At 73.9% G+C, this 368,320-nt stretch carries 269 protein-coding genes, 2 rRNA genes, 7 pseudogenes and 2 riboswitches (2 of these 280 cut by a window edge); of the genes and pseudogenes, 151 read left to right on the top strand and 127 right to left on the bottom strand.

The features are described from left to right. Positions 1-4,029: the 5' portion of a type I polyketide synthase gene (locus tag H7H31_RS33565; protein ID WP_187117710.1), read on the bottom strand. The gene continues 2,691 nt to the left of window position 1, outside the view; only the first 4,029 of its 6,720 coding nucleotides appear in the window; it begins with the start codon at positions 4,027-4,029; its stop codon lies off the left edge, out of view. A 41-nt stretch (positions 4,030-4,070) separates the two neighbouring features. Further along, positions 4,071-12,944 (bottom strand): type I polyketide synthase, encoded by an 8,874-nt coding sequence (locus H7H31_RS00715; RefSeq protein WP_187117711.1) that lies wholly within the window; start codon positions 12,942-12,944, stop codon positions 4,071-4,073. A gap of 253 nt (positions 12,945-13,197) precedes the next feature. Here H7H31_RS00715 and H7H31_RS00720 point away from each other — a divergent pair, with 253 nt between their 5' ends. Both H7H31_RS00720 and H7H31_RS00725 read left to right on the top strand, forming a co-directional pair. After that, positions 13,198-14,007, top strand: a complete 810-nt coding sequence (locus H7H31_RS00720; protein ID WP_187062074.1) for an SAM-dependent methyltransferase — start codon at positions 13,198-13,200, stop codon at positions 14,005-14,007. A gap of 795 nt (positions 14,008-14,802) precedes the next feature. Next, a complete protein-coding gene (locus H7H31_RS00725; protein WP_443728878.1) occupies positions 14,803-15,501 on the top strand; it encodes an AfsR/SARP family transcriptional regulator in 699 nt (232 codons plus the stop codon). Positions 15,502-15,858: 357 nt separating this feature from the next. Here the strand turns inward: H7H31_RS00725 and H7H31_RS00730 are convergent, their stop codons facing one another. The 3 genes and pseudogenes from H7H31_RS00730 to H7H31_RS00740 form a co-directional block, all read right to left on the bottom strand. Further along, positions 15,859-24,744 (bottom strand): type I polyketide synthase, encoded by an 8,886-nt coding sequence (locus H7H31_RS00730; protein ID WP_187117712.1) that lies wholly within the window; start codon positions 24,742-24,744, stop codon positions 15,859-15,861. 448 nt (positions 24,745-25,192) lie between these two features. Beyond that, a pseudogene (locus tag H7H31_RS00735) lies at positions 25,193-26,311 on the bottom strand (cupin domain-containing protein); the annotation flags it as partial. Positions 26,312-26,359: 48 nt separating this feature from the next. Beyond that, entirely contained in the window at positions 26,360-27,547 is a 1,188-nt protein-coding gene (locus tag H7H31_RS00740) for an FAD-dependent monooxygenase (RefSeq protein ID WP_232109616.1), read from the bottom strand. 428 nt (positions 27,548-27,975) lie between these two features. On the opposite strand from H7H31_RS00740, the gene H7H31_RS00745 reads away from it, so the two are divergent. Next, positions 27,976-28,794: an IclR family transcriptional regulator gene (locus tag H7H31_RS00745; RefSeq protein WP_187063898.1), complete on the top strand. Its 819-nt coding sequence runs from the start codon at positions 27,976-27,978 to the stop codon at positions 28,792-28,794. Positions 28,795-28,876: 82 nt separating this feature from the next. Here H7H31_RS00745 and H7H31_RS00750 read toward each other — a convergent pair whose 3' ends face one another. Together H7H31_RS00750 and H7H31_RS00755 are read right to left on the bottom strand one after the other, a co-directional pair. Beyond that, positions 28,877-29,122, bottom strand: coding sequence for a hypothetical protein (locus H7H31_RS00750; RefSeq protein ID WP_187063899.1), 246 nt, complete (start codon positions 29,120-29,122; stop codon positions 28,877-28,879). Between the two features lie 186 nt (positions 29,123-29,308). Beyond that, entirely contained in the window at positions 29,309-29,545 is a 237-nt protein-coding gene (locus H7H31_RS00755; RefSeq protein WP_187063900.1) for a hypothetical protein, read from the bottom strand. Between the two features lie 229 nt (positions 29,546-29,774). On the opposite strand from H7H31_RS00755, the gene H7H31_RS00760 reads away from it, so the two are divergent. After that, the gene (locus H7H31_RS00760; protein ID WP_187063901.1) at positions 29,775-30,119 is read left to right on the top strand and encodes a hypothetical protein; all 345 of its coding nucleotides are present in this window, start codon (positions 29,775-29,777) and stop codon (positions 30,117-30,119) included. Between the two features lie 363 nt (positions 30,120-30,482). Here the strand turns inward: H7H31_RS00760 and H7H31_RS00765 are convergent, their stop codons facing one another. Further along, positions 30,483-31,397 (bottom strand): lytic polysaccharide monooxygenase auxiliary activity family 9 protein, encoded by a 915-nt coding sequence (locus tag H7H31_RS00765; protein ID WP_187063902.1) that lies wholly within the window; start codon positions 31,395-31,397, stop codon positions 30,483-30,485. A 480-nt stretch (positions 31,398-31,877) separates the two neighbouring features. Here H7H31_RS00765 and H7H31_RS00770 point away from each other — a divergent pair, with 480 nt between their 5' ends. Both H7H31_RS00770 and H7H31_RS00775 read left to right on the top strand, forming a co-directional pair. Beyond that, positions 31,878-32,027, top strand: a complete 150-nt coding sequence (locus H7H31_RS00770) for an SRPBCC family protein (RefSeq protein ID WP_187063903.1) — start codon at positions 31,878-31,880, stop codon at positions 32,025-32,027. 113 nt (positions 32,028-32,140) lie between these two features. After that, complete coding sequence (locus tag H7H31_RS00775; RefSeq protein ID WP_187063904.1) at positions 32,141-32,587, top strand: YchJ family protein; 447 nt, start codon at positions 32,141-32,143, stop codon at positions 32,585-32,587. A gap of 76 nt (positions 32,588-32,663) precedes the next feature. Here the strand turns inward: H7H31_RS00775 and H7H31_RS00780 are convergent, their stop codons facing one another. Further along, complete coding sequence (locus H7H31_RS00780) at positions 32,664-33,605, bottom strand: SAM-dependent methyltransferase (protein ID WP_232109617.1); 942 nt, start codon at positions 33,603-33,605, stop codon at positions 32,664-32,666. A gap of 2 nt (positions 33,606-33,607) precedes the next feature. Beyond that, entirely contained in the window at positions 33,608-34,552 is a 945-nt protein-coding gene (locus H7H31_RS00785; RefSeq protein WP_187063906.1) for a helix-turn-helix domain-containing protein, read from the bottom strand. A 166-nt stretch (positions 34,553-34,718) separates the two neighbouring features. Between H7H31_RS00785 and H7H31_RS00790 the strand changes: the two genes are divergently transcribed. Beyond that, entirely contained in the window at positions 34,719-35,348 is a 630-nt protein-coding gene (locus tag H7H31_RS00790) for a hypothetical protein (protein ID WP_187063907.1), read from the top strand. 20 nt (positions 35,349-35,368) lie between these two features. On the opposite strand, the gene H7H31_RS00795 is transcribed toward H7H31_RS00790, so the two are convergent. Beyond that, positions 35,369-36,277, bottom strand: a complete 909-nt coding sequence (locus H7H31_RS00795) for a LysR family transcriptional regulator (protein WP_187063908.1) — start codon at positions 36,275-36,277, stop codon at positions 35,369-35,371. Between the two features lie 100 nt (positions 36,278-36,377). Between H7H31_RS00795 and H7H31_RS00800 the strand changes: the two genes are divergently transcribed. The 5 genes from H7H31_RS00800 (at position 36,378) to H7H31_RS00820 (ending at position 42,916) form a co-directional block, all read left to right on the top strand. Further along, complete coding sequence (locus H7H31_RS00800; RefSeq protein WP_232109619.1) at positions 36,378-37,658, top strand: MFS transporter; 1,281 nt, start codon at positions 36,378-36,380, stop codon at positions 37,656-37,658. A gap of 165 nt (positions 37,659-37,823) precedes the next feature. Then, the gene (locus tag H7H31_RS34715) at positions 37,824-38,774 is read left to right on the top strand and encodes a hypothetical protein (protein ID WP_187063909.1); all 951 of its coding nucleotides are present in this window, start codon (positions 37,824-37,826) and stop codon (positions 38,772-38,774) included. A 573-nt stretch (positions 38,775-39,347) separates the two neighbouring features. Continuing rightward, on the top strand, positions 39,348-40,304 hold the full coding sequence (locus H7H31_RS00810; RefSeq protein WP_187063910.1) for a hypothetical protein: 957 nt from the start codon (positions 39,348-39,350) through the stop codon (positions 40,302-40,304). 169 nt (positions 40,305-40,473) lie between these two features. Then, on the top strand, positions 40,474-41,925 hold the full coding sequence (locus H7H31_RS00815) for an amino acid permease (protein WP_187063911.1): 1,452 nt from the start codon (positions 40,474-40,476) through the stop codon (positions 41,923-41,925). 61 nt (positions 41,926-41,986) lie between these two features. Further along, complete coding sequence (locus H7H31_RS00820) at positions 41,987-42,916, top strand: GNAT family N-acetyltransferase (RefSeq protein ID WP_187063912.1); 930 nt, start codon at positions 41,987-41,989, stop codon at positions 42,914-42,916. Between the two features lie 80 nt (positions 42,917-42,996). Here the strand turns inward: H7H31_RS00820 and H7H31_RS00825 are convergent, their stop codons facing one another. The 6 genes from H7H31_RS00825 to H7H31_RS00850 all read right to left on the bottom strand — a co-directional run bounded on the left by H7H31_RS00825 (position 42,997) and on the right by H7H31_RS00850 (position 50,387). Then, on the bottom strand, positions 42,997-43,842 hold the full coding sequence (locus H7H31_RS00825) for an endonuclease I family protein (RefSeq protein ID WP_187063913.1): 846 nt from the start codon (positions 43,840-43,842) through the stop codon (positions 42,997-42,999). Between the two features lie 310 nt (positions 43,843-44,152). Beyond that, positions 44,153-45,616, bottom strand: coding sequence for an MATE family efflux transporter (locus H7H31_RS00830; RefSeq protein ID WP_187063914.1), 1,464 nt, complete (start codon positions 45,614-45,616; stop codon positions 44,153-44,155). A gap of 6 nt (positions 45,617-45,622) precedes the next feature. Then, complete coding sequence (locus H7H31_RS00835; RefSeq protein ID WP_187063915.1) at positions 45,623-46,654, bottom strand: cysteine synthase family protein; 1,032 nt, start codon at positions 46,652-46,654, stop codon at positions 45,623-45,625. Positions 46,655-46,680: 26 nt separating this feature from the next. Continuing rightward, complete coding sequence (locus tag H7H31_RS00840) at positions 46,681-48,132, bottom strand: type III PLP-dependent enzyme domain-containing protein (RefSeq protein ID WP_187063920.1); 1,452 nt, start codon at positions 48,130-48,132, stop codon at positions 46,681-46,683. 5 nt (positions 48,133-48,137) lie between these two features. Next, entirely contained in the window at positions 48,138-49,166 is a 1,029-nt protein-coding gene (locus H7H31_RS00845) for an ornithine cyclodeaminase family protein (protein ID WP_187063916.1), read from the bottom strand. 228 nt (positions 49,167-49,394) lie between these two features. Further along, complete coding sequence (locus tag H7H31_RS00850) at positions 49,395-50,387, bottom strand: TauD/TfdA family dioxygenase (RefSeq protein ID WP_187063917.1); 993 nt, start codon at positions 50,385-50,387, stop codon at positions 49,395-49,397. 830 nt (positions 50,388-51,217) lie between these two features. Here H7H31_RS00850 and H7H31_RS00855 point away from each other — a divergent pair. Further along, positions 51,218-51,985, top strand: a complete 768-nt coding sequence (locus H7H31_RS00855) for an AfsR/SARP family transcriptional regulator (protein ID WP_187065132.1) — start codon at positions 51,218-51,220, stop codon at positions 51,983-51,985. A 189-nt stretch (positions 51,986-52,174) separates the two neighbouring features. Here H7H31_RS00855 and H7H31_RS00860 read toward each other — a convergent pair whose 3' ends face one another. Genes H7H31_RS00860 through scoE form a run of 6 tightly spaced genes read right to left on the bottom strand, consistent with a single transcriptional unit; the run spans position 52,175 to position 63,108 of the window. Next, on the bottom strand, positions 52,175-52,390 hold the full coding sequence (locus H7H31_RS00860) for a ferredoxin (RefSeq protein WP_176165621.1): 216 nt from the start codon (positions 52,388-52,390) through the stop codon (positions 52,175-52,177). Next, the gene (locus tag H7H31_RS00865; protein ID WP_187065133.1) at positions 52,390-53,652 is read right to left on the bottom strand and encodes a cytochrome P450; all 1,263 of its coding nucleotides are present in this window, start codon (positions 53,650-53,652) and stop codon (positions 52,390-52,392) included. Before H7H31_RS00865 ends, H7H31_RS00860 begins: the two co-directional genes overlap by 1 nt. A gap of 10 nt (positions 53,653-53,662) precedes the next feature. Next, positions 53,663-55,216: a long-chain-fatty-acid--CoA ligase gene (locus tag H7H31_RS00870; RefSeq protein ID WP_222625616.1), complete on the bottom strand. Its 1,554-nt coding sequence runs from the start codon at positions 55,214-55,216 to the stop codon at positions 53,663-53,665. Beyond that, complete coding sequence (locus tag H7H31_RS00875) at positions 55,216-61,590, bottom strand: type I polyketide synthase (RefSeq protein WP_187065135.1); 6,375 nt, start codon at positions 61,588-61,590, stop codon at positions 55,216-55,218. The genes H7H31_RS00870 and H7H31_RS00875 overlap by 1 nt, the downstream gene beginning before the upstream one ends. Before the next feature lie 39 nt (positions 61,591-61,629). Beyond that, positions 61,630-62,193 carry an FcoT family thioesterase gene (locus H7H31_RS00880; protein ID WP_232109622.1) on the bottom strand — a complete coding sequence of 188 codons (564 nt, stop codon included), beginning with the start codon at positions 62,191-62,193 and terminating at the stop codon, positions 61,630-61,632. Positions 62,194-62,202: 9 nt separating this feature from the next. Further along, positions 62,203-63,108 carry a (3R)-3-[(carboxymethyl)amino]fatty acid oxygenase/decarboxylase gene (scoE, locus tag H7H31_RS00885; protein ID WP_372455035.1) on the bottom strand — a complete coding sequence of 302 codons (906 nt, stop codon included), beginning with the start codon at positions 63,106-63,108 and terminating at the stop codon, positions 62,203-62,205. A 602-nt stretch (positions 63,109-63,710) separates the two neighbouring features. On the opposite strand from scoE, the gene H7H31_RS00890 reads away from it, so the two are divergent. The 3 genes from H7H31_RS00890 to H7H31_RS00900 all read left to right on the top strand — a co-directional run bounded on the left by H7H31_RS00890 (position 63,711) and on the right by H7H31_RS00900 (position 66,665). Beyond that, complete coding sequence (locus H7H31_RS00890; protein WP_187065136.1) at positions 63,711-64,736, top strand: SAM-dependent methyltransferase; 1,026 nt, start codon at positions 63,711-63,713, stop codon at positions 64,734-64,736. 456 nt (positions 64,737-65,192) lie between these two features. After that, a riboswitch (cyclic di-AMP (ydaO/yuaA leader) is annotated at positions 65,193-65,344 on the top strand. Between the two features lie 4 nt (positions 65,345-65,348). After that, positions 65,349-65,822: a C40 family peptidase gene (locus H7H31_RS00895; RefSeq protein ID WP_187065137.1), complete on the top strand. Its 474-nt coding sequence runs from the start codon at positions 65,349-65,351 to the stop codon at positions 65,820-65,822. Positions 65,823-66,065: 243 nt separating this feature from the next. Then, positions 66,066-66,665, top strand: a complete 600-nt coding sequence (locus tag H7H31_RS00900; protein ID WP_187065138.1) for a hypothetical protein — start codon at positions 66,066-66,068, stop codon at positions 66,663-66,665. 143 nt (positions 66,666-66,808) lie between these two features. On the opposite strand, the gene H7H31_RS00905 is transcribed toward H7H31_RS00900, so the two are convergent. Together H7H31_RS00905 and H7H31_RS00910 are read right to left on the bottom strand one after the other, a co-directional pair. Continuing rightward, on the bottom strand, positions 66,809-67,435 hold the full coding sequence (locus H7H31_RS00905) for an FMN reductase (RefSeq protein WP_187065139.1): 627 nt from the start codon (positions 67,433-67,435) through the stop codon (positions 66,809-66,811). Between the two features lie 130 nt (positions 67,436-67,565). Continuing rightward, entirely contained in the window at positions 67,566-68,696 is a 1,131-nt protein-coding gene (locus H7H31_RS00910; RefSeq protein WP_187065140.1) for an LLM class flavin-dependent oxidoreductase, read from the bottom strand. A gap of 312 nt (positions 68,697-69,008) precedes the next feature. Here H7H31_RS00910 and H7H31_RS00915 point away from each other — a divergent pair, with 312 nt between their 5' ends. The 5 genes from H7H31_RS00915 to H7H31_RS00935 all read left to right on the top strand — a co-directional run bounded on the left by H7H31_RS00915 (position 69,009) and on the right by H7H31_RS00935 (position 73,242). Further along, a complete protein-coding gene (locus H7H31_RS00915) occupies positions 69,009-69,386 on the top strand; it encodes a hypothetical protein (protein WP_187065141.1) in 378 nt (125 codons plus the stop codon). Further along, positions 69,383-70,120 carry an alpha/beta hydrolase family protein gene (locus H7H31_RS00920; protein WP_187065142.1) on the top strand — a complete coding sequence of 246 codons (738 nt, stop codon included), beginning with the start codon at positions 69,383-69,385 and terminating at the stop codon, positions 70,118-70,120. Before H7H31_RS00915 ends, H7H31_RS00920 begins: the two co-directional genes overlap by 4 nt. A gap of 589 nt (positions 70,121-70,709) precedes the next feature. Then, a complete protein-coding gene (locus H7H31_RS00925) occupies positions 70,710-72,437 on the top strand; it encodes an ATP-binding SpoIIE family protein phosphatase (protein WP_187065143.1) in 1,728 nt (575 codons plus the stop codon). Positions 72,438-72,712: 275 nt separating this feature from the next. Further along, positions 72,713-72,928: a hypothetical protein gene (locus H7H31_RS00930; protein ID WP_187065144.1), complete on the top strand. Its 216-nt coding sequence runs from the start codon at positions 72,713-72,715 to the stop codon at positions 72,926-72,928. Next, positions 72,928-73,242 carry a WhiB family transcriptional regulator gene (locus H7H31_RS00935; RefSeq protein ID WP_187065145.1) on the top strand — a complete coding sequence of 105 codons (315 nt, stop codon included), beginning with the start codon at positions 72,928-72,930 and terminating at the stop codon, positions 73,240-73,242. The genes H7H31_RS00930 and H7H31_RS00935 overlap by 1 nt, the downstream gene beginning before the upstream one ends. An 87-nt stretch (positions 73,243-73,329) precedes the next feature. On the opposite strand, the gene H7H31_RS00940 is transcribed toward H7H31_RS00935, so the two are convergent. Together H7H31_RS00940 and H7H31_RS00945 are read right to left on the bottom strand one after the other, a co-directional pair. Beyond that, on the bottom strand, positions 73,330-74,163 hold the full coding sequence (locus tag H7H31_RS00940; RefSeq protein WP_187065180.1) for an ArsR/SmtB family transcription factor: 834 nt from the start codon (positions 74,161-74,163) through the stop codon (positions 73,330-73,332). 96 nt (positions 74,164-74,259) lie between these two features. Next, positions 74,260-75,024 (bottom strand): GNAT family N-acetyltransferase, encoded by a 765-nt coding sequence (locus tag H7H31_RS00945; protein ID WP_187065181.1) that lies wholly within the window; start codon positions 75,022-75,024, stop codon positions 74,260-74,262. A gap of 207 nt (positions 75,025-75,231) precedes the next feature. Here H7H31_RS00945 and H7H31_RS00950 point away from each other — a divergent pair, with 207 nt between their 5' ends. The 3 genes from H7H31_RS00950 to H7H31_RS00960 are packed head-to-tail and all read left to right on the top strand — an operon-like array spanning position 75,232 to position 77,345. Continuing rightward, positions 75,232-75,744, top strand: a complete 513-nt coding sequence (locus H7H31_RS00950; protein ID WP_187065146.1) for a methylated-DNA--[protein]-cysteine S-methyltransferase — start codon at positions 75,232-75,234, stop codon at positions 75,742-75,744. Further along, the gene (locus H7H31_RS33580; protein ID WP_232109623.1) at positions 75,737-76,663 is read left to right on the top strand and encodes an Ada metal-binding domain-containing protein; all 927 of its coding nucleotides are present in this window, start codon (positions 75,737-75,739) and stop codon (positions 76,661-76,663) included. Before H7H31_RS00950 ends, H7H31_RS33580 begins: the two co-directional genes overlap by 8 nt. 13 nt (positions 76,664-76,676) lie before the next feature. Beyond that, entirely contained in the window at positions 76,677-77,345 is a 669-nt protein-coding gene (locus H7H31_RS00960; RefSeq protein WP_187065147.1) for an alpha-ketoglutarate-dependent dioxygenase AlkB family protein, read from the top strand. Between the two features lie 86 nt (positions 77,346-77,431). On the opposite strand, the gene H7H31_RS00965 is transcribed toward H7H31_RS00960, so the two are convergent. Then, positions 77,432-78,316 (bottom strand): glycoside hydrolase family 19 protein, encoded by an 885-nt coding sequence (locus tag H7H31_RS00965; protein ID WP_187065148.1) that lies wholly within the window; start codon positions 78,314-78,316, stop codon positions 77,432-77,434. Positions 78,317-78,678: 362 nt separating this feature from the next. Between H7H31_RS00965 and H7H31_RS00970 the strand changes: the two genes are divergently transcribed. After that, positions 78,679-79,068, top strand: a complete 390-nt coding sequence (locus H7H31_RS00970; protein WP_187065149.1) for a VOC family protein — start codon at positions 78,679-78,681, stop codon at positions 79,066-79,068. A 192-nt stretch (positions 79,069-79,260) separates the two neighbouring features. Further along, positions 79,261-79,689: a MarR family winged helix-turn-helix transcriptional regulator gene (locus H7H31_RS00975; protein ID WP_187065182.1), complete on the top strand. Its 429-nt coding sequence runs from the start codon at positions 79,261-79,263 to the stop codon at positions 79,687-79,689. A gap of 126 nt (positions 79,690-79,815) precedes the next feature. On the opposite strand, the gene H7H31_RS00980 is transcribed toward H7H31_RS00975, so the two are convergent. After that, positions 79,816-82,539: a SpoIIE family protein phosphatase/ATP-binding protein gene (locus H7H31_RS00980; RefSeq protein WP_187065150.1), complete on the bottom strand. Its 2,724-nt coding sequence runs from the start codon at positions 82,537-82,539 to the stop codon at positions 79,816-79,818. 137 nt (positions 82,540-82,676) lie between these two features. Here H7H31_RS00980 and H7H31_RS00985 point away from each other — a divergent pair, with 137 nt between their 5' ends. Together H7H31_RS00985 and H7H31_RS00990 are read left to right on the top strand one after the other, a co-directional pair. Then, on the top strand, positions 82,677-83,306 hold the full coding sequence (locus H7H31_RS00985) for an alpha-ketoglutarate-dependent dioxygenase AlkB (protein WP_187065151.1): 630 nt from the start codon (positions 82,677-82,679) through the stop codon (positions 83,304-83,306). Between the two features lie 448 nt (positions 83,307-83,754). After that, a complete protein-coding gene (locus H7H31_RS00990) occupies positions 83,755-84,609 on the top strand; it encodes a SigB/SigF/SigG family RNA polymerase sigma factor (RefSeq protein WP_187065152.1) in 855 nt (284 codons plus the stop codon). An 84-nt stretch (positions 84,610-84,693) separates the two neighbouring features. Here H7H31_RS00990 and H7H31_RS00995 read toward each other — a convergent pair whose 3' ends face one another. Then, positions 84,694-85,095 carry a cupin domain-containing protein gene (locus tag H7H31_RS00995; RefSeq protein WP_222624062.1) on the bottom strand — a complete coding sequence of 134 codons (402 nt, stop codon included), beginning with the start codon at positions 85,093-85,095 and terminating at the stop codon, positions 84,694-84,696. 148 nt (positions 85,096-85,243) lie between these two features. On the opposite strand from H7H31_RS00995, the gene H7H31_RS01000 reads away from it, so the two are divergent. The 10 genes from H7H31_RS01000 to H7H31_RS01045 all read left to right on the top strand — a co-directional run bounded on the left by H7H31_RS01000 (position 85,244) and on the right by H7H31_RS01045 (position 92,870). After that, positions 85,244-86,371: a helix-turn-helix domain-containing protein gene (locus tag H7H31_RS01000; RefSeq protein ID WP_187065154.1), complete on the top strand. Its 1,128-nt coding sequence runs from the start codon at positions 85,244-85,246 to the stop codon at positions 86,369-86,371. 5 nt (positions 86,372-86,376) lie between these two features. Continuing rightward, positions 86,377-88,404, top strand: coding sequence for a DUF2264 domain-containing protein (locus tag H7H31_RS01005; protein ID WP_187065155.1), 2,028 nt, complete (start codon positions 86,377-86,379; stop codon positions 88,402-88,404). Positions 88,405-88,532: 128 nt separating this feature from the next. Continuing rightward, positions 88,533-88,844, top strand: a complete 312-nt coding sequence (locus H7H31_RS01010; RefSeq protein ID WP_187065156.1) for a gas vesicle protein GvpO — start codon at positions 88,533-88,535, stop codon at positions 88,842-88,844. Positions 88,845-89,073: 229 nt separating this feature from the next. Beyond that, positions 89,074-89,514 (top strand): gas vesicle protein GvpJ, encoded by a 441-nt coding sequence (gvpJ, locus tag H7H31_RS01015; RefSeq protein WP_187065157.1) that lies wholly within the window; start codon positions 89,074-89,076, stop codon positions 89,512-89,514. A gap of 3 nt (positions 89,515-89,517) precedes the next feature. Beyond that, positions 89,518-90,231, top strand: coding sequence for a GvpL/GvpF family gas vesicle protein (locus H7H31_RS01020; RefSeq protein ID WP_187065158.1), 714 nt, complete (start codon positions 89,518-89,520; stop codon positions 90,229-90,231). A 62-nt stretch (positions 90,232-90,293) separates the two neighbouring features. After that, complete coding sequence (locus H7H31_RS01025; protein ID WP_187065159.1) at positions 90,294-90,554, top strand: gas vesicle protein GvpG; 261 nt, start codon at positions 90,294-90,296, stop codon at positions 90,552-90,554. Between the two features lie 149 nt (positions 90,555-90,703). Beyond that, positions 90,704-91,216, top strand: a complete 513-nt coding sequence (locus tag H7H31_RS01030) for a gas vesicle protein (RefSeq protein ID WP_187065160.1) — start codon at positions 90,704-90,706, stop codon at positions 91,214-91,216. Then, positions 91,213-92,097: a GvpL/GvpF family gas vesicle protein gene (locus H7H31_RS01035; protein ID WP_232109624.1), complete on the top strand. Its 885-nt coding sequence runs from the start codon at positions 91,213-91,215 to the stop codon at positions 92,095-92,097. The genes H7H31_RS01030 and H7H31_RS01035 overlap by 4 nt, the downstream gene beginning before the upstream one ends. Beyond that, on the top strand, positions 92,087-92,344 hold the full coding sequence (locus H7H31_RS01040; RefSeq protein WP_187065161.1) for a gas vesicle protein: 258 nt from the start codon (positions 92,087-92,089) through the stop codon (positions 92,342-92,344). Before H7H31_RS01035 ends, H7H31_RS01040 begins: the two co-directional genes overlap by 11 nt. Positions 92,345-92,450: 106 nt before the next feature. Further along, positions 92,451-92,870, top strand: coding sequence for a gas vesicle protein K (locus H7H31_RS01045; RefSeq protein ID WP_187065162.1), 420 nt, complete (start codon positions 92,451-92,453; stop codon positions 92,868-92,870). Positions 92,871-93,028: 158 nt separating this feature from the next. Here the strand turns inward: H7H31_RS01045 and H7H31_RS01050 are convergent, their stop codons facing one another. Further along, on the bottom strand, positions 93,029-93,940 hold the full coding sequence (locus H7H31_RS01050) for a LysR family transcriptional regulator (protein WP_187065163.1): 912 nt from the start codon (positions 93,938-93,940) through the stop codon (positions 93,029-93,031). 96 nt (positions 93,941-94,036) lie between these two features. On the opposite strand from H7H31_RS01050, the gene tdh reads away from it, so the two are divergent. Further along, positions 94,037-95,077 (top strand): L-threonine 3-dehydrogenase, encoded by a 1,041-nt coding sequence (gene tdh, locus H7H31_RS01055; RefSeq protein WP_187065164.1) that lies wholly within the window; start codon positions 94,037-94,039, stop codon positions 95,075-95,077. Positions 95,078-95,160: 83 nt separating this feature from the next. Then, complete coding sequence (locus H7H31_RS01060) at positions 95,161-96,345, top strand: glycine C-acetyltransferase (protein WP_187065165.1); 1,185 nt, start codon at positions 95,161-95,163, stop codon at positions 96,343-96,345. Between the two features lie 151 nt (positions 96,346-96,496). On the opposite strand, the gene H7H31_RS01065 is transcribed toward H7H31_RS01060, so the two are convergent. Both H7H31_RS01065 and H7H31_RS01070 read right to left on the bottom strand, forming a co-directional pair. Beyond that, the gene (locus tag H7H31_RS01065) at positions 96,497-97,051 is read right to left on the bottom strand and encodes an RDD family protein (RefSeq protein ID WP_187065166.1); all 555 of its coding nucleotides are present in this window, start codon (positions 97,049-97,051) and stop codon (positions 96,497-96,499) included. A gap of 274 nt (positions 97,052-97,325) precedes the next feature. Next, positions 97,326-98,240 (bottom strand): phosphatidylinositol-specific phospholipase C, encoded by a 915-nt coding sequence (locus H7H31_RS01070; protein ID WP_232109625.1) that lies wholly within the window; start codon positions 98,238-98,240, stop codon positions 97,326-97,328. Positions 98,241-98,487: 247 nt separating this feature from the next. Between H7H31_RS01070 and H7H31_RS01075 the strand changes: the two are divergent. The 5 genes and pseudogenes from H7H31_RS01075 to H7H31_RS01095 all read left to right on the top strand — a co-directional run bounded on the left by H7H31_RS01075 (position 98,488) and on the right by H7H31_RS01095 (position 103,671). Beyond that, a pseudogene (locus H7H31_RS01075) lies at positions 98,488-99,054 on the top strand (AAA family ATPase). A 343-nt stretch (positions 99,055-99,397) separates the two neighbouring features. Further along, positions 99,398-99,967, top strand: a complete 570-nt coding sequence (locus tag H7H31_RS01080; protein ID WP_187065168.1) for a 2Fe-2S iron-sulfur cluster-binding protein — start codon at positions 99,398-99,400, stop codon at positions 99,965-99,967. After that, a complete protein-coding gene (locus H7H31_RS01085) occupies positions 99,964-100,968 on the top strand; it encodes an FAD binding domain-containing protein (protein ID WP_187065169.1) in 1,005 nt (334 codons plus the stop codon). The genes H7H31_RS01080 and H7H31_RS01085 overlap by 4 nt, the downstream gene beginning before the upstream one ends. 10 nt (positions 100,969-100,978) lie before the next feature. Continuing rightward, positions 100,979-103,072 carry a xanthine dehydrogenase family protein molybdopterin-binding subunit gene (locus tag H7H31_RS01090; protein ID WP_187065170.1) on the top strand — a complete coding sequence of 698 codons (2,094 nt, stop codon included), beginning with the start codon at positions 100,979-100,981 and terminating at the stop codon, positions 103,070-103,072. A gap of 107 nt (positions 103,073-103,179) precedes the next feature. Continuing rightward, positions 103,180-103,671: a pyridoxamine 5'-phosphate oxidase family protein gene (locus tag H7H31_RS01095; protein WP_197995940.1), complete on the top strand. Its 492-nt coding sequence runs from the start codon at positions 103,180-103,182 to the stop codon at positions 103,669-103,671. 72 nt (positions 103,672-103,743) lie between these two features. On the opposite strand, the gene H7H31_RS01100 is transcribed toward H7H31_RS01095, so the two are convergent. Both H7H31_RS01100 and H7H31_RS01105 read right to left on the bottom strand, forming a co-directional pair. Next, positions 103,744-104,181, bottom strand: coding sequence for a Fur family transcriptional regulator (locus H7H31_RS01100; RefSeq protein ID WP_187065171.1), 438 nt, complete (start codon positions 104,179-104,181; stop codon positions 103,744-103,746). A gap of 325 nt (positions 104,182-104,506) precedes the next feature. Continuing rightward, positions 104,507-105,274, bottom strand: coding sequence for a thioesterase II family protein (locus tag H7H31_RS01105; protein WP_187065172.1), 768 nt, complete (start codon positions 105,272-105,274; stop codon positions 104,507-104,509). Positions 105,275-105,552: 278 nt separating this feature from the next. Here H7H31_RS01105 and H7H31_RS01110 point away from each other — a divergent pair, with 278 nt between their 5' ends. Further along, positions 105,553-106,848 carry a C15 family peptidase gene (locus tag H7H31_RS01110; protein ID WP_187065173.1) on the top strand — a complete coding sequence of 432 codons (1,296 nt, stop codon included), beginning with the start codon at positions 105,553-105,555 and terminating at the stop codon, positions 106,846-106,848. A 54-nt stretch (positions 106,849-106,902) separates the two neighbouring features. Here the strand turns inward: H7H31_RS01110 and H7H31_RS01115 are convergent, their stop codons facing one another. Both H7H31_RS01115 and H7H31_RS01120 read right to left on the bottom strand, forming a co-directional pair. Continuing rightward, positions 106,903-107,115 carry a DUF4287 domain-containing protein gene (locus H7H31_RS01115; protein WP_187065174.1) on the bottom strand — a complete coding sequence of 71 codons (213 nt, stop codon included), beginning with the start codon at positions 107,113-107,115 and terminating at the stop codon, positions 106,903-106,905. A gap of 39 nt (positions 107,116-107,154) precedes the next feature. Further along, positions 107,155-107,721 carry a dihydrofolate reductase family protein gene (locus H7H31_RS01120; RefSeq protein ID WP_187065175.1) on the bottom strand — a complete coding sequence of 189 codons (567 nt, stop codon included), beginning with the start codon at positions 107,719-107,721 and terminating at the stop codon, positions 107,155-107,157. Between the two features lie 132 nt (positions 107,722-107,853). Here H7H31_RS01120 and H7H31_RS01125 point away from each other — a divergent pair, with 132 nt between their 5' ends. From H7H31_RS01125 to H7H31_RS01135, 3 genes are all read left to right on the top strand, one after another. After that, positions 107,854-108,525: a TetR/AcrR family transcriptional regulator gene (locus H7H31_RS01125; RefSeq protein ID WP_232109626.1), complete on the top strand. Its 672-nt coding sequence runs from the start codon at positions 107,854-107,856 to the stop codon at positions 108,523-108,525. 196 nt (positions 108,526-108,721) lie between these two features. Then, positions 108,722-109,498: an FAD-dependent thymidylate synthase gene (thyX, locus tag H7H31_RS01130; protein WP_232109627.1), complete on the top strand. Its 777-nt coding sequence runs from the start codon at positions 108,722-108,724 to the stop codon at positions 109,496-109,498. Positions 109,499-109,772: 274 nt separating this feature from the next. Continuing rightward, complete coding sequence (locus tag H7H31_RS01135; RefSeq protein WP_187065176.1) at positions 109,773-110,315, top strand: GNAT family N-acetyltransferase; 543 nt, start codon at positions 109,773-109,775, stop codon at positions 110,313-110,315. Positions 110,316-110,411: 96 nt separating this feature from the next. On the opposite strand, the gene H7H31_RS01140 is transcribed toward H7H31_RS01135, so the two are convergent. Both H7H31_RS01140 and H7H31_RS01145 read right to left on the bottom strand, forming a co-directional pair. After that, positions 110,412-111,824 carry a cation:proton antiporter gene (locus H7H31_RS01140; RefSeq protein ID WP_232109628.1) on the bottom strand — a complete coding sequence of 471 codons (1,413 nt, stop codon included), beginning with the start codon at positions 111,822-111,824 and terminating at the stop codon, positions 110,412-110,414. Positions 111,825-111,830: 6 nt separating this feature from the next. Beyond that, the gene (locus H7H31_RS01145; protein ID WP_187065177.1) at positions 111,831-112,301 is read right to left on the bottom strand and encodes a cation:proton antiporter regulatory subunit; all 471 of its coding nucleotides are present in this window, start codon (positions 112,299-112,301) and stop codon (positions 111,831-111,833) included. Between the two features lie 350 nt (positions 112,302-112,651). On the opposite strand from H7H31_RS01145, the gene ligD reads away from it, so the two are divergent. After that, positions 112,652-113,563 (top strand): non-homologous end-joining DNA ligase, encoded by a 912-nt coding sequence (ligD, locus tag H7H31_RS01150; RefSeq protein WP_187061661.1) that lies wholly within the window; start codon positions 112,652-112,654, stop codon positions 113,561-113,563. 230 nt (positions 113,564-113,793) lie between these two features. Here ligD and H7H31_RS01155 read toward each other — a convergent pair whose 3' ends face one another. After that, positions 113,794-114,855 (bottom strand): PRC and DUF2382 domain-containing protein, encoded by a 1,062-nt coding sequence (locus tag H7H31_RS01155; protein ID WP_187061662.1) that lies wholly within the window; start codon positions 114,853-114,855, stop codon positions 113,794-113,796. Positions 114,856-115,208: 353 nt separating this feature from the next. Beyond that, positions 115,209-116,444 carry an acyl-CoA dehydrogenase family protein gene (locus H7H31_RS01160; RefSeq protein WP_187061663.1) on the bottom strand — a complete coding sequence of 412 codons (1,236 nt, stop codon included), beginning with the start codon at positions 116,442-116,444 and terminating at the stop codon, positions 115,209-115,211. A gap of 148 nt (positions 116,445-116,592) precedes the next feature. Between H7H31_RS01160 and H7H31_RS01165 the strand changes: the two genes are divergently transcribed. After that, the gene (locus H7H31_RS01165; RefSeq protein WP_187061664.1) at positions 116,593-117,243 is read left to right on the top strand and encodes a TetR family transcriptional regulator; all 651 of its coding nucleotides are present in this window, start codon (positions 116,593-116,595) and stop codon (positions 117,241-117,243) included. A 79-nt stretch (positions 117,244-117,322) separates the two neighbouring features. Here the strand turns inward: H7H31_RS01165 and def are convergent, their stop codons facing one another. Beyond that, the gene (gene def, locus H7H31_RS01170; RefSeq protein ID WP_187061665.1) at positions 117,323-117,874 is read right to left on the bottom strand and encodes a peptide deformylase; all 552 of its coding nucleotides are present in this window, start codon (positions 117,872-117,874) and stop codon (positions 117,323-117,325) included. Positions 117,875-118,085: 211 nt separating this feature from the next. On the opposite strand from def, the gene H7H31_RS01175 reads away from it, so the two are divergent. The 5 genes from H7H31_RS01175 to H7H31_RS01195 all read left to right on the top strand — a co-directional run bounded on the left by H7H31_RS01175 (position 118,086) and on the right by H7H31_RS01195 (position 122,678). After that, complete coding sequence (locus H7H31_RS01175; protein ID WP_176165570.1) at positions 118,086-119,324, top strand: Mur ligase family protein; 1,239 nt, start codon at positions 118,086-118,088, stop codon at positions 119,322-119,324. Between the two features lie 131 nt (positions 119,325-119,455). After that, positions 119,456-120,184, top strand: coding sequence for a type 1 glutamine amidotransferase (locus H7H31_RS01180; protein ID WP_176165569.1), 729 nt, complete (start codon positions 119,456-119,458; stop codon positions 120,182-120,184). Positions 120,185-120,288: 104 nt separating this feature from the next. Then, positions 120,289-121,314 (top strand): 6-phosphofructokinase, encoded by a 1,026-nt coding sequence (locus tag H7H31_RS01185; RefSeq protein ID WP_187061666.1) that lies wholly within the window; start codon positions 120,289-120,291, stop codon positions 121,312-121,314. Positions 121,315-121,457: 143 nt separating this feature from the next. After that, positions 121,458-122,420, top strand: a complete 963-nt coding sequence (locus H7H31_RS01190) for a cytochrome c oxidase assembly protein (protein ID WP_176165567.1) — start codon at positions 121,458-121,460, stop codon at positions 122,418-122,420. Between the two features lie 99 nt (positions 122,421-122,519). Beyond that, the gene (locus H7H31_RS01195; protein WP_176165566.1) at positions 122,520-122,678 is read left to right on the top strand and encodes a hypothetical protein; all 159 of its coding nucleotides are present in this window, start codon (positions 122,520-122,522) and stop codon (positions 122,676-122,678) included. 19 nt (positions 122,679-122,697) lie between these two features. On the opposite strand, the gene H7H31_RS01200 is transcribed toward H7H31_RS01195, so the two are convergent. Further along, positions 122,698-123,117 carry an SSI family serine proteinase inhibitor gene (locus tag H7H31_RS01200; RefSeq protein ID WP_187061667.1) on the bottom strand — a complete coding sequence of 140 codons (420 nt, stop codon included), beginning with the start codon at positions 123,115-123,117 and terminating at the stop codon, positions 122,698-122,700. A gap of 433 nt (positions 123,118-123,550) precedes the next feature. On the opposite strand from H7H31_RS01200, the gene H7H31_RS01205 reads away from it, so the two are divergent. Together H7H31_RS01205 and H7H31_RS01210 are read left to right on the top strand one after the other, a co-directional pair. Next, positions 123,551-124,660: an NAD-dependent epimerase/dehydratase family protein gene (locus tag H7H31_RS01205; protein ID WP_187064699.1), complete on the top strand. Its 1,110-nt coding sequence runs from the start codon at positions 123,551-123,553 to the stop codon at positions 124,658-124,660. A gap of 72 nt (positions 124,661-124,732) precedes the next feature. After that, positions 124,733-125,659 carry a TIGR02452 family protein gene (locus H7H31_RS01210; protein WP_187064700.1) on the top strand — a complete coding sequence of 309 codons (927 nt, stop codon included), beginning with the start codon at positions 124,733-124,735 and terminating at the stop codon, positions 125,657-125,659. A 162-nt stretch (positions 125,660-125,821) separates the two neighbouring features. On the opposite strand, the gene H7H31_RS01215 is transcribed toward H7H31_RS01210, so the two are convergent. After that, positions 125,822-127,474 carry an alpha/beta hydrolase gene (locus H7H31_RS01215; protein ID WP_187064701.1) on the bottom strand — a complete coding sequence of 551 codons (1,653 nt, stop codon included), beginning with the start codon at positions 127,472-127,474 and terminating at the stop codon, positions 125,822-125,824. Positions 127,475-128,153: 679 nt separating this feature from the next. Between H7H31_RS01215 and H7H31_RS01220 the strand changes: the two genes are divergently transcribed. Together H7H31_RS01220 and H7H31_RS01225 are read left to right on the top strand one after the other, a co-directional pair. After that, on the top strand, positions 128,154-129,110 hold the full coding sequence (locus tag H7H31_RS01220; RefSeq protein WP_187064702.1) for a M28 family metallopeptidase: 957 nt from the start codon (positions 128,154-128,156) through the stop codon (positions 129,108-129,110). Positions 129,111-129,390: 280 nt separating this feature from the next. Continuing rightward, on the top strand, positions 129,391-133,074 hold the full coding sequence (locus tag H7H31_RS01225; protein WP_232109629.1) for a WD40 repeat domain-containing protein: 3,684 nt from the start codon (positions 129,391-129,393) through the stop codon (positions 133,072-133,074). A 111-nt stretch (positions 133,075-133,185) separates the two neighbouring features. On the opposite strand, the gene H7H31_RS01230 is transcribed toward H7H31_RS01225, so the two are convergent. After that, positions 133,186-133,488, bottom strand: coding sequence for a type II toxin-antitoxin system Phd/YefM family antitoxin (locus H7H31_RS01230; RefSeq protein ID WP_187064703.1), 303 nt, complete (start codon positions 133,486-133,488; stop codon positions 133,186-133,188). 94 nt (positions 133,489-133,582) lie between these two features. On the opposite strand from H7H31_RS01230, the gene H7H31_RS01235 reads away from it, so the two are divergent. From H7H31_RS01235 to H7H31_RS01245, 3 genes are all read left to right on the top strand, one after another. Further along, entirely contained in the window at positions 133,583-134,218 is a 636-nt protein-coding gene (locus tag H7H31_RS01235) for an ATP-dependent Clp protease proteolytic subunit (RefSeq protein ID WP_187064704.1), read from the top strand. Positions 134,219-134,224: 6 nt separating this feature from the next. Further along, the gene (locus H7H31_RS01240; protein ID WP_187064705.1) at positions 134,225-134,533 is read left to right on the top strand and encodes a hypothetical protein; all 309 of its coding nucleotides are present in this window, start codon (positions 134,225-134,227) and stop codon (positions 134,531-134,533) included. A gap of 424 nt (positions 134,534-134,957) precedes the next feature. Next, positions 134,958-135,431, top strand: coding sequence for a C40 family peptidase (locus tag H7H31_RS01245; RefSeq protein WP_187064706.1), 474 nt, complete (start codon positions 134,958-134,960; stop codon positions 135,429-135,431). Between the two features lie 130 nt (positions 135,432-135,561). On the opposite strand, the gene H7H31_RS01250 is transcribed toward H7H31_RS01245, so the two are convergent. After that, positions 135,562-135,990, bottom strand: a complete 429-nt coding sequence (locus tag H7H31_RS01250) for an ATP-binding protein (protein ID WP_187064707.1) — start codon at positions 135,988-135,990, stop codon at positions 135,562-135,564. Between the two features lie 222 nt (positions 135,991-136,212). Beyond that, positions 136,213-137,382 carry an 8-amino-7-oxononanoate synthase gene (locus H7H31_RS01255; RefSeq protein WP_187064708.1) on the bottom strand — a complete coding sequence of 390 codons (1,170 nt, stop codon included), beginning with the start codon at positions 137,380-137,382 and terminating at the stop codon, positions 136,213-136,215. 147 nt (positions 137,383-137,529) lie between these two features. Here H7H31_RS01255 and bioB point away from each other — a divergent pair, with 147 nt between their 5' ends. From bioB to bioD, 3 genes are all read left to right on the top strand, one after another. Then, the gene (bioB, locus tag H7H31_RS01260; protein WP_187064709.1) at positions 137,530-138,792 is read left to right on the top strand and encodes a biotin synthase BioB; all 1,263 of its coding nucleotides are present in this window, start codon (positions 137,530-137,532) and stop codon (positions 138,790-138,792) included. Continuing rightward, positions 138,785-140,104, top strand: coding sequence for an adenosylmethionine--8-amino-7-oxononanoate transaminase (locus H7H31_RS01265; RefSeq protein ID WP_187064710.1), 1,320 nt, complete (start codon positions 138,785-138,787; stop codon positions 140,102-140,104). Before bioB ends, H7H31_RS01265 begins: the two co-directional genes overlap by 8 nt. A gap of 81 nt (positions 140,105-140,185) precedes the next feature. Beyond that, the gene (gene bioD, locus H7H31_RS01270) at positions 140,186-140,908 is read left to right on the top strand and encodes a dethiobiotin synthase (protein ID WP_187064711.1); all 723 of its coding nucleotides are present in this window, start codon (positions 140,186-140,188) and stop codon (positions 140,906-140,908) included. 96 nt (positions 140,909-141,004) lie between these two features. On the opposite strand, the gene H7H31_RS01275 is transcribed toward bioD, so the two are convergent. Next, entirely contained in the window at positions 141,005-141,934 is a 930-nt protein-coding gene (locus H7H31_RS01275; RefSeq protein WP_197995941.1) for an oxidoreductase, read from the bottom strand. Positions 141,935-142,014: 80 nt separating this feature from the next. Between H7H31_RS01275 and H7H31_RS01280 the strand changes: the two genes are divergently transcribed. The 3 genes from H7H31_RS01280 (at position 142,015) to H7H31_RS01290 (ending at position 144,878) form a co-directional block, all read left to right on the top strand. Further along, positions 142,015-142,641: a TetR family transcriptional regulator gene (locus tag H7H31_RS01280; protein ID WP_232109630.1), complete on the top strand. Its 627-nt coding sequence runs from the start codon at positions 142,015-142,017 to the stop codon at positions 142,639-142,641. 228 nt (positions 142,642-142,869) lie between these two features. Next, positions 142,870-143,517 (top strand): winged helix-turn-helix domain-containing protein, encoded by a 648-nt coding sequence (locus H7H31_RS01285; protein WP_187064713.1) that lies wholly within the window; start codon positions 142,870-142,872, stop codon positions 143,515-143,517. Further along, positions 143,514-144,878, top strand: a complete 1,365-nt coding sequence (locus tag H7H31_RS01290) for an MFS transporter (RefSeq protein WP_187064714.1) — start codon at positions 143,514-143,516, stop codon at positions 144,876-144,878. The genes H7H31_RS01285 and H7H31_RS01290 overlap by 4 nt, the downstream gene beginning before the upstream one ends. Positions 144,879-144,885: 7 nt before the next feature. On the opposite strand, the gene H7H31_RS01295 is transcribed toward H7H31_RS01290, so the two are convergent. The 4 genes from H7H31_RS01295 to H7H31_RS01310 form a co-directional block, all read right to left on the bottom strand. Further along, positions 144,886-145,230: a hypothetical protein gene (locus H7H31_RS01295; RefSeq protein ID WP_232109631.1), complete on the bottom strand. Its 345-nt coding sequence runs from the start codon at positions 145,228-145,230 to the stop codon at positions 144,886-144,888. Positions 145,231-145,434: 204 nt separating this feature from the next. Further along, the gene (locus H7H31_RS01300) at positions 145,435-146,709 is read right to left on the bottom strand and encodes an acyltransferase family protein (protein WP_232109632.1); all 1,275 of its coding nucleotides are present in this window, start codon (positions 146,707-146,709) and stop codon (positions 145,435-145,437) included. Next, positions 146,706-149,054: a glycosyltransferase gene (locus tag H7H31_RS01305; RefSeq protein ID WP_187064715.1), complete on the bottom strand. Its 2,349-nt coding sequence runs from the start codon at positions 149,052-149,054 to the stop codon at positions 146,706-146,708. Before H7H31_RS01305 ends, H7H31_RS01300 begins: the two co-directional genes overlap by 4 nt. Positions 149,055-150,118: 1,064 nt before the next feature. Beyond that, positions 150,119-150,904, bottom strand: coding sequence for a thioesterase II family protein (locus H7H31_RS01310; RefSeq protein WP_269475433.1), 786 nt, complete (start codon positions 150,902-150,904; stop codon positions 150,119-150,121). Between the two features lie 448 nt (positions 150,905-151,352). On the opposite strand from H7H31_RS01310, the gene H7H31_RS01315 reads away from it, so the two are divergent. From H7H31_RS01315 to H7H31_RS01330, 4 genes and pseudogenes are all read left to right on the top strand, one after another. Beyond that, complete coding sequence (locus H7H31_RS01315) at positions 151,353-152,093, top strand: class I SAM-dependent methyltransferase (RefSeq protein ID WP_187064716.1); 741 nt, start codon at positions 151,353-151,355, stop codon at positions 152,091-152,093. Between the two features lie 164 nt (positions 152,094-152,257). Then, positions 152,258-153,148, top strand: coding sequence for an LLM class F420-dependent oxidoreductase (locus H7H31_RS01320; protein ID WP_187064717.1), 891 nt, complete (start codon positions 152,258-152,260; stop codon positions 153,146-153,148). A 398-nt stretch (positions 153,149-153,546) separates the two neighbouring features. Further along, positions 153,547-154,878, top strand: a pseudogene (locus tag H7H31_RS01325) (hemolysin family protein); the annotation flags it as partial. Positions 154,879-155,141: 263 nt separating this feature from the next. Continuing rightward, positions 155,142-156,161, top strand: a complete 1,020-nt coding sequence (locus H7H31_RS01330) for a hemolysin family protein (protein ID WP_187064718.1) — start codon at positions 155,142-155,144, stop codon at positions 156,159-156,161. A gap of 110 nt (positions 156,162-156,271) precedes the next feature. Here the strand turns inward: H7H31_RS01330 and H7H31_RS33585 are convergent, their stop codons facing one another. Then, complete coding sequence (locus H7H31_RS33585) at positions 156,272-156,718, bottom strand: MazG-like family protein (RefSeq protein WP_232109634.1); 447 nt, start codon at positions 156,716-156,718, stop codon at positions 156,272-156,274. 145 nt (positions 156,719-156,863) lie between these two features. Between H7H31_RS33585 and H7H31_RS01340 the strand changes: the two genes are divergently transcribed. The 3 genes from H7H31_RS01340 (at position 156,864) to mug (ending at position 159,799) form a co-directional block, all read left to right on the top strand. Continuing rightward, positions 156,864-157,685 carry an SGNH/GDSL hydrolase family protein gene (locus tag H7H31_RS01340; protein ID WP_187064719.1) on the top strand — a complete coding sequence of 274 codons (822 nt, stop codon included), beginning with the start codon at positions 156,864-156,866 and terminating at the stop codon, positions 157,683-157,685. A 126-nt stretch (positions 157,686-157,811) separates the two neighbouring features. Beyond that, positions 157,812-159,245 carry an adenylosuccinate lyase gene (gene purB, locus H7H31_RS01345; protein WP_232109635.1) on the top strand — a complete coding sequence of 478 codons (1,434 nt, stop codon included), beginning with the start codon at positions 157,812-157,814 and terminating at the stop codon, positions 159,243-159,245. Between the two features lie 17 nt (positions 159,246-159,262). Continuing rightward, a complete protein-coding gene (gene mug, locus H7H31_RS01350; protein WP_187064721.1) occupies positions 159,263-159,799 on the top strand; it encodes a G/U mismatch-specific DNA glycosylase in 537 nt (178 codons plus the stop codon). A 73-nt stretch (positions 159,800-159,872) separates the two neighbouring features. On the opposite strand, the gene H7H31_RS01355 is transcribed toward mug, so the two are convergent. Both H7H31_RS01355 and H7H31_RS01360 read right to left on the bottom strand, forming a co-directional pair. Continuing rightward, the gene (locus tag H7H31_RS01355) at positions 159,873-160,613 is read right to left on the bottom strand and encodes an ABC transporter permease subunit (RefSeq protein WP_187064722.1); all 741 of its coding nucleotides are present in this window, start codon (positions 160,611-160,613) and stop codon (positions 159,873-159,875) included. Positions 160,614-160,616: 3 nt separating this feature from the next. Continuing rightward, positions 160,617-161,546 carry an ABC transporter ATP-binding protein gene (locus H7H31_RS01360; protein WP_187064723.1) on the bottom strand — a complete coding sequence of 310 codons (930 nt, stop codon included), beginning with the start codon at positions 161,544-161,546 and terminating at the stop codon, positions 160,617-160,619. Between the two features lie 116 nt (positions 161,547-161,662). Between H7H31_RS01360 and H7H31_RS01365 the strand changes: the two genes are divergently transcribed. The 3 genes from H7H31_RS01365 to H7H31_RS01375 all read left to right on the top strand — a co-directional run bounded on the left by H7H31_RS01365 (position 161,663) and on the right by H7H31_RS01375 (position 164,908). Further along, complete coding sequence (locus tag H7H31_RS01365) at positions 161,663-162,916, top strand: sensor histidine kinase (RefSeq protein WP_187064732.1); 1,254 nt, start codon at positions 161,663-161,665, stop codon at positions 162,914-162,916. A gap of 46 nt (positions 162,917-162,962) precedes the next feature. Continuing rightward, positions 162,963-163,613 carry a response regulator gene (locus H7H31_RS01370; protein ID WP_187064724.1) on the top strand — a complete coding sequence of 217 codons (651 nt, stop codon included), beginning with the start codon at positions 162,963-162,965 and terminating at the stop codon, positions 163,611-163,613. 137 nt (positions 163,614-163,750) lie between these two features. After that, complete coding sequence (locus H7H31_RS01375) at positions 163,751-164,908, top strand: ROK family transcriptional regulator (RefSeq protein WP_176165538.1); 1,158 nt, start codon at positions 163,751-163,753, stop codon at positions 164,906-164,908. Between the two features lie 177 nt (positions 164,909-165,085). Here H7H31_RS01375 and H7H31_RS01380 read toward each other — a convergent pair whose 3' ends face one another. Next, on the bottom strand, positions 165,086-165,862 hold the full coding sequence (locus H7H31_RS01380) for a GntR family transcriptional regulator (protein ID WP_187064725.1): 777 nt from the start codon (positions 165,860-165,862) through the stop codon (positions 165,086-165,088). 607 nt (positions 165,863-166,469) lie between these two features. Continuing rightward, complete coding sequence (locus H7H31_RS33590; RefSeq protein ID WP_232109636.1) at positions 166,470-167,798, bottom strand: polyprenyl synthetase family protein; 1,329 nt, start codon at positions 167,796-167,798, stop codon at positions 166,470-166,472. Positions 167,799-168,021: 223 nt separating this feature from the next. On the opposite strand from H7H31_RS33590, the pseudogene H7H31_RS34520 reads away from it, so the two are divergent. From H7H31_RS34520 to H7H31_RS34880, 3 genes and pseudogenes are all read left to right on the top strand, one after another. After that, positions 168,022-168,504 (top strand): annotated as a pseudogene (locus tag H7H31_RS34520) (lycopene cyclase family protein); the annotation flags it as partial. Between the two features lie 226 nt (positions 168,505-168,730). Beyond that, positions 168,731-168,883: pseudogene (locus H7H31_RS34525) on the top strand (lycopene cyclase); the annotation flags it as partial. 101 nt (positions 168,884-168,984) lie between these two features. Next, on the top strand, positions 168,985-169,143 hold the full coding sequence (locus tag H7H31_RS34880) for a hypothetical protein (protein ID WP_187062585.1): 159 nt from the start codon (positions 168,985-168,987) through the stop codon (positions 169,141-169,143). A gap of 244 nt (positions 169,144-169,387) precedes the next feature. Here H7H31_RS34880 and H7H31_RS01395 read toward each other — a convergent pair whose 3' ends face one another. Continuing rightward, on the bottom strand, positions 169,388-170,374 hold the full coding sequence (locus H7H31_RS01395; protein ID WP_187062596.1) for a hypothetical protein: 987 nt from the start codon (positions 170,372-170,374) through the stop codon (positions 169,388-169,390). A gap of 433 nt (positions 170,375-170,807) precedes the next feature. Here H7H31_RS01395 and H7H31_RS01400 point away from each other — a divergent pair, with 433 nt between their 5' ends. Both H7H31_RS01400 and H7H31_RS01405 read left to right on the top strand, forming a co-directional pair. Continuing rightward, the gene (locus tag H7H31_RS01400) at positions 170,808-172,346 is read left to right on the top strand and encodes an FAD/NAD(P)-binding protein (RefSeq protein ID WP_187062586.1); all 1,539 of its coding nucleotides are present in this window, start codon (positions 170,808-170,810) and stop codon (positions 172,344-172,346) included. 152 nt (positions 172,347-172,498) lie between these two features. Continuing rightward, complete coding sequence (locus H7H31_RS01405) at positions 172,499-173,431, top strand: FG-GAP repeat domain-containing protein (protein ID WP_187062587.1); 933 nt, start codon at positions 172,499-172,501, stop codon at positions 173,429-173,431. A 95-nt stretch (positions 173,432-173,526) separates the two neighbouring features. On the opposite strand, the gene H7H31_RS01410 is transcribed toward H7H31_RS01405, so the two are convergent. Next, entirely contained in the window at positions 173,527-174,909 is a 1,383-nt protein-coding gene (locus H7H31_RS01410) for a pentapeptide repeat-containing protein (RefSeq protein WP_187062588.1), read from the bottom strand. A gap of 360 nt (positions 174,910-175,269) precedes the next feature. Here H7H31_RS01410 and H7H31_RS01415 point away from each other — a divergent pair, with 360 nt between their 5' ends. After that, positions 175,270-176,016: an SDR family oxidoreductase gene (locus H7H31_RS01415; RefSeq protein WP_187062589.1), complete on the top strand. Its 747-nt coding sequence runs from the start codon at positions 175,270-175,272 to the stop codon at positions 176,014-176,016. A gap of 30 nt (positions 176,017-176,046) precedes the next feature. Here H7H31_RS01415 and H7H31_RS01420 read toward each other — a convergent pair whose 3' ends face one another. Then, on the bottom strand, positions 176,047-176,445 hold the full coding sequence (locus H7H31_RS01420; RefSeq protein WP_187062590.1) for a DUF2795 domain-containing protein: 399 nt from the start codon (positions 176,443-176,445) through the stop codon (positions 176,047-176,049). Positions 176,446-176,720: 275 nt separating this feature from the next. Here H7H31_RS01420 and H7H31_RS01425 point away from each other — a divergent pair, with 275 nt between their 5' ends. Then, a complete protein-coding gene (locus H7H31_RS01425) occupies positions 176,721-177,632 on the top strand; it encodes an alpha/beta fold hydrolase (protein WP_187062591.1) in 912 nt (303 codons plus the stop codon). A 96-nt stretch (positions 177,633-177,728) separates the two neighbouring features. On the opposite strand, the gene H7H31_RS01430 is transcribed toward H7H31_RS01425, so the two are convergent. After that, entirely contained in the window at positions 177,729-178,856 is a 1,128-nt protein-coding gene (locus tag H7H31_RS01430) for a DMT family transporter (RefSeq protein ID WP_187062592.1), read from the bottom strand. Positions 178,857-178,903: 47 nt separating this feature from the next. Here H7H31_RS01430 and H7H31_RS01435 point away from each other — a divergent pair, with 47 nt between their 5' ends. The 4 genes from H7H31_RS01435 (at position 178,904) to H7H31_RS01450 (ending at position 185,794) form a co-directional block, all read left to right on the top strand. Continuing rightward, entirely contained in the window at positions 178,904-180,565 is a 1,662-nt protein-coding gene (locus H7H31_RS01435) for an aminotransferase-like domain-containing protein (RefSeq protein WP_187062593.1), read from the top strand. 320 nt (positions 180,566-180,885) lie between these two features. Next, positions 180,886-182,460 carry an alkaline phosphatase D family protein gene (locus H7H31_RS01440; RefSeq protein ID WP_187062594.1) on the top strand — a complete coding sequence of 525 codons (1,575 nt, stop codon included), beginning with the start codon at positions 180,886-180,888 and terminating at the stop codon, positions 182,458-182,460. A gap of 179 nt (positions 182,461-182,639) precedes the next feature. Beyond that, positions 182,640-183,926, top strand: coding sequence for a GNAT family N-acetyltransferase (locus H7H31_RS01445; RefSeq protein WP_187062595.1), 1,287 nt, complete (start codon positions 182,640-182,642; stop codon positions 183,924-183,926). A gap of 185 nt (positions 183,927-184,111) precedes the next feature. Continuing rightward, entirely contained in the window at positions 184,112-185,794 is a 1,683-nt protein-coding gene (locus H7H31_RS01450; RefSeq protein WP_187061978.1) for a DUF885 domain-containing protein, read from the top strand. A gap of 122 nt (positions 185,795-185,916) precedes the next feature. Here H7H31_RS01450 and H7H31_RS01455 read toward each other — a convergent pair whose 3' ends face one another. From H7H31_RS01455 to H7H31_RS01465, 3 genes are all read right to left on the bottom strand, one after another. Continuing rightward, entirely contained in the window at positions 185,917-188,934 is a 3,018-nt protein-coding gene (locus H7H31_RS01455) for an AAA family ATPase (RefSeq protein ID WP_187061979.1), read from the bottom strand. Next, positions 188,931-190,226, bottom strand: a complete 1,296-nt coding sequence (locus tag H7H31_RS01460) for an exonuclease SbcCD subunit D (protein WP_187061980.1) — start codon at positions 190,224-190,226, stop codon at positions 188,931-188,933. The genes H7H31_RS01455 and H7H31_RS01460 overlap by 4 nt, the downstream gene beginning before the upstream one ends. Positions 190,227-190,531: 305 nt before the next feature. After that, positions 190,532-191,167 carry a YigZ family protein gene (locus tag H7H31_RS01465; RefSeq protein ID WP_187061981.1) on the bottom strand — a complete coding sequence of 212 codons (636 nt, stop codon included), beginning with the start codon at positions 191,165-191,167 and terminating at the stop codon, positions 190,532-190,534. A gap of 135 nt (positions 191,168-191,302) precedes the next feature. Here H7H31_RS01465 and H7H31_RS01470 point away from each other — a divergent pair, with 135 nt between their 5' ends. Continuing rightward, positions 191,303-191,710: a CoA-binding protein gene (locus H7H31_RS01470; RefSeq protein WP_187061982.1), complete on the top strand. Its 408-nt coding sequence runs from the start codon at positions 191,303-191,305 to the stop codon at positions 191,708-191,710. Positions 191,711-191,845: 135 nt separating this feature from the next. Here the strand turns inward: H7H31_RS01470 and H7H31_RS01475 are convergent, their stop codons facing one another. Together H7H31_RS01475 and H7H31_RS01480 are read right to left on the bottom strand one after the other, a co-directional pair. Continuing rightward, entirely contained in the window at positions 191,846-192,400 is a 555-nt protein-coding gene (locus H7H31_RS01475) for a YbaK/EbsC family protein (RefSeq protein WP_187061987.1), read from the bottom strand. Between the two features lie 302 nt (positions 192,401-192,702). After that, the gene (locus H7H31_RS01480; protein WP_187061983.1) at positions 192,703-193,479 is read right to left on the bottom strand and encodes an acyltransferase; all 777 of its coding nucleotides are present in this window, start codon (positions 193,477-193,479) and stop codon (positions 192,703-192,705) included. A 452-nt stretch (positions 193,480-193,931) separates the two neighbouring features. On the opposite strand from H7H31_RS01480, the gene H7H31_RS01485 reads away from it, so the two are divergent. Next, entirely contained in the window at positions 193,932-194,771 is an 840-nt protein-coding gene (locus H7H31_RS01485) for a VOC family protein (protein ID WP_232109637.1), read from the top strand. Between the two features lie 125 nt (positions 194,772-194,896). Then, positions 194,897-195,463, top strand: coding sequence for a gamma carbonic anhydrase family protein (locus H7H31_RS01490; protein WP_187061984.1), 567 nt, complete (start codon positions 194,897-194,899; stop codon positions 195,461-195,463). A gap of 189 nt (positions 195,464-195,652) precedes the next feature. Here the strand turns inward: H7H31_RS01490 and H7H31_RS01495 are convergent, their stop codons facing one another. Beyond that, a complete protein-coding gene (locus H7H31_RS01495) occupies positions 195,653-196,081 on the bottom strand; it encodes a DoxX family protein (protein ID WP_187061985.1) in 429 nt (142 codons plus the stop codon). 84 nt (positions 196,082-196,165) lie between these two features. On the opposite strand from H7H31_RS01495, the gene H7H31_RS01500 reads away from it, so the two are divergent. Together H7H31_RS01500 and H7H31_RS01505 are read left to right on the top strand one after the other, a co-directional pair. After that, positions 196,166-196,729 (top strand): TetR/AcrR family transcriptional regulator, encoded by a 564-nt coding sequence (locus H7H31_RS01500; RefSeq protein WP_187061986.1) that lies wholly within the window; start codon positions 196,166-196,168, stop codon positions 196,727-196,729. A gap of 368 nt (positions 196,730-197,097) precedes the next feature. After that, positions 197,098-198,339, top strand: a complete 1,242-nt coding sequence (locus tag H7H31_RS01505) for an MFS transporter (protein ID WP_187060797.1) — start codon at positions 197,098-197,100, stop codon at positions 198,337-198,339. A 79-nt stretch (positions 198,340-198,418) separates the two neighbouring features. Here H7H31_RS01505 and H7H31_RS01510 read toward each other — a convergent pair whose 3' ends face one another. Next, positions 198,419-198,871, bottom strand: coding sequence for a DUF4442 domain-containing protein (locus H7H31_RS01510; RefSeq protein WP_187060798.1), 453 nt, complete (start codon positions 198,869-198,871; stop codon positions 198,419-198,421). A gap of 82 nt (positions 198,872-198,953) precedes the next feature. Between H7H31_RS01510 and H7H31_RS01515 the strand changes: the two genes are divergently transcribed. Both H7H31_RS01515 and H7H31_RS01520 read left to right on the top strand, forming a co-directional pair. After that, on the top strand, positions 198,954-200,117 hold the full coding sequence (locus H7H31_RS01515) for a hypothetical protein (RefSeq protein ID WP_187060799.1): 1,164 nt from the start codon (positions 198,954-198,956) through the stop codon (positions 200,115-200,117). Between the two features lie 68 nt (positions 200,118-200,185). Further along, the gene (locus H7H31_RS01520) at positions 200,186-201,580 is read left to right on the top strand and encodes an MFS transporter (protein ID WP_187060800.1); all 1,395 of its coding nucleotides are present in this window, start codon (positions 200,186-200,188) and stop codon (positions 201,578-201,580) included. Here H7H31_RS01520 and H7H31_RS01525 read toward each other — a convergent pair. After that, positions 201,573-202,430, bottom strand: coding sequence for a spermidine synthase (locus tag H7H31_RS01525; protein WP_187060801.1), 858 nt, complete (start codon positions 202,428-202,430; stop codon positions 201,573-201,575). The genes H7H31_RS01520 and H7H31_RS01525 overlap by 8 nt on opposite strands. 140 nt (positions 202,431-202,570) lie before the next feature. Further along, the gene (locus H7H31_RS01530) at positions 202,571-203,740 is read right to left on the bottom strand and encodes a GTP-binding protein (protein ID WP_187060802.1); all 1,170 of its coding nucleotides are present in this window, start codon (positions 203,738-203,740) and stop codon (positions 202,571-202,573) included. 706 nt (positions 203,741-204,446) lie between these two features. Between H7H31_RS01530 and H7H31_RS01535 the strand changes: the two genes are divergently transcribed. Both H7H31_RS01535 and H7H31_RS01540 read left to right on the top strand, forming a co-directional pair. Then, on the top strand, positions 204,447-205,238 hold the full coding sequence (locus H7H31_RS01535; RefSeq protein WP_187059833.1) for a TVP38/TMEM64 family protein: 792 nt from the start codon (positions 204,447-204,449) through the stop codon (positions 205,236-205,238). 285 nt (positions 205,239-205,523) lie between these two features. After that, on the top strand, positions 205,524-206,396 hold the full coding sequence (locus tag H7H31_RS01540) for an undecaprenyl-diphosphate phosphatase (protein ID WP_187059834.1): 873 nt from the start codon (positions 205,524-205,526) through the stop codon (positions 206,394-206,396). A gap of 205 nt (positions 206,397-206,601) precedes the next feature. Here the strand turns inward: H7H31_RS01540 and H7H31_RS01545 are convergent, their stop codons facing one another. Both H7H31_RS01545 and H7H31_RS01550 read right to left on the bottom strand, forming a co-directional pair. Then, positions 206,602-207,012, bottom strand: a complete 411-nt coding sequence (locus H7H31_RS01545; protein WP_187059835.1) for a DnaJ family domain-containing protein — start codon at positions 207,010-207,012, stop codon at positions 206,602-206,604. Positions 207,013-207,167: 155 nt separating this feature from the next. Further along, on the bottom strand, positions 207,168-208,307 hold the full coding sequence (locus tag H7H31_RS01550) for a CaiB/BaiF CoA transferase family protein (protein WP_187060723.1): 1,140 nt from the start codon (positions 208,305-208,307) through the stop codon (positions 207,168-207,170). Between the two features lie 258 nt (positions 208,308-208,565). Here H7H31_RS01550 and lnt point away from each other — a divergent pair, with 258 nt between their 5' ends. Next, on the top strand, positions 208,566-210,212 hold the full coding sequence (gene lnt, locus H7H31_RS01555; RefSeq protein ID WP_187060724.1) for an apolipoprotein N-acyltransferase: 1,647 nt from the start codon (positions 208,566-208,568) through the stop codon (positions 210,210-210,212). A gap of 85 nt (positions 210,213-210,297) precedes the next feature. Here the strand turns inward: lnt and H7H31_RS01560 are convergent, their stop codons facing one another. Then, positions 210,298-211,197 (bottom strand): Gfo/Idh/MocA family protein, encoded by a 900-nt coding sequence (locus H7H31_RS01560; protein ID WP_187060725.1) that lies wholly within the window; start codon positions 211,195-211,197, stop codon positions 210,298-210,300. A 462-nt stretch (positions 211,198-211,659) separates the two neighbouring features. Between H7H31_RS01560 and H7H31_RS01565 the strand changes: the two genes are divergently transcribed. Continuing rightward, positions 211,660-212,109, top strand: coding sequence for a DinB family protein (locus H7H31_RS01565; RefSeq protein ID WP_232109638.1), 450 nt, complete (start codon positions 211,660-211,662; stop codon positions 212,107-212,109). Between the two features lie 79 nt (positions 212,110-212,188). On the opposite strand, the gene H7H31_RS01570 is transcribed toward H7H31_RS01565, so the two are convergent. The 7 genes and pseudogenes from H7H31_RS01570 to H7H31_RS33600 form a co-directional block, all read right to left on the bottom strand. After that, positions 212,189-212,884 carry a hypothetical protein gene (locus H7H31_RS01570; RefSeq protein ID WP_187060727.1) on the bottom strand — a complete coding sequence of 232 codons (696 nt, stop codon included), beginning with the start codon at positions 212,882-212,884 and terminating at the stop codon, positions 212,189-212,191. Positions 212,885-213,279: 395 nt separating this feature from the next. Then, on the bottom strand, positions 213,280-213,996 hold the full coding sequence (gene ung / locus H7H31_RS01575) for a uracil-DNA glycosylase (RefSeq protein ID WP_187117713.1): 717 nt from the start codon (positions 213,994-213,996) through the stop codon (positions 213,280-213,282). Between the two features lie 182 nt (positions 213,997-214,178). Then, positions 214,179-214,949, bottom strand: coding sequence for an SDR family oxidoreductase (locus tag H7H31_RS01580; protein ID WP_187064126.1), 771 nt, complete (start codon positions 214,947-214,949; stop codon positions 214,179-214,181). 37 nt (positions 214,950-214,986) lie between these two features. After that, positions 214,987-215,748 carry a 3-oxoacyl-ACP reductase FabG gene (gene fabG, locus H7H31_RS01585; protein WP_187064127.1) on the bottom strand — a complete coding sequence of 254 codons (762 nt, stop codon included), beginning with the start codon at positions 215,746-215,748 and terminating at the stop codon, positions 214,987-214,989. Positions 215,749-215,884: 136 nt separating this feature from the next. Further along, the gene (locus tag H7H31_RS01590; RefSeq protein WP_176165502.1) at positions 215,885-216,280 is read right to left on the bottom strand and encodes a DUF3037 domain-containing protein; all 396 of its coding nucleotides are present in this window, start codon (positions 216,278-216,280) and stop codon (positions 215,885-215,887) included. Continuing rightward, the gene (locus tag H7H31_RS01595; protein ID WP_187064128.1) at positions 216,277-217,110 is read right to left on the bottom strand and encodes a HipA family kinase; all 834 of its coding nucleotides are present in this window, start codon (positions 217,108-217,110) and stop codon (positions 216,277-216,279) included. The genes H7H31_RS01590 and H7H31_RS01595 overlap by 4 nt, the downstream gene beginning before the upstream one ends. A gap of 47 nt (positions 217,111-217,157) precedes the next feature. Continuing rightward, a pseudogene (locus H7H31_RS33600) lies at positions 217,158-217,469 on the bottom strand (hypothetical protein); the annotation flags it as partial. Positions 217,470-217,568: 99 nt separating this feature from the next. Here H7H31_RS33600 and H7H31_RS01600 point away from each other — a divergent pair. From H7H31_RS01600 to H7H31_RS01625, 6 genes are all read left to right on the top strand, one after another. Next, on the top strand, positions 217,569-218,606 hold the full coding sequence (locus tag H7H31_RS01600; RefSeq protein ID WP_187064129.1) for a YncE family protein: 1,038 nt from the start codon (positions 217,569-217,571) through the stop codon (positions 218,604-218,606). 537 nt (positions 218,607-219,143) lie between these two features. Beyond that, positions 219,144-220,448, top strand: coding sequence for a cation:proton antiporter (locus tag H7H31_RS01605; RefSeq protein ID WP_187064130.1), 1,305 nt, complete (start codon positions 219,144-219,146; stop codon positions 220,446-220,448). A 327-nt stretch (positions 220,449-220,775) separates the two neighbouring features. After that, on the top strand, positions 220,776-221,909 hold the full coding sequence (locus H7H31_RS01610) for a polyprenyl synthetase family protein (RefSeq protein WP_187064131.1): 1,134 nt from the start codon (positions 220,776-220,778) through the stop codon (positions 221,907-221,909). Next, positions 221,906-223,477 carry a phytoene desaturase gene (locus H7H31_RS01615; protein ID WP_187064132.1) on the top strand — a complete coding sequence of 524 codons (1,572 nt, stop codon included), beginning with the start codon at positions 221,906-221,908 and terminating at the stop codon, positions 223,475-223,477. Before H7H31_RS01610 ends, H7H31_RS01615 begins: the two co-directional genes overlap by 4 nt. Further along, a complete protein-coding gene (locus H7H31_RS01620) occupies positions 223,464-224,459 on the top strand; it encodes a phytoene/squalene synthase family protein (protein ID WP_187064133.1) in 996 nt (331 codons plus the stop codon). Before H7H31_RS01615 ends, H7H31_RS01620 begins: the two co-directional genes overlap by 14 nt. After that, positions 224,456-225,466 carry a DUF5914 domain-containing protein gene (locus tag H7H31_RS01625; protein WP_187064134.1) on the top strand — a complete coding sequence of 337 codons (1,011 nt, stop codon included), beginning with the start codon at positions 224,456-224,458 and terminating at the stop codon, positions 225,464-225,466. Before H7H31_RS01620 ends, H7H31_RS01625 begins: the two co-directional genes overlap by 4 nt. A 43-nt stretch (positions 225,467-225,509) precedes the next feature. Here H7H31_RS01625 and H7H31_RS01630 read toward each other — a convergent pair whose 3' ends face one another. From H7H31_RS01630 to H7H31_RS01640, 4 genes are all read right to left on the bottom strand, one after another. Next, positions 225,510-227,078, bottom strand: coding sequence for an FAD-dependent oxidoreductase (locus H7H31_RS01630; protein ID WP_187064135.1), 1,569 nt, complete (start codon positions 227,076-227,078; stop codon positions 225,510-225,512). Beyond that, on the bottom strand, positions 227,075-227,203 hold the full coding sequence (locus tag H7H31_RS34530) for a hypothetical protein (RefSeq protein ID WP_261905853.1): 129 nt from the start codon (positions 227,201-227,203) through the stop codon (positions 227,075-227,077). The genes H7H31_RS01630 and H7H31_RS34530 overlap by 4 nt, the downstream gene beginning before the upstream one ends. After that, entirely contained in the window at positions 227,200-228,408 is a 1,209-nt protein-coding gene (locus H7H31_RS01635) for a lycopene cyclase family protein (RefSeq protein ID WP_187064145.1), read from the bottom strand. The genes H7H31_RS34530 and H7H31_RS01635 overlap by 4 nt, the downstream gene beginning before the upstream one ends. A 103-nt stretch (positions 228,409-228,511) precedes the next feature. Beyond that, a complete protein-coding gene (locus tag H7H31_RS01640) occupies positions 228,512-229,759 on the bottom strand; it encodes an NAD(P)/FAD-dependent oxidoreductase (RefSeq protein WP_187064136.1) in 1,248 nt (415 codons plus the stop codon). A gap of 628 nt (positions 229,760-230,387) precedes the next feature. Between H7H31_RS01640 and H7H31_RS01645 the strand changes: the two genes are divergently transcribed. The 3 genes from H7H31_RS01645 to H7H31_RS01655 all read left to right on the top strand — a co-directional run bounded on the left by H7H31_RS01645 (position 230,388) and on the right by H7H31_RS01655 (position 232,179). Beyond that, positions 230,388-230,798: a DUF1622 domain-containing protein gene (locus H7H31_RS01645; RefSeq protein WP_187064137.1), complete on the top strand. Its 411-nt coding sequence runs from the start codon at positions 230,388-230,390 to the stop codon at positions 230,796-230,798. Further along, positions 230,795-231,082 carry a DUF1622 domain-containing protein gene (locus H7H31_RS01650; RefSeq protein WP_187064138.1) on the top strand — a complete coding sequence of 96 codons (288 nt, stop codon included), beginning with the start codon at positions 230,795-230,797 and terminating at the stop codon, positions 231,080-231,082. Before H7H31_RS01645 ends, H7H31_RS01650 begins: the two co-directional genes overlap by 4 nt. 461 nt (positions 231,083-231,543) lie before the next feature. Next, positions 231,544-232,179, top strand: coding sequence for a carbonic anhydrase (locus H7H31_RS01655; protein ID WP_187064139.1), 636 nt, complete (start codon positions 231,544-231,546; stop codon positions 232,177-232,179). 725 nt (positions 232,180-232,904) lie between these two features. On the opposite strand, the gene H7H31_RS01660 is transcribed toward H7H31_RS01655, so the two are convergent. Next, entirely contained in the window at positions 232,905-234,047 is a 1,143-nt protein-coding gene (locus H7H31_RS01660; RefSeq protein WP_232110224.1) for an SDR family oxidoreductase, read from the bottom strand. Between the two features lie 255 nt (positions 234,048-234,302). Here H7H31_RS01660 and H7H31_RS01665 point away from each other — a divergent pair, with 255 nt between their 5' ends. From H7H31_RS01665 to H7H31_RS01675, 3 genes are all read left to right on the top strand, one after another. Beyond that, a complete protein-coding gene (locus H7H31_RS01665; RefSeq protein ID WP_187064141.1) occupies positions 234,303-241,910 on the top strand; it encodes a type I polyketide synthase in 7,608 nt (2,535 codons plus the stop codon). Between the two features lie 100 nt (positions 241,911-242,010). Further along, positions 242,011-242,514, top strand: a complete 504-nt coding sequence (locus H7H31_RS01670; protein ID WP_187064142.1) for an outer membrane protein assembly factor BamB family protein — start codon at positions 242,011-242,013, stop codon at positions 242,512-242,514. 120 nt (positions 242,515-242,634) lie between these two features. Then, on the top strand, positions 242,635-243,171 hold the full coding sequence (locus H7H31_RS01675; RefSeq protein WP_187064143.1) for a hypothetical protein: 537 nt from the start codon (positions 242,635-242,637) through the stop codon (positions 243,169-243,171). Between the two features lie 98 nt (positions 243,172-243,269). Here H7H31_RS01675 and H7H31_RS01680 read toward each other — a convergent pair whose 3' ends face one another. After that, positions 243,270-243,500 (bottom strand): tautomerase family protein, encoded by a 231-nt coding sequence (locus H7H31_RS01680; RefSeq protein WP_187064144.1) that lies wholly within the window; start codon positions 243,498-243,500, stop codon positions 243,270-243,272. 263 nt (positions 243,501-243,763) lie between these two features. Beyond that, on the bottom strand, positions 243,764-244,546 hold the full coding sequence (locus H7H31_RS01685; RefSeq protein WP_187117714.1) for an SDR family oxidoreductase: 783 nt from the start codon (positions 244,544-244,546) through the stop codon (positions 243,764-243,766). 158 nt (positions 244,547-244,704) lie between these two features. On the opposite strand from H7H31_RS01685, the gene H7H31_RS01690 reads away from it, so the two are divergent. From H7H31_RS01690 to H7H31_RS01710, 5 genes and pseudogenes are all read left to right on the top strand, one after another. After that, positions 244,705-245,610, top strand: coding sequence for a helix-turn-helix transcriptional regulator (locus H7H31_RS01690; RefSeq protein WP_187065117.1), 906 nt, complete (start codon positions 244,705-244,707; stop codon positions 245,608-245,610). A 351-nt stretch (positions 245,611-245,961) separates the two neighbouring features. Beyond that, positions 245,962-246,122, top strand: a pseudogene (locus H7H31_RS01695) (IS5/IS1182 family transposase); the annotation flags it as partial. Between the two features lie 126 nt (positions 246,123-246,248). Further along, the gene (locus H7H31_RS01700; protein WP_187065118.1) at positions 246,249-246,926 is read left to right on the top strand and encodes a TetR/AcrR family transcriptional regulator; all 678 of its coding nucleotides are present in this window, start codon (positions 246,249-246,251) and stop codon (positions 246,924-246,926) included. Positions 246,927-247,324: 398 nt separating this feature from the next. Next, the gene (locus tag H7H31_RS01705; RefSeq protein ID WP_187065119.1) at positions 247,325-247,702 is read left to right on the top strand and encodes a DUF6463 family protein; all 378 of its coding nucleotides are present in this window, start codon (positions 247,325-247,327) and stop codon (positions 247,700-247,702) included. Between the two features lie 685 nt (positions 247,703-248,387). Further along, a complete protein-coding gene (locus H7H31_RS01710; RefSeq protein ID WP_187065120.1) occupies positions 248,388-253,079 on the top strand; it encodes a glycosyl hydrolase family 18 protein in 4,692 nt (1,563 codons plus the stop codon). Positions 253,080-253,328: 249 nt separating this feature from the next. On the opposite strand, the gene H7H31_RS01715 is transcribed toward H7H31_RS01710, so the two are convergent. The 3 genes from H7H31_RS01715 to H7H31_RS01725 form a co-directional block, all read right to left on the bottom strand. After that, positions 253,329-253,841, bottom strand: a complete 513-nt coding sequence (locus H7H31_RS01715) for an HAD domain-containing protein (protein WP_187065121.1) — start codon at positions 253,839-253,841, stop codon at positions 253,329-253,331. A 312-nt stretch (positions 253,842-254,153) separates the two neighbouring features. Further along, positions 254,154-254,849, bottom strand: a complete 696-nt coding sequence (locus H7H31_RS01720) for a flavin reductase family protein (RefSeq protein ID WP_187065122.1) — start codon at positions 254,847-254,849, stop codon at positions 254,154-254,156. Between the two features lie 1,585 nt (positions 254,850-256,434). After that, on the bottom strand, positions 256,435-256,719 hold the full coding sequence (locus H7H31_RS01725; RefSeq protein WP_187117715.1) for a hypothetical protein: 285 nt from the start codon (positions 256,717-256,719) through the stop codon (positions 256,435-256,437). A 182-nt stretch (positions 256,720-256,901) separates the two neighbouring features. Here H7H31_RS01725 and H7H31_RS01730 point away from each other — a divergent pair, with 182 nt between their 5' ends. From H7H31_RS01730 to H7H31_RS01760, 7 genes are all read left to right on the top strand, one after another. Continuing rightward, a complete protein-coding gene (locus tag H7H31_RS01730) occupies positions 256,902-258,128 on the top strand; it encodes a cytochrome P450 (RefSeq protein ID WP_232109639.1) in 1,227 nt (408 codons plus the stop codon). A 157-nt stretch (positions 258,129-258,285) separates the two neighbouring features. Further along, the gene (locus H7H31_RS01735; protein ID WP_187065124.1) at positions 258,286-259,641 is read left to right on the top strand and encodes a serine hydrolase domain-containing protein; all 1,356 of its coding nucleotides are present in this window, start codon (positions 258,286-258,288) and stop codon (positions 259,639-259,641) included. 152 nt (positions 259,642-259,793) lie between these two features. Beyond that, positions 259,794-278,384, top strand: coding sequence for a non-ribosomal peptide synthetase (locus tag H7H31_RS01740; protein WP_187065125.1), 18,591 nt, complete (start codon positions 259,794-259,796; stop codon positions 278,382-278,384). Between the two features lie 11 nt (positions 278,385-278,395). After that, on the top strand, positions 278,396-298,501 hold the full coding sequence (locus tag H7H31_RS01745; RefSeq protein ID WP_187065126.1) for a non-ribosomal peptide synthase/polyketide synthase: 20,106 nt from the start codon (positions 278,396-278,398) through the stop codon (positions 298,499-298,501). A gap of 176 nt (positions 298,502-298,677) precedes the next feature. After that, positions 298,678-298,881, top strand: a complete 204-nt coding sequence (locus tag H7H31_RS01750) for an MbtH family protein (protein WP_176165474.1) — start codon at positions 298,678-298,680, stop codon at positions 298,879-298,881. A 231-nt stretch (positions 298,882-299,112) separates the two neighbouring features. Then, positions 299,113-299,709 (top strand): GNAT family N-acetyltransferase, encoded by a 597-nt coding sequence (locus H7H31_RS01755; RefSeq protein WP_187065127.1) that lies wholly within the window; start codon positions 299,113-299,115, stop codon positions 299,707-299,709. A gap of 518 nt (positions 299,710-300,227) precedes the next feature. Beyond that, complete coding sequence (locus H7H31_RS01760) at positions 300,228-300,815, top strand: YbhB/YbcL family Raf kinase inhibitor-like protein (protein ID WP_187065128.1); 588 nt, start codon at positions 300,228-300,230, stop codon at positions 300,813-300,815. Positions 300,816-300,986: 171 nt separating this feature from the next. On the opposite strand, the gene H7H31_RS01765 is transcribed toward H7H31_RS01760, so the two are convergent. From H7H31_RS01765 to H7H31_RS01775, 3 genes are all read right to left on the bottom strand, one after another. After that, positions 300,987-302,972 carry a caspase, EACC1-associated type gene (locus H7H31_RS01765; RefSeq protein ID WP_187065129.1) on the bottom strand — a complete coding sequence of 662 codons (1,986 nt, stop codon included), beginning with the start codon at positions 302,970-302,972 and terminating at the stop codon, positions 300,987-300,989. Then, a complete protein-coding gene (locus H7H31_RS01770; RefSeq protein WP_187065130.1) occupies positions 302,969-303,340 on the bottom strand; it encodes an effector-associated constant component EACC1 in 372 nt (123 codons plus the stop codon). Before H7H31_RS01770 ends, H7H31_RS01765 begins: the two co-directional genes overlap by 4 nt. A 484-nt stretch (positions 303,341-303,824) precedes the next feature. Further along, entirely contained in the window at positions 303,825-303,965 is a 141-nt protein-coding gene (locus tag H7H31_RS01775; RefSeq protein WP_187065131.1) for a hypothetical protein, read from the bottom strand. A 694-nt stretch (positions 303,966-304,659) separates the two neighbouring features. Between H7H31_RS01775 and H7H31_RS01780 the strand changes: the two genes are divergently transcribed. After that, the gene (locus tag H7H31_RS01780) at positions 304,660-305,481 is read left to right on the top strand and encodes a class I SAM-dependent methyltransferase (protein ID WP_187062505.1); all 822 of its coding nucleotides are present in this window, start codon (positions 304,660-304,662) and stop codon (positions 305,479-305,481) included. Positions 305,482-306,007: 526 nt separating this feature from the next. After that, complete coding sequence (locus H7H31_RS01785; RefSeq protein ID WP_187062506.1) at positions 306,008-306,517, top strand: DinB family protein; 510 nt, start codon at positions 306,008-306,010, stop codon at positions 306,515-306,517. Between the two features lie 161 nt (positions 306,518-306,678). On the opposite strand, the gene H7H31_RS01790 is transcribed toward H7H31_RS01785, so the two are convergent. The 3 genes from H7H31_RS01790 to H7H31_RS01800 all read right to left on the bottom strand — a co-directional run bounded on the left by H7H31_RS01790 (position 306,679) and on the right by H7H31_RS01800 (position 309,097). Next, positions 306,679-307,368, bottom strand: coding sequence for a hypothetical protein (locus H7H31_RS01790; protein ID WP_187062507.1), 690 nt, complete (start codon positions 307,366-307,368; stop codon positions 306,679-306,681). Continuing rightward, on the bottom strand, positions 307,365-307,814 hold the full coding sequence (locus H7H31_RS01795) for a sigma factor-like helix-turn-helix DNA-binding protein (RefSeq protein ID WP_308284292.1): 450 nt from the start codon (positions 307,812-307,814) through the stop codon (positions 307,365-307,367). The genes H7H31_RS01790 and H7H31_RS01795 overlap by 4 nt, the downstream gene beginning before the upstream one ends. Before the next feature lie 143 nt (positions 307,815-307,957). Beyond that, positions 307,958-309,097 carry a mandelate racemase/muconate lactonizing enzyme family protein gene (locus H7H31_RS01800; protein ID WP_187062509.1) on the bottom strand — a complete coding sequence of 380 codons (1,140 nt, stop codon included), beginning with the start codon at positions 309,095-309,097 and terminating at the stop codon, positions 307,958-307,960. Positions 309,098-309,438: 341 nt separating this feature from the next. Here H7H31_RS01800 and H7H31_RS01805 point away from each other — a divergent pair, with 341 nt between their 5' ends. From H7H31_RS01805 to H7H31_RS01825, 5 genes are all read left to right on the top strand, one after another. Then, positions 309,439-310,116 carry a GntR family transcriptional regulator gene (locus H7H31_RS01805; protein WP_187062510.1) on the top strand — a complete coding sequence of 226 codons (678 nt, stop codon included), beginning with the start codon at positions 309,439-309,441 and terminating at the stop codon, positions 310,114-310,116. After that, entirely contained in the window at positions 310,113-310,901 is a 789-nt protein-coding gene (locus H7H31_RS01810; protein WP_187062511.1) for an SDR family NAD(P)-dependent oxidoreductase, read from the top strand. Before H7H31_RS01805 ends, H7H31_RS01810 begins: the two co-directional genes overlap by 4 nt. Before the next feature lie 762 nt (positions 310,902-311,663). Continuing rightward, entirely contained in the window at positions 311,664-312,329 is a 666-nt protein-coding gene (locus H7H31_RS01815; RefSeq protein WP_187062512.1) for a hypothetical protein, read from the top strand. Then, positions 312,326-312,742, top strand: coding sequence for a sigma-70 region 4 domain-containing protein (locus H7H31_RS01820; protein WP_187062513.1), 417 nt, complete (start codon positions 312,326-312,328; stop codon positions 312,740-312,742). Before H7H31_RS01815 ends, H7H31_RS01820 begins: the two co-directional genes overlap by 4 nt. A 150-nt stretch (positions 312,743-312,892) precedes the next feature. Further along, positions 312,893-313,711 carry an SAM-dependent methyltransferase gene (locus H7H31_RS01825; protein ID WP_187062514.1) on the top strand — a complete coding sequence of 273 codons (819 nt, stop codon included), beginning with the start codon at positions 312,893-312,895 and terminating at the stop codon, positions 313,709-313,711. Positions 313,712-313,756: 45 nt separating this feature from the next. On the opposite strand, the gene H7H31_RS01830 is transcribed toward H7H31_RS01825, so the two are convergent. Next, positions 313,757-314,665 (bottom strand): helix-turn-helix domain-containing protein, encoded by a 909-nt coding sequence (locus H7H31_RS01830; protein ID WP_187062515.1) that lies wholly within the window; start codon positions 314,663-314,665, stop codon positions 313,757-313,759. Positions 314,666-314,821: 156 nt separating this feature from the next. Then, complete coding sequence (locus H7H31_RS01835) at positions 314,822-315,055, bottom strand: DUF397 domain-containing protein (protein ID WP_187062516.1); 234 nt, start codon at positions 315,053-315,055, stop codon at positions 314,822-314,824. A gap of 619 nt (positions 315,056-315,674) precedes the next feature. Here H7H31_RS01835 and H7H31_RS34885 point away from each other — a divergent pair. Next, positions 315,675-316,190 (top strand): protein kinase domain-containing protein, encoded by a 516-nt coding sequence (locus H7H31_RS34885; RefSeq protein ID WP_372456060.1) that lies wholly within the window; start codon positions 315,675-315,677, stop codon positions 316,188-316,190. Here the strand turns inward: H7H31_RS34885 and H7H31_RS01845 are convergent. The 5 genes from H7H31_RS01845 to H7H31_RS01865 all read right to left on the bottom strand — a co-directional run bounded on the left by H7H31_RS01845 (position 316,099) and on the right by H7H31_RS01865 (position 321,535). Next, on the bottom strand, positions 316,099-317,007 hold the full coding sequence (locus tag H7H31_RS01845) for a class I SAM-dependent methyltransferase (RefSeq protein ID WP_187062518.1): 909 nt from the start codon (positions 317,005-317,007) through the stop codon (positions 316,099-316,101). The genes H7H31_RS34885 and H7H31_RS01845 overlap by 92 nt on opposite strands. A 100-nt stretch (positions 317,008-317,107) precedes the next feature. Continuing rightward, the gene (locus tag H7H31_RS01850; protein WP_187062519.1) at positions 317,108-318,211 is read right to left on the bottom strand and encodes an NAD(P)-dependent alcohol dehydrogenase; all 1,104 of its coding nucleotides are present in this window, start codon (positions 318,209-318,211) and stop codon (positions 317,108-317,110) included. Next, positions 318,208-319,623: an aldehyde dehydrogenase family protein gene (locus tag H7H31_RS01855; RefSeq protein WP_187062520.1), complete on the bottom strand. Its 1,416-nt coding sequence runs from the start codon at positions 319,621-319,623 to the stop codon at positions 318,208-318,210. Before H7H31_RS01855 ends, H7H31_RS01850 begins: the two co-directional genes overlap by 4 nt. 2 nt (positions 319,624-319,625) lie before the next feature. Then, positions 319,626-320,381 (bottom strand): (5-formylfuran-3-yl)methyl phosphate synthase, encoded by a 756-nt coding sequence (locus H7H31_RS01860; RefSeq protein WP_187062521.1) that lies wholly within the window; start codon positions 320,379-320,381, stop codon positions 319,626-319,628. Between the two features lie 545 nt (positions 320,382-320,926). Then, positions 320,927-321,535 (bottom strand): helix-turn-helix domain-containing protein, encoded by a 609-nt coding sequence (locus H7H31_RS01865; protein WP_372456061.1) that lies wholly within the window; start codon positions 321,533-321,535, stop codon positions 320,927-320,929. Between the two features lie 51 nt (positions 321,536-321,586). Here H7H31_RS01865 and H7H31_RS01870 point away from each other — a divergent pair, with 51 nt between their 5' ends. The 3 genes from H7H31_RS01870 to H7H31_RS01880 all read left to right on the top strand — a co-directional run bounded on the left by H7H31_RS01870 (position 321,587) and on the right by H7H31_RS01880 (position 323,316). Then, positions 321,587-322,273 carry an AzlC family ABC transporter permease gene (locus H7H31_RS01870; protein WP_187060203.1) on the top strand — a complete coding sequence of 229 codons (687 nt, stop codon included), beginning with the start codon at positions 321,587-321,589 and terminating at the stop codon, positions 322,271-322,273. After that, positions 322,273-322,596: an AzlD domain-containing protein gene (locus tag H7H31_RS01875; RefSeq protein WP_187060204.1), complete on the top strand. Its 324-nt coding sequence runs from the start codon at positions 322,273-322,275 to the stop codon at positions 322,594-322,596. Before H7H31_RS01870 ends, H7H31_RS01875 begins: the two co-directional genes overlap by 1 nt. A 171-nt stretch (positions 322,597-322,767) precedes the next feature. After that, positions 322,768-323,316 carry a YciI family protein gene (locus tag H7H31_RS01880; RefSeq protein ID WP_187060205.1) on the top strand — a complete coding sequence of 183 codons (549 nt, stop codon included), beginning with the start codon at positions 322,768-322,770 and terminating at the stop codon, positions 323,314-323,316. A 30-nt stretch (positions 323,317-323,346) separates the two neighbouring features. On the opposite strand, the gene H7H31_RS01885 is transcribed toward H7H31_RS01880, so the two are convergent. The 3 genes from H7H31_RS01885 to H7H31_RS01895 form a co-directional block, all read right to left on the bottom strand. Then, positions 323,347-324,279 (bottom strand): FAD-dependent oxidoreductase, encoded by a 933-nt coding sequence (locus tag H7H31_RS01885; protein WP_187060206.1) that lies wholly within the window; start codon positions 324,277-324,279, stop codon positions 323,347-323,349. A 4-nt stretch (positions 324,280-324,283) separates the two neighbouring features. Further along, complete coding sequence (locus H7H31_RS01890; protein ID WP_187060207.1) at positions 324,284-325,114, bottom strand: alpha/beta fold hydrolase; 831 nt, start codon at positions 325,112-325,114, stop codon at positions 324,284-324,286. A 170-nt stretch (positions 325,115-325,284) separates the two neighbouring features. Further along, positions 325,285-325,998, bottom strand: coding sequence for a polysaccharide deacetylase family protein (locus H7H31_RS01895; protein WP_187060208.1), 714 nt, complete (start codon positions 325,996-325,998; stop codon positions 325,285-325,287). Positions 325,999-326,541: 543 nt separating this feature from the next. Between H7H31_RS01895 and H7H31_RS01900 the strand changes: the two genes are divergently transcribed. The 6 genes from H7H31_RS01900 (at position 326,542) to H7H31_RS01925 (ending at position 334,605) form a co-directional block, all read left to right on the top strand. After that, positions 326,542-328,542, top strand: a complete 2,001-nt coding sequence (locus tag H7H31_RS01900) for an ABC transporter ATP-binding protein (protein WP_232109640.1) — start codon at positions 326,542-326,544, stop codon at positions 328,540-328,542. A gap of 138 nt (positions 328,543-328,680) precedes the next feature. After that, positions 328,681-329,400: a leucine-rich repeat domain-containing protein gene (locus H7H31_RS01905; RefSeq protein WP_187061387.1), complete on the top strand. Its 720-nt coding sequence runs from the start codon at positions 328,681-328,683 to the stop codon at positions 329,398-329,400. 219 nt (positions 329,401-329,619) lie between these two features. After that, a complete protein-coding gene (locus H7H31_RS01910; RefSeq protein ID WP_187061388.1) occupies positions 329,620-330,708 on the top strand; it encodes a phosphotransferase in 1,089 nt (362 codons plus the stop codon). Positions 330,709-330,882: 174 nt separating this feature from the next. Beyond that, on the top strand, positions 330,883-331,623 hold the full coding sequence (locus H7H31_RS01915; protein WP_187061389.1) for a class I SAM-dependent DNA methyltransferase: 741 nt from the start codon (positions 330,883-330,885) through the stop codon (positions 331,621-331,623). Positions 331,624-331,813: 190 nt separating this feature from the next. Beyond that, positions 331,814-334,198 (top strand): prolyl oligopeptidase family serine peptidase, encoded by a 2,385-nt coding sequence (locus H7H31_RS01920; RefSeq protein WP_187061390.1) that lies wholly within the window; start codon positions 331,814-331,816, stop codon positions 334,196-334,198. Next, positions 334,195-334,605, top strand: coding sequence for a Rieske (2Fe-2S) protein (locus H7H31_RS01925; protein WP_187061391.1), 411 nt, complete (start codon positions 334,195-334,197; stop codon positions 334,603-334,605). The genes H7H31_RS01920 and H7H31_RS01925 overlap by 4 nt, the downstream gene beginning before the upstream one ends. Positions 334,606-334,684: 79 nt before the next feature. On the opposite strand, the gene H7H31_RS01930 is transcribed toward H7H31_RS01925, so the two are convergent. Further along, the gene (locus tag H7H31_RS01930; RefSeq protein ID WP_176165437.1) at positions 334,685-335,617 is read right to left on the bottom strand and encodes a LysR family transcriptional regulator; all 933 of its coding nucleotides are present in this window, start codon (positions 335,615-335,617) and stop codon (positions 334,685-334,687) included. A 74-nt stretch (positions 335,618-335,691) separates the two neighbouring features. Between H7H31_RS01930 and H7H31_RS01935 the strand changes: the two genes are divergently transcribed. Continuing rightward, positions 335,692-336,768, top strand: a complete 1,077-nt coding sequence (locus tag H7H31_RS01935; protein WP_187117716.1) for a DMT family transporter — start codon at positions 335,692-335,694, stop codon at positions 336,766-336,768. Here the strand turns inward: H7H31_RS01935 and H7H31_RS01940 are convergent. After that, positions 336,759-338,090 carry an aminotransferase class I/II-fold pyridoxal phosphate-dependent enzyme gene (locus tag H7H31_RS01940; RefSeq protein WP_187064335.1) on the bottom strand — a complete coding sequence of 444 codons (1,332 nt, stop codon included), beginning with the start codon at positions 338,088-338,090 and terminating at the stop codon, positions 336,759-336,761. The two genes, H7H31_RS01935 and H7H31_RS01940, sit on opposite strands and share 10 nt — an antisense overlap. A 35-nt stretch (positions 338,091-338,125) precedes the next feature. Here H7H31_RS01940 and H7H31_RS01945 point away from each other — a divergent pair, with 35 nt between their 5' ends. Beyond that, positions 338,126-338,965: a pyridoxamine 5'-phosphate oxidase family protein gene (locus H7H31_RS01945; protein WP_187064336.1), complete on the top strand. Its 840-nt coding sequence runs from the start codon at positions 338,126-338,128 to the stop codon at positions 338,963-338,965. Positions 338,966-339,029: 64 nt separating this feature from the next. Then, positions 339,030-339,677: an FMN-binding negative transcriptional regulator gene (locus H7H31_RS01950; protein WP_187064337.1), complete on the top strand. Its 648-nt coding sequence runs from the start codon at positions 339,030-339,032 to the stop codon at positions 339,675-339,677. Between the two features lie 150 nt (positions 339,678-339,827). On the opposite strand, the gene H7H31_RS01955 is transcribed toward H7H31_RS01950, so the two are convergent. The 4 genes from H7H31_RS01955 to H7H31_RS01970 form a co-directional block, all read right to left on the bottom strand. Continuing rightward, on the bottom strand, positions 339,828-340,808 hold the full coding sequence (locus tag H7H31_RS01955) for a DMT family transporter (protein ID WP_232109641.1): 981 nt from the start codon (positions 340,806-340,808) through the stop codon (positions 339,828-339,830). 169 nt (positions 340,809-340,977) lie between these two features. Beyond that, complete coding sequence (locus H7H31_RS01960) at positions 340,978-342,048, bottom strand: EamA family transporter (RefSeq protein ID WP_187064338.1); 1,071 nt, start codon at positions 342,046-342,048, stop codon at positions 340,978-340,980. Between the two features lie 12 nt (positions 342,049-342,060). After that, a complete protein-coding gene (locus tag H7H31_RS01965; protein WP_187064339.1) occupies positions 342,061-342,600 on the bottom strand; it encodes a peptidase in 540 nt (179 codons plus the stop codon). Between the two features lie 381 nt (positions 342,601-342,981). Beyond that, positions 342,982-343,584 (bottom strand): PadR family transcriptional regulator, encoded by a 603-nt coding sequence (locus H7H31_RS01970; protein WP_187064340.1) that lies wholly within the window; start codon positions 343,582-343,584, stop codon positions 342,982-342,984. A 778-nt stretch (positions 343,585-344,362) separates the two neighbouring features. Here H7H31_RS01970 and H7H31_RS01975 point away from each other — a divergent pair. The 3 genes from H7H31_RS01975 to H7H31_RS01985 all read left to right on the top strand — a co-directional run bounded on the left by H7H31_RS01975 (position 344,363) and on the right by H7H31_RS01985 (position 346,893). Next, a complete protein-coding gene (locus H7H31_RS01975; RefSeq protein WP_254391554.1) occupies positions 344,363-345,010 on the top strand; it encodes a hypothetical protein in 648 nt (215 codons plus the stop codon). 137 nt (positions 345,011-345,147) lie between these two features. Further along, positions 345,148-345,819 carry a class I SAM-dependent methyltransferase gene (locus H7H31_RS01980; RefSeq protein WP_187064342.1) on the top strand — a complete coding sequence of 224 codons (672 nt, stop codon included), beginning with the start codon at positions 345,148-345,150 and terminating at the stop codon, positions 345,817-345,819. A 150-nt stretch (positions 345,820-345,969) separates the two neighbouring features. Next, entirely contained in the window at positions 345,970-346,893 is a 924-nt protein-coding gene (locus H7H31_RS01985; RefSeq protein ID WP_187064343.1) for a PhzF family phenazine biosynthesis protein, read from the top strand. Here H7H31_RS01985 and H7H31_RS01990 read toward each other — a convergent pair. Continuing rightward, positions 346,871-347,653 (bottom strand): CPBP family intramembrane glutamic endopeptidase, encoded by a 783-nt coding sequence (locus tag H7H31_RS01990; RefSeq protein ID WP_232109642.1) that lies wholly within the window; start codon positions 347,651-347,653, stop codon positions 346,871-346,873. The two genes, H7H31_RS01985 and H7H31_RS01990, sit on opposite strands and share 23 nt — an antisense overlap. Positions 347,654-347,862: 209 nt before the next feature. After that, positions 347,863-349,365 carry a glutamate--cysteine ligase gene (locus H7H31_RS01995; RefSeq protein WP_187064344.1) on the bottom strand — a complete coding sequence of 501 codons (1,503 nt, stop codon included), beginning with the start codon at positions 349,363-349,365 and terminating at the stop codon, positions 347,863-347,865. Positions 349,366-349,868: 503 nt separating this feature from the next. Between H7H31_RS01995 and H7H31_RS02000 the strand changes: the two genes are divergently transcribed. Both H7H31_RS02000 and H7H31_RS02005 read left to right on the top strand, forming a co-directional pair. Beyond that, the gene (locus H7H31_RS02000; RefSeq protein WP_187064345.1) at positions 349,869-350,465 is read left to right on the top strand and encodes a hypothetical protein; all 597 of its coding nucleotides are present in this window, start codon (positions 349,869-349,871) and stop codon (positions 350,463-350,465) included. Between the two features lie 314 nt (positions 350,466-350,779). Further along, complete coding sequence (locus H7H31_RS02005) at positions 350,780-350,986, top strand: DUF5999 family protein (protein WP_222624040.1); 207 nt, start codon at positions 350,780-350,782, stop codon at positions 350,984-350,986. Positions 350,987-351,301: 315 nt separating this feature from the next. On the opposite strand, the gene gcvP is transcribed toward H7H31_RS02005, so the two are convergent. Next, positions 351,302-354,187 carry an aminomethyl-transferring glycine dehydrogenase gene (gcvP, locus tag H7H31_RS02010; protein ID WP_187064346.1) on the bottom strand — a complete coding sequence of 962 codons (2,886 nt, stop codon included), beginning with the start codon at positions 354,185-354,187 and terminating at the stop codon, positions 351,302-351,304. Between the two features lie 181 nt (positions 354,188-354,368). After that, positions 354,369-354,467, bottom strand: a riboswitch (glycine riboswitch). Positions 354,468-354,588: 121 nt separating this feature from the next. On the opposite strand from gcvP, the gene H7H31_RS02015 reads away from it, so the two are divergent. Next, complete coding sequence (locus tag H7H31_RS02015) at positions 354,589-354,990, top strand: PRC-barrel domain-containing protein (RefSeq protein WP_187064347.1); 402 nt, start codon at positions 354,589-354,591, stop codon at positions 354,988-354,990. Here the strand turns inward: H7H31_RS02015 and H7H31_RS02020 are convergent. The 12 genes from H7H31_RS02020 to H7H31_RS02075 all read right to left on the bottom strand — a co-directional run. Continuing rightward, positions 354,882-356,462: a DNA polymerase IV gene (locus tag H7H31_RS02020; protein WP_187064348.1), complete on the bottom strand. Its 1,581-nt coding sequence runs from the start codon at positions 356,460-356,462 to the stop codon at positions 354,882-354,884. The genes H7H31_RS02015 and H7H31_RS02020 overlap by 109 nt on opposite strands. 35 nt (positions 356,463-356,497) lie before the next feature. Next, on the bottom strand, positions 356,498-357,112 hold the full coding sequence (locus H7H31_RS02025) for a MerR family transcriptional regulator (protein WP_187064349.1): 615 nt from the start codon (positions 357,110-357,112) through the stop codon (positions 356,498-356,500). Positions 357,113-357,279: 167 nt separating this feature from the next. Then, positions 357,280-357,753, bottom strand: coding sequence for a bifunctional nuclease family protein (locus tag H7H31_RS02030; protein ID WP_014044725.1), 474 nt, complete (start codon positions 357,751-357,753; stop codon positions 357,280-357,282). Between the two features lie 53 nt (positions 357,754-357,806). After that, positions 357,807-358,547 (bottom strand): transcriptional regulator FtsR, encoded by a 741-nt coding sequence (gene ftsR / locus H7H31_RS02035; RefSeq protein ID WP_187064350.1) that lies wholly within the window; start codon positions 358,545-358,547, stop codon positions 357,807-357,809. Between the two features lie 26 nt (positions 358,548-358,573). After that, positions 358,574-359,401 carry an FHA domain-containing protein gene (locus H7H31_RS34890; protein WP_372454687.1) on the bottom strand — a complete coding sequence of 276 codons (828 nt, stop codon included), beginning with the start codon at positions 359,399-359,401 and terminating at the stop codon, positions 358,574-358,576. Positions 359,402-359,534: 133 nt separating this feature from the next. Further along, positions 359,535-360,506, bottom strand: coding sequence for a DUF881 domain-containing protein (locus tag H7H31_RS02045; RefSeq protein WP_187064356.1), 972 nt, complete (start codon positions 360,504-360,506; stop codon positions 359,535-359,537). A 5-nt stretch (positions 360,507-360,511) separates the two neighbouring features. Continuing rightward, positions 360,512-360,844, bottom strand: a complete 333-nt coding sequence (locus H7H31_RS02050; protein ID WP_176165418.1) for a small basic family protein — start codon at positions 360,842-360,844, stop codon at positions 360,512-360,514. Beyond that, entirely contained in the window at positions 360,841-361,761 is a 921-nt protein-coding gene (locus H7H31_RS02055; RefSeq protein WP_372456063.1) for a DUF881 domain-containing protein, read from the bottom strand. The genes H7H31_RS02050 and H7H31_RS02055 overlap by 4 nt, the downstream gene beginning before the upstream one ends. Positions 361,762-361,929: 168 nt before the next feature. Beyond that, positions 361,930-364,425, bottom strand: a complete 2,496-nt coding sequence (locus H7H31_RS02060; RefSeq protein WP_187064352.1) for a mannose-1-phosphate guanyltransferase — start codon at positions 364,423-364,425, stop codon at positions 361,930-361,932. A gap of 116 nt (positions 364,426-364,541) precedes the next feature. Next, entirely contained in the window at positions 364,542-365,150 is a 609-nt protein-coding gene (locus H7H31_RS02065) for a CDP-alcohol phosphatidyltransferase family protein (protein WP_176165415.1), read from the bottom strand. 244 nt (positions 365,151-365,394) lie between these two features. Next, positions 365,395-365,511, bottom strand: a 5S ribosomal RNA gene (gene rrf / locus H7H31_RS02070). A gap of 73 nt (positions 365,512-365,584) precedes the next feature. Continuing rightward, a 23S ribosomal RNA gene (locus H7H31_RS02075) occupies positions 365,585-368,320 on the bottom strand; it runs 388 nt beyond the window's last position.

Below are 368,320 nucleotides of genomic sequence, written 5' to 3' on the forward strand. Positions count from 1 at the left end.
CTCCAGGACCCGGCGCGTCGCGGCCAGCCCCGCGTCGGCCCCTTTCACGCCGTCCGTGCCCTGCACGCCCTCCGCGCCGGAGGCGGGGACGCTGAGCAGCACGACCGTGGGCGTCGGCGTGCCGGCCTCGCACCGCGCCACCAGCGCCGCGACGTCGTCGTACGCCACGGGCAATCCGCCGTCAGGCAAGCGCAGGTTGGCGAGTTGGTACGGGTCGTCACCGAGTACGGCCAGCGCGGGAGCCTCCGGCCGCGTCCCGGTCGGCACCGGCAGCGGGGTCCACTCCAGCGCGTACAGGTCGTCCGCGCCACGGTCGCGCGCGGCGCGCACCTGGCCGACGTCGGCGCGCCGCAGCACCACGGACTCGGCGTTGAGCACGGGCGCGCCCACGGCGTCGGCCACGGTCAGGCCCAGCGACCGCTCCCCCGGCGCGCCGCCCGGGCGCGGCGAGAGACGCACCCGTACGGAGCTGGCCTCGGCGGCCCACAGGGACGCCGCGCCCCAGGAGAAGGGCATCCACACCTGACCTTCTCCGGCTGCGGCATTGGGGGCGGTATCGGCGGCGTCGAACAGGAGAGTCGGCTGCATGACGGCGTCGAGCAGCGCCGGGTGAACGCCGAACCCGTCACGCTCCCCCGCCGCCTCGGGCAGCTCCACCTGCGCGTACAGGTCCTCCCCCATCCGCCACGCCGCCCGCAGCCCCTGGAACGCCGGGCCGTAGGCGTAACCAGCCGCCGCCGACCGCTCGTAGAAGTCGGTCAGGTCCACCGGTTCGGCGCCGGCCGGCGGCCAGACTCCGCCCAGTCCCTCGCCCCGCGCCGCCGCGTCCGCCGGCGGGCCGAGCACCCCCTCGGCGTGGCAGAGCCAGGGGTCGGTGGATTCGCCGTCCGGGCGCGAGTAGATCCGTACGTCGCGCCGCGCGTCGGCGCCGGCCTCCCCCACCACGACCTGCACCCGAACGCCACCGGAGGCGGGCAACACCAGGGGCACCTGGAGCGCCAACTCGTCCAACCCACCGCTGCCCACCTCGTCCGCGGCCCGCAGTGCCCACTCCACCAGCGCCACCCCGGGCACCAACACGCTGCCGGCAACGACGTGCTCGGCCAGCCACGACGGCGACTGCGCGGACAGCCGCCCGGTCAACAGGCAGGAACTCTCGTCGGCCAGCTCCACGGCCGCCCCGAGCAACGGATGCCCGGCCGAGGCCAACCCCAGGTCGGCCGGGTCACCCCCGCGCCCGGTCTCCCCGCTGTGCCCGTCCAGCCAGAACCGCTCCCGCTGAAACGCGTACGTCGGCAGATCCACCACGCTCGGCGCGGGCTCACCCGAGAACCAGCGGGTCCAGTCCACCGCTACCCCGGCCGCGTACGCGTGCGCCACGGACCGCGCCAACTGCTCCAACCCGCCGTGTTCGCGGCGGAGGGTTGGTACCGCGGCAGCTTCGATCCCGGCTTCGTCGAAGGCTTCTTGGAGTCCGACGGTCAGGACGGGGTGGGTGCTGGCTTCGATGAACACGCGGTGGCCATCAGCCAGGAGCTGGCGTACGGCGTCGGCGAAACGGACCTGCTCGCGCAGGTTAGTGACCCAGTACGCGGTGTCCAAAGTGCTGGTGTCGATACGCTCGGCGGTGACGGTGGAGTAGAACGCCACCTCACCCTGAGTCGCACTGATACCGGCTAGCACCTCGTGCAACTCGCCGGCGATCTCGTCAACCTGTGCGCTGTGGGAGGCGTAGTCCACGTCGATCAGGCGAGCCCTGCCACCTGATTCCTCCAGTGCGGAGACGGCGTGCTGGACCTGCTCAGGCGGCCCGGAAACCACGGCGGAGCCGGGCCCGTTGACGGCCGCGATGCCCACTCCTGCCGCGCAGTCACCGAAGCCGGCCAGGAACTCCTCGGCCTTGTCCTGACTCAACGCGAGCGAAGCCATCGCCCCACCGCCGGCAAGTCGGCGCAGCGCCTTACTCCTCAGCGCCACCACCTTCGCACCGTCCTCCAAGGACAGCGCGCCGGCGACGACAGCAGCGGCGATCTCACCTTGGCTGTGACCCACCACAGCAGTCGGCTTGACCCCTTGATCAGCCCACACCGCAGCGAGGGAAACCATCACGGCCCACAGCACCGGCTGCACCACATCAACCCGACCCAGGTCAGCGGCGTCCACCCCGCCCCGCAGCACCTCGGCAAGCGACCAGTCCACGTACGGAGACAGCGCCTGCTCACACTCGGCCACCCGGGCCGCGAACACCGGCGAGGCTTCCAACAACCCCGCACCCATCCCCACCCACTGCGAACCCTGCCCCGGGAACACCAACACCGGGCCCACACCGCCGACGGTGGGGTGGGCGGTGTGGACGAGTTGGGGGTGGGTGTCGCCGGAGGCCAGGGCGGTCAGGACCGTGAGGAGGGTCTCGCGGTCGGGGGCCAGGGCGGTGGCCCGGTGTTCGAAGGCCGAGCGAGTGGTGACCAGGGACCACCCCACGTCGCGCGGGGAGAGGTCGGGGGCGGCGGTCACCCTGCGCAGGAGCGCCTCGGCCTGGTCGCGGAGGGCGTCGGCGGTGCGGGCCGAGAGCACCCAGGGCAGCGGGGCGTCGGGGGCCGCGGACATCGCCGGCCCGGTTGTCGGGTCGGTCGCGGGTGTCGGCTCGGGCGCCTGTTCCAGGATGAGGTGGGCGTTCGTACCGGAGATGCCGAACGAGGAGACGCCGGCCCGGCGCGGGCGGCCGTGCTGCTCCCACGGGACGTGTTCGGTCAGCAGCCGGACCGACGCGTCGTCCCAGTCGACGTGCGGGGTGGGTTGGTGGAGGTGGAGGTTGCCCGGCAGCAGACCGTGGCGCAGGGCCATCACCATCTTGATGACACCGGCGACGCCGGCTGCCGCGTGGGTGTGCCCGATGTGTGTCTTGACGGAGCCCAGCCAGAGCGGGCGGTCGGGCTGCCGTTCCCGCCCGTAGGTGGCCATGAGGGCTTCGGCCTCGATGGGGTCGCCGAGGGCCGTGCCGGTGCCGTGCGCCTCGACGGCGTCCACGTCGGACGGGCCCAGCCGGGCGTTGGCCAGCGCCTGGCCGATGACGCGCTCCTGGGCGACGTCGCTGGGGGCGGTGAGGCCGTTGCTGGCGCCGTCCTGGTTGATGGCCGAGCCACGGATGACGGCGAGCACGCGATGGCCGTTGCGCCGCGCCTCGGAGAGCCGTTCCAGGACGACCAGGCCGACGCCCTCGGAGAAGCCGGTGCCGTCGGCGGACGCGTCGAAGGACTTGCAGCGCCCGTCGGGGGCGAGGGCGCGCTGGCGGGAGAACTCGGTGAACATCAGCGGTGTGGCCATGGCGTTGACCCCGCCGGCCAGGGCGAGGGTGCACTCGCCCTGGCGCAGCGCCTGGCAGGCCAGGTGCATGGCGACCAGGGAGGCGGAGCAGGCGGTGTCGACGGTGACGGCCGGGCCCTCCAGGCCCAGGGTGTACGCGACGCGGCCGGTCAGCAGGCTGGGCAGCACGCCGGTGGTGGCGTAACCCTCGAAGCCCTCGGGGATGCGCATGGTGCGGGACAGGTAGTCTTGGCCGGATATGCCGGCGTAGACGCCCGTCCGCGTTCCCTTGAGCGTGAACGGGTCGATGCCGGACCGCTCAAGCGCTTCCCACGCGGTGTGCAGGAGGAGGCGTTGTTGCGGGTCCATGGCCAGCGCCTCGCGCGGGCTGATGCCGAAGAACGCGGCGTCGAACGTGTCCATGTCGTAGAGGAACCCGCCCTGGCTGACCGAGCTGGTTCCGTAGTGGCCCGGGTCCGGGTGGTAGAGGTTCTCCAGGTCCCAGCCGCGGTCGGTCGGGAAGTCGCCGATCGCGTCCACGCCGGAGACGATGAGTTCCCAGTACTCCTCGGGCGTGCGGGCCCCGCCGGGGAACTGGCAGGCCATGCCCACCACGGCGATCGGCTCCTGAGCCCGCTCCTCGACCTCGCGCAACCGCTGGCGCGTGTCGTGCAGTTCGGCGGAGACGCGCTTGAGGTACTCGACCAGCTTCTCTTCGTTCACCATGGGAGTCACCCGGCCTTCGGCGATGGTGGCGTCCAGCGCATTCAGGACACCCCGAGTTCGTTGTGGATAAAGTCGAGAACCTGATCCGCGGACGCGGATTCCAGTCGTTCCGCGGCGCTGCTCTCGTTCGCCGGCTTGCGTTCGGCCTTGAGCCGGGACAGCAGGCTTTCCAGTCGGGACAGCACGACGCCGGCGTCGTCGTCCGCCAGCACCGCGTTGGTCAGGGTGTTCTCCAGTCGGGTGAGGTCGGTGAGCGCCGGTTCGGCGGTGCCGCGCGCCGGGGGCTGTGCCTCGTCGGGCACGAGCCGCTGGAGCAGGTGCGTGGCGATGCCCTCCGGTGTGGGGTGGCGGAAGATGAGGGCGGCCGGCAGGCGCAGCCCCGTGGCGGCGGCGAGCCGGTTGCGCAGTTCCACGGCCGTGAACGAGTCGAAGCCGAGGTCCTTGAAGCTCGCGTCCACCTGGACCGCGTCGGCGTCGGCGTGCCCGAGCACCGTGGCCGCGTGCTCCCGGACCAGGCCCAGCAGGGTGCGGTGGCGATCGTCGGCGGAGAGCCCGGCGAGTCGCGCCGCCCAGTCCACCGGCCGTCCCGCACCGACCTCGGCCGCGCTGCGCCGTCCGCGTACGCCCGCCGCGAGCAGGCCGCGCAGGGCGGCCGGCACCGCGTCGGCGGGCAGCGCCGCCAGCGCCCGGGGGTCGATGCCCGCGGCCACCAGGTGGGCGCCGCCGTGTCGGCGGGAGGCGTCCCAGAGGGTGAGCGCCTGCTCGGTGGGGAGCGCCTCGATCCCGGAACGCGGCGCTGGCGCGGGCCCGCTGGCGGCCCAGGGCCCCCAGGCCACCGCGAGGCCGGGCAGGCCGAGCGTGCGCCGGTGGGCCGCCAGCGCGGCGCCGTACGCGTCCGCCGCCGCGTCCTCGGGCAGCCCGGCGACGCCGAGGGTGCCGGCGGCCGATGAGAACGTCGCGAACAGCGTGAGGGGCAGCCCGGCGGTGGCCGCGTGCAGGTGTGCGGCGGCGCCGGCCCGGGTGGCCCACGATCGGGCCAGGGACTCGGCGACGTCCGCGGTGGCCTCACCAGTGGTGGTGTTCGCGGCCGCGGCTGGCCGGGCCGCCGGCTGGTTGCCCGCGGTGTGGATGACGGCGGTGAGCGGGTGTTTGGGGTCGACGGCGGCGACGAGCGCGGCCACCGCCTCGGGGTCGGCGAGGTCGGCCGACGCGAACCGTGGTGTGGCGCCCAACGCGCCCAGCCGGTCCGCGAGTTCGCCCGCCCCAGCGTCGTCCGTGCCGGGTGGGCTGACGAGCAGGAGGTGCTTGGCCTGCCCCGTACGCGCCAGGTGCTCGGCGATCAGCTCGCCCAGCGGGCCGTCGCCGCCGGTGACCAGGACCGTGCCGTCCGCGTCGAGCCCGTCGGCCCCGTCCGCCGCTGGTTCGGCGGGTGCGGTGGCGCGGGTGAGGCGCGGTGCCAGCAACCGGCCGGCCCGCAGCGCGAGCCGGGGCTCGTCGAACTCGCCGGCCCGCAGCGCCACCGAGGGCAGCCCGGTGGTGTCCTCGTCGGCATCCAGCAGCAGCAGGCGCCCGGGGTGCGCGGCCTGCAGGGCGCTGACCAGCCCCCAGGCGGTGGCGCCGGCCAGGTCCCGGACGGGTTCGCCGTCGTCGGTGGCCACCGCGCCACGGGTGATGACGACGAGCCGGCACTCGGCCAGGGCGGGACGGGCCAGCCAGTCGCGCACCAGGCGCGACAGGTTCTCGGCCAGGCGCAACGCGTCGGCGGGCGTGTCGGCTCGGGTGTCGGTCGGCGTGCCGTCGCCGAGTGCCTGGGTCAGCACGGTCGCGGGTACGGGCGTGCCGTCGGCGGCCGAGGCCGCGAGTGCCGCCACGTCGGGGTAGCTGGTGCCGCGCGGACCGTCGGTGCCGGGCCCGGTCAGGCCGAGCCGGTCGTCGCCGAGCAGCGCCCAGTCGCCTCCGGCGGGCGCGTCGGCCGGGCGCGCCGTGCCGAGTTGGGCCCAGTCCAGCGTGAACAGGCCCTCCACGCCACGGCTGGCCGCGGCGCGCAGGTGGCTCCTGTCGGCGGGCCGGGTCACCAGTGCGTCGGCGGTCAGGACGGGCGCGCCGGCCCCGTCGGTGACCGTGACGCGCAGCGCCCGCTCCCCTTCCGCCGCGTCCTGGCGTGGGCTGAGGCGGACCCGGACGCTGCGCGCCTCGCCGGCCCACAGCGTCACTCCGCTCCAACTGAACGGCATCCACACCCGCCCGTCGGTGTCCTCGCCCGCCGTGGGGGCGGGGACCAGGCGCGCGGGTTGGAGCGCCGCGTCCAGCAGTGCCGGGTGGATGCCGTAACCCTCGTGGTCGCCCGCCGCCTTGGGCAGCGCGACCTCGGCCAGCACCTCGTCCCCGTGCCGCCACAGGGCGCGCAGGCCCTGGAAGGCGGGCCCGTAGCCGTAGCCGTCGGCTGCGCTGTCAGCGGTGAACTCGGCCAGGTCCACGGGCTCGGCGGCGGGTGGCGGCCAGGCGCCGACCGGCTGGTCGGGCTCGGCGGCCTCGGTCTGCGGCGGGCCCAGCACGCCCTCCGCGTGACACAGCCAGGGCAGGCTGGACGGTTGGGGCTCGTCGGCGCGCGAGTAGATCCGTACGTCGCGGCGGCCGTCCGCCGTGGCATCGCCCACCACGACCTGGACGCGCAGCGCGCCAGCGGCGGGGAGGACCAGGGGCACCTGGAGAGCCAGTTCGTCCACGCCCGCGCCGCCCACCTCGTCGGCGGCGCGCAGCGCCCACTCCAGCAGCACCGTGCCGGGCACCAGGGTGACGCCGGCCACCTCGTGCTCCGCGAGCCAGGCGTGGGTCCGCGTCGACAGTCGCCCGGTGAGCACGTGTGTGCTGCCGTCGGCGACCTCGACGGCGGCGCCGAGCAGCGGGTGCCCGGAGGTGGTGAGCCCGAGGTCGGCCGGGTTTCCGGCGCCGCCGCTGGCCGGGGCGAGCCAGTACCGTTCGCGCTGGAAGGCGTACGTCGGCAGGTCCACGACGCGTGGCGCTGGGTCGGCGGCGAACCACCGGGACCAGTCCACCGCGACGCCGGCGGCGAACGCCTGCGCCACCGACTGGGCCAACTGCGCCGGACCGCCCTGCTCGCGCCGGAGCGTGGGCACGGTGACGGCCGCCACACCGGCCTCGTCGAAGGACTCCTGCAACCCCACGGTGAGGACGGGGTGGGTGCTGGCCTCGATGAACACCCGGTGGCCCGCTTCGAGCAGCCGTTGCACGGCCTCGGCGAAGCGGACCTGTTCGCGGAGGTTGGTCACCCAGTACGCGGCGGTCAGCTCCGTCGTGTCGAGGCGCTCGGCGGTGACGGTCGAGTAGAAGGCGACGTCGGAACCGGTCGGCTCGACGCCCGCGAGGAGATCGGTCAACTCGTTGGCGATCACGTCTACTTGGGGGCTGTGTGAGGCGTAGTCCACGTCGATCAGGCGGGCCCGGCCGCCGGTCCGCTGCCAGCGTTCCACCGCGTGTCGCACCTGCTCGGGCGGGCCGGAGACGACCACGGAACCCGGGCCGTTGACGGCCGCCACGACGACGGCCGACGCCGCCGCACCCAACTCGGCCAGCCACGGCGTCGCCTCAGCCTGGCTCATGCCGAGCGAGGCCATGGCACCGCCACCGGCAAGGCGGCGCAGCGCCCTGCTCCGCAACGCCACCACCTTCGCACCGTCCTCCAAGGACAACGCACCGGCGACGACAGCAGCGGCGATCTCACCCTGGCTGTGACCCACCACGGCGGCAGGCGTCACACCCTGATCAGCCCACACCGCGGCCAACGACACCATCACCGCCCACAACACCGGCTGCACCACATCAACCCGACCCAGGCCGGCCGCGTCCACACCGCCCCGCAACACCTCGGCAAGCGACCAGTCCACGTACGGAGCCAGCGCTCGTTCACACTCGGCCACCCGCGCCGCGAACACCGGAGACGACTCCAACAACCCCGCGCCCATCCCCACCCACTGCGAACCCTGACCCGGGAAGACCAGCACCGGGCCGTGCGCGGTGTTGCCGGTCGGGGGCGCGGCGGGACCCACCACGCCGGGGTAGGTCTCACCGGCCGCGAGCGCCTCCAGGCCGACCAGCAGTTCGTCCCGGTCCTGGCCGAGCACCACGGCCCGGTGCTCGAACACCGTCCGTCGGGTCGCCAGCGAGAAGCCCACGTCGGCGAGCGAGGCGCCGGCCTCCAGGGCGGCCGGCAGCCGCTCGACCAGCGCCTTGGCCTGGCCACGCAGCGCCTGCGGGCCACGGGCCGACAGCACCCAGGGCACGACGCCGCCGCCGGCGACGGCCTGCGTCGGCGCGTCCTGTCCGGTCTGGTCCGCGCGTTCCGTGTGCTCCGAGGCGGGGGCCTGCTCCACGATGAGGTGGGCGTTGGTGCCGCTGATGCCGAACGAGGAGACGGCGGCCCGGCGCGGGCGCTCGCCGGTGCGCCACGGCACGGGCTCGGTCAGCAGGCGGACGCCGCCGGCGGCCCAGTTCACGTGCGGGCTGGGCTCGTTCGCGTGCAGCGACGGCGGCAGCTCCGCGTGGCGCAGCGCCATCACCATCTTGATCACACCGGCGACGCCGGCGGCGGCCTGGGTGTGACCGATGTTGGACTTGACGGACCCCAACCACAGGGGTTGGTCGTCGGGCCGGCCCTGGCCGTACGTGGCGAGCAGGGCCTGGGCCTCGATCGGGTCGCCCAGGGTGGTGCCGGTGCCGTGTGCCTCGACGGCGTCGACCTCGGTCCCGGCGAGCCCCGCGTTGACCAGCGCCTGTCGGATGACGCGCTGCTGGGCGGGGCCGTTGGGCGCGGCCAGGCCGTTGCTCGCGCCGTCCTGGTTGATGGCCGAGCCACGGATGACGGCGAGCACCTCGTGGCCGTTGCGCCGGGCGTCCGAGAGCCGCTCCAGCAGGACCAGCCCCACGCCCTCGGCCCAGCCGGTGCCGTCGGCCGCGGCGGCGAACGGCTTGCACCGGCCGTCGGGGGCCAGCCCGCGCTGGCGCGAGAAGCCGGTGAACATGCCGGGCGAGGCCATCAGCGTGACGCCACCGGCCAGCGCCAGCGCGCACTCGCCCTGCCGCAGCGACTGGGCCGCCAGGTGCAGGGCCACCAGGGACGAGGAGCAGGCCGTGTCGATGGTGACGGCGGGCCCTTCCAGGCCGAAGGTGAAGGCCACCCGGCCGGAGGCCACGCTGGGTGTGACGCCGGTGAGCAGGTGGGCGTCGATGCCGCCGGCGGCCTGGTGCAGTCGCGGGCCGTAGTCCTGCGCGGTGGCACCCACGAACACGCCGGTGTCGCTGCCGCGCAGCGCCGGGCCGTCGATGCCGGCGCGCTCGAACGCCTCCCAGGCGGCCTCCAGGAGCAGGCGCTGCTGCGGCTCGATCGCCTGCGCCTCGCGCGGGCTGATCCCGAAGAAGGCGGCGTCGAACTCGGCCGCGTCGTAGAGGAAGCCGCCCTCGCGGGCGTAGCTGGTGCCGGGGTGGTCGGCGTCGGGGTGGTAGAGGCCCGCCAGGTCCCAGCCCCGGTCGGTGGGGAACGGGCCCACGGCGTCGACCTGGCCGGCCACCAGGCGCCACAGCTCCTCGGGGGTGCTGGCGCCCCCCGGGTAACGGCAGCTCATGGCGACGATGGCGACGGGGTCGTCGGCGCCGGCCACGGCGGGCGCCGACCGGTGCGGCTCGGGGGATGCGGTGGGGCCGTCGCCGGTCTGGGCGCGCAGCTCGGCCGCCACGGCGGTGGGCGTGGGGTGGTCGAACGTCAGCGTGGCGGGCAGCGGCAGCCCGGCCGCGGCGCTGAGCTGTTCGCTCAGCTCGGCCGCGGCCATCGAGTCGAAGCCGAGTTCCTTGAACGTCAGGTGCGGGTCGACGGCGCTACCCGTCGCGTGGCCGAGGACCAGCGCCGCCTTGGCCCGCACCAGGTCGAGCAGTACCTGGTCGCGCTCGGCGTCGGTGAGCCCGCCCAGCCTGCTCCGCAGGGGCGAGGCGGCGGGCTCGGGCGGTGTGGGCGCGTCGGGGGCGGGTCCGGGCAGGGCCGTGCCGTTGACGCGGGCCGGGATGTGGGTGCTGCCGTGCCCGGTTCGCTGGGCGCCCGTCGGCTCGGGCTCGGCCGTCGGGCGCGGCCAGAAACGCTGTCGCTGGAAGGCGTAGGTCGGCAGGGTCACCCGAGGGCGGGTGGCGCCGTCGAAGGTTTGCTCCCAGCGCAGCGGCACGCCCCGTACGTACGCCTGGGCCACGGCGGAGGCGAGGGTGGTGACCTCGGGGCGTTGGCGGCGGAGGGTGGCCAGGGCGGCCGGCAGCGGTCGGTCGACGCCGCCTCGTCCGGTCTCGGGCAGCGCGGTGAAGCACTCGCGGGCCATGACGGTCAGCGGCGCGTCGGGGCCGATTTCGAGGAACGTGTCGACGCCGGCCGCGTGCAGGGTGTGCACGCCGGTCATGAACCGTACGGCGTTACGGGCGTGTTCGGCCCAGTAGTCGGGCGAGCCGAGTTGTCGCGCGGTGGCCACCTCGCCGGTCACGTTCGAGACGACGTCGATGGTCGGCGGGGCGAACGTCAGGCCGGCGGCGACGGCCCGCAGCCCGTCGAGCATGCCGTCCATGTGGTGGGAGTGGAAGGCGTGGCTGACGCGCAGCCGGGACGCCTTGCGTCCACGGGCGCGCCAGGCGGCGGTCGCCTCGTCCACGGCGTCCGCGTCGCCGGAGACCACGAGCGACGCCGGTCCGTTGACGGCGGCGACGCCGAGCCGGCCCGCGTACCGCGCGAGGAGTTCGGCCGCCTCGTCCTCGCTGGCCTGCCAGGCGGCCATGGCGCCCGGTTCCGTGACGGCCTGCATCAGCCGCCCCCGGGCCGCGACCAGCGCCGCGGCGTCGGCGAGCGAGAACACCCCGGCGACGTGGGCGGCGGCGATCTCGCCCACCGAGTGGCCCAGCACGTAGTCCGGCGTCAGGCCCCAGGACCCGACGAGCCGGTAGAGGGCGACCTCGATCGCGAACAGGGCCGCCTGGGTGTACGCGGTCTGGTCGAGCGCGCTGGGGGCCGCGTCCGGCGCATCGGGGGCAGCGGGTGCGTCCGATGCGTCGAGTGCGTCCGGCGCGGTGAACAGGATCTCGCGCAGCGGTCGGTCCAGGTGGCCGTCGAGGCAGTCGAGGGCCGCGTCCAGGGCGGCGGCGAAGGCCGGGTAGGTGTCGTACAGCTCGCGGCCCATGTTCAGCCGCTGGCTGCCCTGGCCGCTGAAGAGCAGCGCGACCTTGCCGCCGGTGGTCCGGCCGCGCGCCAGGCCGGGGGCGTCCGCGCCGCGCTCGGCCGCGTCCAACAGGGCCAGCAGCTCGTCCCGCTCGTGTCCGTGCAGCACGGCGCGGTGGGCGAAGGCCGTACGGCGGGTGGCGAGCGCGTGCCCGACGGCCGCCGGGTCCGCGTCGGGCTCGTCGGCCAGGTGCGCGCGCAGCCGCGCGGCCTGGGCGCGCAGCGCCTGCTCGGTCCTGCCCGACAGCGTCCAGGCGACGGGGGCTGGGCTCGGGTGGGCGCGGCGCGTCGGGTTGGGCGCGGCGGTGTGCGGCGACGGGGTCGGCTCGGGCTCGGGTGCCTCGGTGAGCACCAGGTGGGCGTTGGTGCCGCCCATGCCGAAGGCGCTGACGCCGGCGACCAGGGGTTGGTCGGCCCGTGGCCACGGGCCGAGCTCCTGCTGTACCTCAAGTCCCAGGGTGGCCAGCGGGATGCGCGGGTTGGGTGTAGCGTAGTTCAGGCTCGGCGGCAGCGCGCGGTGCGTGATGGCGAGCGCCACCTTGAGCAGTCCGACGATTCCGGCGGCGGACTCCAGGTGGCCGACGTTCGTCTTCGCGGAGCCCACGCGCAACGGCGTCGTGGCCGACCGGTCCCGGCCCAGCGCGGCCCCGAGGGCCGCGGCCTCGATCGGGTCGCCGACGGGCGTGCCGGTGCCGTGCAGCTCCACGTACTGGACGTCGGCGGCGGCCGTCTCCGCCTGTGCGTAGGCGCGGCGCAGCACCTCTTCCTGGGCGCCCTGGCTGGGTGCGGTGAGCCCGTCGGTGGCGCCGTCGTTGTTGAGTGCGCTGGCCCGGATGACGCAGTAGACCGGATCGCCGTCGCGCAGCGCCGCCGCCAGGGGGCGCAGCAGCACCGCGCCGCCGCCCTCGCCCCGTACGAACCCGTTGGCCCGAGCGTCGAAGGTGTGGCACCTGCCGTCCGGGGAGAGCCCGCCGAACTGGGCGGTGGCCGCGTCCATGCTGTCCTCGCTGAGGATCAGGTTGACGCCGGCGGCCAGCGCCCGGGTGCACTCGCCGCGGCGCAGGCTCTCGCAGGCCAGGTGCACGGCCACCAAAGCGGAGGACTGCGCCGTGTCGACGGCCAGGCTGGGGCCGCGCAGCCCGAGTCCGTAGGAGACGCGGTTGGCGATGGCGCTGCGGTGCAGGCCGGTCATCGGGTAGCGGTTGTCCGCGAGTGCGCCGTGCCGGCGCAGCAGGGCGGCGTACTCGTCCCACATGGCGCCCACGAAGACGCCGGTGCGGCTGCCCGCGAGGGTCTCGGGGAGGGTGCCCGCGTCCTCCAGCGCCTCCCAGGCCAGCTCCAGCATCAGTCGCTGCTGAGGGTCCATGGCGAGCGCCTCGCGCGGCGCGATGCCGAAGAATTCGGCATCGAACGCGTCCACGCGGTCCAGGAATCCGCCCCAGCGAATGGAACGGGCCCGCTCGGCCGCGCCGTTCGCCGCGTCGACGCTTTCCGCGTACCGACGGTCGTCCGGCATCGCGGAAATCGCGCTTTCACCATCGCGTAACAGTCGCCAGAATTCCCGGGGGCTCGCCGCCCGTGGAAATCGGCAGGCGAGACCCACGACGGCGATGGGAGTTACGGACCGGGGTGACCGGGTGGGATCGGTGCTAGCCATCACGCCTCGTACGGAGCTCAGCAGGAAAAGACTTCCGGTCGTCTTGGGTCATTGGCGGCACTCCGCTCCGGACTTGAGTGATCGGTGCGAGCACGTCGCCAGCGTGGTCTGCCTCTCTAAAGGCACGCCAAACAGGTCGCGGCCGGTGACTTTAGCCCGGTGTTATCGCGCCACTGGACCATCAGCTCACGAGTGGGCCCCGTGGCGGCCCCTTGACGGCCAGCCGGGTCGCCGAGCACACAGGAGGAGAGTCATGTCCCAAGCGTCCGTTCCGCCGAGCGGCCAGGTGTCCGACTACTACAGCTCGCTGGGTCCGCTGCTCCAGATGGCGTGGGACGACAACTTCCACTTCGGGTACTGGGAGAACGCCGAGGACACGGCCACCGTCGAGGAGGCCACCGACCGGTTCACCGACCTGCTCATCGAGCGGCTCCGCGTGGGACCCGGCGATCGGGTGCTGGACGTGGGCTGCGGCATCGGCAAGCCGGCGATGCGCGTGGCGACCTCGACCGGGGCCGACGTACTGGGCATCACCATCAGCGAGCAGCAGGTCAAGCAGGGCCTTGAGCGGGCGGCAGCGGCGGGCAGGTCGGACCAGGTGCGGTTCCAGTTCGCGGACGCCATGGCGATGCCCTTCGACGCGGAGTCCTTCGAGGCCATCCTGGCCTTCGAGTCGATCAACCACATGGAACGGCTGACGGCGCTGCGCGAGATGACGCGGGTGCTGGTGCCGGGCGGCCGGGTCGTGCTGACCGACGTGACCCCGCCCGAGGACGGCAGCTACCAGGAGCCCACCGATCCGTCCGTCGTCTCCTCGCTGGTCAGGCTGGAGGACTGGCCTGAGCTGATCAGCGCGGCCGGGCTGGTCCTCGACGAGGTCAAGGACGTCACCGAGAACACCAAGGACACGGCCAACCGGATGATCGACGGCATCCTGCGCTGCCGCAAGGACTTCGAGGCCACGCACGGGATCTCGGTCCAGGAGGTGTTCGACGCGGCCAAGGAGGCGCTGCCGACGGTGCCGAGCGCCGGATGCGTGATCGTGGTCGCGCACAAGCCCTGAGACACCCCTACCGGACCGCGCCACCGCCCCACCGACCCCGAGTGCGGCGTGGCCAGGGCCTGGGTCTTCGGCGCCGGCACGCGGCGTGCCGGCGCCGAAGACCACCCCCCTAGCGCCCCCGACAACCGGCCCGCGTCCTGGCTGACCAGGCATCACCCGCGGCGCCACACGCGTAGCGCCAGCACCCCCCGCACCCCCGGTCGCCCACCACTCCCACCAGCCCGGCGGCCCGGTTCACCCGTCGCTCCCCCAGCGTGCGCGGCGCTCCCGCGATGACTCCGTTTCACCCCTAGGGGGGTGCGGAGTTGGCAACTGGGGCCGGGGTCTGACGGACAGGGGTGCATTAATCTGTCCGGCGTTGACGAGCGGCGTATCGTCATTCCTGGAGACAGCGCCCGATGGGTGCGGTTTCCCGATTCCCGGCAAGCGAACGGAACAACTCGCAAAGGCGTTTCAGTCACCCGCGAAGAGCCGGTTCGCTTTGCCACCCGGTCCGTCGAGGAAACCGCCAAAGAGACGGGGGATATGTGGCTTCGGTGTTGCATGACGTAAACCAACGGAAACGGCCCTGCGAGGTCAGAGGGACCGACCCACGGGCAGGTGTCCGCTGCGGTCCCACGATCCGCACGTCGACCTGGGTTGAAACTCGCTCGCACACCGCCAAGAGTCCGTCATCGGAATACGACAATTCACCGCTTTCAGCGACTGGGACACGCCGTGCGATATGAAATCATGGGGCCTCTCCGCGTGGTCGACGGAGAGGAGAAGTCTTCCATCAGGGCGCGGAAGATAGAGGTGTTACTCACCGTTCTCCTCGTCCGCTCGGACCAGGTGGTCCCCGTCGACCACCTCATCACGGAGATCTGGGGCGAGGAGCCCCCGCGCCGCGTCATCGCCGGGCTCCACGTGTACATCTCGCAGATCCGCAAGTTCCTCAACCGCCCCGACCGCGACGAGAGCCCGGTGCTCACGCGCCCGCCCGGCTACGTCCTGCGCCTGGGCCCCGACGAGTTGGACATCCGACACTTCGAGCGCCTGGTGAACGACGGGCGCCAGCACTCCCGAGCCCACCGCTACGGACAGGCGGCCCACAGCTTCGAGAGCGCCCTCGCCCTGTGGCGCGGGCCACTGCTCGACGACGTGTGTTGCGGCCCCATCCTGGAGGGTTTCCAGACCTGGTTGTACGAGGCCAGGTTGGAGTGCGTCGAGATGCTGATGGACGCCCGGCTCATGCTGGGCCGGCACCGCGAACTGGTCAGCGACCTCTACCAGTTGGCGACGGAGCACCCGCTCAGGGAGGCGCTGCACCGCCAACTCATGCTCGCGCTCTACCGCTCCGGTCGCCGCGCCGACGCGCTGCACGTCTACCAGTCGGCCCGTAAGACGCTCAACGAGGAGCTGGGCCTCGAACCGTGCCGCGACCTCCAGGCACTCCAACAGGCCATCCTCACCTCGGACGATCGCCTGGAACTCCCGATGCCACTGCCCGCCTGACCATCTGCCCACCTGACTGCCTGACTGCCTGGCTCTCGACTGCCCACATGAGCGACTGACCGCCTGCTCGCCTGTCTCGCACGTCCCGCCGACGCGCACGCCGCCGTCGGCGCGGGTCCGACGCCCGCCGCCCCGGCGCGGTACCCGGCGAGCGCGACAGGCCCGACGACGCCATGTCGGCACCCAGCGCGTCGCCGCCCCTCCCGGCCGGCGGCCACCGACCCCACCGGTGGCCGCCGGCCCTCCGGCGTCCGGGCCCGTGTCCCACGCTGCCGAGGTGCGCCCGCCGGGGCGCGTGCGGGCCGGGCCTCCGTAGCGTGGCGTCGCGGAGGCAGGGCGGCCTCGGCCGACTGCCGCTCATTCGCGCTGGTCGAACAGCGCGAACAACTCCTCGTCCGTCACGGCTTCGCTCCTCGACCAGGCGGCTGCCGTGTCCATCCCCGCCGTATGGGCCGCGGACAGCAGCGCTCGGAGCTGGGCCGTGACCCGCTCGTACCCCGCCGGCTCCGAGGCCGCCGCCGCGACCGCCGGCCGCAGCGCGGCCAGCCGCTCCGCGACGGGGTCCGGTGACGCGGCGCCCTCGGCGTGGGCGCTGAGCGCGCGCAGGAGGTGGGAGGCGAGCGCCGCCGGCGTGGGGTGCTCGAAGGTGGCCGTGGCGGGTAGCCGCACTCCGGTGGCGACGTGCAGTTGGTTACGCAACTCCACCCCGGCCAGCGAGTCGAAGCCGATCTCCTTGAAGCCGTGCTCGGGATCGATGGCGGTCGAGTCGGTGTGACCGAGCACGGCGGCGGTCACGTCGCGCACCAACGCGCGGATGGCCTGCGCCCGTTGCCCCTCCGGCAGGGCGGCGAACCGGTCGGCCCAGGCGTCCGGCGCGGGGTCCGTGCGCGCGCCGCCCGGGCTCGGCCGTCGCGCCGGGGTGCCGACCAGGCCGCGCAGCATGACGGGCGCCTGCTCGGGGTGGACCCGGAACCTGGCGAGGTGGAACGCCGCCGGCACCAGGAGCGCGTGCGGGTTGGCGAGCGCCGCGTCGAGCAGGGCGAGGCCGCGCTCCACCGCGAGCGGGGCGACCCCGGCGCGGGCCCACCGCGTGCGGTCGGCGTTGGTGAGCGCGCCGGCCATGCCCTGCGGGGCATCCCACAGGCCCCAGGCCAGGGATGTCGCGGGCAGCCCCCGGGCCGCGCGGTGTGCGGCCAGCGCGTCGAGGAAGGTGTTGCCCGCCGCGTAGTTGGCTTGCCCCGCAGCGCCCGTCAGCCCCGCCAACGAGGAGAAGAGCACGAACGCGGCCAGCGGACGGCCCTCGGTCAACCGGTGCAGGTTCCAGGCGGCGTCCGCCTTGGGCCGCAGGACCGCCGCGAGCCGCTCGGGGGTGTGCGTGTCGAGGGTGCCGTCATCGACGACGCCGGCCGCGTGCACCACCGCGGTCAGCGGGTGGGCGCTGGGAACGGTGGCCAGCAGTCGGGCGAGCGCCCCCTCGTCCGCGGCGTCCACGGCCGACACGGTCACCCGCGCGCCGTGCGCGGCGAGTTCGGCCGTGAGCCGGCGCGCGCCGGGCGCCTCCAAGCCGCGACGGCTGAGCAACAACAGGTGCCGTACCCCGTGCGCGGTCACCAGGTGGCGGGCCACCAGCGACCCCAACCCACCGGTCCCGCCCGTGACGAGGACGGTCCCGTGCGGGTCGAACGCGACCGCGACGCCCCGGGCGGCCTCCCCCGTCCGGGCCGCGCTGGCGTCCCGGGCCGCGCTGCCCGCCGTCGCCTCGTCGCACGCTCGGGGGTCGGCGATGTCGCGGGTGGCGCCGCGCGGTGGCGGGGGGCCGGCGACCGGCGGCTCCGCCGCGACCGCCGCCCTCCGCAGGGGCGCCAGGCGCGGTACGAGGAGGCGGCCGGCTCGCACCGCGAGCTGCGGTTCGCGGCTGGCGATGGCCGCGGACAGGAGGGCGTCGTCACCGGCTGGTTCGAGGTCGAGCAGGGTGACACGGCCCGGATGTTCGGTCTGTGCGCTACGGAGGAGCCCCCACAACGGGGCGGCGGCTAGTGCCGTCACGTCCTCGCCCGGGCGGGTCGCGACGGCCCCACGGGTGGCCACCACCAACCGCGCCTTCGCGAAGCGGTCATCGCCCAGGAACCGCTGGACGAGTGCCAACACGCGCTCCGCCATGCGGTGTGCGGCCGGCACCGGGTCGGCTTCGCCGGGCTCGGCCCACACCCTGGCGAGAACCACCTCGGCGTCCGGCGTGACGTCCACAGTCAGCGCCTCGCCCGCCCACGCTTGCGCACATGGCTGCGGGGGCGCTGTCCGTACGGGGGGCCGCGTGGAGGCCGCGGCCTCCCGTGGGGGGTTGGTCGGCGTCTCGGGCCCGGCGTGGCCGACCGTCTTCTCCGGTCGCGTCACGCCCTCGGCTCCGGAGCCGTGCGCATCGGCCGACACGGTGAACTGCACCATCGCGGGTGCGGGTGTGTCGGCGGTCGGGGCGGGCAGCGGCTCCCAGGCGACGGTGTACAGCGGCAGCGGGCCGCTCCCCTGGTCGCGCCCGGCGGCGGCGAGCTTGGCGGTGCGTACGGGCCGCAGGGTGAGGGATCGTACGGAGGCCACCGGCGCCCCGGTCAGGTCCGTGACCGTCAGGGTCACGGTGTCCGGACCGGTGGGGTGGAGGCGGGCGCGAAGCTCGGTCGCGCCGGTGGCGTGCACGGTGACGCCGGCCCAGGCGAACGGGAGCCAGACCTCGTCGGGTTCGCCCGCGCGCGTGGCGTCCGCGGCCAGTGGGTGGAGCACGGCGTCCAGCAGCGCGGGGTGGATCGCGCACCGTTCGGCGACCGCCGACTGGTCCGTGGGGAGCCGCACCTCGACGTAGTGGTCCCGGCCATGTCGCCAGCAGGCCGTGAGATTGCGGAAGGCCGGCCCGTAGTCGTACCCCCGGTCGGCCAGTCGGGCGTACACGTCGGCCACCGCGACGGGCGCGGCCTCGGCGGGTGGCCAGGCGGCGGGTTGATCGGCGCTGTTCTCGTCCCACGCGTCCGGTGTCCGGGGGCCGAGCGCGCCCGAGGCGTGGCGCGTCCAGGAGCCCGGCTCGCCGTCGGGCGCGTCCGCGCGGGCGTGCAGGGCCAGCGGGCGCTGGCCGGAGGCGTCGGGGGTCCCGACGGTGACCTGGATCTGGAGCCCGCCGCTGGCCGGCAGCGGCAGCGGGGTCTCCAGGGTGAGGTCGACGACCCGTCCGGCCCCGATGTGCCGGGCCGTGGCCTGGGCCAGCTCCAGGAAGGCGGTGCCGGGGACGATGACGCGCGCGCCGATGGTGTGGTCGGCCAGCCAGGGGTGGCCGGCGAGCGAGAGGCGGCCGGTGAGCACGGCTTCGTCCCGGTCGGCGAGCGGCACCGCGGCCGACAGCCACAGGTGCTCCGCGCTCTCCAACCCGAGGCCGCGCGGGTCCGTGCGGGGCTGCTGGGCGAGCCAGTAGTGGTCGCGCTGGAACGCGTACGTGGGCAACTCCACCCGCCGCGCGCCGGGGAAGAAGCTGGTCAGGTCCAGCGGCGCGCCGTGTGCGTGCGCGCCTCCGAGGCCGACGACGAGGGTTTCGGCCTCCGGGCGCCCGGCGCGCAGCAGGGCGTGGGCGGTGGACGACTGACCGTGGAACGATTCGGCCGCCATGGCCGTGAGGACGGCGTCGGGGCCGACCTCGACGAAGACGGTGGTGCCGCGCTCTTCGAGGGTGCGGATGGCGTCGAGGAACCGTACGGGCTCGCGCACCTGGCGCACCCAGTAGTCGGGCGAGGTCAGCTCCGCCGCCGTCGCGAGTCGCCCGGTGAGCGTGGAGACGAGGGGGCGGCTCGGCGCCCGGAGGTCGAGGCGGGCGAGCACGTCACGGAACGGGGCGAGCGCCGGGTCCATGTGCGGGGAGTGGAAGGCGTGGCTGACGCGCAGGCGGCGGGTCTTGCGGCCCCGCGCGCGCCAGCGGTCGGCGACCTCGGTGGCGACCTCCTCGTCTCCGGAGATCACCACGGCGGTGGGCCCGTTGACGGCGGCGACGGACACCCGGTCGGCGTGCTCGGTCAGCGACCGCACCACCTCGGCCTCGGTCGCCTGCACGGCGATCATCGCGCCCCCCGGGTGGGCCGTCTGCATGAGTCGGCCCCGGGCGGCGACCAGCGTCGCGGCGTCGGCGAGCGAGAGCACGCCGGCGAGGTGGGCGGCGGCGAGTTCGCCGACGGAGTGCCCGGCGAGCGCGTCGGGCGTGAGCCCGTACTGCTCAAGGAGGTGGAACAGGGCCACCTCGTGGGCGAAGAGCGCCGGCTGGGCGTACGCCGTCTGGTGCAGCCCGGCTTCCGGCTCAGCACCGGGAGTCGCCCCGGGCAGGTGGTCGCGAGCGAACATGACCTCGCGCAGTGGGTGCTCCAGGTGCTCGTCGAACGCTCCGCACACCGTCTCCAGGGCCCGCGCGAACACCGGGTATGTCGCTGCCAACTCCCGTCCCATGCCCGGATGCTGGGCACCCTGGCCGGTGAACAGGAAGGCGGTGGCGCCGGCGTGGGAGGCGTCGCCGCGCACCAGGTTGGGCGCGCTCTCGCCGCGGGCCAGGGCGTCGAGGCCGGTGTGGAACTCCTCGGGCGTCGCGCCGAACACGATCGCGCGCCGCTCGAAGGCGGTACGGGTCGTGGCGAGCGAGTAGCCCACGTCGGCCGGGGGCGCGGTGGGGTGGTGGGCGTGGAACTCCCGCAGGCGCGCTCCCTGTTCCCGCAGGGCGCGGTCGTTGCGGGCCGAGAGCAGCCAGGGCAGCGGGGCTGCCCCGCGCGCGGGGGCGTCGGCCGGGGTGGGCGGCGCCGCGTCGGTCCCGGTTTCGGGGGTGGCGGGCGATGGTTCTTCGAGCACTACGTGGGCGTTGGTGCCGCTGATGCCGAACGACGAGACGGCCGCCCGGCGCGGCCGGTCGGTGTGTGGCCACGCGCGCGCCTCGGTGAGCAGGGCCACGCTTCCGGTGTCCCAGTCGACGTGCGGCGTGGGCTCGCGGGCGTGCAGGGTGCGGGGCAGCAGGCCGTGCCGCATGGCCTCGACCATCTTGATGATCCCGCCGACGCCGGCGGCCGACTGGGTGTGGCCGAGGTTGGACTTGAGGGAGCCCAGGTAGACGGGGTCCGCGTCGCGCCGGTCGCGGCCGTAGGTGGCGAGTACGGCCTCGGCCTCGATGGGGTCACCCAGGGCGGTGCCGGTGCCATGGGCCTCGACCACGTCGACATCGCCGGTGCCCAGGCCGGCGTCGGCGAGTGCCTGGTGGATGACGCGCCGCTGGGCCGGTCCGTGGGGCGCGGTGAGGCCGTTGGACGCCCCGTCCTGGTTGACCGCGGTGCCGCGTACGACGGCGAGCACGCGGTGGCCGTTGCGGTGCGCGTCCCTTACGCGTTCGAGCATGAGGAGCCCGACGCCCTCGGCCCATCCGGTGCCGTCGGCGCCCGCGCCGAAGGGTTTACAGCGCCCGTCGGGCGACAGGCCGCGCTGCCGGGAGAACTCGAGGAACATGCCCGGCGTCGCCATCACGGTCGCGCCGCCGGCCAGCGCGAGTTCCGTCTCGCCCTGGCGCAGGGAGCGCACCGCCAGGTGGAGGGCGACCAGCGAGGAGGAACAGGCGGTGTCCACGGTGACGGCGGGGCCGGTCAGGCCCAGGTGGTAGGCGATGCGCCCGGACAGGACGCTGGTGTGGCCACCGGTGAGCAGGTGCCCCTCGACGCCCCGCGGGGCGTCGTGCATGCGCGGGCCGTAGTCGAGTGCGGTGCCGCCGACGAAGACTCCGGTGGCGCTGGAGCGCAGCGCGGTGGGGTCGATGCCGGTGTGTTCGGCCGCCTCCCAGGCCACTTCGAGCAGCAGCCGCTGCTGGGGGTCCATGCCGCGGGCCTCGCGCGGCGAGATGCCGAAGAAGGCCGCGTCGAAGCCGCCGGCGTCGTGCAGGAACCCGCCTTGCCTGGCGTAGCTCTTGCCCGGCCGCTCCGGGTCCGGGTCGTACAACTCCTCGTCCCAGCCGCGCCCGGTGGGGAAGCCGGTGATCGCGTCCCGTCCCTCGGCGACCAGCCGCCACAGATCGGCGGGCGAGGCCACCTCGCCGGGGTAGCGGCAGGCCATGCCGACGATGGCGATGTCGTCGCGGGCCACCTCGGCCGGGGCGGGGCGGCTGCGGGGCACGGCCAGGGGGCTTGGGGCGTCGCGCGCGGCGGGGGCCAGGGCGGCGCTGAGGTGGCGCTCCAGGTGCTCGATGGTGGGGTGGTCGAAGAGCAGCGAGGAGGGCAGCCGGAGCCCGGTGGCCCGGCCGAGCCGGTTGCGCAGGTCGATGGCGCCCAGCGAGTCGAAGCCCAGGTCCTTGAAGGTCCGCCGGGCGTCGACGTCGTCCGGTTCGTACGCCAGGACCTGGGCGACCTGGGCGCGGATGAGGGCGGCCACGGCCCGGCGTCGGTCGTCCGCGGCGGGCGCGGTGAGCTGGGCGCGCCACGGGCCGTCGGCGTCTTCTGGTTCGGGCGTCTCGTACGCCTCGTGGCTGTGCCCGCCGGGCCAGTAGCGCTGCCGCTGGAAGGGGTAGGTGGGCAGGTCGGTGCGGGTGGCGTCGGTGTCGCGGAAGGGGACGGTCCAGTCGACGGCGACGCCGTGCACGTATGCCTCGGCCAGCGAGGTCAGGAAGCGGTGCGGGCCGCTCTCGCCCCGGCGCAGGGAGCCGATGGCCGCCGTGTGTTCGGTGCCGCGCGCCTCGGCGCTCTGCTCGATGCCGTGCACGAGCACGGGGTGCGGGGACAGTTCGACGAACACGGCGTCGCCCGCGTCGAGCACCGCGTCGACGGTCTGCGCGAAGCGGACGGTTCCGCGCAGGTTCTCGTACCAGTACCGGGGGTCGAGTTCGGTGCCGCGCAGGGGCTGTGCCGTGACCGTGGAGTAGAGCGGGATCGTCGCCGGGCGTGGCGCGATGTCGGCCAGCGCTCGCACCAGCCGTGGGCGTACCGGTTCGACCTGGGCCGAGTGGGACGCGTAGTCCACCGGGATGCAGCGGGCGCGCACGCCGTCGGCGACGCACCGGGCCACGAGTTCGGTGGCGGCGTCGGCCTCGCCGGAGACGACGACGGACGCGGGGCCGTTGACGGCGGCCAGCGACAGTCGGCCGTCCCAGGCCGCGATCAGCTCGGTGGCCGCGTCGGGGCTCAACGCCAGCGAGACCATGGCGCCGCCGCCGGCGATGGCGCCGATGACCTGGGAGCGCAGCGCCACCACGCGGGCCGCGTCGCGCAGCGACAGGGCGCCGGCCACGCAGGCGGCGGCCGTCTCGCCCTGGGAGGCGCCGATGAGGGCCGACGGCACCACGCCGTGGTCCTGCCACAGGGCGGCCAGGGAGACCATCACGGCGAACAGCGCGGGCTGTACGACGTCCACGCGCGCCAGCGGGGGCGCGCCGGGCGCCTGGCGCAGCACGGCTTCCAGGTCCCAGTCCACGAACTCGGAGAGGGCCTCGGCGCACTCGGCCATCCGGCGGGCGAAGGTCGGGGCGTGGTCCCACAGTTCGGTGGCCATGCCGGCCCACTGCGAGCCCTGGCCGGGAAAGACGAAGACCACCCGCTGGCCGGCCGGTCCGGCTCCGCCCACCGGGGGTTCGACCAGGTCCGGCGCCGACTCGCCGCGCGCCAGTGCGGCGAGGGCCGCGGCGCGGCGCGCGGGGTCGGCGGCGACGATGACCGCCCGGTGCTCGAAGGCGGTGCGCCCGGCGGCGAGGGACCAGCCGACGTCGCACGGCCGCGGCGCCGGATCGTCCGCGACGCGGTCGGCCAGCCGCCGGGCCTGCGCGCGCAGCGCGCGCGGGTCGCGGCCGGAGAGCGGCCAGGGCAGCCAGGTCGGGGCCGCCGGCGCCACGTCCGTCTGACGTGCGGTGCGGGGGTGGGTGGTTGACGCTGCCACCGGGTGGGCGGACGCGGGCGGCGACGCCGGGGTGTGGGGCCGGGCGGGCGGGGCCTCGCCGAGCACCACGTGGCAGTTGGTGCCGCCCATGCCGAAGGCGCTCACCCCGGCCACCAGCGGGCCGTCCTGCGCGGGCCAGGGTTCCGCCTCGCGTTGGACGGCGATGCCGAGTTCGGCCAGCGGGATGTCCGGGTGCGGGGTGCGGAAGTTGAGGCTGGGCGCGAGGCGCCGGTGATGGAGGCTGAGCAGCGTCTTGACCAGCCCGACGAGCCCTGCCGAGCCTTCCAGGTGGCCCACGTTGGTCTTGGCAGAGCCGACGCGCAGCGGCGCCCGCCCGGGGGGCCCGTCGGCGCGGGCGGCACCGAGGGCCGCGGCCTCGATCGGGTCGCCGACGGGCGTGCCCGTGCCGTGCAACTCGACGTACTGGGCGTCGGCGGGGGTCAGCCCCGCGCGGGCGTAGGCCAGGCGGAGCACCTGTTCCTGGGCGGCCCGGCTCGGCACGGTCAGGCCGGTGGAGGTGCCGTCGTTGTTGACGGCGCTGCCGCGGATGACGCCGTAGACGCGGTCGCCGTCGGCGACGGCGCGGCGCAGCGGCTTGAGGACCGCGACGCAGCCGCCCTCGCCGCGCACGTAGCCGTTGGCCCGGGCGTCGAAGACGTAGCAGCGGCCGTCGGGTGAGAGGGCGCCGAGTCGCTCGGAGGTCGCCGTGCTGTCGCTGGTGAGGATGAGGTTGACGCCGCCGACGAGCGCGAGTTCCGACTCGCCGGTGCGCAGGCTGGTGGCGGCCAGGTGGGTGGCGACCAGGGAGGAGGACTGGCCCGCGTCCAGGGTGAGGCTCGGGCCGCGCAGGCCGAGGAGGTAGGACACGCGGTTGGCGAGGAGGCTGCGGTGGGTGCCGGTCATGGAGTGGCGGGAGACGGCCTCGGGGTCGCCGTGGTGCAGCACGCTGGCGTAGTCGCTCCACATGGCGCCGACGTACACCCCGGTCGGGCTGTCGCGGAGCGTGTCGGCGACGATCGCGGCGTCCTCCAGGGCCTCCCAGGCCAGTTCGAGGACGAGGCGCTGCTGGGGGTCCATGGCCACGGCCTCGCGGGGCGAGATGCCGAAGAAGGCCGGGTCGAAGGCGTCCACCTGGTCCAGGTAGCCGCCGAGTGGCCCGCGCTGGCCGGGGGCGACGGCGAGGCTGGGCCGTCGCTGTGCGGGGGGCTCGCCGATCGCGTGTCGCCCCTCGGTGAGCAGTCGCCAGAAGGCCGCGGGCCCGGGCGCCCGGGGCAACCTACAGGCCAGTCCGACGACGGCGACCGGTTCTTCCTGCGCTCCGCCCGTCACTGAACGTCCCTCCCCCGCCGTGCCGTGAGTGGAGGCTGACGGGCCGGGGCCCGTGGCACACGCGCCGCAGCGCGCCGGGTGGTTCCTGGGGGTCGGCTGCCAGCTCTCCGCGCATCACCCCACCCTTCAGGGTGATTACTCTCTGCCTTCAGATGCTCACACGGAGGTAGAGAAAAAATCGCCTCCCTGGCTGGATATCTACGTCAAGTTGACCAACACGCCGACCAGTTGATCACCCACAGGAGGTAGCTCAGGGATGAGCGTGCCGGGATCGTCGCCACACGGCGACCCACTCGACGCGACGGGTGGCGACCCGTGATGCCCTGTGGTGTGCCGCGATGCCCCGCGATGTGCCGTAAGGCGGCGAAAACCCCGCGCGCCGGCCGGAGTTCGGTTCACCGGCGCGCGCCGGGGTGCGGCGAGGGTGGTGCGGCGAGGGTGGTGCGGCGCGGGCGAGACCGAGGCGTTCGAGGACGGGCGCGTCGCTGAAGCGGAAGAGGTCCAGGCCCGCTCCCGCCTCCTCGGGCTCGCGGGCGTCGGCCGCCTCGACCGCCAGCTCGGTCCAGGAGGGGACGGCCACCAGGTCACCGCGCCCGACGGGGTGGCGCCGACCGTCCAAGGTGAGGGTGCCGGAACCCGCGAAGACCTGCCAGACGCTGGAGCCCGCCTCGCGGGTGGGCGCGTCGCGCGCTCCCGCGGCGAACCGGTGGGCCTCCAACCGGATGGTGGCCAGGGCGTCGCCGCCGGTGGCGGGATTGGTGAAGCGGACCGCGGCGTGGCCCGGCTCGACGCCGGCGGCCAGGTCGAGTTGGGCGGTGAGCGCGGCGTCGGTACGCCCCCAGCGGTAGGCGATCAGTGGCGAGTGCGCGGGTTCCGGCACGCCCAAGGGGCGCAGTCCGGGGTGCGCCCACAGCCGCTCGGCCCGGGAGCGCTCGGGCGTGGAGCGGTCGTCCAGGCCGTCCGGCCCGTACTCGAAGAACCCGGCGTCCACGTGGTGCACGAAGGGGATGTCGAGCCCGTCCAGCCAGGTCATGGGGGTGGAGCGGGGGTTGTGGTGGGCGTGGAAGCACATGCCGGGCGTCAGCAGCAGGTCGCCCCTGCGCATGGCGACCGGGTCGCCGTCCACGACGGTCCACACGCCCTCGCCCTCCAGGACGAAGCGGAACGCGCTCTGGCTGTGTCGGTGCGGCGGTGCCACCTCGCGCGGTCCCAGGTACTGGATGGCCGCCCACAGGGTCGGCGTGGCGAAGGTTTGCCCGGCCAGGCCGGGGTTGGCCAGCGCGATGGCGCGGCGTTCGCCGCCTCGACCGACCGGGACCAGGTCGCCGGCGCGCGCCGCGAGGGGGTGCAGCCGGGCCCAGTGCCACAGGTGCGGGACGGCGCGCGGGGTGGGCGTCGGTGGCATCAGCCCCTCGCGGACCGTCCACAGCGGGACCAGGCTGGCCCGTTCTAAGTCCTGGTAGAGACGTTGCTCCTCGGGGGTCACGGGGCCTCCTGCGCTCGGTGGGCGGGAGCGGCGCGCGGCGACCGTCGTGGGGTGGACGCTGCCGGTGCCGGTGCCGGACACGGCAGGGCCGCTCGGTCGCTCGCGTGGTGCGGTGGTGTGGGCGGGCGCTCAGCGGGTGGGGCGTTGGTAGAGCCAGTCCAGGTCGGTGTAGTCGTCGGGGGCGCGGCGGGCGAAGAGGCGGTCGCGCAGGGCCGGGATGACCGGGCCGTCGTCGTGCCACACCTCGCCCCAGGCGCGGGCCAGGCGTTGCACGGTCGCGGTTCTGGGGATGCGCTCGCCCTGGTAGGCGGCGAACGCGGCGGGGGCCTTTCCGTCGTGCGCCGCCAGGTGGCGGGCCAGGCACTCGGCGTCCTCGATGGCCTGGCAGGCGCCCTGGGCGAGGTACTGGAGCATGGGGTGGGCCGCGTCGCCGAGCAGGGTGACGCGGCCCGTGGTCCAGTTGTCGATCGGGGCCCGGTCGTACATCGGCCAGCGGCGGTGGGTGCCGAGCAGGGCGACGGCCGCGCGCACCTGCTCGGCGCCGGCGGCGAAGTGTTCCCGCAGTTCGTCGGCGGTGCCCCAGTCGTCGCTGGCCGCGATCTCGGGCCGGTAGCGGCGGCTGCGGAAGACCGCCACCTGGTTGTGCAACTCCCCGCGTCGTATGGGGTACTGCACCAGGTGCTTGCCTGGTCCGATCCAGACGAGCTCGTCGTCGGGCCGCACGCTGTCGGGCAGGTCGCCGGCCGGGACGGTGCCGCGATAGGCGACGTACCCCGAGCACAGCGGCGCGTCGTCGGTCACCAGCGCGCGGGTGCGCGACCACAGGCCGTCGGCGCCGACCACCGCCTCGCACGCGTAGGTCTCGCCGTCGGCGAACCGCACGGTCGCCGACTCGCCCTCGGCGTCGCGCACCTCGACGACCTCGCGCCCCGACTCCAGGGTGACGCGCTCGTGCGCGCGGCAGGCGGCGAGCAGGATGTCGAGGAGGTCGCCGCGGTGCAGCACGGTGTACGGCTGGCCGTAGCGTGCCCGGAAGGCGTCGCCGAGGTCGACGGTGGTCAGCCGGCGGCCGGTGTCGGCGTGGAGGAAGACCAGGTTGCGGGGGTAGACGGCCACGGCGGCGAGTTCGGGACCGAGGTTTAGCGCGGTGAGCACGCGCAGGGCGTTCGGGGCGAGTTGGATGCCGGCGCCCAACTCGCCGAACTCCGGGGCCTGTTCCACGACGTGCACGTCGAACCCCGCCCGGGCCAGGCAGAGGCCGGCGGTCATGCCGCCGATGCCGCCGCCGATGATCAGAAAGGGAACGCGTGCGCCCACTCCTACCTCCCGTTGGCCCTCCGGGACACCGACCGGCGCCGCTCCCCCGGGTCCGCCTGGAGCCACGAGCCGGCGTGTGGCCGGGCGCGCGTCCATCCCCCGCGTGGGCGCGCACCCGGCACGTGGGTGGCGCTGCCGCCGTCCGCCCCGTGTCGGACGCCGTGGCGCACCACCGCTCCTGGCGGTCCGCATCGCGACCGGCGCCGACCAGCGCCGGTTCGTCACCCCCGCCCCGGCCGACCCGATGGCTGTCGACCGGCGTCCGAGGAGGCGATGAGGGCTCAACTGCTCGTGCAGATCGGCGCGTTACGTGTCACGATGAGGAACACCGACCCGGATACTGCTACATGTTGACGGGAGTCGCAAGAGCGCCCTCGGCCGTCCACAGCCCTACGGAACTGGGGGTCCCCTGCGCTACGGTGCAGCCCATGGACGCGGAGGAGGCGGAGACCCTGGAGCCGGCCCGCGAGCGGGAGTCGGAGTCGGCGGCGAGCCGCCCGGCGGGGTTGATCGGGGCCGTCGACAACGTGTTGCGCCTGCTGCGCCTGTTCGAGGAGCACCAGGTGGTCCGCGTCAACCAGATCAGCCGCGACATGGGGCTCTCCCGCTCCACCGTGCACCGCCTGCTCTCGACGCTCGGCTACCACGAGTTCGTCGAGCAGGACACGCACTCGCGCGCGTACCGCCCGGGGCCCGCGCTGGTGGACATCGGCCTGTCCGTGGTGCGGAACATGGACATCCGCTCGATGGCGCGCAGCTCGCTCGTGCGGCTACGGGACGAGACGGACGAGACGGTCCACCTGGCGACGCGGCGTGGCACGCGGATGCTGTACATCGACAGCGTCGAGAGCGAGCAGACCGTGCGGGTCAGCAGCCGGATCGGCTGGAGCCTGCCCGCGCACGCCACGGCGGCGGGCAAGGTGATGCTGGCCGAGCTGAGCGAGGAGCAGTTGGTCGCGCTCTACCCGTGCGAGCAGCTCGACGCCCCCACCGAGCGCGCCCCCGCCACGCGCACGGCGCTGCGCGATCACCTCGACGCGGTGCGCGGGCGCGGGTACGCGGTCAACCACGCCGAGAGCGAGGACGACGTGAGCGCGGTGGGCGCGGCCATTCGCGACCGGGCCGGTCGGGCCATCGCCGCCCTGGTGACCACGGCCCCCAAGTCCCGCGCCGACGAGGCGTGGCTCGCGGCGACGGCGCGGGCCACGCTCCGCGTGGCATCGGAGCTGACCGCGCGGACGGGGTAGCCACCCGCCCCACGGGGTCGCCCCGGTGCGGCGGCCACGGCCGCCCGGGGGCGCGGCGGCGGGCCCACCCGTCGGCCCCGGGTCAGAGCAGGTGCCGAGGGGTCCAGGTGAACTGGTCGCCGCCGACCCACCGGATGACGTCGGGGTCCTCCAAGTCGAGATGGCGTACGCCCAGTTGCTGGGCGATCTCGATCACGTCCACCACCGACCTGGCCGTTCCCGCCACCTCCCCGCCGACCTCCACCAACCGAAACGGTGGGCTGCCCGGCTGCACGGGCAGCACGACGAGACGGGGGGCCGAGATGTGCGGGCTATCACGTTCGGTCATGCCTCCACGGTGCCGCCTCTTCGCCCCTCGCGCACACCGACGAGCGGGCCCCGCGACCAGCCCGCCCCACGGGGCCGAACCGGAGGGCGTCGGCGACCGCCCCTCCCCCACACCGGCGGCCGGCCGAGCGAACACGTGAACCAACCGCTACCGCGCGCCGGGCGTGCCCGGCGGGTGGCGTCGGCCTCAGCGCGGGGGCGCGTCCAGCCACGCGTCGGGTCCGCCGCCGTGCCACTCGACCACCTCGGGGTCGTCCAGGGCGATGCGGTCCTCGGGCACGCCGGCGCGGCGCATCATCCGCACCACCTCGTCGGGCTCGACCGCCACCCCCACGTCGCGCCCGTCGATCGTCACCCGGCGCCGCCCGTCCAGCGGCGCGTCCACGACCACGCGCGGCGCCCCGCGCCCATTCGTCTCGTTCATGCCTCCAGCCTGCGATGCCGCGCCAGCCCACGCATCCCGGCGGGCGGCCGGGCCCGGTGCGGGTGCGCGGTCGCCCGCGAGGGCCGTCGCGCTGGGCGCCCCGGGCCGCGCGGCGACGGGTGGCCGGAAAGGGTCGGCCCGCGGTTCCTGGCGCTCCTTTGGGGGGATCATCGCCCCTGCTCGGCGTGGTTCGCGTCGAACGCATTCGAACAGTCGTATCATTCTCGGCATGGCCGAAACGTTTGAGTTTCCTCGCGATCTTCTGGCAGCCCAGGAGGAGCTGCATCAGGTCCGTGCCCGGTTGCTGGCGCTCTACGAGCGGTTGCCCTGGTCCGTGGAGCCGGCGCCCGGTTTCAGGGACCAGGACCTGTGGCGCCCCCGCGAACGGCCGGACTCCCCGGGCTGGCCCGAGCCGGAGCGTACCGAGGTGGCCGAGTTGCGCGAGCGCGAGCTCGCCCTGGCCACGACGGTGAGCCAGCACCCGTTCTGGGCCACGCTCAGCGGCCCGCGGGTGCCGGCCGGACGCATGGCGCTCAAGCACGCGCACGAGCAGCCGGCGAGCGAGAGCGCCTGAGTCGCCCGCGAGGCCGGCCGCCCCCGCCGTCCGGCGCGTGATCGCGGCTGGCGCCGGTGCGAGGGCGGCCGGGCGCGAGCGCGCCGCGCCCGACCGTGGGGTCGGGCGGCGCGCGTCGCGCGGGAGGGGGCGAGGCCGGCGCGTCGGCAAGGCCCGGGGGCGGCCGTGGGAGGCCGCCACTCAAGGGCGGGCCGGGCCGCGGCGCCGGGCACCCGCCCCCTGGCGGAGCCCGCGGCTTCGCTTACGCCGCGCGCCGCTGGCCGGCTGTCGGTCCGGCCAGCGGCTGTGGGCGCTGGACGCGCCCGGGTGGGGCCGGCGCGCAGGAGGTGACGCGCCGACCCCTGGCCCGATGGGCCGGTGGGATCAGGCCGTCTTGCGGCGGCGGAACATGATGAAGCAGGCCGCCGTGATGCCGACGGCCGCCGCGCCCGCGATGGTCTGCGGGACCGTGCTGCCGTCGCCCGCCGCGGCGGCGGTGTTCTCGGCGTTCAGGGCGACCTTGCCGTCCTGGGCGGCGAGCTTGTTGGACGCGGCCTGCTCACCGGGCAGGTCACCGCCGTGGCCGTGGTGGGTCACGGTCGACTTGTCGGCACCCGCGTCGATCTCCTGCTGGGTCGGGGCCTTGGCGGCGACCTGGGCGGCCTGGCCGAAGACGACGTCGGAGCAGCTGTAGAAGGCCTCGGCGCTGTCGTTGCGCTGCCAGACCTTGTACAGCATGTGCCGGCCGCTGCGCTCGGGCAGGGTGCCGGAGAACTCGTACCAGCCGCTGGGCGCGGTGCGGGCGGTGCCGGCCTTGGCGACCGGAGCGGTCTCCAGGTCGGACCACTTGAGGGGCTTGGTGGGGTCGTAGCCCGGCTTGGTGATGTACACGGTCATGGTGCCGGGGTGGGCGGCGGTGACGCGGTAGCGGAAGTTGATCGCCCCGGAGGAGACCTTGGTCGCGGGCCAGTCGGTACGGGCCCAGTCGAGCGCCTTGTACTTCTCACGGTTGGCCGAGCACAACTTGCCATCCGGGATCAGCCTCTGGTGCTGGCCGTTGGCGTTGGCGATGTTCACCTCGTTCCAGTCGTAGAGCGGCTGGGTGCCGCTCGTCGCGACGAGGTCCTTGCACACCTGCGTCTTGGGGTTCTCCGGGCCCTCGGCGTAGCAGGTGGCGACGCGACTGACCGGGCCGAACATCGTGCCGTGGGCGCTGGCCTGACCGGGCGTGAAGGTCACGAGCAGCGCGGACGCGGCACCGACCGCGCCCAGGGAGGCGGCCTTGCGTCGAACGGACATCGGGGGCTCCATTCTCCAACTTGGGGGGAACACAAGTGAAAAACGATCTACAGGCAGGGGACATCGCACAGCCCCCAGGGGCGTAGCGCGCTGGGACGCAGCACGTCACGGCTTCCCGGAGGTCATTCAGAGGCAGGGTCGCATTGGCCTAGACCATCCACAAGAGTCGTGCACATGGCAATCCGGAAGGGCCCTCCGGCGGCTGAATCTTTGCCCCCGCTTCGCGGCCGACGCGAAGACCGTGCTCACCACACCGACTTCGCGGGGATCTCCGCACGCCAACCGGCACTTACCGGGCTACCGCCGGTCTCCGTGGCCAGCGTCACGACGGCGACTGATCGTTCGTTAGGTGAGCGGCGGTCGCCTCATGTTGACGCATAAACGACGTTCCCGGACCCGGGCCGCCACCCCTCGCGCCGCCGCGCCCCGGCCCCGCCCACGCCGCTGGCCAGGTGCGCGACGCGCGGACGCCGCACGGACGTGCGACGCGCGGGACCTCGCGTCACCTGGGATATCGAGCCGATCAGCGACTCCTGTCGGTTGCTCGTCCCGCGCGGCCAGCTCCGCGAGGGCGCCGACGAACAGTCCCACGGCGGCTGGCCGACGATCCTCTCCGGCCTCAGGACCTGACGGGAGACGAGCGAGCGCCTCACCACGCCCGGATCGCCGAGGTACCCCTGACGCCGGCCCGCGCGGCCCCAGGCCGGGCCCGGGCGGGGCGACCGGGCGGCGACAATGGGGGGATGGCCAAGAAGAGCGCGCGCCGGCGACCGGCGACCGGACCGACGACCGAGCCCCGGGTGGGGCCCGCATCCCCGTGCCCCTGCGGGCTCGCCGCCACCTACCGCACGTGCTGCGGCAGCCTGCACAGCGGGCACACCACGGCCGCCAGCGCGGAGCGGCTGATGCGCTCGCGCTACAGCGCGTTCGTCGTCCGCGACGCCGCGTACCTGCTGCGGAGCTGGCACTCCAGCACCCGCCCCGGCGGCATCAGCTTCGAGCCGGCCCAGCGGTGGACCGGCCTGGAGGTCCTGCGCACCACGGGCGGCACCGCCTTCCACACCGACGGCACCGTCGAGTTCCGGGCACACTTCACGGTGCGCGGCCGCGCGCACAGCCAGCACGAACTGAGCCACTTCGTCCGCGAGGACGGGCACTGGGTCTACCTGAGCGCCGCCGAGGACCACTGACGGCCCACCCGCGAGGCTGCGGCCCGCGCGAGCGCGCCAGCCGCCCCCGCGCCCAGGGCTTGCCGGCCCCCGGCCGTCAGGGCTTGCGGGCCACCGCGCCGTACATCGAGACGTCGGCGTCCGGGACGCGAGCGCCGGCGCCCGGGTCGGGGCGCCAGCGGTGGATCGGCGCCACCCCCGGCTCGACCAGGTCGAGCCCGTCGAAGAAGCGCTCGGCGTCGGCCCTGGTGCCCTGCCGCAGGGCGACGCCCGACTGCCGGTAGACCTCGGCCGCGCGGGCCATCCGCGCGGGAGCGAAGTCCGTCGTCGCGTAGGACAGTGCCAGGTACGAACCGGCGGGCAGGGGCCGCAGCAGCTCGCGCACGATCGCGTACGGGTCGTGCCCCGGCGGCAGGAAGTGCAGCACGGAGATCAGCGTCAGCGCCACCGGCCGCGTCAGGTCGAGCGTCTCGCGCACCTCCTGGGAGGCCACGATGGCCGCGGGGTCGCGCAGGTCGCCGTGGAGGTAGCTGGTGCGGCCCTGCGGGGTGCTGCGCAGCAGGGCGTGCGCGTGGGCCAGCACGATGGGGTCGTTGTCCACGTAGACGACCCGCGCCTCAGGCGCCGCGCCCTGGGCGACCTGGTGCAGGTTGGGCTCGGTGGGGATGCCGGTGCCGATGTCGAGAAACTGGGTGACGCCGGCCGTCCGGGTGAGGTATTCGACGGCCCGGTGCAGGAACGCCCGGTTGGTGCGGGCGATCGTACGGGCCGTCGGCAGGACCTCGAGGACGCGCTCGGCCGCTTCCCAGTCGGCCGGGTAGTTGTCCTTGCCGCCGAGGAAGTAGTCGTACATCCGCGCCGCGTGCGCCCGCCCGTAGGTGGCGCCGGGGTCCTGCGGCGCGGGGGTCGGGGGTGGCAGCGGCGCCGGGTCGGTGGCGAGCGCCGAATCCGCCGCGACGACCGGCGCGGCCTGCTGGCCGGGTGGGGCGGGTGCGGGCGGGGTGTCCTGCGCGGTGGTCTGCGGCGGCTCGTGCGTCACCGTCATCCTCCAGGGCCGTGGGGGGCGTCGCTCCAGTGTGCGTGAAGCTCCCCCAGCCGGTCGCGCGAGGCACTCGCCTGCAGTGCCTGGGCACACAGGTGGTCCAAGGCCGCCTGGTAGCGCGCGACGTGCTCGCGCTTGGTGTCGATGGTCGGTGCGGTGAGCCCGTTCTCACTGGAGACGATGTCGGGCAGCTCCCGCGCGCGGACCCGGAAGACGGTGAAGGCCCCCGCCCCGGCGGCCACGTGCGGGCCGAGTTCGTACGGCATGAGCTGCAGGGTCACGTGCGGCAGCGCGGACAGTTCCAGGAGGCGCGCGACCTGGTCGCCCATGACCTTGGGGCCGCCAACCGGCCAGCGCAGCACGGTCTCGTCGAGCACGATCCACAGCCGCGGGGGCTCCTCGCGGCGCAGCAGCGCCTGCCGTCGCATCCGCAGCTCCACGCGGCGCTCGGTGCGCTCCGGGTCGGGCGCGGTCAGCGGGTCGTCGGCGTGCAGCAGGGCCCGGGCGTACTCCTCGGTCTGGAGCAGGTCGGGCACGTGTTGCGGAGCGTAGCCGCGTATGAGCTGGGCGGCCTCGTCGAGCCCGATGCGCGTGCGCAGCCACTCGGGGGCCACGTCCCGGTAGGGGTGCCACCAGCTCGGCTGGCTGGCCTCGTCCGCGAGGCGCTGGACAGCCTCGGCCTTCTCGCGCGCGGTCACGCCGTAGCAGTCGAGGAGCGCCATCAGGGAGGCGCGCAGGTAGCGCGTGGCCTGGCCGGCCTCCATGCGCCGGATCGTCGCCTCGCTGACTCCCACCGCCCTGGCCGCTTCCAGGTACGACCTGCCCGCGCTCTCGCGGAGCTCCTTGAGCTGGGCTCCCAGGATCTGCCGAAGCACCTCTGGGGGATCGCCGGCGGCCAATCCGTCCCTCCTCGCTGAACTGCAATTTGCAAACTGGACTTGCATTCTGACTTTTTCCCTCACCATAGTGGGTGGTGGTCTGGAGCACAGGAGATGGAGACGTACGCACCCGCCAGGCCCCGCGCCCGCCGTTCCGGACGGGCTCACCCACTCACGCGCCTTCCCCCAGCGGCAGTGACCACCCGCCTACGGGAAGGCTCCCGGAGGACACATGGCCCGCTATCCCGCCCGAGAGCGGCTGGCGCATTGGTTCTCGCAGGGCGGCCACCCGCGCCGACCAGCGCTGACCCCCGAACGGGCCGACGCAGCCGAACGGTGGATCAGCGCTTCGCATCCACGCCCCGAACGGCTCGCGGCCGAATGGCAGCGCCCGCCGCGGAACACCGCACTGGTGCCCGCCGGCTGCGGCTGGGACGCCGTCGCCGTGCCCTGCACGCTGGCCGCGGCAGCCGCCGACGAGCTGACCGCCGAGCAGCGCGCCGACCTGGAGGGCGTGCCGCTGCTGTGCGATCTGGACTGCCAGCTCGTCTACATTCCCGTGGCCCTCGGCAGCGCGGACCGCTGGGGCGATCCGGCCGTCACGGTGCTCAGCCACGACGACTGGCTGGTGATGCCCCACCCGCGTAACCCACCGGCCGGGCACCGCGCCCTGTGGCTCTCGCTGCCCGACGGCAGTGGGCGGCTGGCCGACGTGCGCGTGCTGCGCCTGGCCGTCGCGCAGGCCCGCGCCCGCCAGCGCGCCGCGCGCCCGCTGGTGCACACCGCCCCCCGCGCCTACGTGCCACGGGGGCCGGTTCCGCCGCAGCGCACCGCCGGCTGCGGCGAGCTCGGCTACCGCTAGCGTCCGCGTCCTCGAGTCGCTCACCGGTTGACCAGCGGTCCCAGTTCCTGGGCCAGGGCGATGGTGAGGGCGCGGAAGACGCGTACCTCCGGGTTGGCGTCGTTGGCCCGGACAGCGAGGCAACTGCTCTCCCACGGCGCGTCGAGTACCGGCACGTACACGGCGCCCGGCCATCCGTAGTACCGCGCGAACGACTTGAGCCCCGAGCCGGCCGCGCGCCCGGTGATGACTCCGGTCAGCACCTCCTGCGGGGTGAGCGCGAAGTCCCTGCTGCGGCGCTGCGCCTCGTCGTTGAAGTAGAGGTAGTCGGCGAAGGGGCGCGGGGTGTGCGACGGCAGTCGGAAGAAGGGCAGGTCCGCGATGTCCGCGACGCGCACGCCGCTCGCGCGGGCGTCCGCCAGCGGTGACGCCTCGGGGACGACCACGATCCGCTGCTCGGTGGTCAGGACGTCGGCCGTGACCCGCTCGTCGTCCGGCATGGGGCGTACGAACGCCACGTCCACGCTGTCCTCGATCAGCGCCGTGACGTGCTCGGTGAAGTCGAGTTGCCGCAGTTCGACGGGGACTTCGGGCCGGGCGCGCCGGTAGGCGTTGATCGCGGCCGGCGTCAGCTCCGCCGAGCCGTGGCCCATGATCCCCACCCGGAGCGGGCGGACGACGTCGGCCTCCTTGTCCTGGACCAGTTCGGCCATGTCGTCCATGGCGGCGTTCGCCGCGGCGAGCAGCCCGCGGGCGTGGCCGACCAGCCGGGCGCCGGCCGGGGTCAGGGAGACCGGGTTGCGGTGCAGCAGCCGGGTCCCCACCTCGCTCTCCAGGCGCCGCACGTGCTGGGTGACGGCGGGCGGGGAGAGGAAGAGCCGGGCCGCGGCTCTTCCGAAATGTCCCTCCTCGACAACCGCCAGGAACGACGACAGCAGGCGAAGGTCCATACCGGCAACCATAGAGAGGTCCCGGTGCGCGCGACGACCCGCCTTCACCATTCGTGAAGGCGGGCGGCACGAACGCACGCGCACCCGTACAACTGAGCGCATGAGCGCCACCACACATCACGACAAGACGCGCGGCCGATGGCGGTCGCCGCGTCCCGCGCGGCCGGGCACGGCGCCGCGCTATGGGCTGCGTACGGCCTGGGTCATGATGGCCTCGGGCTGGAGCGCCAACCAGTTCTCCGCGCTGCTCGGCGCCTACCGCTCCAACCTGGGACTGTCCGAGTCCACCGTGACGGGCCTGTTCGCCGTGTACGTCGTCGGCCTGGTGCCGGGGCTGCTCGTCGGCGGGCCGCTCGCCGACCGCCACGGGCGCCGCCCGGTGGCGCTGGTCGCGCTGGGGGTCAACCTGGCCTCGTCCGTCTTCCTCATGGTCGGCAGCGCCGCGCACTGGCTGTTGCTGCCGGGCCGGTTCCTCACCGGTGTGGGGGCCGGGGCGCTCCTCGCGGCAGGCAGCGCGTGGGTCAAGGAGTTGTCGTCCCCGCCGTTCGTCGCCGAGGCGGCGCCGGCCGCGGCGGCCAAGCGCGCGGGCCTGTTCGTCTCGGCGGGCTTCGCCTCCGGCGGCCTGGTCGCCTCCATGATCGCGCAGTGGGCGCCGCACCCGCTGGTGACCGCCTACCTGCCGCACCTGGTGCTGGCCAGCGCGGCCGGCCTCGCCGCGCTGCCGGTCCCCGAGTCGCGGCAGCCGCGCACGGCGGCCACCGCGCAACCGACCGCGCCCGCCGCCACCGGGCCGGGCGCGCCCGCGCCGTCCACGTCCGCGTACGGGCGCCGGTTCCTGCGCACCGTGGTGCCGCTGGCGCCCTGGGTGTTCGCGGCGCCCGCCATCGGCTTCGCCACGCTGCCCGGCCTGGTGGACGACGGGCTGTCCGGCTGGCAGACGGTGTACGCGGGCATCATGACGGCCGTCGTGCCGGGTGCCGGTCTCGTCGTGCAGCCGCTGGCCCGGCGGTTGGCCGCCCGCAGTCGGCTGGCCACCGCCGCCATCGGGATGCTGGTCACGACGGTGGGCCTGGCGCTGGCGGCGCCGGCCGCCGCCCTGGAGCAACCCGCGCTCGCGCTGGTCTCGGGCGCGCTGCTCGGCGCCGGGTACGGGCTCGCGCTCACCTACGCCCTGACGGAGGTCGCGGCCCTGGCCCCGCCCGACCGGCTGGCCCGGCTCACGGCGTACTTCTGGACCACGGCCTACATCGGGATGTTCACGCCGTACGTGATCGCGCTGCTGTCCGGCACGTTCGGGATGACCACGCTGCTGCTGACGGGCGCGGTGCTGGCGGTGGTGACGTGCGTGGGGTTGCTCTGGCTCAACCGCGACGAGGAGTGAGGGTGCCTCAGCGGGCGCGCGGCGGGTGACACGGCCGCCGCGGAGGTCGCGGGCGTTGGGGCTGGGCTCCGGCGCCCGCGCCGCGCGTGCGGGCGGTGGCGAACCCGTGGGCGACCGGGCCGGCGGCGGTATTCTTGGCCGGCCCACACACAGAGGAGCACGCCGATGACCCAGCCCCCCAACGAGCCACCGCACGGCGGCTTCGGCGCGCCCCCTCCCCCACCGCCGGACCCTCGGCAGAACCCCCAACAGCCCGCCGCGCGACCACCGCAGCCGGGCCACGAGTACGGCCAGCCGCCGGGCGCCCCCGCCTACGGCCAGCCGCCCGGTTACGGCCAGCCGCCGCAGGGCACACCGCAGGGCGGCCCGGCCTCACCGTACGGGCAGCCGCAGCCGGGGCCCTACGGAGCGCCGCAGCAGCCGGGCCCGTACGGGCAGCCCCAGCAGGCCCCCGGCCCCTACCAACAGCCGGGCCCCTACGGCGCGCAGCAGCCCAATCCGTACGGGCAGCCGCAGCCGCCGTACGGCGGTTATCCGGCGCCGCCGGGCGGTGGGCGCGGCCAGCGCAGGACGGCGCTGATCGTCGGCGCGGTGGTCGCCGCGCTGCTGGTGATATCCGGTGGCGTCTACCTCGCCACCCGCGATGACGACGGCGACGGGAAGAAGCCGGTCGCGCAGCCCAGCACGGACGCCACGGCGACCGCGACCCCCAGCACGGAGCCGTCCGGGACCCCGACCGAGGCGCGGCCCAGCGACGACGCCTACCCGAGCCCGAGCGCGACGGACGTCCCCGACCTCGGCCCGACGGGCACGGGGATCGAGGGCGTGTGGCGTTCGTCCAAGGACGGCCGGATGCTCGCCATGGCCAAGAGCACCCAGAGCGGTGCGAACAGGGGCGGTGCCGCGTTGGTCAAGGGCGACCTGTCGTGCAAGGGGTTGCGTGAGGAGCGCACACCGGGGAAGACCTGGCGACTCGCGCTGTTGTGTGAGCGCGACGGCAAGCAGGACAAGAGCCTCGGCGGCGACGTCACGCTCAACGGCGACACGGTCACGGTGGACTGGGACAGCGAGGCGACCGAGACCTTCGACCGCTTCCAGGACTTGACCGGAAGCTGACGCAACCCCCTGGCCACGGCCCGTCGGTGCCCCGCGCACCGGCGGGCCGTTCCGCTGCCGGCCGCACCGCCGTCGCCCCGCCCGGTCGCGGCCCCGCGCGGCCGGGTTTTCACAGCCGCGCCCGGCCCCGGGGTCGGCGGCGTGCGCCGCCCCGCTCCCGGCCCGACCTCGCACGGCGGGGGCCGGGCCGCGCTTTCCGCCCGCGCCTGCCGAGGCTTTCGACCGCCGCCCGTCGCGTGCGCGCGGGGCCCCGTGCGAATGACGGGGCCGCGGCGGTCAAGGGCGCGAAAGGTGTTTGCCCTTCAACGAAAGCCACCCGACGTCGCATATGCCAAACACATAATTCGCGTCAGCTTATGACAGCCAAGCCGGATCGGACCGTACCAACTGCCCCTTGCCGGCCGGTAACTGGCGGGAAACCAGCGCATTCCGGTGACCCGTTTCCGTCCGTTGTGATGCTGAGTAAGGTGTGGCCTCTGCCGCCCGTCGAACCGGTGCGATTTCGGGTCCGAATTCGGCGCGAGCGGCGGGGAGCGGGTGGGTGGCGTCGTCGATGAGGAACGGCAGGGGAGCATGTCCGCGGGCGCGTTCGAGGGGCAGTACGTGTGGCATCCGGCGGCCGACGACCGCGAACTCGCCAACGCCTGTGTGGACGTTCGGGCGGGGCGCTACTGGAGCGCGCGCGAGGTACTCAGGGACGCCCGCGACGACTTCGGGCTGCGCGCCCACCGCTCGCTCGTCCTGGCCTCCGAGGCGGCCGACTCCGACCTGACGGAGCGCTGGTTGACCGAGGAGCCCGGCCCCGAGGCGGCGTTACTGTGGGCCCGGGTGGCGGTGTTACGCGCCGCGCGGGCCGCCGACGGCAACGATCGCAGGGCCATCGCGCTCGACCGCATCGCCACCGCCGCGTGCGAGCGGGCCGCCGAGATGGCCCCGCACGACCCCACGCCCTGGACCGCCCTCCTGGGCCTCGCCCACCTGCACCAGGCGCGCGACCCCGCGCCGCGCGGCCTGCTCACCGCTCCCCCGGGCCCCTGGTACCTGTTCGCCCGCATCCTGCGGCTCGACCCCTGGCACCGCGAGGCCCACCACCGGTTCCTGGCCTTCTTCTTCACCCGCAACGGCGGCTCGGCCAACGCCGCCTGGGACGTGGCGGCCTTCCTCGGACAACGCGCGCCCGCCTCGTCGGCGCTGCGCCTGTTGCCGCTGGTCACCCTGGCGGAGGGACACGACCCGGACTCCCCGCTGGCGGACCGGGTCTGGGAGGAGCCGCAGTGGAGAACCACCGCCCTCAGCGTCTACCAGTACTGGTTCCCGCACGCGGCGACCTACCGCTTCACGCCCGTCCTCGACCTGGCCTACCTGGCCCACGCGCTCTTCATGGCCGGGCGGGCGTTCGAGGCCCGGGCCGTCCTCACGGCCATGGGGCCCTACGCCTCGCGCATGCCGTGGAGCCTGTTCGGCGATCCGGAAACACACCTCACCCGGGCCCGGCGGCACTGTGGCCTGCCGGTGCCCGGCGCGCCCTGAGCGACCCCGGCGCATTCGCCGCGCGGCGCACCACTCACCTTGCGGCGAGGTATTTCTCCTCTCCCCCAGAAAGGTCGCTGTTGTGTCAGAACCCGCATTTCTCGCTCGTACGAAAATGCGCCGACCGGCACCCCCGGAACCCTTTGACGACGATGCGACGCTGCATGCGATGGGATATCCGCGCAAGCTGACCCGACGCTTTCGGGCCTTCGATAACTTCGCGATATCGTTCACCATCATCAACATCATCTCGGGCATCTTCTCGTCGTTCGGTTTCGGCATGGCCGCCGGCGGGCCGCGCGTTCTCGTGTTCGGCTGGATCGCGGTCTCCGTCATGGTGCTCTTCGTGGGAGCCTCGATGGCCGAGATCGCCTCCGCGTATCCGACGAGCGGCGCGCTCTACTTCTCCGCGGGAAAACTCGCCAAGCGCCACCGCGGGGCCTGGTCCTGGTACACGGGCTGGTTGAACTTCGTCGGCCAGGTCGGCGGAACCGCGGCGACCGGTTACGCGGCGGCGACCTTCATCCAGGCGTTCCTGGCGATGCAGTGGCCCTCGTACCAGGTGACGGAGCAGCGCACGGTGCTGATCACCGCCGTCATCCTGCTGGTGCAGGCGCTGGCCAACACGTACACGGTGCACCTGGTGGCCGTCATGAACCGGATCTCGGTGTGGTGGCTGCTGGTCGGGATGGTCGTGATCGTCGTCGTCCTCGCGGTGGAGCCCTCGCACCACCAGTCGGCCTCGTTCGTCACGCATTTCGTCAACGACACGGGATTCACCAACGCGCTGTACGGCGGAATGCTCGGCCTCCTGGTGACCAGTTGGACCTTCACCGGATTCGACGGCAGTTTCCACATGTCCGAGGAGACGGTGCGGGCGACCGTCAATGCGCCACGGGGCATCATGCGGGCCATCGGCTACTCCGCGGTGACCGGTCTGATCCTCATGCTCGCGCTGGTGTACGCGATCCGTGACTACGACAAGGAGGCGGGGGCGGCGGCACCGCCGGTGCAGATCCTTGTGGACGCGTTGGGCACCAGCACGGCCAAGGTGTTGTTGCTCATCGTGATCGGAGCGATGCTCTTCTGTGGCCTGGCCAACATGACCAGTAACACCCGCCAGATCTTCGCGTTCTCCCGGGACGGCGCGATGCCCGGCTCCCGGTGGTGGCACTCGGTCTCGCCGCGCACCCGCACCCCCGTCAAGGCCGTGTGGCTGGCCGCCGCCTGCTCGTTGGTCCTCGTCATCCCCGGCTGGTGGTCGCACACGGCCTTCACGGCGGTCGTCAGCGTCAACGTGGTCGGCCTCTTCCTCTCCTACGCGGTGCCGATCTTCCTGCGGCTGCGGCTCGACGACTTCCAGCCCGGGCCCTGGCACCTGGGCCGGTGGGGCAAGGTGGTCGGGCGGGTCGCGGTGACCTGGATCGTGATCAGCAGCGTGCTCTTCATGCTGCCGCACGCCTCCCCCATCACGGCGACTTCCTTCAACTACGCCCCCATCGCCCTCGCCGTGGTGCTCCTGATCGCTACGGTGTGGTGGTTCGCCAGTGCCCGCCGCCGCTTCCAGGGCCCGGTCAGCTACGGCCGCCCCGACGAAGTCGCCGCCATGGACCTGATCTGAGCCGCGTGACCACCGGCCGCCCAGCACGGCCGACTCTCCACGGGAAGGGACACCCAGCACGATGGACCCGCTCGACACAGCACGCCCCGAAGAGGCCCAGGGCCCGGACCCGGTGGGCGCCGGGACGCCGCCGGCCCCGCACGACGTCGCCCGACTGAGCGTGGCCAGCGCCTCGTTGACGGACTGGTACCAGGTGGCCGAGTGGGCGGCGGCCGAGGGATGGAACCCGGGGCATCGGGACGCGGACTGCTTCCACGCCACCGACCCGGCCGGCTTCTTCGTCGGGCGTCTCGACGGAGAGCCCGTCTCGGCGGTCTCGGTCGTCAACTACTCCGACGCCTACGCCTTCCTCGGCTTCTACCTGGTCCACCCCGACCACCGGCGCCGCGGGCTCGGCCTGGCCACCTGGCGGGCCGCGATGCCGCACGCCGGGAACCGGCTGGTCGGCCTGGACGCGGTGCCCGCGCAGGAGGCCACCTACCGGCGCTCGGGGTTCACCGCCGTGTACCGAACGACCCGCTACGCGGGCGTGCCCGAGCGCGCGCCGGCGTCCGACGCCGAGGTCGTGCCGGTCGGCCGCGACCACGTCGCGGCCATCTCCGGCTACGACCGCGCGTGCTTCCCCACCGAGCGGGGCGCCTTCGTGGAGCGCTGGTTGACGACCGACGGGCACGCCGCGTACGTCTGGCTGAACCGTGGGCACGTCGCCGGCTACGGAGTGATCCGGCCCGCCCACGACGGCCGGCGCATCGGGCCGCTGTTCGCCGACAGCCGGCGGGGCGCCGAGGCGCTGTTCGACGCGCTCGCCTCCCACCTCGACCCGGGCGAGAGGGTCTACGTGGACGTGCCGGACCCGCAGTCGGAGGCCGGCGCGCTGATGGCCGCGCGCGGGCTGCGGCCGGACTCGGTGACCGCCCGGATGTACACCGGGCCGGCGCCGGAGACCGCGATGGCCGCCACGTACGCGGTCACCAGCCTCGAACTCGGCTGACCCGCACCAGCACGCGCGAGGCGCCCCGGCCGGTGGCCGGGGCGCCCGCACGCGCGAGGGCGTGCGCCGGTGCTACCCGGTCACTTCCAGATCGCGTCCACCCACTCGGGGTGGTCGATGAACGGGTTCCGGTTGTGCTGGTACTTGTCGAATATGACCTGGTTGCGCCGCTTCTCGAAGTCGCTCGGGGCGTCCTCGGCGCTCCACTTCCTGAGCACGGACAGCCGGCCCAGGAACGGGTTGGAGCCGTTGCCCACCTTGTCGTTGACCTCCAGGTCGGCGAAGCCGTCCTCGCCCTCGTAGCGCACGGCCATGTAGAAGATCATGCGGGCCACGTCGCCCTTGACCTCGTCGCGCGGCTCGAAGGAGTCCTCGTCGGTCAGGTTGCCCGGCGCCTCCTCGACCTCGCTGCCGCCGAGGTCGAAGTCCTTGCTGCCACGGGTGCTGTTGACCGACACGTCGGTCGGGCGCAGGTGGTGAATGTCGGTGCCAGGGCCGGTGGCGGTGCCGAAGTCGCCGTGCGACTTGGCCCACACGTGCTCGCGGTTCCACTGGTCGGCGCCGCCGCCGTTGGAGTCCTTGCTCTGCGAGCGGCCGGTGTAGAGCAGGACGACGTTGGCGGGGTTTGCCGGGTCCTCGTCGGTGGCCTTGAGCGCGTCCCAGACCTGGCTGTAGGAGAGCTTCTGGGTGTCGGTGCTGATGATCTGGTGCAGCGCCGCCTTGAGCGGTTCGCCGGTCTTGCCTATCGCGTCCTCGTAGTACGTGTCGTCGTACGTCGTGTACGACGCCTGGACCTGCGTGGACTGGTGGTCACCGCGCGTAGAACCCGCAGCGAGTGCCGGGTTCTGTGCGACGAGAGCCGCGAGGGCCACACCGGTCAGCAGGGGCAGCGTCGTCTGCCAGCGGGTGACTCGGCGGTAGCGCATGGTCGGTGTCCTCTCCCCGGAGCCGGGACGGCCACCGCGTCAATCCCGCACGCCGCCACCGCCCAGGCGAACTGTCGTTCGGCCGCAGGCAGCGTGGCACGGGATCGATCAGGAGAGGTGAACACCGTGAACCGGTTCGGTGGAACCCCGCGGGCGGCCCGCTCCGTATGGGGACCTTTGGCGTGACTCGCCTGCCTCACCAGGGGCCGCCGCCCGTCCGCGACACGCGACCGCCGCCTGAGCGGGCGGCTCGGGCGGCGGCCGCGTGACGCGGGTGCCCGGGGAGCGCGTCCCCGAAGTCGACGGCGGCTTACGTCACTTCCGCCGGGTTGTCCGGCAGGAGTGGTCGCTCGCGGGTGCCCAGGGCGCGGCGGTAGCGGGCCAGCAGCAGGACGGCCGTCGTCGCCAGGCCGATGAGCAGCCCGAGCCAGATGCCGAGGGTGTCGGCGCCGGCGGCGTACCCGAGCAGCGCCGCCGCGGGCAGGCCCACGAACCAGTAGCCGACGACGGTGATCCGAAAGCCGCTCCTGGTGTCGTCGAGGCCGCGCAGCAGGCCGACCCCGATGTTCTGGGCGCAGTCGAAGAACTGCAGTACCGCGATCACGAACAGCAGGTCGCGCGCGATGTCCAGGGCCGCGTCGTCGTCGGCCGACCCGGCGTCGAGGAAGGGGCTGAGCACCAGGTCGGGCAGGGCGAGGTAGACGAGCGCGACCACCGTCATCACCGCGCCCGCGCAGCCGAGGGCGGTGTTCTTGAGCCGGCGGGCGGCGTGCGTGTGGCCGAGCGCCAACTCCCGGCTGACGTTGATGGACGCGGCGTGCGAGAGGCCGACGGCGATCTGGAAGACGATGTAGACGAGTTGGTTGATCGCGGTGTGGGCGGCGAGGGCCGCGCTGCCGAAGCTGCCGGCCATCAGGGTGGTGACGGAGAAGAAGCCCGCCTCGGAGCCGTAGGTCGCCGCGATCGGCACCCCGAGCGCGGTCAGGGTGCGCAGCGTCGCGCGGTCGGCGCCGCGCGTCCGCCAGGTGATCAGTGGGGCCAGTACGGGGTCCCGTTTGGCGGCGGCCAGCAGGGCGAGGCAGGACAGCAGGTGGACGAGGGAGGTGGCCACGCCCACCCCGGTCAGGCCGAGTTCGGGCAGGCCCCAGGTGCCGTGGATGAGCACCCAGTTGAGGCCCGCGTTGACCGCCACCGAGGCCAGGGTGATCCGCAACAGCGCCTGCGGCCTGCGCATGCCGACCGTGAACTGGCGGATGGCCTGGAACCACAGACAGGGCAGCAGCCCGGGCGCGAGGGCGAGCAGCAGGGACTGGGCCCGGTCCACGACCCGCGCGTCCTGACCGACCCAGGTCAGGCCCTGCCCGATGAGGACCATCAGGAGGGCCCCGACGACGCCGGCGAGCGTGGCGAGGACCAGGCTGGCCTGGACGATGCGCCGCACCTCGGCCGCTTCCGGCGAGGGTCCCGTACGGGCGGTACGCGGCGGTTCGGCCGCCCGATCGTCCTGGTCTCCCGGTGCCTCGGCGGCCTCGGCGCGGGCCGCGGCGGCGGCGACCTGGTTACCCACGGAGGTGACCAGGCCGACGCCCATGGTGCGGAGCTGGTTGAAGATCACGATGGCGAGGCCGCCCGCGGCCAGGTCGGTCGTGCCGAGCAGCCCCATCATCACGGTGTCGGTGGTGGTCAGGGCGACCTGGGCGAGTTGGGTGAGGGCCAGCGGGACGGCGAGCGTGGCCAGGGCCCGGCCGTCCCGGAGCGCGGTGGTCAGCGACATCGCGCGTCAGTTCCCGCGCAGTTTGGTGAGGGTGGCATCGATCTCGTGCTCCACGGCGGGGTCGATGAGGCGTCGGGCGTGCATCCAGTCGTCGTCGAAGACGGTGTCCAGGTACTTCTCACCGCCGTCGTTGACCAGGGCGACGATAGTCGTGCCGGGCGGTGCGCTCGCCAGGTGGCCCAGCGCCACGTGCACCACGCCGCCGGCCGAGCCGCCAATGAGCAGCCCGGTCGACCGGGCGATGACGCGCGCGGTGGCGAAGGCTTCGACGTCGCCGACCTTGACCCCCTCGTCGATCAGGGCGTAGTCGACGAGCGCGCCGACCTCGGCGCCCTCGGGCGTACCGGTCCCCGACTGGTAGTAGGCGTGGGCGGGCCCGCCGAAGGCGATGGAGCCCTTGGGCTCCACGCCGACGGTGCGGCAGTCGGGCACGGCCGCGCGCAGCTCGCGGGCGGTGCCGCAGAGCGCGCCGCCGGTGCCGACGGCGCCGATCAGCACGTCGATCCCGTCGCCGCCGAGCGCGGCGCGCAGCTCGTGGGCGAGCCGGTGGTAGCCCACTCCGTTGGCCGGGTTGTTGTGCTGTTCGGTGAAGACCGTGTTGTCCTGGCCACGCGCGAGTTCGGCGGCCAACTCCTCGCGGGCGGCGGTGGCGAGTTCCTCGTTCTCCTCGTCCATGACGTAGACGAGTTCGGCGCCCAGCGCCCGCATGCCGCGTAGCTTGTCGGCGCAGGCGTGGCGGTCGACCACCGCGGTGAAGGTGTAGCCGCGCTCGGCGGCCAGCACGGCGAGGCCGAGTCCGGTGTTGCCCGAGGTGGATTCGACGATCCGGCCGCCGGGGCGCAGTTGGCCGCTCTCCTCGGCGGCCAGCACCATCTGCCGCGCCATGCGGATCTTGGCCGTTCCGGTCGGGTTGTACATCTCCAGCTTGAGCAGCAGCCGGCTGCCGGACGCGGTGCGGCACAGCTCGAACAGCGGCGTGTTCCCGATGAGGTCGGAGACGCGGGAGACCACGGCGGGGCGGTCGAGTGCCTCGTTCATGAGGGGCTCCAGGAGTTCGGGGCGGGTCAACTGGCCGGGCGGCGATCGAGGCGCCAGCGCGGTGGGCCGTCGGCCGGCTCGATGACGATCTTCGGGGGCAGTGCCAGGTCGTGGAACGGCGACTCGTTGGAGTCCATCTGGTAGCCGGCGGTGTTGCGGTAGACCAGCAGGTCACCGATGGCAGGCCGGTCGGGGAAGACGATCTTCCGCCAGGTCAGTACGTCGGACTCCAGGCAGCTCGCGCCCGTGACACAGGCCGGGTAGGGCCGGCCCCGTCCGGCCCGCCCACGGGGCGTGACCAGCGTCGGATCGGGGGCGAACTCGCTGTTGAACCACTGCTCGGACAGGCTGAGGCTGGTGCCGTCCACCGTGAGGATGCCGTACGCGCCGGCGCTCGCGGGTGCCCCTGGCGCGCCGGGCGGCGCGGGCCGCGTGCCATCCGGTTGCCCGGCGTCAACATCCCGTGGCCCTCGGTCCTTGACGCCCTGGACCCGGAAGACGGTGCAGCCGGCCCGGTCGAGCAGGGCCCGGCCGGGCTCCATGAGTACGGTGACGCCCGCCTCACGCAGCAGGCTCGCCACCGTGCTCGGGTGCCCCGGCGGCACGGTGGTCAGCAGGGCGCGCAGCGCGTCCGCTCCGGCGATCGGTGAGTGGTACGGGTAGAAGTCGGCCGCGGCGAAGGTCCGGCCGGCGTGGTAGTGCTCGGGTCGCTGGGTGGCGAGGAAGTCCTGCCAGTCGGCGTGCGGCAGGTAGTCGACGGCGAAGCCGCCGCCGATGCTGACGCGGTCGGCGGGCAGCCCCAGGCGCCGGGCGCGTTGGCACAGCCCGACCAGCCGCGCGGCCAGGGCCGCGCGCGGGCGGATCACGTAGCCCGACAGATGGAAGCTGAACCCCTCCATCCGCGGCCCGTCGCCCGCCCTGGCGCAGCGGACGAGCGCGGTGTCGAGTTCGGTGTCGGTCATGCCGAAGCGACTGTCCGAGGTGCCCGGGGGCAGGACGCGCAGCAGGAGGCGGGCGCCGGGGCCGCCCCGCGCGAGGGCGAGCAGACGGTCGAGCTCGTCCAGGGCGTCCACGGCGATCAGGCACTGGTGCGCGGTGGCCAGGCGGAGCAGCTCGTCTGCCTTGGCGGGCCCGGTGACGACGAGGTCCGGGCCGCGCACGCCGTGGCCCAGCGCCTGGCGCAGCTCCCCGACGCTGGCCACGTCGACACCGACGCCGTTGGCCGCGCAGCGTTCGACCCAGGCCGCGGCCTTGTTGGCCTTCTTCGCGTAGTAGATCGTGCCGCGCACGTCCAGCGCGTCGAGCACGGCGCGGAACGCGGCGACGTTCGCGTCGAACCGGTGCGGCAGCAGGAAGTGGAAGGGGCCGCCGAAGGCGTACGCCAGCTCGTGCAGCAGGCCGCTGTCGCACAGCGCGTCGGTCTCGGGGTCGGCGTGGACGGGCAGGACGGGCGCGTACGCGGCGGGCGTCGGGCGTATCGGGGTCACCGCCACAGCGACACCCGCTCGCCGCGGCCCTCGGCTATCGCGAGCTGCGCGAAGCGGTGCCCCAGCGCGATGTCGGTGACGACCAGGCCGCTGTTGTACGCGAAGATCCGCTCGCGCGGCGACCGGCGACCGGCCGTGATGCCGGCGATGACCGCGGGTAACTCGGTGTCGACGGCGGGCAGATGGCCCGCCGCGTCGGCCATGTCGGTGCCGGTGACGCGCATCTGTGCCTCGCTGGTGGCGACGATCCGGTCGGCGCGGTGCAGCGTGGAGGGCGCGAGGCCGTGGCCGACGAGGATGGTCAGGGCACCGGGGCGTAACCAGCCCGCCTCGACGGCGGCCCGGGTGTGGCCGCCCGCGGCGGCCAGGATGACGTCGGCGTCGCCGGCGGCGGCCCGCAGGTCGGTGACCAACTCGACCTCGCGGTCCGGGAAATGCGCCCGCAGCTCCTGCCGTACGGCGGCGATGCCCGCCGGGTGGCTGCCGGCGAGCAGCAGCCGGTCGAGCTGGGGCAGCGCGGTGAGCAGGAACGGCAGCGCGAGCCGCCCCTGGGTGCCGGTGCCGATGACCAGGGCGCTGCGCGCGCCGGGCGCGACGCACTCGCGGGCCAGCAGCGCCGAGACGGCCGGGGTGCGCAGCGAGCCGATGCGGGCGCAGTCCATCATCGCCACCGGCAGGCCGCTCACGTCGTCGTAGAGGGTGAGCGTGGTGTAGTAGTGCTGCTCCGCGCGGCCCTTGTCCAGGCCGTGTTTGTACGAGGTCTTGACGGCCACGACGTCGCGCGAGCCGTCGCGCCCGAGCATGGCGTAGGAGACCGAGTGCCCGTCCTCCGGCGTGACGGTGAGCTTGCGCGGGTTGTCCGACGCGCCAGCGTGCAGGGTGCGGTAGGCGCCCTCGACGGTGGCGATGACGTCGGCGAGGGATATCTCCAGGCCCGCGAGGTCCGAGGCGCTGAGCACGCGCAGGGTGGTGTCATCGCCGGTGGAGCCGCCCGTGGTGGCGGAGGTCGTGGCGGAGTCGGTCATCGGGTCCCCTGTCTGTTGGTCTACCGTCCGTTCCGCCGGAGTGGCGGAAAGCATCCGTACGGGGGTTCGTACCCCGCCGGGCGCAGGGCGGCCCGTCGCGTGCGCCTTGTCGCCGTTTACGCGCCGCGCACGCGGGCGCACACCAAACAGGCCGCCCGACAAGTCGGGCGGCCCGGACATTTGATGCGGCGCGTACGCGAGCGACAGCCCAACTGGGGCCACCGACTGTCAGACGGCATGTGCCTCGATGACGGTCTGGCCGTACCCGTCCTCGCGATTCTCGGCCACCGGACGCGTACGACGCCCCGGTACGCGCACCGAGGCCCGCTTGAGCCAGCGGTCGGTGCCGTCGTAGCGGGCCCGGAACGGCACCCGGCCGTGCACGACGAGGTCGTTGTCGAGCACGAGCACCTCGCCGGGGTCCAGGCTCACCGCCATCGACACCCGCTCCAACTCGGCCTCAAGGCGCGCGTAGGCGGCGCGGTAGGCGGCCCCCGCGCGTTCCAGCGGGGTGTAGGCGGGGTCGAAGCGCAGGGTGAGGCCGTGCTCGCCGCGCCAGAGCGTGGGTACGGCAGGCTGGCTCCCGCGGACGTCGCGCGTCTGGCTGTACGCGTCGTCGGGCAGGATGGGGAGTTCGGCCTCGCACAGGGTCGCGACGTCCGCCTCGGCGAGTCGTACGCGCCGAACGCTGGCCGCGGTGGTGGCGATGCGGTCGTGGTTACGCATGCAGCCGAGCAACAGCAGATGGGCCCGCCCCGGGTGGAAGGCGTCCTCGGTGTGCGGGCTGAGCAGGACGTTGCTGCTGGCCCCGGTCTGCTTCCGCTCGTGGCCCGGCGCGGGAACGATGTTGTGGACGAAGCGGCCCTCCTGCTGCCTCTCCCAGGCGATGGGGTTGCCCATCGCGCTGGCGAGCAGAAGCAGCACCAGGTCCCAGAGGGCGCCCGAGTCGCCGGCCTTGGCCCAGCTCTCGGGGGTCGCGCCGACCTCGACGTCGTCGACGGGCAGCCCGCGCAGGACGTAGAGCCCGTGATCGGTGTCGACCGGCCGACAGTGGTCCCGGGTGGCCTGGTCGAGGTGGGTCGCGGCGTCCGCGACGCGGCGCAGCAGTGCGGGCGAGGTGGCGGAAGTCCCGCGGTCGGCGAGAATCCGCTCCGCGGCCTGGGTGAGTTCAGCGACGGCGGAGTCATCGAGCTGGCGAACGGGGGCGGGTCCCGTAGTCATGGGCAAGGTCGTCCGTTCCGGTGAAGGGATGGGAAGCGGCCCAGGCGTGACACGGCCACCCATGGGCGCACCGAGGCACGACGGCTCCCGACGGACGGGTGAAGTGGCCACCGCCAGCCCGTCGTTGGCGTCGTGGAACGCCGAGAACTTACCACCCAACTAAGGTTAGCCAAACCTTAGTCTCCCTCTGTCGCTACATCCCGTTCCACTGACCCAAAAGCGGACATCGTCGCGTTGACCTTCCGAGCAACTACCGGCTATATAGGGCAGGTTGACGCCGCGTCACTTGTCGGGCCCTGGGCTGGTTGATCCACCCCTCCACCCGCGTCACGCGTCAGCTCCTGTCGCATCGCGACACCCAACACCCCGCGCCCCCGCGCCCCCGCACCCCGCGCAGATCACACGCGCCGACCGGCCGAAAGCACGCTCCTCCAACCCTCACCCACGCCAGCCCGTCGCACACCGCCGCAGCGGACAGCACGTCGCTTCAACAAGCCGAAAGCGCCGCAGAGTTCGCCTTGCCCAGGGGCACACCGCCCGCGTTGCCACGCCCCCGCGCGCCCCCGCCCGCAACCCACCCCGGAGCATGCGGCGCGGCCCGCGCCCCACCTGGTACCCCCCCACCCCGAGCCCCGGCGCACGCCGGCGCGGCAGGTCCACCGAGGCATGCGAAACCGCCCCGTGCCCACTCGCCGCGCCGCCCGGAACATATCGATCCGGCAACGATGATCACCACGGGAGGTACCCCCGCGACGTCTCAGCGGTTATGCCACTGGGGCATGTTGCCGGCGCCCCCGATGACCGCGACGGAGGGCATACGGGGAGTCCTGATGCGATACGAACTACTGGGCCTTATCCGAGTCATCGGCCCCGAGGACACGTCGTACATCACCGCGCACAAGGCGGAGATCCTGCTGGCCACGCTCCTCGCCAGGGCCGGCCAGGTGGTCACCGCCGAGCAACTCATCAACGAGCTATGGGGAGATCGCGCGCCCCGCCGCTCCCACGCGGCGCTGCACGTCTACGTCTCCCAGGTGCGCAAGTTCCTGCGCGCCGCCGGGGGCGACGGCCAGTCCATCGTCACCCGGCCACTGGGCTACCTGCTGCGCCTTGGCTCCGACGAACTCGACAGCGCCGACTTCCAGCGGCTCGTGGACGACGGCCGGGAGCGCGTCCGCCTCGGGCGGCACGAGCAGGCCCTGCGCTGCTTCGAGTCCGCGCTCGCGCTGTGGCGCGGGCCCGCCTTCGACGACGCCCGCGACGGGCCGATCGTCAACGCCTGCGCGACGTGGCTGGAGGAGACCCGGCTGCAGTGTCTGGAACTGCTCATCGGGGAGTACCTCACGCTGGGCCGCCACCGTGAGATCGTGGGCCAGCTCTACGCGTTGATCAGCGACCATCCGCTGCGGGAGACGTTCTACCGCTATCTGATGATGGCGCTGTACCGCTCCGAGCGCCAGGCGGAGGCCCTGATGGTCTACCGCGCCGCCTGCGGGCGGCTGAACGAGGAGCTCGGGCTCGAACCCTGTCGACCGCTGCGCGATCTCCACCAGGCCATCCTCGCCGGCGACGACCACCTAAGCGGGCGGCCCAGCTGACCGTCGCCGCCCATCGAACCGTTTCCGACCAGGGGCCGGCTGCCCGGGCCGGCCCGTGCGGCCCGACCCGGTACCTCCCGCCGTCGCCGAGCACGTCGCCGAGCGGCGGCCTGGCCCGCCCGGCCAGCCACGCGGTCGGCGTGCGGGTGGCCGGCCCGCGCGGGTGCACGAGCCAGCCGCCCACGGTCGTCATCCCTCCGTCGGGTCGTCCGCGTCCTCGACCGAGATCACCCGTGCCGGGCAGTTACGGACGGCGTCCTGCACCGCCTCGTACTGCCCCTCGTCCGGCACCTCGTGCAACACGACGACGACGCCGTCGTCCTCCCGCTGGTCGAACACGGCGGGCGCCAGGTAGGCGCACATGCCCGACGCCACGCACGCGTCCTCGTCGACTCGGACCTTCATCAGCGCTGTCCCCTCTCCCGCGGCAGGATCTCGTCCCAGGTCACCGGGACGGCCGCGGGGCCGATCACCGGCGTGTTCTCCTTGAACGGCACCTCTTCCACGGCGCTGGCCAGCCGCAGGGACGGGATGCGGCGGGTGAGCTTCTCCAGCACCACCGACAACTCCAGGCGGGCGGTCTGCTGCCCGAAGCACTGGTGCGTGCCGTAGCCGAAGCCGAGGTGGCCGCTCATGCGGCGCCCCACGTCGATCGTGTCGGGGTCATCGAACTCCGCGGGGTCCCGGTCGGCGGCCTGGATGGCCACCACCACGTAGTCGCCCGCGCGCACCGGCGTGCCCCCGATCTCGGTGTCCCGCGTGACCTGGCGCGCGATGCCGGCCGCGCCCCCGAAGCAGCGGACGATCTCCTCCACCGCGCTGGGGATGAGCGACGGGTCGGCCCGCAACCGGGCGTACTGCTCGCGGTAGGCGAGGAGCGCGAACATGCCGTGGGCCAGGGCGGTCGCGGTGGTGTCGAACCCCGCCACCAGCATCACCGCGCACATCGACACCAACTCCGCCTCGGTGAAGGGTTCGTTGGCCTGTTCGCTGCGGGCGATGATCCGGCTGACCCCGTCGTCCTGCGGGTCCTCGCGGCGCGAGCGCACCAGTTGGTAGAGGTAGGCGTGCAGTGGTCGCATCGCCGCGGCCATCTCCGGCTCCGACGTGACGTCGCTGAAGACCGCGGCTGCCGCGTGGTGGAACAGGTGTCGATCGGCGTACGGCACGCCGACCACGCCGCTGATCGCCGCGGTCGTGACCGGGACCGTGAAGTCGCCGTAGAAGTCGGCCTTCGGGCCCCCCGCGGCCAACGCGTCGATCCGCTCGTCGACGATGGCCTCCACCCGCGGGCGCAGCTCCGCCAGCCGCTTGGGGGTGCCGACCTCGGGGCCGATGTGGCGGCGGAAGCGCTGGTACTCGGCCCCGTCCATGCGGGTGAACTCGCCCGGGCGCACGGGGCGAGCCGGGTCGGCGTGTCCCATCATGTGCGGCACCTGCCCGGTGCGGCTGCTGAACCGCTCCGCGTCCCCGAGCACCTCGCGCACGTCCGCGTAGCGGCTGACCAGCCAGGCGCGCATGCCGGTGGGGCACCTGACCTGGACGACGGGCGACTCCACGCGCAGCCGGGCGAAGTCGGGCGAGGGCCCGAAGGGGCACTCGCTGGGCCGGGGTAGCGGCAGGTCCATCAGGTCCTGCGGGTCGACGACGTCGGTACGTTGCTCCATGGGTCTCTCCCTAGGCCCTCGCGCGCAGCGCGCGCCGCAGGACCTTGCCACCGGCGTTGCGGGGCAACTCGTCGACGAACTCGTAACTGGTGGGCGTCTTGTAGTCGGCCAGCCGCCCCTTGAGGAACAGCAGCAGTTCCCGGGGGCTGGGCCGCTCCCCCTGGCGCGGCACCACGCAGGCGTGCACCGCCTCGCCCCGCACCTGGTGCGGCACGCTGGTCACGGCGACATCGGCGACCCCGGGGTGTTTGCTCAGGGCGTTCTCGACCTCGGCCGGGTACACGTTCTCGCCGGCGACCAGGATCACGTCCTTGATCCGGTCGCAGACGTACACGTAGCCGTCCGCGTCGACGTAGCCCGCGTCGCCGGTGTAGAGCCACCCGTCGTGCAGGGTGTGCCGGCTCTCCTCGGGGCGCTGCCAGTAGCCCTCCATCACGGCCGGGGTGTCGATGCGCAGCTCGCCGATCTCGCCGGGCCCGAGGACGGCCCCGTCCGGGCCCACGGCCTGCACCGCGACGCCCGGGTAGGGGCGGCCCGCGGCGCCGAGCCGCGGGCTGCCCGGGTAGTGGTCGGCCGGCGGCAGGCACACGGCCGAGGCGCAGGTCTCGGTGAGCCCGTAGATCTGCGCGAACTCGCAGCCCATGACCTCGATGCAGCGCGCGAGCACCGACTCGGGGATGGGCGAGCCGCCGTAGACGACCTTGCGCAGCCCGGCGAAGTCGGCCGGCTCCACGTCCGGCTCGGCGAGCAGGATCTGCAGCATCGAGGGCACCATCAGCGCGGTGGTGAGCCCGCCGTCGCGGATCAGCTCCATGGTCCGCTTGGCGTCGAAGCCGGGCACGAGCACGTTGGTGCAGCCGGCTCGGTAGCCGTGCAGGAACCACCAGGGCCCGCCGATGTGGTGGCCCGGCAGCAGGCTCAGGCTGCGGTCGTCCTCGCGCCAGTCGAGCCAGTCGAGTTCGTGGCGGGCCAGCAGGTCGCTGATCGCCCAGAAGCTGGCCTGGCTGAGCACGACGCCCTTGGGCGCGCCCGTGGTGCCGCTGGTGTACATCTGGGCCAGCGGGTGTCGCGGGCCGGCCGAGGTGTCCGGTTGGGTGTCGAGGTGCGCGGCCGTCCAGGCCAGGAACCCGTCGCCCGCCTCGCCCTCCTCCAGCGGGACCACCAGGCGCAGCCGGTCGAGGCCGGAGCGGATGCTGTCGATGGCCGGCAGGTGCCGCTCCTCGGTGAACAGCAGCTCGGCCTGGGAGTCCCGCAGCACGTGCTCGATCTCGCCCGCGGTCAGCCGCGGATCGGCGGGTACGAGGACGACGCCGGTCTTCGCGCAGGCCAGCAGCAGGTCGTACAGGTGCTCGCCGTCGTGGCCGAGGTAGCCGATCCGGGTGCCCTGGACGGCGCCGGCCGTGAGCAGCGCGTGTGCGGTGCGGTTGCTGCGCAGGTGCAGCTCCCGGTAGGTGACCGTGCGTCCCTCGCAGGCGATGGCGGGGTGGTCGGGCCTGGTCTCGGCGTGTCGGGCCGAGGCCGCGGCGATGGTCCGTGGGCGCTCGGCGGTGGCGGCTGCGCTCATCACCGTTCTCCTTCCGTGGCCGCGGTGAGCTGGCCGTCGATGAACTCGCCGAGCAGCGACACCGAGGGGTGGTCGAAGACGCTGGAGGCGGAGAGGGGCAGCCGGAAGCACAGCTCCAGCGCGTTCTTGAGCTCCACGGCCGCCAGCGAGTCGAGGCCGACCTCGAAGAACCGGGCGTCGGGTGGCACGTCGTCGGCGCCGTCGAAGTGCAGCAGGTCGGCGATGACGCCGCGCACCACGAGAGACACCCCCTGGCGCCGCTCCGACCTGGAGAGTTGGAGCAGCGCGTCGAGGTCGACGCTGACCGCGTTCTGCTTGGCGCGGCCGACCTGGTGGTAGAGGGCGTTGGGCAGTGGCCTGGTGGCCACGCACTGGTCCCAGTCGACCTCGGCGATGGTCACCTGGGCCGGCGGCCGGTCGAGCAGCCGGATCAGCGAGCGCATGCCGACGGTGGGCTTGAAGAAGCCGAAGCCCTGGTGTTCGACGTTGGCGATGTGCTGTTCGTCCATGGTGGCGGCGAGCCCGATCTCGCCCCAGGCGCCCCAGTTGACGCTCATGCCCACCTGGCCCGCCGCGCGGCGCCGCCACATCAGCGTGTCCAGGTAGGCGTTGCCCGCCGCGTAGTTGGCCTGCCCGCGCGAGCCGAGCACGGAGGTCAGCGACGAGTAGCCGATGAAGAACCGCAGCTCGGGGTGTGAGGCCGCCTCCTGGTGCAGCAGGTGGGTGCCGTAGACCTTGGCGCCGAAGACCGTGTCGATGCTCTCCCAGGTCTGCGCGGTCACCGGCGCGTCGGCCAGCACCCCGGCGGCGTGCACGATGCCGCCGAGCGGCTGGGGCCTCTCGCGCAGGGCCGCGCTGACCCGTCGTACGTCGTCGGCGACGCTCACGTCGGCGGCGTAGGCGATGACCTCGACGTCGGGGCCGAGCCGCCGCTGGAACTGGGCGAGTTCGGCCTCGGCGGGCGTGCGGCGTCCCATCAGGGCGATGTGGCGCGCGCCGAGGCCGACGAGCTTCTCCGCCGCGAGCAGCCCCAGGGAGCCGAAGCCCCCGGTGATCAGGTAGGTGTGCTCGGGGCCGACCTCGGCCGGTGGGGCTTCGGGCAGTTGCTCGTCCTCGAAGGCGAGGACGGCCTTGCCGGTGAGGGCGCCGCGACTGACGGCGCCCAGCGCCTCGTCGATCTCGTCGAGGGTGTAGACGGTGGTGGGCAGCGGCGCGAACTCCCCGCTGGCCACGAGTTCGGCCAGGGTGCCCAGCGCCTGGCTGGCCAGGTGGGCGGTGCGCTCGGCCGAGACGTCGGTGTAGTCGGTGTACGTCACGTCGGGCCTGGCCCGGGCGACCTCGTCCGCGCTGAGCAGACCGACCTTGCCCAGCTCCACGAAGTGGCCGCCGGGCGCCAGGGCCCGCAGGCCCGCCTGGGCGAAGTCCTTGTCCAGGTTGTTGATCAGCAGGTGTACGCCCTCGCCGCCGGTGGCGCTGAGGACCTGGTCGGCGAAGTCGTGGCTGCGCGAGTTCATCACGTGCCGTACGCCCTGCTCGCGCAGGAGCGGCCACTTGTGCGGGCTCGCGGTGGCGTAGACCTCGGCCCCGGCGAGTCGCGCGAGCCGCACCGCGGCCTGTCCGACGCCGCCGGCCGCGGCGTGGATGAGGACGCGGTCGCCCTTCCTGACGCCGGCCAGGCGGTGCAGCACGTGGTGGGCGACGAGGAAGGCGGTGGGCAGCGCGGCCGCCTGGGCGTGGGTGAGGCCGGCGGGCTTGCGGGTGGCCTGTGCCGACTCGACGGTCACCTGGCGCCGCAGGCTGCCGAGGTGGGCCACCATGACCTCGTCGCCGACCTCGAAGGTGGCCTCGGGCCCGGCCGCGACGACCTCGCCGGCGCACTCCTGGCCGAGCGGCAGCTCCAGCGGCCCGGTGCCGGCCTCCTCGGCGAAGACCCGGTGCAGCCCGAGCACGTTGAACACGTCCTTCAGCGAGAGTCCGGCCGCGCGCACCCGGACCCTGATCTCGCTGCCCCGCGGCTGCGGCTCCTCCTGGAGCGGGGCGGTGACGACGCCGGAGAACTGGCCGTACTCCTTGACGACCAGCTCGACGTCGTCGCTGGCCGGGCCGCCGACGCCGGTGTAGACGCGGCGCACGTGGCGCAGCCCGGAGCGGTAGGCCACCTGGTACTCGGTGGAGTCCTTGGCGGCCCACTCGTCCAGCAGCGCCGCGTAGCCCCCGGCGGAGCGCGGTGGCAGGTCGATGAGGGTGACGCGCTGGGCGGGGTACTCGGTCCACATGACGTGGCCGAAGCCCCAGAGCGTGGCCGACGCCCAGGTCTCCTGCTCCTGCCCCGGCTCCGGCCGGTCCCCCGGCACCCACTGGCCGCCCTCGGTGACCAGCCACAGCCGCTGGTCGCGGCCGAACCCGACCTCTTCCAGGGCGTCCCGCAGGGCGAGCAGGTCGCGGTAGTTGCGCTCGCACTCGGAGCGCAGCGACTCGTCCGGTTCCCTGCGCGGCTGCCAGAACCAGCACACGTCGGTGGGGTGTCCCGCGCGCAGGGGCGCCCCGGCCTCGGCGGCGCTGGGCACGACCGTGAGGGTGACGCCCTTCTCCTTGGCGGGCTCGGCCAGCTCGGCGACGCCGTCCGGGCCCGGGCCGATGAGCAGGGCGTGCCGGGGCTCGGGATCCGCCGCGCGCAGCGAGCGCTTGACCCAGCGCACCTCGGAGTACATGCGGTCGCGGTCCGCCGTGGCGCCCGCGACCTGGCGCAGGGTCAGCCGCTCCATGACGAAGACGGGGCGGTCGCCCTCCAGGACGAGCAGGTCGAGCACGGGCCCGGGCGGCTGCTCGGGCGCCGCGTCCCCGTCCGCCGCGGCGGCCGTCGCCGCTGTCGCTTCGGGGTCCGGTGTCACCAGGCGCAGCACGCTGCGCAGCGTGGTCCCGCGTGGCTTCTTCAGCAGTCGGCAGCTCCTGATCCCGACCGGCATGGCGACCACGTCGCTGTCACCGCGCAGGGCGGCCAGCGTCTGGAAGGCGCAGTCGAGGATGGCGGGCGGCAGGTACTCGGGGCCGGCCTCGTCCTGTCCGCGCAGTTCGCCGATGGCCAGGTCGGGGCCGTGGGCGGTGGCCTGGGTGAGGCCCTGGAACAGGGGCCCGTAGTCGACGCCGATCTCGGCGAAGTCGGCGTACAGCTCGTCGGCGGTGAGCCGCGTGTGGGGCTCGCCGTCCTGCCGGGCCAGCTCGCGCAGGTGCTGTTCGGTGCCGGCGAGGGTGGGGGTGGGCTCGGCGCCGAGGACGGCGGTGACGTGGCGGCGCTCGATGGCCTCGGTGTTCGGCTCCTCGCCGGGCAGCAGGCTGACGATCTCGACGTCGGCCGTGCCGTCGGGGCGCGGGGTCCACCGGGTCCGCAGCTCGACGCTGCCCTCGTCCGCGATGAGCAGCGCCTCGTGCAGGCTGACGCCGGTGATGGGCAGGTCGCTCTCGCCGAGCACGGCGTCCTGGAGGACGATCAGCATCTCGACGTAGCCGGCACCGGGGAAGACGATCTTCCCCATCACCTTGTGGTCGGCGAGGTAGGCGGGCCGGTCGCCGCTGACGCGCGAGGTGAACTCGCGTACGCCCGCGGCGCGTTGCTCGGCTGTGGAGCTCTCCCTGCCGAGCAGCGGGTGACCGCCCGGGCCGCCGCCCGCCTGGGGCAGCGCGGCGGGGGCGGGCAGCCAGTGGCGGCGCCGGTCGAAGGCGTAGGTGGGCAGGGTGATCCGGCGGCGCTCGCGCCCTCGGTGGTGTTCGGCCCAGGCCACGGGCGCGCCGGCGGTGTAGAGCTGGGCGAGCGCCTGGCGGGTGACGGTGGCGTCGGCGTCCTCGGCGTGCAGGCTGTTGAGCCAGGTGTGGCCGGCCGCGTCGTCGAGGCACTGCTTGCCCATGCCGATCAGCTCGGTGGCCGGGCCGCATTCGAGGAAGACGTGCCGGCCGCGTTCGGCGATGGCCCGCATGCCGTCGGCGAACCTGACGCCCTCGCGCAGGTGGCGGGCCCAGTAGTCGGGCGTGGAGATCTCCGCGGGGTTGGCCACCGTGCCGGTCAGGTTGGAGATCAGCGTGAACTCGGGCTCGTGAAAGTCCAGTTGGGACACGACCTCGCGCAGTTCGCGGGCTGCGTCGGCCATCAGGGGCGAGTGCGAGGCGCAGGAGACGGCGAGTCGGCGGTTCTTGATGCCCCGCTCGGTGAGCTGACGCTCCACGAAGGCCAGCGACTCCGTGTCGCCGGACAGGACGAGTTGGCGGGTTCCGTTGACGGCGGCGATCGACAACTCGGGCTGGCCTTCGAGGAGGCCGGAGACCTCGGCGACGGATGCCTCGACGGCGGCCATGGCGCCCGGCGGCGAGGCGTCCATCAGGCGGGCCCTGGCGGCCATCAGGGTGACGGCGTCCTCCAGGGTGAACAGGCCGGCGACGGTGGCCGCGACGATCTCGCCGATGCTGTGTCCGGCGAGTACGGCGGGCCGAACCCCCCACGACAGCCACAGGTTGGCCACCGCGTACTCCAGCGCGAACAGGGCCGGCTGCATGTAGCTGATCTGGTGGATCAGCTCCGCGTCCTCGGTCTCACCGAGGATCATGGCGCGGATCGAGCGGCCCAGGTGCGGGGCGAACAGTCGGTCGCACGCGTCCAGGTGGTCGCGGAAGACGGCGAAGCGTTCGTAGAGCGGCCGTCCCATGCCCACGTACTGCGTGCCGCCTCCGGAGAAGAGGAACGCCACCTGGGCCGCGCCGGCCGCGGGGCCGCTCTGGCCGGCCTTGGCCAGGGCGCGGTCGAGCAGCCGGGCGACGTCGTCGTGGTCGCGTACGACGCCGGCCACCCGCAGCGGGAAGTGCGCGCGGGCGACGTTGCTGGTATAGCACAGGTCGCCGATGTCGGTCTCGGGCTGGTTGCGCAGCATCCGCTGGTAGCGCTGGATCTGGCCGGTCAGCGCGGGCGCGGACTTGGCGGACAGGGTCAGGATGTGGCCGCCGCCGTCGTCCTCGGCGACCTCGGGCTCCACCGGCTCGGGGGCCTCTTCGAGGACGACGGAGGCGATGGTGCCGGTGAGTCCGAAGGAGTTGACCAGGGCCCGCTTGGTCTCGGCCGTCCACGGGTGGGCCTTGGTGGCGACGGAGACGGGCGCGCGCTCCCAGGGGATACGGGTGGAGGGCGTGGTGAAGTTGAGGTGCGGGAAGATGGTGGATTCGCGCATCTGGAGCGCGGTCTTGACGAGTCCCCCGATGCCCGCCGCCGATTCCATGTGCCCGATGTTGGTCTTCAGCGAACCGATGGCGACCGGGTTGCTGGGGCTGTGCGACTCGCTGAAGACCGAGGTGATCGCGCCGATCTCGATCGGGTCGCCGAGCGGGGTGCCGGTGCCGTGGGCCTCGATGTACGAGATGTCGTGCGGGCGCACCCCGGCCGCCTTCAGGGCCCTGCGCATCAGCCCCTCCTGCGCGGTGCCGTTGGGCACCATCAGGGAGCTGCTCTCGCCGTCGGAGCCGACGGCGGAGCCTCGGACCAGGGCGTAGATCCGGTCGCCGGCGCGCTGCGCGTCGGAGAGCCGTTTGAGGACGAGCGCGCCGCCGCCCTCGCTGCGGCAGTAGCCGTTGGCCGACTCGTCGAAGGTCTTGCAGCGGCCGTCGGGGGCGAGCATGTTCGACTGGCTGGCCAGGATGTAGGGGCGCGGGTTCACAATGGCGTTGACGCCGACGCACAGCGCCACGTCGGCCTCGTCCTCGCGCAGCCCCTGGGCCGCGAGGTGCACCGCGACCAGCGAGGCCGAGCAGGCGGTGTCGATGGTCATGCAGGGCCCGCGCCAGCCGAGGAAGTACGACAGCCGGCCGGAGACGGCGCTGAGCGCCGCGCCGGTGGGCATGTAGCTGTTGAGTTCCTCGTGCGCGTACGCGCCCATCTCGCCCGCGTAGTCCGTGTTGCTGACGGCGACGTACACCCCACCCCGGCCGTGGCGCAGCGGGCTGGGGTCGATGCCGGCGTCCTCCAGCGCCTCCCAGGCGGTCTCCAGGGTGAGCCGCTGCTGGGGGTCGATGTAGTCGGCTTCCTTGGGCGAGACGTTGTAGAACTTCGCGTCGAACTGGTCGATGCGGTCCAGGAATCCGCCGCGCTCGCAGCGGATGACGCCCTTGGCCTCCGGGTCGTCGGAGGTGAGGCCCTCCGGGTCCCACCGGTCGGTGGGCAGTTCGCGCAGTCCGGACTGGCCGGTGCGCAGGAATTCGGCGAATTCGTCCGGCGCGTTGCTGCCGCCGGGGATGCGGAGTCCGATGCCGACGATGGCGATGGGTTCGGGTGCGGTGCCGGGCGCCGCGGGGCCGGAATTCGTGGTGCGGTCCCGCGTTTCGGTGTCGTGAGGTGACATGGCTCCTGCTCTGAGGTTCACACAGTCCGTGCCGGGCATTCACGCGGCCCGAGTTCGCGTCATCCGCACGGCGAGCCGCACGCCGCCGTGACAGGCGGGCATCTCTTCTTCGCCGTAGCGGCACAGCGTGCTGACGAGGGCGATCGAGCCGTCTTCACCGTCACGTTCGTCCATTCCGACGACATCGATCTCGCCCCAGAAAGCGCGCCCTCGCATGGCGCGCCGAAAGGTGCTACGGAAGTCGACGATGAGGATGTCGGGAAGCTGCCTGGCCCAGAACTCGTCGAGCGTCCAGGTGCTGAACGGCCACATGGCGCGCTCTTTCACGGACTTCGCCAGCAGGTAGTAGACGAGCTGGTTGAAGCACAGGTTGAACTCGACCGAGTTGAAATGGCCGGTGTCGTCGATATAGCACGACTCGGGAATGCCGAACTCCCCGCGCGCGCTGACCCGTCCACCGTCGCGGGGCTCGCCCTGGCGCGTGACGGTGGCGCTCCTGAGGTATCGGCAGTGGGGTTTGTACGGGGTGAGGACCCGCTCCAGGAGTTGCCCGTCGCTGCCGTACTCGGCGGACCGTGGCGCGGCGGGGGTGATGAGATCCACTGCGTCCCCTCAGCGGCCGTCGGCCGTCTGCCGGGCGCCGATGCCGGCGTAGAACTCGTACGCGTCGTGCACGGTGACCCGGTGCGAGACGGTGGGCTCGGGCTTGACCGTGTGACGGGCGCAGTGCACGAGGCTGCGGTTGTCCCAGACGAGGAGGTCGCCCTTGTCGAAGGTCTGTAGGTGGATGTTCTCGTGCTGGAAGGTCGGGTCGGACTGGCCGACGGCGGCGAGCAGTTCCCGCAGCAGGCCGTCGGGCAGCGGCGTGCCGTCGGCCTGCAGGAGTTCGTAGGTGAACGCCTCGCTGATGTACAGCAGCGGCTCGCCGGTGACCGGGTGCGGGAAGACCGTGGGGTGGGTGACCGCCGGGGTCTGCTCCTCGATCTCGGCGAGAACCTCGGTGATCGGTCGGTACACGTCGTCAGGGCGGATCTTGAAGTACCGCCGGACGCTGTTGCGACTGCGCGTTCCCGCGATGGCGTTCTTCATCTCCCGGGGCAGCTTCTGGTACGCCTTGCCCATGTCGATGAAGTAGGTGCCGCGGTTCTCCCGGGGCACCACCTGGGGGTAGATGAGCGTCAGCCCGAACGGCCGGGCCATGAACGAGTAGTCGTGGTGCCAGAACTTGCCCGTCTGCGGCACGCCGATTTGCTGGCCCGATTCCCGCACATTCGAGGAGACGAAGATTTCCTTGTGCTCCGGGTGGTGGTACATGGGCTGGTAGTAGGTTTCGACTTCGCCCAGTCGGCGCCCGAAGGTGACGAATTCGGCGGGCGAGAGGTTCTGTTCCTTCAGGACCACGATCTTGTGCCGGTAGACCTTTTCCTTGAGTGCGACGAGATCCTCGTCAGGAGCGTTCAGCACGTCGAGTTCCAGAGCCACGCCCATGGCGGCGTCCGTGTGTGGTGCGGTGGTCATATTCTCCCCCAGCGGCGAGCCGGTTGGTTTAACAATGCACTGGCTCTACCCACCGTTCAGCAGTGGGCTTAGGGCAACCTTGTAGCTCGCTGAAACGGAGGGGTGATCTCACCAACACGCGTTCGGAGGGCACGTGAGCGGATGACGCGCTTTGCCTTGGGCCGTCTGGGCCGTGACCCGGTCGGCCCACTCGGGTGCGACCGGACTATATGTCACCCGTACGAGTGGACCAGGGGTTCAGCGGCACGACGCCGCCCCCATGCCTTGTGCAGGCCAATCACCTCGGAGTTCGGTGCGCCGGGGCGCGCCGGAGCGAAAGGGCGGGCGCGCGGTGGGCCGTGCGATCGTCGGATTCCCTGATACACCTGTCCCCTGCGCCGGATCGGCGCGCGACGTGTGGACGTGTAGGGCGTTGGGCAGTCAGTTCCCCAGCGCACGCCCCGCCGCCGTCCTCTTCACCTGCGATAGCCGCCCGATCCGCGTGCCACCCGCCACTGCGCCACCGGACACCGGGGCGCGGGTGTCCCCCGGCCCGTTCCGCGCCGGCCCAGTGCCGCTCGCGCGTACGCCGCCCACCACCCAGCACAGATGAGGAACCCCCTGTGAAATTCCGAACGTTCACCAAGCTGGTGCGCAGCAATCACCTCTCACTGGCCCTGCGGATGCCACGCGAGCTGGCTGGTCCCGTGTACCGCGCCTCGTTCCTGGCCGCGGCTGCCAGCAGCGGCGTGCTGCGCCATCTCGCGCGGCAGCCGCTCGACGCGCCCGCGCTCGCCGACGAGCTCGGCATGCACGGCGAGGAGCAACTGCTCGGCGCCTGGCTCGACATGGGGGAGCGGATCGGGGAACTCGGCTCGCGCGACGGGCGCTACCGGCTGCGCGGGCGCCTGGCCAAGTCGCTGGCGCGCCCGGAGGCGGACGCCTACGTGGCGCTGCTCGAACAGCTCATGCGCTTCCACGCCCCGCTGCTCCTGGACGCCCCCGGCATGCTGCGCGAGGGGCGCCGGGTGTCGATCGCCGACCAGGACGGCGCGCTCATCGCCCGCTCGTCCCGCGTGCTCGAACCCGCCGTGCAGGGCGTGGTGGAGCAGCAGGTCGACCGGACCGCGCCGGTCCGGCTCCTGGAGGTGGGCTGTGGCAGCGGCACCTACGTACGGCACGCCGCCTCGCTCAACCCGCGGCTGACAGCCGTGGCGATCGACCTGCAGGACGAGGTGGTGGCGCAGGCGCAGGCGAACCTGGACAAGTGGAACCTGTCCGACCGGGTGGAGGTCGTCCGCGGCGACCTGCGGACGTACTCCACGGAGCAGAAGTTCGACCTGGTCACGCTGCACAACAACATCTACTACTTCCCCCACGGCGAGCGGACCAAGGTGCTGGAGCGGGCGCGCTCGTTCCTGGCGCCCGGGGGCAGGTTGCTGCTGACGACGAGTTGCCAGAGCGGCAGCCCGGGCATCGAGATGCTGAACCTGTGGTGCGTGTACACCGACTTCGCCGGCCCGCTGCCGCGCCCGGCCGAGTTGTCGGAGCAGATGCGGGACGCCGGCTTCACGCAGGTGCGCTCCCGCCGCCTGGTGCCCGGCGAGGAGTTCCGGGTCTTCACCGGCACCAGCCCCTTCGACGACTAGTCCCACGCGACGGGCCGGGAGCGGCCGGCGGTGGCGCAGGCGCACGGTCGTCGCCACCGCCGGCCGCTCTCGCCGCGTCGTCGACGCCGCTCGGCGCCGGGGCGCCGACGGCCGGCCACGCGCGCGGCTTGACGTCCCATCACGGCGCGTCGCCGCGCACGCCGCGCACCCCGGGGTGGTGGGCGGCTGCCTGGCCCACAGGTCGGTCACCTCATGGAATGCTCGCGTCCGGTTATGCGTTTCCGCAGTTCGGAGCGGGTTTGCGCGACTCGTATGGGGGATGAGACCGGCCACGGTTCTCGGTCACCAACGAAGGTGAAGAACTTCACATACGGCCCTTTCGGCTGCGAATTCGGGCTGTGGATGGCGCAGTATCCCTATCCGACACCACCAAGCCCCCGTCACCACGGCGGGGCGGTCCGGGCGGACGCCGAGTCCTGCCGCCGCACGGGCCCAGCGAGAGGAACACGAATCGGCAGGAGCGGGAGACCCAGGCATGACGGGCCACGAAGTCGGTGGCCCTTGGGGTGAAGCCACGCGAGTGGCCGGGCAACTTCGCCAGTCCGAACCCGACAGGTCATCTTTCGCAGGCGGATGACGAAGGGCTTTCGTATGTCCGCGCAGCCACGCATACCCTCGCTCGCCACGCGCATCGGCACCGCATCGGCCCTCACCGCCACGGTGCTGGCCGGCTCCTCGTTCGTCCCCGCCCTGACGACCGACGCCCAGGCGGCGACGGCCTCCGGCAAGGCGCTCAAGGTCGCCGCCGGCAAGAAGGGCGCACCCTACAAGTACGGGGCGGTCGGCCCGAACCGGTTCGACTGCTCGGGGCTCACGCTCTACTCGTATCGGAAGGCGGGCAAGAAGCTGCCACGTACGGCGGCGGCCCAGTACAACAAGACCCGCCACCTGTCCAAGAGCTCGCGCAAGGCGGGCGACCTGGTCTTCTTCCACTCCGGGCGGAACGTCTACCACGTGGGCATCTACGCCGGGAAGAACAAGATCTGGCACGCGCCCAAGCCCGGCAAGTCGGTGCGGCTGGAGAAGATCTGGACCAACAAGGTCTGGTACGGCCGCGTCCGCTGACCGTGACGGGTGGGCCGGGGCGCCGGGTGGGCGATGCCGCGCCCCGGCCCGGCCCGGCCCACGGGCCTGGGACGAGAGGGGTGGGGGCAAGGGCCGCCCTACGGGCCGGTTCCGGGTCGCTGTCACCAAGCCGAGTGATGTTGCCACCGAGTACGTCACCCGCAGGGAGCAATCTCCGTTGTCCTCACGTGCCGACCGAATCACGGTCAGCCTGATCCACGAGGACGAGTCATGATGCGAGGAATGACGGGGGCCGCCGTCGTCGTAGCGGCGCTGGCGTGCACGGTGACGCCGGCCCAGGCCGGTGAGGCAGCCAAGCCCATCAAGAACGGCAAGGCCGAGTTCTGCCTGAGCAAGCCCGCCGCCAAGCAGCTTGCCAAGGCGAAGGTCACGCTGGCCGCCACGGGGGCCGCTCGGATCACCGGCAAGCAGCGCCAGTGCGTGTCCCTCCCGCTGGTCGAGGGCACCAGGGACTACGCGAAGTTGCAGGGCGGCGTCACGTTCCGCGACAAGGACGACCGTCTCGACCTCACCAAGATCCACAACTACGTGAACAAGTCCTCGCGGACCCAGGCGCACGCCTCGGTCAACCGGGCCAAGGCGCAGCCGGTGCGGTTCCTGACCTACACCATCAAGCGGGAGAACGCGAAGGTCACGCAGAAGCAGGTCAAGGCGGTCAACGTGCGGACCGTGCTGACTCCCGAGGGCGAGAAGCTGCTCAAGAAGACGTTCGGCAAGTCGCCGGTGCGCAAGGGCGGCCACCTCTTCACGCTCAACGCGGTCGCCGACATGCCGAAGCTCGCCCCGGACACGCTCGGTGACCTGCTCGACCTGCTGCGCTGAACCGAGGGCTGAATCCGGGGGGCGAAGCGCCCCGGCCCACGGCAGGCGAACCACGGCCGGCCGATCGCTCAACGGATGCCGCCGACACGCCGCATGGCGTGTCGGCGGCATCCGTGCGTACGGCACCCGGCGCGTGCGCGCCGTCAGGCGCCGCGCACCGCGGCGAGTTGCTGGGCGAAGGGGACCACCTCGTCGTCGTCCTGGCGCGGCGCGGGCGGGGCGTCGACCAGGAGGCCGGCGAGTTGGCGTGCCGCGCGGTCGATCCGCTCGCTCAGCCCGTCGGTGCGGTCGTCCCCGGCCGCGCCCCAGTCCTCGGAGGCGGCGTAGACGCCGGTGGGGACGGTGACGGCGCGCAGGTAGCCGAAGAGCGGGCGCAGCGCGTGGTCGAGGACCAGGGAGTGGCGGGCCGTGCCGCCGGTCGCCGCGATCAGCACGGGCTTGTCCACCAGCGCCTCGTTGTCCAGCACGTCGAAGAACGACTTGAACAGGCCGCTGTAGGAGGCGGTGAACACGGGCGTGACCGCGATCAGCGCGTCGGCGCGGGTCACCGCGTCGAGGGCGGCGCGCAGCGCGGTGCCCGGGAAGCCGGTGACCATGTGCTGGGCGATGGCGGTGGCCAGCTCGCGCAGCTCGACCACCTGGACCTCGACCGGGCGGCCGGCGTCCGCGAGCTGTCGCTGGGCCGCCGTGGTCAGTCGGTCGGCCAGCAGCCGGGTGGAGGACGGCTGGCTCAGCCCGGCGGTGACGGCCACCAGGTGCAGGGGCTTCATGCGGGGTCTCCTCGGGTGGTGTTGCGGGGCGATGGTAAGGCGACGGGCGTGGGGCCCGGCGCGCGCCGGGGCGGCGCCGCGCGGGCGGGCCGTGGGTGAGCCCGCCCGCGGGCGCCGCGTCCGGTGGCGGTCAGGCCAGGGTGTCCGTGCCGGTGCGCTGGCCGGTCTGGGCCGCGCCGTCGGCGTCGGCCGCGGCCCGGGCGACCAGCGCCGCGTGCGTCGGGCCGGCCGGCACCCCGGCGGGGCGGCCGGCGGCGAACTCGCGGCGCAGCACGGGGACCACTTCCTCGCCGAGCAGGTCGAGCTGTTCCAGGACGGTCTTGAGCGGCAGGCCGGCGTGGTCCATCAGGAACAACTGGCGCTGGTAGTCGCCGAAGGACTCGCGGAAGGTCAGCGTCTTGTCGATGACCTCCTGCGGGCTGCCCACCGTCAGCGGCGTCTGCTCGGTGAACTCCTCGAGCGAGGGGCCGTGCCCGTACACCGGCGCGTTGTCGAAGTAGGGCCGGAACTCGCGCACGGCGTCCTGCGAGTTCTTGCGCATGAACACCTGCCCGCCGAGCCCGACGACGGCCTGCTCCGGGGTGCCGTGGCCGTAGTGGGCGAAGCGCCGCCGGTACAGGTCGATCAGCCGGATGAAGTGCTCCTTGGGCCAGAAGATGTTGTTGGCGAAGAAGCCGTCTCCGTAGTACGCGGCCTGCTCGGCGATCTCCGGGCTGCGGATCGAGCCGTGCCAGACGAACGGCGCGACGCCGTCCAGCGGGCGCGGCGTGGAGGTGAAGCCCTGCAACGGGGTGCGGAACTTGCCCTCCCAGTCCACCACGTCCTCGCGCCAGAGCTGGTGCAGCAGCGCGTAGTTCTCGATGGCCAGCGGGATGCCCTGCCGGATGTCCTGGCCGAACCACGGGTAGACCGGTCCGGTGTTGCCGCGGCCGAGCATGAGGTCCACCCGGCCGTCCGCCAGGTGCTGGAGCATCGCGAAGTCCTCGGCGATCTTCACCGGGTCGTTCGTGGTGATCAGCGTGGTGGAGGTGGACAGGATGAGCCGCTCGGTCCGGGCGGCGATGTAGCCGAGCATGGTGGTGGGCGAGGACGGGACGAAGGGCGGGTTGTGGTGCTCGCCGGTCGCGAAGACGTCGAGGCCGACCTCTTCGGCCTTGCGCGCGATGGCGACCATCGCCTTAATCCGCTCGTGCTCGCTCGGCGTGGTTCCGTTCGTCGGGTCCGGGGTGACGTCGCCGACCGTGAAGATCCCGAACTGCATGTCGCTCCACCTCTTCCGTTGCTCGGGGCCATCCCCCGAAGCCGTTGGTTCAATATTCAACCATCCCCGTCAACCGGGTGCCCCACCGACCTATTCCCCCACCCGTCGACCGGGCCCGCCACGGCGGACGGCCGCCCGTTTCGACCCCGGCGCGGTGCTCCGGCGAGTGGGTTGCCGGGGGCCTCGCCGCCGCGTTCGTACGCCGCCCGCGTCCGCCCAGCCCGGCGCCGCGTACGGTGTGGGAGGACGGCCGATAGCGCGCCGCAGCCGGGCGGCCGGCGGGGCTGGGGCGCAGAGAGGGTGATGGGCGAGATGCGGGTGGGTCTGCTACGGACGGTCGGCGCGGCCACCGCGCTCTACGGCCTCGCGGTCACGGCGCGGCCCGATCTGTTGGCCAAGCCCTCCGGCCTGGCCGGGCCCGACGGGACGGTGGCCCCCGCCACCCGGACCTCGCTGCGGCCCCTGGCGTGGCGGGACGCGGTCAGCGGGCTGGCCATGGTGGTGGCCCCGGAGGGCCCCGCCCTGCGCGCGGCCACCGCCGTACGCATCGCCGCCGACTTCGGTGACGCCGCGCTGCTCGGCCTGACCCTGCCGGAGCGCGACCGGCGGCTGGCGGCCGTGGCCGTCTCGGTGGGCTGGGGCGCGCTCTCCGTGGCGGGGCTGCTCGGCGGGGGCCGGGGGAAGGCGTGAGGGCGCGCGCGTTCTTCACCCGCGAGGCCGGGGCGGCGCTGGTGCTGCGCCCGTCGCCCACGCCGCCGCGAGCGGCGGTCGTGCTGCTGCACGGCGGGCGCGAGGAGGGCCTTGAGCCGCCGCCCGCGTTGAACCTGCCCGGCGCGCGCATGGTGCCCTTCGCCCGGTCCATCGCGCGGGCGACCGCCGAGCACCGGGTGGCGTTGGGAAGCGTGCGCTACCGGCACCGTGGCTGGAACGGCGAACGCGACGACGCGGCCGAGGACGCCCAGCGGGCCCTGGACGAGCTGGTGGCGCTGCACGGGCCGGTGCCCGTGGTGCTGGTCGGGCACTCCATGGGTGGCCGCGCGGCGCTGCGGGCCGCCGCCGCGCCCCAGGTCCAGGCCGTGGTGGGGCTCGCGCCGTGGTGCCCGGAGGCCGAGCCGGTGGCGCACCTCGCCGGCAAGCGGGTGGTTCTGCTGCACGGCGAGCGGGACCGGATCACGGCGCCGGGCGACTCGCGGCGGCTGACGGAACGCGCCCGGCGGGCGGGCGCCGACGCCTGCACGCTGCTGCTGCCGGACGGTGAGCACGCCATGGTGCGTCGGGCCGCGGCCTGGCACTCGCTGACCACCCGGGTGGTCAGCGGCCTGCTCGGGCTGGCACCGCTGCCGCCGGTGGTGGCCGACGCGCTCTCCTCGGCCACGAACGCGGCGGCCGCCGTGCCGGCCCCGAGGGCCCTGCACCAGGCGTGAGCCACGGGGCGTACGGGGCGGGTGGTTCGGGGCACGCGGGTGCTGCGCGGGCCGGGCGGCTGGGCGCGTGGGGCGTACGCGGTGCCGGCGCGGCCGGTCGCGCGGGGCCGGCGCACCGGCGTGACCGGCGGAATCATCCGGTGCCGCCCGGGTGCCGGTCGGACCGATCGCCCATAAGGTAGCGCCAGGGCGTGCGGGGACCTGGCTGAGCGCGGTGGGTCCCGCCGATGGCACGGCCTGGGCGCCACGGGGTGCCCGGGGGCGGTCGGCCGCCGACCCTCCAGCACGGCGCGTGGAACGAAGGTGCGGGAAACGGTGCGGACATCGCCACGACACGGCCCACGGCCGGTGTGGGGTGCGCGCCGCACCGGGCCCGTTCCCCTCCCCCTGGCGTGCGGTGCGTACCGCGGTGCCCCGCGCCTCCCGGTCGCCCGCCGGCGCCGCTTCCCCTCGCCGACCGCGGTGAGGTGCGCCGTTTGCCGTCGACGGTGGCATGGAACGGACGACATGCCAGGTCGTGCCGGGCGGTGAGCCGGCTGGGGGCTAGAGTCGGCGACCCAACAGCGCGTGGCGGGTAGCGCACGGCGCGGTGGACAAGGAGGAGACGGACGTGGAGCAGGGCGTCGAGGAGGACACGGCGAGCGACCAGCTCGGGTGGCTGAACGAGGCCAGCGTGCGCATCGGGTCCACCCTCGACCTGGTCACCACCTCGCAGGAACTCGCCGACTTCACCGTCCCCCACTTCGCCGACGGGGCCGCCGTCGACCTGCTGGAATCGGTGCTGCACGGCGAGGAGGGCGCGCACCCCGGCCGTACCGGACGCCCGGCCACCCGGGCGATGGCGGTCGCGGCCATCGACGCGCTCACCACGCTCGAACCCGATCCGGTGGGCGAGCTGAGCGCCTCCAACGTCGACCAGTTCGCCACCATCTGCCTGACGCTCGGCAAGCCGGTCCTGGTCAGTCGCATCGAGCCCGACGAGTACGTACGGATCGCCCCCAACTCCCGGTCCGCGGAGCTGCTGCGCCGCGCCGGCGTGCACAGCTACCTGGTGGTCCCGCTCATCGCGCGGGGCGTGCTGCTCGGTGCGGCCGACTTCATCCGGGCCGGTGACCGGGCCCCCTTCACCGCGGCCGACCTCGAACTGGCCACGCAACTCGCCTCCAGGGCCGCCCTGTTCGTCGACAACGCGCGGCTCTACGAGCGTGAGCGCGAGCACGTGGTCGCCCTCCAGCGCAGCCTGCTGCCGCGCGCCACGCCGGTCACCCCGGGGCTGACGGTGAGCCACTGCTACGCGCCGACGGCCGACCCGAGCGGCGTCGGCGGCGACTGGTACGACATCGCCTCGCTGCCGGGCGGGCGCACGGCCCTCGTGGTCGGCGACGTGATGGGGCACGGCCTGTCGGCGGCTGCCACGATGGGCCGGCTGCGCGCCGTGGGGCGGACCCTGATGGCGATGGACATGGCCCCCGACCGCGTGCTGGCCCGCCTCGACCTGGCCGCCCGCGACCTGGAGGAGGACCAGGTCGCCACCTGCCTGTGCGCCGTCTACGACCCGGCCGACGCGAGCTTCACGGTGGTCAGCGCCGGGCACCCGCTGCCGATGCTGATCGGCCCGGACGGCTCGGCCTCGTTCGTGGAAGTGCCGATCGGCGCCCCGATCGGCGCGGGCGTCATCCCCTACGACGCGTTGCGGGTCCCGGTCGAGCCGGGCAGCCGGCTGGTGCTGTACACCGACGGCCTGGTCAAGTCGCGTACGCGGGACATCGACGTCCAGTTGGGCCGGCTGTTGCGCTCCGCGCCGGCGCTGCGGTTCGCGCGGTTCGACGCGGCGGCGCTCAGCGACTTCGCGCCGGCCGGCACCGAGCGCTTCGACGAGGCGGTGCTGCTGGTGGCGGCGGCCCGGCCGGCCACCTGGGCGAGCGGGCTGCGGGTGTGGGACCTGCCGGGCGACGGGTCGGCGGCCGGCGCGGCCCGCAAGCACGTGCGCGAGCAACTCGGCCTGTGGCACTTGGACGACCTCGCGGACGTCACCGAACTGGTCGTCAGCGAGCTCGTGGGCAACGCGCTGCGCTATGGCGGCGGCCCGGGTCGGCTGCGGTTGCTCTGTCACGACCGGCTCCTCGTCGAGGTCTCGGACACCGGTCCCGACCTCCCGCAGATCCAGCACGCGTCGCTGAGCGACGAGGGTGGCCGGGGCCTGCAACTGATCAACATGCTGTGCCGGCGCTGGGGCTCGTGCCGCACCGAGACGGGCAAGGTGGTCTGGGCGGAGCAGGACATGCCGTCCGGCGTGAGCGGCCCCCCGCTGCCCTGACGGTGACGGCCCGGGCCTGCGGCTCGCGGCCATCGGCTCGGCGGCCGGCCCGTGGCAACGCGCCATGCGTCCCGCGCGGGTGACGCCCCGCCAGGTGCGCCCGGTTCGCGGCATATGTACACGGGTGACGGCCCCGTTGGGGGTCCCGCCGTTTACGTGTCGCCGGCCGGGGGACCCGATTGGAGTTCGGGGGTCAGGGACGCGGGGCGGCAGCCGCTTCGCCGCTCGGCCGCCGGACGGCGAAGCGAGCCGTCGAAAGATGAGGAGGCAGTGCCGTGACCGATCGCGTGAGCCGCGAGGTCGACCAGCGAGAGGGCGCCGGACAGCCACCGTCGCTTCTGGGGCGCTCGGCCATGGACCGGGCGATGCCGCACGGTCGGCCGGAGCGTGCCACCGGGCGGGGTGTGCCGGCGACCGGCGAGCGCGCCGGCGCGCGCCGCGTCCTGGCCGACCGGCCGTCGGAGTCGCACATCGTGCGGGGCGAGGACTGATGGCCGTGGCGCGCGGGGAGACGATCGCGGGCTCGGCCCACACCGCCTGGTCGCAGGAGCCGGGCGAGGAGTGGTGGCGGCGGGCCGCGTGCGCGTACGAGGACCCGGAGTTGTTCTTCCCGGTGGGTGCCGCGAGCGCGCGCACCCTCCAGCAGGAGCGAGAGGCCAAGGCCGTGTGCGCCCGCTGTCCGGTCGTCCGCGCCTGCCGGGACTGGGCCATGGCCACCGAGCAGACGCACGGCATCTGGGGCGGGACCGGCGAGCGGGAACGTGCTCTGGCGCTGCGCGACGAGCGGCGCCACCAGGCGCGGTGACGCCGCGGCGGGTGGCGGGTCGCCGTCGTGGGCGGTCGCCCGCCCCGCCCGGCGCCGTGGCGTACGGGCGAGGCGCGCGGGCGGTGTCTACGCGGGGGGCGAGGACGCGGGGTCGAACCGTCGGCCGCCCTCCAGCAGGGTCTTCACCTCGGACAGGATGAGCGTCCAGCCGACCGAGACGGACGCGAGCATGACGCTGTCGGGGCTGTCGAACTCGTCCTGCACGATGGTCAGCTTGGTGCCCGCCGCCGGCTCCTCGGCCGGCTCCAGGGTGAAGGTGACCCGGGAGCGTTCCTTGGCGGCCTCGGCGAACTCCTCGTCGGAGGTGATGCCCACCATCTCGCGGTGCTCCGGCTGGAGCCGGTGCCAGGTGTAGGACAGCCGCCTGCCGGGCTCCGCCGCCAGGACGCGCTGCCCGTAGTCCCGGAACTCCCCGTTCGGGTCCATCTTCCACTCCACCGGAGAGCCGACCTGCCAGTCGGAGCGCGGCCCGGTGTCACCCATGTAGTCGGCGATGAGTTCGGGGTCGGTCAACGCGCGGTAGATCTTCTCGGGCGTGCTGTGGATGTAGATGACGTACTCGTAGGCGGGCTTGCTCATCGTGCGTCCCTCCGGGGTCTGCTGGGGGTGGGAGAGCGCCGCTGGCCGTCCGTGGTCGTACCGGCCGATCCAGTGGTCGGCCAGTTCCCGGATCGGCACCGGGTTGAGGTAGTGCAGCTTCTCCCGGCCGTGCCGGACGGTGTCGACCAGGCGCGCGGCCTCCAACACCGCCAGGTGTTTGCTCACGGCCTGCCGGCTCATCGCCAGGCCCTCACCCAGCTCGCGCAGGCTCTGGCCGCCGCGTTGGTCGAGTCGGTCCAGCAGCCGCCTGCGGTTCGCGTCGGCGAGCGCCTTGAACACCTCGTCGGACACCTCGTCCATCGTCACCCCCGACGGCACGGTAGGCAACCATCTGGTTGCGTGTCTATCAGGCCGGGGGCGCGGTCCGGTACTCCCCCCACGCCCGGGCGGGTTCGCCTACGGGGTCAGGGCGTGCTCCGTGAAGTGGCCGCAGGCACGGAAACCCAGGCTCCGGTAGACCGACTCGCCCTCGGCGGACGCCTGGAGCACGACCGTGGCGTGCCCCTCCTCGCGCGCCGTGTGCAGGGCGGCCAGCGTGCTCGCGCGTCCGTAACCCCGCTTGCGGTGGGTGGCCAGGGTGGCGATGTTGTAGATCCCGGCCACGCCCGCGTGCAGGAAGACCTCCGCCGAGCAGACAGCCTGGCCGCCTACATAACCCACCAGGTAGCGCGCCGGGCTGTGCGCGCCCAGCACCCAGGGGCGGGCCCGCTCGTAGAAGCGCTCGACCGTGGCGGCCGGCGGGTCCCACAGGGCGGCCAGCACCGTGGCGTAGTCGGCGAGCTGGGCCGGGGTGCTGACCCGCACGAGGGTGAGGTCGTCGGCGCTCGGGCGCGGCAGATGCTCGTCCAGGGTGGCCCACATCGCCGTCTCCCGCTCCGACGGCGGCCAACCCGCGGCGGCCAGGTGCCGGGACAGGTCGTCGGGCTCGGCGAGCGGGCCGACCCACCAGGAGAAGGGACGCCCGGTGCGCGCCAGCGCCTCGGTGGTCTCGGCGATCCGCGCGGCGGCGCGGTCGGGGGCGAAGCGGGCCAGTGTGACGATGTTGAAGGTGTCGTCGGGCAGCCCGCTGTCGGCGATCAGCAGGTCGGGCGCCTCGGTTACGGTGGCGCCGGGCAGATCGCGGTGCGGGAAGCATGCGTGTTCGGCCAGGTTGCGTTCCATGCGGGCCAGCAGGTCGCGCTCGACCGCCGGCGGTGGCGGTGTGGTGTCCATGGTGGCCGATTGGACCACGACTCGGCCGGGCCGGGCAGCCGGTTTTCGCGGGCCACGGCGGAGCTAAGCGCCCCGTCCGAATCCCGCCAGACAGGGCTTCTGACGTGGCACAGGCTGGTACTCGTACCGCACGCAGGACGAGGGAAGGACGGGCCGATGACGGTCTACACCACCATCGACAGCCCCCTGGGGGAGCTGCTGATGACAGGCGAGGAGGACCCGCGGGGCGTCGGCGGCGTCACCGTCACCTCGCTGTCCGTGCCGGGGCAGCGCAACGCGCCGACGGTCGAGCCCGGGTGGCGGGCCGACCCGCGGCCGTTGGCCGAGGCGACGCGGCAGGTCAGGGCGTACTTCGCGGGCGAGCGGACGGACTTCGACCTCACGTACACGGCCGGCGGCTCGGACTTCCGGCGGCGGGTCTGGGCGGCCCTGGAGGACATTCCGCACGGCACCACCACGACCTACGGCGCGATCGCCGAGCGGATCGGCGCCCCGCGCTCCGCGGTGCGTTCGGTCGGCACGGCCATCGGCGCCAATCCGCTGCTCATCCTGCGCCCGTGCCACCGGGTCATCGGCGCCAGCGGCGCGCTGACCGGCTACGCGGGCGGGCTGGACCGCAAGGAGGCGCTGTTGGTGCACGAGGGCGCGCTCCCGGCGCGCCGTGACTGAGCCCGGCGGCGCGGACCGCGACGGCGCCGCCGCTCCCCCGGCGCACGCCGACGGGGCGCGGCGCGCGAGGCCGGGGCGCACGGGGTCGGAGCGGGAGCGCTACACACTGCTGGACGGGAACGGGCGGCCCTACCCGAGTGCCGTGCCGGGCACGCTCGGCGGGCATCGCGGCGGCAGGCTGTACGGGCGGCTCGACTGCCCCAGCGCGCTGCGCGCGCTCGCCCGCGGTGGCTACCGCGCGCAGCGGGTGTTCTTCGCCGACGCGGCGACGGCCCGCGCGGCCGGCTACCGGCCGTGCGCCGTCTGCCTGCCCGAGCGGTACGCGCGCTGGAAGGCGCGGGAGAAGGGCGGCGCGACCGGGACGGCGGGCGCGACCGGGCCCGCCCCGCACACGGCGGCGGAGGTCGCGGCGCTGATGGACCTGCTGGCGGCGGGACGACGGCCCGTACGGTCCCTGAGCATCGGCCACGGGCGGGATGCGGCATCGCGCGCCGCGGCCCGGGCCGTCGCCGCCGCGTGGTGCGGCGACGACCGCGCCGAGCACGCCCGTCACCCGCGGGAGGCCGGGCCGCACCGGGCGGCCGACGTCGCCGCGCGCACCGTGCTCGACGTCGTCGACTGGCCCGAGGAGGCTGCCTCCTGGCTGCGCCAGGCGCGCCGGCTCGCGGCCGGCGCACCGGACGCCTGGGTGGTGTGCGGCGCGCCGGCCGGGTGGGCGCGGATGGCGCGCCGACTGCGGCAGAGCACGTCGTGGTCGGCCGGGCGCACCTTCGCCCTCGCCTCGCTCGGCACTCCCGAGACCGTCGCGCTGGCCGGGGCCGAGACCCTGGAGGGGCTGCGCGGCGCCTCGGCCGACGGCGGACACTGGGAGGTCCGTCGGGGTTGGATCACCTTCCACCCGCTCCCGTCCCACCCGTGAGGAAGGTCCGGCCATGAACGCCCTGCTCCCCCGACCCCGCGCCACCCTCGCGCCCGGAGCCGTGCACGTGCCCGACTGGCTCTCGGTGGCCGAGCAGCGCGCGCTGGTGGACGCCTGCCGGCGGTGGGCGGTGGGCCCCGTGCCGATGCGGCACACCCGACTGCCGAGGGGCGGAGCCATGTCGGTTCAGACGGTTTGTCTGGGTTGGCACTGGCGACCGTACGCGTACACGCGCACCGCCGACGACGTCAACGGCCAGCGGGTGGCGGCGCTCCCGACGTGGCTGGTGGAGTGCGGGCGGCGCGCGGTGGCCGACGCGTACGAGGACCCGTCGGCCGCGGCCGACTACACCCCGGACACGGCGCTGATCAACTTCTACGACGCGGCGGCCAGGATGGGCATGCACCAGGACAAGGACGAGCGCTCCAGCGCGCCCGTCGTCTCGCTCAGCATCGGCGACGCCTGCGTCTTCCGGTTCGGCAACACCGAGACCCGTACCCGGCCGTACACCGATGTGGAGCTGTGCTCGGGGGACCTGTTCGTCTTCGGCGGGCCGTCACGCTTCGCGTATCACGGCGTGCCCAGGGTCCGGCCCGGCACGGCCGACCCGGCCACCGGCCTGAGCGGCGGGCGGCTCAACATCACGCTCCGCGTCACCGGGCTCGCCGACGGGCGGCCGTAGCCGGCCCTGACGGGTGGCCAGCCGAACGGCACGGGCCCCGGCCGGCGCGGGTGTGACGCGTCGGCCGGGGCCCTGCCTGCGGAGTGTCAGCAGCTCAGCTTGTCACCGGGCGTGGTACCCAGGACCTGCACGAAGCGCTGGTAGTTGTTGATGCGGCTCTGCACCTGGTTCGGGTTGCCGCCGTTGCACTCCAGGGTGCCGTTGATGGCCCGGATCGTCTCGCCGAAGCCCGCGCCGTTGACCATGGCGTTGTGCGGGGTCATGGTGCCGGGGCCGGACTGGGTGTTCCAGTACCACAGGGCAGTCTTCCACGCCACGGCCGGGTCCCGCTCCACCAGCCACGGGTTGCGCAGCAGGTCGATGCCGAGCGCGTCACCGGCCGCCTTGTAGTTGAAGTTCCAGCTGAGCTGGATGGGGCCGCGGCCGTAGTACGCGTCCTGGCCGGCGGGGCAGCCGTAGGGCTGGTTGCGGTCGCAGTAGTGCGGGTAGTTCGCCTGGTTCTGCTCGACGATGTGGACCAGGCCGCCCGTCTCGTGGCTGACGTTGGCGAGGAAGGCGGCGGCCTCGCGACGCTTGACGGTCTCGCTGCCGGTGTTCGCGAACGCCGGGTAGGCGCTCAGCGCGTCGGTCAGGCCACGGTAGGTGTAGAAGGAGTTCCGGTTCGGGAACATCTGGTTGAACTGGGCCTCACTGACCACGAAGCCCTCCTGGGTCGGCGGCTCACCGCTGTCGCCACAGGCACCCTTGTCAGCCCAGACGTCCGACGAGCCGGGCTTCTCGTTCTGGGTCCACCACTTGGCCGACCAGTTGTGGCCGTTGTAGGAGACGGAGTTGCCGCCGGTGTAGACGGCGGACGCGTTCCAACCCGCGGCGCAGGTCGTCGCGGCGGAAGCGGTCGGTCCTGGCAGGAAGAGAGCGAACGCGACGGCCGAGGCCAACGCGGCGAGCAGGGCGAACAGGCGCTGTCTCAAGGGGCTTACTCCTTCGCACGGCCAACGGGGGTCCGGTGGCACCTGGGGGTGAGGGAACCAAATCGAATCGCCCTGAACCTGTCAAGGTCTAGACCAAAATGAGGGCCCGTGGGCGCATGAACCTGCCGCGTCGCCCACCCACGGGCGCGGTGCCACCGATCCGCGTCGCACGTGCGAACCCCCGGCCGGACGAGCGAGGACGCGTGATCAGCCCGGGGCCGGGCACGTCATGATGGAGCGGTCGTGACCCCGTACGTAGACGCGGGAGTGGTGCGCCGGCGCGCGGCGGCCGTGGTCGTCCGCGCGCCGGTGCCCGACCAGCGACCCCGCCCCACCCCTCGACCGAACCGCCCGGAGCAGCCATGCGCGTGATCGCCTTTGACCACCTCGTCCTGACCGTCGCCGACATCGAGCGCTCGCTCGCGTTCTACTGCGGGCCACTCGGCCTCGAACCGGTGCGCGTCGACGAGTGGCGCGCGGGCGAGGCGCCCTTCCCCTCGGTCCGGGTGAGCCCGACGACCATCATCGACCTCGTACGGCGCGCTGCGGACGCCCCGCACGGCAGCAACGTGGACCACATCTGCCTGACCGTCGAGCCACTGGACTGGCAGCAGGTCGTCGACTCGGGCCGGTTCACGGTCCTCGACGGCCCCGGCGAGCGGTTCGGCGCCCGCGGGGTGGCCCAGTCGCTGTACGTGGCCGACCCGGACGGCAACACCGTGGAGCTGCGCTGGTACCCGCGGGACGCCTGAGACACCGGGCGCGGGCGCCCCTCGCGCCACGAGCGTGCGCCCTCCCGCGTTTCTCCTCCGGGCCGGGCCGCGCGGCGCCGGTAGGGTCTGCGGCGGAAGCGCTTCGCCCCGCGAACCGACGTGTGGACGCTAAGGAGCTGGCGGTTGGAAGACAGGTACCCCGCTGCGACCGCGCGGGAGGCGCAGCGGGCCATGGACCACTTCGTCGGCCTGAGCCACCTCGCCCACCAGGAGATCGCGCGCCGGCTCGGGCTCAACCCCGCCGACCTGACCTGCTTCACGTACGTCCTGGAGGCGGGGACCGACCCGTTGACCGCCGGTGACCTCGCCGAGCGGGCCCAGGTGACGAGCGGCGCCGTGACGGGCATCCTCAACCGGCTCGAACGCGCGGGGTTCGTGGCGCGCCAGGCCGACCCCGAGGACCGCCGGCGGGTGCGCATCGTGGCCGAACCGGCCGCCCGGACCCGCGTGTACGCGGCGTACGAGCCGCTCAACGCGCGCCTCGCCGCCCTGTACGCCGGCTACTCCCCCGCCGAACTGGCCCTGTTGGGCGACTTCTTCCGGCGGGCCGACGCGCTCGTGCACGGCTATCTGGAGCGGGCGCGGTCGCGGGCGGGCTGAGGGCGGCGGCGACCCACGGGGCCGGCAGAGCGGGCACCGGCGGTACCGGCGGTACTGGCGGTGCGGGGCGACGGTCGCGGGGGCGGTCGTGAGGGGGTTGTGTCGCGCGGGGTCAGCCGTGTGGGGTTAGTCGCGCGCGTGGTCCGGTGGTCGCGGCAGGGCCTGTTCGGTCCAGATGACCTTGCCGGTGGGCGTGTAGCGGGTGCCCCAGCGCTCGGCGAACTGGGCGACCAGGAACAGGCCGCGCCCGCCCTCGTCGGTGGTGGCGGCGTACCGCAGGTGCGGAGCGGTGCTGCTGGAGTCGGCGACCTCGCAGATCAGGCCGGCGTCGCGGATGAGCCGGACCCGGATCGGTCCCCCGGTGTAGCGGATGGCGTTGGTGATCAGCTCACTGAGGATCAGCTCGGTGGTGAACGCCTCGTCGCCCACGTCCCACGCGGCGAGCTGGCGGCTGACCTTGGCGCGTACGTCGGCCACCGCCGCGGGGTCGGATGGCACCTCCCAGGTGGCGATCCGCTCCCGTGGCACGGAGCGGGTGCGGGCGACGATGAGGGCCACGTCGTCGTCCGGGTGATCGCCGAGCAGCGCGTCGAGGACCCGTTGGCAGGTCTCCTCGGGCGTGCGGTCGGGGCCGCGGAGCACGTCGGTGAGCTGGTCGAGCCCGGCGTCGAGGTCCCGGCCGCCGTGGTCGATGAGCCCGTTGGTGTACAGCACGACGCGGCTGCCTTCGGGCACCTCGAACTCGGCGATCTCGAACGGCAGGCCGGTGACGCCGAGCGGCAGCCCGGCCGGCACGTCGGGGACGCTCACCGCGCCGTCCGGGTGCACCACGACCGGCGGCGGGTGGCCGGCGCGGGCCAGGACGCAGCGGCATTCGACCGGGTCGTAGATCGCGTACAGGCAGGTCGCGCCGGTGACGGTGGCGGCGCCGGTGGCGGTGGTCTCGTCCTGGTCGATGCTGCTCACCAGCTCGTCCAGGTGGCTGAGCAGCTCGTCGGGAGGCAGGTCCAGCGAGGAGAAGTTGTGCACCGCGGTACGGAGCCTGCCCATGGTGGCCGCGGCGTGCAGCCCGTGCCCGACGACGTCGCCCACCACCAGCGCGACCCGCGCCCCGGGCAGCGGGATCACGTCGAACCAGTCCCCGCCGACCCCCGAGCGGGCCAGCAGGTAGCGGTAGGCCACGTCGAGGGCGCGCTGGTCGGGCACCCCGCGCGGCAACAGGCTCTGCTGGAGGGTGACGGCCATGGCGTGCTCGCGGGTGTAGCGGCGGGCGTTGTCCAGGCAGACGGCCGCGTGCGCGACGAGTTCCTCGGCGAGGGCCAGGTCGTCCTCGTCGAAGGGCGGCGACCCGGTCGCCCGCCAGAAGTTGGCGACCCCGAGCACCCCGCCGCGCGCCCGCAGCGGGACGGTGATCAGCGAGTGCACCCCGTAGTCGATGATGCCCGCGGCCCGCCGCGGGTCCTGGGCCCGCCAGCCGGGCGCGTCGCTCAGCCGGGGCACCAGCAGCGCGCACCGGTCCGCGATGCAGCGCGCCTGGGGCGTGGAGGGGACGAAGTCGATGATCTCCTCGACGGGGTAGAGCGGGTGGTCGTCGCGTACGCCGGCCACGGCGACGCGGCGCATCTGGGAGGCGCCGGCCGTCGGCGGTTCCTCGCCGAGCACCACCGCGTCGACCACGTCGACGGTGGTGAAGTCGGCGAACCTGCCGGCCGTGACCTCGGCGAGTTCCTCGGCCGTGCGCCGCACGTCCAGGGTGGTGCCGACCTCCACGCCCGCGTCGTACAGCAGCCGAAGGCGGGTGCGCGCGGTCTCGGCCCGGCCCGTGAGGGTGTGCAGTTCGGTGGTGTCGCGCAGGGTGGCCACGGTGCCGGGCGGCCCGCCGTGCCGGTCGGTGGGCCGGTTGTTCACGGCCAGCAGCCGGTCGCCGGCGCGGATCACCTCGTCGGTGGTGGCGCGGCCCGTGGCCAGCACGTCGGCGAGCGGGGCGTCGAGGCCCAGCTCGGTCACGGGCCGGCCCTCCGCGTCGGCGGGGAGCGCGAGCAGGCGGCGCGCCTCGTCGTTGGCGAGCAGCAGCAGTCCCTCACCGCTGACGATGAGCACCCCCTCGCGGACCGCGTGCAGCACCGCGTCGTGGTGCTCGTACATCCGGGCGAGCTTCGCGGGGTCGAGGCCGCGCGTCTGGCGGCGCAGCCGCCGGCCCGCGAGCGCGCTGCCGCCGAGCGCCAGGGCCAGGCCCGCCGCGCCGCCGCCGAGCAGGATGGGCAGTTCCGCGTAGAGCGACTCGCTCACGCGGCTGGTGCGCAGGCCCGCGGAGACGAGGCCCACCACCTCGCCCTCGCGGTCGGTGACGGGCACCACCGCCTGGACCACCTCGCCGATCGTGCCGTCGACGGTCTCGGTGCTGGACTCGCCGCGGCGGGCGGGGCCGGTGTCGCCGACGAACTTTCGGCCGATGCGGTCCGGCTCGGGGTGGGTGTAGCGCGTGCCGTCGGTGCGCATGACGACGACGAAGTCGACGTCCGCGCCCGCCCTGGCCGCCTCGGCGCGCGGCTGGAGGACCGCCGTGGGGTCGCTCGCGCCCAGGGCCTCGGCGACGCCGGGCGCCTCGGCGAACGCCTCGGCGACGGCCAGCGCGCGGTGCCGCGCCTCGCCCTCGTCGTCGCGCCGGGCCTGGAGCACGAGGGCCGCCATGCCGGCGGCCACGATCAGCAGCACGATGAGCAACTGGAGCAGGAAGATCTGACCGGCGATGCTGCGCGCGCTCAGCAGCGAGCGCGCGCGGGGGCCGTCACGGCGGGGTGGGCGTCGACCGGTGGCGGTGGAGGCCGACGCGAACCGGGAACGACCCATAGCCACATGCTGACATCGATGCGGGGGCAGGGCGACCGGTACATTCCCCGAGAAATCGGCATTTTGCTGGCCGCCTACTCTTCCACACCCCTTCCCCGCTCGATCGCCTGTTCTATTTCGGGCGTATGCTGGGACGCATGGCGGTTTCCCTACAGGGCTCACTCTTCGACGCGACGGAGGAGATCACGCCGCGTCCGCTGACGACGGTCCGGCGCACCCCGCTGGCGCACGGCGCGTGGGTCGACGTGCTGCCCGGCTGGCTGACCGGCGCCGACGCGCTCTTCACCCACCTGGCGCGCACCGTGCCCTGGCACGCGGAGCGGCGGCGGATGTACGAGCGCACCGTCGACGTACCGCGCCTGCTGGCCACCTACCGGGCCGGCGAGCCCCTGCCGCATCCCGCGCTCGACGAGGCCCGCGCCCGACTCAGCGCGTACTACGCGGCCGAACTGGGCGAGCCCTTCGTGAGCGCGGGGCTGTGCTTCTACCGGGACGGGCGGGACAGCGTGGCCTGGCACGGCGACCGGTTCGGGCGGGGCGCGACCAAGGACACCATGGTGGCGATCGTCTCCGTGGGCCAGCCGCGACCGCTGCTGCTGCGCCCGCGCGACGGCGGCGGCCCGACGCTGCGCTGGTCGCTCGGGCACGGCGACCTGATCGTCATGGGCGGGAGTTGCCAACGCACCTGGGACCACGCCATCCCGAAGTCGACCAGGGCGACGGGCCCGCGCATCAGCGTGCAGTTCCGCCCCCGCGGCGTGTCCTGACGCGCGTCAGCGACGTGTCGCGGGGCGCCTCCGGCGCATCCTGACGCGACCCGGCGCCCCTTGGCGCACCCCCGGCACGCCCCCACGCGTGCCCGGCGCACCCTGACACGCCCTCGGGCCGCCCCGCGCCGCGCGCTCGCCCGGGGCCCGAGCAGGGCCGCTTGGCCAGCAGCGCGGGCCGGGCCGGGGCGTACCACTACCACCGCCCGGCCCGTCTGATGCGTGCGGGCAGGGAAGTAGCTACGGTGGGAGATGCCCGCTTGGTCCAGGTTCACGGACGTACGTGCCCCTCCCGGGGCGCGTCTCCGGGGTCCGGCGGGCGAGTGAGCACCGTGCTTCGGGCCGAAGGCACGCACCACGGGGGCGGTCACGTCTGCTTCCCGCACTGTGTCGGGCCGACGTGTGCGCCCCGGTGGAGAATCGTCCGCCGTTCCGGGAGCTGTTTTCCATGACGACCGCACGAGTACACGCCACACGCTCCGCCAAACATCCGCACGATGACGCGCCCGACACCGCCGCCGACTTCCGCAGGCTCTCCGTCCTGGAGGACGGGCCCGAGAAGGACGCCCTGCGGGCACGCATCATCGTGGCCTGGATCCCCATGGCCGACCGGCTCGCCCGGCAGTTCCGCAACCGCGGCGAGGCCCTGGAGGACCTGCGTCAGGTGGCCGCCCTCGGCCTGGTGAAGGCGGTCCTCCGGTACGACCCGACGCGCGGGATCGCGTTCGAGAGCTTCGCCGTGCCGACCGTCGTCGGCGAGGTCAAGCGGCACTTCCGCGACCACATGTGGGAGCTGCACGTGCCACGCCGGGTCCAGGAGCTGCGCAACCAGGTGCGCGCCGCGTGCCGGGACCTCTCCCCCACCCTTGAGGACCGGATCCCGGGCGTGCCGGAGATCGCCGAACACACCGGGCTCAGCCAGGCCGACGTGCGGCTCGGCATGCAGGCGCTGGACTGCTACGCGGCGCTGTCGCTGGACGCCGAGCTGTCGGGCACGGAGGACGGCTACTCGCTGGTCGACACGCTCGCCGACCAGGAGCCGGGCTTCGACCAGGTCATCGACCGGGAGGCGGTCCGGCCCGTGCTCAGCAAGCTGCCGGAGCGGGAGCGGCGCATTCTGTACCTGCGGTTCTTCTGCGACATGACGCAGAGCCGCATCGCCGAGCAACTCGGCATATCGCAGATGCACGTCTCGCGCCTGATCAACCGCACCTGCTCGGACCTGTGCGACCAGGTGATGGGCGACCGTCCCCGGCGCCCGGCCTGTGTCACCGCGGACGACCCGCCCGCCGCCGCGCCCTGACGGTCGCGCGCCGCGCCGGCTGGCCGGGCGGCCGGCCCCCCGCGAGCCGGCGCGGGCCCGCTGCCGGAGCGGGCGGCGTACCCGTCAGCTCAGGGCGTGCCCCGTCGTGACGTCCACGTGGTCGGGCACCGACTCGTGCCGGTCGCCGACGGTCAGCGTGCCGGTGGGCTCGAAGAGGAGGACGGACGCGCCGGCGGCCGACGAGGGCCGGTGCTCGACGCCGCGCGGCACCACGAACACCGACCCCGCGGTGAGCGTGACCACGCGTTCGCCGCGTGGACCGCCGGGGGCGTCCGGCGCGCCGTCGCGCAGGCCGAGGTCCAGCTCACCGTCGATGACCAGGAAGAACTCGTCGGTGTCGGTGTGCAGGTGCCAGATGTAGTCGCCCTTCATCTTGGCCACCCGTACGTCGTAGTCGTTGACGTGGGCGACGATGCGCGGACTCCACAGCGCGTCGAAGGTGGCCAGCGCGGACCGGAGCGCCAGCGGTTCGGCGAGATCGTCCGCCGTACGGGGCGGGGCGGCCGGGCCGGCCTCGGGGGCGGGCTCGGGCTGGTCGGGGAGGAGGGTGTCGTCGTTCACCCGGCCATCCTGCGTCCATGACACCGCGCCACGGGAGTGCTAAAAATCGCGTATGCCGCAAGGATTCTCGCACGGGCAACAGCACGGACACGAGCATCGACCGTCGGACGACGGTCGGCGCGATGACGGGCCCCGGTCGCGGGACGTCGGCCGGCCGCACCGGGTGGTGGTCGTCGTGGACGAGGGCTCGAACCCCTTCGAACTGGGCGTGATGACCGAGCTGTTCGGGCTGCGCCGGCCCGAACTCGACATGCCGTGGTACGCGTTCGCGCTGTGTGCGGCCACCCCCTCCGTGCGGATGCACGCCGGGTTCTTCACCCTGTCGGGCGTCGCCGACCTGAGCGCGGCCGACGCGGCGGACACCGTGGTGGTGCCGAACCGGCCCGACCCGGACGTCCCGCCCAGCGCCGCCGTGCTCGACGCCGTCCGGCGGGCGGCGGCGCGCGGGGCGCGACTGGTGAGCCTGTGCACCGGGGCCGCCACGCTGGCCGCGGCCGGCGTGCTCGACGGGCGCCCGGCCGCCACCCACTGGCGTTGGGCCGACGCGTTCGCCCTGCGCTACCCGGCGGTGCGCTGGCAGCCCGACGTGCTCTACGTGGACGACGGCGACGTGCTGACGGCGGCCGGCAGCGCGGCGGCCCTCGACCTCGGGCTGCACCTGATCCGGCGGGACCACGGCGCCGACGTGGCCAACGCGGTCAGTCGGCGGCTGGTGTTCGCCGCCCACCGCGACGGCGGTCAGCGGCAGTTCGTACGGGTCCCGGTGCCGGCGACGCCGGACACCGGGCTCGCGCCGGTGCTCGTCTGGGCGCGGGAGCGCCTCGACCAGCCGTTGACCATCGTGGACCTGGCCACCCGCGCGGCCGTCAGCCAGGCGACGCTGCACCGCTGGTTCCGCGCGCGGCTCGGGACCACGCCGCTGAGCTGGCTCACCGCCGAACGCACCGCCCTGGCCTGCCGGTTGATCGAGCGCGGGGAGCCCAGCCTGGACCGCGTGGCCCAGCTCAGCGGCCTGGGCACCGGCGCCAACCTGCGCGCCCAGCTCCGCCGCGCCACGGGGCTGAGCCCCGCCGCGTACCGCCAGCGCTTCGGCCCCGCCGTCCCCGGTCCCCGCGCGGCGCCCACCGCACCAGCCTCGCCCGGGACGCCCACGGCAGCCGCCACCGCCGGCGGGCGTTAGCCGCCGTGCCCGTGCCCCCGCTGTCGCTGCCGCCCGCCGACCGCGTCCGCTCCCCGTACACCGGCTGGACCCGGGCGCACTGGGAGACCCTGGCCGACCACCTGCTGGACGCGCTCGTCCCGTACGCGACGCTCGGCTGGGCCCGGTACCAACTGCCGGGCCGCGCCAGCTCGTCCGGGGTGGCGTCGGACGGTCTCGAAGGGTTCGCGCGCTCGTTCCTGCTGGCGTCCTTCCGCATCGCGGGCGCGCGCGGCGCGGTGGACCCCGCGCTGATCGAACGGTACGCGGCGGGCCTCGCCGCCGGCACCGACCCGGCAAGCGGCGAGGCGTGGCCGCCGCTCGCGGACCGCTCGCAGCCGATGGTGGAGGCGGCGTCGATCGCCATCGGTCTGTGGGAGAGCCGGCGTTGGCTGTGGGACCTGCTCGCGGACGGGGTGCGGGAACGGGTGGTGGCCTGGCTCTCCGGCTTCGCCGGCCGGCACACCTGGGACAACAACTGGCGACTTTTCCCGGTGGTGGCCGAGGAGTTCCTGGCCTCGGTCGGGGCCCCGTACCGACAGCGCGCCATCGACGAGGGGCTCGACCGCGTCGAGGGCTGGTACGTGGGCGACGGCTGGTACCGCGACGGTGACGGGCGGAACTTCGACTACTACAACGCCTGGGCCCTGCACCTGTACCCGCTGCTGTGGTCGCGCATGGCGGGCCCGGGCCGCGACGGCGGCCGGGGCGCGGTCTACCGGGCGCGGCTGCGCCGGTTCCTGGCCGACCACCCGCGCTTCTTCGGCGCCGACGGGGCCCCCGTCCACCAGGGGCGCTCGCTGACCTACCGGTACGCCGCGGCGGCCCCCGCCTGGCTCGGTGAGCTGATGGCCTGCACGCCGCTCGCGCCCGGCGGCACCCGCCGTCTGGCCTCCGGCGCGGTCCGGCACTTCACGCTGCGCGGAGCGCCCGACGCCCGGGGGCTGCTGCCGCTCGGCTGGTACGGCACGTATCCGCCGGCCACCCAGGCGTACTCCGGGCCCGCGTCGCCGTACTGGGCCAGCAAGGCGTTCCTCGGGTTGCTGCTGCCCAGTGAGCACCCGGCGTGGACGCGGACCGAACGCCCACTGCCGGTGGAGGAGTCCGACTTCCGCACGGCCCTGCCCGCGCCGGGCTGGCTGCTGCACGGCACCCGACGCGACGGCATCGTGCGCCTGCTCAACCACGGCAGCGACCACCAACCGCCCGCCCCGGCGGACTCGTCCCCCGGCGCCGCCGGAACGAGCGCGGCGGACGAGGTGGCCGGGTCGCGGGACGACCCGCACTACGCCAAGTTCGGCTACGCCACGGCCACCGCGCCTGAGACGGCCGGGCACACGGCGGACGACCGGGTGGACCAGCATGTGGCGCTCTTCGCGCCGGACGCGGGCCGGAGCGGCGCACCGACACCGGGCGCGGGCCGGGGTCGCGCACCGGAGCCGGGCGCGCCGTCGCGGCGGTCGCGCGTCCACCCGGTGCGCTGCGCGGCGGGCGTGGCCGCCTCCTGGCACGCCGTTCCGCTGGCGGGGGCGGGGTCGCGCGGCGCGCGGGTGGAGACGGTCAGCGCGCCGCACGGGCCGTGGGAGATCCGGGCGCACCGGATCGACGCGCCGGCCGGCACGGCGGTGCGCGAGGGTGGCTACGCGGTCGCCGCCGACCTGCCGCCGACGGGCGAGACGGGACCCGGCTGGGCGCTGGCCCGCACCGCCGACGGGCTGACCAGCGCCCTCGTCGCCGTACTCCACTGGGACGAGGGCGCCGGAGAACTGGTGCGCGGGGTCCACTCCAACGCGTACGGCCCGCACTCCGCGACGCCCACGCTCTGGCTGGGCGCGCACCCGGGCGGCAGCCACGTGCTGGTGTCGCTCGTCGGGTTGGCGCGCGGCGGGCTCGACCCGGCCGCGCTGCGCGCGACGGCCAGGGCGCACGTCACGCCGCACTCCGTACGGGTGTGGCTGCCAACGGGGTCGCGCGAACTCCCGCTCGACGGTCCCGGGGCACACGCGGGGCCCTGACCGACCGGTTCGACGGCCGACAACGCGCAAGCCCGGTGCATACGTTGGCAGCGCCGGGGCACCCGGTCACGGCAGCGAGTGACGCGGCGGTCGGCGGATCCGTCGGCACGAAAAGGGACGGAGTGGACATGGCGAGAACGACCGACGACCAGGACCACGACCAGCGGGGTGACGACCAGGAGAGCCGTCTCAGCGCGCCCGAGGCGATGCGCAGCGCCGCCCGGCAACTGGGCGAGCTGGTGGGCAGCGAACCGAGCGCGGTCTCCGCGCTCCGGGCCACGGACGCCGGCTGGACGGCCGACGTCGAGGTGGTCGAGGTGGCCCGGGTGCCCGACACCACCAGCATCCTGGCCTCCTACCGCGTGGACCTGGACGAGGGCGGTCGCCTCCTCGGCTACGAGCGCACCCGCCGCTACGCCCGCGGACAGCTCGACCGCTAGCGCCCCGCGCGGTTCACCACGCGGCACGACGCGGCGGCACCGGCCGACCCGTACCCGCCCGGTGCGCACTCCCAGCGCACCCGGCGTACGCGCGTCACCTCCGCCAACGCGCCGCTTCGCCCCGCCCGCCCACGGGCGGGCCCAACGGCAATCAGTCATGCCCCCATAACCGACAAGTCCCACAGACCGAGAAGCGAGAACCGACCAACGAAGGAAGAGAGGAGGCGCCATGTCCGTCATGGCGCAATCCCCCACGACCGCGCCGAGCCAGGGCGGTAACTCGGGGACGCTGTACGACGTGCTGGAGCTGATCCTGGACCGCGGTCTGGTCATCGACGCGTTCGTCCGGGTGTCGCTCGTCGGCATCGAGATCCTCAAGGTGGACGTGCGCGTGGTGGTCGCCAGCGTGGACACCTACCTGCGGTTCGCCGAGGCGTGCAACCGGCTGGACCTGGAGTCCGGCCGCAAGGCCCCCACTCAGCTCACCGACATCGTCGGCGAGACCACCGAGAGCGGCGCCAAGGGCAAGACCAAGGGCGCCCTGTCCGGCGCGGTCGAGGCCGTCGGCCAGACCCTCGGACGCGGGCGCAAGGGTGACGAGGAGCCGGAGAGCGCCGACGGCGACGGCAAGAAGACGACCAGCCGTCGCTCCGCGGCCAGGGAGGAGTAACCCATGTCGACGTACGTGTACGCCATCACGCCCGCCGACCACCCGCTGCGCCTCGAAGGGTTGCACGGGGTCGGTGAACCCGCCGGAGAACTGCGCGTGCTCAAGACCGACGCGCTGGGCGCGGTCGTCAGCGACGCCCCCGAGGACCTGCGGGCCAAGCGACGCGACCTGATGGCCCATCAGAGCGTGCTGAGCCGCCTGTTGGACGAGGGCACCGCGTTGCCCATGCGGTTCGGGCTGGTGGGGCCGGACGACGGCCAGGTGCTCGCGGCGCTCGACGAGCGGCGGGACGAGTACGGCAAGCGGCTCAAGGAGATCGACGGGTGCGTCGAGTACCACGTGAAGGTCTCGCGGGACGAGGCCGACATGCTCCGCGAGATCGTCGCCGAATCGGCGGAGATCCGCGAGCTGAACGAGGTCACCCGGGAGCGGCCGGAGGCCCACACCGAGCGGCTTCGGCTGGGCGAACTCATCTCGCGCGAGGTGCGCACGCGCCAGGACGCGGTGGCCGAGAGCGTGGTGACCCACCTGGCACCAGTCGGGCTCGGCCACCGCGTGGGCTCGGCCACCGCGAGCCACTTCCTCAACGTGTCGTTCCTGGTCAAGCGGGACGAGGCGGCGGCGTTCGCGCGGGCCGTGGACGAGGAGGTCGAGCGCCAGGGCGCCGGCTACGTGGTCAGCCTGCACGGGCCGCTGCCGCCGTACAGCTTCGTGTGAGGAACCCGCCGGCGCTCGCGCCGGCGGGGACGGGTCCGAGCAAACCCAGCCGAGGAGGAACCGTGGGACTGGTGACCGGGCTGCTGATGCTGCCCTTCGCCCCCGTGCGCGGCACGGCCTGGGTGATCGACCAGGTGGTGACCGCCGCCGAGCGGCAGGCGTACGACCCGCAGCCGGTGCGCGAGCGGCTCGCCGCGCTGGTGGCCGAGCGGGAGGCGGGCCACATCGGCGAGGAGGAGTTCGACCGCCAGGAGGACGAGCTGCTCGACCTGTTGGAGTGGTACGAGTACCGCCAACGCCAGCTCGGACCCGCGGAGCGGTAACGCGCCACCGCGCCCCGGGCCGCGCCCGCGCACCGCCGGCGCGTACCGCCAGCCGGAGTCGTCCCATGGCCCCCGGCCCGGGGCCGATCCAAGAACAACCCACGGTCGGGCCCTAGCCGAACCGAGGCCGAACCAAGGAGGTGTCCGCCATGTCCGATCCGCTCGCCAGCCGGCCGGGGCTCGCCAGTGGCCTGTCGCCCCGCGGCGCGGAGCCGTCCGCCAACCTGGCCGACATCCTGGAACGCGTCCTGGACAAGGGCGTGGTCATCGCCGGCGACATCCAGATCAACCTGCTCGACATCGAGCTGCTGACGATCAAGCTCAGGCTCGTCGTCGCGTCGGTCGACAAGGCGAAGGAGATGGGCATCGACTGGTGGGAACGCGACCCCTCGCTGTCCTCGCTGGCCCAGCGCCCCGCCCCGCCGCCCGCGGCGCCCTCCGTGCGCGACGCGTCCACCGCGCCCGCCGTGCCCGTGGCGACCACGGACGGGGCGCCGGGCGCGGCCGACGAGGCGGTGGGCCATGAACTGGTCGAGGAGAACGCGCGGTTGCGGGCCGAGCTGGCCCAGTTGCGCGCCGGCGGGCCGGCCGCCCCCGGCCTGCCGGCCCCGCGCGACGGCCACGGCGACCGTTACGAACCCGGTGAAGGGAGCAACCCGTGAGTGACCAGGCCACCCCCGAGGCGCCCGTTCCACCCGCTCGCCTGCCGGCGGCCAGCGGCGCGGGCGCGGACCCCGAGACCGGACCGTGCTACGCGTACGCCATCGGCCGCGGCACTCCGGAGCTCGCCGACGCGGCGGCCGGCGTGTCGGGGCTGGACGGGGCCGGCGTGCGGACCGTGTGTGCCGACGGGCTCGGGGCACTGGTGTGCGCGGTGGCGCCGGACGCGTTCGACACGGCCGGGTTGCGCGCCCAGTTGGAGGACCTGGAGCGGCTGACCACGATCGCCAGGTCGCACCACGAGGTGGTGGCCGCGGCCAGCGCGGCGACGACCGTGTTGCCACTGCGGCTCGGCACCGTCTACCGGGACGCCTCGCGGGTCGCCCAGATGCTGCGCGAGCACGGCGCCGCGCTGCGCGAGTCGCTCGACCGGCTGGCGGGGCACGCGGAGTGGGGCGTCAAGGTGTACGCCGAACCGGGCGCCGGCGCGCCGACGCCGCCGGCCGCCGACGACACCACCGACACGCCGGGGCGCGCCTACCTCCAGCGGCGCCGGGCCGCGCGGGAGGCGCAACGCGCCGCCGACCGCACGGCGCGCGAGGTGGTGGCGCGGGTGCGGGCGGGGGCCGCCGAGTGGGCGGTCGACCGGGTCGCGCACCGCCCGCAGCACGGCGAGTTGGCGAGCACCAACGGCGAGAACCTGGTCAACGACGCGTACCTGGTGGGCGCCGAACACGTCGACGCCTTCCAGGCCGCGGTGCGCCACGCCGCGGCCGGCGCCGCCGGCGTGCGGGTGGAGCTGACGGGCCCGTGGGCCCCGTACTCCTTCGCCACGCCACCCGGGGCCGAGCCCGCCGGCGAGGGGTCCGGCCATGAGCGCTGAGGCCCCCGCGACCGGGCTCGCCGCGCCCCCTGGCGCTACCGCGCTCGCCGGCGGCACCGCGCCCGACGGCGACGACGCCCTGGTCGGGCGGCAGGTGGCGCTGATCGACCTGCTGGACCGGCTGCTGACCGGGGGCGCCGTCATCACCGGCGATCTGGTGATCTCCGTGGCGGACGTGGACCTGGTGCACATCAACCTGCGGGCCGTCATCCGCTCGATCACCGAACAGAGCCCCTCCCCCTGGTGACGCGCCGACCCACCGAGCCCACGCGCCGCCCGCGAGAGCCGCGACGTACGCCGCCGCGCGCCGTGACACGCCCCGGCGTGCGCACGGTCGAGAAGGGAGTCACACCGTGCCTCAGCCACGCCCCACCACACAGCGCCCACCCGAGCGGCCCGGCCACCCCACGGCCGCGCCCGACCCGGCCGCCGAGCCCGACCCGGCCACCGCGCCGTTCGCCTCCCCCGTCTCCCCCGAGGCACCCGGGAGCACGGCGGGCGCGCGGCGGCTGGCCACCGATCCGCAGACCGTGGAACGGGACCTGATCCGCCTGGTGCTCACCATCGTGGAGTTGGTGCGCCAGCTCATGGAGCGCACCGCCCTGCACCGCGCCGACCAGGGCGACCTCAGCCCGGAGCAGGAAGAGCAGGTGGGCCGCACGCTGCTGGCGCTGGAGGAGCGGATGGCCGAACTGTGCGAGCGCTACGGGCTGACCATGGCCGACCTCAACCTCGACCTGGGCCCGCTCGGCTCCCTGCTCCCCCAGAGCTGACCGCACCGGGACTGGCCGTCCCAGGGCCCGTCCGGGGCTGACCCGGACGGCTGGCCGCCCCGGGGCCGAGCACGCGCCCCGCCCCCGATTCGGCCCGCGCCCGGTGTCCCCGCGGGCGCGGGCCCTGCCACGTCACGCGCCGGTTGGTCGGCGCCGGCTCACACGGGCAGCGCCGCCACGGTCTCCCGCAGGCCGGCCAGCGCCTGGCGCAGCAGCGGGTGGTGCTCGGTGCCCGCGCGTACCGCCGTGAACACCTTGCGGATCGGGCCCCGACCCCGTACGGGGCGTACCACGGCGCCTTCGGCGATCGCCCCCGGCAGCGCGGAGCGGGGCACGAGCGCGACGCCCGCGCCGACGGCGACCAGCGCGCACACGGCCCGGAAGTCGTCGGACAGGGACGCCACCCGGGGCTGGAAGCGGGCCTCCTGGCAGGCGAGGACCACGGCGTCGTGGACCGGGTTCCCGGGCCACGGCGTGATCCACGGGTCGCCCGCCAGGGCGGCCAGGTCCACGTCCGCCGCCCCGGCCCGCGGGTGGTCGGGGGGCAGGACGACGTCGAACGGCTCGGCGTACAGCGGCTCGCGCAGCATGCGGTCGTCCCAACGCCCCAGCGTCTCGCGGTCCTCCACGGCCACCGCCACGTCGGCCTCCCCCGCGATCAGCAGCCGGTGGCACTCCCGGCCCTCGGCGTCCTTGACCCGCACCCGCACGCCGGGGGCCAGTTCCCGGAGCGCGACCAGGGTGGGGGCGACCACCTCGGTGATCGCGGTGGCGAACGCGGCCACGGTGACCTCCCCGGTCACGCCCGCCGCGCAGGCGGCCACGTCGGCCTCGGCGCGTTCGAGCTGCGCGGCGATCTTGGTGGCGTGGCCGGCCAGCACCGTGCCGGTCGCGGTGAGCCGCACGGCCCGCCCCCGCCGCTCCAACAGCGCGTGGCCCACCTCGCCCTCCAGGGCGGCCAGTTGCTGGGAGACCGCGGAGGGTGAGAGGTAGAGCGCCTGCGCGGCGGCGGTGACGGTGCCGTGGTCCGCGAGGGCGCGCAGGACGCGCAGCCTTCTGGGGTCGATCACTCGGGCAGTATGGCACGCCTGTGAAGCTCACCTTCACAGGAGACCTGGGAAAATGCCGATGGACTTCACAGCGTGCGGGCAGCACAGTGGGCGCCCATGAAGGCATTGGTGAAGACCGCCGCCGGGCCCGGCATCGAACTGACCGAGGTGCCGACCCCGCGCGCCGGGGACGGCCAGGTACTCATCCGGGTGCTGCGCACCGGGATCTGCGGCACCGACCTGCACATCGCGGCCTGGGACGACTGGGCGGCCCGCTCGGTGTGCGCGCCGCTGATCATCGGGCACGAGTTCGTGGGCGAGGTCGTGGAGATCGGCGCCGGCGTCAGGGACATCGCGCCGGGCGACACCGTCAGCGGCGAGGGCCACCTCGTGTGCGGCAAGTGCCGCAACTGCATGGCCGGCCGGCGCCACCTGTGCATCCGTACGATCGGCCTCGGCGTGCACACCGACGGCGCGTTCGCCGAGTACGTGGTGTTGCCCGCGTCCAACGTGTGGGTGCACCGACACGACGTGGACCTCGACGTGGCGGCGATCTTCGACCCGTTCGGCAACGCCGTGCACACGGCGCTGTCCTTCCCGGTGCTCGGCGAGGACGTGCTCGTCACGGGCGCGGGCCCGATCGGCATGATGGCCGCGGCCATCGCCCACCACGCGGGCGCCCGGAACGTGGTGATCACCGACGTCAGCCCGTACCGGCTCGACCTCGCCCGCAAGATGGGCGCCAGCGTCAGCCTCGACGTCAGCGACCGTTCCATCGCCAGCGTGATGCCCGACCTCGACATGAGCGAGGGCTTCGACGTCGGCCTGGAGATGTCGGGCCGCGCGGACGCGCTGCGCGACATGATCGCCACCATGAGCCCCGGCGGCCGGATCGCGGTCCTCGGCCTGCCCGCCGAGGAGGTCCCCGTGGACATGGCCACGGTGGTCACCCGCATGCTGACGCTGCGCGGCATCTACGGTCGGGAGATGTACGAGACGTGGTACGCCATGTCGGTGCTGCTCCGCAACGGCCTGGACATCTCGCCGGTGATCACTCACCGGTTCGGCTTCGAGCAGCACGCGGACGCGTTCGCCACCGCGCGCTCCGGCGCGTGCGGCAAGGTCATCATCGACTGGACCCGCCCCACCCTCGCCTGACCCACGCGTCCGGGCCGCCCGCGCAGCGGGAGAGCCGGCCCGAGCGCGACCGCGAACCACCGACCCGCCCCGAAGGAGCCCCCGTGTTCGACAGCGTGCGCCAGGATCTGCGTGCCGAGTTGGAGGAGATCCGCGACGCCGGCCTGTACAAGTCCGAGCGCGTGATCGCCAGCCCGCAGTCCGCGAGCGTCCGCGTTGGCGACGCCGCGGTCGTCAACTTCTGCTCCAACAACTACCTCGACCTCGCCGACCACCCCGAGGTGATCGCCGCGGCCAAGCAGGCCCTGGACGACTGGGGCTTCGGCATGGCCTCCGTGCGCTTCATCTGCGGCACCCAGACGCCGCACAAGGAGCTGGAGCGGCGGATCTCGGAGTTCCTCGGCACCGAGGACACGATCCTCTACAGCTCGTGCTTCGACGCCAACGGCGGCGTCTTCGAGACGCTGCTCGCCGACGGTGACGCGGTCATCTCCGACGAGCTCAACCACGCCAGCATCATCGACGGCATCCGGCTGTCCAAGGCCGCCCGCTACCGCTACCGCAACCGCGACCTCGCCGACCTGGAGCGCTGCCTGAAGGAGGCCGCCGGGGCGCGCCGCACGCTGGTGGTCACCGACGGCGTGTTCTCCATGGACGGCTACATCGCCCCGCTGGACGAGATCTGCGACCTGGCCGAGCGGTACGGCGCCATGGTCATGGTGGACGACTCGCACGCCGTCGGCTTCGTCGGCGAGAACGGCGGCGGCACGCCGGAGCTGTACGGCGTGCGGGACCGGGTGGACATCGTCACCGGCACGCTCGGCAAGGCGCTCGGCGGCGCCAGCGGCGGTTACGTGGCCGCCCGCGCGGAGATCGTCGAGCTGCTGCGCCAGCGCTCGCGCCCGTACCTGTTCTCCAACTCCCTCGCCCCCTCCATCGTCGGCGCCTCGTTGAAGGTGCTCGACCTGCTGGCGGCGTCGGGCGACCTGCGCGAGCAGTTGCGCGCGAACACCGCGCTGTTCCGTTCGGAGATGACGGCGGCCGGCTTCGACGTGCTGCCCGGCGAGCACGCCATCACCCCGGTGATGATCGGCGACGCGGCGCTGGCCGCGAAGATGGCCGCCGCGCTGCTGGAGCGGGGCATCTACGTGATCGCCTTCTCCTACCCGGTCGTGCCCAAGGGCAAGGCCCGCATCCGCGTCCAGCTCTCGGCGGCGCACTCCACCGATGACGTACGCCGCGCGGTGGCCGCCTTCCGCGAGGTGCGCGACGAACTGGCCGGCGCCTGACGGCACCGCGGCCCCGGTCGGAGCCGCCCGCTCGGCGCGCCCCGAGAAACGGGTGGCCACGCGTGGAGCCCCGGTCGCCACGAGGCGGCCGGGGCTCCACGCACGCTGCCGCAGGCCTACGGGTTCCGAGGGCGCGCGGCGCGGCACCGGGTCACAGGCCGCCCGGCACCCACGGCTCCGGCGCCTCCACGCGGACGACGACGGTGCCGGCGGCCTGGTCGTGCAGGCACTGCTGGAGCGGCTCGTCCCGCAGGGACCAGAGCTGGTCGACGCCGCACAGCGCGATCATGCCGACGTGGGTCAGGTGCCGTCCGAGGGCGATCCGGTAGGGCAGGGCGCCGCCGTCCTGCGCGTGCGCGACGCGCAGTCCGAACAGCAGCTTTCCCGGAGAGCCGCCCCAGCGGGCGGTGGTGAGTGGCGAGTAGCAGAACAGCAGCCCGGCCGCGGTCAGGGCGGCGACGGGGGCAGCGGGCCCGTCCAACAGCAGGCTCGGCAGCGCCGTGACGCACGTCAGCAGGCCGAAGAGTACGAGGTCGGCGAGGTAGGCGCCGAACCGCTCGGGGAGGTCGGCCGGGTGCGGCTCGCCCGGACGGGTGGGGTACATCCTCAGCCATGGAGGCCAGGGCCGTCGCGGCAGCCAGTCCTGGTCGATGGGTCCCGGCGACGGGGCGGGGACGGAGGGCGCGGAGAGGGCGGCATCGTCCATGTCCGCAAGTTAGCGCGGCAGGCCGGCGGGAGAACCCGAGCGACGCACAGTTCATCCGTTGAGTACGCTCCGTGACCGTACCGGCTCCGCGAATGTTCGGCGATGGCCGCGCCGAACGCCTTCCGGCGCGCCGCGCGTACGGATGTGACAGCGGCCCGCCACCACGGCCCGGGGCGCGGGACGGGGGCTCGTAGGCCCGGCAACCCGTGCGCGTGAGGGCGGGGTAGCGCCGGGGTGGTTGTGCCCCGGCGCCGGCCCCGCCCCCAAAGCGGCGCTACGCGGCGCCGGCGGCCGTGGCGGCCCGCTGGTTGCGCCGGATGATGGTGTGCACGAGCGCCGGCGTGGCGTCGGGGAAGTCCATGGCCACGACGCCGAGGCCGGTCAGCCGGCGGCCGTGCGGGCCGGTCAGGAAGCGGTGCACCCGGGGGTTGAGGTACCGGGCGTTCGCGCGCGGGGAGCCCTGGACGGCGGTGCCGACGTAGTTGACGTACAGCTTGCCGGGCCGGGCGGCGGCCTTGCGCAGGTGGCGCTCGACCTTCTGGTACTTCACGGCCGGGGGCGCCGTCGCGTCGTCCTGCACGTCGAACAGCGCGGCGTCGCCGTACGGGACGCCGGGCAGCTTGGGATGGTCGGCGAGCAGGACGACCCGGCCGCGCGCCTGACCTAGCGTGGGCAGCGTCGCGTCGAGCCGCAGCAGCCGGCGGAAGCCCGCCTGGTAGAGGTCGAAGACGCGCCGGAACTCGGCGTCCGGCACGGTGGAGTGCTCCTGCCGCAGCCGCAGCAGCACGGTCTCCGAGGGACGCGCGCGCAGGAACGCCTCACAGGCCAGCAGCACCTCGCCGAACAGCACCCGCTGGAAGACCGCCCCGTGGTGGACGGCGAAGGCCGAGTGGGACGACCGGCAGCCGATGTCCAGGAACCGGATGCCCAGGTCCAGTTGTTCGGCGATGGTGCGGCGCTGCCGGGCGACCTGGGCCCCGCCGAAGCGCACCGCGGAGTGCTGGGTGCCCGGCAGGCTCAGGCGGGCCACCGGGGTGTCGTCGGCCAGGTCGGCGAGCCAGCCCCCGGTGGGCCGGGGCGAGCGCGGCGCGTCGCGCGCCGCGGCCGGATGCCCGCCCGCGTACCCCAGGAGCCCGCCCGCGGTGACGGTCGCCGCGCCGAACAGGAAGCCGCGCCGGTCCAAGCTCATGTCGCGTCCTCTCGTGGCCATCTGATGGCCCGTCGGGTGGTGCGGGAGACGGGCCGCACGGTAACAGCTCCGTCCCCCGACCGCCGGAGCCACTCGGCGCCCGGGCCCGGCGCGCCCCGGACATGTGACGGGCTTGCCCCCGTACGGCCCGTGTGTCCGCCCACCCGGTGTGGCGGGAAACCGACGCAGCCGCCGGCCATCTCGCGGGCGCCGGCCCGGGCCCGCCCGGCTCCCCCGCGAAAACGGGATGCCCCGGGGCGGGGTGGTCTGCGAGGGTCCGCGCGTGAACACTGGGGAACGCAACGAAGTGCTGCTCATCGCCGGCCGCTCCGGCGTCGGCAAGTCGACCGTGGCCTGGGAGGTCTCCGCCGTGTTGCGGGCGGCGGGCGCGGCCCACTGCCTGGTCTAGGGCGACCTCATGGACCAGGTACACCCGGCGCCGCCCGACGACCCGGACCGCTCGGCGATCACCGAGCGCAACCTGGCGGCGATCTGGGCCAACTACGCCGCGCTGGGCCAGCGGCGGCTGATCTACACCAACACGGTCAGCGTGCTGGAGGGCGCGATGTTCCGCCGCGTGCTGGGCGCGGACGTACGGATCGTGCCGGCGCTGCTGACCGCGGACGACGCCACCGCCCGCGCCCGCCTGACGGGCCGCGAGATCGGCTCCCAGGCGCAGGCCCACATACGGCGCAGCGCGCACATGGCCCGTCACCTGGACCGGCACGCGCCACCGGAGACGGTGCGGGTGGCGACCGACGGCAGGACGGTGGTGGACATCGCCCGGGAGGTGGTGGCGGCCTCCGGGTGGTGAGCGGCGGCCCGGGCGGGGCCGGGCGTACGGCCCGGGCCGCTGGCGGTGAGAGCTCCGGGCCGCTTCCGGCTGAGAGCACGGTGTCCTCCCTGGCGCACCCGTCGACGGTCGCGCGCCCGCGCACGGCGGCGTCGGGCCGTCCGGCTCCCACCCGCGTCGGGCCGCGCCACTCCGCGCCGGGCGGCGGTCGGGCCGCCGCGTCGCCGGCCGGCGGCGCCGGACGCGCGAACGCCGGCCGGGCGTGCGCCACCCGGGTGACTGGCCGATACTTTCTGGTTTGTCCCGGGGCGGGGAGGGGACGCGACTTCGGGGCCGCAGCACACCAGCGAAGGGCCGTGACGCCATGGCAACGATCTCGAAACCCACCGTCCAGCACCGCCCGACCTCCTCGGAGGTCACCCTGCGGGTCAACGGGGTCAGCCACCGGCTGACCGTCGACCACCGCACCACCGTGCTCGACGCGCTGCGCGAGCACCTGGACCACACGGGCCCGAAGAAGGGTTGCGACCACGGCCAGTGCGGGGCGTGCACGGTGCTCGTCGGCGGTCGCCGCACCAACAGTTGTCTGCTGCTCGCCGTCGCGGCCGACGGCGAGGAGATCACCACCGTGGAGGGGCTGAGCGACGGCGAGCAGCCGCACCCCGTGCAGCGCGCGTTCCTCGACCACGACGGGTTCCAGTGCGGCTACTGCACCCCGGGGCAGGTGTGCTCGGCCATCGGCATGCTCGCCGAGGCGGCCGACGGCCACCCCTCGCACGTCACGCCGCTGCCCGGAACCGGCTCCGGCGCGCCGCCGCCGGGCTCCCCGGTGCCGCTGACGCCGGCCGAGATCCGCGAGCGGATGAGCGGCAACCTGTGCCGCTGCGGCGCCTACCCGAACATCGTGGCCGCCATCGAGGAGGTGGCGCCGTGAAGCCGTTCGGCTACGTGCGCGCCGACGACGTCGACACGGCGATCGCCACCGTGGCCACCGAGCCGGGCGCCCGCTTCCTGGGCGGCGGCACCAACCTGGTGGACCTGATGAAGCTGGGCGTGGAGCGGCCGGCACTCCTCGTGGACGTCAGCCGGCTGCCGCTGACCGGCATCGATCCGCTGCGTGACGGCCGCTGGCGGATCGGGGCCAACGTCCGCAACAGCGACCTCGCGGCGCACCCGGTGATCCGCTCCCGGTTCCCGGCGCTCTCGCAGGCGCTGTTGGCCGGCGCTTCGGGACAGTTGCGCAACGCCGCCACCACGGGCGGCAACCTGCTCCAGCGCACCCGCTGCCTGTACTTCCAGGACGTGAGCAAGCCGTGCAACAAGCGCTCCCCGGGCAGCGGCTGTCCCGCGCGCGAGGGCGTCCACCGGGACCTGGCGATCCTCGGCCACTCCGAGCACTGCGTGGCCACCCACCCGTCCGACCTGGCGGTCGCGCTCGCCGCGCTCGACGCCAGCGTCGTGCTGCGCGGGCCGGACGGCGAGCGCCGGGTCGCGCTGACCGAGTTCCACCGGCTGCCGGCCGACCTGCCGGAGCGGGACACCGTCATCGCCCACGACGAGTTGCTGACGGCCGTCGAACTGCCCGCGCCGCCGCCGGGCCACTCGGCCTACCGCAAGGCCCGCGACCGCGCCTCGTACGCCTTCGCGCTGGCCTCCGTCGCCGCCGTGCTCGACGTGCGCGACGGCGAGGTGCGCGAGGCGCGGCTCGCCTTCGGGGGGCTTGCGGCCAAGCCGTGGCGGGCCAGGGTCGCCGAGCAGGCGTTGCGCGGGGCGCCGGCGACCGAGGGCTCCTTCCGCCGGGCCGCCGAGGCCGAGTTGGCCGCCGCCAGGCCGCTGCGCGACAACGGCTTCAAGGTGCCGCTCGCCCGGAACCTGGCCACCCAGGTCCTCACCTCGCTCGCCGACGCCCACCACCAGTCACCTTCGGCACGTTGAGGAGCAGTCCATGCGCCCACCCGAGACCGGGGCCCCGCTGCGTCGCCTCGAAGGCCAGCTCAAGGTCACCGGCAGCGCGCGGTACGCGGTCGAGTACGCCCTGCCGGAGACGGCGTACGCCTGGCCGGTGCCGGCGACCGTCGCGCGCGGCGAGGTGCGGGCCGTGCACGCCGCGGACGCGCTGGCCATGCCCGGCGCGCTCGCGGTGCTCAGCCACGAGAACGCGCCGCGTCTCGGCCCCGCCGACGACCCCATCCTCAGCGTTCTCCAGGACCCCCACGTGCCGCACCGCGGCTGGTACGTGGCGCTGGCCGTCGCCGAGACGCTGGAGGTGGCCCGCGCCATGGCAGCCGCCCTCCAGATCGACTACGCGGCCGACGCCCACGACACCGTCCTCACCAGCGGACATCCGAAGCTGTACGAGCCGGAGCAGGCCAACGGCGGGCATCCGGCGCGCCGCGAGAGCGGCGACTTCGACGGCGCGTACGCGGCCTCGGCGGTGCGCGTGGACGCCACGTACACCATGGAGGCCGAGCACAACCACCCGATGGAGCCGCACGCCAGCACGGCCCACTGGGTGGACGGCGGGCTGACGGTCTACGACTCGAACCAGGGCTCGACCAAGGTCAAGCAGGCTCTCGCGCCGCTGTTCGGGCTGCGCCCGGAGCAGGTGACGGTGGTCGCCGAGCACGTGGGCGGCGGCTTCGGGTCCAAGGGCACGCCGCGCCCGCAGGCGGTGTTGGCCGCGATGGCCGCCCGCCACGTGGGCCGCCCGGTCAGGCTGGCGCTGCCCCGCGCGCAACTGGCCGGCGTCGTCGGCCACCGGGCGCCGACCATCCAGCGGCTGCGGATCGGCGCGGACCGCCAGGGCCGGATCGACGCGCTGGCGCACGAGATCCTCACCCACACCTCCACCGTCAAGGAGTTCGTGGAACAGGCCGCGACCCCCTCGCGCACGATGTACACCTCGCCCAACAGCCGTACCACGCACCACGTGGCGGCGCTCGACGTGCCGAGCCCGTCGTGGATGCGCGCGCCGGGCGAGGCGCCGGGGATGTACGCGTTGGAGTCGGCCATGGACGAGTTGGCGGTGGCGCTCGACATCGACCCCATCGAGCTGCGGGTACGCAACGATCCGGCCGTCGAGCCGGACACCGGGAAGCCGTTCAGCAGCCGGCACCTGGTGGAGTGCCTGCGCGAGGGGGCGCGGCTCTTCGGCTGGGCGGACCGCGATCCGCGCCCCCGGAGCCGGCGCGAGGGGCGGCAGTTGATCGGCACGGGCGTCGCCTCCGCCACGTACCCGGTCCTGGTCTCGCCGTCGACCGCGGAGGCGTGCACCGAGCCCGGCGGCGGCTACCGGGTGCGGATCAACGCGACCGACATCGGCACCGGCGCCCGTACCGTGCTCGCCCAGGTCGCCGCGGACGCGCTGGGCGTGCCCGTGGACCACGTGCTGATCGACATCGGGTGCAGCGACCTGCCGGCGGCGCCGCTCGCGGGCGGCTCGTCGGGCACCGCCTCCTGGGGCTGGGCCGTGCACCGCGCCTGCCGGCGGCTGCGGGCGCTGGTCGAGGAGGCGGGCGGCGACGAGGTGCCCTCCACCACGCTGCGCGCCTTCGCCGACACCGCGGGCGAGGCGGACGCGGCCTCGGACTACGCCCGGCACGCGTTCGGCGCGCACTTCGCCGAGGTCGCCGTCGACGCGGACACCGGCGAGACGCGGGTGCGCCGGCTGCTCGGCGTCTTCGCCGCCGGTCACATCCTCAACTCCCGTACGGGACGCAGCCAGTTCATCGGCGGGATGGTGATGGGCCTGGGCATGGCCCTTCTTGAGGGCAGCACCATGGACCCGGTCTTCGGCGACTTCGCGGAGCGCGACCTGGCCTCGTACCACGTGCCCAGTTGCGCCGACGTGCCCGCCGTCGAGGCGCACTGGATCGACGAGGACGACCGGCACCTCAACCCGATGGGCAGCAAGGGGATCGGCGAGATCGGCATCGTCGGCACGGCTGCGGCGATCGGCAACGCGCTGCACCACGCGACCGGGGTGCGGCTGCGGGAGCTGCCGATGACGCCGGACCGGGTGCTGGCACACCTGGGTTGAGCCCGGGGCGTGGGCCGGGCCCGGCCGTCCACAGGCCGGGCCGCGGCCGGCCGCGCGCGGGTAGGGTGCGGGCGAACCGCCCCATGATCCGAAGGACGTGTTGTCCCGTGTCCGACCTCGCCACCACCGCCCCCGCCTTCGTCGAGATGGCGCACCGCATCGTCTGGGCCTCCGTGGCCACCGTGGACGGCGCCGGCCGCCCGCGCAGCAGGGTGCTGCATCCGATCTGGACCTGGGAGGACGGCACGCTGACCGGCTGGGTCGGCACCAGCCCGACGCCCGTCAAGCGCGCCCACCTGGCGCACAGCCCGTACGCGTCGGTGAACTACTGGTCGCCCGACCAGGACACCTGCGTCGCCGAGTGCGCGGCCGAGTGGGCCGACGACGTGGAAACCCGCACGCGGGTGTGGAACCTGCTCAAGTCGGCCCCGGCACCGCTGGGTTACGACCCCGGTGGCATCGGCATCTCCGCCTGGCAGACGCCCGAGTCGCCCGGGTTCACGGCCCTCAAGCTGACCCCGTGGCGGCTGCGGGTGATGCCGGGGACGCTGATGCGGGGCGAGGGTGGCGAGATCCTGACCTGGCAGCGCGCGGACTAGCTGTTTCGTCCGAATAGGCCGTGGACGGGTGCCTGAGCGCCCGGTCGCGGGCGCCCGGGCCGGGGCGTGGCCTCAACTCGCGGTCGTGCAGGTGGGGCACAGCCCGGTGAGTTCCAGGGTGTGTTCCACCGCCGAGAACCCGGTGCGCCCGGCCACGCCGTCCGCCCACTCCTCCACCACGTCGGCGTCGACCGGCTGGCTGTGGCCGCAGTGGCGGCAGAGCACGTAGTGCCGGTGCCCGGCGGCGGGGCGGTGGCGGTACCTGCGGCCCCCGGCCGCGTCGTGCACGACGTCCAGCAACCCGCCGCGAGCCAGGGCCTGCACGCTGCGGTAGACGGTGGTCAGCCCGATGGACACGCCGTCGGCGACCAGTCGGGCGTGCAGTTCCTGGGCCGAAAGGAACCGTGCCGATGCGGCGATGGCCCGTAGCACGGCGGCCCGCTGCGGCGTGTGGCGCCCGGGCGCGACGCCGTCCGCTCGCGCCGCCCTCCTCGACCGTCCGCCGCTCATGGTCGCCCGCCCTCCGGTACGACGGCCACCGCGTCGCTCACGTGGTCAACGCGGCCGAAGCCCCCAACTCGCCCCACGGTAGGTGGGAATGATTTCCAGGTCGAGGAGGAGTCGGGGCGCGGCACTCGGCCCTGGGGGCGCACAGGGGGCGCCGTCGGCGAGCCGTACCACGCGGCGATCGCCCCCTTTCATCGGCTTCGCCATGCTGGCGGGATGTCCCGTGCTGAGCACCGCCCCACGTCCCTGGCCCTGGGCTGTGGGTAGACCGCGTGCGGGCTCGGCGTGCTGACGCGCTGCGCGGCGCGTACGGGGCCGCCCGCCGTCGTCAGCGCGGTGGGGCCGGCAGCGCCGACGCGCCCAGCGCCGCGACCATCCGCTCCCCCTGCGGCCAGAGGAAGAAGTGGTCGCCGGGGAGCACCGTCAGGGAGAAGTCGCCGCTGGTGGCCGAGGCCCAGTCGGCGACCGCGTCCGGCGTGGCCTCCGGGTCCGCGTCGCCGGTGAACGCCTCGATGGGGCAGCTCACCCGGGCGTCGAGGTCCGGGGCGTAGGTGCCGACGATCTGGTAGTCGGCGCGGATCGCGGGCAGCAGCAGCTCGCGCATCTCCGGGTCGGCCAGGAGTTCCTCGTTGGTGCCGCCGAGTCGGCGCAGCTCGTCGGTGAACTCCCGCTCGCCCAGCCGGTAGGTGTCGGCGGGGTGCTGGTGGCGCGGGCCCGGCCGGCCGGAGACGTACAGCCGGCGCGAGCGCGGGCCGCGGCCCCGCTCCAGGCGCAGCGCCACCTCCCAGGCGACGGAGGCGCCCATGCTGTGCCCGAAGAGCACCAGGCGGCGTTCGCCGAGCAGCGGGGTGCGCAGGATCTCGGCGGTCAGCGCGTCGGCGAGCGCGGCCATCTCGACCAACGGCTCCTCCAGGAGGCGGTCCTGACGGCCCGGGTACTGCACCGCGAGCAGTTCGAGCTCCGGCGGCAGCAGGCGCGCCCAGGGCGTGAAGAACCCGGCGTTGCCGCCCGCGTGCGGCAGGCACAGCACGGTCGTGGTGGCGGCGGGGCGGGGCGCTGGGCGGCGCAGCCACGGGGATTCGGGCGCGGTCGGCACGGTCGGCTCCGTACGGTCGTCGGTGACGCCGCCGGGTACGAGACGACCGGCGGCCCTGCCCGGGCAGTCTCCCGCACGGCGGTGGGTGGCCCCGGCACGGGTCGGCGGTCGCCGCCGGAAACGCGTGGCAGGCGGGGGGTGGTGCGATGGGCGGCGGTCGGGTTCGATGGCGGGCACGCCGCGCGGCTCGCCGAGCGCGACCGCGCGGGGTGCGTCAGGCAGACGGGACCGCCCGCCTGCCGGGCGCCGTCGCCACCCCCCGTACCGAAGGACCGCGTATGAGATCCCTCCGCACCCGTCTGGGTTGGCTCGCCACCGCCGTGGCCGTCGTCGCGCCGTTGGCCATCGCCGCCCCGGTGTCCGCCGCCGCCCCGGCGGCGGACACCGGCAGCACCCGCGCCGACGGGCCCACCGTCGAGGAACGGCGGCTCGACCTGCCGGTGCCGCGCGAGATCCTGCGGCGCGGCGGGTTCGACGACGTGGCGCCGCGCTTCGCCCGCGCGCTGGCGGGCGCGCGTTCGCCGGCCGCGGCCCAGCGGGTGGTGGCCCAGCACGGGCAGCGCCTGTGGGAGCGGGCGGTGGACCGGGCGCAGGGGCGCGGGCCCGCGGGCGGCGACCTCAGCCGGGACGACGACCGCCCGCTGTACTGGGCACGCCTTGGCATGACGCGGGCCCTGACCGAGTGGCGGCCGGCCTTCCCGGTGTCCGACGCGCGACGGGCCGCGCTGCGGGCCCACCTGGAGCGCTCCTCGCGCGGGCAGGACACGCTGCGGCTGCCGGCGGGCAAGGGCGTCAAGCGGATCGTGGTGACCGGGTTCGACCCGTTCCAGCTCGACGCCGACCCCCGGCGCAGCAACCCGTCCGGCGCGGCGGCGCTGGCGCTGGACGGCACCACGATCCGCACCGCCTCGGGCCCCGCGCGGATCGAGACGGCCGTCTTCCCCGTGCGCTGGGACGAGTTCGCGTCCGGCGTGGTCGAACGCGCGCTGCTGCCGCACTTCAGGCCGGGCCCGCGCCAGGTGGACCTGTTCACCACCATCAGCCAGGGCCGCCCAGGACGCTTCGACGTGGAGCGCACCAACGGGGCCTGGCGCGGCGGCTACGGCGACAACGCGAACGTCTCCCGCACCGGCCTGGTGCCCATACCCCCGGGTCTGCCGACGCCGACCGAGCAGCCGCAGTGGACGACGACCTCGCTGCCGTACGAGCGGATCGTCGAGGCCGGGACCGGCCCGTTCCCGGTGCGGGACAACACGGCCGTGACCGAGATCCCGGCCGGCGGCGACAAGCCGGTGGAGCGGCCCGACGGGCCGACGCCCGGCTCGGCGGCGCGCGCGGGCGGCGGCGGTGACTACCTGTCCAACGAGATCGCCTACCGGGCGACGCTGCTGCGCGACGCGGTCGGCCTCGACGCGCCGGGCGGCCACCTGCACACCCCGGTCCTGGCGTTCGGCCCGGGCAACACCGACCCGGCCACCGGCACCGTCACCGACCCGGAGTTCGTACGCGCCCGGCAGGCCATCACGGACCAGGTGCGCGCGGTGGTCACGGTGGCGGCGGGCACCGTGCGCTGACCGCCGCGGACTTCTCCCCGGGGGCCCGGGCTGTCCGGGCCCCCGGGGAGAGGGTCACTTGCCGCCCGCCTCGGCGAGGGTGTGGGCGACCAGGGCGTTGGCGTGGCCGTGGCCCAGGCCGTGTTCGGTCTTGAGCCACGTCACGAGCTCCATGTGCTTGGTCAGCGGCGAGGCGTGGATGAGGTCCTTCCACTCGGCGATCGGGCGGCCGTACTTCTTCTCGATGGAGGGGAAGTAGCTCGCGGGGCCCTTCACGGGTGTGGCCACGGTGGTCTCCGTTGTGTGGGGTGGTGGGTGCTGGTGGGGTCAGGCGGCCTGGGCGGTGCGCGCGTGGCGCAGCAGGACCACCTGGGAGTCGAAGGTCGCGGTCTCGACCAGGGACAGGTCGACGCGCTGCTGGGGGGTGAAGACGGGCTTGCCGCCGCCGAGCAGGACGGGGTGGACGAAGATCTGGTACTCGTCGATCAGTTGGTGTTCGGTGAGGAAACCGGCCAGCGTGGAGCCCCCGAACAGCACCAGGTGCGCCCCGCCGTCCTTGCAGGCGGTCAACTCCTCGACGACATCGGTGCGGATGACGCGGGTGTTCCAGTCGGCCTCGGTCAGCGTCGAGGAGACGACGACCTTGGACGCCTCGCGCCAGACGGGCGCGAACGCGAGGTCGTGCTCGTGGGTGGAGAACTCCTCGGCGCGGGGCCAGTATCCCGACATCATCTCCCACACCACGCGGCCGTACAGGAAGATGTCGGCGCTGTCGGTGAGGAACTGCGAGTAGGCGGACAGTTCGCGGTCCATACGGGGCCAGTCGAACTCCCCGTTCGGGCCCTCGATGAAGCCGTCCAGTGACTGGTGCACGAAGTGTGTGATCTTGCCCATGCGTCCCGGGCCCCCTTGGCGACAGGCGTCCGGACGGCCGTCGACCGCCCGTGTGTACGATGTCCACATTCGGAGGGAACAGCGGTCCGCGCCCCCCGAGTGATCACGTGAGAGCCTAGACGGCCTAAGTGGATGCTGTCCACATTGGAGGTGGCGGGCATGTCCCCGGCCGGGAACGGAAAGCCCAAGCGGGACACCTACCGCCATGGCGACCTGCGTAACGCCCTGATCGAGGCCGCCCTCGAACTCGCCCGCCAGGGCGGTCCGGAGGCCGTGGTGCTGCGCGCCGCCACCCGACAGGCCGGGGTCGTCCCCAACGCCGCCTACCGCCACTTCGCCGACCGCGACGCCCTGTTGCACGCCGTCTCCCAGGCGGCCATGGCCCAGGTCGCCCGCACCATGGAGGCCGAGCAGGCCGCCGTGCCGCCGACCGAGAACCCGGCGGCCGCCGCCCGGGCCCGCTTCCGTGCCGTCGGCACCGGATACCTCCGCTACGCCCGGGAGGAACCCGGACTGTTCCGCGCGGCCTTCCACGTCCCCGGCGACATGACCCACGCCGCCGACGACACCGCCGCGGGCGCCACCGGCAAGACCCCCTTCGAACTGCTCGGCGAGGCCCTCGACGGCCTCGTGGACGCCGGGCTCCTGGCCGCGGACCGGCGCCCGGGGGCCGAGTTCCTCGCCTGGTCCGCCGTCCACGGGCTCGCGATCCTCCTCATCGACGGTCCCCTGCGCGGCCTCCCTTCCACCCAGGCCCACGACGCGGTCCAGCACGTCATCGACATGATCGAACGCGGCATCTGACGTCCCTAGGCGCGGGCCGGCCCGGGGGCGCTCGCGCGCCGGCGCCGCTGGTCGCGCGGTGCGCGGCGCGGGCGGCGAGGACACCCGGCCCGCTGGCCCGGGCCCGCGGGACCGCGCGGCGGCGCGGGTGGGTGGACGTGGCAGACTCGGCCAGCGCATGTGCTCGAAGCTACGAAGGATGGTCACGTTGCGTCGCGTGGAACCCGAGGTCCGCCTCATCGCCCGCCCCCAGTTGGACTACGACGAGGTCGCCGCGTACCTCGCCGAGGTGGGCGGCGAGAAGTGGCTGGAGCGCGTCGACCGGGGCGAGTTGGACGACGCGCAGAACCTGGCGGAGTTCGCCGGCCGGGTCTGCTACCGCTCCTGGGAGCCGGGCCTGAACCCCAACGTCACCCGCATCCGCACCGACCAGGAGAAGTACCTGCGCAACATCCTGGCCAGCGCGCACGGCTCCGTCCTTGAGCACGTGAGCTTCACCCTGGTGCTGCACCACGTGAGCCGGGTCGCCACGCACGAGCTGGTGCGCCACCGCGCGGGCACCGCCGTCTCCCAGGAGTCGCTGCGCTTCGTGCGCCTGGACGACCTGCCGTTCTGGTTCCCGCGGTGGGCCGAGGGCGACCCGGAGCTGATGGAGCGGGCCACGGAACTGCTCGGGCGGATGGAGGAGTTCCAGCAGTGGATGGCCGGCCACTTCGGGCTTGACGAGGAGGGCGTGCCGTTCGCGGAGAAGAAGGCCAAGACCTCGTTCATGCGCCGGTTCGCTCCGGAGGGGGTGGCCACCGGCCTGGTGTGGACCGCCAATGTGCGCACCCTGCGGCACGTCATCGAGAGCCGGACGGCGCCGGGCGCCGAGGAGGAGATCCGGCTGCTGTTCGGCAAGGTCGGCGAGTTGCTGACCCGGGAGGCGCCGGCGCTGTTCGGCGACTACACCGTCGAGGACGGCGCCTGGGTCCCCGGCTGGCGCAAGGTCTGACCACCACGCGACCGTGCCCGCCCCGGCGAACGGGAGGCGGCCACGGCCGCGCGCACGACCGTCGGACCGTCACGCTCGCGGCGCGTTCTTCGGGTACGTAGCCCCGCCGGGCCCGGCGGGGCTACGTACGCGGCCTGACCCCGGCCACTCACGCAGCCGGCGCCCTTAGGCCCGAACACCGCGCCCACCTCGCACGACGGCGCGGACGATCTTTCATGCGGACGATCGCTAATGGGGTTGCCGTCAGCCAGCCCGGCCGGATAGGAAGGCGTCCATGCTCAAAGGCAACACGGTCGGGCTGCGCGCCCGCCACGAGGACGACATCCCGGTCCTGCGGGCCGAGCTCTACGACGACGTGGTCAACGGCTCGCGGGCCGAGGGCGGGCCGTGGCGGCCGGTGACGCCCGGCACGAAGGACCCGCGGCTCGTGACGGACGACACGGAGCAGGGGCACGTCCCGTTCTCCGTGGTGGACCTGGCGAGCGGCACGTTGGTCGGCATGGCCACCCTGTGGGGCATCGACACGCACAACCGCTCCGCGCACATAGGGCTGGGCCTGCTGCCGGCCGCCCGTGGCAAGGGGTACGGCACCGACGTGGTCGCCGTGCTGTGCCACTACGGCTTCGTCGTACGCGGCCTGCACCGGCTCCAGATCGAGACGCTGGCGGACAACGCGGCGATGCTGCGCTCCGCGACACGCAACGGCTTCGTCCGCGAGGGCGTGCTGCGCTCCTCGTCCTGGGTCCTCGGCGAGTTCCTGGACGAGGTGGTGCTCGGCCTTCTCGCCGAGGACTGGAAGCCGGCGGCGCGGAGCTGACCCGCCGCCCGCTGCCCCTCGACCGGGGGCTGGCCGCACGGCCTTCGTGGCCGGTCGCGGCTCAGGGCGGCGGGATCGCCCCGCGTCCGAACGCCCCTACGGGAGCGGCTTGCCGCCGCGGTGGGTGGACAGCCCCGACTCGTCCTCCGGGGCCGTTCCGGCGTCCGGCTCGGCCTCGGGGAGCCGTGCCGCTGACGCGCCGGGGCCGGGCGCGGCGGCCTCGGCCGGACCTTCCGGAGACGGCGCCGGAGCGTCGGTGGCGGTAGTGGCCCCGCCCGCCGGTTCACGCTCGATGGAGTGGGGCGGGGTCTCGCTCGGCGAGCCGGCGCGGGCCGCTCGGGCGGCGGAGCCGCCGGTGCGGCGCTCGTTCAGCCGGCGTACGACGGGCTCGGTGTAGCGGGCGGCGAGCGGGCCGACGATGACCAGGATCAGCACGTACGCCGTGGCGATGGGCCCGATCCTTGGCTCCGTGCTGACCGCGAGCCCGGCGATGACGATGGAGAACTCGCCGCGCGCGACGAGCGTGCCACCGGCGCGCAGCCGCCCGCGCGGTCCGATGCCGGCGCGGCGCGCCGCGTACCAGCCGGTGCCGATCTTGGACACCGTGGTGACCGCCGCGAGCAGCAGCGCGGGCACCAGCACGGGCGGGATCTCGGTCGGGTCGGTGGACAGGCCGAAGAAGACGAAGAAGACGGCCGCGAACAGGTCGCGTAGCGGCGTCAGCAACCGCTCCGCGCCCTCGGCCACCTCGCCGGAGAGCGCGATGCCCACCAGGAACGCCCCCACCGCCGCGGAGACCTGGAGTTCCTGGGCGACGCCGGCGACCAGCAGGGTCAGGCCCAGCACGACGAGCAGCAGCATCTCGGGGTTGTCCGACGAGACGGCCCGGCTGATCAACCGGCCGTGCCGCAGGGCGAGGTAGAGCACGATGCCGACGGTGCCGAGCGCGATGAGCAGGGTCAGGCTGCCGCCCGCGAGCCCGGCGCCGGCCACCAGCGCGGTGAGCAGCGGCAGGTAGACGGCCATCGACAGGTCCTCGATGACCAGGACGCTCAGGATGACCGGCGTCTCACGGTTGCCCAGGCGTCCGAGGTCGGTGAGGACCTTGGCGATGACGCCCGACGAGGAGATCCAGGTGACGCCGGCGAGGGCGACGGCGCCGACCGGGCCCCAGCCCAGGAGCAGGGCGGCCACGGCGCCCGGGACGGCGTTGAGGACGAAGTCCACCACTCCGGACGGGTACTGGGTCTTGAGGCTGGTGACGAGTTCTGACGCGCTGTACTCCAGACCGAGCAGGAGCAGCAGCAGTATCACGCCAATCTCAGCGCCGACGCCGACGAACTCCTCGCTGGCCTTGAGCGGGAGCAGCCCGCCCTGCCCGAAGGCGAGGCCGGCCAGCAGGTAGAGCGGTATCGGTGACAGGCCGAAGCGCAGTGCCAGACGCCCGATGAGCCCGAGGCCCAGGATGACGGCCCCGAGCTCTATGAGGAGTGTGGTGGTGTCATGCACGCTGGTTCAGCCCTCCGCGATGATGGTGGAGAGCGCGTCGACGCCCTCTCGGGTGCCGACCGCGACGAGCGTGTCGCCGATGGCGAACCGGAAGTCGGGGCCGGGCGAGGGGTGCGCACTGGTGCGGCGCAACACCGCGACGATGGACGCGCCGGTACGGGTCCTGGCGCCGGTGTCGCCGAGCAGCCGTCCCGCGTACGGGGACCTGCTGCCGACCGGTATGTGCTCGGTGACCAGGTCGATGCCGTCGGTGCGGACGGCGGCGATGGGCGCCGGGTCGATGAGGTGGGCGACCGCGGTCGCCTCCTCGGGCGCGAGGCAGATGGACACCTGACAGGAGTCGGGGTCGTCCTGGGAGTAGAAGCCGATGAAGCGACGGCCGTCGTGGTGGACGACGACGGACAGGTGCTGTCCGGCGTGCGTCGTGAAGTCGTACTGGGTACCGACACCGGGCAGCGTGGTGCGCCGTGTGCCCATGGTTGCCTCCTGGGACGCACGTGGTCAGAGCGATTTCTTTAACGTTATATGACCTACGGTCACCGGAGGAACGCTGGGTTCCGGCCCCGGTTCGACCCCCTCGCCCCGCCCGAGCGCCCCGTCTTCCGCCCTGCCCCTACTCCCCCGCGCGCGCCTCCCGCGCCCGCCGCGCGCACCCGCCACGGGCGCCCGCCACGGCGCGTCGCGCACGTGGGGCCGGCCCCGCGCGCGGGGTGTCGGCGGCGCTCCCTCACCACGGGCCGCGCAGCCGGGCGAACCGCGCGCCGGGCTCGGGCCGGCCCGCCGCGCCGCCCGCGCGCGCACGCCGGGCGCGTGGCATCGTCCGTGTCATGTCCGCAGCCCCCGACCGACAGGCCGTGCGGGTGGACGGCCACCAACTGGCCCTGACCCACCTGCGCAAGACGCTCTTCCCCGAGTCGGAGCACACCAAGGCCGAGCTCCTGCACTACTACGCGCGCATCGCCCCGCTGATGGTGCCGCACACCACCGACCGGGCGGCCTCGTTCGTCCGCGCCCCGGACGGCGTGGACGGCGAGCGCTGGTACGCCAAGAACCCGCCCCCCGGCTGCCCCGAGTGGGTCACCCTCACCTCCGTGCCCGGCAAGGGGGAACCGGCCCCGCACGTCGTCGTCGACTCGACCGCGACGCTGGTGGCGATGGCCAACCTCGGGGCGTACGAGGTGCACGTGCCGCAGTGGCGGGCCGGCGCCGGGCCGGCGGTGCACGACCGGGTCGTCTTCGACCTCGACCCGGGGCCCGGCGCCGACGTCACCGACTGCTGCCGGGTGGCGCTCCCGCTGCGCGCCGCGCTCGCCGCCGACGGTCTGACGGCCTGCGCGGTCACCTCCGGCTCCAAGGGCCTGCACCTGTACGTGGCGGTGGAGCCCGCCCCCGCCGAGACCGCGGTGGCCTACGCCAAGCGGTTGGCGGTGCGGATGCGGGCGGAGTTGCCCGACCTCGCGGTGGCGACGATGTCGCGCGCCGCGCGGCACGGCAAGGTGTTCATCGACTGGTCCCAGAACGCCTCGGCGAAGACCACGGCCGCCCCGTACACGCTGCGTATCCGCGAGCGTCCCGGCGTGGCGACGCCGGTCGACTGGGACGAGGTCGCCGCGTGCGCGCACCCGGCCGACCTGGCCTTCGGCCCGGAGGAGGCGCTGGCGCGCGTCGAGGAGCGGGGCGACGATCCGCTCGCGCCGCTGAGCGACGCGGCGCGGCGCGGGCGGCTGCCCGAGACGTAGCGGGCGAGCGCCCGCGCGCGGGTACGACGTGGTCCCCGCCGCTGTCGGATGCGGCGGGGACCACGTCGTCCCGGTGGGGCGGCTCGCCCGGGCGTGACCTGCTCCGGTCTGGCACGGCCTGGGCTGGCCTGATGGGCTCTGGCTTGTCTGGCCCTGTCGCGCTCCGTGGCGGACCGCTCTGTCGGCGGTCGGTGTGACGGGGCGGTGTGACGGGCGGTGTGACCGCGGGGTCAGCGCACGTCCTCGGGCCCCTTCCTGCCGCCTGCGCCACCGCGGCGACCTCGTTCGCCAGCGGCGCCCTCGTCCCCCTCGGCGCCCTCGTACTCCACGCGCTCCTTGCGTACCCGCGCCGAGATCTCCTCCTGCTCGGTCACCCGCTCGGTCTCCAGCCGTACGCGCTCGACCGGCACGGTCTCCTTGCGGACGACGGCGCGCTCCGCGTGCAGGGTGACCTCCACCTCACCGTCCTCGATCCGCGCGTCGCGGCTCTGTCGCCGCATGTCGTCCGCCGTGATCGGCTCGCGCGTGAGGTGCACTTCCTCGTGGCTGACGGGCACGGTGCGGGTCACGTCCTCGGTGACCACGTGCTTGCGCAGCCGGGCGCGTCCCGTCTCGTGTTCCTCGGTGCCGATCCGGACCTGCTCCTCGGAGAGGATCATCTCCTGGACGCCCTCCTTGGCCGCCCGGTCGGCATGCTTCCCACGGCCCTGCTTGGTCATGCGCTCGGCCGCCATCTCGCGGGTCTCCTTGGCCGACGCGTCGCCCACGTCGGCGCCGCGCCCGGCGCCCGCGCCGACCAGCTTGGGTCCCCCGGCCTCGGTGCGCTGACCGGACTCGCGGCCCGCGGCGTACCCCGCGGCTCCGCCGCCCGCCGCGCCGCCAGCCGCGCCCGCCATGCCCCCGCGCGTGGTGTTCGCGTCGCCGCCGGCCGTCGCGTCCGTTCCCTGCCCGCGCCCCATCGTCCGCCGACCGGGCTGGCGCAGGCCGTAGTGCCGGTAGAGCTCCGTCTCCTCCTCCGGGGAGAGGTGTCCTGCGGCGTCGATCCGCGGAGCGTCCTTGATCTCCTCCTTGCTGTACGGAACGCGCAGGTCACCACCCGAGTGCTGGGCGCCGGCGAGGGGGACGAAGGTCTCCTTCATGCCGAACAGCCCGGTGCGAACGGTTATCCATTCCGGTACGCCAGTGATGTCGTCGCTGTACACCTGCTGCACCGACCCGACTTTCTGGCCATCCGGGTCGACCACGTGCATGCCTGACAGCTCCTGCGGGGTGTCGCCCTGGGGTGCAGTCATCGCCACTGTCTCCTTTCGCGCGTAGCACGCGCCGACACGGCTGGGCGTGCTCCGTCTTCCATTGCGCGCGTCCCGCAAGCACACGGCGACCGCAGGCGCCCCTCGTCGCCGCCGGCGGAGCCGGCCCGGAACCGGTCCCGGGCCCGCACGAGCGCGCTCTGCCGGCCTCACCCGGGAATTCCGGACGTACTCCATTCGGGTGAGGGCGGGGCCGCGTGCGCCCGTGCCGGCGCGGCGGCCGGGCGCGGGCGGGCACGACGACGCCGGGCGGCGCCCCGTGGTGGGGCGCCGCCCGGCAAGGGCGTCGCGGCGCGCGGCGGCCTGGCGCGGCCACCGCGCGGTCGGGCGCGCGGTCAGCGAATGGGCATCCCGGACAGGGTGCGGGCGATCACCAGGCGCTGGATCTCGCTGGTCCCCTCGAAGATGGTGTAGATGGCGCTGTCCCGGTGCATGCGCTCGACCGGGTACTCGCGGGTGTAGCCGTTACCGCCGAGGATCTGTATGGCCTGGGCCGTGACCTTCTTGGCCGTCTCGCTGGCGTACAGCTTGGACATCGAGCCCTCGGCGGCGGTGAACGGCCGACCGGCCGCCGCCATCCACGAGGCCCGCCAGACCAGCAGCCGGGCGGCGTCGATCTGAGTGCGCATGTCGGCGAGTTGGAAGGCCACGCCCTGGTTGTCGATGATCGGGCGGCCGAACTGGGTGCGCGTCTTCGCGTACTCCAGCGCCTCCTCGTACGCGGCGCGCGCCGTACCGACGGCCATCGCGCCGACCGCCGGCCGGGACGCCTCGAAGGTGGCCATGGCCGCGTTCTTCACGCGCTCGGCCCCCGCCGCGCTCAGGGCGTCGCGCTCGCGGGCGCGGGCCAGCCGCTCGTCCAGCTTGGGTTTGCCGCCGAGCAGGCAGTCACCGGGGACGCGGACGTCCTCCAGCACCACCTCGGCGGTGTGCGAGGCGCGGATGCCGTGCTTCTGGAACTTCTGGCCCTGGGACAGGCCCGGCGTGCCCGGCGGGATGATGAAGGAGGCGTGCCCCTTGGAGCCGAGTTCCGGGTCCACGACGGCGACCACGACGTGGACGCTCGCGATGCCGCCGTTGGTGGCCCAGGTCTTGGTGCCGTTGAGCACCCACTCGTCCTTGGCCTCGTCGTAGACCGCGCGGGTGCGCATGGCGGCCACGTCCGAGCCGGCGTCGGGCTCGGACGAGCAGAAGGCGGCGACCTTCACGTCGTTCGCGTCGCCGTACATCTGCGGCACCCAGGTGCCGACCTGCTCCTCGGTGCCGTTGGCCAGCACGCCCACGGCGGCGAGCCCGGTGCCCACGATGGACAGCGCGATGCCCGCGTCGCCCCAGAAGAGCTCCTCCATGGTCATCGGGATACCAAGCCCGGTGGGGTCGAAGAACTGCTGGGCGTAGAAGTCCAGCGAGTACAGGCCGATCTTGGCCGCCTCCTGGATGATCGGCCAGGGGGTCTCCTCCCGCTCGTCCCACTCCGCGGCGGCCGGGCGCATCACGTCCTGCGCGAATCCGTGAATCCAGTCCCGTACGGACTTCTGCTCCTCGTTGAGTTCGAAAGAGAACTCCGGCATGATCCCCTCCAGCCGCTCATTACCTTCGGTAACAGGAGTCTGTTACTCGCCAGTAGAGGCTGTCAACTCCCTGGTCGCCGGAAGGACCGCAGGCCATGGGGTGTTACGTTGCGCGGGCCGCACGGAACACCGGGGTGGGAGGCACACCATGGACACCACGCAGCGCGACAGCCAGCAGCGCGCGCACGAGGAGCGCAGACGCGAGCTGCTGGAGGCCGCCGACCGGGTCGTGCTCCGCGATGGCCCCGGCGCCTCGATGAACGCCATCGCCGCCGAGGCGGGCATCACCAAGCCCATCCTCTACCGACACTTCGGCGACAAGGGCGGCCTCTACCGCGCCCTCGCCGTCCGGCACACCGACGCCCTGCTCGCCGCGCTGCGCGCGGCCCTGGACGCCCCGGCCCAGCGCCGGGCCCGGGTCGAGGCGACGTTGGACACCTACCTCGCCGCGATCGAGGCCCGCCCGCAGGTCTACCGCTTCCTCATGCACCCGGCCGACGACCAGAGCGAGGGCCAACCCGAGCAGGGCTTCGACGTCGGGCGGCACGCGGCGCCGCTGCTGCGCCGGCTCGGCGAGGAGCTGGCCCAGGTGGTGGCCGAGCGGGTGGACCTGGGCCCGGACGGCGCGGAGAAGGCCCGGGTGTGGGGGCACGGCATCGTCGGCATGATGCACGCCGCGGGCGACTGGTGGCTGCGTGACCGGCCCTGCCCCCGCGAGCAACTCGTCAGCCACCTCACCGACCTGCTGTGGGGGCGCCTGGCCGACGCCGGCGACCGCGAGGGCGGCCCGGCCTTCTAGGCCACCGCCGCCCGGGGCGCCTTCCGCGACGCGGGACCGGCGGGCCCCACCCCTCCGTCCACTCCCCCGTCGCAGCCGCTCAGGCCCTGGAGCCGGTCGCCCACGGGGCCCGGGCCGCCGCGCGCAGCGCCCGGCGCTGGCGGCGGCCCTCAAGCCGGTCGGTGAACAGCTTGCCGTCCAGGTGGTCGCACTCGTGCAGCAGGCAGCGCGCGAAGAAGCCGCTGCCCTCGACGCGCAGCGGACCGCCGTCCATACTCACGCCCTCCACCACCGCGCGGTCGAAGCGGGGCGTGCCGGCCTCGATGCCGGGCAGCGACAGGCAGCCCTCCGGACCACGGAAGATCAGCCCGTCGGCGTGCACCAGGCGGGGGTTGACGAGGTGTCCCAGGTGACGGCGATCCTCGTCGTCGGGGCAGTCGTAGACGAACACCCGTAGTGGGACGCCGATCTGATTGGCCGCGAGGCCGACGCCCCCCGACGCGTACATCGTCGCGTACATGTCCTCCACCAGGCGGGCGAGCTCGAAGCCGAACTCCGTCACCTCCGCGCACGGGGCCGCCAAGTGGGGGTCGCCGAGCAGCCGGAGGGGCCGCACCCGTCCCGAGCTGCCGGGGATCGCGCCAGTTCGCATGCGGAACAGGGTACGGTCCGGCCGGGCCGGCACGGCTGTGGCGACCGGACCGGGAAGCCCGGCGCAGGTGGCGGGGTTCGGGCCAGGGTCTGGATCTCGATAGGCTGAACCCCGACCGAAGCCTCCCGGCTGGCGATTCGGCATCAAGGGGGCGTTTGACCGGCAGCCCCGGGGGCGGGCACTGCGCCGGACGCAAGGAGGAACAAGGACGATGGCAGGCAACACGGAGCCGCTGCCGCCGCGCGCCAAGCTGGCCGTGACGGCGGGCAGGGCAGCAGCGGCGGTGTCGCGGGTCGCTGGTCGCGGCAGCGGGTCAGTGATCGGGGGGAAGGTCTCCCTTCGGCTCGACCCGGACCTGCTGGCTCGGCTGGCGCGGCATCTCGACGTGATCCTCGTCTCCGCGACGAACGGCAAGACCACCACCACCCGGCTGATCGCCGAGGCGCTGCGCGCCAGCGGACCGGTCGTCTCCAACGCCCTGGGCGCCAACATGCCCGCCGGCATCACCTCCGCCCTCGCCGGCGGCTCCGACGCCCGGTACGGCGTCATCGAGGTGGACGAGAAGTACCTGGCCGGCGTGGCCCGGGACACCACGCCCAAGGCCATCGCGCTGCTGAACCTCTCCCGCGACCAGCTCGACCGCGCCGCGGAGACCCGCATGCTCGCCGAGAAGTGGCGCGAGGGCCTGGCCGGTAGCAAGGCCACGGTCATCGCCAACGCGGACGACCCGCTCATCGTCTGGGCGGCCTCGTCCAGCCCGAACGTGGTGTGGGTGGCCGCCGGCCAGGAGTGGAAGGACGACGCCTGGTCCTGCCCGTCCTGCGGTGGCGTCCTGCAGCGCCCCGGCGACGACTGGGGCTGCGCCGACTGCGGCTTCCGCCGCCCCCGCCCCACCTGGGCCCTGAACGGCGACTACGTGCTCGACCCGCAGGGTTCCGCGTGGCCGATCCACCTCCAGCTTCCCGGCCGGGCCAACAAGGCCAACGCGGCCACCTCCGCGGCCGTCGCCGCCACGTTCGGGGTGCCGCCGCAGGTCGCGCTGGAGCGGATGTACGCGGTGCAGGCGGTCGCCGGCCGGTACGACGTCGTCACCTTCATGGACCGCCAGCTCCGGCTGCTCCTCGCGAAGAACCCGGCCGGCTGGCTGGAGACGTTCTCGCTGATCGACCCGCCGCCCACGCCCGTGATCCTGTCGGTCAACGCGCGCGGCGCGGACGGCACCGACACCTCGTGGCTGTGGGACGTGGACTACACCCGGCTGGCCGGGCACCCGATCATGGTGATCGGCGACCGCAAGCTGGACCTCGCGGTGCGCCTCGAGGTCGCCGGGCTCGACTTCCGGGTCTGCGAGAACGCGGACGAGGCGGTGCGGATGGCCCCGCCCGGCCGGATCGAGGTCATCGCCAACTACACCGCCTTCCAGGACCTGCGCCGCCGCGTCGGCAACTAGCCGCCGGCCACGACGGACCCCCGGCCCCCGCGCGACGTCGACTCCCGCGTCGGGGGCCGACCCACCGCGGCGGGCCGGCCCGCGACGCGGCCACCGCCCCCCGAATCGCTGAAGCACGAAGGATGCCGAGGATGAGCCAGAACAGCCTGCGCCTGGTGTGGGTCTACCCCGACCTGCTGAGCACGTACGGAGACCAGGGCAACGCGCTGGTCGTGGAGCGGCGCGCCCGCCAGCGCCGGCTGAACGTCTCCCGCGTCGACGTACGCTCCGACCAGCAGATCCCCACCTCCGGTGACATCTACCTGATCGGCGGCGGCGAGGACCGGCCGCAGCGACTCGCGGCCGAGCGGCTACGGCGCGACGGCGGCCTCAACCGCGCGGTGGAGAACGGCGCCATCGTCTTCTCGGTCTGCGCCGGCTACCAGATCCTCGGCCACGAGTTCATCAACGACCTCGGGCAGCGCGAGCCCGGGCTCGGGCTCCTCGACGTGGTCAGCACCCGTGGCGAGGGCGAGCGGTGCGTGGGCGACGTGCTCGGCGACATCGACGAGCGGCTCGGCCTGCCGCCGCTGACGGGCTTCGAGAACCACCAGGGCGTCACGCACCTGGGCCCCACCGCCCGCCCCTTCGCCCGGGTCCGGCTCGGCAAGGGCAACGGCACCGGCGACGGCACCGAGGGCGCGTGGAACGACACCGTGTTCGGCACGTACATGCACGGCCCGGTGCTCGCCCGTAACCCGCAGATCGCCGATCTGTTGCTGAAGTTGGCGCTCGACGTGAACGCGCTGCCGCCGGTGGACGACCGCTGGTACGAGGCGCTGCGCAACGAGCGGATGGCGGCGGCGACGCAGACCGCATGACGGACACTCGCCCCATGGGAGTGCTACGCGCTTGTAGGCTGACCGCGATCCAACCGGACGACGGGGTCCGGTCGTCCGGTTGAGTTGCAGAGGTATCACAAACCATGCGTATTGGTGTGCTCACTTCCGGCGGTGACTGCCCCGGTCTGAACGCCGTAATCCGGTCGGTCGTGCACCGTGCGGTCGCCGACCACGGCGACGAGGTCGTGGGGTTCCACGACGGTTGGCGTGGCCTTCTCGAAGCCGACTACCGCAAGCTCGACCTCGACGCCGTCGGCGGCATCCTGGCCCTGGGCGGCACCATCCTCGGTTCCTCCCGGGTCCGCCCCGAGCACCTGCGGGACGGCGTCGAGCGGGCCCGGGGCCACGTCGCGGACCTCGGTCTCGACGCGATCATCCCGATCGGCGGCGAGGGCACGCTCAAGGCGGCCCGCCTCCTGTCCGACGCGGGGCTGCCCATCGTCGGGGTGCCCAAGACCATCGACAACGACATCGCGTCGACCGACGTGACGTTCGGCTTCGACACCGCCGTCGGCGTGGCCACCGAGGCCCTGGACCGGCTCAAGACCACCGCCGAGTCGCACCAGCGGGTGCTGATCGTCGAGGTGATGGGGCGGCACACCGGTTGGATCGCGCTGCACTCGGGCATGGCCGCCGGCGCGCACGCCATCGTCGTACCCGAGCGCCCCTTCGACATCGGGGAGCTGACCGAGGTGGTGGGCCGGCGGTTCCAGGCCGGCAAGAAGTTCGCCATCGTGGTCGTCGCGGAGGGCGCCAAGCCGCGCGCGGGTTCCATGGAGTTCGACGTCGGCGGCAAGGACGTCTACGGCCACGAGCGGTTCGCCGGCGTCGCCCGACAGCTCTCCGTCGAACTGGAGGAGCGCCTCGGCAAGGAGGCGCGGCCGGTGATTCTCGGCCATGTGCAGCGCGGCGGCACGCCCACCGCCTACGACCGGGTGCTGGCCACCCGGTTCGGCTGGCACGCGGTGGAGGCCGCGCACCGGGGCGACTTCGGCATGATGACCGCGCTGCGCGGCACCGACATCGTCCTGACCCCGCTCGCCGAGGCGGTGGAGCACCTGAAGACGGTGCCCATGGAGCGGTACGCGGAGGCCGAGTGCGTGCTGTGAGCTGAGCCCTCCGCCTCCGGCGCCCGCGCCCGCACACCGGTGGCTCCACCCCGCCTGGCGCGCCGACCGCCCCCGGCCCACGACGTGGCCGGGGGCGGTTCTACTCTGGTGCGAGCGTTTGCGGCGATATGAGGAGAGAGCGGATGGATCACGGCGGACACGGCATGGACATGAATCTGCCGCCGTTCACCCTGGCTCGCGGGTTGGAGTACAGCAGCGAGCCGTTCTTCCTGATCGGCTGCCTGCTGGCGCTGGCGCTGTACGGGTGGGGCGCGCTGCGGCTGCACCAGCGCGGCGACGGCTGGCCCGTGATGCGGACCGTCTCCTTCGTCGTGGGCGTGCTGACCGTCGCGCTGGTGATGTGCACCAAGCTCAACGACTACGGCATGGTCATGTTCAGCGTGCACATGGTGCAGCACATGGTGATCAGCATGCTCTCACCCATCCTGCTGCTGCTCGGCGCGCCGGTGACGCTGGCGCTGCGGGCGCTGCCGGCCGGCCGGGCGCGCGCCGGGCGCGGCGGCCCCGGCCCCCGCGAACTGCTCGTGGCCCTGCTGCACAGCCGCTACGTGCGGATCATCACCCACCCGGCGTTCACGATCCCGCTGTTCATCGCGAGCCTGTACGCGCTCTACTTCACCCCGCTCTTCGATTTCCTCATGGAGTCCAAGCCGGGGCACATCGCGATGATGGTGCACTTCCTCGCGGTCGGCCTGGTCTTCTTCTGGCCGATCATGGGCGTGGACCCGGGCCCGCACCGGCCCGGGTACGTCATGCGGATGCTGGAGCTGTTCGCCGGCATGCCCTTCCACGCCTTCTTCGGCATCGCCCTGATGATGGCGTCCGAGCCGATGATCGGCACGTACAAGAACCCGCCGGACTCGTTGGGCATCGACGCGCTCTCGGACCAGAACGCGGCGGGCGGTATCGCCTGGGCGTTCAGCGAGATCCCGTCCGTGGTGGTGCTGATCGCGCTGGTCTTCCAGTGGTACCGGTCCGAGCAGCGCACCGCGCGCCGCTCGGACCGGGTCGCCGACCGCGACGGCGACAAGGAGCTGAACGCCTACAACGACTACCTGGCGTCCTTGCAGGCCAAGAGCAGGTAGCGGCGCCGAGCGCTAGCGGTGGCGCCCCGCCCCGGGAGACGATGGCCCCCTGGCCGTGGTCGGGGCGCACGCCCCGGCCGCCATGAGGAGGTTGCGGGGATGCCCGGATCTGCGAAGGCGATGGCGATTTTCACGGTGGGCGGCCTGGTGATGGTGACCGCCTACACCGTGACGTTGGGCAGCAACGGCTGGCTGTGGTTCGGCTGGGTGGTGCTCGGCCTGCTGACCGTGGGCGTGATGGCCGCGCGGGGCACGTGAGGAGGCGCGCCCGCGCGGCTCAGGCCCCGGTGGTGGCGGGGAACTGGAAGAGCGCGCCGGTGGCGGCCCGCAGGTGGCAGGTGTTGGGGTAGGTCCGGCTCCAGTTGACCGGGGTGCCGCGCCAGGCGCCCGCGACGCGCGCGGTGACGGGCGCGTGCTCCTCGGTGCACACCAGTCGCTGGGCGACGAGCCGATCGGGGTTGCCGTCCGCCGCGCGCAGCGCCGTACAGGCTTCGGCCGCCAGCGGGTGCGACCCGCCGGCGGGGTCGCAGTCCAACCGGGCCATCCGGGTCAGCTCGCCGTCGGCGCCCGAGACGGTGAGGAAGAGGCTGCCGGCCGGCGGCCGCGGGGCGGCGTCCGCCGCGGGGGCGGTGGTGAGGGCGCAGGCCGCGAGCGCGGCGGCGGCGAGGATGCGGGCGGTACGGGCGCGGCGGTGCATGGGGGCCTCCTGGTCAGGGCTCGGGACCGGGCCGGATGGGGCCCGGGCGCGGCCACCGGCCCGCCCGGCGCGGCGGCACGCGACGTACGAGGCGCCGCGCGCCGCGGCCCGGCCACGCCGACCACGAGGGCCGTCATGGCTGTCGGACGGACGGGGCCGCGAGCGTCAGCGCACCCCGACCCGGCGGCCCGGGACAAGGCGACGCGCCGGGCGGCCACCCGATCGGCCGCACCGGGCTCGGCCAGTGGCGTGAGCCCGGGCCGACTCCACCACGTACCGCCCCGCCCCGGCCCTCGCCGCGCTGGCGTGACCCGCCGACCCCCGCCCCGGCTGCCGCGCCGGAAGCGTGACGCCGGGGGCGTTGCGCTGACGGCGGATCAGCGCACGGCGAACGGGTCTTGGGGACGTCGTGCCCGGGCCCTAGCGTCCCACCATGATCACAGATGCGGCAGGGCAGACCGGGACAGCGGCTGCGGGCGGGGCGCGCGGGACCGCGTTCGTCCTCGGGGCGCGCGGGCAGATCGGCCGGGCGGCGGTGCGCGCGCTGGCCGCCGACGGCTGGCGGGTGCGGGCGGCCTCGCTCAGCGGGGCGGGGGACCCGGAGTGGCCGCCGGAGGTGACGCCGCTGGCCGTGGACCGGGAGGACGACGCCGCGCTGGCGGCGGCCATCGGCCGGGGCTGTGACGTGCTGCTCGACTGCGTCGCCTACGGCGCGTCGCACGCGCACCAGTTGATCTCGCTCGCGGACCGGATCGGCTCCGCCGTCGTCATCTCCAGCGGCGCCGTCTACGAGGACGAGCGCGGGCGCAGCCTCGACACCCAGGACGCGCCGGACGGCTTCCCCGAGCTGCCCGTCCCGGTGCCCGAGTCCCACCGCACGGTGGCGCCCGGCGAGAGCAGCTACGCCACCCGCAAGGTGGCCCTGGAGCAGGCGTTGCTGGCGGCCGGCGACCGGCTGCCCAGCACGCTGGTGCGCGCCGGCGCCGTCCACGGCCGACACAGTCGCATGCCGCGTGAGCTGCACTTCGTGCAGCGGGCGCTGGATCGGCGGCCCGTACGGGTGCTCGCGCGTCGCGGCGAGAGCCGCTTCCACCCCGCCCACGCGGACAACGTCGCGGAGCTGGTGCGGCTCGCCGCCCGGAAGCCGGGGTCGCGGGTGCTGAACGCGGGCGACCCGCAGGCGCCGACCGTCGCCGAGATCGCCCGCGCGGTGGACGCCGCGCTCGGCGTGGAGAGCGAACTGCTCCTGGTGGACGGGGTGCCCGCGGTCGAGCGGGTCGGGGTGACGCCGTGGAGTGGGACGCACCCGGTCGTGTACGACCTGTCGGCGGCCGAGCGGGAGTTGGGGTACCGCCCCGTGGTCACCTACCAGGAGGCGTTGCCCGCCACGGTGGAGTGGATCGCGGGCAGGCTGGCGCACGAGGACTGGCGCACGGCCTTCCCCGCCATGGTCCGGCCCTACGCGTTCCTCTTCGACTACGCCGCCGAGGACGCCTGGCTGGCGGCGGGCAAACCCGTGGCGCCGCGCGACGGCACTCCGTAGCCTCGTCCCCGATCAGGGGCCGCGCCGCGAGCGTGGCGGCGGCCCGGTACGCGGGGGACAGTGAGCGGGGACATGAGCGCGCGGTTGCGGGGCATCGCCAAGGAGACGGAACAGATCGTGGCGGCGGGCGGCTACACGTCGCCGGGCGGCCACCCGGTGCGGCTGGCGCCGTGGCTGGCCGAGGCGGCCGAGGGGACGCGGCTGTACGGGCCGGGCCCGGTGGAGGTCGCGCGGGACGTGGCCGCTCCGGGCGACCGGTCCGCGTCGCGTACCCGGTTCGAGGTGACGCCGGAGGGCAGCCTCGGCGCCGCCCGTCGGCTGAGCACCGGGGGCGGGGCGGCGTACGGCGCGGACGCCCGCGGGGCGGAGGGCGCCGGGCCGGCCCTGGCGGGTGGCACCGTCGCGGTGCTCAACTTCGCCTCGGCCCGCAACCCGGGCGGCGGTTACCTGAACGGGGCGCAGGCGCAGGAGGAGGCGCTGTGCCGGGGCAGCGCGCTCTACGCCAGCCTGCGGCGGGTCCCGGAGTTCTACGCCGCGCACCGCGCCGACCCCAGCCCCTTCTACAGCGACCGGGTCGTCTACTCCCCCGGCGTCGCGGTGTTCCGCGACGATGGCGGCGCGCTGCTCGACGAGCCGTACCGGGTGGCGTTCCTGACCTCGGCCGCGCCCAACGCCGGGGTGATCGCCCAGCGCGACGCGGCGGCAGTGGCGCGCGTTCCGCGGGCCCTGGCCTCGCGGGCGGAGCGGGTGTTGGAGGTGGCCGCGGCGCACGGCCACCGTCACCTGGTGCTCGGGGCCTGGGGCTGCGGGGTGTTCCGCAACGATCCGGCCCAGGTCGCCGGCGCCTTCCGGGCCCTGCTGACGGGCGAGGGGCGCTTCGCCGGCGGCTTCGACCACGTGGTGTTCGCGGTGCTCGACCGGCGGGCCGACTCCCCCACCCGGGCCGCCTTCGCCGCGGCCTTCGGCCCGCGCCCGGGCGGCGCCACCGACCCGGCCTGAACCCGCCGGCGGGGCGCGTGGCCCTGGATCACCGGCCACCGCACGGCTTGGGGGCGCGCGGGAGAAAACGGCGGCGGAGGCCGCCGGGCCAGGCCCGGCGGCCTCCGCTGCGGTGAGCCGATCCCGCGTGCCGGGGCGGTCGGTCACCGCCCCGGCCGGTCATCAGGGGGTCAGGCGCTCGGCCAGCGCGGCCTTGGTCTTGCTCGCCTGCTCCGGCTTGGGCGTGGGCGTGGCGTGCGGACCACAGACCACGTCCTTCGCGTCCACCGTGCCGCGCAGCAGGTAGGCGTCCACCCGCTGGTTGATGCAGGGGTTCAGCTCGGTGGTGACACCGTGCGAGCCGGCGTCCCGCTCGGTGATCAGGCGCGAGCCCTTGAGCCGCTTGTGCAGCTCGACGGCGCCCTCGTACGGGGTGGCGGCGTCGCGGGTGCTCTGCACGATCAGCACCGGCGGCAGGCCACGGTGGGACTTGACGTTGACGGGCTGGTACTGCGGGCCCTCCCACGTCGCGCACGGCAGGTTCATCCACGCGTTCGACCAGGTCAGGAACGGGTGGTCGCGGTGCAGCCGGGTGTTGTCACGGTCCCACTTGCGCCAGTCGGTGGGCCACTTGGCGTCGGCGCACTCGACGGCCGTGTACACGGCGTTGCCGTTCTCCGCCGAGATGTTGCCCTTGACGTCCGACAGGTCGGGGCCCGCGGCCTCGATCAGGGGCTTGGCGTCACCGGCGAGGTAGGCGCTCCACACGGAGGCGACGGTGGTCCAGGCCGAGTCGTAGTAGGGAGCGTTCTGGAAGAAGCCGAGCAGTTCGGCCGGGCCGACGACGCCGCCGATGGGGTTCTTCTTGGCGGTGGCGCGCAGCTTGTCCCACTGCCGCTGGACCTTCTCGGGCGTGTCGCCGATGTGGTACGCGGAGTCGTAGCGGGCGACCCACTTCTTCCAGTCGTTCCACCGGGTCTCGAAGGCGACGTCCTGGTCCAGGTTGGCCTGGTACCAGATCTTCTCCTGCGACGGGTTGACCACGCTGTCCACGAGCATGCGGCGCACGTGCTGGGGGAAGAGCGTCGCGTAGACGCCGCCGAGGTAGGTGCCGTAGGAGACGCCGATGAAGTTCAGCTTCTTCTCACCGAGCGCGGCGCGGATGACGTCCAGGTCGCGGGCGGTGTTCGGGGTCGTCATGTGCGGCAGCATGTCGCCGCTGCGCTCGGCGCAGCCCTGGGCGTACTGCCGGGCCAGCTTGCGCTGGGCGCGCTTGTCGGCCTCGCTGTCGGGCACCGGGTCGAGCTTGGGTGCCTTGACGAACTCCTGCGGGTCGACGCAGGAGATGGGGGCGGAGCGGCCGACGCCGCGCGGGTCGAAGCCGACGAAGTCGTACGCCTTGGCGGTCTTCTGCCACAGCGGGGCCTTGGTCGTCACGCGCTTGGGGAAGCGCAGCCCGGAGCCGCCGGGGCCGCCGGGGTTGTACAGCAGCGCGCCCTGTCGCTCGTCGGCGGTGCCGGTGTTGCCCACGCGGTCAACCGCGATCTTGATGGTGCGGCCGTTCGGCTTGGTGTAGTCGACCGGGACGGTGACGTACCCGCACTGGATCGGCTTCTCCAGGCCCCAGTCGGCCGGACAGTCCTTCCAGTCGATGCCGGTGTGCGCGGCCCGCGCGGCGGCTATCTTGACGCCGATGGCGGCGCGCTGTTCCGTGGACAGGCCGGGGCGGTGGCTCTGCCGCTCGCCCGCGCTGGCCGCGGGGCTGGCCAGGGTCCCGGCGATCAGGACACCGGTCAGCACGGTGCCGGCCGCACCGAATATCGCTGTTCTCTTCACGTAGGCACTCCCCCTACTTGGGTCGCCGTCGAAGGACGGCGGTGGTGGTCAGGCAGATCTTTACGTCTCCTTCACCCACCGGAACAGGTCACACAAGTGTTCTTTACCAAGACGTAAGCTGCATCGCGGGCTGGGGCAGACGGCCTACCGTCGCGACGTCAGATCCCCCCGACCGGCGGACAACCGCGCCGGCCCCGGCCGTCCCGGGCTGCGGAACGCCGCCCGTCGCCGCTCCGTACCCGACCTCCGCCGACCGGCCCGGCACACCCCGCGACGACCGGCCACCGCTCCCGGGCGGGCCACGCATTCGGCGTACGGGCCCGGTTCTGATGGCGTACGGGAGCGGGGCGGGTGGCGTACGGGGGGACGACACGGGCGCCGCGCGCGGCGGCGGGGCGGCTTCAACCCCGGCGCGCGGCTGGTGGCGGCGCGTCAGGCGGCGTACGGGCGAGGCAGCTCGCGGCGGGGTTCCGCGCGGCGTCCGGCATCCGTGGGCCGCGCCGGGGCGGTGGTCTCCGCGCACGTCAGCGCGGTGGTCGAGCGGGGCGGGCGGGCCGGTGACACCGCTCCTCGGAGATGCTCGTCCGGTAATCGCTCTTGACGATGGACGGGAAAGCATCAATTCTCATGTCCGCGTCATCCGCTCCGCACCACCCCCCACATCTGTAACGGAGCCCTCGTGTACCGAAACGTATCGCCGCGTCGCGGCGCCATCGCCGCCGCCACCTGCACCGCTCTCGCCACGGCCCTGCTCGGCGGGGCCTCCGGCGCCCAGGCGGCCCCCTCCCCCACCCGGGCCGCCGCACCCGACATCGACCTCGCCGCCGTCAAGGGGCATCTGACCGAGTTGCAGTCCATAGCCGACGGCAACGGCGGAAACCGGGCACACGGCCAGCCCGGCTACAAGGCGTCCGTGGACTACATCAAGGGCAAGCTGGACGCCGCCGGGTTCACCACGTCCCTCCAGGAGTTCGACTTCAACGGCTCCACCGGCTACAACCTCATCGCCGACTGGCCCGCCGGCGACGCGGAGCAGGTCGTCATGGCCGGCGCGCACCTGGACTCGGTCGGCCGCGGCGCCGGCATCAACGACAACGGGTCGGGCTCCGCCGGCATCCTGGAGGTCGCGCTCAACGTGGCCAAGGCCGACCTCAAGCCCGCCAAGAAGCTCCGCTTCGCCTGGTGGGGCGCCGAGGAGTACGGCATGGTCGGCTCCACGCACTACGTCAACGAGCTGGGCTCGGGCGACCTGTCGAAGATCAACTCGTATCTGAACTTCGACATGATCGGCTCGCCCAACCCCGGCTACTTCGTCTACGACGACGACCCGGAGTTGGAGAAGGTCTTCAAGGACTGGTACGCGGGCAAGGACATCGTCACGGAGCAGGAGACCGAGGGCGACGGACGGTCCGACCACGCGCCGTTCAAGGAGCGCGGGGTGCGCGTCGGCGGCCTGTTCAGCGGCGCCGAGGCGGCCAAGACCGCGGAACAGGCCGAGAAGTGGGGCGGGACGCCGGGCGAGTCCTTCGACCCGTGCTACCACTCCTCCTGCGACACCACGAAGAACGTGGACGACACGGCGCTCGACCACAACAGCGACGCCATCGCGCACGCGCTGTGGAACCTAAGCGCCTGACCCGCTCCCCCACCGCCGGGCGCCTTGTCGCACGCGCGGTATAGGCAGCGAGATCGAGCACGGCGCGGGAGGGTCGCCCACCACCGGGCGGCCCTCCCGTCGGCCACCCGCCTCGCGTCCGGGCGCCCGTCCCCCTCTCCCGTTCCGACGACGGCCACCGCGCGCCGCCGCCCCGCGCTTGGCCGGTCCGCGTCTTACCCCGCGCCGGGCGCCGTGCTGGAGTGTCCGCGTCACGCGAGCACAGGGGGGGGCGACGGGGGTGGGCCGTCGTGAGAATCCGGTGGACCCGAACGCGGGGCCGGTCCAGCAGTTCGCCGCGGCGCTGCGCGCGCTGCGCACCTCGGCCGGCCAGCCGACGTACCGGGTCATGGCCGAGCGCGCCGGGTTCTCGGTGTCGACCATGTCGCGGGCGGCCGGCGGCGAGCAGTTCCCCTCGCTGCCGGTGACGCTGGCGTACGTACGGGCCTGCGGGGGCGACGCCGGGCAGTGGGAGCGGCGGTGGCGCGCGGCGTCGGCCGCGGTGGGCGTGCACCTGGCGGCCTCGGACGCGCTCCGCTCGCCCTACCGCGGGCTGGCCCGCTTCGAACCCGGTGACCACACCCGGTTCTTCGGGCGGGACCAGTTGACCGCCGAGTTGCTGCGGCGGGTGGCCGACCACCGGCTGGTCCCCGTCTTCGGCCCCTCCGGCAGCGGCAAGTCGTCGCTGCTGCGCGCGGGCCTCATCCCGCGCCTGCGGCAGGCGGCCCCGGACGGCGGGCGGCCGGCCGCGATCCGCGTCCTGACCCCCGGCGAGCACCCGCTGCGCGACCACGCCGGCGCGCTGACCGCACGGGCGGTGGGGCCGGTGGCGCGGGCGCCGGACACGGTGGTCGTGGTCGACCAGTTCGAGGAGGTCTTCACGCTGTGCGCCGACCCCGCGGAGCGGGCGGAGTTCATCGACCTGCTGCTGGCGGCCGGACGGCCGGGCAGCGGGCTGCGGGTGGTCCTCGCGGTGCGCGCGGACTTCTACGGTCGCTTCCTCGAACACGGGCCGCTGGCCGCGGCGGCCCGCGACGCCGGGCTGCCGATCGGGCCGATGGGCCCGGAGGAGTTGCGCGAGGCGATCGTGGGGCCGGCCACGGCCGATGGGTTGGTGGTCGAGCGGGCCCTGACGGCGCGACTGGTCAAGGAGGCGGCCGGCGAGGTGGGCGCGCTGCCCCTGCTCTCGCACGCCCTCCTGGAGACCTGGCGCCGCCGCCGTGGGCGCACCCTGACCCTGGAGGCGTACGAGGCCACGGGCGGCATCCAGGGGGCGCTCACCCAGACCGCCGAGGAGCTGTACGCGCGGCTGCCCGCCCGGCAGGCTGCCGTGGTCCGCCGCATCCTGCTGCGCCTGATCGCGCCGGGCGTCGGCGGCCCGGACACCCGGCGGCCGGTCGCGCGCCGGGAGTTGGACACCGGCGACCGCGCCACGGCGGCCGAGGCGCTGGAGGAGTTGGCGCGCGCCCGACTGATCACCGTGGACGAGGACCGCGTGAGCCTGGCGCACGAGGCGCTGATCGACTCCTGGCCCCGGCTGCGGCGGTGGGTCGAGGAGGACCGCGAGCGGCTGGCCACTCACCGCCGGCTGACCCAGGACGCCGCGGCGTGGGAGGAACTGGGTCGCGACGCGGGGGCGCTGTACCGGGGCGCGCGGCTGAGCGGCGCCGAGGACGCCTTCGCGTCCGCCGCCGCGCGGGCCGACCTGACCGCGTTGGAGCGGGACTTCCTCACGGCCAGCCGCGCGGCCCGCGACCGCGAGCAGCACGCCGCGGCGCGCACCGCGCGCAGGCTCGGCCAGTTCGCCGCCACCGTCTCGGTGCTGCTGCTCGTCGCGCTGGTGGTCGGGCTCACCGCCTGGGACCAGTACCGGGACAGCGAACGGGAGCGCGAGCGGGCCGTGCACGCCGGCCGGCTGGCCCTGTCCCGACAACTCGCGGCCCAGTCGGCCACCCTGCTCGGGGACAACCCCGACCTGGCCGCCCTGCTCGCCGTGCACGCCTACCGGGCCAGCCCCACCGAGGAGGCGGCGGCCAGCCTCTACGCCGCCGCCGACCTGCCGCTGCGACGCCGGCTCCCGGTGGGCCGCGCGGTCGCCTCGGTGGCGTTCGCGCCCCACGGGCGCACCCTGGCCGTCAGCGACCGGGACGGCACCGTCACGCTGTGGGACGTGGCCAGCGGGCGCCGCCGCGCCACGCTCGCCGGCTCCGCCGCGGGCGCCCGCTCGGTGGCCTTCAGCCCCGACGGGCGCACGCTGGCCGCCGGTTGCGGGCCCGGTGGGGCGGTGCGCCTGTGGGACGTGTCCGGCCAGCGCCCGCGGCCCGGGTTGGACGGCCCGACCGCGGGCGCGGCGTGGGTGGCGTTCAGCCCGGACGGGCGCACGCTGGCCACCAGCGGGCCACGGGCGCCGACGAGGCTGTGGCGGGTGGCGGACGGGGCGCCGCTGGCCGGGCTCCCGCGCCGGGGCGCGCCCGCGGGGCCGGTGGCGTTCGGCGCGGACGGCGGGCTGCTCATCGGCGCCGGCGGGCACGGGGCCGTCCGCCTGTGGGATGTGGCGCGGGGCGCGCCCGGCGCGCGCCTGGTCGGCCACGCCGACGCGGTCGCCGCGGTGGCCGCGAGCGCAGACGGGCGCACGCTGGCCAGCGGCAGCGACGACGGTACGGTCCGCCTCTGGCCGCCGGCCGGCGGTCCGGCCCGCGCCACGCTGCGCGGCCACACCGGCCGGGTGACCTCGGTGGCGCTGGGCCCCGGCGGGCGCAACCTGGCCAGCGGCGCCACCGACGGGGCCGTACGGGTGTGGGACGTGGCCGGCGCGCGGGCCAGGGCCACGTTCCCCGGCCACACCGGGCAGGTGACCTCGGTCGCGTACGCCCCGGGCGGGCGGCTGCTGGCCAGCGGTAGCGCGGACGGCACGGTGCGGGTGTGGGACGTGGCCGGCGGCAACTCGCGCACCACGCTCAGCGGCCACACCGGCGGGGTGGGCGCGGTGGCCTTCGACCCGCGCGGGCGGAACCTGGCCAGCGCCGGCGACGACGGCACGGTGCGGCTGTGGCACCGCAACGTGGGCCGGCCGCACTCGGTACTGCGCGGGCACACGGGCCGCGTGGGCTCCCTCGCGTACGGCCCGGGCGGGCGGTCGCTGGCGGCCGGTGGCGTCGATGACGGGACGGTGTCGGTGTGGGACGCGCGGACGGGGCGGCGGGTGGCGCGGTTCGCCGGCGCGGAGGGGTGGGCCGTGTGGTCGGTGGCGTTCAGCCCCGACGGGCGCACGCTGGCCGCCGGTGGCTCGCGCGGCACCGTGCGGCTGTGGGACGTGTCCACCCGCACCGTACGGGCCACGCTGGCCGGGCACAGTCGGCGGGTGCGCTCGGTGGCGTTCAGCCCGGACGGGCGCACGCTGGCCAGTGCCGGCGACGACGGGCGGGTGCGGCTGTGGGACACGGCCTCCGGGCGGCCCCGGGGCTGGCTGCCCGCGCGCTCGCGGACGGTGGAGGCGCTGGCGTTCCGCCCCGACGGGCGGGAGTTGGTCGTCGGCGGCGGTGACGGCACCGTGCGCCGGTGGGACACGCGCGGGGGCAGGGCCAGGTTCACGTTCGCCACCCGGACGTCCTTCCTGGGGGCGATGGCGCTGCGGCCGGGTGGCGAGACGCTGGCCACGGGCAGCGGCACCGACGGCACGGTACGACTGTGGGACCTGGCCACGGGCACCGCCCGGGCCACCCTCGCCGGGGACGCGAGGGCGTTGCGGTCGCTGGCCTACAGCCCCGACGGCCGCACCCTGGCCACCAGCAGCGAGGACGGCGCGGTGAAGCTGTGGGACGTGACGCTGCCAAGCCCGGCGCACGTCATCGACGTCATCTGCCGCTCCATCGGCCGGGAGGTCAGCCCGCGGGAGCGGGGCCTGTACCTGCCGGATCAGCCGCACCGGCCGGTGTGCTCGCGCTGAGGCGCGCGGGCGCCCCGGCGAGCGCGCACGGCCTGGTGAGCGCGGGGCGCCGCCGCTGGCCGTAGCAGGGTCGCGGCGCTCGCTGACTGTGGACGTGGGCGGTTGCCGTCCTCAGCCCCCGGTGCCCGGCCGTCGCCCGGTGCCCTCCGTGCCACGGTGTTCGGCCGCGATGCCGAAGCGGCGCCGTTCGCCCGCAGCGGACGTGCCGGGGCGCAGCGTGGAGACGGTGCTGATCACCTGATCGTCCGCGCTCACCTCGGATTCTTCGAGTCGTTGCAGGTCAGCGGCGGAGACCAGGGCCACGAGCGGCTTGCCGTGCCGAGTGACGACCACGCGCTCACCGCCGTACACCACGCGGTTGATCAGCTCCGCCAGCTCTGCCCTGGCTTGCGTCACCGGAATCTCGTAGGCCATGCTCCCCATCATAACGGGATGTACGTCCTGTACATTTTTTACGTACGGGCCGCCCCGTCGAGGTCGCTGGACGAAAAAGACGAGAGGTACCGCGATGGACCGCCCCACCGCCCGCCATGTCCTGCCCGAGTTCACCGAGCGCACCAGCACCGGGATGCGCACCATGGACCCGTACTCCAAGCTCCTTGAGCAGCGCATCATCTTCCTCGGCACGCCGATCGACGACATCTCCTGCAACGACCTCATGGCCCAGTTCATGTACCTGGAGCACGCGGCGCCCGACCAGGACATCTCGCTGTACATCAACTCCCCCGGCGGCTCCTTCACCGCGATGACCGCCGTCTACGACACGATGCGCTTCGTCACCTGCGACGTCGAGACGGTGTGCCTGGGTCAGGCCGCGTCGGCCGCCGCGGTGTTGCTCGCCGCCGGGACACCCGGCAAGCGCATGGCCCTGCCCGGCGCGCGGGTGCTGATCCACCAGCCCTCGCTGAGCGAGCCGATCCAGGGCGAGACCTCGGACCTCCAGATCCACGCCAACGAACTGCTGCGCACCCGCGACCTGCTGGAACAGATGTTGGCCGAGCACACCGGGCAGCCCGTCGAGCGGGTGCGCGACGACATCGAGCGCGACAAGATCTTCGACGCCCAGGGCGCCGTGGAGTACGGACTCGTGGACCGCCTCACCACCAGCCGCAAGCGCGTCAGCGTGCCAATGGGCCTGCGGTGACCGACCGTGTTGCCACCGGAGCTGCCCCCACTGCCCGCCCTCACGCACGCGGAGGGTGAACTGGTCGACCGCTACCTGGAGGCGGTGGACCTGCTCGGACGAATCAACCCGGCGCGCGGCCGGGACACCTACGGCAGCCTGCGCGCGGCGCAGGCGCTGGTGGCCAAGGCGGGCGCGCTGCGCGACGCGTTGACGCTCATGCACGAGCGGGGCGAGGGCGAGTTGCACGCCGCGACGCTGGCGCGCGCCCTGCGGGTGCTGGACGGGGAGCGGCGCGCGGCCCAGGTGACCGTGCCGCCAGAAGGGTCACCCTGAGCCGGCGTTTCCAACACTCCACCCCGGTTGGGCTCCTTCGTACGGCGTAGTGCGACCCACGACGGGCGCTGGTCCCGAGTTGCGCGCCCGGCGTCGCCGTCCGTCCGCCGCGTGCCTGGTCCGCGCGGTGGGGTGGCGGGAGCGCGACGACCGAAAAGCACACGAAGCACTCCAACAGCCCTTAAGTGATGAACATCACATAGCGTCTTTTCAGCTCGGAATCACCGACCGGGTGCGTGACGATCCCTGGGACGACAAGCCCCCGTCGACAGCGACGGGGCGGCCCGGGCGGACGCCTGAACCCGCCGCCGTTCCGGGCGTCTGGTCGACGCCTGGGCATCGGCGGGGGCGGAGGCGCCTCGGGCCGCACGGCCGGGGCTCGGGCCAACGGCCCCCTTCGCGGGCGGCCGATGAAGGGTTGCGCATGAACACGCGCAAACGGACCAAGGTTCCTCTTCTGTCCCGGCTCGGCACCGCGTCGGCGCTCACCGCCGCCGCCGTCGGCACGTCCCTGCTGACGCCGTGGGCACCGGAGGCGGTGGCGGCGTCGCCGGGCATGGACGCGCTGCGCGTCGCGGCCGCCAAGAAGGGCACCCCGTACAAGTGGGGCGCCTCGGGGCCGCACCGCTTCGACTGTTCGGGACTGACCCAGTACGCGTTCAAGCAGGCGGGCAAGAAGCTGCCGCGCACCGCCGCCGGGCAGTACAACAAGGCCCAGAAGGTGCCCACGGCCACCCGCACCCGGGGCGACCTGGTCTTCTTCCGATCCGGTCAATCCGTCTACCACGTGGGCATCTACGCGGGTCACGGCCGGATCTGGCACGCACCCAAGACCGGAGCGGTGGTGCGCCTCGAACGGATCTGGAGCAAGAACGTCAGCTACGGGCGGGTGGGTTAGCCCCCGGCGCCACCGACGTCCAGCGCCCGGCTCCGTCGCCTTTCCGCCGCCTCACCGGCGCCGACGCGACGTACCCGCGGACGCGGCGCACCGGGGTGCGACCGGTTGCAAGAGCGCGGGCCCGAGCCCGCTAGCACACCGGCGTGGCCCACGGCAGGGCGATCCACACCGTCTTGCCGCCCTCGGGCGTGCGCGTGAACGACAGTCGGCCGCCGGACTCCGCCATCAGGCAGCGGATGATGACCATGCCGCGGCCGTTGTCCTGCTGCACCGCGGCCGGCAGCCGGCGCGGGAAGCGCGGGTGGCTGTCCGTCACGCCGATGCGTAACCGCGCGTCGCGGTCGAGCACCATTTCCACCGTGAAGGTGGGCGACATGCCGCGGGTGTGCTGCACGGCGTTGGTGGCCAGCTCGGAGACGATCAGGCGCACCTTGTCGGCGGTGTCCGCGTCGGCCGGCAGCCCCCAGTCCGCGAGCACCGTGCTGACGTATCTTCGGGCGGCGGTGACCGACGCGGGTGCGCTCGGCAGGGTGACGGATGCTTCCTGGTGATCTGCCATGGCGACGATGTCCCTTTCGCACCGCGCGACCCGCCCCGGCGCCTGCGCCGTACGCGGAGTCGTACCGGCCCTCCGACGACTCTGCGCGTCAGGGTGCCACCCGCGGCGGCGGGACGGTCCGCCATCCCCGGGGATACTCGGAAATCTGTCCCTCGAAGCGGTGAACTCTCTTACCCGGGCCGGGATTTCGGCCGCCGAACCGGTAAGTGGGAGCCGTCGGCGTCAGGCCGTCGCCGCGATCGTGGCGACGGCGGTGGCCACCTGTTCGTCCGTCAGGTCGGCGCGGACGGTGAGCCGCAGCCGGGAGATGCCGTCCGGCACCGACGGGGGCCGGAAGCAGCCCACCACCAGGCCCGCCGCGCGGCACCGCGCGGCCCAGGCGAGCGCCTCGTCCGGGGACGGGGCACGGACGGATACCACGGCGGCGTCGGGACGCACGGCCGCGAGCCCCGCGTCCGACAGCCGGCGGTAGAGCGCGCCGGCCACGGCACGCACCCGCTCGGCGCGCTCCGGTTCGCGGCGCAACAGCCGTAGGGCGGCCAGGGCCGCGCCGGCGGCGGCCGGGTTGAGGCCGGTGTCGAAGATGAAGGTGCGGGCCGCGTTGACCAGGTGCTCGATGACCCGCGCCGGGCCGAGCACCGCACCGCCCTGGCTGCCGAGCGACTTGGAGAGGGTGACGGTGGCGACCACGTCGGGCGCCCCGGCGAGCCCCGCGGTGTGCGCCGCGCCGCGCCCCCGCGCGCCGAGCACGCCCAGGCCGTGGGCATCGTCGATGAGCAGCCCCGCTCCGTGCTCGCGGCAGGCGGCGGCCAGGTCGGGCAGCGGGGCGGCGTCGCCGTCCACGGAGAACAGGGCGTCGGTGACGGCCAGCGCCGACGCGTAGCGCCCGGGCGGCTGGTCGAGGAGCTTGCGCACGGCGGCCGGGTCGGCGTGCGGGGCGACCAGGGTGTGGGCGCGGGAGAGCCGGCAGCCGTCGATGAGCGAGGCGTGGTTGTCGGCGTCGGAGACGATCAGCGACTCGCGGGAGCTGAGCGCGGTGACGGCGGCGAGGTTGGCCGCGTACCCGGAGGAGAAGACCAGGGCCGCCTCGAAGCCGCAGAAGTCGGCCAGTTCCGACTCCAGTTCCCCGTGCAGCGCCGTGGTGCCGGTGACGAGGCGGGAGCCGGTCGAGCCCGCGCCCCAGCGCTCGGCCGCCGCCGCGGCGGCGGCCGTCACCTCGGGGTGTCTGGCAAGGCCGAGGTAGTCGTTGCTGGCCAGGTCGAGCAGTGACGACGTGGCCTGCCGGGGCCGCAGGGTCCGCACGAGCCCGGCGCGCTCGCGCTCGGCGCGCCGCGCGTCGAGCCAGCCGAACGCGCCCTCGGCCGGGGCTGCGGGCGGAACGTGCTCAGGCATCGGCCATCCCTCGGGTTCTGTGGGGTTCGCATAGAACGTATCCGGCCACGCGTCCGGGCAGGGTGTGGTGATGCACACACGTCCAACCGGCGTCGTTGTGCGATCTCTCCTTGGCCGCGGGCGGCGCCATGAGACAGGATCAGCGCCATGGATCTGCTGAAGACGCTGGTGGACAAGGGGTTGCGGCGCGAGATGCCCACCCGGGACGAGGCACTCGCCGTGTTGGCGACGTCCGACGACGAGCTGATGGACGTGGTGGCCGCCGCCGGTCGCGTGCGTCGCGAGTGGTTCGGCCGCCGGGTGAAGCTCAACTACCTGGTGAACCTCAAGTCGGGGCTGTGCCCCGAGGACTGTTCGTACTGCTCGCAGCGGCTCGGGTCGAAGGCCGAGATCCTCAAGTACACCTGGCTGGGGGCCGACGAGGCGTCGAAGGCCGCCGCGGCCGGCGTGGCCGGGGGCGCCAAGCGGGTCTGCCTGGTCGCCAGCGGGCGCGGGCCCACCGACCGCGACGTGGACCGGGTCTCGAAGACGATCGCGGCCATCAAGGAACAGAACGAGGGCGTGGAGGTGTGCGCGTGCCTGGGGCTGCTGTCCGACGGGCAGGCGGAGCGGCTGCGCGCGGCCGGCGCCGACGCGTACAACCACAACCTCAACACCTCCGAGGCGACCTACGGCGCCATCACGAGCACCCACACCTACGCGGACCGGGTCGAAACCGTGCAACAGGCGCAGGCGGCGGGGATGTCCGCCTGCTCGGGTCTCATCGCGGGCATGGGCGAGAGCGACGCCGACCTGGTGGACGTGGTCTTCTCGCTCCGTGAACTCGACCCGGACTCGGTGCCGGTCAACTTCCTGATCCCGTTCGAGGGCACGCCGCTGGCCAAGGAGTGGCACCTGACGCCGCAGCGCTGCCTGCGCATCCTGGCGATGGTGCGGTTCGTCTGCCCCGACGTGGAGGTGCGCCTGGCCGGCGGGCGCGAGTTGCACCTGCGTACGTTGCAGCCGCTGGCGCTGCACCTGGTCAACTCGATCTTCCTCGGCGACTACCTGACCAGCGAGGGCCAGGCGGGCAAGGACGACCTGGCGATGATCGCCGATGCCGGGTTCGAGGTGGAGGAGGCGGGCACGACGACGCTGCCGCGACACCGGGCCGACGCGCTGGCCGCGGGTCCCTGCGGCTCGCACGCCTCCCAGGCCGACGGCGCGGCGGCCACCGAGGCCGGCACGGCCAGCGGTTGCGGCGGGCACGGCGGTGGCTGTGGCCCGTGCGGCGCGGACGGCGCCCCGGCGCGGGAGCCCGAGCCGGTCGGCGCGACGGCCGGTGGCACGAAGCCGGACGAGGGCTCGCACGCCGACCTGGTGTCGGTGCGCCGCCGTGGAGCGGGAACGGACCTGCCGCCCAATGCCTGAGCCGATGAGCCCCGCGCACCTGCTCGACCTGGACCAGCGGCACGTGTGGCACCCGTACGGGCCGATGCCCGGGCGGCAGCGCCCGCTGCTGGTGGAGTCCGCGTCCGGGGTCAGGCTGCGGCTGGCGGAGCCGGTGGAGGGCGTCGGCGAACTGGTCGACGGGATGGCCTCGTGGTGGTCGGCCATCCACGGCTACAACCACCCGGTGCTCGACGAGGCCGCGCGGGACCAGTTGGGCCGCATGAGCCACGTGATGTTCGGCGGGCTCACCCACGAGCCCGCCATCCGGCTGGCCAGCAAGCTGGTGGAGATCACGCCCGAGGGGCTTGAGCACGTCTTCCTGGCCGACTCCGGCTCGGTGTCGGTCGAGGTCGCGATCAAGATGTGCCTCCAGTACTGGCGCTCGGTCGGCAAGCCGGCCAAGCAGCGGCTGCTCACCTGGCGCGGCGGCTACCACGGCGACACCTGGCAGCCGATGTCGGTGTGCGACCCGGTCGGCGGCATGCACCAGATCTGGCAGGGCGTGCTGCCCCAGCAGGTCTTCGCGGACCAGCCGCCCGCCGGCTTCGACGCCGAACCCGACGCCGGCTACGTCGACTCGCTGCGCGCGCTGATAGCCCAGCACGCCGAGGAGTTGGCGGCGGTCATCGTCGAGCCGGTGGTACAGAACGCGGGGGGCATGCGCTTCCACTCCCCCGGCTACCTGCGCGCGCTGCGGGCGGCGTGCGACGAGTACGGGGTGCTGCTGGTCTTCGACGAGATCGCCACCGGCTTCGGCCGCACCGGCGCGCTCTTCGCGGCCGACCACGCGGGCGTCACCCCGGACGTGATGTGCGTGGGCAAGGCGCTCACCGGCGGCTACCTCACCCTGGCGGCTGCCCTGTGCACGCCACGGGTGGCCGAGGGCATATCCCAGGGCGAGGTGCCGGTGCTCGCGCACGGGCCCACCTTCATGGGCAACCCGCTGGCCACCGCGGTCGCCAACGCCTCCATCGACCTGCTGCTGTCCGGCGACTGGCAGACCGGCGTGAAACGCGTCGAGGCCGGCCTCCGCGAGGGCCTGGCCGAGGCGGCCGAACTGCCGGGCGTGGCCTCGGTACGGGTGCTCGGCGCGATCGGCGTCATCCAGTTGGAGCGCCCGTTGGACGAGGCGCGGATGGCGGCGGCCTCCCGGGCGGCCATCCGCGGCGGCGTGTGGTTGCGCCCCTTCCGCGACCTGATCTACACGATGCCGCCGTACGTCACCGACGACACGGACCTGGCCCGCATCACGGCGGCCATGCTCGCCGCCGCGCACGCGAGCGAGAACTGACCGCCTCCCGTGGGGACGCCACCACCCGGCGTCCCCACGGGAGGGCACGACAGAGCACGACAGAAAGGCGTGGACCGCACGATGAGCACGGTGATCGTCACCGGCACGGACACTGAGATCGGCAAGACCGTGACGACGGCAGCCGTGGCCGCCGTCGCCCTGGCACACGGCCGCTCGGTGGCCGTGCTCAAGCCGGCACAGACCGGCATGGAAGCGGGCGAGCCGGGCGACGTGGCCGAGGTGCGGCGGCTGGCCGGCGAGGCCGTGACCGGAGCCGAGTTGGCCCGCTACCCCGACCCGCTGGCCCCGGCCACGGCCGCCCGCCGCGCCGGGCGCGCGCCGGTGCGCCCACGCGAGGTCGAACGGGAGGCCCGGAAGCTGGCCGAGAGCCACGACCTGGTGCTGATCGAGGGCGCCGGCGGCTTGCTCGTACGCCTCGACGACGCGGGCTCCACGCTGGCGGACGTGGCCCAACTGCTGGCCGCGCCGGTGCTCGTGGTAGCGCGCGCGGGTCTGGGCACGCTCAACGCCGCGGCGCTGACCACGGAGGCCCTGCGCTCGCGCGACCTGACCTGTCTCGGCATCGCCTTCGGCAGCTTCCCGCACTCCCCCGACCTCGCCACCCGCTGCAACCTCGCGGACATGCCCGAGGTGGCGGACGCCCCGCTGATCGGCGCCCTGCCCGAGGGCGCCGGCGCCCTGCCGCCGGCGGACTTCCGCGCGGCGGCGGCCGGCTGGCTGGCCCCGGCCCTGTCCGGCACCTGGAACGCCACCACGTTCGCGGCCACGCTGCACGGGGCGTAACCCGTTTCCCGCCGCACCACCCCGCCGGCGCCCAGGGCTCGGCGGGGCCGGCCCGCGATGGCGTGCGGGGCTCGACCCCGCGCCGGCGCGGCCGGCTCAGTCGGCGTTCACCAGGGCGTAGCGCACCTCCGTCAGCTCCTCCGACAACTCCCACAGCCGACGGCCGACGGCCGCGTCGTCCGCCGTGGCGGACGGGCGGACGCGGGTCGGCGCGCCGCGTAGTTCGCCCGGCCCGGCCGGCCCGATGAACTCGCCGCCGGCCACGTCCGGGGCCGTCGCCGCGTACAACTGGGGTAGCGCGCCGCGCTCCGGGCGCTGGGCGAAGATCGGCGTGGCGATGCCGAGCAGGAGCCGCCAACGGCCGACCGGCGCGCTGCTCTGCAGGTTGGTGGCCGTGTACCCGGGGTGGGCGAGCACGCTGCGCACCGGGCTGTGGGCCGCGCTCAGCCTGCGGTGCAACTCCCGCCCGAAGACGGCGTTGGCGAGCTTCGACTGGTTGTAGAACGCCATGGGCGCGTAGCCCCGCTCGCCGTGGATGTCGTCGAAGCGCAGGCGCGCCTTGTGGTGGTTGATCGAGCTGACCGTCACCACGCGCGGGTCGCGCCCGGCGGCCAGCGCGTCCAACAGGAGCCCGGTCAGCGCGAAGTGGCCGAGGTGGTTGCAGGCGAACTGCACCTCGTGGCCCTGTGCGCTGAGCGACCTGGGCGGCGCCATCACGCCCGCGTTGTTGACGAGCAGGTCCAACCGCGGGTGGTCGGCGCGCAACCGCTCGGCGAAGGCGCGGACCGAGTCGAGGTCGGCGAGGTCGAGCGGGCGCACCTCAAGGCTGGCGTTCGGCTGCTCGGCGGCGATCCGCGCGACGGCCCGGTGCCCCTTCTCCTCGTCCCGTACGGCGAGTACGACGTGCCCGCCGTGACGGGCAAGGGCCCGGGTCGTGGCGAGGCCGAGACCGCTGTTGGCCCCGGTCACGACGCACACCCGCCCGCTCTGGTCCGGCATCTGCTCGGCACTCCACTGCTGTTTCATGCGGCATAGATTGCCTTTCGTGTCACTCGGTGTCAAGCAGTCACCGAGTGACACGCGGGGCATGGGGTTACGATGACGGGGTGAGTTCCCGCCCCGAAGTGAGCCTGGCCGAGCGCAAGCGGCAGCTCGTCGCGCACGAGCTGACCGAGGCGGCGCTGCGACTACTGGCGCGGGAGGGGTTCGACGCGGTCACCATCGACGAGATCGCCACCACCGCTGGCGTGTCCAAGCGAACCTTCTTCCGCTACTTCGCGTCGAAGGAGGACGTGGTCGTCCAGCTCCTGGCCGACCTCGGCGCCGGCATGCGCACCGAGCTGGCGACCCGCCCCACCGACGAGCACCCCTCGGCCGCGCTGCTGGCGGCCGTGCGGGTGCCCATCGCCGCCTGCGGCGACCACGTCGACCGGGCGCTGAGCGTGGTCCAACTCATCCTGCGCACCCCGGCCCTGCTCGGGCGCTTCCTGGAGCGACAGGCGCAGTGGCGCGAGGAGTTGACGCGGGAGCTGGCGGACCGACTCGGGCTCGACGCCGACGCGGAGCTGTACCCGCGGCTGGCCGCCGGCATGGCCCTCACCGCCTTCGACGCCGTACTGCACCGCTGGAGCGCCAGCGACGGCCGCGAGGACCCCATCGCGCTGCTCGACGACGCCTTCGCCGTCATCGCCCCGTCGTTGGACGCCACAGACGGGCGCCCTTCGGCCAACTGAGGCCCTGTCGGCGGGAGTTCACGTCGCGTCGATGACGGTCGGCGCCGCTCTTCGATGGGTGCGTACGACCCGGGGTCATGGCCCCGGCGGCTCCGGCGCGGCCCGACACCGCCGCTCCGGCCCCGCGCCCACCCCACGCACAAGGCCCCGGCCCGCCCAGGGCAGATCCCCAAAGAAATTCTGCAAAACTACTTTTGGAAAGCTGTCGCAACGTTCTAGCCTCCCGTCATGCCGAGCGACGAACAACCACGACGCGTACTCGACCCCGAGCGGGACGCGGCGGCCCTGAAGGCCCTGACGCACCCGTTGCGCATCCGACTCCTGGGCCTGTTGCGCCAGGACGGTCCGGCCACCGCGAGTGAGCTGGCGGTCAGGACCGGCGAGTCGTCCGCTTCCACCAGCTACCACCTGCGCGTCCTGGCGAAGTACGCGTTCGTGGCCGAGGCCGAGCACCGGGACGGGCGGGAGCGCCGCTGGCGGGCCGTGCACGCCGTGACCTCCTGGAGCAACACGGCCATGGAAGCCTCCCCAGGCAGCCGCGCCTACGTCAGCGTGTCGCGCAGGGCCCAGGTCGAGCACCTGGAGGCATCGCTCGCCCGGCACGAGGCCGATGTCGCCGAGGGGCGGCTGGGGCAGGAGTGGGTGGAGCCGTCCGGGATCAGTGACCTGGCGCCCCGGCTGACCCCCGAGTCACTCACCGAACTCGGGGAGGTGCTCGACCGGAAACTGGAGGAGCTGACCGCCCGCGACGCGCGCGACCCGCGCGCCACCCAGGTCATCCTGCTGACCGCCGGGCTGCCCCTGGCCCCCCGCGACCACGGCACGGAGCCGGACGCGCCCTCGCCCACCGCGCCACACGCCGACGACGCGTCATGACGGAGCCGCTGGTCATGCGCACCGCGCGGCGCCGCTACAGCACGGTCTGCGTGCTGTTCTGGCTGCCGCTGGGGCTGGCCATCGCTCCCCAGGTCCTGCTGTTCACCGAGCGCGGCATGACCATGGCGGCCATCGCGGGGTTCTTCGCCGCGCACTCCCTGACCGCCGCCGCGCTGGAGCTGCCCACCGGCGGGCTGTCCGACGTCCTCGGCCGGCGCGCCGTCCTGGCCACCGCCGGCCTGCTCAACGTGGTGGCCCTGGTCCTGGTGGGCCTGGGCACCGCTCCCTGGCTGCTCGGCCTGGGCATGGCCCTGGTGGGCGCGGGACGTGCCCTGTCCAGCGGGCCGGCCGAAGCCTGGTACGTGGACACCGTCCAGGCGCACTGCGGGCCCGACGCCGAGTTGCGCACCGGTCTGGCCCGCGGCGCCGCCGCGACCTCGGCCGCGCTCGCCACCGGAACCCTCGTCGGCGGCGCCCTGCCCTGGCTGCTCGGGCTCGGCCCCGACCTCGGCGCCCAACTGAGCGCGGCGACCTCCGGGTCGGTGCTGCCGCTCTCCGTTCCGATGCTGTTGGGCGCGGCGGTCGAGGTCGTCTTCGTGCTGTACGTCCTGACCGCGCTGCGGGAGCCACCCCGGCCGGCAACCACCGCGCACGACGTACTCCGAGGCGTCCCGGCCACGGTGCTGGACGGGCTGCGGCTGGGCAGCCGCGACGGGCTGGTCCGACGCGTGCTCCTCAGCGCGGGGGCCGCCGGCGGAGCGCTGGCCACGGTCGAGTTGCTCACGCCGGGCCGCGCCGCGGCCCTCACGGGCACGACCGAGTCGGGGGCGGTGCTCTTCGCCGCCCTCGCCTGCGCCGGGTACCTCTGCCACGCCCTGGGCAGTCACCTCGCCCCGCTGACCGCACGCCTCGCGGGCGGTTCCGAACGCGCCATCCTGGTGAGCCTCGGCGGCGGCGCGAGCGGTGTGCTGCTGCTCGGCGCCACCGCCGCGTTCCAGACAACGGCCTCCACGGTCCTCGCGGTCGTCGGCTACGCCCTGGTCTACCTCGGCCTCGGCGCGGCGGGGCCGAGTGAGAACGACCTCCTTCACCGCCGTGTGGCCAGCGCGGGCCGGGCCACGGCACTGTCCGTCCAGTCCCTCGCGCTGCAACTGACGGCGGCTCTGACCGGCTTGGTCATCGGCTTCCTCCCGGCGGGCCCGCCGCGTTGGTTGCTCGGCGGCACCGTGCTGCTCGCCGGGGCCGTGCTGTGGATTCGGCGGGGCGGGCCAACGCCCCCGGCTCCCAGCGCGACGCCCGAGCCGCGGGCCGCCTCGCCCGCACTGAGCGCCGCCAACTCGGCCCCGGCGGCGGGCCGTTAATCGGGTCCTACGCCTGACCCAGCATCGAGAACGCCCAGCCGATCGCGATCAGCGGCACCACGATGGCCAGCACGCCGAGCGCGGTCCCGGCCCGGGCCCGGTGGCGGTCGGTCACTGTCCGGTCCCGCATCCGGGCCAGCGCTCCGGTGCCCGAGACGACCGCGCAGATGCCCGTGGGTAGCACGAAGTACGCCGGTACGACGCGGACCCACGCCGAGGCAGCGGCCGGCAACAGCGGGCAGCCCATGAGGGTGACGGCGGCGAGACCGAGGAGCAGCGAGGCCGTGCCCGTCGGCTGCTGCGCCGCCGCCCGGTGCTCGCGCGCGCGGACGGTCCGCTCTACGGAACTCATGCTCCGAGAGGCTAGGCGGAGGCCGGCGGAGGCCACGTGGGCGCGGCTACCTAGATCGTCCTGAGTAGTCCCGCCGGGTCGGCGGCGTTCCGCGCGGTCTCTCCGGGCCGGCCTGGCCCCCGTACGGTCGCGGGCCCCGCCCCTCGGTGGGTCGTGGGGACGGGCGGGCGGGTGCCCGGCCGGGGTGGCCGGCCGGGCCTGCGGTCAGCGGGCCACCTCCGGGTAGAAGTCGCGCGGCTTGCCCGACGAGTCCTTCAACCTGCCGAGGAGGCTCGACGGGTACTCGATGAACCAGTAGCTCGCCACCGCCACGGGGATCGACACCGCCAGCACGATGAGCAGCGCGAGCGGAAAGCCCTCCGGCCCCTGCGGCAGCAGGCCGACCTTGTGCGCCTGGAGCATGATCGGCTCGTGCCAGATGAAGAGGCTGTAGCTGACCAGGCCGGTTCCGGTGAGCCAGCGGGTGTGCAGCACCCGGTGCCAGCGCACCCGCCGCGCCGCCTGCAGGGTGCTGTAGAGCAGTACGACCCACAGCAGGCTGGCGATCGGGTGGTAGAAGGTGAACACGAGGTTCTCCGGCGCCGAGTAGAGCGAGAGCGCGAAGAGGCCCACCGCCGAGGCCGCCGACAGGGCCGCCGAGCACCAGCCCGGCAGCTTGCCCCTGCCGTCGAGCGCCACCATCAGCACGGCCAGGCCCATGCCGGCCGCGAAGCCGCCGAAGCGGGCCTGCGGCCCGAAGTAGGCCGCCCAGTCGGTGTGCGGCACGCCCCACGCGTAGCGGGCCACGGCGAGCCACACCAGGGGGACGGCGAACAGGGCGGCGCAGCCGGCGGCGCACAGCGCCGCGCGCCCGCCGCGCGTGCCGATCCTCCCGCAGGCGCGCACCGCCAGCGGCCCGATGGCCACCAGCGTCAGATAGAAGACGATCTCCAGCGAGAGCGACCAGGTGGGGCCGAGGGTGTAGAAGATCCGGTCGCTGTCGAAGACGTGCGTGAACGTCAGGTGCTCCACCAGGTCCCGCCAGTCGCCCGGCAGGGACGGGTTGCGCGAGGCCCACACCACCAGGACGGCCAGGAAGTACAGCGGCACGATGCGGATGGCGCGCCGGAACAGGAACAGCCGGGCCGGGCGCACCGAACCCCGGTCGATCGCGGCGCGCGCGTAGGAGAGCGTGAGCAGGTACGCGGACAGGACGAAGAAGAAGTCGATGACCTCAAGGGAGATCAGGGCACCGAGGAACCGGTTGTCCAGCGGCGGGTGGGAGCCGCGCGCGTCGTAGGTGTGGTACTGCTGCCAGACGTGGAAGAGGACCGTGCTGAGCGCGGCGATCCCGCGGAAGCTCTGGATCTCGGTGGCGCCGGCCCGCGCTGGCGCGGCGGCGGCCTCGGCCCGGGCGGCGTCCGCGCCACGCGCGGCCCTCTCGCGCCGGGGGGCCGGGATGCGCGCTGACAGGTCGGTCGGGGGCGGGGCTGCGGTCACGGCCTGGCCACCGCCTTCGCGGCGGCCCGCGGCGTGACGCGCCACTGCCGGTCCCCCAACGCCTCCTTGAGGTGGGCCTGTCGGGCCACGATGTTCTTGAAGTGGGAGTAGAAGAAGGTCGACGCGAACAGGTAGCGCCAGAACCAGGCGCGCCGGCGGCGCAGTTCGGGCACCGCGAGCCGCCAGGCGAAGCACGCCTGCACCACGCCGGCCGACAGCGTGAACAGCATGGCGAGCACGCAGATCGGCACCGCCCAGTCGAGTTCGCCCGGGCCGCCGGCGCGCCAGATCGAGTACAGCAGGATGGGCAGGATCTGCAGGGTCAGCCAGGGTTGGACCTCGCGCCAGCCGAGCAGGACGGTCAGGCCGAGCTTCTGCCGCGCGGTGAAGACGGGCGAGCGCAGGGCGCGCCACAGGTGCTTGAGGGAGACCTGGAGCCAACCCTGCGCCCAGCGGGAGCGCTGGTTCCACAGTGGCCCGAGTTGGGTGGGGGCCAACTCGCGGGAGATGAGGGTGCGGTCCATCGCGAACCGGGCGCCCTCGCCGAGCGCGCGCAGCGTGGAGTCGATGTCCTCGGTGAGCATCGAGCCGTGCATGCGGGTACGGGCCAGCAGATCGGTGCGCCAGAAGCCGTTGGAGCCGCCGAAGACCCCGAAGCCGTACATGCGGGTGCGCCCCGGGTGGCTCACGGCGTAGATGGCCTCGAACTCCACGGCGACCAGGCGGGCCACCCAGGAGCTGTCACCGTTGCGGATCACGCAGTGGCCCTGCACCACGTCGTAGCCGTTGGACAGCCAGTGCCAGGCGTGTTGGAAGGCGTCGCGGGCCGGGTGGTGGTCCGCGTCGAAGATGCCCACCATCTCGCCGCGGACCCGGGTGACGGCCGCGTTGATGTTCTGCGCCTTGGATGTGCTGCCGACCACCGGCAGCAGCACCAGGCGCGGGTCGCGGCGGGCGATCTCGCGCAGCGTCTCCTCGACGGGCAGCGGGTGCGGGGTGTTGTACGCGAGGACGATCTCCAACTCGCCGGGGTAGTCGAGTTGGAGGAAGGATTCGACGGTGTCCACGATGGTCGCCGCCTCGTTGGGCAGGTAGGCGGCGATGACGGCGCTGGCCGGCGGGTAGGGCTGGGCCGGCCGCTGCGGTCTCGGGGTCGCGTCCAGCGCGTACAGGCACTCCAGGACGATCAGCGCGGCGGAGACCAGCAGGCCGGCGACCACGACCCAGTACACGGCGGAGCCCACGTCCCAGCCGTGCGCGTAGGTCTGCTGGTAGAAGACGAACGGCGCGCCGACGCCGAGGGCCAGCACGAGCAGCGGCGACAGGGTGTTCAGCAGCAGCTTGACTGCCGCGCCGAGCGAGCGGCGTGGGCGGCGGTGCCGGTCCGGCTGGGCCCGCATCCACGGCGCGTACAGCACCGGCCGCAGGTCGCGGTGGCGGATGGCCTCGGCGACCGCGTCCTTGGCGCGTTCGACGGGCTGCTCGCGCCGCGCGCAGTCGGCCAGCGGGGCCCAGCCGACGGCGGGGGTCAGGCGCACGTTCTCGTCGGCGACGATGAAGCGGGTCCCGGCGACCTGGCGGGCGAAGTCCTGGAGGGTGGCGCGCGCCGTGTCCTCGTCGACGCCGGGCAGCAGCATCAGCAGGTGGCCATCGTCGTCCCAGCCCAGCCGGTCGCTGGGGCCGCCGGTGCGCTCGGCGACGCCGGCCAGCCGCTCGGCGACCTCGCGCCGCACGCGCTGGCCCAGGCGCGCTTCCAGGGCGGGCATCTCGGCGACGGCGACCACGGCCAGCACCCCGGCGCGGCGCCCGGCCAACGGGCGCCCCAGCTCCCGGTCGAGTTCGTCGAGGAAGTGCGGGCTTGAGTACAGGCCGGTGCGCGGGTCGAGCAGGAGGCTCTCGACCGGCACCGGCACCCGACGCAGCTTGGCCTCGATGCGCGCGGACAGCTCCGCGGGGTCGGAGGTCTCGGCGACGCAGTCGTCGGCCCCGTGGCGCAGCACGTCTACCACGCCGGCGGGTCCCGACCGGGCGGTGACGACGAGCAGCGGCAGTGCCCGGCCGGCGGGCGCGGCCCGTACCTCGCGGACCACGGCGAGCCCCGCGCGTTCGTCGTCGAGCGCGACGATGGCGTCCGGCGGGGCCTGTTGGATGCGGGCGCTGACCTGGCCCGGTTCGGCGTGGCTCACCTCGTGACCGGTGGACCGCAGCGTCTGGGTGAGCCGTTCCAGACGCCGCCCGGGTATCCCGACGGCCAGCACGTGCCCGCCGGGGCGGGATAGGCCCTGCCGCGTCCCGTTCGGAGCCGATGGCGCGTCCGGTGCGTGGGGGTGGTGCGAAGTGAGCACCTGAGGGTGTCCTTCCTGCCAGGGGGCGCGCGGCCCGTCGCGAACGCCGGGCCGCGTGGCGGCTGGCGTGGACGGGTCCGCCGCGCGCCTCCGTGGACGATCGCGACGGTGTGGTGGTGGGGGCGTACCGCGAAGGGCGGCGCGCCCGCTGGGCCCTACCGGCCGTGCGCCGTACGGGCCGTACGCCGGAACCGCGCCCTGCCTGGCGGCCACCCCGCGCGGGGCGCGCGGCACCGCGCCACGGCGTGACCCTTGGGGCGTGGTGCCGCGCCGGTGCTCTCGTCCCGCACGACGAGGGCGGGGCTGGGGTGGCGCCCCGCCGCCGCGCGAGCGGCGGCACTGACCCGGGGGCACGGCGCGGCGGGATGGCGCCCGGGCGCGCGTGGCCCGGCCCGCCGCGTGGCGCGGCGGGCTGTGGTGGGAGCCGGGTGGGCGCCGCGTACGACCGTGGCCGGGCCGCGCGGCGTGGGCGCGGGGCCGCTAGCCCCGGCGGCGTCTGGGGGCCGCAGGGGCGGAGGGTCTGTCGCCGCGGGCCGGCCGGAGGCGATCGGCGCGCGACGGGCGCGCGGCGCCCGGCGCGCGGTGCTGGGGCCCACGACAGGGCGGTACCGAGGTACGTCTCTCGCGCGCGCCCTGGCCGACGAGGGCGAGGCGCGCGGTGGTGCGAGCCGGGGACGCGCGACCGCGCGTCGGTTTGTTCCGCATCTGTGTGGTCCCGTCCTGGTCGGATCGTGGGGGGAGGACCGGATGGCGCAGGTGCCGCCACCTATCCCGGCCGTGGCCGGGCCAGTTCAGTAACGTCAGCCTCTGCGATCACTATGACACCACGCCTTCGACGGTGTAACGCCTCGATGAAGTCCCCTCGACCCACCGTCCGGGTACGCCCGTAATGCACGCTTTCCGCTGGCGAGAAGCGTTCCCTCGGCTGGCGGGAACGCGCCGGCCCCACACGGGCCCGGGCGACGGCGGGAGCGCGTCGCCCCCGCCGCCGCCCGGTGCCGCCCGGCTTCGCCGTCCAAGCCGGACGGCCGGGCGGCCGTGTTGTCCTCGCGGGTCGGTCGGGGTCAGCCAACGGCCAGGTTGGCGAAGGCCGCGACGTCCTCGGCGATGGCCGCCACCACCCGCTCCTGCTGCGGGGTGATGAAGAAGTGACCGCCGGGGAAGGTACGGAAGGTGAAGCCGCCGTCGGTCAGCTTCGACCACGCCTTGGCCTCGTCCAGGTTGACCCGCGGGTCCGACTCGCCGGTGAGCACGCTGATCGGGCAGTGCAGCACCGGCGCGCTGCCGTCCACGTCGCACCGGTAGGTCTCGATGGCCGTGTAGTCGGCGCGGATGGCCGGCAGCACCATCCGCAGCAACTCCTCGTCGGCCAGCAGCCCGGAGTCGGTCCCGCTGAGCGCGCGGATCTCGGCGATCAGCCCGTCGTCGCCCCGCTGGTGGACGTTCTCGTCCCGGAAGGTGATCGGCGCCCGCCGCCCGGAGGCGATCAGGCCGCGCAGGTGGACGTTGCCGTCCCGCTCGAAGCGGCGCGCCAGTTCGAAGCCGAGCACCGCGCCCATGCTGTGCCCGAAGAGCACCAGCGGGCGGTCCGCCCAGGGCGCGAGCGCCGCGTAGATCGCGTCGACCAGGTCGCCCACGTTCTCCAACGGCGGTTCGGCGCGCCGGTCCTGGCGGCCCGGGTACTGCACCGACAGCACGTCGGTGGTCTCGGAGAGCGCCTTGGAGAAGGGGAAGAAGAAGGAAGCGGACCCTCCTGCGTGCGGCAGGAGCACCACGCGGTGCGGACTGTCGGCTACGGGATGGAAGCGCCGGACCCACAGGTCGTCGGTCGTGGATTCCGTGGTGCTCATAGCTACCCTCGTTCCTAGGTCGTGCTGCGATCCCTGATGGTGGCCGCCCGCCGACACGAGTTCCGGGTCAACGGGCACCGCCCTATCTCATCAGGCATCGGCACAACGGGACAGCTCGGCCCAGCCCTTGACGCGGTGTTGGAAGAATCACGCACGACCGGTGTGACCAGCGCACCCGTGTCGGAATGCGGCCGATTTCCACCGCCGGGGCGGGGCTTGTCGGCGCGTGGCACGGCGCACTCGCCCACGCGTCACGTCCGCGCCCACCCCTGTCCTCCCGCGCGTCACCCGTACCGTGCCGCGTTCGGGCCCCTCAAGCCGCGCCCGCGCGGGTGCACTTCGCCGCCCGGCGGTGCGCGCCGGCGCTGCCGGGGCACGCTGGCGGTGGACCTGCCCGGGAAAACACCCGTCCGGTCAACAGAGGAACCGAGGAAGGGGCACCACCGCCATGCGGGGACGCAGCCGCGACGTCCGTCAGCAACCCGTCCACCACCCGCTGTTCGCCCGCTCCTACGCGCGGCTCGCCCCGCTGGCCGACGAGCGCGCGGGGCTCGGGGCGCTACGTGACGAACTGCTCACCGGCCTCACCGGGCGGGTCATCGAGATCGGCGCGGGCAGCGGCCTGAACTTCGCGCGGTACCCGCGCCAGGTCGCCGAGGTGGTGGCGATCGAGCCGGAGAGCCACCTGCGCGGGCTCGCGGTCACGGCCGCGCTGCGCGCACACGTCCCGGTGGACGTGGTGCCCGCGCGGGCGGAGGCGCTGCCGGTCAAGAGCGAGGCGTTCGACGCGGTGGTGACGGCGCTGGTGCTCTGCTCGGTACAGGACCTGCGCCGGTCGTTGCGCGAGTTGCGCCGGGTGCTGCGTCCCGGCGGTGAGCTGCGCTTCCTGGAGCACGGCCGGGCCCGGGGGCGTGCCATGGCGCTGACCCAGCGGGCGCTGGACCGTACGGTGTGGCCGGCCCTGTGCGGCGGCTGCCACACGAGCCGCGACATCGTGGCCGAGGTACGCCGGGCCGGGTTCGAGATCGACACCCACCGGCGGCTGCGCGTGCCCGAGCGCGGGCTGCCGCTGCCGACCAGCTCGTGCGTACTGGGCGTGGCCCGACGGCCGCCGCTGCCCGTCGACGGCGAACGGCCGGGCGCGACGGACGACGACGGCGGGCCGCCGCCCGCCCAGGGCCGGGACTGAGCGTGCCCCACGCGCCCCTCGCGGCCGGCGGCGGGCATGTACGGCGGGTGCGGGCGACCGACCCGCACCGAGGAAGGCTGCGGTGCGCCACGGTGGACGGTGGGCGCGGGGCGTCGGCCGGGGGTAGAAACGTACCCACTGCCCATGATCGAGGAGGCCGTTTCATGACCCACCCGTTCCGCTTCGGCGTCAACATGCTCACGATAGAGACCGGCGAGGCGTGGAGAGACAAGTGCCGGCGCGCCGAGGCGCTCGGCTACGACGTCCTGCTGGTGCCCGACCACCTCGGCATGCCCGCCCCCTTCCCCGCCCTGATCGCCGCCGCCGAGGCCACCGAGCGCCCGCGGGTCGGCACCTTCGTGCTCAACGCCGGGTTCTGGAACCCGGCGCTGCTCGCTCGCGAGGTGGCCACCTGCGACCAGCTCACCGGCGGTCGGCTGGAACTCGGCCTCGGTACCGGTTACGTCAAGGCCGAGCACGACGCCGCCGGCCTGCCGTGGGGCTCCCCGCGCGAGCGCGTCGACCATCTGGAGCGGACCCTGACCGAACTGGACCGGCTCCTGACCGACACCGAACAGCAGCCACGCCCCGCGCAGTCACCCCGGCCGCCGGTGCTGCTCGGCGGCAACGGCAACCGCGTGCTGCGGCTGGCCGCGCGGCACGCCGAGACCGTGGCGTTCACCGGCGCCAGCCAGGCCCCCGACGCGCCCGCCGGCACCCTGTCGGTGATCAGCGCCGACGCGCTGGAGGAGCGGGTGGCCGCCTACCGCTCGTTCGCCGCCGACCGGGCGGCGCCCGCCGAGCTGAACTACCTGGTCCAGCAGGTGGTGATCACCGACGACCGCCGCGCCGCGGCGGCGGAACTGGCCCCGCACACGGGCGGCCTGACCGAGGACCAGGTGCTGGAGCACCCGGCGCTGCTGGCCGGCACGGTCGCGGAGATCGCCGACCAGGTGCGGGCCCACCGCGAACGGTTCGGCTTCACCTACTTCACCGTGCTCGACCCCTACGCGGAGGCGTTCGGCAAGGTCATCGCCGAGCTACGCGAGGGCTGAGCCCCCGGGCGCCCCGGCCCCCCGTCACCCCCGAGCACCGTGCCGCGGGGCGGGCCCCCGCCGCCGGGTGGGCCCGCGCCCTCGATGGGCTCGCGCCGCCCCGGCCCGGTTGTCGCATGGTGCCGGGTCGGGTGGGTACCCGGACGGCTCGGGGCCGCACGCGGCGCCCCGGCGTCGGTCGGTCGGAGAACGGTGAATGGCGGGTTCCGGGGCATTTCCAGTGGTGCTGATCACGGCTCCCGTCTGCCGCTTTGCCGATCCTTTACGATGGGTGTTCGATCCTCTGTCCGTAGAACCTCCTGCGAAAGGTGTGAGCGTCCGTCCATGGGCGAGCCTCCCAGTAGCCGCTGTCGCGCGATCCCTCTGTTCCTGCCCGACCATGGGACGGAGGTGACCCGATGATGGAAGTGCTGCTCCTGGCCGTGGCGCTGCTTCTGTCGCTGGCCTGCGGAGCCTTCGTCGCGGCGGAGTTCTCGCTGACCACGGTCGAGCGCGCCGAGTTGGAACGGGCCGTGGACCGCGGTGAGCGCGGCGCGCACAGCGCCCTCCAGGCCGTGCGCAGCCTCACCTTCCAGCTCTCGGGCGCCCAGCTCGGCATCACCGTCACCAACCTGATCGTCGGCATGTTGGCCAAGCCGTCGATCGCGGCGCTCCTTGGCGGTCCCCTGGAGGCCGTGGGGGTGCCCTCGTCGGCCGTGAACTCCTTCGCCCTGGTGCTGGGCACCGTGCTGTCCACGCTGGTGCTGATGGTGGTCGGCGAGCTGGTCCCCAAGAACTGGGCGATCTCCAAGCCGCTGCCGGTGGCCAAGCGGGTCGCCACCCCGCAGCGCGTCTTCAGCGCGGCCTTCCGCCCGCTGATCTCGCACCTGAACAACACGGCCAACCGCATGGTGCGCCGGATGGGGCTGGAACCGGCCGAGGAGCTGGCGTCCGCGCGCGGCCCGCAGGAGCTGGTCGCGCTCGCCCGGCACTCCGCCCGCCAGGGCGCCCTCGACCGGGACACCGCGGAACTCTTCGTCCGCACGCTCAACCTGGCCGAGCTCTCGGCGGAGAACGTGATGACGCCCCGGGTCCAGGTCATGGCGCTCGACGTGCAGGCCACCGCCGAGGACGTCGCCAACGCCACCCGGGCCACCGGCCTGTCCCGCTTCCCCGTCTACCGCGGCAACCTCGACACCGTCGTCGGGGTCGCCCACATCAAGGACGTCCTGGCCATCCCGGCCGAGCGCCGGCCGCGCCACCCGGTGTCCGCCCTGCTGCGCGACCCGCTGCTGGTGCCCGAGTCGCTAACTGTGGACCGGCTCCTGGACCGGCTCTCCGGCAAGCGCACCATGGCCGTCGTCATCGACGAGTACGGCGGCACGGCCGGCGTGGTCACGCTGGAGGACATCGTCGAGGAGGTCGTGGGCGAGGTGCGGGACGAGCACGACCCGCTGGAGACCCCCGACCTGGCCGCGCGCGGCACCGACCCCGAGGGCCGGGCCCTGTACGACGCGGACGGCGCGGCCCGCACCGACCAGTTGCGGACGATCGGGCTCCGCGCGCCGGAGGGCCCGTACGAGACGCTGGCCGGCCTGGTCGCCACCGAGCTGGGGCGCATCCCGGCCCGGGGGGACGAGCTGGTCGTGGCGGGCTGGGAGCTTGAGGTGACGGACGCCTCCGGGCGCCGCGCCGCGAGCGTGCGCCTGCGCGCGCCGCTGGCCTCCGCGACGGACGAGGCCGACGCGGACGACGCCGGCTCCGGCCAGCGCGGCGGGGACGGCGGCCGGGACCGGCCGCACCGAGGCTGGCGGCGCCCCGGCGGCCAGCACCGCGAGCACCACGCCGACCTGGCCGACCGGGCCGGCTCGCTCAGGGGGAACGGTCCCCTCCGGCCCACCGCCCCGGACACGGCCGCGGAACCGGCGGTGGCTGACGGCCCCGGTCGCCGGACGCGCCCCGGGCGCGGGGCGGCGTCGCTCGACGCCACGCGGCAGCGGAAGGAGACCCGTCGATGATCGCGGTCCAACTCTTGATCGGCCTGCTGACGCTGGTGGTCAACGCGTACTTCGTGGGGGCCGAGTTCGCCCTCATCTCGGTGCGCCGCAGCCAGATCGAACCGCACGCCGAGCAGGGCGACCGGCGGGCGCGCAGCGTGCTGTGGGGCCTTGAGCACGTGTCGGCCCTGATGGCGGCGGCGCAGCTCGGCATCACCCTGTGCACCTTGGTGCTCGGCATCGTCGCCGAGCCGGCCATCGCGCACCTGCTGGAGCCGGCCTTCCACGCGGTCGGCGTGCCGGACGGACTGACCCACCCGATCGCCTTCGTGATCGCGTTGGCGGTGGCGACGTACATGCACATGCTCTTCGGCGAGATGGTGCCGAAGAACGTCGCGCTGGCCGAGCCGGTGCGTTCGGCGCTGCTGCTCGGCCCGCCGCTGGTGGCCATGTCGCGGGCGCTGCGGCCGGTGATCTTCACGGTGAACGCGTTCGCGAACGCGCTGCTCAAGCTGTTGCGCGTGGAGCCCAAGGACGAGGTGACGGCCTCGTTCTCGGACGCCGACCTGGCGCGCATGGTCGCGGACTCCAGTGAGGCCGGGCTCCTCGACGACCGGGCCACCGAGCGGCTGCGCGACGCGCTGGAGCTGGGCCGGCGGCCGGTGCGGGACGTCGTGCTCTCCGTCGACCGGGTGGTCACGGCGCGGCTGGGGGTCACCCCGGAGCAGTTGGAGACCCTGTCGGCCGAGTCCGGGTTCTCGCGCTTCCCCGTCATCGACGAGGGCGGGCGCATCCTGGGCTACCTGCACGTGAAGGACGCCCTGGACGCCCGGCCACGGGACGTGGCCTTCCGCACGGAGCAGTTGCGGCCCATCGCCCGCGTGCGGGCCGCGACGCCGCTCGACGACGTGCTGACGGCCATGCGGGGCACGAGCACGCACCTGGCCGCCGTCATCGACGAGCACAGCCGGCTGGCCGGGCTCGTGACCATGGAGGACGTGCTGCGGGAGCTGGTGGGCCCGGCGCCCAGCGCGTAGCACGGGGCCGGCCCGGGCCTCGGCGAGGTCCGGCCCGGCGCCCGTCAGCCGGGCCGGTTCGGAGTCCGAACCGGCCCGGCCCATGTGGCGAGCACGGCGGCCGGCGGCTCTCAGGGGCGCTCGTCGGCTGCCGCGCGCATGCGCTCGGCGACGCCGCGGACGTGCGCGTCGAGCGTGCCGGCCGGGTCGTCACTGAACTCGTGCAGCACCACGGCGGCCGTGAGGATCACGTCGCACAGCTCCGCCGCGACATCCGCGCGCTCGTGGGTGACGCCCTTGCGCGGGTTGTGGCCGGTCAGTCCCGTGTAGGCGTTCATCACCTCGCCCGTCTCCTCGGTGAGCTTCAGCAGGCGCAGGGCGGTCTCCTCGGCGCGGTCGCGGGTGGCGTTGGCCGCGTCGAGCCAGGCCACCGCCGCGCGGGCCGCCTCCCACAGCGCGCCGTCGGCCGGCCCGGCATCGGCCGCGCCGTGGGCGGGCTGGGCTGCGCGGGCCGCGCGCTCGTGGAGGGCGTCGAGCTGGTCGGCGCGGATCTGGTCGGCGGTCAGGCGCTCGGACATCCGGTGGTCTCCTGTGTCGGTGGGGCACCCGGGCGCCGACGGCGCGGCCGGGCCGCAAGCGGACGGAAGGCGGGCTGGCGGGTCGGCCGGAACCGGTGACCGGCCCGGTCACCGGTTCCGGCCTGTCGATATGATCGCCCTCGCCATGCAGATGAACGCCACGTACTCCAGTTTCGTCGCGGTCGGCGACTCCTTCACCGAGGGCATGTCCGACGAACTGCCCGACGGCACCTACCGCGGCTGGGCCGATCTCCTCGCGGCGCGGCTCGCGGCCCGCGTTCCGGACTTCCGTTACGCCAACCTCGCCGTGCGCGGCAAGCTGATCGGCCAGATCGTCGACGACCAGGCCGGGCCGGCCGCGGCGATGGACGCCGACCTGGTGACGCTGGTCGGCGGGCTGAACGACGTGCTGCGCCCCAAGTGCGACATAGGGCTGGTGGCCGCCCGCCTGGAGGAGGCCGTCGAGTTGCTGGCCCCGAGGTGCCGCCAGCTCGTCCTGATGCACAGCCCCGGCCGCCACGGGCCGCTCCTGGAGCGGGGCCGGTCGCGCATGGAGCGGCTGTACGCGCACATCGACGCCCTGGCCGCGCGGCACGGGGCGGCGGTCGTGGACCTGTTCGGGGCGCCCGTGCTGGGCGATGCGCGGATGTGGGCCGACGACCGGCTGCACCTGAACGCCGAGGGGCACCGGCGGGTCGCGGAGGCCGTCTGGCAGGCGATCGGCCTGCCGGCCACGTACGACTGGCGCGCGCCGCTGCCGCCGCCGGTGCTGCCCGGCTGGCGCTCCCGGCGCGGCGCTGACCTGCGGTTCGCCAGGCAGCATCTGGCGCCCTGGATCGGCAGGCGGCTGACCGGCCGCTCGTCGGGCGACGGCCGCTTCCCCAAGCGGGCCGAGCTGCTGCCCCTCGCGCTGCCGGTGCGGGACGCCGACGACGCGACCGACGCCCGCACGGCGCCGGGCGACTGACCCACCGCGATCCGGCGGCGGCCCGGCGCGGGAGGCCGCACGATGTCGGTGGGCCGGCCCCGGCGGGCCACCGGCCGCCGAGGGCGCGGCGCTGGCCTGCGGATACCGCCAGTAGACTGTGCGTCCGTGACTGCTAAGCCGCGCATCCCGAACGTCCTGGCCAGCCGCTACGCCTCGGCGGAGCTGGCCCTCCTGTGGTCCCCCGAACACAAGGTGGTGCTGGAGAGGCGGCTGTGGCTGGCCGTGCTGCGCGCCCAGAAGGACCTGGGCATCGAGGTGCCGGACGCCGCCATCGCCGACTACGAGCGGGTCCTTGAGCGGGTGGACCTGGAGTCGATCGCCGAGCGCGAGAAGGTCACCCGGCACGACGTCAAGGCGCGGATCGAGGAGTTCAACGCGCTGGCCGGGCACGAACAGGTGCACAAGGGCATGACGTCCCGGGACCTGACCGAGAACGTCGAGCAGTTGCAGGTCAGGCTCTCGCTCGAGCTGGTGCGCGACCGCGTGGTCGCGGTGCTCGCCCGGCTCGCCGCGCTGGCGGCCGAGCACGCGGAGCTGGTCATGGCCGGACGCTCGCACAACGTCGCGGCGCAGGCCACCACGCTCGGCAAGCGCTTCGCCACCGGCGCCGACGAACTCCTGGTGGCCTTCGCGCGCCTCACGGAGCTGCTCGACCGCTACCCGCTGCGCGGCATCAAGGGCCCGGTCGGCACCGCACAGGACATGCTCGACCTGTTCGGCGGCGACGCGTCGAAGCTGGCCGACCTCGAGCAGCGCATCGCCGGGCACCTCGGCTTCGGGAGCGCCTTCACCTCCGTCGGCCAGGTCTACCCGCGCTCCCTGGACTACGAGGTGGTCACGGCCCTGGTGCAGGTGGCCGCCGCCCCCTCGTCGATCGCCAAGACGATCCGGCTGATGGCCGGCCACGAGCTGGTCACCGAGGGGTTCAAGCCGGGCCAGGTCGGCTCGTCCGCGATGCCGCACAAGATGAACACGCGCTCCTGCGAGCGGGTGAACGGCCTGACGGTGGTCCTGCGCGGCTACGCGTCGATGGCCGGCGAACTGGCGGGCGACCAGTGGAACGAGGGCGACGTGTCGTGCTCGGTGGTGCGCCGCGTCGCGCTGCCGGACGCCTTCTTCGCACTCGACGGCCTGCTGGAGACGTTCCTGACGGTGCTGGACGAGTTCGGCGCCTTCCCGGCCGTCGTCGCCCGCGAGCTCGACCGCTACCTGCCGTTCCTGGCCACCACCAAGGTGCTGATGGGGGCCGTGCGGGCCGGCGTGGGTCGCGAGGAGGCGCACGAGGCGATCAAGGAGAACGCGGTGGCGGCGGCGCTGGCCATGCGCGAGCGGGGCGCCGAGCGCAACGAACTGTTGGACACCCTCGCGGCGGACGAGCGCCTTCCGCTGGACCGGGCGGCGCTGGACGCCCTGATGGCCGACAAGCTCTCCTTCACCGGCGCCGCCGCGGACCAGGTCGCCTCCGTGGTGGCCCGCGTCGAGGAGATCACCAGGCAGTACCCGGAGGCCGCCGGGTACGCGCCGGGGTCGATCCTCTGAGCCCCGACGGCCGCCGCGTGAGCCCCGAGGAGTTGGCCGCTGCCCGCGACCGCGTCGTGCCCGACGTGGTCGCGCCGGGGCTGCGCGTCCTGTTCTGCGGCATCAACCCGGGCCTGATGTCGGCGGCGACCGGCCATCACTTCGCCCGCCCGGGCAACCGGTTCTGGCCGGTCCTGCACGCCTCCGGGTTCACGCCGCGGCGGCTGCGCCCGGACGAGGAGCGGGAGTTGCTGACGTACGGGCTCGGCATCACCAACGTGGTGGCCCGGGCCAGTGCGCGCGCCGACGAGCTGGGCGCCGACGAGTACCGCGAGGGCGGGCGGATACTGCGCGAGAAGGTGGCCCGCCTGCGCCCGGCGTGGCTCGCGGTCGTCGGCGTCACCGCCTACCGGGTGGCCTTCGACGACCGCAAGGCCCGCATCGGCCCGCAGGACACCCCGCTGGGCGACACCAGGGTGTGGGTGCTGCCCAACCCGAGTGGCCTCAACGCGCACTGGAGCCTGGCGACCATGGCCGAGGAGTACGGCCGGATGCGCGAGGCCGCGAGCGACTGAGCCCGGCCGCCCGCACGGCCCCTCCGTCCGTGGGGGCGCGCGGCCGGCGCCGTACGCGTCGCCACGGGCGGGCTCAGGCGTCCCGCCGCTCCAGGGCCCGCCAACCCGCCGCCGCCAGGAGCAGGGTCCAGGCGGCCAGGACCGCGAGGCCCGACCAGGGACCGAGCCCCGCCCAGGGGGTGGTGTGCAGGACGCTCTGGCCGGCCGCGTCCGGCAGGAACCGGGTCACCCGGAACGCCGGCGAGCCGGTGCCCAGGACCGGTTGGACGAAGGTGAGCAGCGGGACCAGCAGGCCGAGGGCGGCCACCGGGCCACGGAGCACGGTGGCCACGCCCGCGGCCAGCACGGCGATCAGGCCGAGGTAGAGCCCGCAGCCGAGGACGGCGCGCAGCGCGCCCGGGGCGCCGAGGCCCACTCCGTCCTCGCCGAGCAGCGCCTGTCCGACCAGGAACGAGACGAGGCCGGTCACGGTGCCCACCGCGAGCCCGAGACCGCCGACGACGGCGAGCTTGCAGCCGTAGAACAGCCCGCGGCGCGGCACCGCCGCCAGCGACATCCGCAGGGCGCCGCCCCGGTACTCGCCCGTGACGACCAGCACGCCGAAGCAGAGCGCGGCCAGTTGCCCGAAGCCCAGGCCGAAGTAGGAGGAGTGGACCGGGTCGAAGTCGGCCGCGCCGGCGCCCGGTTCGTGGGTGGCGCACGCCAGCGCCGTGAAGCCGGCGGTGGCCAACGGGACGCAGGCCAGCGCGGCGAGGGTGGCGCGCACGGTGTGGACCTTGGCCCATTCCGAGCGCAGTACCGCGGTGACGTTCATGACTCAGCCTCCCGTCGCGGGGTTACGCGTGGCGGCGTACTGCGTGGCGTCGGCCGTCAGGCGCAGGTACGCCTCTTCCAACGAGACCTGGGCGTCGGTGAGTTCGAGCAGTGGCACGCCGCCGGCCGCCGCCAGTTCGCCGACGCGGGCCGCCGTGATGTCGGGCAGACACCAGCGCCCGTCGCCGTCCGGCGCGCCGGCGAGCCCCACCGCGGCCAACAGGTCGCGCAGCCGCTCGGGTTCGGTGGTGCGCAGGTACGCCCGAGGGCTGCTGTGCGCGGCGATGAAGTCGGCCATCGGGGTGTCGGCGAGCAGCCGGCCGCGCCCCAGGACGACCAGGTGGTCGGCGGTGCGCGCGGTCTCCCCCATCAGATGGCTGGAGACCAGCACGGTGCGGCCGTCGGCGGCCAGTCGGCGCAGCAACTCCCGTATCCACACGATGCCCTCGGGGTCGAGGCCGTTGGTCGGCTCGTCCAGCATCAGCACGGGCGGGTCGCCGAGCAGCGCGGCGGCGATCCCGAGCCGCTGCCGCATGCCGAGCGAGAAGGTGCCCACCCGGCGCCGTGCGACGGCCTCAAGCCCGGTCTCGGCCAGCACCTCGGCGATCCGCCGGTGCGGGATGTCGTTGCTGTACGCCAGGCAGCGCAGGTGGTCCCGGGCGGTGCGGGCGCCGAGCGCGGCCCCGGCGTCCAGCAGCGCGCCGGCCAGCCGCAGCGGCTGGGGCGCCGAGCGGTAGGGCCGGCCGCCGATGGTCACCCGGCCCGTGGTGGGCCGGTCCAGGCCGAGGGCCACGCGCAGGGTGGTGGACTTGCCGGCGCCGTTGGGCCCGAGGAATCCGGTGACCCGGCCGGGTCGGACAGTGAAGGTCACGTCGTCTACGGCGCGGATGGGGCCGTAGTCCTTGCGCAGGTCCCGTACGTCGATCGAGGTCATGCCGCCAGGCTGCCGGCCCGGCGGGGCCCGGTGCCTCCCCCGGGCGCGGGTCGCTCCTCCCCCTGGCGGGGGATTCGGTGGGCGCGTCGCGCTGGCACGATGTGCCGGTGAACCTGATGAACGCCCTGCTCAGGCCGTTGGTGCGGGTCGAGACGTACACGCGCTGGCTGCATCTGCTCGTCAGCGGGGTCTTCGCGTCCATCTGCCTGTTCGTCTTTCCCGGCACCTCGGCGGCGGGCCCGCTGAGCTGGGCCGGCTTCCTGGTGCTGCCCGTGCCGATCCTGCTCGCGCTGAGCCTGATCCCGGCGGTGCGGTCGGCGGAGGGCGTACAGGCCCGGCTGTTGCTCACCCCCGGCCGGTCGTCGACCCCGTCCCGTGAGGGCGGCTTCGGGAGCGGGGCGGGGCGGCGGGGTTCGTCGGGCGAGCGGCGCGCGGCGGGGCCGGCCGACCCGGGCATCTCGGTCGCGCCCGCGCGCGGTTGGGCCGAGCGCGGCCATACCGCGCTGTGGCTGCTGGTGCGGGTGCTGGCGGGGACGGCGGTGCTGGTGGCGACGGTGTGGTTGCCGGGCCTTTCGGTGTGGCTGGTCACCGGGCCCGGTGGTTGGTGGGCGCTGTTGACGCCGCTGCCGGTGGTCGCGCTGGCCGCGCTGGTGGTGGGGGTGGGGGCAGCGGCGGCGCAGGCGGCGCGCTGGCTGCTGGCGCCGTCGAGCGAGGAGCGGCTGGCGGCGCTCGAGGAGCGTACGGAGCGCCTGCTGGAACACAACCGGCTGGCCAGGGAGTTGCACGACTCGATCGGCCACGCGCTCACCGTCGCCGTGGTGCAGGCGGGGGCGGCGCGCGCGGCGGGCTCGGCACAGTTCACCGAGCGCGCGCTCGCGGCCATCGAGGACACCGGCCGGCGCGCCCTGGAGGACCTGGAGCGGGTGCTGCGGCTGCTGCGACAGGACGACCCAGGCTCAGCGACCGTGCCCCGGCGCCCGGCGCTCACCGAGGTGGAGCGGCTCGTCGAGTCGGCCCGGGCGGCCGGCGCACCGGTGGACGCCGAGGTGACCGGGCCCCTCGACCGGGTGCCGGGTCCGCTGTCGCGGGAGGGCTACCGCATCGTGCAGGAGGCGCTGACCAACGCGCTGCGGCATGCCGGTCCGGTGCCGGTCGTGCTGCGCGTCGCGGCCCGGGACGCGGTGCTCGAACTGGACATCCGCAACCCGCTGCCGGCGGCGGACGCCGCCCGGACGGGCGGTTCGGGCGGTGGCAGCGGGCTGCGCGGCATCCGGGAGCGGGCCGCGCTTCTCGGCGGCGAGGCCCACGCCGGGCCGGCGGACGGCCGGTGGCGGGTGCACGTACGGCTGCCGCTGGACCGGCTCCTGTGAGGGGCGCGCGCGGGGGCTTGTCGGACCCCCGGACTAGGGTGTTCGCATGCCGGTGACCGTCATCCTCGTCGACGACGAACAGCTCGTACGGGCCGGGCTGCACGCGATCCTCAGCGCGCAGCCGGACATCGAGGTGGTCGGCGAGGCCGCGGACGGCGCCGCGGTGCTGCCCCTGGTGCGCGAGCTGCGCCCGGACGTGGTCGCGATGGACGTGCGGATGCCGCTGCTCGACGGCATCGAGGCGACGCGGGCCGTGCTGCGCGCGGTGCCGAGTCCGCCGAAGATCCTCGTGGTGACGACGTTCGAGAACGACGAGTACGTCTACGAGGCGCTGCGCGCGGGGGCCGACGGCTTCCTGCTCAAGCGCGCCCGGCCGGCCGAGATCGTGCACGCGGTGCGGCTGGTGGCCGCGGGCGACTCGCTGCTGTTCCCGGCCGCCGTGCGGTCGCTGGCGGCGGCGCACGGCAACGCGCGGGCCCGCGCGACCATGGAGCGCGCCGCGCTGACGGCCCGTGAGGAGGAGGTGCTGCGGCTGATGGCGCGCGGCCTGTCCAACGCGGAGATCGCCGGGCGCCTGGTGGTCGGCACCGAGACGGTCAAGACGCACGTCAGCGCGGTGCTCGGCAAGCTCGGCGCCCGCGACCGCACCCAGGCGGTGATCGCCGCGTACGAGTCGGGGTTCGTCGCGCCACGGTGAGCCGCCCCGGCCGCCGCCCGGCACGCGAGTGGGCCGAGTGGCAGGTGAGATGGCTGATTGTGGCGCCACTGGGGAGGTCGCCGGGAGGGGCGGCAACAGATACGATCCGGCAGACACGCACAGGTAGGGAGGCCGGATTGGGGCGGCTCACCGGCGGGGACCCGTCACTGCTGCGGCGGATCAACTCCGCCGTGGTGCTGCACGCGCTGCGGACCGTGGAGTCCGCGACCCTCACGGATCTGGTTCGAGTCACCGGGCTTTCGCGCCCGACGGTCGAGGGAGTGGTCGAGGGGCTGACGGACAGCGGTCTGGTGGTGGAGACGCCCGCCGAGGAGGGCGAGGCCCGCCGGCAGGGACGCCCGGCGCGCAGGTTCCGCTTCCGCGCGGAGGCGGGGCACCTGTGCGGCATCGAGATCGGCCCGCACCGCGTCTCGGCGCTCCTGTCCGACCTCGACGGCCGACTGCTCGGCTCGGTGGCACGGGAGGTCACCGTGGCGGCCTCGGCCGACGAACGGCTGGAGCGGCTGCGCGGGGCCGTGGCCGACCTGCTGAAGCGCGCGGGCGTGGCCCGCAGTTCGCTGCGGGCGGTCGGCGTGGGCAGCCCCGGCATCGTGGACGCCGAGGGCAACGTGGCGCTGAGCACCGCGCTGCCAGGCTGGACCGGGCTGCCGCTGGGCGACCGGCTGCGCCGCTCGTTCCGCTGCCCGGTACTGGTGGAGAACGACGCGAACACGGCGGCCGTCGCCGAGCACTGGCAGGGCGCCGCGACCCGCTCCGACGACGTCGTGTTCGTGCTGGCCGGGCTGAGCCCCGGGGCCGGCGCGCTGATCGGCGGCCGGCTGCACCGTGGTTTCGGCGGAGCCGCCGGCGAGATCGGGGCGCTGCACCTGCTGGGCGGCGAGGCGCCGCCGGAGCAGGTCCTGTCCACCACCGGGGAGCCGCTGCACCCGCTGGACGAGGAGCAGGTGGCCCGCGTGTTCGCGCTGGCCAGGGCGGGCGACGCCGGGGCGCGGGCGGCCGTGTCCCGGTTCATCCGGCGCCTGGTGCACGACGTGACGGCGCTGGTGCTCGCGCTCGACCCGGAGCTGGTCGTGGTGGGCGGTTGGGCCGCCGGGCTGGACGGGGTGTTGGACCCGCTGCGTACGGAACTCGCCCGCTACTGCCTGCGCCCGCCCCTGGTGGAACAGTCCGTTCTCGGCGAGGCGGCCATCGCGACGGGCGCGCTCCGGCTGGCGCTCGACCACGTGGAGGAGCAACTGTTCGCGGTGGAGAGCACGGTCACGGCCCGCCGCTGACGGCGGGCCGGCTCCCGCGCCAGCCCCGCGTACGGGGCGGGTGTGCTGGCGCGTCAGCTCCGCCGGCGGCTCAGCGCTCACGGGTACGTCAGCGCCGCGCGCGCCCCGACCGTGGTGCCGGTCGGGGCCTCGCGCGGCGCTCGGTCTCCGCCGTCGCGGCGGCCGGGGGCGTGGGGTTCAGCTCGCCAGCAGGTCGGGCGCCGCGTCGCCGAAGGTCAGGCGGCAGGTGTCGGCGCGGTAGGTCGCCACGCTGACGGCCGCCGTCCGGCCCGCCGACAGGTAGCGGGTGGTCACGACGAGGACCGGGGCGCCGGGCAGCCGGTCGAGGGCCCTGGCGTCGTCCGCGCGGGCCGAGCCGAGTTCCACCGTGCGCTCCTGGCCGTCGAGTTCCAGCCGGTGCAGCTCGCGCAGGACCGAGCGGGCCCGGGCCGCTCCCCCGGCGGGCAGGGCGGTCGCGCCGCCGGGCGCGGTCGCGGCGTTCTCGTCGCCCGTCAGCTCGGGGACGGAACCGGCCGGCACGTACAGCAGCTCGGCGGCGACGGGCTGGCCGTCGGTGGTGAGCGCGCGCCGCACCGTGTACACGGCCTCGCCCGTCGCGGGCGCCAGCAGCCGCACCACGGCGGCGGGCACGTCGCCCGAGGTGCTGCCCAGCGTCTGCCACGGGTCGGCGACCGCGCCGGGCCAGGCGTGCCGGCTGTCGCCGACGGCAACGCCCATACGGGGCGGGGCGACGGTGGTACCGACGCCGCGGCGGCGCTGCAGCCGGCCCTCCAACTCCAGTTGTTCCAGAGCCTGTCGGAGCGTGGCGCGCGCGACGCCGAACCGCGCGGCCAGGTCGCGCTCGTTGGGCAGGATCTCGCCCACCGCGAACTCCGAATCGAGCGCGTTGCTCAGCACCGTCTTCAAGTGCCAGTACTTCGGCTCCGGCACCGTCTCAAGCTGCGTGGTCCCCACCCTGTCCTCCACGTTCGCCGTGTCCGGGCCGGTCTCGCACCGGCCGCGCGTCCCCGCTGAGCCAAGCGCGCCGCGGTGCGATCACCCCGCCCCACGAACCGACACCCCGCGCCGCGGGCTCGGCCAGCCCGTCTCGCGGGCTGAAGTTATGCGCGCTTCTTTATTAAAGGTTGTTTCAGTATGGGTGTGACGATAGGACGACTGGCTGGCTTGGTCAAGACCAATCCCCGAGCCGTCCACGATGTGGTCCGCGGACGGTGCCCGAGCACCGCCCCGTCACGGCCAGGACGGGTCGGACCGTCTCGCGTGCGCGCCGCCGCTGACGCTTCCACTGCCACTACCGCCACGGGCGACCGGTGTCGGCCGGCTCAGCCGGGGAAGCGTCCGGTGGGCCTCAACTCCCTGCGCACAGCTCGGCGTTGGCCAGGTCGTCGCGCCAGCGGCGGCCCGCGACGCGGCGGAGCGTCGGACGCGGCAGAGCACCGGACGCGGCGGCGGGGAGGCCCGGCGGGCCACCGCGAAGCCGGGCCGGTCGGAGGTGGCCAGCCCGACCTCCACCACGCGCCGGTCACCACCACGTGGCCGGTGGGCCCGGCGATGGTTCGGGTTACCGCGCTCCCTCCTGTTCCGGGCCGGCGGGCGACGCCTGGCCGGGCCCGGCGGGTGGTGGTGCGGGCTGCCGGCCCGGTGGTGCGGGGGCGTCGGGTGGCGTGCCGGTGGTCTCGGCGAGCAGGCGGCGCAACTGGGTGGCCGCGTACGGTTCCAGGTCGGCCGCGTCCAGGTGGCGCAGGGACTGCCGGGCGAGCCGCGTGATCTTCGCCTGGACCAGGTCGCGGGCGCCGACGGCGACGAGCCGGGCCCGCAGGCCGTCCAGTTCGGCGCCGGTCAGGTCGGTGCGGCCCACGACGTGCTCCAGCAGGTCGAGCGCGGCCCGGTCGCCGGCCCTGCCGGCCAGGGCGTGGGCGACGGCCAGTAGGTAGGTGGGCTTGCCCTGCCGCACGTCGCCGCCGGTCGGTTTTCCGGTGGTCCGCGGGTCGGCGAAGAGGTCGTCCAGGTCGTCCCGGAGCTGGAAGGCCAGTCCGGCGCGGCGCCCGGCGAGGCGCAGCGCCCGGGTGGTGTCGGTGTCCGCGCCGGCCAGGACCGCGCCGAAGTGCAGCGGGCGTTCGACGGTGTAGTGGGCGCTCTTGAGGCGAGCGGCGCGGAGCGCGCGGGTCGGGCTGAGCGCGGCGGTGGCCTGGCCCTGTACGTCCAGGTACTGGCCGGCCACCATCTCGGTGCGCATGCCGCGCCACACCTCGTGCAGCCGGTGGGCGGTGTGCGGCGGGAAACGGCCGTCCAGCAGGAGGCCCGCGACCGCGTCGTCCGCCCAGACCAGGGCCAGGTCGCCGGCGAGCACGGCGGCCGAAGCGCCGAGTTGCCGCGCCGCGGGCCCCGGCGCCGCGCCCGCGTACTGGTGCGTCACGTCGGCGTGGAGCGAGGGAGCGCCGCGACGCAGGAGGGCGGCGTCCATCAGGTCGTCGTGGACGAGCGCGCAGGTCTGGATGAGTTCGAGCGCCGCGGCCATCCGCAGCCCCGCCCCCGCCCGCCCCGCTCCCCCGCCGCCGCACGCGCGCAGGGCCCACCACACGAGGCGGGAGCGGATGCGGCGCCCGCCCTGCACGGTGAAGCGGGCGATCCGCTCGGCGATGTCCTCGGCGAAGACCGGGTCCAGGTCGCGGCAGCGGGCCAGGCCAGCCGCGAACAACCGCTCGAGTTCGCGGTTGACGGCCCCCACCACGTCGTCGTCGACGGTGCACGGATCGTCGTCGCCGTCCCGCTCCGGCCGCGCGCTGCCGGAGGCGGGGCGGGCGCCGGACGCGGGGGCGCCGAGCGGCCCGGCGCGGGGCCCGCGCGGCAGGTCCGCCGCCATCCGGCCGATCACCTGGGTGGAGCGCATCGGGGATCCTCTCGCCCGTCGGGGAAATACCTCCGCCCTGACATATGCCGCGCGGGGCGCCTCGCTGGCTGCGCCGTTCGGGGGACTGGGCGACGGGCCGGTGGCCGGCCGCGCGACACGCGCGCGAGCAGCGGCGCCCGCGACCGGCGAGGGGAAGGCTGGCCGGGCCCGCTGGTCGCGGGAGAGGGGGCCCGTCGTGCACGTGGAGTCGGACGTGGCCAGCGTGGGCGCCGGCGCCGCCGGCCTCTCGCTGGCGCGGTGGCTGGCCCGGCCGCCGGAAGGCGCGCGGCGACTGACGGCGGTGTTGCTGGCGGCGCCGCCGGCGCCGGCCCGCGTCCCGCCCCGTACCTGGTGCTTCCGGAAAGCCGGGGCAGACCCCTACGGCGTGTGGGCGGCCTCCTGGCAGCGGTTGCGGGCGCGTTCGAGTGACGGTCGGACCGTGCGCGCCGACATCGCGCCGCTGCGCGACAAGATGCTGTGCTCGGAGGCGCTCGACGCGCTGATCGGCGGGGAGATCGCGGCCAGTCGCCGGGTGTCGCGCGTCGAGGCGGTGGTCGACCGGGTCGCGTCCGCGCCGGGTGGCGCCGTGGCGCACGCCCGGCGGGTGGGCGGCGACCGGCTGACCGTGCGCGCCCGCTGGGTCTTCGCCCCCCGGCCCCTGGCCGAGCCACCGCCCGCCCGCGCCGCCCTGTCGCAGCACTTCCGCGGTGGGTTCGTCCGCTCGCATCGGTCGGCCTTCGACCCCTCCGTGGTGGACCCGATGGAACTTCCGCACCCCGCACCCCGCAGCCGGCGCACGGCTTCTCGTTCGGGTAGGTCCTGCCGTACGGCCGGCACGAGGCCCTGGTGGCGTACACGGAGTTCTGCCGCCGCGCGCTCGACCGGGCGGAGTACGACGCGTGCTGCGGCACTACCTGGCCCGCGCGCTGGGCGTGGCGGAGTACGAGGTCACCGCGTACGGGCAGGGCGTGATCCCGATGACGAGCGCGGCCTTTCCTCGACAGGTCGGGTCGAGCATGTTCCGGATCGGGGTGTGCGCTGCGACCCGCCCGACCGGGGCGACGCGATCCGCCTCGGGGTACGCGTTCAGCGCCGTGCGACGGCAGACGCTGGCCGTGGCCGAGGCGCTGCACGCCGGGCGTCGGCCGCTCCGCCCCCGCCCGGCTGGTGGACGCGGTGCGCGGTCGTGGAGCTGCACGCGTACACCCGGCCCGAGGACGCCGGGCGCCCGGCCCGACAGGCGGAGTCGCTGGGCGCGTCGCACCGCGTCTACCCGGATCCCCGACGGGCCCGGGTGCTCGACGCCCGCTACGAGTCGACGCCCCACCCCCGGGCCTGGTGGTAGCGGACGACACGGTATGCACCGGCCTGCCAGTGGCGCTGAGGGAGCGGGCGGCGACCAGCGGTTTTCTGCCGCCAACGCCCTGCTGCGCCGGTGGGGGCTGCGCGGCCACGCCCTGTGGGCGGTGCCCGGTCGCGGGCGCGTGGCCGCCCCGCGACCGGGCGGCGGCGTGCGCCGGCGAACGCGGGTGGCGGTTGGTCGCCACAGTTGCGGTCACAGGTCCCGGCGGCTGGGGCCCGGCGGGCGGTCAGGCGCGGCGGTGATGGCGGGTGAACTCCTTCTCGGACTGGGCGAGATGCAGCCAGGGCCGGACCGTGTAGGCGCCGTCGAGCGTACGGAAGACGCGCCGGATGGTGTGCCGCTCGTCGGCCAGCGCCAGGGCCATGGCGAAGACGTTGAGGTCGTACTGCCAGCCCGGGCGGAAAACGTAGCCGGGGTGGAGGATGCTGTGGTCGACGGCGCGCCGCAACTCGGCCTGGATCTCGGGGGTTTCGAGGCATTCCCCGTCGTCCGCCTCGATCCAGTCGTGGATGTGCGCCATGGCGATCACGCAACCGAGGCGATGCCCGCGCGGAGCACGGGCGAGCGCGTCACGGGCGAAGGCCAACGCCTGGCCGGGGGCGCCGCCCCAGCGGGGTTGCAGGTGCGACAGCCACTCAAGGTGGGTCTCCAGGTCCAGCGGATCGCGGTGCAGGGCGTCCGCCAGTCGGGCCCCGTTGACCTCGGCGCCCAGCGACATGCCCCGGCCCAGGGCGAGGAGACGGCCCCACGGGGTGACCCAGTCCGGCCGTAACTCGACGGCTTCGAGGAGGTATTCCTCGGCGATGCGCAGACGCCGGAAGAAGGTCCGCCACTGTTCCGGCGTGACGTGCGCGGCGGCAGTGGCGGTGCGTGCCTCCCAGCCCCAGGCGACGTACCGCGCCCCGGCGATGAGCAGGGCCGACGCTCGGTCTTCTCCCTCGTCCTCGATGGCCTGGCCGATCCAGTCCTGCACGCCGTCCACCTCGGCCAGTTCGAAGAGGACCTGATGGTTGCGGCCGAGATCGACGAGGGGCAGTGCCGCCTTCAGCGCCGGCCAGTCCCCCGCCCCCGCCGCCTCCACCAGGGCCAGCACGCGCGCGTCCCCGAGCGCGCGCAGGGTGTACACCTGGCTCCGTCGCCTGCGCGGGGCGGGAAGGACATGCGGGTCCGCCACCGGTCTCTCCGCACCCCTGCCGAACAACTTGCCGAACATGCCGCGCCCCCCGACTCCGGTGATCATCCGATCGCAGCATAGGCGAGGCCGGGGGCGGGATCTCCACACGGCTTTCACCGCTGCTTCGCAACTCCGGCCCGCTCGATGGCACCGCGAAGCCGAGCGCTGGGCCCGGCCAGCGCCACGGTGCTCCACGGCAGTTGGTACGCCATCCGCGCCGCCGCCCGACCCGTGTCGGTTCGCCTGACCCGCCCGACCCAGACGTCCCTGGAGCACCGGTGTTCGCCAGCCAACCGGTCGCGTAGTCCACGCCACACCCGTCCGTCGCGCCCCACCCGAGACGACGCCCGGGCAGGATGGTGGCGGGTCGGACGGGGCTCGGGGCAACGGTTCGTGGCCTGTCCGGTGGCGGCGGGCGACCGGCCCGATGCCCCGCTCGCGGTGTCAGCGGCGTGGAAGGGAGTGCCCAGCGGTGGACGCGGTTGTTCCTGACGTCGGACCGGCCGGTGTGGGCCGAAGCGGGGTGGACTCGTCCGCCGGCCGGGACGTGGTGATCGTCGGTGGCGGGGCGGCCGGGACCAGCGTGTTGGTGCAGTTGGTCGACGCGCTCTCGGGCACCGGTGGGGCCGGGGCGCGCGCCGTGCGGTCCGTACGCGTGGTGGACCCCTGTCCGATGGGCTGGGGGTTGGCCTTCGGGGACAGCGATCCGCTGCTGATGTGCAACAGCGCGGTGGACCTCAACTCCGTGCGCGCGCGGCACCCACGGGACTTCGAGGACCACCTGCGGCAGCGTGGCTGGACGGGGCGGGCCCAGGAGTGCGTGCCGAGGTCGTGGATGGCCGAGTACTGCCACGCCCGCTCCGTTCAGGCCCGCGCGCGGGCCGCCGCGCACGGCGTCGACGTGGACCGACTTTCGGCCACGGCCCGCGCGGTGGAGGTACGCGCCGACGGCTACCGGGTGCTGCTGTCCGACGGCCGTCGACTCACCGCCGACGACGTGGTGCTCTGCACGGGCGTGCGCCGCCCCCGCGTCCCGGACGGCTTCGCCACCTGGCAGGAGCACCCCCGCTATCTGGACAGCCCGTACCCGAGCGCCCGGCTGCGCGAGGCGCTGGGCCAGCGCCCGCGCCGGGTGCTGGTGCTGGGCACGCACCAGAGCGCGGTCGACGCCGCGCTGTTGCTGTGCCGGGACGGTCACCGGACCACGCTGACCTCGCCCTCGGGACAACTGCCCGCGGTGCGTACCGCGCTGGCCGCTCCCCCGCGCCCCCTCCCGGCGCTGGACCGCGTCGCCGAGCTGGACCCCGCCGACCCGTACCTGGGCGATCGACTCCTGCGCCACACGGTGGAGGCGGTCCGGTCGGTCTCGCCGCTCCCCTGGCGACGGCAGGTCTCCACGGCCGCGGACCCCGTGCGGCGGTTGCGCGAGGAAACGGCGCTCGCCGAGGCCGGCGCCTGCCACTGGGCTCGGGTGTGCGCTCCGCTGATAGACGCCACCATCGCGCTGGGCGCCACGCTGTCCGGCGAGCGGCGGCACGCGCTCATGGCCCGCTTCGCGCCGTTCGTCAATCGCTACGTCACCGCGTTGGCGCTGGTCAACGCCCGCCGGTTGGTGGCGCACTGCGACGCCGGGCTCCTGCGCGTGGCCGCCGGCTACCCGCGCGCCGTCGCGTACGCCGGCGGGCGCTGGCGCGTGCGGTGGCCCGATTCCGCCGTGCGGGAGTACGACCACGTCGTCAACGCCACCGGCTTCCACCCACCGCAGCCGTACTGGGACGCCGCCGCCAGGACGCTGTACCTGGAGGCGCCGCCCGCGTCGGCCACCGCCCTTGACCATCTCGCGGCCGACCTCCGGGTGCGCACCGATCCGGCCGCCGCGCCGGAGCGCGTCTGGATCGTGGGCGTAGGCACCCACCTGCGCATCCCGTTCGCCAACCACCTGAACAACGTCGTGCGTCAGGCCGACGAGGTCGCCGGCCGCCTGCTCCGGGCTCCCAACCCGTCGACGTAGCGCGCCTGCTGGGCCGTGGCCACTTCGAAACCACCCTGGCCGGTGAGAAGTTGACACATGTGGGTTTCATGTGAAGATCAAGGCGATATCGCAACCGCCGAGGGCGCCAGCGCGCCCTCGGCTCTTGTCACCTTCCTTGGGGGGAAGCACACGTGACCTACCGCTTCGGCCATCGCGCCGGTCGGGCCCTGACGGGCCTCGCGACCGTGCTGACGGCCACTGCCCTGACCGGCACCACCGCGTCAGCGGCCACCCACGACCCGGCGCCCGTCGCCGCCGCGGTCCAGGAGGCGACCTCGTCGGTCGCCGCCGCCCCGGACGCCAAGCAGGGCACCCGCGCCGCCCGCTCGGTCGCCCCGCTGCTGCCGGTGACGGGCGTCACCCGGTCCGGCGTCCTGTACTGGTACTGGCCCGACGGCCGCGGGGGCCTGGGCCCGCGCGAGCGCTTCGAGGAGAGCTGGGCGGGCGTGAACGCCGCGTCCCAGGTCGACATGCACAGCAACGGCGCGTCGGCCGGCCTGTTCGCACGCATCGTCGACGGCACGCTCGTGTACTCCGACAGCAACGGCGTCGAGCGCGATCTCGGGCGGGGCTGGGACAAGTACAACGCCCTGTTCTCGCCCGGCAACCTCGGCGGGACGGCGCAGTCGGACCTCCTGACCCGGGACGGCGGCGGCACACTGTGGCTGCATCCGGCCAAGTCCGACGGGACCCTGTCCGCTCGCAAGAAGGTCGGCCCGGGCTGGAACCAGTACACCCAACTCGCCGGCCAGCACGACCTGACCGGTGACGGCCGCCCCGACATCGTGGCCCGTGACCGCTCCGGCGGGCTCTGGCTCTACAAGGGCACGGGAGACCTCGCCAAGCCGTTCGCCACCCGCAGCGCGATCGGCCCCGGTTGGAACGCCTACAACCACCTGGTCTCCACCGGGGACGTCAACGGCGACGGTCGCACCGACCTGCTCGCCCGCGACACGGCCGGCGCCCTGTGGCTGTACAAGGGCACGGGCAAGGCGTCCGCCCCGTACCAGAAGAAGACGAAGATCGGCAACGCTGGCTGGAACCAGTACGCGCAGATCTTCTAACCCCGGCCAGCACGCGTGGACCGTCCGGCACCCGGCCGGGCGGTCCACCGGCCGAGGCCACAGCGACGGCGGGCGCGCCTTCCGTGGCCCGCCCGCTATCCGCCGGGCCGTGGGGAGAGCGCGACGCCGAGGGCGTTCCGCTCGAACGCCAGCCTGCTGGCGCCCGCGTCCCCCGCGCCGCCGGGCGGCCGTCCCGGGTGCCAGTCGACCGTGACACGCCTGCACACGAACGAGTAAGTCCACGTCGCCACGGTGGCCAGGCGAGCGGCGACGCGCGGGTCGGCGGCCAGCTCCGGCGACAGTCGTACGTCGAGCGGGCGGGCCGCCACGATCTGTTCGGTCCCCACCAGCGTGTTCCGCAGGTCCACGTGGGACAGCACGGCGTCGGTGAGGGTGGCGCCGCCCAGCATGGCGTGGGCGAGGTCGCCGTTCACCTGGGCCCCGGTGAGGTTCGCGTCCCACAGCCTGGCTCCCGTCAGCCGCGCCCCGTGCAGATAGGCGCCCGTCAGGTCGGCCGCGTTCAACTCGGCGCCGGTGAGGTCGGTTGCGACCAACTGGGTACGGCTGAGGTCGGCGTCGTTGAGTCGGGCGCCGCTGAGATCGGCCCTGGTGAGCCAGGCGTGGGCGAGGTGGGCGCGGTCGAGCCGAGCGTCGCTGAGGTCGGCGTGGTCGAGTTGGGCGTAGTCCAGGCGCGCCCCGTCGAGTTCGGCCTCGGCCAGCTTGGCGTGCGCCAACCAGGCGCCGTTGAGGTCCGCGCCGGGCGCCCGTACACCGGTGAGGTCGGTGTGCACGAGGCGGGCGCCCCTGAGGTCCGCGTGCGGGAGGTCGGCGTAGGCGAGGTCCAGGTGGCTGAGGTCGATCACGGTGTCGGGCGGAACGTGGCGCCGTGACGCGGGGTGGGTCAACGCCGTGAGGGCCGCCTGTACGTCGGCCTCCGGGGCCGCGTGCGGCCGTTGGGCGGCGAGGGCGCGCGGGGGGCGGCGGCCGAGGGTGGCCCGGAGGGCCGCGGCGCCGACCTCGGGGCTCCGCACCCGCGGGGCGCGTTCGCGGAGGAAGGCGTTGAGGATGGACGCGGCGTGGGCGGCCTCCGCCGGCGAGTCCCGCACGAAGCGTTCCAGCGCCAGCACCCCGCCCAGGCGCACGTGGACCTCGGTCGCCCCGAGCCGTTCGACGGCCTTGGTGAGGCGGTCGGTGACCTGACCGCGCCGGGAGAGCCGGTAGGTGAAGCCGGTGAAGACCAACGCCGCCCCGGCGCCGAGCACCCCCATGCTCTGGACGGCGGCCAGCCGGAACTGCCCGAGCGCCGCCGATCGGGCGGCGCCGTCCATGCGCGACCACTCGGGGCCGCACGTCCACCGCACCAGCCACCGCCCCGTCGGGCTGTAGACCAGCGCCAAGAGCACGCCGACCAGCACCGCGCCGGCCACCGCCGCGCTGCCCCAGGTCGGTCGCCACCGTCGTCTCCACCGTGATCGCATGCCCGCACCGTGCCGGCACGACGGGGCGACACGGGGCCGATCGCCGCGTTTCAGAGCTTTCTCAGAGCTAACGCGGCAGCTCCTCAGAGCCCACGGCAGCGCGACCGTACGACCTCGCCCCTGTCACCACGGGCGCGCCCACCGTCGCGCCTCTCCCAGGCGCGCCGCCCGGCGGTCGGCCGGCTCCCTGGCCGCCCGCCCCGAACCGGGACCCGGGGCGGGCCTCGGGTAGCGTCGGATCATCGCACCGTACGGCCCGGTCGGACCCGGATCGTCCCGTCGCCGGGCCGCGGCGCGCCCTCGTGCGCGATGGCCTCCCGCGCGGGGTGGTGCGCGCGGAGTTGAGCCAAGGAGCGGGCAATGGACCAGGTCACGGTGGTAACGGGCGGCAGCAGGGGCATCGGCGCGGCCGTCGCCGTACGGCTGGCGCGGGCGGGACACCACATCGCCATCGGCTTCGAGCGCGCCGCGGACGCCGCCGACGCGACGGCGGCCAAGGTCCGCGCGGAGGGCGTGCGGTGCGTGACCGTACGGGCCGACACGAGCGACGCCGAGCAGGTCGACGCGCTGTTCGACACGGCGCGCTCGGAGTTGGGCGCCGTCACCGGGCTGGTGAACAACGCCGGGATCACGGGCCTGCTCGGCCGCTTCACGGAGACCTCGCCGGAGGCCATGCGGCGGGTCATCGACGTCAACGTGACCGGCGCGCTCCTGTGCGCCCGCCGGGCCGCCCGCGAGATGTCCACCCGGCACGGCGGCGCGGGCGGGGCCATCGTCAACGTCTCCTCGTCCAGCGCCACCACGGGCAGCCCCGACGAGTACGTGCACTACGCGGCGAGCAAGGCCGCCGTGGACGCGATGACGGTGGGCCTGTCCAAGGAACTGGCCGCGGAGGGCATCCGGGTCAACTCCGTACAGCCGGGCATGACCGTCACCGACATCCACGCCTCGATGGGCGACCCCGAGCGGCCGTGGCGCGCGGCGGACCGGGTGCCGATGGGCCGCCCCGGTGAGCCGGAGGAAATCGCCGGCGCCATCGCGTGGCTGCTCTCGTCCGACGCCTCGTACACCAGCGGTGCGGTGCTGCGCGTCGCCGGGGGCCTGTGACCTCGTGGCCTGCCGGGATCGCGGTGCCCGTCAGTCGTCGGCGCGGCCGAGCGTCCGCATGATGTCCTGGACGTTGCCGTACCGCTTGCCCTCGGGCAGTTCGGCCGCCGTGTCGATGAGTCGATCCGGCGCGTGGTGTTCGCGCAACGTGTCGATCACCTTCGCGCGGTCGGCCGGGTAGACGCTCCGCCCCAGGTGCTGGGCCAACTCCGTGCGGAGTTCGACGTTCTCGGGGGTCATGCCGGGTGGCGTCGACCCGGAGCGCGCGGTGTACGGCGAGCGGCTGGCGGCGGGCTGGTCCTCGCCCGGCGGCTCGGGTTCGAGCTCTTCCCGGGCGCGGGTGGAGTGGCCGCCCTTCAGCTCGCCCTGCATGCGCTTCTTGAGCTCGTCGTCGTGGAGCGGGCCGGTCTTGTTCTCGTGAGCGTTCATGAGGCTTCCTCGGGGCCGGCCGCCCGATGGGCGCCTGGCCGGGTCGCGCTGTGCGGTGGGTCTTCCCCCGTGTCCGGCTCGGGTTCCCCGCACGGCGCGCGTGACACGCGGGCCGTGCATGCCGGCCGTACCAACTCCCACAGCGGCCCAGCGGCCCTGGTCGGGGACGCCCGTAGGAGTGCCGCGGCGATTCCGACCGCACGAGGTCTACCCAGCGGTAACCCTTGCTGACATTCTGTCCAGCAACTCCCGCCGCGGAAGAAACGGAGCCCCCCATGGCCGAAACGATCTCCTTCGCCCATGACACCGCCACCGGCACCGTGCCCCTCGACATCGCGTACGAGCGACGGGGGGCGGGCCCGCCGGTCGTGTTGCTGCACGGCATCGCGCACCACTGGCAGGCCTGGGAGCCGGTGCTCAGCATCCTCGCCGCGGAGCGCGAGGTGATCGCCGTCGACCTGCCGGGCTTCGGCGCGTCGGCGCCGCTGCCCGCCGGCGTCGGCTACGACCTGGCCGGCGTGGTACCCGTGCTGGCACAGCTCTTCCGCGAGTTGGGCGTGGAGCGACCGCATGTGGTGGGCAACTCCCTGGGCGGGCTCCTGGCGCTCGAACTGGGCCGCACCGGTCACGCGCGCACCGTCACCGCGCTCTCCCCGGCCGGGTTCTGGACCGAGGCCGAGCGGCGCTACGGCTTCGGCGTGCTCCGCGTGATGTACCGCAGCGCCCGCGCCATGTCCGATCCCTTCGTCGCCCGGGTGGCGCAGACGGCGGCGGGCCGGGCCGCGCTGGTCGGCGCCGTCTACGCCCGGCCGGGCAAGCGCGCGCCGGAGCGCGTGGTGGCCGAGGCCCGGGCGATGCGCGAGGGCGCGGGGTTCGCGCCCTCGCTGGCCGCCGGGCGTGCGGTGCGTTACGCCGACGACCTGGCCGACATCCCCGTCACCATCGCCTGGGGCACCGCCGACCGGATCCTGCTGCCCCGGCAGGGGCCGCGCGCCAAGCGCGCCATCCCCGGGGCCCGGCTGATCAGGCTGCCGCGCTGCGGCCACGTGCCGATGAACGACGATCCGGCGCTGGTCTCCCGGGTCATCCTGGACGCCACGGCCACCGGCACATCCGCCGCCCCCGCCCCGGCCACCGCGACCGGCCGAGTGGCGGACGACGCCGGCGCGTTGAGTTCCGCGCCCTAGCGTCGGGGCGCGCGTCGTCGCCCCGAGGGGCGGCCCGGCGCGCGCCGCGCCACGGGCGTGCCCCGGGCGCGCGGCCAGCGGCGCGCCCGATGGCGGTCAGCCCTCGCGCGGGCCGGCGCCGCACGGCGCGCCGTCGCCCGGGGCAGGTCGTGCGGCGCGGGGCGCTCGTCCGGCTGGCGGCGCCTTCGCGGGAGAGCCGGTCGGGCCCGGCTCAGGGCCGGCCGCCGCACCGTCGCCGCCGCGCGCCGTACCGCGGCGCGCCGGCGCTGGCGCGGGGGCGTCCGCCGCGACACCGGGCGCGCCGGAGGCGACGACCCGCTCGCGCCGCCGCCCACGGAGCCGCTGGCCGAAGGCGCCGGAGCCGACGGCGACGCCGGTGCCGACGAGCAGGCTGCCCGCCGCCTGCGCCGGGCCGTAGCCACCTGCTCCCACGGCCGGCGCCGTGATGGCGGCGGCGACCGGGATCAGGCCGGAGAAGAGCGTGGCCCGCTCCGGGCCGATCCGTTGCATCCCCCGGTACCAGCAGACGAAGCCGATCACCGTGACGACCAGGGTCTGCCACAGCAGCGCGGCCCCCTCGCCCGCGTCGGGCATCCGCAGCCACCCCCGGCCGTCCATGAGGACCGCGAGCACCAGCGCCTCCACGGCCCCGACGGCCGAGGCGGCGGCCGACAGCAGGACGGGGCCCACGGTGCGCAGCACCGGCAGCGCGGCGAGCGCGAAGACGACCTCACCGCCGAGCGCGGCCACGGACCAGGCGATGCCCGGCAGGTCCGCCCGGCCCCAGCCCTGGACCGTGAAGGCGCCCGCCGCGACCAACAGGGCGCCGCATAGCACCGCGCGGGCGGGGCGGCGGCCGTCCAGCGCCGGGACGATGACGGCGATCACCACCGGGGCGCACCCCACGAAGACGCCGGGCACGGCGGGTTCGGAGGTGCGTTCGGCCGCGAGGACCGCCAGGTTGAAGCCGACCATGCCGACCCCGGCCAGCCCCGCCAGCCACCCCCACCCGCGCCAGCCCAGCGTCCGCAGCGGCGCGAGGCCGCGGCGCCCGACGAGCGGGAACAGCAGGAGGCTGGCGAGGGCGTAGCGGATGGCCTGGCCGCCGGCGTGTGGGAAGTCGCTGAGCACGCTGTTGGCGGTGAAGGAGGCGCCGACCAGCGTGCAGGCGAGGGCGGCGAGCAGGGCGCCGCGCCGCTGGTGTGCGGAGTCGCTGTGATCCATGGGGGCGACGCTAGGCAGTGCGGCGGTACGTCTTAGGGTCCAATCCGATGAGTGATTCGCAGACCACTTCGTCTCCTGCCACCGCGCACGGGGCGCCCACCGACCACGCCGCGCCCGCGAGCGACGCGGGCCCCAACGCCGCCCGGGCCGCCCGTGCGGCCACGCCCGCCTGGGAGTTGTTGCTGCCCAGCGTCGCGCTGCCGGCGCGACAGCGCGGCCGGGCCCTACAGCGCGCGCTGCGCGACGCCATCACCTTGGGGCGGATCGCGGGCGGCACCCGGCTGCCGGCGAGCCGCGAACTCGCCGCCGACCTCGGGGTCTCGCGCGGCCTGATCACCGACGCGTACGAGCAGTTGACCGCCGAGGGTTATCTGCGCAGTGGCCAGGGGGCGGGCACCTGGGTCAGCGGGGCCGTGCGCTGCGCCGCGCCCGCCGGGCCCGAGCGGACGGACGACGCCCGTGAGCCGGCGGTCGGGTTCCTGCCCGGCACTCCGGACCTGTCGCTGTTCCCGCGCGCGGCGTGGACGGCCGCGCACCGCAGGGCGCTGGCGAGGCTACCGCACGAGGCGCTCGGCTACCCCGACCCGCGCGGCCTGCCCGAGCTGCGGGAGGCGCTGGCCGGGCTGCTCACCCGGCGGCGCGGGGTGGTGGCCGACCCGGAGCGGATCGTCGTCTGTTCGGGCGTGGCCCAGGCGTTGACCCTGGTCGGCGCGGTGCTCGCGGGGCGGGGTGGTGGGCCGCTGCTGCCGGCGGGCGCCGCGCCGGCCCCGGCCCGCGGCGGTGCGGGCGGCGGCGGCCGGTGGGCCGGGGCCGCTGCCACCGAGACGGTGGGGGCCGTACAGGGTCGCGACGTGGCCGCCACGGTGGTGGGCCCCGCCCGCCCGGTAGTGGCCCTGGAGGACCCGGGCACCGCCGCCTACCGGGGGCTGTTCGCCGCGGTCGGGGTGGACGCGGTGCCGCTGGCGGTGGGTGCCGAGGGCATCGACCCGGCGGAGCTGGCGGCGACCGGGGCGCGCGGCGCGGTGCTGACGCCCTCGCACCAGTTCCCCTCCGGGATCGCCTACTCGGCCCGCCGCCGGTCCGGCCTGCTCGACTGGGCCCGGGCCGCCGACGGGTTGCTCGTCGAGGACGACTACGACGGGGACTTCCGGTACGACAGGGCGCCGGTGGGCGCGCTCCAGGGGCTCGACCCCGGGCGGGTCGTGTACACCGGTTCGGTCAGCAAGTCCCTGGCGCCGGGGCTGCGGCTCGGCTGGATGGTGGTGCCGCAGCCGCTGGTGGACGAGGTGGTGGAGCGCAAGCGGACGATGGACCTCGGCCACCCCGTGCTCGACCAGGCGCTGTTCGCCGATCTGATCGGGCGGGGCGACTACGACCGCCAACTGCGCCGCTGCCAACGTGCCTACCGGGAGCGGCGGGACGCGCTGGTGACGGCGCTGGCCGAGCACTTCCCCGGCACCCGGGTGACCGGCATCGCGGCGGGGCTGCACGTCATCGCCCACCTGCCGGAGCGGTACGGCCCGAGGGAGTCGTTCCTGGCGCGGGCCCAGCGCGCGGGGGTGGCGCTCGCCCCGCTGGACGCGTACGCGTGCGGCACCGCGCCGGAGCTGCATGCCCGCCCCGGGGTGCGCCTCGTACTCGGCTACGCCCACCTGTCGCCGAGCCGGATCGTCGCCGCCGTACGGCAGTTGCGTCACCCCGATCGCTGACGCCGCCGGGGCCGCGCGCGTCCCCCAGCGCCCGGCGCCACCCGGCCCGCCCCGCGCGCCGTGGCGCGGGAGCCGCGCGCGCCGCCGCGTACGGGTCCGGTACGCGATCCGTCCGCGTCCTGTCACAGCGCCCCACGGACCGCCCCGGGGCGGTCCAATGGGTCGGGCGCACCGTGGGGCGGCGGCCGGCGGTCGCCGCATGCACTGACCAGTTGTTCACCTCGCGTTGGGGCTCCGTCCGTATTGCCCAGGAATCCGGGGGCGATACTGCGGTGACAGGCGTGAAGTACGTGTGGAATGGGAATAGCAGGAGGTTACGCATGAGTCGGGACCCCGGGAACGCGATCGGCCGGCGCACCGTGCTGCGTGGATCGGCGGTCGCCTCGGCCGCGCTGGCCCTGCCGGCAGCCGCGGCGGCAGCCGCGCCGGCGCTGGTACTGTCCGGCCGCCCGCAGGCCCGTTGGGGCGCCCAGGTCGGGGACGTCACGGCGTCGTCGGGGCTGGTGTGGGTGCGCTCGGACCGCCGGGCCCGCATGATCGTGGAGACCTCGGCGACCGACTCCTTCCGGCGCACGCGCCGCTGGCACGGCCCGCTCGTGGGCCCGGGTACCGACTTCACCGGCCGCACCGCGCTGCACGGCCTGCCGCCCGGGGAGCAGATCCACTACCGGATCACCCTCGCCGACCCGCACGACCCGAGGCGTACCGGCGAGCCTGTCTACGGCACCTTCCGCACCGCCCCCGCGCGCCGCCGCGACGTGCGGTTCCTGTGGTCGGGCGACCTGGCCGGGCAGGGCTGGGGCATCAACCCGGACCGGGGCGGCTTCCCGATCTTCTCCGAGATGCGCCGGCTCGACCCGGACTTCTTCCTGTGCAGCGGCGACAGCGTCTACGCGGACAACCCGATCCCGCCCACCATCACGCTGCCCGACGGCCGCGTGTGGCGGAACATCACCACCGAGGAGAAGTCGAAGGTCGCCGAGACGCTGAAGGAGTACCGGGGCAACTTCCGGTACAACCTGCTCGACGCGCACCTGCGGGACTTCAACGCGCAGGTGCCCTCCATCACCCAGTGGGACGACCACGAGGTGCGCAACAACTGGTACCCGGGGCAGATCCTGGACGACGACCGGTACACCGAGAAGAACGTGGACGTGCTGGCCGCGCGGGCCCGGCGGGCCTGGAGCGAGTACTTCCCCATCTCGACGCTGCGCCCGGACGGGGCCGGCCGGGTCTACCGGGTGCTGCGGCACGGCCCGCTGCTCGACGTGTTCGTCCTCGACATGCGCACCTACCGCAACGCCAACTCGCCGGGCCGCCAGCCCGACGACGCCGTGGGCATCCTGGGCGCCGAGCAGCTCGCCTGGCTCAAGCGCGAGCTCTCCCGCTCGCGCGCGGTCTGGAAGGTGATCGCCTCGGACATGCCGCTGGGGCTCGTGGTCGCCGACGGGGGGACGAACTTCGAGGCGGTCGCGCAGGGCGACCCGGGCGCGCCGCTGGGCCGCGAGCTCCAGATAGCCGAGTTGCTGCGCCACATCAAACACCGTCGCATCACGGGAACTGTGTGGCTCACGGCCGACGTTCACTACACATCGGCGCAGCGGTACGTACCAACGCGGGCCGCGTTCACGGACTTCGAACCGTTTTGGGAGTTCGTGTCGGGGCCGCTGCACGCGGGCGGATTCCCGGCCGTCGGGCTGGACGGCACGTTCGGCCCCGAGCAAGCCTTCGTCAAAGCTCCGGCCAAGCCGAACGTCTCGCCGGCCGAAGGCGGTCAGTATTACGGCGAGGTGGAGATCGACGGCGGCAGTGCGGAACTGACCGTCCGGCTGCGGGAAGAGGGCGGCGCCGTCCTCTTCACCAAGGTGTTGCAGCCGGGCCGGGTCGGACAGTAGGGCCCGCCGGCGGCGGCACGACACAGGGACGACGCGCGCGGAAAGCGACGAGGGACGGACGGGGACATCAGGTGTTTGAGCAATGGACAGAATCGGGCGATAGCAGCCCAGAGCCGCCCTTAACTCATCAGTCACACACCGTTCGTGACCGCGCAACACCGCTCGCGCAGAGTGGAGCTATGAGTGACACGACCTTGACCAGGAGTGCCCGGACCCGGCGGACATGGCGGCAGCGCCTGGCGGAGCGCGTCGCCGGCCGCGACCTGACCTCGGACAGCGCCCGGCATAGCCACGCCCCGCCCGCGGGTCCCGCGAGCGATACCGACGCCACGGCGCCGGAGGGCACCCCGTCCCGCTCCGCGGCGGACGGCGGGGACGCCACGGCGCTGTGGCGGATGCGCACGACCGTACGGGACCGCCCCGGCAGCCTCGCGGCGCTGTGCGCGGCGCTGGCCGCGCAGCGGGTGGACATCCTCTCGTTGCAGGCCCACCCGCTCACCGACGGCACCGTGGACGAGATGCTGCTGCGCGCGCCGGCCGGGCTGAGCGCCGAGGTGCTCGGCGCCGCCGCCGACGCCGGCGGCGGGCGGGACACGTGGGTGGAGCGGGCGGACGCGCACGACCTGGTGGACGGCCCGACCCGGGTCCTCGGCCTGGCCACCCGGACCGCCCTGGACGCCGCGGAGCTGCCGGTGGCGCTGCGGCAGTTGCTGGGCCGCTGCGCCATCCGCTCGCAGCCGGCCAACCCCCCGTTCGGGCGGCGCTCGGCCGCGGACGAGGTGCCGGCCGACGGCGTCCTGGAGGGCACCCTCATGCGGCTGCCCGACCCGTCGGGCGGCTCGGTGACCATCGAGCGCCCGCACCTGCCGTTCACGCCGACGGAGTTCGCCCGCGCCCGGGCGCTGATCGAGCTGGACTCCCGGCTCGGCCCGCGCGTCCCGCCCAGCCAGGACGTGGTCACGCTGCCCGAGGGCAACGAGATCACCGTGCGCCGCGCCGACCTCGGCGACCTGGAGGCCGCCCGCGCGATGCACGACCGGTGCTCGCCCGCGACGCTGGCCATGCGCTACCACGGTCCGGTCGCCGACGCCGACCGCTACCTGGAGCACCTGCTCAGCCCGCGCTACGGTCGCACGCTCGCCGTGCAGACCGCCTCCGGGCGTCTGGTGGCCCTCGGCCACCTGCTCTGGGACGGCGAGGAGACCGAGGTCGCGCTGCTCGTGGAGGACGCCTGGCAGCGCCGCGGCATCGGGGCCCGGCTGCTGCGGCAGTTGGTGGAGATGGCGGCCGAGACCGACTGCGCGTACGTCTACGCGGTCACCCAGGCGGCCAACACCGGCATGGTCGCGGCCATGCGCGGCCTCGGGCTGCCGCTCGACTACCAGGTCGAGGAGGGGACGCTCGTCATCACGGCCCAGCTCGCCGCCGCGGCGCTGTCCGCGGGCCCGCGCGGCGAGGGCGGCTAGCTCCCGGCGCGACCCGGCCGCCGCCCACCCGCCGCCCGCCTGCCCGCCGCCTGCCGGGCCCGCCGGTCGACGCCGCCCGCCCGGGCAGGCGGGCCCGGGGGGGGGCGGCGCGGGTGCCCTTCCGGTCAGGGACGTTCCCCGGATCGCTAGTGACGCGACGGCGTCCGGCATACGAGGATGAGCCCATGTCCGAGATCCTCACTTCACCGTTGCCGCGCCAGGTCGCCGACGCCTACGTCGACGCCCTCGTCGCTCTCGACCCGATCACCGGCACCTACCTCGGTGTGCCGGAGAGCGCCCGGCGGCTCCCCGACTTCTCCCCGGCCGGCCACGACGCGCTGGCGGAGCTGGCCCGCGACACGCTGGCCCAGCTCGCCGAGGCCGAGCGCCGGCCCGGCGCCGACAGCGACGCGGAGCGCCGCTGCGGCCGGCTGCTGCGCGAGCGTCTGACGGCGGGCCTCGCCGTCCACGAGGCCCAGGAGCACCTGCGCGCCGTCAGCAACCTCTCCTCGCCGCTGCACTCGGTCCGCGAGTGCTTCCCCCTGATGCCCACCGACACCGAGGCGCACTGGAACGACATCGCGACCCGGCTGCGGGCCGTGCCGGACGCCCTGGAGGGCTACCGCGCCTCCCTCGCCACCGGGCTCGAACGGCGGTTGCCCGGCGGGCCGCGCCAGGTCTCCACCGTCATCGGCCAGTTGGACGAGTGGATCGGCACCGACGGCGGGTGGTTCGCCGAGTTCACCCGCAAGGGCCCGGCCGCGCTGCGCGCGGAGCTGGACGCCTCGGCCGCGGCGGCCACCGGCGCGCTGGTCGTGCTGCGCGACTGGTTGCGGGACGTGTACCAGCCGGGCATCGCGGGGGCGCCCGACGTCGTGGGCCGCGAGCGCTACCAGCGCTGGTCCCGCCAGTGGAACGGCACGGACCTGGATCTGGACGAGGCGTACGCGTACGGCTGGTCCGAGTACCACCGCATCCACGAGGAGATGCGCGCCGGGGCGGCCAAGATCCTACCCGGGGCCACCCCCTGGGAGGCGCTGCGCCACCTGGACACGCACGGGGCCGCGATCGAGGGCCCCGAGGAGGCCCGGGTGTGGTTGCAGCAGCTCATGGACGAGACCATCGCGGCCCTCGACGGCACGCACTTCGAGCTGGCCGACCGGATCAAGCGGGTCGAGTCGATGCTCGCGCCGCCCGGCTCCGCGGCGGCGCCCTACTACACGGCGCCCTCCATGGACTTCTCGCGCCCGGGGCGCACCTGGCTGCCGACCATGGGCGAGACCCGCTTCCCCCTCTACGACCTGGTCACCACCTGGTACCACGAGGGCGTGCCGGGCCATCACCTCCAGTTGGCCCAGTGGGTCCACGTGGCCGACCAGCTCTCGCGCTACCAGGCCACGGTGGGGCAGGTCAGCGCCAACTGCGAGGGCTGGGCCCTGTACGCGGAGCGGCTGATGGACGAGCTGGGTTACCTGACCGACGCCGAGCGCCGGCTGGGCTACCTGGACGCGCAGATGATGCGCTCGACGCGGGTCATCGTGGACATCGGCATGCACCTGGAGCTGGAGATCCCGGACCACTCCCCGTTCCACCCGGGTGAGCGCTGGACGCCGGAGCTGGCCCAGGAGTTCTTCGGGCTGCACAGCGGCCGGCCGGCCGACTTCGTGGAGAGCGAGTTGGTCCGCTACCTCGGCATCCCGGGCCAGGCGATCGGCTACAAGCTCGGTGAGCGCGCCTGGCTCCAGGGCCGGGACGCCGCCCGCGCGGCGCACGGCGACGCGTTCGACGCGAAGAAGTGGCACATGGCGGCCCTGTCCCAGGGCTCGCTCGGCCTGGACGACCTGGTGGCCGAGCTGTCCGCGCTGTGAGCCGCGTGCCGCCGGCGCCGCAGACCCCGACGTGCGGTGAGCGACGGCTCACGCGGTGAGCGATCGACGCGCGGCGGCGGCCGGGCGCCCCAGGGCGTCCGGCCGCCCGCGCGTGACGGCGCCTAGACGCCGAGGCGGTGCCGCACGGCCGAGCCCGCGCGGCCCTTGACGACCTCCAGTTGGGCCGGAACGCGCTGGCGCAGGTCGGCGACGTGGCTGACGATGCCGACCGTACGGTCCCGTTCGCGGAGCGAGTCGAGCACGTCGAGCACCTCGTCCAGGGTCTGCTCGTCCAGGCTGCCGAACCCCTCGTCGATGAAGAGCGTGTCCAGGCGCACCCCGCCCGCCTCGTCGGTGACCACGTCGGCCAGGCCCAGGGCCAGGGCCAGTGAGGCGAAGAAGGTCTCCCCGCCCGACAGGGTCGCGGTGTCCCGGCCGTGGCCCGTCCAGGCGTCGATGACGTGCAGGCCGAGCCCGGCCCGGCCGCGACCGCTGGTGCGGGCGTCGGAGTGCACCAGCGTGTAGCGCCCACCGGACATGTGGTCCAGGCGCGCGCTCGCCGCGGCGGCGACCTGTTCCAGCCGGGCGGCCAGCACGTAGGACTCAAGGCGCATCTTGCGTTCGTTCTCCGCGGAGGTGCCGGCGGTGAGGGAGGCCAGCGCGGCCACCCGCTCGTACTCGGCGCGCAGCGGACCGAGGGCGCGGGCCGCGCGGGCCGCCTGGGTGGAGAGCTGGTCGAGTTGGTCGCACCGCTCCCGGGCCGCGGTCTCGCGCGCGGACGCGCCGCGCAGGGCGTGGGTGGCCGCCTCGACGGCGGCCTCGGCCCGCGCGAGGTCGGCGGGCGGGCGCCCGGCCGCGGCCCGTGCCGCCGGGTCGGCCAGTTCGGCGGCGACCGCGGCCTCCTCGGCCTGCCACTGGTCGAGAGCCTGTTGCAGCGCCTCGCGCCGGGAGGCGTCGAGTACGGCGTCGGCCGCGTCCCGCGGGGACGGGAAGCCCGCGCGCTGGGCGGCGTCCGCCAGGCGTTCCCGCGCCTCGCGCAGCCGCCGCGCCGCCGACTCGCTGGCGGCTGCCGCCTCCACCGCGTCGGCGAGCTGTGTCACCTGGCGCTCCAGCCGGTCCGCGCGGGCGGCGACGGAGGCCGCCCCGCGCCTGGCCTCGGTCAACTGCGCCGTCAGCGACGCGAGTTCGCCGGCCAGTGTCTCGCGGCGGGAGGTGCGGGCCGCGACCCGGCGTTCGGCGTCCTCGCGCTGGGCACGGCGCCGCTCGTACTCGCGCTCCGCGTGCGCCAACTCCTCGCGCGCGGCGTGCGTCTCGGCCCCCGTGGCCTGCGCCGTGGCGTGCTCGCGCCGCAGTTCGCTCACGGCGTGGGCGAGTTCGGCGGCCGGCGTGTCGCCGGCGCTCGCGGTGGCGGCGGCCAGCTCGGCGCAGGCCGCGCCGAGCTGGCTCTCGGCCTCCTCGCGCAGCGCCTCGGTCTCCTGGTGGGCGGCCTGCGCCGCCTCCTCGGCCGCCCGGTCCACGTGGTCCTCGCCCGCCTGGGCCGGGGCGGGGTGCGCGCTGCTGCCGCAGACCGCGCACGGCTGGCCGGGGCGCAGCGCGGCGGCGAGTTCGGCGGCGATGCCGCGCAGCCGGCGCTCCTTGAGGTCGAGCCAGTGGTCCCGGGCGGCGGTGGAGCGCTCGGCGGCGCGCAGCCGTTCGGCGCGCAGCGCCTCGACGCGTCCGGTGAGCCGGTCGCGCAGCTCGGCCGCGTCGCGGGCGCGCACGGCGGGATCGATACGCGCGGCGAGTTGGTCGGCCCGGGCCGCGGCCTCCTGGCAGGCGTCGACGCGCCGCTGGTGGGCGAGGCGGCGCTCGCTCCAGCCGGCGAGCCACTCCGCCGCCTCGGCGATGGCGTCCTCGTCGGCCCGGGCGTCCCGATCGAGCGCGGCCAGCTCGGTGTCGATGTCCGACGCCCGGCGCTCCAGGCGGCGCGCCGCCGCCAACTGGCCCAGCTCCTGGCGCAGTTCGCGCTCCAGGGCGGCGAGCTGGTCGCGGTCGGCGGTGGCCAGGTGGGGTGGGAGCGGGGCGCGGCAGCGCTCCTCGGCGTCGCGAGCCGCGCGCAGGTCGCGCTCGGCGGTTTGGCACAGGTCGAGGGCGGGCGCCACGACCTCGGCGTCGCGCGCGCGCCGCAGTCGCTCGCGGGTCTGTTCGCGCTCGGGGGCCCGCTCGGCCAGCTCCGCGGCCCTGGCCCGGGCCTGCGCGTACCGGCGCTGGAGTCGGTCAAGTTCGGCGGCCTCCTCGGCGCGCCGGCCCGCCGCGTGGTGCGTGGCCTCGGCGGCGCGTACGGCCGCGAGCGCCACGTCCCGCCGCTCGCGGGCGCCGCTGCGGGCGATGGCGGCCCACTCCAACACGGCCGCCGCGAGGCCGGGTTCGCCGGGGGTGAGGTCGGGTAGCGGGCGCTCGCGGGCGTCGGGGTTGTCGCCGGCCTCCTGGGCGATCCGGTGGGCGAGGCGCAGGAGGTCCTCGTCACCGCTGGCGACCCGCCGCTGGGTGGTGCGCCGCAGTTCGGCGAGCCGGTCCTCGACGGCGGCGAAGCGGCCGGTGTCGAAGAGCCTGCCGAGGAGTTGGCCGCGCGCCTGGTCGTCGGCGCGCAGGAAGCGCGCGAAGTCGCCCTGCGGGAGCAGCACCACCTGGCAGAACTGTTCCCGGCTCATGCCGAGCAACTGGCCGATCTCCTCGCCGACCTCCTGGTGGGAGCGGCTGAGCGCCTTCCACTCCGGCCCGTTGGGCCCGGTCGTGACCTGTTCGCGCAGCAGCGTCTGCGCCTTGTCCCGGGTCATGCCGTCGCCACGCTTCTTCGGGCGGAGTTGCTCCGGGCGCCGGGTGATCTCCAACCGCCGGTCGGCGACGGTGAGTTCGAGCCGCACGCTGGTGGGGGTGTTCGGGTCGGCGTGGTGGCTGCGCAGGCTGAGCGTGCTGCCCTGGCGGGCGCCGGGGACGGCCCCGTACAGCGCGTAGCAGACGGCGTCGAGGATCGAGGTCTTGCCCGCGCCGGTCGGCCCGTGGAGCAGGAACAGGCCGGCGGCCGACAGGGCGTCGAAGTCGACCTCGTGGGTGCCGCCGAAGGGGCCGAAGGCGGTGACGGAGAGCCGGTGCAGCCTCATCGGGCGACCTCCGCGGCCCCGTCGCCGCCCGGGCGGGTCCGTCCGGCGCCGGCCGCGCGCATGCCGGGCACCCGGGGGCGTCGGCCGGGGGCCCCGGCGCCGTCGTCGGGAGTCCCGTCGTCCGCGCCCGGGCCCGCGTGCCCGTGCCCGGCCGCCGCGCGCACCTCGTCGAAGACGTCGCTGAGCACCACGCGCTCCTCTGCGTCCGCGGCCCGGCCGGCGCGCACGTGGGTCACGAAGTCCTCCGCGATCTGCTGGTCGGTGCGGCCACGCAGCCGCTGGGCGTACGAGGCGTGCGCCGCCTCCTCGGTGCGCTCGGGCGCGAAGGCGAGGCTGAGGATGTGCGGGAAGCGGCGGACGAGGCGGGCCATGGGTTCGCGGGGGCGGGCCGGGTCGGTGAGGGTGGCCTCCACCCAGGAGTCCTCGTGCGGCTCGTACCGGGGATCGGTGAGCAGGTCGTCGAGGCGGCCGGCGATGCGGGCCAGCGGGCGCGGCACCGGGCAGTCGAGGCGTTCGGCGTGCACGGCGCCGGCGGCGTCGAGGTCGATGAGCCACATGGACTTGCGGTGGTTGACCTCGGAGAACGAGTAGGCCAGCGGCGAGCCCGAGTAGCGCACCCGGTCCGTGATCCGCTGGCAGCCGTGCAGGTGGCCGAGGGCCACGTAGTCCACGCCGTCGAAGACCGACGTGGGCACGGCGGCGACGCCGCCCACGGTGATGTCGCGCTCGCTGTCGCTGCCCGCGCCGCCGGCGACGAAGGCGTGGGCGAGCACGACGGAGCGGGTGCCCTCGGGGCGCGTGGCCAGGTCGGCGCGTACCCGGTCCATGGCCGCGCCGAGCACGGCCGTGTGCCGGGCGCGGTCGGCGCCCACGGCGGCGCGCGCGAGGTGGGGCTCCAGGTAGGGCAGCCCGTAGAAGGCGACGTCGCCGTGCGCGTCGGGCAGCAGGATCGGCGTCCCGCACTGCGCCGGGTCGGTGCGCAGGTGGATGCCGGCCTGGCGGATCAGGCCGGAGGCGACGCCGAGGCGGCGCGCGGAGTCGTGGTTGCCGGAGATGAGGATGGTGGGGACGCCGCAGTGGGCGAGCTGGTGCAGCGCGTCGTCGAACAGCTCGATCGCGGCCAGCGGCGGCACCGCGCGGTCGTAGACGTCACCCGCGACGAGAACCGCCTCCACTTCCCGCTCGTGGACGGTACGCACCAGGTGCTGGATGAAGTCGCGCTGGGCCTGGAGCATGCTCACGCGGTGGAAGGAGCGCCCCAGGTGCCAGTCCGACGTGTGCAGCATTCTCACGTGTTCGCCCCGCCCCGCATCTCGTTCCCTTCGTCCGCCCCGCCCCGCCTCGGGTCCGGTACGGCTCCGACGACCGGCGGCGGCCACGCTTCGCGCCACCGCCCGACCGGTCTCCCACCGGTTACGCGGCTCAGCTTTTCATCCGCGCCGCGCGCGCGTGCCGGGAGGGCAGGCGCAAGCGTACGGCCTGACGGCGGGCGCGGGGCGGGCGAGTGGCGCGGGAGCGGCGGGGCGGCGGCGGTCGACGCGCCAGCGCGGTGTGCCGGGGCGCCGCGGCCGGCCCGCCGGGCCGGGGCCCGGGCGGCTCAGGCGCCGGGGGCCGTGCCGTACACCTCGTCGCCGATCTCCAGGCGCGCGGTGCCCGCCGCGCTGTCCGCGAGCCAGGCGCGGAACGCCTCGAGATCGGCGCCCGGCAGCCCGACCTCGATGGTGACGCCCTCGCCGTAGCGCACCTCGCGCACCGCGCGCCCCATGGCGCGCAGGTCGTTCTCCAGCTTCCCGGCCCGCTGGTGGTCGGTGACGACGGTGACGAGCCGGAACCGCTGGCGCACCACGGTGCCGAGGGCGTCCAGGGCCTCCCCCACCACGCCGCCGTAGGCCCGGATCAGCCCGCCGGCGCCCAGCTTGACCCCGCCGTAGTAGCGCGTGACGACGGCGGCGACGTACCGCACCTCGCGTCGCACCAGCATCTGGAGCATCGGCACGCCGGCGGTGCCGCCCGGCTCCCCGTCGTCGCTGGCCCGCTGGACGCCGCCGTCGGCGCCGATGACGTAGGCGAAGCAGTTGTGGGTGGCGGCGGAGTGTTCGCGGCGGACGCGCTCGACGAACTCCTGCGCCTCCCGCTCGGTCGCCGCGGGCGCCAGCGCGCAACGGAAGCGGGACTTGTTGATCTCGATCTCGTGCACGCCCTCGCGGGCCACCGTGCGGTACTGCTCAGCCATCTCGCCAGCCTATGCCGCGCCCGCCGCACACCCCCGCCGGGGCGGGACGGACGCGCGCGGGGGCCACCTTCGGTGGAGGCGAACCCGCGACGGCGCGGGCGGGAATGGTCGGTGGGCGGGGGTGGTTGAGCGGACATGTACGCAGACGATGAGACGGTTCGCACGATCTTGCGGGAGTCCGGCGATACCTGGGCCGTGGTGGGCCTGTCCGCCAACGAGGACCGGGCGGCCTTCGGCGTGGCCCGGGTGTTGCAGCGGTTCGGCAAGCGCGTGGTTCCGGTCCACCCCAAGGCGGAGACGGTGCACGGCGAGCGGGGGTACGCGACGCTGGCCGACATCCCCTTCCCGGTCGACGTCGTCGACGTCTTCGTCAACTCCCGGCTCGCGGGCCCGGTCGCGGACGAGGCGGTGGCCATCGGCGCCAAGGCGGTCTGGTTCCAACTCGGCGTCATCGACCCGGACGCGTACGCGCGCACGCGCGCCGCGGGCCTGGCCATGGTCATGGACCGCTGCCCGGCGATCGAGATCCCACGGCTGAGCTGACCACGGGGGCGGCGGCGGTCGTGCGGGGCGGGGTCCGCGCGGGCGGGACGGCCGAGGCACACCGGCCGAGTCCCTCCCGCGCCACGGCGGTGGGCTCGCGGGACGAGCGCCGCCGCGAACCCGCGTCCCGCCCGCTCAGCCGCCGAGCCCCTCCAGCACCCGCGCACCGGGCAGCCCGGGCAGCGCCTTGCCCGGCACGATGAGCTTGCCGCGCCGGCTCCCGCTGCCCAGCAACACGTACGGGATGTCGGCGACGGCGGCGTCCACCAGGAGGGGCCAGTCGGCGGGCAACCCCACCGGGGTGATGCCGCCGAACTCCATGCCCGTCTCGCCGATCGCCGTCTCCCGGGCGGCGAAGGACGCCTTGCGCGCGTCGAGTTCCCGCCGTGCGACGCCGTTGACGTCGACGCGGGTGGCCGAGGGCACCACGCAGGCGGCGAGCGTGGCCACCCCGCCGCGCTTGCCCGCCACGATGACGCAGTTCGCGGAGAACTCCATCAGCCAGGGCCCGTAGGTCTCCACGAGCGTGGCCGTGTCGGCGACGGCCGGATCGGTGTCCACGTACCGCACCTCGTCGACGGGCACCGGCCCGCTCCAGCCGCGCACCGCGTCGGCCACGGGCGGCACCAGCAGATCCAGACACTCGGTCGCGGGGCGGACGTCGGTGAATGCCTCGTGGGGCGTGCGCATGCTCATGCGCATCAAGCTAACAGCCCCTGTGACAGCGGCAGATGGCAGCCGAACCCGTCCTGGCCGCCCCTGCTCCACCCGCGTGCCCGGCCGATGGCCGCGACCCGGCGAACCCACCACCATGCGCCCCGCCCCTCGTCCCAGGCCGCCGCGCGCCACCTTTGGCGACCTGGCCAGCGGGCGGCCTCAGCCCACCGGCGGGACGGCCACCGCCATCAGCATCCCGACCGGAGCGTCGCCTCGTCGCGGTACGCGTGGGCCACGTCGGCCTCGAAGGGCACGGAGACGCCGGGCGGAGCCGCTCAGCGGTCGGCCGACACGTCCCGTGCGTCGGGCGACGCGGGCTGCGGCGGCAGGACGCCGAGCGCCAGCAGTTGCTCGTGCGTGACCCCCTCGGGGACCGGCATCGGGGCCGGCGTACGCAGCGGCGGCTGCCAGCCCGCCTCCGCGTCCCAGCGGCGCACGATCTTGGCCGGCGCACCGGCCACCACCGCGTGGTCGGGCACCTCGCCGCGTACCACCGCGCCGGCCGCGACCACCACGTTGCGGCCGAGACGGGCGCCGGGCAGGACCACCGCGCCGGCGCCGAGCCAACTTCCGGCGCCGATGCTGACCGGGGCGCTGCGCGGCCACTGCTTGCCGATGGGCTGGGCCGGGTCGTCGTAGGCGTGGTTGTCGCTGGTGACGTAGACGTACGGGCCGCAGAAGACGTCCCGCCCGAACTCCACCGGCACCGACGCCACCACGTGCGTGCCCCTGCCGAGCACCACGCCGTGCCCCACCCGCAGCACCGGGTCCGGGCCCAGGTCGAGCCCCGGCAGCATGCCGGCGGCCAGGGTGACGCCCTCGCCGATGACGCAGTGGTCGCCCAGTTCGATCCAGCCCTCGCCGAACACCGTGCCCAGCGGGAACGCCAGCCGGGTGCCGGGGCCGATCCGCCGGAACCGGTAGGGCCCGGGGCGCTCGGCGGTCACCGCGCCGGTCTGCTGCATCCAGCGCCAGCCGCGGTGCACCGCGCGTGAGGCCACGCGGCGCCGCCAGGCGTCGAGCGAGGAGAGCACGTGTCGATGGAGGGGCACCCGCCTACCGTACTCACCAGTAGCGAGGGTGCCCAGGTCGGCCCCCTCGATGCTCTGCGTCGCGGCGGCCGGGCCCGGGGCCAGGCCGCCGCGCGCCGGCGCGCGGCGCCGCCGCGGCCCGCCCCGCCCGCGCCGTGGGGAGCGCGCCCGCGCGCTCCAAAGCGCCGGCTCGTTTCGCCGGCCGCCGGTCGGACTGAACCCGGCGCCCCTGGGCACTCGTGCGGTCCGGGTGCGGCGCGCTCACCTCCCCCGCCGAGCGCCGCCGCGCCCGGGTCTCGCCAGCACGGCGGGCGGGGGCCGACGGCGGGCCGGCACGGCGGCTGCGGCGTACGGGCGAGCCGACATGCGTCCTCTCGGCCGAACTGGCAAGGTGACCGACGGGGTGGGCGATGGTCACAGCGAGCGGGTCCCCGGGGCAGGTCCATCGGGGACGGGAGTGAGGCGAGAATCTCATGTCGGTCTCCGCGCACGAGCCGGCCGCCCGACACGCGGTGCCGGGCGCCCCGTGCTGGGTGAGCCTGATGGCCCGTGACCTCGCAGCCGCCCAGGACTTCTACAGCGCCGTACTCGGCTGGACGTTCCAACCCGGCATGCTGGGCGGCGAGTTCTCGGTCGCGCTGTTCGACGGCCGGCCGGTCGCCGGGCTCGGCGCGCTCGCCCACGCGCTGCACGTCCCCGTCTCCTGGACGCCGTACTTCGCGGTCGCCAGTGCCGACGACGTGACGGCCCGCGTCCGCGAGCGCGGGGCCACGGTCGCGGTCGGCCCGCTGCGCTTCGCCCACGGTCGCGCGGCGCTCGCCGCCGACCTCGACGGGGCGGTCTTCGGGGTCTGGGAGGGGACGGTCCTGGACTGGTCGGTGGGGCGTGGCAGCGCCCCGGCCTGGCTCGAACTGCGCACCCGCGACGCGTTCGGCGCCGCCATCTTCTACGGCGAGGTGCTGCGGTGGGCCGTGCCCGGCGAGGCGGGGTGCGAGGTGGACTACGCGCAGGGCCAGGTGCTGGTCAGCGACGGGACGCACGCCGTGGCCGGGCTGCGCGGCGGCGCCATCGAGGAGGCCCCCGACCCGAGCATCCGGCCCCGCTGGCACGTGTACTTCCCCTGCTCGGACGTGGACACGTCGATGAAGGCCGCGGTCGCCGCCGGCGGTTCGGTCGTACAGCCGCCGCGGGCCGGTGCGCACGGGTACGAGGCGACCCTGCGGGACCCGGACGGCGGGCTGTTCACGGTGACCACGGTCCGCGGCCGGCCGAAGGAGTCCACCTTCGTCGCACCGGACGCCCGTCCCGCGTAGGGTGCCCGTCCCGAGTCGGCGCTCCGCCGCCGGCCGCGCGGCGGGCGCCCGGCCCCGTGGATCTCCCGATCGGCGCGTGGATACCGTGCGGTGTTCGCGCACCGAGTCCCGTGGAGGAGATCCCGATGGCACAGCAGGCACTGATCGCGGCGTTCGGCGGCAGGGAACCGCGGGTGGGCGCGGAGGTTTTCGTCGCACCGTCGTCGGTGGTGCTGGGTGAGGTGACGCTGGGGGCCGGTTCGAGCGTCTGGTACAACGCGGTGCTGCGGGCGGACTGCGGCCCCATCACCCTGGGCGCGGGCAGCAACGTCCAGGACAACTGCACCGTGCACGTGGACCCCGGCTTCCCGGTGACGGTCGGCGAGCGAGTGACGGTGGGCCACAACGCCGTGCTGCACGGCTGCACCGTCGAGGACGACTGCCTGATCGGCATGAGCGCCACGGTGCTGAACGGGGCCGTGGTCGGCGCCGGTTCGCTCGTGGCGGCCCAGGCGCTGGTCCCGCAGGGGATGCGGGTGCCGCCCGGCTCGCTCGTCGCCGGCGTGCCGGCCAAGGTCCGACGCCCGCTGACGGCCGAGGAGCGCGCGGACATGCGGGCCAACTCCGAGGTATACGTCGACCTCGCGCGCCAGCACGCCGCCACCCTGGGCGGCCCCACCCCCGCTGACACCGACACCGACGCCGCCCGGTAGCGCGACGACTGATAGCGCGACGACCGCCACGGCGGCGGACCCGGAGTCCCGGCCGCCCGCCGTTCCTCGCGCACGCGCGAGCCCCTGCGGACGGGGAGGGGCGCAGCGGACGGACGGCGTACGCCCCTCCCCTCCCGTGGGGCCCGTGGGGGCGTACGCCGTCGGCTGGGCCGCCCGCTCGTGGGCCCCTCACAGCACCACGAGCGTCGCGGCCCCGACATAGACGGCCTGGAAAACGGTGCGCCGGCCGAGTGGGTCGCCCTGGGCCACCTGGCGGCGGGCCGCGGAGACGTTGGCCGGGAACATGCCGATCATCAGCAGGGCGAGGCCGGCCGCCGCCCACCGCGACAGCGCCGGGACCAGCAGCCCGATCGCGCCGGCGATCTCCAGCCCACCCGTGAGGGTGACCAGCAGGTCGGGGCGTGGGAGCCGGGGCGGGACCATGCCGATGAGGTCGGCCCGGAGCGCCGGGTGGAAGTGGGCGAGCGCGGTGAACAGGAACATCACCGCCAGCCCTACGCACAGTGCTGGGTGCCAGGCGTCGAGCGCCGACACGCCGAGCAGGCCGGCGAGGCGCGCCGAGCAGAACCCGAGGACCAGGGCCACGAACGGTTCCATGATGGCCTCCATCGGTCGAACTTTCCACTGTCAAGATACGCTCACGACACCCCATCTTGTCAATGGAAAGATAGGGTGGGGGCCATGACGGAACGGTCGTATCACCACGGAGACCTGCGCCGCGCCCTGCTCACCGCCACCGCCGCGGCGATCGCCGACAAGGGCCCGATGGCGCTGAGCCTGCGCGACCTGGCGCGCCGCGCGGGCGTCTCGCACGCCGCGCCCGCGCACCACTTCGGCGACAAGGCGGGGCTCCTCACGGCACTCGCCGCCGAGGGGTACGCCATGCTGGCCGACGCGCTGAGCGCCGCCGGCGGGGACCTGCTGGACAGCGGCGTGGCCTACGTGCGCTTCGCCATCGAGCACCGGGCGCACTTCGAGGTCATGTTCCAGCCCGGCCTGTACCACCCCGACGACCCGGGGGTGGCCGCCGCTCGCGAGCGGGCCGACCGCTCGCTGTCCACCGCCCTCTCGACCCGCCCGGGCCACCCGCGCGACGAGGACGCGGAGGCCACCCAACTCGCCGCGTGGTCCCTCGCGCACGGCTTCGCCGCCCTGTGGCTCAGCGGCGCCCTGTCCACCACCACGGAGGGCGACCCCGAGGCCCTGGCGCGACGCGTCCTGGGCCAGCTCTTCCAGCAACCCTGACCCCGACCGGAGTGCGGGCCGCCAGCGACCGGCCCGCACTCCGGCCCGGTACGCGCCAACGCGACGCCCCCTTTCCGGAAGCACGCCCCGGGTCAAATCAGGATGTGTAATATCCAGGTTGCGAAGGGAGGCATGCGCACCCACCAACCCCGCCTGCCACCAGCCCCTTTCGACGCTCCAGCCTCCGCACCCCCGAGGCGTCGTACCCCCGAGGCGCCGCAGCGCGACACCCCGACCGCCACCCGCCCCGACAGGCCCTGCCCGGCGGTTCGCCCCACCCGCCCACACGGCGCGGATCACCCATCGCCCACCACCCAGCCACGCGCCGACGACCTGTCGCACGGCGCACACCCTCAGGGAGAATCTGGATGTCCGATGTCTCGGTTCCGACCGATGGCGCTCCGGCGACCGAGGCGGGGAAGGCCGGTGGCGGTGGCCTCGCCGCCACGTTCGTCCTCGCGCTCGGCACGTACGCCGTCGGGACGGACGCCTTCGTGGTCGCCGGCTTCCTTCCGGACATGGCCCGCGCGCTGCACGTCTCGTCGGCCACCGCCGGGCAGTCGATCACGGTGTTCGCCGCCGCCTACGCCGTACTGTCGCCCGTGCTGGCCACGCTGACCGCACCGCTGTCGCGGCGAACCCTGCTGGTCGGCGCCCTGGTCGTGCTCGGCCTCGCCAATCTGGGCTCCGCGCTCGCCCCCGACTTCCGGACGCTGATGCTCTCCCGCGTCCTGGCCGCCGCGGGCGCCGCCGTCTACACGCCGGGCGCCGGCGCGGTCAGCGCCGCGCTGGTGCGGCCCGAACTCCGCGCCCGTTCGCTGGCGGTGGTCGTCGGCGGGCTCACCGTCGCCACCGCCCTGGGCGTACCGCTGGGCCAGGTGGCCAGCGGGGCGCTCGGCTGGCGCGGCGCGCTCGGTCTGGTCGCCGCCCTGTGCCTGGCGGTCGCGGCCGGCGTCGCCTGGATCATGCCGTCGCTGCCCGGCAGCCCCCGACTCCCGCTCCGCGCCCGCCTCACGGTCCTGCGTCAGCCCGCCGTGCTGGCCGTGCTGACGCTGACCGTGTTCGGCATGGGAGCCAGCTACACCGTGTACGCCTACAGCGTCGAGGCGTTGGACGCGGTGGGCGTGGCCGACTCCCGGCACGTGTGGATGCTCTTCCTGTACGGGCTCGGCGCGGTGCTCGGCAACCTCGCCTCCGGGTTCGGTACCGACCGCTGGGGCTCGGCCCGCGTCCTGAGGACCGGGTACCTCACCATGGCGATCTCCCTGGGCGGGCTCGGCTGGCTCGCCTCGGCCCACTCCCCGTCGCTCGTCGTGGTCGGCCTCGTGATGGTCGGCTGGGGAGCGAGTACGTGGTGCCAGACCCCGGCGCAGCAGCATCGCCTGATCGCGGCGGCCCCACGGGAGGCGCCCCTGGTGGTCTCCCTCAACTCCTCGTGCATCTACCTCGGCATCGGCCTCGGCACCCTGGCCGGCGGCGCCGCCCTACCCACCGGCGTGGGCACCGTGTGCGCCATCGCCAGCGGGGTCGCCGTCGTCGCCCTGGCGTTCTCGCTGGCGACGGCGCGCGCGCCGGGCGCGTCAGCGACCGCACCCCGGGGCGAGCGCTGAGGACGGCGCGCGGCGTCGGCGCGCCGGTGAGCCGGTGCGCCGGGCCGCCGGCTGGCGGCGGCCCGGCCGCGGGCGCCCGTCAGGCGTTCGGGCGGAGCGTCCAGGTGATCGACATCTCGCCGCTGACGGCGCCGTCTTCACGGGTGATCTCGACGCGCACCGAGAACTCGGGCCGGCCGCCGGCGTCCAGCTCGGCGACCACGTCGGCTATCGGGCGTTCGAGCTCCGCGGTCGCGGTGATGACGCCCTTGGCGACCTTCCTGTACCCGATCTCGGCCCGTACGGCGAGCGGCACCGCGCGCGCGAGCTGGTCGCCGAAGGCGGACAGCACGATCGCCCCGCTCGCGGACTCGGCCAACGTGAACATCGCGCCGGCGTGCGGCCCCTGGATGTGGTTGTGGTAGTCGGGCTGGTCCGGCAGGCGCAGGACGGCGCGCTCGGCGCTCGTCTCGACGAACTCGAGGTTGAGCGTACGAACCATCGGCACGCTGGCCGTGAGCATCTCGCCGATCGACGGCATGGTCTCTGACATGCCCGAAAGTTACCAGCGGGTAGGAACTTGTGGGAAGGGTTGACGTAGCAGCCCGCAGACGGCCCCTCTATGGTTACTCGCCATGTGGCCAGGACAGCAGCCGCCCGGGGGCGAGCAAAACCCGCAGGACCAGAACCCGTACCAACAGCCGGGATATCCGCAGACCGGACCGCCGGGGCAACCGGGTCCGTACCAGACCCCGGCGCCGGGGCAACCCAACCCGTACCAGCAGCCGGTGCCGCCGCCCGGCGCGCAACCCGGCCCGCCCGGGCCGCCGGGAGCGCCGCACCAGGGCGCCCCGCAGCCGGGCCCCTACCAGCAGCCGGGCTATCCGCAGCAGACCCCGCCGCCGCAGACGTGGAACGCGCCGGCCGGGCCGGGCGCCCCGCAGCCCCCGCAGGGCGGCGGTGACAAGCGGAAGAAGACCATCGCGATCGTCACGGCGTCGGCCGTGGTGGCCGCCGCGGCCGTCGCCGGCGTGGTGATCTTCTCCGGCGATGACGGGGACGACAAGAAGGACAGCGCGAAGGAGTCGCCCAAGCCGTCGGCCTCCGCCCCGTCCCAGCAGCCGGGCGGCTCGCAGGCGCCGAGCGGCGGCCCGGACAACCCGCGCGGCGGCTCGGACAACCCGCGCAGCGGCGACCCCGCCGCCAAGCCCGTGATCCCGGGTTGGAAGACGGTCATCAGCGCCAAGCGCCACGTGGCCTTCGACGTCCCGGACACCGCGGACTGGAAGGTCGAGTCGGCGGGCCTGTCGGTCGGCTTCGAGAGCGACAAGGGCAAGCCGCTCGTCATCATGTCCAGCCCCGCCAAGTACAAGCAGGACGCGTGCTCGGTCAAGGTCGAGGGCAGCACCCGGCCGGACACCAGCGACCTCGGCGGCGTCGGCACCAAGGGCGCGCTGGGTGCCAAGAGCGAGGCGAGCGCGGCCGAGATCGAGGCCGAGAACTGGGTGTTCGCCGGCTACGACCAGAAGCAGACCGGCCAGCGCAAGGTCACCAAGGCCAAGCCGTTCCAGAGCGACCACGGGCTCAAGGGCTACGCCGCCTCCGCGACGGTCACCGGCGTCAAGAAGACCGACAAGTGCTCCAGTGACGGCAAGTCCTTCACGGTCGCCTACACCGACGTCAACGGCGACTACGCACTGTGGGTCCTGCACGCCGCCGCCGGCGTCAAGGACGAGTTGCCGAACGAGACCATCGAGAAGATCAAGAGCACCCTGCGCCCGCTCAAGTCGAACGGCTGACCCCGCCCGCGCACGGGCCGCGGGTAAACGGTTTGGCAGGGGGACCCACCCCCGGGAATAGTCCGCCTGTGACCACTCCCCCGGCTACACCGCACCGCCGCCCGGCCTGGGCCGGACGCAACTACACGCTCCTCACGACCGCCGCCGTGGTGACGGGCCTCGGGAACTCCGGGGCCCTCATCGCGGCGGCGTTCGCGGTCCTGGACGCGGGCGGCGACGGCACCGACGTGGGCCTGGTCGCCGCCGCCCGTACCGCCCCCCTCGTGCTGTTCCTGCTGATCGGCGGGGCCGTCGCGGACCGGCTGCCCCGGCACCGGGTGATGGTGGCCGCGAACACCCTGAACTGCCTGTCGCAGGCCACCTTCGCGGCCCTGGTGCTGTCCGGGGACGCGGCGCTGTGGCAGATGGCCGTGCTCGCCGGAGTGGGCGGCACCGGCCAGGCGTTCTTCGCCCCCGCCGCCGAGGGGATGGTGCTCAGCTCGGTCACCGGGGAGCAGGCCAGCCGGGCGTTCGCGTTCTTCCGGATGGGCGTAGGCGGCGCGAATATCGGCGGCGCGGCGCTGGGCGGGGCGCTGATCGCCGCCGTCGGACCGGGCTGGGTGTTGGCCATCGACGCCGCCGCGTTCGCCTTCGCGGGCGCGCTGCGGGCCTTCCTCGACGTCAGCCACACGCCCGCCCGCGCACCCGGGGGCGGGCTGTTGCGCGAGTTGGCCGAGGGGTGGCGCGAGGTCGCGGGACGCCCGTGGCTGTGGAGCATCGTGGGCCAGTTCGCGGTGGTCAACGCCGTGGTCGCGGCGGCGCAGTCGGTGTACGGCCCGCAGGTCGCCGAGGACCATCTGGGCGGGGCCAGGCCCTGGGGCGTCGCGCTGGCCGCGTTCGGGGCCGGCACGCTGGGTGGCGGGTTGCTGATGACCCGCTGGCGTCCGCGCCGCATGCTGCTGGTCGGCACCGTGTGCGTCTTTCCGCTGGCCCTGCCGTCGGCCGCGCTGGCCGTGCCGCTGCCGTTGGCGGGCCTGGCCTCGGTCATGTTCCTGTGCGGGGTCACCGTGGAGGTCTTCGGGGTCTGCTGGATGATGACGCTGCATCAGGAGATCCCGGAGGACAAGTTCTCGCGGGTCTCGGCGTACGACTGGTTCGGGTCGGTGGCCATGCTCCCGGTGGCCACGGCGCTCGCCGGGCCGACCGAGCGCCTGGTCGGCCGCTCGACCGCGCTGTGGGGTTGCTCAGCCCTGGTCCTGCTGCTGACGGCCGTGGTGCTCCTCGTCCCGGACGTACGCCGACTCCGGCGCCGCACCGACGCTCCCCGGCCCGCCGCCACCCCGGCGGGTTCCCCGCCCGTGAGCGCCACCCCGGTCGCCGGCCCGGTCGAGGGCCCAAGTGGTGGCCAGGTCATTGCGCGTGGGTCCGAGTCAGCGGGCGGGGACCCGGGCCGGGCGCCGGACGCGCGCCCGGGGCTCAACTGATGCTGAACGCGCCGCTCGGCGGCACGGGTGAGGGCGTCGCCGTCGCGTCCCTCACCGGTGCGGCCCCGGCCACCAGGCGCTCCAGCGCGGCGCCGTCGGCCACCCGCGCGGGGAAGGGGTCGGCGGCGGCGCGGCGGGCGAGCGCGGCGTACGGCAGCGGCTGCTGGCCGGCCACCAGGATCGCGTTGCCGAACCGGCGGCCCCGCAGCACCCCGGGCTCGGCGATCAGGCACACGTGGGCGAAGACGGCGGCCAGCGTCGCCGCCTGGGAGCGCAGGAAGGCGAACGGGGCCCCGTCCGCCACGTTGGCCGCGTACCGGCCGGTGGGGCGCAGGACGCGGGCGGCCTGCCGGGCGTACTCGACGGAGGTCAGGTGCGCGGGCACCCGCGAGCCGCCGAAGACGTCGGCGACGATCACGTCGGCCGACGCGTCGTCGGCCAGCGCGAGCGCTTCGCGGGCATCGACCGCCGCGACCTCGACCGCGCGGTCCGGGCCCAGCGGCAGCACCTCGGCGACGAGGCCGATCAGCGCCCGGTCGGCCTCGACCACCCGCTGGCGCGAGCCGGGCCGGGTGGCGGCGACGTAGCGCGGCAGGGTCAACGCCCCGCCGCCGAGGTGCAGGACGTCCAGCGGAGCGGCCGGTTCCGCGTCACCCTGGCCGGCCGTGTCCAGCACGTGGCCGAGTCGGCGCGCGTACTCGAACTCCAGGTGCAGCGGGTCGGCGAGGTCCACGTACGACTGCGGGGCGCCGTCCACGGTCAGCAGCCAGCCGTGCGGGCGGTCCACGTCGGGCAGGAGCTTGGCGGCGCCGAAGTCCACGGCACGGCTCACGGGTATCCGGTCGTCCACTCCCCCATTGTGCGGCCGAGCGCCCGCCGCCCCGCACCAGCGCGTCCCGCTCCGTGGGCCCAGCGGGGCCACGGAGCGGGACGAGGGTGCCGCCGCGCGACAGCCGGGCGCCGGCGCGCGGGCGGCCCGCGCGCCGGCGCTCAGCCCTCGATCGTGAGCACGGTGCCCGCGCCCACCGTCCGACCGCCGTCCCGGATGACGAAGCGCAGGTCGGGCTGGACGGGGGTGGCGCGGCTCAGCTCGACGCCCAGCGTGAGGGTGTCGCCGGGGCGAGCCGCGCGCGCTCCCGGCGGGTTGATCGCGCCGAGGACGTGGGTCGTCCGCAGGAAGAACTCCGGGCGGTACCCGGTGGCGAACGGCTCGGCCCGCCCGCCGCGCGCCCCCGGCAGCACGTGGACGTGCGCCGTGAATTGGCGTCGCGGCGTCAGGCTGCCGGGGGCGGCGGCCAGGTCGCCGCGGCGCAGCACGGCGTGCGGGACCCCGCGTAGCAACAGCGCGACGGTATCGCCCGCCTCGGCCCGGGTCAGCGGTCTGCCGAAGACCTCCAGGCCGGCCACCGCCATCTCGACGTCGGGGCCGACGACCTGCACCCGGTCCCCGCTGCGCACCGTGCCGCGCTCGATGGTCCCGGAGATCACCGCGCCCTCGCCGGCGCGCGGCAGCGCGTGGTCCACCGGCAGCAGGAACGGCTCACCCGGCTGGCGTTCCGGCGTGGGCACGACGGTGTCCACCGCGTCCAGCAGCGCCTCGATGGTGCCGATCCACCGCGGGACGCCCTCCAACGCCCGGAGCGCCGAGACGCGGATGACGGGCGTGGTGCCGCCCGGGTAGCCGTGCGCGTCCAGCAGCGCGCGGATCTCCCGCTCGGCGCGCTCCATCGCCGCCGCCTCGCCGGCGTCCACCTGGCTGAGGGCGACGACGAGGTGCTCGACGCCGAGTTGCCGGGCGATGAGCACGTGCTCGACGGTCTGGGCCTGGACGCCGGCGAGGGCCGAGACGACGAGGATCGCCCCGTCGAGCTGGGCCGCCCCGCTGATCACGTGCTCGATGGCGGCGGCCTCGCCGGGCATGTCCCGGTGGGCGTAGTGCCGGGTACCGGTCTCGTACTCGACGCGCGTGCTCTTCAGCGCGCCGCGCGCCGCGGCGTCCAGCGCCCGGTCGCTGCGCGCGGGCGGCGCGACGTCGACGGCGGTCCGCGCGCCGAGCAGGCGCGTGATGGCCGCGGTGAGCGTGGTCTTGCCGTGGCGGGCGTGGCCCAGGGTGGCGATGTTGAGGTGCGGCTTGGCGAGTACGGGCGTCTGCGCGGACATGGGTTCCTCTCGGGGAACGGAAGGGGGCCCGAGGTGTCGGGCCCGGTGGAGGGAGCGGTGCGGTACGTCGCGAGCGGCCCGCGGCCGGTTCGTGGGGCCGGCGCACCCGTGCCAGGGGGTGCCCCGAGGCGGTGTGCCGGGCGCGGCGGACGGGGACGGGCGTGGCGCGGGGAGCGGGCTGACGATGTGGCGAGCGGATCAGTCGGCTGGCGCGGGCCCCTGTGCCGGACCGACCCTCCCGCTGCGGGGCCCACCGAGATCGTCGGGGAGGGTCAGCTTCGTACGCCGCCCGTCGGGATGGGCGGGGCGGCTGGGAGAGGGGTGAGGGCAGCTCCGACGGCATCCGCGGCTGCGGCCACGAGCGCGTGCGGGGCATACCGGACCATGGCCTGATCATGTCCCTCGCCCCGGGTCCGGTCGAGCGGTTTTCCCAGCTCGGCCGCGCGGCCGAGGAGCGTCCCGCGCTCCCGCCGCCTCGTGAGCCCAGGCCACCCCGCTGCCCCCGAGCGCCCCGCCCCCGCGCGCCGCTTTCCCCGCCTTCTGCTCCGTTCCCCCATCACCCCGGTGGCCCACTGGCCCCTGTCGTCTCCGGCGCCCCAGGTGCCCCGTGGTGGGCCGGCCCGTGGGGTCGTCCCGGCCCTTCGGGTTTCCTTCGGTGGCGTTCACGGGACACCCGGGGCACACCGACGTCGGTTACGCTCCACCGGTGTTCGAACCTGCCGCGCAGTCTCCCCGCCGCCTCGCGTGGTGCGCCCGGGCGTTGCTGTCCCCGCGCGCCCGGCTCGGCCTGCTCATCCTGCTGCTGGTCAGCGCGGGCACGGCGGTGCTCATCCTCGAACCGCAGCGACTGATACGCGACGGCTGGCCACCCCAGATGTCGGGGGCAGCCGCCGTGGTGGTGTTCGCTGCCGCGTACGGGCTCTGCACCTCGGCCCTGGTGCCCAGACCGCTGCTCAACCTCGCGGCCGGGGCCCTGTTCGGCAGCCAGGCGGGGCTGCCGGCGGCGGTGGCCGGGACCGTGCTCGGCGCGGGCATCGCCTTCGGCCTGGGCCGACTCCTCGGGCAGGACGCGCTACGACCGCTGTTGCGGGCCCGTCCGCTGGCGATGGCCGACCGGCAACTGAGCGACCACGGCTTCCGCTCGATGCTGGCGCTGCGCCTCTTCCCGGGCATCCCTTTCGCCGCCGCGAACTACTGCGCGGCGATCTCCCGGATGGGCTGGCTGCCGTTCCTGCTGGCGACGGGGCTCGGCAGCGTGCCGAACACGGCCGCCTACGTCATCGCGGGCAGCCGCGCCTCGACGCCCACCTCGCCCGCCTTCCTCATCTCGATGGCCTTCATCGCCGTCACCGGGCTGGCCGCCGTGCTGGTCGCCTGGCGCAAGCGCGCGACGCTGCGCGACCGCCCCGCGCCGGCGCCCGAGGCGTCCACGGCGCGGGAGCAGGCCCCCGAGGTGCGGGAAGACGCGCCGAGGGCCGCCGCGGCGCCGGGCGCGTGACAGCTCGCGGGGGCGGGGAGCCGAGGGCTCTGTCCGCGGCTTCATGAACGGACGCTACGCTGCCCCCTGACTGGTGGATGATCGTGGTCGGGCCGTGACCCTGCCGGCCGCGCAGCCCACCGGTGTCCCGTCAGCTCACTCAGCGAAAGCCAGCATGAGTCCGGCCAGACCACTTCCCGCATGACCGCGCCCGCGCACGCGCGTCGCACGCCTGCCCAGAAACCGCCCTTGACCCGCATCCTTGCTGGTCAGAACGTGATCAGCATTTGGATGGCATAGATATCGATGTCTTGGTTTGAATCCTTCATCCTCGGACTCGTCCAGGGCTTGACCGAGTTTCTGCCGATCTCCTCCAGTGCCCATCTGCGGCTGACGGCGGCGTTCGCCGGATGGAACGACCCCGGGCCGGCCTTCACCGCGATCACCCAGATCGGCACCGAGGCCGCGGTGATCATCTACTTCCGCAAGGACATCGCGCGGATCGTCTCCGCCTGGTGCCGGTCGCTGTTCAACAAGCAGCTACGCGGCGACCACGACGCCAAGATGGGCTGGCTGGTCATCGTCGGGTCGATTCCGATCGGCGTGCTCGGCCTGACGCTCCAGGACGCGATCGACGGCCCGTTCCGCGACCTACGGCTGATCGCGACGACGCTGGTGGTGCTCGGCATCGTGCTCGCCATAGCGGACCGGCTGGCGGCCCGTGACGAGACGGGCGGCCGACACCGGGCGGTCAAGCACCGCAAGGGCCTGGACGAACTGACCACGCGGGACGGCCTGCTGTACGGCATCTGCCAGGCCATGGCGCTGGTGCCCGGCGTCTCCCGGTCCGGCGCGACCATCAGCGGCGGCCTCTTCCTCGGCTACACCCGCGAGGCCGCGGCCCGCTACTCGTTCCTGCTGGCCATCCCCGCGGTGCTGGCCTCGGGCGCGTTCGAGCTCAAGGACGCCGGCCAGGGCCACGTGTCGTGGGGGCCGACGATCTTCGCGACGGTCATCGCGTTCGTCGTGGGGTACGCGGTCATCGCCTGGTTCATGCGGTTCATCTCCACGAAGAGCTTCATGCCGTTCGTGTACTACCGCGTGCTGCTCGGCCTGGTCCTCTTCGCCCTCGTCGGCTTCGACGTCCTGAGCCCGCACGCGGGCGAGTCGGGCGACTAGAGGCCATGAGGAGCCTCATTTAGCCGACGATCTTCATGATCGTCTCCCATTTCTCTCCCATGGGAAAGGGAGCATCCACCGCCCCGCCCGCGCCGTCAGGCCGCGGGCGGGGCGTGGTGCGTGGCGCCCGTGGCTGCGCGGCGCCCCCCGGCACAGGGGCACGGCGGGCGGGCAAGGAGCGCGGGCGATCAGGAAGCGTGGAAGGTCAGGAGGTGCGGCGCTCGCGCCCGGCGCGCCAGCTCGCCACCACGTCCTCGACGTCGTACGGCACGAGGTTGAGCGGCGGGCCCTCCGGCGGGCGGGCCAGCGCCGCGCGGATCTTCTCGTTGATCTCCTCGACGATGCGGCGGGCCATCCGCTCGGACGGCGCCCTGGTCGCCGCCTCCCGCGCGTCCTCGGCCTCCTTGCGCAAGGCCAGGCTCGGCGGCAGGAACGAGAGCTGCTCGCGGGCCATCTTCTCCTTGATCCACCAGGACTCGTCGTAGGGCGCGTCCGGACGGTCGAGGGGCTTGCCGAAGCCGGGCAGCCGCTCGAACTCGCCCCGTTCGGCGGCCTCCCGAATCTGCTTGTCGACAAAGCTCTCGAAGTCGACACCGGGTGGCTTGCGCTCGGTCATGATGCGGCTCTCCCTCGACGCGTCGGGGTACTACCTGGCGTACTACCGAGGGTAAGAGACGCGCCCCGGGCGCCGAACAGCGCACCGAGGCCGCCCCGCCGCCCGCCCGCCCGCGCCCCACCACTCACCCGCGTCTCACCGCTCGCACCCCGTGCTCACCGCTGCCCGAACTCCGCCCGGATCGCCTCCGTGTGCGCGCCGAGCGCCGGCACCGCGCCCATGCGCGCCTCCCGCCCGCGCACCGTGACCGGCGGCAGCAGTCCGCGTAGCGGTCCCGCCGGCGTGTCGAAGGCGCGCCACCGGTCGCGGGCGGCCAACTGCGGGTGCTCGGCGAACTCGGACACACCGCGCAGCCGCGCGTTGGCGATGCCCGCCGCGTCGAGCCGGGCCAGCAGTTCGTCGGCGGTCAGGTCGGCGAAGGCCGCGTGCAGAACCTGGGTCAGCTCCGCGTCGTGCGCCCGGCGCAGCGGGTTGTCCGCGAACCTGGGGTCGCGCGTCAGGTCGGGCCGGCCCAGGACCCGCGCGCACAGCTGAACCCAGTCCCGGTCGTTCTGCACGCACAGGAACACCTCGCGGCCGTCGCCCGCCCGGTAGGGGCCGTACGGGGCGATCGAGGGGTGCCGGGCGCCGCTGCGCGGCAGCGGGCCCGCCCCGTACATCCCGTGGAACAGCGGCTGCCCCATCCACTCGCCGAGGGCGTCGAGCATCGCGACGTCGAAGGCGCTGCCGTGGCCGGTGCGCTCGCGTTCGTACAGTGCCGTGAGGACGCCGGTGTACGCGTACATGGCCGCCGCGATGTCGGCGATGGAGATGCCGGCGCGGGCGGGCGACTCCTGCGTGCCGGTCGCCGCCACCAGGCCGGTCTCGCACTGCACCAGCAGGTCGAACGCCTTGCGGTCGCGGTAGGGGCCGTGCTCCCCGTAGCCGGAGATGCCGCAGACGATCAGTCGTGGCCAGCGTTCGCGGAGCGCGTCGGCGCCGAGGCCGAGCCGGTCGGCGGCGCCGGGCGCGAGGTTCTGCACGAAGACGTCGGCGGCGTCCAGCAACCGGTCGAACAGGGCCCGGTCGGCGGCGTCCCTGAGGTCGAGCACGACGCTCTCCTTGCCCCGGTTGCACCACACGAAGTACGCCGACTGGCCCATGACCTCGCGGTCGTAATCGCGCGCGAAGTCCCCGCCGCCCGGCCGCTCCACCTTGATCACCCGGGCGCCCAGATCGGCCAACTGGCGGGTGGCGTACGGGGCGGCCACCGCCTGTTCGAGCGAGACTACGGTGATGCCCTCCAGAGGCGACATGCGGTCAACTCCCTCCTGTGTGGCGCCCGGACGCCCGTCCGCGCACCGGTCCCGGTCCGTACCGCCATCGTGCGGCGTCATCCCCCTCGCCGGCACCGGGGCCTTCGGCGCCGACCGGCCCGGCGGGGCCCGGGCCCATCCGACGCCGTACGGGTTCCGCGCCCCCGGGCCGGGTGGGGGCGCGGCGTTCGCCGGGTGCGCGACCGGCACCGCGCGCACACTGGTGCCCCGGCCGGACGAGAGACCCGCGAGGTGTTGATGCCACGGGCCCGCGCATACTCCTTCCTCGCCTCGCGGTGGGGCCGTACGGTCGCGGCCCCGGCGGCCGGGGCGCTGCCCGCGCTCGCGTTCCCCACCCCCGGGCTGTGGTGGCTGGCCTACGGCGCCCTGCTGCCCTGGCTGCTGCTCATCCGTTCGGCGCCCACCGGGCGCCGGGCGGCGTGCGAGGGCTGGTTGGGCGGCGCCGGCTTCCTGCTGGCCGTGCACCACTGGCTGCTGCCACTCCTGCACGTGTTCATCGTGGTGGTGGCGGTCGGGCTCGGGCTGTTGTGGGCGCCGTGGGGGTGGCTGGTACGCCGGCTGCTCGGCCCGGGGACGGCGGGTGGGCGGCGGGCGGCCGGTGCGCTGGTGCTGCTGCCCGCCGGCTGGCTGCTGGTCGAGCTGATCAGGTCCTGGCAGTACCTCGGGGGGCCGTGGGGGCTGCTGGGGGCGAGCCAGTGGGAGGTCGAACCGGCGCTGCGGCTGGTGTCGATCGGCGGCGTCTGGCTGGCCAGTCTGCTCGTCGTCGCGGTCAACACCGCGCTGGTCGTCCTCGTGGCGCTGCCCGGGGCCCGCAGGGTCGCCGTCGCGGGGCTGGCCGGCTGCGCCACGGGCGTCGCCGGCGTGTGGGCCTGGTCGCCGGCGCCGCGGCCCGCGGGCACGGTGCGCGTCGCCGTCGTGCAGCCCGGCATGATCGACGGCAGCAACCGTCGCTTCGACCGCCAGGAGGAGCTGACCCGGGGGCTGGCCGGACGCGGCGTGAGCCTGGTCGTATGGGGGGAGTCGAGCGTCGGCAGCGACCTGCGCGAGCGGCCCGACCTGCGGCGACGGCTGGCGGTCCTGTCCCGCGACGTGGGCGCTGAGCTGCTGGTCAACGTGGACGCCAGGCAGGCCGGCCAGCCCGGCATCTACAAGAGTTCGGTACTGGTGGGCCCTCAGGGGCCGACCGGCGACCGCTACGACAAGATGCGGCTGGTCCCCTTCGGCGAGTACATCCCGGCCCGCTCCGTCCTCGGCTGGGCCACCTCGATCGGCCAGGCGGCGAGCGAGGACCGCAGGCGCGGGGCGCGCTCGGTCGTGATGCGCGTGCCGGGCGTGAGCGCCGGGCGCCCGTCGGCCCGCCACGCGGGCGCGGGCACCGGCGCGACGCCCGCTCCCCTGAGCGCCGCCGGGCTGCGGCTCGGGCCGCTGGTGTGCTTCGAGTCGGCCTTCCCCGACATGAGCCGGCGGCTGGTCCAGAACGGGGCGCAAGTCCTGGTCGCGCAGTCCGCCACGTCCTCCTTCCAACACAGTTGGGCCCCCGAACAGCACGCCGCGCTGGCCGCGCTGCGCGCCGCCGAGACCTGGCGCCCCACCGCGCACGCCACGTTGACCGGCGTCAGCGCCGTCTTCGGCCCGCGCGGCACGCCCGTCGGCGGCCGGCTCGGCACCCAGCGCAGCGCGGCGGCCGTCTACGACGTCCCCCTGGCCGCGGGCACCAGCCCGTACGTGCGGTACGGCGACTGGCCGGCGTACGGGGCGGTCGCGGCGCTGCTGGTGGCCGCGGTGGCGGCCGGCGGCCGGGCGCACCACCGACGCACCCGCGCCGAGCGCCCCGTGGAACCGGCACCCGAGCACCGGGACACGGGCAGCCCGGTGGGCTCCTGAGCACGGTCGGGGCGCCGACCCCGGCGGGGAAGAGCCGGCGACGCAGAGCCGGTGGCGGTAAGTCGGCGGAGCTGGCCCGCGCGGGTCAGGTGGTGAGCGCCGCCGTCACCACGCGCTCGCACAACTCGTGCGTGCGCAGGGCGTCCTGCCCGTCGAGCAGCCGCTCTTCGCGCACGGCGTCCAGGAAGGCCAGCGTGATCTGCTCGATCCCCCGCTGCTGGGCCACCGGCACCCAGTCACCCCGCCGGCGCACGCTGGGCTGCCCCTTGTGGTCGATCACCTCCGCCAGGTTGAGCACCTGACGCTTGGCGCCCTGACCGGAGACCTCCAGGATCTCCTCGGTCGAGCCGCTCATCCGGTTCATCGTGCCGACGGCCGAGAAGCCGTCCCCGGAGAGCTGGAGCAGCACGTGGTGCATCAGCCCGTCGCGGATCTTCGCGCGGACGTCGACGTGCTCGATGGGTCCGGGGGCCAGGAACCGCAGGGTGTCGACGACGTGTACGAAGTCGTCGAACACCAGCGTGCGCGGGTCCTCGGCGAGGCCGACCCGGTTCTTCTGCATCAGGATCAGATCGCGCGGGTGGTCGGCGCACTGCGCGTACCCGGGCGCGTACCGCCGGTTGAAGCCCACCATCAGGCTCACCTCGCGCTCCGCTGCCAGCTCGACCACGCGCTGGCAGTCGGCCAGGTCGTAGGCGATCGGCTTGTCCACGTAGGTGGGCACGCCCGCGTCGATGAGGCGCGTGACGATCTCGGCGTGCGCGGCGGTCGGAGCGTGCACGAACGCCGCGTCGAGTCCGGCGGCCAACAGGGAGTCGAGGTCCGCGTGGCGCTGCGACGCGGGAACGCGCAGCGCGTCCCCGACGCTGTGCAGGGTGGCCGGGGTACGCGTCGAGAGGTGCGGTTCGACGCCCGGTTGGGCGGCGATGACCGGCAGGTACGCCTTACGCGCGATGTCTCCCAGGCCAATGCAGCCGACCTTCACGGGTCCTCCTCGTTGGCGCGCCCGCCGCGCGTCTCGTAGCGCCCGCGTGCCGGGGCTACGCGCCGCGGCGACGGCGCGGTGCTCGTGCGGTTCTCTGTACGGTGCTTGCTGTCTGCGGTTCTCGTGGTGCGTGTGATGCTTCTGATCTCTGTGCTGTCCGTGTTCTGCGCGGGCAGCATACGTGTCGGCGCCGCGTCGCTGACCAGCGGCTTGGCTCGCCACGAGATCGCGGGCCAGGCGCGCGGGCCACATCCGGACCGCAGCGGGCGACGGCGCACCCGACCACCCCGCGCGGCTCCGGCTGGGCGCCCTGGCAGCCGGATAATGCGTGGCTCGCGGACATCATGGCGGACCATGATGTCCGCCATGACCCTGCCTGAGAACACCTCCACCGCCGCTCCAGTCTCCCCAGTCACTCCAGCGAACCGCCGCGAGCCCCCGTTGATCGCGGAGGAGCGGCGCATGCTCGAAGCGTGGCTCGACTACCACCGCGAGACGCTGGCCATGAAGTGCGAGGGCCTGACCGAGGCCCAGGTGCGCGAGGCGTCCACGCCGCCGTCGCCCCTCTCGCTGCTCGGCCTCGTGCGGCACATGACCGACGTCGAGCGCACGTGGTTCCGCTGCGTGCTGGGCGGGTCGGACGCGCCCCCGCTGTACTGGACCGACGAGAACTACGACGGCGACTTCGACCTGACCGAGGCCGACTTCGCGACCGACATCGCCACCTGGCGCGCCGAGATAGAGCTGTCCCGGGAGGTGGCCGCGGGTCGCACGCTCGATGACACCGGGGAGCGCCGGGGGGAGCTGTACAGCCTGCGCTGGATCTACGTCCACATGATCGAGGAGTACGCCCGGCACAACGGCCACGCGGACCTCATCCGCGAGCGCGTCGACGGCGCCACCGGCGAATAGCGCCGGCCTGCCGCGTTCCCCTCGTCCTCGGCCGCCCGCCGCGACCGGCGCCCGGTGGCTCGGCCTCGTCGCCCGTGCCCTACGCCCAGGGGTGTTGACCGGGCGGCGGCGCGGGCTCGCCCGATGTTCCCGTCAGCCGCAGCGCCAGGCGCCCGATCGCCGCGCGCACCCCCTTGCCGTAGGAGTCGTCGCTCAGCGCCCCGGACGCCGCCTTGGCCAGGTCGAGCTGGGCGCGAGCCGCGTCCGGGCGGCCGAGCTTGACGTAGTCCGCCGCGAGGTTGAGGTGGAGTGACGGATACAGGCCGCGCACCGCCGCCACCGCCCGTCGCCGGTTGGCCTCCGCGGCCTCACCATCGCCCGGCTCCCCCGCCTCCACGCTCTCCTCCCCCGGCGCACACGGCCGTTCCCGTAGCGGTGGCCGCGGGGATCGCGCCGCGTGCTCCGTACCCTCCGCGACCGGCTCGACTGCCGCACCGTCGTGCTCGGCCCGTGTGTCGTGCTCGGCCCGTGCGTCGTGCTCCCGCATCAGCCGGTCGGCGACGGCCAGGGCCCGCAGGTCCCAGGCCAGCTCGTCGGCCGGGTCGTCCTGGGTGTCGGCCAGGTAGTGCGCCAGCGTGCAGTGGTGCAGCGTGTCGTCCTCCACGCCCAGCTCCTGCCACAGCTCCCCGAGCCGGTTCCGCGCCTCCTCGCGGTCTCCGCCCCGGTGCAGCATGACCGCCTGTCCGATCCGCGTGAGCACGGCGTCCGGCGACGCCTCCTCCTGCCGCTTGGCCACCATGGCCCGCCTCCCGTCAGTCCTTCCGGCGTCCCCCTGGTCGGCCCCGACGCTAGCCGCAGCCACCGGGAATACCGCTCAGGCGCCAGCGGGCGGACGGGGCCGGCCCGGATACGACCCGGGCGGCGTACGCCCCGGGCACGGCCCGGCGTGCGGCACGCGGCAGGCAGCACGCAACGGCGGCACGCGGCAGGCGATGAGGAGCCGGCGGCTCGGCCCGCCGGGAGGAGACCAGGCAGCCGTCCCGGACCGCCGAGCGGCCCCCGGGCGCGGCGACCTGGCCGAGGTGGCGGCAGGCCGACACGGAGTCAGCGCGCCCCGCCCCTCCGCCTCGCCCGGACCGGGCGCACCCCCGGGTACGTCCGCCGGCACGCCCGTCCGTCCGTCCGGCGTGACTAGGCGCCGAGGTCGGGTATCCGCCAGTCGATCGGCTCGTGGCCCTGCGCCGCGACGGCGTCGTTGATCTGCGTGAACGGTCGGGAGCCGAGGAACTTCCGGGCCGACAGCGGCGACGGGTGGGCGCCCTGCACCACCGCGTGCCGCTCGGTGTCGATCAGCGGCAGCTTCTTCTTGGCGTAGTTCCCCCACAACACGAACACGGCCGGGTCCGGCCGGGCGACCACGGCCCGGATCACCGCGTCCGTGAAGGTCTCCCAACCCTGGCCCTTGTGGGAGTTGGCCTCGCCAGAGCGCACCGTCAACACCGCGTTCAGCAGCAGCACGCCCTGCCGGGCCCAGGGCATCAGATAGCCGTTGTCCGGAATGGGATGGCCCAACTCGGCCTGCATCTCCTTGTAGATGTTCCGCAGCGAGGGCGGGGTCTTCACGCCCGGCCGCACCGAGAAGCACAGCCCGTGCCCCTGGCCCTCGCCGTGGTACGGGTCCTGACCGAGTATCAACACCTTCACCTGGTCGTACGGTGTGGCGTCCAGCGCCGCGAAGACCTCCTCGCGCGGCGGGTACACCGGGCCCCGGGCCCGCTCCTCCTCGACGAACTCGGTGAGCCGCGCGAAGTACGGCTTGTGCAGTTCGTCGCCCAGAGCGTCCTGCCAGGACTCGGGCAGCATGTCGGTCACTTGGGTGTTCCTCCGGTCCGTTCGTGCTTGACGCATACGAACGTACCCCCGCCCACTGACAACGGCCGCCGCACGCCGCACGCCCCCGCGCCCGCCCCGGAGCCGTCGCGCCCCCCGCCGGCCCCCACACCAAGTCGTCGGAGCGGGCGGGGCCGCCCCACGGCGCCACTCCCCGCCGCCCCGGTCACGCGGATCGCGCGCCCGGGGCGCCGTGGGCGTCAGACGCCGGCGTTCAGGAACAGGCCGCCGTCCACGATCAGGTTCTGGCCGGTGATCCAGGCCGATTCCTCCGACAACAGGAAGGCGGCGGCACCCCCGATGTCCCGGGGTACGCCGAGCCGGCCCAGCGGGTAGGCGGCAGCGGCCTCCTCTTCGCGGCCCTCGTACAGACTCGCGGCGAACTTCGTCTTGACGACCGCGGGGGCGATCGAGTTCACCCGCACCAGTGGGGCCATCTCGTGCGCGAGTTGCACCGTGAGGTTGATCATCGCGGCCTTGCTCATGCCGTAGGCGCCGATGAAGGGCGAGGGGGCGACGCCGGCGATGGACGCGATGTTCACGATCGCGCCGCCGTTCTCCTTCTGCCACGCCCGGTAGGTGCGCTGGGCGAAGCCGAGGGCGGAGACCACGTTGGTCTCGAAGACCTTGCGCGCGACCCCGAGGTCGAGTTCGGCGATGGGGCCGAACACCGGGTTCGTACCGGCGTTGTTGACCAGGTAGTCGACGCGGCCGAACGCCTCCATCACGCGCTCCACGGCCACCGCCTGGTGGGCCTCGTCGTGCGCCTTGCCGGCGACGCCGATCACTCGGCCCGCGCCGTCGGGGGCCGCGGCGCTCAGCGCCTCCACGGCCGCCGTGAGCGCGTCCTCGCCCCGCCCGGTGACGCACACCCGGTGGCCTCGGGCCACCAGCGCCTCGGCCACGCCGTAGCCGATGCCTCGGCTGCCGCCCGTGATCAGGGCGACCTTGTCGCTGTCCGCTGTCGTCATGAGCTGTCCTCCCTCGCGTTCTCGTGCCACCTGAGCGTCAGTTGAGCGGGCCGCCGGCCACGTACAGGACCTGGCCCGAGACGAACCCGGCCTCCTCGCCGGTGAAGAAGGCGATGGCGTTGGCGATGTCGTCCGGCTCGCCCACCCGCTGCACCGGGATCTGCGAGGCCGCCGCGGCCTTGAAGTCCTCGAAGCCCATGCCCACGCGCTCGGCCGTCGCGGCGGTCATGTCGGTGGCGATGAAGCCGGGGGCGACGGCGTTGGCGGTGACGCCGAACTTGCCCAGCTCGATGGCGAGGGTCTTGGTGAAGCCCTGCAGGCCGGCCTTGACCGCCGCGTAGTTGGCCTGGCCACGGTTGCCGAGCGCGGAGCTGCTGGAGAGGTTGACGATGCGCCCGAACGCCGCGTCCACCATGTGCTTCTGGCACTCCCGCGACATCAGGAACGCCCCCCGCAGGTGAACGCCCACGACCGTGTCCCAGTCGGATTCGCTCATCTTGAACAACAGGTTGTCCCGAAGCACGCCCGCGTTGTTCACCAGGATCACCGGAGCGCCGAGTTCCGCGGCCACCCGCGCGACCGCGGTCCGCACCTGGTCGGCGTCGGCGACGTCACAGCTCACGGCGAGCGCCGTGCCGCCGACCGCTGTGATGGCGTCGACGGTGCCCTGACAGGCCGCCTCGTCCAGGTCGAGAACGGCGACGGCGCGGCCCTCGGCGGCCAGCCGCACGGCCGTGGCCGCGCCGATGCCGCGAGCCGCGCCGGTCACGATGGCAACGCGCTGTTCGGTGGTGGACATGCGGGTTCTCCTCGCCTTCGGAAGCGTCGCCCGCGTCCGGCGCCGGCACCCCGACCCGAGGACTGAGCAACCGCTTAGTAGCTTCAGCAGACGAGACGCTAGAAGCCAGTCCACCACCTGTCAACGGGACCCTCGATCAACGCACCAGGAGGTCGAGCAGCCGCTCGACCTCCGCCTCCGCGTCCGTGGTCAGCCCGGTGTGTACGGGTCCCGGCTGCACGACCGTGCTGCGCGGGGCCACCAGCCACCGGAACCGGCGCCCGGCCGCGTCGCCCGCCGCCTGACCGGCCTCCGGGCCGCCGTGGCAGACCCCCTCGACGGCGTTGAGCGCGGCCCGCACGCCCGCCACGTCCGCCGTGGGGTCGAGCGCCCGCAGCCGGCCCTCGTCGAGATGGGTCCGCGCGGCGACCAGCGACCGCGCGTGGCAGTACAGGACCACCCCCGCGTTGATCAGCTCGCCGCGCTCCATCCTGGGCACCACGCGCAGCACGGCGTACTCGAAGACATCACGTCCGTTGTGCAGACCGCTCACTTCGCCGCCTTCCCCTCGGCCCAGACCCGGAGCCACGCGGGCGCCCGGGTGGGGCGCTGCGTCGTGGGCGGACCGAGCTTGATCCGCTCGTGGGTGGTCGCCACCCGGTCGAGCAGTCGCTCCACGTACGCGGCGCGCAGTCGATCGGGCCCGTCCGGACCCTCGAAGCCCGGCTCGTCGACCAGCCACTCGTCGGGTACGTCCGCGGCGACCTCGGTCAGCAGCTCCCGGGTGACCTTGGGGGCGAGCGTCTTGGCCGCCGCCGCGATGTCCGGGTCGAACGGTGCGAGCACATGGTCGGACGCGTCGTACGGCCTGGTCGCGGCCTGGGCGGCGGTGGGCCAGTTGTGATGCCAGATCATGGTCGCGCCGTGGTCGATGAGCCACAGCTCGCCGTGCCAGACCAGCAGGTTGGGGTTGCGCCAGGAGCGGTCGACGTTGTTGATCAGTGCGTCGAACCACACCACGCGCCCGGCGTCCAGCGGATCGACCGCGAAGGCGAGCGGGTCGAAGCCGATCGAGCCGGGCAGGTAGTCCATGCCCAGGTTCAGCCCACCACTGGCCTTGAGGAGTTCCTGCACCTCCTCGTCCGGCTCTGCCAGCCCGATGACCGGATCGAGCTGTATCCGCACCAGATCCGGCACCCGAAGCCCGAGCCGCCTGCCGAGTTGGCCGCAGATGACCTCGGCGATCAACGTCTTACGCCCCTGTCCGGCACCGGTGAACTTCATGACGTACGTCCCGAGATCGTCGGCCTCGACGATCCCGGGCAGCGAGCCACCCTCACGCAGGGGCGTGACGTAGCGAGTCGCTACGACCTCTTCCAGCACTTTCCCAGGCCACCCATCTCTTCAGCCTTGCAATCCACGGAATGACTTCACCGGGGCGCAGGGGCGGGCTTCGCCGGTCGAAGACGCTGGGGAGAATCCGGGGAGTCTCCGCTGGCGGGCCGGCCTCCCCGCTCCCCCAGCAGACCATCGATAGCGGCGCGCCCCCTACTGCCGGCCTCCGGCATGAAGTGAGCATAGTAACCAAGGGTGACCGCAGGCGAGGAGTGTCCGGGCCACCGCGCCAAGGTCACGACGAACTCTCCGGCTTCGAGCAGGATCGAGGCGTAAGTGCGCCGAAGCACAGGGAAGACGCCCTTCGGGGCCGCCGCCCGCTGCCAGGCTTTCGCCCCTGTCGCACGCGGACGCGCATATGACCTGCGTCACACACCATCAGGGCCGGGCCCTCGCAGAGGCTCATGGGGCCACAGTGTTCGGAGTTGAGGAAACGAGGTGGGGCCGTGGTGGCACGTCGTACGGTGGTCAAGGCGGCGGGCGGCGGCGCGCTCGCCAGTGGTCTCGCGGTGTCCGCCGCGGGCGCCTCCGGGACCGCCGCCCGGGGTGACGTGCTGCTGGTGGTGGAGAAGAGCAGCCACGCGGTCAGCTTCTACGACGTCATGTCGGGCCGGCGCCTGGGCTCCGTGCAACTGCCCGACTACCCCCATGAGATGGTCGTCGACTCGCGGCGGCGTTACGCCTACATCGGGCACTACGGCGTTCGCATGGCCTCCACCGTCGGCGAAGGCGGCGCCGCCGTCTTCGTGGTCGACCTCCACGAGCGGACCCTGTCCCGGACCATCGACATCCGTCCCTACAACCGCGTCCACGGCATGGGCATCGACGACCGGGATCGGTTGTACGCGCTCAGCGAGGAGAAGGCGGTGCTGCTCGGTTTCGACGACCCGGCCACCGACCAGGCACCCACCAGGGCAGTGCCGACACACGGGGTGAAGACCCACCTCTTTTCCCTCACCCGCGACGGCGAAAGGGCCTACGTCACCGGCCTGCTGTCGCACACGGTGAGCCTGGTCAGGCCATACGACGCTGCGGTACCCCCGGTCTTCGTGACCCCGGGACAGCTACCGGAGAGCAGTTGCCTGAGCACGGACGAGAAAACGCTGTTCGTCGGCGCCCGCCGGAGTTCCACCCTGGTCGCCGTCGATGCCCGCACCATGCGGGTGCGACGGAGCCGGAAGGTGGGTGGCGACCCGCTGCGGGTCTACACCCTCGACGAGGACCGGCTGCTCGTGACGGACATCGTCGGCAGCACCCTCACGGTGTGCGCCACCGCGGACCTGCGGCCCCTTCGCACCCTGCGGCTCGACGGAATCCCGGCCGCCGTCTCGCTCCACCCCGACGAGGCGGTGGCGTACGTGTCCCTGCTCGACCGCGACCGGATAGCCGTCGTCGACCTCGACCGCCTGGCCGTCACCGGCGGCTTCGCCACCCAGTCGGAGCCGGACGTCTCGGTACTGCTGCCCGCCGCCCGGACTTACTGAGGCTGTCAGCGCGTGTCGTGAGGGGGAGGCCGGTTGCGGCGCGGTGCGCGGGGCTGAGTTCGGGGTGGTACTGCATCTCGCGGGGTGTGCGGTGGATGACTGGATCAGGTGGTGTGGGTCGCTGGGCCGCTGGCGGGCGGCGCCGTCGAGGGCCCGGCCGCGTCTCCGAAGACGGGGGAAGGGCTCGACCGCCGCCGAGATGCTTCCACCCACGGCCCGCGGTCCGCGGCCACGTGTCCTTGGCCCAGCCGGTCGCCTCGTCCTCGTCACGCTCCAGGGCCCGCTTGGTCGCGAAGGGTCGGCCGCACGCGAGCGGAGGCGGACCGGAGGTCGGCTCAGCGACCCGCTGGGCACAGGCTCCACGTCAGCGCCTCTGGTGGAGGACTTCCAGAGAACTCACCCGCCGGGCAGGGGCGCGCCCTCACGTGACCGCTGCGCCGGGCGACCGGGCAGAGTCGCTGCTGGTCCGACCGGGCGGAAGCTGGTCTTCCGATCACTGGCCGGCGTACGTACGTGCGACAGGGGCACCCGTGTCCGGTGACCTCCGTTGATTTCCTCTTCGCCGTCTTCGGGGCGGGCACGCTGGCAGCGGCTGCGCTGCCGCGCCTGGTGGCCGGGCGTCCGCTCTCGATGCCGCTGATCTTCCTGCTCCTGGGCATCGGCCTCTACCTGCTGCCGACGCCTCTCCCGGACGTGGACCCGGTGGCGGACCGCGCGTGGGTGGAGCACCTCACCGAGGTCTGCGTCATCGTCTCCCTGATGGGTGCCGGGCTCGCCCTCAACCGACCCATGGGCCGCCGCCGATGGCGTACCACCTGGCGGCTGCTGGGCGTCACCATGCCGCTGACCATCGCGGCGGTGGCCGTGCTCGCCTGGTGGCTGCTGGACTGGCCTCCGGCCGCCGCGCTGCTGATCGCGGCCGTCCTCGCGCCCACCGACCCGGTGCTCGCCTCCGAGGTGCGCGTCGGTGCCCCCACCGAGTCCGAGCACGACGAGGACGAGGTGCGCTTCACGCTGACGAGCGAGGCCGGGCTCAACGACGGTCTCGCCTTCCCCGTGGTGATGGCGGCCATCGGCCTGGTCGCCGCCTCGGGCACGGGCCTGTCCGGCGGCTGGATCGGGCACTGGCTGCTGGTGGACGCCGGGTACCGGTGCGTGGTCGGCGTGCTCGCCGGGATCGCCGTGGGCAAGCTGCTCGGCTGGACCTTCTTCCGCGCCGGCTGGCAGGCGATGCGGCTGTCCGAACACCAGGAGGGCTTCGTCGCCCTGAGCGCCACGTTCCTCGCCTATGGCCTCACCGAACTCGTCCACGGCTACGGCTTCCTCGCCGTGTTCGTCACCGCCTGCCAGATCCGCGCCGCCGAGCGCGCCCACGGCTACCACGCCGTGCTGCACGATTTCGTCGAACAGATCGAGCGGCTGCTGACCGTCGTCCTGCTCTTCCTGCTCGGCGCGTACGTCGCGCAGGGCGCCCTGGCCTCCCTGACGTGGCGCGGGGCGGCCGTCGGCCTGCTCCTCCTGCTCGTGGTGCGCCCGCTCACCGGCTGGGCAGCCCAGCTCGGCACGGTCGCGGGACCGCGCGAGCGCGTGGTCACCGCGTTCTTCGGCATCCGTGGCATCGGCTCGCTGTTCTACCTCGCGCACGCGCTCGGAGAGGAGGACTTCCATGTTCCGGCCGAGGAACTGTGGGCGGTGGTGATCTTCACGGTGCTCTGCTCCGTCGTCCTGCACGGGGTGACCGCCTCTCCCGTCATCTCCCGCCTCGACCGGCTGCGGCTGCTCCGAGCCCGGCGCACCGAGCGGGAGCCGAGCGACCACCAGTTGGCGAAAGAGCGGCCGTGAGCCCCCGGATGCCGGCCTGACCGGCCAGCACGCGTGCCCGTACACCCCCGGCTACCGGGCGCGTCCCTGCCCGGCACCGGGATCCGCTGGCGGGAGACCAGCGCGTCGCTCAGCCCCTGCGTCAACGCGGCCGGCTCGACGACCTCGTGGGGGCACGCGCGCGGGAGCGCGGACGGGACGACACGCCGCCGTGAACCCGCGCCGTTGGGCCGCTGGGATGACCTTGGCCGGCCTCGGCGCCAGTCCGGGCAGGAATGAGCGCATACATGCCGGGGCACTCGGCGAGAGCACTGATGTGCGATCACCGAGAGTGAGAAGGAGTTGCGCATGCTTGGAATGCCAGCGAGGGCGGCTGAACCCGTCGACGCTGCTTACTCCCCGTCCGAGGTCGCCCACGCCGCTGACATGGTCCTCGAACGCGCCCTCGACGCGCGACTCCGTCAGTCCCACACCGTTGATCGCGTCTTCGCCCAGGACCTGGCCGGCCGACTGGCCGCCCTGATCGAGCACGGCGGCAAGCGGCTGCGTACGGCGTTCGCTCACTGTGGGTGGCAGGCCGCAGGCGGCTCGGGTGATCCCACGGCGGTGCTGCATACGGGGGCCGCCCTCGAACTGCTCCAGGCGTGCGCCCTGGTGCACGACGACGTGATGGACGAGTCCTCACATCGCAGAGGCGCCCCGTCCATGCATGTCGAACTCGCCCGCCAGCACTGGGCCGCGGGCATGCACGGCTCCGCGCGGTCGTTCGGGACGTCCGCCGCCGTACTCGCCGGAGACCTGGCGCTGGCCTGGGCGGACGACGTGCTGACGGAGACGGCGTTGAGCACGCCGCACGGCGCGCGGCTGCACGCGGAGTGGCGGGCGATGCGCACGGAGATGGTCGCCGGTCAGTACCGCGATCTGTACGCCCAGGCCGCGCGTTCCTCCGGCGTCGACGAGGCGCTGGAGATCGCCGTCCTCAAGAGTGCCCAGTACACCGTCGCCCGGCCCCTCGCCCTGGGCGCGACGCTGGCCGGAGCCGATGACGAGGTGCTGGACGCGCTGCGGACGGCCGGCCGGTGCGCCGGTCTGGCCTTCCAACTGCGTGACGACCTCGTCGGAGCCTTCGGTGTGCCGGCGCGGACCGGCAAGCCCGCCGACGATGACCTGCGGTCGCGCAAACTCACCTATCTGCTGGCCGTCGCGCTGCGACTCGCCGACGCCGCGGGGGACGGCAACGCCGCCGCGGCGCTGGCGCCGGACGCGGATTCGGGGTCCGCCCTCGCGGTGGAGCGGATGCGGGCGGCGCTGCGTCGCACCGGCGCTCGGGACCTGGTGGAGGCGAAGATCGAGGAGCTGGCGGGCCTGAGCCTTCGGCACTTCGAGCGTACCGGCGCGCCTCCAGCCGCGCGGCGCGAGTTCGAGGCACTGGTGCGACGCGCCACGGGCGTGGACCCGCGCCACGCCGAGGAGGTCGCGTGAAGCGGGTGCCCGGGCCCACCGACCACGTCGTGGTAGTCGGTGCCGGCCTGTCGGGGCTCGCCTGCGCGCTGCACCTGCTGGGCGCGGGTCGCCGGGTCACCCTCGTCGAACGGGACACCGGCCCGGGCGGCCGGGCGGGCCGTGCGCGGCTGGGCGGGTACCAGGTGGACACCGGTCCCACGGTGCTGACCATGCCGCACCTGGCCGACGAGGCGTTCGCCGCCGTCGGTGACAGCCTCCACCGACGCGTGGAGCTGACGGCCCTGCACCCGGCCTACCGGGCATGTTTCGCGGACGGTTCCTCGCTCGACGTACACACCGATGGCGCGGCCATGGAGGCGGAGGTCAGGCGCTTCGCCGGGCCCGCTGAGGCGGCGGGCTACCGCGACCTGCGGCAGTGGCTGGAGAAGTTGTACCGGGCTCAGATGCGCCGGTTCATCGACGCGAACTTCGACTCCCCCTTCCAACTGCTGCACCCGGACCTGGCTCGGCTGGCGGCGCTCGGCGGTTTCGGGCGGCTGGACGGCCGGATCGGCCGGTTCCTCTCCGACGAGCGCCTGCGTCGCGTCTTCTCCTTCCAGGCGCTGTACGCCGGCGTGGCCCCGGCCCGGGCCCTCGCGGCCTACGCGGTGATCGCGTACATGGACACCGTGGCCGGCGTCTGGTTCCCCAAGGGCGGCATGCACGCGCTCCCCCGCGCCATGGCCGATGCGGCGGCGCGGGCCGGCGCCGACCTGCGCTGGTCGGCCGAGGTGAGCGAGCTGGAACGGTCGGCGGGCCGGGTGCGCGCCGTCCGCCTGGCATCCGGTGAGCGCATCCCGTGCGACGCGGTGGTGCTCACGTGTGACCTGCCCGCCGCGTACGAGCTGCTGGGGCGCGCGCCCCGGCGCCCGGTACGGCTACGTCACTCGCCCTCGGCCGTCATCCTGCACGCGGGCACCGACCGCACCTGGCCCCACCTCGCCCACCACACGATCTCCTTCGGCTCCGCGTGGAAGCGCACGTTCCGCGAGCTGACCCGCACGGGCGAGCTGATGAGCGACCCGTCCCTGCTGATTACCCGCCCCACCACGCACGACCCCGCGCTGGCACCGCCGGGGCGCCATCTCCACTACGTCCTCGCTCCCTGCCCGAACACCACCGTCGGCCCCACGGCCGCCTCCTGGCAGGATCTCGGCCCGCGCTACCGCGACCAGTTGGTCGGCGAACTGGAGCGCCGGGGCCTGGACGGGTTCGCGGCCAGCGTCGAGGAGGAGCTCCTGGTCACGCCGCTCGACTGGACCGAGCAGGGCCACGCTGCCGGCACCCCCTTCTCGGTCGCGCACACGTTCGCCCAGACCGGACCGTTCCGCCCGCGCAACCTCGTACGAGAGGTGGAGAACGTGGTGCTGGCGGGGTGCGGGACCACGCCGGGTGTCGGCGTACCGACCGTGTTCGTCAGCGGGAAGCTCGCCGCCGCGCGCGTCACCGGAGGCGTCGCTCCCCGGCCCGTCCGAGCGCGGCCACCCGTGGTAGCGGCCGACGGGCCCCGCGTCCCGACCCCGGCAGGCGCCGATGACCCGGCGTGAGCTGGACGCGGCCGGCATCACCGATCCCGCGTTGCGCGCCGCCTACACCCGGTGCCGGCAGCTCAACGCCCGCCACGGCAGAACCTACTTCCTGGCCACCCGACTGCTGCCACCCGAACGCCGGTCCGCCGTGCACGCCCTCTACGGCTTCGCCCGCTGGGCGGACGACATCGTCGACGACCTCGACCAGCACCGGACGCCCGAGCAGCGCGACCGGGAACTGCGCCGCCTGGAGAGCGGCCTCGCGAGCTCCCTGCGTACCGGCGTCAGCGCCCAGCCGGTGGTGTGGGCCGTCGCCGACACCGCCGAGCGGTACGGCATCGGGCACCTGCTCTTCGCCGACTTCCTCTCCTCGATGCGTGCCGACCTGTCCGTGACGGACTATCCGACCTACGCCGACCTGCGGGGTTACATGCGCGGTTCGGCGGAGGTGATCGGTCTGCAGATGCTGCCGGTTCTGGGCACGGTCGCGCCCCTGGAGGAGGCGGCCCCGCACGCGGCGGCACTCGGTGTGGCGTTCCAGCTCACCAACTTCCTGCGGGACGTGGGCGAGGACCTCGACCGGGGCCGCGTCTATCTGCCCGGCGACCTGCTCGCCGCCCACGGCGTGAACAGGCCGCTGCTGGAGTGGTGCCGGCGTACCGGACGCACCGACGCTCGGGTCCGCGCTGCCCTGGTCGCCATGGAGGCCATGACGCGGGAGGTCTACCGGACGGCGGTGCCGGGACTCGCCCTGCTCGACCCACGCGTGCGTCCCTGCATCCACGCCGCGTTCACCCTCTACAGCGAGATCCTGGACACCATCGCCGAACAGGACTACACCGTGTTGCGGCGTCGCGCGGTGGTCCCCCGTCGGCGTCGCGCGGCCATCGCCGCGGTCGGTGCGCTGCGGGTGGCCGGGGCCCGGTGGCGCGCTCGCGCCCCGCGCCACCGGGCGGCGACGAGCACTCCGGTGGTCGAGCGGAAGGGGTCGCCGCGGTGAGCGGGCGAGGGGACGGCGAGCGCTGGTCGATCCCGTTGCGGTGGCGGCGGGCTGGCGTGGGTTGGGCGGCGCAGACGCCGACCTGGCGCCAGGCGCGACCGGCGCTGATCGCCGACGCCCTCAAGCGGGCACAGGCCCGCCCGTGTGGCAACTGGTTCGTCGTCGGCGCCTCTCGGGAGGTGTGCGCGGGTGGTCGCCCGTACGGCAGGACGGTCGGGGGTGTGGAGGTCGTGCTGTGGCGCTCGGACAGCGGCGTGCCGCACGCCGGCTCGGGCATCTGCCCGCACCTCGGCGCCCCGTTGCGCGACAGCCGGGTGGTGTGCGGGCGGTTGGTGTGCCACTGGCATGGCCTCACCCTGGACGGTTCCCCGTTCGCCGGCTGGCAGCCGTTTCCCGTGTACGACGACGGCGTGCTCCTCTGGGTACGGCTGGACGAGGTGGGCGGCGAGGAGCCCACCGAGCGGCCTTCGGTGCCCCCGCGACCAGCGTCGGGCGCGGGGGTGGACGCGGTGTTCACGGCGGTGGGGCGATGCGAACCGGAAGACGTGGTGGCCAACCGCCTCGACCCGTGGCACGGCTCGTGGTTCCACCCGTACTCGTTCGTCGACCTGTCGGTGGTGCGGGAGCCGTCCGGTGAGGGGGACGACGCCTTCGTCGTCGACGTCTCCTTCCGGGTGGCCGGGCGCCTGGTGGTCCCGGTGCGGGCCGAGTTCACCGCGCCCGGCCCGCGCACGGTCCTCATGCGCATCACCGAGGGCGAGGGGGCCACGTCCGTGGTGGAGACGCACGCGACTCCGCTCACCGCACCGGGTCACGCACACCCGCGCACCGCGGTGGTGGAGGCGGTCGTCGCCGCCTCCGACCGGCCGGGCTTCGCCCTCGCCCGGGCCGCCGCTCCCGTGCTGCGCCCGCTGATGCGGCGTACGGCCGGGCGGCTGTGGCGCGACGACCTGGCTTACGCCGAACGCCGCTGGACGCTGCGCGGCACCGGTCGCTTCCCCGGGTGAGCGGGCGGCCACTGCCTCCCCCCTGGCGGGCGCGGGACGACGGTCAGGGGGAGGGTCGGGGCGCCACGGCCGCCCCGAGCGCCCGCAGCACGCGGGAGCGGCCCGACCGCGGGACGGTCCACAGCGTCTGTCCCCGTACCCCCCAGCCGGCGAGCAGGGCGTTGGCCGCCAGGAAGCCGGTGGTGGCGGCTCGTTCCATGAGCGCGACCGGAAGGTCGCAGCGGATCGCGTCGCCGGCCAGGGTCAGCCAGGTGTGGGGGGTGCGGACGGTGGGGCGCCGTTGGTGGGAGCCGACCGCGAAGAGCGGGCAGTCGGAGCGCCACTCGTGCCGGGCACCGACGACGCGTGCCCCACGGGTTTCCGGATACACCTGGTGCAGTTGGTCGACGAGCATGCCCTGCACCCGCTGAGGGTCCGACGCGGGATCGACGGCGTAACCGTGCAGTTCCACCACCGAACCCCCGGCGCGTGCCGCCCAGCGGGCGGCTTCGCCCTCGTACCGTTCCAGGACGCTGACGTTGTCGAGGCCGCCGTAGCCGCTGGTGCCGAGGAACCCGGGGCGGTCGGCGTCAACCGGTCGGTCGAGCCACAGCCGGGAGACGAGGAACGGCGGGGCGGTACGCAGGGCGGCGACGTCCTCGCGCCAGGCGAGGGTCCCCAGGCCGCCTGACGCGGCGACGGTCTGCCGCAGCCCCCCGGTGTCGAGGGCGAGCACCACAGCCTGGTGAACGCTGGTGCCAGCGGCGGTACGCACTTCCGCGCCACCGCCGTCGCGGGGGCGCACTTCGTGGACGGCGGTGCCGGTACGCACGGCGGCCCCCAGGCGGTGCAGGTAGGCGCCGATCGGGTCCCAGAGGGCCTGCGGGAACGGCTCGGTCGGCACGTCGAAGAGGAGACCCTCGGCCGACCCGAGGAAGTAGATGTGGAACATCAGGAGCAGTTCGGCCGCGGACAGTTCACGGGGGTCGGCGAAGAAGCTGCGCGAGAACACCTCGAACGCCAGGTGGTGCGCGGCTTCCGGGAAGCGCACGCTGTGCAGGAAGTCGGTGGCGGAGGTCTCGTCGAAGCGCTCGTACACCTCGGGCACCCGCACGTCGAGGAGGGGCAGGGCGGCCCGGGCGTCCATGGCGACCAGGTCCCGCCAACCGAAGGTGGGACTCAACGCGACGAACCCGAGCGCGCTGAACGGCGGCGTCCTCGGTACGCGGGCGAAGCTGTCGGTCAGGCCGGCGCTGTGCCGCAGGGGGTAGTCGGGCAGCGGGGTCAGTCGCGCGAGGGCGGGATCGGTGCGGCGGAGCAGGCCGCGAAGGTTGTAGTACTGACGGAAGAAGGCGTGGAACCCGCGGGTCATGGTCACCCGCGACCCGTCCGACAGCCTGGTGGGCCAGCCGGAGAGCCGGCCGCCGAGTGCGCTGTCCTTCTCGTACAAGGTCACGCGGGCGCCGCGTTCGGCCAGCAGCGTGGCCGCCGCGAGACCGGCGATGCCACCGCCGACCACCGCGACGGACGGCTCGTCCCCGCGAGCGAAACGATCCCTCCCGGGCGGGGGCGCCAGGATCTCGGCCTTGCGGTCGCGGCCTCGTCGGGCGGCGCTGGCATGGCGGGCCGTCACTGGGCGCCCTCCCCGGTGGTGGTCGGCCGTCCCATGGTCGATCCACTGCCGGGGGCGCGGCCGTCCTCGGCGTGGGCGGCGTGGTCGACAGCGCGGACCAGGTCGTGGCGGTGCGGCGGGTTCATCGGTGGTGGTCTCCGGTTCTCGCGTCGGGTGCGGGACGGCGGGGTACGAAGGGCAGTTCGGTCGCCGTGCGGAGCATCGCCCGTACGGGGGTGCGCAGTCCGATGCTCCACTCCTCACGCAGCGAGGTGGCGCCGTCCAGGAAGCGCAACAGGCGCTCCGTCGGGACCTGGCGGAACAGGTCGGTGAAGAAGGCCGGGCCGTCGACCCGCCCGGTGTCCAGGGCGCGCAGCAGCATCGCGTCCATGGCAAGCGCCCGCCGCCCGTGCGGGGCGGGGGTGGTTTCCCGCCCGTCTCTCAGCGCGGCGGCGATGGCCCGGCTCTGCCGCTGCACCGCGGCGAAGGTGTAGCCGGTGGCCGGCCGGGTGGCGCCGCCCGCCGTTCCGATGCGGGCGACGGCGGTCCCGGCCCGGCGTGGAAAGCGGGCGTCGGTCATGGGAATGACCCCCTGCTCCGCCCGTTCCACGGTGAGCGCGCCAAGCCCGAGCACGTCGCGGCAGTAGTGGCCGAGTGCCGACTCGTACGCCCCGGTGGTCAGCGCGCTGCGGGAGAACTCGGTGTACTCCACGAGCGCCCGGTCGGGCGCCAGCGGCAGGACGTAGCCGAAGGCCAGACCGCGCGCCGGCTGGGGGACCCGGAAGTCCATCAGATCGGCGACCACGGGGTCGAACTGGTGGGTGGCGGTGCGCACGAACCAGCCGCGGAAGTGTTGCAGCAGGTGCGTACGGGCCGGGGGCAGCGCACGCAGCGGCCGTGAGTCGAACACCCGGCGGGCGCGCAGCGTCAGGGACCGGCCGTCCGGCAACGTGCACCGGACCTCGGCGCCACCGGGAACGCCGCGCACCGATTCCGCCGTCGCGCGCAGCACACGCCCGCCGCCCGAGCGGGCCAGCCGGCCCTGGACCAGTCGTTCGAGGTCGGTGGAGCGCACCATGCGGTAGGTGAGCGGCGCCGGTTCGACGGTGACCGGGCAGCCGTCGACGCCGTGCACCCGCAGCACGGGCCAGGACGCGCTCACGGCCTCGCCGAGGCCGTCGTCGCCCGCGTGCCAGTAGCACCAGGTACGCTCCGCCGGGCGCGGCGGGCCTTGCGGCGGCTCGACGACCGTCACGGGGGCGATGCCGGCCAGGTGGTGCGCGAGGCTGAGACCGGCGGCGCCTCCCCCGATGATGACGACGTCGGACGCCTCGGTGGCGGGGGGTGTCACCGGGCTCGCCGTGGAGCCGGGTGGGTGGCCACCATCGGGCACACCACGCGTTCTCCTTCGGCGGCGTCCGCCGCGCCGCGGGCCACGGCCCGCCCGTAGCGCGTCATCTCCGCCTCCCGAGGTCGGCGGACACCTCGCGCGCGGCGCGCGCCCCCGAGGCCAGGGCACCCTGCACCGAACCGGTCGCCCGGTAGTCGCCGCACACGTACCTGCCCGGGCCGAGGCGAGTGGTGCGGCTCAGCGGCCAGGGCGGAAGCATCGCCGGCAGGGCGCTCTCGACGGTGTAGGTGGCGACCCGCCCCCAGCCGCCCGTGTCGGTGTCGTACAGCTCGGCCAGCCGCCGGAGTACCGCCTCCGCTCTGCCCGGGTGGTCCGTTCCCAGCACGGAGGTGGAGACCAGGGCGGTGCCGGGGGGCGCGTAGCCGGGAGCGACCGCGCTGAGGACGCAGGTGTTCAGGATCGCCCCGGAGCTGTCCACCATCAGGGTTCGCCCGGCCGCCCGAACGGCGTCGGTGGCGTGGTAGTAGGTGGTGACGGTGCGGGTGTCCGGCACGGTCAGGGTCGGCACCAGGCGGGCGGCTGTCGCCGGGTCCACCGCCACCACGACGGCTCTCGCCGGCACCTCGCTTCCGTCGCCGAGCAACACTCCGGCGTCGGTGAGTCGCACGACGGGTGTCTCAAGGCGCAGAACACCGTCAGGCAGGCCGTCGGCGAGCTGGCCGGGAACAGCGCCGATGCCACCCGCCGGCAGACACAGGGTTCCTCGGGCCATGCTCCGCCAGACCAGGTGGAAGAAGCGTGCGGAGGTCTCCAGCCGGTCCTCCAGGAACACGCCCGCCAGGAACGGCCGCAGGACGTCGGCGACCACGGCGTCCGACAGCCCTGCCCGCGAGAGGGCCGTCGAGGTGGGCCGGTCCCGGCCCCGCCTGATGGCCGACACGGGCAGGACCGCGTCCCGCGCGCTGAGGACGGCGAGCGCGGCCAGATCGCGCGCGGAGAGGAACCGTCCAGGCAGCAGAGCACCCGCCGCGCGGGGCTCCCTGGTCGGATCGGCGAGGCGAACCGGGCCCTTCGGAGTGTGCGCGACAACTCCCGCGGTAAAGGGGCGCAGTTGGAGGCTCCGAAGGTCCACCCGCTGCTTCACCTGCGGGTACGAGGTGTTGAACACCTGAAAGCCGCGATCCAGCAAGAACCCTTCCCGCCGGTCCGTCCGCATCCGGCCCCCCACGCCGTCGGACGCCTCCAGCAGGGCCACCCGCCATCCGGCGCGGCAGGCGTCCAGCGCACACGCCAGGCCGGCCAGGCCAGCCCCGACGACGACCACGTCCGCCACCCGGCGATCCTCGGTCATGCTCCTCCTCAGTCAACGCCGCGCACGCCACCCGGAAGGCCGGGCCGGCCACTCGGCCACGCGTTGGCCAGTACCCTGATCAGGCCGATACAGGCCCGTCACGGCGTGTGGGCGGGACCGTCGCCGAGCGACGCGGCCACGACCGCCAGGCCAGCGGACCACGCTCGCCGGCCGACACCCAGGCGCCACGACCAAGCACGGTCGTACGACAACACCTCACGAGGACACCGGCAGCTCCACGTGGTGGCCCGAGAGCACGCCGCCCACCTCGGTCGGGCGGACCGGCCCTCCTCGACCGACGTCACGGTCGACGCTCGCCCCTCAGCCGCGCCCGCGCTCCGGCCGGACTACCGGGCCCGTGATCTCCCATGCCTCCCGGTCATCGGCCTTGCCGGTAGGTGGCCACCGCACGAGGTCGTCGTGGCCGGACCAGCGGCGGTCGATCCACTCTCGCGGCGACTCCGTCGTGCCCATGCTCGACTACGTACCGAACGACTCGTGTGGCGTGTTCCCCATAGCCGGCTCGACACGGACCCGCATAAGCCTCGCGGTCTTGCGGGATCACTCCCCAGTGGCATCGTCGCGACACAGGGCGTCGTCGGCTCCGTGAGGGGGTACCGGCACCCGCATGACCCTGTCGGCGGAAGTGCTTCCCGAGTCGACCCTGCGCGATGCGATCGGCCTGCTCGTCAGACTGGTCGAGTCCGCGGGCGCGCTGATCATCTTCATCGGCGCCGTGTGGGCGTTCGCGCAGTTCGTACGCGCGGGCATGCGCGGGCGCGGCAAGGTGGCGGGGTTCAACCGGATCAGGTTGAGTCTGGGGCGGTTCCTGGTGCTGGGCCTGGAATTCCAGCTCGCCGGGGACGTGCTGCGCACGGCCGTCGCACCGAGCTTCGCCGAGATCGGGCAGCTGGCGGCCATCGCGGCCATCCGGACGGCGCTGAACTACTTCCTCGGCCGGGAGATCGCCCAGGAACGGGCCGAGATCGAACGGAGCGAGACGACGCCCCCGCTTGGCGCCAAGGGCCTGCCGACGTGAACGCGTGGCTGCAGGCGGGGGCTGTGCTGACCACCGGGCTGGGCCTCGTCGCCGCGACAGCGGCCTGGCACCTGACGCGCGCCGTGCGAGGGGGACTGGCCGTGCTGCTGAACTTCCTGACCGCCGCCGGCCTGCTCCGGCTCGCCAGCGAGCCGTCGTGGGACAGCATCATCCTGGCAGCCGCCGTGATCGCGCTGCGCAAGCTCCTCGGCGCCTCCCTCCACCAGTCGAGCGCGAAGCGGACCACCCACGGTGGGGCTCGGCCGCTCAGCCCTGGTCGATGACGACTTTCGCGTCGCTGTCCTGGTCGGCGAACGCCTCGGCGGAGTGCGAGTGGCCCGACGGGAACCCGGACCCCCTGCGGTAGGCGTGGAACGACATGCTCGGCTTGTGCGCCGGCTGGCGTGACCGCCCCCGCTGTCGGGCCGACCTCCGCGGACCACGAGCCACCGCGAAACCGCTTCATCCCCGACCTGCTCCCCCGCCGGCGTCGAAGTGGCGACACGCACGGGCCCGTGGGCGCGAGCAGTTCCTGACTGGTTGTGCGATTGTGCGGCTGTGCGGGACGAGGGCGGCGCTGAGGACCCGTACGGGGCCGGGTAACCGCGCCGCGCGCTGAGGGTCTGCCGCGAGGCGTCCTCGCTCGGCGCCTGGGACACGCTGGGTCCGGCGTCACCACCCGAGTCGGCACCCTCCGGCGGGGCCGGTCACCGTGCGAGCTGGTGCCGCCTCGTAGGCTGTGGCCATGACTGCGAACCAGACGCCCCGCGACGCCTTCGAGCTGCTCATGGCCGGTAACCAGCGCTTCGTCTCCGGCACCCCCGAGCACCCGAACCAGGACGCTGCCCGCCGCACCCAGACGGCACCGTCCCAGCAGCCCTTCGCCGTGCTGTTCGGGTGCTCCGACTCCCGGCTGGCCGCCGAGATCATCTTCGACCGCGGCCTGGGCGACCTGTTCGTCGTCCGCACCGCCGGGCACGTCGCCGGCACGGAAGTTCTCGGCTCCATCGAGTTCGGCGTGAGCGTCCTCAAGGCGCCCCTGGTCGTCGTCCTCGGCCACGACTCGTGCGGTGCCGTCGCCGCGGCCTGCTCCGCCCTGCAGGACGGGCAGACGCCGGGCGGCTTCGTCCGGGACGTCGTCGAACGAGTGACCCCGAGCGTGCTGGCAGCCCGCGCCGCCGGACGCGAGACGGCCGAGGAGATCCTGGCCGAGCACATCGAGCACACCGTGGACCTGCTGCTCGAACGCTCCCGCGTCCTGGCCGATGCGGTGGCCGACGGCCGCCTGGCGGTGGTGGGACTGTCCTACCGCCTGGCCGACGGCAGCGCACAACTCGTCGCCGCCCGAGGTCTCGACGCGGTGGTCCCCGCCGCGTCCTGACCGTCCCGGCCGCGCCGCTCACCGAGGGGAGCGAGGTTGGGCCCCGCCGGCTGGCCCGTACGCTGACCGCGCGGTGGGCGGGCGCGGCCCCCACCGCGCCGGCTCGGGGAGTGCACGCTCATCTGGTCGCCATTCGGCATCTCGTCTGGGTGGCCACCGCGCCGGGCCCCGTAGGCGGCGACACCGACGGCAGCACGTCGCGCCAGGGTCTCGACTCGACTCGGGTGTTGCACACCGTTCGCCGCGATGCGGGTGGCCTGACACCGTACGGGTCCAGGCCACCCACCGCCGCACGCCTTCCACTTCGGATGCCGCGCCTTCGGGTCTGGGGCCGCTGAGCATCGGACGGGCACCAGAGCGCCCGCCGCTCTCGCTCGGTGGGAGCGATCAGTTCCTCGATTCGCTGGGCGAAGCCCGCGGTGGGCAGAGGGAGTCGACATCGTCGACGTACTCGATAGCGGTGGGCACGTAGCTGACGACGGCGGCGGCAACCTGCGGGAGGCCCATGTGCCTCCACATGACCGTCGCGGTCGGGGGCTGTTCGTCCAAGCCGGCGGCGAGCGTGGTGTACGGGGTGGACGGTCGCCCCTCTGGCCACAGCCCGAACCCCAGCCACCTGCTCCCCGCGCGCGGGGATGGTCCCTCGCCGCCGCCGCGTACCTGACCGCCGGCGTGCCGCTCCCCGCGCGGTCGACGAGGGCGGCGGCCTCGGCCCGACCGGCGGTTCAGCTCGCCACCGTGGCCGGTGCGCGGCCGAACGCCCGGGTCAGGTAGGCCAGGTCGACGGGTGCGGGGTCCGGCAGCCCGCCGGTGGCGGCGAGCAGGTTGGTCCTGTCGTACGTGCGGTGGTGTGTGCTGTAGACCAGCGGGTTCGCGGCGAAGTTGGCGGCGAGGCTCTCCGACGCCGTCGGATCGTCCAACGTCGGCGTCATGCTCACCCGCAGGCCCGGGAAGCGGGCCTCGATGGCCGCGGTGACGGTCGCGAACGACACGTTACGGGGGTGCGTCACGTGCAGCGTGCGCACGCCCGTGGCCGGTCGGGCCCGGGAGGCGGCCAGCACCATGGCGTGGGCGGCGTAGTCGGCCTGGAGCAGGTTGAGGCTACCGCTCGGGTCTCCCTGCACGCGGTACCGCACCGTCGCGGCCGGCAGTTCGAGCTCGCCGCGTGGACCGTGCGACGGGCCGGGCAGCACGCCGGCCTTGTCCGTTCGGTTGCCCACCACCTGCTCCACGAGGCGTAGCAGGAGATCGGTCGGCTGGTTGGGCAGTTCGCGGGGGACGGGCCGGTCGGTGACGAGCAGGCTGGGCCGGAAGACCGTCACGTCGCGTCGCCCGTCGCGGGCCCAGGCGTGGAGCATGCGTTCGGCGGTGTACTTCGACTCCTCGTAGGGGATGTGGAAGCCGTCGGCGTCACGCAGGTCGTCCTCCATGACGTGGCCCGTGCCGCGCCGCCCGGCGACGTAGGCGGTGCTCACGTGCAACAGGCGCGCGCCGGGGGCCTCCTCGGCCAGTTCCAGCAGGCGGCGGGTGCCGATGACGTTGGCGTGGTGCAGCGGTGCCGGGTCGCCTTCGAGTGAGAGCAGGGCCGCGCAGTGCCACAGCGCGGTGAGTCCGTCGGTGACACGGGCCCGCTCCTCACGGTCCAGGCCCAGATTCGGCCGCAGCAGGTCGCCGCTGACGTAGCGGACGGCGGCGAGGGCGTCGGGAGCCAGCGGCGGAGTGTCCAACCAGGTCACCGCGGCCTCGACGCGGGCGCGCAGTTCCCTCGGCGTGCCACGCCCCAGGACGGTGACGCTGTCCTGGCCGCGAGCCAGCAGTTCGCGCAGGAGGCGGCAGCCGAGAAATCCGGTCGCACCGGTGAGCAGCACGGACAACGGGGTCTCCTTGGGGAGCGGGACGGCGGGAAGAGCCCGGACGCTACGCGGTCGCGGCTCGCCGCGGAGGGCGGCGCAGGGCATGGCCGCGCACAATCACCCGCACGAGCGGCGGGCCGTGGGACGAGGCGGCAACACTCGTCCGCGTGGTTCGCGGAAAAGCCGGCGAGCGCGGTCACTGTGCGTACTCCCACAAGCGGCCATCGGCTACGGTGAGTTGCTGTCGTGTCGGCACAGCGAAAGGCTCCCATGTCCCAGCACCTGGCCTGTGAAGCCCCGGAGCGGGCGATCGCCATCGTCGGCGCATCGTGTCGTCTGCCAGGCGGCGTCCACGACCTCGACGCGTTGTGGGCTGCCCTGAGCGAGGGGCGTGACCTGGTGAGCGAGGTGCCGCCGGACCGGTTCGACGCGCGCCGGTTCGTCACCCACGACATGGCCCGCACCGACCGGAGTTACACCGCGGCCGGCGGTTTCCTGGACGACATCGCGGGGTTCGACGCCGGGTACTTCGGGATGTCCCCCAAGGAAGCCGCGCAGATGGACCCGCAGCACCGGCTGCTGCTGGAACTGGCCACGGAAGCGCTGGACGACGCGGCCATCGCCCCCGACCGACTCGCCGGAACGGACACGGCCGTCTACGTGGGCATCTGCGACACCTCCTACGGCACCCAGGTGATGGTGTCGGCACAGCAGATCAACCCGTACACGATGGTGGGCGCGGCCTCGTCCATGGCCGCCAACCGCCTGTCCCACGCGTTCGACCTGCGCGGTCCGAGCATGACGGTGGACACCGCCTGCTCGTCCTCGCTCGTGGCCCTGGACCGTGCCTGTCACACCCTGTGGGAGGGCACCAGCCGGGCGGCCCTGTGCGGTGGTGCCAACCTGGTGCTCAGCCCCTTCCACTATGTGGGGTTCTCCCAGGCGGGCATGTTGTCCAAGCGCGGGCACTGCGCGGCGTTCTCCGCGCGGGCCGACGGCTTCGTGCGCGCGGAGGGCGGGGGCCTGGTGGTCCTCAAAAGGCTGACGGACGCCCTGGCCGACGGGGACCGGGTGCTCGGGGTCATCCTCGGCAGTGGCAGCAACAGCGACGGACGCACGACGGGGATCGCGTTGCCCAGCGCTCGGGCGCAGGAGGAACTGCTGCGCCGGGTCTACGCGGAGGCCGGCATCGACCCGGACGAGTTGGTCTACTTCGAGGCACACGGGACCGGTACCCCCGCAGGGGACCCGCTGGAAGCCCAGGCCATCGGCCGGGCGCTGGGCGTACGCCGCATCACCGGCGCGCTGCCCGTGGGCTCGGTCAAGACCAACGTCGGTCACCTCGAACCCGCTTCGGGGATGGCCGGGCTCTGCAAGGCGCTGCTGGTGCTACGGCACGGTGTCGCCCCGGCCTCGCTGCACGCCGAACCCCCCAACCCGGACATCGACTTCACCGGGCTCGGACTGAGGTTGACGAGCGAGCGGCAGCACCTGACCGATACCGCACGGCCCGTCGTGGGCGTGAACTCCTTCGGCTTCGGCGGCTCCAACGCCCACGTCGCCCTCACCGCCCCGCCACCGTCTCCGGTCCGCCCGGCCGCGCCCGAACCGCCACCGGAGGGGCTGCCCCTGCTGGCCAGCGCCCGCACACCGGACGCGCTGTCGGCCGCGGCCTCGGCCATGGCCGAGCGCCTCGCACACGCGGGTGACGAGGAGTTCTACGACCTGGCCTACACCTCCTGCCTCCGACGCGGCCAACACGAGCACCGGGCGGCCGTATTCGCCCCCTCGCCCCGGGAGGCCGCCCGCGGTTTCGCGGCCCTGGCCGCCCAGGCGCGTACCGGCTCGACGGACGCCGCCCGAGAGGCCACCCTCCCGGACTCGGTGTCCGCGGCCGTCGGCGAGGCCGCCCGTGGCGGGCAGGTCGCCTTCGTCTTCTCCGGCAACGGCTCCCAGTGGGCCGGCATGGGCACCGAGTTGCTCGACGACCCGGTCTTCCGTGCGGCCGTGGCGGAGGCGGACACCGCACTCGCCCCCCACCTGGGCTGGTCGGTCACCAAGGAACTCGAACTGCCCGCCGACGACTGGCGACTTGAGGCCACCGACATCGCACAGCCGCTGCTGTTCGCCGTGCAGCTGGGCGTCGTGGCCGTGTTGCGCCACCGCGGGATCACACCGGCCATGGTGCTGGGCCACAGCGTGGGCGAGGTGGCCGCCGCCCACACCGCCGGCGCACTGACCCTCGCCCAGGCCGCCCGGGTGATCGCCGAGCGCAGCCGGGTCCAGGCAGCGACCGCGGGCCTGGGGCGTATGGCGGCCGTCGGCCTCACGCCCGATGAGGCGTCCGCGGAGATCGCCCCCTGGGGCCAGGCCCTGGAGATCGCCGCCGTCAACAGCCCCAAGGACGTCACCGTCGCCGGCCAGGCCGACGCCCTGGCCGCGTTGGGCGAACGGCTCACCGGTCGCGGCGTCTTCTTCCGCGACCTGGCCCTGGACTACGCCTTCCACAGCCGCGCCATGGACCCGCAGGCCGAACCGCTCCGCGCGGCGCTGGACGGCCTGACGCCGGGTGAGGGCGAGATCGCGCTGTACTCCACCGTGACCGGCGACCGTCTGCCGGGCAGCGCCCTCGACGCCGGGTACTGGTGGCACAACGTGCGCCGGCCGGTGCTCTTCGCCTCGGCCGTCGAACAGGCCGCCCAGGACGGCGCGGGCGTCTTCGTCGAGATCGGCCCGCACCCCGTGCTGCGCACCTACCTGCGGCGCGTCACCAGCGCCCGCCCCGGGACGAAGGCGGCTGCGGTACCCACCCTGCGCAGGGACAGCGACGGCCACCGCGCGCTGGCGGCCGTGCCCGCCGCGCTGCTCGCCGCGGGAGCCGACACCGCCTGGGACCGCTACTTCCCCCACCCCGGGCAGGTCGCGACGCTGCCCGCCTACCCCTGGCAGCGCGAGCGCCACTGGGCCGGCGACGAGCACGTGTGGGAGCGCTACGGCGCACTGGTGCACCCGTTGCTCGGCGGACGTGTCACCGCACCGCACCCGGTGTGGGCCGGCAGCATCGAACCGGGTCTGGTGCCCTGGCTCGACGACCACCGCGTCGCAGGCTCGGTCCTCATGCCGGCCACCGGCTACGCCGAGATGGCCCTGGCCGCCGGGCGCGAGATGCTCGGTGGCCCCGCCGAGGTGAGTCACCTGGACATCCAGTCGGCCCTGGTCGTGCCCTGGGCCGAGGCCCCCGCCACCAGCGTCCAGACGGCCCTGAACCCCGATGACGGGGTCCTGACCATCACCAGCACCACCGCCCAGACCCGGGAGCCACGCCTACACGTCCGTGCCCAGGTGCGGACCCTGCTGCGCCCCCGCCCCACCGACCTGGACCTCAAGGCGCTGGCCGGCCGTTGCCCGCGGCACCTCACCGGTGCGGCCCACTACGCCGCCTGCGCCTCCAGCGGTCTGGAGTACGGGCCGGCGTTCCAGGTGCTGAGCGCGGTGCGCGTCGGCGACCGCGAGGTGCTGGCGCGCTTCCACCACGACGCCCCGGGCCGGCCGTACGCCGTTCACCCCGCCCTGCTCGACGGCGCCCTACAGGCCGGTGCCCCGCTGCTGGAAGACCTCACTGACGACGGAGCCGCGTTCCTCCCCGCGTCCATCGGTGCCATCCGCGTCTGGGAGGAGCCCCCGCCCACCGGGGCGGTGTGGGTACGTGAACGCAGCCGCGCCGCGCACGAGGTGTGCTGGGACATCATGCTCACCGATGACGACGGACGTCCCGTCGCGCAGCTCGACGGCTGCCGGCTACGGCGGGTGGCCGGAACCCGCCGCACGCCGGTGACCGTCCACGAGACGCGATTGCGAGCGGCTCCGTGCACCGACGATCCGGCCGTCCCCTCCCCGTTGCCCTCCCCCCGGCGCGTCGGGGAGGCGGCCACGGGACGCATCGCCGCGCTGCGCGAACAACTGCCGGCCACCAGCGCGGACGCCGAGGCACTGGCACAGGAGGTGTGGGCGCGCCAGTTGGCGACGGCCGTCGCCAGCCTGCTGCCCGACCCCGCGCTCCCCTTCTCCACGGACGACCTGGTGGCCGCGGGGGTGCCGGAGAGGCGCCAGCGGCTGTTCGCACTCCTCTTCCTGCGGATGGAGGAGTTCGGTCTGCTCACCCCGGCCGGCCCGGACCGGTGGCGGCTCACCGCGCCGAGGCGCCCCACCGATGACCTGATGCGCGAACTCGCCTCCCTCGCCCCGGGTCACGGCGCCGGCATCGGCCTCGTCGCCCGGCAGTGCGCCATGGCCGAGGCCCTGCTGCGGGGCGCGGCGGAGCCGTCGGAACCACCGGTGGACGACCACTGTGCGCAAGCGGTGGAGCACTTCCACGACCTTCTGCCCCTCGCCCGGTTCCACCACCGCGTCGCGCAGGCCCTCGTGCGCGAGATGGTGGTCAGGTGGCCACGGGGGCGGGCCCTGCGCGTGCTGGAGGTGGGTGCCGGGACCGGCGCCACCACGGCGGCGCTGTTGCCCCTGCTGCCGCCCGATCGCACGCGCTACTGCGTCAGTGACGTGTCCACGTCCTACTTCCCTCGTGTGAAGAGCCGCTTCGCCTCTTTCGACTTCGTCGACTACCGCGCCTTCGACCTCGCGCGGGACCCCGTCGGCCAGGGCCTCGCCCCCCACAGCTTCGACCTCGTCGTGGCCGGCCACGCCCTGCACACGGCACCCGACCTCGCCGGCGCCCTGAGAAACGTGGCCGGGCTCCTGGCGCCCGGCGGGCACCTCCTGGCCATCGAGGCGCACAACCCGCTCGCCCTCATGCCCTACCTCGGGTTCCCGGACGGCCTCCCCGACCACACCGACACCGGGCTGCGGCCCCACTCACCGCTGCTGCCGCGCGCCAAGTGGCCGAGCCTGCTGCGCGATTGCGGCTTCACCGACGTACTGCACACCGGCCACGACACGGCCCCCGTGGCAGACGACCACTCGGTCCTGCTCGCCGCCGTCCCGTCCGACGCCGTCGCCGAGTCCCTCGTACACCCCGAGCCCTCCCTGATCCAGGAGGAGGCCGCCTCCTTCGTCCTGGCCGCGGAGTCCGCCGACGAGTCGGGGATGGCGACGGAGCTGGGCGCCCTTCTCACGCAGGGCGCCGGTACGGTCCGCACCGTGCCCATGACCAGCGACGAGGAGACGTGGGCGGACGTCCTGCGGCAGGCCCATCGGGAACCGGGCACCACACGTACCGCGGTCGTCCTGCTCCTCGCCGACGCGACGGCGGACGCCGCGCCCGGCGCCCGCACGGCCCGCGCCGGTCAGCGGGCCGAGGCCCTGCGGGCGCTGGCGGCGGCCATCGAGGCCATGGGAGCGAGCACGCCGCCCGAGCTGTGGCTCGTGACCCGGCCCTGCGGGACCGCCCCGTCCCTCGCCGTCACCCACGAGGCGGACGCGGCCCTGTGGGGCATGTCCCGCAGCCTGGTCAACGAGATCCCCGGGCTGACCAGCCGCCGCATCGGCCTGGAGCGCACCGCGGACACCACCGGCGCGGCCCCGCGGCTCGCACGGGAACTCCTGCGGCCCAGCGAGGAAGACGAGATCCTGCTGACCGCGACCGACCGTTTCGTTCCCCGCGAACTGCCCCGGCCGGCCGCCATGGTGTGCGACACGCCCGTGCCCTTCACCCTCCGGGTGAACAACCCGGGCCTGTCCTACCGCCTGGCCTGGCAGGAGCGGGACCCGCTCGTGCCCGGACCCGGCGAGGTCCTGGTCGAGGTGCGCGCCGCGTCTCTCAACTACCGCGACATCATGCAGAGCGTCGGCTGGCTGCCCCAGGAGGCCATCGAGGGCACCGACTCGGCGAAGGGGTGCGGGATGGAGTGCGCGGGCGTCGTCCTCGCCTGCGGCGAAGCGGTCACCGACCTGGCACCGGGCGACCGCGTGGCAGGTCTCGCACCCGCCTCGCTGGCCTCGCACACCGTCACCGACTCCGGCGCGGTGTGGAAGCTGCCCGACCGGATGGGCTTCACCGACGCGGCCACCATGCCCGTCGCCTACGCCACGGTCCACTACAGCCTCGACCGCCTCGCCCGACTGCACGCGGGCGAGACGGTCCTGGTACACGGTGCGGCCGGCGGCGTCGGGCTGGCGGCCATCCAGTACGCCCGCGCGCACGGGGCCCAGGTGATCGCCACGGCCGGCAGCGACCTGAAGCGCGACCTGCTGCGCTCCCTGGGCGTGCGACACGTACTGGACTCCCGCTCCCTCGACTTCGCCGTCCAGGTCAGGCAGCTCACCGACGGGCGGGGCGTCGACGTCGTCGTCAACTCGCTCGCGGGCGAGGCCATGGCCCACAGCCTGGAGCTCCTGCGGCCCGGAGGCCGTTTCGTCGAGCTGGGCAAGCGGGACATCTACGAGAACAAGCCGCTCTCCCTGCGGCCCTTCCGCAACAACATCGCCTTCTTCGGCGTGGACCTCACCAAGGTGCTGGACGACGAGCGGGAGTCCGCGGCCCTTGTCGCCGGCCTCGGTGAGGGGGTCCGGCTGGGCACGTACGAGCCACTGCTGCACACCGTGTATCCCGCCGCGCGCGTCGACGAGGCGTTCAAGCTCATGCAGCACTCGCGCCACATCGGAAAGGTCGTCGTCTCCTTCGACCCCCTGGACGAGCCGCCGCTGGTGGAGCGGCGTTGGGCCGCCCCCCGACTGGACGAGTCGGCCACCTACCTCGTCACCGGTGGCACCGGCGGCTTCGGCGCGGCCACCGCTCGGTGGCTCGCCGACCTGGGTGCCCGCCACATCGCCTTGGTCAGCCGGCGCGGCGACCAGGCCCCGGAGGCCAGCCGGGTGCGGGCCGTGCTCACCGCGCGAGGAGTGACGGCCACCGTGTACGCGGCGGACGTCGCCGACCTGGAAGCCATGCGCGACGTCGTGGCCACCATCGACGCCTCACGCCATCCGGTGCGCGGCGTGGTGCACTGCGCCATGCACCTGGACGACGCCCTGCTCACCGAGTTGACCGAAGACCGGATCGCCGCCGTCATGGCCCCCAAGATCACCGGAGCGGCCGTCCTCGACCTCCTCCTGCGCGACCGGGAGTGCGACCTGTTCCTGATGTACTCCTCGGAGTCGGCCACGCTGGGGAACGTCAAGCAGACACCGTACGCGGCCGGCAACCTCTACCTCGAGGCGCTCGTCCGCCGTCGCCGCCAGGAAGGCCGGCCCGGCCTGGCCATCGCCTGGGGAGCCATCGCTGACGTGGGATACGTGGCCCGCAACGGGCTGGGCCCGGCCATGCAACACATCGGGCTCGGTCTGCTGCCCGTATCCGAGGCGCTCGCCGCCGCCGGCACGCTGCTGGGCTCGGACGCCGAGGTGGCCGGTGTCATCCGCAGTGACTGGGGACGGGGGATGCGGCTGATGCCCTCCCTCGGCAGCCCCCGGCTGTCGCCGCTGCTGCCCCAGAACACCGCGGGTGACGGCCTCGACCACGAGGAACTGCTGGGCACACTGGCCCGCATGTCGGGGGACGAGGCGCTCACCCACCTGACCGAACGGCTCACCGAGATCCTGGCAGGCGTCCTGCAGATGGACCCCGAGGGCATCGACCCGCACGGCCGGCTGGACTCCTACGGACTCGATTCGCTGATGGCGACGGAGCTCCTGGTCACCCTCAACCAACGCTTCGACGTCGACATCCCGCCCATGGAACTGTTGCGCGGCAGCACCGGATCCCTCACCGACATCGCCCAGACGCTGTACCTGCGGCTCGGCCTGCGCCCCACGGAGACAACCGAACCTGGCACCACCGAGCCTGACACCGCCGAACCCGACACCGCCATCCCGCACCAGACACACCGCACGGGCGCCGAGCAAACCTCCGCTCCGACAAGCTGAGACGAGCGAAGGCCCACACTCTCGCACCACGCGAAACGACGGCCCCCGCCCCCGTCGCCGCACGGAGCTTCCGGGGTCGGCCGGCCCCGGCCGAAGCAGAGTGTCGAACGATGAGTGCACCCCGTCCCCCTCGCCATGGTGGTCCACGTGTGCGTGGGGGCGGCGGTGGCGAACTCGTCCGGGCCGTCGTGGCCGCGGACCACCAGCGCACTCGCGCCGCGTTCGGCGAGCACGGAGGCGAGGACTGGGGGCCAACGTGGTCGGTCGAGCCGGAGACCTCGTCGTGGTCTTCGGACGCGGCCGGCTCTTCGGCGTGAACCTCAGGAGCCATCAGCGGGTATGGACAACCGAGAGGACGTACACGAAGGGTGCGGCCGTCGTCGGCGATCGCGTCGTCGCACTGCGCGACAAGCCGGCGGGCGACAACCAGGTCGTGGCGTTGAGCGAGGCCGACGGCAAGGAATTATGGACCGCGCCCCGCTCGGGGCTCAGACTCTCCACCGACGCGGCCGTCACCGTGTGCGCAGGCCGAGCCGGGGTCGAGCACGGGTGGATCGCGGCGAACGCCGAGTCCCCCGCTGCCGCCGGCCTCGGCGCCGAGTAGGTGTGGTCAGCTACGGGCCCTGGCGGAGGCGGCCCCGTCGTGGGGAGATGGCTCGATCGGCTCATGACCGACCCATTCGCGCGCAGTACGCTGCCGACGCCATCTACGAGGGGAGGCAACGTGAGACGCACCCTGTTCGCTGTCACCGCGGCCGTGGGACTGGTGTTAGGTCTGCCCGGCGCCGCGAGCGCCCACAGCACCGACGACTGGTACACCGCGAAGGAACCACCGGCGAACCACACCTTCGCCGGCTGCTCCGTCAGCCACGTCAGCGGCGTGAACCAGGAGCTCTGCTGGGGCCGCTACGGTAACTGGTTCTCCATGGACGGCATGATCTCCGACACTGCCACCGACGGGTACTGCGCGACGGCACAGATCCGCTACGAGATCTACGAAAACGGAGCCTGGGCCGGGCACTGGCACTACCGCAAGGTGCCGGGCCACGACTGTACAACCGGAGGGCCGACCGACGGCACTGTTGTCGGGGAGTTCGTTTCCAAATACCAGATACGCAACGTCTCCTCACGGGCCTGCCACGCCGACTCCCAGGGCGAGATCATCCACTGTGAGTCGAATTGGCACGGGCTGGCGCAGTCGACAGCAAGCCACGAGGACCACGGACGACCCGCGAAATCCCCGTGGGTCAACGGTGCGTAACGCTGCCCCTTCTCCGGGATGCGCCGCTCCCCGCGCACGCGGCGATGGCCTCTCGGTCGCGGCCGGCGCGGGGAGGGCCGCGCGCAGGTGACGGGTGGTCAGGTGTTGCTGGTGTCGGTCGGTGTCGCCTCGCTGAGCATGGCGAGGGTCAGCACGTTGCCGGAGATGCCCCAGCCGCCGTCGGCGACCTCTTCGACCAGAACCATGGTGTTGTTGCGGGCGCGCTCGCCGTAGATCTCGACGTACAGCTCGGTGGTGCGGGTGACGATCTCCTCCTTCTGCTGCGGGGTGAGGGTCTTCTCAGGGACCTTGAAGTTCGCGAAAGGCATGGCTGGTGGTTCCTTCTCTCAGTGGGGCGTTACAGGGAGCTGCCTGCGGTGGGTGGGCTGTCCCGTTCGATGCGGAAGAAGTCGGCGCGGAGGGAGTTGGGGATCGCGGTGACGGCTTCGCCGCCGTCACGGCTGGGGCCCCCGATCGCCTACCAGGGGTCGGTGACGCCGGTCGTGGGTTTCCGCACGGTCGATGTCGCTGAGGGCGCGTGCCTCGCCGAGACAGGGCCTTTCCTTGATCGATGAGAGGGGCCGCAGGCGGTTCAGATGATTCCGCCGTTGACGCGGATGACCTGTCCGTTGATCCAGTGGCCGGCCGGGGAGGCCAGGAACGCGACGACTTCGGCGATGTCGGCCGGGGTGCCGAGGCGCTCCAGCGGGGGTTGGGCGGCCAGACGGGCGATGGTCTTTTCGTCCTTGTCGTCCAGGAACAGGTGGGTGGCCGTGGGGCCGGGCGCGACGGTGTTGGCGGTGACGTCCCGGCCCCGCAACTCCCGGGCCAGGATCAGCGTCAGCGCCTCGACCGCCCCCTTGCTGGTGGCGTACGCGCCGTAGCCCGGGAAGGCCAGCCCCACCACGGATGAGGAGAACGTCACGAACGCGCCACCGGGACGCACCCGTCGGGCGGCCTGCTGGACGACGACGAACGTGCCGCGGATGTTGGTGCGGTGCAGGTCGTCCAGGACGGCCAGGTCCAGCTCGGCTATCGGCGCCAGGTGCATCCGCCCGGCCGCGTGTACGACGACGTCGCCCCCGCCGAACTCCGCTTCGGCCGCGTCGAACAGTGCCGCGACCGCGCGTTCGTCGGCGACGTCCGCGCGCACGGCGATCGCCCGGCCACCATCGGCGACGGCCTCCTTGACGGCGGCTTCGGCCTCGTCCCGGTTCTCCGCATAGCCGACCATGACGGCGTACCCGTCGGCGGCCAGCCGGCCGACGGTCCGGCGGCCGATGCCGCGCGAACCGCCGACGACGATCGCGACACGGGGGGAGGCGGAGGGTCGGGCCGGGGCAGCGGTCCCGCCGAGGGACGCGGGGAGGGGCATGGCTGACTCCTGTGGTGGATGGGGGGCGGGCCGCGGCCTTGCCGTCGCCCTGCCGTGCCCTCCACGATCGACCGGCCCCTCGTCCCTAGCCAGGGCTGTGCCTACCCAGGGGTTGCCATCCCCTGGCTGCGCTCTGTCGCACGAGCGACCACGGAGGAGTGAACCTTCCAGAACTCGGCGCCTTCCTCAGGACCCGCCGCGACCGCATCCGCCCCGGCGAGGTCGGTCTCCCCCAAGGCCCGCGCCGACGCGTCCCCGGGTTGCGCCGCGAGGAAGTGGCACAGTTGGCAGGGCTGTCAGTCGACTACTACACCGAGCTGGAACGCGGCAGCGCCAAGAACGGCGTGCAACCCTCGGCCCAGATCCTGGCCGCCCTCGCCCGAGCGCTGCGCCTGAACGGCGACGAGCGCGACCACCTGTATCACCTGGCCGAACGGCCGATCCCGCCGTCCGCACACGGAGCATCAGCACACGTGCAGCCCGCGCTCCTCGGACTCCTGGACCGGCTCTCCAACACCCCCGCACGCGTCATCACCGACCTGCACGAAACCCTGGTGGAAAACGACCTGGCGCTGGCCCTGCTCGGCAGGTCCCCGGCACACCGCGGCCCGGCGGCGAGCTTCGTGTACCGCTGGTTCACCAACCCGCAGGCGCGCGAGATGTACCCGCCCAAGGACCACCCGCACCACTCACAGGTGTTCGTGGCCGACCTCCAGGCAGCGGCCGCACGGCGCGGCCGGGACGCGGAGGCCACGAAGATGATCGCCGTACTACGCCACCGCAGCCAGGAGTTCGCGGCCCTCTGGGACACCCACGATGTCGCCGTGCGCCGCATGGATCACAAGAGGATCGTCCACCCCCTGCTCGGCCTCATCGAACTCGACTGCTACAACCTCTTCAGCGAGGACGGACGCCAACGACTGCTGTGGTTCACCGCCCCGCCCGGAAGCCGTGGAGCCCAACAGTTGGAACTCCTGTCCGTCATAGGGACCCAAGAGCTGAACGTCACGGAGGGCACGGCACCGGAGAGGCTGTCCGTGGCCGAATCCGGAACGCAACGCTGACCCGTGCCACGGGAGGACGACCGTCCTCCCCACGCGGCACGGCGGCCCCTACCCCGCTGGTGGACCTCCCTGGTCAGACAAGCCGACACGCCTGTCGAGCCGTCCAGCTCCTCTCACAGCATTCGCCCGCCCATCTTCGGCAGGGAGGCCACAGAGGATGATCCCCGCCGCGAGGCGTGGGCAGGGCTCCAGTTCGGCCTCCCCCGAGCGCTGCTGCGACTGCGTGAGCTGGGCCTCATCACGGTCGTGCATCCGGCGGACGGTGCGGTGCGGTGCGGTGCAGCGGACGGTCTCGGTGGACTCGGCCGTTCCCGGGGCGGACTCACAACCAAGATCGATGTCGCCTGTGAGCGGCGCGGACAGGCCGGCGGCAGGCCGCCGGTTTTGGCCGCGAGGTCTACAGGGCCCGCAACGTGGGCGAACGCTGCTTCAACCGCCTCCAGCGGTTCCGTGCGATCGCCACCCGCTTCGACGAACTCGCCGCCCGCTACCGACTCGACCCCCGCCTGGCTCACCCGCTGGGGGCGGCGCCATCGCCACAGGGACGGCGACGGGGCCGTACCATACAGTACGGTACGGAGAGAGACCGCGTGGACGAGCCTCGGGGTCCGCCGTTCGACGGGTGGAGTGGTGCGCTCATGGCGGGGAAGCGGGACTGGCTTGAGGCGGGGCTGGCGGCGCTGGCCGCCGACGGGGCGGGGGCAGTGACGATCGACCGGTTGTGTGGCGACCTGGGGCTGACGAAGGGCTCGTTCTACCACCACTTCAAGGGCATCACCGGGTTCAGGACCGAACTGCTCGCCCACTTCGAGGCCGAGTCCACGACCCGCTTCATCGAGGCGGTGGAGGGCGTCTCCGGCCCGGCCGGGGCCAAGTTCGCCCGCCTCCTCGACCTGGCGCTCGCCGACGAGGGCGACCGTCCGGGGCTCGAAGTCGCCGTCCGCGCCTGGGCGCTGGGGGACGCCGAGGCCCGCGCGGCACAGCGGCGCATCGACGAGCGGCGTATCTCCTACCTGCACGAGTTGCTGTCCGAGAGCGCGGCCCCGGACGCCGCGACCGACGCGTGCCCCACCCCGTCGCCGGGTGCCGCGAGCCGTGCCACCGCCCCCGACGCGGCGGCCATCCCGTACCGGGCGAGCGACGCTCGCACCGGCGCGAACGACGGGGCGCGCGAGTGGTTGCCCCTGGCCCGGCTGCTCTATCTGGTGCTGGTCGGCGGAGGCCACCTCGTACCGCCGCTCCCCGCCGGCGAGCTCCGCGACATCTACCGGCTCGCCTCCCGGCTTGCGCCCGGCGGGCCCTGGGAGGAAGCGTGACCATCGACAAGCACAGCCACCACTTCTCCGACCGGCCCGCTACCAGCCCCGCGCCGGACGGCTCCGGTCCGGTCGACCCGCGACCGCGGGGTGACGGACCCGCCGTCCCCCAGCCGGTTGGCGAGTCCACCGGTCCCCGGTCGGGCGGCCACGCCCCCGCCGCGTCCGAACCGGCGGGTGCAGGGTCCGTCGAGGCCGACCGCGACGACGGCGGTGATTCCCAGGCTGCCGCCTCCCCGTCTGACAACCCCGTTGGCCGTGTTGGCCCGAGCGCTTCCGAGGTTCATGGTCGCGGGGCCGACGGTCGCGGGGCCGACGGTCGCGAGGCCCACGACCGTGGCCCCGATGGCTCCGGTGGCCCCGGCGGCGCGCGGCCGATCGGCGCGGTGGGCCGCTGGGTGCCGAGGCTGCTGATCGCGACGGCGGTACTGCACTTCGGTTGGGCCTTCGCCCAGCCGAACGCCTGGATGGACATCGTGCGGGACGGATTCGTCGGCACCGTCGTGGACACCGAAGCGGACGGGTACTGGCCGCGCGAGGCGTCCGTGTGGTTCATGGCGGCGGGCGTCACGCTGCTCGCGCTGGGCACCCTGACCCGGCACATCGTGCGCACCACCGGGCGGGTTCCGGTGCAGCTCGGCTGGTACCTGCTCCTCATCGGTGTCCCGACGGCGGCCATCTCCTTCCCCGTCACCGGGAGTTGGGCCCTGATCGGCATCGGCGCCCTCACGCTGGCGGACAGACGGTCCGCGCGCGCAAGCCGCGACCGCGGCTGACACCGGCGCACCTCACCCCGCCGCACGCCGGGCGGCGTCCGCCGCACCAGCACGCCGCCCCTCCCCCGTTTCGAGACCTGGACCAGGGCACGGGAGATGTGCTGGACAGCGACCGCGCCGGGTGCACGCCTCCCCGCCGACCAGCGGATCGGCGCTGTGACCCCTCGTGAGTGAGGCCCGGCAGATCACCGGGCGCGCTGGTAGATGTGGGGGCCTCTACCTGCCCCACCGGATGGTTCTGGACTCCTCATCACCCGCGACGCGGACCAAGACGTCGGCGGGTCCGTGCGCCGGCCACTGAACGTCTGACGCGCGACGCCGATGCGATGAGCGCGGCGCCCGTCTCACCGCCACCGGCCCGTTGCCGACGCGATCACCGGCGCCCTGGAGCGGCTTCGCGCCCTCCCGGGCCTCGACTGATCAGCGCCTTCCCCTCCCCGCGAGCAGACCGAGCCCACCGGAGCCGTGGTATCCGGCGCCCACCCGACGTGGCAGCCGGGCGCTCTCCCTGCCCAGAAATCACCATCAACATGCACCGCAGAGGGGTCAGCAAGCTGACCGGATTTCGTGAACGATCGAGGGCTACAGTGCCGAAGCTATCTGGAGTCCAACGATTCGGTTGTTCCCGATCTGTGGGAGAAATGGGGAGCTCTTGTTCCGTCGATTAGTTGCCGCAGTGGTGGCGGTGGCCGGGCTGGCAGCGACACTTGTCGTTCCAGCAACCGCCCATGCCACCGACTTCCCCGCGGCCAGCACGCCCCTGGTCTCCTGGAACATGCAGGGGGGTAACAACAGGGATGAGAACGGCAGCAAGTGGAACAACGGGGTCCAGCGACTGGCGATGCAGGTGCCGATCGTGATGCTGCAAGAGGCTGGCCCACATCCGCCGTCGAACAGCGTCGCTCAGCCCAGCCAGACCTTCACCACGGTCGACAGCCAGGGCGCCTCGCACCAGTTCACCGTGCTGCACCACACCTGGACCATCGGCGCCGGTTACCGCAATGCCATTCCGACCCGTGAGGTCTACTTCCTGCCGACCGAAGACGACGCGAGCAACCCGCGCCGGATCGGCGGCCGGGTCAACATCGCCCTCGTCCTGTCCGAGGCACCTGACGAGCTGATCGTCGTCGGTAACCCGGTCGACGCCGGCCGGAACGCGCTCGGTGCGCGGTTCGGCAACGAGTGGTACTTCACCGTGCACGGCCTGTCCGGCGGTGGTGGTGACTCCGGGGCGATGCTGAACGCCATCGACGACCGGGTCGAGGCCCTCGGGAACCAGCGTGGCGTCACCTATCACGCGACGGTCGGCGGCGATTTCAACGTGGACCCGGACCGCCTCGCCGAACGGGACGGCTACCCGCCGACCATGCGCATCCGCAGCTCGGGGCGGACGACCCACCAGAACGGTGGTGAGCTGGACTACTTCGTCACCACCCACTTCGACAACGAGCGGGCGGTCACGGTCCAGGACGGGCTCGGTTCCGACCACTGGCCGGTCCAGCACGGCCAGCTCAACGCGGCCGGCCCCACCTCTTCGATCGACGAGCTGCGGGTGATGCCGACCGGTGATGGCATCACGGCCGGCGTGCACAGCACCAACGACAGTGGCTTCCGGGACCACCTGAAGACCTCCGCGAAAGGCCTGACCTTCCTCGCGGTGCTCGGTGGCCTGGCTTCCGCGATCTTCAAGCGCACGGACTTCGTCGGTGAGCTGAAGAACGGCGAGGGCGGCGACCCCGACCACATGGGGTTCGACGGCAAGGGCATCGACGACATCAAAGCCGAGTCGATCCCCGCGCTGCGTAGACTGCGGCCGAACGTGATGACCCTGGTCGCGGGCACGGTCGACCTGGCCGGCGGCGCCGATGGCACGGCGACGGCCCGGAAGACGCAGGGCTTCCTGGAGGAGATCTACCGGGCCTCGCCCACGACCACGGTCCTGCTCGGAACCCTGCCGCCGTCGACGAACCCGACATACCAGGCCCGGATCGCGGACTACAACAGCGCGCTTCGCGCGATCGCCTACGCCAAGATCAAGAGCGGCGCACGGCTGGTGCTGGTCGATCTGGGCTCGGTCACCCCGCAGGACATCACCCACGAGATCTACCCGACCGACGCCGGACACCAGAAGATCGCGCACGCCTTCGCCCAGGGCCTTCAGATCGCGATCCTGCAGCGTATGCTCACCAGCCGCTCGTACGACTGGGAGCCGCTCGGCAAGATCCGGGACGCCGCGCCGGCCGGCTCGAAGATCGCCTTCCCCGACCTGAACGGCGATGGCAAGGCTGACTACGCGGTGGTCGGCACGGACGGCAAGGTCACCGGCTGGCGCAACGACGACCCGCGTAAGCCCGCGGTCTCGCTGGGCGACATCAGCCCGGCCGACCGCGGGGACAACCCGGACAAGGTCTACTTCGCCGACATGGACGGTGACGGCAAGGACGACTACATCCGCATCCTGTCGCAGGCCGACTCGCCGACGGGTGTCGCCGCGATGCGGGTGTCGCGGAACACCAGCAGTGGCGGCAAGGTGAGCTGGGGCAGCGCGACGATCGTCGCGAACAACCTCGGCTACGAGCCGGAGATGTACTTCAGCGACCTCGACGGTGACCACCGCGCCGACCTGGTCACGCTGAACCGGATGAGCTTCCCGAGCGCCTGGCTGAACAAGGGCAAGGGCATGCCGACACCGGGCGGTTGGGAGGACGTCGAAGGCTTTGCCACTCCGGGCGAGTCACCCGCCGCGCAGGTCGCCTTCGCCGACATCACCGGCGACGGCAAGGCGGACACGGTCCGGGTCGAGTACATGACCGGTGAGGTCCGGGCCTGGGAGAACACCGGCGCCCCGTGGACCGTCACCACCGGTTGGAAGTCGCTGGGTGTGATCCGCGACGACGACCCGTTCCCGGGCACCTTCGGGGCCTTCGCCGACCTGGACGGGGACGGGATCAAGGACTTCGTCGTCCCCCGCTCCGGTACGACGGCGAAGCCCGCTGCCAAGAGCACGGCGCAGACCCCACCCAAGACGGCGACCAAGGCTGCCGCGGCCAGCGGTGACGGCGACGTCGAGGGATGGCTGGTGCCGAGTTACGGCGATGGCAGCCGCACCGACGGCGGTGCCGGTGACCTCAGTGTCAACGGTGGTGTCGGTGACCCGATGGAGTCACACCCCGGTGGCGACGACGGCGGCCCGCGACCGGACGCGTCCGGCGACTGCCGGCCGGAGGGCCTGGCTGCCACGCCGGGCGTGGCGACGCCGTACTGCAAGGTCTACCAGAGTGACGGCCGGGAATGGCTCGGTCAGGGTCGGGACCGCCGGGTCGTGGGCTACTTCAACAGTGGCCGCACGGGCGCCGACGGCACGCCGCACTACCTGGTGAAGAACATCCCGTGGTCGAAGGTGACCCACCTCAACTACGCCTTCGCGTCGGTGGAGAACAACAAGATCAAGGTCGACGCGAACGCCACCCAGAAGGAGTGGCCCGGCGAGGCCGGCGCCGAGATGGACCCCTCGCTGCCCTACAAGGGGCACTTCAACCTGCTGACGAAGTACAAGCGCCTGCACCCGCGGGTCAAGACGCTGATCTCGGTCGGTGGCTGGGCCGGTTCCGGTGGCTTCTACGCGATGACCACCAATGCCGACGGCTCGGTCAACCAGGGCGGGATCGACACGTTCGCGAACTCGGTCGTGGAGTTCCTGCGGACCTACGGGTTCGACGGCGCCGACATCGACTTCGAGTACCCCACGGTCCTTGAGGACACCGGCAATCCGACCGACTGGGCGGTGTCGAACCCGCGCCGCAAGGGTCTGCCCACGGCGTACGCCGCGTTGATGAAGACGCTGCGGGACTCGCTGAACCGGGCTTCGGTCGCGGACAACAAGTACTACCTGCTCACCTCGGCGTCGTCGGCCTCCGGCTACCTGGCCCGCGGGATGGCGAACCAGACCTCGCTGGACTACCAGGACTTCACCAACCTGATGGCCTACGACTACCACGGCACCTGGAACGACGTCGTGGGTCCGAACGCGGCGCTGTTCGACGACGGCAAGGACCCGGAACTGGCCGATCAGTACGCCACTCCGGAGTACGGCAAGATCGGCTACTTCAACACCGACTGGGCGATGAAGTACATGCGCGGCGCGATGCAGGCCGGGCGCGTCAACATCGGTGTGCCCTACTACACGCGCGGCTGGAAGAACGTCACCGGCGGTACGAACGGTCTGTGGGGCACGTCGCAGAAGCCGAACGGCTGCGAACCGGGTACGGGCGTCAAGCGGCCGTGTGGTGACGGCGCCTTCGGCATCGACAACATCTGGCACGACGAGACCAACAACGGCAGCGAGCTGGGCTCCGGGACCAACCCGCTGTGGCACACCAAGAACCTGGAGAAGAACATCACGCCGCTCTACGCACCCAGCGTCGGGCTGAAGCCGGAGACCGACAGCACCGACCGGCGCACGGGCCAGTACACCCGGCACTGGGACGACACCACGAAGACGTCGTGGCTGTGGAACGCCGAGAAGAAGGTGTTCCTGTCCACCGAGGACGAGCAGGGCATCGACGCGGTCGCCGAGCTGGTCAAGTCGACCGGCGCGGGCGGCGTGATGATGTGGGAACTCGGCGGCGACTACGACTGCCCGGCGGAGATCCAGCCGGACACCCCCTGCGGGATGGGATACACGCTGACCACCCGGCTGAACGAGAAACTCGGCAACACCGGCGCCTACGACAACGACCTGCGCACCGGCAGCGTCGGTGTCGCACCGAAGGTGACCGCCAACCTGAGCGTCGAGATGGTCAACTACCCGACCGCCACGGCGAACCTGTGGCCGTTGCAGCCGACCGTCCGGATCGCCAACAACACCGGGCGCACGCTCGGCGGCGGCAAGGACACGAAGCTGGCGTTCGACATTCCGGCCTCGACGTCACCGCTGGTCAAGGACGCCAACTGGCAGACCGACGCCCAAGGTGGCCAGTGGAAGCTGGCGCCCGGTACGACGTTCCACCGGGTCAGCACGACGCTGGACTACTGCCAGATCATCCCGGCCGGGAAGTCGCTCGACCTGCCGATCATCTACTTCCTCCCGATCACCGGTCCGGTGAACACGAGCCTGTCGATCGGCGGCACGGCGTACGCGCCGGTGACCGACAACCTCAAGGGACTCGGTACGGCGACCCCGCCGGCCGGTGGCTGTACTGCCGCGAACTGGGACGCGACCAAGATCTACTCCCCGGCCAGCCAGCCGATCGAGCAGACCACGGTCAAGTACAACGGCAAGGTCTGGAAGGCCAAGTGGGAGACGAAGGGCAGCGCCCCGGGCACCGGGGCCGACGCCGACCACGAGCCCTGGAAGCTGATCGGCAGCGCCAGCTGACCGTTCCCAGCCACCCAGTCTGACACTCCGCCTCTTGATCAAACACCCGGAGAGTGCTTCCGACCTGCGTCGATGGGACCGTTCCAAGGTCCGGTTGGCTCACGGAAAGAAGCACTCTCCCGGTGCGCGAGCGTGTCGGGTCCTCCCCGCGTGCTCGTGTCGCGGGTGGTGGCGGTTGGGTGGCCTCACGGGCGGGGTGGGGCATGGGTCGAGACGTCAGCAGGGGGCGCTGACGGCCCCCTCGAACGGTCAACCCAGCCACTCGGCGAGAAGCGCGTAGTCGTCATCGGTGAGGCCAGTGCGGGCATCAACCCGGTGGACCACAGCGCGTCCCGCATGATGGGAGGCGATCCAGGCGCGATCCGTCTCCGTGACCTCGTCATCGACCCATACGAACGGCCGCCCCGCCGCCCAGTCGACAAGGGCACGGGTCTTCCAGTGCAACCCGTCGCGTTCGTCCTGATCATCGAGGTCGGACGGCTCTGGCCAGACCACCACGGCAAGCCGCTGAAGACCGAGCAGCGGAGCGATGCACTCGTTTGCCTCATCCATCCACGTGGTGGCCCAGACCACCTCACAGGGGAGGGCAGCCAGCCTGGCCCCGTGCTGGGGATCGATCCTGGTCAGTAGTGGGTTCGCACCGTCCCCCCGCAGAGCGGGACCCAGCTCATAGGTCGGGTACTGCTGCGGCTCCGCCCCGAACGGAATCAGCGGTCCGTCGACGTCGAGGAACAGCAGCGGAAGCCGCGCAGAGCCAGTCACAGCAGCAGAGGATAGCGGGGCGCCCACTGTTGGCCGCTTCACGAGAGGGCTGTTGAGCAGCCCCGCTGCTTGTCGGCACCGGCGATGTGATTGACCGCTCCTTGCTGACGGTCCTGCTGTGTCGCAGGTTCTGGGGGCGGAAAGTGCCGGAGCTTCGGGTTCTTCGCTCCGGATCAGTCCGGCCAGCATGGCGAGGGAAGGGCTCTCGGTCTCGGCGTTCAGCGCGTTCAGCCCCGCCTGTCACCGGCAATGACCCCGTCGAGCAGGCGGCCAGAACCTGGCCGCCGTCCGCTTCGGCACGGCCGCCTGATCTCAGTTGGGTGCCGTATCGGCGAGTGCGGGCTCCGCGGCAGGCGCCTCGACGTCGCGGGGTGTCTGGGTGCGGTAGGAGTGGCCGAGTTCCGGACCGAGCCCGAAGTAGTGGCGGAAGCTGTAAATGAGCGGGCTCCAGGCGGCGGGGTCGATGTGGTCGGTGCCCGGAACGACGATGCGGGAGTCGGCGTGCACCCTGCACACGACGGCCTCGACAATGACGAAGTCCCCGGAGGCATCCGGCTGCACCCGCTTGGCGCGGGCCTCCAGTTGGATCGGGCATCCGGCGACGCGAGGCGGCCGAACCAGATGGGACGGCTCGCTGGTCATGCCGGCCGCGGCGAACTTGTCCGGCTCGAAGCGGCAGCCCCTGGGCTTGGTCGCGGGCACCGGGTTCCGGCCGGTCAGCGGCGCCAGCCGCTCCACCGCCGGCCACTGGGCGGGGGCCGGCAGGTTGATGACCAGGTCGGGGCGGCTACCGAGGTTGTACGCGGTCTGCCCCTCACTGCCCAGTCCGATCACCACCGTCCGCCCGAGGGCCCAGGCGGAGGATATGGGGGCGAGGTTGAACGAGCCGTTCTCGTTCTCTGTCGACAGGAGCACCACTGGCGTCCCGAAGTACAGGATGCTCGGCTCGATCTCCAGGTGGGTGGCGGCTGTCGGTGCGGGCAGGGTGCTGGGAGGTGCGGTGTTCATGGCGAGCAGCCTAGGTTTCGGTTGTTTCGGCCGGTGCCGAAGTGTCCCAGGTGACGATGGACCACGTGGACAGAGCCGGAGAGCCGGGTGCGATGCCAGGCGACCGCCAGGCTTGAGAGGCCCTCACCGGCTGCTGCGCGGTACCGGCCACAACCGACAGCGAACCCCGCCACAGGTGATGTCCACTGAGGCACACCCACGCACCGCGGGTGCCGTGCGTGCCATGCGTGCCATGCGCACCGTGGGCGCCGGGCGTGCCGTGCGTGCCCGTCGATCGGTGCGTCATGAGTTGTGCGGGAGCGTCGAGGGGCTGCCGCCGCTCGCGCCGCACCCCGAACGACGCGCTCCGGCGATCGAGAGCCGGCGCGTACGCCCGGACCACCCGCCTCGGGCGAGGTCGCGTCGGCGTGCGACGCTCCGGCGTACGCCCGAACGTCGCGCGGGCCCGAGGCCGGGTTCGGATATCGGAGCGCTCAGGCGTGCGCGGTGGAGGGGCGGCCGGCGCGAGCGGGGCCGGGAGCCGCGTCGCCGGGGGCGCGGGCCGGGCGGGTGCAGGGAGAACGCGTCCGCGTGGGCCGGAGAGCCGGCCGGCAGTTTTGGCCCGCAACCGAGCAAATCGTAGTGGCCTCTGCCAGCCGACAACGTTATCCTTTCGCTTTTCTCCTGGGCGGCGTCGAAAATGCGACAGCCCCTCTCGGGAGGGGGCTCATGGCAGTACCGCAGCGCACCACCCGGCGCAAGATGGCGAATGCGGCCAGCTCATCTCCTGTTGACGTGCGACTTTCGATCGGGATCGCTCTTGACCGAATAATCTCCGTCCCCCCAAGAGCACTGGTCAGCGGGGCGCGCATCGACCACCGCACATCCTTTCGAGGGCCGTCAGCAGTCAAATACTTACGAGTAACGACTAGCGGGAAACCATCCGCATCGTCCGCAACAGAGGTTTCGATGCCTACTGCCGAGTAAGGAAATGGGGCACGAAATCAACCCCCACGTCACCAGGCAGTGTTGCGATCTCGCGGCGAGGCGTGAAGACTGTCCGCCGGGCTTGGGTGGCGTGAAAGCGTCGGAACGCTCATCGTTGGCACCATCAGACACACCCGCGTTCAAACCCAAGCGTTTTCGTCGGTCTTTTTCGGGCACTCTTTGCCAGTGCGTTGTGCGCTCAGCGTTCGACGGATTGAGCACGTACCGATTGATCGACGGGAGAGGACACCGCAGACACGTTTCGCAGAAGGGGGCTTCTGGCGGGGTGTGTGCGGGGAGGAGGCGAGCCGCGGTGGCGTGACCACCGCGTGCCCGTGGTAAGGGCAGGCCGAAGGAGGGGGCTTCGTCGGCTTGCGCGGTCCATGATCAGGGGTTCGGAGGGGATGGTCCCAATGGCATGCGCCACGGGGCGGCAAGGGGTTCGACTCAGGGAAGAGGAAGGGGGCGTGGCATGGGAGACCGCGCCCCCACCCGAGGGGTGAGCGGCAGGCGGGTCCGTATGCCGCGACCGCCGGCGAACGGGTGTCGGCGGCGCCGGCCGCGCTGACCGCGCTTCCGCGACGCCGGCGCCGGGGCGGTGCGGCGGCTTCGTCGAGCATCACGGCGTGGCACCGGTGGCGAATCGCCGACACCGGCGCACTCCAGTGCCGCCGGCGTACTCCGGTACCGCGTGCCACGCGGGCGCGCGGCGCGAAAAGGGTTCGGTCTCCCGTTCCAGCCGCCTATTCGACACATCTTTTTGCCGGGCGAAGATTTCCGCCTGCCCGTATTCGCTTTTCCGTCGCGCCGCTCTTTCGCGTACCACGCGACGGATATGCGGGAACACCGCCGCGTTCGTGGGCGTGACCGCATCTGATCGGAACGGCCAGCCCTGCCGTTCCATTCCCCTGTCCACTCCCGAGGAATCAAGCAGAAGTCGGGCAGATATGTGAACGACCTGTGATAAAAGTCTGTGGTGGAGGATGGCGTTCACATCTTTCGAGGTCCATCGGCGTCGACGACTGGCGCATGCGTCCAACCGGCGAGGCATCAGCCTCTCCGGAAGTCCACACTGAAGGGGGATCGGTGACCGGCAGCAGGGCGAGTGAGGCGCCGTTCGTGTACGAGGAACTGGTCAGCCGGTGGGAGGGCCTGCGGGAGGGCGCACCGGTGCGCTACGACGAGCAGCGGAAAACGTGGTTGGTGACCGATCACGAAAACGTCGCCAAGGTGCTCTCCGACCCGAAGGCTTTCTCCTCCGACTTCTCCGGGCTGACCCCCACCCAGGAGGACTTCGAGGTTTTCCGTCAGGGCAACTTCGTGGGCATGGACCCGCCCCGCCACCGCACCCTGCGTGCCCTCGTCAGCCAGGGCTTCACGCCCCGCGTGGTGACCGACCTCGAACCGAGAATTCACGCGATCACCGAGGAACTGCTCGACGCCGTCGACGGCCAGGACCAGTTCGACGCCGTGGACGCCCTGGCCTATCCGCTGCCCATCATCGTCATCGCCGAGTTACTGGGCATACCCGTCAGCGACCGGCCGCTGTTCCAGGAGTGGGCGACCACGCTGTTCGGCGGGGACGACCTCGGCGACATGCTGGACATGGCCGACATCGAGCGGGCGCTGAAGGCCATCGCGCCCACCGTGCGCGAGATGAACGGTTACTTCCTGGACCACATTCGCCACCACCGCAAGAACCCCGGCGACGACCTGACCAGCAAGCTGATCGGGGCCGAGGCGGAGGGAACGCGGCTGAGCGACCAGGAGATCGTCGGTTTCGTGGCCCTGCTGCTGGTCGCCGGGCACATCACCACCACCGCCCTGCTGGGCAACGCCCTGCTCTGCTTCGACCGGCACCCCGACACGGTCGCGCCGCTGCGGGCCGACCCCGGCCTGCTGCCCAGGACCGCCGAGGAGGTGCTGCGCTTCCTGCCGCCGTTCCCCGAGTTGGGCCGCCGCACCACCCGGGAGGTCGAGCTGAGCGGCGCGGTCATCCCGGCCGACGCCCTCGTGACGGCCCACCTGGGCGCCGCCAACCGCGACCGGGCCCGGTTCGCCGACGCCGAGACCTTCGACCCGGCCCGCGACCCCAACCCCCACCTGACCTTCGGCCACGGCATCCACTTCTGTTTCGGTGCCCCGCTGGCCAGGCTGGAGGCCCGGATCGCCCTGCGGCTGCTGTTCGACCGGTTCTCCGACCTCGCCGTAGCCGACCGCGACGCCGTCGTGACGCAGAACCCGGCCGTCATCGTCGGCGCCCGCCACCTGCCGCTGCGCGTGCGGCGGGCCCCGCGTCGTACCGCCGGATAGGCGGGTCCGCGGTCGTCGACCGGGCCCGCCCGAGGAAGGCCGGCCACCCGGCGGTGGCCGGTCGGGAGTGGCGTGCGCGCCGCGCCCCACCGGGGCCGCTGCCGCGCCAGGCGGGCGCGCCGCTCCCCTGAGTATCGAGTACCAGGAGTTTCGTCCCATGTCCCACGTCCCCACCATCCCGAGCGCCAGCCGGCGACCGCGCCCGATATCCGGCCCCCTGACGCAGTTACTGACCCACCTCGCGCACGCCCATCGGGTGCCCGGGGCCCAACTCGCCGTCCACGTCGACTCGGTGACGCACACCGCGCACACCGGGCACGCGGACGCCGCGACAGGCGAGCCGTTCACCGCCGAGACGGCGGTCCCGATCGGCAGCGTCACCAAGACCTACACGGCCACGGCCCTGATGATCCTGGTCGCCGACGGGGACATCGACCTGGACGACCCGGTGGCCGACCACGTGGCGGAACTGCGGCACGCGCCGCGGTTCACCGTGCGCCAACTGCTCGGCCACACGGCCGGGCTGCCGACCGGCCCCGACTCGGACGAGGCGGCGGCGCTGAGCACGGCGCGCTACCTGTCCGCGCACTGCGCCGCCGCGGACGCGGTGGGCGCGCCCGGCTCCGGCTTCTCCTACTCCAACGCCGGCTACGTCGCCGCGGGACGGGTCGTCGAGGCGGTGACCGGGATGCCGTGGGAACAGGCCGTGCGGACGTTGGTCCTCGAACCCCTGGGGACGGTCCCCGCGTTCGTGGGCGACCGGTCACCGCGCCGGCCGGTCGCCGGCGGGCACTCCGTCCACGCGTCAACCGGCCGGGCGCTTCCCGTACGGCAGACGCTGGCGCCGGTGGAGGCCCCGGCGGGTGCCCTGCTGGCGAGCGCGCTGGACCTGCTCGCCCTGGGCCGCGCGGTCGCCGGGCACGGGCCCGCCTCGGTGCTGGCGCCCGAGGTCGCCGAGGAGATGCGCCGCCCCGTGGCGGGGGCCGACCCCGGCGTCCTGGCGGACGGCTGGGGCTCTGGCCTCGCGCTCTTCCGGGAGGGCACCACGCTGTGGTGCGGCCACGACGGCAACGCGCAGGGCACCTCCTGTCACGTGAGGGCCGAGCCGGAGCTGGGCGCGGTGGTGGCCCTCACCTGCAACGGCGGGAACGGCACCGAGCTGTGGCACGCGTTGGCCGACGGCCTGGCCGACATCACCGGGCTGCGGGTCCCCACCGCCGCCAGGGTCCCCGAGCGGGGCCGCGCCGTGCCTCTCCCCCAGTGCGCCGGGACGTACCGCAACGGCGCACTGGAGTACCGCGTCACGGCGGACGCCGAGGGCGCGCTCGCGCTGTCCGTGGGCGGCGACACCCCGGCGCCGCTGGTCTGCTACCCGGACCTCACCTGTGACCTGGTCGAGCCGGATTCCGGCCGGCACCTGCCCGGCGGTCGCTTCCTGCGCGATCCCGACAGCGGCGCCGTCGACCGGGTGCAGATCTCCGGTCGCACCGCGCGCCGCACCGCCGACGTCTGACGCCCGCTCCCCGCCGCGCTCGGGACGATCCCCGGACACCGTCCCGCCCCGAGCCGGCCCCTTCGCCGAGCCCCCCGCCGTCCGCGACGGCTGCCGCGGGGCGCGCCGGCGCCACGCCGTACCTTTCGTCCCCGCCGAGAAGGATCACCGCCATGACGCACCTGCACGACATGTCAGCACCCGCCGCCCCGTCGCCCTATCCCACGGTGACCCACCCGGCCCCACCGCCCGGCACCCCGCTGGCGGCGTTGTTCGCCGCGTGGGTGGAGCGCGCGCCGGACGCGCCCGCGGTGACGGACGGGCGGCGCGACTGGTCCTACGCCGAGATCGACGCGTGGTCCGACAACCTGGCCCACGACCTCGCCGGGCGCGGGGTGCGCCCGGAGCGCGTGGTGGCGCTGGTGTTGCCCCGTTGCGTCGAACTCGTCGTCGCGGAGCTGGCGGTGGCGAAGGCGGGGGGCGCGTTCCTGCCGGTCGACCCCGCCTATCCGGCCGAGCGGCGCGCGCTGATGCTGTCCGACGCGCGTCCGGTCGTGGTCATCGACGACCCGGCGCTGGTGCGGCCGGCCGAGAGGGGCGGACGGTCCCGGGGCGGCGTGCGGCCGTCCGCGCCGCCGGACCCCCGGCATCCCGCGTACGTCATCTTCACCTCGGGGTCCACCGGTGCGCCGAAGGGCGTCGTGGTGCCGCACGCCGGTCTCGCCGGGTTCGCGGCGGCGGCTGCCGCGCGGTACGAGGTGCGGCCGGGCGACCGGGTGTTGCAGTTCTCCTCCCCCAGCTTCGACGCCTCCGTACTGGAGCTGTGCTCCTCGCTCCTGGCGGGCGCGACCCTGGTGGTGCCGCCGGGCGGGCCGTGGCTGGGCGAGGAGTTAGCCGCCGTGCTGCGTGAGCACCGCGTGACCCACGCCCTGATACCGCCGGCCGCGCTCGCCACCCTGCCCGCCCCCGTCGGCGCGGAGGCCCTGCCCGACCTGCGGACCCTGATCGTGGGTGCCGAGGCGTGCCCGGCCGAGCTGGTGGACCGCTGGGCCGGCGGCCGCCGGATGATCAACTCCTACGGTCCCACCGAGGCCACCGTCGTGGCCTCCTGGACCGGCCCGCTGGTGCCCGGCGGCGGCGCTCCCTCGATCGGCCAGCCGTTGCCGTACGCCGAGGCGCACGTCCTGGACGCGGCCATGCGACCGGTGCCGCCCGGCACCGAGGGCGAGTTGTACGTGGGCGGCGCCGGGGTGGCGCGCGGCTACCTGGGGCGCCCCGGTCTGACCGCGGCGCGCTTCGTCGCCGACCCCTACGGGCCTCCTGGCGCGCGCCTGTACCGCACCGGCGACCTGGCCCGCTGGAACGCCGACGGCGAGCTGGAGTTCGCCGGGCGGACGGACCGCCAGGTCAAGCTGCGCGGGTTCCGCGTCGAGCCGGGCGAGATCGAGGCGGTGTTGGCCCGGCACCCCCGGGTCGGCGCAGCGGTGGTCACCGTGCGCGAGGACGAGCCGGGGCTGCGGCGCCTGGTCGGCTACGTCACCCCGGGCGACCCGGGCCGCCGGCCGTCGGCCGCGGAGGTGCGCACGGCGGCGGCCCGCAGCCTGCCCGCGCACATGGTGCCGTCGGCCGTCGTCGTCCTCGACGCCTTCCCGCTGACGGCCCACCACAAGATCGACACCGGGGCGCTGCCCGCGCCCGGCCCGTCCCAGGGCACCGGCGCGGACGGCGTTTCGCCCCGGACCGACGCCGAACGGGCCCTGGCGGACATCTGGTCCGAGGTGCTGCGGGTGCGCGAGGTGGGTGTCGCGGACGACTTCTTCGACCTCGGCGGTGACTCGGTGCTCGCCGCCCGCGTCCTGTCCCGGGTACGGGAGACCTTCGGCACCGCGACGACCATGCGGGAGTTGTTCGGGGCCCGGACGATCGCCGCGCTGGCGCCCCGGCTGGACCGGCCGGCCGATGAGGGGACGCCGGCCCCGATCACGCCGGCCCGCCGCGACCGGGAACTGCCGCTGTCCGGGGCGCAGCGGCGGCTGTGGTTCCTGAACGACCTGACGGCCGGCGGCACCGAGTACAACACCGGTGTCGCCGTGCGCCTGACCGGCCCGCTGGACACCGAGGCGCTGGGCCGGGCGCTGGACCGGCTCGCCGCCCGGCACGACGCGCTGCGCACCACGTTCGCCCTGGTGGACGGGCGGGCCGTGCAACGGGTGGACGGGCCGGCGACGCTGCCGTTGCGTACCACCGACCTCGGCGGACTTCCGGCCGGGCGTCGCGAGGCGGAGGCCGAGCGGCTGCTGGCCGAGGAGTTGAGCCGCCCGTACGACCTGGTGAACGGGCCGCTGACCCGCGCGCTGCTGGTGCGGCTTGACGCGGAGGCGCGGGTGCTGCTGCTCGCCCAGCACCACATCGTCACCGACGGCTGGTCGGTGGGGGTGCTGGTGCGGGAGTTGGCCGCGCTGTACGCGGCAGAGGCGGCCGGCGCCGACGCCGGGCTGCCCGAACCATCCCTCCAGTACCCGGACTTCGCGGTGTGGGAGCGGGAGCACGCCGATGCAGACGAGCACGCCGGCGCCCTCGCGTACTGGCGGGCCCACCTGGCCGGCTCGCAGCCGCTCGACCTGCCGACGGACCGGCCGCGCCCCGCGGTGCGCACCACGGCCGGCGCGGCGCACCGCCACGTGCTGCCCGCGGAGTTGGCGGACCGGCTGACCGGGCTGGCCCGCGCCCGGGGCGCGACCGTGTTCACGGTCTTCGCCGGCGCGGCCTCGGTGCTGTTCTCCCGCTGGAGCGGACAGCGCGACATCGCGATCGGCACCGTCACCAGCGGGCGCACCCGGCGCGAGCTGGAGGAGATGGCGGGCTTCTTCGTCAACACGCTGGTGCTGCGCACGGACGTGGACGGCTCGGCCTCCGTCAACCAGTACCTGGACACGGTCCGCGCGACGCTGCTGGACGCCTTCGGGCACGACGCGGTGCCGTTCGACCGCGTCGTGGAGGAACTGGCGCCGCGACGGGACGCCAGCCGTACCCCGCTGGTGCAGGCCCTGGTGGTGCAGCAGACGGCCCTGGACCACCCGCCGCTGGCCGCGGGGGTGCGGATCGAGGGATACCCGCTGCCGCGCCCGGCGGCGCGGTTCGACCTGGTGCTGGAGTTCACGCCGCGTCCCGACGGCTCCGTCGAGCTGACGGTGGAGTACAACACCGACCTGTTCGACGCGCGGACCGTGGAGCGGCTGGGCCGCCAACTGCACCTGCTGCTGGACCGTATGGCCGAGGACCCGCGCCGCAGGCTGGCCGAGTTGCCACTGCTGAGCGAGCGCGAGCGGCGCACGATGCTCGACGACTGGAACACCCCGCACCGCGGCGGCCCGGATGCCACGCTGCCCGCGCTGCTTGAGGCCCAGGTCCGGCGGACCCCGGAGCGGGTCGCCGTCGTGTGTGGCACGGCCCGGCTGACCTACGCGGAGGTCGACGAGCGGGCCAACCGCCTCGCCCGGCTGCTGGTCGAGCGGGGCGTGGGGCCGGAGACGCTGGTGGGCCTGGCCCTGCCACGCTCGGCCGAGCTGGTGCCCGCGGTGTGGGCGGTGTTGAAGGCCGGCGCGGGCTATCTGCCGGTGGACCCGGGCTACCCGGGTGAGCGCGTCCGCTTCATGCTCGCCGACGCCCGGCCGGCCCTGGTGGTGGCCGTCCGGGAGACCGTCGGCTGCCTACCGGAGGGCACGGAGTGCCTGGTTCTCGACGAGCCGGCGGTCGAGGCGGAGCTGGCCGGGCGGTCCCCGTCGGGCCTCACCGACGCCGAGCGCGTACGCCCGCTGGACTCGCTGCACCCCGCGTACGCCATCTACACCTCCGGCTCGACCGGGCGCCCGAAGGGCGTGCTGGTGGCCCACCGCGGCGTGGTGGACCTCGCGGCCTGGGCCAGGGACCGGTTCGGTGTCCAGGGGTTGACCGACGTGGTGGCCTCCACCTCGCTCAACTTCGACGTGTCCGTCTTCGAACTGCTCTGCCCGCTGCTGTGCGGCGGGAGCGTCGTGCTGGTGGCCGACCTCACCGCGCTCGCCGAGGGCGCGGTGCCGGAGCGCGCCGGGCTGCTCAGCGGCGTGCCGTCGGCGCTGGCGCGGGCGTTGGACCGGGGCGCTGGGGTCGACGCCGGCACGGTGGTGCTCGCGGGCGAGGCGCTGCCGGCCCGGACGGTCCGGCAGATCCGGGAGGCCATGCCGGCGGCCCGGATCGCCAACATCTACGGGCCGACGGAGGCGACGGTGTACGCCACCGCGTGGTTCGCCGGCGACGAGCCGCCCCGGCAGGCCCCTCCGATCGGCCGGCCCGTCGCCCGGACGCGGGTGTACGTCCTGGACGGCGGCATGCGACCGCAACCGGTCGGCGTGGCGGGCGAGTTGTACATCGGCGGGGGCGGGGTCGCGCGCGGTTACCTGAACCGTCCCGGGCTGACCTCGGCCCGGTTCGTCCCCGACCCGTTCGCCGCTCCCGGTGACCGCATGTACCGCACCGGGGACCTGGCGCGGTGGACGGCCGACGGCGAGCTGGAGTACCTGGGCCGGACCGACCGGCAGGTGAAGGTGCGGGGGTTCCGCGTCGAGCTGGGCGAGGTCGAGGAGGCGCTACGGGGCTGCGCCGGAGTGGCCCGGGCAGCCGCCACCACCCAGGAGGGCGACGGCCACAAGCGGCTGGTCGGCTACGTGGTGCCCGAGCCGGGTGCGGAGCCGGTGCCCGGCGCCGTCCTGCGCGAGCTGGAGCGCGCCATGCCGCACTACATGGTGCCGCAGGCCGTCGTCGTCCTGCCGGAGCTGCCGCTGAACCCCAACGGCAAGCTCGACCGCGACCGGTTGCCCGCGCCGGACTGGACGTCGGCGGCCGGGGCGGACTACGAGGCCCCGCGCACCGCCACCGAGAAGGCGCTGGCCGCCGTGTGGGCGAACGTCCTGCGCGTGGAGCGGGTGGGCCTGAACGACAACTTCTTCCTGCTGGGCGGCGACTCGATCCTCAGCATCCACGTGGTGGCCCAGGCCCGGCAGGCCGGGCTGACCGTCACCTCGCGCGACATCTACCAGCACCAGACGGTGGGCGCCCTGGCGCGCCGCGCGGACGCGGCGGAGCCGCCCGCCGCCCGCGCGCGGTCGGTGGCCGACGCCGTCGGCGAGGCGCCGCTGACGCCCATCCAGCACTGGCTGTTCGAGGCGGGCGGGGCGTGGGCCGGCCGGTTCGCGCAGACGCTGTCCATGGAGCTGGGCGACCCGGTGGACGCCGACGCGCTCCAGGCCGCCCTGGGCGACGTGTGCGCCCACCACGACGCGCTGCGCTCCCGGTTCACCCGCGACGACGACGGCGCCTGGCACCAGCACATCGGCCGGGACGCGCCCCCGGTCGTGCTGGGGCGGCACGCCGGGCCCGACGACGACGCCCCCCACCTGGGCCCGTTCGACCTCACCCGGGGGCCGTTGCTGCGGGCCGTGCTGCACGACCGGGGCCGGGACCGCCCGGCCGTGCTGCACCTGAGCGTGCACCACCTGGTGGTCGACGGGGTCTCCTGGAGCGTGCTGCTCGAGGACCTGGACCGGGCCTACCGCGCGCGGCGCGCCGGCACCCGCCCCGCGCTGCCGGCGAAGTCCTCCTCGGTACGGCACTGGGCGCTGCGGCTGACCGGCCACGCCTCGGCCGGGGGCTTCGACGACGAGCGGGCCTACTGGGCGGCGTCGGCGGACGGCGGCGATCCGGCGCTGCCCACCGACCTGGCCGGAACCGACACCTACGCGTCGGCCCGCTCCGTGACCGTACGGCTGGGCGCGCGGGAGACCGCCACGCTGCTGCACACCCTGCCCGCCGCGTACCGCACCCAGGTCAACGACGTGCTGCTGAGCGCGCTGGCCCGGGTGCTGGGCGAGTGGACCGGGCGCGACCGGGTGCCGGTGGACCTGGAGGGCCACGGGCGGGAGGAGCTGTTCGCCGACGCGGATCTCAGCCGCACGGTGGGCTGGTTCACCACCCGCTACCCGGTGGCGCTGAGCGCGCCGGCGGACGCGGACTGGGGCACCGTCGTGAAGTCGGTGAAGGAGCAGTTGCGCGCCGTGCCCGGGCGCGGTGTCGGCCACGGCGTGCACCGCTACCTGACCCGGGCGCCGGAGCTGCCCACCGGTCCCGCCGCCGGCATCAGCTTCAACTACCTGGGCCGGTTGGCGCTGCCCAGCGGCGAGGACGGCCTGTTCCGCGGCCCGTACCGGGAGCTGGCGCTGGACGCCGACCCGGCGGCGCCGCGACCGCACGCCCTGGAGGTCGTCGGCCGGCTGGACGGGGACGCGCTGGAGTTCACCTGGTTCTACTCGGCCGAGCTGCACCGCGAGGAGACCGTGGCGCGGCTGGCCGACGCCTACGCCGAGGCGCTGCGCGGCATCGCCGAGCACGGCGAGCGGCCCGGCGCCGGGGGCCGCACCCCGTCCGACTTCCCGCTGGCGGGGCTGGACCAACCGGCGGTGGACCGGGTAGTGGGTGACGGCGCGGGCGTGGAGGACGTCCACCCGCTCACCCCCACCCAGGCCGGGATGCTCTTCCACCGGCTGTCGCAGGACGCGGGGGGCGCCTACTTCCAGCAGTTGACCTTCGTGCTGGACGGGGTGCCCGACCCGGACGTGCTGGCCGCCGCCTGGCAGCGGGTCGCTGACCGCACCCCGGTGCTGCGCTCGCGCGTGGTGTGGGAGGACGTGCCGGAGCCGCTGCTGGTGGTCGAGCGCCGGGCCGCGGTGCCGGTCGCCCGGCTCGACTGGAGCGAGCTGCCGGAGGACGAGCGCACCGAGCGGCTGCGGGCGTTGCTCGACGAGGACCGGCGGCGCGGGGTCGACCCGCGCACCGCGCCGCTGCTGCGGCTGACGCTGGTGCGGCTGTCGGGGACCGAGGTGCGGGTGGTGTGGTCCTTCCACCACCTGATCCTGGACGGCTGGAGCCTGTTCCAGGTGCTCTCCGACGTCTTCGCCTGCCACGCCGCGCTGCGCGACGGCGCCGAGCCGGCCGCCGCGGTGCCCGAGCGCCGACCCTTCCGGGACTACGTCGCCTGGCTGCGGCAACGCGACGCGGCGGAGGCCGAACGGCACTGGCGGGAGCGGTTGGCGGGGCTGACCGAGCCCACGGCGCTGCCGTACGACCGCGAGCCGAGAGAGGCGCACCGGGCCGAGTCCGGCGCGGCCGTACGGGTGGCGCTGACCGACGGGGCCACCCGCCGACTGGAGCGTCTGGCCAGGGACGCCGGGGTGACGGCGGGCACCGTGGTGCAGGCCGCCTGGGCGCTGCTGCTGGCCCGCCTCACGGGCCGCGACGAGGTCGTCTTCGGCACCACGGTCTCCGGGCGACCGCCGGAGCTGCCCGGCGTGGAGGCGATGAACGGCCTGTTCATCGCCACCCTGCCGACCCGGTTGGCCGTCCCCCGCGAGGGCACCCTGACGGACTGGCTGCGCCGGGTGCAGGAGGGGCAGAGCGAGGACCGGCGGTTCGACTTCCTCCCGCTGCCCCGGCTGCGCGCGCTGACCGGGCTCCCGGAGCGGGCCGCGCTGTTCGACAGCATCGTCGTGTTCGAGAACTACCCGGTGGACGACGCCCTGGCCGCCGCGCACGGGCTGCGGCTGAGCGGGCTTGAGGGCATCGAGACCACCAACTACCCGCTGAGCCTGGTGGCCTATCCCGGCGCCCGGCTCGCGCTACGCGTGGGCTACGACGCGCGGTTGTTCGACGCCGGCACCGCCGAGCGGATCGGCGAGTACCTGACCGTGCTCCTGGACGGCATGGCCGAGGGCGCGGACCGCCCGCCGGCCCGGCTGTCGCCGCTCGGCGCGGACCGCCGCCGCCAGGTCGTCGAGGAGTGGAACGACACCCGCGCCCCCGTGCCCGAGACCACGGTCACCGACCTGTTCGCGGCGCGGGCCCGGCGCACCCCGGACGCCGCCGCCCTCGACACCGGCGGCGCGGTGGTGACCTACCGCGAACTCGCCGAGCGCGCCGACGCGCTGGCGCGCCACCTGGTCACGCTCGGGGTGGGCCCGGAGCGGGCGGTCGGAGTGCTGATGGAGCGCTCCGCCGACGCGGTGGCCGCCCAGTTGGCGGTCGCCGGGGCGGGCGGCGCGTACGTGCCGCTGGACGGCCGGGCGCCGCGCGAGCGGCTGCGGCGGATGCTGGACGACGCCGCCGTGGCGCTGGTGCTCACCGACGCCGTCTGGCGGGAGACCGCCGAGGCGGTGGCCCCGGACGGGCGGGTGCTCGCGGTGGACGGCGAGGCGCCGCCGGGCGGGCCCGACGCGGTCCCGCTGCCCGTGGCGCACCCGGACAACGTGTTCTGCCTGATGTTCACCTCGGGCTCCACGGGCCGCCCCAAGGGGGTCGCGGTACGCCACCGGGACGTGGTGGCCCTCGCGTCGGACCGGGCCTTCGCCGGGCACGACCGGGTGCTGGTGCACTCCCCGCAGGCGTTCGACGCGGCCACGTACGAGCTGTGGGTGCCGCTGCTGCGCGGCGGCTGCGCCGTGCTGGCGCCACCCGGCGAGGTGGAGGCCGCGACGGTGCGCCGGGCGATATCCGAGCGGGGCGTGGGCTGCCTGTGGCTGACGGCGGGTCTCTTCCGGCTGCTGGCGCAGGAGGAGCCGGACTGCCTGCGGGGCGCGCGGGAGGTGTGGACCGGGGGTGACGTGGTGCCCTCCGGCGCGGTGCGCGCGGTGCTCGACGCGTGCCCCGGCATCACCGTGGTCGACGGCTACGGCCCGACCGAGACCACCACGTTCGCCACCCGGCGGATCTTCCGCGGCGGCGACCGGCTGCCCGCCGCGCTGCCCATCGGCCGGCCGCTGGACAACACGCGCGTGTACGTCCTGGACGAGGCCCTCGAGCCGCTGCCGCCCGGCGTCCCCGGCGAGTTGTACATCGCCGGCGCGGGGCTGGCCCGCGGCTACGCCGGCCGGGCCGGGGCGACGGCGCTGCGGTACGTGGCGGACCCGTTCGGGCCGCCCGGCAGCCGCATGTACCGCACCGGCGACCTGGTGCGCTGGAGCGGCGACGGCGAACTGCTCTTCGCGGGCCGCGCCGACGACCAGATCAAGGTCCGGGGATTCCGGGTCGAGCCCGCCGAGATCGAGGCGGTGCTGGCCCGGCACCCGGCGGTCGCCGAGGCGGTGGTCGTGGCGCGCGCCGAGACCGGACCGGCCCGGCTGGTGGGCTACCTGGTCGCCGCGCCGGGGGCCACGCCGCCGGACGCGACCGCGCTGCGCGCGCACCTGGCCGCCGAACTGCCCGACTACATGGTGCCCTCGGCCTTCGTGACGCTGGACGCGCTGCCCCTGACCGACAACGGCAAGGTGGACCGGCGGCGCCTGCCCGCGCCCGAGCCGGCGGCCGGCGCCGAGGGGACGTACCGCGCGCCGCGCACCGACGCGGAGCGGGTGCTGGCGGAGATCTGGGGCGCGCTGCTGGGCGTGGCACGGGTCGGGGTGGAGGACAACTTCTTCCACCTGGGCGGGGACTCGATCCTCAGCATCCAGGTCGTCTCCCGGGCCAGGCGGGCGGGGCTGTCCCTGACGCCCCGGGAGGTCTTCCGGCATCCCACGATCGCCGCCCTCGCCGCGGCCTCGGCCGAGGCCGCGCCGATCGCCGGCGCCGAACCGGTGAGCGGCGAGGTGCCGCTCACCCCGATCCAGCACTGGTTCCTCGATTCCGAGCCGCGCCACCCGGGCCACTTCGACCAGCGGATCGCCGTCGACCTGGCCGACGACGTCGAACCGCAGGCGCTGCGCCGGGCGTTGGGCGTGCTGTGGGACCACCACGACGCCCTGCGCTCCCGCTTCGAGCGGCGCGAGGACGGCACGTGGCGCCAGCACTGCCCGGCCCCCGGCGCGGCCGGCGCCGACCTGCTGCGGGAGCACGACGTGAGCGGGCTGTCCGACGCGGAGTACGCGGCGGCGGTGGCGGCGGCCACGGGTGGCGCGCGCGCCGTCTTCCCGCTGGAGATGGGGCCGTTGCTCGCGGCCGACCTGTTCACCGGCTCGGACGGCAGGCCGCCGCGGCTGGTGCTGGCCGTGCACCACCTGGTCGTGGACGGCGTCTCGTGGCGGGTGCTCCTGGAGGACCTGGTGAGCGCCTACGAGCGGGAGCGCACCGGCGACGGGGAGCCGCTCGCCCGCACCACCTCGGTACGGGAGTGGGCGCGGCTGCTCCGCTCCCACACCGCGGCCGGGGGGTTCGACGCCGAACTCGCCCACTGGGGCGAGGTGGCCCGGCACTGCGCGGCCCCGCTGCCCGTCGACGCGGCGGGCGGCAACACCATCGCCGACCTGGGCCAGGTGACCGTGCGCCTGGGCCGGGAGCTGACCGGCGACCTGCTGTACAAGGTGCCCGGCGTCTACCGCACGCGGATCGACGACGTGCTGCTCACCGCGCTCGGCCGGGTGTTGGCCGAGTGGACGGGGCGGCGCACGGTCGCGGTGGCCCTGGAGGGGCACGGCCGTGCGGACCACCTCTTCGACGGCGTGGACCTCTCCCGTACGGTCGGCTGGTTCACCAGCCTGTACCCCGTCGCCCTCGACGTGCCCGGCGGGGACTGGGGCGCGGCGCTGAAGGCGGTCAAGGAGGGGTTGCGGGCGGTGCCGGGCCACGGGCTCGGGTACGGCGCGCTGCGCCACCTGGCGGGGGCCGCGGGGCCGACCGCCGCTCCCCCGCCGCGGATCAGCTTCAACTACCTGGGGCGGTTCGACTGGCCGAGCGGCGACGGCCTGGTGCGGGCGGTGCGCAACGGACTCGACGGCTCGGAGTCGCCGGAGTCGGAGCGCCCGCACCTGCTGGACGTCGTCGCCCGGGTGGAGGACGGCAGGCTGGAGCTGACCTGGTACCACAGCAGGGCGGTGCACCGGGAGGAGACGGTGCGGGCGCTGACCGAGGGCATGGCGCGGGCGCTGGCGGAGATCGCCGCGCACTGCGCCCGGCCGGAGGCCGGCGGTCGTACCCCGTCCGACTTCCCGCTGGCCCGGCTGGACCAGCGGGCCGTCGACCGGGTCGTGGGCGACGGGCGCGCGGTACGGGACGTCCTGCCGCTGACGCCGATGCAGGCGGGCATGCTCTTCCACACCCTGATGGACCCCGGCTCGGACACCTACTTCAACCAGGTGCACCTCGTGCTGCGCGGGGTCACCGACCCCGGCGCGCTGGCCACGGCCTGGCAGCGGACGGCCGACGCCAACCCGATGCTGCGCACCCGCCTGGTGTGGGAGGAGACCGCCGAACCGCTGCAGGTCGTACACGAGCGGGCCACCGTGCCCATCACCGTCCACGACTGGTCGGGGCGCGAGGGCGAGGACGGCGAGGACGGCGAGCGGGCGTTGGAGGAACTGCTCGCCGCCGACCGGAAGAAGGGCCTGGACCTGGCCGTCGCCCCGCTGATGCGGCTGACCCTGGTCCGGCTGTCGGCCGACCGGGTGCGGCTGGTGTGGACCTTCCACCACATCCTGCTCGACGGCTGGAGCGCGGCCCAGGTCTTCGACGAGGTCTGCGAGCGGTACGCGGCGCTCACCTCGGGCCGCGCGCCCGAGGTGCCGTCCCGGGCGCCGTTCGGCGACTACCTGGGCTGGCTGGCCGGGCGGGACACCTCGGAGGCGGAGCGGCACTGGCGCACGGTGCTGTCCGGTTTCACCGCGCCGACGGAGCTGCCGCGCGACCGGCGACCGGCCGAGGCCCACCGCGCCTCCTCGTCGGGTTCGGTGCGCGTCCGGCTGAGCGCGGCGGACTCGGCGGCGCTGCGGGCGATGGCACGGCGGTACGGCCTGACGGTGAACACCGTGCTGCAGGGCGCCTGGGCGCTGCTCCTCGCCCGCTTCGGCGACAGTCCCGACGTGGTGTTCGGCACCACCGTCTCCGGGCGCCCGGCGGACCTGCCGGGTGTGGAGACCATGGTCGGCCTGTTCATCAACACGCTGCCCACCCGGGTCCGCGTGGCGGGCGACCGGGCCCTGCCGGAGTGGCTGCGCGCGTTGCAGGAGGCGCAGTCGGAGGCGCGGCGGCACGACTTCGTGTCGCTGGCGCAGATCCAGTCCTGGAGCGACGTGCCGGGCGGCACGCACCTGTTCGAGAGCCTGGTGGTGTTCGAGAACTACCCCTTCGACGGCGGCGCCCTGGCCCGGCACGGGCTGAGCCTGGAGGAGGAGCGGGACCTGGAGCCCACCAACTACCCGCTCAGCATGATCGTCGCCCCGGGCGAGCGGCTGACCATGGCCCTGGACTACGACCCGGCGGCCTTCGACGCCGCGACCGTGGAGCGGCTGGGCGGCTGCCTGCGGGTGCTGCTGACGGCGATGGCGGCCGGGCCGGAGCGCCGGCTGCGGGAGTTGCCGCTGCTGGACGACCGCGAACAGCGGCGCGTCGTCGAGGAGTGGGGAGGCGCGGTCGTCCCGGTGCCCGGGCGCGTGCTGCCCGAGGTGTTCGAGGAGCAGGTCGCCCGTACCCCGCACGCCCCGGCCGTCACGGCGGCCGACGGGCGGCTGAGCTACCGGGAGCTGAACGAGCGCGCCAACCGGCTGGCCCGGGTGCTGATCGCGGGGGGCGCGGGCCCCGAGCGCTTCGTGGCCCTGGCCCTGCCGCGCACGACCGACCTGGCCGTGGCGCTGCTCGCGGTGGCCAAGAGCGGCGCCGGCTACCTGCCGGTCGACCCCTCCTACCCGGCCGAGCGTGTCGCGTTCCTCTTCGACGACGTGCGCCCCACGCTCGTGCTGACCACGCCCGCGGCGGGTGAGCGGCTGCCCGAGGGGGGCGCCCGGCGGATCGAGTTCGGGCCGGCCCTGGACGAGCGCCTGGCGGCGCTGCCCGCCGGCGACGTCACCGACGCGGAGCGGGACGGCCCGCTGCTGCCCGCCCACCCGGCGTACGTCATCCACACCTCGGGCTCGACGGGCGTGCCCAAGGGCGTGGTGGCCACCCACGGTTCGGTGGTGGCGCTGGCCGACTGGGCGCGCGCCACCTTCGGCGCCGCCGGCCTGTCCCACGTCGTGGCCGCCACCTCGCTCAACTTCGACGTGTCCGTCTTCGAGATCTACGGCCCGCTGCTGTGCGGCGGCGGCATCGAGCTGGTGGACGACCTGCTGGCCCTGGCCGAAAGTGGCACCACGTGGAAGGCGAGCCTGCTCAGCGCGGTGCCCTCGGCGCTGGGCCAGTTGCTGGCCCAGAAGGCGGTGCGGGTCTCGGCGGAGACGGTGGTGCTGGCCGGCGAGGGGCTCGCGGCGCGCACCGTGGCCGAGGTCCGTGCGGCCATCCCCGGCTGCCGGGTCGCCAACATCTATGGCCCGACCGAGGCCACCGTCTACGCGACCGCGTACGACTGCGACCCGGCCGACCCGGACCGCACCCCGCCGATCGGCCGGCCGGTGACCGGCGCCCGGGCCCATGTGCTGGACCCGTGGCTGCGGCCGGTGCCCGTGGGGGCGCCGGGCGAGCTGTACCTGGCGGGGACCGGTGTGGCCCGCGGCTACCTGCGGCGGCCCGGCCTGACCGCGCGCCGCTTCCTGCCCGACCCGTTCGGCCCGGCGGGCGGGCGGATGTACCGCACCGGCGACCTGGTGCGCTGGGGCGCCGACGGTCAACTGGAGTACCTGGGACGCTCGGACGACCAGGTCAAGGTGCGGGGCTTCCGCGTCGAACTGGGCGAGGTGGAGGCCGCGCTGGCCCGGCACCCGGAGGTGGCCGAGGCCGCCGCGCGGGTGCTGGACGGCGGCGGACACAAGCGCCTGGTGGGGTACGTGGTGGGCCGCGACGGCACGCCTGTCGACCCCGCCGCGCTGCGCGCCTTCCTCGCCCGGGGGCTGCCCGACCACCTGGTGCCCGCCGCGATCGTGCCGCTGGAGCGGCTGCCGCTGGGCGCGACGGGCAAGCTCGACCGGCGCGCCCTGCCGGCGCCCGACTGGTCGGCGCCCGCGTCGGCGGACGGCCACGTCGCGCCGCGTACGGCCGCCGAGCGGGAGTTGGCCCGCATCTGGGCCGAGGTGCTGGGCGTGCGGCGCGTGGGCGTGCACGACAACTACTTCGCGCTGGGCGGGGACTCCATCCTCAGCATCCAGGTCGTCTCGGCGGCACGACGAGCCGGGATCGCGCTCACCCCGCGCCATCTGTTCTCGCACCAGACGGTGGCCACCCTCGCGGCGGCGGCCGACGCGGTGACGGCCGGGCCCGCGGGCGCCGAACAGGGCCCCGTGGTGGGCGAGGTGGCGCTGACGCCCATCCAGCACTGGCTGTTCGACGACGCCCCCGGTGACCCGGGCCGCTTCGCCCAGTCGCTGGCCTTCCGGTTGGCCGACGACACCGACGTGGAGGCGCTGCGCGCCGCGCTGGCCGCCGTGCTGGAACACCACGACGCGCTGCGCATGCGGTACGAGGACACCGGCGATGGCCCGCCGCGCCAGTACGGCACCGCGCCCGGCGCGGCCGTCGACCTGCGGGTCCGCGAGCTGCCGGGCGGGGCCCCGGAGGAGGTCGCGGCCGGGGTGCGCGCGCTCGCCGACGAGGCGTGCGCGGACTTCGACCTGGCGCGCGGGCCGCTGCTGCGGGCCGTGCTGTGCCGGCCGGGCGACCAGTCGCCGCCGATCCTGCTGCTGGCCGCCCACCACCTGGTGGTGGACGCGGTCTCGTGGCGGATCATCGCGGAGGACCTGGACAGCGCCTACCGTCGGCTGCGCGTCGGGCGGGAGGCCGACCTCGGGCCGAAGACCACCTCCTTCCGCGCCTGGGCCCGCAAGCTGGCCGACCACGCCGCCGCCGGCGGCTTCGACGACGAACTCCCCTACTGGGCCTCCGCCGGCGCCCCCGCCGACCTGCCCACCGACCGTGCCGGCCGGAACTCCGCGGACTCCGAGGAGACGGTCACCGTGCGGCTGGAGACGGAGGAGACCCGCCGGCTGCTGCAGGACGTGCCGGAGGTCTACCGCACCCGGGTGGCGGACGTGCTGCTGTGCGCCCTGGGCCGGGTGTTGGCCCGCTGGACCGGGCGGGCCCGGGTGCCGATCGCCCTGGAGGGCCACGGCCGGGAGGAGCTGTTCGACGACGTCGACCTCTCGCGCACCGTCGGCTGGTTCACCACCATGTTCCCCGTCGCCCTCGACCTGCCGCCGGACGCGGACCTGGGCACGGCGCTCAAGTCCGCCAAGGAGGGCCTGCGGTCGGTGCCCCGCAACGGCCTGGGGCACGGCGCGCTGCGCCATCTGCGGCGGGCTGCGGGCGCGTTCCCCGAGGAGCCGCGGATCTCCTTCAACTACCTCGGCCGGCGGGACTGGAGCGCCCGCGCGGACGGCGGCCTGCTGCACGCCCCGTACGGCGCGCTGGGCGGCGACATGGACCGGGGCGCCGACCGGCCGCACCTGATCGACGTCGTGGGGGCCGTGGCCGACAAGCAACTGGAGTTCACCTGGTCGTACTCGGCCAACCTGCACGAGCGCGCGACCGTGCGGCGGCTGGCCGAGGAGACGGCGGCCGAGCTGCGGGAGATCGTGCGGCACTGCGCGCGACCGGACGCCGGGGGCCGCACGCCCTCGGACTTCCCGCTGGCGCCGCTCGACCAGGCGACGGTGGACCGCCTGGTGGGCACCGGGCGGGACGTCGTCGACCTGTATCCGCTCACCCCCACCCAGGCGGGCCTGGTCTTCCACGGACTCGACCAGCCCGGCGAGGGCCTTTACGTGGAGCAGGCCACCTTCGTGCTGGACGGCGTGCCGGACAGCGCCGTGCTGGCCGCGGCCTGGCAGCACGTCGTAGACCACACTCCGATGCTGCGCGGCGCGGTCGTGTTGCGCGACGTGCCCACCCCGTTGCAGGTGGTGCACCGTCATGCCGACCTGCCGGTCACCGAGCTGGACTGGAGCGGTCTCGACGAGGCCGGGCGCGAGGCGGCGCTCGAGCGGCTGCTGGCCGAGGACCGGGAGCGCGGGCTCGCCCTGGACCGGCCGCCACTGCTGCGGCTGGCGCTCGCCCGGCTCTCGCCCACCGAGGTCCGCGTGGTGTGGACCTTCCACCACGTCCTGCTGGACGGGTGGAGCGTCTTCCACGTGCTGTCGGACGTGTTCGCCTGCCACGCGGCCCTGGCCCGCGGCGCCGACCCACGGCCGCCGGAGCGGCGCCCGTTCGCCGACTACGTCGCCTGGCTGGCCGCCCGTGACGGCGACCGGGCCGAGGAGCACTGGCGCCGTGCCCTGGCGGGGCTGGCCGCGCCGACCCCGCTGCCCTACGACCGCCGCCCCGCGCGGGGGGCGGCGACCAGGTCGGGCACCTGGCTGTCACAGCGGCTGGGCGAGCGGGAGAGCGCCGCGCTGCGGGACTTCGCGCGCGCCCACCACCTGACGCTGAACACCGTCGTGCAGGGCGTGTGGGCCCTGCTGCTGTCGCGCTGGAGCGGCGAGCGTGACGTGTGCTTCGGCACGACCGTCTCCGGACGGCCGTCCGACCTGCCCGGCGCGGAGGAGATCACCGGGCTGTTCATCAACACCCTGCCGGTGCGCTGCGTGGTCGACGGCGCCGCGTCCCCGGCCGGTTGGCTGGGCGCGTTGCAGGCCGCGCAAGCCGACGCTCGGGGCCACGACCACCTGCCGCTGTCCGACCTGCGCGCCCTGAGCGACCTGCCCCCGGGGGTGTCGCTGTTCGAGAGCCTGGTGGTGTTCGAGAACTACCCGATCAACGACGACGCCGCCACCACCCACGGGCTGCGGGTGCGGGACCTGCACGCCCTGGAGGCCACCAACTACCCGCTGACCGCGGTGGTCTCGCCCGGCGACCGGCTCAGCGTCGAACTCGGCTACGACCCGCGGTACTTCGAGGCGTCCACGGCACAGTCGCTGGCCGCCCAGTTCGCCCACGCCCTGGGCTCCCTCGCCACCGCCGGCGAGGGCAGCGCCGTCGACGCCGTCGCCACCCTGCCGCCGGCGGAGGCCGCGCGGCTGACCGGGCCGGTCGCGGCGCCGGCGGACGGCCGCCCGGTGCCCACCGTGGGCCTGGCGGCGCTGGTGGAGGCCGCCGTCGACCGGTGGCCGGACGCCACCGCGCTGACCGCGCCGGGCGTGCGGCTGTCCTTCGCGGAGCTGGAGGCGCGGGCCAACCGGCTCGCGCACCGGCTCATCGCGCGCGGCGCGGGCCCCGGCGACCTGGTGGCGCTGGCGCTGCCGCGCGGGGTCGACATGGTCACCGCCCAACTCGCGACCGCCAAGGCGGGCGCCGCGTACCTGCCGGTCGACCCGGACTATCCGGCCGAGCGGGTCGCGCTGATGCTGCGCGACGCCGCCCCGGTGGTCACGCTGGCGGAGGACGAGGCGCGCGAACTGCTCGCCGAGGGCGGCGGCGAGGCGCCCGGGCACCGGCCCACCGACGCCGACCGGCTCCGCCCGACGGCCCTGGACGACCCGGCGTACGTGCTCTACACCTCGGGCTCCACCGGCACTCCCAAGGGCGTGGTCGTCACCCACCGCGGGCTGGCGGAGTTCGCCGCGGCGGAGGCCGACCACTACCGGGTGCGGCCGGGCGACCGGGTGTTGGCCTTCGCCCGGCCCAGCTTCGACGCCTCGGTGCTGGAGCTGTGCATGGCGCTGCCCGCCGGGGCGGCTCTGGTGCTGCCCCCGCCGGGTCCGCTGCTCGGCGCGGAGCTGGCCGACGTGCTGCGCTCCGAGCGCGTCACCCACACCCTGCTGCCGCCCGCGGCGCTCGCCACCGTGCCGGCCGAGGCCGCGGGCACGCTCAGCGACCTGCGGACGCTCATCGTCGGCGCGGACGCCTGCGGCCCCGACCTCGTCGCCCGCTGGGCGCCCCACCACCGGATGATCAACTCGTACGGGCCGACCGAGGCCACGGTCGTGGCGACCTGGTCAGGCCCGCTCACGCCCACCGGGGCCGCGCCGCCCATCGGCCGGCCACGGCCGGGCAGCGGTGGGTACGTGCTCGACGCCCGGCTGCGCCCGGTCGCCGACAACGTGCCCGGCGAGCTGTGGGTTCACGGGCCGTCGCTGGCCCGCGGCTACCTGGGCAGGCCGGGCCTGACCGCCTCCCGGTTCACCGCCGACCCGTTCGGCCCGCCCGGCTCGCGGATGTACCGCACCGGCGACCTGGTGCGCCGGGACGCCTCGGGCGAGCTGCACTACCTGGGCCGCGCCGACCACCAGATCGCGCTGCGCGGCCACCGGATCGAGGCGGGCGAGGTGGAGGCCGCCCTGGCCGCCCATCCGTCGGTGCGGCAGGCCGTGGTGACCGTGCGGCGGGACGAGCCCGGCGAGCCGGTGCTGGTGGCGCATCTGCTCGCCGCTCCCGGGGCGCAGGTGCCGCCCGACGCGGAGCTGCGCGCGTTCGCCGCGCGCACGCTGCCCGGGCACATGGTGCCGACCGGCTTCGCGGTCCTGGAGCGCTTCCCGCTCACCGAGAACGGCAAGGTCGACCGCGCCGCCCTGCCCGCGCCCGGGGCGCGGTCGGCACCGGCCGCCGCGCGGGTGGTGCCCCGCACACCCACCGAAGAGGTCGTCGCGGACGTGTGGGCCGAGGTGCTGGACGCCTCCGTGGGCGCCACGGACGACTTCTTCGCCTTGGGCGGCGACTCGATGCGGGCGCTGGCCATCGCGGCGCGCGCCGGCGAGGCGTTCGCCCTGTCCCTCACCCCACGGGACGTGCTCACCACCCGCACGGTCGCCGCCCTGGCCGAGCTGGTGGAGGAGCGGGTGCTGCGGGAACTGGAAGACGCCGCGAGCGGCGACAGCGACCACGACGAACGATGAGGGCCGACGACATGACGTCTTCGAACTCGAAGCAGAACCGTGCCGCGGCCCTGCCGCGCGATCTCCAGGAGGCGCTGCGCCGGCGCCTGGCGGGCAAGGCCGGCCAGGCCGCCGGAGGCGGGGACGGCATTCCGCGCGCGGACCGCTCCCGGCCGCTGCCGCCGTCCTTCGCCCAGCAGCGGCTGTGGCTGCTCGACCAGCTCGAACCGGGCGACGCCCGCTACAACAGCGCGGTCGCGCTGCGGCTGACCGGCGAGTTGGACCGGGAGGCGCTCGCCGGGGCGCTGCGGACCGTCGTGGCCCGCCACGAGGCGCTGCGCACCACCTTCGACACCGACGACGGCCGGCCGGTGCAGCGGGTGCGCCCCGCGGGCCCGGTGGAGCTGCCCGTACGCGACCTGACGGCGGGAGCGGAGGCGGCGGACTCAGACGCGGACCCGGGGGCGGTGCTGGAGGCGGCGCTGCTCGCGGAGTACGCGCTCCCGTTCGACCTGCGCGGCGGTCCGCTGCTGCGGGCCGTGTTGCTGCGCGCCTCGGGCAGCGAGCACGTCCTGCTGGTCACCGCGCACCACACCGTCACCGACGGCTGGTCGATGGGCGTGCTGGTGGAGGAGGTGTGCGCCGCGTACGACTCCCTGGCACGCGGCGAGGAGCCGGCGCTGCCGCCGGTCGCCACCCAGTACCCGGACTTCGCCGCCTGGCAGCGCGAGCGGCTGGCCGGCGCGGCGCTGGAGGAGCACCTCGCCTACTGGACCAAGCAGTTGGACGGCCTGGAGCCGCTGGAGCTGCCGCTGGACCGCCCGCGCGAGGGCCGGGAGGCCGGGGACGGCGCCGTGCACACCTTCGCCGTCCCGGCGGCCACCACGGCCCGGCTGCGGGAGCTGGCGGCGGGGCAGCACACCACGCTGTTCGCCGCGCTGGTGGCCGCCTGCCAGGCGCTGTTCGCCCGCTGGTCGGGACAGGACGACATCGCCGTGGGCTCGCTGACGCCCGGCCGTGGGCGCACCGAACTGGAGCGCGCGGTGGGTCTGTTCGTCAACACGGTGGTGCTCAGGACGCCGGTGGACACCGCCCGCTCCTACCGGGAACTCCTCGCCGCCTCCTCCACCACGGTGCTCGACGCCTTCGCCCACGACGACGTGCCCTTCGAGCGGCTGGTGGACGCGGTGGGTGCGGCCCGCGAGGCGGGGCGCAACCCGCTGTTCGACGCCATGGTCCTGCTCCACCCCGCCCCGCCTGCCGCGCCCGCCCCGCGCGGCCTGGTGGCCGAGCCGGTCGCCGTGCCGCGCCGCTCGGCCACCTTCGACCTCAGCGTCGAGTTCGTACCCGACGGGGACGGGCTGGCCGGTCTGCTGGAGTACCGCACCGACCTGTTCGACGCGGCGACCGCCGCCCGCATGGCCGGGCAACTGGTGGCCCTGCTGGCCGAGGTCGTGGCCGAACCCGACCGGGCGCTGGGCGAGTTGGACCTGCTCTCGGAGGCGGAGCGGCGGCTGTTGCTGGTGGAGTGGAACGCCACGGCCCGACCGGTACCTCCGGCCACCTACCCGGAGCTGTTCCAGGCGCAGGCCGCCCGCACCCCGCGCGCGACGGCGCTGGTGGCCCGCGACGCCACGTTGGACTACGCCACGCTCAACGCCCGCGCCAACGCCCTCGCCCACCACCTCATAGCCCGTGGCGCCGGGCCCGAACGGCTGGTGGCGGTGCGACTGCCGCGCGCCGCCGACATGGTCGTCGCGATCCTGGCCGTGTGGAAGTCCGGCGCCGGCTACCTGCCGGTGGACCCGGAACTGCCCGAGGAGCGGATTCGGCTGCTGCTGGCGGACGCCGAACCCGCGCTGCTGGTCGACGAGGAGACGCTACGCGCACTCCCCTCATCGGGCCGGGAGGACGACCCCACCGACGCCGACCGGCTCGGACCGCTGCGCCCGGACAACACGGCGTACGTGATCTACACCTCTGGTTCCACCGGCCGCCCCAAGGGCGTGTCCGTCGAGCACCGTTCGCTGGTGAACCTGCTCGCCGCGCACCGTGAGGGCTTCGTCGCCGACGCCGGCGGCGGCCCGCTGCGGGTGGCCCTGACCGCGTCGTTCTCCTTCGACACCTCGCTGGAGGGCGTGTTGCTGATGGCCGACGGCCACCGACTGCACCTGGTGGACGAGGCCACCCGGCTCGACCCGGCCGCCCTGGTGGAGTACGTCGTCGAGCACCGCGTCGACTTCCTCGACGTGACCCCCTCCTACCTGCGGCAGTTGCTGCCCGCCGGGCTGCTCACCGACCCCCGCCACCACCCGCGGGTGCTGATGCTCGGCGGCGAGGCCATCGGCCCCGCGCTGTGGCGCGAGCTGGCCGGGCTGCCGGACGTGGCCGCGTACAACTTCTACGGGCCCACCGAGTGCACCGTCGACGCGCTGGCCTGCCGCGTGGACGGCGCGGTGCGGCCGGTGGTGGGCCGGCCGCTGGACAACGTGCGCGCCTACGTGCTGGACGGCCGGGGGCAGCCGGTGCCCGTCGGCGTCGGCGGCGAGCTGTACCTGGCGGGCGACCAGGTGGCGCGCGGCTACCTGCGCCGGCCGGGGCTGACCGCCGCGCGGTTCGTGCCCGACCCCTTCGGCCCGCCCGGCGGCAGGATGTACCGCACCGGCGACCTGGCCCGGTGGACCTCGGGCGGGCGGCTGGACTACCTCGGCCGCGCCGACGACCAGGTCAAGATCCGTGGCCACCGGGTGGAGCCGGGTGAGGTGGAGGCGGCGCTGACGGCGCTGCCCGAGGTGGCCGAGGCCGCCGTCGTGGCGGTCTCCGACGAGCGCGGCCACGCCCGGCTGGTCGGCTACGTGGTGCCCGCGGCCGGCGCGGGACGGCCGGTGCCCGCCGCGTTGCGGCAGGCGCTGTCGCTCACCCTGCCGCGCCACCTGGTGCCCGCCGCGTTCGTCGTGCTGGACGCGCTGCCGCTGACCGTCAGCGGCAAGCTGGACCGGCGCGCGCTGCCCGCCCCCGACCCGGACGCCGCGGCGGGCGAGCGGGAGTTCACCGCCCCGCGCACCGAAGCGGAGCGGGAGCTGGCCGGGATCTGGTCGGCCGTGCTGGGCGTGGCCCACGTGGGCGTCGACGACAACTTCTTCGAGCTGGGCGGCGACTCGATCCTCGGCATCCAGACGGTGTCCCGGGCCCGGGCCGCCGGGCTGCACGTGACCTCGCGGGACGTCTTCCGGCACCAGACCGTCGCCGAACTCGCCGCCGCCGCCGACCGGCGCGCCGCCCCGCCGGTCACCACCGCGCCGCAGCGGGAGGCCGGGCCCGGCCCGCTGGCCCCGATCCAGGAGTGGTTCCTCGCCACGCACGGGCCGCTGCGGCACTTCACCATGTCGATGCTGCTCGACCTGCCGCCCGAGACCGACCCGGAGGCCCTGGAGCGCGCGCTGCGCGCCCTGACCGCCCACCACCCGGCGCTGCGCACCCGGTTCGCCCGCGAGAAAGGATCCTGGCGCCAGTACCCGATGGCCGACGGCGGCGCGAAGACCCCCGGCCCGCTGGTCCACCGCGACGTGCCACGGACCGATGGCCCCGGCAGGGAGACGGCCCTGCGCGCGGTGGCCGACGAGTTGCGCGCCGGACTCGACCCGGCCGACGGCACGCTGCTGCGCGCCGCCCTGCTGCGCCCGGAGGCCGGCGAGCGCCCGCAGTTGCTGCTCACCGCCCACCACCTGGCCGTCGACAGCGTCTCCTGGCGCATCCTGCTGGCCGACCTGGAGAGCGGCTACCGCCAGGCCGCCGCCGGCACGGAGGTCCGGCTGGAGCCGGCGACCACGCCGTTCACCACCTGGACCGAGCGGCTGACCCGCTGGGTGGCCGAGGGCGGACTCGACGCGGACCTGCCGTACTGGACGCGGGAGAGCGAGCAGCCCCGTGTGTCGCTGCCCGTGGACCGGCCCGGGGTGCCGCTCGCCGGATCGGTGCGCACCGTGCGCGCCGAGCTGTCGCGCGAGGCCACCGAGGCGCTGCTGCGCCGGGTGCCCGCCGCGTACCGCACCCGCGTCGACGACGTCCTGCTCAGCGCCGTGTGCCGGACGCTCGCCGACTGGACCGGCTCCGACCGGGTGACCGTGGCCCTGGAGGGGCACGGCCGGGAGGAGATCGAGGACGGGCCGGCGACCGGGCGGGGCGAGGACGGGGCGGGGGAAGCGGGCGCCGCCGGCGCCGCGCCCGCCGTGGACCTGTCCCGTTCCGTCGGCTGGTTCACCGCCCAGTACCCGGTGACCTTCACGTTGGACGGGACGGGAGGGACCGAGCCCGACTGGGGCGCGGTGCTGAAGTCGGTGAAGGAGCGGCTGCGGGCCGTGCCCCGGCGCGGCTTCGGCTACGAGGCGCTGGCTCGCCTGGACTCGCCGCACCAGGCGGCGCGCGCGCTGCGCGAGGTGCCGCTGCCGCAGGTGTGCTTCAACTACCACGGCCAGTGGGACGCGGCGCCGGGCGGCGACTTCGCTCCGGCGGGCGAGGTGCCGGGCGGTGAGATGGCGGCCGGTGAACGGCTCGACCACCTGCTCGACGTCTCGGCGGTCGTGGCCGACGGCGTGCTGGAGACCACCTGGCACTACAGCGACCAGGTGCACGACGAGGGCACGGTGCGCGAGCTGGCCGAGGCCACGGTGCGGGCGCTGGCCGCCATCGTCGACCACTGCGCGCTGCCGGGGGCCGGCGGGCGCACCCCGTCCGACTTCCCGCTGGCCGGCCTGGACCAGGCGCGGGTGGACCGGCTGGCCGGTGACGGGCGCGCGGTGGAGGACATCCTGCCGCTGACGCCGTTGCAGGAGGGCATGGTCTTCCACCGCCTGCTGGACGGCGCTGCCGACGACGTCTACCTCGACCAGGCCGCTCTGCTGCTGGACGGGGTGGCGGACCCGGAGGGCTTCGCCCGCGCCTGGCAGCGGGTGGTGGACCGGACGCCGGCCCTGCGCAGCCGCGTCGTCTGGGAGGACGTGCCCCAACCGATGCAGATCGTCGACCGCCGGGCCGAGGTGCCCGTGGAGCACCACGACTGGCGGGAGTTGGACGAGGCCGGTCGCGCGCGGGCGCTCGCCCGGTTGAAGGAGCGCGACCTGGCGCGCGGCATGGACCTGGGCACCGCGCCGCTGCTGCGCCTGTCGCTGGCCCGGCTGCCCGGCGACGGCCTGCACCTGGTGTGGACCTCGCACCACCTGATCCTGGACGGCTGGAGCCTGGCGCAGGTGCTGACCGAGGTGTGCGAGGAGTACGCGGCGCTCGTCGCGGGCCGCTCGTACGCGCCGCCGCGCCGCCGCCCGTTCGGCGACTACGTGCGCTGGCTGGCCGGGAGGCAGGGCCGAGCGCGGGAGACCGAGGAGTTCTGGCGAACGGCTCTGGCCGGGTTCGCGACGCCGACGCCGCTGCCCTACGACCGGCCGCCCCGCGAGGCCCACCGCTCCCGCTCGGCGGAGGTGGTGGCCGCCGCCCTGCCCGTCGAGGTGTCGCGGGAGCTGGCGCGGGCCGCGCAGCGCCGCGGGCTCACCCTGAACACCGTGGTGCAGGGCGCGTGGGCGCTGCTGCTGTCCCGCTACGCCGCCGAGCGCGAGGTGGTGTTCGGCAGCACCGTGTCGGGCCGCCCGGCGGAGCTGGACGGCGTGGAGTCCATGGTGGGCATGTTCATCAACACGCTGCCCACCCGGGTCCGGGTGGACGGGGACCGGCCGGCCGCGGCGTGGCTGCGCCAGGTGCAGGACGCGCAGGCGGAGGCGCGCCGCTTCGAGGCCGTGTCGCTGGCGCGGGTGACCGCCCTCAGCGACGTGCCGACGGGCACCGCGCTGTTCGAGAGCATGGTCGCCTTCGAGAACTACCCGTTCGACGACGCCCGCACCGCCGACGCCGGGGTCCGGGTCCGGGAGGTGGCCTCGCGCGACGCCACCAACTTCCCCCTGGTGCTGCGCGCCTACCAGAGCGACCGTCTCGGGTTCGACCTCGCCTACGACCCCGAGCTGTTCGACCCGGCCACGGCGCGGGCCGTCGCCGACCGGCTGTGCCTGCTGCTCGGCGAGCTGGCGGCCGGCCCCGACCGGCCCCTGCGGGAGCTGGCCTGGACGACCGCCGACGAGCGCCGCCGCGTGCTGGTCGACTGGAACGGCGCCGAACGGGGGCACTCGGGGCGGACCCTGGTGGACCTGTTCGAGGCGCGGGTGGCCCGCACCCCGGACGCCGTGGCGGTGAGCGGCCCGGACGCCACCCTGACATACGCCGAACTCGACGCCGCGGCGAACCGGTTGGCGCACCGGCTCGCCGAGTGCGGGGCCCGCCCCGAGCGGTTCGTGGCGCTCGCCCTGCCCCGCTCGACGGAACTGCTGGTGGCGCTGCTCGCGGTGGTCAGGAGCGGGGCGGCCTACGTGCCGATCGACCCGGAGCTGCCCGCCGGTCGCATCGCCCACCTGCTGGGCGACGCGGCGCCGGCGCTGCTGGTGACGACGGGCGCCGTCGCGGAACGGGTACGGGACGCCGGCTGCCCCCGGCTGCTCCTGGACGACCCCGATGTCCGGGCCGACCTGGCCCGCCGGCCCGCCGCCGGGCCGGGCCGGGCCCACCGTCCACGTCCCGAGCACCCCGCGTACGTGATCTACACATCGGGCTCCACCGGTCTGCCCAAGGGCGTGGTGGTGCCGCACTCCAACGTGGTGCGGCTGCTGGAGCGCACCCGGGACTGGTTCGGCTTCGACGAGCACGACGTGTGGACGCTGTTCCACTCCTACGCGTTCGACTTCTCCGTCTGGGAGATCTGGGGCGCGCTGGCGCACGGCGGGCGGCTGGTCGTCGTCCCGCACGACGTGGCCAGGTCGCCGAAGGACTTCCTGCGCCTGCTGGTGGACGAGCGGGTGACGGTCCTCAACCAGACGCCCTCGGCGTTCCAGCCGCTGGTGCGCGCGGACGCCGAGCACCCGGAACTCGGCGACCGACTGGCGCTGCGCCGGGTGGTCTTCGGCGGCGAGGCCCTGGAGCTCGGGCGGCTGACCGACTGGTACGAGCGCCACCCGGACACCGCGCCGGTGCTGGTCAACATGTACGGCATCACCGAGACCACGGTGCACGTCACGTACGCGCCGCTGGATCGCGCCACCGTCACCGGGGCCACCTCCAGCGGCATCGGCCGCGGCATCGGGGACCTGCGGGTGTACGTGCTCGACGGCGACCTCGCGCCGGTGCCGCCCGGCGCGGTGGGCGAGATGTACGTCGCGGGCGAGGGCCTGGCCCGCGGCTACCTGAACCGGCCTGGGCTCACCGCCGCGCGCTTCGTGGCCGACCCGTTCGGCCCGGCGGGGACGCGCATGTACCGCACCGGCGACCGCGCGCGGTGGCGGGCGGACGGCACCCTGGACTACCTGGGCCGGGCCGACCAGCAGGTGAAGATCCGCGGGTTCCGTATCGAACCGGGCGAGATCGAGGCCGCGCTGACCGCGCACCCCGCCGTCGCCGACGCCGCGGTCGGCGTGCGCGAGGACACCCCGGGCGTGCGGCGGCTGGTCGCCCACGTCGTGGGCGCGGACCCGGCCGCGCCGCCGTCGGCCGCCACCCTGCGCGCGCACCTGCGGGAGCGGCTGCCCGCGCACATGGTGCCCGCCGCGTACGTGGCCCTCACGGCGCTGCCGCTGACCGTCAACGGCAAGCTCGACCGGCGCGCCCTGCCCGCCCCCGACCGGGACGGCTACGCCGCGGCCGGCGAGCGCGTCGCGCCGCGCACCGAGGCCGAGCACCTGGTGGCCCGCACGTGGTCGCAGGTGCTCGGCACGGGCGAGGTCGGCGCCGACGACGGCTTCTTCGCCCTTGGCGGCGACTCGATCCTCGCCGTCCGCGTCGCCTCCCGGCTGCACGCCGCCCTCGGCGCGGAGGTCTCCCCACGGCTGCTGTTCACCCACCCCACCGTCGCGGAACTGGCCGCGGCCCTGCCGGCCCCGAGGTCGGCCGGCGCGCCGGCCGACCCGATCCCGACGGCCGACCGCACCGGCCCGCTGCCGCTGTCGCCGGCCCAGCGGCGGCTGTGGTTCCTGGACCGCTTCGAGCCCGGCGGCACCACGTACGTGACGCTGTCGGCGCTGCGGCTGCGCGGCGCGCTCGACGTCCGCGCCCTGCGCGCGGCCCTCGACGGGCTGGTGGCCCGGCACGAGCCGCTGCGCACCACGTTCGCCGACGAGGACGGCCGGGCCCGCCAGCGCGTGCGACCGCCGCACCCGGTAAAACTGGCGCGTACCGACCTGTCGGCCACGCCGCCGGACGAGCGCTCCGCCGCGCTCGACGCACTGCTGGCCCGCGAGGCCGGCACCCCCTTCGACCTGGCGCGCGGGCCGCTGCTGCGGGCCGGGCTCGTACGGCTGGCCGCCGACGAGCACGTGGTGACGCTGGCCGTGCACCACATCGCCACCGACGGCTGGTCGGCGACCGTGCTGGGCCGGGACCTGGCCGAGCTGTACGCGGCGGCCCTGACCGGCCGCCCGCCGCGCCTTCCCGAACTGCCCCTGGCGTACGTGGACTTCGCGGCCTGGCAGGACGCGCGGGCCGCCGCCGCCGACGAGGCCGCCCTCGCCCACTGGCGGGAGCGGCTGGCGGGGGTGGCTCCGCTGGAGCTGCCGACGGACCGGCCACGGCCGGCCGTGCGCGCGGGCGACGGGGCGCTGCTGGAGTTCTCGCTGCCCGCCGCGCTGACCGACCGGCTCCGGGAGGCCGGGCGCCGGGCCGACGCCACCTTGTACATGACGCTGCTCGCGGCCTGTGAGGTGCTGCTCGCCCGCTGGTCGGGCCAGGAGGACATCGCGGTCGGCACGGTGAGCGCGGGGCGCGACCGCCCCGAACTGGAGCACCTGGTGGGCATGTTCGTGAACACCCTGGTGCTGCGGAACCGGGTGCGGCCCGACGCGCCGTTCAGCCAGCTCCTGGGCGAGGTGCGCGCGACGGTCCTGGACGCCTTCGCGCACCAGGACGTGCCCTTCGAGCGCCTGGTGGAGGCGGTGCGGCCGGAGCGGGACACCAGCCGCACCCCGCTGTTCCAGGTCATGGTCGCCCTGCACAACCTGGGCGGCCGGGAACCGGAGTTGCCGGGCCTGTCCGTCGAGGCGCTCACGCCGCCCGTGCGGCACGCCACCTTCGACCTGAGCTTCGACTTCGTGGCGGGCGACGACGGGCTGACCGGCTACGTGGAGTACGACACGGCCCTGTTCGACGAGGCCACGGTGGAGCGGGCGCTGGAGCGGCTGCGACTGCTCCTGGAGGCGGTCGCGGACGACCCGGACCGGCCGGTGGGGGCGCTGCCGCTGATGACCGACGCCGAGCGGCGACGCGCGCTCACCGACTGGCAGGGCGAGCCGCTGCCCGCGCCCGCGCCGGACGCGACGCTGGTGGACCTCTTCCAGGAGTCGGCGGCCCGTACCCCACGCGCCACCGCCCTGGTGGCCCGGGACGCGACGCTGGACTTCGCCACCCTCAACGCCCGCGCCAACCGGCTGGCCCACCACCTCATCGCGCGCGGCGTCGGACCCGAGCGGCTGGTGGCCGTGCGGCTGCCGCGCACCTCGGACATGCTGGTGGCGCTGCTGGCCGTGCTCAAGGCCGGGGGCACCCATCTGTCGGTGGACCCGGAGCTGCCCGAGGAGCGCGTGGCGCTGCTGTACGAGGACGCCGCGCCGCACGTGGTGCTGGAGCCCGACACGCTGCGCGAGGCGCCGCTCGCGGGACTCCCCGACCACGACCCCACCGACGCCGACCGGATCGCGCCGCTGCGCGGCGCCCACGCGGCCTACCTGAACTACACCTCGGGCTCCACCGGCCGGCCCAAGGGCGTGCTGGTCGAGCACCGGCACCTGCTCAACCTGTGCCGCGACCACCTGGCGGGCCTGGTGGCCCCGCACACCGGGGACGGCGGGCGGCTGCGGTTCGCGCTGAGCGCCTCGTTCTCCTTCGACACCTCCTGGGAGGGCCCGCTGCTGCTGGCCCTGGGCCAGCGGGTGCACCTGGTGGACGAGGACGTGCGGCACGATCCGGCGGCGTTCGTGGCCCTGGTGGCGGAGCACCGGATCGACTGCGTGAACACCACCCCGTCCTTCCTCCAGGAGCTGGTGACCGCCGGGCTGTTCGCCGGCGGCCACCGCCCCCGGCTGGTCCTGGTGGGCGGCGAGGCGGTCGGCGCCGCGCTGTGGCGGGAGCTGCGCGCCCTGGAGGGCGTGGCGGCGTACAACGTGTACGGGCCCACCGAGTGCACCGTCGACGCCGTGTACGGGTCCTTCGCCGAGCATCCGCGGCGCCCGCTCATCGGCCGCCCTGGCCGGGGCGTACGGGCCTATGTGCTCGACGCGGCGCTGCGGCCGGTGCCGGTCGGCGTGCCGGGTGAGCTGTACCTGGCGGGGGCGCAGGTGGCCCGCGGTTATCTGGGGCGGCCGGGCCTGACCGCGGGCCGGTTCGTGGCCGACCCGTTCGGGCCGCCGGGCACCCGCATGTACCGCACCGGCGACCTGGCCCGCTGGGGCGACCGGGGGCTGCTGGAGTTCCTCGGGCGCGCCGACGAGCAGGTGAAGGTGCGCGGGTTCCGCATCGAGCCCGGCGAGGTGGAGGCGGCGTTGCTGGCCGCCGGAGGGGTGCGGGACGCGGTGGTGGTGGCCCGGGAGCACGCGGGCCGGGCACGGCTCGTGGCCTACCTGGTGCCCGACGGGCCACGGCCGCCGGCCGCGGAGGAGCTGCGGCTACGGCTGCGGCGGAGCCTGCCGGACTACATGGTGCCCTCGGTGTTCGTCACCCTGGCGCGGATTCCGCGTACCAGCAGCGGCAAGACCGACCGCGGCGCCCTGCCCGAGCCGCCCGCCCAGCCGGACGGCGCGGGCGCGCACGTGGCGCCGCGCACCGAGACCGAGACGCTGCTCGCCGGCATCTGGGCGGAGGTGCTCGGCGTCCCCCGGGTCGGCGTGGAGGACAACTTCTTCACCCTGGGCGGGGACTCCATCCTCAGCATCCAGATCGTCTCCCGGGCCCGGCGCGCCGGGCTGGCCCTCACCTCCAAGGACGTCTTCCGCCACCAGACCGTCGCCGAACTGGCGCTGCGCGCCGGGCAGGCGGACCCGCGTGCCGGCGGCGCGCCGAAGGCGCCGAGCGGCCCGGCGCCGCTCACCCCGATCCAGCACTGGTACCTGGCGGACCGCCCGGTCGGCGACCGGATGCGCTTCACCATGACCAACCGGGTGGAGCTGGCCCCCGACACCGACGCCGTCGCGCTGGAGGCGGCCGTGGCCGCGCTGGTGGCCCGGCACGAGGGGCTGCGCACCCGGTTCCGGCACGCCGACGGCGCCTGGTCGCAGGAGGCGCTGCCCGCCGCGCCCGAGGCGGTGTTCACCCGGCACGACGTGCGCGGGCTGGACGGCGCCGCCCTGGAGGCGGCGGTGCGCGCCGCGGCCGACGAGGCGCGGGACTCGCTCGACCCGACCACGGGCCGCGTGGCGCGGGCCCTGTTCTTCGACCGGGGCGCCGACGGGCCGCCGCAGTTGGTGCTCACCGCGCACCACCTGGTGGTGGACGGGGTGTCCTGGCGCGTCCTGCTGGGCGACCTGGAGAGCGCCTACCGCGACGCGGTGGCCGGGCGGCCGGTCGAACTCGCTCCGGTGGAGACCGGGTTCGGGCAGTGGGCGCACCGCCTGGCGCGGTACGCGGACTCCGGCGCCTTCGACGGCGACGCGGCGTACTGGAGCGCCGTGTGTGCCGCGCCGGCCGAACTGCCCGCCGGCCGCGGCGGGCCCGACCCGCAGGGCGCTGCGCGCACGGTCACCGTCCACCTGGACCAGGCGGACACCGAGGCCCTGTTGCGGCGGGTGCCGGAGGTGTACCGCACCCAGGTGGCCGACGTGCTGCTCAGTGCCCTGGGCCGGACGCTGGCCCGCTGGTGCGGCCGGGAGACGGTGCTCATCGGCGTGGAGGGCCACGGCCGGGAGGAGTTGTTCGACGACCTGGACACCTCCCGCACGGTCGGCTGGTTCACCGCCGAGTTCCCGATGGCCCTGACCGTCGCGCCGGACGCGGACTGGCGGCGGACCCTGCTGTCGGTGAAGGAACAGGTGCGCGGCGTGCCGCTGCGGGGCCTGAGCTACGGCGCGCTGCGCCACCTGCGGCGACCGAGCCCGCTGCCCGCCGCGCCCGCGCCGCGCGTCGGCTTCAACTACCACGGCCAGTGGGACGTGGCCACCGGTGAACAGCCGGGCGCCGCCGGCCTGTTGCGGGCCGCGCTGCCGCCGGCCGGGCAGGACACCGCGCCCGAGGAGACCCGCCCGTACGCGTTGGAGGTGACGGGTGTCGTCCAGGGCGGCGTGCTGGAGCTGGGCTGGACCTACCCGCCCGCGGTGTACGACGAGTCGCTGGTGCGCCGGCTCGCCGAGGAGACGGTCGCGGCGCTGGGCGAGATCGTCGCGCACTGCGCGACCCCGGGCGCGGGGGGCCGCAGCCCCTCCGACTTCCCGCTCGCCGGGCTCGACCAGCGGCAGGTGGACCTGGTCGCGGGCGACGGCGGCGAGGTGGAGGACGTCCTGCCGCTGACGGCGCTCCAGGCGGGCATGCTCTTCCACGGCCTGGTCGACACGGCGGACGCCTACGTGGACCAGTTGGTGGTCCGTGTCGCGGGCGTCGCCGACCCGGGGGCGTTCGCGGACGCCTGGCGGGAGGTGGCCGACCGCACTCCCGCGCTGCGTTCCGCCGTCCAGTGGCGGGACCTGGCGCACCCGGTGCAGGTCGTGCGGCGGCGTGCCGCGCTGCCCGTCACCCGTCACGACTGGCGGTCCCTGTCCCCCGCCGACCGGGAGGCGGCGCTCGACCGGCTGCTGGCCGAGGACCGGGCGGCCGGCATGGACGTCACGGTGGCCCCGCTGTGCCGGCTGGCGCTCGCCGCGCTCCCCGGCGACGAGGTGTTGCTGGTCTGGTCATCGCACCACCTGATGCTGGACGGCTGGAGCACCGGGCAGCTCTTCACGGAGGTGTGCGCGCGGTACGCGGCGACCGTCGCCCAGGCCCCCGCGCACCCGCCCGCCCGCCGCCCCTTCCGCGACTTCCTGCACTGGCTGGGCGAGCGCGACCAGGCGGAGGCCGAGCGGTACTGGGCCGACGCCCTGGCCGGGTTCGCCGAGCCCACGCCGCTGCCGTACGACCGGCCGCCGGTGGAGGCGCACCGCGCCAGGTCGGCCGCCTCGGTGCACCTGGAGCTGAGCGAGGAGGTCTCGGGCAGGCTGCGGGAGGCGGCCGGCCGGGGCGCGCTGACCGTCAACACCGTGGTGCAGGGCGCCTGGGCGCTGCTGCTGGCCCGTTACAGCGGGCGCCGGGAGGTGGTGTTCGGCACCACGGTCTCCGGCCGGCCCGCCGAACTGCCGGGCGTGGAGGACATGGTGGGCCTGTTCATCAACACGGTGCCCACCCGGGTCCGCGCCGACGAGCCCGGCGGCGTGCTGTCCTGGCTGCGCGCCCTCCAAGAGGAGCAGAGCGACGCCCGGCGCTTCGACTTCGTCGCCCTGCCCCGCATCCAGGCGCTCAGCGACGTACCCACGGGCACCGCGCTCTTCGACAGCATGGTCGTCTTCGAGAACTACCCCTTCGACGAGCGGGCCGCGGCCGACGCGGGCATCGCGATCGTGGACGTACGCGCCGAGACCGCCACCACCTTCCCGCTGTGCCTGCGGGCCTACGTCGGCGACCGCGTCGGCTTCGACCTCGACTACGACGAGGCGCTCTTCGAGCGGGCGACGGTGGAGCGGGCCACGGCGCACCTGTCGGCGCTGCTGTCGGCCACCGCCGAGGCGCTGACGAGCGGCGGGACGCGCTCGCCTGGGGACCTGGAGCCGCTCACCGACGACGACCGCGTGCTGCTGCGCGGTTGGAACACCACCGCGCGCCCGGCCCGGCCCGGCTCGCCGGTGGACCTGTTCGCCGCCCGGGCGCGCAGCGCCCCGGACGCGGTCGCGCTGACCGAGGACGGCGGCCGGCGGCTCACCTACCGCGAACTCGCCGACTGGTCCGACCGGCTGGCGGCACGCCTGGTGGCCGGCGGGCTGGCCGTGGAGGACCGGGTCGCGCTGCTCATGGACCGCTCGGCCGAACTCGTCGTGGCCCAGCTCGCGGTGGTCAGGGCGGGCGGCGCGTACGTGCCCGTGGACGGCCGCGCGCCCGCCGGGCGTCGCGCGGTCCTGCTTGAGCAGGCGCGGGCGTCCGTCCGGCTGACCGCCGACGAGGTGGCCGCCGCCCGGACGGCGCCCCTCCCCGACCCGGCGGCGCTGCCGCCCGCGGACCCGGACCGGTTGGCGTACGTGATGTTCACCTCGGGCTCCACGGGGCTGCCCAAGCCGGTCGGGGTACGGCACCGGGACGTGGCCTCGCTGGCCACCGACGGCCGGTTCGCCGACGGGGTGTGCGAGCGGGTCCTGCTGCACTCGCCGGTCGCCTTCGACGCGACCACCTTCGAGGTGTGGGCGCCGCTCCTGGGCGGCGGCCAGGTCGTCGTCGCTCCCCCGGGGCCGCTGGACGCCGCCGTGCTGCGACGGCTGATCGCCGACCGGGGCCTGACGGCGGTGTGGCTGACGGCCGGCCTGTTCCGGCTGCTGGCGCAGGACGCGCCGGACGCCCTGGCGGGGCTGCGGCAGGTGTGGACCGGCGGTGACGTCGTCCCGGCCGCGGCCGTGCGCCGCGTGCTGGCCGCCTGCCCCGGTCTGGTGGTGGTCGACGGGTACGGGCCGACCGAGGCCACGACCTTCGCCACGTCCTTCGCGATGTCCGACCCGGCCGCCGTGCCGGACCCGGTGCCCATCGGGCAGCCGCTGGACGACCTGCGCGTCCACGTGCTCGACGCGCGGCTGCGGCCGGTGCCGCCTGGCACGGTCGGCGAGCTGTACCTGGCCGGGGAGGGCGTGGCCCGCGGCTACCTCGACCGGCCGGGGGCGACGGCCGGGCGGTTCGTCGCCGACCCGTTCGGCCCGCCCGGCGGTCGGATGTACCGCACCGGCGACCTGGCCCGCCGCCGCGTCGACGGCACGGTGGAGTTCCGGGGCCGGGCCGACGACCAGGTGAAGGTCCGTGGTTTCCGGGTCGAGCCGGGCGAGGTCGAGGGCGTCCTCGCCAGCCACCCCGGGGTGCGGGACGCGGCGGTGGTGGCCCGCGAGGAGCATCACGGCGCCAAGCGGCTCGTCGCCTACCTGGTGGGCGACGAGGGGTTGGACACCGATGACGTGCGCGCCCACGCCGAACGCGCCCTGCCCGACTATCTGGTGCCCTCGGCGTTCGTACGGCTGGCAGCGCTGCCGCTGAGCGCCAACGGCAAGGTGGACCGGGCGGCCCTGCCCGCGCCCGCGCCCGCCGTCGCGGCGCCCGGCGCGGTCGCCCCGCGCACCGAGGCCGAGGCCCGCGCCGCGCGGGTGTGGGCCGAGGTGCTGCGGGTGGAGGCGGTGGGCGTGGAGGACGACTTCTTCGCGCTGGGCGGCGACTCGATCCTCAGCATCCGGCTCGCCTCCCGCCTCGCGGCGGAGTTCGACACCGAGGTCACCCCGCGGACGGTGTTCACCCACTCGACTCCGGCCGGCGTCGCGGCGCTGCTCACCGGGCAGCGTGCCACGGGGCGGACCCCGATCGCGCCCGCCCCGGTGGCCCGGGACCGGCTGCCGCTGTCGTACGCGCAGCAACGGCTGTGGTTCCTGGACGCGTTCGCGCCCGGCGGCACCGAGTACATCACCCCGCTGGCGCTGCGCCTGCGCGGCCACCTGGACGCCGCCGCGCTGCGTACCGCGCTGGCCGGGCTGGTCGCCCGGCACGAGTCGCTGCGCACCACCTTCGACACCGTGGACGACCAGGGCGTGCAGATCGTGCACGCGCCGGGCGAGGTGCCGCTGCCGGTGCGCGATCTGTCGGCGCTGCCCCCGGCCGAGCGCGCGCGGCGGTTGGCGGAGCTGCTGGACGCGGAGCGCACGCGCCCCTTCGACCTGCGCCGAGGGCCGCTGCTGCGCGCCGGTCTCCTCCGGCTCGGCGCGAGCGAGCACGTGCTGACCCTGACGCTGCACCACATCGTCACCGACGGCTGGTCCACCTCCGTGCTCACCGGCGACCTGGCCCACCTCTACCGGGCGGCGCTGGGCGAGGACGTCGGCCCGCTGCCGCCGCTGCCGGTCGGGTACGCCGACATCGCGTACTGGCAGCGGACCGCCGGGCGGGAGGCGGCCGAGGAGCACCTGCGGTACTGGCGGCGGACCCTGGCCGGCGTGGAGCCGCTGGACCTGCCCACCGACCGGCCGCGACCGGCCGAGCGGGGCCGGGCCGGGGCGACGACCCCGCTGGTGCTGCCGCCCGCCACGGCCCGCGGGCTCACCGCTCTCGCCAGGGAGCGGCGGACCACGCTGTTCACCACGCTGGTGGCGGCCGTGCAGACGTACCTCGCGCGGCTGTCCGGGCAGCGGGACGTCGCCGTCGGCACGGTCACCTCCGGCCGCGAGCGCCCGGAGACCCAGAACCTCGTCGGCTTCTTCGTCAACACGTTGACCCTGCGCTCGGCCATCGCCCCGGACGCGTCCTTCCCGGACGTCCTGGACGGGGTGCGGCGGACGGTGCTGGACGCCTTCGCGCACCAGGACGTGCCCTTCGAGCAGGTGGTGGACGCGGTCCAGCCGGTACGCGACACCAGCCGCACCCCGCTGTTCCAGGCGATGGTCGTGCTGCAGAACGCGCCGGGGGCGGACCTGGACCTGCCGGGCCTTGAGGTGAGCGACATCGAGCCGGACACCCATCACGCCGGGTTCGACCTCACCTGGGAGTTCGCCGAGACCGACACCGGAGAACTGCGCGGGCTGCTGACGTACAGCACCGACCTGTTCGACGCCGCCACCGCCGACCGGATGGCCGGCCAGCTCGCCGCCTTGCTGGCCGCCGTCGCCGAGGACCCGCACCGCCCCGTCGCCGCCCTGCCGTTGGCCTCCCGCGAGGAGCTGGAGCGGCTGCCCGCGCCCGGCGAGGTCGCCGGCGACGCGGTGCCCCCAGCCACGATCGCCGAGTTGTTCGAGCGGCGGGCGGCCCAGGCACCCGACGCGGTGGCGCTCGTCGCCGGGGCGCGCGAGTGGACGTACGCCGAGGTGGAGCGCGCCGCCAACCGGCTGGCGCACCACCTCGCCGGCCGGGGCGTGGGCCCCGAGGACGTGGTGGCGCTCGCGCTGCCCCGCTCGGCGGAGACGGTGGTGGCGCAGCTCGCCGTGGCGAAGGCGGGTGCCGCGTTCCTGCCGGTGGACCCCGACTACCCGGTAGAGCGGCGGGAGTTCATGCTGCGCGACTCCGGCGCCGTCCTCGTCATCGACGACCCGGCGCGCGTGTGGCGCGCGGACGGCCCGGACACCGCCCCGACCGACGCGGACCGCCGCGCGCCGCTGGCCACCGGGCACCCGGCGTACGTCATCTACACCTCCGGCTCGACGGGCACCCCCAAGGCGGTGGTGGTCACGCACGCCGGGATCGCCGGCTTCGCCACGGCCGCCGCGGCCCGCTACGAGGTCCGGCCGGGCGACCGGGTGCTGCAGTTCGCGTCGCCCAGCTTCGACGCCTCCGTCCTGGAGCTGTGCGTCTCGCTGCTGTCCGGCGCCGCGCTCGTCGCGGGCGAGGAGGGGCCGCTGCTCGGCGACCGGCTCGCCCGGGTCCTCGCCGACCGGCGCGTCACGCACGCGCTGATCCCGCCCGCCGCGCTGGCCACCGTGCCCCCCGAGGCCGCCGGCGGCCTGTCGCGCCTGCGCACCCTGATCGTCGGCGCCGAGGCGTGCCCGGCCGACCTGGTGGAACGCTGGGCGCCCGGCCGCCGCATGGTCAACTCCTACGGGCCGACCGAGGCGACCGTGGTGGCCACCTGGACGGACGCGCTGGCACCGGACGGCGGCGCCCCGCCCATCGGCCGCCCGGTGGCGGGCACCCGCGCCCGGGTGCTGGACGCGGCGTTGCGTCCGGTGCCGGTCGGCGTGATCGGCGAGTTGTACGTCGCGGGCCCGCACCTGGCCCGCGGGTACCTGGGGCGCCCGGGGCTGACCGCGAGCCGGTTCGTCGCCTGCCCCGACGGGGAGCCCGGCGAGCGGATGTACCGCACCGGCGACCTGGCACGGTGGGGCGCGGACGGCCAACTGCGGTACGCGGGGCGGGTGGACGAGCAGGTGAAGCTGCGCGGCTTCCGCATCGAGCCGGGCGAGATCGAGAGCGCCCTGCGCCGCGTCCCGCTGGTGCGCGACGCGGTCGTCGCCGTACGGTCCGCCGACCCGGCCGGGCAGCGCTCCGCGGGCCCGGGGCGGCTGGTGGCCTACGTCGTACCGGCCGACGGGGCGCCGGACGGGCTGCCCGTCGCGGAGCTGCGCGACCACCTGGCCCGCGCGCTGCCCCCGCACATGGTGCCGTCCCTGTACGTCCCCCTGGAGCGGCTGCCGCTCACGGCCAACGGCAAGCTCGACCGGCGCGCCCTGCCCGACCCCGACCCCGCCGCCGGAGTGGCCGGGTCCGCCGGCGCGCGCCGGGAGCCGGCCACGGAGACCGAGCGGCGGATCGCGCGCATCTGGGCCGACGTGCTGGGCCTGGACGCCGTCGGCGCCGACGACAACTTCTTCGACCTCGGCGGCGACTCGATCCTCAGCATGCAGGTCGTCTCCCGGCTGCGCCGGGACGGGCTCCGGCTGGCCACGAAGGACCTGTTCACCCATCAGACGGTGGCCGCGCTGGCCACCGTGGTGACGACCGAGTCCACCGACGACGACGGCGGCCCGGTCACCGGCGACCTGCCGCTGACGCCGATCCAGGCGTGGTTCTTCGCCACGCCGCGCGCCGCACGCGACCACTTCAACCAGTCCGCGCTGCTCGAACTGGAGGGCCGCCCCGACCCCGTCGCGCTGCGGGCGGCACTGGACGCCCTGCTCGAACACCACGACGCGCTGCGCCTGCGCTTCACCGAGGAAGGCGGCCAGTGGCGGCAGCACAACCCGGCCCCCTCCCCCGTTCCGGACCTCCTCGTACGGCACGACCTGGCGGGGCTGTCGGAGAAGGAGGCCGACGCGGCGATGGAACGGGCGGCCGACGCCCTGCACGGCGGCTTCGACATCGGCCGGGGCCCGCTGCTGCGCGCGGCCCTGTTCACCGGGGCCGCCGGGCGGCCGGACTTCCTGCTGCTCGTGGCGCACCACCTGGTCGTCGACGCGGTGTCCTGGCGCATCCTGCTGGACGACCTGGAGAGCGGCTACCGGCAGGCCGTGGCGGGCGACGGCATCGCGCTCGGCAGGCGGACCACCGCCTACCGGGACTGGGCCCGGGGGCTGGCCGCCCATGTCGCGGCCGGCGCGCTGGACGAGGAACTGCCCTACTGGCGGCAGGCAGTGGCCCCCGCCCCGCTGCCCGTGGACCACGACGGGGACGCCACGGACGGCACACCCGGCGCGGTGGTCGCGACGCTGGGCGAGGAGGACACGGAGGCACTGCTGCGAGCGGCGCCCGCCGCGTACCGCACCCGCATCAACGACGTGCTGCTGGCCGCGCTCGCGCTGGCCCTGGCGCGCTGGACCGGGGACGACGAGGTCAGCGTGGACCTGGAGGGGCACGGCAGGGAGGAGGTGCTGGCCGACGTGGACCTCTCCCGCACCGTCGGCTGGTTCACCACCATCCACCCGGTCCGCCTCCGGGTGCCGGACGCCGCCCACCTCGCGCCGGACCGCGACTGGCGGGCGCTGGTGAAGTCGGTGCGGCGGCAGTTGCGGGCCGTGCCCGGCAACGGCATCGGGTTCGGCGCCCTGCGCACGTACGGCCCGGACGAGGTGCGCGCCGCGTTGGAGCGGCCCGGCGCGGGGCAGCTCGCCTTCAACTACCTGGGGCAGTGGGACGCCAGGTCCGACGAGGTGGCGGGCGCGCTGGTGCGCGCCGAGCACGGCTCCTTCGGCCAGGACCACGACCCCCGCGACGCGGGCGCCCACCTGCTGGAGGTGGTCGGCGCCGTGCAGGCCGGCAGGCTGGCCTTCACCTGGCGGTACCGGCCCGCCGTGCACGACGAGGCGACCATCCGCGCCGTGGCCGCGGACTTCACCGAGGCGCTGCGCCACATCGCCGGGCACGCCAGGGCCGGCGCGTGAGCGGGCGCGTCGCCGCCGCCCCGGCGCCGCGCGCCGGCGCCGGTGTCCGAGCGCCGCCCGGCCCGACCCCACGCGCCCCGTGGGCCGCCGCCGGGGCCGGGTCCCGGCGACGCCCCACCCGATCCGACATCCGATCCGCTTCTTTCGCACCCCGACTCCACGATGGGAGAACACACATGGACGAGAACGCCCGCTACCAGGTCCTGCGCAACGACGAGGACCAGTACTCGCTGTGGCTGGCCGACCTGGAGGTCCCGGACGGCTGGCAGGCCGTGGGCAAGGAGGGCACGCAGGACGAGTGCTCCGCGTACGTGGACGAGGTCTGGACGGACATGCGCCCGCGCAGCCTGCGCGAGCGCATGGACCGCGTCGAGTCCTGACGGCTGTGCCGCCCCCGACCGCCGCCCCGGCGGTGGGCCGGGGGCGGCGGCCGGGCCGCGGGACGCGCTGACGCCGGGGCGGGGCCGCGCGCCGCGCCCCGGCGTCAGCGCGGCACGCCACGAGGCGCCGTGGTGGCACCAGGCGCCCCGCCCCTCACCTCTCTCGTTCCGCTCCTCCGGCCCGGTGGCCGCCGGGCGCCAGGGCGGGCGCCATCCAGGAAAGGACCCGATATGACTCCGACACTGCGCACCGAGCGCATGACTCTCACCCCCTACCGACCCGAGGACGAGGACGCCTTCGTCGGACTGCTGCGCGACGAGGAGGTGTGCCGCTGGATGGGCCAGGAACGCGCTCCCGAGGCGGACCTCCGGGCCGTGTTCAAGGTGATCATGGACGAGATCTACCCGCAGAACCGGTTCGACCTGTGGGCCGTGTGGCTGGACGGCGCGTACGTGGGCCACGCGGAGATCAAGAAGACCGGCAACGTCGACGGCTACGAGATGATCGCCGCCTTCGTCCGCGACAGTTGGGGCAAGGGGCTCGGCTCGGAACTGGTCACAGAGCTGATCCGCTACGCCGCGCGGACGCTCCGGGTCGACCGGGTCTACGGCATGGTGGGCGCGGAGAACGCGGCGAGCCTGGCGCTGTGCGCGCGGCTGGGCTTCACGTTCGTCCGCGACGTGGTGGGCGACGACGGCTCGGTGACGAAGATGCTGGTCGTACCGACCGGGGCCGCCCCGAACGAGACCGCCCCCAAGGAGGCCACGGACCCGGCCGAGGGGGCACCGGGGCGCGAACCGGCGCTTCGGCCGAGCCCGCAGTCCTGAGCGCGTCCCGGAACCGGCCGCCGTAAGCCGCGACGCGCCACCACGCCGTGGCGCGGGGGCGGCGGAGATCCGCGCCGGGCGGGCGGGGGCGCACGTACGCGGCGTACGTGCGCCCACGCCCGCGCGGGCCGGACGGCGGTGCCACCGCGCGGCACCCGCCGACGGGGCCGTGGCCTCCGGCGCGGCGCGGCCCTGGCCGTCGTCCTGGCGGGGGCGTCGGCGCGGCGCTCACCGACGCCGTGCCGAGCCAGTCGGCGCTGCCCCGCGGCCTCGACACGGAACCGGGGCCCGGGTGCGGGCGACGCTCGTCGCCGGCGGTCCGACCCCGTCCCGGCTGCCGGGTTGACAGCCTCGTCCAAGACGACAGCGCTCGACAGCGCCGAAGGCGAAAAGTACCGCCACCGGCTCGCCAAGTGACATGACGTCAGAATCCGCGATGCCTACGCTGGCTCTACCACGCGCGTACCGCTCTCACGCCACGGACACCCAAGCGATCACAGGTATCTCGGGAGCCATCAGTGAAAAGTGCACGAATCGCGCTCTGTGCTCTGCTCGTCACCGTCACCGGGGCTGTCGGCCTCTCGCCCGCCACCGCCTCGTCGACCTCGGCACCCCGCGGCGCGTTCACCCTGACCAGCGCCGCGTTCGCCGACGGCGGCGTCATCCCCAAGGTCCACGAGTGCACCAGTGGCGGGGGAAGCGACCCCGGCAAGAGGAACGAGTCCCCTCCCCTGACCTGGTCGGGCGCGCCGACCGCCGCCAAGAGCTACGCGATCGTCATGCGCGACGTGGACAACTCCAACCTCATTCACTGGGTCATCTACGACATCCCGGCGAGCACCACCACGCTCCCCCAGAACGTCGACCACGCGTACCGGCCCTCGACGCCGGCGGGGGCCAGGCAGGTCTACTACCGGGGTAGCGCGAGCCTCTACGGATACCAGGGCCCGTGCTCGCCATCGACGGTGAACACGTACGACTTCGTCGTCCACGCGCTCGACCAGGCATCGCTGACCAGCCTGAACGCCAACTCGTCGACCCGGACCGCCGCCCGGGAGATCGCCGCGGCGTCGATCGGGTCAGCCAGGATCACCGGCGAGTCGTAGCACCGCCGCGCCGGCATGCCGTTCCGCCTCCCCAGCGACCCTGGCGGAACGGCCCGCCACCGGGCCGGCACCGGACTCACGCACCACCCCTGGAGCCCCGCCGTCGCGACCGGCACCCCGCCCTCCGGCGCGACCGACCGTCGCCGCTCACCGCACGGCGCTCGCCGCTCCTCAGCGCCGCAGGTCCACCGCGAGCGAGTAGAGCCGGGTCGACTGGCTCTTGCGGCCGTTGTTGTCGGCGACCAGGTACAGCGGGCGCGCGCCCTTGTGCTCGCCTTCCGTCCACTGGGGACCGAGGGCCATGCCCTCCACGTTCTGCAGGATCGGGTTGCTCTGCGGCTCGTCCGACGTCACCCCGCCGTCCGGGCACTTCCGCAGGTCGAGCAGCGGTTCCGACCGCTTGTGGAGCAGGGCGTCGGCCGTGCCCTCGTCCAACGCGTCGATGTCCGTGACGTCCACGGCGTCGGCCACGTCCACCACGTAGACGCGAATGCCGTTGCCCAGGCCGCGCAGGTAGCCGCGCTCAAGCGCCAGCAGCCGCGTGTCGTCCACGGCGATCAGGTCGCTGAGGTAGTGCCCCTCCTCGGTCTGGTAGGCGAACTGCCTGTCGGGCACGTAGTCGCCGCCCGGCCTGCCCCTGAGGCGCTGGATGCGGACCTGGTGGCGCCCGTGGACGTCCGTGTCGCGGATCAGCGGGCCCTCGGCGCCGGTGTACAGGTACGTGCCGCTTGCCGTGACGGTCAGGGATTCGAGGCTGCGCGAGCGTGGGGCCTCGCCGCGGGGCGGCGGGTAGAACGCGTCCGGCAACGCGAAGTCCCTGCCGATCTGCCGCCCGGTGGCCAGGTCGAACCGGCGCAGCGCGGGCCCCCGCTCGGCGGTGGCCAGCACGGTAGCCCCGCCCTTCTCGATGACCAGGCCCTCGCCGTCGAACTCGGTGAACTTCCCCCCGTCCGCCCGGTAGAGCCCGAGCACTCCCGTGACCTCCGGTCGCAGCGACTCCGGGGAGCCGAGCTGGAGACGGAACAACTGCCCCGGCTCCTCGTCGCGCAGCGCGATCGCCCCGACGTCGGCGCCCCCGGTGAGGGCCAGCGCCGACAGGCCCTCCACCTTGGTGCCCTGCCACTCGTCGTGCTCGTTCAGCGCGTCGGAGACGCTGAGGAGCGAGGCTTTGCCGCCCTTGCCACAGGGCCCGGTGAGCACCGGCGCGGGCTTGGCCTCGGGCGCGCGGGCCGGTCGGCCGTCATCGGCCAGTTCGTGGCCGGTGAGGCCGCCGGCCGCCGCGACACCGGCCAGCACCGCCCCGGCCGCGGCGAGCCGCACCCTGTTCCAGTACGGAACGTGGGGCGGTACCGGCTCCGCCGGGCTCAGCCGATTGCGGATGAAGGGAAGCTTGCCGACGTCGTGGGAGTCCTGCTTGCCGGGCAGCGGCATGTTGCGCTTGCCCAGCGACCGCCTGATCGCGGCGTAGACGTCGTCGAGGGAGAGGTGTTGTTGCTCGGCGCGGTCCGGCACGCCCTGCCGGATGACGTTGAGCAACTCCCCGGTGAAGGCCGTGTAGGGCTCCCCGCTCGGCGCCATCGCCAGGGCGTTGCGCGGCGTCGCGGTCATGACGTACGAGCCCTCGATGGCCACCAGGTCGTCCACCTCGTGGGAGGACAGGCCCTCGACCGCGTTGCCGCTGTAGCAGCAGTCGAGGATCACGACGCGGCGCCCGATGGTCGCACGGTGTTCCAGCAGGATGGCGCGGAGCGTCGCGTACCGCACCGCGGTCTCGCTGTAGTGCCGGTGGGTGGCTCGGTGGGTGAGGTGGAGTTCGCTGTTGCCGTGCAGGACGCCGTGGCCCGCGTAGTAGATCAGCAGTGTGTCGGTGGCCAGTTCGGCGGCCTTGCGGATGGGCAGGGTCACGTCCTCGACGGTCGCCGGGTCCGAGACCACCTTCATCCGCTCCGGCGGGATGCCCCACACGTCGGGGTCCCGTAACTCCCGTGCCAGTGCCTCGACATTGCGCGCCACGGAGGCGAGCCGTGGCAGTTCCCGCTCGTTGTACGTGCTGACGCCGATGAGGACGCAGGCCGATCTCGCGGGGTCGATCCGCTGGGCGAGCCCGTCCCGCGCCGGCTGCGCGCCCGAGGCCACCGCGGCATCCGCTCCCCTCATGCCGGGTCCTCGCGCAACAGCTCGTCCAACGCCCGGCGGACGGCGCCCGGGTCGCTCACGTCGACGCCGGTGAGCGTGACACGCCGGCCGTCCCGCTCGACGGTCAGCGATGACTCGCCACGGGTGGCGTGCGCGGCACGCCAGGTGGCGATGGCCACGGCGAGCGCCCCGAGCTGCACCGACGAGTCGAAGACGAACTGGATGACGTCGAAGGCCCCACCCATCTCGCCGGGCCTCGGCGCCGCGCCGAGTCGTCGTAGGTGAACGCCGTCGGCCCGCAACCGCGGTGCGGCGTCGCCGAGCCACTGGTACAGCGAGTGAGGGTCGTTGTCGTTGCTCGGGTTGTGCACCCGAAGCTGGATGTTCATGCCTTGCCCCCGTGATGTGAGCCCATCCGATGCTCGCACTCCACACCTACCCACCGAGCCGACTCCTCGCGCTCGCGGCACGGTCGACGGGTGGTGCCGTACAAGTATGCGACGAGGTCGACTGGCGGGCGCAACTCGTGTTCTCGCGCACGCACTTGGGGAGGGGTGGCGCCCGGACCGGGGCGGCACGGCCGGAAGCCGGCACGCCCCGAAGCTGTCAGGAACCGCGCACACGTCCGCCACCGCACGCATCGCCTCCCGCACGGTCACCCCCGACGCCGGAAGGTCCGACCACTACCCCGTGTACGCGAGCATCCCCCTGCCCGCCACCTGACCTCGGCCGACCTCGGCGAGCGGGGAGGTACAGGGCAGGGCAGGCGGCGCGGGTGGGTCGGCCAGAGCGCGGTCTGGCCGACCCGAGGAGGTCAACGGCCTCTCGGACGCCCCGAGAAACCGTTAACGCGCTCGCCGACCGCCCGCTCGCCTACCGGACCCGCGCCCACCACATCGCGAGGCCGATGACGGCGGTACCGCACGCGTACGACGCGCCGCGCAGGAAGTTGGTGGCGACGAGTCGGCCGTAGCGCCGCCATCGGACTGCTGGACGCTGCCTCATAGTCTGCACGTGGAGCCCCTTTCGTGAACACACGATTCGACGGTGGTTCCGCGCGAGGGAGCCCCACAGCCGCAGGTTGGTCGCCGGATGGCTGCACTCGGGCTCCCTCGTGCCCTGCCGAGCTTACGAGATTGCGCGCTTGTGAAATCACCCGGGGTGCCTCATCTCCCGACCGCGAACTCCCCACGGGCCAACGGGCGGTGGCGGCAGGAGCCGCCGCGAGAGAGAAGTGCCAGGTCGCGCCGTACGGGCCGGGGCGCCGCGACCCGCTCGCGCGTCGGCCCGTCGACACGTGTGGTGCCTGCCAGTCGTCGGCTCGTTCAACGCCCCGCGCTGCGCGAGCGGTTGCCCTGACGCGGGCCACGCGCACCGGGCGGGGTGGTGCTGGGAACACCTGAGGCTTGGGGGCGCGCACCCGTGTGCCGCGCGGGCCCGTACGGGAGCGTGTTACCCGTGCCAGACGGCACACGGGACACCCGCCGGGGCCGCGACCGACGCGGGCTCCACCATGCCAGGGGGAACACGATGAACCGCGTCCCGATACTCCTCGACCCCGCCCGCCCCCGACGGCCGGGCCCGGCCGACCCCCGCTCCCGGCGGGTTCCGCACCCGGGGCGCGAGGCGCCACAATGCCCTTGTCCGCGCGGATACACGGGTCCAGGACGCACCGCCACGACCGCGCCCAAGACCGGAGGTAGCGCGCATGACCAGTCAGTTCGACGGTCTGGCCGCCGACTACGCGCGCATGGCGCCCGAGCATCCGGTGCGCGCGTACGTCGAACGACACACCCTGCTGGAGACGCTCGGCGACGTGCACGGCACCCGGGCCCTCGACCTGGGCTGCGGCGCTGGCGTGTACACCCGGTTGCTGCGCGAGCGCGGGGCCGTGGACGTCACCGGCACCGACGTGTCCGAGGGCATGCTGGAGATCGCCCGCCGCCGCGAGCGCGCGGACGGACTCGGCGTGCGCTACCTCCGGCGGGACGCCACCAGGGCGGAGGACCCGGTCGACACCGCGCTCGACGGCGCCTTCGAGCTGGTCGTCAGCGTGTACGCGCTGCCGTACGCGGCCACGGAGGAGGAGCTGACCACCATGTGCCGCACGGCGCACCGGGCGCTCGACCCCTCCGGCGGACGCCTCGTCGCCGCCACGCTCGACCCGGACATCTCCGCGGAGCCCGGGTACTACGACGCGTACGGGTTCGAGGTCTCCGCGCTCCCGGACGCCGACGGCGCGGCGGCCGACGGGGCGCCGATCCGGCTGACGCTCCGGTGGGCGGACACCGTCATCCCGCTCGACGTACGCCGGTGGTCGGCGCCGACCATCGAACAGGCGCTGCGTCGCGCCGGGTTCGACACGGTCGAACGGGTCCGGCCACGCGTCTCCGACGAGGGGCGACAGCGGTTCGGTGACGCGTACTGGCGTGACTACCTCGACCGCCCGCACCTGCTGATCCTGGACTGCACGGCAGGCCCGACCGCGCCCCACACCGCCACCCCCGACCCGGACGTCCCCGCCCCGTGACGCGGCCGTGTGCCGTCCTGCGTCCGTTGGCGGCGGCGCGCTGCGACCGGGTGCGTGCGTGCGGGCGCGTGGGTGCGGATGCGCGGGTGCGTGCGGGGGCCTTCGTCACTGCTGCGGTCAGCACGCTGGTGGGGTAGGGTCGCGCCGAGCGTGACCTCTGCGGCACCCCGGAACGCGCAGTGCGCGGGGATGCCGGTCCCGCCGCCTCGGTGACCCGGATGGTGGTCGCCGACGGCACCACTCCCGGCCAGGAAGCCCGGTCGGCATCCGGCCCTACCGGTCCCGTCCGTACCGACCCGGTCCGACTCCAGACTGTCCGATCCGGGCTCGATGTGCCTCGATGACGAGCCGAGCGAACCGCCCCAACGCCTCACCCGTTGACGGACAAGTGGCTTCTTAGCAGGCGAGTTGGCCCGTGGGTCACGGCGTCATCGTCACGCCGGGGCCGTTCGCCGGACACATCGACAGGACCCCATCGAGCGCGTCCCACCAACGCGCACACCCGCCACGAAGGGAAACACCCGACATGAACGTGCCCACCCGCCTCACCGACTGCCCCGAGCGTCAGATGCTCGCGTACATCCTCGACCACACGCGGGCCGAACTGATCGACACGGTCCGCGGCCTCTCCGAAGCGGAGGCGCGCCAGCGCCGCGTCTCGTCCCTGACGACGCCGATCGGACTGATCAAGCACGCCGCGTTCGCGGAACGGAAGTGGTTCCAACACATTCTCGGTGGCCTGCCGGAAGCCGCGTGCGACGGGGCGATGGTGGGTGAGGACAGCTTCGTGGCCGGCGACGGTGAGACCCTCGCCGACGTGATCGCCGAGTTCGAGCGCGCCAGCGACCGCGCGCGGGCCATCGCCGCGGACATCGACCTGGACGCCACCCGACGCCACCCGTCCTGCGGCACCGTGAGCCTGCGTTGGATCTACCTGCTCATGATCCAGGAGTTCGCCCGCCACGCCGGCCACAACGACATCCTGCGGGAGCAGACCCTCGACAGTCGTGAGGCCGGTGACCGTCAACCCCGTTAGCCGCCGGGCCCGGGCCGATTCCTCACCCCCCGTCGCGGCAGCCGCAGCCGTAGCCACAGCCGTAACCGCGACCTCCAGGTGGTCGCCCTCCCGCGCCGGTCGGCGCCGCGCCGGCCGTGACCGGCGGGCTGACACCCCGCGCGACGCGGCCGGCCACGGCCTCAAGCCGAGGAGGACGGGGCCGAAGACGGTGTCGGGTACGGCACCACCGGGACGTGCGCCACGACGCGCCCCTCCTCGTCCTCCACGACCAGGGCGGTGATGGTCTCCTTGCGCAGAGCCGTCGTCATACGGGTGGACACGCGCGCGCCCGAGGTGGCGTTGACGCTGCCGCCGGAGGCGCGCGCCCCGTCGGCGTTGACGGCCATCAGCCGGTAGCTCTCACCCGACTTCAGCCCGGACAGGGCCACGGGTACCTCGGTGCCCCACGGGTGGCTGACCATCCTTCCCTCGCGTACCAGCGCCACGGACGCCGTGGGCGGCGGGTCCGCGTCCCCGGACCCGACCAGCGGGACGAGGGCCCCGGCCGCCACGATCAGGGCGGCGGCCACCCCCAGCGCGACGCGCCGGCGACGCGCGGGCCGGGCGGGCCCGGTGTCCGCCACGGCCTGACGGACGCGGGCGCCGAGTTCGCGCGCGGACCGGTCCTGCCGCGCGCGGGCCCGCTCGACCGACCAGTCCGCGCGCGGGTCCGCCCGGCGCAGCGTTCGGACCACGTCGTCGGTTTCGGTCTTCTCACGGGCGCACTCCGGGCACCGGTCGAGGTGTCGGGCCAGGTCCGTCGGCAGGGGTGTGCCGAGGAGCAGGTGCTCGGTCAGCGCGTGGCGGAAGGGCAGGCAGGGTTCGTTCATGGTGCCAACCACCCGTTCTCCTCCAGGATGAGCCTGAGCGCGCGTACGCCGTAGTACAGCCGGCTGCGCAGGGTGGACGCCGGTACGCCCAGCTCCGCACCCAGCTCGGCACAGGTACGACCGCCGAAGTACACCTCGACCACCGCCTCCCGGTGTTCTGGGCTCAGTCGCCGCAACGCCTCACCGAGTTGGACGCGTTCCAGTAGCTGATCGACGGCGTCGGCCTCCGATGGTCGTTCGGATTCGGCTACGGCGTCCCACACTTGGTCGCCAGTCAGCCGTCGCCCTGCGACTCCGGGCCGGGCGGCCCACCGGGCGTGCGCGATGGCCACGGTGGCGCTCGCCCGGTGGCTTCGGAGCGCTGCTGGGGCTGATCGTTCGTGCGCCGAAGTGCCGTGCCGCGTCCGCCCGTTCGCGATGTCTGTCGGCTCGTCGGCCGCGTTCACCAGGGGATACGCGGCGCCGCCGCGCGGTGTTGAAGGGGAGCGGATATGTCCGTCCCAGCGTGTCCGCGTGCGGGGCGGTGCCGGTCAGCCGAGGGAGTACGGGGCGGGCCGCGGGGCCCGCCAGGTGGGCGTGACCGACGGGCTCACGCCGTCGGGTCGGCGAACGCGGGCCGCGTGCCGTACTTCGCGACCGCCTCGGGGTCGAGGGTCACGCCGAGGCCGGGGCCGGCGGGGATGTCGAGGTAGCCGTCGACGTCGAGTCGCCAACCGCCCGCGACGAGATCGTCCACGTAGGCCGACCCGGTCTTGTACTCGACGAGGTCGGTGGACACGAGCGCGGCGGAGAGGTGCAGGTCAGCGGCGAGACCGATGGCCGTGTTCCAGCCGTGCGGGATCAGTCGGATACCGAGGTCCTGGGCCTGCCAGCCGATCCGGCGTGACTCACTCAGCCCGCCTCCCTTCGTGGTGTCGGGCTGGACGATGTCGAAAGCGCGCCGTCGCAGGTAGGGGGCGAAGCCCTGCCTGCGGGTGAGGACCTCGCCGCCGCTGATCGGCACGGGCGAACCGGCCCGCAACTCGGCGAAACCGTCGAGGTCGTCCGGCGCGAGAGGCTCCTCGAACCAGGCGACCTCGTGGTCGGCGAGCATCCGCGCGGTGCGCTTCGCCCAGGCCAGGCCGCCCGGGAAGAATGCCTCGGAGCCGCCGGCGTCGACCGCGAGGAGGCGGTCGCCGACCGCGGCGCGGGCGGCGGCCACGGTGCGCTCGTCGGTGGCGGCGTCCACCCGGCCGAACTTCCACCAGCCGATCTTGAAGGCGGTGAACCCCTGCTCGACGAGTGCGGTGAGGGTGTCCGTCATCGGTCCGGCCTCGTCCATCAGCACCGAGGCGTAGGGGCGCACCCGGGTGCGGTGGCGTCCACCGAGCAGCCGGCCGACCGGCTGGCCCAGCGCCTGGCCCGCGATGTCCCACAGCGCGATGTCGATGGCGCTCGTCGCGTGCGTAAGCGAGCCGCCCCGGCCCATCCAGAACGCGGTCTGGTGCAGCGTTTCGGTGATGCGCTCGACCTCGATCGGGTCCTGGCCGACGAGGTGCGGAAGCAACAGGTCGATGGCGCCCCGGACGAGGTCCTCGGTGGTGAAGGCGCTTCCGACGCCCGTGACGCCCGCGTCGGTGTGCACGGCGACGAGCGTGTGGACGACGTCGTCCGGGCGCAGTTCGTTGGACCAACCGCCCTCGGGGGTCGCCCCGCGCAGACCGCATGTCTCGATCCTGGTGATTCTCATGAGTGCCTCTCGTGGTGGGTGCTCGCCGCCCCGGACGCCGACGAGGCGGGGGCTGTTTTCGGGACCGTACCCGACCCGGCAGGCAATTGTCGACAATCGACCATTGGGTTACAGTCTGCCGAGACGCCCGTCATGGGCGGGACCGACAGCACCCGGGCGGCGCGACACCATCCCCGCCCGCGAGCCCGCGAGCCCGCGAGCCCGCGAAACAGACAGCTCCACGGCCCCGCCGATCGCCGGAAGCACCTCTCCACCGACTCACCCCGCGGCCCCGGCTCCCCACCGACCCGAAGGAGCACGCTCGATTGTCGACAAAATACGATCCCTGTTACGCTGCGGCCATGTCCGGTCTCTCCGCGCTGCCCGCGCTCTCCTCCGCGTCCCTCGCCTCCCGCCGGGAAACCGTCGCCGACGTGCTGCGCGAGGCGATCACCGTGGGCCAGCTCCCCGCGGGCCAGAAGCTCACCGAGGCGGGGGTCGCCGCGCAGCTCGGCACCAGCAGGGCGCCGGTCCGCGAGGCGCTGCGCCAGTTGGAGCAGGAGGGGCTGGTGATCTCCTACCCGTACCGGGGCACGGAGGTGCTGGGCGTCTCCCAGGAGGAGATCGAGAACGTCCTCGTACCGGTCCGCGTCTCGCTGGAGAAGTTCGCCTTCCGCAAGGCGATGCCCCGGCTGACCGACGCCGACTACGCCCACCTCGAGTCGCTCGTCCGCAACATGGCTGCGGCGGCCGAGGCGGCGGACGCCGCGTCGCTCGCCGACGAGGACATCCGCTTCCACGAGGCGGTCGTGACCCTGTCCGGGCAGCAGCACTGCCTCCAGATCTGGCGCTCGATCCAACCGCGCGTGCGCTCCTACTTCCGGCGCGACGCGAGCCACTACGCGGACGCCACCGTGGTCGCCGAGCAACACCGCGAACTCGTCGACGCCCTGCGCGCGGGCGACGAACAGGCACTGGACCGCGCCGTCACCGCGCACATCAACACTCACTTCAAAGCCACCAAGGACCCCGCGGAATGACCAGGACGATCCTGATCACCGGCGGCGGCAGCGGCATCGGTCGCGCCACCGCTCTCGAGGCGGCCCGTCGGGGCTGGGCCCTCGGCGTTCTCGACCAGGACGGCGGGCGCGCCGCGCGGGTGGCGGCCGAGGCCCGGCGCGTCGGCGCCTCCGACACCTGGTCGGCCGCGTCGGACGTCACCGACGAACGGAGCCTGGCCGACGCGTTCGACGCGGCGGGCACCGCGCTGGGCCCGGTGGACGGGGTGATCGCGAGCGCCGGCATCGAGATCAACGAGCCCCTGTCCCGCATGTCCCTGGACACCTGGCGCCGCGTGCTCGACGTGAACCTCACCGGCACCTTCCTGACCGTACGCACGGCCGCCCAGATCCTCCGGGACGCCGGACGGCCGGGCTCGCTGGTGTGCATGTCGTCCCCGGCCGCCTTCGTCGGCTTCGCGGGCGGCTCGAACAGCGCGTACGGAGCGTCCAAGGGCGGGGTCTCCGCGTTCGTACGGGCCGCCGCCATCGACCTGGCCCCGCACGGCATCCGCGTCAACGCCGTCGTACCCGGTGCCACCGACACGCCCATGCTCTACTTCGGCCTCGGCGGCGCCGAGTTGGCGGCCGAACGCGCGCGCCTGAGCGACGCCGCGGCGCGCCAGATCCCGCTCGGACGGATGGCCGACCCCGCCGAGATCGCCCGCGCCGCCACCTGGCTGCTCTCCGACGACGCCTCGTACGTCACGGGCAGCCACCTGGTGTGCGACGGCGGCCTCATGGCCAAGAGCGCCAACGACTTCTGACGGTCACAGGCCGGCCCGGAGGCACCGGGTGGGCGAGCGCGATGTGCGCCAGGCCGAGGGACGCGGCGCGGCAGCGGGTCGTTGCCGGATCTCCCGTGGGCCGAGGCGAGGGGGCCGCCCCGGGCCCGCGCCGTTGGTCGACCTCTGACGGCGCGCCCGGGGTACGGAGCGGGGTGGGCCGGTCGAAGGTCGGTACGTGCCTGGGTTCCACTCGTCCGGCGGTGGCCGTGGACGGCGCATCGGGACGGCGCTCGCGGCCTCCGGCATTCCTTCGAGCCGTGCCGATATCGGCCGCCCTGGCCGCCAAATTCACCCGTTCGGATGATCTGTCCGTCCGACATCAGGTCGACATCGTCCGGCAGCCGGGCTTTCATACGGCAAAAGTTCCGGACACGTTCTGCAAATCGGTCGTTCGCAATCTCTCCTGAGCCATTGCGGGCCCCGAGACGATCGCATTCTGTCATGCGGTCAACCGCGCGACATCGTTGCCCGCGAGGCGCCGCGTTGACATCGGACGCCATGCCGGAACGGGCGAGTTCGCTTGCATGACGCGGGGCCGGGACCTGGGATTCGGTGGCGCCCCGGGCGTGATGCCGAGCGCTAGGGTCACCAACCGTTCGACTTGCGGATTGATTCGGCATCCGGGGAACACGACGTTCGCCCCACGCACCCGTTCCGTCCCAACCAATTCCCCCGCCAGCCACTTCCGTTCCCATCCCAGCCATCGCCTGACGACCTCGCGACGACCAAGGAGCCCCCGGCGTGCCCCCGTCCACCCCGCCGCCCTCGGCGCCCCGTTGTGCCTACTGCGACGCGGAGTTCACACAGCACACCGGCCCCGGGCGCCCCTCCTCGTACTGCGGCACCACCTGTCAGCGACGGAGCCAGCGACGGCGTGCGAAGCAGCGTGCCCTGCTGCACGACCTGGACGCGCCGCCCAGCGTGACGGAGCGGCTCCGGTTGCTCGTGGCGGAACTCGCGGACGCGGCGGAGGCGGACGCCGGGTCGGAACGCCTGGTGTCGATCGCGGGCAGGCTCGTCATCGAGGCGGCCCGATTAACCACCGCGCACGACGGCAGGCCCAGCAGGCCGGCGGCCGAGTCCGGGAGCTTGGCCGTCGAGGACGCCGTCGAGAACCTGGGCAGGGTACTCGCCACCCTGCACCGGTCCGCCGGGGAGCCCACGACAGGCGCGCTGGCGGACGCCACCGGCCTGCCGGCCCACGCCATACGCGCCGCCCTGGCCGGGAGTTGGGCGCCCGCCTGGGAGGCGACCGCCTCGCTGGCGCGCGCCCTGGACGCCCACCCGGGGTTGGTTCGGCCGGCCTGGGAGCGGGTGCACTACCAGTTCCTCAACACGCGGGACGCCTTCCCCGCCGCCGGGCTGCCGGCCCGCCGAACGCGTCCCACCCCCTGGACCAGGCCGTGACCGCGCGGCAGACCCGCGCGGCGCGGGACCCGCTGGACTTCCTCGCCTTCCGGGAACTGGTCTCGCGCGCCTACCTGCGTTACGCGCGGGCCCGCCTCGACGCACCGGCCCTGGCCCAGGCGGCGGTGGACGCGGCGTTCGCCGACATTCGCCGCTGTTGGCCCCAGGCCCTGAGCAGCGCCTCCGCCCCACAGGCCGCGTGGCGCCACCTGCGCCACGCGGTCACCCGCTACCCGGGCCACGAGGCCGCGTCCCAGCCATGGCTCGCGGGGGCGTGCGAGGACGCGGCCCTTCTCCACCGGCACGCGGGCATGTCGGTGGAGGACATAGCCAGTGTCATGGGGGTCTCCGTCGCCTGCGTCCGGGTACTCCTGGCCCGAGCCGACCGGGAATGCGCCGGGCGCGTCCGCTGAGCGCCGGGTGCACGGAATAGCCCCCGCTTCGCGCCGGTTTCCCCCCGCACCTCCGCTCGCTCCCCCGCGATCTCCGCCGGGACTCCAACTCTGCTTGTATCATGGCCACTTGCGGTGCGGAGACACTGCCGACTGGCTATCGGAGGACGTATGCGCGACGGGGCAAAACCCGATTTCCGCACCATCGACACGGCCACCCCCAGCGTGGCGCGGATGTACGACTGGTTGCTCGGCGGCATCGACCACTACGAGGCCGACCGGGTGGCGTGCGCGGACCTGTTGGAGATCGTTCCCGACTCACAGGCGCTGGCGCTCAACAACCGGGACTTCCTCCGGCGCGTGGTGCGGTACCTCGCCGAGGAGCACGGCATGCGGCAGTTCATCGACCACGGGTCCGGGCTGCCCACCATGGACAACGTCCACGAGGTCGCCCAGCGCGTCGACCCGAGCTGCCGGGTCGTCTACATCGACAGCGACCCCATCGTGCTCGCGCACGGCCGGTCCAAGCTCGACCGCAACGACCGGACGGCCGTCCTCAGCGCCGACATGCGGGACGTGGAGTCCACCTTCGCCCACCCCGACGTCAAGCGGCTGATCCGGCCCGACGAGCCGACGGCGGCCCTGTTCGTGTCGGTGCTGCACTGCATCAAGGACCACGAGGTGCTGCCCCTGCTCGACCAGGTCAAGCAGCGACTGGTGCCGGGTTCCCTCTTCGTCATCTGCCAGTTGGTGAGCGACCGCGCCGACGTCCGCGACCGGGTCACCGACCTGATGAGGGAGGCCACCCACGACACCTGGGGCCGGGTACGCACCAAGGAGGACGTCGTCTCCTACTTCGAGCACCTCGGCTTGGACGTCGTGGAGCCCGGCCTGATGAACGTCACCGGGTGGCGCGCGGTGTCCGACGTCGTGCCCCGCCAGCGCACGCAGGACTGGGAGGAGTGGGGCGGCGTCGGCATCGTGCGCTGACGCTCCTGGCGCACGGTCCCCGACCCGCGGAGGAACGGTGGGCGGCTACGCCTCGGCGGCGCCGCTCCCGTCCCTCAGTCCCGCGTACTTCTCGACGTAGTCGTCCAGCATCTTCTGGCTCTGTCGACGGGTGAGGGCGCCGCCTCGGGCGTGCAGCAGCCGCTCCCGCGTCCCCTCCACGTGTGCCTGCGAGGTGAGGTACACGGCCTTGTCGATGGTCTCGAAGTAGACCAGTTCCCTGGGACCGCCGTCGTCGTACACCAGGTGCGTCACCGGCTGGCGCGGTGCCAGCAGGCTGCCCCCGACGAACGGGTGGACGCGGAGGATGACCCGGGGGCCGCCGGCCACCTCCCGCAGGCGCTTCATCTGCTCGTGCATGACCGCGTAGTCGCCGACGACCTGACACAGCGCCGTCTCGCCGATGATGACCTCGAGGTCGCCTTCGGTGCGCTGCTCGAAGGCTTCCCAGCGCCAGAGTCGCTGCCGGACATGCCAGTTGACCGTCACCTCGTCGTGGGCGGCCTTCTCCGCCTCCAACTCGCTGCGGACCAGGACCCGTGCGTACGCGGGGGTCTGGAGCAACCCGGGGACGACGTTGCGCTCGAAGGTCGTGATGGAGCGGGCGTTCTCCTCCACCAGGATGAGCCGCTCCAGCCACTTCGGGGTGAGGTCGCTGATAGTGGTCTGGCCGTGCGCCTCACGGATCTTTCGGAACAACCCGGCGACGTGCTCCTGCTGTTCGGTGGAAGCGCGATAGTGCCGCAGCAGGTCCCGCAGGTCCCGTTCCTTGACCGGTGACTGGCCTCGTTCCAACCTGCTGAGTTTGGCCACGGACGCGCTGATCTCCTGGGCGTCCGTGGCCTCCTCCAACGTCATCCCCCGCTCCTGCCGTAGCTGCCGCAGCGCGGCGCCGAGCAGCCGGTCCGGGCCCTCGGCCGCGGCGGAGTGCCGCAAGGGCGTAACGGGGGCTATGGGCTGCGGTTCATGAGGTGATTCGGCGGACACGGAGGCTCCTCACAAGGACCCAAACAGGTGTCATGAGCAGGGATAAGCCAGTATTACAGCATCCCGCCCAGACGTCCGCCGAACTACCCTTCCAGCTAGTTGACTTCAGCCACAGAGGCCGTCAAACTCACCCTCCTTCGCGCCGGCCAGGAAGGCCCGGACCTCAGCCGCGGTGAAAATCAGCGCCGGCCCGGACGCGTCACGCGAATTGCGCATCGCCACGCCCCCGTCGGGGAGTCCGGCAACTTCGACGCAGTTGCCCACGCCCTCGCTCGCGCTGCTCTTGAACCAGTCGACGCCCGCGATCTCGTCCGCACCCACGCCGTTGCGGAATTCCATGCCCGACCCCTCTCACATGACCGGATCTCGCACACGGAGATCCGACCCCTTTGCATATGGCCTCCTACTTCTTTCCCGTATGCAAGGAGCCAATAACCCGAATGCAAAAGCGAGCCGGAGCGTCCGAGCATGAAGTGTCGCGAAGAAGCACACAGGGAATCACCAGAATTCACTTCCGTCACAGCCTGCGACACGGCTCCCGAACGACTCGGTGCGGGACGTGGCTCTCGCGCGCGTGGACACGAGCCCGGGACCGGTTGGCCGCGGCTCAGTACGCCGACGCCACGACGACCGAGGACACGGCGACGTGGATCATCGACGGTCGATTCGCGCTGCTGGAACGGCTCGACAGCGGGGGCGGGGCGCGTCTGGCTCGTCTGGCTCGTCTGGCAAGCGCGGGACACGGAGCCGCGCCGGAAGGTGGCGCTCAAGGAGGTGCGTCCGCCCGATCCCCGGTACGCCGAGGACGCGAACCGCGGCGCGGCGGTCCCGCGGGAGCGCGTGGTGCGCGAGGCCAGGGCCCTGGCGCGGTCGCGGCGTCCGCACGTGGCGACCGTCTTCCCCGTCGTCACCGGTCGGGAGGGCGGCTTCCCGTGGCCGGTCACGGGGTGGGTGCCGGGTGGACTCACGCGCGGACCGGCTTGACCGCTCCCCCTCACCCCGTCGAGGCCGCACGGTTGAGCCGGGGCCGCTCCCGGGGCTGGCCGCCGCACATACGGCGGGCATCGTGCGCCGCGACCTCAAGCCGGCCAACGTGGCGAGGCGCGAGGGTCGCAGCCCGGTCCTCACGGACTTCGGGATGGCGAGGCTGACCGGGATGACCAGCACCGGCACCCTCATCGGCGCATCCGATTACATGGCCCCCGAACGGGTCCGCGACGACTACGGCAACGCGTCGCTGACCGGCAACGTCAGGGGCCAGGTCACCGAACGCCGCCCCCGCACCACGGCGAGCGGGGCGACGAACGGCGGGTTGGGGGTGGTGGGAGGTCTCGGCGAGCCCATCGCTCGGGGCTCGCCCGGGAGCCGCCGCCCCGGTGACGTCAGGGTGAGGGCTTGCGCGCGAACACCCAACGGTTGCCCTCCAGCGCGTCGTTCGGCTCGGGCAGTGGGCCGCGTCCGTGTTCGCGGGTGAAGTCGAAGGGGGTACGCACGGTGGTGGACCACCCCCTCCCCGCGAGATCGCCCACGGAGTCGGGGCGTGGCTGGTCGTCGAACAACGTGAGGAGGTCGATGCCGATCTGCTGCCGTGTCGACGCGTAGAGCGGGCTGTCGCGGTACGCCCACAGGTCCCGCTCCAGCTTCACCTCGAAGGCCAGCGCGCTTCCCGCCGGGCTCAGCCGGTCCATCGCGCCGATCAGAGAGGTCTCCACCTCGCTCGGCAGGTAGAAGAGCAGCCCCTCGGCCAGCCAGACGGTGGGTGCGGCCGGGTCGAAGCCGGCGTCGATGAGCGCGCCGACCCAGTCGGCGCGCAGGTCGAGGGGGATCGGCACGCGTCTCGCCTTCGGCGTTGCCGACAGCCCTCCCAGTACTCGGTGCTTGAACTCCAGGACCCCTTCCCGGTCGATCTCGAAGACCACGCACCCCGCCGGCCAACCGAGTCGGAACGCCCGCGTGTCCAACCCGGCCCCGAGCAGCACCACCTGGCGGGCGCCCCCCGCGTGCGCCGAACGGAGGAGGAAGTCGTCCAGGACGCGCGTCCGCAGGCCGAAGTAGCGCGCGAACCGCCCCCACAGCGGGTCCTTGTCCCCGGCCGGGACCTGCTCCCTGCGCACCGGCCAGCGGGCGGAGGCCGGCGCGGCGAGGACGAAGTGTTCGGCGTACACGTCCCGCGCCAGGCTGTCGGGGCGGTGTGTCTCGATGGCCCGCGCGGCGGCGACCAGCAGGGCGGTCAGCCCGACGCCCCCGTCCACGCCTTCCACGTCCGCGTTTCGTTGTGCCGTGTCCACCATGTGTCCTCCCTTGGCGCGGATAGAGACCAGGAACAGCAGCGGGCAGGCCGACGACCGCCCGGTGGTGGGTGGTCACGGAGGTGGGGGAGGTCTCCCCCGCTCACCGCTCCCCCCTGTTCGGGATCAGGACGGGCTTGACCACGCGGCCCGCGTCGCAGTCCGCCTCGGCCTCGTTGACGTCGGCCAGCGGGTAGGTCCGGATGAGCTGGTCGAAGGGGAACCGGCCGGCCTGCCAGAGCGCGGTCAGCCGCGGGATCAGCAGCGCCGGTACCGCGTCCCCCTCGCAGATGTGGGAGATCCTCCGGCCACGGTCCAGCGTCCCCGGCCCCAGCGGCAGCGTGTCGTGGAGCCGCGCCACCAGGCCGAGGTGGCCGGTCGGCCGCAGGGCGCGCAGCGCGTCGTTGATCAGTCGGGCGTCGCCCGTGGTGTCCAGTGCGTACTGCGCGCCGCCCCCGGTTGACCGCCGGATCTGGGCGGGCAGGTCCGCCGACGCCGCGTGCAGCGGGAGCGCGCCGAGCCGTTCGGCGAGCGCCAGCCGTTCGGGGTGTCGGTCCACGGCTACGGAGACCGCCCCGGCGGAGGTGGCCGCCATCACCGCCGCCAGGCCCACCGCTCCCGCGCCGAAGACCGCGAGGGTGTCGCCGGGCGAGAGGCCGAAGGAGTGGAAGACCGCTCCGGCGCCGGTCAGGAAGCCGCAGCCGAGCGGGCCGAGCAGTTCGATGGGCAGCGAGGGGTCCACCCGGACGGCGTTGCGGGCCGCGACCACCGCGTACCGCGCGAACGAGGACTGGCCGAACCAGCGAGGGGCCAGCACGGTTCCGGTCGCGTCGGTGAACCGCGTGGCGTGCTCCGTGCGCCCGCCGAAGAGGTTCAGCGAGGCGAAGGAGTCGCAGTAGGCGGGGGCCGCCGCCCGGCAACTTCGGCACCGCCCGCAGGAGTCGAAGCTCAGCACCACGTGGTCGCCGACGCTCAGGCCGGTCTCCGCGCCGCCCGTCTCCACCACGGTCCCGGCCCCCTCGTGGCCGAGCACCGCCGGCAGCGGCGAGCGGCCGGCCGACCGCCGGACCGCCAGATCGGTCCGGCACATCCCACATCCCGCGATCTCGACCAGGACCTCGTCCCTGGCCGGGCCCGCGTTCAGGACCACCTCCTCGACGGCGAACGGACTCTCGTACGAGCGCAGTACCGCGGCGTCGAACCTCAACCCGTCGCCTCCGTCGGGCGGTGGATGACGAAGGGTCTGAGGTTCCCGTACAGCCCCCACGGCCCGCCCGGGACACCCACGCCGCTCTCCTTGGTGCCCGCGAAGGGTTGGGCCAGGGAGAGTTCGCCGTGGTGGTTGACCCACGCCGTCCCGCACTCCAACCGGTCGGCCACCGCCTCGGCCCGGTCCAGGTCGGTCCCCCACACGGAGCCACCCAACCCGTAGTCGGTGCCGTTGGCCGCCGCGATGGCCTCGTCGAGGCTGGTGTACGGCAGCACCGGGAGGACCGGGCCGAACTGTTCTTCGGTCACCACCGGGCTGTCCGGTGGGACGTCGGCCAGGATCGTCGGGGCGAAGAAGTGTCCGGATCGTGCCAGCCGCTGGCCGCCGGCCGCGGCTCGGGCGCCGGCGGTCAGGGCCGTGGTCGTGTAGCGCTCGACCCGGTCCAGTTGGGTGGCGTTGTTGACCGGGCCCATCCGCGTGTCGGGGTCGAGGCCGGCGCCGACGACCGTGTTCCGCGCCCGGTGCGCGAGGGCCTCGACCACCTGGGAGTAGAGCCGGGCCGGGGCGTAGACGCGCTTGACCGCCATGCAGACCTGCCCGCAGTTGCGGAACGCCGCCCAGAACAACCGGTCCGCGACGCGCTCCACCTCCACGTCGTCCAGCAGGATGGCGGCGTCGTTGCCGCCCAGCTCCAGGGTGACCCGGGCGAGCGAGGCCGCGGCGCCCCGTGCCACGACCCGCCCGGTGGCGACCGAGCCGGTGAACGTGACGTGGGCGATCCCCGGATGGGCCGCGAGGCGGGCACCGAGCGGTTCGCGGCCGGTGACCACGGTCAACACGTCACGCGGGAGCACGCCGGCCAGCACGGACCCCAGTGCCCGGGTGGCCAGTGGGGTGTACGGAGACGGCTTGAGCACCACCGTGTTGCCGGCCACGAGCGCGGGCGCGAACTTCGCCGAGGCGAGTTGCAGCGGGAAGTTCCACGGCACGATCCCCGCGACGGGCCCGAGCGACCGCCAGCGCACCTCGCTGCGCACCGGCCGCCCGTCGGTGATCGGTTGGGGCTCGGGGACCAGCTCCGCGAAGTACCGGAGCCGGGCCGCCACCCGGGCGACCTCCGCGTACGACTCCGCCAGGGGCTTGCCCTGTTCGCGGGTGAGCAGCGGCGCGAGATCGTCACCGGCGCGCTGCACGGCGTCGGCCGCCGCACGCAACGCGGCGGTACGGGCGGTGGCGTCGGTCCGCCAGCCACGCCACGCCTCGTGGGCGCGGGCCACCACGGCGTCCAACTCCTCCGGCCGCTGGTCGGGCGCCTCGGCGAAGGCTTCGCCCGTCGCCGGGTCGAGGACGGCGAAGTGCTCGCCCCGGGGTCGGGGACCGCGGCGGGCCGCGGTTCTCGGCGTACCCACCCTCAGCTCGTGGCCGCGGTGGCAGCCGCGTGCTCCAGGGCGTGCCGGCGCATCTCGGCCCGGAAGGCGGCCACCAGGTGCGGTCGAATCCGGCCGGCGTTCCGGTCACCCCCCTCGCACACCGCCCCGCGCACCCCCACGATGTCCGTGCCCATGCGGGTGAGGGGGCCGATGTCGCCCACCTTGACGCTGCCGGCCAGCGCCGCGAGCAGGTGGGCCTCGTGGGCCAGTCGCACGAAGTGCGCGCAGCCGTCGGGCGTGACGTGGTCGAACAGTCCCGTCCCGTCCTTCACCGCGGTGTCGAGCATGGCCGCGTCGGCGCCCGAGCGCCGGGCGATGTCGGGCAGCGCGAGCGGGTTGACGCAGCCGATCCGGTGGGCGTCGGCATAGCCCGAGGCGACGACCAACGCGTCGGGCCGGTGGTCCTTGACCGCCCGGACGACCCCCCGCATGACCTCGATGGCCTGCTCGGGCGTGGTGCATCCGTAGAGGCCGACCTTGATGTACGTGGCTCCGGAGACCACGGCGCCGAGCGCCGCCTGAGCCACCGTGCCGGGCTTGTACGGCACGTCACCCACGGTGGCCGACACGGGCTTGCCCGCCGGGACCACGTCGCGGATCGCCCTGATGACCCAGGGGAAGTTCGCCCCGAGCGAGCCCTCGTCGGGCTTCTTCACGTCGACGATGTCGAGGTGTTCCGCCGCCTCCGCACAGTCCTGGGCTTCCTCGACGCTGTCCGGCGAAATCAGAAGTAACAACCTGAACCCCCTCCACACAGGCCCACCCACCAAAAGTGGGCGAGCAAGGCCATGTACGACACCGGCGCACCGCGCATCCTTCTCAGGATTCCGCTCCACCGGCAGGGCGCACGAAGACCAAAGAAAGCACCGCCCCCACCGCCCACGCCCTCCAGCGCACTCCCGTACGCCCCCACAATCCGGCCACGCCCACACCGCTCGGGAGGCCAGCCACCGTGCCTCCGGCACCCGAACCCCCCGGCGCTACAACAGCGTTGTCAGTGGCGGTTGGCAGGATCGGCGGCATGACGGAGACAACCCACGTCACCTTCGGCCAACCGTGAGGCGACCAGCCCCCGCGACGACGCGCGGCGCCGCCCGCGCGCCGGTGGTGTGGGGTGCGCGAGTCGACGGGGGCGCGAGACCGCGGGCAGGTGCGTTCGCGGGTACGTGGGTCCGCACGGCCTGATCGCCGTGCGCCGGGCGACCGGGGGATGCGGCCGGCGCCGCCGGGCGGGGCGGGGGCGCGGCGGGCCGGGCAGGGGCACGGCGAGCCGGCCCGGGTCTCAGACGGTCTCGGAGACCAGCACCGCGGTGGTGCCGGGCTCCAGCGCGCGGAAGATGTGCGGCACGTCGGCGGGGTACGCGATGTAGTCGCCGGGGTGTAGTTCGACGGGCTCCGCGGCCACGCCGACGAGCGCCCGGCCGGTGCTGAGCACCACGTGCTCGACCACGCCGGGCGTGTGTGGGCTGGAGGTGCGCTGGCTGCCGGGTTCGGCGGTGATGGTGTAGAGGTCGCGGCGGGCTCCCGGCGGGCCGACCGCCAGCAACGTGGCCCGGTAGTCGGCGTGTTCGGCGGCGAAGACCGGTCCCTGACCGGCGCGGACCACCCGTACCCGGGGCGTGGGCAGGTCGAGCAGCCGGGAGAAGGGGATGCCGAGCGTGACGCAGATGGACCACAGCGTCTCCAGGCTGGGGTTGCCGGTCCCGGACTCCAGCAGGGAGAGCGTGGACTTGGACAGCCCGGCCCGGCGGGCCACCTCACTGAGCGAGAGGCCGGCGCGGCGACGCTCCTGACGCAGGGCCGGGGCGATGGTCGCCATCAGGGGCACCGGGCCCGAGGCGGGCGGCGGGGCGTCCTGCGGCGGCGGGGCGGGGGGATCTGCTGGCGACATGGGCATCCGTCGAGGTTGACCGGGCAATTCCGAGTGTTCATCATATTCAACATGCGATCGATTTGGCGAACCCTCGATCGGGACCTCCTGCGCGCCATCGTGTTGGCCTGCCTCGCGGTGGGCGCCATCGGCGTCTCCTACGGCGCGGTCTGCGTCACCGAGGGCTTCCCGCTGTGGTTCCCGGCCGTCGCCGCCGTGCTGGTGCTCGCCGCGTCGTCGGAGTTCCTGTTCGTCGGGATGATCGCGGCGGGCGGCAGCCCCGTGGCCGCGACCCTGGTGGCGTTGCTGGCCAACGCCAGACACCTGCCGTACGGGTTGGCGATCCCGCCCCAGGTGATCCAGCCCGGGTGGCGGCGGATCGTGGCCTCGCACCTGATGAACGACGAGAGCGTGGTGCTGGCCCTGGCCCAGCCCGACGTTCCGCGCCAGCGCGGCGCCTACTGGGTGTGCGGCCTCGGCATGCTGATCTGTTGGCCGGCCGGGGCGATGCTCGGGGCGCTGGCCGGGAACCTCATCCACGACACCGAGGCGCTCGGGCTCGACGCGATGTTCCCCGCGATCATCCTGGCGCTGATGTTGCCGGCCCTGCGCGAGCGCGCGATGCGCGGGGCGGTGCTGGCCGGGGCGGCGATCGCGCTGGCCACGACGCCCTTCCTGCCGGCTGGCCTGCCCGTGCTGCTGGCCCTGTTCGCCGTGTTCCTCAACCCGGCCCCCAAGGGGCCCCAGGAGGCGCTGTAGTGCCCTACTCCCCCACGGTGCTGGTGGCGCTCCTAACCCTGGCCGCCGGCACGTTCGTCTTCCGCTTCACCGGTCCGGTGCTGCGCTCCCGCCTGACCTTCCCGCCACGGGCCGAGCACCTGCTGAACACGTCGGCGATGGTGTTGCTGGGTTCGCTCGTGGTGACCGCCACGCTGGCGACCGGCCAGCACGTCGGTGGGGTCGCCCGGCCGATGGGCGTGGTGGTGGGCGGCGTGCTGGCCTGTCGGAAGGCACCGTTCCTGGTGGTGGTGATCGCCGCCGCGGCCGTCACGGCGGTGCTCCGCCTGCTGTCCGTGCCGTGACCCAACGGCGCGCTCAACTCTGGCGCACCGCCTATTGGGCCGGTGCGTATGGAGGCAAGCCGCTGCCCCGGACACCCGTGCCACGCGAGGAGGACATCGCGGCCATCCGCCTGTCCGACAACCGCGGCGATGGGCGGCTGACAGGGGGAACCGTACGGGAGAGACTGCGGCATGGAGTTCTTCTGCTATCACCGTGACCGGCCCGGTTCGCTGCCACTGCGCGAGGAACTGCTGGAAGAGCACTGGTCATACATGGACCGGTACGCGAAGGAGATGATCGCGCGCGGCCCGACCTTCGCCGACGACGGTGACACGCCCACCGGCAGCGTGCACGTAGTCGACCTGCCGGATCCGGCCGCCGCCCGCGCGTTCGCCTTCGACGAGCCCGGCTACCAGGCCGGCGTGTACCAGGACGTACTGCTACGCCGCTGGCGGAACCTGCTGGGACGCACCATGTGGGACTTCCCCGGCGGCCTGGTCGGAGGCGATCGGTACCTGGTCCTCGGCCTCGGCACCGGACAGAGCATCGACGCCACCCCTCTCCCGAACGCCGACGAGCTGATCGCCTACGGGCCACTGCTCTCCGACGACGGCACCACCTGGCTGGGTACGGCGGCGCTGGTCCAGGCGCCGGACCCGGCCGCCGCGCGCGCCACCCTCGCCCCGGGCCACCACGGTCACATCGAGGTCCACGAGTGGCAGTGCGGCGGCAGGCGCTGACCAACCGGAGCGTCGCGGGGCCACGCGGTGCTAGGCCGACAGGTCTCGCGCCGCGTAGTAGGCGCGCAGGGCCGCCTCACTGCCGGAGCCGATGGCGGTGGCGACGCGCTGGTAGCGAGCCGAGCGCAGGTCGCCGGCGATGCTGACGCGGGGGTGTTGGGCGTCGGGCGGGCAGTAGCCACTCGCGTCGCGCACCAGGTCACCGAGGGGCGCGGTGGGGGTGCTGCCGATGCTGAGGAACGCGGCGTCCGCCGGGACGGTGTGGTGCCGGCCATCGCGATCCACCACCTGGGCCACCGGCGCGCCCCCCGCGACAGGTGGCAGGGTGAGGTGACGTACCGGGAGGAGGGTGACGCGGGGGTCGTCGCCGATCTCCTCGACCTTGTAGTCGTCGCTCGCCGGGTACGCCACGAGCAGGCGGGTGCCCACCCTCGGGTGGGCCCGCAGGAACGTGCCGATGGGGCGGTCGCCGCCCAGGACGAGCAGGGTGCGCCCCTCGGCGTCGGCGGCGTCGACCGTCCACAGCGGCGGCAGCCGCAGGTCAGCGGGTGCCGTGAGCCAGGTGACGTCGCGCGGCTGCTGCGGGCCGACGCCGGTGGCGACGACGGCGTGCGGGGCCGAAAGCCGGGCGCCGGAGTCCAACACCACGGTGACCTGGTCGTCGTCGGCACGCAGGTGGGTGACCCGTCGGCCGAGTTCGACGCGGCAGGAGGCGGTGGCGCGCAATTCCGCGGCCAGCGAGTCAGCCAGCGCTGGGCCGCTGGTGTGACCGCCGGGGACGTTGTTCAGCACGGCAATGCGGTGGAGGGTGCCGCACACGGCGTCCGGTTCGACGAGGACCGAGCACAGCCCCACGCTGGCCGCCATCCGCGCGGCGGCGCAACCGGCCGGCCCGCCACCGACGATGACCAGGTCGGTGGCGCTCGTACCGGTCGTCCCCGTGCGGGGCGGCGTGCTGGTCATGTCGTTACTCCTTCAGGAACGCCGCGGTGCTCGACACGAACCGGTCGGCGTCGTCGAGCCAGGGGTAGTGGCCAGCGCCCGGCTGCACCACGAGCCTGGCGTCGGGAAACAGTGCCGCGAACTCGGCCGCCGAGCACGGCGGGCTGTTCAGGTCGAACTCCCCGGCGACCAGCAGAACCGGGACCGGGCAGTCGGCGAGCGCCGCGCGGGTGGAATCCGGTTGGAAGGCGCCGTCGGCGGCGAAGTGGGCGACGGCTTCCTCGTTCGTGGGCTGGCTGGCCGCGTGGTGTCGCCGCGCCGCGGCGTCCCAGCGACCCCAGAAGAAGGGAGCGATCGCCTCCCAGTCGCTGCCGGTGCCATCGGTGATCGCCTCCAGGGCGGCGAACGCTGCCGGAAACCACGGTTCGTGCGCGCGAAGCCGCGCCACCTCGCGTCGCGTCTCCGCCGTGATCGCCAACCCCACGGCGCGCGGGCTGGGCCCGACCAACACGAGCCTGTCGACGTGCTGGGGATACCGAGCCACGTACTGCGTCGCGATGTTCGTACCGGCGGAGTGGCTCAGCAGGTCGACGCGCGGGAGTCCGAGGTGTTCGCGTAGCGCCTCGACGTCATCGACCAGGCGGTCGCAGCGGTAGGACGAGACGTCCTCGGGCAGCGCGGACCCACCGGTGCCGCGCGGGTCCACCATGATGAGCTGACAGTGCTGGGAGAGGCCACCCAGATCGCCGAGGTAGCGCGCGGCTGTGGGACCTCCGGGGAGGCAGACGAGCGGCTCGCCGTCCCCGATCGCGCGGTAGGCGAGTTGGACTCCGTCGGGTGCGGGGAAGGTGGGCATGCCACGGACCCTGTCACCCGTCACCGGGTGGCCACAACCCACCACGGGCGTGGTGCCGCCCGCGGCTCGCGCCGGGCCGGGTCGGTCTCACCGGGCCGGGCCGGCTGCCCGGTGCTACGGCCGGCCGCCCGATGCTCCGGCCGACTGCCCGGAGAGCGCGTCCGCGCGGCTCAGCGCGCGGCGTGCGCGTACTCGCGCAGCTTCGCCGGTCTGAGGCCGGCCGCGTCCGCCGCCGCGAGCACACGCTTGAGGTCGCCTTCCAGTTGCGGGCCCATGTGCAGCAGCACGATGTCCCCACGGTCCAGCTCGGGTATGGGTGGCGTCCAGGAGCCCCAGGTCGTGAGGTCGTGGGTCCAGGTCACCACGGCCTTGGCCCCGCAGGCGGTGGCGGCGGTGCGGGTGTCGTCGTTGTAGTACGGCCACTGGTGGTCCTGGCCGCCGGCCGGGCGGAACAACTGTGGGCTGTCGCCGAAGGCGGACAGCTGCTGGTCACGGGCGCCACAGATCTCCGCCCGCTGCTCGGCCGCGCTCAGCGTGGTCATGTCGCGGTGGCTGACGGTGTGGTTCTCGACGCGGGCGGGGCTGTGGGCGAGCAGGGTGCGGTAGTAGTCCATGTCCCGCTGGTAGGCGCCGGGCAGCAGGAAGAGCGAGGCGGGGACCCGCCGGTCGATCAGCACCTTCCGGGCGCCGGCCGCGGATTCCGTGCCCCAGCCGTCGTCGATCGTGATGAACAGGACCGGGTCCTCGGTGTCGACGTGGGTGTACACGGGCGCGGGTACGGGCGCTGCCACCGCGCCCCCGGCGGCGTCGGCCGCCGGAGCGGCCATCCCCAGGGGCAACAGCAGGGCCGCGAGCGCGGCGAGCGTTCCACGGATTCTCGACATGCCCCACATGATTGGTTCAGACCACAGCACTGTCAATGGAACGCCGCCCCCACGGGTCGCCCCCCGTGCGCCGCCCCGGCAGCCCACCCCCCGCGGCGAGGTCGGCGACCGTGGCACCACCGCCCGTGCACGCGCCGCCCCCCAAACAAGCCAACTACCGCAGCCTTCGAGCAAGTTACGTGAGACAGGGCTCCTCCCCCACCCACGCGGCGCACGCGGCCTCGGCCGCCTTGCGGGAAGCGCTCGCGGGCGGCCAGCCTGTGGCCGGCCCGTTACGCACCCGCGTCGGCCGACGTTGCCAGAGCGCCCGTACTTCTCGAACCCTCATCCGGAGGCCACCGTGTACGCCGCACCGTCCCTCGTGCCAGCCGCCGCCGTCGCCGGCGCGCGCCTCCGACCGACCACCCCGCCACCCTGGCCCGCGTGCGCCGCCGTACTCCGCGCCGAACGGGGCCGGGACACGGCGGCCAGCGCACGGGGGCGCGGCCGTGCGTCCGGACGCACCCCGAGCACCGGGGCCGACGGGGGCCGGGGGTGGCGGGGTTGAAGCGGAAGCGGGAGTCCGCGGGCGGGGTCTCGGCGGCGGAACAGGAGCTGTTCGGCGGCCGGTTGCGCTGGAACCACGCGTACGTCGAGCACGAGGGCGCGCTCGCGCGCACCGGGTTCGGCCAGATGGCCTCGGCGCTGCCGCGCATGATGGCCGTGGTGCTGCGGGCCGGCTGGGCCGCGGACCGGCGGGCGTTGGTCGGGCTCGTGGTGGCCCAGGTGGGGCAGGGCGTCACGGGCGCCACGGGGTTGGTGGCGGTCAACGGGGTCCTCACCCACCTGTTCGCGGACGGCCCCACCCCCGACAAGCTGCGGCAGTCGTTGCCCGCGCTCATCGTGTTGGCGGTGGTGTCGGTCGGCACGGCGCTGCTGGCGGCCTGGTCGACCGCCATGTCCGGCCGCCTCGAACCACAGATCGAGCGGACCGTGTCCACCCAGTACTACCGGGCCGTCACGCGCGTGGAGGTGGCGGCGACCGAGCAACCGGAGATCCAACGACATCTGGAGGCAGGCAAGTTCGGCACGGACTCGGCGCGCCGCATGCTCGGCCTGTCGGTGGGCATCACGGGCGTCCTGATCAGCATGGTGGCCTCGGCCGCCGTGCTGGCCTCGCTGCACTGGGCGCTGCTGCCGATGCTGCTGGCGATCGCCGTCCCCAGGGGCTGGGGGGCGGTCCGTACGGCGCGCCGCGAGTACCTCTCGCGACGGCACTGGGTCGACCACCGGCGCGCGGTGGCCACGCTGTTGCAGTACCTGACGATGCCGCACGCCGCGGGTGAGATCAGGGCGCACGAGGCCGGCACGCTCCTGCTGCGCGGCTACGAGGAGATGTCGCGGCTGATGGAGACCGAGCAGCGGCGGCTGGCCCGGGCACAGGCACACACCGAGTTGGTCGCGGGGGCCTTCTCCGGCCTGGCGTCGCTGGGCTGTTACGGGATGTTGTGGTGGCTGCTGACCAGCGGCGGCCTGCCGCTGGCCGTGGGAGGCACCGCGGTGGTCGCCATCCGCAACTCGACCGCCGGGCTCACCTCGCTGGTGCGCCAGGTCAACCGCATGTACGAGGAGATGTTGCAGTTCAGCGACACCGAGGAGGCCACGCGGTTGGCGGCCGAGCACGCCATCCCGCGCACGGGCGCGCCGCTGCCGTCGCCGGTGCGGGCGGTGCGGGTGGAGAAGGTGTCGTTCACCTACCCGGGCGCCGCCGAGCCCGCGCTCACGGACGTGAGCCTGCGGGTGCGGCCGGGAGAGGTGACCGCGTTGGTGGGGATGAACGGCTCGGGCAAGTCCACGCTGGCCAAGATCCTCGCGGGGCTCGTGCTGCCCACGGAGGGCGCCGTGTGGTGGGAGGGCGTCGACGGGGAACGGGTCGAGCTACGCGACGCCGACCGGGCGCAGGTCTTCCGCTCCGTCGGCCTGTTGGCGCAGGACTTCCCGCAGTGGCAGATGACCGCGGCGGCGAACGTCGCCGTCGGCGCCGGCGACCGCGCCCGCGACATGGCGGAGGTCAGGTCCGCGGCCCGGGCGGCCGACGTGGACTCGCTGGTCGAGGGCCTGGCGCACGGGTGGGACTCGATCGTCTTCAAGGGGTACGAGCGCGGCGTACAGCTCTCGGGCGGTCAGTGGCAGAAGCTCGCCACCGCGCGCAGCCGCTACCGGGACGCGCCGTTCCTGTTGGTCGACGAGCCGACCTCGGCGCTCGATCCGCACGCCGAGATCGAAGCCTTCGAGCGGTTGCGTCAGCTCGCCGACGACGGCACGGCCGTGGTGCTGATCACCCACCGGCTCGCCGCGACCACCACCGCCGACCACATCTACGTCCTCGACGCCGGGCGCGTCGCCGAGGACGGCACCCACGACCAGCTCATGGCCCGGCCCGGGGGCCTGTACCAGCACATGTTCCAACGCCAGGCAGCCCAGTACGGGCACCCGCCCACGCCACCGCACGACCTGCCCACCGCCCGCCGGGCCGGCGCGCCCCACCCCGACGCGGCGGGCTGACCCCGCGTGGGCGCCCCGGCGACGCACCGACCGGGGCGCGGGGCGCGGGCCCACCGCGGTGGAGCGCGAAACGTGGTCGCCGGAGCGCGTGCCACGGGCGAGAATCGAGGCGCTACGCACGCGCGAAGGGGGCCGACCGTGGTGAACACCCTGAACCTGTGGCGGCACGGGCTCGGCACGGTGCCCGATGACGTCTGGCGGCGGGCCGAGCTGAACGTGCTGATCCTCGCGGACAACGGGCTCACGGACCTCCCGGCGGCGATCGGCGCGCTGCGCCGGTTGACCACCCTGGACCTCGGCCACAACGCGCTCGCCTCGGTGCCCGACGCGCTGGGTCAGCTCACCGGGCTCAACGGCTGCCTGTACCTGCACGACAACCGGCTCACCCGGCTCCCGGACGCGCTCGGCAACCTGACGCGGCTGCGCTACCTGAACGTGGGAGAGAACGCCCTCACCGCCCTGCCGGCGGCCCTCGGCCGCATGGCCGGCCTGGTCGAACTCCGCGCCCAGCACAACCGGTTCAGCACGCTGCCCGAGGAGATCGGCGGCCTCCGCGCCCTGCGCGAGCTCTGGCTCCGCGGCAACGCGATCACGCACCTGCCCCCGTCCGTGGCCGACCTGCGCGAGCTGCGCCACCTGGAGCTGCGCGAGAACGCCCTGTCCGCGCTGCCCTCGGCCGTGGCCGCCCTGCCCCGGCTCCGCCAGCTCGACCTGCGGAGCAACCGCCTGCGTCACCTGCCGGACTGGCTCTCCCGGATGCCCGCGCTGGAGAAGCTGGACCTGCGGTGGAACGAGGTGGACCCGGCCCACCCCCTGCTGGCCGCGTTGGAGCACCGCGGATGCGTCGTCCTGACCTGAGCGCCCGTACGCACGGGCCCCCTCGCGGCGACACCGCCATCGGCGACGTACCCCGCCGGCCGCTCCCCGCCGCGCACCACGACCAGTCGCCGCCGCTCCCGTCCGCGCCAGCCCGCCCGCGCGCGGCCTTTCCCGCCGCCCGCCTCCGCAGAACCCTCGCGCCACGCCGCGCGGGTCTGCTTCCGTCTTGTACGAACTCTGTCGCATACGAACGTGGAGGTGAGCAGTTCCGTGACGCACGACGTCCGCTTCCTGTCCGAGTCGCCCGCCAGTTCCCTCGCCGACGACGTGGCCGGCCTGACCGAACTCCTGCGGCGCGCGGGCAGATTGCCCGACGGCGGCCGGGTCGTGGCGGCGCGGGCGACGCCGGTGGGTGGCTCCGGCCTGGTGGGAGCGGTCGTACGGCTGCGGCTCGAGTACGCGCCGGACGGGCCGCCGGGGCCCCCGTCGCTGGTGCTGAAGACCGCCTCCGCCGCCTTCGCCGACGGCCCGCGACTCGCCGAGGTGGAAGCGGAGTTCTACCGTCACCTCGCTCCCCGACTGTCCGAACCGGTCGTTCCCCAGGTGCTGGGCAGCGGAGGCGAGGCGGGCGGCGGACCGTGCTGGCTGCTCCTCGAAGACCTGGGCCACCAGGGCTTCGTCCGGCAGATCGACGGCTGCTCGGCCGAGCAGGCCCTGGCCGCGGTGCGCAAGCTGGCCGCGCTGCACGCCGCGTGGTGGGGCCGCGACCTGCCGGCCGGCGCCCGGGAGATCACCGTGCCCGGGGACGCCGCGGTCACCACATTCTGCGCGCGCTGGCTGGGCTCCCACACCGGCGCCTGGCCCCCGGTGCTGGGCGACGCGCCGCAGCGGCTGCTGGCCGGCTTCGACCGGTTGGCCACCCGGCTGGCCGCGGCGCCCCGCACCCTGGTACACGGCGACTTCCACAGCCAGAACATCGCGTTCGGCGCGGGTGACCGACCCCGGGGCGTCCGGTTCATCGACTTCCAGTTCGCCCAGCACGGCTGCGGCCCGCTGGACGTGGCCCGCTTCCTGGCCACCAGCCTGACCCCGCGACTGCGGCGAACGATCGAGGCCGACCTCGTGCGGGAGTACCACCGGGCACTCCTCGCGCGCGGCGTCACCGGCTACGACCTCGACCGCTGCCGGCACGACGTGCGCGCCGCGCTGCCGTGGAACCTCGCCACCCCCCTGGCCCTGCACGTCATGGCCATCCAGCAGCGGGGCCGCGAGTGGCCCGCCCGGCTCCCGATCGTCGAACGCTGCCTGGCGGCCATCGACGACTGGGACGCCTGGGACGTCCCGTAGCGCCGGTGACCACACCCGGTCCCGCGCGACGGCCGCGATCGCACGAAGACCGTCGCCGCGGCCGTGACCGGGAGGGGAAGGTCGCGACGCGGCGGACATCCGACCGGTCAACGCACGGGAAGGGAACGGAAATTGGCGCGCGTCGGCGGGAGCACGAGGGCTAGCGTTCCGCCCATGAGGGAAGCGGACGGATACTTCGGTGAAGACGTGGCGGCTACCTATGACGCATCGACCGCGGAGCGATTCCAGCCGGAGGTGGTGGACCCCGCGGTCGACGTGCTGGCCGGGCTCGCCGGTGGTGGCCGGGCGCTCGAATTCGGCGTGGGGACCGGTCGGATCGCGCTGCCGCTCGCCCGGCGCGGGGTGCCGGTACAGGGCATCGACATGTCCCGTGCCATGGCGTCCCGGCTCGCTGCCAAGCCCGGTGGCGACGCCATCGACGTGCGCATCGGCGACTTCGCCAGCACCCGCGTGCCAGGCAGTTTCGCGGTGGTCTACCTCGTCTTCAACACCATCAACAACCTGACGACGCAGGAAGCCCAAGTGGCCTGCTTCCGCAACGCCGCCGCCCACCTCGCGCCCGGCGGCTGCTTCGTGGTCGAGGTCGGCGTGCCGGAGCTGCGCCGACTGCCCCCGGGCCAGGATGCGGTGCCCTTCCACATCGGTGCGTCCCAGTGGGGCTTCGACACCTACGACATCGCCACGCAGGCCATGAGTTCGCACCACGTCACCGTGACGGACGGGCAGGCCCGACACCGGTCCATCCCGTTCCGCTATGTGTGGCCGGCCGAACTCGACCTGATGGCGCAGCTCGCCGGCCTACGGCTGCGGGACCGCTGGGAGGACTGGTCACGGGCGCCGTTCACCAGCGAGAGCGAGCAGCACGTCTCGGTCTGGGAACAGCCGGGTTCGTGACGGCCGGCGAGGGGCGGGCGGCGGGTGCGGCGGGCGATGGTGCTTGCGGCTGGCGACCGCCACTGTCCGCGAGCGGGAGGGCCCGGTGGCACAGGCGGGCCCGGTGGTGCAAGCGGGTTCGGTGGCGCGGGCGGGTCCGGCGTGCTGAAGGGGAACGCGCCACGGGTTCACGCCCTGTCAGGGTGTCGGGATGAACGACGTGACGAACTTTCCCGCCCCGTACGCCAGGACCCGCCGCTTCGCGCTCGGCGTCCCCCGACACTTCGCCGTCGCCGACGACGGCAGCCGCGTCTTCTTCGTCCGGTCCGCCAGCGGCAGCGACCCGACGAGTTCGCTGTGGGTGTGGGAGGACGGCGAGGAACGCGTGCTCGCCGACCCACGGCACCTCACCGGCGCGCCCCGGGCGCTGCCCACCGCCGAGAGGCTGCGCCGCGAACGCGCCCGGGAGCCCTCGGAGGGCGTGGTCTCCTTCAGCATCGACCGCGGCGGACGGATAGCCACCTTCCCGCTCGGGGGCGCGCTGTGGGCGGTACGCGTCGACGGCGCGCCGTTCCCGGTGTCGGCCGCCGGCCCGGTGGTGGACCCGCGCCTGTCCCCGGACGGGCGGCGGATCGGCTACGTCACCGGGGGCGCGTTGCACGTCGTGGAACTGACGGCGCCGGACGGCACGGCGGTTGGCGGGACAGCCGCTACCGACGCGGCGGGCCCGGCCGCCGCTGCCCGGCGTGGGCACGGCGCGGGCACGGACCGGCTGCTGCTCGCGCCGGAGGGTCCCGAGGTCAGCTACGGGCTGCCCGAGTACGTCGCCGCCGAGTCGATGGGCCGCGACCGCGGCTTCTGGTGGGCTCCCGACGGGAGGTCACTGCTCGTGGCACGGGTGGACGTCAGCCCCGTACGGCACGTGTTCATCGGCGACGCGGCACATCCGGAGCGGCGGCCACGCGCGGTGCGCTACCCGTCGGCCGGCACCCCCAACGCGGACGTGTCCCTGCACGTCGTCGGCCTCGACGGCCAGCGCACCGACGTGTGTTGGGACCGGACCGCGTTCGAGTACCTGGTCACCGCGGGCTGGGAGGACGGAAACACCCTGGCGGGCGCGAACACGGGCGCGGGCGCGGATACGGGCGCGGGCGCCCCGGCGTCCGTCGCGGCGTCGGGCGCCGGCGCACGGCCGCGGCCCGTCCTGTCCGTACAGAGCCGCGACCAGCGCATCCTGCGGGTCCTCACCGCCGATCCGGACACCGGCGAGACCCACGTCCTGCACGAGCGACGGGACCCGGCCTGGGTGCAGATCGTGCCCGGCGTCCCGGCCCGTACCGCCTCCGGCGCCCGGGTCTGGCCGTGGGAGAGCGCCGCCACGCGGGGGCTACGTGTGGTCCCGGCCGGCTCCGGGGCGACTGGCGGCGCGGCGGGCCACGGGGGCGACGAGCCGGCCGAGGCGGGCGCGGGCGGCGCGGTGTTCGAGACCCCGGCGGGCCTCCAACTGGACGCGGTGCTCGGCGTCGACGGTGAGCGGGTGCTCTTCGCCGCCAGCACGGAGCCCACCGAGCGCCACGTGTGGTCGTACGCGCCAGGGGAGGGCCTGCGCCAACTGAGCCGGGGCCCGGGGGTGCACGACGCGGTCTGCGGCGGGGGCACCGTCGTCATCGACAGCCGCACGCCCGAAGGGGACACGGTCACGGTCGTACGGGACGGGCTACCGGTGGGGCGGATCGGCTCGCGCGCCGAGCGGCCGGTCCTCACGCCACGCCCCACCCTGCTGCGGCTGGGTGAGCGCGCGCTGCGCAGCGCGCTCTACCTGCCGTCGTGGCACACCCCCGGAGACGGCAAGCTGCCCGTGCTGCTCGACCCGTACGCCGGGCCCGCGCTCCGGGTCGTACGGCGCTGCCACGGGTGGTGGACGTGCGTCTCGCAGTGGCTGGCCGAGCAGGGGTTCGCCGTGCTGGTCACCGACGGCCGGGGCACCCCGGGGCGCGGTCCGGCCTGGGAGAAGGCCGTGCACGGCGACGTGCTGACGCCGGTCCTGGACGACCAGGTCGAGGCGCTGCACGCGGCGGCGGCCGAGCATCCCAGCCTGGACCTGGGGCGGGTGGCGATCCGTGGCTGGTCGTTCGGCGGCTACCTGGCCGCCGCTGCCGTGCTGCACCGGCCGCAGGTCTTCCACGCCGCCATCGCCGGTGCGGCCCCCGCCGACCAGCGGCTGTACGACACGCACTGGAAGGAACGGTTCCTGGGGCACCCCGACGAGCATCCGGCCGCGTACGACGACACGTCGCTGGTCGGCCACGGCCACCTGTTGCGTCGGCCGCTGCTGCTGGTCCACGGGCTCGCGGACGACAACGTGCTGGCGGCGCACACGCTGCGCTTCTCGGCGGAACTGCTGTCCTTCGGACGGCCACATACGGTGCTGCCGCTCCCGGGCGCCACCCACCTCCCCGTGGACAATGCGGTCACCGAAAACCTTCTGCGGTTCCAGGTCGACTTCCTCCACCGGTCCCTCAACTCCTCGGCGCCGGGCCCAGCACGTCCGCGTGGAACCTCCGCAGCGATCTCCAGCCGGGAGGCAGCACCATGACCCAGAAGCCGACGAGGACCAGCCCGAGCGTGAGGCGCCGCACCGTGGTCACGGCCGTCGGAGTGGCTGGCCTGTCCGCCGTGCTCGCCGCGTGCGGCGATGAGGGGGGTGGCGGCGGGGAGTCGTCGGGCGCCCGCGAGCTGGGCAGTACGTCCGACATCCCCGAGGGCGGCGGCGTCGTGTACAAGAAGCACAAGGTGGTCGTGGTCCAGCCCACGGCCGGCGACTACAAGGCGTTCTCGGCCATCTGCACGCACCAGGGCTGTCCGGTCGCCAGCGTGTCCGGCGGCACCATCAACTGCGACTGCCACGCCATCGCCGACGGCAGCGTCAAGGCCGGCCCGGCACGGCGCCCCCTCAAGGCGGCGAAGGTCACCGTCTCGGGCGACACCCTCACCCTGCGCTGACCCGCTCGCGCGGCCGGTCGTCACGGCCGGCCAGCGCGGCCGGTCGTCACCGCTGGTCAGCGCGGCGGGCGGGCGCCGCTCAGGACGGGCCCGGCTCGCCTTCCTCCGCCGCGCCGAGTTCCACCGCGGTCGCCCGCAGCACCTCCACCGCCGCCCGTATCGACGGGCGGCGGTCGGCGTCCGCGCGCCAGGCGGCGTAGATGTGCCGCCGCATGGTGTGCCGGACCGGCACCACGCGTACCCCGCTCGGAATCGGACCCCGGCCGAGGCGCGGGGCGACGGCGACGCCGAGCCCGGCGGCGATCAGGGCGAGCTGGGTGTGGTGTTCCTCCGCCATGTGGCAGATGCGGGGCTCGATGCCCGCGCCGCGCAGCGTGAGCATCAGCCAGTCGTGGCAGAACTCGCCCTTGGGCCAGGAGACCCACTCGTCGCCCGCGAACTCCTCCAGGTCCACCACGCTCCGGTCGGCGAGCGGATGCGAGGCGGGCATCGCCACGTCGGCGACGTCGTCCAACAGGGGCGCCTTGACCAGCCCGTCGGGCACCGGGAGGGGCTTGTTGTACCAGTCGAGCACCACGGCGAGGTCCACGTCCCCGCGCACCACCGCCGGGATCGACTCGTCGGGTTCCATCTCCCGTAGGTGGGCGCGGAGTTGGGGGTGTTCCTCGCGGAGCCGGGCCAGCGCCGTGGGGAACAGTCCGCGCGCCGCGGTCGGGAAGGCGCCCAGCACCAGCTCGCCGACGGCCTGCCCGCGCTGCGCCTCCAGATCCGCCTGGGCCAGCTCGACCTGGGACAGGATGCGCGACGCGTGATCGGCCAGCAGCCGCCCGGCATCGGTCAGCCGCACTCCCCTGCCGTTCTTGGCCAGCAGTTGCTGCCCCGTCTCGCGCTCCAGCTTGGCCAGTTGCTGGGAGACGGCGGAGGTGGTGACGTGCAGCCCGTCGGCCGCGGCGCTGACGGAGCCGTGGCGAGCGACGGCGTAGAGCGTACGCAGACGGTCCAGGTTCAACATGTAAGCGATGCTACGCGAAGGGTGCCACAAAATTTCGATTGTTCTAATCCGAGTCGACCGCCATCGTGATACCCATGCGCACGCCCCCCGCTCCTCGCACCACCGCGAACACCCCGCACGCGACCACCGCCCCTCCCCCGCCAGCCCCCGCTCCCGCACCGGCCCCGGCCCCCACCACGCGGGCCGAGGCGCCCGTGACGGCTGGGCACCCCGCCGAGCGCGAGCGCACTCGTGGCCGGCCGGGGTGGCAGCTGCGGTTCGCCGTGCTGTGCCTCATCTGGGGCTTCAGCTTCCTCCTCATCAAGGTCGGCACCGACGGCTTCGCCCCGCTGTACGTCACGCTCGGGCGGCTGCTGTTCGGCACGCTCGTCCTGCTCGCGGTGCTGATCGTCAAGCGGGAGCGGCTACCGCGCGGCGTCCGCACCTGGGGCCACCTCGCCGTGGCGGCCTTCCTGCTCAACGCCTTCCCGTTCTCGTTGTTCGCCTACGCGGAGTTGCACATCTCCTCCACGCTGGCCGGGATCTGCAACGCCACCACTCCGCTGTGGGGCATGCTGCTCTCGCTCGTCGCCCTGTCCGAGGACCGCCCCACCCGTCGCCGCATCGCCGGCCTGGGCCTCGGGTTCGTCGGCGTACTGACCGTGCTCGGCGCCTGGCAGGGTTTCTCCGGCCAGGACCCGGCGGGCACCGCGATGGCCCTGACGGCCTCGCTCAGCTACGCGGTCGGCTGGATCTACGTGCGCCGCACGCTGGCCCACACATCGCACTCCAACCTCTCCATGGCAGGCGGTCAGCTCCTGCTGGGCACGGTGCAACTCGGCCTTGTCACCCCCTTCTTCGCCGCCGCCCCCGACTCCCTGCCGGCGCTCCCCCTGCTCTCCGTGCTGGCCCTGGGCGCGCTGGGTACGGGCCTGGCGTTCCTGCTCCAGTACGGGCTGGTCGCCGAGGTCGGGCCAACGACGGCCACGCTGGTGACCTACTTCATCCCGGTGATCGCCACGGCGGCGGGCGTGCTGCTCCTCGGCGAGGCGCTGACGTGGAACACCCCGGTCGGAGCGGTCATCGTCCTCGCCGGCGCGGCCCTGACCCAGCGCGGGCCCCGACGCGTCGCCGCCGCGCGCCGGCCCAGCGAGTCGCCACGTCAGCCGTAGCGCCCCACGAGCGTCGGGCGGACCGCCGCCGCGACGGTGTCCGCGAGCTCCTCGACGTCATCGACGCCGATCGCGGATATGGTCAGCCGGATTCCCTGCGGGGAGGCCATCCGGAAGCGGGCTCCGGGGGCGACGGCCCAACCGGCGTGCAGCATGCGGGAGACCGCGCCGGTCTCGTCGGGCACCGGCACCCACACGTTCATCCCGCTGCGCCCGTACGCCTCGATCCCCCGCTCAGCCAGCGCCGCGATGAGGGCGTCGCGGCGCTCGCCGTAGGAGTGCGCGACCCGGTCCGGCTGGACGGCCTCCGTCTCCCACAGCCGTGTGACCACGTCCTGGAGCAGGTGGCTGACCCAGCCGGGGCCGAGCCGCGCGCGGCCTCCGACCCGGTCCACGGTGACCGGGTCGCCGGCGAGCGTGGCCAGCCGCAGGTCGGGACCGAGTGCCTTGGCCGTCGAGCGGACCAGCACCCAGTGGTCGGTGATCCCGGCCAGTGAGTGCAGGGGCAGGTCGACGATGCCGTGCCCGTGGTCGTCCTCGATCAGCAGCAGGCCCGGATGGTCGGCCAGTATCCCGCGCAGCTCGCGCGAGCGCCCGGCGCTGACGGCCGCGCCCGTCGGGTTCTGCGCGCGGCTGGTGACCACCAGCGCCCTGGCTCCCCGCTGCACCGCCCGCTCGACGTGCTCGGGGAGCGGGCCGTCGTCGTCGAGCGCCACCGGCTCGGGTCGCAGGCCCAGCGCCGGAATGAGGTCGAGCAGGCTACCCCACCCCGGGTCCTCGACGGCCACCACGTCGCCCGGCCGCAGATGGGCCGCGAGCACCCGCTCTATGCCGTCGAGGGCGCCCGAGACGACGGTGATCGGCCCGTCCGGCACCCCGTCGGCGCGCAGGGCCGCCCGCGCCAGCCGCGCGAGCTCGGCCGAGACCAGCGGCGCCCCGTAGAGCACCGGCCGCTCCGCGTACCGCGCGGCGGCCGACGCCAGGGCGTCACCGAGCGAGGGCAGCAGGGCCGGGTCCGGGTTTCCCATCGCCAGGTCCCGAACGCCTTCGGGGACGTCGACGCCCAGCAGCTCCCGGGCCGTGGTCGAGGGGCGCGAGCGCACCCGGCTGCCCCGACGCCCGGCCGTCTCGATCACTCCGCGATCGCGCAGCGAACGATAGGCAGCGGCCACCGTGTTGGGATTGACACCCAGCGAGACCGCCAACTCCCGCATGGGTGGCAGCAGTTCGCCGGGCGCGAGACCGCCCGCTCCGACGGCCCGCTCCACGCTGGCGGCAATATCAGCAGCGCGCCGCCCTTCGATCCGATACTCTCCTAGCACAATGACGAGTATGCACTAATACAAAGGAGAAGGCAATGGCCGCCGTCGAATCCGCCTCCACCTTCACCCCTGCGCCGGAGGCTGACAAGACCGCCGATGGCACACCCCCCGCCGCGTACGGCCCGACCAGTCGCACCGTGACCTCACGCGACCGCGACCGCGCCTCCTACGACCGCGAACTGGTCCATTCACTGCTCGACCAGTCCTACGTCTGCCACCTCGGGTTCGTCAGGGACGGCGCCCCGGTCGTCCTGCCGACGCTCTACGCGCGCGTGGGCGAGCGGCTGTACGTGCACGGCTCCACCGGCTCGCGCCCACTGCGCATGGCGGCGGCCAGCCCCTCGGCGGCCGGCAGCGACGGCGCGACGGCCAGCGACGGAGCCGGCGCCACCCCCGACGCGGCCGATCCGGGCGCGGCGTCCTCGGAGGATGCCGCGGACGCCGGGCAGTCACGGCCCGGCCTCGCGGTGTGCCTGACCGTGACCCACCTGGACGGCGTGGTCCTCGCGCGCTCCGCCTTCCACCACTCCATCAACTACCGCTCGGTCGTGGTGCACGGCGTGGCACACCAGGTCACCGACCCGCACGAGCGCACCGTGGCCCTCGACGCCCTGGTCAACCACGTCGTGCCGGGTCGCGCCGCCGACTGCCGGCCGGGGAACGCCAAGGAGTTGGCCGCCACCGCCGTGCTCCGCCTCGACCTCGAGGAGGTGTCGGCGAAGTGGCGCGACGGCGGCCCCAACGACGAGCCGGAGGACCTCGGGCTGCCGCACTGGGCCGGGGTGCTCCCCGTCGCGCCGCGCTACGGCACGCCCATCCCCTCCGACGACCTCGACCCGGCCATCCCGCTCCCCGACTACCTCGCCGAGCGCTGACCGGAGCGGGGTAGTACGGCACGACAACACCGCGGCAAGGCACCGCACGAAAGGCAGCGCACGGATGTTGATCCACCCCTGGGACGCCGCCCAGGACGACGCCGAATGGCAGTCCTGGCTGGCCCGTCACGACTTCGGCCACCTCGCGGCGAACGGCCCGCCCGGCGCGCCGCCGCTCGTGCAGCCCACGCACTTCGCCTACGACGAGGAGCGCCGGGAGGCCCTGCTGCACCTGGCCCGACCCCATCCGATCTGGTCGGCGATCGAGGCGTGTCCGCAGGTGTTGCTGAGCGTCGCGGACGACTACGTCTTCGTGCCGGGCCCCTGGCTGACCGACGCGGACGTACCGCCCCAGCACGGCGTTCCCACCACCTTCTACGCGGCCGTGCAGCTCAGTTGCACGGCACACATAGTCGATGATCCGGCGGCCAAGGCGGCCCTGCTCACCAGGCAGCTCGCGCACTTCCAGCCGGAGGGCGGCTCCGCGCCCGTGGCCGCCGACCAGGAGCCGTACGGCCGCTCGCTGGCCGGCATCCGCGGCCTGCGGCTTGAGGTGGTGGGCGTACGGGCCAAGTTCAAGTACGCCAACCAGCGGTCGGAGCGGGTCCGGCGGCGGACGGCGGACGCGTTGGCCTCCCGTGGCGCGCCCCGGGACGCGGCGGCGCGGGCCCACCAGGTGCGGCGCGGCGCCTGGACCGCGGCGGCGGGCTGAGCACCCACACCGCGCCAGCCACCACGCCGGCCACCGGCGGCCTTCGGCCGGGGCCCACCCGCTCGGGTGGGGCCGGCCGACCCGGGTGGGCCCGGCCGCGGGGGGCTCACCCCGCGCGGCCGGCCCGCCGCTGTCCCTCCGGCGCGGCGATCAGCCCGTCGGCGCCACGTCGACGCTCGCCGCCGGGGCGCTGCGCGCCTCGGCGAGCGCCAGGGCGACCACGGCGCACAGCAACACGGCGGTGCCCAGCACCGTCGCGGCCGTCAGCCGCTCGTCGAGCAGCGCGACGGCGATGACCGCGGCCGTGACCGGCTCGATCAACGTGATCACGGAGACCGTGGTGGCCCGCACCACGGCCAGGCCGGTGAAGTACAGGCCGTAGGCCAGTGCCGTCGGCACGGCGGCGACGTAGACCAGCAGGCCCACCGTCTGCCCCAGGTGCTGCGCCTGCGGCAGCGGCCCCTCCGCCAACGCGAAGGGCAACAGGCAGCCGGTGCACACGGCGAACGACGTCACCGTGGTGACGTACGGGTCCGTGCCGCCGCCGTCGCGGCTCAGGTAGCGGGCGTAGACGGTGATCGTGGCGTACCCGGCCCCCGACAGGAGCGCGAGCCCGACGCCCGCCGGGCGGACCGCGCCGGTGCCCTCGCTGCCGAGCACCAGGACCGACAGGCCGACCACCGCTCCGGCGACGGCGCACGCGCCGCCGACCCCGAGGCGCTCGCTGACGGCGACCCGGCCGACCAGCGCCACCATGACCGGCGCGGCGCCCAGCGTGACGACGGTGGCGACGGCCAGGCCGGTGGAGTCGACCGCCTCGAAGTAGGCGGCTTGGAAGACGGTCAGCCCCAGCCCCGTGACCACGATCCGGGTCGTACGGTCGCGGCGCGAGGGACGGACGTAGGCGCGCGGCGCGAGCGTCCGCGTACGGCGGGCGCGGAGCAGCACCACGGGGAGCATGAGGGCGAGGCCGCCCAGCGTGCGCCAGAAGGTGAGAGCGAGGGGGCCGAGGCCACTGGTGTCGTACAGCAGCGAGGCCGCCGCGCCTGCGGTACCCCAGGTGGTGGCGGCGAAGGTGATGTAGGCGAGCCCGCGCCCCACGGGCAGGGCGGAGCGCACAGGAGTGAGCACGAGGTTTCTCCCACGGAAGACAGCCCGATCGGGCTGGTGTTGGTCGCGTCGTCCCGTCTGCGGGCAGCGTCAACTCGTCCGGGGCCACGCCTCGGACTCGGTCTTCGGTGAGAGCCGCCCGCCCTAGTGGGCAGGAGGCGGCAGAACAGTCATGGGCACGGTCGGGACCCTAAGTGGTCTGCGAGCCCTCGGACAACTCCGTATCGCCCTCCGGGACCGCCCCCGCGTCCGCCCGCCCACCGTCGCCACTCGCGAGCCGGCCCGCGGGCGATGCCGGTCCCTGCGCACCGTCGGCGGCGGGTGGCGATCCCGCGACCGGCGCCGCGGGAGCGCGCCGGGGCGCCGAGGTCTGCGCGATGAAGGCGCCACTGAGCACCACCAGACCGCCGAGCACCTGCGGCGCCGAAAGCCGTTCGCCCAGCAGCACCCAGGCCAGTACGGTCGCGACCACGGCTTCGAGGCAGGCGACGACGCCCGCCACCGGGGGCGAGAGGTGTCGTACGGCCAGGACGCCGGTCAGGTAGGCGACGACGGTGCTCACCAGCACGACCCAGAGCAGGAGAAGCGCGGCCGGAACACCCGTACCGTTCAGGTCCGCCCGCCCGCCGAGCACCGACCAGTCCGTCCCCCAGGGCCGGGCGATCACGGTGAGCACGAGCGTCCCGATCAGCAGCCCGTACGCGACCACGCCCAGCGGGTCGACCGGCTCCGCGTCGTCGCCGCCGTGGTCGGAGAGCAGGAAGTAGCCGACCTGGCAACAGGCGGCGCCCAGGCCCAGGAGCAGCCCGAGGGCGTCGAAGCTGAGCCCGGCCCAGAGTTCGACCACGCAGGCCAGCCCGCCGACGGCGAGCGCGACGCCGACGGCGGCGGCGCGGCTGACCGGGCGGCGCTGGACGAAGCGCACCCAGCCGAGCAGCAGGGCGGGCCCGAGGTACTCGATGAGCAGGGCGACCCCCACCGGGATGCGGGAGATCGCCGCGAAGTAACACGCCTGCACGCCCGCGACCGCGAGCAGGCCGAAGCCGACGAGCAGCGCCGGGCGCCGCACCAGCAGGGAGCGGTGGTGCCAGGCCACCGGCAGGAGCAACAGGGCCGCGCCCGCCGCGCGCAGCCAGGTCACCTGGAGCGGGTCGAGCCCCGCCTCGATGAGCGGCTTCGCGGCGACGCCGGAACTGCCGAAGGTGAGCGCCGACGCCAGTGCGAGTCCGAGCCCTGCGCTCCGCCTCTGAGACACGTGCATCGGCACATCATGTCAGCCCACGTCAGGAGCGTCACGCGGTTCGCTACTGGCACCTTCCCCGGCCAGCCGGGCCGATTCCTCGGCCACCCGCAGCGCCAGCGTGTCCAGGTCCACGCCAGCCCCGAGCAGCACCTCCACCGCGCGGCAGGCGCGGTCGTCGGTGAGCGCCACGAAGAGGTCGAACCCCTGGGCCTGCGCGGCGCCACGCGCCGCGGCCCGCTCGTCCGCCCGGGCCACGGCCGCCGCAACGGCCGGCGACCACGCGGCGCGCCCCGCCAAGACCACTGGCACGGCACCGGAGTCCTCCACGGTGCCGTGCCAGTTCAGTCCGTAGCCGATGGTGCGCTGCGCCAGGTAGCTCAGCACCCGTGCCACCTGCGGCGGCCCGCCCTCGAAGGCCGCCGCGGCGCGCGGGACGGTTTCCAGCACGGTGTGCAGCAGGTGCGCGGTGTCGATGTGTCGGTCGCCGTCGCGCGAGGCGCGTCGACGGGCCGCGGCGACCACCGCCGTGAGCTCGTCGCTGAGGGCGACGGCGAGGCCGTCGACGTCCACGGCAGCGGCATCGACACCGCCCGCGCCGGCCGGGCCGACGGCGCCGATGGCCTCACAGAGACCGCCCGAGGCAACCGATCGGGCCTGGCCAGGAAGGGGAGTACGATTTTGCACCCTCTCACCACATCAGCCCTGGTAGCCCGAAGCATCCACGCAGGGGATCATTTAGCCATCCAACGCTGGGTGGGCACCCGACCCATCGGCCTCCTCCTTGCGGATGAGATCCGTACGCTCAGGCGGCCTCACCGCGAGCCGGCGCACGCCAGCCCCGCCCCACGCACTCCCCCGGCGCGGGCTCGCCCGGTGGAACCTCACCCACCCGACACCACCGGCCGATGACGCCACGGCGCCGGCCGTCCAACCACCCTGCTCGGCAGCGGCTCAGTCCTCGTCGGCGAGGATCAGGTACAGCTTCTTACGCGCGTCGCCGACGACGGCGAGCGCCTTGGCCCGCTGCTCCTTGGTACCGGTCTTCCAGACCTGGGCCAGCGCCTCCATCACGCCGACGCCGGCCTGCCGGATCTCCTGCGCCGCCTCCCAGTCCACGCCGCGGCCCGCTTCCTCCCACGGAGCCTGCGGCCCGGCCTCGGCCTCGGTGCGCCCCTCCTCGGTCAGCGTGAACAGCTTCTTGCCGCCTTCGCTGACGCTGCTGATCAGCCCCTCGTCCTCCAGGAGTTGGAGGGTGGGGTAGACCGAACCGGGGCTGGGGCGCCAAGCGCCGCCGCTGCGCTCGCCGATCTCCTGGATCATCTCGTAGCCGTGCATCGGCCGGTCGCGCAGCAGCGCCAGGATCGACGCCCGCACGTCGCCGCGCCGCGCCCTCCCCCGCGGCCCACCGCGCCCCCGACCACCGAACGGCGGCCCCCCGAAGGGTGGCCCGAACGCCCCGAAGGCGGCCCGCCGCCCCTCGCCCTCACTCCAGCCGTGCCCGGACCCCCGCTGCCCGCGCCCATGGCCGTGTCCGAATCCGAATCCGTGTCCCATGATCTTGATCCTTCTGTTCGCGTCTGACGTTCACTTCCCTGTCGCGGCCGAAGCCAGAGCCACATCGCCAATCGGTCGCGATGCTTCGACGATATATCGGAACCGATCGGCCGACAAGACCCGTTCTCTCAACGGGCCGCATCCCGTCTAAGTCCACCTGGGATGAGGTGAGGCAACTGGTGCTGAGGAAGAAGGGCTCGCGTCGGATCACCGTCACTGGTGCGGCGTACCGGTGACGGGTACGCGCTGGCGTCCGCTGCCGCGGTGCGTGCGCCTGCGGCCGGTCCGATGTCGAGGCCCAACAGGTGGGCCAGCGGGGCGCGGTGCTCTTGGCGGCCACGTCGGCGTTCCCCGTCGTGCCCTCCGTGGTCGAGGCGGGCAGTCGCGCCGCGCTCCTGCCAGGGCGGCAACCCACGGGCGCGGGCCCCACCTTTCGCCCGACGGACCTGGTGAGCGCGGTACGCGTAGACCGAGCGAGCCGCGAGGGCAGCCGCCGCCCTCATCGCGTCGAGGAGCGGCGCGGTTGCGAGGCATCCGCGACCGGCGCGGGTCGTAGGCCCAGCGGCGCGTACCCGCTCCCGGTGGGCTACCCGCGCCGACGAGCCCGGCACCGCGCAACGGCCGACTGCCGGGCCTTCGAGCGCAGCACCCTCACAGTGACCAGCGGAAAACCGTTCGACGGGCCGAGCCGGACCCGTCATGATCCGCACTCGTGACGCCTTCCCAGCACCACCTGGTCCAGGCCGCCGCCCGCAACAACGCCGAATGGTGTGCGGCGATGAGCCGATCGCACGGGCTGCCGGGCGAGTGCGGGGCGGATGCCTGGACGGCTCCGGCCCGCACACCGCTGTACTACCCCGACGCGGTGACGCTGGCGCCGGGCGCCGACCGGGCCGCGCTCGTGTCCCGGATCGACACCGCAGTCCCCGGCGCCACGGTCAAGGACAGCTTCGCCGACCTCGACCTGGCGGAGGCCGGCTTCCACGTGCTGTTCGACGCGCAGTGGTTGCACCGTCCGGCGAGCGGGGCCGCCCGCGCGCCGGGTCTTTCCTGGGATGTGGTGCGCGATCCGGCAGCGCTGCGCGCCTGGGCGCTCGCCTGGGACGGTGGGGACGGCAACGCGGGCCTCTTCCGCCCCGCACTACTCGACGACCCGGCCACCTTCGTGCTCGCGGGACGGTCCGCCGATGGCCGGGTGCTCGCCGGCGCGGTGGCGAGCCGCAGTGACCAGGTGGTCGGGGTCTCCAACGTCTTCGGGCTGGACGGCGGCCCGGACGCGGCCTGGCCCGGCGTGCTGGACACCGTGCACGAGCTGTTCCCCACTCTGCCGGTGGTCGGCTACGAACAGGGCGAAGACCTGACGGTCGCCGTCCGCCATGGCTTCGAGCCGGTCGGCCCGCTGCGGATCTGGCTGCACAGCCAGTAGCCGGACCGACTCCGAGGGCGTGCCCCCAGCGCGTACGAACCAGCAAGCATTAACCCGCGCCGGCCCGCACGAGCCAAACAGCGCCCCCCGAAGCCCGTCCCGCCTGACTGTCAGTGCCCTCCCCTAGAGTCGCTCGCATGGCCGAACCCTCCTACCTGGCCGCGGTGCGGGAGTCGTACGACACCGTCGCCGCCGACTACGCGGAACGCGTCAAGTCCCCGGCGGAGCTGGACCCGCTGTCCCGGGCCATGCTGGTGGCCTTCGCCGAGACCGTACGGGCGACCGACCGCGGGCCGGTCGCGGATCTGGGATGCGGGCCGGGGAAGGTCACGGCGTACCTGGCCGAGTTGGGTGTGCCCGCGTTCGGCGTCGACCTGTCGCCCAGGATGGTCGCACTGGCCCAGCGGGCGTACCCCCGGGTGCGTTTCGCGGTGGGCTCGATGACCGCGCTGCCGATCGCGGACGCCGAACTCGGCGGCGCCCTGGCGTACTACTCCGCCCACCACACACCGCCGGACGTGCTGCCGACCGTGTTCTCCGAGTTCCGTCGCACGCTGGCCCCCGGCGGCCAACTGATGCTGGCCGGCTACGTGGGAAACGACGAGCGCGTACGTCCGACGCAGGCGTACGGCGGACATCCGGTGTCCTACGAGTCCCACCTCGTGCCGCCGGACCGGATAGCCGATCTGCTGGCGCGGGCCGGCCTCGTCGTCAGCGCGCGACTCGTGCAGGAGCCCGGCCAGAGGGCGAAGCGAACGGTCGCCACGTTCCTGGCCGCGAAGCCCGAGCAGGACCAAGCGCCGCTGTAGGGCGCCCGGATCGCGCGCCCGTCCGGGCGCGTGTCCTCGGGAGCGGCGCAGCCGCGGGCCGAGGGGGCGCGAGTCGGCCGGCCTCGAACAGGCCACGCGCGCCGCATTGGCCTCGGCGGACGTCGGGGGTGGCCGCCTAGGCTCGGGCCCATGCGCCTCCGGATCGTCGACGCCTTCACCGACCGCCCCTTCGCCGGCAACCCGGCCGCGGTCGTCCTCCTCCCCTCGGGCCCGTTCCCCGGCGACCGGTGGCTCGGGCAGGTCGCCGCCGAGGTCAACCTCTCGGAGACGGCGTTCGCCCACCCGCTCCCGGACGCGCCCGACGCGGACTGGGCGCTGCGCTGGTTCACGCCGACGACCGAGGTCGCGATGTGCGGGCACGCGACGCTGGCCACCGCCCACGTCCTGCACGCGACAGGAGCCGCCACGGGCACGATCCGCTTCGCCACCCGCAGCGGGGTTCTCACCGCGACCCCGACCACCCCCGCCAGCCCACTCGCCCCCGCGCCCACACCCACCACCAGCACCAGCACCAGCACCAGCACCAGCACCAGCACCAGCACCACTCAACCCTCCGGTGCCACCGCCATCACGCTGGACTTCCCCACCGCGCCGCTCACCCCGCTGGAGATCCCCCACGGCACCGGCGCGGCGCTCGGCGCTACCCCCTTGGCCTGCTACGACACCGGTCCGCAGGTGGGGGACCTGCTGGTGGAACTCGCCGACGAGGCCACCGTGCGTGGGCTGAACCCCGACCTGGCAGCGGTGGCCCGACTCCCGCACCGGGGAGTCATCGTGACCGCCCCCGCCCACACGCCCGGCGACCACGACTTCGTCTCGCGCTTCTTCGGCCCCGCGTCCGGCATCGACGAGGACCCGGTGACCGGCAGCGCCCACACCGCCCTGGCGCCGCTGTGGTCACCCCGACTCGGCCGCACCGAACTCACCGGGCTCCAGGTCTCGGCGCGCGGCGGTCGCGTCCACGTCCACCTGCGCGGCGACCGTACGCTCCTCACGGGCCAGGCCGTCACCGTCATCGACGGGGAACTGCTCACTGCTCCGGAAGCCAACTGACTCTGCCCTCAAGGAGTCCGTACCCGCCGAACGCCACGATGTCGATGAGCGCGTGGGCGGCGACGAGCGGCCCCACCCGCCCCCACCGCCGGTACAGCAGCACGAAGATCACGCCCATCACCATGTTGCCGAAGAAGCCGCCGATGCCCTGGTAGAGGTGGTACGAGCCGCGTAGCACCGCGCTCGCGGCCAGCGCCGCCATCGGGCCCCACTCCAACTGGCCGAGCCGCCGCAGCAGGTACCCCACCACGATCACCTCTTCAAGCACCGCGTTCTGCACGGCGGAGGCGACGAGCACCGGGTACTTCCACCACACGTCCGGCAGCGACTCTGGCACCACGGTCAGGTTGGCGCCCGCGGCGCGCGCCCCGATGTACAGCAGCAGCCCCGAGCCCCCGATGCACGCAGCGACCAGGGCTCCCCAGCCCAGGTCGAAGCGGCGGGCCCGCAGGTCGAAGCCGATCGCGCGGAGCCCCGAACCCTCGCGCAGCAGCAGGTGGGCCACCAGCGCCACGGGCACCAACGCGGTCGTGATCCCGAAGAGTTGCCAGGCGAGGTCGAGCCAGGGCCGCCCGGGGGCCGCCGAGGTGTTGAGGTTGGCGGTCTGGTCGCTGAGCCCGCCGGGTTCGGTCGCCGAGCCGATGAAGTCGATCAGCGCGGACACCCCGCTGGCCCCCAGCGACACCGCCAGCACCAACAGCGTCTCGGTGCCGAGCGTCCGTCGCGACAGCCCGCCGCCGCCCGGTGCGGGGCCGGTCACCTCACGCGCCTGCGACCGCACCACTGCCCTGCCTCCAAGACCTCGACCTACCGGATGGGCGCGATAGGCCACACGCTCCTCGCGGGCCACCTCACCTGGAAGGTCATAGCTTGCCTGACGTTCGCGTGGAGAACGACACAGGGGCCCGGAGGCCGGGACTCAGGCCATCGGGCGCGGCCCAAGCGGTCGATGCGGTCGGCGTGGCCCCGTCAGTCGTCCACCCCCACGGGCCAGGTGTGTACCGGCTCCCCCGTACGCATCAGCGTGCAGTAGCGGCGGGTCATGGCGGCCAGCGCGTCCTGTCTGGCCAGGCCGGCGTCCAGGGCCCGGTGGTAGGTGGCCGTCTGCCAGGACGCCCCGTTGACCCGTCGGCGACAGCGTTCGGCGATCACTCCGAGGTAGCGGTCACGGTCCGTCGGCTCCACGCCCCACGCGTCGAGGCCGGCCGCCGCCAACGGCAGCAGTTCCTCCTGGACGAGTCGTACGGCGGATACCCGGGTCAGCGCCCCGGACCGGCCCGGGCGGGGCCAGCGCAACACCGCGTCGATGCCGTCGCGGCAGGCGGTGTCGAAGTTCTCCGCGGCCACCGCGAACGGCATCCGCCGCCAGACCGGGCGCGGCTGGTCCGCCAACGCCCTGACCAGACCGTAGTAGAACGCCGTGTTGGCTATGACGTCGGTGACCGTGGGGCCCGCGGGGAGCACCCGGTTCTCCACCCGAAGGTGCGGCACGCCGTCGGTCACCTGGTACACCGGCCGGTTCCAGCGGTAGATGGTGCCGTTGTGCAGCGCCAGCTCGGCGAGTTCGGGAACGCCGCCGCCGTCGAGCACCTTCAACGGGTCCTCGTCCCCGCTGATGGGCAGCAGGGGAGGAAAGTAGCGGAGGTTCTCCTCGAAGAGATCCTGTGCAGAATCGATCCAGCGCTCTCCGAACCACGTGCGGGGGCGTACGCCCTGCTCGATGAACTCGGGCGGCCTGGTGTCGGTGGACTGCACGAAGAGCGGTGGTCGCGACTCGCGCCACAGCTCCCGCCCGAAGAGGAACGGGGCATTCGCCCCCACCGCAATCTGCGCCGCCGCGACGGCCTGCGCCGCGTTCCACACGTCCGCGAACCTGTTGGGCGTCACCTGGAGGTGCAGTTGCACCGACGTACAGGCCGCCTCCGGCGCTATCGACGCGGACGTACAGGTCAGCCGCTCGACGCCGGCGATGTCGATGGTGAAGTCCTCGCCCCTGGCGGCCAGCATCTCGTCGTTGAGCAGCCGGTACCGATCGCCCCGCGAGAGGTTCGCGGAGACCAAGTCGTGCGCGGCCAGGGTCGGCAGAATACCGATCATGACGATGCCGGCGGAGACTTCGCCGGCCTTTCTGTCGGCATATGCAAGGCCGGTGCGCAACTCCTCCGACAACTGGTCGAAGACCCGTCCGTGCATGCGGTGAGGGACGATGTTCACCTCAAGGTTGCACTGGCCAAGTTCCGTCTGGAAATCCCCGCTCCCGATGCGCTCTAGCACCTCGGCGTTCAGCATCCGAGGCATGCCGTCGGAGCCGGCGAGATTCAGCTCGATCTCCAGGCCCATGAGGTTCTTTGGGCGCTCGAATCGCTTCTCTTTCAACAGCCGGGCGAAAGCGTCCAGGCATTGGCTCAGCTTTTCGCGATGCCGTTGCCGATCGGACAGGTCAAACCCGCCTGCCACGATCTTCTCACCCATAGAAGCGTCCCTCCTCGACGGATCACGGCCACGCCAGCCACCCGAACCCGGCTCGGGGGCGCGGAGCCGGGATGAGTCACGGTCGATGATGCCCAGGCAGTGTGATCCATAACGCCCCGTCCAGGCTCTGGGACGACTAAGCTCCGAGTAGCGATACCGATGACCCCTCTAGACGGCGTACGTCGGCCTAGCAGCTCGGGCCTCTTTTCGAAGCAGAAAAGACAGGTGACTTTCAGCCTTCCGGCTCCGAGATAAAAGCCACGGTCAGCCTCTCAATAGACGGCACAGAAACGGATCAATCACCACAACCTAAGGTCCGGATATGACCTTGCCGAGTTGACCGCGAGAGCGTCGGCAAAGGTAAAGGGAACACCTGTCGTATAAACTCGCCAATGAGGCGGAGAGTGGCGACCCGGCAATCGGTTCCGGCCCACCTCCGACCCCGCGCACAGACAGTGCCGTCCGCACCCCCCGTAGCACCTGTCTCGAAGTGAGAGGCGACTATGCCGCTGCATGTCTCCCCAGCCCCGGCGCCCGCGTTACGCAGCGTCCTCGCGGCCCTCGGTTCCCCCACCGCCGTCCGCGAGGCCCGTACCCCGGCCCTGCGCTCCGCACCGGGTCCGCTGACCGCCGAGCACCCGCTCCCCCTCCACGTCCTGGACCGCGTGTCGCCGCGCGGTGGACGGGCGGCGGCGCCGACCACCCGGCTCGCCGGCTGGCGTTTTCTGATCGTCGGCGAGGACCACGCCGTCGCCGCCGCCGAGGCGATGCTCACGCCCGACGGCTGGGCCTTCTCGCACTTCTGCGAGGGCCCGTACGTGGCCTCGACCGAGAACGCCCTGCGGCGCGCGGAGGCGCTGCCCGCCGCGTACCAGCCCAGACTGCTGTCCGTACCCGAGTTGTACATGCTCACCCTGTGGCTGCACCGCGACACGACCGCCGCGGTCGACGCCGGCAACCCGGCGCCGACCGACCTGCTGGTGCCGCTCGCCCCCGCGCCGCCCGGCATCGCGCCCAACCTGCCGCACCGGGTCTCTGACCTGTTGCCCATGCTGACACTCCGCATCACCCCCGGCCCCCTGCTGGGATCGCCCGCCTGACGCTACGGAACGAGCCCGTTGCGCCCCGCGACGCCCCAGGTCGCGGGGCGCGCGGCATCCTGCTCGCCGACGCGCGTTCCCCCAAAGGACTAGTGCATGCCGACTACCAGGAACCACCCGTCGGGATGATGCGCCGCACGACAACCATCCCGACGAGTGACGCGTCTTCCACCAGAGAGAAGCGCTGCCACTAAATGCCTGCGAAATCACGCCCGCAGGACAAGACTGAGACCAACCAACAGTTACGGGGGGCGGCAATGGATACCGCACCGAGCCGCAGGACAGCTACCACGTCACAGCGAAAGATTCCTTCCATGTGCCAGCACCAACCACCGTGCCCGACAGCCGAATCCGCTGACCGGGAGGCGGCCCACCTCGTGGCCCACCATCCGGAACAGGGCTGGAGCCTGTTGTGCAACGGGGTCCTGCTCTTCGAGGACACCGGGGAGCTGCTGCCGGACGGCCAGGTCATCGACCCGCACCGACCGCTGAGCACCGAGCACGTCGTCACCGCCGCCTGACCCTGCCCGCGCCCCGCGGGCACCGACGGGCGAGCACACCGTCGCCGTACGGCAGGAGCCGCGCACGCGCGGTAGACCGTACGGCGGCGCACTCCAGCACCACGCGGGCGCGAGCACCGCACGGAGACGGCACCGACACGTGCGCCACGCGGGTACGACGCGCACACCGCGCATACGCGGCACGGACGAGCACAGCACCAAACACGACCAGACACGCAGCACGAAACACCAGGGGCCGGCCCGGCGTCACCGCCGAACCGGCCCCCTCGCATGTCCGTCGTGCGTCAGTCGTGCGGACGCACCACGCCGGGCCGCCTAGCTCTCGTAGCTCTCCGGGGGCGGGCACGAGCAGACCAGGTTGCGGTCACCGAAGGCGCCGTCCACCCGGCGCACCGGCGGCCAGTACTTGTCCGAGGCCGCCACGCCGGCCGGGAACACGGCCTCGTCCCTGCTGTACGGGTGGTCCCAGTCGCCACCGACCGTGGCCGCCGTGTGCGGGGCGTTGCGCAGCGGATTGTCCTCGGCCGACCACTCGCCGGAGCCCACCTTGGCGATCTCCGCACGGATGGCGATCATCGCCTCACAGAAGCGGTCGAGCTCGGGCAGGTCCTCGCTCTCCGTCGGCTCGATCATGAGCGTGCCGGCGACCGGGAACGACATCGTCGGCGCGTGGAAGCCGTAGTCGATCAGCCGCTTGGCGACGTCGTCCACGGTGACGCCCGTCTCCTTGGTGAGCCCGCGCAGGTCGATGATGCACTCGTGCGCCACCAGCCCGGCCGGGCCGGTGTACAGCACCGGGTAGTGCGGTTCGAGCCGCTTGGCGATGTAGTTGGCGCTGAGCACCGCGACCTGCGTGGCGCGGCGCAGCCCCTCGCCACCCATCAGGCGCACGTACGCCCAGGAGATGGGCAGGATGCCGGCCGAACCCCAGGGCGCGGCGGAGACCGGACCCACGCCGGTCTCGGGTCCGGCCTCGGGCTGGAGCGGGTGGTTGGGCAGGAACGGCGCCAGGTGCGCCCGCACGCCGATCGGGCCCACGCCGGGGCCGCCGCCGCCGTGCGGGATGCAGAACGTCTTGTGCAGGTTCAGGTGCGAGACGTCGCCGCCGAAGCGGCCCGGCTTGGCCAGGCCGACCAGTGCGTTGAGGTTGGCGCCGTCCACGTACACCTGGCCGCCGGCGTCGTGCACCGCGGCGCAGATGTCGCTGATGTGCTCCTCGAACACGCCGTGCGTGGACGGGTAGGTGACCATGAGCACGGCCAACTCGTCGCCGTGCTTCTCGATCTTGGCGTGCAGGTCCGCCGCGTCGACCTCGCCGTCGTCGCCGGTCTTGACGACGACGACCTTCATGCCGGCCATCACGGCGCTCGCGGCGTTGGTGCCGTGCGCGGAGGAGGGGATGAGGCACACGGTGCGCTGCTCGTCGCCGTTGGCCCGGTGGTAGGCGCGCACGGCCAGCAGGCCGGCCAGCTCGCCCTGTGATCCGGCGTTGGGCTGGAGCGAGACCTTGTCGTAGCCGGTGACCTCGGCGAGCCGGTCCTCCAGCTCCCTGATCAGCGTGAGGTAGCCCTGCGCCTGCTCGATGGGCGCGAACGGGTGCAGCCCGCCGAACTCCGGCCAGGTCACCGGCTCCATCTCGGTGGTCGCGTTCAGCTTCATGGTGCAGGAGCCGAGCGGGATCATGCCGCGGTCCAGCGCGTAGTCGCGGTCGGCGAGCTTGCGCAGGTAGCGCAGCATCGCGGTCTCGGAGCGGTGCTGGTGGAAGACGGGGTGGGTGAGGTAGTCGCTGGTCCGCAGCAGCGACTGCGGCAGCGCGTCGGTCACGGCGGCGTCCAGCGCCTCCACGTCGGCGTTGACGCCGAACGCTCCCCACACCGCGGCGAGCTGCGCGCGACCGGTGGTCTCGTCACAGGCGATGCCGACCAGGTCGGCGTCGACGAGCCGCAGGTTGACGCCGGCCTCGCGCGCGGCGGCCACGACCTCGCCGGCCCGACCCGGAACCCGCGCGGTCAGCGTGTCGAAGTACGCCTCGTGTACGACCTCCACCCCGCCGGCCCGCAGCCCCTCGGCGAGCACGGTGGCGTAGCGGTGCGTACGGCGCGCGATGGCGGCCAGGCCCTGGGGGCCGTGGTAGACGGCGTACATGCCGGCCATCACGGCGAGCAGGACCTGCGCGGTGCAGATGTTGCTGGTGGCCTTCTCGCGACGGATGTGCTGCTCACGGGTCTGCAACGCCAGCCGGTACGCCTTGTTGCCGTCCGCGTCCACGGAGACGCCGACCAGTCGGCCCGGCAGGCTGCGGGCGAACTTGTCGTCGACGGCCATGAACCCGGCGTGCGGGCCACCGAAGCCCAGCGGCACGCCGAAGCGCTGCGTGCTGCCGACAGCGATGTCGGCGCCGAGCTCGCCGGGCGAGGTCAGCAGGGTGAGGGCGAGCAGGTCGGCGGCGACGGTGACGACGGCGCCGAGCTCGTGGGCCCGCTCGATGACGGCGCGCGGGTCGCGCAGGGCGCCGGAGGCGCCGGGGTACTGGAGGAGGACGCCGAAGACGCCGCGCTCGGCGATCTCGTCCGGGATGCCGTCGGACAGGTCGGCGACGACGACCTCGACGCCGGTCGGTTCGGCCCGGGTCTGGATGACGGCGATGGTCTGCGGCAGGCAGTCCGCGTCGACGAGGAAGACGCCCTGCTTGACCTTGCCGACCCGGCGGGCGAGCGCCATGGCCTCCGCGGCGGCGGTGCCCTCGTCCAGCAGGGAGGCGCTCGCGGTGGGCAGCCCGGACAGGTCGGACACCACGGTCTGGAAGTTCAGCAGCGCCTCGAGGCGGCCCTGCGAGATCTCGGGCTGGTACGGCGTGTACGCGGTGTACCAGGACGGGTTCTCCATCACGTTGCGCAGGATCACCGGCGGGGTGAACGTGCCGTGGTATCCGAGGCCGATCATGGGCGTGACGACCTCGTTGCGGTCGGCCAGCTCGCGCAGCTCGGCGAGCACCTCCGCCTCGGTCCTGGCGTCGGGCAACCGCAACGACTCGGCGCTCTTGATCACGTCGGGCACGGCTGCCTCGGTCAGCTCGTCGAGCGAGCCGAAGCCGACCTGGGCGAGCATCTTGGCCTGCGCCTCGCGGTCAGGCCCGATGTGACGCTCGTCGAAGGGCGTGCCGCGTTCCAACTCGGTCAGGGAGATGCGGTGTGCGGTCATCTACGGGGGCCTCCTGGTCAAGCGACCTTGGGGGGCACCAAGACGCTGGTGCCCGTACGGCCTCCCCCTCTGTCATCTCAACCTGAGAGCTTCACCGGCCCGCGCAGCGATCCGGCTTTCACCGTCGGTGAGGAAGGGCTCCGGCATGTTGCCCGTGACCCGCCCTGCTTTCCAGAGTGACCTCGTCCGTACGGTACGTGTGCCTGAGAGATTCCGGGGAGGATTTGCTCCTTCGGCGCCCCCGCCAGCTTGCGACGGAGAGCTCTCCCGCACGGGGTCGACAGCCGTCTGCCAGCCTACCAGCGGGGATGTCGGCCAGCCCCTCAAGTGGCCGATGAGCGGGATCTGGCCTTACGTAGGTGTCATGGGGGCAGGCATGACCTTGTTGGAGGTGATGGACGGTGCACACGGACACCGACCCGCGGCAGTTGATAGGCCGCAAGGCGTTCGACCGCAACGGCACGAAGATCGGCACGGTGGACGAGGTCTATCTCGATGACGCGACGGGCGAACCCGAGTGGGCAGCCGTGCGCACCGGCTTGTTCGGGCGCGATGTCTTCGTCCCGCTGGAGCCGAGCGAGGTGGTCGGCGAGACGCTGCGCATCCCGTTCGACCGCGCGTTGATCAAGGACGCCCCCGACCTCGGTGTCGGCCGGCACCTCTCGCCCGAGCAGGAGGTCCAGCTCTACCGGCACTACGGGCTCGACACCTCGCGGCGCGACGGCCCTCCTCCCCCGGACACCGGGTTCGGACGCATCGCCGGCGCCGAGGAGAGGCCGGGCGGCTCAGCCCACGACGGCTGACCCGCCGGAGCCGGGGCCACCCCGCCGCCGGCCCCGACGTCCACGGCCGGGAGGCCGGCCGCCGGCGCCCCGGACGGTGTCTCCGGGCGCACCAACGGCAGGGGCTCGGCAGGGGTGAGGGCCGGGTCGTCCACGGCGAACGTCCGCACGCGGCCCGGCGCCGACCAGGGCTGCTCGAACCGCACGGTCACCCGCCCCACGCCGCTGCCCTGCACCCAGCCCGGGCCGTACTCCGCGTGCACGACGTCGTGTCCCGGCAGCCAGTGTCGGGGAAACTCGGCCGACGGCTCGGATATGGGGCTCAGTGGGGCGCTCTCCACTCCCGGCGCCGGCCCGTGGTCTGGCGCTCCCGCGGCCTCCACCTGGGCCCGCTGGGCCTCTTCCAGCGCCTCGCGCTCCATGGCGGCCTGGGCGAAGAGGTCCTCCTGCGTGTAGTCGGCCAGGCCGGTGACGCCGACGCCGAGGAGTCGCACGCCCTCGCTCGTCTCCACGCCGTCGATGAGCCGCCGCGCGGCCTCCCGCACCACCGAGGGGTCGTCCGTGGGCCCACGCAGCGTCTCGGAGCGGGTCAGCGTCGAGAAGTCGTAGCGCCGAACCTTCACCACGACCGTGCGCCCCGACCTGCCCGCCTCCCGCAGCCGCTCCACGCACCGGTCCGCGAGCCGGGCCACCTCGAACTGCACCCGCGAGCGGTCGGTGAGGTCCTCGTCGAACGTGTCCTCCACGGACACCGACTTGGTGTCCCGGTCGGCGACGACCGGACGCTCGTCCCGCCCGCTGGCCAGCGCGAACAGCGAGGCGCCGTGAGCCTTGCCGAGCAGCCGCACCAGCTCGGCCTCCCCGGCCTCGGCCGACTCCGCCACGGTGTGGATGCCGGCGCGCCGCAGCGCCTCGGCCGTCGCCGGGCCGACCCCGGGAATGGCCCGCACCGACATCGGCCCGAGCAGCGCCATCTCGGTGCCCGGTTCGATCACCACCAGGCCGTCGGGCTTGGCCTGCTCGGAGGCGATCTTGGCGAGCATCTTGGAGCCGGCGAGCCCGACCGATCCGGAGAGCCCGGTCGCGGCGGCGATGTCCCGGCGCAGCCGCTCCCCCACCGCGCGGGCCGCCTCCAACCGGGGCTCCACGCCGCCGGCCTCGAGATCGACGAACGCCTCGTCCAGACTGAGCGGCTCCACCAGCGGCGACAGCCTCGCCAACAGGCCCATCACCACGTCGCTGACCTGCCGGTACAGCGAGAAGCGCGGCGTGAGGTAGGCGGCGTTGGGGCACAGCCGGCGGGCCTGCGCCATGGCCATGGCCGAGTGCACCCCGAAGACCCGCGCCTCATAGGAGGCCGTGGAGACGACGCCGCGCGGCCCGAGTCCCCCGACGATCACCGGTTTCCCACGCAGGCTGGGCTTGGCTGCCTGCTCCGCCGCCGCGTAGAAGGCATCCATGTCCAGATGCAGGATTGTTGGCGCACCCCTCACACCACGATAGTGCCGTACGCCACTGACAATCGGGCTCAGACCGCGCGGTTGCGCCGCCTGGCCAGCTCGTCCCCGGGGTGGTGGCGGGTCAGCGTCTCGCCGGTGTCCACACGCTCCCCGTGCAACTGGGACAGCGCCGCCTCCACGTCCCGCCACACCACGCCGACGGCGATGCCGAAGACGCCCTGGCCGCCCTGGAGCAGGTCCACGACCTCGTCCGGCGACGTGCACTCGTACACCGTCGCCCCGTCGCTCATCAGGGTCATCTGCGCCAGGTCGGCGACCTCGCGCAGCCCCAGGTGTCGCACCGCGGTGCGGATGTTCTGGAGCGAGACGCCGGTGTCGAGGAGCCGCTTGACGATCTTGAGGACGACCACGTCGCGGAAGCTGTAGAGGCGCTGGTTGCCGGAGCCGTGAGCCGGCCGCACGCTCGGCTCCACGAGTCCGGTGCGCGCCCAGTAGTCGAGCTGGCGGTAGGTGATGCCCGCGGCCGCGCACGCCGTGGGTCCGCGGTAGCCGACGTCGTCGGACGCGGGCTCCTCGGCAGCCGTGGCGCGTGTCGCGACCGGCTGCCCGGGCGCCGACCCGGCCCCGCCTCCAGGAAGCGGATACGGACCGCCTGCCGCCGTGCCCTCGCCGGTGCTTCTCACGCCGACCTCCGTCCTTGACCTGCCTTCTCGACGGTAGGCAGTCACTCGGGGTGCGTCAACGATCGCCACACTCGGCACGCCGAGTGATAATCACCCTGGGAGTGGTTTACCACGACGCTTCGCCGGGAACGGCTGGCCGAATGCCCACCGCGACCACCGTCAGCGACTCACTGGCTGTTGGTGTCGAAGTCTTCCGGAGAGATCTGGTCGAGGAACTCGCGGAACTTCTCCACCTCGTCCTCCTGCTCGTCCGGGATGGCGATGCCCGCGTCGTCCAACACACCGTCGCTGCCGTAGATCGGCGTTCCGGTGCGCAGCGCCAGCGCTATGGCGTCCGACGGGCGAGCGCTGACCTCCACCCCGCTCGCGAAGACCAGCTCCGCGTAGAAGACGCCCTCCCGCAGGTCGGTGATCCGGACCTCGGTGAGTTCCTGCCCCACCGCTTCCAGCACGTCCTTGAAAAGGTCATGGGTCAGTGGTCGCGCGGGGGCCATGCCCTGCTGCGCGAAGGCGATGGCCGTCGCCTCCCCCGGCCCAATCCAGATGGGCAGGTACCGGTCGCCTCCCACTTCACGGAGAAGCACGATCGGCTGGTTGGAAGGCATTTCCACCCGGACACCCACGACGTCGAGCTCATTCACACAGCAACCCTAGGACCTGGTCGACCGGTTTGGGTAGTCGGGCACCGCGGCACTCAGTGCAACCTGACCCGCAGCGCGGCTTCCACAAGCGCCGCGTGCAGCCGTACGGACAGCCCGGCGAGCTCCCGGGCGGTGGCCTCCGCATGGGCTCTGGTCTGCGGGTTTCGATGCCGACGCAAGGGTGCGACGAGCTGCTCGACGAGCCCGGCCTCCCGATCGGCGGCGGCCTTGATCGCCCGAAGATGGCGCGGTTCGAGACCAGCCCTGCCGAGATCGGCGATGAGCCTGGCCACGGCAACCGCGCCAACGTCGTATCCGCCGTCCGAGGCGGGGCTGAGCAGCCCGTAGGACTCCCACTCGGCCAGTTCCGCCTCACCCACCTCGGCCGCGGCCAGCAGCTCCGCACGGCCCACCCTGGTCGCCGTCGGCTCGTCCACCGCCGGCGGCTCCCCGTCGAGCAGGTCGCGGGGCTGGGCGGGGGCGGGCAGCGGCACCTGTTCGCCGCGCTCCAGGGCGTCCAGGTGCTCCCGGATGACCTTGAGCGGCAGGTAGTGGTCGCGCTGCGTGCGCAGCACGTACCCGAGCCGCTCCACGTCCGCCCGGGAGAACTTCCGGTAGCCCGAGGGGGTGCGCTGGGGCTCGACCAGCCCCTCGGCCTCGAGAAAGCGGATCTTCGAGATCGTCACCTCGGGGAACTCGTCCCGAAGCAGGTTCAGCACGGCCCCGATGCTCAGCAGCCGGCCGTCCGCGGGGGCGGTGCCGTGTCCGGCACCGCCCGACGGTGAGTGACGCATGAACCTCCCTCGGCTCCCCTGGTCGCTCAGATGCCGAATCCTCGCTGGCTGGCGTAGAAGACCAGCCGGTACTTACCGATCTGCACCTCGTCGCCGTTGTTGAGCAGCACCGCGTCGATCCGCTCACGGTTGACGTAGGTGCCGTTGAGGCTGCCGACGTCGGCGACCGAAAAGCCGCCGTCCGGGCCGCGGCGGAACTCCACGTGCCGGCGCGAGACGGTGACGTCGTCGAGGAAGATGTCGCTGTTCGGGTGACGACCGGCCGTCGTCAGCTCGCTGTCCAGCAGGAAGCGGCTCCCCGAGTTCGGGCCGCGCCGGACGACCAGCAGCGCCGACCCCGCCGGCAGCGCGTCCACCGCGGCCTGGGCCTCCGGCGTCAGCGACGGCAGCGGCGTCTGGCCGGTCGTCTCGGAGTCGTACGCCTCAAGGCCCGAGATCGAGATGGTGGACGTCGTCTCCGAGGCGCGCTCGGGCGTGGCTCCGGCCCGCAGCGGCGTGCCGCAGTTGGAGCAGAACTTGCTCGTGGCGCTGGCCTGGTGCCCGCACCTGGGGCAAACAGGCACCCCGGACCCTCCACCCGTACTCGAGCTTGATCGTTCCCCGAAACCTATGGGGCCGGCTCCGGCAGGGTCAACAGACGACGCGCCGTGGCCACCGGGCTGGCCACCGACCTGGTCCCGGAACAGCGGGCGCTCCTCCTGAGCCCCGCCTTCTTCGGCAGCGCGCCCTCGATGGCGAGCGGTGCCACCCTCCGGGCGTGCACTCTTGCCGAACAACTTCGCAAACAACTTCACGGGCGATTCCCCTTGACTGAAACAGACCCGCCCGTGGGGCAGGACAAACCCTCGATGCACACACCGGCTGACCCGGACACCCTCACAACGTCCGTGACCATCAGACAGTTTCCCTCACGCACCCCGTATCTGGTGCGCCGACCCCCCGCTGGCTTCCGCCCGCGGCACGGGGCCCCCATACGTCCCCCGGTCCTCACGATGACGACCGAGCGTAGTCAGGCCGCTTCGCCGATCGCAAGGCGTCCACGACGATCTTCTCGTGCCGCTTGATTGACACGTTCGCGCGCTCCTTCTCCAGAGTCTGTACCACCCCACCAGGAATGTTGAGCGCCGGCTCAAGATCCTCGGGTTTGCCGATGACGGTGAACTCGTAGGGCTGGCTCACCTCGTGGCCGTCGATCTCGACGCCCTTGTCCCCGTCGGCGAAGTACGTGTTGGCCACCACCCGCACCTCGTTGATCTGGATGGCCTCCGCGCCGGCCGCGCGCAGCTCCTGGATCGCGTCGAGCAGCATGTCGGCCTCCACCGCGCCACGCGTGTCGTCTATGCGCAGCGTGATACCGGGACCCTGCGCCGCAACCGTACCCGCGAGCACACCCAGTTGCTGCTCCTTCGCCTTGGTCTGCCTACGGGCCTCCTCGGCCTGGTCCGAGCTGTTCTCCAGCTCGGTGCGCTGGCCGACGAGGCGCTGCTTCTCGTCCTCAAGACGTTGGGTGCGGTCGTCGAGTTCATCCAGGATGCGCACCAGATCCTCCTGGCGTGCCCCGCGCAGCACACTGCTCTCGTTGGTCGAGCGCACCTGGATGGCCAGGCCGAGCCCGAGCACGCACAGCAGCAGGGCCACGGTGAGCTGCGGGCGGGTCACGCGCGGCGGCCACAGACTCGCCAGCAGCCGCCTACGGCCCGTCATCGATCCGTCGGGCACGGGAGGTTCGGGAAGCGGCTGGCGGTGCGCCGACGCCCGGGGTACGGGGCGCTCGGCGGGCAGCTCGCGTCGCAGCCCGCCGAAGCGGTAGCCGTGCCCCGTGCCGTCGCCCGGGTCCGCCTTCTCCGGCGGCTGCTCCGCGGCCCCGTCACCCCTCGGGGCGGCCGGCCGCGCGGGCTCCTGGTCCGCCGGCTCGGGGCGCGGTAGTTCGGACCGGTCGGGGGTCTCGTCGTGGGACATCGCGCTCACGCCCTGAAGATGTGCCGCCGGATCGCGGCCGCGTTGGAGAAGATGCGGATACCGAGCACCACCACGACACCGGTGGAGAGCTGCGCACCGACGCCCAGCTTGTCGCCCAGGAAGACGATCAGGGCGGCCACCACGACGTTGGACAGGAACGAGACGACGAAGACCTTGTCGTCGAAGATTCCGTCGAGCATGGCGCGAAAGCCACCGAAGACCGCGTCCAGTGCGGCGACGACGGCGATCGGCAGGTAGGGCTCAACCGCGTTGGGTACCACGGGGCGGACCACAAGTCCGACCACGACTCCCACGACGAGGCCCAGTACGGCGATCAAGATGTGCCCTTTCCTGTGTCGGTGTCGTTCGTGTTCGCGGCACCGGCATGTGGCTGCGCGCTGCGCACGATCAGGCTCGGGGCGACCGGAAGACGCGCCTCGTCCTGGATGGATGTCCGCACGCGAATGTCGTAGTTCTCCTGCAGCACCTTGAGGTACTGGCCGTCCGCGCTGTCCTCGAAGGCCGTGCGCAGCCGCTCTCCGTCGCCCACCGCGAGCACCGTATACGGCGGCACGAGTGGCCTGTTGTCCACCAGTATGGCGTCCCCCGCGGCCCTGATCGCCGAAAGGGCCGTCAGCCGCTGGCCGTTGACGGCTATGGCTTCCGCCCCGGACTGCCACAGCCCGTTGATCACACGCTGCATGTCCCGGTCCCGCACCCGTCCGGTGTCGGAGAAGCCGCTGCCCTCGCGCGGGCCGCCGCCCCCGCCGTCGGCGCCCTTCGCGTCGTCGATGACCAACTTGACCGCGGGTCCCCGCACCTCGGTCGCGCCGGCGAGCAGGGCCACCAGTTCGCCCCTGTCCCCGCCGTGTTCCTTCAGCGCCTCGCGCTGCCGCTCGCCGACGTCGTCGCGCAGCGCGTCGACGTCGTCCTCCAGGGCGTCGGCCGCCGAGGTCTCCGACTCGATCCGGTCGATGAGCTCCTGGCGCTCCTTGGCCACGGTGGGCGCGGCTATCCGCGTCTCGGCCGCGCCGATGGTCACCACGACGGTGGTGAGGATCAGCCCGACCGCCAGCCACGCCTTGGCGCTCGCCGTACGCGGCAGCCCCTGCCTCCCCTCGGCCTCGCGCCGGGCCGCCGCCTCGGCGTACCCGTCGTCGAGGCTGTGCTCCATCACGTTGGTCAGCAGCGACATGGAGGCGTCGGGACGCGGGCGCTGGGACGCGGTGCTCCGAATGGGGGGCGGCTGCGGCATGCCGCACATCGTCGCACGTCGGGAGCGCCGCCACCCAATGGCCCCACCGGCGTGCCGGACAGTGGCGCGAGTGCCAACGGCCCACCGTGACCAAGCCGTAGAAGACCCGCACGGGTCCGGTCGGGCGCCGCGCGAGCGCCACGTACCGGACCCGGCGGGCCCTGCGGATCAGCGACCCGCGGTGTCCACGACGTGCGCCCACTCGTCGAGGAGGGCCTCGGCGGACGCGTCGTCCGGGCCTTCCGCCCACAGATGGGTGACGGCCTCGGCCGGGTCGGGCAGCACCATGACCCAGCGCCCGTCGGCCTCCACGACCCGCACCCCGTCCGTGGTGTCCACCGAACGATCTCCGGCGGCTTCCACGACCGTACGCATCACCAGCCCCTTGACGGCCCACGGCGTGGCCAGATCACGCCGGAGCACGTGGGCCCGGGGGATGCGGGCGTCGATCTGGCTCAGCGTCAACTGGGTGCGCGCCACCAGACCGATGAGCCGCACGAACGCGGCCGTTCCGTCGAAGACGCTGCTGAACTCGGGAATGATGTACCCGCCACGCCCGTCACCACCGAAAATGGTGGTCTCGGCGCGCCCCACCCGGGTGAGGTCGTCGGGCGAGGTGGTCGTCCAGTCCACCTGCGTGCCGTGGTACGCGGCGACCTGCTCCGCGATCCGGGTCGTGGTCACGGGCATCGCGACCCGGCCGCTCCGCCGCTCGGCCGCGACCAGGTCGAGCATGACCAGGAGCGCCCGGTCGTCCTCGATGATGCGACCGCGCTCGTCCACCAGCGAGAGCCGCTCGCCGACGGGGTCGAAACGGACACCGAAGGCCGCGCGCGCCGAGGCGACGATCTCGCCGAGACGCACCAGTCCCGCCCGCCGGGCGTCAGCGGTCTCGGTGGGGCGCGACTCGTCGAGGCCGGGGTTGATGGTGAGCGCGTCCACCCCGAGCTTGCCCAGGAGGCTAGGCAGGACCAGCCCGGCGCTGCCGTTGGACGCGTCGACCACGACCTTCAGACCGGCCTCGGCCACACCGGTGGTGTCCACCGCGCGCAGCAGCGATCCGGTGTACGAGTCGAAGACGCTCGCGGGGAAGCGCAGGTCACCGATCTCGCCGGGGAAGGCGCGGCGGTATTCCTGGCGGGCGTACACCCGGTCCAGCTTCCGCTGGGCGGCCTGCGACAGGTCCGCGCCCCGCTCGTCGATGAACATGATGTCCACCGAGTCGGGCACGCCCGGCGTCGTACGGATCATGATCCCGCCGGCACTGCCGCGGGCGGTCTGTTGGCGCGCCACGGGAAGCGGCACGTTCTCCAGGTCGCGTACGTCGATGGCGCTGGCCTGGAGCGCTGAGATGACCGCGCGCTTGAGGGCCCGCGCGCCCCGGGAGTGGTCACGCGCGGTGGTGACGGTGGAGCCCTTCTTGAGCGTCGTCGCGTACGCCCCCGCCAGCCGCACGGCCAGCTCCGGGGTGATCTCCACGTTGAGAATCCCGGAGACACCGCGCGCACCGAACAGATGCGCCTGCCCGCGGGATTCCCAGATCACCGAGGTGTTGACGAACGCGCCGGCCTCGATCGTCTTGAACGGGTAGACGCGTACGTTCCCCTGGACGATCGATTCCTCACCGATCAGGCACTCGTCACCGATCACCGCCCCGTCCTCTATGCGGGCGGCCCGCATGATGTCGGTGTTCTTGCCGATGACGCAGCCCCGCAGATTGCACTGCTGCCCCACGTACACGTTGTCGTGCACGACGGTCTTGTGCAGAAAGGCACCGCTCTTGACGACGACGTTGGACCCGACGACGGTGTGTTCTCTGATCTCCGCGCCGGCCTCGACCTTGGCGTAGTCGCCGATGTAGAGGGGCCCGCGCAGGACGGCGTCGGGGTGGACGTCGGCGCCCTCGGCGACCCATACGCCCGGCGAGATCTCGAAGCCGTCGACCTCGACGTCGACCTTGCCTTCCAGAACGTCGGCCTGGGCCTTCACATAGCTCTCGTGCGTGCCCACGTCCTCCCAGTAGCCCTCGGCGACGTAGCCGTAGATGGGCTTGCCTTCCTTCATGAGCTGCGGGAAGACGTCTCCGGACCAGTCGACGGAGGTGTCGGCCTCGACGTAGTCGAAGACCTCGGGCTCCATGACATAGATGCCGGTGTTCACCGTGTCGGAAAAGACCTGGCCCCAGGTGGGCTTTTCCAGGAACCGCTCGACTCGGCCGTCCTCGTCGACGATGGTGATGCCGAACTCCAACGGGTTGGGTACCCGCGTGAGGCAGACCGTGACGAGTGCGCCCTTTTCCTTGTGGAAGTTGATCAGCTCGGTCAGGTCGAAATCGGTGAGCGCGTCGCCTGAGATGACGAGAAACGCATCGTCCTTCAGCGCCTCTTCCGCGTTCTTCACGCTTCCCGCGGTACCGAGCGGCTTCTCTTCGTTGGCATAGGTGAGTTCCATGCCGAGTTCTTCGCCATCACCGAAGTAGTTCCGCACCAACGAGGCGAGGAACTGGACGGTCACGACGGTCTCATTGAGACCATGCCGCTTGAGCAAACGCAGCACATGCTCCATGATCGGCCGATTGGCCACCGGCAGCAACGGCTTGGGCATGCTAGAAGTCATCGGCCGAAGGCGAGTTCCCTCGCCACCGGCCATCACGACGGCCTTCATGTCGGAAGCGTCCTCCTTGAAGAGACGACGGTCAGGCCGACCTCGCCCGTCCAGATGGGGCCACTGGAGTTCACGTCAGGGCAACTCGGCCCTACAGGGCTGGCGCATCAGCGGGCTCAGCCGGCCGCGGCGTCCGCCCTGACAAGACGGCGGACCTGAACCACATAGAGGACTCCTGCCCACCAGTAGAGGGTCGTACCCCATCCTGCGAACGCCCATCCGAAAATAGCAGCGAACGTCGCCAGCCAGCCACTTCCGTCGCTCAGAAGGAGGAGCGGGAATGCGTACATGAGGTTGAAGGTGGCCGCCTTGCCGAGGAAGTTCACCTGGGGCGGCGGATAGCCGTGCCGGCGCAGGATGCCGACCATCACTAGGAGCACGAGTTCACGAGCCAGAAGTACGACGGTCAACCACAACGGCAGGATTTCCCGCCAGGTGAGGCCGACGAGGGTCGAGAGGATATAGAGCCGGTCGGCGGCGGGGTCGAGAAGCCGGCCGAGGCTGCTGATCTGGTTCCAGCGGCGAGCGAGCTTGCCGTCGAGGTAGTCGCTGACGCCACTGAACGCGAGAACCAGCAGCGCCCAGCCATCAGCCTTGGGGCCGCCGAACTCGGGCAACAGGATGAGCCACAGGAACAGCGGAACGCCGACGAGGCGTGCCATGCTGAGGATGTTCGGGATGGTGAGCACGCGGTCGGTTTGGACGCGCGTCTCCTGGACCTCCACCCGGGGGCCTCCTGTGGATACGTGCCAATGATGCCCCCCGACTTTACCCGCCCGAGCAGGCACCACACGCACAGGGGTCTGCGTGACGCCTTTCCACACCGGCCGGCGCCTCCTACTGCTGGGGTGTTTCCCTCAGTCGGCAGGGCTGTTGCGGTGACACGGGCGAGGCATACACGAATAGACGCCGAAACGCAGAAGAGCCTTGTGACGGATCGAAATCCGTCACAAGGCTCTTCTAAAAGGAGTTCGGCGGCGTCCTACTCTCCCACAGGGTCCCCCCTGCAGTACCATCGGCGCTGAAAGGCTTAGCTTCCGGGTTCGGAATGTAACCGGGCGTTTCCCTAACGCAATAACCACCGAAACACTATGAAATAAACCAACCGGACAATGACACAGTCGTTATTTCAGAACCAACACAGTGAACGCGAGCAACTGAGGACAAGCCCTCGGCCTATTAGTACCAGTCAACTCCACCCCTTACGAGGCTTCCATATCTGGCCTATCAACCCAGTCGTCTACTGGGAGCCTTACCCCATCAAGTGGGTGGGAGCCCTCATCTCGAAGCAGGCTTCCCGCTTAGATGCTTTCAGCGGTTATCCCTCCCGAACGTAGCCAACCAGCCATGCCCTTGGCAGGACAACTGGCACACCAGAGGTTCGTCCGTCCCGGTCCTCTCGTACTAGGGACAGCCCTTCTCAAGACTCCTACGCGCACAGCGGATAGGGACCGAACTGTCTCACGACGTTCTAAACCCAGCTCGCGTACCGCTTTAATGGGCGAACAGCCCAACCCTTGGGACCGACTCCAGCCCCAGGATGCGACGAGCCGACATCGAGGTGCCAAACCATCCCGTCGATATGGACTCTTGGGGAAGATCAGCCTGTTATCCCCGGGGTACCTTTTATCCGTTGAGCGACGGCGCTTCCACAAGCCACCGCCGGATCACTAGTCCCGACTTTCGTCCCTGCTCGACCCGTCAGTCTCACAGTCAAGCTCCCTTGTGCACTTACACTCAACACCTGATTGCCAACCAGGCTGAGGGAACCTTTGGGCGCCTCCGTTACCCTTTAGGAGGCAACCGCCCCAGTTAAACTACCCACCAGACACTGTCCCTGATCCGGATCACGGACCCAGGTTAGACATCCAGCACGACCAGAGTGGTATTTCAACAACGACTCCACACACACTGGCGTGCATGCTTCACAGTCTCCCACCTATCCTACACAAGCCGAACCGAACACCAATATCAAGCTATAGTAAAGGTCCCGGGGTCTTTCCGTCCTGCTGCGCGAAACGAGCATCTTTACTCGTAATGCAATTTCACCGGGCCTATGGTTGAGACAGTCGAGAAGTCGTTACGCCATTCGTGCAGGTCGGAACTTACCCGACAAGGAATTTCGCTACCTTAGGATGGTTATAGTTACCACCGCCGTTTACTGGCGCTTAAGTTCTCAGCTTCGCCAACCCGAAAGTCAGCTAACCGGTCCCCTTAACGTTCCAGCACCGGGCAGGCGTCAGTCCGTATACATCGCCTTACGGCTTCGCACGGACCTGTGTTTTTAGTAAACAGTCGCTTCTCGCTGGTCTCTGCGGCCACCCCCAGCTCACACTGCAAAAGTGATCACCAGAAATGGCCCCCCTTCTCCCGAAGTTACGGGGGCATTTTGCCGAGTTCCTTAACCATAGTTCACCCGAACGCCTCGGTATTCTCTACCTGACCACCTGAGTCGGTTTAGGGTACGGGCCGCCATGAAACTCGCTAGAGGCTTTTCTCGACAGCATAGGATCATCCACTTCACCACAATCGGCTCGGCATCAGGTCTCACCCTCATGTCATCCGGATTTACCTAGACAACGGGCTACACCCTTACCCCGGGACAACCACCGCCCGGGCTGGACTACCTTCCTGCGTCACCCCATCACTTACCTACTACCCCCTAGGGTCAGCGGCTCCACCACTCCCCTCAACTCCGAAGAGATCAGGGCGGCTTCACGGCCTTAGCATCAGAAGATTCAGTATTGGGCGCTTCAAAGCGGGTACCGGAATATCAACCGGTTGTCCATCGACTACGCCTGTCGGCCTCGCCTTAGGTCCCGACTTACCCTGGGCAGATCAGCTTGACCCAGGAACCCTTAGTCAATCGGCGCACACGTTTCCCACGTGTGAATCGCTACTCATGCCTGCATTCTCACTCGTGAACCATCCACAACTCGCTTACGCGGCTGCTTCACCCGGCACACGACGCTCCCCTACCCAACCCAGCCCTCGTTGGAGGTACATGCTGGATTGACACGACTTCGGCGGTACGCTTGAGCCCCGCTACATTGTCGGCGCGGAATCACTTGACCAGTGAGCTATTACGCACTCTTTCAAGGGTGGCTGCTTCTAAGCCAACCTCCTGGTTGTCTCTGCGACTCCACATCCTTTCCCACTTAGCGTACGCTTAGGGGCCTTAGTCGATGCTCTGGGCTGTTTCCCTCTCGACCATGGAGCTTATCCCCCACAGTCTCACTGCCGCGCTCTCACTTACCGGCATTCGGAGTTTGGCTAAGGTCAGTAACCCGGTAGGGCCCATCGCCTATCCAGTGCTCTACCTCCGGCAAGAAACACACGACGCTGCACCTAAATGCATTTCGGGGAGAACCAGCTATCACGGAGTTTGATTGGCCTTTCACCCCTAACCACAGGTCATCCCCCAGGTTTTCAACCCTGGTGGGTTCGGTCCTCCACACGGTCTTACCCGCGCTTCAACCTGCCCATGGCTAGATCACTCCGCTTCGGGTCTTGAGCGTGCTACTCCAACGCCCTATTCGGACTCGCTTTCGCTACGGCTCCCCCACACGGGTTAACCTCGCAACACACCGCAAACTCGCAGGCTCATTCTTCAAAAGGCACGCAGTCACGACCATGCATGTAAACACACATAGCGACGCTCCCACGGCTTGTAGGCACACGGTTTCAGGTACTATTTCACTCCGCTCCCGCGGTACTTTTCACCATTCCCTCACGGTACTATCCGCTATCGGTCACCAGGGAATATTTAGGCTTAGCGGGTGGTCCCGCCAGATTCACACGGGATTTCTCGGGCCCCGTGCTACTTGGGTGTCGTACAAGCAAGCCATAGATGTTTCAGCTACGGGGGTCTTACCCTCTACGCCGGGCCTTTCGC

The organism is Streptomyces buecherae, assembly GCF_014295035.1.
Taxonomy (GTDB): Bacteria; Actinomycetota; Actinomycetes; order Streptomycetales; family Streptomycetaceae; genus Streptomyces; species Streptomyces youssoufiensis.

Excerpts from the sequence above, each read along its gene's own strand:
- H7H31_RS00715 (WP_187117711.1), bottom strand. The coding sequence starts at position 12,944 with ATGGCTAGCACCGATCCCACCCGGTCACCCCGGTCCGTAACTCCCATC.
- H7H31_RS00720 (WP_187062074.1), top strand. The coding sequence starts at position 13,198 with ATGTCCCAAGCGTCCGTTCCGCCGAGCGGCCAGGTGTCCGACTACTAC.
- H7H31_RS00745 (WP_187063898.1), top strand. The coding sequence starts at position 27,976 with ATGGACGCGGAGGAGGCGGAGACCCTGGAGCCGGCCCGCGAGCGGGAG.
- H7H31_RS00750 (WP_187063899.1), bottom strand. The coding sequence starts at position 29,122 with ATGACCGAACGTGATAGCCCGCACATCTCGGCCCCCCGTCTCGTCGTG.
- H7H31_RS00755 (WP_187063900.1), bottom strand. The coding sequence starts at position 29,545 with ATGAACGAGACGAATGGGCGCGGGGCGCCGCGCGTGGTCGTGGACGCG.
- H7H31_RS00760 (WP_187063901.1), top strand. The coding sequence starts at position 29,775 with ATGGCCGAAACGTTTGAGTTTCCTCGCGATCTTCTGGCAGCCCAGGAG.
- H7H31_RS00765 (WP_187063902.1), bottom strand. The coding sequence starts at position 31,397 with ATGTCCGTTCGACGCAAGGCCGCCTCCCTGGGCGCGGTCGGTGCCGCG.
- H7H31_RS00775 (WP_187063904.1), top strand. The coding sequence starts at position 32,141 with ATGGCCAAGAAGAGCGCGCGCCGGCGACCGGCGACCGGACCGACGACC.
- H7H31_RS00785 (WP_187063906.1), bottom strand. The coding sequence starts at position 34,552 with ATGCAAGTCCAGTTTGCAAATTGCAGTTCAGCGAGGAGGGACGGATTG.
- H7H31_RS00790 (WP_187063907.1), top strand. The coding sequence starts at position 34,719 with ATGGCCCGCTATCCCGCCCGAGAGCGGCTGGCGCATTGGTTCTCGCAG.
- H7H31_RS00795 (WP_187063908.1), bottom strand. The coding sequence starts at position 36,277 with ATGGACCTTCGCCTGCTGTCGTCGTTCCTGGCGGTTGTCGAGGAGGGA.
- H7H31_RS00800 (WP_232109619.1), top strand. The coding sequence starts at position 36,378 with ATGAGCGCCACCACACATCACGACAAGACGCGCGGCCGATGGCGGTCG.
- H7H31_RS34715 (WP_187063909.1), top strand. The coding sequence starts at position 37,824 with ATGACCCAGCCCCCCAACGAGCCACCGCACGGCGGCTTCGGCGCGCCC.
- H7H31_RS00810 (WP_187063910.1), top strand. The coding sequence starts at position 39,348 with ATGTCCGCGGGCGCGTTCGAGGGGCAGTACGTGTGGCATCCGGCGGCC.
- H7H31_RS00815 (WP_187063911.1), top strand. The coding sequence starts at position 40,474 with ATGGGATATCCGCGCAAGCTGACCCGACGCTTTCGGGCCTTCGATAAC.
- H7H31_RS00820 (WP_187063912.1), top strand. The coding sequence starts at position 41,987 with ATGGACCCGCTCGACACAGCACGCCCCGAAGAGGCCCAGGGCCCGGAC.
- H7H31_RS00825 (WP_187063913.1), bottom strand. The coding sequence starts at position 43,842 with ATGCGCTACCGCCGAGTCACCCGCTGGCAGACGACGCTGCCCCTGCTG.
- H7H31_RS00830 (WP_187063914.1), bottom strand. The coding sequence starts at position 45,616 with ATGTCGCTGACCACCGCGCTCCGGGACGGCCGGGCCCTGGCCACGCTC.
- H7H31_RS00835 (WP_187063915.1), bottom strand. The coding sequence starts at position 46,654 with ATGAACGAGGCACTCGACCGCCCCGCCGTGGTCTCCCGCGTCTCCGAC.
- H7H31_RS00845 (WP_187063916.1), bottom strand. The coding sequence starts at position 49,166 with ATGACCGACTCCGCCACGACCTCCGCCACCACGGGCGGCTCCACCGGC.
- H7H31_RS00850 (WP_187063917.1), bottom strand. The coding sequence starts at position 50,387 with ATGACTACGGGACCCGCCCCCGTTCGCCAGCTCGATGACTCCGCCGTC.
- H7H31_RS00855 (WP_187065132.1), top strand. The coding sequence starts at position 51,218 with ATGCGATACGAACTACTGGGCCTTATCCGAGTCATCGGCCCCGAGGAC.
- H7H31_RS00860 (WP_176165621.1), bottom strand. The coding sequence starts at position 52,390 with ATGAAGGTCCGAGTCGACGAGGACGCGTGCGTGGCGTCGGGCATGTGC.
- H7H31_RS00865 (WP_187065133.1), bottom strand. The coding sequence starts at position 53,652 with ATGGAGCAACGTACCGACGTCGTCGACCCGCAGGACCTGATGGACCTG.
- H7H31_RS00870 (WP_222625616.1), bottom strand. The coding sequence starts at position 55,216 with ATGAGCGCAGCCGCCACCGCCGAGCGCCCACGGACCATCGCCGCGGCC.
- H7H31_RS00875 (WP_187065135.1), bottom strand. The coding sequence starts at position 61,590 with ATGTCACCTCACGACACCGAAACGCGGGACCGCACCACGAATTCCGGC.
- scoE (WP_372455035.1), bottom strand. The coding sequence starts at position 63,108 with ATGACCACCGCACCACACACGGACGCCGCCATGGGCGTGGCTCTGGAA.
- H7H31_RS00895 (WP_187065137.1), top strand. The coding sequence starts at position 65,349 with ATGTCCGCGCAGCCACGCATACCCTCGCTCGCCACGCGCATCGGCACC.
- H7H31_RS00900 (WP_187065138.1), top strand. The coding sequence starts at position 66,066 with ATGACGGGGGCCGCCGTCGTCGTAGCGGCGCTGGCGTGCACGGTGACG.
- H7H31_RS00905 (WP_187065139.1), bottom strand. The coding sequence starts at position 67,435 with ATGAAGCCCCTGCACCTGGTGGCCGTCACCGCCGGGCTGAGCCAGCCG.
- H7H31_RS00910 (WP_187065140.1), bottom strand. The coding sequence starts at position 68,696 with ATGCAGTTCGGGATCTTCACGGTCGGCGACGTCACCCCGGACCCGACG.
- H7H31_RS00915 (WP_187065141.1), top strand. The coding sequence starts at position 69,009 with ATGCGGGTGGGTCTGCTACGGACGGTCGGCGCGGCCACCGCGCTCTAC.
- H7H31_RS00935 (WP_187065145.1), top strand. The coding sequence starts at position 72,928 with ATGGCCGTGGCGCGCGGGGAGACGATCGCGGGCTCGGCCCACACCGCC.
- H7H31_RS00940 (WP_187065180.1), bottom strand. The coding sequence starts at position 74,163 with ATGGACGAGGTGTCCGACGAGGTGTTCAAGGCGCTCGCCGACGCGAAC.
- H7H31_RS00945 (WP_187065181.1), bottom strand. The coding sequence starts at position 75,024 with ATGGAACGCAACCTGGCCGAACACGCATGCTTCCCGCACCGCGATCTG.
- H7H31_RS00950 (WP_187065146.1), top strand. The coding sequence starts at position 75,232 with ATGACGGTCTACACCACCATCGACAGCCCCCTGGGGGAGCTGCTGATG.
- H7H31_RS00960 (WP_187065147.1), top strand. The coding sequence starts at position 76,677 with ATGAACGCCCTGCTCCCCCGACCCCGCGCCACCCTCGCGCCCGGAGCC.
- H7H31_RS00970 (WP_187065149.1), top strand. The coding sequence starts at position 78,679 with ATGCGCGTGATCGCCTTTGACCACCTCGTCCTGACCGTCGCCGACATC.
- H7H31_RS00975 (WP_187065182.1), top strand. The coding sequence starts at position 79,261 with ATGGACCACTTCGTCGGCCTGAGCCACCTCGCCCACCAGGAGATCGCG.
- H7H31_RS00980 (WP_187065150.1), bottom strand. The coding sequence starts at position 82,539 with ATGGGTCGTTCCCGGTTCGCGTCGGCCTCCACCGCCACCGGTCGACGC.
- H7H31_RS00985 (WP_187065151.1), top strand. The coding sequence starts at position 82,677 with ATGGCGGTTTCCCTACAGGGCTCACTCTTCGACGCGACGGAGGAGATC.
- H7H31_RS00990 (WP_187065152.1), top strand. The coding sequence starts at position 83,755 with ATGACGACCGCACGAGTACACGCCACACGCTCCGCCAAACATCCGCAC.
- H7H31_RS01000 (WP_187065154.1), top strand. The coding sequence starts at position 85,244 with ATGCCGCAAGGATTCTCGCACGGGCAACAGCACGGACACGAGCATCGA.
- H7H31_RS01010 (WP_187065156.1), top strand. The coding sequence starts at position 88,533 with ATGGCGAGAACGACCGACGACCAGGACCACGACCAGCGGGGTGACGAC.
- gvpJ (WP_187065157.1), top strand. The coding sequence starts at position 89,074 with ATGTCCGTCATGGCGCAATCCCCCACGACCGCGCCGAGCCAGGGCGGT.
- H7H31_RS01020 (WP_187065158.1), top strand. The coding sequence starts at position 89,518 with ATGTCGACGTACGTGTACGCCATCACGCCCGCCGACCACCCGCTGCGC.
- H7H31_RS01030 (WP_187065160.1), top strand. The coding sequence starts at position 90,704 with ATGTCCGATCCGCTCGCCAGCCGGCCGGGGCTCGCCAGTGGCCTGTCG.
- H7H31_RS01040 (WP_187065161.1), top strand. The coding sequence starts at position 92,087 with ATGAGCGCTGAGGCCCCCGCGACCGGGCTCGCCGCGCCCCCTGGCGCT.
- tdh (WP_187065164.1), top strand. The coding sequence starts at position 94,037 with ATGAAGGCATTGGTGAAGACCGCCGCCGGGCCCGGCATCGAACTGACC.
- H7H31_RS01065 (WP_187065166.1), bottom strand. The coding sequence starts at position 97,051 with ATGGACGATGCCGCCCTCTCCGCGCCCTCCGTCCCCGCCCCGTCGCCG.
- H7H31_RS01070 (WP_232109625.1), bottom strand. The coding sequence starts at position 98,240 with ATGAGCTTGGACCGGCGCGGCTTCCTGTTCGGCGCGGCGACCGTCACC.
- H7H31_RS01080 (WP_187065168.1), top strand. The coding sequence starts at position 99,398 with ATGGCAACGATCTCGAAACCCACCGTCCAGCACCGCCCGACCTCCTCG.
- H7H31_RS01090 (WP_187065170.1), top strand. The coding sequence starts at position 100,979 with ATGCGCCCACCCGAGACCGGGGCCCCGCTGCGTCGCCTCGAAGGCCAG.
- H7H31_RS01100 (WP_187065171.1), bottom strand. The coding sequence starts at position 104,181 with ATGAGCGGCGGACGGTCGAGGAGGGCGGCGCGAGCGGACGGCGTCGCG.
- H7H31_RS01110 (WP_187065173.1), top strand. The coding sequence starts at position 105,553 with ATGAGATCCCTCCGCACCCGTCTGGGTTGGCTCGCCACCGCCGTGGCC.
- H7H31_RS01120 (WP_187065175.1), bottom strand. The coding sequence starts at position 107,721 with ATGGGCAAGATCACACACTTCGTGCACCAGTCACTGGACGGCTTCATC.
- H7H31_RS01125 (WP_232109626.1), top strand. The coding sequence starts at position 107,854 with ATGCTGTCCACATTGGAGGTGGCGGGCATGTCCCCGGCCGGGAACGGA.
- H7H31_RS01135 (WP_187065176.1), top strand. The coding sequence starts at position 109,773 with ATGCTCAAAGGCAACACGGTCGGGCTGCGCGCCCGCCACGAGGACGAC.
- H7H31_RS01145 (WP_187065177.1), bottom strand. The coding sequence starts at position 112,301 with ATGGGCACACGGCGCACCACGCTGCCCGGTGTCGGTACCCAGTACGAC.
- ligD (WP_187061661.1), top strand. The coding sequence starts at position 112,652 with ATGTCCGCAGCCCCCGACCGACAGGCCGTGCGGGTGGACGGCCACCAA.
- H7H31_RS01155 (WP_187061662.1), bottom strand. The coding sequence starts at position 114,855 with ATGACTGCACCCCAGGGCGACACCCCGCAGGAGCTGTCAGGCATGCAC.
- H7H31_RS01160 (WP_187061663.1), bottom strand. The coding sequence starts at position 116,444 with ATGCCGGAGTTCTCTTTCGAACTCAACGAGGAGCAGAAGTCCGTACGG.
- H7H31_RS01165 (WP_187061664.1), top strand. The coding sequence starts at position 116,593 with ATGGACACCACGCAGCGCGACAGCCAGCAGCGCGCGCACGAGGAGCGC.
- def (WP_187061665.1), bottom strand. The coding sequence starts at position 117,874 with ATGCGAACTGGCGCGATCCCCGGCAGCTCGGGACGGGTGCGGCCCCTC.
- H7H31_RS01175 (WP_176165570.1), top strand. The coding sequence starts at position 118,086 with ATGGCAGGCAACACGGAGCCGCTGCCGCCGCGCGCCAAGCTGGCCGTG.
- H7H31_RS01180 (WP_176165569.1), top strand. The coding sequence starts at position 119,456 with ATGAGCCAGAACAGCCTGCGCCTGGTGTGGGTCTACCCCGACCTGCTG.
- H7H31_RS01185 (WP_187061666.1), top strand. The coding sequence starts at position 120,289 with ATGCGTATTGGTGTGCTCACTTCCGGCGGTGACTGCCCCGGTCTGAAC.
- H7H31_RS01190 (WP_176165567.1), top strand. The coding sequence starts at position 121,458 with ATGGATCACGGCGGACACGGCATGGACATGAATCTGCCGCCGTTCACC.
- H7H31_RS01195 (WP_176165566.1), top strand. The coding sequence starts at position 122,520 with ATGCCCGGATCTGCGAAGGCGATGGCGATTTTCACGGTGGGCGGCCTG.
- H7H31_RS01200 (WP_187061667.1), bottom strand. The coding sequence starts at position 123,117 with ATGCACCGCCGCGCCCGTACCGCCCGCATCCTCGCCGCCGCCGCGCTC.
- H7H31_RS01205 (WP_187064699.1), top strand. The coding sequence starts at position 123,551 with ATGATCACAGATGCGGCAGGGCAGACCGGGACAGCGGCTGCGGGCGGG.
- H7H31_RS01210 (WP_187064700.1), top strand. The coding sequence starts at position 124,733 with ATGAGCGCGCGGTTGCGGGGCATCGCCAAGGAGACGGAACAGATCGTG.
- H7H31_RS01230 (WP_187064703.1), bottom strand. The coding sequence starts at position 133,488 with ATGGCCTACGAGATTCCGGTGACGCAAGCCAGGGCAGAGCTGGCGGAG.
- H7H31_RS01235 (WP_187064704.1), top strand. The coding sequence starts at position 133,583 with ATGGACCGCCCCACCGCCCGCCATGTCCTGCCCGAGTTCACCGAGCGC.
- H7H31_RS01245 (WP_187064706.1), top strand. The coding sequence starts at position 134,958 with ATGAACACGCGCAAACGGACCAAGGTTCCTCTTCTGTCCCGGCTCGGC.
- H7H31_RS01250 (WP_187064707.1), bottom strand. The coding sequence starts at position 135,990 with ATGGCAGATCACCAGGAAGCATCCGTCACCCTGCCGAGCGCACCCGCG.
- H7H31_RS01255 (WP_187064708.1), bottom strand. The coding sequence starts at position 137,382 with ATGCCTGAGCACGTTCCGCCCGCAGCCCCGGCCGAGGGCGCGTTCGGC.
- bioB (WP_187064709.1), top strand. The coding sequence starts at position 137,530 with ATGGATCTGCTGAAGACGCTGGTGGACAAGGGGTTGCGGCGCGAGATG.
- H7H31_RS01265 (WP_187064710.1), top strand. The coding sequence starts at position 138,785 with ATGCCTGAGCCGATGAGCCCCGCGCACCTGCTCGACCTGGACCAGCGG.
- bioD (WP_187064711.1), top strand. The coding sequence starts at position 140,186 with ATGAGCACGGTGATCGTCACCGGCACGGACACTGAGATCGGCAAGACC.
- H7H31_RS01275 (WP_197995941.1), bottom strand. The coding sequence starts at position 141,934 with ATGAAACAGCAGTGGAGTGCCGAGCAGATGCCGGACCAGAGCGGGCGG.
- H7H31_RS01285 (WP_187064713.1), top strand. The coding sequence starts at position 142,870 with ATGCCGAGCGACGAACAACCACGACGCGTACTCGACCCCGAGCGGGAC.
- H7H31_RS01290 (WP_187064714.1), top strand. The coding sequence starts at position 143,514 with ATGACGGAGCCGCTGGTCATGCGCACCGCGCGGCGCCGCTACAGCACG.
- H7H31_RS01295 (WP_232109631.1), bottom strand. The coding sequence starts at position 145,230 with ATGAGTTCCGTAGAGCGGACCGTCCGCGCGCGCGAGCACCGGGCGGCG.
- H7H31_RS01310 (WP_269475433.1), bottom strand. The coding sequence starts at position 150,904 with ATGAGCACCACGGAATCCACGACCGACGACCTGTGGGTCCGGCGCTTC.
- H7H31_RS01315 (WP_187064716.1), top strand. The coding sequence starts at position 151,353 with ATGCGGGGACGCAGCCGCGACGTCCGTCAGCAACCCGTCCACCACCCG.
- H7H31_RS01320 (WP_187064717.1), top strand. The coding sequence starts at position 152,258 with ATGACCCACCCGTTCCGCTTCGGCGTCAACATGCTCACGATAGAGACC.
- H7H31_RS01330 (WP_187064718.1), top strand. The coding sequence starts at position 155,142 with ATGATCGCGGTCCAACTCTTGATCGGCCTGCTGACGCTGGTGGTCAAC.
- H7H31_RS33585 (WP_232109634.1), bottom strand. The coding sequence starts at position 156,718 with ATGTCCGAGCGCCTGACCGCCGACCAGATCCGCGCCGACCAGCTCGAC.
- H7H31_RS01340 (WP_187064719.1), top strand. The coding sequence starts at position 156,864 with ATGCAGATGAACGCCACGTACTCCAGTTTCGTCGCGGTCGGCGACTCC.
- H7H31_RS01355 (WP_187064722.1), bottom strand. The coding sequence starts at position 160,613 with ATGAACGTCACCGCGGTACTGCGCTCGGAATGGGCCAAGGTCCACACC.
- H7H31_RS01360 (WP_187064723.1), bottom strand. The coding sequence starts at position 161,546 with ATGACCTCGATCGACGTACGGGACCTGCGCAAGGACTACGGCCCCATC.
- H7H31_RS01365 (WP_187064732.1), top strand. The coding sequence starts at position 161,663 with ATGAACGCCCTGCTCAGGCCGTTGGTGCGGGTCGAGACGTACACGCGC.
- H7H31_RS01370 (WP_187064724.1), top strand. The coding sequence starts at position 162,963 with ATGCCGGTGACCGTCATCCTCGTCGACGACGAACAGCTCGTACGGGCC.
- H7H31_RS33590 (WP_232109636.1), bottom strand. The coding sequence starts at position 167,798 with ATGCGCTCCACCCAGGTGATCGGCCGGATGGCGGCGGACCTGCCGCGC.
- H7H31_RS01395 (WP_187062596.1), bottom strand. The coding sequence starts at position 170,374 with ATGTTCGGCAAGTTGTTCGGCAGGGGTGCGGAGAGACCGGTGGCGGAC.
- H7H31_RS01410 (WP_187062588.1), bottom strand. The coding sequence starts at position 174,909 with ATGCGATCACGGTGGAGACGACGGTGGCGACCGACCTGGGGCAGCGCG.
- H7H31_RS01415 (WP_187062589.1), top strand. The coding sequence starts at position 175,270 with ATGGACCAGGTCACGGTGGTAACGGGCGGCAGCAGGGGCATCGGCGCG.
- H7H31_RS01420 (WP_187062590.1), bottom strand. The coding sequence starts at position 176,445 with ATGAACGCTCACGAGAACAAGACCGGCCCGCTCCACGACGACGAGCTC.
- H7H31_RS01425 (WP_187062591.1), top strand. The coding sequence starts at position 176,721 with ATGGCCGAAACGATCTCCTTCGCCCATGACACCGCCACCGGCACCGTG.
- H7H31_RS01430 (WP_187062592.1), bottom strand. The coding sequence starts at position 178,856 with ATGGATCACAGCGACTCCGCACACCAGCGGCGCGGCGCCCTGCTCGCC.
- H7H31_RS01435 (WP_187062593.1), top strand. The coding sequence starts at position 178,904 with ATGAGTGATTCGCAGACCACTTCGTCTCCTGCCACCGCGCACGGGGCG.
- H7H31_RS01440 (WP_187062594.1), top strand. The coding sequence starts at position 180,886 with ATGAGTCGGGACCCCGGGAACGCGATCGGCCGGCGCACCGTGCTGCGT.
- H7H31_RS01445 (WP_187062595.1), top strand. The coding sequence starts at position 182,640 with ATGAGTGACACGACCTTGACCAGGAGTGCCCGGACCCGGCGGACATGG.
- H7H31_RS01450 (WP_187061978.1), top strand. The coding sequence starts at position 184,112 with ATGTCCGAGATCCTCACTTCACCGTTGCCGCGCCAGGTCGCCGACGCC.
- H7H31_RS01455 (WP_187061979.1), bottom strand. The coding sequence starts at position 188,934 with ATGAGGCTGCACCGGCTCTCCGTCACCGCCTTCGGCCCCTTCGGCGGC.
- H7H31_RS01465 (WP_187061981.1), bottom strand. The coding sequence starts at position 191,167 with ATGGCTGAGCAGTACCGCACGGTGGCCCGCGAGGGCGTGCACGAGATC.
- H7H31_RS01470 (WP_187061982.1), top strand. The coding sequence starts at position 191,303 with ATGTACGCAGACGATGAGACGGTTCGCACGATCTTGCGGGAGTCCGGC.
- H7H31_RS01475 (WP_187061987.1), bottom strand. The coding sequence starts at position 192,400 with ATGCGCACGCCCCACGAGGCATTCACCGACGTCCGCCCCGCGACCGAG.
- H7H31_RS01485 (WP_232109637.1), top strand. The coding sequence starts at position 193,932 with ATGTCGGTCTCCGCGCACGAGCCGGCCGCCCGACACGCGGTGCCGGGC.
- H7H31_RS01490 (WP_187061984.1), top strand. The coding sequence starts at position 194,897 with ATGGCACAGCAGGCACTGATCGCGGCGTTCGGCGGCAGGGAACCGCGG.
- H7H31_RS01495 (WP_187061985.1), bottom strand. The coding sequence starts at position 196,081 with ATGGAACCGTTCGTGGCCCTGGTCCTCGGGTTCTGCTCGGCGCGCCTC.
- H7H31_RS01500 (WP_187061986.1), top strand. The coding sequence starts at position 196,166 with ATGACGGAACGGTCGTATCACCACGGAGACCTGCGCCGCGCCCTGCTC.
- H7H31_RS01505 (WP_187060797.1), top strand. The coding sequence starts at position 197,098 with ATGTCCGATGTCTCGGTTCCGACCGATGGCGCTCCGGCGACCGAGGCG.
- H7H31_RS01510 (WP_187060798.1), bottom strand. The coding sequence starts at position 198,871 with ATGTCAGAGACCATGCCGTCGATCGGCGAGATGCTCACGGCCAGCGTG.
- H7H31_RS01515 (WP_187060799.1), top strand. The coding sequence starts at position 198,954 with ATGTGGCCAGGACAGCAGCCGCCCGGGGGCGAGCAAAACCCGCAGGAC.
- H7H31_RS01530 (WP_187060802.1), bottom strand. The coding sequence starts at position 203,740 with ATGTCCGCGCAGACGCCCGTACTCGCCAAGCCGCACCTCAACATCGCC.
- H7H31_RS01540 (WP_187059834.1), top strand. The coding sequence starts at position 205,524 with ATGTCTTGGTTTGAATCCTTCATCCTCGGACTCGTCCAGGGCTTGACC.
- H7H31_RS01545 (WP_187059835.1), bottom strand. The coding sequence starts at position 207,012 with ATGACCGAGCGCAAGCCACCCGGTGTCGACTTCGAGAGCTTTGTCGAC.
- H7H31_RS01550 (WP_187060723.1), bottom strand. The coding sequence starts at position 208,307 with ATGTCGCCTCTGGAGGGCATCACCGTAGTCTCGCTCGAACAGGCGGTG.
- lnt (WP_187060724.1), top strand. The coding sequence starts at position 208,566 with ATGCCACGGGCCCGCGCATACTCCTTCCTCGCCTCGCGGTGGGGCCGT.
- H7H31_RS01565 (WP_232109638.1), top strand. The coding sequence starts at position 211,660 with ATGCTCGAAGCGTGGCTCGACTACCACCGCGAGACGCTGGCCATGAAG.
- ung (WP_187117713.1), bottom strand. The coding sequence starts at position 213,996 with ATGCGTCAAGCACGAACGGACCGGAGGAACACCCAAGTGACCGACATG.
- H7H31_RS01580 (WP_187064126.1), bottom strand. The coding sequence starts at position 214,949 with ATGACGACAGCGGACAGCGACAAGGTCGCCCTGATCACGGGCGGCAGC.
- fabG (WP_187064127.1), bottom strand. The coding sequence starts at position 215,748 with ATGTCCACCACCGAACAGCGCGTTGCCATCGTGACCGGCGCGGCTCGC.
- H7H31_RS01610 (WP_187064131.1), top strand. The coding sequence starts at position 220,776 with ATGCTTGGAATGCCAGCGAGGGCGGCTGAACCCGTCGACGCTGCTTAC.
- H7H31_RS01620 (WP_187064133.1), top strand. The coding sequence starts at position 223,464 with ATGACCCGGCGTGAGCTGGACGCGGCCGGCATCACCGATCCCGCGTTG.
- H7H31_RS34530 (WP_261905853.1), bottom strand. The coding sequence starts at position 227,203 with ATGAACCCGCCGCACCGCCACGACCTGGTCCGCGCTGTCGACCACGCC.
- H7H31_RS01640 (WP_187064136.1), bottom strand. The coding sequence starts at position 229,759 with ATGACCGAGGATCGCCGGGTGGCGGACGTGGTCGTCGTCGGGGCTGGC.
- H7H31_RS01645 (WP_187064137.1), top strand. The coding sequence starts at position 230,388 with ATGACCCTGTCGGCGGAAGTGCTTCCCGAGTCGACCCTGCGCGATGCG.
- H7H31_RS01655 (WP_187064139.1), top strand. The coding sequence starts at position 231,544 with ATGACTGCGAACCAGACGCCCCGCGACGCCTTCGAGCTGCTCATGGCC.
- H7H31_RS01665 (WP_187064141.1), top strand. The coding sequence starts at position 234,303 with ATGTCCCAGCACCTGGCCTGTGAAGCCCCGGAGCGGGCGATCGCCATC.
- H7H31_RS01680 (WP_187064144.1), bottom strand. The coding sequence starts at position 243,500 with ATGCCTTTCGCGAACTTCAAGGTCCCTGAGAAGACCCTCACCCCGCAG.
- H7H31_RS01685 (WP_187117714.1), bottom strand. The coding sequence starts at position 244,546 with ATGCCCCTCCCCGCGTCCCTCGGCGGGACCGCTGCCCCGGCCCGACCC.
- H7H31_RS01700 (WP_187065118.1), top strand. The coding sequence starts at position 246,249 with ATGGCGGGGAAGCGGGACTGGCTTGAGGCGGGGCTGGCGGCGCTGGCC.
- H7H31_RS01720 (WP_187065122.1), bottom strand. The coding sequence starts at position 254,849 with ATGAACACCGCACCTCCCAGCACCCTGCCCGCACCGACAGCCGCCACC.
- H7H31_RS01725 (WP_187117715.1), bottom strand. The coding sequence starts at position 256,719 with ATGGAACGGCAGGGCTGGCCGTTCCGATCAGATGCGGTCACGCCCACG.
- H7H31_RS01735 (WP_187065124.1), top strand. The coding sequence starts at position 258,286 with ATGTCCCACGTCCCCACCATCCCGAGCGCCAGCCGGCGACCGCGCCCG.
- H7H31_RS01740 (WP_187065125.1), top strand. The coding sequence starts at position 259,794 with ATGACGCACCTGCACGACATGTCAGCACCCGCCGCCCCGTCGCCCTAT.
- H7H31_RS01745 (WP_187065126.1), top strand. The coding sequence starts at position 278,396 with ATGACGTCTTCGAACTCGAAGCAGAACCGTGCCGCGGCCCTGCCGCGC.
- H7H31_RS01750 (WP_176165474.1), top strand. The coding sequence starts at position 298,678 with ATGGACGAGAACGCCCGCTACCAGGTCCTGCGCAACGACGAGGACCAG.
- H7H31_RS01755 (WP_187065127.1), top strand. The coding sequence starts at position 299,113 with ATGACTCCGACACTGCGCACCGAGCGCATGACTCTCACCCCCTACCGA.
- H7H31_RS01765 (WP_187065129.1), bottom strand. The coding sequence starts at position 302,972 with ATGAGGGGAGCGGATGCCGCGGTGGCCTCGGGCGCGCAGCCGGCGCGG.
- H7H31_RS01770 (WP_187065130.1), bottom strand. The coding sequence starts at position 303,340 with ATGAACATCCAGCTTCGGGTGCACAACCCGAGCAACGACAACGACCCT.
- H7H31_RS01780 (WP_187062505.1), top strand. The coding sequence starts at position 304,660 with ATGACCAGTCAGTTCGACGGTCTGGCCGCCGACTACGCGCGCATGGCG.
- H7H31_RS01785 (WP_187062506.1), top strand. The coding sequence starts at position 306,008 with ATGAACGTGCCCACCCGCCTCACCGACTGCCCCGAGCGTCAGATGCTC.
- H7H31_RS01790 (WP_187062507.1), bottom strand. The coding sequence starts at position 307,368 with ATGAACGAACCCTGCCTGCCCTTCCGCCACGCGCTGACCGAGCACCTG.
- H7H31_RS01800 (WP_187062509.1), bottom strand. The coding sequence starts at position 309,097 with ATGAGAATCACCAGGATCGAGACATGCGGTCTGCGCGGGGCGACCCCC.
- H7H31_RS01805 (WP_187062510.1), top strand. The coding sequence starts at position 309,439 with ATGTCCGGTCTCTCCGCGCTGCCCGCGCTCTCCTCCGCGTCCCTCGCC.
- H7H31_RS01810 (WP_187062511.1), top strand. The coding sequence starts at position 310,113 with ATGACCAGGACGATCCTGATCACCGGCGGCGGCAGCGGCATCGGTCGC.
- H7H31_RS01825 (WP_187062514.1), top strand. The coding sequence starts at position 312,893 with ATGCGCGACGGGGCAAAACCCGATTTCCGCACCATCGACACGGCCACC.
- H7H31_RS01835 (WP_187062516.1), bottom strand. The coding sequence starts at position 315,055 with ATGGAATTCCGCAACGGCGTGGGTGCGGACGAGATCGCGGGCGTCGAC.
- H7H31_RS01845 (WP_187062518.1), bottom strand. The coding sequence starts at position 317,007 with ATGGTGGACACGGCACAACGAAACGCGGACGTGGAAGGCGTGGACGGG.
- H7H31_RS01865 (WP_372456061.1), bottom strand. The coding sequence starts at position 321,535 with ATGTCGCCAGCAGATCCCCCCGCCCCGCCGCCGCAGGACGCCCCGCCG.
- H7H31_RS01870 (WP_187060203.1), top strand. The coding sequence starts at position 321,587 with ATGCGATCGATTTGGCGAACCCTCGATCGGGACCTCCTGCGCGCCATC.
- H7H31_RS01880 (WP_187060205.1), top strand. The coding sequence starts at position 322,768 with ATGGAGTTCTTCTGCTATCACCGTGACCGGCCCGGTTCGCTGCCACTG.
- H7H31_RS01885 (WP_187060206.1), bottom strand. The coding sequence starts at position 324,279 with ATGACCAGCACGCCGCCCCGCACGGGGACGACCGGTACGAGCGCCACC.
- H7H31_RS01890 (WP_187060207.1), bottom strand. The coding sequence starts at position 325,114 with ATGCCCACCTTCCCCGCACCCGACGGAGTCCAACTCGCCTACCGCGCG.
- H7H31_RS01895 (WP_187060208.1), bottom strand. The coding sequence starts at position 325,998 with ATGTCGAGAATCCGTGGAACGCTCGCCGCGCTCGCGGCCCTGCTGTTG.
- H7H31_RS01915 (WP_187061389.1), top strand. The coding sequence starts at position 330,883 with ATGAGGGAAGCGGACGGATACTTCGGTGAAGACGTGGCGGCTACCTAT.
- H7H31_RS01920 (WP_187061390.1), top strand. The coding sequence starts at position 331,814 with ATGAACGACGTGACGAACTTTCCCGCCCCGTACGCCAGGACCCGCCGC.
- H7H31_RS01925 (WP_187061391.1), top strand. The coding sequence starts at position 334,195 with ATGACCCAGAAGCCGACGAGGACCAGCCCGAGCGTGAGGCGCCGCACC.
- H7H31_RS01930 (WP_176165437.1), bottom strand. The coding sequence starts at position 335,617 with ATGTTGAACCTGGACCGTCTGCGTACGCTCTACGCCGTCGCTCGCCAC.
- H7H31_RS01935 (WP_187117716.1), top strand. The coding sequence starts at position 335,692 with ATGCGCACGCCCCCCGCTCCTCGCACCACCGCGAACACCCCGCACGCG.
- H7H31_RS01945 (WP_187064336.1), top strand. The coding sequence starts at position 338,126 with ATGGCCGCCGTCGAATCCGCCTCCACCTTCACCCCTGCGCCGGAGGCT.
- H7H31_RS01950 (WP_187064337.1), top strand. The coding sequence starts at position 339,030 with ATGTTGATCCACCCCTGGGACGCCGCCCAGGACGACGCCGAATGGCAG.
- H7H31_RS01960 (WP_187064338.1), bottom strand. The coding sequence starts at position 342,048 with ATGCACGTGTCTCAGAGGCGGAGCGCAGGGCTCGGACTCGCACTGGCG.
- H7H31_RS01970 (WP_187064340.1), bottom strand. The coding sequence starts at position 343,584 with ATGGGACACGGATTCGGATTCGGACACGGCCATGGGCGCGGGCAGCGG.
- H7H31_RS01975 (WP_254391554.1), top strand. The coding sequence starts at position 344,363 with ATGAGCCGATCGCACGGGCTGCCGGGCGAGTGCGGGGCGGATGCCTGG.
- H7H31_RS01980 (WP_187064342.1), top strand. The coding sequence starts at position 345,148 with ATGGCCGAACCCTCCTACCTGGCCGCGGTGCGGGAGTCGTACGACACC.
- H7H31_RS01985 (WP_187064343.1), top strand. The coding sequence starts at position 345,970 with ATGCGCCTCCGGATCGTCGACGCCTTCACCGACCGCCCCTTCGCCGGC.
- H7H31_RS01995 (WP_187064344.1), bottom strand. The coding sequence starts at position 349,365 with ATGGGTGAGAAGATCGTGGCAGGCGGGTTTGACCTGTCCGATCGGCAA.
- H7H31_RS02000 (WP_187064345.1), top strand. The coding sequence starts at position 349,869 with ATGCCGCTGCATGTCTCCCCAGCCCCGGCGCCCGCGTTACGCAGCGTC.
- H7H31_RS02005 (WP_222624040.1), top strand. The coding sequence starts at position 350,780 with ATGTGCCAGCACCAACCACCGTGCCCGACAGCCGAATCCGCTGACCGG.
- gcvP (WP_187064346.1), bottom strand. The coding sequence starts at position 354,187 with ATGACCGCACACCGCATCTCCCTGACCGAGTTGGAACGCGGCACGCCC.
- ftsR (WP_187064350.1), bottom strand. The coding sequence starts at position 358,547 with ATGCGTCACTCACCGTCGGGCGGTGCCGGACACGGCACCGCCCCCGCG.
- H7H31_RS02045 (WP_187064356.1), bottom strand. The coding sequence starts at position 360,506 with ATGTCCCACGACGAGACCCCCGACCGGTCCGAACTACCGCGCCCCGAG.
- H7H31_RS02055 (WP_372456063.1), bottom strand. The coding sequence starts at position 361,761 with ATGCCGCAGCCGCCCCCCATTCGGAGCACCGCGTCCCAGCGCCCGCGT.
- H7H31_RS02060 (WP_187064352.1), bottom strand. The coding sequence starts at position 364,425 with ATGAAGGCCGTCGTGATGGCCGGTGGCGAGGGAACTCGCCTTCGGCCG.